Source organism: Anaeromyxobacter sp. Red801, from assembly GCF_049201065.2.
Taxonomy (GTDB): domain Bacteria; phylum Myxococcota; class Myxococcia; order Myxococcales; family Anaeromyxobacteraceae; genus Anaeromyxobacter.
Map to the genome: position 1 here is coordinate 3,475,445 of NZ_CM181236.1, position 450,565 is coordinate 3,926,009.

Sequence of the window (450,565 nt, forward strand, 5' to 3'; positions counted from 1 at the left end):
CGGAGATCGACGCGCTCCCGGGCGCGTTCGCGAAGCTCTGCTACGGCCGCGGCTTCGACGCGGGCTACAGCAACACGAACGACCTGAAGGACACCGACATGCTCGGCGTGCAGGTCGTCCCGGTGGACACCGACCCGCTCCGCATCGACCTCCAGTGGAACCGCGGGTTCAACATCTTCGACGACCCGAACAACGTGTCGGTCGAGCTCGGCGACATCGACTGGTACGGCGTGGGCCTGCTCAGCACGCTGAAGGGCATCGGCCCCGGCAGCCTCACCTCGTTCGCGAGCGGCGGCGTCAGCATCACCCACCCGAACGGCAAGCACCTGCTGCTCGGCGGCATGGACTCGGGCGCCGGCCTGCTCACCAGCGGGCCGGACACCTCCGACCGCACCGGCTACGGCGCGTACGTCGGCGTCCGCTACGACCTGCCCGCCGGCACCAAGATCGGCGGCGAGTACAACTACGGCTCGAAGTACTGGATGCCGTTCGATCCCGCCGCCGACGACATGTGGACGAGCAAGCTCGGCACCCGCGGCAACGTCTACGAGGCGTACCTGATCCAGGAGCTGCCGCTCCCGGCCATCTCGTCCTTCGTGAGCAAGGCGTTCTTCAAGGTGGGCTGGCAGTACTACGACTTCCAGTACACGGGCAGCAACAACTGGATCGGCGCCCCGGTGAAGGTCTCGGAGCTGATGGCCAGCCCCATGAACGCGCAGATGCTCCCGCCGGTGAAGACCGCCCAGGACTTCTACGGCACGTTCGAGGTCCGCTTCTAGGTCACGCGCGCGCGGCGGGTGGACGAGGTCCGTCCCCCGCCGCGCGCGGCCTTTCGTCGCACGCCGAACCCGCCCCGCCCGCACCTGGCTCCCGTCGCTGAAGGCACCAACCCTCCCCGCAGCAGCAGCACCCGTTCCAAGGAGATCCCGATGAAGAAGGCTCTCGCAGTGGTGGTCGCGGTCGTCCAGCTGGCGATGTGCCTGGTGGCGCTGAGCGGCGTCGCCCGGGCCGACGAGACGAAGATGGTGGGCGTCATCACCAAGATCGACCTCGCGGGCAAGGACGCGAAGACCGCGACCGTCGTCCTGAAGGACGTCAAGACCGAGGAGCTGGTCGAGATCGTCGTCGAGGACGACCTCACGCTCGACAAGTTCAAGGACCACCGCATCGTCGACGGCGACGAGATCCGGTGCAAGTACGAGGTCAAGGACGGCAAGAAGCTCTCGACCTACTTCCGCAAGACGGCCGGCTGCTGATCGCGGCGCGCCGCCTCCCCCTCCCACCTCGTCCCCCCGACCGAGGAACCACACCATGAGACGTTCGGCGGCAGTCGCCTCCGCGCTGGTCGCGCTGCTCCAGGCCCCCGGGGCCTTCGCGGCGGAGCACCCGGGCCGGAGCCAGATCGAGAAGGACGGCTACAAGGGCCCGTCCACCTGCGAGGAGTGCCATCCCGGCAAGGCGAAGGAGTTCCTGGGCACGGTCCACTGGAAGCACGCTTCCAAGGTCGACAACGTCGACAACCTGGACCCGAAGCAGGAATACGGGATGAAGAACCGCATCTACACGATGTGCAACGGCAACGACATCGTGAACAACCTGAAGGAGATCCCGAAGAACGCGGACGGCAAGTCCAAGTTCACCGGCTGCAACACCTGCCACCCCGGCAACCACCTGAACGACGTGGGCAGCACCGGGCCCGAGGCGGAGGCGGCGGTGGACTGCCTGGTCTGCCACTCCACCGAGTACGACTTCCGGCAGCGCAAGCCGTACAAGGACGAGCAGGGCCGCGTGGTCATGGGCCAGGACCGCAGCACCAAGGCGGCGCTCGCGATCGGCAAGCCCACCGTGAAGAACTGCATGACCTGCCACGAGACGGCGGGCGGCGGCGTGCTGGTGAAGCGCGGTTTCTCCTTCACGAAGGACACCGACGCCCACGCGGCGAAGGGCATGGTGTGCGTCGACTGCCACCAGGCGAAGGACCACCGCATCCCCACCGGCTTCGACCCGAACAACTGGGCGAACGACGGCCTGCGGGTGTCCTGCGACGGCTGCCACGGCGAGAAGCCGCACAAGAGCGCGGACTACAACCGCCACACCGCGAAGATCGCCTGCCAGACCTGCCACATCCCGCGCACCGGCGGCGCGGTGGCGAAGGACTTCACGGTCTGGGAGAAGGGCGGCGACGGCTTCTACGAGCCGACCACGCTGAAGAAGGACGCGAACGAGACCGTCCCGGTCTACGCCTGGTACAACCACACGGTCCGCAACGAGCCGCACTTCATCGGCCCGAAGGGCAGCCGCAAGGACGGGAAGAGCAAGATCTACCCGTTCAAGATCTACATGGGGAAGGCGTTCTACGACGCGAAGTCGGGGAAGCTGCTCTCCATGGACTTCGCGCCGCCGATGGCGAACGGCGACACGCGCGCCGGCGTCGAGTCCGCCGCGCGGACGCTCGGGATGAAGGACCCCGCCGCGGTGGCGAAGGCCGCGGTGCCCGGGTGGCAGACCATCTACTTCGGCAGCAACCACCTGGTCACGAAGTCGAAGGCGCTGAACTGCGTGAACTGCCACGGCGTGAACGGCGTGCTCGACTTCCGGGACCTCGGGTACTCCGCCGCCGAGGTGAAGAAGCTCACGAACCCGGAGCTGTACTTCAAGCAGCTCATCGAGAAGCAGAAGGAAGAGTGGTGAGGGTTCGCGCAGCGGACCCGCGCTCCCCAAGCGGCGCGGTCGCTGCGCGGCCTTCGCGCCCGGGCGCCTGACCGCCCCCCGACGTCGCGACCGCCGCGCGGGCGGCAGCGAGGTCCGGGCGGCGCGCGCCCCCGGCGCTGGGCGACGCCCCTCGTCCCGGAGCCTCCATCGCTCCGGGACGAGGGGATCGCCTTCTCGGGGCGCGGCGCGGCGTGGCGCGCCGGCCGCGGGGGGACCGACGGTAAGCTCGGCGTCCCCACCGCCCTCGGGCAGGAGACGCCATGAGCCCCACGCGCCGGCACCCGCACGTCGTCAACGTCGCCGAGATCCCCCAGACCGTCACCGAGCAGGGCACGCGGTTCGCGTTCCGCCGCCGCCAGCTGTCCGCCGGGAGCGGCGGCGAGCAGCTCGGCTGCAGCCACATGGAGCTGCCGCCCGGGAAGACCGCCTGGGCGCACCACTTCCACTGCGCGAACGAGGAGGCGATCTTCGTGCTCGCCGGGAGCGGGCTGCTGCGCCTCGGCGACGCCGAGGTGCGGGTCGGCCCGGGCGACTACGTGGCGCTGCCGGCCGGCCCGGCCGCCGCGCACCAGCTCCGCAACGACGGCGCCGCACCGCTGCAGTACCTCGCGCTCTCCACGATGCTCCCCACCGACATCACCGTGTACCCGGACTCCGGCAAGGTGGGCCTGTTCGCGGGCGCGGCGCCGGGCGGGCCGAAGGAGCGCCGCTACCTGGCCGGCTTCACCGCGCGGCCCGAGGGCGGCGCCTGGTTCGACGGCGAGCGCGTGGACGGCTGACGCGCGCCGGCCGCGGGGCCGCCGCATCGAGGTCCGAAAACGGCGAGCGCGGCGGCCCGGACCCCGCCATGATGCCGCGCATGCCCCGCCCCGCCCCACCGCCGCCCGTCCCCGGCCTGGACGCCGGCGCCTGCTGGCGCGCCCACGTCGCCCGCGACGCGCGGTTCGACGGCCGCTTCTTCACGGCGGTGCTGTCCACCGGCATCTTCTGCCGCCCGATCTGCCCGGCGCGCACGCCGCGCCGGGAGCACTGCGCGTTCTACCCGAGCGCGGCGGCGGCCCAGGCCGCCGGGTTCCGCCCCTGCCTGCGCTGCCGCCCGGAGCTCGCGCCCGGCGTGGCCGGGTGGCGGGGCACGGCGAACACGGTGGCGCGCGCGCTCGCGCTCATCTCGGCCGGCGCGTGGGGCGAGGGCGACGACGTCGAGGCGCTCGCCGAGCGCGTCGGCGTGGGCGGCCGGCAGCTCCGCCGCCTGTTCGCCCGGCACGTGGGCGCGCCGCCGGTCCGGATCGCGCAGGCGCAGCGCGTGCTGCTGGCGCGCCGGCTGCTCGCGGACACCGCCCTGCCGCTCGGCGACGTGGCCGCGGCGGCGGGCTTCGGGAGCGTGCGCCGCTTCAACGAGGCGGTGCGGCGGACGTTCCGGCGCCCGCCGAGCGCGCTGCGGCGCGGCGCGTCCGCCCCGCCGCCGGACGGCGCGATCGCGATCGCGCTGCCGCACACCGCCCCGTACGACTGGCCGGCGCTGCTCGAGTTCCTGGGCGCGCGCGCGATCCCGGGCGTCGAGCAGGTGGCGGACGGCGCGTACCGCCGCACGGTGGCGCTCGACGGCGCCGCGGGCACGGTCGAGGTCCGGCCCGATCCGCGGGGCCGCGGGCTCGTCGCGACGCTGCGCCTGCCGCGGGTGGCGGCGATCGCGCCGGCGGTGGAGCGCCTCCGCCGGCTGCTCGACCTCGACGCCGACGCCGGGGCGATCGGCGCGCACCTCGCCGGCGATCCGCTGCTCGCGCCGCTCGTCGCGGCGCGGCCCGGCCTGCGCGTGCCGGGCGCCTGGGAGCCGTTCGAGCTGGTGGTGCGCGCGGTGCTCGGGCAGCAGGTGAGCGTCGCCGCGGCGCGGACGCTGGCGGGCCGGCTCGCGGCGCGCCTCGGCGCGCCGGTGGACTCCGGCGATCCCGCGCTGTCGCGGCTGTTCCCCGGCCCGGAGGCGCTCGCCGGCGCCGACCTGGAGGGGCTCGGGCTGACCCGCGCCCGCGCCGCCACGCTCGCCGCGATCGGCGGCGCGGTGCGCGACGATCCGTCGCTGCTCGCGCCGGGCGGCGAGCTGGAGGACGCGGTGGCGCGCCTCGACGCGCTGCCCGGCATCGGCCGCTGGACCGCGCAGTACGTGGCGATGCGCGCGCTGCACCAGCCGGACGCGTTCCCGGAGGGCGACCTCGGCCTGCTCGCCGCGCTCGGCGGCCTGCGCGGCCGCGGGCGGGCGGCGCCCGGGGAGCTGCTGCGGCGGGCAGAGCGCTGGCGCCCGTGGCGCGCGTACGCGGCGCTGCACCTGTGGACGACCCTGCGGCCCCGCGCGCCCGCGGCGGCCCGCGCACCCAAGAGGAAGGAGAGGCGGTCATGACGCTCGAGCACGTGGTGGTGGAGTCCCCCGTCGGCCCGGTGCACCTCGTCACGGACGGGCGCGCGCTCCTCGCGCTCGAGCTGGGGGACACCCCGCTCCTGCGCCCGGCGCTGGCCCGGCGCTTCGGCCCGGACCTCGCGCTGCGCGTGGGCCGCGACGCGCTCGGCCTGGCCGCGCGGGCGCGCGCCTGGTTCGCGGGCGACCTCGGCGCGCTGGACGGCCTCCCGCTCGAGCCGGGCGGCACGCCGTTCCAGCGGCTGGTGTGGGCCGAGCTGCGCCGCATCCCGGCCGGCGAGACCCGCAGCTACGGCGCGCTCGCGGCGGCGCTGGGCCGGCCGGGCGCGGCGCGGGCGGTGGGGCTCGCGAACGGCCGGAACCCGATCGCGATCGCCATCCCCTGCCACCGCGTCATCGGCGCGGACGGGAGCCTCACCGGCTACGCGGGCGGGCTCGACCGGAAGCGGTGGCTGCTCGCCCACGAGCGCGCCGCGCGCGGCGTCGCTCAGCCGGCGCGCGGGACCGCGTAGCGGAGCTGCACCAGGCCGCGCCCGAAGCGCTTCAGCTCGGTGAGCGCCAGGGTCCCGGGCAGCGCCGCCGGCAGCAGCGGGACGCCCGCGCCGAGCACCACCGGCACGACCGACACCTGCACCTCGTCCAGCAGGCCGCGCGCGGCGAACTGCGCCGCGAGCTTCCCGCCGCCGACCAGCCAGACGTCCCGGCCCCGGGCGGCCCGGACCATCTCGTCGTGCACCGCGTCCAGGGCGCCGCCGGCGGCCGAGGTGAAGCGCAGGTCCGCGCCAGGGATGGCCGGCAGCGCACGGTGCGTGAACACCCACGTCGGCCGCCCCTCGTACGGCCACGCCATGCCCTCGCCCAGCACGAACTCGTAGGTCGCGGCGCCCATCGCGAGCGCGCCCACCTCGCCGACGAACGCCTGGTAGTCCGCCTCGACGCCCTCGGCGTCGTTGAACGCCATCAGCCAGCCCAGGCCACCGTCCGGGTCGGCGATGAAGCCGTCCAGGGTGGCCGCCACGTAGTAACGGGTCTTCGTCGCCATGGTCCGCCCGTTCTGCCCCGGAAGCGCCCCGCGCGTCTGCCCCGGCGCGCGTTCCCGATGGGGCCGCGTCAGGAGCCCGGCGCGGTCGGCGGCGAGAACAGCGCCGCGATGGCCCGGGCGACCGTCCGCCAGAGCGCCCGCACGACGTAGAGCAGCGCGGTGAGCAGCACGAGCGCCGCCGCGAGCGCGATCCACGGGTGGGCCCAGATCGCCCAGGCGAGCGCCGCCACCACGCCGAGCTCGCCCGTGGTCGCGGCCGCGTTCGTCACCGGCTCGGGCGAGGTGTCGATGGTGGCGCGCAGCCCGAGCTTGGTCGCGTGCGTGGCGAGGCCGAGCGCGCCGCCGAGCAGCGCGGCCACCACCGCGAGGCGCGGCTCGCCCCAGGTGGCGAGCACCGCGAGCGCCGCGGCCGCGAACGGGCGGATGGCGGTGTGGACCGCCTCCCACGCGGTGGCGATCCCGGGCACCAGCATGGCGAGCGCCTCGACGAGCGCGAGCGCGCCCGCCGTCCCGAACACCCACGGGTCCGTGAGCACGCCGAGCGCGCCGGGCAGCGGGCCGATCCAGCCGAGGTGGCCTGCGAGCCCCACGAACGCGGCCGCCGCGTACGCGCTGATCCCCGACGCGAACGCGAGGCCGAGCGACTGGGCCAGGGCGGTGAGCGGCTCCACGCGGGGAGCCTAACCGAACCGAGCGTGCGCGTCCGGCGGCACCGACGACCCACGCGGGAGGCGCACGCCCGTCCCCCCGTCCCGTGCTCGATGGACGTGCCGGGTGCGCCGGCAGGGGCCACCCTGAGAGGCGGGACCGCGACGCGCGGGGCCGGGACGTTGCGGCCCGCCGCCCGGGGCTTTACGAGTCGAGCGCACATGGCGGACCACCACGAAACCATCGTCGTCGTGGACGACGACCCCGACCTCCGCGAGACGCTCGGCGAGCTGCTCGAGGAGGAGGGGTACGAGCCGCGCCTGTTCGAGAACGGGCGCGAGGCGCTCGACTACCTGCGGCACGGCGGCGACCCGAGCCTCATCCTGCTCGACCTGATGATGCCGGAGATGAACGGCTGGCAGTTCCGGGAGGCGCAGCTCCGCGACGACCGGCTCCGCGACATCCCGGTGGTGGTGATGACCGCGAGCCGCGGGCTCGACGGCGCGCCGCTCACCGCCCGCGAGATCCTCTACAAGCCGATCGGCCTCGGCGAGCTCATCGACGCGGTGGAGCGCAACGCACGGTGAACCGCGCGCCCGGGCCGGCGCGTGGTAGAACCGCGCGCCATGCCCGAGGCCGGCCTCGCACAGCTCGTCCCGCTCACCGCCGTCGCCCTGCTCGCGGGCGTGGTGGACGCCATCGCGGGCGGCGGCGGGCTGCTGACCCTCCCCGCGCTGCTCTGGACCGGGCTCCCGCCGCACCTCGCGCTCGGCACGAACAAGGGCCAGTCGGTGTTCGGCTCGTTCGCGGCGCTGGTGCGCTTCTCGCGGGCCGGGATGGTGGACGGGCGGCGCGCGCGGCTCACCTTCCCGCTGGGGCTGGCCGGCTCGCTCGCCGGCGCCGGGCTGGTGCTGCTCGTGCCCCCGGCCGCGCTGCGGCCGGTGGTGCTGGCGCTGCTCGCGTCCGCCGCGCTGTTCGTCGGGCTGCGCCGCGGTCCCCCCGCCCGCCCGGACGGCGCGCGGCGCCCGGCGGCGCCGCTCGTCGCCGGCGCCATCGCGGTCGCCATCGGCGCCTACGACGGCTTCTTCGGCCCGGGCACCGGCACGTTCCTCATCGTCGCGTTCGTGGCGCTGCTCGGCGACGGGCTGGCGCACGCCTCGGCCGGCGCGAAGGTGGTGAACTTCGCGTCCAACCTGGCCGCGGTGACGTTGTTCTCGATCAAGGGCGTGGTGGTCTGGCGGATCGCGGTGCCCATGGCGGCCGCCCAGCTGGCCGGCGGGTGGATCGGCGCGCACCTCGCGGTCCGGCGCGGCGACGCGCTGGTCCGGCGCACGGTGGTCCTGGTGACGCTCGCCCTGGCCGTCAAGCTGGCCTGGGACATGCGCTCCTGACGCGCCGCGCCCAGGACGGCGGTGGGGCACCGGCCCGGGTGCAAAGGCGCGCCCCCCGCTGGTACACTGGCGCGCCGCACCGACCCTGCTCGAGAGGAGAGCCCTGCCGATGAGCCGCATCGTCTCCGCCGAGGAGGCCGTCTCGGTCGTCAAGTCCGGCCACCGGGTGTTCGTGCACAGCGTCGCCGCGGCCCCGCGCCGGCTGATCGAGGCGCTCACCGCGCGCGCGCCCGAGCTGAGCGTGGTCGAGATCGTCTCGATCCACACCGAGGGCGACGCGCCGTACGCCGCGCCCGAGATGGCCCGGCACTTCCGCGTGAACGCGCTGTTCGTCGGGCCCAACGTGCGCAAGGCCATCGAGGAGGGGCGCGGCGACTACCTGCCGGTGTTCCTCTCCGAGGTGCCGCAGCTCTTCCGCTCCGGGATCCTGCCGCTCGACGTGGCGCTGGTGCACGTCTCGCCGCCGGACCGCCACGGCTTCTGCTCGCTGGGCGTGTCGGTGGACGTGAGCCGCGCCGCGGTGCAGACCGCGCGGACGGTGATCGCGCAGGTGAACCCGCGCATGCCGCGCACCCACGGCGACGGCCTCATCCACGTGGACGCGATCGACTACATGGTGGAGGTGGACGAGCCCATCCACGAGGCGCCGGTGCGCGCGCTCACCGAGGTCGAGCGCGCCATCGGCCGGCACTGCGCCGAGCTGGTGGACGACGGCGCCTGCCTGCAGCTCGGCATCGGCGCCATCCCGCAGGCCACCCTCGCCGCGCTGGGCGACCACCACCGCCTCGGCATCCACACCGAGATGATCTCCGACGGCGTGGTGGACCTGGTGGAGAAGGGCGTCATCACCGGCGAGGCGAAGCGCGTCCACCCCGGCAAGATCGTGGCCGGGTTCGCGCACGGCACCCGCCGCCTGTACGACTTCCTGGACGACAACCCGCTCGTCGCGATGCTCGACATCGCCTACGTGAACGACACGGCCGTCATCCGCCGCAACCCCAAGGTCACCGCCATCAACAGCGCCATCGAGGTGGACCTCACCGGCCAGGTGTGCGCCGACTCGGTGGGCGAGCGGCAGGTGTCCGGGGTGGGCGGCCAGATGGACTTCATCCGCGGCGCGGCCCTGTCCGAGGGCGGCAAGCCCATCATCGCGCTGCCCTCCACGAACGCCGCCGGCGAGTCGCGCATCGTCCCGGTGCTGCGCCCGGGCGCGGGCGTGGTCACCACCCGCGCGCACGTCCACTTCGTGGTCACCGAGCACGGCATCGCCGACCTGTTCGGCAAGAACCTGCGCCAGCGCGCCGCCGCGCTCATCGCCGTGGCGCACCCGAAGCACCGCGACGCGCTCACCGCCGACGCGCGGCGCCGGTTCGGGAGCTGGTAGCCGGCCCGCCGGCCCGGCGCTGGGGTGCGAGCCACCGGCGCACGCGCTCGTAGACGCCCGGATCGCAGAGCAGGTCGAGGTGGCCCACGCCGCGCGCGATCGCGCGGCCCCCGGCCCCGAACGCGAGCGTGCGCGCGGGGTCCCGGTGCCGGCCCAGCGCGCTCGCGAGCGGGACCAGCCCGTCGCCGAGGAGGTCGGCCGCGGCGCTCCTCCGGCGCGCGCTCGTCCCGGCGATCGCGAGGCACCGGACGCCGGGGGGCAGCGCGACCGGGCGGCGCGGATCGCGCCACGACGCGAAGCGATCCCGGCCCTGCCAGTCCTCGTCGAGCAGGCTCCCGTGGCGCAGGTCGGTGATGCCGGCGCTGCGGATCCGCCCGACGCGCGCCAGCGGCGCGGTGTAGGGGCTGACGCCGAGGACCACGTCCACCCAGTTGCCGCCGCGCTCCAGGGCCGCCCCGTGGTGCGGCGTCCCGAGGAAGATCGCGTTCGTCAGGCGCTCGGGCCAGGCGTGCCCGGCCGCCGTCCCGTGGTGGCAGGCGCTGCGCGCGACGAGGCCGCCCATGCTGTGGCCCAGGACGGTGAGGTCCCGCAGCGGGACGGGCCAGGCGCGCTGGAGCGCCTCCAGGATCCCGGCGAACGCCCGGCCGTTGGTGGAGACGTGGAGGCCGCTGTTGTAGTGCAGGTAGAGCGGCGTGTACCCGAGGTCGCGCGCGAGCGCGGCGCCGTGGTCGTGGCCGCGGCGGCACCAGCGCTGCGGGTTCGTGCAGAGCCCGTGCACGAGCACCACCACCTTCGAGGTCGCCCCCGGGATCGCCTCCGCCAGCGCCGCCCGCTCCAGCTCGACCGGCCTGCCCTCGAAGCACAGCCGCATCGGGATCGCGAGCGGGTTCCCGGTGGCGGCGAGGTGATCCCCGAGCACGCCGTTCAGGGCGGCGAGCACCGCCTCGCGCCCGGCCGAGCTGGCCCCGGCGCGGCCGGGGAGCCGGGAGACCGCGGCGTCGTACCCCTCCCCCGCCAGCCGCGTCACGCCCCGGACTGCGCCGTACACGAGGCCGGTGAGGCCGCGGGTGCGCGCGCTCCCCGGCGCGTCGAGGAACCACGGCCCGCGCGCGATGTTGTGGTGCATCGCCTCGACCACCGCCGTCACGCCGAGCGTCGCGTCGAACGCGAGCCGGCCCCACCCCCGGAGATCGGCGACGTCGACGCGGGCCCCCATCGGCGCGCAGCATGCAGCAGCGCGCCGGCCCGGCCAAGGGGGCATCCGCCCTAGCGCTCGCGCCCTCGATCCCGGCCGGGCTCGGGCGCCTGCCGCTCGCGCTCCACGCCCTCCTCCTCCCCGGTGCCGAAGTACCCCTCGTCGTAGGGCTCCCGCCTGGGCGGGAGGTCGGTGCGCGGCGCCTTGCCGGGGTCCTTGCGTGGCCGATCCTTGGGCTCGCCCTTCATGGTCCCCTCCTCTCCTCGCAAGCTGGGGCTATCACCAGCCCAGGTGAACCCCGTCCCTCGCCCGCGCGCGTTGCCGGCGCCGGCCGGGGGATGGAACGTTCGTCCGGAGGCATCCCGATGGCGAGGGCGATCTGGAGCGGCGCGCTGACCTTCGGCCTGGTGAACATCCCGGTGAAGCTCTACACCGCGGTGCACCAGAAGGAGGTCCGGTTCCACATGCTGCACGACGCGGACGGCGCCCGCATCCAGCTGCGCCGCTTCTGCTCGAGCGAGGAGAAGGAGGTCCCCTACGAGCACATCGTGAAGGGGTACGAGGTGTCGCCCGGCCGCTACGTCACGGTGACGCGCGAGGAGCTGGAGGCGTTCGACCCGAAGGCCACGCGCACCGTGGAGATCCACGACTTCGTCGAGCTCTCCGAGATCGACCCGGCCTACTTCGAGGCGAGCTACTACCTCGTGCCAGACCGCAGCGCGGCGAAGGCGTACCGGCTGCTCGGAGACGCCATGCGCAAGGCGGGCAAGGTGGCCATCGCCACCGCCGTGCTGCGCACCCGGGAGTCGCTCTGCTGCGTGCGCCCGGCGGCCGGCGGCGCGCTGGCGCTCTCCACCATGAACCGCGCCGACGAGATCGACTCGCCGGCCTCGCTGGAGCTGCCGGAGGCGGGCGAGCCGTCCTCGCGCGAGCTGCAGATGGCGGAGCAGCTGGTGGCGTCGCTCTCCGGGCCGTTCGAGCCCGAGCGCTACCCGGACCTGCGCCGCGAGCGGGTGCTCGAGCTCATCGAGCGCAAGGCCGAGGGCCAGACCATCGAGGCGCCCACCGCCGAGCCGGCCGGCGCGGAGGTGGTGAGCCTCGCCGACGCGCTCTCGGCCAGCCTGGCCGCGGCTCGCCGGCGGGACGGCGAGCACGAGGCGCCGGCGCGCGGCGAGCGGCGCCACGCCGCGGCGGCCGCGGCCCGCACGGCGGCCCGGCCCCGCGCCGCGCGCGCGTCGCGCAAGAAGCGCGGGTGATCGATGGCGCGCGCGCAGCAGGGCGTGGAGGTCGAGGTGGAGGGGCGGCGGATCCTCCTCCGCAACCTCGACAAGGTCTTCTACCCGGAGGCCGGCTTCACCAAGGGCGAGGTGGTGGACTACTACCGCCGCGTCGCGCCCGTGCTCCTGCCGCACCTGCGCGACCGGCCGCTCACGCTGAAGCGCTACCCGGAGGGCGTGGACGGCCCGCACTTCTACGAGAAGCGCTGCCCGCGCCACCGCCCGGACTGGTTCCGCACCGAGGCGATCTGGAGCGAGGGCAACCAGGACTACATCGACTACTGCGTGGTGGACGACCTGCCCTCGCTGGTGTGGCTCGCCAGCATCGCCGACCTGGAGCTCCACCCCTCGCTGTCGCTGGTGGACGACGTGGAGCGGCCCACCGCGCTCGTGTTCGACCTCGACCCGGGCCCGCCCGCGGACCTGCTCGCGTGCTGCGAGGTGGCGCTGCTGCTGCGCCGGCTGCTCGCCGCGCTCGCCCTGGAGGCCTTCCCGAAGAGCTCCGGCTCGAAGGGCATGCAGCTGTACGTGCCGCTCTCCGGCGCGACGTACGCGGACACGAAGCCGTTCGCGCACGCGGTCGCCCGCCTGCTCGAGCGGCGCCACCCGCAGCTCGTGGTCGAGCGGATGGCGAAGGCGCTCCGCGGCGGGAAGGTGCTGGTGGACTGGAGCCAGAACGACCCGCACAAGACCACCGTCTGCGTCTACTCGCTCCGGGCGCGGCCGCGGCCCACCGTCTCGACCCCGCTCCGCTGGGCCGAGGTGGAGAAGGCGGCCCGGACCGGCGACGCGGGCGGGCTGGTGTTCGAGGCGGGGGCGGTGCTCCGCCGGGTCGAGCGCGTCGGCGACCTGTTCGCCCCGGTGCTGACGCTGCGCCAGCGCCTGCCCGCCCCCGCGGAGCTCGAGCGGGCGGCCGGCGCCTGAGCCCCCGGGCGGCGGCGCCCCGCGACCCCGTCGCCGCGGCGGCCGCACGCCTCCGGCGCGTGGCGCCTCCTGCGCCGCGGTCGCACCTTGTCCTCGGCGCGCGCACTCACCGCGCCGGGGGAGAGAGCCATGACCGCGCAGCACCGGCCCGGCCGGCCCACGCATGTCCCACCCGTGCACCCGGGCGGCGCGACCGAGGCGATCCGCCAGCTGCCGACGCGCGACCTGGTGTCGGAGCTGGCGCGCAAGGCGAGCGCGCTCGCCCGCAAGGAGGTCGAGCTCGCCAAGGCCGAGCTCCGGGCCGACCTGCGGGCCGAGGCGAAGATGGCGAGCGGCCTCGGCGTGGCGGGCCTGTGCGGGATCTTCACCGTGCAGCTCCTGCTCACCGCGGTGGTGCTGGCGCTCATGGAGGCGGGCCTGCTGCCGGGCTGGGCGGCGGCGCTGGTGGTCGCCGCGGTGGTGCTCGCGGCCGGCACCGCGGCCGGCCTGTGGGGCTGGGGGCGCCGCGTGCGCAAGCCGCTCGACACGACCCGCCGGTCGCTGCAGGACGGCGTCCGCTGGGCGAAGGAGCAGGTGGCATGACGCCGGGCGCCGACGGGCAGGTGCGCCGCGTGTCGGGTGAGATCGACGCGCTGCGCGGGGAGCTGGGGATGCTGGTGGGCGAGCTCGACCGCCGCCGGAGCGAGCTCTTCGACCTCGGGCTGCAGGCGCGCCGCCACCCGGTGGCGGTGGCGATCGCGGCGAGCGCCGCGGCGCTCGTCATCGGCGGCCTGGTCGCGATGGCGGTGCGCGCCCGCTCCGAGCGGCAGCGCCCGTCGGTGCGCGCGCGCGAGGCGCGGCGCGCGCTGGCGCGGCTGCTCGATCACCCGCAGCGCGTGGGCGCCGAGCCGAGCGTGCTGCGCAAGGCCGCCGCGGCGGCGGCGAGCACGCTCGCGGTGGCGCTGGTGCGGCGGGCGGTGGTGGACCGGTACCTGCGGCCACCCCCGGCGCGCGCCGCGCCGGCCGGGGCCCGCGCCCGCTGAGGCGGCGCGGGGCCCCGCCGCGGCGGCGGCCCGACTACTGGACCCGGTCCTGGATCTCGTGCGCGCCGGCGTGGTGGGCGCAGTGCGCGCAGCAGAACATGCGCCCGCCGGCCTCGGTGCCGTGCCCGATCACCCTGCACCCGCAATGCGCGCAGCGCGGCGCCAGCGCCTGGATGGCGCACTCGAAGCTGTCGAACACGTGCCGCTTCCCGCCGGCAGTGATCTCGAACGCCTTGTCGTACTCGTTCCCGCAGACCTCGCAGCTCCCCGTCATCGCGCTTCCTCCTCCCGGCCGTGCGGCCGGCCTCCGCCTCCACCCACCCTCGCCACGCCGCCGCGAACCCGCCGCCGGGCCCCGAGCGCCACCCACGCGGCCGCGAGCGCCAGCTCGCCGGCGCCGTCCAGCAGGTACACCGGCGCGATCCTGCGGCGCCGCCCGGCGTACCAGAGCTCGATCGCCGCGATGCCGGCCGCGCTCGCGAGCGCGAGCCACCGGACCTCGGGCGTGATGCGGCGCCGCGCGCCGGCGGAGAGCAGCGTGCCGCCGATCGTGCCGACGAGCACGCCCACCGTCCGGACGAGCCAGGGCTCGAGCTTGGGCCCGGTGACCGCCACGAAGCTCGGCATGTGGACGAGCGGCCAGGCGCCGGTGGCCGCGTAGAACGCGCCCTGGCCCAGCGCGAGCGGGCGCTCCCACCTGCGCCCCGCCTCCCCGCCCTCGATCTCACGCACCGCGCGCACGTCCACGAGGATGGCCACGCCCCGCACCCGGCGCCGCGCCGGCGCGGTGCACCTCGGCCGGCGGTGCGCGAGCGCACGTCCCGGTGGGCGGGCCGGGTCCCTCCGGCCGCCCGCCGCCGCGCCCGCCGGGACGCCTCCCCGGTCCGTGCCTAGCTTCGCGGGTACGAGGAGGACGACATGGCACGCGTGGAGAAGAGCATCGAGGTCGACCGGCCCGTACGGACCGTGTACGACCAGTGGACGCAGTTCGAGGAGTTCCCGCGCTTCATGGAGGGCGTCGAGGCGGTGCACCAGCTCGACGAGCGGACGCTGCACTGGGTCGCGAAGATCGGCGGCAAGCGCGAGGAGTGGGAGGCCGAGATCGTGCAGCAGATGCCCGACCAGCAGATCGCCTGGCGGCACACCCGCGGCGCGGTGAACCGCGGCGTCGTGACGTTCACCCCCGTCGACGACGGGCGCTGCCGCGTGACGCTCGCGCTCGAGTACGACCCGCAGGGCTTCGTGGAGAAGGTGGGCGACGTCCTCGGCGTGGTGTCGCGGCGCGTGGAGGGCGACCTCGAGCGCTTCAAGCGCTACGTCGAGGAGCGCGGCGTCGAGTCCGGCGGCTGGCGGGGCGAGATCCGCCCGGGCGAGCCGCACCACGATCCCATGCGCTGATCACCAGACCGCGCGGTGATCCTCGACCACCCCGGGCAGCCCGGCGACGGCCAGCGCGCCGCCGCCGGGCGCGGGGAGCACCCCCTCGAACGTCCCCGCCACCTGCGCGAAGCGCGTCCGCACCAGGCCGAGCGCGACGTCCTCGCGGTGGACCGCCTCCGGCCGGAACGCGAGGCGCACCGCGCCGCCCGCGCTCTCCACGCGCCAGGGGTCGAGCGGGCGCGCCGGGTCGAACGCGAACGCGACCGCGGGCAGCGCGTGCGGCCCGCCGGCGGCGAGCAGCGCGTTCTCGGCGGCGTCGCCGGGCGGGAGGCCGAAGCCGGCGCACAGGTTGAACCCCACCGGCGCGCCGCCGGCCGCGCGCCCGGTCGCGAAGGCCCAGCGCCAGTCGGTGCGGCGGGCGAGCAGCCCGGCGGTGAAGTCCGCGCCGCCGGAGCCGCCGTCGAGCGGCAGCGTCCGGCCGCCCAGGCGCACCGCGCCGCGCGCCGCCAGCCCCGCCCGCTTCTCGGTGAGCCGCGGCCCGGCGCCGGGCACCGGCGCGATCACGGTGAGCGGGGCGGGGGCGCCGCCGGCGTCGAGCGAGAGGTCCAGCGCGAGCCCGCCGCGGCCGGCCCCCTCGACCCGGAGCGCGCCGGGCGCGCCCGCGATCCGGAGCTCCAGGCCGCCGCCGCGCCAGCTCGCGCCGCCCCACGGCCGCTCGTCCACCCGCGCGTTCACCCCGGGCAGGCCCGAGCCGCGCCGCTCCGCCAGCATCCGCCCGGCGGCCCGGTCCAGCGCCCACAGGAACGCGCCGGCGAACCACCCGGCCTCGACCACCGCCAGCCCGAGCGCGGCCCGTTCGCCCGCCGCGAACACGTAGACCCACCGCTTCGCGCGCGCGAGGTGCGCGACCGAGCCGGCGAGGCCGGGGCGCGCGAGCGGCCGGAGCGCCGCGGAGGCGACGGTGCCGCGGAACGCGCCGAGGCACGGCGCGCCGGCGGCGTCGAGGATCGCGGGCGGCGCGGCGGGCAGCGGGCGGGGGACGAGGTCCACCCCGGAAGCGTACCGCCCGGCGCTGCGCGGTGGCGCGGCCCGGGCGGAAGCACCCCAACGCGTGCGCGCGGGGCGGCCGACGAGGGCGGCGGCTAGGCCGCGGAGCCCTCGTGGATCGCGAGGGCCGGCACCTTGGCGCGGAGCGCCGGCGCGTCGGCCTCGCCGGTCACCCGGACCACGCGGTGCGCGGCGGGGTCGGCGAGCACCTTCTTCACGAGCGCCTGGTTCATGGCGTGGCCGCTCTTCACCGCCACGAGCGCGCCCACCACCGGCATCCCGAACAGCGCCAGGTCGCCGATCGCGTCGAGGACCTTGTGCCGCGCGAACTCGTCCGGGAAGCGGAGCCCCTCGGGGTTCAGGATCGAGAACTCGTCCACCACGATGGCGTTCTCGAGGCTGCCGCCCTTGGCCAGCCCCATCGCCTGCATCTTCTCGATGTCGCGGCGGAAGCAGAACGTGCGGGCGCGGGCCACCTCGCGCTCGAAGGCGCGCTCGCCCAGCTTCACCTGGAACGACTGGTCGGTGATGAGCGGGTGGCCGAAGTCGGCCGTGAAGGAGACCGAGAAGCCGTCGGCGGGCTCGAGGCGCGCCAGCTTGTCGCCGTCGCGGATCTCGACCGGCTGGTCCACGACCAGGTAGCGCTTGCCGGCGGGCAGCACCTTCACGCCGGCCTCCTGCACCAGGCAGGTGAAGGGCGCGGCGGAGCCGTCGAGGATGGGGATCTCCGGACCGTCCACCTCGACGCGGCAGGCGTCGATGCCCATGCCGTGCAGCGCGGCCATGACGTGCTCGACCGTGGCCACGCGGGCGCCGCCGCGGCCGAGGGAGGTCGAGAGCATCGTGTCCACCACGTGCTCGTTGCGCGCGGGGATCTCCACGCCGAGGTCCATGCGGACGAAGGTGATGCCGGCGTCGGCCGGGGCGGGCGCGAGCGTCAGGGTGGCGGGCCGGCCGGAGTGGAGGCCCACCCCCGTGCAGGAGACCCGCTTCGCGACCGTTCGCTGATTCCAGGAAGCCATGTCCAAGTCCGTTCTGGGCGCGTCGCCCGGGCGGCCCCCTTCCGAGCAATCGACGTGCCAATCAACCCGATTTCCGGGCACTTCATGGGGCGGCGGCACCGCCGCTAACCCCTCGTTCCTACCGAGCCTTTTCGCCGCACCCTCCCGCGGCCGGGTCAGGCCGCTCCGCGAGGGTGTCGGAACCCCGTCCTCCGAGCGACACCGGCACGACACGGATGTCAGAGCGGACGATCGGGTCACCGGGTGGGCGGGCGGCCTTATAGCATTGCCGGCCGAGGCGAGCCCACGTGATCCCGCTCAGCGACGACGTCCCCACCGAACGCACACCGGCGGTCACCCTGCTCTTCATCGCGGCGAACGTGCTCGCGTTCCTGTGGCAGGTGGACGTGCTCGCGCTGCCCGACGCGCTCGCCTCGGGTCGCCTCATGGAGTACCTGGCCGGGCGCCTGGGCGACACCGCGCTCCGCGGCGGCGTGGTGCCGTTCGAGATCCTGACGTTCTCCGACGTCTACCCGCGCGACCTCGTGCCCCCGCCGCTCACCGTCTTCACCGCCATGTTCCTGCACGGCGGCCTGGTCCACGTCGGCTCCAACATGCTGTTCCTCTGGATCTTCGGGAACAACGTCGAGGACGCGCTGGGGCGCGGGCGCTTCGTGCTCTTCTACCTCGCCTGCGGCGTCGTCGCGGCGGTGGTCCAGGTGGTCGCCTCGGCGGCCACCGGCGATCTCGAGGTCCCGATGGTCGGCGCCAGCGGCGCCATCGCCGGCGTGCTGGCCGCCTACATGGTGCTGTTCCCGCGCGCCCGGGTGACCACGCTGGTCGTCATCGTGATCTTCATCCGCATCATCCCGGTGCCGGCCGCCTTCTTCATCGGCCTGTGGTTCCTGCTGCAGGTCCTCTCCATCTTCTTCGGCGGCAACACCGGGGTGGCGCTGTTCGCGCACGTGGGCGGCTTCGTGGCGGGGTGGCTGCTGGTGCGGCTGCTCGGGCGGCGCCCGACGTGGCGCGCGCGCCGGGTGAGCTGGTAGGCCGCGCGGCCGCGGTCAGACCAGCGAGCCCTGCTTGCCGCCGGGGCGGTCGCGCCCGAGGTGCGCGTACGCGGCGGGCAGCGCCACCCGGCCGCGCGGCGTGCGCGCCAGGTAGCCCTCGCGCACCAGGAACGGCTCGTACACGTCCTCGAGCGTGCCCGACTCCTCGCCCACCGCGGCGGCCACCGCGTCGATGCCCACCGGCCCGCCGCCGAACGTGTCGATCACCGCCGCCAGGATGCGGCGGTCCATGGCGTCGAGCCCGCGGGCGTCAACCTCCAGCCGGCGCAGCGTGCGGTCCACCACCTCGCGCGTGAGCCGCCCGTCCCCCTCCACCTGCGCGAAGTCGCGGGCGCGCTGCAGCAGCCGGATGGCGATGCGCGGCGTCCCGCGGGCGCGGCGCGCCAGCTCCTCCGCGCCCTCCTCGTCCACCGGCAGCCCCAGCTTGCGCGCGGCCCGCACCGCGATCTCCTTCAGCTCGGCCGGGCCGTAGTACTCGAGCCGCTCCTGGATCGGGAAGCGGTCGCGCAGCGGGCTCGCCAGCAGGCCGGTGCGCGTGGTGGCGCCGACCAGCGTGAAGCGCTCCAGCTTCATCTCCATGGTCTGGGCGCCGAGGCCGGCGCCGAGCACCACGTCGAAGCGGTAGTCCTCCATGGCCGGGTAGAGCGCCTCCTCGACCGCGGGCGAGAGCCGGTGGATCTCGTCGATGAAGAGGATGTCGCGCGGGGCGAGCGCGGTGAGCAGGCCGGCCAGGTCGCCCTTCTTCACCAGCGCCGGGCCGCTCGTCACGTGCAGCGTGACGCCCAGCTCGCGCGCCAGGATGTGGGCGAGCGAGGTCTTGCCCAGGCCGGGCGGGCCGGAGAGCAGCACGTGGTCGAGCGACTCGCCGCGCTGGCGGGCCGCGGCGGCGTACACCTTCACGTTCTCGACGATCTTCGCCTGGCCGACGTAGTCGTCGAAGGTGGCGGGGCGGAGCGACTGCTCCAGGCGCTCCTCGCCCTCCAAAGGCTTCGGGGTGACCTCGCGGAGCGGCTTCACGGTCATGGTCGCTCCCTACCCGCGCAGCAGCTTCAGCGCCTCGCGCAGGAGCTCGTCCAGCGCCCGTCCCTCGGCCGAGTCGCGCAGCGCCTCCGCCACGCCCTCGGCCTGCGGCGGCCGGTAGCCCAGGTTGAGCAGGGCGGTCCGGAGCTGGTCGAGGACGTCCGCCCCCGCGCCGGCGCGGGCGGGCCCGGCGGCGCGCGCCAGCGCCACCAGCTTGTCCTTCAGCTCCACCACCAGCCGCTCGGCGGTCTTCTTCCCGATGCCCTGGACCTTGGTGAGCCGGGCCACGTCGCCCTGCGCCACCGCCTGCGCCAGCTCGCGCGCCTCGATGCCGGAGAGGATGTTCTGCGCCGCCCGCGGGCCCACCCCCTTCACGTCGATGAGGGCGCGGAACACCGCCTCCTCGTCCTCGGTGGCGAAGCCGTACAGGTCGAGCGCGTCCTCGCGGACGTGGGTGTAGACGCGGAGCGCGGCCGGCTCGCCCGGCGGCGGGAGCGAGGCCAGCGAGAGCTGCGACAGGTGCACGAGGTAGCCCACCCCGCCCACGTCCACGATGGCGTGGTCGTCGCGCTTCTCGGCGATCCGCCCGGCCAGGCGCGCGATCACGGCGTCCCCCGGTGATCGCGCCGCGAGGGGCGGAGCCGGGCCGCGGCCGCCCGGGCCGCCGCGGCGCGGCCGGCGCCGGCCGCGGGGACCGCGAAGGCGCGCCGGGCCAGGTGGCACACGGCGATGGCGAGCGCGTCGGCCTCGTCGGAGAGGCCGGGCGCCGCGCCGAGGAGCATGCGGGCGGTGCGGAGCATCTGGTCCTTGCCGGCGCGCCCGTTGCCGGTGAAGGCGAGCTTCACCTCGGACGGCGCGTACTCGAAGACGGGGAGCCCGGCCCGCGCGGCGGCGGCGAGCGCGACGCCGCGCGCCTGCCCGAGCACCAGCGCCGAGCGCGGCGAGGCGCCGGAGAAGACCGCCTCGACCGACGCCTCCGCGGGCCGGGCCCGGGCGATGAGCGCGTCGAGGCCGTCGAGGATGCGCCCGAGCCGCTGGGCCATGGGCAGATCGCCCGGGACGAGCACCCCGGACTCGACCACCGTCAGCCGGGCCCCCTCCCGCGCGACGACCCCGTAGCCGCAGCGGCGGGAGCCGGGGTCGATGCCGAGGACGATCACGCGAGGCACCGTAGCACAGCCTGAACCGGCGTCCAGCGCCGGGCGCGCGGGCCGCTCCGGGTCAGCTCGCGACCGGCGGGAACATCGTCGGGTGCTCGGCGAGCACCACCTTGCGCAGCCGCGGCAGCGCGAGGTGGAACGCGACGCTGGCGGCGAGCACGACCAGGGCCGAGACGCCGAGCGTCCGCGGCACGCCGGCCCGGTGGGCCACGAACCCGGCCGCCAGCGAGCCGAACGGCGTCACGCCCATGAACAGCATCGAGAACAGGCCCATCACCCGCCCGCGCATCTCCGGCGGCGCGAGCCCCTGGAGCAGCGTCATGGTGCCGGCGGTCTGGGTGACGAAGCCGAAGCCGGTGACGAGCAGCGCGGCCGCGCTGAGCGCCGGGTGGCGCGACAGCGACAGGCCGAGCACGCCCAGGCCGAGCAGCGTCGTCCCGAGCGCCACGATCCGCCCCAGCCCGCGCAGGCTGCGGCGCACCAGCAGCCGGACCGCGCCGGCCAGCGCGCCGACGCCGGCCGCGGCGAGGAGCGCGCCGTACAGCGAGGCGCCGCCGTGCAGCACGTCGGCGGCGATGGCGGGCAGCAGCGTCTGGTACGGCATGGCGAAGAAGCTCGAGACCGTGAGGAGCGCGAGCAGCGCGCGCACGTGCGCGGTCTGGCCGGCGTAGGCGATGCCCTCGAGCAGGTGGGCGCGGTGCCCGAGCGAGGGCGGCGGCTGCGGCGGCGGCCGCATCACCCAGAGCGCGTAGTAGGTCCCGAGGAACGACAGCGCGTTCAGGCCGAAGCACACCCCCTCGCCCAGCGCCGCCACCAGCACGCCGGCCAGCGCCGGGCCGACGGCGCGCGCGGCGTTCACGATCGACGAGTTGAGCGCGATCGCGTTGGGCATGTCCTTGCCGGCGATGTCGGCGAGCAGCGCCTGCCGGGCCGGGATCTCGAACGCGTAGGTGAGCCCCAGCATGGCGGCGAGCACCATCACGTGCCAGGGCTGCACCGCGCCGGCCAGCGTGAGCGCCGCGAGCAGCACCGACTGCACGATGGCGTTGCTCTGGGTGAGCAGCACCATCCGCCGGCGCGGGTACCGGTCGGCGAGCGAGCCCGCCCAGACGCTGAACAGGAACACCGGCACCTGGCCGAGGAAGTTGACCAGGCCGAGCATCTGGGACGAGCGGGTGAGCCGCCACACCAGCCAGGCCTGGGCGACGGACTGCATCCAGTTGCCGGCCAGCGACACGGTCTGGCCGGCGAAGAACAGCCGCAGGTCGCGCTGGCGGAGCGAGCGGAGGGCGTTCGGCCAGCGCATGCGGCTCGACCCCCGGCGCTACAGCTGGATCTGCGCGCCCATCTCCACCACGCGGTTCGGCGGCAGGCCGAAGAACGCGCTCGCGGTCTGCGCGTTGCGGGCCATCACGATGAACAGCCGCTTGCGCCAGGTCGGGATGTTCGACGGACCGTTCGGGAGCAGCGTCTCGCGCCCGAGGAAGTAGGTCGTCTCCATGGGGACGATGGTGAGGCGGGGCCCGGCCAGCTCGCGGCGGGGGAGCGAGTCGAGCAGGGCCGGCACGTCCGGCGTCTCCATGAACCCGTAGTGCGCGATCACCTGGTAGAAGCCGCTGCCCAGCTCGCGCGCGTTCACGCGCTCCGCCTCGGCCACGAACGGGATCTCGTGCGCCAGGATCGACACCAGGATCACGCGCTCGTGCAGCACCTTGTTGTGCTTCAGGTGGTGCAGCAGCACCGGCGGGACGCCGCCCGGGTTCGAGGTCATGAACACCGCGGTCCCGGCCACGCGCTGGACCTTGCGGCGCGCCACGTCGGCCATGAACAGGTCGAGCGGGAGCCCGGCGTCCTTCAGCATGAGCGCCAGCGCGTCGCGGCCGCGCTTCCAGGTGGACATGAGCGTGAACACCAGCGCCGCGGCGGCGATGGGGAACCAGCCGCCGTCGCGGAACTTGACCACGTTCGCGAGGAAGAACGACGCGTCCACCGTGAGGAACAGCACCGTGAGCGGCCAGGCCTTCCAGCGCGCCCAGCCCCAGCGGTCGCGCATCACCCGGTGGAACAGGAGCGTGGTGACGATCATCGTCCCGGTGACCGCGATGCCGTACGCGGAGGCGAGGCGGGAGGAGGTCTGGAACCCGAGCACCAGCGCGACGCAGGCGGTCCCCAGCATCCAGTTCACCTCGGGCAGGTAGATCTGGCCGATCTCGCGCTGCGAGGTGTGGCGGATGGTGACGCGCGGCGAGTAGCCGAGCTGGATGGCCTGCTGCGTGAGCGAGTACGCGCCGGAGATGAGGGCCTGCGAGGCGACGATCGCCGCCGCGGTGGCGATGGCGATGGTGGGGTAGAGCGCCCACTCCGGCGCGAGCAGGTAGAACGGGTTGCGGGCGGCGCCGGGGTCGTGGAGCAGCAGCGCGCCCTGCCCCAGGTAGTTGACGAGCAGCGCCGGCATGGCGAAGCCCAGCCAGGCCACGCGGATGGGGCGCTTCCCGAAGTGACCCATGTCCGCGTAGAGCGCCTCGCCGCCGGTGATGACGAGCACCACCCCGCCCAGCACCAGGAACCCGTGCCAGCCGTTCCGCGCGAAGAACGACAGCCCGTGCGTCGGCACGAGCGCGCGCAGGATGCTCGGGTCGTGGAGGATGCCGCGCACGCCCAGCACAGCGATGGTCGCGAACCACACCAGCATGACCGGGCCGAACACCGCGCCGACCTTGGCCGTGCCCTGCTTCTGGAACAGGAACAGGAACACCAGGATCACCACGGTGGCGGGCACCACCACCCGCTCCATGGCCGGCGCCGCGACCGCGACGCCCTCCACCGCGCCCAGCACCGAGATCGCCGGGGTGATGATGCCGTCGCCGTAGAGCAGCGCGGCGCCGAACAGGCCCAGCATGAGCAGCACCCGCCGGCCGAGGCGCGTGGTCTCGGTCTTCCCCACCAGCGCCATGAGCGCGAGGATCCCGCCCTCCCCGCGGTTGTCCGCGCGCATGACGAACGACATGTACTTGAACGTCACCACGAACGTCATCGCCCAGAACACCAGCGAGAGGACGCCGAGCACGTTCGCGTCGGTCGGGTGGACGCCGTGCGGCCCGCCGAAGCACTCCTTCAGCGAGTACAGCGGGCTCGTCCCGATGTCCCCGTAGACGACCCCGAGCGCGCCGACGGCGAGCGCCGCGAGCGCCTTGCCGGTCGGGGGCGGCCGGTGCTCGGGCAGCGAGAAGCCGGCCGTGGGCGACGGGGCCGGCGTGGCGCTGGGGCCGGCCGGGGCGCCGGACGTGGGCACGGCGCCGGCTGACGGGGGGTCGTTGGGTGAGGGGATCTGGGACATCCGGAGGAAAGGAGGGCGCGAAGTAAGCAGATCGGAACCCGGCCGTCGAGCCCCAAACCTGCTCGCAGCGCGAACCCTGCAGACGGAGACTGGAATTCGATGCCCCCCGTAACGGGTCACCCGAAAGGCTCGTCCCGCGACGGGCGCGGGCCGTCGCCCGGGGGCCGGCGCGGCGAGCCGGCGCGGCGCCCGTGCAGCGACCCCGCACCTCGGGTATCTTGCGCGCCCCCATGTCCCCGGCCGTCCCACCGATCCGCGCGGAGCTGCGCGCGCTCCTCCGGCTCGCCCTGCCGCTGTCGCTGGCGCACGGCGGCCAGGCGCTCATGGGCGTGGTGGACGCGGCCATCGTGGGCCGCGCCGGCGCGGTGCCGCTCGCCGGCACCGGGCTCGGCGCCTCGCTGTTCTTCGCGGTCGCGGTGCTCGGCATGGGGATCATGCACGGGCTGGACCCGCTCATCTCGCAGGCGATCGGCGCGGGCGACGAGCGGCGCGCGCGGCACCTGCTCTGGCAGGCGGCGTGGCTCGCGGCGATCCTGGCGGCCGCGTTCACGATCCCCATCGCCCTCATCCCGGCGGCGCTGGTGCCGCTCGGCATCGCGCCGGACGTGGCGGCGCAGGCCGGGCCGTACATCTGGTGGCGGCTCCCGGGGCTGTTCTTCTTCCTCTACTACTTCGGCGCGCGCGCCTACCTGCAGGCGCACGGGCTGGGCCGGCCCATGGTCGTGGCCACGGTGGGCGCGAACCTGCTGAACGTCCCCGCCGACCTGCTGCTCGTGTTCGGCGGCGCGTCCCTGCCGGCGTGGACCGGGCCGCTCCGGCTGGTGCCGCCGCTCGGGGCGGCCGGCGCCGCCATCGCCACCAGCCTCTGCATCGCGCTGCAGGCGCTCGTGCTGGTCCGCGCGACGCGGGCGGTGTCGCTCGGCGGCCCCCGGCCGGCCGGGCTGGCGCGCCCGGACCGCGCCGCGCTCGCCACCGCGGTCCGGGTGGGCGGGCCGGTCGGGCTGCACATGTTCGCCGAGGTCGGCTTCTTCTCGCTGGTGAGCTTCCTCGCCGGCCGCCTCGGCGCCGAGGCGCTCGGCGCGCACCAGATCGCGCTCTCGGTGGCGAGCCTCACCTTCACCATGGCGGTCGGCCTCGGCGACGCGGGCAGCGTGCGGGTGGGGCTCGCGGTGGGCGCGCACGAGCGCGCCGGCGCCCGCCGGGCGGGGCTGTGCGCGTTCGCGGGCGGCGCGTCGATCATGCTCGTGCCCGCGCTCGCCTTCACGTTCGCGCCCGGCGTCATCGGGCGGATCATGACCGACGACCCGGGCGTGCTCGCGCTGGCGGTCCCGCTGCTGCGCGTCGCGGCGATCTTCCAGCTCTCGGACGGCCTGCAGGCGGTGGGCGCGGGCGTCCTGCGCGGCGCCGGCGAGACCCGCTTCACCTTCCTCGCCAACCTCGCGGGGCACTGGCTGATCGGCCTGCCGGCGACGCTGCTGCTCGGATTCACCCTCGGTCACGGGGTGGTCGGGCTGTGGGGCGGCTTCTGCTTCGGCCTCACCGCGGTCGCCATCGCGCTCCTCGGGCGCTTCCTGCGGGTCTCCTCCCGCGGCATCGTGCCGCTCGCCGAGCGCGCCGCCGCGTAGCGGCGCACCCGCCGTCCCGCCCGCCCCGGGCCGCGCGCGTTGCTATCCTCGGGGCGATGCGGCTCGCCCTGCCCCAGCCGTACGAGGACCTCGGCCACGTCGCCGACGTGGGCGTGCGCGTGCGCGGCGCCACCGCGGAGGAGGCGCTCGCGCGGCTGGCGCTGGCCCTCGGCGCGCTGCTCGCCGGCGGCGGCCCGGCGCCGGTCGAGGGCGAGGAGGAGCGGCTCGCGGTGCGCGGCGGGCCCGGGCTGGCCGGCACCGCGGTGGCGCTCCTGCGCGAGCTGCTCTGGCGCTTCGTCTCCGCCCGCCGCATCCCGGCGGCCGTCGAGGTCACCGCCTGCAGCGAGGCCGGCGCCGAGGCGGTGGTCGGCTTCGCGCGCTGGGACCCGGCGCTGCACGCCGAGGGCGCGGACGTGAAGGCGGTCACCTGGCACGCGGCGCGGCTCGAGCCGGAGGGCGGCGGCTGGGTGGCGCAGGCGGTGCTGGACATCTGATCGGGCGCGGGGGGACGCGATGACGGCGCACCAGGGCGGGCACGTGCCGCTGCGGCGGATCGAGGGGGACCTCTGGGAGATCCCGCGCCACGGCGGGATGAAGGTGCCGGGGCGCGTCTACTCCCCGGGCCCGCCGGCCCCGGACGACCCGGCGCTGCAGCAGGTGGCGAACGTGGCCCACCTGCCCGGGATCCTGCGCTGGTCGCTGGCCATGCCGGACGTACACTGGGGGTACGGGTTCCCCATCGGCGGCGTCGCCGCGGTGGACGCGGAGCACGGCGCGGTCTCGCCGGGCGGGGTGGGCTACGACATCAACTGCGGCGTGCGCGTCGTCACCACCGGCCTCGACGCCGAGGAGCTCCGGCCGCGGCTCCACGCGCTCGCGGCCCGGATCTACCGCGACGTCCCCACCGGCGTGGGCGCGAGCGCCGCCATCCCGAGGCTGACGCCGCGGGAGCTGGACGAGGTGCTGGCGCAGGGGGCGCGCTGGGCGGTGGCGCGCGGCTTCCGCGCCGCGGCGGACGACGCCGACCGCTGCGAGGAGGGCGGGCGGCTCGCCGGCGCGGATCCCGCCGCGGTGAGCGCGCGGGCCCGCGAGCGCGGCAGCGACCAGCTCGGCACGCTGGGCAGCGGCAACCACTTCCTCGAGCTGGACCGGGTCGCCCGGATCCACGACGCCGCCGCGGCCGAGGCGTTCGGCCTGTTCCCAGGGCAGCTCGTGGTCCAGATCCACTCCGGCTCGCGCGGCCTCGGCTACCAGGTGTGCGACGAGGCGCTCGCGGAGCTGGCGCCGCGGCTGGCGTCCTACGGCCCGGACTACGCCGCCCTGCCCGACCGGCAGCTCGCCTGCGCCCCGATCGGCAGCCCGGAGGGGCGGCGCTACCTCGCGGCCATGCAGGCGGCGGCGAACTTCGCGTGGGCCAACCGGCAGGTGATGACCGGGCTCGCGGTGCGGGCGCTGCTCGACACGCTCGGCGTCTCCGATCGCGAGCTGGGCGCGCGGCTGCTCTACGACGTCTGCCACAACGTGGCCAAGCTCGAGGAGCACCAGCTGGACGGCGGGGTGCGGCGGGTGCTCGTCCACCGCAAGGGCGCCACCCGCGCGTTCGGCCCCGGCGACGCGCGCGTCCCGGCGCCGTACCGCGAGGTGGGCCAGCCGGTGCTCATCCCCGGGGACATGGGGCGGTACTCCTACGTCCTCGCCGGGACCGACAAGGCCATGCGCGACACGTTCGGCAGCTCGTGCCACGGCGCGGGGCGCCTCCTCTCGCGAGGCGAGGCGCTGCGACGCGCCCGGGGCCGCTCCATCGCGCGGGAGCTGGCCGATCGCGGCATCGAGGTGATCGCGCGGGGGCGCAAGACCCTCGGCGAGGAGATGAGCGAGGCGTACAAGGACGTGGCCCAGGTGGTGGCCGTGATGGACGGGGCGGGCATCTCCCGGCTGGTGGCCCGGCTCGACCCGCTCGCGGTGGTGAAGGGCTGACCCGGGCGCGGGCCCGGGGGCCCGCTGCGCCGGGCCGCGGCGCGTGCCTAGCTTCGGAGCATGGGCGACGCGGCCGATCCGCCCCGGCAACCGCAACCGAGGCTCGAGCTGCTGCGCGGCGGGCGCGCCGGCGCGGAGCCGGCAGGGCCGCCGCGGCTGGGGCGGGACGCGCTGCGCGTCATCCCGGGCGGCCCGGCGGGCGACCTCCAGGCGGCCATCGAGGAGACCGTCCAGGCCGCGCGCCAGATGCGCCGCGAGATCGAGGAGCGGATCGCGCGGGCCCTGGACGAGCTGTTCTGAGCCCCGACGGACCCTCCCGGCGCCTTCCGCCGAGCGCGCGCCCCGCCTAGACCCCTCCGCCGGAGGGAAGCGCGCATGCATCGGAGCCGGCTGGTCGGCATCGTCATCGACTGTCAGGACGGGGACGTGGACCGGGCCGCTGCGTTCTGGAGCGCCGCGCTGGGCAGGCCGCTCCAGCCGCCCGATCCCGGCAGCCCGGGCTACCGCGCGCTGGAGGACGCCGCCGGCGAGCCCGTCGTGCTCGTGCAGCGTGTGGATCACCCGAGCCGCGTCCACCTCGACATCGAGTCGGACGACCTCGAGGCCGAGGTGAAGCGGCTGGAGGCGCTCGGCGCGAAGCGGGTCGGGTTCGTCCACCGGTGGTGGGTGATGGAGGCGCCCACCGGGCAGCGCTTCTGCGTGGTCAACCCGCAGCGCGGGCCGATCGCCGGCAAGGGCCGGGCCTGGCCGTGAGCCAGGCCCCCGCGCCGCGTCGCGCGTGAATCGCGCGCCCGGGCCGGTTAAGCCCCGGGCATGCTCGAGCCCCTCCCCGGCGCCGCCCCGTTCCCCGACGCGCTCGCGCGCCGGCTCGCCGAGGCGGTCGCCGCCGATGCCGCGGCAGGCCACGGGGGCGCCGCGCCGCGCTTCACCAACCGCCTCGCGCTGGAGCGGAGCCCGTACCTCCTCCAGCACGCGCACAACCCGGTGAGCTGGTGGGCCTGGGGCGACGAGGCGTTCGAGGAGGCGCGGCGGACCGGCCGCCCGGTGTTCCTGTCGGTCGGCTACTCCACCTGCCACTGGTGCCACGTGATGGAGCGCGAGTCCTTCGAGGACGAGGAGATCGCGCGCGTCCTGAACGAGCGCTACGTGGCCATCAAGGTGGACCGCGAGGAGCGGCCGGACGTGGACGCGGTCTACATGACGGCGGTCCAGCTCCTCACCGGCTCGGGCGGCTGGCCCATGAGCGTGTGGCTCACGCCCGACCGCGAGCCGTTCTTCGGCGGGACCTACTTCCCGCCCCGCGACGGCGTCCGCGGGCCGGCCCGCGGCGTCCTCTCGATCCTGCACGAGATCGCCGACCTGTGGGCGCGCGACCCGGACCGGATCCGCTCCGCCACCGGCGCGCTCGTCGAGGCGGTGCGCACCGCGCTCGCGCCGGCCGGGCCCGCCGCCGCCGAGGTGCCCGGGCCGGAGCCGATCGAGCACGCGGTGACGCTCCTCGAGCGGAGCTTCGACGAGCGCCACGGCGGCCTGCGCCGCGCGCCCAAGTTCCCCTCCAACGTCCCGGTCCGCCTGCTGCTCCGGCACCACCGGCGCACCGGCGAGGAGCGGTCGCTCCGCATGGCGACCGTCACGCTCGAGCGGATGGCGGCGGGCGGCCTGCACGACCAGGTGGGCGGCGGGTTCCACCGCTACTCGACCGACGCCGAGTGGCTGGTGCCGCACTTCGAGAAGATGCTCTACGACAACGCGCTGCTGGCGGTCGCGTACGCCGAGGCCTGGCAGGTCACCGGCCGCCGCGACTTCGCGCGCGTGACCCGGCAGACGCTGGACTACCTGCTGCGCGAGCTGACCTCGCCCGAGGGCGGCCTGTACTCCGCCACCGACGCGGACTCGGAGGGCGAGGAGGGACGGTTCTTCACCTGGACCGAGGCCGAGCTGCGCGAGGCGCTGGGCGACCGCGCCGAGGCGTTCCTCCGGTTCCACGGGGTGCGCCCGGAGGGGAACTTCGAGGGCCGGAGCGTGCTGCACGTGCCCGCGCCCGACGAGGACGCGTGGGAGGCGTTCGCGCCGGACCGCGCCGCGCTGTACGCGATCCGCGAGCGGCGGCCGCGCCCGCTGCGGGACGAGAAGGTCCTGGCCGGCTGGAACGGCCTGGCCATCTCGGCGCTGGCGCTCGGCGGGCGGGCGCTGGCCGAGCCGCGCTGGGTGGACGCGGCGGCCCGCGCCGCCGACTTCGTGCTGACGCGCATGGTGCAGGGCGGGCGGCTGCAGCGGAGCTGGCTCGCGGGCCGCGCCGGCGTGCCGGCCTACCTGGAGGACCACGCGTTCCTGGTGCAGGGGCTGCTCGACCTGCACGAGGCGAGCTTCGACCCGCGCTGGCTGCGGGCGGCGGTGGAGCTGGCCGAGGCGCAGGACCGGCTGTTCGGCGATCCCGGCGGCGGCGGCTGGTTCCAGTCCGCCACCGATCACGAGCGGCTGCTCGCGCGGGAGAAGCCGACGCACGACGGCGCCGAGCCGTCGGGCGCGTCGGTGGCGGCGCTGAACGCGCTGCGGCTCGAGGCGTTCACCTCCGACCCGCGCTGGCGGCGCGCCGCGGAGGGCGCCCTGCGGCACCACGCGCGCACGCTGGCCGAGCAGCCGCTGGCCATGTCCGAGCTCCTGCTCGCGCTCGACTTCGCCGGCGACGCGGTGCGCGAGGTGGTGCTGGTCTGGCCGGAGGGCGGCGATCCCGGGCCGTTCGTGGACGTGCTGCGCCGGACGTTCCTGCCCAGCCGCGCCCTGACCGGCGCGCCCGAGGGCGAGGGGCTGGCGCGGCTCGGCGCGGTGGCCGCCATCGCCGCCGGCAAGGCCGCCGCCGGCGGGCGCGCCACCGCGTACGTGTGCGAGCGCGGCGCCTGCCGGCTGCCCGCGATCGCGCCGGAGAAGCTGGCCGCCCAGATCGCGCCGGTGCGGCCGTACCGCGCCTGACCGCCGGGCCTCATCCGTTAAAACGGAAGTTCTGGACAGTCGTCCGCGAAAGCGTACAGTCCGCCGCCATGAACCCCGGCACCCCGTCCCGCCCCGCGTCCCCCGCCCCCTCCGGCCCGCTGCGCCACTTCGCCTCCGACAACTACGGCGGCATCTGCCCCGAGGCGTTCGCGGCCATGGCCGAGGCGAACGTGGGCCACTCGCCGGGCTACGGCGACGACCGCTGGACGCAGGAGGCGGCGGACCTCCTGCGCGAGACGTTCGAGACCGACTGCGAGGTGTTCTTCGCGTTCAACGGCACCGCCGCGAACTCGCTCGCGCTGGCGGCGCTCTGCCAGTCCTACCACTCGATCCTGTGCCACGAGACGGCGCACGTCGAGACCGACGAGTGCGGCGCGCCGGAGTTCTTCTCCAACGGCACCAAGGTCCTCACCCTCCCCGGCCCGAACGGCAAGCTCCGGCCGGACGGCATCGACCACATGGTCCGGCGCCGCACCGACATCCACTACCCGAAGCCGCGGGTGGTCTCGGTGACGCTGCCCACCGAGCTGGGCACGCTCTACACCGTGGACGAGCTCCGCGCGATCGGCGAGCGCGCCCGCGCCAACGGCCTGCGCTTCCACATGGACGGCTCGCGCTTCGGCAATGCCGTCGCGGCGCTGGGGGTCGCCCCCAAGGACCTCACCTGGAAGGTGGGCGTGGACGTGCTCTGCTTCGGCGGCACCAAGGCCGGCATGGCGGTGGGCGAGGCGATCGTGTTCTTCGACCGGGCGCTGGCGGCGGACTTCGACTACCGGTGCAAGCAGGCCGGCCAGCTCGCCAGCAAGATGCGCTTCCTGGCGGCGCCGTGGGTGGGCATGCTCCGGGGCGGCGCCTGGCTGCGCCACGCCCGGCACACCAACGCCATGGCCGCGCTGCTGGAGCGGGCGCTCCGCGCCGTCCCGGGCGTGGAGATCCTCCAGCCGGTGCAGGCCAACTCGGTGTTCGCGACGCTGCCGGGCGACGCCGCCGCGCAGCTCCGCGCCAGGGGCTGGCGCTTCTACGACTTCATCGGCTCCGGCGGCGTCCGGCTCATGTGCGCCTGGGACGTGACCCCCGCCGACGTGGAGGCGTTCACCGCCGACCTCCGGCTGGCGGTGGCCGGCCGGCGCTAGCCCCCGGACGCCCCCGGCCCTCCCGTAACGCGCTCCGCGCCGCCGCATCCACTAGAAGTGGCTCGCAGCGGCGCCCGGCGGCGCCGCGCCGGGAGGACGGGATGGCCGGCTTCGACTACGTGATCGTCGGTGGCGGGATGGCGGGGCACGCCGCCGCCCAGGGGATCCGGCTCGCGGACGGCGGGGGCTCCATCGCCATCCTCGGCGAGGAGCCGGAGCGGCCGTACGCCCGGCCCCCGCTCTCCAAGGCGCTCTGGCGCGGGCAGGAGGAGGGCTCGATCTGGCTGCCGGAGGTGGACGGGGCCACGCTCCGCGCCGGCGTGCGCGTGACCGCGATCGATCGCGCCGCGCACCGGGTCGAGCTCGAGGGCGGCGAGGCGATCGAGTACCGCAAGCTCCTGCTCGCCACCGGCGGCGCGCCGCGGCGGCTGCCCGGCGCGCCGGACGAGGTGATCCACTTCCGCACGGTGGCGGACTTCCGCCGCCTGCGCGCGCTCCCGGCCGGGCGGCGGGTGGTGGTGATCGGCGGCGGCTTCATCGGCTCGGAGGTGTCGTCGGCGCTCGCCGACGCCGGCTACCGCGTGACGCTCGCGTTCCCGGAGGAGACCATCGGCGCGCGGACCTTCCCGCGCGACCTGGGCCTGCACCTGAACGGCTACTACGCCGAGCACGGGGTGGAGGTGCTGCCGGGCGTGCGGATCTCCGGCGTGGAGCGGCGCGGCGAGGGCTTCGCGGTGCGCACCGGCGCGGGCGAGCTGCGGGCGGACCTGGTGGTGGCGGGGCTGGGGATCGTGCCGAACGACGCGCTGGCGCGCGGCGCCGGGCTGGACGTGGACGACGGGATCGTGGTGGACGCGTCGCTCCGCACCCGCGATCCGGACGTGTTCGCCGCGGGCGACGTGGCGCGCTTCTGGAACCCTGCGCTGGGCCGGCTGGTCCGCGTCGAGCACGAGGACAACGCCAACAAGATGGGCGAGGCGGCCGGGCGCGCCATGGCCGGCGCCGACGTCGTCTACGGCCACCTCCCGTTCTTCTACTCCGACCTGTTCGACCTCGGGTACGAGGCGGTCGGCCTGGTGGACGCGCGGCTCGAGGTCGTGGCCGACTGGCAGGAGCCGTTCCGCCGGGGCGTCGTCTACTACCTCGCCGACGGCCGCGTGCGCGGCGTGATGACCTGGGGCGCGTTCGGCAAGCTGGACGCCGCCCGCGCGCTGGTGGCGGAGCAGGGGCCGCACCGCGCCGCCGACCTGCGCGGCCGGATCCCGGTGTAGCGGCGCCGCCCCGCGGCGTCAGCGCGGGCGGTCGCGGTCGAGGATGGCGAACGGCCGCTCGCCCTTGAAGACGCGGAAGAGCAGGTAGAGCGCCGGGAACAGCAGCGCCGCCCCGGCGGCGAGCGCCCAGAGCACCGGCACCTGCGTGGCGCGCGGCGCGCTCGCCGACGCGAGCGTGTGATCCGGCACCACGAGGTACGGGTACTGCGACGCGCCCCAGCCCAGCACGATGAGCGTGACCTGCGCGACCGCCGCGGCGCGGGCCAGGCGCACCTGCCCGCGGTACAGCGCGGCGAACGCGGTGATCGCCGCGGCGCCGGTGGCGAGGTGCAGCGGGATCGACCAGCCGCGCCGGGTCAGGCCGGCGAAGACGAGCGGCGCCTCGCGCCAGGAGAGCGCGGCCGACAGCGCGGCGGTCAGGAACACCGCCACGCCCGCGCCGATGGCGCGGCGCCGGAAGTCCTCGCGCAGCGCGCCCCCGGCCTCGACCGCCAGGTACGCCGCGGCCACGTACGCGAACAGCGCGGCGGCGAACGCGCCCACCGCCAGCGGAAACGGCGCCGCCCAGGCGAACGGCGCCTCGCCGCGCGCGGCCGCGCCCAGGTTCCCGGAGGCGAGCGCGCCGACGATCACGCCGAGGGTGAGCGGCGCCACCACCGATGACCCGGAGAACACGAGGCCCCAGCGCGCCTGCACCCGGTCCTCGGGCGCGTCGTAGGTGCGGAAGGTGAACGCCGCGCCGCGGAGCACGATGCCAACCAGCAGCAGCATGAGCGGCACGAACAGCGCGATGGTGATGGCCGCGAACGCCGGCGGGAAGGCGGTGAACAGCAGCACCACGATCAGGATCAGCCAGACGTGGTTCGCCTCCCAGATCGGCCCGATGGCCTCCTCGATGAGCGCGCGCTGCTCCTTCTTGCGCGGGCCGCCGGCGAGCAGGTCCCAGATGCCGGCGCCGAAGTCCGCCCCGCCGAGCAGCGCGTACAGCACCGCGGCGGCGAGGATCACCCCGCCCAGCAGGTCGGCGGGCGTCATCGCCGCACCTCCGCCGCCGTCCCGGCGCCGGGGCCGAGCGCGACGGCGCGCGGGCTCTTCGCGATCTGGCGCCACAGCAGCGCCACCACCACCACCGCGAGGAACACGTAGAGCACCATGAACCCGATGAACGGGACCGCGAGGTGGGTCACCGGCGTCACCGAGTCGGCGGTGCGCAGCACGCCCCACACCGTGAACGGCTGGCGCCCCCACTCCGTGACCAGCCAGCCCGCCTCGAGCGCCAGGAAGCCGAACGGCGAGGCCGCGACCAGCGCGCGCAGCAGCCAGCGCCCCGGCTCGCGGCCGCGCACCCGGAGCACGGCCCAGGTCGCCGCGAGCAGCGCCATGATCGAGCCGAGCCCGACCATCACCTGGAAGGCGAGGTGGACGAGCAGCGTGTTGGGCCAGCGGTCGCGCGGGAACGCCTCCAGCCCGCGCACCTCCGCGTGCGGGTCGTGGAACGCGAGCAGCGAGAGGCCGTAGGGGATCTCCAGCGCGAAGCGCGTCTCGCGCCGCTCCTCGTCCGGGATGCCGCCGATGCGCAGCGGCGCGCCGCGCTCGGTCCGGAAGTGCCCCTCCAGCGCGGCGAGCTTCACCGGCTGGGTGGTGGCGATCTGCCGGGCGGAGAAGTCGCCCGACACCGGCTGCAGCAGCGCCGCGACCGCGCCCACGCCGAACGCGATGCGGAGCGCGGCGCGGTGGAACGGGTTGTCCCGCTCGCGCAGCAGCATGAACGCGTGGATGCCCGCGACCGCGAAGCCGGTCGCCGCGTAGCACGAGATGAGGACGTGGATGACCTGGTGCTGCCAGCCGGGCGGGAACATGGCGACGAACGGGTCGATGCCGGCGGCGCCGGCCGCCACGCCGCCCGCGCCCAGCTCGAAGCCGGCCGGCACGTTCATCCAGACGTTCGCGAGCGTCACGAAGAACGCGGAGGTGGCGCCGCTCGCCGCGACCACCCACCCGGCGGCGAGGTGCAGGCGCGGCCCGACGCGGCCCCAGCCGTACAGGTAGATGCCGAGGAAGATCGCCTCCGCGAAGAACGCGAAGCCCTCCAGCGAGAACGGCATGCCGATGATGGGCCCGGCGAACTGCATGAACCGCGGCCAGAGCAGCCCCAGCTCGAAGGAGATGACGGTGCCGGAGACGGCCCCCACCGCGAACAGGATGGCGGTGCCCTTGGCCCAGCGGCGCGCCAGCTCGAGGTGCACCTCCGAGCCGGTGCGCCGCCAGCGCCACTCGGCCAGCACCATGAAGAGCGGCATGGCCACGCCGACGGCGGCGAAGACGATGTGGAAGGCGAGGGAGGTGCCGAAGAGCGCGCGGGCTGCGAGGAGGTCGGTCACGGCGGGCGATACTTGCTCACCCGGACGGCCGTGCGCCCGGCCTCCACGGGTGCGGCAGCATGTCGCTTGCGCCCGCCCCGGCGCGGATCCCGCGCGCGTCCGGCGATGCGCTAGCGGCCGGTCAGCGCGCGGACCTGCGCGCGCGTGCGGCCCGGGACGTTGGTGATGAGGGCGGCGGCGCCGAGCGCGGTGAGCCTCGCCACCTCGTCCGGCGCGTCCACCGTCCAGGCGTTCACCGCCAGGCCGCGCGCCCGCCAGGCCTCGGCGCGCGCCGGGGTCACGAGCGCGGCGTCGGGGTGGACGGCGGCGGCGCCCAGCAGCCGCGCGGCGAGCGCGGTGCGCAGGCGCCAGCGGTGCCCCGGCTCGAAGAGCAGCCCCACCGGCACCTCGGGCGCCGCCAGCCGGAACGCGGCCACCAGCCGGTAGTCGAAGGAGGAGGCGATCACCCTCCCCTCCGCCCCGGCGCGCCGCACGTCGCGCGCCACCGCCTCGGCCAGGCGCAGGTCCCGCCCGCGCGACTTCAGCTCCACGTTCACCACCGCGCCGGGGAGCGCCTCCAGCACCTCGGGCAGCGTCGCGATCCGCTCGCCCCGGAACCGCTCGCCCTTCCACGCGCCCACGTCGAGCGCGCGCAGCTCGGCGAGCGGCGTGGCGTCCACCCGGAAGCGCGGGCCCGCCACCCGCCCGGTGTCCTCGTCGTGCACCACCACCACCTCGCCGGTGCGGCAGCGCCACACGTCCAGCTCCACCCCGTCGGCGCCCTGCGCCAGGGCCAGGCGGAAGGCGGCGAGCGTGTTCTCGGGCGCGTCGGCGCTCGCGCCGCGGTGGCCGAGCACCAGCGGGCGGCCGGCCGCGCGCGGGGCCCTGCGGTTCGGGGTGGGCATGCCGGGGTCGGGCTCCTGCGCCCCGTCGCCGCCGGGCGCCTTGCCGCCTGGCGCCCGGAGGGTCGCGCGACTATCCTAGCGCGCCGCCCGCCACGGGATCGCCGCGGCGCGCGCACGGAACCCCGGGATGACCGAGCTCCTCATCGTCGCCTTCGTCGCGCTGCTCGTCTTCGGCGCCACCCGGATCCCGGCGCTGGGCGACGCGCTGGGCCGGGCCGTGCGCGGGTTCCGGGGGGCCGTGCGCGGCGACCGCGGCCCGGGTGAGCCGCCGCGGCCCTGACCGCGGCGCCGGCGCGCTCACCCGGCGCGCCCCGCCACGAGCCGCGCGGCCACGGCGCGCACCAGCGGGTGCAGCGCGCCGTCGCGGGCCACCTCCGCCAGCTCGGCGCCGGGCAGCACCGCCAGCAGCTTCAGCGCCAGCTCCGTCTCGGCGTACGGGTTGCGCACCACCGCGAGCGCCACCGCGGTCCGCGTGCGCCAGCGCGGCGACTCGACCACGCACCGCAGCGTCTCGGGGCGGCAGGGGCGCCGGGCCGCGATCCGCACCACGAACGGCTCGGTGAGCTGCGGGTTGCGGAGCAGCTCGCGGACCACCGTCGGCTCGCCCTCCGCCGCGAGCCGCGCCAGCAGGTCCGGATCGCGGTGCGCGCGCGCCAGCGCCTTCTTGTGGCCGAGCGTGAGGTGCGCCAGGCGCGCGTCGGCCTTGTCGCGCGGCGGCCGCCAGGGCGCGCGGGGCGGCGGGGCCACCAGGAGCCCGGTGACCTCGGCGAGGCCGCGCTCGGCGGCCGCGGCGTACAGCTCGGCGCGCCAGGCGTAGGGGAGGTCGGGCTCGGGATCGCGCAGCGCCTGGCCGACCGCCGCCATGGCGCCCCGGGCCTCGCCCGCGCCGTGGCGCGCCAGCGCGGCGATCAGCTCGGCCGCCCGCGCGGGCTCGGTGGCGCCGAGCGCGCGGGCCGCGGCGCGGGCGCGGATGGGCCCCTCCTCCAGCGCGGCCAGCCGGCGGATCAGCGCGCGGGCGTCCGTCTCCGGCCCGGGCGCCGCGCCCGCGGTCATCGGGCCGCCGCCTCCACGCCGCCCACCGCGGTCACGCGCACGGTGGCGCCGGCGAGGTCGTCCGGCGCGTCCGGCAGCACGACCAGGAACGGCAGCGACTCCCCGGGGCGGATCCGGGCGGGCGCGCGCGCCGCCACGGCGCGGACCACCGCCTCGAGCTCGGCGGCCCCGCCGGCCCCGTGCAGCTCCTCCGGCGTCGCCACGGCACCGGCCGGCGCGGTGCCGCGCGCGATCACCTGGCCGTCGCGCACGAGCTCCACCTCCACGCGCGCGCGGGCCACCGGCGACGGCGCGCGCGAGACGACCTTGCCGCGCACGAACAGCACCGGGCCGCCGCGCGCGCGGTCGTAGAGGCCGCTGCGCACCTCGGCCACCGCGAGCGGCCCGGCGGCCCGCTCGCCCACGCCCACCGCGCCCAGCACCGACGACGGGCGGAACGCGCCCGGCTCGAGCGGCGCGTCGCCGCGCCAGGCCACCCGGAACGCGAGCGCCACCAGGAGCAGCGCGGCGAGCGCCGCGGCGTTCACGGCCACCGAGCGCAGCCGCCCGCCGAGCGGGCCGGCCGCCCGCGGGGCGTCGCGCGCCGGCGCCTCCGCCGGCGCCTCGGCGGGCGCGGCCGCCCGGGAGGGCGCCGGCCGCGGGAGCTCCGGCGGGAGCGGAGGCGGCGCCTCCAGCGGCCCGGAGGGCTCGGTGGCGAGCGCCAGCGTCTCCTCGCCGCGATCCGCGAAGGAGAGCTCGTTCGGACCCGCGTCCGCGCCCGGCGCCCAGGACGCGGCCCGGGCGAACGGATCGTCCTCGGCGGGCGGCTCGTCCAGCCGCGCGGGCGCCGGCGTGGAGCGCTCCTCCAGCGCCAGGTCGGCCCCGGGCAGCGGCCCGCCCGGCAGGCCGAGCTCGGGCCCGCCGGCGAGATCGAGGTCCATGGACGGCGGCGGCGGCGGCGCGTCGAGCGGCGCGTCCGGCTCGGAGGGGCCGGCGAGCTCCAGCGCGAGGCCGGCCGGCGGCCCGCCGGCGGGCTCGGGCGGGAACGCGAGATCGAGGCCTCCCGCGGGCGGCAGCGGCTCCGGCGCGAGCGCGGCCGGCGCGGGGAGCGGCGGCGGGGCGGCGGGCGCGGGCGCGGGCGCGTCGCCGAGCAGGTCGGAGAGATCGGTGAGCGGCAGCGCCGACGAGCCGCCCGGCGCGGCGCCCGGCGCAGGGGCCGCCAGGCCGGCGGGGAGCTCGGCGGGGGCGGCGCGGCGGCGCGGCGACACCGACGCGGCGAACGGATCGGCCGCGCCGGCGAGCGCCGCGGCGAAGGGGTCTCCGGCGTCCGGGGCCGGCGCGAACGGATCGGCCGGGCCGCCGGCAAGCCCGGGCGCGGACGGGAGATCACCGGCGGTGAATGCGAAGGGATCCGCGCCCCCGGGTCCCGGGAAGCCGGTGGGCGGCGTCTCGAGCGCGAACGGATCGGCGGGCGGCGCGCCGGGCCCTGTGCCGGCGAACGGATCGTGGCCGAACGGCTCCGGTGACCGGTCCTGGGCCGCCGGGCCAGGCGGCGCGAAGGGGTCGGCGGCGAACGGGTCCGGCCCCGCCGCGGCGAACGCGGGCTCCGCGAAGGGATCGGCCGGGCCGGGGAGCGCCGGGCCGGGCGGCGGGATTGGCGCCGGGCGAGGCTCCGGCGGCGCAGCGGCCGGCGGCGCGTCGGGCCGGCGCACCGCGAACACCGTCTTGCACCGCGAGCAGCGCACCTTGGCGCCGCGCGGGCCGATCTTCTCGTCGGCGATCCGGAACTTGGCCTGGCAGTGGGTGCAGTGGGCGATCATGCGGGGCGCCGGCAGGACGTTACACCGTCATGCCGCTTGACACCAAGCGGCAACCGCAGGAACAATGCCCGAAGTTTCGCACACTTACCGCCGCGGATGGAGCGATGAACGACCAGCACACCGAAGGTACGGACACCACCGCCGCCGGCGTCGAGCCCAAGGTCATCAAGCGGTACACGAACCGGAAGCTCTACGACACCGTGGAGTCCCGGTACGTCACGCTCGACGAGATCGCGGAGATGATCAAGGGCGGTGCCGAGGTCAAGATCATCGACAACCGCACCAAGGAGGACCTCACCTCCATCACCCTCGCGCAGATCATCTTCGAGGAGAGAAGAAGACCTCCAAGATGAGCCTCGAGACGCTCCGGGACCTCATCCGCCACGGCGGCGAGGTGGCCCAGCGGCTGGTGGTGGGGACGCAGGCCGAGCTCCGCGGGCGCGTCGAGGCGGTCCGGGCCGCGGCCGAGCAGCGCGTGCAGCACCTGATGGCGCGCAGCCAGGCCACCAGCGACCGGGCCAAGGAGCTGATGGCCGCGTCGCAGGACGCGATGGCGTCCCTGCAGCGCCGCGTGGACGAGCGGGTGCGCGCGGCCGTGGACGGCGTCTCCAGCCTGTCCGAGGTGCGCCGGCAGCTCGACGAGATCACCGCGCGGCTGCACGAGCTGGAGCGGAAGCTGGAGGAGTCCGCGCGCGAGGATCGCCCCCCGCCGCCGCCGCAGGAGCCGCCCGCGGCGCAGTAGCGCCCCGGCCGCCTAGCCGAACAGCGCGGCGCGCATCGACAGCGAGCCCATGTCGAACCCGGTGATGGGGAACCGCACCGGGTCCGCCCCCGCCGCGCCCGCCGCGTAGAGCAGCGGCAGGTAGTGCTCGGGCGTGGGGTGCGCGCGCCGGCCCTCCGGGCTCGCGATCGCGTCCACCAGCCAGCGCGCGTCGTGCCGCTCCAGGGCGGCGGCCGCGTCCGCGTCGAAGCGGGCCGCCCACGCCGGCGGGGCGGCGTCGCCCCGGCGCCAGGCGGCGAAGGCGTGCCGCAGGTCGTGCACCAGGTTGCCGCTGCCCATCACCAGCACGCCCTCGTCGCGGAGCGGCGCGAGCGCCCGGCCCAGCGCGAGGTGGCCGGCGGCGTCCAGCTCCGCGTCGATCGAGAGCTGCACCACCGGCACGTCGGCCGCCGGGAACAGGTGCACGAGCACGCTCCAGGTGCCGTGGTCGAGGCCCCAGCCGTCCACCACGCGGGCGCCGTCCCCCGCGACCAGCGCCGCCGCGCGCCGCGCCAGCTCCGGAGCGCCCGGGGCCGGGTAGCGGACGCGGTAGAGCGCGTCGGGGAAGCCGCCGAAGTCGTGGACGGTCTCGGGCCGCGCCTGGCCGGTGAGGACGCTGCCGGCGGTGACGAAGTGCGCGGACACGGCCAGGATGGCGCGGGGCCGCGGGAGCAGCGGCGCGAGGCCGCGGAACGCGCGGCTCCACCGGTTGTCCTCGATGGCGTTCATGGGCGAGCCGTGCCCCACGAACAGCACCGGCATCCGCCGCCCCGCTCCCCGCTGCCGCTCCATCGCGCCTCCCCTCCCGCGGCCTACGCCGCGTCCGACTGCTTCGCGGCCTGCTTCACCGCCTCGAGCTCGATCGTGATCTCCACCTTCTCGCCCACCAGCACGCCGCCGGTCTCGAGCGCCGCGTTCCACGCGAGGCCGAACTCCTTGCGGTCGAGCGCGGCCTTCGCCGAGAAGCCGGCGCGCTCGTTGCCCCAGGGGTCCTTGCCGATGCCGGCGAACTCGGCGTCCAGCGTCACCTCGCGCGTCACGCCGTGCAGCGTGAGGTCGCCCACCACGCGGTAGCCGTCGCCGGCCTTCTCGATCCGGCGCGAGCGGTAGGTGAGCTCCGGGTACTTCGCGACGTCGAGGAAGTCCGCCGAGCGCAGGTGCGCGTCGCGGTCGGCGACCTGGGTGTCGATGGAGGCGGCGTCGATCTTCACGTCCACCTTCGCGGCGGTGAGGTCCTGCGGATCGAGCTCCAGGGTGCCGGTCCACTTCGCGAACCGGCCGTGCACCTTGGAGATGACCATGTGGCGGACCCAGAAGTGGATGGCGGAGTGGGTGACGTCGACGGTCCAGGGGGTGGTGGCCATTTCGGATTCCTTTCTGCTTCGTTTCGTGACGGTTCCGCGCGTTTCTCGCGGGTCGGCTCCTCGCTGACGGGGAGAATCTGATACCGTTCCGATGGCGGCGCAATGCGCGGCCGGACAAATGAGTGTTGCGTTGGAGGAACGATGGACCTGGACCTGCTCCGCGTGTTCGCCGCGGTCGCGCGCACCGCCAGCTTCTCCGCCGCCGCGCGCGAGCTGCGCATCCCGAAGTCGTCGGCGAGCCGCGCGGTGGCGCGGCTCGAGGAGGAGCTCGGGGTGCAGCTGCTGTTCCGCACCACGCGGCAGGTGTCGCTGAGCGCGGCCGGCACCGGGCTGTACGACCGGGTGGCGCCGCTGCTCCAGGGCCTCGAGAGCGCGCTCGGCGAGCTGCCGGAGCGCGAGGAGGAGCCGTCGGGGCTGCTGCGCGTCACCGCGCCGGTGGACATCGGCATCTTCTTCCTGGCCGAGCTCACCACGCGCTACACGCTCCGCTACCCGGCGGTCTCGGTGGAGCTCGACCTGAGCAACCGGCTGGTGGACCTGGTGGCCGAGGGCTTCGACGTCGCGCTGCGCGTGGCGCCGGGGCTGAAGGACTCGACGCTGGTGGCGCGGAAGGCGTCCCCGGTGCAGCTGCAGCTGTTCGCCTCGCCGCTCTACCTGGCGCGGCGCGGGACGCCGCGCGCCGAGGCGGAGCTCGAGGCGCACGACTGGGTGACGTTCGGGACGCAGGCGCGCAAGCTGCGCCTGGAGGGGCCGCGCGGGACGGTGGAGGTGACGCCGCGCTCGCGGATCCTGTGCCCGGAGCTGCTGTTCGTGCGCGAGGCGATGCGGGCCGGCGCCGGCATCGGGCTGCTGCCCTCGTTCATGGCGGAGCAGGACCTGGCGGCGGGGACGCTGGTGCGCGTGCTGCCGCGCCTGGTCCGGAGCGGCGGCAACCTGTACGTGGTGAGCCCCGCCTCGCGCCACGTCCCGCGCAAGGTGAGCGCGTTCCGCGATCTGGTGCTGGAGCTGGTCAGGAGCCGGCCGCTCGGGCCGCCGCTGCCGTGACGCCGGCCGGGGCCGGCGCGCGGGCCAGCACCTCGTCGCCGATGGCGGCGAGCGCGGCCGCCCCGCTCGACCGCGGCGCGTGCTCGAACACGGTCCGGCCATGGCTCTGGGCCTCGTCCACCTTCACCGACCACCCCAGCACCGTCCGCGACAGCTCCGCCGGGAACCGCTCGCGCAGCTTCGCCAGGATCTCGTCGGCGAGCTGCGTCTTCCGGTACAGCGTCGGCACCACCAGCGCGATGGCCGGCGCCGCGCCGCGCTCGGCGCGGAGCCGCTCCAGGCTCTGGACGATCTCGGCGCACCCGTCGAGCGCGAGGTAGGTGAGCGCGACCGGGATCACCAGCTCGCGCGCGGCGCGCAGCACGTTGTCGGTCACGAGCGACAGCGACGGCGGCGCGTCGATCAGCACCGCGTCGTAGCGGCCCCCGGCCACCGAGGCGAGCCGGCGATCGAGCCGCTCGGCGCGGTCGGCCGCCGGCGCGACCGCCACCGGGAAGCCGGCCAGGTCCTTGTTCGCGGGCAGGAGGTCGAGGCCGGCCACCGCGGTGGGCCGGACCACCTGCTCGAGCGGCACCGCGTCGTCCAGCAGCCACTCGTGGATGGTGGGCGCGAGGCCGCGCACGTCCACGCCGAGCGACTTCCCGGCGTGCCCCTGCGTGTCCAGTCGGCCACCAGCACGCGCAGCCCGCGCGCCGCGAGCCGCGCCGCCACGTGCACGCACAGCGTGGTCTTGCAGGTGCCGCCCTTCTCGTTGATGAACGCGATCCGCCGCATGCCGGCCACGTCCCCCCGCCGGCGCGCTACTCCGGACCGGGCCCGCCGCGGTCCGGGCCGCCGCGGTCCACGCGCTCCGAGAGCCCGTCGATCATCTCCTCGAGCTCCTCGAGCTTGCGCTTCAGCGCCGCCACGTCGTCCCGGGACGGGAGGTTGGCCGCGTGCAGCGCCTGCCGGACGCCGCGATCGAACGTGCTCCGCGCCTGCAGCGCCGAGCTCACCAGCGACTGGAGCCCACGCCCGGCCCGGTCGCTGGCGAGCAGCTTCCCGACCACCCGGCCCACCTGCTCCTCGCCGGCGGCGAGGGCGCGCTTCAGCACGGGATTCCGCAGCACGTCGTCGAGGATCATCGTGTGTGGACTTGTCCCTTTCCCCTCGATAGCTTGTCAAGCCCAGTGGCTTCCCTCGGCCTGCTCGACCGCCGCCTGCTCGTCGTGACCGGCAAGGGCGGCGTGGGCAAGACGACCGTCTGCGCCGCGCTCGCCCTGCTCGCCGCCCGCGCGGGCAAGCGCGTGCTGGTGTGCGAGGTGAACGCGACCCGCGAGCGGGTCGCGCCCCTGCTCGGCGCGCCTGCCTCGGGGCCCTTCGTCCGGGAGGCGCTGCCCGGGATCTTCACCGTCAACGTGACGCCGCACGAGGCCATGCGCGAGTACGGCCTCATGGTCCTGAAGTTCCGGACCATCTACGAGGCGGTCTTCGAGAACCGGCTGGTGCGCTACTTCCTGCGCATGGTGCCGGGGCTCGCCGAGCTGGTGATGCTCGGCAAGGTGCTGCACGAGGTGCGCGCGGAGGACGGCGGCCGGCCGCGCTGGGACCTGGTGCTGCTCGACGCGCCCGCCACCGGCCACGCCGTCCAGCTCCTGCGCGTCCCGTCCGCGCTGGTGGACACCGTGCCGGCGGGCCCGCTGCGCCATGACGCGGAGTGGATGCAGGCCCTGCTGGTGGACCCGGCGCGCACCGGCGTGGCGCTGGTCACGCTGCCGGAGGAGATGCCGGTCAACGAGGTGATCGAGCTCGACGGGCTCGTGCGCGGCGAGCTGGGCATGGCGGTGGCCGCGCTGGTGGTGAACGCCATGCCGCCGGCGCGCTTCGACGCGCGCGAGGCCGCGGAGCTGGCCCGCCTCGCCGCCGCCCCGCCGCCGCTCGGGCCCGCCGCCGAGGCCGGCCGGATCCAGGCGCTGCGCGCCGAGGCCGCCGGGCGGTACCTGGTGCGCGCCCGGGCCGCGCTCGACCTGCCCACCACCGTGCTGCCGCTCCTCCCCGTGGTGGAGTGGGGGCCGGCGGCGGTGGGGGAGATCGCGGCGGCGCTGGCGGCCGCGCCGCCCGCGGAGGCGCGGCCGTGACCACCGTGCGCGAGAGCCTGGGCGGCCGCCGCGTGGCGGTGTGCGTCGGCGCCGGCGGGGTGGGCAAGACCACCGCCGCGGCGGCGCTGGCGCTCTCGCGCGCGCTCGAGGGCGGCAAGGTGCTGGTCTGCACCATCGACCCGGCCCGGCGGCTCGCGAACGCGCTCGGGCTGGCCACGCTCGGCAACGTCGAGTCGCGGGTCCCCGAGCACAAGCTCGCCGAGGCGGGGCTGCGCCCGCGCGGCGAGCTGTGGGCCATGATGCTCGACGTGAAGCGCACCTGGGACGACCTGGTGGCGCGCCACGCGCCGGACCCGGCCCGCCGCGAGCGCATCCTGCGCAACCGGCTCTACCAGCAGATGTCCGCCGCGCTGGCCGGGTCGCAGGAGTACATGGCGATGGAGAAGCTCTACGAGCTCGCCACCGACCGCGACTACGACCTCATCGTCCTCGACACCCCGCCCACCGCGCACGCGCTCGACTTCCTGGACGCGCCGGACCGGATCCTCGACTTCCTGGGCAACGAGACCGCCCGCGCGCTGCTCGCGCCCGCGCTCGGGGCCGGCCGGTTCGGGCTGCGGCTGGCGCAGCTCGGCGGCGGCTACGTGGCGAAGACGCTGGCGCGCTTCACCGGCCAGCAGGTCCTGTCCGACCTGGGCGACTTCCTGCAGGGCTTCCAGGGCATGTACGACGGCTTCAAGGAGCGCGCCGGCGAGGTGCGCGCCATGCTCGCCCGCCCCGAGACCGGGTTCGTGCTGGTGGCGTCGCCGGCGGCCGCCGCCATCGAGGAGGCGCTGGCCTTCCACGAGCGGCTTCACGCGGAGTCGATGCCGGTGGCGGGGCTGGTGGTGAACCGGCTCACCCCCGACCTGTGGCCGGCGGCGACGCCGCTGCCGGGCGCCGCCGAGCTGGCCGCGCCGCTCGCCGCCGCCGCCGCGAGCGCGCCCGACCTGGGCGCGCGGCTCGCGGCCACCCTGGCCGAGCACCAGGCGATGGCGGCCGCGGAGCGCCGCTCGCTCGCCGGGCTCCTCGCCCGGGTCGGCGCGGCGCACGCGCTGGTGCCCCGCCTCGAGGGCGACGTGCACGACCTGGCGGGCCTGGCCCGGATGGCAGACCGGCTGTGATCGCGACGGCGCCCCGGCCGGCTCGCGCCGGGCGGCGACGGTTCCCGATTCACGATCGGCCGTCTACTATGTGCCGGATGCGCCTGCCCGATCTCGAGATCGAGACCCACGCCGCACGCGAGCTGGTGGAGCTCACCGCCGAGGTGCGCCGCGCCGTGTCGGCCGCCGGCCTGCGCGAGGGCCTGCTGCTGGTCTACTGCCCGCACACGACCGCGGGGATCACCATCCAGGAGAACGCCGACCCCGACGTGCGGCGCGACCTCCTGCTCGCGCTCGAGAACGCGATCCCGGACGCGCCGGCGCGCGGGCGCTACCGGCACGCCGAGGGCAACAGCCCGGCCCACGTGATGGCCTCGCTGGTCGGCTCCTCCGCCACGGTGATCGTGCGCGACGGGGCGCCGCTCCTCGGGACCTGGCAGGGCGTGTACCTCTGCGAGTTCGACGGCCCGCGCCGGCGCACGGTCCACCTCCAGGCGGTGGCCGCGTGATGCGCCGCCTCGCCCTCCTCGCGCTGGCCCTGTCCGCGGCCTGCGCGGGCGCGCGGCGCGCGCCGCCGGCGGCCGAGCAGGTCGCGTTCGCGCCGGGCGAGCCGGCGCCCGGCCCGGCCGAGCGCGATCTCGCCGGGAAGAACGAGGAGGAGCTGGCCGCCCTGGGCGCGGCCGCGTCCCAGGCCGGCGACTTCGAGCGGGCCGCCGCGGCCTGGGCGCGCCTCGCCGACGCCTGGCCCGCCTCGGCGCGCGCGCCGGAGGCGCGGCTCCGCGCCGGGCTCGCCTACCAGCGCGCCGGCGCGTGGCGCCTCGCGCTGGAGCGCTTCCGCGCGCGCGCCGCCGGGCCGGGCGACGCGGCCGGCGCGCTCGAGGCCGAGTTCGGCGCGGCCGAGTGCCGGTACCACCTCGGCGAGCTGGACGAGGCCGCCGCCGCGCTGGCGGCGCTGGCGGGGCGGCCCGGGCTGGAGCCGGCGGCGCGGGTCCGCGCGCTGGCGCTGCGCGGGGTGGTGGAGCGCGACGCGGGGCGCGAGGGGGAGGCGGAGCGGTCGCTGCGGCTCGCGGTGGCCGGGTTCGAGGAGGCCTCCGCGGCGGAGCGGCTCGAGCCGTACTTCGCGGCGCAGGCGCAGTACTACCTGGGCGAGCTGTACCGCGACCGCGTGGCCGCCATCCGGCTCGACCCGTCCACCGGCGACGCGGACGCGCTGCACGGCGCGCTGGAGCGGAAGTCGGAGGCGCTCCTCTCCGCCCAGGGCGAGTACCTCCGCGCCATCCGCCTGGGCGACGCCCGCTGGGCCGTCGCGGCCGGCGCCCGCGTGGGCGAGCTGTACGACGGGCTGCGCCGCGAGCTGCTCGAGGCGCCGCTCCCGCCCGGCCTGGACGCGGCGCGCGCCGAGGCCTACCGGGCCGAGCTGCGCGGGCAGGTCGCCGTGCTGGCGTCGAAGGCGGCGAGCGCCTACGAGCAGACGCTGGACTGGGCGCGCCGCGCCGGCGTGGACGACCCGGCGCTGCTCGACGGCGCGCGCGAGGCGCTCGCGCGGCTGGAGCAGGCGGCCGCGGACGGCCCCGCCGCGCCCGCGCGCTGACCTAGGGTCGCGGCGGCTCGCCGCCGTACATCGCGTCGATCTCGGCGCGGAAGTGCTGCTCGACCACCTTGCGCTTCACCTTCTGCGACGGGGTGACCTCCCCCTCCGCCTCGGAGAGCTCGCGCGGCAGGATGGCGAACTTCTTCACGGTGGCGAAGCGGGGCAGCCCGGCGTTGAGCCGGTCCACGTGGCGCTGCAGCAGCTCCTGGACCTCCGGGAGCCGCGCCAGCGCCGAGATCGGCTCGCCGGCGTGGCCGTGCTCGGCCGCCCACTTGCCGATCGCGTCGGCGTCGAGGGTGACGAGCGCGGTCACGAAGTTCCGCCGGTCGCCGTGGACCAGCACCTGCGAGACGAACGGCGAGATGGCCTTCAGCTTGGACTCGAGCTCGGCCGGCGCCACGTACTTGCCGCCGGAGGTCTTGATGAGGTCCTTCTTCCGGTCGGTGATGGACAGGAAGCCGTCCGCGTCCACGAAGCCGACGTCGCCGGTGTGCAGCCACCCGTCCGCGTCGAGCGCCTCGGCGGTCTGCTCGGGCAGGCCGCGGTAGCCGCGCATGATCCAGGGGCCGCGCATCAGGATCTCGCCGTCCTCGGCGATGCGCACCTCGATGCCCGGGAACGCGGGACCCACCGAGCCGATCTTCCGCTTCGAGGGCAGGTTCGCGTGCGTCGCCGCGGACGACTCGGTGAGCCCGTAGCCCTCGAGGATCACGACGCCCATGGCGTCGAAGAACTCGGCGATGTCGCGGGAGAGCGGCGCCGAGCCGGACACGAAGAAGCGCAGGCGGCCCCCGAACAGCTCGCGCACCTTGTGGAACACCAGCCGGTCCGCCACCGCGAGCTGCGCCTGGAGCACCGTCCCGAGCGGACGGCCGGCCCGCCGCGCGCGCGACGCCTGCAGCCCCACGTCGATGGCCCAGCGGAAGATCGCCGCCTTGACCGGGCCGCCGTCCCGCGCGTTCGAGAGGATCTTGTTGTGCACCTTCTCGAAGATCCGCGGCACCGCGCACACGAACGTCGGGCGCACCACGCCGAGGTTCTCGACGATCCGGTCCACCCGGCCGTCCACCGCGGTGGGGAAGCCGATCCGGAGCTGGGCGGTGCCGATCATCTTCCCGAACGAGTGCGCGAGCGGGAGCCAGAAGAACTGCACCGCGTCGCCGTGATCGAGGATGCCCGAGGCCTGCACCGAGGCCGACTGCGACACCCAGCACGCGTGCGTGAGCTCGACGCCCTTGGGCACGCCGGTCGTGCCGGAGGTGTACAGCAGCGTGGCGAGCGCGTCGGGGCGCACCGACGCGGCCGTCTCCTCGAAGGCGCCGGGGTGCTCCGCGTCCCAGGCGTGCCCGCGCGCCTCCAGGTCGGCGAGCGTCGTCACCCAGCCGTCCGCGCTGCCCTCCCCGTCGAACACCACCACGTGCCGGAGCGCCGGCATCCGGTCCCGGCGCGAGGCCAGCTTCGCGACCTGCAGGGCGTCCTCGGCGAACGCCACCACCGCGCCCGAGTCGGAGAGGATGTACGCGCACTCGTCCGCGGTGGAGGACGGGTAGATGGTGCTCGTCGCCGCGCCGGCGCAGAGGATGCCGAAGTCCGCGAGCACCCACTCGATGCGCGTGCCCGCCAGGATGGCGCAGACCTGCTCCGACTGGACGCCCAGCGCCCGGAGGCCCCCCGAGATCGCGCGCACCCGCGCCTCGGTCTGCGCCCAGGTCAGGCTGCGCCAGTCCGCGCCGTCCGGGTGGCGGAAGGCCTCGGCGTCCGGCGTGAGGCCGACGCGCTCGAGGAAGAGCTCGGGGACGTTGCGAGGCTGGGTGTCGGGCAAGGGCTGGGTCCTCCGGTCGCTTGGTGCCGCGCGAATGTAGACCGATCCCGGGCACGCGGCGAATGCGCTTCCGGGCCGCGGGACGGGGCGCCCGGCCGTCGTCCGCCATAACGGACACCCAGCCATGCGCACCCCTCCATCGCCGCATTCCTCCCGGCCGGCTTGACATCCCGCGCGTCCGCTTCTTAGGATGTCCGTCTAACTCAACGGACCGCCCCGCCCAGAGGAACGCATGGCCATCCCCCCGAACAGGAAGCTCCGCTTCGAGACGCTGCAGGTCCACGCCGGCCAGGAGCCCGCGCCCGGCACGAACGCCCGCGCGGTGCCCATCTACCAGACGTCGTCCTACACGTTCGACTCGGCGGAGCACGGCGCGAACCTGTTCGCGCTGAAGGAGTTCGGGAACATCTACACGCGGATCATGAACCCGACCACCGACGTGTTCGAGAAGCGCATCGCCGCGCTGGAGGGCGGCGTCGCCGCGCTCGCCACGTCCTCGGGCCAGGCCGCGCAGTTCCTCGCCATCACGAACCTCGCGCAGGCGGGCGACAACGTGGTCTCGAGCAGCAACCTGTACGGCGGCACGTACAACCAGTTCAAGGTCACCCTCCCCCGGCTCGGCATCGACGTGAAGCTGGTCGAGGGCGCCGAGGTGGACGCCGTCCGCGAGGCGATCGACGGCAAGACCAAGGCGATCTACGTCGAGTCCATCGGCAACCCGGCCGGCAACGTCCCCGACTTCGAGGCGCTCGCCGCGCTCGCGCACGACAACGGCATCCCGCTGCTGGTGGACAACACCTTCGGCGCCGGCGGCTACTTCTGCCGGCCCATCGAGTGGGGCGCCGACGTGGTGGTGGAGTCCGCCACCAAGTGGATCGGCGGCCACGGCACCTCGATCGGCGGCGTGATCGTGGACTCGGGCAAGTTCGAGTGGGCGAGGAGCGGCAAGTTCCCGTTCTTCACCGAGCCGTCCCCCGGCTACCACGGCCTGGTGTTCAACGACGTGTTCGGCCCGAAGGGCCCGTTCGGCAACATCCAGTTCGTCCTGCGAGCCCGGGTGGAGGGGCTGCGCGACCTCGGCCCGGCGCTCTCGCCGTTCAACGCGTTCCTGCTCCTGCAGGGCGTCGAGACGCTCTCCCTGCGCGTGCAGCGCATCGGCGAGAACACGCTCGCGCTGGCGCGCTGGCTGAAGGGCCACCCCGACGTCGCCTGGGTGAACTACACCGGCCTGGAGGAGCACCCCTTCCACCAGCGGGCCCGCAAGTACCTGCGGAACGGGTTCGGCGGCGTCTTCACCTTCGGCGTGAAGGGCGGCTTCCAGGCGGGCAAGACGTTCATCGACTCGGTGAGGCTCGCCTCGCACCTCGCGAACGTGGGCGACGCGAAGACCCTGGTGATCCACCCGGCCTCCACCACCCACCAGCAGCTCTCCGACGCCGAGCAGACGGCGTCCGGCGTGACGCCGGACCAGATCCGCGTGTCGCTCGGCATCGAGCACATCGAGGACATCAAGGAGGACTTCGACGAGGCCCTCCGCGCCACGCGGCGGTGACCCCCTCCCCCCGCCGCGCCGCGCCCCGGCCCCTCCTGCCCTGCGGCGGGAGGGGCCGTTCCGTCCGCGGCGCCGCGCCGCGCCGCCGGCCGCGCCGGCCTTCCCCGCCCCGGCCGCCACGCGCTACGCTCGCGGCGCATGCGCCTCCTCTCCCTCGGGATCACCGGCCGCACCACCCTGCTCCTGCTGCTGGTGGCGGCCGCGGTGTCCGTCGTGGCGGGCGCCGCGCTGCGCCGCGAGGAGGCGCAGGCCGAGCGCGCGCTCCTGGAGGCGCGCGCCGGCGCGATCGCCGAGGCGCTGGAGCGGTCGCTCACCGAGGCCATGACCGAGCACCGGCCGGACACCATGGCCGCGATCCTCGGCGCGGTCGGCCGCGCGGGCGGCGTGGCCGGCGTGTCGCTCGCCGACGCGCAGGGCCGCGTGCGGCTGCGGGCCGGCGAGGGGCCGGAGCGGCTCGAGGTCGGCCCCTCCCTGCGCTGGACCGACACCCGGCTCACGGTGACCCGCCCGGTGGCGAACGCGGCGTCGTGCCGCGGCTGCCACGGCGAGCAGGCGGTGAACGGGGCGCTGCACGTGTCGCTCGACGTGAGCGGCCTCGGGCCGCGCCTGGCCGCGTCCACCGTGCGGATGGCCGCGCTGGTGGGGATGGCGCTCGCCGCGGTGTCGCTGGCGGTGGTGCTGGTGCTCCGCACCACGCTGGTGGCGCCGCTGCGCCAGCTCTCGCGCTTCGCCGAGGCGCTCGGGCGCGGCGACCTCGCGGCCCGGCCGCCCGGCGCGCCGGGCGAGGCGGGCGTGCTGGCCGGCGCGCTCCGGCGCATGGCCGAGGAGGTGCAGCGCACCCACGCCGAGCTGGAGTCGCGGGTGCAGGAGCGGACCGCGAAGCTGGCGGAGGCGCTGGACGAGGCCACCGCCGCGCGCGAGGCCCGGGCCGCCGACCTGCAGCGGCTCCAGGCCATCCTCGACTCGATGGTGGACGGGGTCATCTTCATCGACGCCGAGGATCGCGTGGCGCTGGTGAACAAGGCCGGGCGCGCGCTCCGGAACCTGACCGACGGCGCCGGCCGGCCGATCAAGGACTGCCACCCGAAGGCCAGCCACGGCATGCTCGACCGCGTGCTCGGGTACCTGCGCCGCGGCGACGACGCCGGGCCGGCCCACTCGATCATCAAGGAGCGGGAGGGGCGCTTCGAGACCACCTACGCGCCGGTGGCCGGCGCGGGCGGCGGCTACCTCGGCACGGTCATGGTGATCCGCGACATCACCGAGCGGCGCACGCTGGAGCGGCGGCTGCTCGACGCCGAGCGGCTCTCCGGCCTGGGCCAGATGTCGGCGCAGGTGGCGCACGAGCTGCGCAACCCGCTGAACGCGATCGACGGCGCGGCCCAGTACCTGCGCCGGCGCTTCGAGGGCGACGCGGAGGTGGCCGAGTACTCCGGGCTCATCGGAGACGAGGTCCAGCGGGTGAACCGCTTCATCTCCGAGCTGCTGGAGATCTCGCGGCCGGCCGAGCCGCACCTCGCCCCGGTGTCGGTGAACCGGCTGCTCAAGGAGGCCGCCCAGAAGGCGGCGCTGGCCCGCGGGCTGCCCGCGGGCGCGGTGCGGCTCGAGCTGGCCCCGGACCTGCCGGTGCTGGACGTGGACGCGCCCATGGTCACCGACGCGCTGGTCAACCTGCTCGCGAACGCGTTCGACGCCGGCGGGACGGAGCCGCCCACGCTGGCGAGCCGCTTCGAGGCGTCCGGCGGCGAGGGCACCATCGTGGTGGAGGTGCTGGACCGCGGCTGCGGGATCCCGGCGGACCAGCTCGACGAGGTGCTCCGGCCGTTCGTGACCACCAAGGCGACCGGCACCGGGCTCGGCCTGGTGGTGGTCACGCGCGCGGTGGAGCAGCACCGGGCCCGCTTCGCGATCCGCCGGCGCGAGGGCGGCGGGACCGTGGCCGCGATCCGCTTCCCGGTGCGGCGGCTCGTCGAGGCCGCGGCGGCGTCGGAGGTGGACGCGTGAGCACGGGCGGCGAGGGGCTGGTCCTGGTGGTGGACGACGATCCCGGGACGCGGAAGGTCGCGCGCGCGAACCTGACGCTGGAGGGCTTCGAGGTGCTGGTCGCCTCCTCCGGCGCGGAGGCGCTGGCGCGCCTGGCGGAGTCCGACCCGCTCGCCATGGTCTCGGACCTGAAGATGCCAGACCTGGACGGCATCGCGCTCATGGAGCGGGTCCACGCGCTGCGGCCCTCGCTGCCGGTCGTGCTGGTCACCGCGCACGCCACGGTCGAGACGGCCGTGGAGGCGATGCGCAAGGGCGCGCTCCACTACCTCACCAAGCCGCTCCGCTTCGACGAGCTGGCGCTGGTGCTGCGCCACGCGGTGGCGCACGAGCGGGCCCGGCGCGACGTCCTGCGCCTGCGCGGCGAGCTGGAGCGGGCCGCCGGGTTCGAGGAGATCGTGGGCGGCGCGCCGGCCATGCGCGAGGTGTTCGCGATGGTGGAGCAGGTGGCGCCGGCCGACGCGACCGTGCTGCTGCGCGGCGAGACCGGCACCGGCAAGGAGCTGGTGGCGCGCGCCATCCACCGCCGCTCCCCGCGGCGCGACAAGCCCTTCGTGGCGGTGAACTGCACCGCCATCCCGAAGGACCTGATGGAGAGCGAGTTCTTCGGCCACGAGAAGGGGGCGTTCACCGGCGCGGTGGCGCGGCGGATCGGGCGGTTCGAGCAGGCCGACGGGTCCACCCTGTTCCTCGACGAGGTGGGCGACCTCGACCTCGCCATCCAGGCGAAGCTGCTGCGCGTGCTGCAGGAGCAGGAGATCACGCGGGTGGGCGCGCGCGATCCCATCAAGGTGGACGTCCGCATCGTGGCCGCCACCAACCGCGACCTGGACGCGCTGGTGCAGGAGGGCCGCTTCCGCGACGACCTCTACTACCGGCTGAACGTCATCCCGCTGCGCCTCCCGCCGCTGCGCGAGCGGCCGCAGGACCTGCCCGCCCTGCTCGAGCACTTCCTGCGCTCGTTCGCGCAGCGCTACGGCCGCACCGCGCCGGTGCCGCCGCCGGACCTGCTCGCCGCGGCGCGCGCCTACCCGTGGCCCGGCAACGTGCGCGAGCTGCGCAACCTGTGCGAGCGCGCGGTGCTGATGGGCTGGGCGGCGGTGGCGCCCATCTTCGGAGCGGGGGCCGCGGTGACGCCGCGGCCGGACGCCGGCGTCCCGGTGGACACCTCGCTGCCGCTGCTCGAGGCCCGGCAGCGCCTGGTGGAGCGCTTCGAGCGCGAGTACCTCACGCGCCTGCTCAAGGAGCGGCGCGGGCGCATCGGCGAGGTGGCCCGCGCGGCCGGCATCGCGGAGCGGAACCTGTACGAGAAGATGAAGGCGTACGGGCTGAGCCGGGAGGACTACCGGTAGCGGGACGGCCCCTGGCGCGCGGCGTGCATCGACGCCCCGGGCCACCATGGGATGCCCGATCTCCGAGCCGAGCCCCGCGCGCCCGGCGGATGGCTGCGCGATCCGCGGGCTGCCGCGCCCGGATCCCGGGCAGCGGCCCGGGCACGGCCGGCTCGCCACGGCCCGCGTCGACGGGGCGAGCGCGCTCGTGGCCTGCGCCGCGACGAGCCCGCTGCAGCTCCTGTCCCCGGTGCCGCGCGGCCGCGCCGCCTGGGTGGTGATGGCGAGCCACGGCGGCGGGCTCGTGGCGGGCGACGACGTGGCCCTGGAGGTGGACGTGGGCGCGGGCAGCGCCGCGCTCCTGTCCACGCAGGCCGGCACCAAGGTGTACCGCTCGCCGCGCGGCACCCCGGCCTCGCAACGCCTCGACGCGCGCGTCGGACCGGGCGGCCTGCTCGCGGCGGTCCCGCACCCGGTGAGCTGCTTCGCGGGCGCGCGCCTCCTCCAGGCGCAGCGGTTCGCGCTCGCGCCGGACGCGAGCCTGGTCTGGCTCGACGCGCTGACCGCAGGCCGCGCCGCGCGCGGGGAGCGGTGGGCCTTCGCCGAGGTGCGAACGCGGGTCGAGATCTCGGCCGGCGGGCGGCTCCTGCTCGCGGACGGGCTGCGGCTCGTCGCGGGCGAGGGGCCGCCGATCGCGTCCCGCCTCGCGGACGTGGAGCTGCTCGCCACCGCGGTGCTGCTGGGCCCGGCGGCGGCCGGCGCTGCCGCGGCGCTCCTGGCCGAGCTGGAGCGCGCGCCCGTGGCGCCGGGCGCGGAGGTGCTCGCCGCGGCCAGCCCGCTCGCCGGCGGGCTCCTCCTCCGGCTCGCGGCCCGCTCCGTCGAGGCCGGCCTCTCCTTCCTGCGCGCCCGGCTCGCGTTCCTCGAGGCGGCCGCCGGCGCCGATCCCTTCGCCCGTACCCCCTGACCGCAGGAGGCCCCGTGCACCTCACCCCGCGAGAGCTCGACAAGCTCACCCTCCACCAGGCCGGCGCGCTCGCCCAGAAGCGGCTCGCGCGCGGGCTGCGGCTCAACCACCCCGAGGCGGTGGCGCTCATCGCGACGCAGCTCCTCGAGCTGGCGCGCGACGGCCGGACCGTCGCCGAGCTGATGGACGTCGGCCGCCGGCTGCTGGGGCGCCGCCAGGTGCTGCCCGGCGTCCCTGCGCTCGTGCCGGAGGTGCAGGTGGAGGGCACCTTCCCCGACGGGACGAAGCTCGTCACCGTGCACCACCCGATCGCCGCCGAGCACGGCGACCTGGCGCTCGCGCTGCACGGCTCGTTCCTGCCGGTGCCGCCCCGCGCCGCGTTCGCGGCGCCCCCCGGCGCCGGGCCGGAGGAGGCCGAGCCCGGCGAGCTGCTGCCCGCGCCCGGCGTGCTGGAGCTGAACGCCGGCCGCGAGGCCATCCCGCTGCGCGTCACCAACCTCGCCGACCGGCCGGTGCAGGTCGGCTCGCACTACCACTTCGCCGAGGCGAACCGGCTGCTCCGCTTCGACCGCGGGCGCGCGTACGGGCGGCGCCTCGACCTGCCGGCGGGCATGGCGGTGCGCTTCGAGCCGGGCGAGACGCGCACGGTCCAGCTCGTCGAGATCGCGGGCGAGCGCGTGGTGCGCGGCGGCAACGGGCTCGCCCCCGGGCCCGTGACGGAGGAGGGGCGCCGGCGCGCGGTGGACGAGGCGCGGCGGCGCGGGTTCGCCCACGAGGAGGAGCGCTGAGATGTCCCGGACCATCGACCGCCGGCAGTACGCGCAGATCTACGGTCCCACCACCGGGGACCGGCTCCGCCTCGGGGACACCGCGCTGGTGCTGGAGGTGGAGCGCGATCTCACCACCTACGGCGACGAGTGCGTGTTCGGCGGCGGCAAGGTGCTGCGCGACGGGATGGGGCAGGCCGCGGGAGCGCCGAGCGGGCAGGTGCTCGACCTCGTGATCACGAACGCGCTGGTGGTGGATCACGCCGGCATCTTCAAGGCCGACGTGGGCGTGCGCGCCGGGCGCATCGCCGCGCTCGGCAAGGCGGGGAACCCCGGCGTCATGGCGGGCGTGACGCCCGGGATGATCGTCGGCCCCGGCACCGAGGTGATCGCCGGGGAGGGGCTGATCCTCACCGCGGGCGGCATCGACACGCACGTCCACTTCGTCTCGCCGCAGCAGGCGGCCGAGGCCATCGCGAGCGGCGTCACCACGCTCCTCGGCGGCGGCACCGGCCCGGCCACCGGCACGAACGCCACCACCTGCACGCCGGGCGCGTGGAACGTGGCGCGCATGCTCCAGGCCACCGACGCGCTGCCGGTGAACGTGGGCCTGCTCGGCAAGGGGAACGCCTCCTCGCCGGAGGGGCTGGCCGAGCAGCTCCGCGCCGGCGCGGCCGGGCTGAAGCTCCACGAGGACTGGGGCACCACGCCCGCCGCCATCGACGCGTGCCTCCGCGTGGCCGAGGCCCACGACGTCCAGGTGGCCATCCACACCGACACCCTCAACGAGTCGGGCTGCGCCGAGGACTCGATCGCCGCGTTCGGCGGCCGCACCATCCACACCTTCCACACCGAGGGTGCGGGCGGCGGGCACGCCCCGGACATCATCCGCGTGTGCGGCGAGCCGAACGTCCTGCCCTCCTCCACCAACCCGACGCGCCCGTTCACGGTGAACACGCTGGACGAGCACCTCGACATGCTGGTGGTCTGCCACCACCTCGACCCGTCGCTGCCGGAGGACCTGGCGTTCGCGGAGAGCCGCATCCGCGGGGAGACCATCGCCGCAGAGGACGTGCTGCACGACCTCGGCGCCATCTCGATGATGAGCTCCGACTCCCAGGCCATGGGCCGCGTCGGCGAGGTGATCACCCGCACCTGGCAGACCGCCGACAAGCTGAGGCAGCAGCGGGGCCGGCTCCCGGGCGAGCGCGGCGACCACGACAACCTCCGCATCCGCCGGTACGTCGCGAAGTACACCGTGAACCCCGCCGTCGCGCACGGCCTCGCGGACGAGGTCGGCTCGGTCGAGCCGGGCAAGCTCGCCGACCTCGTGCTCTGGCGGCCCGCGTTCTTCGGCGCGAAGCCGGAGCTGGTGCTGAAGGGCGGCGCGATCGCCTGGGCGCAGATGGGCGACGCGAACGCGTCCATCCCCACCCCGCAGCCGGTGCTGGCGCGGCCCATGTTCGGCGCGCTGGGCCGGGCGCTCGGCGCGACCTGCGTCGCGTTCGTCGCGGGCGCCGCGCTCGAGGACGGCGCGGTGCACGGGTACGGGCTCTCGAAGCGCCTCGCCGCGGTGCGGGGGTGCCGCGGGCTGGGCAAGCGGGACATGCGGCTCAACGACGCCCTGCCGCGGATGGAGGTCGATCCCGAGACCTACGAGGTCCGCGCCGACGGCGAGCTGCTGCGCTGCGAGCCCGCCGCCCGCCTCCCGCTCGCGCAGCGCTACTTCCTGTTCTGATGACGCCCTGGCTCGCGCTCCAGCTCGCCGACTCGGCCATGCCCACCGGCGGCTTCGCCCACTCCGGCGGGCTGGAGGCGGCCGTGCAGCTCGGCCGCTGCCGCGGCGCGGCGGGGCTGGCGGCGTTCGTCGAGGAGGCGCTCTGGCAGGCGGGGGCGCTGGCGCTGCCGTTCGTCGCCGCCGCGGCCCGCACGCCCGAGCGGCTCGCCCCGCTGGACGCGCGCTGCGACGCCGCCACCCCCGGCGCGGTGGCCAACCGGGCCAGCCGAGCCCAGGGGTGGGCGCTCCTCCGGGCCGCGAGCGCGCTCCACCCCGCCGCCGCCGCGCTCGAGGACCAGGTCCGGCGCGACGCGCTGGCCGGCCACCTCGCGCCGGCCTGGGGCGCGCTGCTCGGACGGCTCGGCGCCACGGAGGACGAGGCCTGCCGCCTCCACCTGTTCGTCGTCGCCCGGGGCATCGTGTCCGCCGGCGTGCGCCTGGGCCTGGCCGGGCCGCTCGAGGCGCAGGGGCTGCTGCTCCGCGCCGGCGCCGTGGCCGACGCCGTCCTCGCGGCCTGCGCGGCCGGGACGCCCGAGGACGCCACCGCCGCGTCGCCGCTCCTCGATCTCCTGCAGTCCCACCAGGACCGCCTCTACTCGCGGCTCTTCCAGAGCTGACCACCATGCACACCGCTCCCCTCCTCCTCCACTCCGGCCACGGCGCCGCCGACGGCCCCGGCGCGTTCGGCGATCGCGAGGCGCCGCGCGCGCGCGGCGACCTGCACCGGCGGGCGTTCACCGTGGGCGTCGGCGGCCCGGTCGGCAGCGGCAAGACCGCGCTGGTGCTGGCGCTGTGCCGGCTCCTGCGCGATGCCCACTCGCTGGCGGTGGTGACGAACGACATCTTCACGCGCGAGGACGCCGAGTTCCTGGTGCGCCACCAGGCGCTCCCGGCTGACCGCATCCGCGCGGTGGAGACGGGCGGCTGCCCGCACGCGGCCATCCGCGAGGACGTCACCGCGAACCTGCTCGCGCTGGAGGCGCTGACGCAGGCCCACCGTCCCGAGCTGCTCTTCTGCGAGTCCGGCGGCGACAACCTCGCCGCGCACTTCAGCCGCGAGCTGGCGGACTTCACCGTGTACGTCATCGACGTGGCGGGCGGGGACAAGGTGCCGCGCAAGGGCGGGCCGGGGATCACGCAGGCCGACCTGCTCGTCGTCAACAAGACCGACCTCGCGCCCGCGGTCGGCGCGGACCTCGAGGTCATGGCGCGCGACGCGGCGCGCATGCGCGGCGACGGACCGGTGGTGTTCGCGCAGGTGGCGCGCGGCGCCGGCGTCCCCGAGATCGCCGCGCACGTGCTGCACGCGCTGCGTCACGCGCTCGGCGAGCCGCACTAGGGCCGGCGGCCCGCCTCGTCCCCAGGGGTGCCGAAACCTCGCATTCACGCCGCGTGCGTGGTGCGTCCGTGGCCGCCGCGTAATTCCTCCGCGACTCCGGGCGGCTCTGCACCGTGCGCAAAGTTCGCGGGCGGGTGGGTGAAATCACCCACCGTATTGCGCACTTCGAGAAATTGACACCCACATGGATTGCGCCCCTAGCATGCGCGCTCATTGCATCGAATTGGCGCGCGGGGGCGGGGAACCCTCGCGGCCATGGAGGGGGCATGCGCATCGGTCGCGCAGGGGGACTCGCCGCGCTCGTGCTGCTCGGAGGCTGCCTGGAGGCGCCGGAGCTCACGCACGCGCCGGCGGACGCCTGGTTCAGCGTGGGCGTGGTGAACTCGGGCGGCAGCATCCCGCAGTCCTCCGGCTCGGTGAAGATCGCGTTCCTGTCCGGCAAGCCGGGCGCGAGCACGGTGACCGCCCGCCGCGTGGCCTCGCCGCCCACCGTGGACGGCGACGCCTCGGACTGGGCCGGCCTCCCGGAGAGCGAGATCCCGCTCGTCTCGCCCGGCGCCATCATCGGCATGACCGAGGCGCAGTGGACCGAGGAGTACACCGGCTACTTCGTCTCGCGCGGCGTGTGCGTGGCGGGCGAGCCGTGCACCCGCGTGCCGCGCTACGACTACGGCATCGACCGCATCCGCGTGCGGGTCGCCTACGACGACCGGTACGTCTGGTTCCTGTTCCGCTGGAGCGATCCGACCGAGAGCCGCGCCTGGCGGCCCTGGGTCTGGACCGCCGGCGCCTGGGCGCAGGACGCCACCCTCGACGAGGACAAGCTGTTCCTCTCGTTCGACGCGGCGAACTTCAAGGCGCACGACGCGGTGGGCTGCGCCGCCGGCTGCCACGTGAAGGAGAACCTGGGCGTCTTCACCGATCCGGTCCGGTCGCAGCGCTTCAGCATGCACACCGGCGGCGCGGGCCAGCTGGTGGACGGCTGGACGTGGCGCGCCGCGCGCACCGGGCCGCTCGGCCTCGCCGACGACCAGTTCTGGAACGAGACCCGCATCTACGGCGACTGCCCCGACCCGCCGGCCTGCGCGCAGGCCTGCCTCACCGGCCGCAGCCCCCCGTGCAGCGTCTCGATGACGCAGACCAACTCCGACGGGCTCACGCCGGCCTCGCCGAAGTGGATGGGCGAGGGCGGGCTCGCCTCCAACCCGGCGGTGCTGTTCGTGAGCGGTGGCGCGCCGCTGGCCGTGCCCATCGACACCGTCACCGTGCCCGCCGAGGGGACCCGGATCCCCGCCGTGGCGCTGCAGCCCCCCGGGCTCCACCGCGACGACGTGACCGCCGCCGCGCGCTGGGCCGGCGGCACCTGGACGGTGGAGCTACGCCGCTCGCTCGTCACCGACGACCCCAACGACGCGCAGTTCCCGCTCCGCCCATGACGCGCACGCCCCCGCTCGCGCTCGGCGTCGTGCTCGCCTCGGCGCTCGCCGCCTGCGGCGCCGATCCGCGCGTCGGCGAGCCGCTGCCCGGCGGCGGCGCCGTCCCCGGAACGTTCTCGTCCATCGCCGGGGACGTGCTCGTCCCGCGCTGCGCCACCACCGCCTGCCACTCCGGCAACCCGCCGCCGACCGCGCCCACCTCCCTCGACCGCGAGCTCGCCTACGGGCAGCTCGTGGACGTCCCGTCGATCCAGGCCCCCGCGCTCATGCTGGTCGAGCCGGGCGCGCCCGAGCGCAGCTACCTCGTCCTGAAGCTCCGCGGCACCGCCGGCGACGTCGGCGGCGTGCCCACCCCCATGCCCACCGGCGACACCCTGCTCGACGAGGCCGAGATCCAGGCCATCGAGGCGTGGATCGCCGTCGGAGCGCCCAATGACTGAACGCCACCCCCGCCCTCGCGCCCACCGCCTCGCCGCGCGCCTCGCGCTCGCGGCCGGCCTCCTCGCGGCCGCCGCGGCCGCCCGCGCCGGCGACGGCGTCATCGTGTCCGGCTCCGCCTACGTGGACTACTGGGGCATCCCGGACCGCAGCGTGGGCCGGGGCGCGCCGCAGGGGCTCACGCTGGACGCCTCGCTCAAGGTCGGCGTGGACATCCACGACGACCTCTCGTTCACCGCGAAGGCGTGCGCGAGCTGCCACGGGTTCGAGATGGAGCACGTGGCCCTCGAGTACACGCCGAAGACCTGGTTCAACGTGCAGGCCGGCCGGATCCTGGTGCCGTTCGGCGAGTACTCGCAGCGCGCCGACCCCTCCGGCCACAAGCCCGCCTCGGCCCCGCTCATCTACGACATGGGGCGCATGGCGTACGGCGCCCGCACCGCCATGAACCTGGGCATCGTGCCGATGCCGTACAGCGACACCGGCGCGCTCGCCTACGGCGTGGCGTGGATGGGGGAGCGGCTGCAGGTCTGGTACGGGCTCTACGGCGTGGCGGGCCTCAAGGGCTCGAACGACGTGGACTGGATGGCGCTCCGCACCAGCTCCTACTCCGACAACAACCGCGAGCTGGCGGGCGGGGCGCGCCTCGCGCTCACGTACTCCGCCGACGCGAACGCGTTCATCGGCGACGCCACGCTGGGCGGCTCGTTCACCGGGGGCCGCTACGACAAGGAGGCGAAGCTGAAGTACCTGATGTGGGGCGTGGACGCGTCCTTCCGGCTGGGCCCGTTCACCGCGCGCGGCGAGTACGCGGCGCGCCGCACCGACCTGGACCCCGCCGCGAGCGGCTACCGCTACGGCCTGGTGGACGACTGGTTCGAGAAGGAGGGCTGGTACGGGGAGCTCGAGCACCCGCTGGGCCGGTACCTCGCCGTCGTCTACCGCTTCGACGAGCTGCGCCGGAAGGGCGCGCCGCTGCCGGGCGCCTCCGCCGACCTCTCCATCGACAGCCGCATCCAGCGCTACACCGGCGGCCTGGTCGTCACGCCGGCGCAGGGCGTGTTCGTGAAGCTCTCCTACGAGTACTGGGACACCACCGACTTCGAGGACTTCCACTCGTACCACGTCGGGATGGGAGGTGCGTTCTGATGCCCGCGCTCCCGCTCGCCGCCGCGCTCGCCGCGCTGATCGCCGCCGCGGAGCCCCCGCAGGCGCCGCCGGACCCGCGCGACGGCGGCCCCGACCGCATCGACGTCTCGCAGTACCCGCAGGACCAGCAGCGCAAGTACCAGGTGTTCTCGGTGAAGTGCGCCAAGTGCCACCCGCTGGCGCGCTCGGTGAACGCGCGGTTCAGCGCCACCGAGTGGAAGCGCTACATGAAGCGGATGCTGCGCCGGCCCAACTCCGCCATCAACGAGGAGCAGGCCCAGCTCATCTACGACTTCCTGAAGTTCCACGCCGTGCAGCAGGGCTACGGGGGCTAACCGTGTTCGCGTTCGTGGCCCAGCGCACGCGCACGTCCCTGCGCCTCCGCCTGCTGGTGGCGACGGTGGCGCTGCTGGCGCTCGCGCTGGCGGCCGCGGCGGTGGCGTTCGAGCGCGTGGCGCGCTCGGTGGTGGTGGACGCGGTCCACTCGCACCTCGCCGCGCGCGCCAAGGAGGTGCACGAGGCGGTGGTGCGGTTCCAGGGCGAGCGCGCGCTCACCGTGCGCAACTGGGCCGAGGCCGAGGCGATGCAGATGAGCCTCGACAGCGGCGACCCGAAGTTCGCCGAGGACTACCTGCGCCGCACCATCCAGGACCAGGGCGGCGCCATCGGCGCGGCCGCGCTGCTCGCGCCGGACGGCGAGATCCGGGCCGCGGTGCGCGCGGCGCCGGGCGCGGCGCCCCGCGGCATCGCGCTCGGCGAGATGCGGGGCATCGTGGTGGACCTGCCCGGCCTCGCGCGCGCCGGCCAGGGCGACGCGGTGGCCGACGTGGTGCCGCTGGCGAGGCTCCTGCGCGGCGCGCCGGAGGGGAACGCGCTCGTCCTCACCGCGCCGGTGAAGGACTTCGCCGGCGACCTGTGCGGCTACGTGGTCGGGGCGGTGACGCGCGACGCGCTGGCGCGCCTGCTGGGCGAGGTGAGCGGCCGCGACGGCGACTACCGGCCGGTGGTGGCGGACGCGGCCGGCGCGCTGACGTTCTCCACCCCCGGGATCGACGCGGCCGCGCTCGCGCCGGTGCTGGCGGCGCCGGCGGGCGCGCCCGGCACGCTGGAGCGGCTCGAGCCGGCCGGCGGCGAGCCGGCGCTGGCGGTGCGCACCCTGGCCGCCGCCGCGGCGCCGCGCTGGGCCACGCTCATGCTGGTGCCGGAGCGGGTGGCGTACGGGAAGCTCACCTGGCTGCGCGTGGTGCTCGGCCTCCTCTACGCGGGCGTGCTGCTCGCCGCCGCCGGCGCCGGCGTCGCGGCGGTGCGGCAGGCCTCGCGCCCGCTGGTGGACGTCTCCGCGTCGATGGCGCGGGTGTCGCGCGGCGACCTCACCGCCCGCGTCCACGCGGAGTACCGCGACGAGCTGGGCGACCTGGTCCGCTCCTTCAACGTGATGGTCGAGGAGGTGGCGCGCTCCCGCGACGAGCTGCAGCGGACCGAGGCGCTGCGCCGCGAGGTGCAGATCGCGCACCAGATCCAGACCGCCATCCTCCCGGTCAGCCCGGCCGTGCCCGGCTACGAGGTGGCGGCGCGGATGAAGCCCGCCGACGACGTCGGCGGCGACCTGTACGACATCCTGGCGTTCGAGGACGGCTTCTGGGTGCTGGTCGGCGACGTCTCCGGGCACGGGATCAACTCCGGCCTGGTGATGATGATGGCGCAGGCGGCCGCGTACGGGGCCATCGCCGAGGACCCGCGCTGCTCGCCGCGCCACGTGATCGCCGCCGTGAACCGGGTGGTCCACGAGAACGTGCGGCGGCGCATGGGCCGCGACGACTACCTCACGCTGATGGCGGCGCGCCACGTCGGCGACGGGCGGTTCGTGGCCGCCGGCGCGCACCAGCCCATCTTCGTGGTGCGCGGGCCCGGGGCCGTCGAGGTGGTGGACTCGCCCGGCCCGTGGGTGGGCCTCACCGCCGGCGTGCCGCCCGGCGTGACCGAGTACGAGTTCCAGGTCGGGCCCGGCGAGCTGCTCTGCCTGGTGACCGACGGCATGCTGGAGGCGCCCGCCGCCGGCGGGGAGCTGTTCGGCGAGGACCGGCTGGCCCAGGTGCTCGGCGACCTGCACGGCGCGTCCGCGCCGCAGGCGCTGGGGACCGTGTTCTCGGCGGTCGAGGCGTTCGCCGCCTCGCAGGAAGACGACATGACAACGGTGGTGCTGAGGCGCAAGAATGACGACCGCTGATGCCCGACGCGGAGGGACGCCCGTCTATCTCACGCTGCGAATGAAGCCGCCCTGGGTCTTCATCGACGAGATCCGCCGGTTCGTCGAGTCGTTCTGCGCGTGCGCCGGGACCACCGACAACCGCGAGGCGCAGCTCGCCCTGGCGGTGCACGAGCTGATGCAGAACGCCGTGCCCCACTCGCACGACGACGACGTCGAGCTCACGCTGGAGGTCGAGCCCGAGGCCGACCGCGTGGCCGTGGCCGTGACCAACCGCTGCACCGACGCCGAGTACCACGCGCTCGAGGAGCGGGTCGCCCGCATGAACGGCGAGCCCGACGCCCTCCGCCACTACCTGCAGGCGATGCACGACACCCCCACCGCGCAGCGCGGCGGGCTCGGCCTCGCCCGCGTCCGCTTCGAGGCGCAGCTCGAGCTGTCCGTGAGCCGCACCGGCGGGCGCATGACCGTCCACGCGTCGGGGCGGCTCCGCCCGGCCCCGCTACAGACCTCCGGAGGTTCCCGATGACCGCAGCGTTCCAGCCCGGCGGCCGCGCCACGCCGTTCCAGGTGTCCGAGGAGAAGTACTCCGCCAGCATGGCCACCGAGCCGCTCGGGACCCGGGTGCTGTTCCGCGGCACCATCAGCACCGTCAACCCCGCGACCGTGCTGAACCCGTTCCTCGACGCCGTGCACGACGAGGTGGTGAAGAAGGGCGAGCGCGCCGTGCGCGTGGACCTGCGCGAGCTCGAGTTCTGCAACTCCTCCGGCTTCAAGGCGTTCATCCACTGGATCCAGCGGATCCAGGCGCTGCCCGAGGGCCAGCGGTACGGGCTGCGGTTCCTGTCCAACCCCGCCCGCAAGTGGCAGAAGACGAGCCTCCTCGCCCTCTCCTGCTACGCCGTGAACACCGTCGCGATCGACTGAGCCGGGACCTCGTCCACCGAGAGCAGCCCCCTCCGCCGCCACCCCGTCGCGAGCAGCCACGTGCGTGGCCGGGCGGTCACGCCCGGCGCGTCCGCCCGGGCCACGGCCTCGCGCCACCCCTCGAAGCACGCGCCCGACGAGTACGGATCCACAGTTCCCCTCCCCGCCCGCTCGCCCGCGCGAGCCCGGTGGCTGCGGTGGTTCAGCAGCACGTACGCGAGCGCGTGCCGGACCTCCGCCGGCGTGCGGAGCACGTGCGCGTGGTACCGGTCGGCGAATACCCGCCCGCGCCGCGCCATCATGCGGTTGAGCCCCTTCGCCAGCCGGATGGTGAGCCCCTGCATGCCCGCCGAGAGCGCCGCCGCCCCGTCCGCCTCGACGAGGAGGTGGAGGTGGTTGCCCTGCAGCGAGAAGTGGACCACGCGAAAGGTGAGGCGATTCCGGACCGCCGAGAGCGCCGCCTCGACGACGCGCAGGGAGCGCCGGCTGCGAAGGTTCCAGACGTGCGGCAGGAGCCGCAGCGTGACGTGGACCGGCGTCGTCGCGGTGACCTCGGGACGTCCGTGGTGCGAGACGCCGGCACGAGCACCCGTCGGCTTCCCGCCCCGCACCACGCCGGCGCCCCCCGTGCGCTCGAGGGGCGGGGAGCCGGAACCGGAGCTGGCGAGCCGCAAACATGATTGGGCAGATGTTAATCCCAGGGCTCGCGCCGATCCACTGTCCGTGCGGGTCGCAAGCGTTCGCTCGCGCGGCTGCGCCGGTGCAGCGGCCATCGCCGCTTCACCTGGCGATCGTTCTTGATTGGGCAGATGACCTCGCCGATTCCGGCCTGGAACTGTCAGCGATGTCCTGAGCCGTTTCCGACCGTTCCCCGCGCGCTCCCCCCCCCCGCGCCCCGCGTCTCCCCCTCGCGCCTCTCGCAAGCCGATCCCGCAGCCCCGGTCCCGGCCGAGCGGCCCCGCCCCTGACCACCCCCGCACCTTCAAAGCCCCCCCACCCCCGCACCTTCGAAGCCCTCCAACCCGCCCGCCCCGCCGCAACCTCCCCCCCCACCGCCCGTGGTTCGACAGGCTCACCACGAGCGGGCATCCATTCCTCACCTCCCCGCCTCCAAAGCCCCACGCCGTCGAAGCCCTGCCCCTCACCCACCGCGCCCCGCCGCGCCCCCGCCCTCCTCCATCCTCGCCTTCAGGTTCGCGAGCAGCGTGTCCGCCTCCCGCTCGTTCATGGCGCGCAGCGCGGCGCCGGCGACGATCTGCACGATCCCCGGCACCTCGTACTCGATGGCGAGCTCGACGTTCGTCCCCTCTCCGGCGGGCTCGAACCTCCACCGGAACGTGCTGGGGATGCCGCCGCTGTTGTGGTCCTCGCGGCTGCGGCCGGGCACGACCGCGGTGGTGTCGCAGTGGCCGCGGAACGGCAGGCCGGCCATCCGGTAGGTCCAGTCGAACGCGTGCCGGCCGTCGTCGCCGACGGTCGCGTTCCGGACCGCCACCAGGCTGGGCCAGATCTCCAGCAGGTTGCCGGGCTCCGAGAGGTGCGCGAACACCCGCTCCGCCGGAGCCCGGATCGCGATCGAGCGCGTGATGCCGATCATGATCGCCTCCCGGGCCGGTGCTCCGACGATCACGCTACGCCGGCCCGGCGGGCCCGGCGGCGCACCGCGCGGGCCGAGGCACGCCGCCGCACGGCTCAGGCGCCGGGGACGAGCGGGAGCGGCAGCTGCCAGCGGCGGCCGGGCTCGGCGCTCGGCGCGGGGAGCACCTGGCCGGCGAGCGCGGCGCGGGCGCAGGACACCTCCGCCTCCGTCGCGCTGCCGGGGGCCTGCGCCCGGGCGTCGAGCACGCGGATGCCGCCCTCCACCGTCTCGAGCGCCACCAGGACCGACGCCCCGGCGCCGCCGGGCGGGGCGCAGCGCTGCGCGCGCTGCCGGAGCGCCGCCATCCCGCCGGCGAGCTCGCGGCGGAAGGAGGCGAGCGCGTGCCGGCGCTGCGCGGGCATGGCGCGCTGCGGGGAGCGATCCACGCCGCCGGGCCGCAGCGCCGCGGTGCCGGGCGCGGGGGCCGGTGGCGCTGGCGCGGGCGCGGGCGCCGGCGCGACGCCCGGCGCGGACGGCTCGGGCACGGCCGCGACGGTCGGCGGGGCGACCGCCGGGCCGGCGGCGAGGCCGCGGGGGTCCCGGTCGGCGAAGACGCCGAGGAGCGCGAGCCCGGCGGCGAACGCGACGAGGAGGACGGCGAGCAGGGTGCGCTGCGTGCGGCTCACGGCGACCTCCGGCGGGCGGCCCGCGGCGGGCCGGGTGGAGCGAGGGGGAGGCGCCGCCGGCGCGGCCCGGGGGCCGGCGCCGGCGGCGCGGGGGCGGCTACGGCGTGATCACGGTCGCCACGTTCGACCAGGCGGACGCCCCGCCGCCGTTCACGGCGCGGATCCGGTAGGAGTACGTGACGCCGCGGTACAGGCCGGTCTGCGTCACCGTGACGGTGTTGGCCGGCAGGGTGCTGGTGTTGAGCCCCACGGTGAACGAGGCGTTGGTCGCGCGCTGGAGCTCGAACCCGGTCTCGTCGGTCGAGCCGTCCACCCAGGTGAGCGTGACGTTCGCCTTCTTGCCGGAGCGCACCGCGGTGCCGGCCAGGCCGGAGGGCGCGAGCGGCGGGCTGACGACGGTCACGGCGTTCGAGACCGCCGAGGCCGACGAGCCACCCCCGTTCACCGCGCTCACCCGGTACTGGTAGGTGTGCCCGGTGGACACGGCGGGGTCGGTGAACGTCACCGTGCCGGTGTTGCTGCGCGCCGGCGGGGCCGACAGGTACGCGAAGCTCCCGCCGTCCACCGAGCGCTCCAGGACGAAGTACGCCTCGTTGGTCGCGTTGTCGCGCCAGGTGAGCGCGACCGACGGACCGGCCGCGAGGGTGGCGACCACGTTGGTCGGCGCCTGCGGCGGGGCCGGGACCGGCCCGCCCACCGGGGCCGACACCGACTCGCCGGCCGCGTTCACCGCCACGATCCGGTAGCTGTAGGTCAGCGCCGGGTCGGCGGTGCCGTCGCGGAACCGGGGGTGGTTCGCGAGCGTGGTGCCGAGGGCGGCGTACGCGCCGATCTTCCCGTTGTTCCCGATGGGCGCCCGCTCCACGCGGAAGCCGATCTCGTTCGACGGGTCACCCCAGGTCGCGGTGCCGGCGTAGTCCACCGGCGTGGCGTCGATCCAGGCGAGGTCCACGCCGCCGGCGGCCGGCGTGACGGTGACGCCGGTGGGCGGGTACGGCAGGGACGTCGCGACCGAGACGGCCATGGGCCGCATCATGTCCATCTCCTCGTGGCTGAGGATGTGGCAGTGCCACACGTACTCCCAGCCGAAGTCCGTCATGACGTTGGTGAGCGCGGGGCTGATCGGGTTGCCGTTCGCGTCCACGCTGTTGAAGCCGTCCGGCGAGCCGAGCGGCATCATCGGGTTGAGCGGGCGGACGCTGTGCGGCAGGCCGAACGGGAGCTTCGGGACGACGGGCCGCATCGCCACGATGGTGTCCTCGAGCGGGCTGATCCGCACCGTGTCCTTCCAGCCGAGCTCGTTCGCGTCCGGCCGGCGGACGATGCCGTCCCAGCCGACGCGGTTGACGAGCTGGATGTCGAACAGGTGGAAGTGGATGGGGTGGGTGTCCACGCCGTTGTGCGTGATCTTCCAGAGCTGCGTCCCGTCGTCCGCGGTGGTGATCGGGGTCACGTCCACGCCGGGCGGCAGCACGATGCCGTCGAGGAGCTCGCTGGCCGGGTTGACGTACGGGTACAGGATCAGGTTCTGCTGCTGGCCCGCCTGCGCGTTGGGCGCCTCCAGGCCGAGGTTGCCGCTCATGCGCCCGTACTCCTTCTCGAACGCCTCGCCCATCTCGTCCTGGATGGCCTTGCGCTGCAGCGGCATGGTGAGCGGCACGCCGGAGACGGTGTCGAACGCGAAGAGCTCGTCGTAGATCTGCACCAGGCCGGCGCGCGGGCCGTTCGCCTGGAAGGCGGTGCCGAGCGCGGCGTTGTACGGCTCCTGGCCGACGACGATGGGGTGCTGGGAGGCCTCGAACACGCCGGTCCCGTCCGGCTTGTGCGCGAACGCGGCCCGCAGCGCCGCCAGGTCGAACGGCGCGGCCGGGGTGCTCCCGCTCACCTTGATCTGCATGATGGTGCGGGTGTTCGGGCCGAAGCCGGGCGGCGTGGACGGCGCGCCGCCGGTCGAGGTCAGGTCCGCGTTGCCGGTGTAGTAGTCGTAGCGCGGGTCGCGCGCGGGGAACGCGGCGGGCGCGTCGTTGTACAGGATGAGCGTCTGCCCGGCGAACGCCGACAGGTCCACGATCACGTCGGCGCGCTCGGCGGGGCCGAGCAGCAGCGCGTGCTTGTCCACGTTGCCCGCGTTGAACACGGTGGGATCGGTGACCCAGGTGATGGGCTGCGGCGGCACCACCACCGGCGACGGCAGGAAGCCGCCCTCGGTGCCGATCTGGACGAAGCTCGGGCCGGGCGGGCTGAGCGCGGTGTCGGGCGTGGGGAACACGCCGGCCGGATCGGCCAGCGCCGCCTGCACCTCGCCGGCGTTCAGCGCCACCTCGGTGCCGCTCGCGTCGGCCACGTAGAGCTGCAGGTTGAAGAAGCGGTCGTTCGCCGCGTTCAGGATGCGGAGCCGGTACGACCTCGGCTCGAGCGTGACCGTCGGGTAGACGGTGCCGTTCACGAGCGGCGTGTCGTTGAACGCCTCCATGCCCATGGACAGCCAGGGCGTGCCCGGGACGAGCGGCGGCTCGCACCAGCCGGCGCTCGGATCGCAGGCCGGGTCGTAGTAGGGGTTCGCGATGGGCGGGTAGTCGATGCTGGACGTGGGCGGCCAGAACCACGGACCGTACGCCCAGCGGCCGAACTGGTTCACGCCGCTCGCGTCGCCGGGGTTCTGCGCCGGCATGTAGACGTGGGGCACCCAGAGGCTGCCCAGCCCGCCCCAGCGCGCGAGATCCCAGGTCGGATCCTGCGCGGCGAGCTGCGGCTCGGGCGGCACGAACGTCTTGTCCTGCACGATGAGCGGCAGCGTGTCGTCCGGGCCCGGGATGACCCCGTTCGCGATCAGCGCGCCCTCGGCCGCGTCGGAGATCACGTACGCCGCGGCCTCCCCGGCGTAGACGTTGAGCCGCGTGATGCCCCACGCGTGGTCGTGGTAGAACATGAGCCGCGCGCTCTGCTGGTTCGTGTAGAAGAACGTCATCGCGCCCGGGCCGGGATCGGGCATGTCGGGCACGTTCTTCACGCTGACGCCCTTCGGATACGAGGTCGAGTCGCCCGCCGGCGTGATCCACTGGTGCGGGGTGCCGTCGCTGATCCACGGCGTGATGCCGCCGTGGAGGTGCAGCGTGGCCCGGTTCTCCGCGAAGCAGCCCATCGGCTTCGGGGTCATGCCGCACATCGGGTTGCGCGGATCCGGCTCGGCCATGCCGCCCATGTCCGGGCCCATGCCGGCGCCCATCACCGTCGTGTCCACCGGCAGGAACAGGTCGCCGCCCTGGCCGGTGGGGAGCAGGTTCCGGAACAGGATGCGGACCGGGCGGTCCCTGGTGGCGAGGATGGCCGGCCCGAGGGAGTGCGGACCGTCCACCCCGACCGCCTGCTGGCCGCCGGGGAGCGCGATGGGCAGGCCGTCGGTCCCCACCAGCGGGACGCCGGCGCCGGGGACCACCGCCGTGGCGAGCTGCACGTACCCGCGCAGCAGCGTGGGCGGCAGGTCCGAGTGGAGCTGCTCGCGGTACTGGACCACCGCGATCTCGTAGTAGTCGGAGCCCGGGTACGTGGTGGTGTCGGGGACGGCCACGGGGATGTACTGGCCGAGGTCGTTGGCCCGGGCGGCGCCGAGCCCGGGGAGCCCGTTCACGAACTTGCGGATGCCGGGGGTGACGTAGCCCGTGCCCGGCGCGTCCAGCGTGATGGCGGTCAGCGCGCCGGTGACCGGATCCACCACCGCGGTCGCGGCCGCGCCGGTGCCCGCGCCGGACGCGCTCGCGAAGGTCACGGTCGTGCTCCCGTCGGCGAGGTACCCGGCGCCCGGGTCCGTGAGCGTGACGCCGGTGATGGCCCCGGTCGCGAGGTCCACGGTGGCGGTGGCCGCCGCCCCGGCGCCCGCGCCGCCGATCGTCACGGCCGCGTCGGCCAGCCGGAGCGGGCTGTTGGCGTAGTTCGCGTACGGCCCGAAGTAGTGGGGGGCCGAGCCCGGGGCGGCCATGGTCGCCGTGGCCATGGCGGCGTCGAGGCTCTGGACCACCAGGCCCGAGCCGGCCGCCGCCGCGTCGCGCTGCGCCTGCGAGACCCGCGTCTGCTGGAGCGAGCCGCCCGCGCCGGACGCCGCCCGCGGTGCCTCCGCCGCCCAGCCGACCGACAGCAGGACCAGCGCCAGCCGTGCCCACTGCCGAAGCATCCTCGTCGTCATCGTCGTGTCCTCCCCCGTTGACCATCGGTGCTGCGCCCGCCGCGCCGACCGTGCCCGCACCGCCCCGCCCGCGCGTGGTCTCCGTCGAAGCTATCCCGCGGCCGGCGAGCGGCCATCCCGAACGCCGGGGACACATTGCCCAATGATTGATCGGCCGTAGTCCCGAAGGCGCTCGGGATTGCTCCATGGAGCCGCGCCGGGAGCGCGGCGGATCCCGGCGATCATTCACGCTGGGTGCACTCGGCCTCTGGGCACAAACCGCCCGGGTGTTGCGGGCTTGGGTCGCGTCCCTTGATCGGGCCTGGCGCTCGCCGGGCGCGAGGAGCGGGTGGCCGGCCGCGAGGGCCTCCTCCGTCCGCACCGGGGCCGCTCCACGAGAACACGATGAGAAAGCTCTAATTGACACCCCATCATGGCTCCGCGCCAATGAACCCTGGGTGAACGTCGCGGCGGGCCTCTGCGCCAGCGCCCTGCGCGCCCTCCTCGCCCGAGGATCGGGGAAACCCCGGCTCGGCCCGCGGACGCGCCCGGCTCCGTCGCACGCCCGGACCTGCACGGCCGGATTGATCCCGGTTGCAATCCACCCCCGCCGCCGGGCGGCACCTTCACCCCTGGCGGACTTGATCGCGGCGCGGCGCCGGATCGGACGCGCGCATCCGACGGTCCGGCGTACCCCATCCGACCGGGTGGGGCGCGGCATCCCGCCGCCGGAGGGTCGAACCCCGTGAGCACGCGGGGTTGCGCGCCGGCGGGCCTTCCCGCGGTGGTGGCAGGGCGCTTGCGAGGAGGGAGCGCCGTCCCCGAACGCGAGGCTCCCCTCCATGCGCAAAGGAAGCTCCCTCCTCTCCCTGCCGGTCGTCCTCCTCGCGGCCGCCGCCGGCGCCGCGGTCGGCGTCGGCGGATACGCCTTCGCCTACGCGAAGGGCACGTCCTATCTCGGCAACGACCCCGCCACCTGCTCCAACTGCCACGTGATGAGCGGCCACTACGCGGGCTGGCAGGCCTCGGCGCACCACGCGGTGGCCACCTGCAACGACTGCCACACGCCCGCCGCGACCGTCTCGAAGTACGCGGTCAAGGCGGAGAACGGCTGGCACCACTCGATGGCCTTCACCGTGGGCGGGTTCCCGGACGTGATCCGGGCCCGCGCCGAGAGCAGCGCGGTGATCGAGGGCCAGTGCCGCCACTGCCACGCCCAGATCGTCGACGCCATGACCGGCGGCCGGGACGACGTCTCGTGCATCCGCTGCCACGCCTCCGTCGGACACCTCCGCTGACCAACCGCCTCACGCCGCACTCCAAGGAGAACCCGCAATGACCGTCGAGACCCAGTCCCCGAGGAAGCGCGCGCTCGTCGTCGGCGCGATCGCCGCCGTCTTCGCGCTCGCCGCCGTCCTCGCCGCCGTGGTCCTGGTGGACGTCGCCCAGAAGAAGGCCGAGGCGCGCAACCCGGTGGTGCGCGTCGTGGAGCTCACCGACGAGACCGAGGATCCCGCCGTCTGGGGCAAGAACTTCCCGATCGAGTACGACCTCTACAAGCGGACCGCCGACATGGTGCGGACCAAGCACGGCGGCTCGGAGGCGATGCCGCGCACGCCGAGCGACGGCGACCCGCGCACCGTCACCGCGCAGTCCAAGACCGACGCCGACCCGCGCCTGAAGACCATGTGGGCCGGCTACGCGTTCGCCGCCGACTTCCGCGAGGAGCGCGGCCACGCGTACATGCTCGACGACCAGTTCTTCACGCAGCGCCAGGTGGTGGCGAAGCAGCCCGGCACGTGCGGCCAGTGCCACGCGTCGGTGTACGTCCCCATGAAGAAGCTCGGGAACGGCGACCTGTTCAAGGGCTTCGAGGCGCTCAACAAGATGCCGTACTCCGAGGCGAAGCAGCACTTCAAGCACCCGGTGTCCTGCATCGACTGCCACGACCCGGCCACCATGGACCTGCGCGTCACCCGCCCCGGCTTCCTCGAGGGCATCCGCGCCTACAAGGCGTCGCTGGGCGTGAAGGACTACGACCCGAACACCATGGCCACGCGGCAGGAGATGCGCGCGTACGTCTGCGGCCAGTGCCACGTCGAGTACTACTTCAAGGGGCCGGAGAAGCGGCTCACCTTCCCCTGGTCGAAGGGGCTCAAGGCCGACGAGATCGTCGGCTACTACGACGAGGTCGGGTTCAAGGACTGGGTGCACAAGGAGAGCGGCGCGCCGGCGCTCAAGGCGCAGCACCCCGAGTTCGAGATGTGGAACCAGGGCATCCACGCCCGCTCCGGCGTGGCCTGCGCCGACTGCCACATGCCGTACATGCGGGTGGGCGGCACCAAGGTCTCGGATCACCAGGTCCGCAGCCCGGTGCTGAACCTGAACCGCGCCTGCCAGGGCTGCCACAAGTGGCCGGAGGCGGAGCTGAAGGGCCGCGTGGAGGCGATCCAGGACAAGCACCTGCAGCTCCGCGAGCAGGCCTTCGACGCCCTCGTCGCGCTCATCGGCGAGATCAAGGCCGCGCGCGAGGCGGGCAAGACCGACGACCAGCTGGTCACCGCCCGCTACCTGCAGCGCCGCGCGCAGTTCCTGTTCGACTTCGTCGAGGCCGAGAACTCCACCGGCTTCCACGCGCCGCAGGAGTCCGCCCGCGTGCTGTTCGAGTCCATCGACGCCTCGCGCCAGGGGCAGCTCGCGCTGCGCGATCCGTCGTTCAAGCCGACCGTGGCGGTGGTGAACGTCTCCACCGCACCGGCCCCCGCGCCCGCGGCGCCCGCCGCCCCTCCGGTGGTCCCCGCGGTGCTGAAGTAGCAGCCCGGTCCCCGCGCCCGGCCGCCCCGTCCCCACCTCCCCCGGGGCGGCCGGCGCGCGGGGGACCCCGCCGTCCCACCCGTCGCTCGAAGGAGTCGAGAATGCGCACGCTCCTGCTCGCTTCCCTCCTCGCCCCGGCGCTGGCCGCCGCGGCCCCGGGCGCCCCCGCCCGCGCCAAGGCGCCGCGCCACCCCGACGTCGCCGCGCAGCTCGCGGTGCAGGACTGCGCCGAGTGCCACGCGACCCGCACGCCCGCGGTGGTCCGGGCGTGGGAGGGCTCGCCGCACGGCACCGCGCTGGTGAAGTGCGTCGTCTGCCACGGCTCGACCGGCAAGGACTTCACCCGCTCCGTCGCCGGCGCGCGGTGCGCGGGCTGCCACGCGGCCGAGGCCGCATCGCCCACCCCGGCGCGCGCCGGGCCGGGCGGCTGCTTCGCCTGCCACGAGCCGCACGCGCTGACCGCCGAGGGCGAGAACCCGCATTCCAGGTGAGCATCGCAGCCGAGGAGAACCCCATGCCTCTCACGCGCCGTGACTTCCTGAAGGCCTCCGCCGCCGCCTCCGCCCTGGCCGGGCTGGGGCTCCCCGTGGACGCGCTCGCCGCCGAGGGCGGCGAGCGCTGGGTGAAGTCGGTCTGCCGCTACTGCGGCACCGGCTGCGGCCTGTACGTCGGCGTCCGCGACGGCAAGGTGTTCGCCGTCAAGGGCGACCGGGACAACCACAACCGCGGCCTGCTCTGCCTCAAGGGCTTCCTGCTGCCGCAGATCATGTCGGCGCCGGATCGCTGCCTGCACCCGCTGGTGCGCAAGGGCGGCAAGCTGGTGCGCGCGAGCTGGGACGAGGCGATGTCGCTCGTGGCGCGGCGGTTCCGCGAGGCCGTCGAGGCGCACGGGCCGAACGCGGTGGGCTTCTACGGCTCCGGCCAGGGGCTCACCGAGGAGACCTACGCGGCGAACAAGCTGTTCAAGGCCGGCCTGCGCACGAACAACGTCGAGGGCAACCCGCGCCTGTGCATGGCCTCGGCGGTCGGCGGCTACCTGAGCACCTTCGGCAAGGACGAGCCGATGGGCTGCTACGAGGACATCGACCACGCCGACGTCATGCTGCTCGTCGGCTCGAACGCGGCCGAGGCGCACCCGATCCTGTTCGAGCGGATGGCCCGCCGGAAGCAGACCGGCAAGGACGTGAAGGTCATCGTGCTCGACCCGCGGCGCACCCCCACCGCGCGCATCGCCGACCTCCACCTCGCCTTCACGCCCGGCACCGACCTGGCCATCCTGAACGCGATGGCGAACGTGCTCGTCGCCGAGGGGCTGGTGGACGAGGCCTTCCTGAAGGCGCACGTCGCGTTCGGCGAGGGCAAGGACGTGAACAGGGCGTGGGAGGACTACCGGGCCTTCCTGGCGCCGTACACGCCCGTGCGCGCCGCGGAGCTGTCCGGCGCGCGCGCCGAGGACATCGTCACGGCGGCGCGCTGGTTCGGCGAGAAGGGGCGCACCGCCACGTCGATGTGGTGCATGGGGCTCAACCAGCGGACCCGGGGCGTGTGGGCGAACAACCTCGTCCACAACCTGCACCTCCTGACCGGCAAGATCGGCCTCCCCGGCTCGACCCCGCTGTCGCTCACCGGCCAGCCCAACGCCTGCGGCGGCGTCCGGGACGGCGGCGCGCTCTCGCACCTGCTGCCCTACGGCCGGCTGATCGCGAACGAGAAGCACCGCGCCGAGATGGAGCGGCTCTGGAACGTGCCGCCCGGCACGATCCAGCCCGAGAACGGCAAGCCCACCATCGACCTGTTCCAGGCGCTGGAGGCGGGCGACCTGAAGGCGCTGTACGTGATGACCACCAACCCGGCCCAGTCGCTGCCGAACCTGGACCGGTACCGGAAGGCGCTCGAGGCCCGCAAGGCGTTCCTGGTGGTCACCGAGGCGTTCCACCCCACGCGCACCTCCGAGCTCGCCGACGTGGTGCTGCCGGCGGCGCTGTGGGCCGAGAAGGAGGGCGTCTACGGCTGCACCGAGCGCCGCTACCAGCTGCTCGAGCAGGCGGTCCGCCCCGCCGGCGAGGCGCGGCCGGACTTCGCCATCCTCTGCGACCTCGCCGCGCGGCTCGGGCACGGGAAGCTCCTGCCGTGGAAGGGGCCGGCCGAGGCCTGGGACGAGCTCCTGACGCTGAGCAAGGGGACCGCGTACGACTTCACCGGCATGACGCGGGCCCGCCTGGCCGCGTCGCACGGCCTGCTCTGGCCGCTGCCGGCCGAGGGCCACCCGGGCACGAAGCGCCGGTTCGTGAAGGGCGAGGACCCGCTCGTCCCGGCCGACGCGCCCGACCGGATCCGGTTCTACGGCCGGCCCGACGCCCGCGCGGTGATCTGGCTGCGGCCGCAGCAGCCGCCGGCCGAGGTGACCGACGCCGCGTACCCGCTGTACCTCACCACCGGCCGCGTGATCGAGCACTGGCACACCGGGACCATGACCCGGAACTGCAAGGAGCTGCGCCACGCGAACGCCGAGTCGGTGGTGGAGCTGCACCCCGACGACGGGAAGCCGCTCGGGATCCGGACCGGCGACGAGGTGCGCGTCAGCTCGCGGCGCGGCGCCGAGACGTTCCAGGCGAAGCTGGTGGACGGGGCGCGGCCGGGCACGGTGTTCGTGCACATGCACGACCCGCAGCGCATGTGCAACCGCCTCACCATCGACGCGGTGGATCCCGTGTCGAAGCAGCCCGAGTTCAAGATCTGCGCGGTGAAGATCGAGCCGGTCCGCAAGGCCTGAGCCGGACGGAGGTCCACATGCTCGTCGCGGGGGTGGTGATCGAGACCGTGCCGGGGGCGGCGCCCCGGGTCGCCGTGCGGCTGCTCTCCGAGCCGGCGCTGGAGCTGGAGGGCGGCGACGGCGACCGCCGGCTGGCGGCGGTGTTCGCGGGGCCGGACGGCGCGGCGCTCGAGGCGCTCGCGGACCGGCTCCTCGCCGGCGACGAGGAGGTGCTGGGCGTGTACCCGACCTACGTCGCGGACGAGCCGGGCGACGGAGACGCGTGAGCGGCGGGCGGGGCGCCGTCCTGCGGCGCCGCCCCCGCGCCGCCAGCCGCCTCGCCCCCCGCCTCGGCGGCGTCGCCCTCGAGGCGCGCGTTCAGCGAGGTCGCGGCCACGATCCCGATGGCGCGGAAGAAGAAGCCCACCCCCGGGATCGCCAGCGCCGCGCCGACGGCCAGGCCGAAGCCGGCGGTCTCCCACGGGTGACGCTCGGTGAAGCGGACCTCCTCGTTCCAGGGCCGCGTCAGGCGCGCCAGCACGCGGCCGGCCCAGCCGAACGGCCGCAGCACCCAGAGCGCCGCCGCCAGCCGCTGGAGCGCCCGCGCGTACCAGGGCGTGCCGGCGCCCCGGCGCGGGCCGGGGACGGCCTCGAGCGGCAGCTCGAACGCGTCCACCAGGACCCAGTAGAACGCCCAGGCGACGCCCAGCGCCGCGGTGACGGGCTTCCTGCCGGGCAGCATCGACAGCACCACCACCACCGGGAACAGGCCCGCCGAGACCACCACCGCCTGGCGCAGCGCCTTCACCCACTCGCGCGCCACCCGGCGGACCCAGCCCTGGCCGGCGAACGGATCCTCGCCGGCGGGCAGGCCGAGCGCGCGGCGCGCCTCGAGCGCCACCCGGAGCCACTGGCGCTGCAGGAGGGTGGGCGGCATCGAGGCGAGGCCGACGAACGCAACGGTGAACAGGTGGAGCGCGCCGGGCCCGGTGACCTCGCCGTCCGCCGCGTCGCCGGCCGCGGTGAGCGCCGCGAACACGGCGCACCCGGCGGCCGTCAGCGCGACCGGCACCAGCGCCGCCCGGCGCAGCGCCGCGTCGTCGGCCAGGAGCCGGGCCGCGCGCAGCACCTCGCCCGCCGCCCACCGGGCGCGCTCCAGCCGGCCGGCGTCCGGCGCCGGCACCGCGGCCGCGTGCGGCGCGCCGCGCCCGGCCCCCGCCGCGCCCGCCACCCCCGCCTCGCTCACCGCGTCACCTCGGGGAGGAAGCTCGTGCCCACCTCGGCGCGGACGCCGAAGTACTCCGCCACCGTGGCCCCGAGGTCGGCGAAGGTGGCGCGCGTGCCGAGGTCGCCGCCGCCGCGCCCGGGCGCGTGCACGAGCAGCGGCACGTACTCGCGCGAGTGATCGGTGGACGGGGTGGTCGGATCGCAGCCGTGGTCGGCGGTGAGCGCCAGGAGCTCGCCCGGCCCGAGGCGGTCGAGGATGGCCGGCAGCCCGCGGTCCAGCTCCTCCAGCGCCCGCGCGTAACCGGCCGGATCGTTGCGGTGACCGTAGAGCATGTCGAAGTCCACCAGGTTCACGAAGACGAGCCCGCGGTCCACCCGGTCGAGGAGCGCCGCGGTGCGGGCCAGGCCGTCGGCGTTGCCGGCCGTGTGGATCTCCTCGGTGATGCCGCGCCGGTCGAAGATGTCGGGGATCTTCCCGACCCCGACCACCGGCACGCCCGCCTCGACCAGCCGCTCCAGCACGGTCGGCGCCGGCGGCGGCATGGAGAAGTCCTTGCGGTCGTACGTGCGCGCGTACTCCCCCGGCGTCCCCACGAACGGCCGCGCGATCACCCGCGCCACGCGCCACGGATCGAGGATGCGCCGCGCCGTCCGGCACCAGGCGTACAGCGTCTCGAGGGGCACCGTGTCGGTGTGGGCCGCCACCTGGAACACGGAGTCGGCCGAGGTGTAGACGATGGGCTTCCCGGTGCGCTGGTGCTCCTCGCCCAGCTCCTGGATGATCACCGTGCCGCTCGCGACGGTGTTCCCGAGGACGCCCGGCGCGCCGGTCTCCCGGACGAACGCCTCGAGGATCTCCGGCGGGAAGCCGCGCGGGAACGTGCGCAGCCCCTCGCGCAGCACCACGCCCATCATCTCCCAGTGGCCGGTGGTGGTGTCCTTGCCCTCCGAGCGCTCCGCCATGCGCCCGTGGAACGCGGCGGGCGCGGGGTCGGGCGGCACGCCCTGGATGGCGGTCAGGTGGCCGAGGCCCATCCGGCCCAGCACCGGCAGCGAGAGGCCGCCCACGGCGCGGCTGGTGTTGCCGAGCGTGTCGGACCCCTCGTCGCCGTAGGCGGCGGCGTCGGGGAGCGCGCCGCAGCCGGCGCTGTCGGCGACCAGGATGACGAGGCGGCGGCGGTTCATGCCCGGATCCTAACCGCGGGGGCGCCGCCCGGCGCGGTCACGGGAAGGCGCCGGACACGAGCGCCACCGAGGCGGAGGCGCCGATGCGGCTCGCCCCGGCCGCGAGCATGGCCCGGGCCGCCTCCGCGGTGCGGATCCCGCCGGACGCCTTGACGCCGACCTGCTCGCCCACCACCGAGCGCAGCAGGGCCACGTCCTCCACCGTGGCGCCGCCCCCGGCGAACCCGGTGGAGGTCTTCACGTAGGCGGCGCCGGCGCAGCGGGCGAGCGCCGCCGCCACGACCTTCTGGTCGCGGGTGAGGCGCGAGGTCTCGAGGATGACCTTCACCGGCACCGCCACCGCCCCGATCACCGCGCGCAGGTCGTCGAGCACCTCCTCGTGGCGGCCGGCGAGCAGCGCCGGCAGCCGGACGACGAGGTCCAGCTCCTCCGCGCCGCGCCGCGCCGCCTCGCGCGCCTCCGCCACCCGCGCCTCGGTGCTCGCCTCGCCGCGCGGGAAGTCCACCACCGCGATCGCCAGCACGCCGCTGCCCTCCAGCGCGCGCCGGACCTCCGCCACCGCGTCCGCGCGCACGCACACCCCGGCGAACCGGTGCGCGCGGGCCTCGGCGCAGGCGCGGCGCACGTCGTCGAGCGTCGCGCCGGGCGCGAGCACGGTGTGGTCGAGGTACGGCGCGAGGTCGCGCGGGGTGCGGATCGCCTCGGCGGGAACGGAGCGCATGCGCGGATGCTACCGCTCGCCGCGCGCGCCGCCCAGCGACACCACGCCGTCGCCGGCGGGCTCGCCGCAGTCCTCCGCCTCCTCGTCCTCGGCGTCGAGCCAGGGATCGCGGCCGGTCGCGTCGGCGAGCTGGCGGTGGAGGTCGCGGTCGAGCAGGTGCGAGGGCACCACGTGCCCGAGCGCGTGGAGCAGGTTGCCCTTCACCGCCGGGTGCTCGGCGGACAGCTCCGCCAGCAGGCGCTTCACGCGCTTGCGGCGCAGGTTGGGCTGGGAGCCGCACAGGTCGCAGGGGACGATGGGGAAGCGCATCGCCTCGGCGAACGCGGCGACGTCCTCCTCCGCCGCGTAGCAGAGCGGCCGGATGACCACGTTCCGGCCGTCGCGCGAGCGGAGCTTGGGCGGCATGCTCTTCAGCGCCCCGGAGTAGAGCGCCGAGAGGAGCAGCGTCTCGACGAGGTCGTCGCGATGGTGCCCGAGCGCGATCTTGGTGCAGCCCATCTCCACGGCGGCGTTGTAGAGGACGCCGCGCCGCAGGCGCGAGCAGACCGGGCAGGTGGTCTTCCCCTCCGGCACGAGCCGGCGCACCACCGAGTAGGTGTCGCGCTGCAGCATGCGGTACGGGACGCCCAGCGACCGGAGGTGATCCTCCACCACCTGCGCCGGGAAGCCGGGCTGCCCCTGGTCGAGGTTCACCGCGACCAGGTCGAAGTCGATGGGGGCCCGCTCGCGCAGCCGCATGAGCAGGTGGAGCAGGGTGTAGCTGTCCTTGCCCCCGGAGACGGCGACCATGATCCGGTCGCCCTGGGAGACGAGATCGAAGTCGCGGATGGCCTCTGCCGTCGCGCGCAGGAGCTTCCGCTCCAGCCGGTGGATCTGCTGCATGGCGGGGTTCTAGCGCGGCCCCGCCCCGGCGGTCGAGCGGTGCGGCGCCATTTCCGTTTGACGCCGCCGCTTTCGTTGGGATAAAGGCCCGGTCTCTCCGCCCAGGACGAGGAAACATGCCTGCCAAGGACCTCGGGACCAAGCACAGCTGCTTCAAGTGCGGCACCAAGTTCTACGACATGAAGAAGCCGGTCCCGGTCTGCCCGAAGTGCGGGGCGGACCAGCGCGAGAGCCCGGCCCTGAAGCCGCCGGCGCCCGAGCGCAGGGCGCGGGCGGCCGCCCGCCCGGTCGAGCCCGAGGCCGACGAGGTCGAGGTCGACACCGAGGACCTCGAGGACGACGCGGACGACGTGGACGAGGCCGCCGAGGACGACGAGCCCTGAGCCGCCGCCGCGCCCCTGCGCGGGCGTGCGGCCGGATTCACGGTTCGTCAATTCACGGCGCGCGTCGCCCGTCCGGGCCATGGATCCGCGCGCGCCGCGCCCGGCACCCGGGCGAGGCCCCTAACGCGACGTTGACCCCCTGCCGAGCCCTGACTAAGTGCTCGCGGTGACCGTCGCCACCGCGCAGGCCCGCACCGCTCCGCAGCCGCTCGCCTACCTCAAGGACCTCCTCCTCCTCTCGAAGCCGCGGCTCTCGGGGCTGGTGATGATCACCTGCGCCGGGGGCATGTGGCTCGCGCCCGGCCACATCGGCACGGCCCGCGCCGTGCTGACCGTCCTCGCCACCGCGGTGGTGGTCGGCGCCGCCAACGCGCTCAACTGCTACCTCGAGCGCGACATCGACGCGCGCATGCGGCGGACCCGCGACCGCCCGCTGCCCGCCGGCCGCGTCGATCCGTTCGTGGCGCTCGGGCTGGGCATCGCCGCGCCCGCGTTCGCGATCCCGATCCTGTCGCTCGCCGCCAACGGGCTCACCGCCCTGCTCGCGCTGGTCGCGCTCCTGACCTACGTGCTCGTGTACACGCCCATGAAGCAGCGGTCGGCGACGGCGCTGTTCGTGGGCGCGGTGCCGGGGGCCATCCCGCCGCTCATGGGCTGGACGTCGGTGACCGGCGGCGTGGACGCCGGCGGCCTGGCGCTGTTCGGGCTGCTGTTCGCGTGGCAGCTCCCGCACTTCCTCGCCATCTCGCTGTACCTCCGCGAGGACTACCAGCGCGGCGGGCTGCGCATGTTCGCCTCGGTGCACGGCGAGCGCGCCACCCGGCTCTGGATGGCGCTGACCACGATCCTGCTCCTGCCCGCCTCGCTGGCGCTCGTGCCGCTGGGCCTCGCCGGCACCGGCTACGCGATCACCGCCGCGGTGCTGGGGCTCGCGCTCTCCGCCTACGCCATCTCCGGCATCGGCCGCGAGGGCGGGCGCTGGGCGCGCACGTTCTTCCTCGGGACCCTCGTCCACCTGACCGTCCTGTTCGTGGCCCTCTTCCTCTCGCGCTGACGTGCCCGCCCCCGCCGCCATGCCGGCCGCTGCTCCCGCGCGCCTCGCGCTGAAGGACGTCGCGTTCCGCCACGGCGCGCGCGAGGTGCTGCGAGGCGTCTCGCTGGAGGTCCGCGCCGGCGAGGTGTTCGGGCTGCTCGGGCCGAACGGCGCGGGCAAGTCCACGCTGTTCTCGATCCTGGCCGGCCTGCTGCCGCCGGCGGCCGGTCGCTTCTGGCTGGACGGCCGCGAGATCCCCGCCGGCGCCCGCGCGCTCCGGGCCGCCTCCGGCATCGTGTTCCAGTCGCCCGGCCTCGACGGGAAGCTCTCCGCCGAGGAGAACCTGCGCCTCGCCGCCGCCATGCACCGCGTCCCTCGGGCCGAGGCCCGCCGCCGGATCGCCGCGCTGCTCGCCGGCGCGGGCCTGGCCGATCGCGCCCGCGAGCCGGTGGACCGCTTCTCCGGCGGCATGCGCCGGCGCGTCGAGCTGGCCCGCGCGCTGGTGCACCGGCCGGCGCTGCTGGTGATGGACGAGCCCACCACCGGGCTCGACGCCGGCGCGTTCCAGGCGTTCTGGGACGAGGTCCTGGCGCTCCGGCGCGACCAGGGGCTCACCGTGGTGCTCACCACCCACCGGCCCGACGAGGCCGAGCGCTGCGACCGGCTGGCGGTGCTCTCCGGCGGCGCGGTGGTCGCCTGCGAGTCGCCGGAGGCGCTGCGCGCGCGGGTGCCGGGCGACGTGGTGGTGGTCGAGGCGGACGCGCCGGACGCGCTCGCCGCGGAGATCCGCGCGCGGCTGGGCCTCCCCGCGCGCGTGCGCGACGGCGCGGTCCACGTCGAGCGCGAGGCCGGGCACACGCTGGTGCCGCGGATCGTCGAGGCGTTCCCGGCCGGGCGGCTGCGCGCCGTCTCGCTGCGGCGCCCCACGCTCGCCGACGCCTACCTGGCGCTCACCGGCGCGTCGCTCGAGGACGCCGCGGAGGTGGCCGCGTGAGCCCGGCCCGCGCCGAACCCGCCCCCCGCGCCGCGCCGCCCGCCGGCGCCGCCCCCGCCGCGCCGCTGCCGGCGCCCGGCCCGGCCCTCGCCTACGACGTCGCCACCGCGCTGGTGCTGTGGCGCCGCGACCTGGTCCGCTTCTTCCGTCAGCCGTCCCGGCTCGCCGGCGCCCTGGGCCAGCCGCTGATCTTCTGGTTCGTCATCGGCTCCGGCATGTCCGGCACGTTCCGCATGGCCGGCAGCGGCACCGGCTACCTCGCCTACTTCTTCCCGGGCGTGGTCCTGATGGTGGTGCTGTTCGCGTCGATCTTCACCACGCTCTCGGTCATCGAGGACCGGCACCGCGGCTTCCTGCAGGGCGTGCTGGCCGGGCCCGGCTCGCGCGCGTCGCTGGTGGCGGGCAAGACGCTCGGCTCCGCCTCCGTGGCGCTCAGCCAGGCGGCGCTGTTCCTGCTCCTCGCGCCCGCGGCGGGCTTCCCGTACGGCGCCATCGACTGGCCGCTCCTGGTGGCGGCGCTGGCGCTCGCCGCGGTGGGGCTCGCGGCCCTCGGCTTCGCGGTGGCCTGGTTCATCGACAACGTGCAGGGCTACCACGCGGTTCAGATGACGCTGCTCGTGCCGCTGTGGGTGATCTCCGGCGCGATGTTCCCGGTGCCGGCCGACCGGCCCGGGTTCGCCGCCGCGATGCGCTGGAACCCTGTGTCCTACGCGGTCTCGGCCGCGCGCCGCGCCCTGGCCGGGCCCGACGCCCCGGGCGCGCTGCCCGGCTCCGCCGCGCGCGATCTGGCCGTGCTGGCCGCGTTCGCGGCGATCGCCCTCGCCGCCGCCGTCCTCTCCACCCGCCGGGCCCCGCGCGCATGACCCTCGCCGAGATCCTCCCCACCGTGAACGCCGTGCTGAACGGCACCAGCGCCGCGCTGCTCCTCGCCGGCTTCGTGGCGATCCGCCGCGGCGCCCGCGACGTCCACCGCGCGCTCATGCTCGCCGCCTGCGGCAGCTCGGTGCTGTTCCTGGTCGGCTACTTCACGCGCATCGCGCTGACCGGCACGCACCGCTTCCCCGGCGGCGGCGCGCTCCGCGCGGCCTACCTGGCCGTGCTCGGGTCGCACACCCTGCTCGCCGCCCTGGCCGCGCCGCTCGTGCTCCGGACGCTGTTCCTGGCGTTCCGCGCCCGCTTCCCGGATCACCGCCGCATCGCGCGCGCGGCGCTGCCGGTCTGGATGTACGTGTCGGTGACGGGCGTCGTCGTGTACGTGATGCTCTATCACCTGGCGCCCGCGCCGTAGCGCGGCCACCGCGGCTCCGCTCGCCCTGAGCCCGTCGAAGGGCGAGCGGACTTGCCGGGCCGCTCAGGGGATCGCGCCGGTGGAGCCGGCGAGCTGGTTCACCAGCGCCTGGACGCTCGCGAGCGTCACGCCCGACCGGTTCATGGCGGAGCCGGCGAACGCGGTCATGGCACCGGAGAGCCCGGTGGTGCCCGCGGTCGCGGACATCATGCCCGGGCCGCCGCCCATCATGCCGCCGCCCATGCCGCCCATCGAGATGCCGGTGCCGCCCATCATCCCGTTCATCACGCCGTCGCTCGCGTCCTCGGCCATGGCCGTCACCATCGCCGACGAGGAGCCGGTCATCCCGACGCTCCGCGCGTACTCGGACATGGCGGCGATGGCCATCCCGTGGTCGCGCTGGTCCTGGGTCGCGCCGGTCCCCGACCCCGCGACCGACGGATCCATCGGCATCGTCCCGAGGACGTCGCCCGCCATGAAGTAGCTGCCGATCCCGGCGTTGGCGGCCGCCGCGGTCGCCGCCGTCATGCCGCCCGGCATGCCCTGCGCCATCGCCTGGGCCATGGTGGTGAGCGGCGTCACCTGCACGCCCGAGGTGGTCGCGCCCGATGCCACCGACGGGATGCACGCGGTGAGCACGTCGCCGGACGCCATCGGCATCGACGTCCCGGTGGCCTCGTCCTCGAAGGTCGCGCCGGCCACCTCGAGCATCACCGGCCCCGAGTACGCGCCCAGGCCGACGCTGAACGCGCCCGACGCGCCGAGCGGCGCGGCGGCGAGCGCCTGGCCGCGAGCGCCGCCGCTCACCGCGTACGCCGTCACCGTGCCGCCGGACATGGCGCCCATGAACGCGGTCCCGGTCATCATCCCCTGCCCTGCGCCCTGCCCCGTGCCGCCGGGCAGCTGCCCGCCCGCGCCCGAGAGTTGCCCGAGGCACGCCTGCAGGTCGTCCGCGGTCAGGCCGGATCGGTTCCGCGCCGATGCGAGGAAGGCGCGCATCGCGTCGGCGAGGCCCGTGGTCCCGGCCGTCGGCGCCATCGTCCCGCCGCTCATCCCACCCATGCCGCCCATGGAGACCGGCGTCGTGCCCATCATCCCGTCCATCACGCCGTCCGACGCGTCCGCCGCCATCGCGGTCGCCATCCCCGCGGACGAGGTCATCCCGAGCGCCATCGCCTCCTGGGACATGGCGGCGAGCGCCATCCCGTAGTCGCGCTCGTCCTGCGTCGCGCCGGCGCCCGCGCCCGCGGCGGTCGGATCCATGGGCGCGACGCGGAGCACGTCGCCGGCCTGGAAGTACGCGCCCACCACCGCGTTCGCGGCCGCGACGTTCGCCTCGGTCATCCCGCCGGGCATGGCGGCCGCCCGGGCGCGCGCCATGGTGGTGAGCGGCGTGACCTGGATGCCGGCCGTGGCGGCATCGGCGGCGACGGACGGGATCGCGCAGGCGAGCGCGTCGCCGGCCCCGGGCGCCATCGACGCGCCGGTGGCCTCGTCCACGTAGCTGCCGCCGGTCGCGAGCAGCATCACCGGCCCGGCGTGGTGGCCGATGGCGACCGTGAAGCGCCCCGCCGCGTCGGTGGTCGCCTCGCCGACCTGCGCGCCCTGCGTCCCCCCGCTCAGCGCGTACGCGCGGACCTTCGCGCCCGCCACCGGCCCGAGCACCACGGCGCCGCTGATGGTCCCCGCCGCCCCGGCGCCGGGCGTGGAGCCGCCGCCGCCACCTCCGCAGGCGGCGAGCAGGAGGGAGGCGATCAGGGGCGCGGTCGCTGCCGGAGCGGAGATCTTCATGGAGCTCCTCTCGCCCGGCGGGTGGGGGGGGGCCGGGCTCGCGGGAGGGGTGCGCGATCCCGCGCACCCGCCACGAGCAGGGGAACGCACGCCGTCACGCCGAATTCCGCGCCGCCGTGGGGTCACGCGATGGTGGTGGCTCGGCCGCGCCGCCCCCGGCGCGCGCGACGCGCCCACGGCGCCCGCCCGGCCGCCGCGCGGCCCCGGACCCCGCGCGGATCCGGGGCGCGCGACGGCGGCCCGCTACCGCCAGCCGGTCACGTCGAGGATGACGCCGTGGCCGGTGACGTTGTGCTGCACGCTCACGTAGAAGTGGGTGCCGCTCGCGTCGAAGAACCCGCCCGTCCACTCCGCGTTCAGGTCGTTCAGCGTCGCGATGCGGATGCAGCCGTCCGACTGATCGTCCGGATCCGTCCCGTCCTCCAGGCACGCCCACAGGTCGTTGTTCCGGCCGGCCTCGGGCCCGTCGCCGTCCTCGTGGATGATCCAGCTCCCGCGACCCGGCTGCCAGGCGAGGTTGTCCATCATGGCGAGCTCGGGGTTGCCGGGGACGAGGAGCTGCACCTCGGGGACGGCGGTGCCCGCCGCGGCCTCGCCCAGGGTGCCGTCGCTCACGCAGAGGGTCTCGCCCCAGCTCCAGTCGTCCGCCTCGTTCCCGGTGTTGTTCGCGCAGAACCGGACGCGCCCCGCGGCCAGCGCCGCGCCGTCGAGGTCGATGTCCTCGGGGCGGTAGTAGCCCGTGAGCCTCAGCGCGGCGGCGGCGGCGCGGAGGTTGCCGACGTCGGCGGCGGCGACCGGGATCCAGCTGCCGAGGCCCGTGTTCGTCCCCTGCCCGTGGTCGGTCCCACCGCTGCGACGCCCGAGGCGCAGCCCGTAGACCGCGCCCGCGGCGAGCGGCGACCGGTCGAGGCTCCGGATCGCCGGGCCGCCCGTCCACGGCACGGCGGGCACGAACTTGAAGTACGCCCCGCCCGCGGTGCCGCGGGAGGGACGGTTCTCGTCGCCGTAGTACATGACGCCGTTCGGGAGCAGGCCGATGCCCTCCCAGGAGAGCCGGCCCACCGCGGGCCGCGCCGCGACGAGGCCCGCGCCCGGGCCGGAGACGGTGCGGGCGGCGTGGTCGTAGGTGGCGCCGGTGACGGCGAGCGGGTCGAGCACCTCGATGAGCGAGCCGTCGGCGCCGGACTCCTCCCCCGCGATGATCGTGCCCCAGGGCGTCCGCCGCACCGGATCGCAGGAGATGGTGCCTGCGAGGATCGTCTCGACCGCGCCGTCGGACAGGCGGATGCGCTGGAGCCCGGGCTGCGCGGCGCCCTGCTCGTTGCAGGCGATGAGGTGCGTCGGGCGCTCGTCGGAGGGCCACAGCGCCATCATGTCGATGCTGGCGCCGAGGCCCGGGGCGGCCGAGACGACGCGCGCCTGGAGGCTGCGCGCCAGCGTGACGAGCGCGCGCGGGTCCGCCTCGGCAACCTGCGGCGCGATGCTCAGCGTGGACGAGGCCGGGATCGGTCCGGTGACGCCGAACAGCTCCGGCGCGCGGGCCTGCAGGGCCTGGTCGCGGAACGTCCCGAAGTCGGGGCCCGGCGAGGCAGTGAGCGCCACGGCCGAGGCGGCGGCGAGTGCGGCGAGTGCGTGCATGCGTCGATTCTCCGTGCGGCGTCGGGGCCGCTGCGCCGCGGCCCCTGCCGCCGCGCGAGCCGATCCTGCTCGCTGCGCCCGCGACGGTTCCGCGACACCTGCGTCAAGAGACGGCGTCGGCGAGCGGCGGGCGGGGCGACCTCGCCACCGGCCGCAGCCGGCATGCAGCCCGCCTCCACCGCGTCGATGCGCGTCCCGGGCGATCGGGGGGGGGGCCGCGCCGCGCGACGACGCGCCGACGCGGCGGCCGGGCTCAGGGCGACGCCGGCGCCAGCACGCGGACGGGGAGCACCATCGCGTTCAGGCCTCCGAGCTGGAGGCGGCGCTGGAGCTGGTAGGCCGTCTCGTTGTGCAGCAGCCGCTGGAACCAGCGCTCCTGCTGGAACACGAGCTTGCCCGCGAACACGACGCTCCGCGGGTACTCGCGGGCGAGCTCGAGACACAGCTTCTCCGCCACGCTGACCGCCTCGGTGCCGATCTCCATCCGGAAGTCCGCCGCGAGCTTCAGGCGGTGCGCGAGCGCGACGTACTGCTCGAGCGCGGACTGCGTCCGGAGCCGGACCCGGTCCACCTCCTCGATCCCCTTCATGGAGGCGGCGTCGATGACGCCGACCGACACGAACACGAAGTTCCGGAAGTGTCCCGGGAACGTCCGCTGGATGGTGAGGAGCGCGTGCACGCCCAGGCCGCCGTAGCCGCCGACCAGCAGCACGGCCGTCGGGCCCTTCGGATCCAGGACGGGGTGCGGGCCGGGCGGGTGCGGCGGCAGCACCTCGAGGATGTCGTCGAGCCGCCTGAGGTTCGCCTGCACGCTGCGGTAGTGGCGACGGATGGCGAGGCACAGGCCCACCACCAGGCTGGTGACGAGGATGGTGATCCAGCCCCCCTGCGCGCCCTTCTCGTAGACGGTCCCCACCAGGATGGCGAGGCAGAGCACGAACGCGACCCCGTGGATCGCGAGGCCCCGGCGTCGCCCGCTCGCGCGGGTCCGCCGCCAGTAGCGGAGCATCGCGAGCTGCGAGAGCGAGAACGTCACGAACACGTTGATCGAGTACATCGTGACGAGGTGCAGGATGTCGCCGCGCGTCCAGAGCAGGGTCGCGAGGGAGGCGCCGCCCATGAGCAGGACGCCGTCCTGGATCGTGAGGCGGTCCGAGAGCTGGCCGAAGCGGTGCGGCAGCCACGAGTCGTGGGCCATGTTGGCCATGACCCGCGGCCCGTCGATGAACCCGGCCTGCGCGGCGACCACGAGCAGCGCGGCCTCGGCGAGCAGCGCCACGACCACGAACCCCCGGCCGACCGGCACGCCGGCCAGGCTCCACCCTCCCGCGAAGCGATCGAGCAGCACCGCGTTCATCGTCTTGCCCTCCTCGGGCGCGACGCGGAACAGGAGGTAGCAGACCAGGATGCCGCCGGCGGTGAAGGCGAGCGAGACCGCCATGTACGCCATGGTCCGCTTCGCGGTGTGCACCTTCGGCTCGCGCATGATCTGGATGCCGTTGGAGACCGCCTCGATGCCGGTGTACGTCCCGGCGCCCATGGAGTAGGCGCGGACGAAGATGGCGAGGAGCCCGAGTCCGCCGAGCTCGGCCAGGCCCGCGCGGAACCCGTGGCCCACCTCCCCGGCCACGCGCGGCACGTCCGGGAGGTGCGCGCCGACGCCGCCCACGATCAGGACGAGGTGCGTGACGAGGAAGAGGCCGAAGATGGGCGCGAGGATCGTGACGGACTCCTTCACGCCACGCAGGTTGAGCACGACGAGGAGGCCGATCGCGAGCGCCTCGACGGGCAGCTTCCACGCCTCGAGCCCCCGCGGGAGGAAGCTGAAGATGGCGTCGCCGCAGGAGGCCACCGACACGGAGATCGTGAGGACGTAGTCCACCAGCAGCGAGGAGCCGGAGACGACGCCCACGCGCGGCCCGAGCAGCTCCGTCGCGACGACGTACCCGCCGCCTCCGAACGGGAAGCGCTCGATGATCTTCGAGTACGCGACCGCGATGACGAGCACGGTCGTCGCGGTGGCGAGCGCGAGCGCGACCGCGAGGTAGCGGTGGTCACCCAGCGCGCGGAACGCCTCGTCGGGACCGTAGGCGGACGACGACAGCCCGTCGGCGCCGAGGCCCACCCAGGCGAGCATCGCGACGAGCGAGATGGAGTGGTGGGTGCGCGGATCCTGGACGTCCCTCGGCGCGCCGAAGACGAGCGTCCGGAGCCTGGCGAACCTTCGAGACGCCGTCCCGGCAGGCGCCGCCTGCTCGCGGCCCCCTGCGCGATGGGTGCGATCGGGTGTTCCGGCGGCCATGCCCGGAGCTTGCCGGCGCGCACCTCAACGAGGGGTCAAGACGTGGCCGGAAGGCATCAACCCGGCATCAAGGCCGCTCGAGGGCCGCTGCGCCGCACCCCCATGCCATGCCGTTGACGGCGGCTTGACGAGGCAGCCCGCCACCTTGACCCCGCCCTGACGGCCGTTCGCCTACCCTCGCGGACGAAAGGAGAGACGTCGTGGTCATCGTCCCACCCCACCTCCGCGTGGTCGCCGCCCCCGGTCCCGCGCGCACCGCGAGCCGCCCCGCCGCGGGCGACGGGTCGCTGGAGGACGTCGCCGTCGTCGCGACCCTCTTCGCGATCGCCCTCCTCCCGATCGCGGGCGCGCTCGCTCACCTCGGGACCTGGACGCAGGGAGAGCTGGGGCTCTCCGCGGCAGGGACGCTGTTCTCCGGGAGGGAGCTGTGGGCCTCGGCCTTCGCGGCGCGCCGCGCCAGGAGGCGGACGTGATCGACCTGCTGACCGTCGGGCTCACGCTGGCGTTCTTCGCCGCGACGTTCGGGCTGGTCGCGCTCCTCGACCGGCTGTGAGGCCACCATGACCGCGCTCACCCTCGCCGCCGCCGCCGTGACGGTCGCCCTGCTCGGCTACCTCGGCTTCGCGCTCCTGTTCCCGGAGCGGCTGTCGTGACCGCCGCCGCGCCGATCGAGCTCGCCGCCTACTTCGGCCTGCTCACCGCCGCCGCCGTCCCGCTCGGCGCGTACGTGGCGCGGGTGCTCTCCACCGACGGTCCGGCGAGCGTCGGCCCCCTCGCCCGGCTGGAGCGCGGGCTCTACCGGCTCGCCGGCGTGGACCCCGCCGAGCAGATGACCTGGCGCCGCTATGCGGGCGCCGCGCTGATCTTCAACGCCGCGGGCCTGCTCGCGGTCCACGCCCTGGAGCGGCTCCAGGCGAGGCTCCCGGGGAACCCCGCCGGCCTTCCGGCGGTGGCGCCGCTCGTGGCCTGGAACACCGCGGTCAGCTTCGCCACCAACACCAACTGGCAGGCCTACGGCGGCGAGGCGACCATGAGCCACCTCGTCCAGATGGCCGCGCTGACGGTCCAGAACTTCCTCTCGGCGGCCACCGGCATCGCCGTGCTCGCGGCGCTCGCGCGCGGGATCGTCGCCCGCTCGACCGGCGGCCTCGGGAGCTTCTGGGTGGACGTCACCCGGATCACCCTGCGGCTCCTGCTCCCGCTCGCCGCAGCCCTCGCGCTGGCCCTGGTCTGGCAGGGCGTGCCGCAGACGTTCTCGGCCGAGGCGCGCTGGCCGGTCCTGTCCCCGGGGGCGACCGGTGAGCGCGTCTCCGAGCAGGTGCTCCCGCTCGGCCCGGTGGCGTCGCAGGTCGCCATCAAGCAGCTCGGCACCAACGGCGGCGGCTACTACGGCGCGAACTCGGCGCATCCGTACGAGAACCCCACGCCCCTCACCGACCTGCTCGAGTCGCTCGCGATCCTCCTCGTCCCGGCAGCCCTGTGCTTCACCTTCGGGGCGCTGGTGCAGGACCGGCGCCAGGGCTGGACGATCTATGCCGCGATGCTCGCGATCCTCGCGCCCCTCACCGTCGCGACGGTCGCGGCGGAGCAGCGCGGAAACCCGGCGCTGGCGGCGCTCGGGGTCGATGCCTCCGTCACCGCGCTCCAGCCCGGCGGCAACATGGAGGGGAAGGAGGCGCGGATCGGGCCCGTCGGCGCCGGGATCTGGGCGGCGGCCACCACGGCGGCGTCGAACGGCTCGGTGAACGCCGCGCACGACAGCTTCACGCCGCTCGGTGGGCTCTGGCCGATGTTGCTGATGCAGCTCGGCGAGGTCGTGTTCGGAGGGGTGGGCTCCGGGCTGTGCGGGATGCTGCTCTTCGCGATCGTGGCGGTCTTCGTCGCAGGGCTCATGGTCGGCCGGACGCCGGAGTACCTGGGCAAGAAGATCGAGGCCTTCGACGTGAAGATGGCGTGCCTCGCCATCCTCGCGCCGTCCGCCATGGTGCTTTTCGGCACCGCCGCCGCCTGCCTGATCCCGGCGGCGTACGGCACGGTCGGGAACCCTGGACCGCACGGGTTCTCCGAGATGCTGTACGCGCTCTCGTCGACCGCGAACAACAACGGCTCCGCCTTCGGAGGGCTCGGCGTGACCGGTCCATGGTGGACGCTCCTCACCGGGCTCGCGATGCTCGTCGGACGGTACTGGGTGATGCTGCCGGTCCTCGCGCTCGCCGGGTCCCTCGCGCGAAAGTCGCGGGTCCCCGCCGGACCCGGGACGCTGCCGACGCACGGCCCGCTCTTCGCCGGCCTGCTCGTCGCGACCTTGCTCCTCGTCGGCGCGCTCACGTTCATCCCGGCGCTCGCCCTCGGGCCCGTCGTCGAGCACCTGCAGCTCCTCGCGAGGTAGGCCATGGACGCCGCCGCCAGCAGGAAGCCCTCCACCGCCCCCGCGCCGCTCGCCACGCCGGCCATCCTGCGCGGCGCCGCGCTCGACGCCGTCCGGAAGCTCCACCCGCTGCGGATGCTCCGCAACCCGGTCATGTTCACCGTGGAGGTCGGGAGCGCCTTCACGCTCGCGCTGTTCCTGCACGCGCTCGCGACGGGGCGCGGCGACGGGCGGCCGGCGTTCATCCTCGCGGTCTCGCTCTGGCTGTGGTTCACCGTCCTGTTCGCGAACTTCGCGGAGGCGCTGGCGGAGGGCCGCGGGAAAGCGCAGGCCGACGCACTCCGGCGGACGCGCCGAGACGTCGTCGCGATCCGCCTCTCGGCCCCGTCCCGCGAGGCCGCGCGCGCGGAGGTCGCGGCCGCGCTCCTTCGCAGGGGCGACCTCGTGCTCGTGGAGGCCGGGGCGATCGTCCCCGCGGACGGCGACGTCGTCGAGGGGGTCGCGTCGGTGGACGAGAGCGCCATCACGGGCGAGAGCGCGCCGGTGATCCGCGAGTGCGGCGGCGACCGGAGCGCGGTCACCGGCGGGACGCGCGTCCTCTCCGACTGGATCGTCGTCCGCGTGTCGGCGGAGGCCGGCTCGTCGTTCCTGGACCGCATGATCTCGATGGTCGAGGGCGCGAAGCGCCAGAAGACGCCCAACGAGATCGCGCTCGACATCCTCCTCGCCGCGCTCACCATCGTGTTCCTGCTCGCGACGGCGACGCTCCTGCCCTTCTCCATCCATGCGGTCCGGGCATCGGGCCAGGGCGCTCCGGTCGGGCTCACGGTGCTGGTGGCGCTCCTGGTGTGCCTCGCCCCCACCACGATCGGCGGGCTGCTCTCGGCCATCGGGATCGCCGGGATGGACCGGATGATCCGGGCGAACGTGATCGCGACCTCCGGCCGTGCCGTCGAGGCCGCCGGCGACGTCGACGTCCTCCTGCTCGACAAGACCGGCACCATCACGCTCGGCGACCGGCAGGCCGCCGCGTTCCTGCCCGCCCACGGTGTCTCCGAGCGCGAGCTGGCGGAGGCCGCCCAGCTCGCCTCCGTCGCCGACGAGACGCCCGAGGGCCGGAGCATCGTCGTGCTCGCGAAGGAGCGGCACGGCCTCCGCGGCCGTCCGCTCGAGCCCGGGGCCTCGTTCCTGGGGTTCTCGGCACAGACGCGGATGAGCGGCGTGGACGTGGGGGAGCGGGCGCTGCGCAAGGGCGCGGTCGACGCGGTCGCCCGGTTCGTGGCGAGCCGCGGCGCGGCCCTCCCGGAGGAGGTCCAGGCGATCGCCGACGGCGTGGCGCGCCGCGGCGCCACCCCGCTCGCCGTCGTGGACGGGCCGCGCGCCCTCGGGGTGATCGAGCTGAAGGACGTGGTGAAGGGCGGGATCCGGGAGAGGTTCTCGCAGCTGCGGCGGATGGGCATCCGGACGGTGATGATCACCGGTGACAACCCGCTCACGGCCGCGTCGATCGCCGCCGAGGCCGGCGTCGACGAATTCCTGGCCGAGGCCACCCCGGAGCGGAAGCTCGCGCACATCCGGGAGTGGCAGGCGAGGGGTCACCTGGTCGCGATGACCGGCGACGGCACCAACGACGCGCCCGCGCTGGCCCAGGCCGACGTCGCGGTGGCGATGAACACCGGCACGCAGGCCGCCAAGGAGGCCGGCAACATGGTGGACCTCGACTCCAACCCCACCAAGCTCATCCAGATCGTGGAGATCGGCAAGCAGCTGCTCATGACGCGCGGGGCGCTCACCACGTTCAGCCTGGCGAACGACGTGGCCAAGTACTTCGCCATCGTCCCGGCCGCGTTCGCGCTCACCTACCCCGAGCTCGGCGCGCTGGACGTGATGGGCCTCCGCTCGCCGGAGAGCGCGATCCTCTCGGCCGTCATCTTCAACGCGCTGATCATCATCGCCCTCGTCCCGCTGGCGCTCCGGGGGATCGCGTTCCGGCCGGCGCCGGCGAGCGTGACGCTCCGGCGCCATGTCCTGCTGTACGGCGCGGGCGGGCTCGCGGTCCCCTTCGCCGGGATCAAGCTGGTGGACCTCGTGCTCGGCGCCCTGCACCTGATCTGAGGGAGCTCCCGTGATCCGCCCCGCGCTCGTCCTGCTCGCCGCCTTCACGCTCCTGACCGGCCTGGCCTACCCGGCGCTCCTCACCGCCACCGCGCAGCTCGCCTTCCCGGCCCAGGCGAACGGGAGCGTCCTCGCGCGCGACGGCGCCCCGGTCGGCTCCGCGCTGGTGGGGCAGCCGCTCTCCGACGCGCGCTACTTCTGGGGACGCCCGTCCGCGACCGCGCCGGGCCCGTACGACGGCCGCGCCTCGGGGGCGTCCAACCTCGGCCCCTCGAATCCGGCGCTCGTGGCGGCGGTGCGCGATCGGATCGCCGTGCTCCGGGCCTCGGACCCGGGCAACCCCGCCCCCGTCCCCGTCGACCTGGTGACGGCGTCCGCGAGCGGCCTCGACCCGCACCTCTCGCCGGCCGCTGCGCTGTACCAGGTCCGGCGCGTCGCGAAGGCGCGCGGCATGCCCGCCGCCGAGGTGCGAGCCCTCGTCGAGCGGCACGTCGAGCCGCCGCTCCTGGGCATCTTCGGCGCGCCCAGGGTGAACGTCCTCGCGCTCGACCTCGCGCTTGACGATCTCTGCGGGCGGGGCATTGATGCCGGGAGGACGGGGGCGCGGAGGCCCCATCCGTGACACCTTCGACGGACCGCCCGGACCCGGACGCGCTGCTCGCGCGGGTTCGCGCCGAGGAGGCCAGGGAGCAGGGCGCCCGGTTCAAGGTGTTCTTCGGGTTCGCGCCGGGCGTGGGGAAGACCTACCGGATGCTCCAGGTCGCGCGCGACCTGGTGGCTGAGGGCGTCGACGTCGCGGTCGGCGCGGTCGAGACACACGGTCGCTACGACACCGCGGGCCTCTTGCTCGGCCTGGAGGTCCTGCCCCGGCGCGCCCTCCCGCACCACGGGCGCGTGCTGGACGAGTTCGACCTGGACGCCGCGCTGGCGCGCCGGCCGCGGATCCTGCTGCTCGACGAGCTCGCGCACACCAACGCCCCGGGCTCGCGCCACGCCAAGCGCTGGCAGGACGTGCTCGAGCTGCTCGGCGCCGGGATCGAGGTCTACACGACGCTGAACGTGCAGCACGTGGAGAGCCTCAACGACGTCGTCGCGCAGATCACCCACGTGCAGGTCCGGGAGACGGTCCCGGACTCCGTCCTGGACCGCGCGGACGAGATCGAGCTCGTGGACGTCGCGCCCGAGGAGCTGCTGGAGCGCCTGCGCGAGGGCAAGGTCTACATCCCGGAGCAGGCCGCGCTCGCGCGCGAGCACTTCTTCAAGCGCGGCAACCTGCTCGCGCTCCGCGAGCTGGCGCTCCGCCGGATGGCGGAGAGGGTGGACGAGGACGTGCTCGCGTTCCGCGAGGCGCACGGCGTCCAGCGCGCCTGGGCGACCGCCGAGCGGGTCCTGGTCTGCGTCGGCCCCGCGCCCGACTCCGCGCGGCTGGTCCGCGCGGGCCGCCGGATCGCCGCAGGGCTCCGGGCCCCCTGGTTCGCGGCGGCGGTGGAGGCCACCGGCCGGCCGCCGCTCCCGGAGGTGGACCGCGATCGGCTGGAGGCCCACCTCCGCCTGGCGGAGTCCCTCGGGGCGGAGGTGGTGCGCCTGTCCGGCGTCCACGTCCCCGACGGCATCCTGGAGTTCGCGCGGCGGAAGAACGTCACGCGCATCGTCCTCGGGAAGCCCCGCCACCCGCGCTGGCGCGACCGGCTGCGCGGCTCGCTGGTGGACGAGATCATCCGCGGCAGCGGCGAGATCGAGGTCCACGTCCTCTCCGGCCCCGAGGACGACGCACCGGTGCGCGCCGCGCCCGCGCGGCCCGGCGGCGAGACGCCCGCCCGCGAGTACCTGCGCGCGGCGGCCGTGATGGGCGTCACCACCGCGGTGGCGGCGGCGGCGCGCGCGCTGCTCCACGTGCCCGACGTGGAGATGCTGTTCCTGCTGGGCGTGATGGTGGTCGCGCTGACCAGCGGCCGCCGGGCCTCCATCCTCGCCGCGGCGCTCGCGGTCGCCTGCTACGACTTCTTCTTCGTCCCACCCTCGTTCACCCTCGACGTCACCGACGCCCGGTACGTCCTGACCTTCGCGATGATGCTGGGCGTCGGCATCGTCATCGGGACGCTCACCCTGCGCCTCCGCGAGCAGCAGCGGGCGGCGGTCGCCCGGGAGCGGCGCACGGCGGCGGTGTACGCGCTCGGCAAGGAGCTGGCCGCGGCCATGGACGCGACCGGCGTCGGCACCGCGTGCGTCCGCGCGGTGGCCGAGGCGTTCGAGTGCGCGGCGCTGTTTCTCCTGGCCCGGGACCGGGACACGCTCGAGCCGGTGGCCTCCGCGCCCCCCGGCCAGTCGCTCGGGACCGGCGAGCTCGCCGTCGCGCGCTGGGTGCACGAGCACGGGCGTCCCGCGGGGCGCGGCACCGACACGCTGCCGGGCGAGCCCGTGACCTGCCTCCCGCTCCGGACGTTCGGAGACGTGCTCGCCGTGATCGCCCTCCGGCCCCCGCGCGAGCGGGGCTTCACCGGGGAGCAGCGGGAGCTCGTGGAGTCGCTGGGGCGGCACGCGGCCGTCGCGCTCGATCGCGTGCGCCTCGCCGACGAGGCGCGACGGGCTGCGCTCCGGGTGAGGACCGAGGAGCTCCGGAGCGGGCTCCTCTCCTCCGTCTCGCACGATCTCCGCACGCCGCTGGCCGCCATCACCGGCGCCGGCACGCTCCTCCTCGACGAAGGCGTGGACGACCCGATCATCCGGAGGGAGCTGATGACCACCATGGTGGAGGAGGCGGAGCGGCTGGAGCGCCTCGTCTCGAACCTCCTCGACATGACGCGGCTCGACGCGGGGGTGGTCGAGCCGAAGCGGGAGTGGGTCCCGCTCGTCGAGGTGGTCGGCTCCGCCATGAACCGCCTCGAGCGGCCGCTCGCGGGGCGCCCGATCGACGTCATCATCCCCGACGACGTCCCGCTGCTCTCGATCGACCCGATCCTGATCCAGCAGCTGTTCGTCAACCTGCTCGAGAACGCGACCAAGTACACGCCCCCGGGGACGGGGATCGCGCTCCGCGCCGGGCGCGAGGGCGGGACGCTGGTGATCGAGGTCGCCGACCGCGGCCCGGGCATCCCCGCCGGCCAGGAGGAGCGCATCTTCGAGCGGTTCCAGCGGGCCGCCCGCCCCGGCGTTCGAGGGGTCGGGCTGGGCCTCCCGGTCGCACGCGCCATCGCCCAGGCGCACGGCGGACGCCTCACCGCCGCCAACCGGCCGGGCGGCGGGGCGGTGTTCCGGCTCACCTTGCCCGTCTTGACGCCGCCCCCCGCGCCGCCGGAGCCCGGCGGCGAGCAGCCGCCGGTGCGCGGGGGGGTGGCGTGACCGGCGGCGGCCCGCTCGTGCTCGTCGTCGAGGACGAGGCGCCGGTGCGCCGCTTCCTGCGCGCCGCGCTGGCCGCGCACGGCTACCGCATCGAGGAGGCCGGGACGGTCGCCGAGGCGGAGCAGCTCGCGCCCGGCCACAACCCGGACGTCTTCCTCCTCGACCTCGGGCTGCCGGACGGCGACGGGATCGACCTCGCGCGGCGGCTCCGCGAGTGGACGCGCGCGCCGATCATCGTGCTGTCGGCGCGCGGCCGCGAGGAGGACAAGGTGGCCGCCCTCGACGCGGGCGCCGACGACTACCTGACGAAGCCGTTCGGGGTGAACGAGCTCCTGGCGCGCCTCCGCGTGGCGCTCCGGCACGCGCAGGCGCCGCCGGAGGGACCGCCGGTGGTCGAGGTCGGGCCGCTCCGCATCGACCTCGCCCGCCGCGAGATCACGCGCGGCGGCGCCGAGGTGCGGCTCACGCCCACCGAGTACCGGGTGCTCGCGATGCTCGCGCGCAACGCCGGCAAGGTGCTGACCCACCGCCAGATCCTGCGCGAGGTGTGGGGGCCGAACGCGACCGAGGCGCACTACGTCCGCGTCCAGGTCGCCGAGCTGCGCAAGAAGCTCGAGGACGAGCCGGCGCGGCCGCGGCTGCTGGTGACCGAGCCCGGCGTCGGGTACCGCCTGCGCGACCGCGTCGACTGACGGGCGCGAGGCCCGCTCACCCGCCCCACAGGCCCCAGCGGCCGGCGCCCAGCACCGCGGCCGCGAGGACGGCGTTCGCGACCGCGTGCGCCAGCACCGCGTCGCCGAGGCGGCCGCGCCAGCGGCGCACGCCCGCGAAGGCCAGGCCGGCGGCGGCGCCGAGCAGCCACTCGGAGTGGATCGCGCCGAACGCCAGCGACGAGCCGAGCGCGGCCGGCCAGCTCCAGGCGCGCGGCGGCACCTCTCGGAAGCCCGGCGCCACCAGCCACGGCAGGAGGAAGCCGCGGAACGCGAGCTCCTCCACGACCGGCACCAGCAGGCACGAGCCGGCGAGCCGCACCGAGATCCACGCTGCCCGCTCCGCCGGGCCCATCCGGGCCAGCCCCTCGGAGACGGCCGTCGCGTCGCCGCCGGCCAGCGCGATCCAGGCCGCGCCCACCGCCACCCCGGCCGCGACCGGGAGCAGCGCCGGGGCGAGCGCCGCCGCCGGGAGCCGGCGCCGGACGGCCAGCAGGACCACGGCGCCCGCGGCGACGCGGAGCCCGTAGAGCCGATCCACGCCGCCCTCGGCCAGCATCGAGGTGACGAGCGCCGCCGCGAGCGTGGCGACGAACGGCGCCGCGTACGCGCCCGCGCCGGGCGGGACGCCCGCGGCCGCGCCGCCCTCCGCGCCGGCGGGGCGGGCCAGCCACCGCGATCGCTCGGCGACGGCGACGCTGCCGAGCGCGATGGCGATGAAGAACGCCCAGCCGAGCTTGGAGTGGAAGCCGCCGAACGCGAGGTCCGGGCGGCCCGCCGCGGCGAGCCGCGTCAGGACGGCGACCCGCAGCACGTTGCCGGCCAGCGCGGCCGCGGCACCGAGCGGCAGGAGCACCAGCGCGCGCTCCCACCGGATGCGCCCGCGCGCGAGCGCGATCCAGACCGCCTGGAACAGGACCACCAGCCCGACGCCGTCCACGCCGGAGCAGATGGGCGCGATCTCGATGCGCAGCCCGCTCGCCCAGATCACGCTGCGGGCGGCGTCCACCTGGATGTTCGCGCCGGCGGCCGACGCCAGCGCGCCGGCCGCGTGCAGGGTCACCGCCGAGAGCACCCCCCACAACCCCTCCGCCGCGGCCGCCGCGCGCCAGGCGAGCAGGCCCACCGAGATCGCCACCAGCGGCGCGAGCCAGCGTCGGGCGAGCGCGGCGAGCAGCCACCGGAGCGGGGCCGCGGAACGGAGCGCGAGCAGGCCCGTGGCCGCCGCGCAGGCGATGAAGCCCGCCATGGCGCCCGGGGACGGCGGCGGCGCGCCCGGGCGCAGCAGCGCCGCGGCCATGGACGCGGTGACCGCGTAGGCACAGGCCTGCAGCGCGAGGACGGGCCAGGGCCGCCACGCCGGGATCGGCGGGAGCGCGACCGCGGGCGCGGCGGCGCGCGACTCGCCGCGGGCGATCAGCCAGCCCGCCGCCGCCGCGCCGAACAGCACCGGCCCCAGCATGCGCAGCGGCCGGACCAGCGCCATCGCCGGGCCGGCCATGGGAAGATCCACGAGCAAGGACAGCCCGAGGTACTCCGCGGCCAGCAGCGCCGCCGGCACCGCCCATCGGAGCCCGGCCCACAGGCGCGCGGTGCGCAGACCGCGGCCGCAGGTCGTTGCGGCGACGCCCGCGCCCGCTCATGCGGCGGTGCTCAGCGGCGACGGCGGCGCGCCAGCAGGACGCCGCCGCCGACCACCAGGGCGGAGATGACGCCGGCCGCGGCCGGGTCCAGCTCGGGGACGCTGATGCCGCCCGAGTCGCCTTCGCCCGCGCCGCTGCCGGCACCCCCACCGCCCACGTTCACGCCGCCGACACCGCCCGCGCCCCATCCGCCGCCGGTGCCCTGGGTCCCGCCGTTGCCCTGGCCGACCCCGCTGCCATGGTCGCCGCCGTTGTCGTGGCCGACGCCGTTCTGCTGACCCTGCTCGCCGGCGCGATCTTCCGCGGGCGGCTCGCCCTGGACATCGGCGCCGAGCGGCTCGCGGCCAGCGGGCACGCCGGGCTCGGCGGGCGCCGCACGCTCGGCGCGGTCCGCCACACCGTCAGAGCGGCTCGCACCGTCCGGCCGGAACTTCTCCCGCGCGCTCGCGTCCCCGGACCAGAGCAGCAACGCGGCGATCGCCGACGCTCCCAGCGGAATCAACGAGAGCTGCATGACTGAATCCCCCGAGCGCCTGCTTGAGGCGCTGAATCATCACGAGCAGTGTCGACCTCGCTGCGCGAGCGAACAATCCCGAGCGCGAGCGACAGGGGGTGGGGCTGCGCGCCACGCCGCATCGCCTGCCCAGGACCCACCGTCCGGGTACGTGCGACACCATGACCCCATGCCGGCGCGCCGCCAATGCGGCGCGATCGCACGTGATTGCGCTTCGCCCCGCTCAGTTCCCGCCGGCGAGGCGCGCGGCCTCGGCCGCGTGGGGCGCGCGCGGGCACAGCTTCGCGTAGGCGCCCAGCTTCGTCTTGGCGTCGGCGAGCTTGTTCGCGTCGTGCTCGAGCTTGCCGGCGCCCCAGAGCGCCTCGCAGCTCGCCGGGTCCTTCTCGAGCGCCTTGCGGTACAGGTCGGCCACCACCTCGGCGCGCGCGCCGCGCGCGCGCTCCACGTCCGCCATCTCGACGTAGGCCGCGGCCGCGCCGCCCGCGCCGCCCTGGCCGTACTCGTCGATGGCCTGCGTCAGCTCCACCAGCGCGCCCGGGACGTTGTTGCGGTCGCGGTGGAGCCGCGCCAGCGCCACGCGCGCGTCCGGGAACGGCTTGCCGAGCGCGATGGCCTTCTCGTACTGGCCGCGCGCCAGGTCGGCGTCGCCCGCGGCGCGGTAGGCGTCGCCGAGCAGCAGCGCGAGGCGCGGGCTCTCGCCCACGCGCGCCACGGCCCGCTTCAGCGTCTCCAGGGCGCGCTGCGCGCCGCCCTCCTGCGCGAGCTGCGCCCGCACCAGGTCGGCGTAGAGCGAGACGCGGCGGTCGTCGAGCGACACCGCGCGCTGGAACGCCTCCACCGCCCCGGCGGCGTCGCCGGCGCGCAGCTTGCGCTGCCCGACCAGCCACGGGATCTCCGGGCTGGACGGGTCGAGCTTGGCGGCGGCCTGCTCCTCCGACGCGGCCTCGGCGGCCTTGCCGTGCGCGGCGAGCACGCCGGCGCGGACCGCGTGCGCCAGCGCCTGCTGCGGCTTCGACGCGCCGGCCTGCGGCGCGAGGACCAGCGCCGCGGCGCGCGCCGCCTCGTCGAGCTGGCCGCGGCCGAGGAGCACGAGGGCCTTGCCCAGGATCGACGGGAGGTGCTCCTTCTGGATCCGCAGCGCGTAGTCGTAGTAGCCGGACGCCTGCAGCTCGTAGCCCTCGCCGCGCCGCCGGAACTGCTCGGCCAGGAGCCAGGCGGTCCGGGCGTCGCCGGGGTTCACCTGCTGCGCGCGGGTGAGCGCGTCCCGCGCCGCGTCGAGATCGCCGGCGCGCAGCTGCACCGCGCCGAGCACCGCGAGCAGGAACGGGCTCTGCGAGCCCTCCTCGCCGCCCAGCACCGCGTCGAGCGCCTGCTTCGCGCCGGCGGCGTCGCCCGAGTTCGCGCGCAGGTACGCCTCCGCCGCCACCAGGTGCGAGTGGCGCCCGAGCTTCCGCGCCGCGTCCACGTGGCGCATCGCCTCGTCGCGCACGGCGTCGCCGTCGCCGTGCTCGGCCCAGCGGATCGCGTCCACGTACGCGAGGAACGCGTGGCCCGCGAGCGCGTCGCGGTCGCGCTTCAGGATGTCCTGGAGCTTCGCCGCCGCCTCGCCGTAGGCGGCGTACGCGTCGCGGTCCACCAGCTCGCGCGTCTCGCGGAGCAGCCGGTCGATGGCCTCGATCCGCTCCTTGCGCGCCTTGCTGTAGAGCGCCCAGCCGCCCAGCGCGACCGCCAGGGCGGCGGCGAGCGCCACCGTGGCCACGATGGGCCCCCGGCCGACGCGCTTCGGCTGGCGCGAGTGCGGGATCTGGAAGGTCTGGGTGCCGTACTTCTCCGCGAGCTGCTGCGCGTACGCGGCGCCGCTCGCCTGCGCGGGCGGCGGCGTCGGCAGCGGCACCTCCTCCGAGGCCTCGGCCGCAGCCGGCGCGCCCGGCGCCTGCGGACGCACCGGCGGGGGGGCGGGCGGGCGCTGGCCCGGCGCCGCGACGCGCGGCGCGACGGGCGGTCCCCCCGCGGCGGCCGGCGCGGCTCCCGCGGCCGGGCGCGGCGGGGCGGCGGGCGCGGCGGGCGCCGCCGGCGCGACCCCGTGCTTCTCCAGCAGCGCACGGATCTCGGGGTCGTTCGGCGCGGCGTCGGCGGCGCGGCGCAGCGCCGCCTCGCCCGCCTCCCGCTCACCCAGCCGGAGGTGGAGGACGCCGGCGAGCTGGTTCGCGGCCGCGAACGTGGGGAACGCCGCGAGCACCGCGCCGAGCTCCTCGAGCGCCTTCCGATCCTTCCCCTGCTCGGCGTAGACGCGCGCCAGCAGCACCTTGGCGGCGGGATCGTCGGGGTGCGCCTTCACGCCCTTCTTGCAGACGACCATCGCCTCCATGAAGCGGCCGGCGGCGAGGTAGGCCTCGGTCAAGGGACGGTAGGCGTCCGAGGCGGGATCGGAGGCGAAGGCGTGCTCGAGGGCCGACAGCTCAGCGGGCGTGAGGGGCTTTCCAGGCGTGCGCATGGGGGAGACCAACATAGCATCGAGGCCGGTGGGGCAGACGGTGCTTGACACTCCCCGGCCGGAACCGTTAGAGAAGCGGTCCCCTGACCTCGGGGAAGTCTTCGTGGGGCTGTAGCTCAGCTGGGAGAGCGCTAGAATCGCACTCTAGAGGTCGTCGGTTCGATCCCGATCAGCTCCACCAATCTCGAAGGGCCCGGCGGCGACGCCGGGCCCTTCGTCTTTGCGGGGAGGGCCGCCTGCGCGCCGCTCCTACCGCCGCGCCCGTTCGGCGCCGTCCTCCGACACGAGCTGGACGGTGCGGGTCGGGAACGCGAAGGACGATCCGGCCCCCTCCACCGCCTCCATGATCTGCAGCAGCACCTCGGTGCGGATCTCGCAGAACTCGTTCCAGTCGGTGGTCTGGAACCAGGCGAGCACCTCGACGTTGAGCGTCGAGTCGAGCAGCGCCGTGAACCGCACGCCGATGCCGTCCGGGTGGACCTTCGGGTGCGCGCGCAGCAGCGCGTCCACCCGGCGGATCACCTCGCGCATCTGCGCGGCCGTGGTCGCGTAGGAGAGCCCCAGGTTGAGCGAGAGCCGGATGCGATCGCGCGCGCCGAAGGTCTCGCTGCGCATCTCCGAGAGCTTGCCGTTCGGGATGGTGACGAGCGTCCGGTCCAGCGTGCGGATGCGCGTCGAGCGCATGCCGATCGACTCCACCGTCCCGGTGACGCCCTCCACGTTCACGTAGTCGCCCTGCCGGAACGGCTGGTCCACGCCGATCGACACCGAGCCGAACAGGTTCTCGACCGTCTTCTGGGCGCCGAACGCCACCGCGATGCCGCCGATGCCCAGGCCGGCGAGGAGGCTCGCCACCTGGAACCCGAGCTCGTTCAGGACGGAGATGAGGCCGATGGCCACCACCGCCGCCTTCGCGATCTTGCGGCCGACCGGGAGGAACGCGGCCAGCCCCGGGTTCGCGGCGGTGCGCGGCGCCAGCGCCATGGCCTGGAACGCGACGCCCACCGAGCGGTAGGCGCCCCAGAACACCACCAGGAACGCGACCGCGCGCAGCAGGTGGTGCACCACCGTGGCGGCGCCGTCGGGCAGGACCAGCCACGGGAGCATCGCGGTGACCAGGCCGACCGCCCACAGCGCGGTGAGCGGGCTCGCGATGCGCTGCAGCAGCAGGTCGTCCCAGGTCGTGCGGGTGCGCGCGGCGAGGTGCCCGAGCACCTGGCGCGTGCCCCACCCGAGCATGGAGCCGAGCGCCATCGCGAGCAGCGCGACCACCGGCATCGCGAGCCACTGCCACCACAGCAGGCCCCGCGGGCCGCGCTCGCGGAGCGGCGTCGGCAGGTGCGGCTCGAAGAACGGGCGCGCCTCGCCCTGGGGCTCGACGCGCACCTCCACGCGCGGCGCGCGCGCCGGGGTGGCGGCCGCGTCCCGGGGGGACGCCGCGGCGGCGGGCGGGGCGCCGGCCGCGTCCGGCTGGGCGGCGGCGGGCGCGGCGAGCGCGGCCGCGAGCACGAGCGCGAGGGCGGCGCCGGCGGGGGCGAGGGAGGATCGCGTCATGGCGGGGGAGGATAGCGCGGGCACGCCCGGCGCGGCGGGTTACATTGGCGCCGGAGGAACCCGATGGCACGCATCCCGATGGAGGCTTTCGAGGAGGGCACCGAGATCGTGCGCGTCTACCTCGCGGCGCGGCTCGAGGAGGCGCAGGCGGTGGAGCAGGCGCTGGGCGGCGCGGGGCTGGAGTACGGCGCCGAGACGGAGGACCTGGCGCCGCCGAGCGCGTTCCGCGCGCGGCGCCAGGGGGTCGGGTTCTGGGTGGACGCGCCCGACGCCGACCGCGGCGTCGAGGCGCTGGAGCGGGCGGGGCTGGTGGCGGGCCTGGTCCGGCGCTGAGGCCTCAGGCGCGGGCGCGCGGCAGCGGCTTGCCCTTCTCGAACGCCGCGTTCTCGCCGAAGCGGGCCACGATCTTCTTCTTGGTGTCGAGGCCGGTCGCCTGGATGACGAAGTTCGGCACGCGGCGCGCGCGCGCGTCCGCCACCCAGCGGGTGATCTCGACGCGGCGCCGGCTGGTGCGCACGGGCCGCCCGGCGCGGCCCGCGGCCATCTCGCGCTGGATCCCGTCCTGCACGAGCTCGCCGACCTGCCGGGCGATGGCGGCGGAGATCCGCTCGACCACGCGGTCGGCGGTCTCGCGGATGATGGCGTCGATGGAGGTCTCGCGGGCGGGTCTCGGCATGGCGTGTCCCTCGGGTGTGGAGGGAACATAGTCCATCCGCATTGATTGTCCACGCTCCCTTCGACATTCATTGCGCGGGCGATTGCGCGGCGAGCCGCACATTGCCGCAAAGTCGCCCCCCGGGCGGGGTTCCGCCACCTGTCCCCACACGCGCGCGGGCGCCAGGACGCGGCGCGCGCGGCAGCGGGTCGCATCCGCAGGCGTGCGGCGCCTCACGGGCGGCGCGCGGCGCGCCGGCCGGCCGCACCCGGCCGCTCCCGCAGGCGCGCGAGCGCGCGCAGCAGGTCGGGGCGCTCGGTCAGCACGGGCCGGAGCGGATCCGCGCCGAGCCGGGCCGCGCGCGCGGGAACGGTCCGGACGGTGAACCGGGCGGGGTCGAGGCGGGCGCTCACCTCGCTCCAGCGCAGCGGCGTGGACACCGGCGCGCCCGGCCGCGGCCGGACCGTGTAGGGCGCGGGGATGGCGGTTCCGTGGCCGTTGCGATGGCAGTCGAGGTGCACGCGGCCGCGGCGCGCCGCGGCCGCGCGGGCGGTGGTGGCGAGCTCCGGCAGCTCCGCCTCGACCGTCCGCGCCAGCAGCTCGGCCAGCGTCCGCGCCTGCGCGTGGGTGAGCTGGCCGCCCAGCGGGACGAGCACGTGCAGCCCCCGTTCCCCGGTGGTCTTCACGTGGCTCGGCAGCCCGGCGGCGCCGCAGAGCGCGTGGAGCGCGCGCGCCACCCGCACCACGTGCGCGAACGGCGCGCCGCCCGCCTCGAGCTCCACCACGCACCAGTCCGGCCGCTCCAGGGCGCCGGCGCGGCCCGCCAGCACGTCGAAGGGGATCGCGCCCTGGTTCACCAGCCAGGCGAGGCCGTCGGCGTCGTCCACCACGAGGTGCTCGACGGCGCGGTCCCCCTCCCCTGCGTGCACCGTCACCGCGCGCAGCCAGGGCGGCCGCCACGCGGGCGCGTCCTCCTGGAGGAAGCTCCGGCCGTGGATGCCGTCCGGGAAGCGGGTGAGCACCAGCGGACGATCGGCCAGGAACGGCAGCATGAACGGCGCGACGGCCCGGTGGTAGGCGAGGAGCTCGCCCTTCGTGATCCCGTCCTCCGGGAACCAGACCTTCTCCGGGTGGGTCACATTCACGCTGCGTTCCGGCGGCCCGGAGCGTGGCGCCGCCGGCGGCCGCGACCGGACGCGCGGCCCCGGCGGGCGCGGCGCCGCGCCTTCCGCGGCCGGCACCAGGACCCAGTCGGCGGATCGGCCCGCCCGGTAGGGCGCCGCGGCGCGGCGGGCGAGCACGCCGGGGAGGCTCCGGCGCGCCGCCTCGCGGTGGAGCGCCCGCCCCTCGCGCTCGACGTGGCCGGCGTAGCGGACCGGGCCGACCGCGGGCGCGATCGCGGCGAGCAGCCGCTTGCGGTCGGCGAGCGCCAGCCCGCGCAGGTCGCGCCCGGCCAGGGCCAGCAGGTCGAACGCGAACAGCGTCCCGGGCCGCTGCAGCGCGGCGCCCGCGGCGGCGGAGGGATCCGCGCGGGCGCGCGCCTCGAGCCCCTCCGGCGAGGCCCGCCCCTCGTCGTCGAGCACGACCAGCTCCCCGTCGAGCACCGGATCTCCCGGCAGGAGCCCCACGGCGAGCGCCACCTCGGGGAAGCGCGCGGCGAGGTCCTCGCCCGCCGGCGTGCGCAGCACCGCCCCCATGCCCTCGCGGCGCGCCGACACGCGCCGGCCGCCCTGCGCCACCTCGAAGAGCCAGCCGGCGCGGTCGAACGGCGCGCGGCGCGCCCCCGGCAGCATCGGCGCGAGCCCTCGCCGCGGGAGCGGGCGCGCCGGGGCGCCCAGGCGCGCGGCCTCGCGCGCGGCCGCCTCGGCCCGGCTCGTCCCGGCCGCGAGCTCCTCCACCGTGCGGCCGGAGAGCACCGAGGCCTCGGGGAACGGCCGCCCCGGCCCGGCGAACGGATCGCCGCGGTGCTTCAGGAGCAGCCACTCGCGCTTCCCGCCGTCCGCGGCGCGGGTCCGGACCAGCGTCCACTCACCGTGCAGCTTGTGGCCGCGCAGCCGGAACACCAGCTTGCCGCGCGCCAGCCCGTCCTCGGGATCGCCCACCGGCCACCACGCGCCGCGATCCCACACGATGACGGCCCCGGCGCCGTAGTTTCCCGCCGGGATGAGCCCCTCGAAGTCGGCGTACTCGACCGGGTGATCCTCGACCTCGATGGCCATGCGGCGGTCGGACGGATCGGCGGAGGGGCCCTTCGGCACGGCCCAGCTCCGCAGCGTGCCGCCGAGCTCCAGCCGGAAGTCCCAGTGGAGCCGCCGCGCCGCGTGCTTCTGGACCACGAAGGCCCGCGCCGGGCCGGGATCGCGCGCGCCGGGCTCACGGCCGCCGAACGGCTCCGGCGTCCGGCCCGGGTCGCGCATGGCGCGGTATCGCTCCAGCCGGTCGGGCACCGCAGGTGATCAGCCCCCGCCCGCCCCCGCGGCCCGCGCTTCCCAGATCCGCCCGCGCGTGCGAACCTCGGCGGACGTATGTGGGGTTACCGCACCCGCGAGGTCGCCCGCATGCTCGGCCTCCCGCCGGCGGAGGTCCGGCGCTTCGCGCGCGCCGGCTTCGTGGCGGCGCGTCGCGGGCCGCGCAACGAGCTGCGCTTCTCGTTCCAGGACCTCGTGCTGTTGCGGGCGGCCGCCGGGCTGGTAGAGGCGCGGCTCCGGCCGGCCCGGGTTCGCCGCGCGCTGCGGCGGCTCGCGGCGCAGCTCCCGGAGGGCCGCTCGCTCGCGTCGGTCCACGTGGCCGCCGAGGGCGGGCGCGTGGTGGTGCGCGACGGCGGCGCGCGCTGGCACCCGGAGACGGGGCAGGTGCTGCTCGACTTCGAGATCGGCGAGCTGGCCCGGCGGGTGGCGCCGCTGGTGCGCGCGGCGGCCCGGCGCGGCCGGGGAGTCCGGCCGCTCGACGGCGAGGCCTGGTTCCACTGGGGCCGCGATCTGCACGACGTGGCGCCCGCCGAGGCGCGCACCGCCTACCGGCAGGCGCTCGGGGTCGCGCCGGATCACGCCGGCGCCCACCTGCACCTGGGGCGGCTGCTCCTGCGCGACGGCGGCGACGCGCGCGCGGCGGAGCTGCACCTGCGCCGCGCGCTCGAGGACCCGGCGCTGCGCGCGCCCGCCGGCGTGGAGCTCTCCGCGGCGCTCGAGGCCCAGGGGCTGCTCGACGAGGCCCTGCTCGCGTGCGCCCGCGCCCTGGAGTCCGATCCCGCGCTCCCCGAGGCGCACCGCGCAGCCGCCCGGCTGCTCACGCGGCTGGGCCGCGCCGAGGATGCCCGCCGGCACCTCGACGCGGCCAGCCGGCGCGGCTAGCGCGAGCCCGGCGGACGGCGCGCCGCGCGCTGCCCGTCCTGGCTGCGCTTCAGCGCGCGCGCCGCGGCGAGGTGCGCCTCGGCGACGTTCTCGGTGTCGTCCAGCCACTTCTTCAGGCGCGGGTCCTGGCCCGGCGTCCGGTTGCGCATCGTCTTCAGGTCCTGGACGTAGCGCTGCTCGACGTCGATGGCGGCGCGGACCAGCTCGCGGTCGAACGCGTCGCCCTGCGCGGCGCGCAGCCGGTCCATCATCTGCTGGTGCCCGGCGCGCTCGTGCTCCGGCAGCGGCAGCGTCGTCACGTCCTGCCCGCGCTCGCGCACCAGCGCCGCGAGCTCCCCGTCCACCCGGCGGGCGTCCTGCTCCAGCGTGCGGCCGAAGTCCTTCACCGCCTGCGACGCGCCCTGCTGCTGCGCGAGCTGCCCGGCGTCCACCTCGAACGCGTTGCGCAGGTGCAGGGTGGCGAGCGTGTTGCGGGCGTCCTCGGTGAGCGCCGGCTGGCCCGCCGCCGGCTGCCCGGGCGCCGCCGCGGCCGGCGGCGTGGCCCCCGGCTGCCGCGGGATCGGGCGTGGAACGCCCGGCGTCTGCGCGCCGGCGGCGGCGCCGGCCAGCGCCAGCGCCGCGCCGAGCGCGAGCCTCGAGATTCGTGCGGTGATCATGCGTGTCCCTCCCCGCACGAGAGGATGGCGACGCCGGCGAGCCCCGGCACGGTCCGTCGCGGCGCCCACCCCGCCGGCGGCGGGGCGGGCGCTCGGGTCACGTGCGCTCAGGGCCGCGGCAGCGGGGGGCGCGGCGGCATGGCGGGCCCGGCGCGCGGCGGCGCTACCGCCGCGTTGCGCACCGGCTCCTCGGCGCGCGCGGTCTTCAGCACGTTCATGGCGGCCGCGATCATGGAGCCGACGTCGGAGAGCGTGGCCGGCAGGATGACCGTGTTGTTCACCTTGGCGAGGTGGCCGAACTGCTCCACGTACTGCTCGGCCACCCGGAGCTGGACGGCCTCCACGCCGCCCGGCGCGCTGATGGCGTCGCCCACCTTGCGCAGCCCGGCGGCGGTGGCCTCCGCGATGGCGAGGATCGCCTGCGCCTGCCCCTCGGCCTCGTTGATCTGCTGCTGGCGCGAGGCCTCCGACTCCTTGATGACCTGCTGCTTCTTGCCCTCGGCGGTGTTGATGGCGGCGTCGCGCTCGCCCTCCGAGGCGAGCACCACCGCGCGCTTCTCCCGCTCGGCGCGCATCTGCTTCTCCATGGCGGCGAGCACGTCCTGCGGCGGGGTGATGTTCTTGATCTCGTACCGCAGCACCTTCACGCCCCAGGGCCCGCTGGCCTTGTCCAGCTCCGTCACCACCATGCCGTTGATGTGGGAGCGCTCCTCGAAGGTCCGGTCGAGGTCGATCTTGCCGATCTCGGAGCGGAGCGCGGTCTGCGCCAGCTGGCTGATGGCGTAGTAGTAGTCGGCGATGCCGTAGGACGCGCGCTGGGCGTCGAGCACCTTCAGGTAGAGGATGCCGTCCACCGCCACCTGCACGTTGTCCTTGGTGATGCAGATCTGCTCGGGGATGTCGACCGCCTGCTCCTTCAGCGTGTGCCGGTAGCGGATGACGTCCGCGAACGGCAGCAGCACGTGGAAGCCCGCGTCGAGCACGGTGTGGAACCGGCCCAGCCGCTCCACCACGTACGCGTTCTGCTGCGGCACCACCACCGCGGTCTTCACCACCACGAACACGGCGAAGGCCGCGATCACGATCGCGATCATCAGGCCGGCGCTCATCGCTTCCATCCCGTCCTCCCGGACCTCGTGCGCGCCGTCAGGCGGCGCGGACCCACAGCAACACGCCCTCGACCCGCTCCACCCGGCACCGCTGGCCGGCGCGCAGGGTGTCCCCGCCGACCGCGCGCGCGCGCCAGGGCACGCCGCGCAGCTCGGCGGCGCCCTCGCCGCCGGCGGGCACGTCCCCGAGCAGCACCACCTCCTCGCCGACGAGCGAGTCCACCGCGCCGCCCGGGCGCCGCGTCAGCCGATCCTGCAGGCGGCGGCGCAGGGTCGCGAGCAGCACCAGCGACACCGCGGTGAACAGCAGCCACTGCCCGACGCGGCCCAGGCCCGCCGCCGCGGCGGGCGCGACCACCAGCGCGCCCACGCCGAAGAACAGCGCGAACAGGCCGCCCGGCGTGACCAGCTCCACCACCAGCAGGCCGATCCCGGCCAGCACCCACATCCACCAGTCCATGCGCCCCTCCGACGGCCCCGGATGCTAGCAGAGGCGGGCCGCCGGCGCGCGGCGGCGCGGGCCGGGATCGCCTCCGGTCCGCCAGCGCTAGAGCCTCACCTGCAGCTCGTAGCGCCGGTTCTTCGCCTTCTTGGCCGGCGTGTCGTCGGGCTTCACCAGCGGCTTCTTCGAGCCCATGCCCACCGACTCGATCTCGCCCTGCGGGATGCCGCGCGCCACCAGCTCCTTCTCGATCACCGCGGCGCGGCGGGCGGACAGCTCCTGGTTGTGCGCGGCCGAGCCGGACGTGTCGGTGTGGCCGGACACCACGAACTTGAAGTTCTTCACGCCGGCGCCGTTGAGGCGCTTCTTCGCGTCCACGAGCGCGTTCGAGAGCCGCTTCATCTTCTGGTCGCAGCCGGGCTCGAGCTGGTCGGTGTCGGTCTTGAAGGAGCACTGGTTCTTGCGCCCCTCCTCCAGCAGGCGGCGGTTGATCTCCTTCTCGAGCTTCCCGACGGTGGCCTGGCCCGCCGCCTTCTTGGCGGCGTCCCAGGGCACCTGCGCGGCCGCCGGGGCGGCGAGGGCGAGGGTGATCACGGCGGCGAGGGCGAGGCGGGTCATGTGGATCTCCTTTGCGCGAGGCGCGGATCTTCTCCGCAGGACGGGGGCGCCGCAAGCGCCGTCGCGCGCGCCGCCGGGGCGTCGCGGTGGGCCCGGGACCCACCTGCGCACCCCGGCAGCGCGGCCGCGGCCGCGCCCGCGCGCGGAGGCCGGGCGGGCTCCCGCCGGCCAGGCGCCGTGCGCAGGATGTACGCGTCACGGAGGTGGCGCATGGCGGGACGGGTTTCGAGCACGACGACGGATCACGACACGATCCGCAGGTGGGTGGAGGAGCGCGGGGGCTGGCCGGCGTCGGTCGGCGGCACCGAGCGGGGCGACGAGACCGGCATCATCCGCATCGACTTCCCGGGCTACGGCGGCGAGGGCAAGCTGGAGCGGATCCCGTGGGACGACTGGTTCCGCAAGTTCGACGAGGCGAACCTCGCGTTCACGTACGAGGAGACCACCGCCGGCGGGCAGCGCTCGAACTTCAACAAGCTCATCGGCCGGGAGACGGCGGACGCGCGGGCGCGCGGGCGCCGGACCTCGCGGCGGGCGAGCCGCGCCGGGCGCGGCGGGGCGCGGTCGGGTGCGCGGGCGCGGAGCCGCACGTCGGCGGGACGCGCCGGCGCGCGGTCGGCGCGCGGCGGGAGTCGCACGCGCAAGACGTCGCGGGCGGGATCGGCGCGGTCGTCGGCTGGCGCGCGGGCTGGCGCGCGCGGCGGCACGCGCGGCCGGACGGGCGGGCGCCGCACGGGCGAGACGCAGGGGCGCCGCCGGGCCTCGCGCGCGGAGGCGGCCCGCACCGCGCGCCGCGGCGGGACCTCGTCGCGGTCGGGCACGCGCCGCGGCACGTCGCGCGGGAGCTCGCGCAGGACCTCGCGCGGCGGGTCGCGCTCGGGGGGCTCGCGCCGGGGCCGCGCGCGCGGCCGCGGCCGCGGTCAGGCGTAGCGCCGGACCATCCGCGCGCAGAAGTCCGCGTACTCCTCCGGCTCGCGCGGCGGGCTGGTGTGGTGCGGCTTCAGCCCGCGGTGCTCCGGCGTGAAGCAGAACGTGACCGTCACCTCGAACGGCTCCAGCGCGCGCATCTGCCGGTCGAACCAGGCCTCCCAGCCCGGCCGGTAGCTGTCCGCCCAGGAGAGGCCGGTGCGCAGGTGGCGCACGCCGAGGTCCTCCAGCCAGCGCACGCCCGCGTCGAGGCGCGGGTCCTCGAAGTGGAACCACTGGCAGATCCCCAGGCCGGGCGCGAGCGCGGGGAACGCCGCCAGCGCCGGCTTGGGCGTGCCGTCCTCGCGGACGAGCCCCATGTAGAAGTGCCGGTAGTACGACGAGCCCTCCGCCTCGCGGTGGCGGGTGGTGGCGGGCCACGCGCGCGGCAGGTCGAACAGGCTGTACCAGTGGATGCGCGGCGCCTTGCCGAGCAGCAGCTCGGCGGTGCGGCGGAGCCCCCACTCCTGGACCTCCTCCGCGCCGAACGACGAGACGCCCACCTCGGAGATCCACACCGGGAGCCGCACGGCGGAGGTGATCTCGGCGAGCCGGGCCGGCCACTCGTGGATCTGCCAGTGGTTCCAGTCGAGCGGGAACCCGTGGACGGCGACGGCGTCCACCTCGGCGAGCGCACCCTGCGACTCCAGCAGGCGCAGGAAGCCGGCGTCGATGGGCGAGGTGCCGCCCAGCACGCGGGTCAGGCCGGGCCGCTCCGCGCGCACCGCCGCCCCGGCGAGGCGCACCATCTGCGAGAAGCGTCCCCAGCCCGGGTCCGCGCCGAAGTCCCAGTGCGACAGGTTGTTCGGCTCGTTCCAGAGCATCACCGCCTCGATCACGGCGCACCTCCGTCGCGCGGCGTCGCCGGGTACACCGGTCCGCCGAAGGGATCCGGCTCGGCCGGGCGGCACAGGTAGACCTCGGTGCCCGGCACCGGCGCGGGCGCGAACCCGGCCGAGCGGAGCATCGCCTCGACGCAGGCGCGGTTCGGGATCCACCAGTTGGTCTCGTCGTGCGCGTAGCGCCGCTCGACGAAGTGCAGCTTGGGCCAGGCGGGGTGGTCGAAGACCTCGCGCTCCTCGAACGGATAGTCGGGCTCCGCCGGGAGCCGGCCGTTCGAGCCGCGCAGCATGCTCTGGAACACGAGCAGGTCGCCGACCGCGTGCGCGCGCAGGAGGTCGAGCGCGAGCAGCGGGTGGCGCAGGTGGTAGAGCACGCCCATGAACAGCACCACGTCGAAGCGCTCTCCGAGCCGCGCGACGTCGTAGACCGACAGCTCCCGGAGCTCGATCTCGAAGCCGGAGATCTCGGCGGCGAGGCGCGCCTGGGCCAGGTAGCGCGGGTCGAAGTCCACGCCCAGCACGCGGTCGGCGCCGCGCCGCTTCATCTCGAGCGAGAAGAAGCCCGCGTTGCACCCCACGTCGAGCACGCTCCGGCCCGAGAGGTCCTGCGGGAGCGCGGGCGCGATCGCGCGCCAGACCAGGCCCGGGTAGTCGCCGAGGAAGTGGTCAGGCGCCGTGCGCACGCCGCTCAGCTCGAGATTGTGGAACCACGGCGAGAGCGCGCGCACGCGCGCCTCGATCTCCGCTCGCGTCATCCGCTCCCCATCCCCGGCGCCTCGCCGGCCTCTTCGGGCTCGGGCTGCGGCCCCTCGCGGAGCAGCCGCAGCGCCTGCCGGTACCCGTCGAGCGTCCCGACGTCCACGTAGGCGCGCCCCGCGTGCACCGCCCGCGCCGCGCCGCCGCGCGCCAGCCAGGCGTTGACCAGCGTCCCGACGTACGCGTCGGTCTCGCCGCGCTCCAGGAACAGCGCGTGCAGCTCGGCGAGCACCGCGCCGGTCAGCTTGACGCCGCCCCACACCCAGCCGGTGGACGGCCGCGCGGCCTTCACCTGCACCTCGCGCACGGCGCCGTCCGGCCCGCCGACCACCGCGTCGAACAGCTCCGGCCGGTCCACCGGGAAGCACAGGAACGAGAGGCCGCCGCCCGGGAGCGCGCGGTAGCCGTCGGCGGGGAACCAGACCGTGTCCGGCAGCCCCACCAGCACCTCGTCCGCTGGCCCCACGAACGGCAGCGCGCGGAACAGCGCGTCGCACAGCCCGGCCGGCCTGGGCTGGACCACGTAGCAGATGCGGGCGCCGCCGACCGCGCCGCCGAAGTACTCGACGATGTCCGACTTGCCCGGCGAGATGACGAAGCACAGCCGGTCGGCGCCGCCGCGGAGCATCCGCTCCACCAGGTACTCCGAGACGGCGCGCGGCCGCTCGCTGCCGTCCACCATGCGGCTCCCCACCGGCAGGAGCTCCTTCGAGAACGCGAGCGGCTGGATCCGGCTCCCCACGCCGGCCGCGGGCACGATGCCCCACGTCATCCGGCCAGCCCCTCCGCCGCCGCGTCGAGCGCCGCCGTGGCCCCCCGCGTCCCGCCGTCCGGCCCGGCCCGCGCCTCCGCCCCGGCGGCCGCCGGCGGCGCCAGCCGCTCGCGGCGGCGGGCCGCCTCGCACAGGCGGACCAGCTCACGGGCCCGGGCGGCGGCGGTGTGCTCGTCGAGCGCGCGCTCGCGGGCGCGCGCGCCCATGCGGGCGAGCCGCTCGCGCGGCAGCTCCACCGCGGCCACGGCCTCGCGGGGCGAGCGGGCCACCAGGATCTCCTCGCCCGGCGTGAAGAACGCGTCCAGGCCGTCGAACCAGTCGGACAGGACCGGCACGCCGCAGGCGGCCGCCTCGAACAGCCGGCCCGACGGGCAGTGGCCGAGCGCCGCCATCTCGGCGCGGGTGACGCTGAGCGTGAGCGGCGACGAGCAGAAGAACGCGGGGTGGAGCGAGGGCTCGAGGTGCCGCACGTAGCGGACGTTGGGGCGCCACGGGAAGCGGTCGTCGTACATCGAGCCGGCGAGCACGAACGTGCGGTCCGGGAGCCGCTCCGCCGGGCCGAGGAACAGCGCCTCGAGCACGGCCTGCCGCGAGGGCGCGTAGGTCCCCAGGTACGAGAGGTCGCCGAGGAACGGGCGGACCGGGCGGGAGGGCCGGTGGACCTCCGGATCCACCGAGCCGTGGAGCGGCGCGACCCGCCGGGCGCCGAGCAGCCCCGCCAGCGCGCCGAGCGCCCGGCCGCCCGTGTACGAGAGCACCAGGTCGTGGTGGCGCAGCCCGCGGGGGCCCAGCCACTCGACCGGCTGCCCGCGCCGCGCCCGCTCCAGGGTGATCCCGGTGTCCATGTCGTAGAAGACGCGGAGCGCCGAGCGGGCGGAGAGCACCCGATCGCCCGCCTCCACGCCGTCCGGGCAGTAGGAGGTGACCATGGCCACGTCGGCGGAGGCGATCGCCTCGTCCACGCGCGCGTGCACCTCGGACAGCTCGCGGTAGATCACGAGCTCGCCGGCCGGGAGCGTCGTCAGGTCGCGGTGCGCGGCGTACCAGGGCTGATCGCGCTCGAAGAAGTCGAGCCGGTGCCCCTGGCGCGCGAGCGCCCCCGCCAGCCCGCGCCACAGCGTGGCGTGCCCGTTCCCCCACGAGGAGCTGACGGTCAGCCCGAAGACGACGAAGCGCACGCCCTGAAGCCCCCTCCCCGCCCCTGCGCCGCGGGCCCCCAGCCGGAAAGCTAGGGCGGCCCCACACCGCCCACCAGCGACCCCACGACCGCGCCGCCGCCCGCGCGCCGGTCGCGACGACCGCCCCGGCGCGGCAGGACGCAGCAGCCCCGCCCGGCACGCGCCGCGGCGGGCCGCCGCTGCCATGATGGCCGCGTGCTCCGGACGGAGGGGCGGCCATGGCGCGCGAGGGCTCGGGTGGATTGCTTCCGGAGGGTGAATCGCTGCGCCGGGCGCTGCGCTGGCTGGACGAGCGCGCGCACGAGGAGGCGAGGCTCGATCGCGCCGCCGCCATCGGCGAGGCGGCGCGGCGCTTCGACCTGACGCCGCTCGAGGAGGAGTTCCTGATCCGGAGCTGGCGATCGCCGGGCTCGACGGCCGGCTGACGCCTCCTCGGGAAGACGCCAGGGACGGAGGAGACGAGCGAGCCGTCCCCCGGCACTCCGAGCCGGGGGACGGCTCCCACCCGCCGCGCGCGACCAGGGAGTGTGCGCGCGCCGCGGACCCGATCACTTCGCGGCGAGCGAGGGCACGCTGGCGCCCGCCGGCGCGGGCGGCGCCGGCGCCGCGACGCCGTGCACCGCAGCACCGCCGAAGTCGTAGCCCAGCACGCCCATCTCGCCGAGGTCGGCGCCGGCGATCTCGTCCTCCGGCGAGATGCGGTTCCCCACCAGCTTGCCGATGAGCCAGAACGACGCGGCGGCGACCGGCGCCACCCAGGCGACGTTCGCGAGGATGCCGATCACCTCGGCGACGAGCTGGCCGGCGTCACCGTAGAACAGGCCGGTCACGCCCCTCGCGACGCCGTTGAGGCCCTGGCCGTAGGTGCCGTTCGCGAACAGGCCCAGGGAGAGGATGCCCCACGCGCCGTTGACGCCGTGCACCGCCGACGCGCCCACCGGGTCGTCGATGCGGAGCCTGGTGTCGATGAACACCGCCGCCAGGATCACCAGCACGCCGGCGATGGCGCCGATGAGCGCGGCGGCCCAGGCGGAGACGAACGCGCACGGCGCGGTGATCGCCACCAGGCCGGCGAGCATGCCGTTCGCGAGCCAGGAGGGATCCGCCTTGCCCCACTTCGCCTTCACGTACAGGTACGAGGCGAACGCGCCGGTGGCGCCGGCGATCATGGTGTTGACGGCCACCACCGTGAGGCGGGTGTCCATGCCGGAGAGCGTCGAGCCCGCGTTGAAGCCGAACCAGCCGAACGCGAGGATGAACGTGCCGGTCATGACCTGCGGGATGTTGTGCGGCGGGATGGGGTTCACCCGGCCGTCCGCCGTGTACTTCCCGATGCGAGGCCCGATCATCTTGCCGAGCACCAGCGCGATCACGCCGCCGGTGAGGTGCACCACCGAGCTTCCGGCGAAGTCCACGTGCCCGTGGCCGAGGCCGAAGTTGGTGCCGAGCGCGGAGAGCCAGCCCGCGCCCCAGACCCAGTTCGCGTAGATCGGGTAGATGAGCGCCGAGATCACGAACGAGAAGAGCACGAACGAGCTGAACTTCCACCGCTCGGCGCACGCGCCGGTGGGGATCGTCGCGGTGGTGTCCATGAACACCATCTGGAACAGGAACATCGCGGCCACGCCCGCCGTGTAGGTCGAGAGCGGGTGGAGCATGAAGCCGCTCATCCCGAAGAGCCCGAACGACCTGCCGAACAGCGTGACGGTGAACTCCTTCGCGAGGATGGCGTCGCCGCCGAACACCGCGCCCACGCCGCCCATCTGCAGGCCGAAGCCCACGAAGAAGAAGCCGATGATGCCGATCGCGTAGACCAGGAAGTTCATGCCCATGGTGTGGGCCACGTTCTTCGCGCGGGTGAGGCCGGTCTCGACGAGCGCGAAGCCGGCCTGCATGAACATCACCAGGAAGCCCGCCATCATCGTCCACACGATGTTGAGGGCCGTTTGCGTGTCGGCGAGAGACTTCGCCAGATCCGCGACCGACGGGTTCATGAGAGCTCCTCGGAGGAGAAGGACGACACGCCGGCCCGAGCGCCGGAGCGGCGGGCGGCCGACGGCAGCCGGCGGTGCAGCCCGCGTGCCGTCCTCCGCACCGGCCCGCTGCCCCGCTCGAGGCGACCGCCCTGCACCGTTCGCGGGCAGCGAGGACCCGATCCGCTCGCCGCGCGGGCAGCCGGCGGCCGGCGGGGCCTGGGGGACTGCCCGGCGCGAGGGCCGGAACGGCCCGAAGGACGAGCACCGGCGCGCGTGAAGCGCGACGCCGCGGTGGGGCTCAGGCGAGCAGGCGCAGCAGGTCCTCGCGGAGGGCGGCGCGCTCCGGCCCCTCCGCGGCCGCGGCGATGGCGCGCTCCAGCGTGCCTGCGGCCTTGCGGCGGAAGCCCTTCTCCTCGTAGATCCGCGCCAGCGCGCGCAGCGCCGGCAGGTTCGCCGGGCGCAGCTCGACGGCGCGCTCGAGCGCGGTCATCGCGCCGAAGGCGTCGCCGGTGGCGGCGAGCGCCCGCCCGAGCTGGAGGTGCGCCTCGGCGCCGAGCGGATCGGCGTGGGCCGCGTCCGCGAGGAGCGCCGCGGCCTCCCCGGCCCGGCCTCCTCGAGGAGCGCGCGCCCGCGGGCCACGCGCGCGTCGGCCGCGGGCGCGGGCGCGAGCGGCCTCGACGCGCTCGCCTCGCGCGCGGCCGCCACCCGCCGGGCCAGGTCGTCGAGCCGGAACGGCTTCTCGACGTAGTCCACCGCGCCGTAGTTCTCGCGCGCGTCCTCGGCGAAGCGCCAGCCGCGGTAGATGGCGGTCATCATCACCACGGGGACGTTGCGCGTGCGGGGCGACGAGCGGAGCCGCCGGCACGCCTCGAACCCGTGCAGCCGCGGCAGCATCGCGTCGAGGAGCACGACGTCCGGGAGCAGCGCGTCGGCCCGCGCCAGCGCCTCCTCGCCGTCGGCGGCCAGCTCCACCGCCCACCCCTTCGACTCGAGCGTGCGCTGCACCAGGTGGCGGATCTCGGGCTCGTCGTCCACCACCAGCGCCAGCGGCCGGCCGTCCGCGCGCTCCGGCAGCGGCTCCGGCGCGCCCACCTCGATCCGCACGGCCGCGTCCGGCTCGTCCGGCAGGAGGTCGGCGTCGAGCACCTCCACCAGGTCGAGCGGCTCGTCGGCGGGCCCGCCCGCCGGGAACGCCGCCCCCAGCTCCGGCAGCGGGCCGGCGTCCGCGCCGCGCCAGGACCGCTCGCCCCGCGCGCGCGCCTCGTACGCGCCCTCGATGGCCCGGTCGAGCGCCGAGCGGACCGCCGCGTACACCGAGACCTCGCGCCCGGTCACGAACCGCAGCTCGGCGACGACGCGGTCGTCGAGCGGGCGCGCCATGGCGAGGTGGATGCGGCCGCCCTCGAGCGAGAGCGGCAGGATGAGGTCCTGCTCGGCCACCGACCGCGGCACCGCCTCGAGCGCGTCGAGGTCGATGGTGGTGCGCGACAGGTCCACCCCCGGCGTGCCGAAGCGCTCCGCCAGCGCGGCGGCCAGCGCGCCCTCGTCCACGCCGGCCTCCAGCAGCCTCGACGCGAGCGGCAGCGGCCGGTCGCGCGGGTCGTGCAGCGCGGCGTCCACCTGTGCGGCGGTCGCCACGCCGCGCCGGATCAGCAGCTCGCCGATGCGCGGTACCACGCCCCCTCCCCCCGACCCGCAGGGCGGGTCGAGGCGGATTCTAGGCGGCGGAGGCGACCGGCGACGTCCCACGACGCCGCGACCCTCGACGCCCCGTCGTGCCGGCGGGGGAGGCGCGCGCGGGCGGGTTCACCCTCCCTCGACTCCGCGCGGCGACGGCCGCGCTCGGCACGTGCTCTCAGCCCACCGTGTCGGCGTAGGTCATGACGAGGTACATGACCGTCTCGACGTCGGCCCGGCTCCGGTACACGTGCGGCGCGTCGGCCTGGAACACGATCGCGTCCCCCGGCCCGAGCTGCTCCTTGCGGCCGGGGACCTCGATCTCCACCGCGCCCGCGGCGACCACCAGGTTCTCGATGGTCCCGGGGTTGTGCGCGTCGGCGCGCTCCACGCTGCCCGGCGCCATGCGCAGCTCGTAGAACTCGACCCGGCGAGGCTCGTCGAACGGGAACAGGGCCCGCGACGAGTAGGTGCCGTCGTGGCTGCTCAGCACCTTGGCGTGCTCGGCCCGGAGCACGTGCAGGCCGCCGCTGCTACGGGCGGTGATGAGCGCCGAGAACGGGACGCCCAGCGCGGACGAGATCTTCCAGAGCACGTTGATGGTCGGGGCGCTCTGGCCGAGCTCGATCTGGCCCAGCATGGCGCGCGACACCCCGGAGAGCTTCGAGAGCTTCTCCAGCGACAGGTCGCGCTGGGTGCGCAGCCGGCGGAGGTTCGTCCCGACGACCGGCGTCAGGTCCTTGCCGGCGGGCGCCACCTCGCCCGGCTCGGGGGCGGAGCGGGCGTCCGGCGCCGCGGCCGGCCGGCGGGAGCGCTTCTGCGTGTCGCGGGCGGTCTTCATGAACCGATGGTTTTCCGTTACAACGGAGGCGTTGTCAACGCGCTCCGCCAGCGCCGCCGGCCCGTGGCGGCTCACCCTCGTCACCGACCCGGACGACTGCAACCTCGCCTGCGCCATGTGCCCGTGCGGTGCGGCCCGGGCGCGCGGCGGGCCGCGCGCGCCGCCGCGGCGGATGGCGCCGGCGCTCGCGCTCGGTGTGCTGGAGGAGCGGCGCGGCAGCCCGCTGCGCGAGCTCATCCCCTCCACCATGGGGGAGCCGCTGCTCTGGCCGGCGCTGCCGGAGCTGCTCGCGCGCGCGGCGGCGCTCGGCATCCGGGGCAACGTCACCACCAACGGCACCTTCCCCGGCCGCGGCGCCGCCGGCTGGGCGGAGGTCCTGGTGCCGGCCTGCCGCGACGTCAAGATCTCCTGGAACGGCGCCACCCCCGCGACCGCCGCGGCGGTGATGCCGGGCCTCGACCTCGAGGAAGCCGTGGAGGCGGTCCGGGCCCTGGTGGCCGCGCGCGACCGGCACGCGGCGCGCGGCGGCGCGCGCTGCAGCGTCTCGTTCCAGGTGACCGTGCGCGAGGACAACCTGGCGGAGCTGCCCGGCATCGTGCGGCTGGCCGCGCGGCTCGGCGTCGATCGCGTGAAGCTGAACCAGCTCCAGGTGCGCAGCCCCGACCTGGCGGCGCTGTCGCTGCGCCGCAGCCCCGGGGCCATCGCGCGCTGGAACGCCGCGGCGCGGGCGGTGCGCGAGGCGGCCGCGGAGGCGCTCGCGCGCCACGGGCGCGCCCCGGCGCTCGAGAACGCCGTCGAGCTGGCGCCGGATCCCGCCGCGCCGGCGCCGCGCGGCCCGTGCCCGTTCGCGGGGCGGGAGGCCTGGATCCACCCCGACGGCCGCCTGGCGCCCTGCCCGCACCCCGCCGCCGCCGCCGGCGGGCTGGGCGACTTCGGCTCGGTGGCCGACGCGCCGCTCGGCGCGCTGTGGGCGGCGCCGGCGTTCCGGGCGTTCGTCGCGCCCGGTCCGGGGGGTCACCCGGTTCACCCGCTGTGCGACGGGTGCGCCTTCCGGCGCCCCGGCGGCGCCTGACGCGCCCGGGGCGTGCGCGCGCGCCCCCACGGCGGCGCGGCCTCGGTTAAGGTCGGCGGGTGACCGAGCCGCTCCCCACCGCCATCGCGCTCACCGCCACCGCGCTCCTGCTCGGCCTGAGCGTCCTCTCCTCCCGCACCTCCGGACGGCTGGGCGTCCCGTTCGCGCTGCTGTTCCTGGCGGTGGGCATCCTGGCGGGCTCGGAGGGCGTCGGCGGGATCGCCTTCGCCGACTACCACCTCACCTTCCGGGTGGGCACGGTGGCGCTGGTGCTGATCCTGTTCGAGGGCGGCCTCAGCACCGACGTGCGCGGGCTGCGCCAGATCCTGGCGCCCGCCGCGCTGCTCGCCACCGCCGGCGTGGCCGGCACCGCCGCGCTCACCGCGCTGGGCGCGCGCGCGTTCGGCCTGCCCTGGTCGGAGGCGCTGCTGCTCGGCGCCATCGTCTCCTCCACCGACGCCGCGGCGGTGTTCTCCGCGCTGCGCAACGCCGGGGTGCGGGTGCGCCCGCGCGTGGCGCACCTGCTCGAGGTCGAGTCGGGCGGCAACGACCCGATGGCCGTGATACTCACGCTCGCCGTGACGCAGGTCCTCGCGTCCGGCGAGCCGGTGCGCTGGACCATCCTGCTGGAGATCGCGCTCCAGCTCGCGGTCGGGCTCGCCGCCGGCGTGGGCATCGGCCTGGGCGGGCGCTGGCTCCTGCGCCGCGCGCACCTCGCCGCGAGCGGGCTCTACCCGGTCCTGACGCTGTCGATCGCGCTGTTCGCGTTCGGCGCGCCCACGCTGCTGTGGGGCAGCGGCTTCGTGGCGGTGTACGCGGCCGGGATCACGCTCGGCGCGGGCCAGCTCCCGTACCTGCCCGGCCTGCGCCGCGTGCACGACGCCATGGCCTGGTTCAGCCAGGTGGCGATGTTCCTGCTCCTCGGCCTGCTGGTGTTCCCGTCGCGGGTGGCGGCGGTCGCCGGCCCCGGGCTCGCGATCGGCCTGCTGCTCGCGTTCGTGGCGCGGCCGCTGGTGGTGGTGCTCATGCTGCTGCCGTTCCGGATGCCGGCGCGCGAGGTGGCCTTCATCTCCTGGGTCGGGCTGCGCGGCGCGGTGCCCATCATGCTCGCCACCACGCCGGTGCTGGCCGGGCTCCCGTTTGCGGAGCACGTCTTCGACCTGGTCTTCTTCGTGGTGGTGGTGAGCACGGTGGTGCAGGGCTCGACCATCGCCTGGCTCGCGCGGAAGCTCGGCCTCGAGACCGCGGGGCCGCCCCCGCCGCGCGCCGTCCTCGAGATCGTGTCCACCCAGCAGCTCGGCGGCGAGGTCGCCTCGTACTACGTCGAGCCCGCGAGCGCCGTCGCCGGCTCGCGCATCTCGGAGCTGCCGTTCCCGGAGGGCTCGACCGTGATGCTGGTGGTCCGCGGCCGCGAGCTGGTGGCGGCGCGCGGGCGGACCGTGCTCCAGCCCGGCGACCACGTCTACGTGTTCGCCCCGCCGGACGAGAAGCCGTTCGTGCAGCTCCTGTTCGGCCGCGAGGAGGAGGGCTGAGCCGGCCGAGCCGCGCCGTCAGGTGCGCGAGGCGCGGATGGCGTCCTCGAGCTCGTTCGGCGGCGGCCGGGCGGCGGGGTCGCGGGGGAAGTGCTCGGCGAGCCGGGCGCCGCACTGGGCGATCGCCTCGACGAAGCCGCGCCCCGGCTCGCCGGCGCGCATCCCGGCCACCAGCGCCGCGACCGCGCGGTCCCAGCCCGCGTCGCCCATCTTCTCGTGGATGCCGCGGTCGCCCAGGATCACCGCCTCGCGCTCGAACAGCGACGCGAACACCAGCACCCCGGTGCCCTCCGCGGTCCGGTGCAGCCCGTTCTCGTGGAACGCGCGCACCGCCCGCGCGCGCACCGCCTGGTCGAGCGCGCGCGCGCCGGCGAGCCGGCGCTCCACCGGATCCCACATCGAGAGCCACGCGCCGAGCAGGCCGGCCGCGAGCTGGACGAGCGGCAGCTCGGCCAGCGTGACCGGGAGGTGCAGCGCCAGCACCGCCGCGGAGGCGATCGCGGCCGCGAGGAGCGCGCCGCGGTAGCGGACCTCCGGGTACGGATCGCTCTTCTCCACCACCACCGGGACGATCTGGCCGCGCGAGAGCGCCTCGGCGCGCCCGACCGCCTCCGCGATGCGCCGGCGGGCCGCCTCGTCGAACTGCAGCTCGAGCTTCACGCGCGCCTCCTCACCAGCGCCCCGAGGCGCCGCCGCCCGAGAACCCGCCCCCGCCGCCCGACCAGCCGCCGCCGCCCCCGCCGAAGCCGCCCCCTCCCCACGGCCCGCCGCCGCCCCAGGGCCCGCCGCCGCCCCACCACAGCGAGCGGCGCCGGCGCGGGCCGAAGCCGGTCAGGACGCGGATCACGAACGCGACCACGAACAGGAGCAGCACGAACAGCGAGGGCACGCGAACCTGCGGCCGGACCGCCCGGCGCGCGTCCACGCCCTGCGGCAGCGCGCCCAGCGCCCCCAGGACCTGCACGCCGGCGTCGTAGAGCCCGTCCCCGAGCGCTGCTGCCGGAACGCGGGGGCGATGACGCCGCGGATGATGCGCGAGGACTGCACGTCGGTGAGGCCACCCTCCAGGCCGCCGCCCACCTCGATGCGCACCTGGCGGTCCTCGACCGCGACCGTCACCAGCACGCCGTCGTCCTTGCCGCGCGTCCCGATCTTCCAGGCCTCGGCGACGCGGATCGAGTAGTCCTCGATGGGCTCGCCCTCGAGCGTGCGCACCAGCAGGTACTGGAGCTGCACGCCCTGCCCGCCCTCGGCGCCGCGGGCCGCCCGGGAGAGCGCCGCGAGCCGCTCCTCGTCGGCGCGCGAGAGCACGCCGGCCGCGTCCACCACCGGGCCGGTGAGCGGCGGGATGGCCGTCTCGGCGGCGGCGGGCGGCGCGGCGGCGAGCGCCGCGGCGAGGACGCCGGCGGCCGCGAGCGCGCGCAGGCGGCGGCCGGCCGGGGCGGCGGCGACCGCCATCAGAACTTCACCGCGGGCGCCTTCTCCGCCCCCTGCGTGGTGGCGGTGAACTGCGCCTTGGGCTGCTTGTGGTACATCATCGAGTTCGTCCAGCTGGTGGGCGGCACGGTCACGAGATCGTTGAACCGCTGCACCTCCTGGATGTACCGGCGGCGCGCGATCCCGATGCGGTTCTCGGTGCCCTCGAGCTGCGCCTGCAGGTCGCGGAAGTTCTCGTTCGCCTTCAGCTGCGGGTAGTTCTCCGAGACCGCGAGCAGCCGCCCCAGCGCCGAGGACAGCGCGCCCTGCGCGCCCTCGAACTTCTTCAGGTTCTCCGGCGTGAGCTGGTCCACCGGGATGCGCACCTGGGTGGCCTGGGCGCGGGCCGCCATCACCGCCTCGAGCGTGCCGCGCTCGTGCGAGGCGTAGCCCTTCACCGTCTCGACCAGGTTGGGCACCAGGTCGGCGCGGCGCTGGTACTGGTTCTCCACCTCCGCCCAGGCCGCGGAGACGGCGTTCTCGGCCTGGGGGATGGACTGGAAGCCGCAGCCGGCGAGCAGGAGGCCGGCCGCGGCGGCGGCGACGACGGAGCGCGCGTGAGTCATGCGCCGGAGGCTAGCGCGCCGGGACCGGCGCGAGAAGGACGAATTACCGCAGCCACACCCAGGCCGGGCCTGGGGATCCGCCGGGGGCCTGCTTCACTGCCTGTGGACCGCGAGGACCCGCGCCGGGGGGCACCACACGCCCACCTGGGCGATCCACCCGGCGGGATCCGCCTGGACCGAGCTGGGGCAGGCGCTGCACGAGGTGGGCGCGGCATCCGCGAACCGGGCGGTCGCGGGCGACGGGCTCCAGCTCCACTGCGCGTCGCAGTCGCTCCCGTCGCGGAGGTCGAACGTGGGCACGGCGGCGCCGGGCGACGCGGGGTCGGCGACCAGCGCCTCGGCGCGGCTGATGAAGTCGGGCGCGACGATCCACGCCTTCACGGTGTCCCCGCACACGCCCAGGGTCACGAACGCGCCGCCGGACCGGCTCACGCAGGCGGCGTTGGGATCCGACACGCAGGCGCCGCTCAGGCACACCTCGCCGCCGCCGCACGCGTTGCCGCACTCGCCGCAGTGCAGCCGGTCGGTGCGCAGGTCGTAGCAGATGCCGCCGCACGCCTCGAGCGGCGCCGGGCAGGGCTCGGTGTCGAAGCAGCCCGACGCCGCCAGCACCGCCGCGATGACCCCCCACCTCGCCCCGTGCATGTGACCTCCCGCGGCGCCGCCGCGGCCCGAGCCTAGCATCGGACGCCCGCGCCGGCACGCCGCGTGCGGGACCCGGGCGGCGGCCGGCGCGGTGGTAGGCTCCGCGCATGGCGGAGCCGGCCGGCTGGGCGCTGTTCTATCGCGTGGTGAAGCGGATCCCGCGGGGCCGGGTCGCGACCTACGGGCAGGTGGCGCTCGCCGCCGGCAAGCCCGGCGCGGCCCGGCAGGTCGGGTACGCGATGGCGGCGCTGCGCGGGACCCGCCACGCCGTCCCCTGGCAGCGGGTGCTGGGGGCGCGCCCGCGCGGGCGGGCCGGGATCAGCCTGCTCGATCCGATGGGCGCGGCGGTGCAGCGCGCGCTGCTCGAGGCGGAGGGCGTCCGCTTCGACGCGCAGGGGCGCGTGGAGCTGGCCGAGTTCGGCTGGCGCGGTCCGCGGACCGGCCGCGCTACTCCACCACCCGCACCGGCGGCACCTTCCAGATCTCGGTCGCGTACTCGTGGATCGTCCGGTCGGACGAGAACTTCCCGGCGCGCGCCACGTTGAGGATCGCCTTGCGGGTCCAGCCGTCCGGATCGCGGTACGCCTGCTCCACCCGCTCCTGGCACGCGCAGTAGGCGGCGAAGTCCGCCAGCACGAGGTACGGGTCCCCGCCGTTGAGGAGCGACTCGACCACCGGCCGGAACAGCCCCGGCTCGCCGGGCGAGAACGTGCCCGAGGACAGCGCGTCCAGCACCTGCTTGATGCGCCGGTCCTTGCGGTACCACTCCCACGGGTCGTAGCCGCCCTTCTTCAGCGCCGCGACCTCCTCCACGGTGAGGCCGAACAGGAAGAAGTTCTCCGCGCCCACCTCCTCGCGGATCTCCACGTTCGCGCCGTCGAGCGTGCCCACGGTGAGCGCGCCGTTCAGCGCGAACTTCATGTTGCCGGTGCCGGACGCCTCCTTGCCCGCCGTGGAGATCTGCTCGGACACCTCGGCGGCCGGGAAGATGCGCTCGGCGAGCGACACCCGGTAGTTGCGCAGGAACGCCACCGCGATGCGGCCGCGGACGTCCACGTCGCGGTTCACCACGTCGGCCACCGAGCCGACGAGCTTGATGATCCACTTCGCCATCGCGTAGCCCGGCGCCGCCTTGCCGCCGAACAGGTAGCTGCGCGGGTACGGGTCGTAGCCGCGGTCCTCCTTGAGCCGGAGGTACTCGCTCGCGACCCGCAGGATGGCGAGCAGCTGCCGCTTGTACTCGTGGATGCGCTTCACCTGGACGTCGAAGATCGAGTCGAGGTCGAGCGAGATCCCGTTCTCGGCGCGGACGATCTCGGCGAGCCGCTCCTTGTTGTCGCGCTTCACGTCCCGGAACAGGCGGCGGAAGCCCGCGTCCTCGGCGAGCGGCTCGAGGCCGCGGAGCTGCGCGGCGTCGGTCACCCACCCCGGCCCGATGACCTCGGTGATGGACCGCGCCAGCCCGGGGTTCGCCTGCAGCAGCCAGCGCCGGGGCGTCACGCCGTTGGTCTTGTTGTTGAACCGCTCCGGCCAGAGCGCGTTGAAGTCGTGGAACAGCTCGCGCTTCAGCAGCTCGGTGTGGAGCGCGGCCACGCCGTTCACCGAGTGCGAGCCGATCACCGCCAGGTTCGCCATCCGCACCTGCTTGACCGGCCCCTCCTCGATGAGGCTCATGCGCTGCAGCGCCGGCTCGTCCGCCTTGCGCGCGGCGCGCACGCCGTCGAGGAACCGCCGGTTCACCTCGAAGACGATCTCGAGGTGGCGCGGCAGCACCCGGCCGAACAGGTCCACCGACCACTTCTCCAGCGCCTCCGGCATGAGCGTGTGGTTGGTGTAGCCGAAGGTGCCGCCGCAGATCTCCCAGGCCTGGCCCCACTCCAGCCCGTGCTCGTCCACCAGCACCCGCATCAGCTCGGCCACCGCGATGGCCGGGTGCGTGTCGTTCATCTGGATCGCCACCTTGTCCGGGAAGTCGGAGAAGCCCTCGTGCACCTTGAGGTGGCGGTTGACGATGTCGTGGATGGAGCAGCAGACGAAGAAGTACTGCTGCTGGAGGCGCAGCTCCTTGCCCATCACGGTGAGGTCGTTCGGGTAGAGGACCTTGGAGATGTTCTCGGAGAGGTCCTTCTCCTCGACGGCCGACAGGTAGTCGCCGGCGTTGAAGTCGGCGAGGTCCAGCTCCTGCGACGCGCGGGCGCGCCACAGCCGCAGCGTGTTGACGGTCTGGTTGCCGTGCCCGGTGATGGGCACGTCGTACGGCATGCCCAGCACGTGGCGCGCGTCCGCCCAGCGCACCTGGAGCCGGCCCTTCCCGTCCACGCCGTGCTCGGTGCGCCCGTAGAACGAGACCGGCACGCAGGCGTCGCCGCGCGGGATCTCCCACGCGCTGCCGAAGCGCAGCCACTCCTCCGGGCGCTCCACCTGGTAGCCGTTCCGGATCTCCTGGTCGAAGATGCCGAACTCGTAGCGGATGCCGTAGCCGTACGCGGGGATCGACAGCGTGGCGAGCGAGTCGAGGAAGCAGGCGGCGAGCCGCCCCAGGCCGCCGTTGCCCAGCCCGGCGTCGGGCTCCTGCTCCAGCAGCGCGTTCAGGTCGAGCCCGAGGTCGCTCAGGGCCGACCGCATGTTGTCGTAGATGCCGAGGTTCAGCAGGTTGTTCTCGAGCGCCTTGCCCATCAGGAACTCGAGCGAGAGGTAGTAGACCCGCTTCGCGTCGGCCTTGTAGTAGGTCTGCTGCGTCTGGATCCACCGCCGCATCATCCGGTCGCGCACCGCGTAGGCCACCGCGAAGTAGCGGTCGAGCGGCGTGGCGGTGTGCTCGTCCTTGCCCTGCGAGTACTGGAGGTGATCGGCGAACGCGCGGCGGAGCGCGTCCACGTCCAGCGCCGTGCGGGCGTTGGGCAGGTCGCGGGCGCGCTCGAGCGCGCGCGCCTCCTCGGTGCGGGCGGCGGCGGCTTTCCTCGGTGGGGCCATGCTCTCCTCAGGGTGCGCACCGGGCGCGGGCGGCGGCCACGGCAGGCGGCGGGTCATCATAGCCGCATCCCCGCCGCGGCGCGGCGGGCCGGACGGCGCGCCGCACCGGCCGGGCGCGCGGGCGCTACCGGCGGAGCGCGCCGGCCAGCTCCTCGTAGAGGTGGATCGCGCTCCGGATGGCCTTCTGGAAGTCGGAGAGCAGCAGGCTCTCGTTCTCCGAGTGCGCGTTGGAGGACGGGTCCTCGACGCCGATGAGCAGGGCCGGGACGCCGCCGAGCGCCTTGGCGAACGGCTCCACGAACCCGATCGACCCGCCGCACCCGATGGCGAGGGCGGGGCGCCCGAACCCCTTCTCCAGCGCCCGGAACGCCGCGTCGAACGCCGGGTGGCCGAGGTCGGTGATCCAGGGCGCGCCGGCGGTGTCCGGCTTGACGTTCACCTCCACGCCCCAGGGCGCGGCGGCGTGCAGCGCCGCGACGAGCTTCTCGCGCACGTCCACCGGGTCCATGTCCGGGACCAGGCGCACACCGAGGCGCGCCCAGGCCACGTCGTTGATGATGTTGCGCGCGTCCTTGCGCGAGGACGCCTGGATGGCGTTCACCGCCAGCGAGGGCTGCCACCAGTTCGTCTCCAGCGGGTGCCGGCCGCCCAGCAGCCGCACGCCGGGCCGCAGCCGGGCCTGCCGCCGGATGTCCTCCTCGGTGACCGGCAGCGCGGCGATGGCCTCGCGCTGCTCGCGGGTGAGCGGGCGGACGCGATCGTGGATCCCGGGGATGGTGATGCGCCCGTCGTCGTCCACCAGCGCGGCGAGCATCTTGGCGAGCGCCATGGTGGGGTCCGGCACCGGGCCGCCCCACATGCCGGAGTGGACGCTCTGCTCGAGCGCGCGGACCTCGACCTCGAGCACCACCAGGCCGCGGAGCGCCACCGTGATCGACGGCACGCCCGCGTCCACGTTGCCGGTGTCGGTGAGCACCATCGCGTCCGCGTCGAGGCGCGAGCGGTAGCGGGTGAGGAAGGCGGTCAGGTGGTCGGAGCCGATCTCCTCCTCGCCCTCGACCACGATCTTCACGTTGAGCGGCATGCGCCGCGCGCCGCGCACCCAGGAGTCCACCGCCGCCGCGTGCACGATGATGCCGGCCTTGTCGTCGGCGGCGCCGCGGCCCCACAGCCGGCCGTCGCGCTCGGTGGGCTCGAACGGCGGGGTCTTCCAGGCCTCCGCCTCGCCGGCCGGCTGCACGTCGTGGTGCGCGTACAGGAGCAGCGTGGGCGCGGCGGGGTCCTCGATGCGCTCGCCGAAGACGTACGGGTGCGCGCCCTCCACCTCGAGCACCTCGACCTTCTCGAAGCCCCGCCGGCGCAGGAGCTCGGCGGTGGCCTCGGCGCTGCGCCGCACCTCGTTCTCCGGGAAGCCCGGGAACGAGACGCTGGGGATGCGGACCAGCCGCTTCAGCTCGTCCAGGTAGTTCGCGGCGTTCTTCTCGTAGTGGGCCAGGGCCAGGTCGACCGGCGTCTCGGGCATCGATGTCACCTCGGGCAGAAGGGGTCCCGCGCCGCGGGCGGGCGAGGGGTGGCCCGGGATATAAGGGCGCATGGCCGGGATCCCTCGACCCCTTCGGGACGGACGGCGCGGCACGCTGACGCATGCACTCGGGGTGACACGCGTCGCCCGCCTCACCGGCCTCGACCGGACCGGGGTCGAGGTGGCGAGCGCGGTGCGCCCGGACGGCCACGTGCTCCAGGTCACCAACGGCAAGGGCGCGCGGTTCGAGGACGCCGCGCTGGGGGCGCTGGCCGAGGCGGCCGAGCTGTGGGCGGCGGAGCGCCCCGGCCCCATGCCGCTGGCGTCCGCGGCGGAGCTCCGCGCCCGGCTGGGCGAGGGCGCGGTGATCGGGCCGGGCGCCCTGGCCGGCGGCGCCGCGGACCCGGCCTGGGAGGCGCTGCGCGTCGCCTGGTGCGAGGGCGTGCCGCTCGAGGGCGGCGCGCCGGTGGCGGTGCCGGCGCAGGCGGTGTACTGCCCTCCCCCCGGCGGCCCGCTGCTCGGGCCGGCCGTGCTGACCTGGACCTCGAACGGCATGGGCGCGCACCCGGACCCGGACCGCGCCGCGCTGCACGCGCTGCTCGAGGCGGCGGAGCGCGACCAGCTGGCGCGGGCGCTCCCCGAGGGCTTCACCGAGGGTGAGCTGGCGCGGCGCCTGATCGATCCCCGCGGGCTGCCGGACGCCGCCCCGCGCGCCGCGGCGCTGGCGGCGTCGCTCGAGGCGCGCGGGCTGCGGGTCCACCTGCTCGACCTCACGCCCGCCGGGCGCGGCGCGGGCGGGCTCGGGCTGCCCGTGGCGGGCGCGCTCCTCGGGGATCCGGGCGGGCCCGTGCCGCTCGCGGCCGGCTACGCCTGCCGGCCCGGGCGCGACGAGGCGCTCGTCGCGGCGCTCCTCGAGGCCGCCCAGTCGCGCGCCACCGAGATCCACGGCGCGCGCGAGGACGTGCTGCACGGCGACCGCGCCTCGGCCGCGCCGCTCGCGCAGCTGTGCGCCGCCGTGCGCCCGTCGCGCCGGGCGGCCGCGCTGCCCTCGCTGGCCGCCCCGTCCCCTGCGGCCGCGCTCCGGCGGATCGCCGCCCGGCTCCGCGCGACCGGCCTCGGCCCGGCGGTGCGCGTCGCGCTCGAGGGCCCGCCCGGCCTGCACGTGGTGAAGATCGTCGCCCCCGGCCTCCTGCTCTCGGAGCTCCTGTGAAGCCCGCGTCCGCGCGCCTCCGGCCCGGCGACGTCGTCGCCTTCCTCGGCCCCTCGCTGCCGGCGGAGGAGGCGCGCCGGCTCGCGCCCTGCCGCGTGCTCCCGCCCGCGCGCGCCGGCGACCTGCTCGCGGTGCTGCCGGCGCGGCCGCTCGCCATCGCGCTCGTGGACGGGCTGTTCGACACGGTCCCGTCGGTGTGGCCGCGCGAGGTGCTGGCCGCGCTGGACGCGGGCGTGGCGGTGTTCGGCGGAGCGAGCATGGGCGCGCTCCGGGCCGCGGAGCTGGCGGCGCACGGGGTGGTCGGCGTCGGGCGCGTGTTCGGCTGGTACCGCGACGGCGTCATCGACGACGACGGCGAGGTGGCGCTGCTGCACGGGCGCGCCGAGGACGGCTTCCGGCCGTTCACGCTGCCGCTCGTGCAGGTGCGGGCCGCGCTGGAGGAGGCGCGCGGCGCGGGCGAGCTCGGCCCGTCGGCGGCGCGGGCGGTCCTCGCCGCGGCCGCCGCGATCCCCTACACGCAGCGCACCTGGCCCGCCGTGCTCCGCGACGCGCGGCTCGCGCCGGCCGAGCGGGCGCGCCTCGCCGAGCGGCTGCCCCGCGCGCCCGACGTGAAGCGCGCCGACGCGGAGGCGTGCCTCCTCGCCGCGGCCGCGTTCGCCCGCGCCCGGCGCCAGGGGGCGCCGCCCCCGCCGCGCCCCGCCGGCGGACCGCCCCCCGCGCACCTGCGCCGGACGCGCCTCGCGCGCGCCGCGACGCTGCTCCCCGGCGGCGCGGAGGTCCCCTCCGGCGAGGTGCTGGCCGCGCTGGCCCGCCGGCCCGACGCCCGCCGGCTCGCCGCCGACGGGCTGCGGCGCGCCGCGCTCGCCGCGCTGGCACGATCGATGGGCCTCGCCGCCGAGGAGGCGGAGACCGCGGAGGCCGAGCGCGCCTGGCTGCGCCGCGCCGGCGTGCGGACGTCCCGGCGCGCCGCGTTCCTCGCCGCCTGCGGCCTCGACGACGGCGCCGCGCGCCGGCTCTGCGAGGACCTGGCGCTGGAGGCGCGGCTCCTCGGGATGGCCGAGCGGGCCGTGCCCGACGGTCCGTCGTGGGAGGAGGGGCTGGCCCTGGCCGCGCGGCTCGGCGGCGCCTGGGTGGAGGAGGCGCAGCGGCTCGTGGCCCCGCCCGCGAAGCCTCGCCACCGCGCGAGGAGGAGGACGCCGTGAGCAAGAAGAAGGCGCCGCCCGTGGACGCGCCCGCCGGCCCGTTCAACGCCGCGTTCGAGAAGCTGCGCGCGCGGCTGCCCGAGGACCACGTCCCCTCGCAGGCGCCGGAGGCCACGCCCTCGCCACCGCCCGCGGCCGCGCCCCCCGCCCCCGCGCGCGCCGTGGTGCGCCTCGAGCGCAAGGGCCGGGGCGGGAAGGAGGCCACCGTGGTGGAGAAGCTCGCCCTCGCGCCCGGGCCGCTCGCCGAATGGGCCGACGCGCTGAAGCGCGCCCTCGGCTGCGGCGGCGGCGTGGAGGACGACGCCATCGTGCTGCAAGGCGACCAGCGGGACCGCGCCGCCGCGTGGCTGGAGCGCCGCGGGGTCCGGAAGGTGATCCGAGGCTGAGCGATCGTTTACTCAGGGTGCGGCCGTCGCATCGGGCTATCCACCCCGGCGTCTCGCCGCGTACCCGTCCATCACCGCGTCCCCGAAGGCCCGCCGCGCCTCCTCGAGGTTGTGGCCCTTGCAGCGGATGCGAAGGTTCTCGGCCGTGGAGGCCCCTCCCCGCGCCCGCGGCACGATGTGGTCGAGCTCGAGCTGGTGCGTGGAGCCGCAGGTCTCGCCGGACGGGAGGACGAAGGTGCACCGCCCGCCATCGCGCCTCCAGACCTCGCGGCGGACGTGGGCAGGGATGCGGTCCGGCCTGGAGGGGCGGCGCTTCGTCTGTGGCCGAGCGGTGATCCCCTTGCGCCGGTCGCGCTCGGCGAGGAGCCGGTCGAGCGCCGCCTCGAGGACGTTCTCGCGGGAGGCGCCGGGCATGGAATGCGAGAGCGCATCGCGGGCCGCGTCGAGCTTCTTCAGGAAGGTCTTCGAGACGGTGAGGTGCATGCGGGCCTGGTCGCCGTCGAGCCAGTCCACGGAGCTGGGCCTGGCGGCGGGCGTCACCGCTCGCAGCTCGACAGGCTCACCGCGAGCGGGCTCTGAACGACCCGCGATCTCGACCCGGCTGGGCACAGGCGGTTTCGGGCGCCCGAAATAGAGTCGGCTCCGCGGCAGGCGCCCTCACCGCAGGCGGCGCGGACACCGCCCGGACCGGCACTGGATGAGCTCGGCCGCGGTCTTCCGGTACTGAGCGGCGCCCGCCGAGAGCCCCAGCTCGCGGCGGAGGAACGAGAACAGCGAGGTGTGCCCGCGCTCCCGCCACAGCCCCCGCCGGTCGAACTCCGCCAGGGCGACGAGGAACTCCGCCATGGCATGACGCTCCGAGCGGAGCAGCGAGACGAGACGCTTCGTGAACTCGAGTGCGGTGTCCATTCACGAAGCATCGCACGCGATTTTAGCCCTCCGTAAAACGCACGAGAACGCCCGCCCGCGCCCCCCCCCCCCCCCCCGCGCCCAGCGCCCCGCCCTCGCGCCTCTCGCGAGCCGATCGCGCCGTCCCGGTTCCGGCCACGCAGCACCGCCCCCGCCCCCCGCCGCACCGTCAAAGCCTCCCAGTCCGCCCCCTTCACCGCGCGCGCAGCGCCTCCCCCGGAAAGAACCCCGCCGCCGCGAACCCGCCCACGAGCTGCACCTCCTCCACCTCGAGCCGCCACAGCGAGAAGTCGAGCGCGAGCAGCCCCTTCGCGCCGGGCACGCGCGCGGCGTACCGCTCCACCGCGTCCGCCTCCTCCGCCGCGCCCACCCGGACCACCCGGCCGACCAGCGTCGCGCGCGCGGCGGTCCGCGGATCCCCTCGCGCCGCCTCGCCGTCGAACACGAGCAGCGTGGCCCGCGGGTCCGCCTCCAGGTTCTTCGTGTGCTGCGCCAGCGCCGACAGCAGCAGCAGCGGCTCGCCGGTCGCCGCCACCGCGAACGGCACCAGCGTCCCGTACGGCCACCCCGGGTGGCGCAGGGAGAGCGTGCACAGCACCCCGGCCGCTCCCCCGCCAGCAGCGTCCGCACCGCCTCGATCCCGCCCGCGCGCTCCGCGCCCGCCTGCGCCTGCTCCTCCGCCTCGTGCCCCGCCATGCCGAGCCTCCCCGGGCGCCGCGACGCCGCCGCGCCCACCCCAGCCGATCTCGCGCCGGCCCGCCGCGCGCCACGCCCGGCCGGGCCGTGGCGCAGCGCCGCGCGACGGCGTCACAGCACCACGAGCCCGAGCCGCGCCGCGCGCACGATGGCCTCGGCGCGCGAGCCCGCGCCCAGCTTCCCGAGGATCGCGTTCACGTGGAACTTCGCGGTGTGCTCGGAGATGCCGAGCCGCGCGGCGATGGCCTTGTTGCCGAGCCCCTCGGCCACGAGCGCCAGCACCTCGCGCTCGCGCGGCGTGAGCGGCCCGCCCGCCTCGCCGGCGGGCGCCCGGAGCAGCGCCGCCGCCAGCTCGGGATCGAGCGCGGTCAGCCCCGTCACGGCCGCGCGCAGCGCCGCGGCGATCGCCTCCGCGCCGGCGCCGCGGTGGAGCACGCCCCGCGCCCCGGCCCGGAGCGCCTCGCCCGCCTGCGCCTCGCCGGCGACGAGCGCCACCACCGGCAGCCCCGCCGCGAGCGCCTCGAGCCCACCGCCGTCCGCGCCGCCGCGGGGCGTCGGAGGGGTGGGAGGCGCGCCCAGATCCCAGAGCGCCGCGTCCGCGTCGCGCGCCGCCGCCTGCGCCCGCGCCGGCTCCGCCTCGCCGGCGAGCCGGAGCTCCGGCCGCGCCCCGAGCAGCGCGGCGAGCCCGGCCCGCGCCAGCGGATCGGCCGAGACCACCAGCACCCGGAGCGGCTCCATCCCCGGGATCTAACCGCCCGCGCCTCGACCGGCTCGGGCCGGCGCGAGCGCGGCACCCGCAACGCTCCCGCCCCGACCTGCCCATCCGGCCAGGTCGCGCCCTGGCCCTCCCGCCGATGTGCGCCGCGCGCGGGCCGCCTAGCTTCCCGCCATGACCTCCGCGCCCCCCGGCAACACGCCCCTGCACCCCGACGTCCTCGCCCAGCTCTCCGCCCGCCTCGCCGCGCTCACCGCGTCGGCGGCCGCGCACGTGGTGCGCGTCGAGGGTCGGCGCCACGCGTCCGCGTCGGGCGTGGTGTGGTCCGCCGACGGCGTGATCGTCACCGCGCACCACGCGCTCGAGCGCGACGAGGGGGTGACGGTCGGGCTGCCCTCGGGCGACGAGGTCGCCGCCGAGGTGATCGGCCGCGATCCCAGCACCGACCTCGCCGCGCTGCGGGTGCGGGCGCCCGGGCTCGCGCCGCCGGACTGGGCCGACGCGGCCGGGGCCGCGGCGGGGCAGCTCACGCTGGTGGTGACGCGGCCGGGGCGCGGCCCGCGCGCGGAGCTGGGCCTGCTGGCGCGCGCCGGCGAGGCGTTCCGCGCGCCGATGGGCGGGCGCATCGACCGCTGGCTGGAGCTGGGCGTCGCCCGGCACCCGGGCCTGTCCGGCGGCATGGTGCTCGGCGCGGACGGCCTCGCGCTCGGCGTCGCGGCGGCCGGGCTGGTGCGGGGCGCGGCGCTGGCGGTGCCCGCCGCCACGCTCGGCCGCGTGGTGGCGTCGCTCCTCTCGCACGGCGAGGTGCGCCGCGGGTACCTGGGCCTCGCCACGCAGCCGGTGCCGCTCCCGCCGGCGCTGCGCGCGCGCACCGGCGAGGAGCTGGCGCTGCTGGTGGCGCGGGTCGAGCCGGGCAGCCCGGCGGATCGCGCCGGCGTCCTGCTCGGCGACGCGATCCTGTCGGTGGGCGGCGAGGCGCTGCAGGACCCCGGCGAGCTGCTGGCCCTGCTCTCGGAGGACCGGATCGGCCAGGCGGTGACGCTGCGCGTGCTGCGCGCGGGCGAGGTGCGCGAGGTCGCGGTGACGGTGGGCGTGCGCGGGAGGCGGGCGTGACCGGGCTGCAGGCGCTCTCGCGCGACGTGGCCGACCTGGTGGCCCGCGCCGCCCCGGCGGTCCTCGGCGTGGAGCAGGGCGGCGGGCAGGGCTCCGGCGTGGTGATCGCGCCGGACGGCTGGGTGCTCACCAACGCGCACGTCGCGCGGGGCCGCGGCCCGGTCCGCGTCCGGCTCTCCGGCGCGCGGGTGGTGGCGGCGGAGCGCGCCGGCGCCGACGACCGCACCGACGTGGCGGTGCTGCGGGTGGACGCGCGCGACCTCCCCGCGCTGGCGCTCTCCGAGCGGCGGCTCTCCGTCGGCGAGCTGGTCGTCGCCATCGGCAACCCGCTCGGCTTCGAGCGCTCGGTCACGGTGGGCGTGGTCTCGGCGCTGCACCGCAACCTGGCGGCGCCGCGCGGCGCGGTGCTGGAGGGGCTGGTCCAGACCGACGCGTCGATCAACCCGGGCAACTCGGGCGGGCCGCTGCTCGACGCGGGCGGCGCGGTGGTCGGGCTCAGCACCGCCATGCTCCCCTGGGCGCACGGGATCGGGTTCGCGGTGCCGGCGCACACCGCGGCGTGGGTGGCGTCGGTGCTGATGCGCGAGGGCGAGGTGCGCCGGCCGTTCCTGGGGATCGCCGCGCGCGGCGAGGACCTGGAGCCGCGCGACGCCGCGCTGGCCGGCCACGGGCGCGGGGTGCGGGTGCTCGAGGTGGTGGAGGGCGCGCCGGCCGGCCGCGCCGCGCTCCGGCCCGGCGACCTGCTCGTGGCGGCGAGCGGCAGCCCGGTGCAGACGCTCGACGACCTGCAGCGCGTGCTGGTGCTGGCCCGCGCGGGCGAGATCGATCTCCAGGTCCTGCGCGCCGGCCGACCGCTGCGGCTCTCCATCCGCCCCGATCCGCCGCGCGCCGCCGCGGCCTGAGAGCACGCGAACCCATCCCCTCGCCTCCCGCACCCGGGGCGTGACGCGAGGGGCCCGCCGTGGTGAACTGGGAGGCGATGCGCTCCTGGCTCGACGACGTCGGGATGGCCGCCGCCACGCTGCGGTCGAGCCCGCTCCGCTCGCTGCTCACCGCCCTCGGCATCGTCATCGGCACGGCCACGGTGGTGGCGATGATGGCGCTCACCGAGGGGCTGCGGCTGGAGATGACCGGCCAGCTCTCCATGCTGGAGGCGGGCGCGTTCCGGGTGGAGAAGTTCCCGATGGTCACGGTGGGCCACGAGGCCTGGCACCGGTACGCCCGCCGCAAGGACATCACCCGCGCGCAGGGCGAGGCGCTCCGCGGCCTGCCCCACGTCGCGTTCGTCTCGATCGAGGAGCAGGGGCGCCGGCCCGAGGCCGTCGTCACGCGGACGCGCGCCACGCGCAACGAGATCGACGTGCTCGGCGTCCTGCCGGACTACGAGTTCACCAACGCGGTGAGCGTCGCGAGCGGGCGGTTCCTCACCCACGCCGACGTGGCGCTGGCGCGGCGGGTGGCGTTCGTGGGCGCGGGCGTCGCCGACGTGCTGTTCCCGGGGGCCGACCCGGTGGGCGCCGAGATCCGGATCCGCGGCGTGCCGTTCGAGGTGGCGGGCGTGGCCGAGCGGATGGGGACGGTGCTCGGGCTCGAGTCGCGCGACGGGTTCGTGGCGGTCCCGTGGACCGCCTACGACGCGGTGCTGGGCCGCGCCCGCGGCACGAACCTCGCGGTCCGCGCCACGCGCGTGGAGGACGTGCCGCAGGCCATGGCCGAGGTGGTCGCGACGCTCCGGCGGGTGCGCGGGCTCGGCCCCCTCGACGAGAACGACTTCGAGGTCTTCTCGAACGACACCGCCGCGGAGCTGTTCGACGGGCTGGCCAAGGTCGTCGGCGCGGCCACGTTCGGCCTGTGCGCGCTCTCGCTGCTGGTGGGCGGCATCGGCGTGATGAACATCATGCTGGTCTCCGTGACCGAGCGGACCCGCGAGATCGGCGTCCGGATGGCGCTCGGCGCGCGGCGCCAGCGGATCCTGGCGCAGTTCCTGGTCGAGTCGCTGGTGCTCGCGCTGGCGGGCGGCGCGATCGGGGTCGCGCTGGGCGGCGGGGTGGCGCTGGTCGCGCGGGAGCTGGACGTCGTGCCGGCGCGGGTGCCGCTCTGGTCGGTGCTGCTGTCGCTCGGCTCCGCCGCCGCGGCGGGCCTGGTCTTCGGCATCTACCCCGCGGCGCGGGCCTCCCGGCTCGATCCGGTCGAGGCGATGCGGGCGGAGTAGCGCCGCCCCAGCCGCCGCCGGGCCGGCTCACGGCGGCAGGTACCAGACCACCGGGAAGATCACCGGCTGGTCCACCGGCGGGCGCGGGTACGGCGCGGCCTTGCGCACCGCCGCCAGCGCGGCGCGGTCGAGCACGCCGTGGCCGCTCGACTCCACGACGCGCAGGTCGGCCACGCTCCCGTCGGTGAGGATGGTGAAGCCGACGCGCACCGTCCCGGACCAGCCCATCAGCTCCGCGGCCGGAGGGTACGGGTCGCCGTCGATCTGCTGCTGCACCTGGCGCAGCACCGCCTGGCGGAGCCAGGGCGGGCCGGCGTCGCCCGCGTCGCCGTCGGCACCTTCGCCGCCCGCGCCGCCGCCGCGGCCCCCGCCGGACCCGCCCCCGGGGACGAACGGCCCGTCCCCGACCCCGTCGCCCGCGAAGCTCGGCTCGCCGCCCAGCGGGAGCACCTCCTCCGCCTCCAGCGTCACCGGCTCGAGCTCGGCCGCGGGGAGCGCGTCCGGCAGCGCGCGCGGCACCGGCACGCCGCGGTGTCCCCCGCCGGAGCGCGCCCGGGGCGGCGTCGCCTGCCGCCGGGAAGGGCGGGCGGGCACGGGCTGCGGGGGCGCGCGGAGCGCGGGCGCGCCGGGCAGGAGCACCATCACCGGCGCGGGCGGGGGACGCGGCCGCGCCGGACGCCAGGCGAGCGCGGCCACGAGCGCGGCGTGCGCGGCGAGCGATGCCAGCCCCCAGGCTCCTCGCCCCCTCCCGCCGTCCCGCACCCGCCCTCCCGCCCGGCGGCGTTGCGCCGCAGGCACGGCAGCCTCCGGCGCCGCCCGCTCGTCACGATCAGTAAAGCGAACGTGCTAGCACGCCCGTACCCGGCGTGCCACCTGCCCCGGAGGACAGGTCGCGGTATACAGACCCGGCATGCAGAGCCCCCGCCGCACCGCGTTCCTCGCCCTCGGGCTGGCCCTCCTCGCGCTGCTGCTCGCCGCCGCGCTGCTGCGGCGCGGCGCGCCGGACGAGGACGCGTCCCGGGCCGCGCCGGCGCCCGCGCCCGGCGCCCCGGCCCCGGCCGCCGCCGCGCCGCGAGCGCCCGAGGCCCCGCCGCCGGCCGCCCTGCCCATCCGCGTGCCCCCGGCGGCGCCGGCCCCGCCCGACGCCGGTCCGGCCAGCTTCGAGGGGAAGGTCGTCGCGGCGGGCACCGGCGCCGGCGTGCCGGGCGCGGAGCTGACCTTCTCGCGCGCGGGCGCGGCCGCGTCGGTCCGGACCGGGCCCGACGGCGCGTTCCGCTTCGAGCCGACGGAGACGGGCCGCTGGTTCCTGGCGGCGGTCACCGCGCCGGGCTTCCTGCCGTTCGCGCCGGAGTGGGGGCACAGCCCCGTCCAGCTCGACGCCGCGGCGGGCCGCCACGTGCGCGGCATCGAGATCCACCTCGCGCCGGCGGCGGAGCTCGAGGGCCACGTCGTGGACCGGGACGGCGCGCCGGTGGCGGGCGCGAGCGTCCGGCTGCTCGGCGCGGCGGGAGAGGCGGCGCTGGTGCCGATCCCCGACCGCTTCACGAGCGACGCGCGGGGCGTGTTCCGGTTCGCGGCGCCGGAGGGCGCGGTGCTCGAGGTGCGCAAGGACGGGTATCTCCCCGGGCGCGCCGACATCGGCCCGCTGGAGCGCGTCAACGGGCGCGTCACCGTGGAGCTCGGCCCCGCGCACCGGCCGCTGGGCGAGCGCGCCCCGGTGTCGGGGCGCGTGGTCGCGAGGGGCGCGGGGCCCATCGCCGGCGCCCTGGTGACCGCGTCGCCGGAGCGCGTGCTCGGGCTGGACGACGCGCCCACGGCCCAGGCCGTCACCGGGGCCGACGGTCGCTTCGAGCTGCCGCCGCTCGACCCCGGCGCCTACCGCGTGCGGGCGCGGGCCGAGGGGCGCGCCCCGGCGGCGCTCCGCCGGGTGGCGCCGGGCGCGAAGGACCTCCTCCTCGAGCTGGCCGCCGGCGGCCGCCTGCGCGGCTGCGTGCGGTCCGCGGCGGCGGGCTCGCCGGTGGCGCCGTTCACCGTGCTGGTGCTGGAGCGCCGCGGCCCGCTGCGCCTGGTGCCGCAGCGCACGCGATCGGTCATCGACCCGTCGGGCTGCTACGCGCTCGACGACCTCGCCCCGGGGCCGGCGACGGTGGTGATCACCGCGCCCGGCTACGCGCCGTCCGGCGAGCGGGCGGTGGAGATCCCCGGCGACGGCGGCGAGGCGGTGGTGGACGCGGCGCTCGAGTCCGGCGGCCGCCTCACCGGCGTGGTGCGCGACGACGTCACCGGGGCCGCCATCGCGGGGGCGCGGCTGTCGGTCGAGGGCGCGCTGCCCAGCGCGGCGGCGTCCACGTTCCCGGTGCTCTCGGAGGCGGTGAGCGCGGCGGACGGGACGTTCGCGCTCGCGGGCCTGCCGGCGCGCTCGTCGATCTTCGTGGCCGCGGCCGGCCACCACGCGCGCGTGCTGGGCGGCGTGCAGGTCGAGCCGGGTGGCACCGCCGGACCGGTCGAGGTGCGGCTCCGGCCCACCGCCGACGGCGAGGAGCCGCGGGTGGACCTGGCCGGCATCGGCGCCGTGCTGGCGCCCTCGGGCGACGGGCTCGCGGTGGCGCAGGTCATCGCGGGCGGCGGCGCGGCCGAGGTGGGGCTGGGGCGCGGCGACCTGGTGCTGGAGGTGGATGGGCGCCGGGTGGCCGAGCTGGGCATGGCTGGCGCCATCGACGCGATCCGCGGACCGGAGGGCACCTCGGTGCTGCTCAAGGTGCGGCGCGGCAGCTCGACGTTCGACGTGCGCGTGCCCCGCCGCCTGGTGCGCGGATAGCACGACGGGCCGGGAGCGCGCAGCCCCCGGCCCGTTCGCACGTGACGCCAGCCTCAGTGCGTGCCGCCGCCGCCCGTGCCGGAGCCCGAGCCCGCGGCGCCGCCGGAGCCGGTGTCGGTCGAGCCGGACGAGCCGGAGCCGCTGCCGGTCGTGCTGCTGCCGCTCGAGCCGGTGCCCATCGAGCTCCCGTGCGGCTTCCGCGCCTGGCGGCTCGCGCCCAGCGCCTTCTGGGTCTGCTGCGCTTCCTTGAGGTGCCCCTGGAGCGTGCTGTGCGTCTGCTCGAGGAAGGAGGCGAGCTCCTGGTGCTGTCCCTGCCGCGCCTTCTTCGCGAGCGCGCCGACCTCGCGGGTGTCCTTCCGGTGGTCCTCGACCATGTCGGCCATGTAGGCCTTGTCGAACGCGGCGCCGGTCTTGGACGTGAGCTTGTCCAGGCGCTTCTGGGCCTTGGTCTGCTCCTTCTGGAACGCGCTGCCGTTCAGATCGATGCCCATCTGCTGTGACGTCTGGGTGAGCTGCTCGTCGGCCTTGCGGTGGTCGTCCACCATGCGCTGCGCGAACTGCTTCACCTGCTCGTTCTGGGCGTGCTGCACGCCCATCTCGCCCATCTGGACCTCGGACAGGTTGGCCGCGTGGAGCTTCTGCAGCCCTTCGTCCAGGTCCTTGGAGACCTTCGCCGAGCCCTGCGCCGAGGCGCTCGAGCCGGTGCTGCCGGTGCTGCCGGTCGCGGCGCTGCCGGTGTCGCTGCCGCGCGTGGCGCTGCCGGCGCTGCTGCTGCCGGAGCCCATGCTGCCGCTGCTGCCGGCGCTGCTGCTGCCGGAGCCCATGCTGCCGCTGCTCCCGCTGTCGCTGCCGGTGCTGCCGGCGCCGGAGGAGCCGCCCGACTGGCCGCTCCCCGTGCTCCCGCCCGATCCGCCTGCGCCCTGCGCCACCGCCTGGCCGGCGAACGCGAGCGCCGCCGCGAGGCCTGCGGCCATACCCCAACGATTCCATCGCATCATCGATCGCTCTCCCTTGGTTTCCATGCGTCGGCGAACAAGGTGGAGAGGGGCCGAGCGATCCGCACGCTCCGCCCGAGCGTCCTCCCCCCGGGCAGCGGTCCCGGGGCCCGTGCCGCGATCGTTTGCCGCGCCCCGCGTGCCCGCGCCGCTCCGCCATTGCAGGGGCTCCGCGCCGGTGGGACGATCGTCCCGGCGAGGTGGCGGTGGTCCGCTCGGCAGGGAGGGAGCCCATGGCGACCTTCGCGCGCATCCTGGCCGCGACCGACTTCAGCGAGGCCTCCCGCCGCGCGCTCGCGCTCGCCGCGGCGCTCGCGCGCGAGGCGGGCGCCGCGCTCACCGTGGTGCACGTCTGCGAGGTCCCGGGCTACCGCGACGAGGGACCGATCCCGTACGACTTCGCCACGCCGCTCGTGGCGGACGCGCAGGCGCGGCTCGACGCGACGCTGCGCGATCTCGAGCGCGAGTGCCCCGGGGTGAAGGGCGTGCTGAAGCTGGGCACGCCGTGGCAGGAGATCCTCGCCACCGTGCCGGAGGCGCGCGCGGACCTGGTGGTGATGGGCACGCAGGGGCGGCGCGGCGTGGCCCACGCGCTCCTGGGCAGCGTGGCCGAGCGCGTGCTGCGCCTCTCGCCGGTCCCGGTCCTCACCGTCCGCGCCCGCGGCGGCGGCGACTGACCCGGAGGCCCCGTGATCCTGCCGATGACGCGGGTGGAGCTGGTCGGGCCGCGCGACGCCCTGCCCGCCGCGCTGGGCGTGCTGCAGGCGCAGGCGGTGGTCGAGCTCCGCGCGCGGGAGGCCGGCACCCGCCCGCTGGCGCCGCCGGAGGAGCCCGCGCCGGAGGAGGCGGCGCGGGCGGCCGGGGCGCTCCGCCGGATCGAGGCGCTGGACGCGCGCCTCCCGCCGGTCCCGCCGCGCCCGGCGGGCGCGCGCGCCCCGCCGCCGCTCCCGGCGCTGCCGCCGCCCGGCAGCGACGCGCTCGACGCCCGGCTCGCGGCGCTCGAGCAGGACGTGGCCGGGCTGGAGCGGCGCCGCGACGCGCTCGCGCGCGAGCGCGACGCCACCGACCGGTTCGCGCGCCTGCTGCTCGCGGTGGCCCCGCTGGATCAGGGGCCGGCGCTGGGGCCCGCCCCGGAGCTGCACGGCGTGCTGCTCCGCCGCGACCCGGCGGTGCTGGCGCTCCTCGAGGCGGAGGTGCGCCGCGCCTGCGACGGCGCCTGCGAGGTGCGGTCGAGGGACGTGGACGCGGAGTGGACGGGCGTGCTGCTGCTCGTGCCGCGCGAGCGATCGGCCGCCGTGGCCGAGCTGCTCGCGGCGCGCGGGGTCGAGGAGACGGCGCTCCCCGCCGACTACGCCGGCAAGCCCATCGCCGCGCTCCTGCCGCTGCTCGCGGCGCGCCGGCGCGCCATCCCGGGGGAGCTGGCCCGCAACGCCGAGGCGCTGGCGGCGCGCGCGGCGGAGCTCCGCCCGGCGCTGGCCGCGGCGCGGCAGGCGGCCGCGTGGGCCGTGGAGCGGCGCGAGGCGGTGGCCCGCTGCGGCGGCACGCGCTTCGCGTTCGTGGTCTCCGGCTACATGCCGGAGGAGCGCGTCCCGGCGCTGCGCGCCGAGGTGGGCGCGGCGCTCGGCGGCCGGGTGGCGGTGTTCGCGCGGCAGCCCGAGCCGGCCGAGTGGGGCGAGGTGCCGGTGGTGCTGCGCAACCGGCCCCGGGTGCGGCCGTTCGGGCGGCTCCTCGCGCTCACGTCGCTGCCGCGCTACGGCTCGATCGATCCCACCCCGTGGCTGGCCATCTCGTTCCCGGTGCTGTTCGGGCTGGTGCTGGGCGACGTCGCCTTCGGGCTGATCGGGATGGCCGCCGCCCTGGTGGCGCGGCGCGCGCGGTGGGGCGGCGAGGTGGGCCGGGACCTGGCGGCGGTGGCCGGGTGGTGCTCCGCGTCGGCGGCGCTGTTCGGGCTGCTCTACGGCGAGGCGCTGGGGGGCCTCGGGGCGGCGCTCGGGCTGCGGCCGCTGCTCCTCGACCGGCGCGAGGCCCTGCTGTCCTTCCTGGCGCTGGCGCTCGCGGTGGGCGGGGTGCACGTGGCGATCGGCATGGCGCTCGGGGTGGCCGGCGCCGCGCGGGCCCGGCGCTGGCGCCAGGCCACCGGCCGCGCCGCCAGGCTCGCCCTGCTCGCCGTCGCCGCCGCGGCCGCCGGCGCCGCGCTCGGCGCGCTGCCGCGCGCGGTGCTCGCGCCCGCGCTCTGGGCCGCCGGCGCGTGCCTCGCCGCCGCGGTGCTGGCGGAGGGGCCGCTCGCGCTGCTCGACCTCGTCCTCGGGATCGGCAACGTCCTCTCCTACTCCCGCCTCATGGCGCTCGGGCTCGCCTCGGTGATGCTCGCGGAGGCGGCGAACCTCGTCGCCCGCACGCTCGAGCCCCGGGGCCTGGGGATCGCGCTCGGCGTCCTGCTCCACGCGGTGAACTACACGCTCGGCCTGGTGGGGCCGACCATCGCCGCGCTCCGCCTGCACTACGTCGAGTTCTTCGAGCGCTTCTACGAGGAGGGCGGCTTCCCGTTCCACCCGTTCGGCCAGCGCGGGTGAGGTGCGACGGCGGCCCCCGGGCAGCCCCTTCACCGCCCGCCCCTGCCCGTGCTAACGCCATGGGCATGAACTTCGACGAAACCCGCGCGAGCGGCGCCCCGCAGCAGGCCGGCCGCGCCGAGACCGTCCGGGCCGCGCTCGTCGTGGTCCACTCCGCCGACGCCGGCGAGCAGGGGAAGCGCTATCCGCTCGGCGACGAGGACGTCACCTTCGGCCGCGAGGAGGGCAACACGGTGGTGATCGGGTCCGACCAGGCGTCGCGGCGGCACGCCCGCATCTTCGTGTCGGGCGGCGCGCACGTGCTCGTGGACCTCGACTCCACCAACGGCACGTTCCTGAACTCGAAGCAGGTGAAGGAGCAGACGCTCCGGCACGGCGACGTGATCCGGATCGCCTCGACCGTGCTGAAGTACGCGGTGGACGCGTAGCCGCGGGGCGGCGCGCGGCTACATGAAGCCGAGCTGGAGCTTGGCCGCGTCGCTCATCCTGGACGGATCCCAGGGCGGGTCGAACACCAGGTCCACCTCGGCGTCCTTCACCCCGGGCACGCCCAGCACCTTGCGGCGGACGTCGTCCACCAGCACCGGGCCGATGCCGCAGGCCGGCGCGGTCAGGGTCATGACGATCCGCACCTTGTGGCCGCCCTCGACAGGCTCGGCCGCGACCGCGTACACCAGGCCCAGCTCCACGATGCTGGCCGGGATCTCCGGGTCGTAGACCGTCCCGAGCGCGTCCCAGATCTTCTGCTCCTCGAACGGCCCCTCGGCGGCGGCGGTGCGCTCCTGCTCGAACCGCCGCGCCTCCTCCACGAACGCCTCGCCCAGCGCGTCGGCGTCCTTGCCGGCGATGCGCACCAGCCCGCCCATCTCGGTCATGGCCGTGAACTGGCCGCCCAGCGACTGCTGCACGACGAGCCAGGTGCCCTGCGGCAGCAGCACGAGGTGCCCGCTCGGCACCTGCAGCGCCTCGACGTCACGGTGGGTATGGGTGGGTGTGCGATCCATGTCCGCTCCTGCGTGCCTCGGCGCGCTCCCTCGGGTGGTGCTCGCTACTCGGTGCTGACCGGCGCGGCCTCGCCGCGCAGCGCCTGGCGCAGCGCGTGCCAGGCGAGGCTCGCGCACTTCACGCGCGTGGGGTACTCGTGCACCCCGCCGAACACGGCCAGCTTGCCCAGCGCCTCCTCGTCGTCCGGCGCGGGTCCCTCGGTCACCAGCCGGTGGAAGCGCTCGAAGATCCGGTCCACCTCCTCGGCGGTCTTGCCCTTCACCACGCCGGTCATCACCGACGCGGAGGCCTTGGAGATCGCGCAGCCGCTCCCCTCGAAGCGCACCTCGGCCAGCCGGCCGCCGTCCACCTTGGCGTGGACCACGAAGTGGTCGCCGCAGAGCGGGTTCAGCCCCTCGGCGTGGTGGGTCTCCCCGGGCAGCGGGCCGAAGTTGCGCGGCCGCTTGCCGTGGTCGAGGACCACCTCCTGGTAGAGGTCGCTCAGCTCCGACACGGGCGGGCTCCCTGGGCGAGGCGGCGGGGCGCGGTCACGCGAACACCTCCCGGACCGCGTGCAGGCCGCGGACGAGCGCGTCCACGTCGGCCCGCGTGCTGTATGCCGCGAACGAGGCGCGCACCGTGGCGGCGACGCCCATGCGCCGCATGAGCGGCTGGGCGCAGTGGTGCCCGGCGCGGACCGCCACCCCGTGGCGGTCGAGGATGGTGCCGGCGTCGTGCGGGTGGACGTCGCCGGGGAGGAACGAGATGACGCCCGCCCGCCGCCGCGGCGTGCCGATCAGGCGGATCCCGGGGACCTCGCGGAGCGCCTCGAGCGCGTAGGCGATGAGCGCGTCCTCGTGCGCCGCCGCGGCCTCCAGCCCCACCGCCGAGAGCCACTCGATGGCCGCGGCGAGCCCCACCGCGCCGGCGATGTGCGGCGTGCCGGCCTCGAAGCGGTGCGGGACCGCGTTGAACGTCGTCTTCTCGAAGGAGACCGAGAGGATCATGTCGCCGCCGCCCTGCCACGGCGGCAGCTCGTCGAGGAGCGCCTTGCGCCCCCACAGCACCCCGATGCCGGTGGGGCCGTACAGCTTGTGGCCGCTGAACGCGTAGAAGTCGGCCCCGAGGGCGGGCAGGTCCACCGCGAGGTGCGGCACCGCCTGCGCGCCGTCCACCAGCACCGGCACGCCCTTCGCGTGCGCGCGCGCCACGATCTCGGCGACGGGGTTCACCGTGCCGAGCGCGTTCGAGACGTGCGCCACCGCCACGAGGCGCGTGCGCGGCCCGATCAGCCGGTCGAGCGCCTCGACGTCGAGGTCGCCCGCGTCGGTCACCGGCGCGGCGCGCAGCGTGGCGCCCTTCTCCTGGCAGAGGAGCTGCCAGGGCACGATGTTCGAGTGGTGCTCCAGCTCGGTGACGAGGATCTCGTCCCCGGGCCCCACCCGCTGGCGCCCGAACGTCTGCGCGACCAGGTTCACCGCCTCGGTGGTGCCGCGCACGAACACCACCTCGTGCGGATCGGCGGTCCCGAGGAACCGGGCCACCTTCACGCGCGCCCCGTCGTACAGGCGGGTGGCGCGCTCGGAGAGCAGGTGCACGCCGCGGTGCACGTTGGCGTTGTCCTCCTCGTAGTACCGGCGCACGGCGTCGATCACCGCGCGCGGCTTCTGCGCGGTGGCGGCGCTGTCCAGGTACGCGAGCGGCTTGCCCCGCACCGGCCGCGCCAGGATGGGGAACTCGGCCCGCACCCGCTCGACGTCGAACGCGCCGCGCGCGCCCTCGCGCGCCTCCGGCCGCGCCGCCCGCCCGCCGGCCGCCTGTGCCTCCGCCGTGGTCATGCCGCCGCCTCCAGCACCTTCCGCCCCGCCGGCAGCCGCGCCGCCACGAGCTCCCGCGCCCGCGCGTGCAGGCCGGCCGGCCGCACCAGGTCCACCATCTCCGCCGCGAACGCCCAGATGAGCAGGCTGCGCGCCTCGGCCTCCTCCACGCCGCGCGAGCGCAGGTAGAACAGCGCCGCCTCGTCGAGCTGGCCCACGGTGCCGCCGTGGCCGCACTTCACGTCGTCCGCGAAGATCTCGAGCTGGGGCTTCGTGTCCACGATCGCGTCGTCGGAGAGGAGCAGGTTCGAGTTCATCTGCCGGGCGCTGGTCTTCTGCGCCCCGGGCTGCACGACGATCCGCCCGGCGAACACGCCGCGCGCCCGGCCGTCGAGGATGCCCTTGTACGTCTCGGTGGTGGTGCAGCGCGGGACCGCGTGCTCCACCCAGGTGAACGCGTCGGTGGTGCGGGCGCCGTCGGCCATGTAGAGCCCGGACACCGCCAGCTCCGCGCCCTCGCCGGCCAGCCGCGCGCGCACCTCGCTCCGCGCGAGCTGCCCGCCCAGCGCGAGGCCGTGCGCGGTGAGGCGCGAGCGGGCCGCCTGCTCGGCGAACACCGCGCTGACGTGGAACGCGCGCGGGCCCTCGTCCTGCAGGCGCAGGTGCTCGACCTCGGCGCCCTCGCCCAGCACCAGCTCGGTCACCGAGTTCGCGAGGTAGGTGTCGCCGGTGCCGAGGTGCACCTCGGCGAGCGTGGCCCGGGCGCCCTCGCCGGCCACCACCAGGACCCGCGGGTGCACCGCCACCGCGCGCCCGGCCGCGCCGGTCGCGAACACGAGCTCGATGGGCGCCTCGACGCGCGCGCCCGGGGGCAGCAGCAGGAACGCGCCGTCCTCGAGCAGCGCGCCGTTCAGCGCGGTGAACGCGAGCCCGTCCACGCGCGCCAGGCGGCCGAGGTGCGGCCGCACCGCCTCGGGCGCGTGGCGGAGCGCGTCGGCGAGGCTCCCCAGCACCGCGCCGGCCGGGAGCGGCGCGCCGGTGGAGAGCTCGCGGCGGAAGCGGCCGTTCTCGAACACCAGCCGCGCGCCCTCGGGCGCGGCCCGGCCGGCGAGCAGCGCGCGCGCGGGGCCCTCGCCGTCGTCGGGCGCGGGCGCCGGCGCGAGGGATAGCGTCGAGAGCGCGGCCAGGCTGGTGAAGCGCCAGTCCTCGTGGCGCGTGGTGGGCAGGCCCGCCGCGCGGAAGGCCGCGAGCGCGCCGGCGCGCGCGTCCGCCAGCCAGGCCGGCTCGCCGGCGCCGCCGCGGAACGCGGCCGCGAGGCTCTGCTCCGCAGGGGTCACGACAGCGCCCCCGCGCCGGCGGCGCGCTCCACCTCCGGCCGCGCGCCGTCCACCCAGGCGTACCCGGTGCGCTCGAGCTCGTCCGCCAGCTCCGGGCCGCCGGAGCGCACGATCCGGCCCCCGGCCATCACGTGGATGCGGTCCGGCGCGACGTACTCGAGCAGGCGCTTGTAGTGGGTGACGAGCAGCACCGCCCGGTCGGCCCGGCGCAGCGCGTTCACGCCGCGCGAGACCACCCGCAGGGCGTCGATGTCGAGGCCGGAGTCGATCTCGTCGAGGATGGCGAGGCGCGGCTCCAGCACCGCCATCTGGAAGATCTCGTTGCGCTTCTTCTCGCCGCCGGAGAACCCCTCGTTCACCGAGCGGCTGCCGAACGCCGGGTCGAGGTCCACCAGCTTCATCTTCTCGCGGGCGAGCGCGAGGAAGTCCATCGCGTCGAGCTCGTCCTCGCCGCGCGCGCGGCGGATCGCGTTCAGCGCGGTGCGCAGGAAGTACAGGTTCCCGACCCCGGGGATCTCCACCGGGTACTGGAAGCCGAGGAAGACGCCGGCCGCGGCGCGGGCCTCGGGCGCGAGCGCGAGCAGGTCCTGCCCGAGGTAGGTGGCGGTGCCGCCGGTGACCTCGTACGCCTCGCGCCCGGCCAGCACGCCCGCGAGGGTGGACTTGCCCGAGCCGTTCGGCCCCATGATCGCGTGGACCTCGCCCGCGCGGATCTCGAGGTCCACGCCCTTCAGGATCTCGCGATCGGCGACCTTCGCGCGCAGCCCCTGGATGCTCAGCATGATGTCGTCCTTCACGGCCATGGCCTACCCGACGCTCCCTTCCAGCGACATGTTCACGGAGCTTCTGGGCGGTGATCGGAACGCTCCGAAGCTCCTGGGCATCATCCGACGCTCCCCTCGAGCGACATGCCCACGGCGCTTCTGCGCGGTGATCGGAACGCTCCGAAGCTCCTGGGCATCACCCGACGCTCCCCTCGAGCGACATGCCCAGGAGCTTCTGCGCTTCCACCGCGAACTCCATGGGCAGCTCCTTCAGCACCTGCTTCGCGAAGCCGTTCACGATCATCGAGACCGCGTCCTCGTCGGAGATGCCGCGCTGCCGGCAGTAGAAGAGCTGGTCCTCGCTGATCTTCGAGGTGGTGGCCTCGTGCTCGACCTTGGCGGTCGGGTTGCGCACCTCGATGTACGGGAACGTGTGGGCGCCGCAGCGGTCGCCGATGAGCAGCGAGTCGCACTGCGAGTAGTTCCGCGCGCCGGTGGCGCCCTTCATCATCTTCACCAGGCCGCGGTAGGTGTTCTGGCCGCGGCCGGCGCTGATGCCCTTCGAGATGATGGTCGAGCGGGTGTCGCGCCCGATGTGGATCATCTTGGTGCCGGTGTCCGCCTGCTGGCGGTGGTTGGTGAGCGCCACCGAGTAGAATTCGCCCACCGACTCGTCGCCCTGCAGGATGCAGGACGGGTACTTCCAGGTGATGGCCGAGCCGGTCTCCACCTGCGTCCAGCTGATCTTCGCCTTGCGCATGGCCTTGCCGCGCTTGGTGACGAAGTTGTAGATGCCGCCGCGCCCCTCGGCGTCGCCGGGGTACCAGTTCTGCACCGTCGAGTACTTCACGTGCGCGCCGTCCAGCGCGACCAGCTCGACCACCGCCGCGTGCAGCTGGTTCTCGTCGCGCATCGGCGCGGTGCAGCCCTCGAGGTAGGAGACGTACGCGCCCTCGTCGGCGACGATGAGCGTGCGCTCGAACTGGCCGGTGTCCTTGGCGTTGATCCGGAAGTAGGTGGACAGCTCCATCGGGCAGCGCACGCCCTTCGGCACGTAGACGAACGAGCCGTCGGAGACACCGCGCTGTTCAGCGCCGCGAAGTAGTTGTCGGTGGAGGGGACCACCGAGCCGAGGTACTTCTCGATCAGCTCGGGGTGCTCGCGGACCGCCTCGGAGAACGAGCAGAACACGATGCCGAGGTCGGCGAGCTTCTTCTTGTAGGTGGTGGCGACCGAGACCGAGTCGAACACCGCGTCCACCGCCACGCCGGCGAGGCGCATCTGCTCCTCGAGCGGGATGCCCAGCTTCGCGAACGCGCGCTTCAGCTCGGGATCGACCTCGTCCATCGACCCGAGCGCCTTCTTCTGCTTGGGCGCGGAGTAGTAGACGATCTCCTGGTAGTCGATCTTGGGGTAGTGGACGTTCGCCCAGGTCGGCTCCTCCATCCCGAGCCAGCGGCGGTACGCCTCGAGGCGCCACTCGAGCATGAACCGCGGCTCGCCCTTCTTCGCCGAGATGAGGCGGATGACGTCCTCGGACAGGCCCTTCGGGACCTTGTCCTCCTCGATGTCGGTGACGAAGCCGTACCGGTACTTCTGCTCGGTCAGCTCCTTCAGCTGCTCCGCGGTGCTCATGAGACGTGGGCTCCCAGGGTGACGACGTCCACGGCGTCGGCGTCCTTCGGATCGTTCGGCTCGTTGGAGTGCTGCAGGACGATGGACGAGAGCGGCAGCCCTCGCAGCGCGCCCTGGATGGCGCGGGAGACGGGGTCCCAGCTCGCCTTGGCCGGGCAGGTCGCCTCGAGGCCGCACGCGTCGGGCTGCGCGCCGGGCTCCACGCACGAGGTGAGCGCGATGGGGCCCTCCAGCGCCTCCACGATCTCCGCGATGGAGATCGCGTCGGCCGGCCGGGCGAGCCCGTACCCGCCGTGCCGCCCGCGGTGCGAGAGCACGAGCCCCGCCTTCGACAGCTCCTTGCACAGCTTGGAGACCGTCGGGAGCGGGACCTTGGAGCGGTCGGCGAGGTCCTGGGCGGTGAGGGTGCCCTCCCCCGCCCTCGCGAGGTTCGCGAGGATCACGATCGCGTAGTCGGTGAGCTTCGACAGCCTGATCATCGGTCGGCCTCCGCGGGCCGGAGCGGGCGCTCCCGGCCGGCGCGCCACGTGCGCGCAACCGTGAGAGCCATCATGGACCGAAACGGTCCCGATTGATCTAACGGGCGGGGCCGCGGATGCATGCCTATCGGGCCAGGAAATCCCCCGACGAGGTATCCGGCCGTAGGGACTAGGGTTCCGGGTACGCGCCGCGGTGCAGGGGCCCGTCCACCGAGCGGCCGGCCAGGTCGAGGTACAGGTGGTCGGACACGATGGTGAGGGCCGCCTTCAGGCGACGGTCCTCGTGCGCCCCGAGCGTCCCGAGCAGGTCAGGATCGAGCGCGGCCAGCTCCGCCCTTGCCAGGCGGTCGAGGCGGAGCTCCCGGGCCTCCTGGAGGAAGGCCTCCATCCTGCGCGGCCCCTCGAACAGGACCGCCACGCGCGCCCCGGCGTTCTGGGCCACGTCGCGCGCCACCCGCTCCGGCGCGGGCCGGCCGACGCGCACCAGGAGCGAGGCGCGCCCGTCGGGCCGCATCGCCAGCACGTCGGCGGCGTCCGGCTCGCACAGCCCGGGCCCGAACGCGATGCCCTCCTCCCACTGCCACGCGAGCGCCAGCGCGCGCAGCCAGACGCGCTCCATCGTCTCCGACGGATGGCGCGCGATCCGGAGCGAGAGCGCGCGGTCCACGCCGCGATCGACGTTCGCGAGCTGGAGGTCGAGCTGGTGGAGCGTGGAGGGCAGCGCCATGTCGAGGGCAGTCATGGCCGAATCCGGCGCCGGACGCCAGCCCGGGCGCGCGCGGGGCCCCGGGGTGCGAGGCCGACCCACGTTCCGTCGGCCCACCGCCCGACGCTATCCTGCCGCACGCCATGGCAGCCCTGCGCTCCGGTTCCCTGCTCCTCGCGCTCGCGGTCGCCGCGGCGCCCGCCGCGCGCGCCGCCGGCGAGGTCCCCCCGCCGCCCACGCTGACCCGGCCGGCGGCGGCGGCCCCGGACGACGTGCCGCTCCCGCCGCCCCCACGGCTCGCAGTGCCGGCGACCCCGGCCCGGCCCGCCGCGGCCGGGACCCCCTGGCTCGGCCTGTCGCTCGACGCGGGCGCGCCGGAGGGCCTCACGCTCGCGCTCGCCTGGCGCCCGGTCCCGGCGCTGCGCGCGTTCGCCGGCCCGGCCTGGAACGCCGCCGCCCTGGGCGTCCACGGCGGGCTCGCGCTGGTCCCGTGGCACTGGGCGGCCTCGCCCGCGCTCACGGCGGAGGGCGGGCGGTTCTTCGACGGGGACATCTCACGCTACGTGAACGACGGCGTGCCGGACGGCGTGAAGCCGCTCCTGAAGAAGGTCGGCTACGCCTGGGCCGCGGCGCACCTCGGCGTCGAGCTCGGCTCGCAGCGCGGCCTGGCGTTCTCGGTCCGCGGCGGGGTGGCCTGGGTCCGCGCCCAGGCGTCCGGCACCGCGGTCACCGGCGATCCCGGCGGGACGCAGGTCACCTACCGCGATCCGCGCGTCACGGCCTTCATCCCCTCGGTGAAGCTCGGGCTCCAGTACTTCTTCTAGGACCGCACATGCGCCGCGCCCGCCTCCGCGCCCTCCCCGCCCTGACGCTGCTCCTCGCCGGCTGCGGCCCGCTCGCCACCGCCACGCTCGAGGTGCCCGAGATCCGGCTGACGCTCCCCGCGCAGCGCTTCCCCGCGTACCCCGGCGGCGGAGTGGGCGACTGCGGGCCGGGCTGCCTCTCCGCCGACCTCCGCTACGACCTGGGCGCCGAGGTGGACGCCCTCTCGGATCCTTCGGCGGACGCGGAGCTGTGGCTGGAGCAGGTGGACCTCGCCCTCGCGGCGGGCTCCGGCACCGACCTGCGCGGCCTCGCCTCGGTGGTGCTCTCGGTGTACCCGCCGGCCGGCGGCGCGCCGGTGACGGTGGCCAGCTACCAGCGGCCGGCCGGCGCCGCCCCCACCGCCGTGGAGGTGAAGGGCGCCCCGGGGGTGGACCTGGCGCGCTACCTGGACGGCGGCGTACTGCGCGTCCGCGCGGAGCTCACCTACGACGCGCCGACGCCCACCTTCGAGGCCGACGTGGCCGCCCGCTTCCGGCTGGAGCTGGAGCTCGACGCCTCGCAGCTCCTATGAGCGGTGCGCGCGCACCAGCGCGAGCAGCGCGGTGCCGAACTCCTCCAGCTTGCGCGGCCCCACGCCCTTCACGTCGAGGAGCGCGTCCTCGCCGCCGGGGCGCTGGAGCGCGATCTCCGCCAGCGTCGCGTCGGAGAACACGACGTACGCGGGGACGCCGCGCTCCTTCGCCTCCGCCGCGCGCCAGGCGCGGAGCGCCTCGAACAGCTCCACGTCCGCCTCGGCGGCCTCGACGGGCTCGGCGCGCGACCGCCCGCGTCCCCCGCCCTCGCGGCGGCCGCGCTCGCCGCCGCGCCGCTCCCGCGCGCCGCGCGGCACGGCCGGCGCCGAGGCGAGCACGTCCTCGCCGGTGCACCGATCGCAGGCGTCGCCGCAGGGGTCGATGCGCTCCCCGAACCAGCCCACCAGCCGCTCGTGCCGGCAGCCCTCCTCGTCGGCGAGGCGGAACATGGCGCGGGCCATCCGCCGCTGCAGCTCGGCCACCTCGGGCTCGGCGTCGTCGAGGAGCCGGTCCCAGCTCATCACGTCGGCCCACGAGTAGAACAGCACGCAGTCGCTCTGCGCGCCGTCGCGGCCGGCGCGGCCGATCTCCTGGTAGTACGCCTCGACCGAGCGCGGCAGGTCGCGGTGGATGACGAAGCGGATGTCGGGCTTGTCGATCCCCATGCCGAACGCCACGGTGGCCACCACCACCTCGAGCGCGCCGGACTGGAACTCGTCCTGCACCCGCGCGCGCACGTCGGGGTCGAGGCCGGCGTGGTACGCGCCGGCGCGCACGCCGTGGTCGCGGAGCAGCTCGGCGGTCTCCTCCACCGACCGGCGCGACAGCGCGTACACGATGCCGCTCTGGCCGCGGCGCGCGCGCACGAGCCGCAGCAGCGCGTCGCGGGTGCGCACGCCCTCGCCCTTCTTCACCGCCGAGATGCGCAGGTTGCGGCGCAGGAACGAGCCGCGCACCACCAGCGGATCGGCCATGCCGAGCTGGCCGGCGATGTCGCGGACCACCTCGCGCGTGGCGGTGGCGGTGAGCGCCAGCACGGGCGCGCGGAAGCGCGCCTTCAGGCCGGCCAGGTTGCGGTAGGCGGGGCGGAAGTCGTGGCCCCAGTGGCTGATGCAGTGGGCCTCGTCCACCGCGATGAGCGAGAGCGCGGTGCCCTCGAGCGCGTCGCCGACCGACGCCTCCAGCCCCTCGGGCGCGGCGTACAGCAGCTCGAGGTCGCCGCGGCGGAGCGCCCGGACCCGCTCGCGCCGCTCCTCCGGCGAGAGCGTCGAGTTGAGGAACGCGGCGCGCAGGCCCACCCGCGCCATGGCGTCCACCTGGTCCTTCATGAGCGCGATGAGCGGCGAGACCACCAGCGTGGTCCCGCCGAGCAGCCGCGCCGGGATCTGGTACGTGAGCGACTTGCCGGCGCCGGTGGGCATGACGCCGATGCAGTCGCGCCCGGCCACCACCGCGTCCACGATCTCCTGCTGGCCGGGGCGGAAGGCGGCGTGGCCGAACACCTCCTGCAGCAGCGCCCGGGCCGCGCCGGGCGCGGGCGGCGCGGCCGCGGGGGCGCGGGCCAGCGCGACCGCCACCGCGCGCAACCGCTCCACCGTGTCCGGCCCGAATAGCGCCGGCGCCTCGCGCCACCGGTCCCGCAGCGCCTCCAGCCGCTCCGCGCAGCGCCGCCGCGCCGCGGGATCCGCCGGCGCCTCCAGCTCCGCCGTGCGGGCGAGATCCCGGACCTCGTCCTCCACCTCCCGGAGCGCGGGGGCGCGGCTGTCGGCGTCGCTCGGCAAGACCGGCGGAATCTAGACGAGCGCGGCCGTTTGTGGAACGGGCCGCGAGGCGAATCTCGTGCGTCCGCTTCGCGGACCGCCTCCGGCGGGGCGGGTCCTTCTCGCCGTCTCGAGATCCAGCGTCCGCCTCCAGCGGGCCTGATGCTGGAGACGGGCGGCTCGCGTCGGCGATGCGGAGGCCTGCCTCCAGCGGGCCTGATGCTGGAGACGGGCGGCTCGCGTCGGCGACGCGGAGGCCTGCCTCCAGCGGGCCTGATGCTGGAGACGGGCGGCTCGCGTCGGCGATGCGGAGGCCTGGCCTCCAGCGGGCCCAGTCCTGGAGCGGGCCGCGGGGTCGGCGCTCCGGGCATTCGCGGCGGTGCTCGCTCCGGCGCGAACGCCCGGATCGCCTCCGTGGCGGCCTGACGTGGATGGGAGGCGGTGGTGAGGATCCGAGACCCTCACCGCTCGCCCTTCGACAGGCTCAGGGCGAGCGGATGTTCGGAGCGGGTCGTTCGCCGGCGGGCCGGGGCGAGCGGATGTTCGGAGCGGATGTTCGCGGTGAGGCCCCTGAACGACGACGGGCGCGGCCCCGGAGGACCGCGCCCGCAAGCGTCCTGCCGAGACGGTCGAGCTACTTCGCGACCTTGGCGTCCTCGACGATGACCGGGTACGCGTACCCGGCGCCGAAGTCCTTGTCCACGCGGACGGTGCCCTTCACGGTCACCACCTCGCCGACCGAGGTCCGGTCGGTGGTCGTGACGGTGAGGTCGTTGTCCTTGCCGGCCGTGCCCGAGCCGTCGCGCAGGTGCAGCCAGTTCTTGCCCATGATGCCCTCGTTGTACTTCACCACCTTGCCGCGGATGGTGACGGGCTTCTCCTTGAGCGAGACCTTCTGCGCGTGGACCTCGGCGACCGTGCGCGCGTCGGCGCCGCTGGCCTTCGGGACCTTCACGTCGCCGACCTCGGTCGGGCCCGCCGCGGCGGCCGCGTGCTGCGCCGCCATGTCGGGCTGGGCGCCGCCCATGCCGCCGCCCATGCCCGGGGGCATGCCGGCCGGCGCCGCGCCGCCCATGCCGGGCATGCCGGCGGGCGCGGCCGCGGCCTCACCGCCGCCGAGCGTGCCGAAGTAGACCACGTCGAACTTGCGCTGCAGCGTCTTCGACTCGAAGCCGTTCATCGGCATGGCGCCGACGATCGAGACCTCGGCGCCGACCTTCACGTCCGACTGCGGGACGGCGGCCCAGGCCTCGCCGCTGGCGGTCTGCAGCTTGAGGTAGACGTACGGAGGCGCGTCGAGGCGCTCGAGGACCTTGCCCGCCACGGGCGCGGCCGCGGGCGCGCCGGCCTGCTGCGCGGCGGCGGCGGGCTGCTGCGGGGGCGGGGGCTGCTGCTTCTTGCATCCCGCCACGGCGAGCGCGGTGAGCAGGACGACCGACAGACGACGCATGTGAAGTGACCTCCGTGAATCGAGATTTCGCGTTCCCCCGGTCTGAGGGCGCCGTAGCATAAACCCAAGACGGGCCGAATTCGATCCCGAAAAGCTCCGGATGGGTCGTCCACCCTAGGTGGGAGAGGCAGGGGCTCGGCGGCTCAGCCCCTCAGCTTGTAGCCGGACCGCAGCATCGCGTACGCGCCGCCCACCGAGATCGCCGCGAGCACCACCAGCATCGCCGCGCCCACCCACGGCGCGGCGTCGGAGATCCCGAGCATCCCGAACCGCACCCCGTCCACCATGTAGAAGATCGGGTTGAGCGCGGTGAGCCGCCGGAGCGCCGGCGGCAGCATCTCGATCGAGTAGAAGACGCCGCCCAGGAACGTGAGGGGCGTGATGAAGAAGGTCGGGAAGAAGTTCACCTGCTCGAACGTGCTGGCCCAGATCGCCGTGACGACGCCGAGGGCGGCGAACACCACCGCCACCAGCACCAGCAGCGCCACCGCCGCGAGCGGGTGGGCGAGCTCGAACCCGCCGAACGCGCCGGCCACCAGCCACATCACCCCGCCCACCAGCACGCCGCGGACCACCGCCGCGCCCAGGAAGCCGGCCAGCACCTCGCCGTACGAGAGCGGCGACACGAGCAGGTCCACCATGGTGCCCTGCAGCTTCATCACGAACAGCGAGGAGGCGCTGTTCAGGTAGGCGTTCGTGACCACGCCCAGCGTGACCAGGCCCGGCACGATGAAGCGCGCGTAGGGCACGCCCTCCACGTCGGCGAGGCGGGCACCCAGCGAGTAGCCGAACACCACGAAGTAGAGCGTCGTGGTCACGAGCGGCGAGAGCAGCGTCTGCCCCGGCACGCGCAGGAACCGGCGCACCTCCTTCACGAACAGCGTCCGCAGCCCGAGCGAGATCATCGGCCCCCCCGCGCCTGCCCGCCGGCCAGCAGCCGGACGAACACATCCTCGAGCGTGGTGCGCCGGGTCTCCACGTCCTTCACCCCGAGCCCCGCCGCCGCCGCGGCGCGCAGCACCGGGCCGAAGCCCTCGCCGGCCGGCACCTCCACCGCCACCGCCGCGCCGCCCTCCTCCAGCTTGCCGCCCAGCGCCGCCAGCGACGGCGGGACCTCCGCCCGCGGCACGTCCAGCACCAGCCGGAGCGCTTCGCGCCGTGCCGCCGGAGCAGCTCGTCCTTGCCCTCCAGCGCCAGCAGCCGGCCGCGGTCGATCACGCCCACCCGGTCGGCCAGCTCCTCGGCCTCCTCGAGGTAGTGCGTGGTCAGGACCACCGTGGTCCCGCGGGCGCGCAGCGTGCGCACGTACTCCCAGAGCGACCGGCGCAGCTCGACGTCCACGCCGGCGGTGGGCTCGTCGAGGAACAGGACCTTGGGGTCGTGCACCAGCGCCTTGCCGATGAGGAGGCGCCGCTTCATGCCGCCGGAGAGCGCGCGGCTGTTCACCGTCCGCTTCCCGAGCAGGTCGAGCGCGCGGAGGATCTCCACCAGCCGCTCCTCCCGGAGCTCCACGCCGAAGTAGCCGGCCTGGATGCGGAGCGTCTCCTCGACCGTGAAGAACGGGTCGAAGTTGATCTCCTGCGGGACGAGGCCGATGGCGCGCCGGGTGTGGCGGTAGTCGCGCACCACGTCCTTGCCCAGCACTCGCACCTCGCCCTCGGTGGCCCGGAGCAGGCCGGCGATGATCGAGATGAGCGTGGTCTTGCCGGCGCCGTTCGGGCCGAGCAGGGCGAAGATCTCGCCGGCGCGGATCTCGAGGTCCACGCGCTCCAGCGCGGTCAGCCCGCCGAACTGCTTGCGGACCCCGCGGATCTCCACGACGGGTTCCATGGGTCGCGCGAATCTAGCGTGACCCGCGGGCGTCCGCTCGACTTCCTGCATGCGCGTCCGTGCGCCGCCCGTGCGCAGGAACGCCGCCCGTCGTATGGTGGTCGCGGCGAGCCGCCCCGCCCCCCGGATCGTTCAGATGCCACCGCCCGGCCACGACCAGATCCAGCGCGAGGAGCTGTCCCGGCTGTTCGGGCAGCTCGTCGGCGCGCGCCTGCTGCTGGTCCCGCTGGTGCTGGCCGCCGGCGCCTGGATGGCGTGGGTGGATCCCACCGGCTGGCGGCGGGCGCTGCTCGCGGCGATCCTCGTGACGGTCGCGGCGTTCTTCATCATCGAGTACGTCCGCTTCCGCCGCCGCGGCGGGCTCGCGCCCGGGCAGGTCCGGATCAACCTCGTGGCGGCGGTGGTCGGGCAGATGACCCTCACCGCCGCCACCGGCGGGCTCGGGAGCCCGTTCATCTACGTGGCGGTGCTGCTCGCGGTCATCGTGAACGTCTTCGTGCGCCCGCCGGTGTCCGCCTGGCTCACCGCCTTCCAGGTGCTGGCCGTCTGGACGTTCGCCGTGCTGGGCGCCACCGGCGCGGCGCCGCTCGAGCTGGAGCTGCTGGGCGGCGCGGCGCGGCGGCCGCCGCCGGTGGGCCTGGGCCTGCACGCCGGCTTCCTCACCGTCGTGCTCGTGTCGATCGCCTTCGCGGGCCGGGCCGGCCGCAAGGTGTTCGAGGCCATCCTCCGGCGCGCGCTCGCGGCGCAGCAGGACTCGCTCCGCGCGTACGCCGAGCGGGCCGAGGAGCTGACCGCGCTCTCCGGCGAGATCGCGCACGAGCTGAAGAACCCGCTCGCCAGCGTGAAGGGGCTGGCCGGCCTGCTGGCGCAGGGGGTCGGCCCGGGCAAGCCCACCGAGCGGCTCGCGGTGCTCCGCCAGGAGGTGGGCCGGATGCAGGCCATCCTGGACGGCTTCCTGAACTTCTCCCGGCCGCTGGTGCCGCTCGTGCTGGACGACTGCGACGTGGCGGCGCTGGCGCGCGAGGTGGCGGCGCTGCACGAGGGGCTGGCGCGCGAGCGCGGCGTGGCGGTGGAGGCGCGCGGCGCGGCGGTGCGCGCGCGCTGCGATCCGCGGAAGGTGAAGCAGATCCTGGTGAACCTGGTGCAGAACGCGCTCGACGCGAGCCCGGCGGGCGCCGCGGTGGAGCTGGAGGCGGCGCCGGCCCCGGGCGGCGGGGCGCGGATCCGGGTCCAGGACCGCGGCCCGGGCCTCGACCCCGCGGTGCGGGACGCCGCGTTCTCCCCCGGCTTCACCACCAAGGCGAGCGGCTCGGGGCTGGGGCTCACCATCGCCCGGTCCCTGGCGCGGCAGCACGGCGGCGACCTGGTCCTCTCCCCGCGCGCGGGCGGCGGGATGGTGGCCGAGCTCACCCTGCCCGCCACCCCCGCCGGCGCGGGGACGGGAGCGGTGGCATGAGCGAGCAGCCGGAGCGGCGCGGCGGGGCGCGGGTGCTGGTGGTGGACGACGATCCCGGCGTCCGCTACACGCTGCGCGAGATCCTCGCGTCGGAGGGGCTGGAGGTGGAGGAGGCCGCCGACGGCGAGACGGCGCTCGAGAAGCTCGCCGCGCAGCCGTTCCCGCTCGTGCTCACCGACCTCCGCATGCCGCGCCTGGACGGCATGGCGCTGCTCCGCAAGGTCACCGCCGGCCACCCCGCCACGCGCGTGGTGGTGATCACCGCGCACGGCTCGGAGCGCCAGGCGGTCGAGGCGGTGAAGGCGGGCGCCTACGACTACTTCAAGAAGCCGTTCGAGACCGAGGAGCTGCTGGCGGTGGTGCGCCGCGCGGTCGAGGCGGTGCGGCTCGCCGACGAGAACGAGCGGCTGGCCGGCGAGCTGGCCCTTTCGCGCTCGATGGTCTTCTCCTCCGAGGCCATGCGCCGGCTGGCGGTGCTGGTGGGGCGGGTGGCGCCGCGCGACGTCACCGTGCTCATCACCGGCGAGAGCGGCACCGGCAAGGAGCGCGTGGCCGAGGCGATCGTGCGCGCCTCGCGCCGCGCTGGCGGGCCGTTCGTGCGGTTCAACTGCGCCGCGCTCTCGCCGGAGCTGGCCGAGGCCGAGCTGTTCGGGCACGTGAAGGGCGCGTTCACCGGGGCGGTGCGCTCGCGGCCGGGCCTGTTCGGCGAGGCCGACGGCGGGACCATCCTGCTCGACGAGGTGGGCGAGCTGGCCGCGCCCGCGCAGGGGAAGCTGCTGCGCGTGCTCCAGGAGGGCGAGGTCCGGCCGGTGGGCGACGAGAAGGCCCGCACGGTGGACGTGCGCGTGATCGCCGCCACGCACCGACCTGCAGGAGCTGGTGCGCGCCGGCCGCTTCCGCGAGGACCTCTACTACCGCCTCGACGTGGTCCACCTCTCCATCCCGCCGCTCCGCGACCGCCCCGAGGACATCCCGGTGCTGGCGCGCCACTTCCTGGAGCGCTTCGCCGACCGGTTCGGCGCGTCCCCGCTGCACGTCCCGCCGGCGCTGTTCGACCGGCTGGCCGCGCACCGCTGGCCGGGGAACGTGCGCGAGCTGGAGAACGCGATCGAGGGGCTGGTGGCGCTCTCGCCGCCCGACGGCCTCGACCTGTCGCTCCTGCCGGGCGAGCCGACCGCCGGCTCGCCCGAGGCGCCGGCGGCCGAGAGCGCGCCGCTCCCGCTCAAGCAGCGCGTGGAGGCGTACGAGCGCGGGCTCATCGTGGACGCGCTGCGCGCCGCGCACGGGAACCGGAGCGAGGCGGCGCGGCGGCTGGGCATGTCGCGCGTCACCCTGCACGACAAGCTCCGCAAGTACGGGCTCGCCGGGGGAGACGAGGAGGCGGGCGAGCGGTAGGGCTGGCGGCGTCCACCCCGCGGGCGCGCGCGCGTGCCCCAACTTCCCTCCCCGCCGGAGGCGCCGCCGGGCGCGCGCGCGCCGCATCGTGCCGGTGATGGCGCCCACCCTCGCGCTCGCCGCCGTGCTCCTCGCCGCCCAGCCCGCGGGCGAGCTGCGCGTGCCGGACCTCCGGCCGCCCGCGCCCGAGACGCTCCCGGGCGGCGTCCGCGTCCTCGACCGCGGCCCGTTCGGCGCGGGGGAGCTGGCCGGCTCCGGCGCGGGGCTGCTCGCCGGCGACGCGGCGGTGGTCCTCGCCGCGTACGGCACCCTCAAGCTCTTCACCAGCGGTACGGTGTCCGCCTCGGTGGGCAACTTCCGCCGGGCCGCCTACGGGCTCGCGGCGGTCACGCTGTTCGTGCCGCCGCTCGGCGCGGTGCTGGGGGGGCTGCTCGTCGGGCGCGACGGGCCGACGGCGGGGAGCGCGTGGAAGGCGTTCGCGCTCTCGCTGGTGGGGCACGCCGCGGCGCTGCTGGTGGGCTACCTCGCCGCGCCGGCCTACTGGGCGATGCTGCCCATCCAGCTCGCCACCATGACCACCGGGACCTCGGTCGGCCTGCACTGGGGGCCCCGCGCGCGGACCCTGGACGCGCGCGACGCGCCGCGCCCCGGCGGCGACGGCGCCGCGGCGCCCGCGCCGGTGGCGTTCCGGGGCCCGCCCATGTGCCCCGACCCCGGCGCCTGACCTCCGGCGCCCCCGCCCGCCGACGGCGGGTCTCCGGCCGGGCGCCCCTGCCGCGACCTGGGCAGGATTCACCGAGAGGGGTTATGTTGCGCGCGCTCGAACGGCCCTAGGAGGGTGGCACCGATGTCGAACGGCGCTTTCCGCATCCCCGATCCCCGCAACGAGACGGTCCTCTCCTACGCGCCCGGCACGCCCGAGCGCGCCGCGCTGAAGGCGCGCCTCGCCGAGCTGTCCTCGCGCGAGATCGAGATCCCGCTCGTCATCGGCGGGCGCGAGGTGCGCACCGGCCGCATCGCCGAGGTGCGGGTGCCGCACCGCCACGGCCAGCGCCTGGCGCGCTTCCACCAGGCCGGGCCCGCCGAGGTCCAGGCCGCCATCGAGGCGGCGCTGCAGGCGCGCAAGACCTGGTCGGCCATGCCGCCGCACGACCGGGCGGCGGTGCTGCTCAAGGCCGCCGATCTGCTGGCCGGCCCGTGGCGCCAGACACTGAACGCCGCCACCATGCTGGGCCAGTCGAAGACGCCCTACCAGGCCGAGATCGACGCCGCCTGCGAGATCATCGACTTCTGGCGCTGGAACCCGCACTTCATGGAGCGGATCCACCACGACCAGCCGGTCTCGCCGCCCGGCCAGTGGAACCGCACCGAGTACCGCGCGCTGGAGGGCTTCGTCTTCGCGGTCACGCCGTTCAACTTCACCTCCATCGCGGCGAACCTGCCCACCGCCCCGGCGCTCATGGGCAACACGGTGGTGTGGAAGCCGGCCTCGAGCGCGATCTACTCGGCCTGGCACGTGATGAAGCTGCTGGAGGCGGCCGGGCTGCCGCCGGGGGTGATCAACTTCGTCCCCGGCCCGGGGCGCGCGGTGGGCGACCCCGCGCTCGCCAGCGCCGACCTCGCCGGCCTGCACTTCACCGGCTCGACCGGCGTGTTCCAGCAGATGTGGCGCACCATCGGCGAGAACCTGCCGCGCTACCACGGGTACCCGCGCATCGTGGGCGAGACCGGCGGCAAGGACTTCGTGTTCGTACACCCGTCCGCCGACGTGGACGCGGCCGCCACCGCGCTCGTCCGCGGCGCGTTCGAGTACCAGGGCCAGAAGTGCTCGGCCGCCTCGCGCGCCTACGTGCCGGAGAGCCTCTGGCCGCAGCTCCGCGAGCGGCTGCTGGGCATGGTGGCCGAGATCGAGATGGGCGAGGTGGAGGACTTCACCACGTTCATGGGCGCGGTCATCGACCGCGGCGCGTTCGACTCCATCCGCAAGCACATCGACGTGGCCCGCTCGTCCTCGCAGGCCAAGATCCTGGCGGGCGGCGGCTGCGACGACTCGAAGGGCTTCTTCATCGAGCCCACCGTCATCGAGACGGTGAACCCGCACTTCAAGCTCATGGAGGAGGAGATCTTCGGGCCGGTGCTGACCGTGTACGTCTACGCGGACATCCGCCTCGACGAGGCGCTCGAGCTCTGCTCCACCACCTCGCCGTACGGGCTCACCGGCGCCATCTTCGCGCGCGACCGCGAGGCCGTCGCCGACCTCACCCGCCGCCTCGCCGACGCCGCCGGCAACTTCTACGTGAACGACAAGCCGACCGGCGCGGTGGTGGGCCAGCAGCCGTTCGGCGGCGCGCGCGCCTCCGGCACGAACGACAAGGCCGGGAGCCTCGCGAACCTGTACCGCTGGGTCTCGATCCGCGCGATCAAGGAGACGTTCGACCCGGCGGTCCGCTTCGAGTACCCGTACATGCGCGAGAAGTAGGGCGGGCGCGGACCCGCCGGGCTTGTCCCGGCGGCGGCTTCGGGCTACTTCCTCGCCCCCGTGAGCCTCGTCTCCGCCAGCCGGCTGTCGCTCGCCTACGGCCCGAAGGTCCTGTTCGACCGCGCCGCCTTCTCCATCGGGCCGCACGATCGCATCGGGCTGGTCGGCGCGAACGGCACCGGCAAGTCCTCGCTGCTGCGCATCCTGGCCGGCCAGGTCTCGCCCGACGACGGCGAGCTGGTGTTCCGCCGCGGCGCGCGGGTGGGCTACCTGCCGCAGGACGTGTCGGAGCTGCCCGACCTGCCGCTCGTGGACGCGGTGCTCGCGACGGTGCCCGGGCGCGCGGCGCTGGAGGACCGGCTGGCCGGGGCCGAGGCCGCGCTCGCCGCGGCGGCCACGCCCGAGGAGCAGCTGGAGCAGTCGCAGGCGCTGGCGGAGCTGCACGAGGAGCTGGACCACTTCGAGGAGCACTACGGCCGGCGCCGCGCCGAGCGGATCCTGGCGGGGCTGGGCTTCCGGCCCGGCGACCTGGACCGGCCCGCCCGCACCTTCTCCGGCGGCTGGAAGATGCGCGCGGCGCTGGCCGGGCTGCTGCTCCAGGACCCCGACCTGCTCCTGCTCGACGAGCCCACCAACCACCTCGACGTGCCGACGCTCACCTGGTTCGACGCGTTCCTGCGCGGCACGCGCAAGGCGGTGGTGCTCATCTCGCACGACCGCGACTTCCTGAACCGGCAGATCGACCGGGTGCTGGCGCTCGAGCCGGAGGGGCTGCGCGCCTACGCCGGGAACCACGACGACTACCGCCGGCTGCGGGCCGAGGAGGAGGAGCGGCTGCTCGCGCAGGCGGAGCGGCAGGAGGCGAAGCGCGCCCAGCTCGAGGCGTTCATCGAGCGCTTCGGCGCCAAGGCCACCAAGGCGCGGCAGGCGAAGTCGAAGGAGAAGCTGCTCGAGAAGATGGAGGAGGTGCAGGTCCTCGAGCACCGCGCCACGCTCCGCTTCCGGTTCGCCGAGGCGCCGCGCTCCGGGCGCGAGGTGCTGCGGCTCGAGGGCGTGCGCAAGGCGTTCGGGCCGCGGGTGGTCTACCGCTCGCTCGACGCGGCCATCCAGCGCGGCGAGCGCGTGGGCGTGATCGGGCCGAACGGCGCGGGCAAGTCCACGCTGCTGAAGCTGGTGGCGGGCGAGCTCGCGCCGGACGGCGGCGAGGTGAAGCTCGGCCACGGCGTGCTCGCCGGCTACTACGCGCAGCACCACTTCGAGCGGCCCGAGCACCCGGAGGACGCGGCCGGCGCCATGCGCACCTTCGGCACGCTCGACCCGGACCGCACCGTGCTCGACACGCTCTGGGACCTCGTCCCGGACCGCGGCGAGGCGTACGTCCGCAGCGTGGCCGGGTCCTTCCTGTTCTCCGGGGACGACGTGGAGAAGAAGGTCGGCGTGCTCTCCGGCGGGGAGCGCGCGCGGGTGGCCCTCGCGAAGCTGCTGCTCGTGCCGGCGAACCTGCTGGTCCTCGACGAGCCCACCAACCACCTCGACCTCGACTCCTCCGAGGCGCTCATCGACGCGCTGAAGGGCTACGACGGGACGCTCCTGTTCGTCTCGCACAACCGGAGCTTCCTGAACCAGCTCGCCACGGTGATCTGGGAGGTGAAGGACGGCGGGATCGTCCCCTGCCCCGGCAACCTCGACGACTGGCTGTACCACCAGCGCCAGCTGGAGGCGGCCGGCGCGGCCGAGGGCGCGCCCGGGGCGGCGCGCGGCGGGGCCGGCGACGGCAGCGCGCGGACGGCGGCGCCGGTGAGCGAGAAGGAGCGCCGGCGCGCCGAGGCCGAGGCGCGCAACGCGCGCTCCCGCCGCGAGAAGCCGGTGCGCGACGAGATCGCGCGGCTCGAGGCGCGCATCGCCGAGCTGGAGCGGGAGGAGAAGGAGACCACCGCCCAGCTCGCCGACCCGGCGCTCTACCAGGACTTCGCGCGCGCGAAGCCGCTCATCGAGCGGCAGGCCGCCGCCCGGTCCGAGCTGGAGACGCGCTACGCCGAGTGGGAGGCCGCCCAGGAGCGGCTCCAGGCCATGCAGGAGGGGTGAGCGGGGCCCGCGCCCCGCCCACCCCGCGCCGGCTCGTGGTTCGACGGGCTCACCACGAGCGGTGCTCGAGCGCTCCGGTCGCCGTCACCTCGCCGGCCGCACCTCCAGCTGCATGAACCCGCCGAGCGTCCCGGTGATCCCGAGGATCCGGAGCTGCGTCCCGGTGTCCGGGTTCATGACGCTGCCCTGCGGGTTGGTCGGGTCGTAGTACTGGATGCGATCGTCGAACACCGGCTCGCCGGGCAGGCTCGGGATCGGCGACAGGACGCCGTTCCGGTGGAGGTTGGGGATCGCCTCGGTGGGCTCGACCGAGAACGTCGAGTCGTAGGTCTGGATGCGGTTGCTCCAGCGGCCCCCGTCCACCCGGTACAGCGTCGCCGGGTGCGCGTCGATGGGCAGGAGGAGCCCCTTGCCCGGGTGGAGCCGCGTCTGGTTGTTCCGCTGCGCGGTGTCCCAGTAGCTGACGAGCAGGCCGTCCTGGTACGGGAAGTGGTCCACGAGGTTCAGCAGGCCGGGATCGTTCGTGTAGCCGAAGTAGTACGGCCCGGTCCGCAGCGTGGCGTCGTAGCCGCGGTACTGCCGGTACTCCGCGACGTAGTAGTGGTTGTACAGCTTGGTCTCGGTGCCGCTCGAGATGCGGAAGCCCTCGAACGTCCAGCCGGGATCGGCCTCGGCGCCGTCCACCGGCTGGCCGGTGATGGCGAGCTCGTCCAGCATGAACCCGTAGCCGCCGGTGTTCGGGTCCGTCCAGTACCGGAAGCCGATCATCACGTCGCCGGCGGGGAGGCCGGCGGTGAGGTCCACCCAGTTGCCGCCGCTGCTGCCGGTGATGCCGAAGCCGAAGTTCTGGCCGTGCGGGCTGGTGGTGGTGGAGAGGTTGGTCTGGAGCGGGGTCCACGTCGCGCCGCCGTCGGTGGACGCGACCAGGTAGGCGTAGTCCCAGTCCAGCTCGATGCTGTAGCGGACCTTCGCGGAGAGCGTCGCGCCCTCGGGCAGGTTCATCGCCCGGTACATCCAGCTGTCGAGGTTGTCGCCCGAGCCGCTGTAGTAGAAGGACGAGCCGGCGTACGGCGTGCCGATCACGGTGACCACCGACTTCTTCGGCAGCACCACGAACAGCCCCTGCGCCTGCTTGCTGGTCGTCTCCATCGGGCCCAGCCGATGGACGGAGCGCGCGCCGGCGTACGCGACCTGGTAGTCGAGCCAGCCGAGCTGGAACTTCTCCCAGGCGCCCATGTGGCTGGACTTGGTGCCGATGTCGGTGGTGCCGTCGCCGAGCCAGCTCCCCGAGGACATCAGCGTCCAGAAGCCGGTGCCGTTGTCGCCGCCGGAGGTGTCGTACAGGTCGGGCAGGCCGAGGTCGTGGCCGAACTCGTGCGCGAACACGCCGACGTGGCCGTTCTCCGGCTGGATGGTGTACTTGCCGACCCAGTAGCTGCTCTCGCCGATGCGGATGCCGCCGTAGAGGTTGAACGGCGGGCCGGTGACGCCGCGGTCGGCGTAGAAGGCGAACCAGCTGTGGCTCCAGATCGCGGCGTCGCCGAGGACGCCGCCGCCGGCCTCGTTGCCCTCGCCCGCGTGCACGAACTGGACGGTGTCGATGTAGCCGTCCGGCTCGTCGAAGTCGCCGTCCCCGTCGTAGTCGTAGCGGTCGCGGAGGTCGTAGGACGCGAGGTAGGCGTCGATCTCGGCCGGCGTCTTCCCGGCGGCGATCTGGGCGTCGTACCAGCCGTTCACCGCGTCCTTCAGGAAGTACCAGACCGCGTTGCCGCCGAGCGGGCTCTCCAGGTCGTCGTCGTACGTCGCGGCGTCGCCCGGGACCTGGATCCAGCCGGTCACGTCGCCGTGCACCGTGTACCGGTTGGAGGACTGCTCGATGTAGAAGTTGCGCAGCGAGTTCGCGCCCGCGGCGTCGTCGAACAGCAGGTCGAGGTAGTGCTGGCGGTCGAAGTCGGGGTACCAGATCGTCGTGTTGTCCACGGCCCGGTCCGGCTCCGGGATCTGGTTGTGCAGCAGGTCGGCGAACTCGCCCAGCACCGTCCAGACCGCGTCCTCGCCGTCGCGATCCAGCTCGACGTACTGCCCGCGCGCGACCTGCGCCGTCCGGCCGGGCGCCTTGCCCGCCAGCCTCGCCTCGAGCGCGGCCGCCCGCAGCTCGCGCTGCCGCTCGCCGGCCGGGAACGGCCGGTCGTCCTGGCGCAGCAGCTCGCCGGCGCCGGGAACGGCGGCGGGCTCCTCGTCGATCCACGAGGACGCGCTCGCGCGCGGCCCGCCCAGGGACATCACCAGGACCGCACACGCGGCCAACCGCAGGATGCGATTCATGCCCCGCTCCTTGTCTTCTCTCACCGTGGGTGATACCCCGCACGCGGCGGCGAGCGGGCCACGCCTCCCCCTGAGACCTGGAGCCGGAACGTTCCCATTCCGCGAGCAGGTGCGACAACGCACCTCGCGTGGTGCCCGGTCCGGGCGGAGCGTTGCGCCGCACGCCGCCGGGGGGCGTTCCACGCGCCCGGAGAGACGACGAAACCCCGCCCACCCGCGGGCGCGGGCGAGCGGGGCGCGGGGAACCCCGTGATCCTTCGGGCTACTGCTTGGCCGCGGCGAGCGCGGCGTCGTAGTCGGGCTCCTGCCCGATCTCCGGGACGAGCTGCCGGTAGACGACCTTGTCGGCCTCGTCGAGCACCACCACCGCGCGGGCGGTGAGGCCGGCCAGCGGGCCGTCCTGGAGCAGCACGCCGTAGTCCTTCGCCATGTGCTTGCCGCGGATCAGCGAGAGCGGGACCACGTTCTGCAGCCCCTCGGTCGTGCAGAAGCGCTTCTGCGCGAACGGCAGGTCGGCGGAGACGACCAGCACCACGGTGTTGGGGAGCTTGCCCGCGCTCTCGTTGAACTTGCGGGTGGAGGTCGCGCACACCGCGGTGTCGAGGCTCGGGACGATGTTCAGGATCTTCCGCTTGCCCTTCCACTCGGCCAGCGTGACGTCCTTCAGGTCGCCGGTGGTGAGCGTGAAGTCCGGCGCCTTGGCGCCGACGGCGGGCAGCTCGCCGTTGGTGTGGATGGGGTTCCCCTTGAGCGTGACCTGGGCCATGTCGGTCTCCTGGTGATGGCGGGCGCGCCGCGCCCGCGTGGACGGTTCACTGCCGGTCATGAGCGCCGCGGGGCCTCGGCCCGCCTCGCCAGCCGGATTCGGTTCTCGGTGCCCCGAATCTAGTCCGGCCGCTGAACGGTCGCTTACCCGTTCGGCATCGGCCGCCCCTTCCGGGACCGCAGCGCGGGCGCTCAGCCGCGCGGCAGGCCGCGCAGCAGCGGCGAGGGCGTCCCGGGCGCCGCGATCCAGAGCTGGTGCGCGGCCCGCGTCACGGCCACGTGCAGCCGGCGGCGCGCCTCGTCGGTCTCCGGGTAGGCGCGGGCCGTGGCGTCCGGCACGATCACGTAGTCGAACTCGAGCCCCTTCACGCCGTCCACGTCGGTGATGTCCACCCCCGGACGGAACGTGAACGCGCCGTCGAGCGCGAGCCGCGCCTCCGGCATGTCGGCCAGGAGCCGGTGCAGGCTCCGCGCGACCTCGGGCCCGCTGCACACCACCGCCGCCGAAGCGCCGGGCTCCCGCTCCACCAGGTCGCGCAGCGCGCCCGCCAGGAACAGGTGGGCGTGCGCCTCGGTGGGGAAGTCGAAGCGCGACACCGGGGCGCCGCGCCGGCCGGCGCGCGGCCGCTCCGGCGGGGCGATCGGCCCGAGGACGGCGTGGGCCAGCTCGGCGATCGGCTCGGGGCAGCGGTACGTCGTCGCCAGCCGCACCGTGGCGGCCGCCGGCGCGCCCAGCGCGGCGAGCGCCTGCGGCCAGCCGGCGTAGGACGCGAAGGTCTGCTGGCTCTCGTCGCCCGCGAGCGTGACGCTGGTGCCGGCGAGGTGGCGCCCGAGCACGTGCAGCTCGAAGAGCGTCACGTCCTCCGCCTCGTCCACCACCAGGTGCGCCGCCTTCCGCGCCGGCGCGCCGGCCCGGAGCGCCGCGAGGAACAGCAGGATGGGCAGGTCCTCGACGTCGAGGGTGCCCGCGGCGGCCTCTGGCGTGTCCTCGTCCACCGCCTTGCCGTCCAGCGTCTGGAGCCGCTCCGGGTCCACGCCCGCCAGCAGGTCCTCGGTGGAGGAGGAGAGCTGCAGCCGCGTGTGGCGGAGCGTCTCGTCGATGGCGGTCGCCGGCAGCGTCCCGGCGGCCGCCTTCACCACTGCCTCCAGGAACCCGCGATCGACGAACAGGTCGCCGAGCTCGCGCCGCAGCCGCGCCAGCGCCGGCCGCTCGCGGGCGAGGTGCGGGCGGCGGCGCAGCAGCTCGTACAGCGCCGGGTGGCGCTTCAGGCGGGCCACCAGCGGCGGCGTCTCCGGGAACAGGCGCGGCGGCGGCGCGCCGAATACGCTCTGGAACGCGCCGCGCGACCAGGACTCGAGGGTGCGGACCGGCGCCTTCTCCAGGCCGAGCGGCTCGAGCAGCCGCGCCGCGAGCCGGGCCAGCCCGAGCTCCGGCACGACCACCTGCAGCCGCGAGGCCGGGAAGCGCCGCGGGTCCTCGAAGGCGATGCGGGCCAGCCGGTGCAGCGCGACGGTGGTCTTGCCGCTGCCGGCCGAGCCGAGCACGAGCAGGGGCCGGTCCGCCGGCGCCGCCACCGCCTCGTACTGGTCCGGATCGAGCAGCGCGGTGATGTCCGCCGCGCCGGCGCGGCCCGCCGCCCCGGCGCCGGTGCCGAGCGCGCCGGCGCGCGCCGCCGACCCCGCCCCGCCGCCCAGCGCGGCCGCCTCGGCCGCCAGCGCGCGCCAGCGGCCGCCCTCGCGCACCAGCGTGAGCGGGCCGGCCGCGATCCGCGTCAGCACCCCGCGCTCCACCACCACCACCCGCCGCGCCTCGACCGTGCCGGCCGCGACCCGGCCCGGGAACGCCTCCTCGAACTCCTCGCCCTCGCGGTACCGGTAGAAGATCCCGGCCACCGGCGCGAACCGCCAGTCCACCACGCGCACGCCGGCGGGCCGGTCCACGAACGTGTGGCGGCCGAGGAAGTAGTCGCGCCGCTCGCCGCCCTCGTGCACGCGCAGGTGCGCGAAGTACGGCGCGGCGGGGTCGGGGAGCTGGTCCGGGCGGACCCGCTCCATCACCGCGCGCAGCAGCCCCATCTCCTGGAACACCGTGGGCAGGTCCTTGGGCGTCGCCTCCAGCGCCTCGTCGCGCAGGTCGCGCAGGCGCTCGACCAGGTCGCCCTCCGCGCGCGCCGGCGCGAGCCGGGCCGCGAGCGCCCGCTGCACCGTCGCGAGGAGCGCCTCCTCCTCCGCCACGATGGCGCGCGCCGCGGCGGGGAGCGGCTCGCCCTCGAGATCGGGCGCCGGGCTGGCAGGGTTCGCGCGCAAGCGGTCTAGCTTAAGCGGGCTCTCCGACGGACGCACGACGCCCGCCGGCGCGCATCGCTTGCGCAGCCGCGCGGCCCCGGCTGCCCCGCGGAGCAGCACGGCCCGTCGAGCGGCCAGGAGGACGGATGTGACGGACCCGAAAACGTCCCGTCCGGACCGCTGCGTCCGCCGTGCGGCTCGATTAGCTTCGCCCGCGAGTTGCCGGGTCACGGCGGCAGCTCCCGGGGCGCGCGACCGGACCGCCCGGCGCGCGCCCCACCTCCTTGCTTTTCCCGCCCCCCTGGGCGGCCGCTCCGTTACCTTCCCGCCATGGAAACCTCCCTCAAGCGCGCCGCCGCGCCGGCGGGCGCCGTGGCGGAGCGGACGGTGCTGCGGAACGGCGGCGCGGTGCGCGACGCCCTCGCGGTCGAGGAGCCCCTCGAGATCCGGGTGGACGGCGAGCGGCTCGCCACCACGATGCGGACGCCCGGCGCGGACGGCGACCTGGCGCTCGGCTTCCTGTTCGCCGAGGGCATCATCGCCGGCGTCGAGGACGTCGGCACGGTCATCCACTGCGGCCGGCCGGGCGAGGAGGGCTACGGCAACGTGATGGACGTGCGGTCGGCCGCCGGGATGCGGATCGACCCGGAGCGCATCCTCGAGGGCCGCCGCTTCGTCCCGGTGAGCGCGGCCTGCGGCGTCTGCGGCCGGCTGACCATCGACCACCTCATGGAGCGGATCCGCCCGCTGCCCGCGGGCGAGCCGGTCCCGCCGGCGCTCGTGGCGGCGGGCATGGAGCTCCTGGCGCGCAGCCAGCCGGTGTTCGAGCGCACCGGCGGGCTGCACGCGGCCGTGCTGGTGGGCCGCGACGGCGCGCCCATCGCGGCCGCCGAGGACGTGGGGCGGCACAACGCGGTGGACAAGGTGGTCGGCGCGGCGCTGCGGGCCGGCCGCGCCGGCCCGCGCGCCGCGACCGCGCCGGCGCTGCTCGCGGTGAGCGGGCGCGCCGGCTTCGAGATCGTGCAGAAGGCGGCGGCCGCCGGCGTGCCGGTGGTGGCGAGCGTGTCCGCGCCGTCGAGCCTGGCGGCGGACCTGGCCCGCGCGGCCGGGGTGACGCTCTGCGGGTTCGTGCGCGGCGAGCGCATGAACGTCTACGCGAACGGCGAGCGGCTCGGGCTGACGGGACCTTAGACGGCGCGGGGCCGGTTGCCGCGGCACCGGTCGAGACCGAGGTTCATCGCAGGAGATCCCTGCGATGCCGAAGCTCCCCGTCCTCTCGGACTGGCCCGTGCTGCGCCAGCTCCGCCGCCGCGATCCGTCGGGCCTGGGCTCGACCGCCGCGTCCCCGCGCACCCGCTCGCTCGCGCCGCGCACCGCGTCGGCGGATCGCGTGGCGCGCTCGATCTGCCCCTACTGCGCGGTCGGCTGCGGGCAGCTCGTCTACGTGAAGGACGAGAAGATCGTCGACATCGAGGGCGATCCCGACTCGCCGGTGTCCCAGGGCTGCCTCTGCCCGAAGGGCGCGGCCACGTTCCAGCTGGTGACCGGCGCGCACCGGCTGGAGCAGGTGCTCTACCGCCGGCCCGGCGGCACGTCCTGGGAGGCCATCCCCCTCGAGCAGGCGATGGAGATGGTCGCGCAGCGCGTGAAGAAGGCGCGCGACGAGACCTGGCAGGAGCGGGTCGAGGACGAGGGCGCCGAGCACCACGGCGACCAGGTGCGGCGCACGCTCGGCATCGCGCACCTCGGCGGCGCCACGCTCGACAACGAGGAGAACTACCTCCTCAAGAAGCTCTTCACCGCCCTCGGCGTGGTGCAGGTGGAGAACCAGGCGCGGATCTGACACAGCTCCACGGTCCCCGGTCTGGGGATCTCGTTCGGCCGCGGCGGCGCCACCACCTTCCCCGGCGACCTGCAGAACTCCGACTGGATCGTCGTGCAGGGCTCGAACATGGCCGAGTGCCACCCGGTGGCGTTCCGCTGGGTGATGGAGGCGAAGAACCGGGGCGCCACGATCATCCACGTGGATCCGCGCTTCACCCGCACCAGCGCCGTGTCCGACCTGCACGTGCCCATCCGCCCGGGCAGCGACATCGCGTTCCTGGGCGGGATCATCCACCACGTGCTCGAGCACGACCTGTGGTTCGAGGAGTACGTGCGCGCGTACACCAACGCGAGCACCATCGTGGACGAGGGCTTCCGCGACACCGAGGACCTGGAGGGCTTCTTCAGCGGCTTCGACGCGGAGTCGAACACCTACTCGTGGGAGACCTGGAAGTACCAGGGCGTGGACGGCGTGGTGCCGGCCGCGGGGCACAAGCTCGTGTACGGCGAGGAGGGCGCCGGCCGCGGCGATCTGCGCGGCACGAAGATGCTGGAGCGCGAGACCGACCCGACGCTCCGGCACCCGCGCTGCGTGTTCCAGCTCCTCAGGAGGCACTTCGCCCGCTACACGCCGGAGATGGTGGAGGAGACCTGCGGGATCCCGAAGGCGCTCTTCCTCAAGGTGGCCGAGACGCTGGGCCGGAACTCCGGGCGCGAGCGCACCGGCGCGTTCTGCTACGCGGTCGGCTGGACGCAGCACACCGTGGGCGTGCAGTACATCCGCACCGCGGCCATCCTGCAGCTCCTGCTCGGCAACATCGGCCGGCCCGGCGGCGGGATCATGGCGCTGCGCGGCCACGCGTCGATCCAGGGCTCCACCGACATCCCGACGCTGTTCGACATCCTGCCCGGCTACCTGCCCATGCCGCACGCGTCGCTGCCCGACCGCGGCCTGGACCAGTACGTGAACAACAACGCCTCGGCCACGCACTGGTGGAGCGAGTTCCGCAAGTACGTGGTCTCGCTGTGCAAGGCCTGGTTCGGCACCGCCGCCACCCCGGAGAACGACTTCCTGTTCGATCTCCTGCCGCGCCTCACCGGGAACCACTCGCACATGGTGACCGTGTCCGAGATGGCCGACGGGAAGCTGAAGGGCTACTTCGTGATGGGCGAGAACCCGACCGTCGGGTCGATGCACGGCGCGCTGCACCGCAAGGGCCTGCGAGCGCTCGACTGGCTGGTGGTGCGCGACTTCACGCTCACCGAGACCGCCGAGTTCTGGCGCACCGCCCCCGAGATCGCGCGCGGCGAGGTGCGGACCGAGGAGATCCGCACCGAGGTGTTCTTCTTCCCGGCCGCCACGCACACCGAGAAGGACGGCTCCTTCACCAACACGCAGCGCATGCTGCAGTGGCACCACCGGGCGGTGGAGCCGCGCGGCGACTGCCGCAGCGAGCTGCACTTCACCTACCACCTGGGCAAGCGCCTCAAGGCGCTGTACGCCGGGTCCACCGACCCGAAGGACCGCGCGATCCAGGCGCTGACCTGGGACTACCCCACCCGCGGCCCGCAGGAGGACCCCGACGCCGAGGCGGTGCTGCGCGAGGTGAACGGGTTCACCGTGGCGGACGGCAGGCCGGTGCCGGGGTTCGCCGAGCTGAAGGACGACGGCTCCACCGCCTGCGGCTGCTGGATCTACTCCGGCTGCTTCCGGGACGGGGTGAACCAGACCGCGCGCCGCCGGCCCGAGCGCGAGCAGCACTGGGTGGCGCCGGACTGGGGCTGGGCCTGGCCCGCCAACCGCCGCATCCTCTACAACCGCACCTCGGCCGATCCCGAGGGCCGCCCCTGGTCGGAGCGGAAGCGCTACGTCTGGTGGGACGAGGAGCAGCGGCAGTGGACCGGCTACGACGTGCCGGACTTCGTGAAGGACCGGCCGCCCTCCTACCGCCCGCCGCCCGGGGCCCGCGGCACCGCGGCCATCTCCGGCGACGACGCGTTCATCATGCAGGCCGACGGGAAGGGCTGGCTGTTCGCGCCCTCCGGGCTGCTCGACGGCCCGTTCCCGACGCACTACGAGCCGGAGGAGTCGGTCCTCGAGAACCCGCTCTACCCGCAGCAGTGCAACCCGGCGCGGATGGAGTGGCACCGGCGCGACAACCCGTACCACGCCGCCTGGGGCGATCCGCGCTTCCCGTTCGTGCTCACCACCTACCGGCTCACCGAGCACCACACCGCCGGCGGGATGAGCCGCTGGCTCTCCTGGCTCTCCGAGCTGCAGCCGGAGATGTTCTGCGAGGTCTCGCGCGAGCTGGCCGCCGAGCGCGGGCTCCGCAACGGCGGCTGGGCCACCATCACCACCGCGCGCGGCGAGATCGAGTGCCGGGTGCTGGTCACGGATCGCATGCGTCCGCTCCGGGTGAAGGGCGGCCGGACCGTCCACACCATCGGCCTGCCCTACCACTGGAGCTTCGTGGGCCGGGTCACCGGCGATCCCGCCAACGAGCTCATCGGCTTCGTGGCGGATCCCAACGTCAGCATCCAGGAGTCCAAGGCGTTCACCGGGGACATCCGCTCCGGCCGCCACGCGCGCGGCCGCCGCTCCGTCACCGACGGCGTCGCGCTGCGCGAGCCCGAGCCGCGGATCCACGCGCCGCGCGACCTCCCCGGCCTGCACGCGAAGAAGCGCAGCCCGCCGGTGGAGCCGCCCGAGCCCCGCTGATCGCAAGGAGGCGTCCCGTGCAGGAGATGGGGTTCTTCACCGACACGACGCTCTGCATCGGCTGCAAGGCCTGCGAGGTCGCGTGCAAGCAGTGGAACCAGCTCCCCGACGACGGCTTCTCGCTCACCGGGATGAGCTACGACAACACCGGCGCGCTGGGCGCGTCCACCTGGCGCCACGTGGCCTTCGTGGAGCGGACCGAGCCGCTGCCCGGCCAGGGCAGCCCGCGCGACGGGATCGAGGCCGGCGCGGGCGCGTTCGCGGAGCTCCGGCCGCTCGGCCAGCCCGCCCCGACGTCGCTGCTCCACGACGTCGCCCCCACGCACCTCGCCGACGTGCCGGCCGCGCTCGGGCCCTCGCAGCAGGCGCTCGGGAAGTTCTCCTGGCTGATGATGAGCGACGTCTGCAAGCACTGCGAGCGCGCCGGCTGCCTGGAGGCCTGCCCCACCGGCGCGATCCTGCGGACCGAGTTCGGCTCGGTCTACATCCAGCCCGACGTGTGCAACGGCTGCGGCTACTGCGTGTCGGCCTGCCCGTTCGGCGTGGTGGACCGGCGCGAGGACGACGGGCGCGCCTGGAAGTGCACGCTCTGCTACGACCGGCTGGAGGGCGGCATGGTGCCGGCCTGCGCCAAGGCGTGCCCGACGGCGTCGATCCAGTTCGGCCCGCTCGAGGACCTGCGCGAGCGCGCCCGGACCCGGGTCGAGCAGCTCCGGTCCCGCGGCGTCGGCGGCGCGCACCTGTACGGCGAGAGCGCGCAGAGCCAGCCCGGCACCGAGGGGCTGCACGCGTTCTTCCTGCTCTGCGACCGGCCCGAGGTGTACGGGCTCCCGCCGGATCCCGTGGTGCCGACCGCGAAGATCGTGGCGAGCTGGCGCGCGATGGCGACGGGGGTGCTGTCGCTGGCGGCGCTGGCGCTCGGGGCGGTGCTCTCGGCGAGGAGGGCGTGATGAACGAGGCCGGCACGGATCCCACCCGCGAGTCGGCGCGCCCGCGCGACGGGCGCAACGTGGACCCGCGGCTGGGCGAGCTCCTGGGCGAGGGGTCGGCGCAGCGGGTGCGCGCGCTGGACGGGCCCGCGGCCGGCCGGGACCGGCCGGCGGAGCGCGCCTGGGACGAGCCACCCGCCGACGCGCTCGCGGCGCCGGAGGGGCCGAGCTACTACGGCCAGCCGGTGCTGAAGGAGCCGGTGTGGCGCTGGGAGATCCCGGCGTACTTCTTCGTGGGCGGGCTGGCCGGCGCGTCCGCCGTGCTCGGCGCCGCGGCGTCGCTCGCGGGCGGCGAGGGCACCGCCACGCTGGTGCGCCGCTGCCGCCTGGTGGCGGCGGGCGGGGCCGCGGCCAGCGCGGTGCTGCTCGTCCGCGACCTGGGCCGCCCGGCGCGCTTCCTCAACATGCTGCGCGTGTTCCGGCCCACCTCGCCCATGAACATGGGGACCTGGGTGCTGACCGGGTTCGGCGCGCTCTCCGGCGCGGCCGCGCTGCCCGCGCTCGTCGCGGGGCCCCGCGCGCTCGAGCGCTCCGCCGGCGTCGCCGCCGCGGGCTCGGCGGTGCTCGGGCTGCCGCTGGTGGGCTACACCGGCGTGCTCCTCGCGAACACGGCGGTGCCGGTCTGGCAGGCCACCCGCAACACGCTGCCGGTGCTGTTCGCGTTCTCGGGCGCGGTGAGCGCGGGCGCCCTGTTCGACCTGTGGCGCACCCCCGGGCCGGGCGGGGAGATGGCCCACCGGTTCGGCCTGGTGGCGAAGGGCGCCGAGCTGGCCCTGTCGCGCGCGCTGCACCGCGAGGCCGCGGCCGTGCCGCGCGTCGAGCGGGCGCTCCGGCGCGGCCGGGGCGGGTTCCTGCTGCGCACCGCCCGCGGCCTGCTGCTCGCCTCGGCGGTGGTGGACCTCCTGCCGGAGCGGGCCTGGCGCCGACGACACGCTGCGTCGGGCGCGCTGGCCCTCCTGGGCACCCTGGCGCTGCGGTTCGGGGTGGTGGCCGCGGGCCGGGCCTCCGCGCGGGACCCGCACGCGACCTTCGAGCTGCAGCGCGCCGGGCGCGGGGCGGCGGAGCTGGCTAGGAAGGAAGGGGCCCGCCCCCGCATGCCGTCCCCTCCCGGCATCGATCCCACGGGCAAGGAGACCGCCGAGCATGGAGCAGCTCCGTGAAACCGCGCCCGCGGCGCCGCGCAAGGGGCCGGCCCTGGCCGACGCCCAGGGGCGCCTCATCCGCTACCTGCGCGTGTCGCTCACCGACCGGTGCAACTTCCGCTGCACCTACTGCTCCCCCGCCGAGCACGAGGCGCCCGACGCGCTCCTGCAGCGCCCCGAGATCGCGCGGCTGGTGCGCGTCTTCGCCGGGCTGGGCGTCCGGCGCGTCCGGCTCACCGGCGGCGAGCCCACGCTGCGCAAGGACCTGGTCGAGATCGTCGCGGATGCCGCCGGCACCCCGGGCATCGAGGAGGTCGCGCTGACCACGAACGGCCACCGCCTCGAGGAGCTGGTGGCGCCGCTCCGCGCGGCCGGGCTGGGCGCGGTGAACGTGTCGCTCGACACGCTGGTGCCGGAGCGGCTCGGCGGCGTCTCGGGCAAGGGGGCGCGCCTGGACCGGATCCTGGCCGGCATCGACGCCGCGGCGGGCCGCTTCCGCTCGCTCAAGCTCAACACGGTCGTGATGCGCGGCGTGAACGAGGACGAGCTGGGCGCGCTGGTGCGGTACGCCTGGGACCGCGGCGCGCTCCCGCGCTTCATCGAGCAGATGCCGTTCGGCGGCGGGGTGCCGGTGCCGCTCGCCGAGGTGCGCGCCGGGCTGGAGGCGCAGGGCTTCGCGCTCGAGCCGGACGGCTGGAAGGGCTGGGGACCGGCGCGGCACATGCGCGCGCGCGACGCCGCCGGGCGCACCGGGCTCGTCGGCTTCATCGGCGCCATGACCGAGAACTTCTGCGAGGACTGCAACCGCGCCCGGGTGGCGGCGGACGGCGGGTTCCAGGCTTGCCTGGGCGGCCAGGACCGCGTCAACCTGCGGGACATGATCCGCGGCGGCGCCGGGGACGACGCGCTGGCGGAGGCGGTGCGCGGCGCGCTCTGGCGCAAGGCGCCCCGCCACCACATGGAGGACGCCGGGGCGGGGCTGGTGCTCCTGCCGATGCGCGGCCTGGGCGGCTGATCGGGGCCGGCGGCGCGGGGGTGCCGCCGGCGGAGGGAGGGGGAGGACATGACGTCGAACCGCTGGTTCATCGCGGTGGCCGGCACGATCACCATGGCGTGCCTCGGCACCGTCTACTCGTGGAGCCTGTTCACCCAGCCGCTCATCGCGGCGTTCGGCTGGTCCAGCACCACCACCACCTGGGCGTTCGCGCTCTCGATCTTCTTCCTGGGCGTGGGCGCGATCCTGGGCGGCCGCTGGCAGGACCGCTCCGGCCCGCGGCCGGTGGCGGTCACCGGCATCGTGCTGTGGGGCCTCGGGAACGTGCTCGCCGGGCTGGGGACGGCGCGCTTCGGGGCGCCCTGGATCTACGCCACCTACGGCGTGATCGGCGGCCTGGGCCTCGGCCTCGGCTACGTGACCCCGGTCGCGGCGGTGACGAAGTGGTTCCCGGACAAGCGCGGCCTCGGCACGGGCATGGTGGTGATGGGCTTCGGCCTGGGCGCGTTCATCTACAACAACCTGCTGAAGAACGTCCCCGCCTTCGCCGAGGCGTCGCGCGAGGCCGGCCGGGTCCTCGCGGCGCGGCACGGCGGCGACGCGGCCGCGGCCATGTCGCCGGGCGCGGTCTCGGCGGTGATGCAGACGTTCCTCTGGTCGGGGGTGGTGTTCGCCATCGTCGGCGGCGTCTGCGCGCTCGCCATGCGGAACCCGGCCGCGGCGGCGGCCGCGCCGGCCCCCGGGGCCGCGCCCTCGGCGGCGCCGGCCGCCGCACCCGCCGCGCGCGTGGCGCGCGACTACCCGCCCTCGGAGGCGCTGCGCACGCCGCAGTTCTGGGCGCTCTGGGCGATGCTGTTCCTGAACGTCACCGCCGGCATCCTGTTCATCTCGAACGCGGTGCCCATCATGCGCGAGCTCACCGGCGCGTCGCCGGAGAGCGCGCTGGCGGTCTACGGCTTCATCGCGCTGTTCAACGGCCTGGGCCGCTTCTTCTGGGGCGCGATCTCGGATCGCATCGGCCGCAACCTCGCCTACCTGCTCATCTACGGCTCGCAGGTGGTCATCTTCTTCGCGGTGGGCGGCGTCCACTCGCTGCCGCTGGTCGCGCTGCTGTTCGCGATCGTCCTGCTCGACTACGGCGGCGGCTTCGGCACCATGCCCTCGTTCACCGCCGACTACTTCGGCACGAAGTACATGGGCGTGAACTACGGGTGGATCCTGCTGGCCTGGGGCGTGGGCGGCATCGTCGGCCCCATCTTCGTGGCGCGGGTGAAGGACCTCACCGGCTCGTTCTCCGGCGCGCTGCCGGTGATCGCGATCATGCTGCTCGTGGCCGCCATCCTGCCCATCGTCACGCGGCGACCCGGGTCGGCGCGCGAGGAGGGCAGCCGCTGGCGGCACCTCATGCCGCCACGGCGCGTGCACGCCTGACCCTTCGACTCCGGCGAGCCTGTCGGCTCGCCTACAGGGTGAGCGGTCGAGGGTGAGCGGACGAAGGCGCTCATCCCGAGCGCCCTTCGACTCCGGCGAGCCTGTCGGCTCGCCTACGCTCAGGGTGAGCGGGAGTCGAGGCAGGGAGGGAGCCCCGCCCCTCCGGCGGGCGCGCCAGGCGGCCGTCGCCCGCGGCCGCAGGCGCTCGCCCCCGCGCCCCGCCCTCGCGTCCGCCGGCCGCCGTTCCCACCTTGAGCGCCGGTGCCCCATTGAACGTCGCCGGGAGGGGAACGACATGGACGTGAGTCGTGGGTTGGGCGTGGCCCTCGGAGCGGCGGCGCTGCTCGTGGTCGCAGGCTGCCAGGACAAGGGCGATCGCTCGAAGCAGGGCTCGGCGCCGGGCGCCACCGCGTCGCAGCAGGCCGAGCGGAGCCAGGAGCAGGCGGCGGACGCGTCGAAGCAGGCCGCGAAGGAGCATGACCAGGCCGCGGACGCGCAGAAGGACCTCCGCGAGTCCCAGGAGAAGCTGGCGGACGCCCGGCAGAAGGCCGAGCAGAAGACCGGCGCCGCCGAGCAGAAGGACCAGCAGGCGCAGCAGCAGTCGCAGACCGCCCAGCAGCAGACCGCGCAGGCGGAGCAGCAGACCGGCGCCGCGGCGGCCGGCACCGGCAGCGCCGCGGGCGCGAGCGGCCAGGCGGGCGGCGAGCAGAAGACCGCGACGGGCCAGGTGGTCAGCGCGAGCAGCCAGGAGCTGGTGCTGCGCGATCAGGCGGGCGGCCAGGAGCTGAAGCTCAAGGTCGGGGCCGACACGCCGGTGATGAAGGACGGGAAGCGCGCCTCGATCTCCGACGTGAAGGAGGGCGCGCAGGTGCGCGCGTCCTACTCGGAGCAGGGCGGCCAGCCGCAGGCCATCCGCATCGAGGTGCAGGGCGGCGCGCAGCAGCAGGGATCGTCCGGGGCGCGGTAGTCGCCGCCGCCGGCGAGGCGCGGCCCCGCCCACCCCGGAACGTTCCGGGGACGGGCGGGGCCTCGCCGTGCCCGGATCAGGGGGGCAGCACCGTCTCGCCGTGCGAGAGGAACCGGTCCACCGCCTGCGCGGCCTGGCGCCCCTCGCGGATGGCCCACACCACCAGCGACTGCCCGCGGGCCATGTCTCCCGCGGCGAACACGCCGGGCACGCTCGTCATCCGGTGCTCGTCGGTCCACACGTTGCCGCGGTCGTCCAGCTTCACGCCGAACTGCTGCAGCATGGGCTTCTCGGGCCCGACGAAGCCGAGCGCGAGCAGCACCAGGTCGGCGGGGACGATCCGGTCGGTGTGCGGGATCTCCTTCGGGCCGGAGCGGCCGTCAGGGCCCTTCACCCACTCCACCTCCACCAGGTGCAGCTCCTTCACCCTGCCCTGCGCGTCCCCGATGAAGCGCTTGGTGAGCGCGCAGAAGCGGCGCGGGTCGTGCCCGAAGACCGCCTTCGCCTCCTCCTGGCCGTAGTCGGTCTTCAGCACCCGGGGCCACTGCGGCCACGGGTTGTCCCTGGGCCGCTGGTCGGGCGGGCGCGCCATGATCTCGAGCTGGGTCACGCTGCGGGCCCCGTGGCGGATGGCGGTGCCGACGCAGTCGGTGCCGGTGTCGCCGCCGCCGATGACCACCACGTGCTTGCCCTTGGCCGAGACGTACCGGCCGTCCTCGAGGTTGGAGTCGAGCAGCGACTTCGTGTTCGCGTGCAGGAACTCCATGGCGAGGTGGATGCCCTGCAGGCTGCGCCCCTCGATGGGCAGGTCGCGCGCGTGCGTGGCCCCGCCGGCCAGCACCACCGCGTCGTAGTCCTTCACCAGCCGGTCGGCCGTGATGTGCCGGCCGATCTCGGTCTCGGTGACGAAGCGCACGCCCTCGTCGGCGAGCAGCTTCACCCGCCGCTCCACCAGCCCCTTGTCGAGCTTCATGTTCGGGATGCCGTACATGAGCAGCCCGCCCACCCGGTCGGCGCGCTCGAACACCGTCACCGCGTGGCCGGCCTTGTTGAGCTGCTGCGCGGCGGCGAGGCCCGCCGGGCCGGAGCCGACGATCGCCACCCGCTTGCCGGTGCGCTCCGGCGGCGGCTGCGGGCGCACCAGCCCGGCCGCGAACGCCCGGTCCACGATCTCCGCCTCGATGGTCTTGATGGTGACGGGCGGTTCGTGGATGCCGAGCGTGCAGCTCCCCTCGCACGGCGCCGGGCAGACGCGCCCGGTGAACTCGGGGAAGTTGTTGGTCTTGGCGAGGCGGATGTACGCCTCCTCCCACTGCCCGCGGTAGACGAGGTCGTTCCACTCCGGGATGAGGTTCTGCACCGGGCACCCCGCCGCCATGCCGGCGATGAGCTTGCCGGTGTGGCAGAACGGGATGCCGCAGTCCATGCAGCGCGCGCCCTGCTGGCGGAGCGTGTCCTCCGGGTACGGCGGGTGCGCCTCGCTCCAGTCCTTGATGCGCTCCAGCGGCGGCCGCTCGTGCTTCGGCTCGCGGGGGAACTCGATGAATCCGGTCGGCTTGCCCATGTCTAGTTCCCGCCCACGCGCGCGGCGTCCTGGGTGTTCTCCTCGAAGGCGGCCAGCTCCGCCTGCTCCGGCGTGAGCCCCTTCTCGCGCATCCGCGCCTGCGCCTCCAGCACGCGCCGGTAGTCGTTCGGCATGACCCGCACCAGCCGCTTCAGCGTGCCGGCCCAGTCGTCGAGCAGCCGGCGGGCGTGCCCGCTCTCGGTGAGCGCCGCGTGCTTCTCCACCAGCGCCCGCACCGCCGCGGCCTCGTCCGGGTCCGCCACCGGCCCGAGCGTCACCATCTCGCGGTTGCAGCGGCGCGCGAACGCGCCGTCGTCGAGCACGTACGCGACGCCGCCCGACATGCCCGCGGCGAAGTTGCGCCCGGTGGGGCCGAGCACCACCACGCGGCCGCCGGTCATGTACTCGCAGCCGTGGTCGCCCACGCCCTCCACCACCGCCGACACGCCCGAGTTGCGCACGCAGAACCGCTCGCCGGCGATGCCGCGCACGAACGCCTCGCCCGCGGTGGCGCCGTAGAACGCGACGTTGCCGATGACCACGTTCTCCTCGGGCACGAACCCGGCCTGGCGCGGCGGGAACACCACGATGCGCCCGCCGGAGAGCCCCTTGCCCACGTAGTCGTTCGCGTCGCCCTCCAGCATGAGCGTCATGCCGGGCGGGACGAACGCGCCGAACGACTGGCCGGCCGAGCCCTGGAAGTGCAGCCGGATCGTGTCGTCGGGCAGGCCCGCCGGGCCGTGGCGCCGTGTGATCTCCGAGCCGAGCATGGTGCCCACCACCCGGTTGGTGTTGCGGATGGAGAGCGTGGCGCGGACCGGCTGGCGCGCCTCGAGCGCCGGCCGCGCCAGGTCGAGCAGCACGGTGGCGTCGAGCGTCTTGTCGATGCCGTGGTCCTGCGGGATCTGGCAGGTGCGCGCGTAGTGCTTCGGGACCGTCGGCTTGAACAGGATCCGGCTGAAGTCGAGGTTGCGCGCCTTCCAGTGGTCCACCGCGCGCCGCATCTCCAGCCGCTCCGAGCGCCCCACCATCTCCTCGATGGTCCGGTAGCCCAGGTCGGCCATGTACTCGCGGACCTCCTGCGCGATGAAGCGCATGAAGGTGACCACGTGGGCCGGGTCGCCGGTGAACTTGGCGCGGAGCCGCGGGTCCTGGGTGGCCACGCCCACCGGGCAGGTGTTGAGGTGGCAGGCGCGCATCATCACGCAGCCCAGCACCACCAGCGGCGCGGTCGCGAAGCCGAACTCCTCCGCCCCGAGCAGCGCGCCGATGACCACGTCGCGCCCGGTCTTGAGCTGCCCGTCCACCTCCACCGCGATGCGCGAGCGCAGGTCGTTCATCACCAGCACCTGGTGCGTCTCGGCCAGGCCGAGCTCCCAGGGGATGCCGGCGTGCTTGATGGAGGTGAGCGGCGAGGCGCCGGTGCCGCCGTCGTGGCCGGAGATCAGCACCACGTCGGCGTGCGCCTTGGCCACGCCCGCCGCGATGGTGCCCACGCCCACCTCGGCCACCAGCTTCACCGAGACCCGCGCGCGGTGGTTCGCGTTCTTGAGGTCGTGGATGAGCTGCGCCAGGTCCTCGATCGAGTAGATGTCGTGGTGCGGCGGCGGCGAGATGAGCCCCACGCCCGGCGTGGAGTGCCGCACCTTCGCGATCCAGGGGTACACCTTCGAGCCGGGGAGCTGGCCGCCCTCGCCCGGCTTCGCGCCCTGCGCCATCTTGATCTGCAGCTCGCGCGCGTTCACCAGGTACTGGCTGGTGACCCCGAAGCGGCCGGAGGCCACCTGCTTGATGGCGGAGCTCTTGGAGTCGCCGCCCGGCAGCTTCTCGTAGCGCGCCGGGTCCTCGCCGCCCTCGCCGGTGTTCGACTTTCCGCCGATCCGGTTCATGGCGACGGCCAGGGACTCGTGCGCCTCCTTGGAGATCGACCCGTAGCTCATCGCGCCGGTCTTGAAGCGGCGCAGGATCGACTCCACCGGCTCGACCTCGTCGATCGGCACCGGCCGCGGGCCGGGGACGAGGTCCATCAGGCCGCGGAGCGTGCAGAGGTTCCGCGCCTGGTTGTCCACCAGCGCGCTGTACTCCTTGAAGAGCTGGTAGTTCCCGGTGCGGCAGGCGTACTGGAGCTTGTGCACCGTCTCCGGGTTGAAGAGGTGGTGCTCGCCGCCGTTGCGCCACTTGTACTGGCCGCCCGCGGGCAGGCTGGTGTGCACGATGGGGCGCTTGGGCGGGAAGCCGCGCTCGTTGCGCAGCCGCGCCTCGCGCGCCACCACGTCGATGCCCACGCCGCCCACGCGCGTCGCGGTCCAGGTGAAGTACTCGTCGATGAAGTCCTGGTTCAGGCCGATGGCCTCGAACACCTGGGCGCCGTGGTAGCTCTGGATGGTCGAGATGCCCATCTTCGAGATCACCTTCACGATGCCCTTCGCCACCGCCTTCGCGTACTTCTTCTCGGCGTCGGCGGCCGGCCCGGGGATGAGCCCGAGCTGGACCTGGTCGTGGATGGTCTCGAAGGCGAGGTACGGGTTCACCGCCGACGCGCCGTAGCCGATGAGCAGCGCGAAGTGGTGCACCTCGCGCGGCTCGCCCGACTCGAGCACGATGCCGCAGCGGGTGCGGGTGCCCTCGCGGATCAGGTGGTGCTGCACCGCCGCCACCGCGAGGAGCGAGGGGATGGGCGCGTCGTCGGCGTCGTGGCCGCGGTCGGAGAGCACGAGCAGGTTGTGCCCCTCGGCGATCGCCTCCGACGCCTTCCAGCGCAGGTCCTCGAGTGCCTTGCGCAGCCCGTTCCCGCCGTCCGCGGCGCGGAACAGGATGGGCAGCGTGATGGCCTTCAGGCCCTTCGCGGCGGGGCCGCCGTCCAGCGCCCGGATCCGCTCCAGGTCCTCGTTGCGGATCACCGGCGCCGGGAGCGCGAGCTGGCGGGCGCACTCCGGGCCGGGCTCGAGGAGGTTGCCCTCCGGCCCGACGGAGGTCTCCACCGCCATGATGATCTCCTCGCGGATGGCGTCCACCGGCGGGTTGGTCACCTGGGCGAAGAGCTGCTTGAAGTAGTTGAACAGCGGCTGCGGCTTCTCCGAGAGCACCGCCAGCGGCGTGTCGGTGCCCATCGAGCCGATGGGCTCGGTGCCGTCGGTCGCCATGGGCGTGACGATCATCTTCACGTCCTCGGCGGTGTAGCCGAACACCTCCTGGCGCCGGAGCACGGTCTCGTGGTCGGGCTCGATCACGCGGGCGGGCTTCGGGAGCTGGTCGAGCCGGACGGTGTACTGGTCCAGCCAGGACGCGTACGGCTTCTCGCGGGCGATGCGCTCCTTCAGCTCCTCGTCCCCGACGATGCGCTGCTCGCGGGTGTCCACCAGGAACATGCGGCCCGGCTGCAGCCGGCCCTTCCTCAGGATCCGGTCGGCGGGCACGTCGAGCACGCCCACCTCCGAGGCCATCACCACCAGGTCGTCCCTGGTGACGTAGTAGCGGCTCGGGCGCAGGCCGTTGCGGTCGAGCACCGCGCCCACCCGCACGCCGTCGGTGAACGCGATCGAGGCGGGGCCGTCCCACGGCTCCATCAGGCAGGAGTGGAACTCGTAGAACGCCCGCTTCTCCGGGCTCATCCCCTCGTGCCGCGCCCAGGGCTCCGGCACCATCATCATCATGGCGTGCGGCAGCTCGCGCCCGGAGAGCGTGAGCAGCTCGAGCACGTTGTCGAACATGGCCGAGTCGGAGCCCTCGGTGTCCACGACGGTGAGGATCTTCTGCAGGTCCTCGCCGAACAGCGACGAGCGCATCATCGACTGGCGCGCGTGCATCCAGTTGATGTTGCCGCGCAGCGTGTTGATCTCGCCGTTGTGCGAGATGTAGCGGTACGGGTGCGCCCGCGACCAGGACGGGAAGGTGTTGGTGGAGAAGCGGGAGTGCACCATGGCGAGGCCGGTGACGACCTCGGGCCGCGACAGGTCGAGGTAGAACTCGCGCAGCTGCCCGGCGTTCAGCATCCCCTTGTAGACGACCGTCTTCCAGGAGAGCGACGGCACGTAGAAGTGGGTGCGGCCCGGGATGGCGGAGCGGCTCACCCGCTTCTCCACCAGGCGGCGGACCACGTAGAGCCTGCGCTCGAAGGCCGCCTCGTCGGCGCAGGAGGCGCCGCGGCCGATCAGGATCTGCCGGATCACCGGCTGGCTGGACCGCGCGGTGGGGCCGAGCGTGGCGCCGTCGGTCGGGACCTCGCGCCAGCCGAGCACGTCGAGGCCCTCGGCGCGCACCACCTCCTCGAAGATGCGGACGCAGGCGGCGCGGCCGCCCTCGTGCGGCGGCAGGAACACCATGCCGGCGGCGTAGGCGCCCGGCGCGGGCAGCGCGAAGCCGAGCTTCTCCGCCTCTGCGCGGAGGAAGGCGTGCGGGGTCTGGAAGAGGATGCCGGCGCCGTCGCCGGTGTTCGCCTCGGCGCCCGCGGCGCCGCGGTGCTCGAGGTTCACGAGCACGGTGAGCGCGTTCTCGAGGATCTCGTGGGACGCGCGCCCCTTGATGTCCACCACGAACCCGAAGCCGCAGGCGTCCTTCTCGTTCTGCGGATCGTACAGGCCCTGCTTCGGGGGATAGCCGGTCTCGGTCATCTTCACCTTCAGTCGTACGGGAAAGTCGTCACCAGCCCGGCACGCGCCCGTGGCCGGTCGAGCCGTTCGATGGATGTTCGGGATGCATCGACCACGCACCAGGGACCGATCCTTCCCGCCGGGATCCCCTGGCGCCGCGCCGCAGCCGCCGGCGCGCGCACCGCGTCTCTGACATGGACCGGCGAGTGTCCCCGAGCCGGGACGAGCGCGTCAAGGCAGCGGGCGTGAAACTCGTGATGCGCGCGCCGCGCGCGCGCGCCGCCGTGCACGGAAAGCGTGCACGCGGGCGCCCGGTAATCGTGCAACGTGCCGCCTCGACGGGCAGCGGATTGCGCGCGGAGGCTGTGGACTGCAACGTCGATGGGAGCGCTCCCGTGGCCTGGCCACCCCTCGATCTCCCCGTGGTGCCGCCCTTTCCGCCCATGGAAGCGCGCCTTGCGGACGTGCTCCCGGCGGACGAGGGATGGCAGTTCGAGCCGAAGTGGGATGGCTTTCGCTGCCTCCTATTCAAGCAGGATGCCGAGGTGGTGCTGCAGTCCAAGGCAGGCCAGCCGCTCGGCCGCTACTTCCCCGAGCTGGTGGCGGCCGGCCGCTCGCTCCGCGCGCCGAGGCTCGTGCTCGACGGCGAGATCGTCGTGCCCTCCGGGCTGGGCCTCTCCTTCGACGCGCTCCTGCAGCGGATCCACCCGGCCGAGTCCCGGGTGCAGCGCCTCGCCCGGGAGACCCCGGCGCGGCTCGTCGCCTTCGACCTCCTCGTGGACGGGGACGGCCGCCGGCTGGTGGGGCGCCGCTGGAGGTGCGCCGCGCCGCGCTGCTGCGCGAGGCGCCCGGGTTCCCGCCCGAGCTCTCGGTGTCGCCGGCGACGCTGCGCCGGGCCGACGCGGAGGCCTGGCTGGCGACGCCCTCCGGGACCGACGGCGTGATCGCGAAGCGGCTCGGCGTGCCGTACGCGTCCGGCGAGCGCGACGCCATGGTGAAGGTGAAGCGGGTGGTGACGCTGGACGCGGTGGTGGGCGGGTTCCGGCGCGGGCAGCGCGGCGGGCCGCCGGCCTCGCTGCTGCTCGGCCTGCACGGCCCCGACGGCCGGCTCCACCACGTGGGGCACGTCACGCTCGCGCCGCGGCAGCGCGAGCGGTTCGCCGCGCTGCTCGAGCCGCTCGCGGCGCCGGGCGCGCCGGGGTTCACCGGCGAGGCGCCGGGCGGTCCTTCGCGCTGGGCGCGCGGGCGCTCCACCGAGTGGATCCCGGTCCGGCCGGAGCTCGTCGTGGAGGTGGCCTACCGGCACGCGGCCGGCGGGCGCCTGCGCCACGGCGCGCGGCTGCTGCGCGTCCGCCCGGACAAGGCGCCCGCGCAGTGCCTGCTGCGCGACCTGCCCGGCGGCGAGGACCGCCTCGCCTGAACGAGGCCCGGCGCCGGGCCTCGCCCGCCGGCTATCTCCGCCCGCGCCGCGCCTGCACCCCCGGCGCAGGCTGCTCGACCAGGATGCCGCGCTCGCTCGCGGCGGTCGGGTGGCGCGCCGACACCCGCGGCGTCGCGTCGGCGAGATCCTCCGCGCCCGCCTTCGCGAGCACGAGGTCCACGCGCACGGTCCCCTCGGGCACGTCCTTCGCGAGCAGGAAGCCGTCGCCGTCCGCGCTCGGCATCACCCGGCCGAGCGGCTTGCGCGTGCCGTCCTTCGCCCGCGCCGCCACCACGTACTCCTCGCCCTGGGGCGGGGCGACCAGCCCGTACAGGATCACCCGCACCGCCTTCTGGTCGGGCATCGCCACCACGATGCCGCTCTCGGTCGGCTCCTTGGCCTTGGGATCCGCGAACAGGAGCGCGGCGGCCTGGCCCGGGCTGCGGAGCAGCCCGTCGTCGGCCCGCGCCTGGGTGAGGAGCTTGTCGCGCTCGTCGATGGTCTTCTGCAGCTCGGAGACCTGCGCCTGGGCGCGCTCGGCCTCGGTGCGGTACGAGTCCGCCTTCGACACCGTGGCGGCGGCCCAGACCACGCCGGCCGCCACGATGAGGACGAGCGGGATCACGATGAGCCAGACTTTCTTGTCGGAGCCCTCCTTGGCGAGGACGCTCCCGAACTCGATGCGGTCGCTTGGCATGCTCCAAAGGTAAGGAGCGTGCCGGCGCGGGCGAGGGCCGGCCTCGCACCGAGCGTGCGGGCCGGCCGCGCGGGCGGGCCGGCCGCCGGCCGCCCGCCGGGAAGAGCCGCGGGCCCTCGCCGGTTCGGGTCCTCGAGGGCGGGGCGACGGCCTCCCCCGCCCTCACGCAGCGTTTGCGCTGATCCAGGGCAAGGTCGCTTTTCCTGCGGTGCGTACCCGCAGGGACGGCCGGGTCCGCCCGCAATCCCGGGAACTTGGCCGATCCGGACGGGGCACGACGATTGCTCTTGGTGCGCGCGCGCCGAACGGCCGCAACGGAGGAGGTGCCCGTGACCGACAGCCCGACCCGCTCCACGCCCAGGCCCGCCGGCGCCGCGGAGGCGCCCGCCGTGGCGGAGGCGCCCGCCGTGATGGAGGTGCGCCTCACCGCGCTGCTCGTCACCGGCGCGCTGCTCGCGGGCGCGCTGCTCCAGGTCTGGGTCCCGCCGGGCGCGCTCACGCTGGTGGTGGCGAGCGGCATCGCCGGCGCGGTCGTGCTCGCGGTGGCCCTGCTCACGCCCGGCCGCCTGCGCGCGACCATCGCCGGCTTCCGCTTCACCTCCACGCTGCTGGTGGCCCTGGCGGTGTTCGCGATCATCGGCACGCTGGTGCTGCAGGGGAAGCCGGCCGAGTTCTACCGGCTGCGCTACGGCGCGGCCGCGCCGCTGATCCTCGGGCTGCACCTCGACGACGTCTTCCACGGCCTGCCGTTCGCCGGCCTGATGGCGCTGTTCGGGGCGGCGGTGATCGCCTCCGCCGCGCAGCGCTGGCCGCTGCGCGCGCGCAACGCCGGCTTCTTCCTCTGCCACCTCGGGCTCATCACCTCGCTGGGCGGCGCCGCCGCCTCGGCCGCGCTCTCGATCCGCGGCCGCATCGACCTGCACGCGGGCGGCGAGACGGCCACGCACGTGCGCGTCACCAAGGCGGGCATGGACACCGGCGGCGCGGCGCCGCTCGGCTTCGACCTGCGCCTCGACCGGTTCGACCTGGTGAACTACGAGACCGAGTACCGCGTCGGCTACTACCGCCAGGAGCTGGTCCGGGACGAGCACGGCACGCACAAGCAGTGGAAGCTGGCCGCGAGCTTCGACCCCGACCTCGCGAAGCACCTGCTCCCGGGCGGCGACACGTTCCGCCTGAAGGCGATCTGGCCCGACTTCACGCTGCAGGACCAGGTGACGCCGGTCGCGGCGGGCGGGCAGCCGGCGCTGGAGGCCACGCTGGAGGGGCAGACGCGCTGGCTGCTGCCGGGCGAGCGCCTCGCCACCCCGGACGGCCGCGCCGCGGTGGTGTTCGGCTGGGAGCGCCCCGCCGCCCCGCCGGGCGTGCTCACCGCGTTCCTCGTCTCCGGCGCCGAGCGGAAGGTGATCGTCCACACCGCCGACGGCGAGTCGGAGGTCGCGCTCGCCGAGGGGCTCGCGCTCGCCGGCGGCGCGGTGAGGCTCGGCGCGCTCGTGCCGCAGGCGCAGCGCACGCGCGTCCCCGCCACCGCCTCGGCCGAGTGGAAGCGGCCGGTGGTGCAGCTCGAGGCCGTGCGCGACGGCGTGCCGGCCGAGAAGACGATGGCCGCGGACCGGCCGGAGGCGCTGTTCCTCGACGCCGATCACGCGCTGGTGTTCGAGCGCCGGGACGGCGAGGTGAAGGCGTTCCTCTCGACCGTCACCGCCACGCGGGGCGACGAGTCGCTCCGCACGGTGGTGGCCGTGAACGAGCCGGTCACCTTCGCGGGCTGGACGCTCTACCAGGTGAACTACAACCCGCAGGACCCGACCTACTCCGGGCTGGAGGCGGTGCACGACCCCGGGGTCGCCTGGGTGTTCGCCGGGTTCGCGCTCATCAGCCTGGGCGTGGCCTACATGTTCTACGTCGAGCCGCGGCTGAAGGGGCGCCGCCGCTCGCAGCCCGGCGTCCCCGCCTCCCCCGCGCAGGCAGCCTGAGGAGACCGCGATGCTCCAGTACATCCTGGCCGAGCACCCCTTCTTCGTGGCCACCGGCGCGCTGTACGCGGCCGCCGCGGGCTTCTACGCCGCCGCCTGGCGCTCCACCCGCGCGTTCGTCGGGCGCGCCGCCACCGCGCTGCTCTGCGCCGCGCTGGCGTTCAACGCCGGCCTCATCGTGGAGCGCTGGATCGAGGCGGGCCGCGCGCCGTTCAAGTCGCTGTTCGAGTCGCTGGTGTTCTTCGCGTTCACCACCGGCGTGGTGTACCTCGCCTTCGAGCGGCTCTACCGCACCCGCGTGTTCGGCGCGCTCGCCGCGCTCCTCACCCTGGCGCTGCTCGGCTACGCGCTGGGCAAGTGGGACGCGGAGATCGTGAAGCTGCCGCCGGCGCTCCAGTCCGCCTGGTTCGTGCCGCACGTGGTGGTCTACTTCGTCGGCTACGCGGCGGTGTCGCTGGCGGCGCTGCTCGCCGCGGTGCAGCTCCTCGCCCCGCGCGTGCCGCTCCTCCAGCGGCTCACCACGCTCCGCGCCGGCACCATCCTCACCGGCAAGGCGCTCGACCTCGAGCAGATGACCTACGAGCTCATCCGCTTCGGGTTCGTGCTGCTCACCGTCGGCCTGCTGGTCGGGTCGGTGTGGGCGAAGAGCGCCTGGGGCGACTTCTGGGTGTGGGATCCGAAGGAGAACTGGTCGCTGGTGACCTGGCTCGTCTACGGCGCCTACCTGCACCTGCGCAAGGTGCGTGGCTGGCGCGGCGACCGCGCCGCCTGGCTGGTCCTGCTCGGCTTCGCGGTGGTGATGTTCACGTACCTCGGGATGAGCATGCTGCCCACCGCCGAGGAGAGCGCGCACGTCTACACCGGGTAGCACCGATCTCCAGGGAGAGCGCGCACCCCCCGCGCGCTCGGGGCCGCCCGGCACACCACTGCCGGGCGGCTTTTTTTTCGGCCCGTGGGGGAGGCGCGGCGAGGGACGGACCGCGGCGCGGCGCTACTTGTGCGCCTCGGCGTAGGCGTCGTCGAGCTCGGGGTGCCGGCGCCCGGGGACGCCGCTCCGGTACTCCTTCAGCCGGTACTGGATCTTCCGCACCGAGACGCCCAGCACCTCGGCGGCGCGCGCGGTCGAGCCGCCGCACTGCTCCAGGGTGCGCAGGATCGCCTCGCGCTCGATCTCGAAGAGCGTGGCGCCCGGGATGAGGGCCGAGGCGCCGCTCTCCTCCGGCCGCGCGCCGTGCAGCACCGGGGAGAGGTCCTCGGCGGTGATCTCGCGGCCGCGCGCCACCGACACCGCGTGCTCGACCACGCTCGCCAGCTCGCGCACGTTGCCCGGCCAGTCGTAGGCGAACAGCGCCGAGAGCGTCCCCGGGGTCACGCCCACCACCTCGCTGCCCTGGGTGCGGGCCGCCGCCTCGAGGAAGTGGTTCACGAGCGCGGGGATGTCGCCCTTGCGCTCGCGCAGCGGCGGCAGCGCCACCGCCACCACGTTCAGCCGGTAGTAGAGATCGTCGCGGAACCGGCCGGCGCGGACCTCCTCGGCGAGGTCGTGCTGCGCGCCCGCCACCACCCGCACGTCCACCCGCAGCGTCTCCCGGCCGCCCATCCGCTCCATCTCGCCCTGCTGCAGGACGCGGAGCAGCTTCACCTGGACCGGCGGCGGCAGGCTCCCCACCTCGTGCAGGTACAGGGTCCCGCCGTCGGCGAGCTCGAGCTTGCCGAGGTGGCGCTCCTCGGAGTCGGCGAACGCCCCCGGCTCGTGGCCGAAGAGGTCGGACTCGAGCAGCGCCTCGGAGAGCGCCGCGCAGTTCACCCGCACGAACGGCCGGTCGCGGCGGGGCGAGGCCTCGTGCAGCGCCTGGGCGACGTGCTCCTTGCCGGTGCCGGACTCGCCGAGCACCAGGACGGTCGCCTTGGTGGGCGCCACGCGGCGCACCAGCTCGATGACGCCCTGCATCTCGGGGGCGGCGCCCACCAGGGCGGCGCGCGCGCGGACGCGCTCGCGCAGCTCGGCGCGGTCGCGGCGCAGCCCGCGCTTCTCGAGCGCCTTCTGGAGCACCACCAGCGCCTGGCCGGCGTCCACCGGGCGGACCAGGAAGCTCTCCGCGCCGGCGCGCAGCGCCTGGACCGCGGCCTCCAGCCGGTCGTGCGGCGCGGCGACCACCACCGCCGCGTCGGACCCCAGCTCGCGCAGGCGGCCGGCCAGCTCGCCTCCCTCGCAGCCGGGGAGCGTCACGTCGGCCAGCACCGCCGCGGGCTGGAAGCTCGGGACCAGCGCGAGCGCGCCCTCCGCGCTCGACGCCTCGACCGCGTCGAAGCCGCGCTCGCACAGGGCTGCCCGGAGGGCGGCCCCGTCGAGCGGGTTGCCGTCGATGACGAGGATGCGGTCGCGCTTCATCTTGCCGGTCCGGGGGATAGCAACTCCCGTACCCGGGAATCAACCGACCTTGCGTGCACGAATTGCGCGCCGGCTGCCCGCACGGTGCGTGCGCCGCGCCGCATCCCCGCGCACCTTCGCGGCCCCGCGGTGCTTTTCCGCGCCTGGCTCCGCGCCGGGCCCGGCGCCGGGGCCGTCCCGGGCCGGCGCGCATTCCGTGCGGCCGTTCGCCGGCGCGCGCCTGCGGCCCGGCGGCGCAGGGATCTCCCCCCGCCCGCTTGCCGCGCGCGCCGCGCGTGGCTACGAGGGCAGCATGGACCGGACCTGGCTCGGCGGCCGCATCGCGCTCGTGCAGGGGGACATCACGCGCCTGCAGGTGGACGTCATCGTGAACGCGGCGAACGCCTCGCTGCTCGGGGGCGGCGGCGTGGACGGGGCCATCCACCGCGCCGCCGGCCCGGAGCTGCTCGAGGCGTGCCGGACGCTGGGCGGCGCGCGCACCGGCGAGGCGAAGATCACCCCGGGCTTCCGCCTCGCGGCGCGCCACGTGATCCACGCGGTCGGCCCGGTGTGGCGGGGCGGCGGCGCGGGCGAGGACGCCGCGCTCGCGTCCTGCTACCGCGCCTCGATGCGCCTCGCCGCCGAGCACGGGCTCCGCTCGATCGCGTTCCCGGCCATCTCGACCGGCGCCTACGGCTTCCCCATCGAGCGGGCCACGCCCATCGCGGTGGACGAGGTGCGGCGCGCGCTCGAGGCCGGCGGCCCGGTGCAGCGGGCCGTGTTCTGCTGCTTCTCGGCGGCGGACGCGGCCGCCTACGAGCGCGTCCTCGCCACGCTGCCCGCGTAGCCGGCCCCGGCGAGCACGGCCGCGGCCGCGCCGACGAGCGCCGCCTCGCGGACGACGTCCCGCGCCGTCCGCCGCGGCCGCCGGGCGCGCGCCCACGCCTCCGCGTCCAGCGCGGCGGCGCCGGGCTCCGCCGCCAGCCTCAGCGCCTCGGCGAGGTGGAGCCCGCGGCGGCCGGTGCCCTGCTCGATCTGCGTCCGGCAGGAGAACCCGTCGGCGAGCACCAGCTCGTGCGCCGGGGCGCGCCGCACCGCGGGGAGGACGCCGCGCTCGCCCACCGCCATCGACACGCGGTAGCGGTCGCCCGCCTCGAAGCCGAACGAGCCCGCCATCCCGCAGCAGCCCGCGTCGAGCACCTCGGCGTCGACGCCCATGCGCGCGAGCACCCTCCGCTCGGCCTCCTCGCCCATCACCGCGTGGTGGTGGCAGTGGACCTGCACGAGCGCGCGGCGGTCGAGCCGCGGCACCGGGAAGCCGTCGCCGGCCTCGTCCACCAGCTCGGAGAGGAGCCGCGTCCGGCCGGCGAGCGCGTCGGCGCGCCGGTCGCCGTGCAGCAGGTTGGGCAGCTCGTCGCGGAACACCGCCGCGCAGCTCGGCTCGAGCACGACCACCGGCGTGCCGGCCTCGGCCTCGGGGGCCAGCGCGTCCAGGTCCTGCCGGAGCAGCCGCCGCGCCAGGTCGAGCATGCCGTGGTCGTAGAGCGGGCGTCCGCAGCACAGGCGCCGGCGCGGGATGCGCACCCGCCAGCCGGCGGCCTCCAGCACCTCCACCGCCGCGACGCCGATCTCCGGGTGGAAGAAGTCGGTGAAGGTGTCCGGGAACAGCAGCACCGTCCGCCCTCGCCCGGCCATGGAGGCCGGCGCCGCCGCGCGCCGGCGCGCGAACCAGCGCCGGAACGTCACCGGCGCGAACGCCGGCAGCGCGCGCTGGGGGGCGATCCCTCCGGCGCGCCGGGCCAGCGCCGAGAGGCCCGGCGTGCGCGCCAGCGCGTTCGCCAGCCCCGGCGCGAGCGACGCGGCGCGCGCCCACCAGGCCACCAGGCCCATGGAGTACGCGGCGCGCGGTCGCGGGCGGCCGCGGTAGTGGTGCGAGAGGAACTCGGCCTTGTACGTGGCCATGTCCACGTTCATCGGGCAGTCGCTCTTGCAGCCCTTGCAGGCGAGGCACAGGTGCAGCGCGTCGGCCACCTCGGGCGAGCGCCAGCCGCCGCGGAGCGGGTCCCCCAGCATCAGCTCGTGCAGCAGGTGCGCCCGGCCGCGGGTGGAGTGCTTCTCCTCCCGCGTCACCCGGTAGCTCGGGCACATCACGCCGCCCTCGTCGCGCCGGCACTCGCCCACGCCCACGCAGCGCGCCGCCACCCGGCCGAAGCTGCCCTGGTCCTCCGGGAAGGCGAACGCGGTGCGCGGGCGGAGCTCCACGTAGCCGGCCCCGAGCCGCAGGTTCTCGTCGAGCCGGTAGGGGTCCACCTTCTTGCCCGGGTTCATCCGCCACCCCGGGTCCCAGAGCCGCTTGAAGTCGCGGAACGCGTCCACCAGCCGCGGCCCGAACATCTTCGCCAGCAGCTCGCCCCGCGACTGGCCGTCGCCGTGCTCGCCGGAGAGCGAGCCGCCCTGCGAGACCACCAGGTCCGCGGCCGCCTCGACGAAGGCGCGGTAGCGCGCGATCCCCGGCGCGGTGGTCAGGTCGAAGTCGATGCGGGTGTGGACGCAGCCCTGGCCGAAGTGCCCGTACAGCGCGCCGTGGTAGCCGAAGCCGTGCAGCAGCCGGTCGAAGGCGCGCAGGTACTCGCCGAGCCGCTCCGGCGCCACGGCCGAGTCCTCCCACCCCTCCCACGCGTCCGGCCGGCCCGGGACGCGCGCGGTCGCGCCCAGCCCGGACTCGCGCACCTTCCAGACGATCGCCTCCTCCGCGGGGTCGTCGTAGAGCTTCATGGCGGGGGCGCCCGGGCCGCGGCCGAGCGCGTCCATGCAGCGGCGCGCGCTCGCCTCGGCCTCGGCGCGATCGGCGCCGCCGAACTCCACCAGCAGCCACCCGCGGCCGTCCGGGAGCAGGCGGAGCCGCTCCGGGTGGAGGCGCTTGCGGCGCATGTCCTCCACCAGCCGCTCGTCGATCCCCTCGAGGCCGATGGGCCCGAGCGCCGCCACCTCCGGGACGCGATCGGCCGCCGCGAACACGTCCGCGAAGCCGAGCACGAGCAGCGCGCGCGCCGGCGGGCTGTCCACCAGCCGGACCTCCGCCTGCAGGAACGTGACCAGCGTGCCCTCGCTGCCGGTGAGCGCGCGCGCCAGGTGGAAGCCGCGCTCGGGCAGCAGCTCGTCCAGGTTGTAGCCGGAGACGCGCCGGGGGATGCGCGGGTACCGGGCCCGCACCTCGCCCGCCACCCGGTCGCGCAGCGCCGCGAGCCCGGCGTAGAGCGCCCCCTTCCGCCCGCCGGCGCGCACCACCGCCTCGCGCTCCGCGTCGGAGGTCTCGCCCACCCAGGTGCGCAGGCCGTCGGAGGTGAGCACCTCGAGCCGGCGCACGTTGTCCGCGGTCCGGCCGGCCATCATGGAGTGCACGCCGCAGGAGTCGTTCCCGATCATCCCGCCCAGCGTGCAGTGGCTGTGCGTGGACGGGTCGGGGCCGAAGGTGAGGTGGTGGCGCTCCGCGGCGGCGCGGAGCACGTCGAGCACGCACCCCGGCTCGACGCGCGCCAGGCGCCGCGCCGGGTCGAGCTCCAGCACGCGGCAGAGGTACTTCGAGAAGTCCATCACCACCGCCACGTTGCAGCACTGCCCCGCCAGGCTCGTGCCGCCGCCGCGCGAGAGGACCGGCGCGCCGTGCGCGCGGCAGGTGGCGACGGTCGCGACGACGTCGTCCACCGTGCGCGGGACCACCACGCCGATCGGCACCTGCCGGTAGTTGGACCCGTCGGTCGCGTACAGCGCGCGCGCGCCGTCGTCGAACCGCACCTCGCCCTCGACCGCGCGCGCGAGGTCGCTCGCCAGCGCCCGCGCGGCCTCGGCGGGCACCGGCGCGCCGCGCCGGTACGGCTCGCGCTCGGCGCGCAGGCGCGCCGCCGGGTCCGCCGACCGGCCCAGCCCAGGGATGAGGTACCGCCCGCCCGCCTCCGGATGCTCCATCGCCCCTCCCCCTCCACCCCGCGTCAGGCCACCGCGAACCGCTCGGCGTCGCGCGCGCGGAGCTCGAGCCCCAGCCCCGGCCGCGAGAGGTCGGGCGCGAGCGCGCCGCCGGACGGGCGCGGCGCGCCCTCGAGCAGCATCCCCTCGATGCGCACGTGATCGTGGAACCACTCCAGGTGCGCGGCCCGCTCCACCGCGCACATGAGCGTCGCGTGGAGCGACGGCGCGCAGTGCGACGAGAGCGGCACGCCGAACGCCGCCGCGACCGCCGCGGCGGCCAGGAAGCCGGTCACCCCGCCGCAGCGGGTCGCGTCCGCCTGCAGCACGTCCACCGCGCCGGCCTCGAGCATGCGGCGGAAGTAGGCCGGGTCGTGCCCGTACTCGCCCGCCGCCACGTCCATCCCGGCGGGCGCGCGCTCCCGGACCAGGCGCAGGCCGGCCAGGTCGTCGGAGGGCACCGGCTCCTCCAGCCAGGTGACGCCCTCGTCCGCGAACGCGCCGGCGAGCGCGAGGGCCTGCTTGCGCCCGTAGGCGCCGTTCGCGTCCACGAACAGCCCCGCCGCGCCGACCGCCTCCCGCGCCGCGCGCACCCGCTCCGGATCCGCGCGCGGGTCGCGGCCCACCTTCATCTTCACGGCGGGGAACCCCGCCGCCGCCCAGCCGCCGAGCTGCTCGCGCAGCCGCTCCGGCGCGTAGGAGCAGAAGCCGCCGCTCCCGTACGCCGGCACCGCCGGCCGCGCCCGGCCCAGCAGCGCGAGGAGCGGCACCCCGAGCAGCCTCGCGTGCAGGTCCCACAGCGCCGCGTCCACCGCCGACAGCGCCATGCCGCCGACGCCGGCGGGCCCGGCGTTGCGCAGCGCGCGGCGCATGGCCCGGCTCGCGGCCGGCGCGTCGAGCGCGTCCGCGCCGCGCACCGCCTCCGAGAGCAGCCCGTTCACCACCGCGGCGGCGGCCGCGTCCGCGTACGTGTAGCCGAGCCCGCGCGCGCCGCCGCCCTCCGCCTCCGCGACCACCAGCGTGGTCGCGTCCCAGGCCAGCGTGCCGTCCGACTCCGGCGCGTCGGTGGGCACGCGGTACGCGGCCGCGTGCACCCGCTCCACGGTGGCCTGGCCGAGCGCCACGTCAGCCCTTCCGGTGGGGCAGCACGCCCTCCAGCGCGTCGCGCCACGAGCGCACGATCATCGCGCCGCGATCCGGGTCGCCCTTCAGGATCGCCTCGAGGTAGCCCTTCGCCTGCTCCAGCGTGACGTGCGGCGGCAGCGGCGGGACGTTCGGATCGGTGCGGGCCTGCACCAGGCACGGCCGGTCCGCCGCGAACGCGCGGTCCCAGGCCGGCCCGATCTCCTCCGGCCGCTCGATCCTCACCGCCGCGAGGCCCAGCGACGCCGCGAAGCCCGCGTAGTCCACCGGCGGCAGGTCCTGGGACGCCTCGAGCTTCGGGTCCCCCTCCATCACCCGCTGCTCCCAGGTCACCTGGTTGAGGTCGCGGTTGTCGAGCACCAGCACCACCAGGCGCGGGTCGGACCACTCGCGCCAGTAGCGCGAGATGGTGGCGAGCTCGGCGAGCCCGTTCATCTGCATGGCGCCGTCGCCCGCCAGCGCCACCACCACGCGGTCCGGGTAGGCGAACTTGGCGGCGATGGCGTACGGCACCGCCGGTCCCATTGTCGCGAGGTTGCCGGAGAGCGACGCGAGCATCCCCTCGCGCAGGCGCACGTCGCGCGCGTACCAGTTCGCGGACGACCCGGAGTCGGCCGAGAGGATGGCGCGGTCGGGCAGGCGCGGCGACAGCTCCCAGAAGACGCGCTGCGGGTTCACCGGCGTGGCCGGGTTCATGGCGCGCGCCTCCAGCACCTTCCACCAGCGGCGCACGTCGGACTCGACCTTCTCGCGCCAGGAGGTGTCCTCCTTGCGCCGCAGCAGCGGGCGGAGCGCCTGCAGCGTCTCGGCCGCGTCGCCCACCAGGTTCACCTCCATCAGGTAGCGGATGGAGAGCATGCGGCCGTCGAGGTCCACCTGGACGCCGCGCGCCTGGCCCTCCTTCGGCAGGAACTCCGGGTACGGGAACGAGGAGCCGACCATGAGCAGCGTGTCGCAGCCGCTCATCAGGTTCCAGGAGGGCTTGGTGCCGAGCAGGCCGATGGAGCCGGTCACCCAGGGCAGGTCGTCGGGCAGCACCGCCTTGCCGAGCAGCGCCTTCGCGACCCCGGCGCCGAGCACGTCGGCCACCTCGGCGACCTCGCGCGCGGCGCCGAGCGCGCCGGCGCCCACCAGCATGGCCACCCGGCGCCCCGCGTTCAGCACCTCCGCCGCGCGGCGCAGGTCGCGGTCGGCGGGCACCACCCGCGGCGCCTCCCAGCCCACCCCGCTGTGGACGGTGGCGTGCGCGTGCGGGGGCGGCGCGTAGTCCAGGCCCTGCACGTCGCTCGGCACCACGATGGCCGTGACGGTCCGCTCGGCCCGCGCGATGCGCACCGCGCGGTCCACCAGGTGACGGGCCTGCGAGGGCACCATCAGCGTCTGCACGTACTCGCGCGCCACGTCCTTGAACAGCGCGGGCAGGTCCACCTCCTGCTGGTACGCGCCGCCCATGGCCGCGCGCGCGGTCTGGCCCACGATGGCGACGACCGGCTGGTGGTCCATGCGCGCGTCGTAGAGGCCGTTCAGGAGGTGGATGGCGCCCGGACCGGAGGTGGCCAGGCACACGCCCACCTCGCCCGTGAACTTCGCGTGCGCGCAGGCCATGAACGCCGCCATCTCCTCGTGGCGGACCTGCGTGAACCGCAGCGCGTCCACCGTCCGGAACGCGCCGAGGATCCCGTTGATCCCGTCGCCCGGGTAGCCGAACACGCGGCGGACGCCCCACTCCACCAGCCGCCGCAGCAGGAACTCGCCGACCGTCATGCGCCCTCCTCGTCCGCCGCCCACGCGAGCGTGGTCATGAGCGCGCTCTCGGCGCGGCGCGCGTCGAGGCGGGTGTGCTGCACCACCACCGGCACGTCGGACCGGATCACCGTGGCGTAGTCGGTGCCGCGCGGGATGGGCTCCGGGTCGCGCAGGTCGTCGAGCCGCAGGTGCAGCGTGCGCCGGGCGCCGACCGTCAGCCGGTACGGCCCGGCCGGCTCGCGGTCGGCGAAGAACACGCGGAGCTCGAGGTGCGCGTCCTCGTCGCCGGCGTTCAGCACGCAGGCGGCCTCGTGGCTCTCCAGCGCGCGGGGCTCCGGCCGCTCCCGGGGCGGCAGGTAGCCCTCCGGGATGGCCCAGGTGCGGTGACCGATGGCTCGCAAGGTGCGGCTCCCGCGTCCCGCCGCGCCGCCGCTGCCGGCGCGCCGCGGGGCGCCGCATCAGAGATGCGAACGCGCCCGCCGGATCGCGAGCGGCGCGGGGCGGAGCGCCCGGGGCGCGGCCGGGGAGCTTGGCGAGCGCCGGGCGCGGGCCGGGCGCGCCGGCGGCCGGGCGGGCCCGGAGACGGACGCTCCCCGGCGGCGCGGGGCCACCGGGGAGCGGGACGGGCGGAGGCGCCGGGCGCGGGCGCTACGGGAGCTTCGGCGGATCGCGGTCCGCGCCGCCCCACGGCAGCGCGCCGGCGCTGCCGGGCGGGTTCGCGAGCGGGAACCGGGTGGCGTTGTCGAGGATGGTGAGCCCGATGAGCAGCGCCACGAACGCGAGCGAGGTGACGAAGATCAGGCGGTTCGCACCCCGCTGATCCCACAGGTGCATGAAGAACAGCGCCACCAGCGCGCCCTTGGCGATGGCGATGAGCAGCGCCACCGCCACGTGCCAGCCGCCGGGCAGGTGGACGCGCGAGGCGGCGTAGGTGACGACGGTGAGCACGAGCAGGACGATCCACACCACCACGTAGCGCATGCCGTGCGCGTGGTGCGTGGCCTGGTGCTCCTCGTGCGCGATCGATCGGGGGTCGGCCATGGAGGTGTCGCTCCCTACACGAGGTAGATGAGGGGGAAGACGAAGATCCAGATGAGGTCGACGAGGTGCCAGTAGAGGCCGGCCAGCTCGACCGGCGTGTGGTACGTCGCCGTGTACTTGCCGCGCGCCGCCTTCACCCCCACCACCGCCAGGATCGTCATGCCGACGATCACGTGGACGCCGTGCAGGCCGGTGATGAGGAAGTAGAGCGAGAAGAACAGCGACGCGCCCGGCGCCTGCAGCTCGTGGAAGGAGTAGTAGCGGCCCGGGAGCTGCCCCTCCTGGAAGTGGTGGCTGTACTCCACCGCCTTCAGCGCGAGGAAGGCGAGCGCGAAGGCGACCGACACGGCGAACCAGAGCCCGGTCTTCCTGCCGTTCCCCTTCACCGCCTCGTTCAGGCCGAGCGCGACCGTGAACGAGCTGGTCACCAGGATGACGGTGTTGACCAGGCCGAACCAGGTCTCGATGGCGCGGCTCGCCTCGGCGAACGCGTCCGAGTAGAGGTACCGGTACACCGCGTACGCCGCGAACAGCGCGGTGAACAGCAGCACCTCGGAGGCGAGGAACAGCCACATGCCGAGCCGCTCGGCGTGCGACTGCTTCTCGATGTTCTCGAAATGGTGTGCCAGCGGGCTAGCTTGCATGCTTCGGCTCGGGGGCGACCGGTGGAGGGTTGGCGTACGACTCCTCGTCGTACTCGTGCGGTCCGCGCGTGTAGACGGGGGTCTCCTCGAAGTTCTCGGGGAGCGGCGGCGAGGCGGTGTCCCACTCGTAGCCGCGCGAGTGCCACGGGTTCGGGCCGGCGATCGGGCCCCACTTCAGCGCGACCAGCAGGTAGACGAGCACGATGACGAGCCCCATCGCCAGCACCGACGCGCCGGCGGTGGAGGCGACGTTCAGCGCCCAGAACCGCTCCGGGTAGGAGAAGTACCGGCGCGGCATGCCCTCGTTCCCGAGCAGGAACTGCGGGATGAAGGTGAAGTTGAAGCCCAGGATCACCATCACCGCGCCCACCAGCCCCCAGCCCTCCGGGTACATGCGGCCGGTGATCTTCGGGAACCAGTAGTGGAGCGCGGCGAGGAACGCCATCACCGTCGCGCCCACCATGATGAAGTGGAAGTGCGCCACCACGAAGTAGGTGTCGTGCCAGTGGACGTCGAGCGACACGGTCGCGACCGCCACGCCGGTCATCCCGCCGAACACCAGGAAGAACAGGAAGCCGACGAAGTAGGCGAACGGCGTCTTGAACGCGATCGACCCCTGGTACAGCGTGGCGGTCCAGTTGAAGACCTTGATGGCCGTGAAGATGCCCACGAACATCGAGAGGATGCCGAACACGCCCGCGTCGAACGCCGACTGGCCGGAGACGAAGAGGTGGTGGCCCCAGGTGAAGAAGCCGACGAAGGCGATGCCCAGCGACGAGTACGCGACCGCCTTGTAGCCGAAGATGTTCTTGCGCGAGAACGCGCAGACCACCTCGGAGATCACCGCCATGGCCGGGAGCACCATGATGTAGACGGCGGGGTGCGAGTAGAACCAGAAGAAGTGCTGGAACAGCACCGGGTCGCCGCCGCGGGCCGGATCGAAGATGCCCCAGCCGAACGCGTTCTCCACCGCCACCAGCAGCAGCGTCATGCCCAGCACCGGCGTGGCGAGGATCTGGATGATGCTGGTCGCGTAGATCGACCACACGAACAGCGGCACCCGGTTCCAGCCGATCCCCGGCGCCCGCATGGTGTGCGTGGTGACGATGAAGTTCAGGCCGGTGAGGATCGACGAGAACCCGAGGATGAACGCGCCGAGCAGGATCGGCACGACCTTGGTGACGGTGGTGGTCGAGTACGGCGTGTAGAACGTCCAGCCGGTGTCGGCGCCGCCGTGGATCATGCCGTAGAGCGCGACCACCGCGCCGAGCATGTAGAGGTAGAAGCTGAGGAGGTTCAGCTTGGGAACGCGACGTCCTTCGCGCCGAGCATGAGCGGCACGAGGAAGTTGCCGAAGCCGCTCGGGATGGCCGGGATCATGAACAGGAAGATCATGACCACGCCGTGGAGCGTGAACAGGCGGTTGTACGTCATCGCGTCCATGATCGTCGGACCGGGCGTGAGCAGCTCGATCCGGATGAGCATGGCGAACAGGCCGCCGACGGCGAAGAACACCGACGCCGCCACCAGGAACATCACCCCGATCCGCTTGTGGTCCTGGGTCAGCAGCCAGGACTTCAGGCCGGTCGCGGGCGAGTTGAGGTAGTTCCGCGGGTTGTACACGGGAACGTCACTTGCGTGGGATGGACTCATAGACCGGGCCCTCCGACGGACCGCTCTGGACCGCCGGGGTCTTCAAGGACTTGATGTATTCGACGATGGCGGCCGCCTCGGGCGGCGCGAGCTTGCCCTGGTAGGTCGGCATCACGTTCTGGTAGCCCGCCACGAGGTCCGCGGCGGGATCCATCATCGACTTGGTGAGATACCCCTCGTCGGCCTGCACGCTCTTCCCGCTCTGGAGCTTCTCGTTCCGCTGGTAGAGGTCCACCCAGGTCGGCCCGATGTGGCGCGTGCCGTCCACCGAGTGGCACTTCAGGCAGCCCTGCTCGCCCGCCAGCCGCCGGCCCTCCTCGATGACGTTGGACGCCCGGCGCACCGGCTCGCCGGCGATGGGCGCGCCGTCCTGCGACCCGGCCACGCCGCGGCCCTGCGTGGCGAGCCACTGGTCGAACTCCTCCGGCGGCATCACCACCAGCTCGCCGATCATCCCGGAGTGCGCCAGGCCGCAGTACTCGGCGCAGAAGATCTCGTAGCGGCCGGGCCGATCGGCGTTGAACCAGGTCTGCGTGTAGCGGCCCGGGAGCGCGTCCTGCTTCACCCGGAGCGCCGGCACGTAGAACGAATGGATCACGTCGCGCGAGGTGATGAGCAGCCGCACCGGGCGGCCGGCGGGGACGCGCAGCACGTCCACCGAGTTCGGGCCGCTCGGGTACGCGAACTTCCACATCCACTTCTTGCCCTGGACGTAGACGTCCATGGCGTCCTTGGGCGGCGACTGCAGCTTCGCGAACTGCGGGAAGCCGATGGCGAACCACACCAGGAAGAACGCCAGCGGCAGCCCCACGAAGATCACCTCGTGGATGGCCTTCGGCTCGACGCGGGGGGTGACGTCGGTGTCGGACCGGCGGCGGTACCGCACGAAGAAGTAGATCGCGGTGGCGAACACGCCCGCCGCCGCCACCATGGTGGTGATGATGACGAAGTAGTGGAGCCCGTCGACCTGGCGCGCGTAGTCGCTCGCCTGGTCGGGGAGGAACAGCATTCTTCGCAGGAGGTCGTTCATGCGGTCTGCCTCGCCTTGGCCCGCCGCTCGCGCCAGACCAGCGTGGCGATCAGGCCGGTGAGGGCCACCAGCGCCACGCCCGCGCCGGCGCGCACGATGCCGAACGCGTACGGCTCGTACTTCCGCGAGGCGGGGTCGTACCGGTAGCAGGTGAGGAGGAAGCGATCGAAGCTGGTGCCGACCTTGCCGCTGGCGGCCTCGACGACCGCCAGCCGGAAGTCCTTGGGCGGGTAGTCGATGCCGTACAGGTAGCGGGAGACCTTCCCCTCCGGCGTGAGGACGAAGATCGCCGCCTGGTGGGCCCACTCGCCGGAGGCGGGGTCCTTCTTGTAGTAGAAGCCGAGCGCGTCGGAGACCTTCCGCGACGCCTCCGCCGTCCCGACCAGGAACGGCCAGTCCGTCCCCGCGTCCGGGCGGCCCATCGACTGCAGGTAGCCGCGCCGCCGCTCGGCGGCGAGCGCCGGCCCCTCCTCCGGATCGAAGGAGATGGTGACGGCCTGGTAGTCCCGGCCCAGCTCGAGCCCGTTCTCGCGCATGGCCTTGCCCATGCCGGAGAGGATCAGGCCGCAGAGCATGGGGCAGTCGTAGTAGACCAGCGCGACCACCACGGGCTTCTTGCCGTCGAAGGCCTGGCGCAGCGCGAAGGGCTGGCCCTTCCAGTCGGTGAAGGGCACGTCGAGCGGGATCGCCGCGCCGAGCCGCTCCTCGACGCGGACGTCCTCGAGGGCGACCGGCGGCACGTCGGGCGAGGGCCCCGCGCCGCCCTCGCGCTGGCGCCAGAACTGGGCGCCCGCCGGGGCGGGGGCGAGCAGCGCCGCGGCGGCCGCGAGCGCCAGGCCGGCCCCGGCGCGCCGGAGCGTCGCGCGGGTCACGGCTGGCCTCCCGGGCCCGGCCCGAGGTCGGGCGCCTGCGACGGCACCGGCTCGACCGGCGGCGCGGGCATGGGGCGGATCCCCTGCGCCACCAGGTCCATGGCGCGGTCGATGGGCAGGTGCACCACGCCGGCGCCGCGGTCCACCCAGCCGTACGAGGCGAGCCGCTGGCGGCGGGCGGTGCGATCGCGCTCGCCGCGCACCGAGAGCTCGAACAGCTGCTGCTCCACCATGCCGATCTTGTTCTGGCCGATCTCGGGCGGGATGGGCGGCCCCTCGCGCGAGGCGCGGAGGTCCTGCAGGTAGGCGATGGCGGCGTAGGAGCCGATGAAGAAGACCACCAGCGCGGCCACGCCGACCGCGATGATCTTGCCGGTGTCGATCCGGTCCTCCTCGGACCGGACCCCGTGGGCGTGTTCGACGTGGTCGCTCATTGCGGCAGGTACCTCAGCGAGTCCTCGAGGTAGGGATCGCGGACCGGGACCGCCACCGTGCCGCGCATGCGGACGAGCGCGAACGCCACGGTGACGCCGCCCACGCCCACGAAGGCGGAGAGGTCCCACAGCGACGGGCGCGGGCCGCCCGGGTCGAGGTGGGGCATCACGAGCCAGTAGAGGTCGATCCAGTGGACGAACAGGATCCAGGCCGCGACCTTGGCCAGCCGGCCCGGGACGCGGGTGATGGCGCGGTTCATGAGCAGGAAGAACGGCACCAGGAAGTGGAACAGCGCGAGGAAGACGCCGACCGCCTTCCACCCGCCCTCGATGCGGAGGATGTACCAGGGCACCTCCTCGGGCACGTTCGCGATCCAGATGAGCATGAACTGCGAGAACGCGACGTAGGCCCAGAAGGCGGTGAAGGCGAGCAGGAACTTGCCGAGCGCGTGGAAGTGCTCGGTGTTCATGTGCGCGCCGAACTGGTTCGGATCGACCCGCGTGGCGTTGGCCGCGATGATGACCACCGCGAACGCGCCCACGAAGCTGCCGGCGAACCAGTACACGCCGAAGATGGTCGAGAAGAAGCGCGGGTCGAGCGACATCATCCAGTCGAACGCCGCGAACGTGAGCGTGAGCGCCACGAACGGGAGCGAGCCCGCCCCGAGCGCCCGCTGGCGGCGGGTCAGGTCGTGCCCGCCGACCGCGTCCTGGCGCAGGGACCAGGCGCGCAGCAGGTGCGCGACGAGGATCCAGCAGGCGAAGTAGATCGCCGCCCGCACCACGAAGAACGGCACGTTGAGCCAGGGCTTCTTGCTCGACGGCGTGGAGGACCTCGCCCTCCAGGCCGTGCGGGTCCACCCACGGGAACAGGTGGCCGCGGCCGAGCAGGATGGGGACGAACAGCACCACGAACAGCGGGATCACCGCCGGGAGGTGCTCGAGGAAGCGGCGCAGCACCACCGGCCAGCGCGCGTTGGACGCGTGCAGCGCGCCGAGCAGGAGGAGCGCGCCGAGCGCCAGGCCCAGCCAGTACACGAACGCGACGAGGTAGGCGTAGAGCACGCGCCGCGGGTCGCCGACCACCGCGCCGAGCGCGGTGACGACGAGGCCCGCCGCGCCGGCGGCGGCGGCCATCGTCATGAGGCGCCGGCCGCCCAGGTACGGGGTGAGGGTCATCGCCCCTCCTTCTGGAGCTGCTCGCGGGCGTCGGGCGGCACCTGGTCGAGCGATGCGTTCTGGCTGAGCTGGAGGGCGCGCACGTACGCCACGATGGCCCAGCGGTCCTGCACCGGGAGCTCGGCGGCGTACGAGGGCATGAGCCCGAAGCCCTCGGTGATCACCTGGTAGATGTAGCCGTCCGGGCGATCGCGGTAGAGGTGGAGCGAGGGCGGCCGGCGCAGCGACATGTTCATGGCGACCTGGCTCTCGCCGTCGCCGAGCACGCCGTGGCACACCGCGCAGCTCACGTCGAAGCGCTGGCGCCCGCGCGCGAGCAGCTTCGCGTCCACCGCCACCGGCAGGAGCTGCACCGGGCGGCCGTCGGGGCCGCGGCCGGTGGCGACGGCCGGGTCGAGCCGTGGGCCGTACGGGACGGTGCCGGCCGGCGGGTGCCGCATGGCGAGGCCGTTCGCGTAGTACTCGCTGGACTGGTAGGCCTTGTACTTCTGCTGGCGCTGCATCGGGTCGAGCCGCGGGCAGGCGGTCAGCGCGAGGAGCGGCAGGAAGAGGGCGAGGCGGCGGGTCATCTCACTTCCCCTCCGGGACGACCGAGACCAGGCGCGCGCCGAGCCGGCGCAGCTCCGCCGCGACCGCGTCGGCGTCGCCGGCCTCCACCTCGGCCGAGAGCCACAGGCCGTCGATGCTGGCGGAGCGGAACGCCTCCACCTCGAACACCGGGTGGTGGACGCGCGGGAAGCCGAAGTAGACGGCGAGCAGGCCCACGAAGATGGCGAGCGCGGAGAACAGCACGCCGAGCTCGAAGGTGACCGGGATGAACGCGGGCGCGCTGTGCGGGGGCCGGTTGCCGACGTTGAGCGGCCAGGCGTAGCCGACCGTGTACCACTGCAGCAGGTACCCGGAGACCGCGCCGGTGATCCCGGCCACCAGCGCCACCAGCGGCACGGTGGACTTGCGCAGCCCCAGCGCCTCCTCGGCGCCGTGCAGCGGGTACGGCGAGTGGAGGTCGAGGGTGGCCCCGCCGCGCGCGCGCAGCGTGCGCGCCGCGTCGAGGAGCGCGGCCTCGGCGCCGAACTCTCCCAGGACGTAGCTCTTCATGCCCGCTCCGCGTGCGCGCCCCGCGCCACCGCCTGCCCGCCCCCGGCCGCGTGGTGATCCTGGTGCTCCAGCTCGCGGCGGAGCTCCTTCACCTCGGAGATGGGGATGGCCGGCAGGAAGCGCAGGAACAGGAGGAACAGGACGGCGAAGGTGGACATCGACCCGAACAGCAGGCCCCAGTCGACCCAGGTCGGCGTGTAGTTCGCCCAGGAGCCGGGGATGAAGTCGCGGGTGAGCGTCACCGCGATGATGACGAAGCGCTCCGCCCACATGCCGAAGTTCACCAGCACGGAGACGAGGAACAGCACCATCACGTTCCGCCGCAGCGCGGGCACCCAGAACACCTGCGGCGCCACCACGTTGCAGAAGATCTGCATCGCGTAGACGAGCTTGTAGTCGCCGACCACGCGGTTGTAGAAGGCGAACCACTCGGCCTCGCTGCCCGAGTACCACGCGATGAACCACTCCATCACGTAGCCGTAGGTGACCATCAGGCCGGTCGCGAGGATCACCTTCGCCATGTTGTCGAGGTGGCGCGCGGTGACGACGTGCTCGAACTTGAACACCTTCCGCGCCGGGATCATCAGCGTCATCACCATCGCGAAGCCGCTGAAGATGGCGCCGGCCACGAAGTAGGGCGGGAAGATGGTGGTGTGCCAGCCCGGCAGCTGCGAGATGGCGAAGTCGAACGACACGATGGTGTGCACCGACACCACCAGCGGCGTGGACAGGCCGGCCATGAGCAGGTAGCCGATGCGCCAGTGCTGCCAGTGGCGCGCCGAGCCGCGCCAGCCGAAGGACATGATCCCGTAGACGACGCGCTGGGCGCGGGTCCTGGCCGCGTCGCGCAGCGTGGCGAGGTCGGGGATGAGCCCGAGGTACCAGAACAGGAAGGAGACCGTGGCGTAGGTCGAGATCGCGAACACGTCCCAGGGGAGCGCGCTCTTGAAGTTCGGCCAGATCTGCGTGGTGGCGGGGTACGGGATGAGCCACCAGAACAGCCAGGGGCGGCCGAGGTGGATGACCGGGTACGCGCCGGCCATGGCCACCGCGAACAGCGTCATCGCCTCCGCGAACCGGTTGATGGAGGTGCGCCACTTCTGCTGGAACAGGAGCAGGATGGCGCTGATGAGCGTGCCGGCGTGGCCGATGCCGATCCACCAGACGAAGTTGGTGATGTCGTAGGCCCAGGCGACCGGGATGTTGTTGCCCCACACCCCGATGCCCACGAACAGGGTCATGTAGAGCGACAGGAGCCAGAAGGCCATCCCGCCGCCGAACAGGACCAGCATCACCAGCCAGCCCTTCTTCGTCGGCCCCAGCACCGGCTCGAGCAGGCTGTCGGTCAGCGCCCGGTCGTCGGGGCGGCCGACCAGCACGGGCGAGGTCTCGAGCGGATCGACGCGCTCGATCGTCTTGGTCGCGGTGGTCATGCGAGGTCGGGGTTCGGGTTGCGGAGCTTGACGAGGTAGGCGGTGCGCGGCCGGGTCCCGAGCTCGTGCAGCAGGTCGTAGCGCCGCGCGTCCGCGTGCCGCCTCGACACCGCCGAGCCGGGGTCGTTCAGGTTGCCGAAGACGATCGCCTCGGTGGGGCAGGCCTGCTGGCAGGCCGAGACCACCTCGTCGCCGCCGATCTTCCGGCCGTTCGAGCGCGCGTCGATGCGCGCGTGCTCGATGCGCTGCGTGCAGTAGGTGCACTTCTCCATCACGCCGCGCGCGCGGACGGTGACGTCGGGGTTGTGCACCATCTTCTCGGTCGGCTCGAGCGTCCCGTGCCAGTCGAGCCAGTTGAAGCGGCGCACCTTGTACGGGCAGTTGTTCGAGCAGTACCGGGTCCCGACGCACCGGTTGTAGACCATCTCGTTCAGCCCCTCCTCCGAGTGCACGGTGGCGTTCACCGGGCACACGTACTCGCAGGGCGCCGCCTCGCAGTGCACGCACGCGAGCGGCTGGGAGACGGAGGCGGGGTCCTCGACCGGGCCCTCGAAGTAGCGGTCCACCCGCAGCCAGTGCATCTCGCGGCTGCGGAGCACCTGCTCCTTGCCGACCACCGGGATGTTGTTCTCGGCCTGGCAGGCGACCGTGCACGCGCCGCAGCCGATGCAGCGCGACAGGTCGATGGCCATGCCCCAGCGGTACTCGTTCTTCGAGTAGTCCACCGGCTCGTGGATGGTGGGCTGCGGGCCGCGGTGCTCGTCCAGCTCGTGCTTCGCGTGGGCGAGCTCCGGCGCGTCGAGCGCGAGCGCGATGGCCCGGCCCTCCATCGAGAAGTGCTCCTGCGTGGTGGCGAGCGCGTGCCGCTTGCCGGTCTTGCGGATCTCCACGCCGGCGCCGAACCAGGGCGCGTCGGAGGTGCGGAGCGCGTAGGCGTCGTGGCCCACGCCCTTCCCCACCGGCCCGGCCACCGCCTGCCCGTAGCCGAGCGTGAGCAGCACCGACCCGTCGGCGTGGCCCGGGACCACCAGCGCCGGCGCGGTGAGCGTGCGGCCCTTCCACGACAGCTCGACGAGGTCGCCCGACGCGACGCCGAGCTGCTTCGCGGTGGCGGCCGAGAGCTGCGCGGCGTTGTCCCAGGTCAGCTTGGTGACCGGGTGCGGGTACTCCTGCAGCCAGGCGTTCTCGAGGAAGCGCCCGTCGAGCACCTTGTAGTCGGCGGCGAAGCCGAGCTCGAGCCCGGCGCCCGGCGCGGGCACCGCGCGCACCGCCTCGGCGACGCGGCCCAGGTCCGCCTGCACGGCCTCGGGCGGCACGGCGCTGCCCGCGACCACGCCCGCGGCGAGCCAGCCGTCCCAGCGGCCGTCGAACCCGGCCGCGCCGGCCCGGCGGCGCCAGCCCTCGCGGACGATCCGCCAGCTGCCGTGGTCGCCCTCGTCGAGGAACGCGGCGAGCAGCTCGAGCTCGCTCATCGACTCGTGCAGCGGCGCGATGAGCGGCTGCTGGATGGAGGCGGTGCCGTCGGCGGCGCGCAGGTCGCCCCAGGCCTCCAGCGGGTGGGTGGCCGCGATCTTCCAGGTGGCGGCCCGGACCGTGTCGTCCTCGCGGAGCGCGAGCGCGATCGTGTCCTTCGCCTTCGGGAGCAGCTTGCGGAGCGGGACGTCGGCGGGCGCGGTGTGCGCCGGGTTCCAGGCGGTCACCACCAGCGCGTCCACCTTGCCGGCCTCGAGCTCGCTCGCGAGCGCGCGCAGCCGGTCCGGCCCGGCGGCCGGGTCGAGCAGCGCGGTGGGGCGGTAGGCGACCGTCTTGCCGGCGTTCCCGAGCGCGTCGTTCAGCGCCGCCGCGAGCGCGTGCACCGCGGCGGGCTGCCGGTCGCCGGCGAGCACCACCGAGCGGCCGCGCGCCTTCGCCAGGTCGGCCGCGACCGCCGCCGCCGCCTTCGCGCGCTCGCCCCCGGCCGGCGCGCCGAGCGGCGCGAGCTGCGAGAGGCCGTGCTTCGCGGCGAGCTCCGCGGCGACGGCGCGCCCGAACCCGAGCACGTCGGCGGAGCGCATGCGGAAGCGGTGGTCGGCGGCGCCGCCGGTGACGGTGTACGCCGACTCGGCCACGTAGAGCCGGTTCATGCGCTCGGCGGTCCGCCGCGCGCCGAACTCGCGCGCCAGCCGCAGGCTGTCGCCCTCGAGCGCCAGGAAGTCCGACTCGAGCGAGAGGATCACGTCCGCGTCGGTCAGCGACGCGGAGGCGTCGAGCGGCTTGCCGAACGCGAGCGCCGCGCCGGCGCGCCCGGCGTCGGCGCCCACCGGGGCCCACGCGTCGAAGCGGGCCTTCGGGAAGCGCTCCAGGATCCGCCGGCGCAGGTCGGCCACCGCGGGCGAGCTGGTCGGCTCGACCAGGAAGCGGAGCCGCGCCCCGCCGTCCTGCGCGTGCGACCGGGCCAGCGCGGAGACCTCCCGCAGCACCGTGGCGAGCCCGAGCGGGCGCCCGGCGCGGGTGAAGCCCTTCAGCCGGCGCGGGTCGTAGAGGTCGAGGATCGACGCCTGCAGCATGGCGTCGCTGCCGCCGCGGCTCGACGGGTGCTCGCGGTTGCCCTCGATCTTGGTGGGCCGGCCCTCGTGGCTGGTGACCACCAGGCCCACCGCGTAGCCGCCGCGCGACGCGACGGTGGCGTAGGCGCTCGGCACGCTCGGGGTCACGCCGGCCGGCGGCCGGACGTAGGAGACCACGTTCTCGCGCGGCGGCTTGCAGGCCTCGAGGCCCGCCAGCGCCACCGAGGCGCCGAGCACCTGGAGGAACCCGCGGCGCGTGAAGCCCTCCGGGACCGCGGCGGCGTCGTCCGGGAACTCACCCGGCGGCACCTCCCTGGCCTCGGCGGCCTCCTCGACGCTGCGCCAGCGGCGCGCGTCGAGACCCGCACCCTGCTTCTGTCCGTAGATGGGAAGCCCTAGCGATGGCATGTGTAGCAGCTCGTGCGGGGTTTGACGTCGTACTTCTTCGCGATCTCCCTCCCGATCGCAGCGGGGTCACCGTCCGGCTTCCAGGCCATGTTGGTGACCTCCTCCGGCGGGCGGAGGCGGGGATACGGGTCGCGGTGGCAGTCGAGGCACCAGCCCATCGTCAGCGGCTGCACCTGCTCGATGGCGGCCATCTGGTCCACGCGGCCGTGGCACTCGACGCAGCCGACGCCCTTGTTCACGTGGATGGAGTGGTTGAAGTAGACGAAGTCCGGGAGCTTGTGGACGCGCATCCAGCGGATGGGCTCGTTCGCGAACCAGCTCGCGCGCACCACGTCGAGCAGCGGGCTCTTGTTCCAGACCTGCGCGTGGCAGTTCAGGCAGAGCTCCGTGGACGGGATGCCCGCGCTCGCCGCCCGGTCCACCGTGCTGTGGCAGTACCGGCAGTCGATGAGGTCGTCCTGGACGTGGTGCCGGTGGTCGAACTGGACCGGCTGCGCCACCTGCTCCTGCTGGCCGGTGCCGTACGGCACGCGCCAGTACACCATGAACGCGGCGACCGTCCCGCCGGCGCCGGCGATCAGGAGGACGAGGATCAGGCGGAAGAGAGCGTTGGATCTCGGTGTGAACAGTGCGCTCATCGAGTGGGTCGCGCACCCCGAGGCAGACGTGTCCTGCTGCACCACGTTCCGGGGCCCGCGCCGGGGCGTAAACTGTTCGGCGCCTCCGACCGACGGAAGGTCTCTAAAGGGGCGAGGCCCTTGCCCGCCCCCTAAACCTCTTCCGCCATCGGTGCACGGCGCCCCCGCCGGCCGGCCACGCCCCGGCGTGCGTCACCCTGGGTGAACGGCGGCGCCGGTCGGGCCCGCGACGACCGCGCGCTTGTGAGGGGATCGCGGGTGGACTAGGAAGGACGGCGACACCATGGAAACCAGCGACGCCACCCTCATCGACCGCGCCCGGACCGGCGACCGTCGAGCGCTCGACGAGCTGCTCACGCGGCACCAGCGGCGCGTCTACCGCTTTGGCCTCAAGATGTGCCGGGATCCGGAGGACGCGAAGGACATTCTCCAGGAGACGCTGCTCGCGGCTGCACGGACCGTGAAGGACTTCCGCGGCGCGTCGTCGGTCTCGACCTGGATGTACACGATCGCCCGGAGCTTCTGCATCAAGAAGCGGCGCCGCTCCAAGTTCGCGCCCGCCGAGGAGACCTCGCTCGACCAGCGCGAGCCGGGGGCCGAGGCCCGCCAGGTGGCCGACCCGGGGCGCACGCCGGACGAGTCGCTCGCCGGGCGCCAGATCGAGCAGGCCCTCGAGACCGCCATCGGCCGCCTGGACCCCATGTACCGCGAGGTGCTGGTGCTCCGGGACGTGGAGGGGCTCTCCGCCCCGGAGGTCGCCGAGGTCATGGGGCTGAGCGTGGAGGCGGTGAAGAGCCGCCTCCACCGGGCCCGGGTGGCGGTGCGCGAGGCGCTGGTGCCGCTCCTCGGGATCCCGGAGGCGCCCGCGGCCGCGGCGCCGGCGGCCCAGGCGCCGGCCGGCCCCGGCGTCGCCTGCCCGGACATCGTCCAGCTCTTCTCCCGCCACCTCGAGGGCGAGATCAGCGCGAACGTGTGCGCGGACATGGAGAAGCACCTGGCCGGCTGCCCGGCCTGCCAGTCGCGCTGCGACTCGCTCCAGCGCACGCTGGCGCTCTGCAAGGCGGCGCCGATGCCCGAGGTGCCGGCGAAGGTGCAGGCGTCCGTTCGCCAGGCGATCAAGAAGTTCGTCGAGCTTCATTCCTGAGCGGCGAGCCCTCCCCCACCCGCCCCCGCCCCGGTTTGCGCCTCGGCGGGGGCAGGCCCCAGCTTTGGGCACGCGGCGCCCCAGGGCGCCCGAGGGGGGATGGCATGAGGCTCGACAGGGGATCGGCAATCGTCGCGGCGATGCTGGCGTCCGGCGCCGCCGGCGCGCAGGCGCCCGCGCAGCAGCCACCGCCGTACTACCCGCCGCCGCAGCAGGCGACCCCGCCGCCGGCCCAGGCGCCGGCGCAGCCGCCGCCTCCCGCGGCGAGCGGGACCGGGGTGGCGCCGTCGTCATCGGCGCCCTCGTCCGCGCCGTCCTCGGCGAGCTCGGGCGCGGCGCCGTCCTCGTCCTCGTCCGCGACGTCGGGCAACAACACGCCCGGCGGGGCGGCGTCGCAGCAGGTGGTGGTGAACCCGCCGCAGGGGACCGGCTCCGGCGAGCAGCCGCCCAGCACCACGGTGGTGAACCCGCCGCCCGCGTACGGCAGCCCGGTCGTGGTGGACCGGTACGCGCGCGAGCGCCGGAACCCGCTCGGCACGATCGTCACCGACGCGGCCTACGGCGGCGTGGGCGGCCTGCTGGTCGGCACCGGCGTCGCGCTCGTGAACGACTGGGACCACTGGGAGCGGGACCTGTCGATGGGCGCCGGCATCGGCATCATCGTGGGCGCCGCGTTCGGCGCGGTGCACGCGACCCTGGATGCGCGCGAGGACGCCGCGGTGCGCCGCCCGGTGGCGTTCGACGGGCTGGGGAGCCCGGCGCGCGACCCGGTGATCAAGACGCCGCCCACCGTGGCGTTCTCCGGCCGGTTCTGACGGCGCGGGGCCTCCGAGGCGGCGCGGCGGCGCCGGCGAGCGCGGTCCGGCGCGGCGCGCCGTGCGGGCCGCGGCTCGCTTACAATCCCGGCGTGCCCATCTTCCGCCTGTCCCGCGAGCCCGCGTTCCCGGACCCCGCGCTCGCGGAGCCCGACGGGCTGCTGGCGGTCGGCGGCGACCTCGAGCCGGAGCGGCTCCTCACCGCCTACGCCGAGGGGATCTTCCCCTGGTTCGACGCGGAGAGCCCCATCCTCTGGTGGTCGCCGGACCCGCGGCTGGTGCTCGATCCCGCGGCGCTGCACGTGCCCCGCTCGCTGCAGCGGACGCTCCGGCGCGGCACCTACCGCGTGAGCGCCGACGAGGCGTTCGAGCGGGTGATCCGGCGCTGCGCCGAGCGGGACCGCCCGGGCCAGCAGGGCACCTGGATCACCGCCGAGATGGTGGACGCCTACGTGCGCCTGCACCGCCTCGGCCTCGCCCACTCCTTCGAGGCGTGGGAGGGGGACGCGCTCGCCGGCGGGCTGTACGGCGTCTCGCTGGGCGCCGCGTTTCGGCGAGTCGATGTTCGCGGACGCGCCGGACGCGTCCAAGGTCGCGTTCGTGCGCTCCGTCGAGTGGCTCCGGTCGGCGGGCGTCGAGCTGGTGGACTGCCAGGTCCGGACCGAGCACCTGGTCCGCTTCGGCGCGCGCGAGGTCCCGCGCGCCGAGTTCCTGGCGCGGCTCGCCCGCGCGCTGGAGCAGCCGACGCTGCGCGGGCGCTGGCAGCTCGAGCCGGCGGGCCCGCCGTCCTAGGCCGGCCCGCCGGACGCGGCGCTCAGCGCGCCGGGGCGCCGCCCGGCTGCGCGCTCGCCGGCGGGGCGCCGCCCAGCATCCGCTGCAGGAACGCGACGGTGACCGCGTCGGCGTGGTCGCGGTTCTCCTTCCTCTTGAAGCCGTGCCCCTCGTCGAGCGCGAGGACGTACCAGACCTCCTGCCCGTTCGCGCGCACCGCCCGGACGATCTGCTCCGCCTCGGAGCGCGGGACGCGCGGGTCGTTCGCGCCCTGGACGACGAGCAGCGGCACGCGGATGGCGCCGGCCCGGCCGAGCGGCGAGATCCGCTCCTGCACCGCGCGCACCTCCGGCACGCGCTCGTCGCCGTACTCCGCGCGGCGCAGGTCGCGCCGGTACGCCTGCGTGCTCTCGAGGAAGCTCGGCAGCGAGGAGATGCCCACCACGTCCACGCCGGCCCGCGCCAGGCCCGGGAACAGCGTGAGCGTCGCGAGCACCATGTAGCCGCCGTAGGAGCCGCCCCACACCACGGCGCGGGCCGCGTCGAGGTCGGGCCGCGACGCGATGAACTGGAACGTGGCCGGGATGTCCTTCAGCGCCTCCTCGCGGCGCACGCCGTCGTCGAGCGCGAGCCAGTCCTTCCCGTAGCCGGCGGAGCCGCGCACGTTCGGCTGGAGCACCGCCACGCCCAGCTCCGCCACCAGGAACTGCACCAGCGGGCTGAAGGCGGGCCGGTGCTGGCCCTCGGGGCCGCCGTGCCAGTTCACCACCACCGGCGCCCGCCCGCCGCCGCGCGGCCGGTACAGGAAGGCCGGCACCTCGGCGCCGCCGGCGGTGGGGTAGCGGACCAGCTCCGGCTCCACGAACCCGGCCGGATCGAGCCCGCCCACCTCCGAGCGCGTCCAGCGCACCGCCTTGCCGCCGCGGAGCTCGACGGTCCAGGCGTCCCAGGGCGAGGTGGCGCTCACCAGCCCGACCGCGAGCACGTCGCCGCGGCCCGGCGGGAAGCGGATCGTCGCGACGCCGCGGCCGGGCAGCGGCACGCCGCGCAGCCGCCCGGTGCGCGGGTCCATGGCGTGGAGCAGCGAGACGCCGTCCGCGTTGGCGGTGAAGGCGACGGTGCCGTCGCGCGCCACCGCCACCTGCTCCACGTCCCACGCCACCCCCGGCGCCACCGGGCGCGGCGGCGCGGCCGGGCGCGCCAGGTCCACCCGGACCAGCGCGGCGTGATCGGCGCCGCGATCGGTGATGGCGTACACGGCCCTGCCGTCGGCGGAGAAGGCGGCCCCGCCGACCGAGCCCTTGCCGGCGAGCAGCGGCGTCCGCGCGCCGGTCGCGAGGTCCACCAGCTCGAGATCGGCGTCGGAGGCGGCGCGGTAGCGGCGCACCAGCAGCCGGCGCCCGTCGCGCGAGAAGTCGAGCGGCGACCAGCTCCCCTCGGCCTCCACCACGCGCCGCGCGGCGGCGGGCCGCTCCGCCTCGGCCACGTACACGTCGGCGTCCTTGCCGTTCCGGCCGGTGCCCGAGTACGCGAAGCGCCGCCCGTCGGGCGACACCACCAGGTCCTGGTGGCGGCTCCTGCCGTCGGTGAGCAGCTCGGAGCGGCCGGTGCGCCGGTCCAGGCGGTAGAGCTGGAAGAACTCCCCGCCGCCCTTGTCCTGGAGGTAGAGCAGGCTCTCCGGCCGGCCGGGCAGGAACGCGGCGTCGGACACCGGCTCGTCGCCGAAGGTGAGCTGCTCGCGCATGCCCAGCGGCGCCGCCACGAGGTGGAGCTGGGCGGTGCTGCCGAACCGCGTCGTCACCAGCATGGCCCGGCCGTCCGCCGACACGTCGCGGAGCACCGCGGCCCGCGCGTTCTCGTACTGCTCGAGCCGGGCGGACACCTCCGGGGGAACCTCGGGGACGCCGAGCTGGAGCAGGTTGGGGAGGCCCGGGACCGGGGCGAGGTCGAGCGGGGCGGCCGCGGCGCCGGCCGCGGCGACGAGTGCGAGGAGAAGGGCGTGCATTCCCCACCTCTAGGCGAGGTCTGCGCAGAAGGCGAGCAGCCGGCTCGGTCCTGCGGGGGAGCCCTCGGACCGCGCGCGGGGGGCCTCCGGGTGCGCGCCGGGTCCGCCGGACGCATTAGAATGGACGGCCATGGCTGAGCGAACCCGTCCCGGGGGCGATACGGAGGTCGTCGTCCCCAAGACGCGAGCGGAGCGGGAGACGAAGCGCCCGCCGCTGTACAAGGTACTGCTGCACAACGACCATTACACGACGCAGGAGTTCGTGGATTACGTCCTGATGACGGTCTTCAACCACGACCCGGAGTCCGCCCACCGGATCATGCTCCACGTTCACATGCACGGGGTGGGGGTCGCCGGTATCTATCCCTACGAGATCGCCGAGACCAAGGCGCGGAAGACGATGGACCTGGCGCGCGAGGCGGAATACCCGCTGCTCGTGACGATCGAGCCGGAGTAGCGATGGTGACGGTGTCCAAGGAGCTGCAGCAGACCCTCCAGGCCGCGGTGGGCGAGGCCCGCCGGAGGCGCCACGAGTACGTGACGCTGGAGCACCTGCTCCACGCCATGACCAAGGACAAGGTCGCGTCCGAGGTGCTGCTCGCCTGCGGCGCCGACCTGAAGCTGCTCGAGCGCGAGCTGGAGGAGTACCTCGACCGGACGCTCGAGTCGGTGGCCGCCGGCCAGGATCCCGAGCAGACCGCCGCCTTCCAGCGCGTGCTGCAGCGCGCCGCCTGGCACGTCCAGGGGTCGGGCCGCACCGAGCTGAACGCCGGCGACGTGCTCGTCGCCATCACCCGCGAGCGCGGCTCGCACGCGGTCTACCTGCTCGAGAAGCAGGGCGTCCGCCGGCTCGACATCCTCCAGTACATCTCGCACGGCGTGTCCAAGGACGGCGAGGAGTCGCCGGGCGGCGCCGAGGGCGAGGGCGAGGGCGAGGAGGGCGCGCCGCGCCCGGTGAAGGACCCGTTCCGCACGTTCACGGTGAACCTGGTCGAGCGCGCCGCGCAGGGCCAGATCGACCCGCTCATCGGCCGCGACGCCGAGATCGAGCGGACCATCCAGGTGCTCTGCCGCCGGCGCAAGAACAACCCGGTGTTCGTGGGCGAGCCGGGCGTGGGCAAGACCGCCATCGTGGAGGGGCTGGCGCTCCGCATCCACGAGAAGAAGGTCCCGGCGGTGCTGGAGAAGGCGGCGATCTACTCGCTCGACATGGGCGCGCTGCTCGCCGGCACCAAGTTCCGCGGCGAGTTCGAGCAGCGGCTGAAGGGCGTCATCGCCGGCGTGAAGAAGACCCCGCACGCCATCCTGTTCATCGACGAGATCCACACCATCGTCGGCGCCGGCGCCACCACCGGCTCCTCGATGGACGCGTCGAACCTGCTCAAGCCGGCGCTCGCGTCGGGCGAGCTGCGCTGCATCGGCTCGACCACGTTCCACGACTACAAGCAGACGTTCGAGCGCGACCACGCGCTCGCCCGCCGCTTCCAGAAGATCGAGGTCCACGAGCCGTCGGTCGAGGACACGGTCAAGATCCTCCGCGGCCTGAAGAAGGTCTACGAGGAGCACCACGGCGTCGAGTACACGCCGCGCGCGCTCCGGGCCGCCGCCGAGCTGTCGGCGAAGCACATCAACGACCGGCAGCTGCCGGACAAGGCCATCGACGTGCTCGACGAGGCCGGCGCGCGGGACCGGATGCGCCCGGAGGCGCGGCGGCACCGCCGCATCACCGGCCGCGACGTGGAGCGGGTCGTGGCGAAGATCGCCAAGATCCCCGAGCGCACGGTCTCGGCCGACGACCAGGCGCAGCTCCGGAGCCTCGTGCCCGAGCTGAGGAAGGTCATCTACGGCCAGGACCAGGCCATCGAGGCCATCGCCAGCGCCATCAAGCTCTCGCGCTCCGGCCTCGCCTCGCCCGAGAAGCCCATCGGCAGCTTCCTGTTCTCCGGGCCCACCGGCGTCGGCAAGACCGAGCTGGCGAAGCAGCTCGCCCGCATCCTCGGGGTCGAGTTCCTGCGCTTCGACATGACCGAGTACCAGGAGAAGCACACCGTCTCCCGGCTCATCGGCGCGCCCCCCGGCTACGTCGGCTTCGACCAGGGCGGCCTGCTCACCGACGCGATCCGCAAGACGCCCTACGCGGTGCTGCTGCTCGACGAGATCGAGAAGGCCCACCCGGACATCTACAACCTGCTGCTCCAGGTGATGGACCACGCCACGCTCACCGACAACAACGGGCGCAAGGCCGACTTCCGCCACGTGGTGCTGGTGATGACCACCAACGCCGGCGCGCACGAGCTGGCCGCCCGCCGCGTCGGCTTCGGGACCGACCAGTCCGACCCGGGCAACGCGCGCAACGCCATCGAGCGCACCTTCACGCCCGAGTTCCGCAACCGGCTCGACGCCTGGGTGGCGTTCGACTCGCTCGCCCCCGAGGTGATCCTGCGGGTGGTGGACAAGATGGTGAAGGAGCTGGAGGGGCAGCTCGCGGAGAAGAAGGTCCGCATCGAGCTGACCGCCGAGGGCCGCGCCTGGCTCGCCGAGCACGGCTTCGACCGCAAGATGGGCGCCCGCCCCATGGCGCGGCTCATCCAGAACGAGCTGAAGAAGCCGCTCGCCGAGCGCATCCTGTTCGGCGACCTCGCCGCCGGCGGCACGGTCCGCGTGGACGTGGACGCCGAGGGCGCGAAGCTCGTGCTGACGGTGCTGGCGCCGGCGCCGAAGCCGGTGCCGGAGCCGGCGTAGAGGCGCCCTTCGACTCCGTCCGCTCATCCCGAGCGTAGCGCGGGCCACCGGGCCCGCGCGGAGTCGAGGGACCCTCAGGTGAGCGGGCCACCCGCTCGCAGCGGAGCCACAAGACGAAGAAGCCCCTGCCCTCCTCGCGACGGCAGGGGCTTCGCGCTTCAGGGAGCGGAGGGCGCTACTTCACCTGGACCGCGATGGTCCGCGGCTTCGCCTCCTCGCGCTTCGGCAGCGTGACGGTCAGGACGCCGGCGTCGTAGCGCGCCTCGACCTTCGCGCCGTCCACCGTCTTCGGGAGCGTGAACGCCCGGAAGAAGGTGCCGAAGCGGCGCTCGCCCCGGTGCAGGGTCGCGCCGTCGGCGAGCGCGGGCTGCTTGCGGTCGGCCTGCACGGTGAGCGTGTCGTTCTCGATGTCCAGCTTGATGGCCGCCGGGTCGAGCCCGGGCACGTCGAGCACCACCTGGAAGCCGGCCTCGGTCTCGAGGATGTCGGCGGCGGGCGCGAGGCCGTAGCCCCGGGCGCCGGGCTGGGCGAGGTCGTTCATGAGCCGGTTCACCTCGGCGGAGAGCGTGGCGAAGCCGGGATCGGGGTTCCTCAGCAGGGTCAGCATGGTCGTGTCCTCCTCGCGCGGACGGATCGCGCCCGCGCGCTGCACTTCGTGGTCGGGATGGCCCGGGCGTGCGGCGGCGGGGCTCGGAACTCGGTGCGCCGCCTCGCGCCCTCGCCCATCCACGTAAGTCCGCCCCGGGGGCTGTCAAGCGCGGCCCCCGCCGCCCCCGGAACGGTTCTCCTCCTCCCCGCGGCGGGTTAGAAGGGGCCGGTGCAGCCGCTCCCCATCGACCCGCTCCTCCCCGAGGTCGTCGCCGCGCTCCGCGCCGGCCCCTCGCTCGTGATCGAGGCGCCCCCCGGCGCGGGGAAGACCACCCGCGTGCCGCGCGCGCTGCACGAGGCCGGGCTGGCCGGCGCGGGCGAGGTGGTGGTGCTCGAGCCGCGGCGGCTCGCCGCCCGCATGGCCGCCCGGCGGGTGGCCGAGGAGCTGGGCGAGCGGCCCGGCGAGACGGTCGGCTACCAGGTGCGGTTCGACGAGGTGGCGGGCCCGCGCACCCGCATCCGCTACGTGACCGAGGGGCTCCTGACCCGGCGCCTGCTCTCCGAGCCCGCGCTCCCCGGCGTCGGCGCGGTGGTGCTCGACGAGCTCCACGAGCGCCACCTGCAGGGCGACCTCGCGCTCGCGTTCCTCCGGCGGCTCCAGCGCACGGCCCGCCCGGATCTGAAGCTCGTCGCGATGTCGGCCACGCTCGACGCCGGCCCGGTGGCGGCGTTCCTGGGCGCGCCGGCGCTCCGCTCGGAGGGGCGGCGCTTCGAGGTCGCGGTGGAGCACCTCTCGCCGGAGGAGGCGGCGGCGCCGGACCTGCGGCTGGAGGAGCGCGTGGCGCGGGCGGTGCGGCGCCTGCACCGCGAGGGCCTGGACGGCGACGTGCTCGTGTTCCTGCCCGGCGCGGCCGAGATCCGCCGCGCCCGCGAGGCGCTCGCCGTCTGGGCCGCCGGCGCCGGCGTGGACGTGCTGCCGCTGCACGGCGACCTGCCGCCGGAGGAGCAGGATCGCGCGGTGCGGCCGGGACCGCGCCGCAAGGTGATCCTCTCCACCAACGTGGCCGAGACCTCGATCACCATCGACGGCGTGGTGGCGGTGGTGGACTCCGGCCTCGCCCGGATCGCCTCGCACTCGCCCTGGTCCGGCCTGCCCACGCTCGAGGTGAAGAAGATCAGCCGCGCCTCGGCGGCGCAGCGGGCCGGGCGCGCCGGCCGCACGCGGCCCGGGCGCGCGGTGCGGCTCTACACGCGCCACGACCACGACGCGCGGCCCGAGTTCGAGGTCCCGGAGATCCTGCGCGAGGACCTCTCGGAGACGCTGCTGGCGCTGGCCGGCCTCGGGGCGGCCGCGGACCTCGAGTGGCTGGAGCCGCCGCCCGCGCCCGCGCTCGAGGCGGCGCGCGCGCTGCTCGCGGACCTCGGCGCGGTGGACGCCGCCGGCGCGCCCACCGCCGCCGGGCGCGCCATGCTCCGCTTCCCGCTCCACCCGCGCCTCGGGCGGCTGCTGGTGGAGGCGGCCGCGCGCGGCGTGCCGGACGACGGCGCGCTGCTCGCGGCGCTGCTCGGCGAGCGCGACCTGCGCGAGCGGCGCGCGCTGGAGGGGGCGGCGCTCCCGCCCACCGGCCCGTCCGACCTGCTCGAGCTGGCGCAGGCGTTCGAGGAGGCGGCCCGGGCGCGCTTCGACCCCGACCGGCTGCGGCGCATGGGCGTGAGCCCGGGCGCGGCGCAGGCGGTGGAGCGGAGCCGCCGCCAGCTCCAGCGCCTGGCCCGGTCGCTCCCGCGGGCCGTCCCCCCGCCCGCCGCCGGCGACGTGGCCGCGCGCGAGGCGGCGCTGCTGCGCGCCACGCTGGCCGCCTACCCGGATCGCGTGGCGCGGCGGCGCGCGCCGGGCTCGGACGAGGTGGTGCTGGTCGGCGGCGGCAGCGCCCGGCTCGACCCCGCCAGCGTGGTGCGCGAGGCGCCGCTGCTGGTGGCGGTGGACGCGGAGGCGCGGCGGGGCGACCGGCGCGCGCCCGGCGCCCGGGCCGCCGAGGCGCGGGTGCGGCTCGCGAGCGCGGTGACCCAGGAGCTGCTGCTCGACCTGTTCCCGGAGGCGCTGCGCTACGACGAGGCGGTCCAGTGGAACGCCCAGGCCGAGCGGGTCGAGGTGGCCGAGCGGCTGCTCTACCGCGACCTCGTGCTGGAGGAGGCGCGCGCGGCGCGGCCGGACCCGGAGGCCGTGGCGGACGCGCTCGCCGCGCAGGCGCTGGCGCGCGGCGCGCGGGCCTTCGCGCCGGAGGGCGCGCTCGACGCCGTCGTGGCGCGCATGGCGTTCGCGGCGGAGCACGCGCCGGAGGCGGGGCTCGCCGCGCCGGGCGAGGCGGAGCTGGCCGCGGCGCTGCGCGAGGCCGCCCGCGGCCGGCGGAGCTTCGCGGAGCTGCGCGAGGCGGACCTGCCGGGCGCGCTGCTCGGCCGGCTCGAGCCGCGGGCGCGCGCGGCGCTGGAGCGGCTCGCGCCGGAGCGGGTCACGCTGCCCGGCGGCCGCACCGTCCGGATCCACTACGAGGCCGGCAAGCCGCCGTGGATCGAGAGCCGGCTGCAGGACTTCTTCGGCCTCGCGCAGGGCCCGGCCGCGGCGGGCGGACGCGTCCCGCTGGTCCTGCACCTGCTCGCGCCGAACCAGCGGGCCGTGCAGGTCACCACCGATCTGGCCGGCTTCTGGGACCGCCACTACCCGGCCCTCCGGCGCGAACTCTCGCGGCGCTACCCGCGCCACGCCTGGCCCGAGGACCCGCGGACGGCCGCGCCGCCGGCCCCGCGGCGGCGCTGATCGCGTGGACAGGCCCCCCGGTCTGCCGGGCCGGGCTCCTTCCCCTCGGTGAAATCGCCGGGCTAAGCTCCGTCGCATGCGCACCCTCCTCCCCGCCGTCGCCGCCGCCCTGCTCACGCTCTCCTGCGCTGGCATGGGCACGAAGCCGCTCCCCCTCTCGCCGCTCCCCGAGGGCACGATCCCGGTGGACTACGCGCCCACCGGCGAGGTGCTGACGCGGGGCGAGAGCACCTCGTTCAACGCGTGGCAGGTGGTGGGCCCGCGGGTGCAGATGAGCCGCCGCGCCGACGGGAGCTGGGCCGGGACGCTGGTCGGCCGCAACTACATCCTGAAGCCGGGCGCCGACGGCAGCCTGACCGCGCCGGGCGCGGACCTGCACTTCGTGCGGTGGGGCGAGGAGCTCGCCGTGCTCGGCAACCTCGGCGACGTGCGCGTGCGCGTCCGCTTCCACCCGGGCCCGGGCGTCCCCACGGTGCGCGGCAAGATGTGCCAGTTCCGCGGGAACCTGGTGGACTGCCGGGAGCGGGAGTCGCGGGAGATGCCCGGGATCCGGCTGAACGGCGAGGCCGCGAACCTCGACGCGCCGGTGATGCCGCAGCTCGGGCTGGCGCTGCTCTCCATCATGTACCTCGAGGGCGTCAGCGCGCCCTCCGAGCACCTGCAGGTCCGCGACCCGAACCCCAACTAGCGGGCGGCTGCGGGCCGCGCCGCCTGTGCGCCACGGCGCCGCCGAGCCGGCGGCGGGCTTCCCCGGAGTGAAACCGGCGAGGTAAGCTCCGGGGCATGCGCCCATCCTTCGCCGCCGCCGCCGCGCTCGCGCTCGCCTGCGCGGGCGCTTCCACCCAGCCCCTCTCGCTCTCGCCGACGCCGCCGGGCGAGGCGCCGGAGGACTACGTGCCCACCGGCGAGATCCAGACCCGGGGTGAGAGCACCTCGTTCAACGCGTGGCGCGTGGTCGGACCGCACGTGAACATGACCCGGCGGCCGGACGGCACCTGGGCCGGCACGCTGGTCGGGCGCAACTACATCCTGAAGCCCGGGCGCGACGGCAGCCTGACCGCCCCCGGCGCCGACCTGCACTTCCTCCGCTGGGGGAAGGAGCTGGCGGTGCTCGGGAACCTCGGCGATCTCAAGATCCGCCTGCGCTTCCAGCCCGGCCCCGGCCTCCCCACGCCCGCCGGCAAGATCTGCCGGTTCAACGGCAACCTGGTGGACTGCCGCGTGGAGGAGGCGCGCGCCCAGCCCGGGATCCGGCTGAGCGGCGAGGCGGCCAACCTGGATCAGCCCCTCATGCCGCAGCTCGGCCTGGCGCTCCTCTCGATCACGTACATCCCGCTGGGCGGCTGACGGCCCCGCGCCGCCGGCGGCGCTCGCCGGATGCCGGCCCGCCCGCCCTGCCGGCGCCCGCCGGGGGCGCCGCTTGCCCGGGCGCGCCCGGGGTGGTGAGCTTCAGGACGTGGCCCGCGCGCCCGTCCCGCCGTACCGCGCCCAGCTCGCGACGCTCGTGGCGGCGCCGCCGGCGGGCGAGGGCTGGGTGCACGAGACGAAGTACGACGGCTACCGGATCGGCTGCGCGCTGGAGGGCGGGCGCGCCACGCTGTGGAGCCGGCGCGGCAACGACTGGACCGCGCAGTTCCCCGAGGTGGCGCGCGCCGCCGAGGCGCTGCCGGCGCGGAGCGCGCTGCTCGACGGCGAGGTGGCCGCGGTGCTGCCCGGCGGCCGGACCAGCTTCCAGGCGCTCCAGCAGGCGTTCTCCGGCGGGCGCCGCTCGCTCGCCTACTTCGTCTTCGACCTGCTCTGGCTCGACGGCGAGGACCTCTCCCGGCGGCCGCTGCTCGAGCGCAAGGACGCGCTGCGCCGCCTGCTCGGCGCGCGCGGCGAGGTGCTCCGGTACGCGCCGCACGTGGACGCGCCGGGCGCCGAGGTGCTCCGGGAGGCGTGCCGCCTCGGCCTGGAGGGGATCGTCTCGAAGCGCGCCGACGCGCCCTACCGGCCCGGGCGGAACGCCACCTGGACCAAGGCGAAGTGCCTGGCCCGCCAGGAGCTGGTGATCGGCGGCTTCACCGACCCCGAGGGCAGCCGCCAGGGGATCGGGGCGCTGCTGGTGGGCTTCCACGAGGGCGGCGCGCTCCGCTTCGCCGGGAAGGTCGGCACCGGCTTCACGCAGGCGTCGGCGCGCGCGCTGCGCGCGCGCCTGGATCGCCTGGAGCGCGCCGACCCGCCGTTCACGCCGCGCCCGCCCGGCCCGCTCGGCCGGATCGCGCACTGGGTCCGGCCGGAGCTGGTCGCCGAGGTCGCGTTCACCGAGTGGACCGGCGACGGGAAGGTGCGCCACCCGTCGTTCCAGGGGCTGCGCGAGGACAAGCGCGCGGCGGAGGTGGTCCGCGAGGCCCCCGCCGCCGCCGCGCCGCCGGCCGCGGCCGCCTCCGCGCCGGCGTCCCCGACAGCGGCCAGGGATCCCGCGCGCCGGCGCGCCCGGCCGGGCTCGGCGGCCGGCGAGGTGATCGTCGGGGGCGTCCGGCTCTCGCACGCGGAGCGGGTGGTGTTCCCGGGCGAGGGGCGGGCCGCGCTCACCAAGGCGGACGTGGCCCGGTACTACGACGCGGTGGCGGACGCGATGGTGCCGCACCTGCGGGGCCGGCCGCTCACCCTGTTCCACTGCCCGCAGGGCCTCTCCGGCGAGTGCCGGTTCATGAAGCACTCGAAGACCTGGGCGCCGCCGGCGGTGCGGCGGGTGCGCATCCAGGAGAAGACCAAGCTCGGCGAGTACCTCGTCGCGGACGACCGCGCGGCGCTGCTCTCGCTCGTGCAGCTGGACGTCGTCGAGCTGCACACCTGGAACTCGACCGCGGAGGCGCTGGAGGAGCCGGACCGGCTCGTGCTCGACCTCGACCCGGGGCCGGCGGTCCCCTGGCCGGAGGTGGTGCGCGCGGCGCGGCTGCTGCGCTCGGCGCTGGAGGCGCTGGGGCTCGCGGCGTTCGTGAAGACCACCGGCGGCGCGGGGCTGCACGTGGTGACGCCGCTCGTGCCGCGGCGGCGCTGGGAGGACTGTCTCGCGTTCGCGCGGGGCCTCGCCGCCGCGGTGGCGCGCCACGAGCCGCGCGCGTTCACGGTGGCGTTCGCGCGCGCGGGGCGCGAGCGGAAGATCCTCCTCGACTACCTCCGGAACAACCGGACCAACACCTCGGTGGCGGCGTTCTCGCTGCGCGCCCGGCCGGGCGCGCCGGCGTCGGTGCCGGTGGCCTGGGACGAGCTGGGCCCGCGGCTGCGGCCGGAGCGGCTGGGGGCGCGGACCGTCCCGCGGCGGCTGGCGCGGCTCGGCGCCGATCCGTGGGCGGGCTACGCGCGCGCCGCCCGGCCGCTCACCGACGCGCACCTGGCCGCGGTGGGCGCCGCGCCGGCGGGCGAGCCGGCGCGCGGCGGGGGGCGGCGGTGATCCGGATCGGCACGAGCGGCTTCCAGTACCGCCACTGGCGCGGCGTGCTCTACCCGGAGGACCTCCCCGCCCGCGCCTGGCTCGCGCGCTACGCCGAGCGCTTCGACACGGTCGAGCTGAACGCCACGTTCTACCGGCTCCCCACCGCGGAGGCGGCGGCGCGCTGGCGGGCGGTGGTCCCGGCCCGGTTCCGCTTCGCGGTGAAGGGCTCGCGCTACCTCACGCACATGAAGCGGCTGCTCGACACGGAGCGCGGGCTCGACCGCTTCTTCGCGCCGCTCGCCGCGCTCGGGCCGAAGCTCGGGCCGGTGCTGTGGCAGCTCCCGCCGGGCATGAAGCCGGACCTGGAGCGGCTGGACCGCTTCCTCTCGCGCCTGCCGCCGGGGCGGCACGCGCTGGAGGTGCGGGACGCGCGCTGGTACGTGGAGGAGGCCTGCGCGGTGCTGGACGCGCACGGCGCCGCGCTCTGCGAGCACGACCTGCTGCCCCGCCCTCCCCCGCGCCCGACCGGCGGCTGGCGCTACCTGCGCTTCCACGGCACGAGCGGCAGGTACCACGGGCGCTACGGCCGCGACGCCCTCGCGCCGGTGGCGCGCGACCTGCTCGGCTGGTCGGCGCGCGGGCGCGCCGCGTGGGTCTACTTCAACAACGACCTGCGCGGCGACGCGGTCCGCGACGCGCTGGCGCTGCTCGAGCTCGTCGGCGCGGGGCGGCCCGCGCCGGACGCGGGGATGCACGGTGGGTGACCGCGCGCGGCGCGCGCGTCACACCTCCAGCAGCATCCGCTCCGGATCCTCGATGCACTCCTTCACCTTCACGAGGAAGGAGACCGCCTCGCGGCCGTCCACCAGCCGGTGGTCGTACGAGAGCGCGACGTACATCATCGGCCGGACCACCACCTGGTCGTGCGCGTCCACCACCGCGCGCTTCTGGATCTTGTGCAGACCGAGGATGCCGGACTGCGGCGGGTTGATGATGGGCGTGGAGAGCATCGACCCGTAGATGCCGCCGTTGGAGATCGTGAAGGTGCCGCCGGCGAGGTCCTCGAGCGTGATGCGGTTCTCCTTCGCCTTCTTCGCCAGCTCGCCGATGGTCGTCTCCACCTCGGCGAAGGAGAGCGCGTCGGCGTCGCGGACCACCGGGACCACCAGGCCCTTGCCGCCGCCGACCGCCACGCCGATGTCGTAGTGGTCCTTGTAGACGATGCTGTCGCCGCGGATCTCGCCGTTCACGCCGGGGTAGGCGCGCAGCGCCTCGATGGACGCCTTCACGAAGAAGGACATGAAGCCGAGCTTCACGCCGTGCTTCTTCAGGAACGTCTCGCCGTGCTGCTCGCGGAGCGCGAGCACCCGGGACATGTCCACCTCGTTGAAGGTGGTGAGCAGCGCCGCGGTGTGCTGCGCCTCCACCAGCCGGCGAGCCACCGTGCGGCGCAGTGGCGTCATCGCGACCACGCGCTCGCGCGGGCCGGCCACGGCCGGGGCCGCGGGCGCGGCCGGGCGCGCCTCGAGCGCGCGGGCCACGTCCTCCTTGCGGATCACCTGCTCCGGCGTCACGCCCAGCTCGGCCATCAGGCGCCGGGCCGACGGCGGCGCGCGGAACCCGGCGGCGGGCGCGGCCGGCGGCGGCGCGGCGGGCGCGGGCGCCACCGGGGGCGCGGCGCGCGCGGGCGCGGCGGCCGGGGCGGCCGGGGCGGGAGCGGGGGCCGGGGCCGGGGCGCCGTCGCGTGCGGCGGGGACGGTGCCGCCCGGGATGGGGCCGGAGCCGAACGGCGAGGCGCCGGCGGCCTGGCCGGCGCCGCCCTCGTCCAGCTCGGCGATCACCTCGCCGATCGCGACGGTGTCGCCGGCCTGCCGGAGCACCTTGCGCAGCACGCCGGCGACGGGCGCCGGGACCGCCACGGTGGCCTTCTCGCTCTCCACCTCCACGACGGGCTCGTCGGCCTGGACCGGCTCGCCCTCCTTCTTGAGCCACGTGCCGATGGTGGCCGTCTGCACGGATTCGCCGATGTTCGGGACCTTGAGCTGGATGGACATGGTGTTCTTCCGGGAGGATCAGTGCTCGTGCGCGGCGGCGCGCGTGTCGGTGCGGTGGATGCGGGAGACGGGCTCCCCGAGCGCCTCGAGCACGAGCTGCTGCTGCTCCAGCTTGTGCCGCGTGGCGGAGCCGGACGCCGGGCTGGCCGACGGCGGGCGGGAGACGAGGTCGAGGCGCGTGGGCAGCCGCGGCGAGAGGTGCAGGTCCACGTAGTCCCAGGCGCCCATGTTGGACGGCTCCTCCTGCGCCCAGACCATCTCGGCGCCGGGCCGGAACGCGGCGATGGCGTCGAGGATCTCGTCCGCGTGCAGCGGGTAGAGCTGCTCCAGCCGGATCAGCGCCACGTGACGGGCGCCCTGCGCCTCGCGGGCGGCGGCGAGGTCGTAGTAGAGCTTGCCCGAGCACAGCACCACGCGGGTGATCTCGCTCGGGTCTGCGACGGGATCGGCGACGATCGGCCGGAAGCGCGCCTCCACGAGCTCGCCGAGCGGCGACACGACCTTCGGGTGCCGCAGCAGGCTCTTCGGCGACATGACCACCAGCGGCTTGCGCCAGGGCGAGTAGACCTGGCGCCGCAGCGCGTGGAAGTACTGCGCCGGCGTGGTGACGTTCACCACGTACCAGTTGTCGTCCACCGACAGCTCCAGGAACCGCTCCAGCCGCGCCGAGGAGTGCTCCGGCCCCTGCCCCTCCATGCCGTGGGGCAGCAGCAGCGCGACGCCGGAGAGCCGGTTCCACTTCGCCTCGCCGGACGAGAGGAACTGGTCGATGATCACCTGCGCGGCGTTCACGAAGTCGCCGAACTGCGCCTCCCAGATGGTGAGCGCGTCGGGCATCTCCAGGCTGTAGCCGTACTCGTAGCCGAGCGCGGCGGCCTCGGAGAGGAGGCTGTCGCGGATCTCCACCGCGCCCTGCCCCTCGCGCAGGTGCGCGAGCGGCGAGTAGGGCGTGCCGGTCTGGTGGTCGTAGAGCACCGCGTGGCGGTGGCTGAACGTGCCGCGGCGGCTGTCCTGGCCGACCAGCCGCACGCGGCGGCCCTCCAGCGCCAGCGTCGCGAGCGCGAGCGCCTCGGCGGTGGCCCAGTCGAGCGGCCGCTCGCCGCGGCCCATCTCGGCGCGCGCCTCGAGGACCTTGGCGAGCTTGGGGTGCACGTGGAAGCCCTGCGGCACCTGGGTGATCCCGGCGGCCGCCTGGGCGAGCACCGCGGGGGCCACGCCGGTCTCCGGCTCCGGGCCGGTGATCGCGCCGCCCTTGATGCCGGCCCAGAAGCCGCCCGCCTCCTGCGCGCCCGGCTGCACCGCGATCTGCGCCGAGGCCTGGTACGCCTCGTCGAGGCGGGCGCGGTACTCGGCGGCCATCGCGTCCACCTCGGCCCGCGTCGCCGTGCCCTCGCGCTCCAGCGCCTCGGCGTAGAGCTGCCGGAGCGTGGGCCGCTTCGAGATGGCGCGGTACATCACCGGCTGCGTGAACGACGGCTCGTCGCCCTCGTTGTGCCCGTGGCGGCGGTAGGCCCACAGGTCGATGACCACGTCGCGGTGGAAGCGCTGGCGGAAGTCGGCGGCGAGCAGCACCGCCTGCGCCACGGCCTCCAGGTCCTCCCCGTTCACGTGGATGATGGGGATCTGGAGCATCCGGGCCGGGCCGGTGCAGTAGGTGGTGGAGCGCGCGTCGCGCGGCGAGGTGGTGAAGCCCACCTGGTTGTTCACGATGACGTGGATGGTGCCGCCCACGCCGTACGCCTCGAGCTGCGACATGTTGAGCGCCTCGGCCACGATGCCCTGGCCGGCGAACGCCGCGTCGCCGTGCACCAGCACCGGCAGCGAGCGGACGCGCTCGAAGTCGTGGTAGCGGTCCTGCTTGGCGCGCACCCGCCCCTGCACCACGGTGTCGATCCACTCCAGGTGGCTCGGGTTGAAGGCGAGCGACAGGTGGACCAGCACGCCGTCCGGCGTCTCGCGATCGGTCGAGTGGCCGAGGTGGTACTTCACGTCGCCGCCGGTCGCGTTGACGATGGCGTTGTCGCGGAACTCGGCGAAGATCTGGCGCAGCGGCTTGCCGACCACGTTCGCGAGCACGTTCAGGCGCCCGCGGTGCGCCATGCCGATCACCACGTTGCGGACGCCGTGGCCGACGGCCCGGTCCACCAGGAACTCGAGCAGCGCCACGAACCCCTCGGCGCCCTCCACGCTGAAGCGCTTCGCCCCGAGGAACTTCGTCCCCAGGAACTGCTCCAGGCTCTCCGCCTCCACGATCTTGCGGAGGAGCAGCTTCTTCACGTCCGGCGCGAGCGAGAGCCGGTTCTTCGTGCGCTCCATCCGCTGCTCGAGCCAGCCGCGCAGGTCCTGGTCGTGCATGTGGGCGAGCTCGACGCCCAGCGTCCGGCAGTAGGTCTCCTCCAGCCTCGCCACCAGGTCCCGCAGCGTGCGGTCGCCGCGGCCGTCCGCGTCGGCGCAGGGCCGGTCGAGGTCGGCGGGCCCGAGGTCGAACGCCTCGAGCGCGAACGGCTCGGCGGGGCGGACCAGGCCGAGCGGATCGAGCCTGGCGCGGAGGTGACCGTACTCGCGGTACGCCTGCACCAGCCGGTCCACCTTCGCCTGGAAGGCCGCGTCGCCGCCCGCGCATGCCGCCGGCTGCGGGCCGGCGGCGCCGTCGGGCCGGCGCCGGGGGAAGGACGCGGGCGCCGGGGCGGCGCCCGGGGCGGCGGGCAAGCCCTCGAAATACCTGCGCCACGATCCGTCCACCGACCTGGGATCGGCGAGCCACGCGTAGTAGAGGTCTTCGACGAAGGAGAGGCTGGGCGCGCTGGGCAGCGCCTGGGGTTCCGGCGGCGATGACATGGCGCGCTCTTCTTAATCCAGACACCCCCCGCCTGGCCGCTCAACCGCACGCGATCCGATGACGCGCACCGATCCGACCGCCGCGGCGCCTCCCCGGGAGCTGGTGTGGCGGGATGCCACCGGGGAGCACAGGGCGCGCTGGGCCTCCGGCTCGGCGCCGCCGCCCGCCCGGCTCGGCCCGGCCGGCGACGCCACCCGCGCTGGCGAGGCGCTGGCCCGGGCACGTCGCGGCGAGGGGCTGGTCTACGCCGGCGACTACCACAACGCCCGGCAGCTCCTCGCGGCCATGGGGCGGCGCCTGGAGCACCCTGCGCCGAAGGGCGCAGGCCTGGCGGGCGCTTACCGCGCCGCGCGGGAGCGGATGCGGCTCGAGCACGAGGTGCTGGCGCGGCTGCTCGTGCCGGTCGAGCCCGGGTGGCGCATCGCGCTGCGGCGGGCGCCGGAGGTGGCCGCCGCCTGCGCCGAGGCCCTCGGCCCGCCGCCGGACGGGCCCGCGCTGCTGCCGCTCCGCGAGCTGCTCGGGCTGGTCGCCGCGCACGAGTGGCGACGCCGCGGCGTCGAGGTCCCCGCGCTCGGGGCGCGGGTGCACCCGTTTCACGGCGTGTACGCGCCCATCCGGGGCGAGTACGTGGACCTGGTCGCCGCCGCGGCCGCGGAGCGTTCGCTCGAGGGCACGCGCGCCTTCGACCTCGGGACCGGCACCGGGGTGCTCGCGCTGGTGCTGGCGCGGGCGGGCGCCCGGGTGATCGCGACCGACCTCGAGCCGCGCGCGGTGGCCTGCGCCCGCGAGAACGCGGCCCGGCTCGGCCTGGCCGGCCGGGTCGAGGTGGTGGAGGCGGACCTGTTCCCGGAGGGCGTGGCGGACGTGATCGTGTGCAACCCGCCGTGGATCCCGGGCGCCGCGCACGGCCCGCTCGAGCGGGCGGTCTACGATCCGGGCGGCGCGTTCCTGGAGCGGCTGGTGCGCGGGCTGCCCGCGCACCTCGCCCCGGGCGGCGAGGCGTGGATCGTCCTCTCCGACCTGGCCGAGCGGCTCGGGCTCCGGCCGGCGGGCGAGGTGGCGCGGCTGGCGGGGGCGGCGGGGCTGGAGGTGGCGGACGTCCGCGAGGCGCGCCCCTCGCACCCCCGTGCGCGCGACCGCGCCGATCCGCTGCACGCGGCGCGCGCCGCCGAGGTGACGCGGCTCTTCCGGCTCCGGCGCCGTCGATAGAGGCCCCCTCCTCCCGCTCCCTGGTGCGGGAGGAGGGGGAGCGGCGGACGCACCCGCGCGGCCCGCCCGCCGCCAACCTGCTACGCCGGCGCGCCGGGCGCGACCGCCGCCCCGGCCGCCGCCGGCTGCACCATCGGTGACACCGGCGGCGCGCGACGGAGCACGAGCGGCGCCGGGCGGACGGGCACGGCGTCGAGGCGGCGGAGCACCTCGTCCACCGTCCGGCGCGGCGTGGGCCGCACCTCCGGACCGTAGCCCAGCCGCAGCAGGAGCTGCGGCATGCCCGGATCGCCGACCGCCTCGCGGAGCGGCCCGCGCAGCCCGTCCTGCTCGACCGGCTGGTTGAAGTAGGCGACGGTGAGCCCGGCCGCGGTGGCGCGCAGCAGGATGCGCTGGAGCGCGATCCCGGCGACCATCCACTCGGCGAGGCCGTCGTGCGCGGTGGAGAGGACGAGCAGGGCCTTGGAGGCGAGCGTGCGGCGCCGGTCGCGCTCGGCCTCGGCGCGGGCCGGGTTGGAGAGCCGGGCCACGAGCGGCTGCAGGCGCGCCGCGGCGTCGCTCATCCCCACCGCGTACGCGGGCATCCCGTCGCGGCGGCCGCTGCCGCTCGGTGGATCCAGCCGGCCAGCTCGGCGCGGAACCGCGGGTTGGCCCACTGCCGGCGATCGCCCTCGGCCACCAGCTCGGCCACGGCGCGGCGCTGGTGCGCCTCCACCGGCCGCAGCCAGGCGCCCTCCGCGCGCGCCTCGCGCAGCAGCCGGGTGACCAGCCCCTCCGGCGGCTCGCGGCCGTCGAGCGGCAGCCGGTTGGTGCGGCGGCGCGGGATGGCCTGGAACAGCTCCTCGTCCTCGGGCGAGAGCGCGCGGTGCTCCTCGAGGCGCACGCGCGCCACCAGCCCGTCGCGGCGGTGCGTGCCGATGATCTCCGCCGAGGTCGCGTGGCCGAAGTGCGCCGCGGCGAGGCGCAGGTTCGCGAGCGCCGCGCCGCAGGCCATCACCAGCTCCCGGCCGTCCGGGTCCACCTCCGGGAGCGCGCGCGCGCCGTCGGCGTGGAGGCCGACCTCGTCGCCGCGCACCTCGAACCACCACGGCTGCGTGTTGTGCCGCGAGGGCGCGAGCACGGCGTACGCGAGGAGGAAGCGCAGCCGCTCGGTCGGCCCGCCCCATGACGGGAAAGCCCGCGGGTCCGGCGCGGGGAGCGCCTGCGCATCGACGAACATGGGTCCCTCCCGGAACTCGGGCACACGGCGCAGCGGCGCTGCGGGAGCGTTTCAGGTAAACCTCTTCTCCGCGCGCGGGGAGTCCCCGCCCGGGCGAACCTCGATCGCCTGCGCGGCCGCGCGCGTGCGCGGTCACCGAGTCGAGCGGCGGCGGCCCCGGCGCGGCCACCCCGGGGAGGGAAGGCCACCTGTACGACACAGCCGTCGAGATCCTGATCGTCCTGGCCCTGGTCGTCGCGAACGGCGTGTTCGCCGGCGCGGAGATCGCGGTCATCGCGATGCGCAAGACGCGGCTCGCGCAGCTCGTCGAGCAGGGCCGCGCCGCCGCCGGGGCGGTGCTGCGGCTGCGCGACGCACCCGAGCGCTTCCTCGCCACGGTGCAGGTCGGCATCACCGTCATCGGCGCCAGCGCCGCGGCGTTCGGCGGCGCGTCGATCGCAGGCCGCCTCGCCCCGGTCCTCGAGCGGATCCCGCCGCTCGCACCGTACGCGCACCAGCTCTCGCTGGCGCTCGTGGTCGCGCTCGTGTCCTTCCTCTCGCTGGTCCTCGGCGAGCTGGTGCCGAAGTCGCTCGCCCTCCGCGCGCCCGAGCGCTACGCGCTGCTGGTCGGCCGGCCCCTGCTCGGCCTCTCGCACCTGGTCCGCCCCGTCGTGTGGCTGCTGACCGCCTCGTCCAACCTGCTGCTGCGCCCGTTCGGCGACCGCACCACCTTCGCCGAGGCGCGCCTCTCCGCCGAGGAGCTGGAGCAGCTCGTGGACGAGGCCGGCCGCGCCGGCGCGCTCGACGCGCCCACCGCGGAGATCGCCTCGCGCGCGCTCGCGTTCCGCGACCTCACCGCCGGCGACGTGATGGTCCCGCGCAGCCGGGTGAAGGCGCTCCCCGCCGACGCGACCCAGGACGACCTGAAGCGGCTGCTGCTCGAGGAGGGCCGGGCGCGCATGCCGGTCTACGACGGCACGCTCGACGACGTGATCGGCTACGTGATGGCGAAGGACCTCGCCGCCATCGCCTGGGAGCGCGAGCTCATCGTGCTCGCCGACCTGGTGCGGCCGGTGCACTTCGTGCCGGAGGGCGCCAAGGCGGTGCACGTGCTGCGCGACATGCAGCGGCGGCGCTCGCAGATCGCGGTGGTGGTGGACGAGCACGGGGGCATGGCCGGGATCCTCACGCTGGAGGACCTGGTGGAGGAGCTGGTCGGCGACATCCTGGGCGAGGCCGAGGAGCCGCAGCCGCTCTTCGAGGTCGAGCCCGGCGGCGCCGCGGTGGTGCGCGGCGACGCGCCCATCCGCGAGGTGAACCGCGCGCTCCACCTCGACCTGCCCGAGGGCGAGGGCTACACCACCGTCGCCGGGCTGGTCATCGCCGTGGCCGGCGCGATGCCGGAGCGCGGCGCGCGCCTGCGGCTCGCCGACGGCACGGAGGCCGAGGTGGTGGAGGCCACGCCGCGCGTGGTGCGGCGGGTGCGGCTCGTGCCGCCGCCGCCCGGCGAGGCGAGCGCGGGCGCCGGCGAGGGCGACGGGGCGGCCGGGCCGGAGGCCTGACCGGGAGCGCGAAGCGAGCCGCCGGGGCGCCGCCGCGCGCTAGCCCGCCAGCGCCGACAGCTCGGGCGTGTCCGGCCGCAGCCTTCCGGTGGCGAGGGCCCAGCGGTAGGTGTCGCGGACCATCTCCTCGAACGGGCGGACGCGGTAGCCCAGCTCGCGCTCGGCCTTCGCCGACGACGCGAACGTGTACAGCGCGCTGGCGCGGACCAGGCCGCGGCTGGTCCTCGGCCGCCGGCCGGCGGCGCGCGCCGCCAGCTCCTGCGCCGCGGCGAACCCGAGCGCCAGCGGCACCGGGACGCGGCGCGGGGGCGGGACGCCGGCGACGGCGCAGGCGCGGCGGATCATCTCCGACATGGCGAGGTTGTGGCCCGCGAGCACGTAGGCCTCGCCGGCGCGCCCGCGCTCCAGCGCGGCCACGTGGCCGTCGGCCACGTCGCGGACGTCGCAGAAGGACGCGCCGCCCTCGACGTAGGCGGGGATGCGGCGCCGCGCGAACGCGAGCAGGATGGACGCGGAGGAGCCGTGCACGTCGCCCGGCCCGAGCACGTAGGCCGGGCGCACCACCACGAGCGGCAGGCCGCGCGCGGCGAGCGCCCGGGCCGCCCGCTCGCCCCGGAGCTTCGAGACGAAGTAGGGCATCCCGAGCGCCTCGGCGTTGCCGGCGGTGGCCTCGTCGGCCACCTCGGGCGCGGCGGTGCCGCCCATCACCGCGGTGGACGAGGTGAGCACCGCGCGCGCCACCCCCGCCTCCAGCGCCGCGCCCAGCACCGCCTCGACCGCGCGCACGTTGACGGCCTCGAGGGCCGCCTCCAGCCCCGGCCCGAAGCCCACCACGCCCGCCGAGTGGACCACCGCGTCGCGGCCCGCCAGCGCCGCGCGCAGCGCCGCCCGGTCGTCCAGCTCGCCGCGGGCCACCTCCGCGCCGGCGGCCTCCAGCGCCGCCGCGTCGCTGGTGGCGCGCGCGTACAGCCGCACCGAGTGCCCGCGCGCGAGCAGGGCGCGCGCCACCGCGCCGCCCACCAGGCCCGTACCGCCGGTGACGAGGACGTTCACCGGGCCGGTCTACCCCGGCGCCGCGGCCGCGACAAGGATCCGCCCGGTCACGGGCGCCGCGCGTGGCGGGCCACGGTCTCGAGGAGCTCGTCCAGCTCGAACGGCTTCGTGAGGTACCCGTCCGCCACCGGCACCGGGAGCTGCTCGGACGGCAGCGCGGCGGTCATGAGCACCACCGGCAGGTCTCGCAGCGCCGGGTCGGCGCGGAGGGTCTCCAGGAACTGCGCGCCGTTCATCACCGGCATCACGAGGTCGAGCACCACGAGATGCGGCCGCGGGGACCGGCGCAGCCACTCCAGGCCGGCCACGCCGTTCTCCACCATCGCGACCGCGTAGCCCTCGGCGTCGAGGCACTCGGCCACGCTCTCGCGGATCGCGTCGTCGTCCTCGACGAGCAGGATGCTGCGACCGTTCACGGGATCCCCCACACCGGTCGTTCTAGCACCCCGGCCGCCGCCGCGGCAGCGCCCGGCCTGCTCCGCCCCGCCTGTGCCCGCGCGGGGACTAGATGGTGAGCGACGAGGGCGCCTGGAAGACGGGCGGCGCCGGCGTCGCCGGGACCGGCGGGTGGCCCGGCGGGAGGCGCCGGTCCGGCGGCTCCAGCGCCGGCGCCGGGCGGGAGGCGTCCCCCGACGCGCAGCCGTACGCCTCGCGCACGTGCGCCACGAGCGCGTCGAGGTGCGCGATCGCCCCGCCGCGGCCGCCGCGGAGCGCGTGGCGCAGCTCGGCCGCGAGCTGCGGATCCTCGAGCATCTTGGCGGAGGTCATGTTCTCGCAGACGTAGTCCGGCGTGAGGCACGCGCGCGCCATGGCGACGTGCCAGTCCGCCCAGCTGTGCGGCTCGCAGTCGCCGCCGCGCACCCGCCCCAGCACCGGCAGCGCGAGGGCCCCGAGGACCGCCAGCCCGGCGAACGCGACCACGCTCGCCCGCGCGGTGCGGGCGAGCCGGGACGGCCGCCGCGCCCGCGGCGCGGCGATCCCGCAGTTCGGGCAGGCGCTCGCGCCGGCGTCGAGGGTCGAGGCGCACAGCGTGCAGGTCTTCATCGGAGCCTCCGCGGCGGGCGGTCGCACCCGCTTCCTCCGATGTAAGCAATGCCCGGCGGCGCCGCCGTGGACGCCCGCCCCCCCGTCGGGCAATTGCCGGGCGCGCCCGCCCAACCGCCCTGCGGCGTTGGGGGCAGCGTCCCGGTCCCGGGCCCGCCCGCGCGTCCGCCCCCGGCCTCAAGGCCGGAAGCGGCGCTCGATCCGCGAGCGCAGCAGCTCGAGGAGCTCCTCGGCGGTCATGCCCGCGCCCGCGGCGACCGCGAGGCGGAGCGGCCCGCGCCCGCGCACCCGCGCGCCCTTGCCGAGCGGCCCGTCCTCGCCCCGCACCTCGACCGCCTCCGGCGCGAGGTCCACCTCGCAGGGCGCCAGGTACAGCTCGGCGAAGCGGCGCCGCAGCCGCTCGGCGGTGAGGGCGTCCGCCTCCTCCGGCAGCAGCTGGAAGCCGATGGCGGTGCCGGCGAGCGCGGCGGTGACCTCCGCCACCAGGCCGAGCCGGAGCGCGTGCGGGGCGAGCGCCTCGAGCCCGTCCACCTCGCCGTAGCGCCAGTAGCTCCGCAGCACCGCGCCGCACGCGGCGCAGGCGATCCCGTGCAGCGCGTCCAGGCCGCGGGTCCGGTACAGGTGGCGCGCCGGCCCGCGCGCGCGGCAGCGCGGGCAGGCCTCCTCCGGCCCGAGCGCGGCGAGCACCGCCCGCGCCACCTCCGCCACCGCCGGCCGGTCGAGCGCGATGCGGACGCCCGCCGCGAGGTCGGCCGCGGCGAGCTGCACGCCCGCGTGGATCTCGCCCCCGCCCTCGCGCGCGCCCACCACGAGGTGGGCCGGGAGCCGGGCGAGCATCCGCGCCAGGTCCGGCGCCCCGGCCCAGCCCGCGCGCAGCGCGTCCCAGCGCGCCTCCAGCGCCTCCGCGGTCGCGATCGCCTCGGGGACGCGCCGGCCGCCCTCCTCGGCGAAGAACGCGAGGCAGGTGAGGGCCACCTCCCACGGCGCCCCGCGGGCCGCGTCCTCCAGCGACCGCGCCAGCGCCCGTGCCTCCGGGCTCGCGCTCCGCCGCTCCAGCCGCGCCGCGCCCTGGCGCACCAGCGCGCTCTCGCCCAGCGGGTCGAACGCGCGGCGCGCGCCGGTCGGCCCCCGCCGCTCGATGCCGTCCATGGCCTTCCTCCTCGCGCGCGACAGCTCCGCCGCCGCGCCCGCCGCCCGCGAGAGGCGCGCCCGCGCGTCGGCGCGCGCCGCCTCCGCGTCCGCGGCCAGCTCGGCGCGCGTCTCCTCCACCAGGTCGCCGCCCGCCGCGCGGCGCCGCTCCGCCTCGGCGCGGAGCCGCTCGGTGTCGCTGGCGCGCAGCCGGTCGCGCTCGCGCGCCAGGGACGCGGCGATGCGCCGGAGCGTCTCGACGCGCCGCTCGATCCGGGCGAGCCGCTCGGCCTCGTCGATCCCGTCCACCGCCTCGCCCGCGCCGAGGCGCTCGGCGATCACCTGCAGGCCGGCGAGGTCGCCGCGCGCGTAGGCCGCGTTCACGCGCGCCATGAGGTCGGAGCGCCGCGCCTCCTCGCCGGCGTCGCGCGCCAGGTCGGGGTGGAGGAGCCGCGCCAGCCGCCGGTAGAGCCGCTTCAGCGCGGCGGCCTCGTCCTCGAGCGGCTCGACCTCGCCGGCGTCGCCCGCGCCGGCGGGCGCGCGCCCGGCCGCGTCCCAGGGCTCCGCGGGCGGCGGCGCGGCCCGCCGGCGATCGCGCCGCGCGCGCTCCGGCGGCGCGCCGGAGCGGAGCCGCTCGGCGAGTGCGGCGAGCCCGTCCTCCAGCGCCTGGAGCGTCCGCACCAGCCGCTCCGCGGCCGCCAGCTCCGCGAACGCCTCGCCGAGCGCGCGCTCCCAGCGATGCGCGAACGCCGCCAGCTCCGCCGAGCACGCCTCCAGCTCGCGATCCAGCGCGGCGATCTCGTCGAGCAGCGCCCGCAGCCGGGCCTCGGCCAGCTCGGCCGGTCCGGGGGGCGGGGCGGGGAGCCGGGCGAGCCCGAGCGCTCGCTCGCGAGGGGACATGCGCCCCCGGTTCTATCACCGGCGGCCGACGCCGGTGGAGACCCGGACCCGCTCCTCGTCGGACAGGCGCCTGGTGAAGCCCCACACCGCGTAGGCGACGAGCGCCACCGCGAAGTACTGCGCGAAGGTGAGGCCGAGGTGGCGCGCGTCGGCGTAGGACACGTCGGTCGCGCGCAGGAAGTCGAGCAGGAAGCGCCCGATCCCGTACACGAGCGCGAGCAGCGGCAGCAGCCGGCCGCGCAGCACGTCGCGGCGGTGCAGCGCCCACAGCACCGCCCCGAGCGACAGCAGCAGGATGGCCTCGTACAGCCCGAGGTCGTGGCGGGGGCCGTCCGGGAACCGGACCGCGAGGAAGAAGTCGGTGAGCCGGCCCGGGTGATCGTGCACCGTGAAGCAGCCCACCCGCGCGATGCCCCAGCCCGGCGCCACGCCCAGCGCGAACGCGTCGGCGTAGGCGGTGAAGCGCACGCGCTTGCGCCGGAAGTAGACCGCCGCGGCGACCATGCCGCCGGCGAGGCCGCCCATCGACGAGAGGCCCTCCCAGAACTTGAAGATGCGCAGCGGGTCCTGCAGCTCCTCCGGGTGGTAGAAGAACAGGTGCGCGAGGTGCCCCAGCACCACGCCCGCCAGCACCCCCACCACCGCGAAGTCGAGGATGACCTGCGGGTCCTTGCCGAGCTGCTTCGCGCCGCGCGCGGAGAGCTGGACGGCGGCGAGGATCCCGAGCGCGGAGAGCACGCCGAAGGACTGGAGGGTGAACGGGCCGAGCGAGGCGCTGGGGAGCTCGAACCAGGGGATGATCGCGAGGGGCATCGGCGCAGCTTTACCTCCCGGACGGCCGGCGGTCCACGCGAAAGCCCACCGTCCGCGGCACCCCGCCGCGACCCGGCGGGCGCCGGCCCCGGGCCGCCCGCGCGGGCCTATCCTCGGGCGGAGGAGGTGGCCCATGGCCCCGACCATCCCGGGCGCGGAGGCGCTGGCCTCGCTCGCCGCCGCGCTGTTCCCGGGCGGCGCGGTCGCGCGGATCGAGCCGCTCGGCCCCGACGCCGGCGGCGGCGACAAGGCCATCGGCTACGGCCGGCCGCAGCGCGTGACGGTGCGGCTGCCCGGCGGCGGCGAGCGGCGCTTCGTGTTCCGCACGCAGGCGCCCAACGAGTTCGGCCACGACCGGCGCGCGGACCGCGCCGAGGGCGCGCTGCTCGCGTACGACCTGTTCGGCCGCTTCCCGCGCCACGTGCGCGCGCTCGACGTGGGCGCGATCGCGGCCGACGGGCGCCTCGTGTCGCTGGGCGGGGCGGGCGAGTTCTGGCTCGCCACCGACTGGGCCGACGGGACGCTGTACGCCGACGACCTCCGGCGCGTGGCCGCGCAGGGCGCCGGGCCGCTCGACCGGGCGCGGGCGGACGCGCTGGTGGACTACCTGGTGCGCCTGCACGCGGAGCGGATCGACGACCCGGTGGCCTGGCGGCGCGCGGTGCGCGACCTCCTCGGCCACGGCGAGGGGATCTTCGGCCTGGTGGACGCGTACCCGCCGGACGTGCCGGCGGCCCCGCCGGCGCGGCTCCGGGCGCTCGAGGAGCGCTGCCTCGCGGCGCGCTGGGCGCTGCGCGCGCGGGCCGGCCGGCTCGCGCGCACGCACGGCGACTTCCACCCGTTCAACGTGGTGTTCCGCCCGCCCGGCCCGGGCGAGGACGGCGCCGGCTTCACCCTGCTCGACGCCTCGCGCGGCGGCGCCGGCGACCCGGCCGACGACGTGGTCGCGCTCACGGTGAACTACCCGTTCTTCGCGCTGGGCCACCCCGGCGCCTGGGCGGGCGGGCTGCGCGAGCTGTGGCGGCGCGCCTGGGAGCGCTACCTCGCCGGCACCGGCGACCGCGCGGTGCTGGAGACCGCGCCGGCGTACCTCGCCTGGCGCGCGCTGGTGCTGGCCTGCCCGCGCTTCTACCCGCACCTGCCGGCGCCGGCGCGCGACCGGCTCCTCGGGCTGGCGGAGCGGACGCTCGACGCCGGGCGGCTCGAGCCGGGCGAGGCGGACGCGCTGTTCGCGGCGGAGGGCGCATGAGCGGCGCGGTGGTGTGGGTGACCGGGCTCCCCTCCTCCGGCAAGAGCACCTTCGGCCGGGCGCTGGTGGCGCGCGTGCGCGCGGCGGACCGCCCGGCGGTGCTGCTCGACGGCGACGCGGTGCGGGCCGCGCTCTCGCCGGCGCCGGGCTACGACCCGGCCGCGCGGGCGGCGTTCTACGAGACGCTCGGGAACCTGGCGCTGCTGCTCGCCGGCGAGGGGCTGGTGGTGGTGGTGGCCGCGACCGCCGCGCGGCGCGTGTTCCGCGACCGCGTCCGGCTCCGGGCGCCGCGGTTCGTGGAGGTCTGGATCGACGCGTCCCCGGAGGCCTGCGCGGCGCGGGATCCCAAGGGGCTCTGGGCGCGGGCGCGCGCGGGCGGCGCGCCGGAGCTGCCCGGCGGCGGCGCGCCCTACGAGCCGCCGCGCGCGCCCGAGGTGGTGGCGCGCGGCGGGGGCGAGGACCGGGAGGCGCTCGCCGCCGCGGCGGCGCTGCTCGAGGACGGGTGAGGCTTCCCCCGGAAGCCGCAGCGCCGCACGGCGGCCGGGGGGCCGCGCGCCGCTCTGCTATCCTCCGCGGATGGCCGCCCTCGACCCGGTCGCGTTCGTCCGCGGGACCCCGCCGTTCGACGCGCTGCCGGCGGACGCGTTCCGCGACGCCGCCCGCGCGCTCGAGATCGTGTTCTTCCCGACCGGCACGCGCGTCCTGGAGCGCGGCGGCACGCCCTCCGAGCACCTCTACGTCATCCGCAAGGGCGCGGTGCGGCTCGAGCGCGAGGGGCAGACGCTGCAGCTGCTCGAGGAGGGCGAGGTGTTCGGCTTCACCTCGCTCATCTCCGGCAAGGCCACGCTCGACGTGATCGTCGAGGAGGACCTGCTCGCCTACCGGCTGCCGCGCCAGGAGTTCCAGGCGCTCCTCGCCTACGGCCCGTTCGCCGGGCACTTCGCGTCCGGGCTGGCGGAGCGGCTCCGGAACAGCCTGGAGCGCTCGCAGGTGGCGAGCTTCCAGCCCGACCTGGCGGTGCCGGTCGCGACGCTGCTGCGCGGGCCGGCGGTGCGGATCGCGCCGGCCGCGACGGTGGGCGAGGCGGCGCGGGTCATGGCGGAGCGCGGGGTCGGCTCGCTCATCGTGGACTCGGAGCCGCCCGGGATCGTCACCGACCGTGACTTCCGCGCCCGGGTGCTGGCGCAGGGGCGCGGGCCGGAGACGCCGGTGCTCGACGTGTACACCGCGCCGCTCAGGACCGTGGGCGGCGACGTGCCGGTGTACGAGGCGTGGCGCATCCTGCTCGACTCGGGCGTGCACCACCTGCCCATCACCCGCAACGGCGGCGAGATCGCGGGCGTCCTCACCGCCACCGACCTGCTGAAGTGCACCGCCTCCGGGCCGGTGGCGGTGATGAAGCGCCTGGAGCGGCTGGGCGGCCGCGACGCGCTGCCCGGCTACGGGACCAAGGTGAGCGAGATGGTCTCGGCGCTGTTCGCGGGCGGGCTCGAGCCGACGGTGATCGGCGGGTTCGTGGCGCGGCTCAACGAGACGCTGGCCGGACGGATCCTGCGCTGGGCCGAGGACGACCTCGGGCCGCCGCCCTGCCCGTACGGCTGGCTGGTGTTCGGCTCCGAGGGGCGCAAGGAGCAGATGATCCTGACCGACCAGGACAACGCGCTCGCCTGGCGCGACGACACGCCCGAGGCGCGGGCCTACTTCTCGGCCATGGCGGAGAAGGCCAACGCGGACCTGGTGGCGGCCGGGTTCCCGCGCTGCCCGGGCGGCTACATGGCGACGCGCTGGCAGGGCTCGCTGGCCGAGTGGGAGGAGCGCTTCCGCGCCTGGCTCGACCGGCCCACGCCGCAGGCGCTGCTGGAGGCGTCGATCTTCTTCGACTTCCGGGTGGCGCAGGGCTCGCTCGACCCCGAGCCGCTGGAGGCGATCGTGCGCCGGGCGCGGAACGCGCGCACGTTCCTCGCCGCGATGGCGAAGAGCGCGCTCACGTTCCACCCGCCGGGCGGCCTGATGCTGCGGCTGCGCAGCGAGTCCTCCAAGTTCGACCTGAAGCTGAAGGGCGTGAGCCCGATCGTGTTCCTGGCGCGCGTCTACGGCCTGGAGGCGGGCGCCCGCTCCTCGAACACGCTGGAGCGCCTCGCCGCCGCGGTGAAGGCCGGGCTCATCGAGCAGGACACCTGCGACACGCTCTCCGAGGCGTACCGCTACATCCTGCGGCTGCGCCTGCGCGAGCAGCTCCGGACCATCTCGGACGGGAAGATCCCGTCGAACGTGGTGTCGATGTCCGACCTGTCCTCGATCGAGCGGAGCCGCCTGCGCGACGCGTTCCGCGCCATCGAGGTCTGGCAGGAGCGGGCGTCCTACCACTATCGAACGGACCTCTTCTGACGGGGCTGCGCCCCGCCCCGCCGAGCAGAGCTCGTCGGGGCCCCACCCTGCTTCGCGGGTCCCGTGACCTCGCGCGCCCGCGTTCGCGGGCTCGCGCGAGGTCCCCGCGGGCGCGGCTGCGCCGCGCGCACGGGGCTGCGCCCCGCCCCGCCGAGCAGAGCTCGTCGGGGCCCCACCCTGCTTCGCGGGTCCCGTGACCTCGCGCGCCCGCGTTCGCGGGCTCGCGCGAGGTCCCCGCGGGCGCGGCTGCGCCGCGCGCACGGGGCTGCGCCCCGCCGACCCTGAGCCCGTCGAAGGGGCGCGGGGCCCATGGCGCCTACCGCCCCGCCACCCGCGCGCGGTCCTTGAACAGGAAGCCCTGCACGAGGTCGAACCCGAGGTCGCGCGCCAGCACGAACTCGGCGGTGGTCTCGACGCCCTCGAGCACGGTGTGCGCGCCGACCTCGCGCGCCATGCGCGTGAGCGCCTCCACCAGCGCGCGGTAGCGCGGGTTCTGGAAGCGCGGGATGAGCGAGCGATCGAACTTCAGCACCTCGGCCTCCGTCATCGCCTCGAACGAGAGCAGGCCGTCCACCGCGCCGACGTCGTCGAGCGCCACGGTGACGTGGCGCGAGCGGAGCGACGCGAGCATGTCGCGCGCCGCGAGCGCCTCGGTGCGGGCCAGCGCCTCGGTCACCTCCACCACCACCTTGTTCGGCGCCGAGCCGAACAGCGCCAGGAACGGGTTCTGGTGGCGATCGCCGGCGCGGGTCCAGGAGTCGGGGTCGAGGTTCACGAACACCGGCGCGCGGGGCGCGTGCTCGACCTGGTGCAGCTTCAGCGTCAGCTCGGCGCGGAGCAGGAGCGCCGGCTCGTCGCGCAGCAGCGGGAACACGCGGTCCGGCGGGATGGGCCGGCCGCTGCGGTGGCGGAAGCGGGCCAGCGCCTCGAACGCGACGGTGCGCCCGGTGCGGCAGTGCACGATGGCCTGGTACTCGGTCCAGAAGCGGCCGTCGTCGAGCACGCGGCGGATCTCGTCCAGGTCGAGCGGCCGCGGCATGCGCGGGCGCGTCTCGACGGCGTGCAGGTCGAACGGGATGGGGGCGGCCGGGGTAGGGTCCACCTCCGGCGGGACGAGACCGTGGAGCTCTGCCTCGACGCCCTCGGGACCGTACTGCCAGGCGACGGCGCTCATCGGCGGGACCCCGGCGCGACGCCCCGGCCCGGGGCGGCCAGGAAGGTGTGCGGAGCTAGGGTGTGGTAGGTGACGTCGTGCAAGCGCCTACATGCTGCCACCCGATAGCGCCTCATGCTAGGAAACGACCGCGTGTTCTGGCCCTCCCCTTCGTGGGACACCGTCGTCTACTGGGCCCTCGACCTGGAAACCGGCGGCTTGGACCCCCGCCGGGACGCGATCCTGGCCGTGGGCATGGTGCCCGTGCGCCAGGGCAGCGTCCGTTTGGGGGAGTCGTTCTCGACCCTGATCCGGCCGGAGGCGGCCGCCGCCATCGACCCGGGCTCGATCCGCGCGCACCAGCTCGTCCCGCACGACGTGGCCACGGCGCCGTCGCTCGACTCGGTGCTGGCGGACGTGGACCTGCGGGCGCGGGAGGGCGCGCTGCTCGTGCACCAGGCCTCGCTCGACGTGGCGTTCCTGAAGCGCGCCTACCGGCGCTGCGGCCGGCGCTGGCCGGAGCCGCCGGTGGTGGACACGGTGGCGCTGCTCATCAAGGCCGCGAAGCGGCAGCGGTTCGTGGACCCGGATGCGCCGTCCATCGAGCCGGAGCTGAACCTGCTCGCGGCGCGGCGGCAGCGCGGGCTGCCCGACTACGGCCAGCACGACGCGCTGACCGACGCGGTCGCCACCGCGGAGCTGTTCCTGGTGCTGCGGCGGCAGCTCGCCGCGCGGACCCTGCGCGACCTGCGCTGAGGAACTCGGCCGGGGCGAAGCGCCCCGCGGCTACAGGCCCAGCAGCCCCGCCGCCAGGAGCGCCACGGCGACGGCGGCCGTGAGCCACCCGGTCCAGCGGTGGTCGAGCGTCTCGGGGCGGGCGAGCGCGACGGCCTGGGCGCGGGCGATGCGGGGAGCGCGGGGCATCGGAGTCCTCCGGGCGGCGCGGAGCGCGCCGCTCCGGATCGTCGTAACGGCGGCGCGGCCGTGCGGCAACGCGGCGGGCGCGCGACCGGCCTCGAGGGCCGGCCGCAGGCGCGGCACCGGGACGGTCCCGAGCAGCCAGCGCGGCCCCTCGGGCGCGGCCCGCCGGAATGCCCGCGACGGCGGATGGTGCGTGCGCATCGTCCCCCCCCGCTCGCGCCCCTCCCCCGGCGATCCCGGCGCGAACCCCGCCATGTTGCGTCGCCCACCTCGGCGGCGGAACTCGCACGACGGGGGGACATGCAGGTGGGTGTGGCCGCTGGCCGCGCTCAGCCGGCCTTCAGGTCGGCCGCGAGCGCCTCGCGCTGCCCCTCGTCGAGGCGGGTCTCCACGGTGAAGGCCGGCAGGTCGCACCCGACCGCGACCGGCGCCTCGCCCCGCACGTCGAACTTCAGGTACTGCACCGACGAGAGCCGGTCGGTGCCGACCTGCCGCGGGTCGTAGGTGGCGCGCACCTTCTCGCCGGAGGGGAGGAGCAGGTACAGGTGCTCCGGCAGCTGCAGCCACGCGCGCAGCCGCCGGTCGCGCTCCTCCGGCTCGGCGATCTCGATGAGCAGCGACACGCCCAGCTCGCCCGGCCCGCCCAGCAGCTCGTTGTACGTGTCGAGCTCGTGCCGGACGTCCTCCTCGCGCGCGATCTTCTCCGCGCGCACCATCTCCTGGATCTGGTAGCGGATGGTGGCCGTGTTCTCGAAGAGGAACGTGAGCACGCCGCCCACGTGCACGCGGCGCCGCGCCTTGGCCTGCAGCACGGCGGCGCGGACCTCCTCGCGCGACCGCTCGTAGGTGGACGGGTCGAGGATCTCCTCGCGCCGGACCTTCCTCATCGCTCTCCTCCCTCGCTCCTCATCGCTCGCCTCCCGTCTTCGGCCCGAAGCCCTCGCCGCGGTAGGCCCGCGCCAGCAGGGTGATCGGGTGCAGCGGCTTCTTGCCCGCGTGCTGCTGGAACTGCACGGCCGCGAGCGGGCAGTCGGTGGCCCACACCTCGGCCTCGGCGGCCTTCATCCCGTCGAACGCCTTCCTGCCCACCCGCTGCGACGGCTCGAACCCCTCCACCGTCATGGCGAAGGTGCCGTCGTGCCCGCAGCACTCCATCACCGTGGAGGCCACCGTGACGCCCGGGATCTTCCGCAGCAGGTCGCGCCCCTTGAAGCCGATCCCCTGCGCGCGCAGGTGGCAGGGCGCGTGGTACGCCACCTTGCCGCCGGGGGGCGCCGACGCGAAGCTCGCGTCGAAGCGCGGCTCGTTGCGGATGGTCCAGAGGAACTCCGAGACGTCCATCACCGCCGGCGCGAGCTTCTCGGCGCGGGCCCGGTCCTCGCCCTCCAGCAGGTGCGGCCACTCGCGGCGCATCATCATCGAGCAGGTGGGGTTCACCACCAGCACCTTCGCGCCCTTCTCCACGTACGGCAGGAGCAGCTCGAGATCGCGGTGCGCCCAGCGGCGGAGCGACTCGAGGTCGCCCGTCTCCCAGGCCGGCATCCCGCAGCAGAGCAGCCCCTTCACAACGCGCACGTCCACGCCGTTGCGCTTCAGCACGTAGAGCGCATCCTTCCCGAGGTCGGGCTCGTTGTGCTGCACGAAGCAGGTCTGGAACAGCACCGCCTCGCCGCCCGGCTCGGCCTGCACGTGCCCGTGCTTCCCGCCCAGGCGTCGAACGGCTCGGCGGCGAACTCGGGCAGGAGCTTGTCGCGGTGCACGCCGACCACCTTCTCCATCAGCACGCGGAGCGGGCGGGCGCGGTTCGCCACGTTCGCCATCCCGAGCGAGAGGCGCGCCAGCTTGCCGGCGGCGTCGGGATCGTTCAACACGCGCTGGCGCAGCGTGGGCGCCTTCCCGCGCCGGTGCACGCCGCGGTAGCGGTGGACCAGCTTCGGGAAGTCGAGCTGGAACTCGTGCGCGTCACGCGGGGTGTACGGGCACTGCACCTCGCAGAGCTTGCACTGGAAGCACGCGTCCATCACCTCGCGGGTCTCGGCCTCGGTGACCCGGGTGACGTCGCCGTCGTGCCGGTCGTCCACGAAGGTGAAGAGCTTCGGGAAGCTGTCGCAGTACTTGAAGCACATGCGGCAGCCGTTGCAGATCTCGAAGGCCCGCAGCACCTCGCCGTCCAGCGCGGCGCGGTCCCAGTAGCGCTCCTCGGTGGGATCGTAGGAGAGGCCCGGGGTGGGCTTGAAGGAGACGGTCTTTTCCTGCGTCGGGGTGCTCATGGCGCGGAGTCTCCCGCGGGATCGGTGAGGACGAAACGACCCGATGCACTCCCCAATGGGGGCGCATCGGGTCGTCGCAGCTGGATCGCCGGCGGGGCCGGCGGACCCGGACGCCGCCTAGGCGATCGTCTTCAGCATCTTGTCGAAGCGCCCGGCGTGCGACTTCTCCGCCTTCGCCAGCGTCTCGAACCAGTCGGCGACCTCCGCGAAGCCCTCCTCGCGCGCCGTCTTCGCCATGCCCGGGTACATGTCGGTGTACTCGTGGGTCTCGCCGGCGATGGCGGCCTTCAGGTTCGCGACGCTGTCGCCGATCGGGAGGCCGGTGGCGGGATCGCCGACCGGCTTCAGGAAGTCCATGTGGCCGTGCGCGTGGCCGGTCTCGCCCTCGGCGGTGTCGCGGAAGTTGGCGGCGACCTCCGGGTAGCCCTCCACGTCGGCGATCTTCGCGAAGTACAGGTAGCGGCGGTTGGCCTGCGACTCACCCGCGAACGCGTCCTTGAGGTTCTGCTCGGTCTTGCTTCCCTTCAGCTGGGCCATGTCACTTCTCCTTCTTCGGGTGAGGGTGATCGATCGTGCTCGCGAAGGCGCCGCGTCCGGACGGGCACGCATGCGTGGCCGGCGGGAGGCCGCGAGGCCGGCCGCCGGGCCGTCGCTCGTTTCGGTGGGGGAGTGGTAGCCACGGCGGGGCCGGATTCATAGACCCTGTGGGGGCCGTGCGGCGCATCGCGCCGTTCACGGTGGGTCAACGACGGGGCGCGCGCCCGCCCGGGTGGGCGCGGAGGGCGCGGGCCCAGGGCCTCCGGCGCGCTGCGGGGAGGCTCGCCGGTGAGCACCGTCGGTGCGGAGGGCACCATGGCGGATCCCGACGAGCGCCAGCGCGAGCGCGAGCTGCGCCTGCGGCGCGAGCAGGAGCTGAAGGACCTCGAGACCGAGAACACGCACGGCGAGCGGCCGCTGGAGGGGCTGTCGTCCGCGCCGACCACGTGGACCCAGGACCAGGACGACCGCGAGGCCGAGCGGGTGCACGGCGACGACGAGCTGGAGGCGCAGGCCAGGTCGCTGGCGCAGATCCCGCCCGCGCCGGACGACCGGCGGCTGCCCGCGCGGACGGACCCGCAGGCAGACCGCGAGGAGCCGGACCCGAGCTGACGGCCTCAGCGGCGGGCGCGCCGGCGCGCGGCGTCGGCGGCGAGCGCGAGGAGCAGCGCGGCGGCGGCCGTGCCGGCCTGCCCCTCGGCCGCGCGCGCGAGCGGCACCAGGCCGGCGAGGCCGCCCAGCGCGAGCGCGGCGCGGAGCCCGCGGCCGCCCGGCAGCGGGCCGGGGAGCAGCCCGGCGGCGGCGGCGGCGCCGAGCACGCCGGCCGCGGCGGGCGCGAGCGCGGCGGCCCGGGCCCACAGGGCCGGCCACGCGGGCGGGAGGATGGCGAGGAACGCGAGCACGCTCCCGGCCGCGAGCGCCAGCACCGCGCCGGCGGCGGCGTCCTTCGCGATCCGCGCCCCCTCGCTGCGACCGGGCGAGGCGAGGTCCACCGCCGCCTCGAGCGCCGAGTTGGCCGCCTCCGCCGCGGGCACGAGCGCCACCAGCGCGAGCAGGAGCGCCCGCTCGCCGGGCGAGATGGGCGCGGCGGCCGCGAACGCGGCGGCGAGCACGCCGAGCGCGAGGTGGATGCGGAGGTTGCGGTCGCGGATGGCGGTCTCGGCGAGGCCGGTCCAGGCGAACCCGAAGCTGGCGGCGAGCCCGTGCCGGCCGCGCGCGGGCGGAGGCGGGGGCTCGGGGGCGGGCTCGCGGGCGCGCATGGTGGCGCGCATGGTGCCACGGACGCGGGGCCGGGCGCGAGCGCGTCAGATGTTCTGCGAGAGGATGAGGTGGACGTACTGGGCGCGCTCGTAGGCGCCCGGGTCCTGCACCGCGCGCTGCGAGAGCAGCCCGCGGATCTCGTCCACCGTGCCGGTGCCGCGGCGGTCCAGCCAGTCGTCCACGCCGGCCACGATCTTGCCGAGCTGCGGGATCCCGTGCCGCACCAGCGTCGAGGCGACCTGCACCACCTGCGCGCCCGCCAGGAGCTGCTTCACCGCGCCGAGCGCGTCGTGCACGCCGGTGGTGGCGGCGAGGTGCGCGCGCACGCGGCCGTGCAGGATCCCGATCCAGCGCAGCGGCACGAGCGCCTCGGCCGGCGTGGAGAGCGACATGGTGGGCACCGCCGCCATGCGCTCCAGCGACAGGTCGGGCTGCAGGAAGCGGTTGAACAGGACGATCCCGTTCACGCCGAGCGCGTCGAGCCGCGCGCAGAAGTGGGCGAGGGCGGTGAAGTAGGGCGAGAGCTTCACCGCCACCGGGATGGTCACCGCCTCGCGCACCGCCGAGACCGCGTCGAGGTAGCGCGCCTCCACCTCCGCCGCGCTCACCGCCGGGTCCGCCTCCACCGCGTACAGGTTCAGCTCGAGCGCGTCGGCCCCGGCCTGCTCGATGTCGCGGGCGAACTCGGTCCAGCCGCCCGCGGCCGAGCCGTTCAGGCTGGCGATGACCGGGACCTCGAGCGCGCGCTTGGCCCGCTCGACGAGCGACAGGTACTCGTGCGGCCCGACCCGCTGCGGCGGGAAGTGCGCGCGCACGTCGGGGCTCGCCCAGGCCGCGCCGTCGAGCGCCGCGGCGATGGTCGCGCCGGGCGCCTCGAGCTGCTCCTCGAACAGCGAGCGGAGCACCACCGCGCCCGCGCCGTGCGCCTCCGCGGCCTGGAGGTTCTCCACCCGGTTCGACAGGGCGGACGAGGCGAGCACGACCGGGCTCGGCAGCGCGAGCCCCATGTACTCGGTGACGAGGTCGGCCATGCGTCTCCCCGGGCGGCGCCGTCCGGCCGCCCTCCCCTACTTCGCCGGGCCCTGCGGGTGCACGGTGATCACCGGGCAGCGGGCGCGGCGCACCACCCGCTCCGCGATCGAGCCCATGAGCGCGTGCTCCAGGCCGGTGCGCCCGTGCGTGCCGAGCACCAGCACGTCGGCGCGCTGCTCCGCCGCCCAGGACACGATCTCGGTGGCCGGCTCGCCCACCGCGGTGGCGGTGTCCACGGCCGGCGCGCCCAGCGCCTCGGCGTCCCGGCGCCACTCGTCGAGGTGGCGCTTCGCCTGCTCCGCCAGGTCCTGCATCATCTTCGGGCTGGCCACCACCGAGCCGTCGGGGAACGTGTAGCCGGGCACCGGGTAGGCGTGGAGGAGCGTGAGCGAGCCCGCGTTCCGCCGGGCCAGGTCGGCGGCGACCTCCATCGCCGCGCGCGAGGCATCGGAGAAGTCGATGGGGCAGCAGATCCGCTTCCAGTCCGCGTTCGGCATCGCGTCCCCTCTTTCCCGGAGGTCCGGAGGGGATCCTAACCTCGGGGCCGCCGGGCGGACAGGCCGGAGGGGGGAATCCGGTGCGCCTCGGCGCGCACGCCTTTAGGATGCCGCCCCGTGGAATCCCGGTCCCGAGGCCTCGCCTACGCGCTCGCCGCCTACCTGCTGTGGGGCGCGTTCCCCCTGTACTTCAAGGCGCTGCACGGCGTCCCCGCCCCGGAGATCCTGGCGCACCGGGTGCTGTGGTCGGTGGTCCTGCTCGCCGGGATCGTCTTCCTGGGCGGGCGGACCGCCCAGCTCCGGGAGGCGCTCCGCCCCGGCCGGCGCGGCGTGCTGGTCGTGACCGCGGTGCTCATCGCGGCGAACTGGCTCATCTACATCTGGGCGGTGAACGCGGGGCGCGTGCTCGAGGCGAGCCTCGGCTACTTCGTGAACCCGCTCGTGAACGTGCTGCTCGGGATGGCGTTCCTGCGCGAGCGCCTCTCGCGCGTGCAGGCGTTCGCGGTGGCGCTGGCGGGCGCCGGCGTGGCGGTGCTGGTGGTGCGGCTCGGGACGGTGCCCTGGCTGCCGCTCAGCCTCGCGCTCTCGTTCGGCCTGTACGGCCTGCTCCGCAAGCGCGCCGGCATCGATCCCATCGGCGGCCTCCTGGGCGAGACCGCGCTGCTCGCCCCGGTGGCGCTCGGCTACCTGGTGCTGCGCGGCGCCGGCGGCGAGGGCGCGTTCGGCCACGGCGGCTGGCGCACGGCGCTGCTCGTCGCGGCGGGCCCGGTCACCACCGTCCCGCTGGTCTGGTTCGCGATCGGCGTCCGGAGCCTGCGCCTCTCGACCATGGGCCTGGTCCAGTACGTCACCCCCACCCTCCAGTTCCTGCTCGCGGTGGCGCTGTTCCGGGAGCCGTTCACCCGCACCCACGCCGTCGCCTTCGGCTGCATCTGGGCCTCGCTGGCGGCGTACACCTGGGACGCGCTCGCGCGCGTCCGGCGGGTCGAGGCGGCGGCCTCGGAGGCGGCCCGCGCGGCCTGACGGCCGCGAGCCGGGCGCGGGAATCCATCGGGGGCGCCGGGCGTTGCACCGGCCGAGCCCCCGCCCGATGGTGCTGCGGGGGCGCGCGAGTTAGGTTCGCGCCGCTCCCGCACCGCAAGGCTCCCCGTGATCCCGAAGCTCGACGTCCTCCCCGCCGCGCTGCCGACCCCGACCCCACCCGCCGCCGAGCGCGGCGCCCGCTGGACCAACCCGTGGCGCGCCCTGCCCCGGATCCGCTGGGCGGTGCAGCTCGGCTACCTCGCGTTCCTCCTGCTGGTCGGCTGGCAGTTCCTGCGCTTCTACGACGCGGTCCGCGGGGGCGGGCCCATCGACGTGGCGCGCCCGCCGTCGGTCGAGGCGTTCCTCCCCATCGCCGCGCTCGTCTCGCTGAAGCGCTTCCTGCTCACCCGCTACTGGGACGAGATCCACCCGGCCGGCCTCACCATCCTGCTCGCCGCGCTCACCACGGCGCTCGTGGCCAGGAAGGCGTTCTGCTCCTGGGTGTGCCCGGTGGGCACGATCTCGCGCGCGTTCGAGTGGCTCGGCCGCAAGCTCCTGTGGCGCCGCGGCTGGCCGGCCGTGCCGCTGGCTCGACCTGCCGCTCGCCTCGCTGAAGTACCTCCTGCTCGGCTTCTTCGTCTGGACGGTGTTCGTGCAGATGCCGCTCGCCGCCATCGAGGGCTTCATGCAGGCGCCGTACAACCTCGTCGCCGACGCGAAGATGCTGGAGCTGCTCCTCCACCCGTCGGCCACGTTCCTCGGCGTCGTCGGCGTCCTCGCGGCCCTGTCGCTGGTGGTGAAGCACTTCTGGTGCCGGTACCTGTGCCCGTACGGCGCGCTGCTCGGCGTGGTGAGCTGGTTCTCGCCGGTGTCGGTGCGCCGCGACCCCGACGCCTGCAACGACTGCCGCGCCTGCACCCGGGCCTGCCCCAACGAGATCCAGGTCCACACCAAGCTCCGCGTGCTCTCCACCGAGTGCACCGGCTGCATGTCGTGCGTCGCGGCGTGCACCACGCGCGACTGCCTGGGCGTCACGCGGAAGGGCGCGCGGACGCTCTCGCCCTGGCTCGTGCCGGCGCTGGCGCTCGGGGTGATGGTCGGGTTCTGGGCGGTCGCCGCGGCGACCGGGTTCTGGCAGACGATCGTGCCGCCCGAGGCGTTCCGCTGGGCGTACCGGGTGATGGGGATCGGCTAGCCGGGCGCGCGCGAGGCGCCGGCGCGCCGCCGGCTGCCGAGGCCGTGCGCGGCCGCGGAGACGGCCACCACCGCCGCGAGCGCCAGCCCCCAGCCGACCGCCACCACCCACGCCGGCCGGCCGAACAGCGTCGGGAAGCCGAGGAGCCAGGCGAGCGCCGAGAGCGACGCCGCGGCCGCGGTGCGCGCCAGGCCGAACACCGAGACGCCGCGCCGGGTCAGCACCTCGACCCCGAGCACGCCGCCCGCCACCAGCGCCGACAGGCCCGGGCCGATGAGCAGCAGGTACAGCCCGACGAGCGCGTCGCCGGAGGTGCGCGGGACGAGCGCCTGCGCCGCGAGCGCGATCGCGATCGCCCCCGCCGCCCCAGCGGCCCCGCCGGCGGCGCGCTGGGCGAAGGCGCGGGCGCCGGCGGTCCGGACGCCGGCGAGCACCGCCGCGGCGAGCGCGGCCGCGAGGACCAGCAGCACGGGCGCGAACGCGCCGGCGGGATCGGCGGGCGGGGGCACCTCCGGACTGTAGCGCATCCCGGCGCCGGGCCGCGGCGCCATGTCGCAGCGCGGCCGGGCGCCTGGCCCGCGGGTGGGGTTCCACCTGGGCGCCTCCCGCCGGGGCCGAGGGGTGGATATGGGTCAGCGCGGACGGAGAAGGAGGACGCCATGATCCCCGAGCGCATCGACCGGTACCTGCGCGCGCACCACCCCGGCTGCGCGCACACCACCCACCTGCGCGCGGTGGCGGCGCAGCGCCTCGCGGCCGCGGAGCACGTGAGCGGGACGCGGGTGGCGAAGACGGTGGTGGTGAGCCTCGACGGCGCCCTGGCGCTCGCGGTGGTGGGCGCCGACCGCGTGGTGGACCTCGACGTGCTGCGGGCCGCGAGCGGCGCGGCGCAGGCCGGGTTCGTCCCGGAGGCCGCGTTCGCGCGCCGCTTCGAGCCGTGCGAGGCCGGCGCGGAGCCGCCGCTGGGCGTGTTCGGGCTGCCCATCTACGTGGACGCGGCGCTCGCGCAGCAGCCCTGGATCGTCATGCGCGGCGGCACGCACGAGGACGCGGTCCGGCTGCGCACCGACGAGTGGCTGCGCGAGGAGCACGCCACGGTGGTGGACGAGCTGGGCCGGGCCCGGATGTAGCGGTCAGCGCCCGCGCTTCTGGTACGTGCCCATGAGCTGGGCCTGCTCGAGCACGTGCCCGCGGAGCGCCTCGAGCACGCGCGCGCGGGTGGGGCGGCCCAGGTCGCCGAGCGGCGCGTCGAGCGCGTAGAGCGTGAAGAAGTAGCGGTGCCGGCCGATGGGCGGGCAGGGCCCGCCGTAGCCGGTGCGCTTCCAGTCGTTCAGCCCCTCGCGCGCGCCGGGCGGCAGCGCCGCGGCCTCGACGCCCTCCGCCAGGCCGGGGGTGGCCGGGGGCAGGTCGTAGAGGATCCAGTGCGACCACACCGTGCGCGGCGCGGCCGGATCCGGCGCGTCGGGGTCGTCCACCACGAGCGCCAGCGCGCGGGCCGCGGCGGGCACGCCGGAGAAGCGGAGCGGCGGGGAGACGTCCTCGCCCTCGCAGGTGTGGCGCGCGGGGATCGCAGCCCCCGGGGCGAACGCGGTCGAGTCGATGGCGAGCGGCACGCGGCCTCCTCCCTGCCGGCGGCGGGTGGCGCCGTCAGCCGCGGTCGAGGGGCAGCTCGACCGTGAAGGTGGCGCCCCGGGCCGGGGCGCTGTCCAGGCGCACCGTCCCGCCGTGCGCGTCCACCAGCTTGCGCACGATCCAGAGCCCGAGCCCGAGCCCCGGGTACTGCCTCGCCGGGGCGGCGCGCTCGAAGCGCTCGAAGATGCGGACGTGGTGCTCGGGCGCGATCCCGATCCCCTGGTCGGCGACCTCCAGCACCGCCCTCCCCTCGCCCCGGCCCGGACCACCACCCGCACCTCGCCGCCCCGCCCGTACTTCATGGCGTTCGAGAGCAGGTTCGTGATCACCTGGTCGAGGCGCTGGACGTCCACGGTGCACGGCACCGGGGCCGGCGCATCCAGCACGACCGGACAGTCCGCCTCCTCCGCCTCGTCGGCCGTACGCGCCACCGCGTCGCGCGCGAGCTGGGCGAGGTCGGCCGGCTCGGGCTGGAGCTGGATGCGCCCGGCGGAGATGCGCGACACGTCGAGGAGGAGATCGGAGAGCCGCGCCAGCCGCTCGGCCTGCCGCGCCACCTTGCGCAGCCGGCCGTCGAGCGCGCTCCCCCGCTCCGCGCGCAGGTCGCGCGCCAGCAGGTCCACGGCCAGGCGCAGGTTGCCGAGCGGGCCGCGCAGCTCGTGCGAGGCGACGTGCAGGAACTCCTCCCGCGCCTCGGCCCCCCGCTGCACCTCCCGGAACAGCCGCGCGTGCGCGAGCGCCAGCGCCGTGCGCCGCGCCACGTCGGAGAGCAGCGCCAGGTCGCCGGACCCGCGGCAGAAGGTGGGGTCCGCGCTGGCCGCGACGAGCGCGCCCAGGCTCCGGCCCTGCACCGACAGGCCCGCCGCCGCCACCGTCATGGGCCTGGGCCCCCCTTCGGTCGGCCCGATCACGAGCGGCGCCCCGCCGGACAGCGCCGCCTCGAGCCCCGCCTGCCGCTCGGCGATCAGCGCCAGCGCCTCGGGCCCCAGCCCCGCCGCGTCCGCCTGCGCCACCGGCACGAGCGCGCCCCCGGGCTCCGGGAGCAGCACCGCCGCGAACTCGCACAGCGCCGGCACGGCGGTCCGCACCACGCCGTCCAGCAGCTCGGCCTCGTCCAGCCGGTCCGCGAGCTGCGCCGCGAGCGCGTCGAGGAACGCGAGCCGCTGCTGCGCGGCCACCGCCGCGGCGCGGGCCACCCGCTCCGCGACCAGCAGCCGGGCCCGGTCGAGCGCCTGCGCCGCCTGGTCCGCGAGCGCCTCGGCGAACGCGCGCGCCTCCGGCGCGAACGCCTGCTCCTCGTGGAACGAGACCGCGAGCACGCCGATCACGCGGTCGCGCACGCGGAGCGGCAGGGCCGCGAGGGCGCCGCCCTGCGGCAACACCTGCTTGCGCAGCTCGGCCACCATCGGATAGCGCGCGGCGAGCTCGGCCTCGCTCGCCACCAGCACCGGCGCTCCCCGGCGCCACGCCTCGGTGGCCGGGGTGTGGTCGAGCCTGCCGGCCGCGCGCGCGACGCGCTCCGGGACGCCGGCCGACCGGAGCACGTCGAGCAGGCCGCCGCTGCCGGGGACGAGCAGGAACCCGTGGGAGCCGCCCAGCGCGGCGATGCCCTCCCGCAGCGCGACGTCCGCCACCTCGTCGGGCGTGCGGGCCCGGGACAGCGCTGCCGTCACCGCCTGCAGGCGCCCGATCCTCGCCGCGGCGGCCTCGGCGGCCTCGCGGGCAGCGTGCTCGGACTCCCACGCGTCCGGCGCGGCCGGCTGCGGTGACTTCCGATGGCCCATGGTGCGCTCCCCCGACGAGCACCCAGTCGCCGCATTCGACACCACCCTTCCGAGGACTACAAGGCGACATGGAGCCCGGTGCGGCTACCCCAAACAGGTCATCCGGGCGCGACTTTCGGCTTGGACGAACGACCCGGCCGGGACAAACTGACGCCATGGGTGGGAAGCCGCAGAGGAACGGCGCGGGCGGGCGCGAGCCCGCGCAGCGGGACCGGACGGACGGGACGGAGCTCGGGCCGGTGCTGGAGTTCATGGGCGCGCTCTGGACCATGGACCACGCGCTGCAGTCGGCGTCGAAGCGGATGGAGGCGCGCCACGGGGTCACCGGTCCGCAGCGGCTGGTGATCCGGATCGTCGGCCGCTTCCCGGGGATCTCGGCGGGCGAGCTCGCCGCGATCCTGCACCTGCACCCGAGCACGCTCACCGGCGTGCTGAAGCGGCTCGCCGGGCGCGGGCTGATCGAGCGCGTGGCCGACCCGGGCGACGCGCGGCGCGCGCTGCTGCGGCTCACGCGGCGCGGGCGCGAGCTGAACGCGCTGAAGAGCGGCACGGTGGAGCACGCGGTGCGGCGCGCGCTCGCGCAGGTCGAGCCGCGCACCGTGAGCGCCGCGCGCGCCCTCGCCGGCGCCATCGCCGCGGAGCTCGATCGGCTCGGGTGATCGCGCCGCCGGGCGGAGGAAGGTCCCGGCGGAGATCGCCGGGCGCGTCGCCTGGCGGCCCGCGGGGATGGTGGTAGATTCTCGCGCGTGCGGGTCCTGCTCTCCAACGACGACGGCGTCCACGCGGCCGGCCTGAGGGCCCTCGCCGAGGCGTTCCACGGCGACGAGGTCTGGGTGGTGGCGCCGGATCGCGAGCAGTCCGCCTCCTCGCACGCCATCTCGCTGCACCGGCCGCTGCGGCTCCTCGAGGTCGGGCCGCGCTGGTACGCGGTGGACGGGACGCCCACCGACGCCGTGTACATGGGGCTCAACCTGGTGCTGCGCGAGGCCCGCCCGGACGTGGTGGTCTCGGGCGTCAACCACGGCCCGAACCTCGGCAACGACGTGCTGTACTCCGGCACGGTGGCCGCGGCGATGGAGGGCGCGCTGCTCGGCGTGAACGCCGTCGCCGTGTCGCTCGCCGCGCCGCCCCCGCACGACTTCCGCGACGCGGCCCGGTTCGCCGCCGCGCTGGCCCGGCAGGTGGTGGCGCGCCCGCCGCCCGCCCCCGTGCTCCTCAACGTGAACGTCCCCCCCGGCCCGGTGCGCGGCTACCGCTTCACGCGGCTCGGCCGGCGCACGTACGGCAACGAGGTGGTGGAGAAGATCGACCCGCGCGGCCGCAAGTACTACTGGATCGGCGGCGAGGGCCGCGTGCAGAACGAGGACATCCCCGGCTCCGACTGCAACGCGGTGCTGCTGGAGCGGCTCGCGGCGGTGACGCCGATCCACCTCGACGTCACGCACGATCCGATGTTCCAGGAGCTGCGGAGCTGGACCGTGCCCGGGTACGCCAAGGAGCCGGTGCCGTGATCCGCCGGGCGGCCCTCGCCGCCGCGGCGCTCGCGCTCCTCTCCGGCTGCCCCGCCAAGCCGCCGGTGATCCGCCCCTCGGAGCCCGCGGCGCGGCCCCTGCCCATCCCGCTCCAGGCGCCGGCGGGCCACGACGAGCCGGCGCTGGCCGGCATCGTCCACGTGGTGCGGCGCGGCGAGACGCTGTACCGGATCGCCCGCGCCTACGGGATCGACCCGGCCGACCTGATGGAGACGAACGGCATCGCCGACCCGCGCAACGTGGCGGTCGGGACCGAGCTGTTCGTGCCCGGCGCGAGCGCGCCCGCCGAGGTGACGCCCTACCCCGGCCCCATGCCCGCCGGCCCAGCCCCCGCGGCGCCGCCGGCCGCGCGGCCGTCCCCGGCCGTCGCCTCGGCCGCGCCCGCGCCCCCGGCCGCGCGGGCCCCCGCCGCGGGCCGCGCCGAGATCGTGGCGGCGCGCCGCGCGAGCCCGACGACGGGCCGCCGATCGTCCGCCAGGGCGCCCCGTCGCGCCTCGGCTGGCCGCTCAAGGGCGTGCTGTACGGGCGCTACGGCGTCCGCGCCGGGCAGCGGCACGACGGCATCGACATCGCGGCGCCGGAGGGGACGCCGGTGCTGGCCGCGGCGGACGGCAGCGTCATCTACGCCGGCGAGCAGGCCGGCTACGGCGCGGTGGTGATCCTGCGCCACGACGGCGGCCTGGTGACGCTGTACGCGCACAACTCCGAGGTGCTGGTGAAGGAGGGCGCGCGGGTCGGCCGCGGCCAGCCCATCGCGCGCGTGGGCCAGACCGGCCGGACCACCGGCCCGCACCTGCACTTCGAGGTGCGGGAGGGGACGCGGCCGCGCAACCCGCTGATCTTCCTCCCCTGAAGCCAGCGCGGATCCCGTGGTAAGGTGCGCCCCCATGATGGACGCCGTCCGCGCCAGGATCCGCGACGTTCCCGACTTCCCGAAGAAGGGGATCGTCTTCAAGGACATCACGCCGGTCCTCTCGGATCCGCACACCTTCCGCGAGGTGATCGACGCCTTCGTCGGGCGCTGGAAGGGCGAGCGCGTGGACAAGGTGATCGGGATCGAGTCGCGCGGCTTCATCTTCGGGGCGCCCATCGCCTACGCGCTCGGCGCCGGCTTCACCATCGTGCGCAAGCCGGGGAAGCTGCCCTGGGAGACGGTCCGCGAGGTCTACGCGCTGGAGTACGGCGAGGGCGCGCTGGAGCTGCACATCGACGCGATCGGGCCCGGCGACCGCGTGCTGGTGGTGGACGACGTGCTCGCCACCGGCGGCACCGCCGCCGCGGCGGGGCGGCTGGTGGCCCGGCAGGGCGCGGAGCTGCTCGGGTACGCGTTCCTGGCCGAGCTCTCGTTCCTGAACGGCGCGCGCCAGCTCGGCCACGCCAAGGTCCACTCGCTGCTCACGTTCTGAGCGTGAACGCGGCGGCGCGTGCCCGTCGGCCGCCGCGCGCTTATGATCCGGGCGTGGCCGCGCCCGCCCACCGCACGCTCAAGTTCCTCGGCACCGCCGGCGCGCGCTTCGCCGTGTCCACCCAGCTGCGCCACTCCGGCGGGCTGGTCTGGGCGCTCGACGGCGCCACGGTCTGGGTCGACCCCGGCCCCGGCGCGCTGGTGCGCGCGCTCTCCTCCCGGCCGAAGATCGACCCGGCCAAGGTGGACGCGCTGGTGATCACGCACCGCCACCTCGACCACGCCGGCGACGCCACCGCGGTGGTGGAGGCCATGACGCGCGGCGGGTTCTCGCCGCGCGGCACGCTGCTCGCGCCGCGCGACGCGCTCGAGACCGAGCCGGTGGTGTTCCGCTACGCGCAGGCGTTCCCGGCCCGCGTCGGCGTGCTCGCGCCCGGCGCGCGGCACGCGCTCGCGCCCGGGGTGACGCTGGAGACGCCGGTCGCGCACGACCACGGCGTCGAGACCTACGGGTACGTGCTCTCCGCGCCCGGCCTCCGCGCCGGCCACGTGGTGGACACGTTCTGGATGGACGCGCTGCCCGAGGCGTACGCCGGGGTCGAGCTCCTGCTGGTGAACACCACCCGCCTGCGCGGCGGCGACCGCCGCTACCTGCACCTCGGCGCCGACGACGCGGAGCGGCTGGTGGCGGCGGTGCGGCCGCGCCTCGCGGTGCTCACGCACCTCGGCATGCAGCTCCCGCCGCGGAAGGCGGACGCCGCGGCGCTCGAGATCTCGCGGCGCACCGGGGTGCCCACCGTGGCGGCGCGGGACGGGTGGCTCCTCGACCTCGACGATCTCCCGGCCGCCGCGGCGCGCGCCCGGTCCCGCGCGCCGGCGCAGGATCGCGGGCCGGCCGCGGACGGCGGGCCGGCCGCGTGAGCGCGCTCGCCCTCGCGCTCGCGGCGCTGGCGCTCGCGGGGTGGGCGCGGGTGGCGTGGAGCGGGCTCCGCAGCGATCGCGCGCTGGCCCGGCTCGAGGACCTCCCCCTGCCGCGCGAGGTGCCGCGGGTCTCGGTGGTCGTCCCGTGCCGCGACGAGGCCCCGCACGTCGAGCGGGCGGTGCGGTCGCTCCTCGCGCAGGACCTGCCCGGCCTGGAGGTGGTGGCGGTGGACGATCGCTCCGGCGACGCGACCGGCGAGATCCTCGACCGGCTCGCGGCGGCCGAGCCCCGCCTGACCGTGGTGCACGTGCGCGAGCTGCCAGCAGGCTGGCTCGGGAAGAACCACGCCTGCGCCGCCGGGGCGCGGCGCGCGCGGGGCGAGTGGCTGCTGTTCACCGACGGCGACGTGGTGTTCGGGCCGGGCGCGCTGCGCCGGGCGGTCGGCCACGCCGAGGCGCTCGGGCTCGGCCACCTCGCCGCCGCGCCGCGGTTCGTCGCCCCCGGCACCCTGGAGCGCGCGTTCGTGGCGGCGTTCGCGGCGTTCGCGGCCGGGGCGTTCCGGGTCTGGGAGCTGCCGCGCGCCGGGACGCGCGGGTTCGCCGGGGTGGGCGCGTTCAACCTGGTCCGGCGCGACGCCTACGAGGCCGTGGGCGGGCACGCGCGGCTGCGGCTCGAGGTGGTGGACGACGTGAAGCTGGGGCTGCTGCTGCGCCGCAGCGGCGTGCCGCAGGGGCTCGTGAACGGCGGGGCGCTGGTATCGGTCCGCTGGCAGCACGGCTTCGTCCCATCCGTGCTGGGCCTCGTGAAGAACGCGTTCGCCGGCGCGGAGTACCGGGTGGCCCGCGCGCTCGGGGTGGCGGCGTGGGCGGTGTTCCTGGGCGCGGCGCCGCTCGCCCTCGCGCTCGCCGCGCCCGGCGGCCCGGCCCGGGCGCTCGGCGCGCTCGCCCTCGCCCTGTCCGCCGGCGTGCTCGGCGTCACCGCCCGCCGGGTGGCGGGCGGCGTCGGCGCCGAGGGGCTGCTCATGCCGCCCTGCACCGTGCTGCTCGGGGCGGTGCTGCTCGCCAGCGCCGCCGCGGCCGCGTGGCGCGGGGGCGTGGTGTGGCGCGGCACGTTCTACCCGCTGGCGTCGCTGCGGCAGGGCTGCCTGCGGCGCACGGACCTCCCTGCGGCGGGCGCGGCCGGCTGGCCGCACGCCCCGGCCGAGCGGGCGCGGCGGAGCGCGCCGTGACGCCGCTTCGGTGATAGGTTTCGCGCGAATGCTCGGCCCGACCATCTACACCGAGGTGTCCGTCCTCGCCGCCTGGGACGAGACGGCGCCGTTCCGCGGCCTCCGCCTGGCGCTGCCCCCCGCGCTGGCGCGCGCCCACCGCGCGCCAGGACAGGTGGTGAAGGTCCGGACGCCGGCCGGCGAGGGCTTCTTCGCGCTGGCGAGCGCGCCGTCGCCCGACGCGGTGGTGGATCTGCTCGTGAAGCGGGGCGGCAAGGTGGCCGACGCCGCCATCGCCGCGGCCGCGCCCGGCGCGACGCTCGCCATCACCGAGCCGTTCGGGAAGGGGTTCCCGGTCGAGGAGGCCGCCGGGCGCGACGTGCTCCTGTTCGCGGCCGGCTCCGGCATCGCCCCGATCCGCGCGGTGGTGCAGCACGTGCTCGCGCACCGCGACGCGTTCCGCCGCGTGACGCTCTTCTACGGCCAGCGCCACGGCGCCGAGTTCGCCTACCGCGCCGAGCACCTCGCCTGGGAGCGCGGCGGCGTGCGGCTCGTGCTCTGCCCGTCCGGCGAGGACGACGCCTGGCCCGGCGTGCGCGGCCGGGTGCAGGAGGTGGCGCGCGCGCTCGCGTTCGGCGGCACGCCGCCGGAGGAGACCGTCGCGTTCGTGAGCGGGATGACCGCCATGGTGGACGACGTGCGCCGGGTCCTCGCGGGCGCCGGCATCCCGCCGCAGCACGTGTTCGCGAACTTCTGAGCGCCCAGGGGGAGCCGGTGACCGCAACGCCCGACAGCGACCTGCACGCCCGCCGCCTGCTGCTCGTGCTGGTGGTGCTCGCGGTGCTCCTCGCCGGCTGGCTGGTGAAGCCGTTCTGGGTGGCGCTCTTCCTCGCGGCCGTGCTCACCGCCGCGCTGCGGCGCTGGATGGAGTGGCTCTCGGGGCGGCTGCGCGGGCGGCGCTCGCTCGCGGCCGGGCTGCTCACCGTGGGCGTGCTCGTGGCGCTGGTGGTGCCGGTGGCGGCGCTCGGCACGGTGCTGGTCTCGGAGGCGATCGACGGGATCCAGTGGATCCGGAGCGCGCTGCAGAGCGAGGGCGTGTGGGGGCTGGTGAGCCGCCTGCCCGGGCCGGTCGAGGCGCTGGCGCACCGCGCGGTGGCCGCGCTCGGCGACCCGCAGCGGCAGCTCCAGCAGCTCGCCGGCCAGGGCGGCCAGGCCGCCGCCGCGGTGGGCGGGGTGCTGGCCGCGACCGGCACGTTCGTGCTCCAGGCCGCGATGATGCTCATCGCGCTGTTCTTCTTCCTGGTGGACGGGCAGCGGCTGGTGGCGTGGGTGGACGGGCGCGTGCCGCTCCGCGCCGGCCAGTTCCTCTCGCTCGTCGAGGAGTTCCGGCGCACCAGCCTGTCGGTGCTCGTCGCCACCGCCGCGACCGCCGGGATCCAGACCGCCGCCGCGCTGGCCGGCTACCTCATCGCGCGCGCGCCCAACCCCGTGTTCCTCTCCGTGCTCACGCTGGTGGTGGCGCTCATCCCCGCGGTGGGCGCGACCGCCATGGTGCTCGCCATCGCGGTGCTGCAGCTCGCCACCGGCCACACGGTGTCGGGGATCTTCCTCGCGATCTGGGGCGGGGTGGTGGTGTCGCTGGTGGACAACGTGGCCCGGCCGTACCTGCTCAAGGGCGGGATGGAGCTGCACGGCGGCGTGGTGTTCTTCGCGCTCATCGGCGGCCTCGCCGTGTTCGGCGGGATCGGCCTCATCCTCGGGCCGCTCGTCGCGACGTTCCTCGTGACCGTCCTCAACATGTACCGGCGCGAGTTCGGGAAGCCGTCCGTCGCGGACGCGCCCGCCGGCGCGCCGCCCGGCGCCGCCTGAGCCGCACTCAGCCCGCGGCCGGACGCCGGCCCGCGCGCGGGCGCTTGCCCTCGAGCACCTCCGAGAGGTGATCGAGGAACACCCGCACCTTGGGCAGCAGGTGGCGGTTGGGCGCGTACAGCGCGTGCACCGGGCGCGCCTCGAGCGGATGGTCCTCGAGCACCGGCACCAGCGCGCCGCTCGCGAGCGCGCCCGCCACCACGAAGTCGAACAGCGCCACGATCCCCGTCCCGGCCACGGCCGCGTCGCGCAGCGCCTCGGCGTCGTCGGAGTGGAAGGGCCCGTCCACCTCCACGTCGAAGGTCCCCTCCCCGGCGACGAAGCGGAACGGGTCCGGCCGCCCCTGGTGCAGGTAGCCCAGGCAGGCGTGCCGGGCGAGGTCGCGCGGCGCGCGCGGCCTGCCGTGGCGGCGCAGGTAGGCGGGCGCGGCGCACGCCAGGATCCGGCGCTCGCCCAGCCGGCGCGCGATGAGCGTCGAGTCGGACAGCCGCCCCATGCGCACGGTCACGTCGATCCCCTCCGCCACCGGATCCACGAACGTGTTGCGCAGCGTGAGCGCGATGCGCAGGTCCGGGTGCCGCTCCAGCAGCCGCGGCAGGGTGGGGGCGATCACGGTGCGTCCGAGCGCGACCGGCGCGTCCACCCGCAGGAGCCCCGAGGGACGGGCGGCGCTCCGCGCGATCGCGTCCTCCGCCTCCCGGAGCTCCTCCAGGATGCGCTGGCAGCGGTCGTGGAACGCGCGCCCATCGTCCGTCAGCGAGAGCGCGCGGGTGGTGCGCGCGAGCAGCGGCACGCCCAGGGCGCGCTCGAGCTGCGCCACGCGGCGGCTAACGGCCGACGGCGAGAGCCGCAGCCGGCGGGCGGCGGCGGCGAAGCTGCCGGCGTCCACCGTGGCCGCGAACAGCTGGAGCGAGGCGAGCGAGAGCATGATTCGTGCGGATCTAGCACGAGTGCCCTTCGTGCGCCGGCCGTCGCGCGCGGGCGGCACGAATCGCATGCTCCCTCGCCCGCGGCCACGACGCGCCGCGGACGAAGGAGACGACATGAAGGCGTGGATCATCGACGGGAAGTTCGGGCTGGACGCGCTGCGGCTGGTCGAGCGCGAGACGCCGCGGCCGCGGGCGGGCGAGGTGCTGGTGCGCGTGCGCGCCGCCTCGCTCAACTACCGCGACCTGGGCGTGGTGGAGGGGTTCTACTTCCCCGATCAGCCGCTCCCGCTGACCCCCGGCTCGGACGCCGCGGGCGAGGTGGTGGCGGTGGGCGAGGGGGTCACCCGGGTTCGCGCCGGCGACCGCGTGGCGCTCGCGTTCTACCAGGGGGCCTGGATCGGCGGCGGGCCGGACCGGGCGGCGCTGGGCACCCGCACGCTCGGCGGCCCGCGCCAGGGCGTGCTGGCCGAGTACGCCATCGCCGACGCCGAGGGCGTGGTGCGCTACCCCGAGCACCTCACCTTCGGCGAGGCCTCCACGCTCCCCATCGCCGGCGTGACCGCCTGGCAGGCGCTCTTCACCGAGGCGCAGGTCGGCCCCGGCAGCGTGGTGGTGGTGCAGGGCACCGGCGGCGTGGCCGCGTTCGCGATCCAGCTCGCCCGGGCGGCCGGCGCGCGCGTCCTCGCCACGTCGCGCAGCGCGGCGAAGCTGGAGCGGGCGCGCGCGCTCGGCGCGCACGAGGCCATCGACACCTCGGCCACGCCCGCGTGGGACGAGCGGGTGCTCGCGCTGACCGAGGGGACCGGCGCGGACGTGGTGGTGGACGTGGCCGGCGGTGACCTGCGCCGGTCGGTGAACGCGCTGCGCTTCGGCGGCCAGGTCAGCCTGGTGGGCCTGCTGGGCGGGACGACCGCGCAGCTCGAGGTGGTGCCGGTCATCCAGCGGCGGGCGCGGATCCAGGCCATCAGCGTGGGCAGCCGCGAGATGTTCGAGGCGCTCGACCGACTGGTGGGGCTGCACCGCCTGCGACCCGCCATCGCGCGGACGTATCCCTTCGAGCGCGCGGACGAGGCGCTCGCCGCGCTCCGGGCCGGCGAGCACGTCGGGAAGATCGTGGTGGACGGCGCAACCACGTAGGGGCGGCGCCGCGCGACTCCGAGGCCGGTCTCGCCGCGGCGCGACCGGCCTCGCACACGCGCCACCGGCCGCGCACCTCTCGGCACCCGCCGTGAAGCACGGCCCCGCCCGCCCCGTTCCCGTGGACGCGGGACACGGCTACAGTGCGCCGCCATGAACCCCATCGGCCTCGTCCTGGCGCTCGCCTTCGCCCTGCCCCTGCTCCCGCAGCCGGCCCGCGCGCAGGTCAGCGCCCAGCTCCGCATCGACCTGCCCATCGCCCCGCGCCTGGTGGTGATCCAGCCCGGCGTCCAGGTGGTGCCCGAGTACCAGGACGAGGTGTTCCACCAGGGCGGCTGGTACTGGCTGCGCCGCGACGCCCGCTGGTACCGCGCGCAGTCCCCGCGCGCCGCGTTCGTGATGGTCGATCCGCGCGCGGTGCCGCGCGTGCTCGTGACGCTCGCGCCCGGCCGGTACCGGAACTGGCAGCCCGTGGAGGCCGCGCCGCCGCCGCCTCCTCCGCCGCCGCAGTACCGCCCCGCGCCGCCGCCTCCGCCGCCCGAGTACCGTCCCGCGCCTCCCCCGCCGCCGCCGCGCTACGCCCCCGCGAACGTGGTCCGTGCCAAGGCGCTGAACGCCGGGTACGTGCGCGCCCGCGTCATCTACGCGAAGGAGGTCCGCGCGTACGAGGGCCGCATCGGTCGCATGGTGCGGGACGACGAGTGGAAGCGCGGCATGCGCAAGCACGGCGGCGGCCGCATCGAGGCCGACGAGCTCGAGGCCGACGTGATCTACGCGAAGGAGGTCAACGCCGACTGGATCGACGCCGAGGTGATCCACGCGAAGGAGATCCGGATCGGCGAGTCCGACGACTAGGGCGGCGCGCCGCCACGCGCCGGTCCTCGGAGCGGCGCCGCTACGCGCCCATGCCGGTGAACGGCGCGCCGTCGAGCAACCAGGTGAGCCCGTCCGGCGCGCGCCCGAAGACGGTCAGGTGGCCGGCGTGGACGCAGCGGAGGTGGTGGAACGCGCAGAGCGCCACCTGGTTCTCCGCCTCGTCGCCGCCGCCGTGCGAGCGGAACAGCACGTGGTGCGCGTGGGCCGCGCGGTGGCTGCAGCCCGGGACCTGGCACCAGCCCAGGTCGCGCTCCCGCACGCGCTCCGAGCGACTCGGCGGGCGCCTCAGCACGTGCTCCCACTGCCCGAGGAAGTGCGCGGCCAGGATGGCGAGGCAGCTTCCGGCAGGAACGAGGCGGCCGACCCTCTTCCGGACCGTCTCGAGCGCCGCCGCGAGGAGCACGGCCACCCGGCGGGGCAGCGGCACCGAGACCTTCCGCTGCGCACGCAGCTGCCGCTCCCGCTCGCCCTCGACCGCGCGGCGGAGCGCGACGCAGGTCATCGCCTTCGCCCGCGGGATCCAGGACGCGATCTCGTTCTCCGGCAGCCGCGCCAGGATCCGACGCCGCTCGTAGGAGACCCCCTGCCGGCGCGCCTCGCGGAGTCCCGCCGACCTCGCCAGCCGCTCCTCGTGCTCCGCCCGCTGCTCCACCGCGCGCGGCGGCAGCCGCAGCCGCTCCTCGACGTAGTGGCGGAAGCTCGCGAACCCGAGGCGCAGGTGCATGCCGCTCCGGCGGACCGCGTACGCGCACGCGCCCATGACCTCCTCCAGCGTGGCCCGTGCCGCGGCGAGCTCGCGGAGCGTCCGGTCGATCTCCTGCGCGGTCGCGCCCTCGTCGAAGCGCACCTCCGGCGCCGGCCAGTCCGCGACCGGCGCGAGCAGCGGCCAGCGCTCCGGCTCGGACTCGAGCGCGGCCCGGCGCGCCCGGTCGCCCTGAACCGGCCGCAGGAACTCCGGCCCCAGCGGGCGCGCGCCGTCGCGATCGCCGTCGGTCGAGAACTCCGCCAGGTACTCCTGCGCCAGCGCCTCGAGCCGCTCGGCCCGGGTCGAGCCCGGCATGCTCCGCCCCGCCGCCTCCAGCGCGGCGTCCACGACGAGCCGCTCATGCTCGGGCAGCTGCGTGCGCAGCGTCACCCACGCCTCCTCGTCGGCGTCGTCGCCCGTACGCCCCGCCCGCCGGACCGCCTCCTCCAGCTCCCGCACCGTCTGCCGGGCCGCGCGCTCCACCCAGAACGCCTCCGCGTCCCCCGTCGCCACCGCGAGCACGGTCTCCGCCGCGCGGAGCCCGACCCGCCCCGCCCGCAGCGCCTCGTGCAGGCGCGCGCGCGTACCGAGCCCGTCCCCGAGCCGCGCCAGGCCCTCCGCCGCGCGCTTGCCGATCCCGAGGACCTCGCGCGCGTAGTCGTCGAGGTGGTAGCCCAGCGCCGCGAGCCGATCGCCCCGGCGGAGCGCCGCCAGCCTCTCCGCGATCGCGACGTCGATCGCGCCGTGCCCCCGCGACGCCCAGGCCAGGATCTGCTCGCAGTCGTCCGCCTCCAGCTCGCCGCCGCGGAACCAGCGATCCAGCTCGGCGCGGCTGTACGGGAGCAGCTCGCGGAGCGGCAGGAACGCGTGCTCCTCCCCGGCGGTGCCCGGCAGGTCCGCGGCCCCGAGGCCGGCGATGGGAGCGGCGTCCATGCGCGAACTGTCGCACGCGCCTCTGACACGCACCGTGAAACCCCGAAGGAGCGTGCGAGCGGCGTCTCCGCCGCGCGCGGGGGCCTCGACCCGCTCACGCCTTCCGCGCCGCGATGGGCGTGACCGCGTAGTGCCGCATCTCGCGGATGCAGGGCACGAACGCGCGGATCGGCTCGAGGAAGGAGCGGAACAGCGGCGAGCCGCGGAAGCCCTGGAGGTGCCCCTCGGCCGAGTCCCACTCGATGCGGAGCACGAAGCTCGAGGCCGCCTCGGTGCAGCGGGCCAGCTCGTACGCCAGGCAGTGCGGCGAGGCGTCCAGCGCGCGCCGCGCGCGCTCGTATCCCTCCAGGAACGGCGCCTCCTCGGCGATCTCGTAGCGGATGTACTCGACGATCATCCCCGTCGACTAACGGGGGCGCACCTTCGGTCAAGGTCCCGCCGCGGGGTCGCGAAGCGCGCCGGGGGCCTCGCGCGCGCTAGGCTGACCGGCCGAGTGCATTCGCTCGCGGCCCCGGCGCATCGGGCGCCGTGTAGAGTGGCGCCCGGGCGGACCCTCACCTCGGCGCGTCGCACCGTCGTCTCGCCCGTGCTCGGACGTGGAGGGAACGATGACGATCAGGCACCTGCTGGTGGCGGCGCTGCTCGTCCCCGCGGCGCTGGTGGTCTCCGCGCAGCAAGACCCGTTCGCGCCGCCGAGCCAGAAGGCGCGAGAGCGGAAGCGGAAGCCGGCGGTGCCGCCGCCCAGCGCGGCGGAGCTCGGCGTCCCCGTCTATCCCGGGGCGCGCTTCGACGGCGACATCTCCGGAGGGATGTCGGGCCCCGACCAGAAGATCTGGGTGTTCTTCACCGACGACGCGCCGGCCAAGGTGGTCGCGTTCTACGAGCAGAAGACCGGCAAGAAGGCCACCGAGTGGGATCGGGAGAAGTACATGATCCCGCTGGAGGGCGATCCCCCGATGCCCGAGCACGGCCTGACCATCGAGACGCTCGCCGGGAACCCGTTGCTCGGCGACAAGGGGAAGACGGTCGTATCCGTGATGCGCCTGACGAAGACGTAGGCGCCGGAGGAAGCGGTCGGTCCACGGTGCGCGCGGCCACGATCCGGGGCTGCGCGCGCACGGCCGCCGGCCCGTGCCCACATTCTGCGCGACCGCAGCCTGCACCGGAGCACCCCCGCTCCCGCCCGGCCGGTCCGGAGAGAGCCCATGGACGCCCCGACGCAGACCCCCGCCTCGCTCGTCCACTTCTACGACACGCGCACGCACGCCATCGCCTGCGGGGCGGAGGGCCCCGATCGCCGGTCCACCAAGCATCCGCGCCAGGTGACCTGCCAGTCCTGCGTCGCCCTGTCCGGCGCGTCCCGCGCGCTCGACGACGGCGCCGGCGCGATCTCGTGAGCCGGCGCGGGGCGCGCGCCTCCCGCCGCGTGGCCCCGCTCGAGCCGACGCGGGCAGGACGGCCGCGACCCCATCGGAGCCGGCGGGCGCGCTACGAGAGGTGGCGGAGCTTGTCCGGGTTGCGCACGGCGTAGATCCCCACCACGAGCCCGTCGCCGATCTCGATCGCGATGGTCTCGACGCCCTCGGGGCCGTGCACCACGAAGCCCGGCATGCCGTTGATCCAGGCGGGCCGGTAGGCCTTCGCGCCCGGGAAGGCGGGGTGCTTCACGATCTTCTCGAGGAACCCGAGGATGGCGGCCCGGCCCTCGATCGGCTGGAGCACCGCCGCGCGCTTGCCGCCGCCGTCCGCGTAGAACACCGCGTCCTCCGCGAGCAGCCTGGAGAGCGTCCCGAGGTCGCCGCTGGTCAGCGCCGCCTGGAACGCGTCGGCGAGCCGCCGGGCCTCCTCGTCGGACGCGCGGAAGCGCGGCCTCGCCTCCCGCACGTGCCCGCGCGCGCGGGCCGCCAGCTGGCGGACCGCGGCCTCGGAGCGCTCCAGCACGCCCGCGACGTCCGCGAACCCCATGTCGAAGACGTCGTGGAGCAGGAACGCGGCGCGCTCGAGCGGCGAGAGGCGCTGCAGCGTGACGAGCAGGGCGAGCGAGAGGTCGTGCGCCAGCCCCGTGCCCTCCTGCTCGACGAGCGGCTCCGGCAGCCACGTGCCGACGTACTCCTCCCGCCGCGCGCGCGCGGAGTTCAGCCGGTCCAGGCAGAGCCGCGTGACCGTGCGGATGAGGAACGCGCGCGGCGACTCGACCCCGTCGCGCGCCGCGCCGTTCCAGCGCAGGAACGCGTCCTGGACGACGTCCTCCGCCTCGGCCACCGAGCCGAGCATCCGGTACGCGACCTTCACCAGATCTGCCCGGTGCGGCTCGAAGTCCCTGGCCGCGTCCGTCACGCCGCCGCCCCCCGCACCACCGCGACCGGCAGGTCGCCCACGTGCACGCGCTGGCAGGCCTTGCCGTGGCCCATCGCGTACTTGAGGGTCGGGTAGAGCCGGCCCGCGTTGATCGCGAACGCCAGCGCGATGAGCGCGCGCGGACCCCAGCGCCCCACGATCTCCTCGCGCAGCCCGTCCGCCTCCGGCGCGTGCGCGAGCACCGCGCGCGCGTAGCGGACGCCCAGCCGCACGTCCTCCGGCATCCGCGCCAGGTCGTTCGAGAGCACCGCCTGGAGCACGTCCGCCGGGACCCCGCGCTCGAGCGCCATCGAGACCCCGAGCTGCGTGCACGGCCCGCAGTCCTCGCTCGCCGTGACCACGATCCCGACGCAGAAGTGCACCGCCTCCGGCACGTCGCGCTTGTAGTACCCGAGCTTCGCCGCCGTCATGAACATGCGGAACGCCTTGAAGTCGGTGTCGAGCAGCTCGCGGACGTAGCCTGCGTCGTAGTCGTACTGCTTCTCGAATGCGGCCAGCTGCCTGCGGATCAGCCACTTCAGCATGTGCGGTCTCCCATTCCGTAGATCTGCTCCCAAGACGAGCGGGGAGCGCGTGGTGTGACATGGCCGAGGGCGGCCCTCGCGGCTCGCTTGGGGTGCGGGCGAAGATCCGGGTGGCGGCGGAGCGAGGGCGTGCGTGGCACCTCGGTCGTGCGCGCTGGATGGGACGGAGGCGTCGCGGGGACGCGCGTGTGCGGGTGAACGGCGTGCCCCATCGGCCCCGGCATTGACGTGAGCTCGTGGGCGGGTCGCGCACGCATCTGCCCGCGAGGGCGCCGCGGTTCGTCGGCGCGTGCGCGGGGAACGGTTGCCCTCGCCGCCCACGAGGTTCGGACGCACCGGTTCATCCCCGCGTGCGCGGGGAACGGACGGGCACGGCCGCGCCGACGTAGAGGGGCCCCGGTTCATCCCCGCGTGCGCGGGGAACGGAACGGCGCGATCGGCAAGGCGCACGGGCTCATTGGTTCATCCCCGCGTGCGCGGGAAACGGACCTTGTCGCTGTCGGCCTTCGTCCAAGCCACCGGTTCATCCCCGCCTGCGCGGGGAACGGGGGATGCTGACGACGCGCAGCTCCGCGATCGTCGGTTCATCCCCGCGTGCGCGGGGAACGGGCCCGGCTGCCAGATGTACTGCTTGTTGGCGTCGGTTCATCCCCGCGTGCGCGGGGAACGGGTTGCGCGTGCCGGTGAGGTGGCTCACGCCCTGCGGTTCATCCCCGCGTGCGCGGGGAACGGCGCGAGCCCAGCTCCCCCGCCGCCGCCGAATCCGGTTCATCCCCGCGTGCGCGGGGAACGGGGACGAGTCGGTCCGCAAGCTCATCAACCGCGCGGTTCATCCCCGCGTGCGCGGGGAACGGCCGTGGGGGCAGAACCCGGGCCAGGTGTGGGGCGGTTCATCCCCGCGTGCGCGGGGAACGGCCCGTTTCGTCGTCCGTGACCTTCTCCGCCCACGGTTCATCCCCGCGTGCGCGGGGAACGGCCTCGATCTCCTTCGGCAGCATCACCCCTCTCCGGTTCATCCCCGCGTGCGCGGGGAACGGTCGACATCGAGAACGGGATCCAGCTCATCGGGCGGTTCATCCCCGCGTGCGCGGGGAACGGGCGGTGAGCTGCGGCGCATCACCGCCGAGCGCCGGTTCATCCCCGCGTGCGCGGGGAACGGGGGTGGATCGGCATCCAGCGCTCGTCGCCGGTCGGTTCATCCCCGCGTGCGCGGGGATCGGGACGCGAGGCCGGGCACGCGGCGCCCGTCCACCGGTTCATCCCCGCGTGCGCGGGGAACGGCCACCGAGCCGGCCGAAATACGTCTCCGTCGTCGGTTTGTAGAGCGACAGGATAACTAACCCCCTCGCGACACTAATTCTGACCCCCCTGCCTCTCGACCAGGGAGACGGAGATGGGCAGAGAGATCGAGGCTGTGGCACCCCCGAGCGCGGAGGTGCCGATGCTCGAGGCGGAGGCGGTGCGGCAGATGCTGGAGCTGTCCGCGCGGGGCTGGGGAACGAAGGCGATCGCGAGGGAGCTCGGCCTCGCGCGCAACACCGTGCGGCGCTACCTGCGGGGCGGCGAGGCCGCCGAGGTGCAGGTGCGGCCCGCCGCGCGCCGACTCGACGAGACGACGAGCGCCGAGGCAGTGGCGCTGTTCGAGCGCGAGGCGGAGGGGAACGCCGTCGTGGTCGCGCAGCTGCTCGCCGAACGCGGCATCGACGCCAGCGTGCGGACCGTCCAGCGGGCCGTGGCAGGCCGCCGGCGCGAGCTGCTCGCGGCGGACGTGGCGACGATTCGTTTCGAGACCGCGCCAGGCCGCCAGATGCAGATCGACTTCGGCGAGCGGAAGGTCTGGATCGCCGGCCAGCAGGTCACGGTCCACTTCATGGCCGCGGTCCTCAGCTACTCGCGCCGGATCTTCGTGAAGCCGTTCCTGCACGAGCGCCAGGGCGAGTGGCTCGACGGGATCGCGTCGGCGTTCCGCCACTTCGGCGGCGTTCCGCTCGAGGTGCTCGGGGACAATACGCGGTGCCTCGTGCTTGATCGCGACCGCGAAGCACAGACCGTCACGTTCACGCCGGCGTACGTCGCCTTCTGCCGCGACTGGGAGGTGCAGCCGCGAGCGTGCCAGCCGTACCGCGCGCGGACGAAGGGCAAGACCGAGTCGGGCGTGAAGTACGTGAAGCGCAACGCCATCGCTGGCCGGCGGTTCGACTCGTTCGATCACCTCCAGGTGCACCTGGGGGAGTGGCAGCTCGCCGCCGACCACCGCATCCACGGCACGACGCACGAGGTGCCGATGACCCGCTTCGAGCGCGATGAGCGCGACGCGCTCCGGCCCCTTCCCGCGCGGCCGCTTCCGACGCACGGCCGCCGCCTGCAGCGCCGCGTCGCGAACGATGCGTTCATCGACATCGACACGGTCCGCTACAGCGTCCCGCACCGGCTCGTCCGAGACCGCGTCGAGGCTCTCGTCACCGCCGACGAGGTCCGCGTGTTCCACGGCCGGGACGTCGTCGCGGTCCACGCCCGCTCGTTCGAGCCTCACGCGCGCGTGGTCGATCCCGCGCACCTCGACGGGCTCTGGCGCAAGCCCACCGAGAACGTCGTCCCGCTCGCGCAGCCTCTCGCCGCGCTCGGGCGCACGCTCGACGACTACGCCGCGGTGATCGGCGGTGCCGCGTGAGCGCCGAGATCGTGCGGGCGCGCGTGCTCGAGCACCTCGGGCGGCTCCGGCTCGGCCGCATCGCTGAGAAGCTCGACGCGCTGCTCTCGGACGCCGCTCGCGGCGAGCCGACCTACCTCGACTTCCTCGACGCGATCCTGCGCGAAGAGGTCGGGGCCAAGCAGCGCAAGCGGGTCGCGATGGGGATCACCATCGCGCACTTCCCGACCGTGAAGACGCTCGACGACTTCGAGTTCAAGTTCCAGCCGAGCGTGGACCAGAAGCTCGTCCGCGAGCTCGCGGTCGGCCGCTACGTCGCGAACGCGGAGAACGTGCTCCTGTTCGGCCCGCCGGGCGTCGGGAAGACCCACCTCGCCATCGGGCTCGGCCGCGCCGCAGTCGAGGCCGGCTACAGCGTGCTCTTCACGAGCGCGACCGCGCTGCTGGGCGCGTTGTCCAAGGCCGAGACCGAGGGCCAGCTCGCGGAGCGCCTCGCCTTCTACGCGAAGCCGAAGCTCCTCATCGTCGACGAGCTCGGCTACCTGCCGTTCGAGAAGCGCAGCGCGCACCTGTTCTTCCAACTCGTGGCGCGCCGTTACGAGAAGGGCTCGATGCTGATCACCACCAACCAGCTCGTGACGCAATGGGGAACGGTCTTCGGCGACGAGGTCCTCGCCGCTGCGATCCTCGACCGGCTCCTGCACCACAGCTTCACGCTGATGATTCAGGGCGAGAGCTACAGGCTAAAGCAGAAGCGCAAGGCGGGCCTGCTGGGCAGGTCCGAGAAGGCGAACTGAACCCCGAGGAGGAGGGGGTCAGTTTTAGTGTCGTTTGGGGGTCAGAAGTTCCTGTCGTTTGACACGGTTCATCCCCGCGTGCGCGGGGAACGGGAGTACCTGCGCAAGGTCATCGACCGCGTGTACGGTTCATCCCCGCGTGCGCGGGGAACGGCACCGCGGCCTTCCCGCGTGCTCGTTCCAGACCGGTTCATCCCCGCGTGCGCGGGGAACGGGGGCGCATTCCGGATCGGTCCAGCCCCCTCCGCGGTTCATCCCCGCGTGCGCGGGGAACGGTGGTGGGGACGACCTCGATCTTCTCCTTGCGGCGGTTCATCCCCGCGTGCGCGGGGAACGGTTCGCGTCCCTCGACGGCACGAAGGCGGGCTCCGGTTCATCCCCGCGTGCGCGGGGAACGGCGCAGCGCGCCGAACGGCAAGCGTCGTGCCACCGGTTCATCCCCGCGTGCGCGGGGAACGGCCGGTGCGTGTGAGAGCGCGCCGGGGCTTCGTCGGTTCATCCCCGCGTGCGCGGGGAACGGTACCGTATCGGCTGCGGAGACACGTGCGCTCCAGGTTCATCCCCGCGTGCGCGGGGAAGGGTTGCCCGTCGCCCTGGTCGTGCCAGCGCGCCGGTTCATCCCCGCGTGCGCGGGGAACGGTCGACCGTCTCGATGTTCCCCTTGGTCTCGGCCGGTTCATCCCCGCGTGCGCGGGGAACGGGGGAACACGAACGACGCCACCAGGCGATCCCGCGGTTCATCCCCGCGTGCGCGGGGAACGGTCCCTACGAAGTGACGGTGGGTGACGGTCTGACGGTTCATCCCCGCGTGCGCGGGGAACGGGCGGCCGCCATCCGCGTAGCACCCCATCACCGCCGGTTCATCCCCGCGTGCGCGGGGAACGGGTGAAGTCGGCGAGGAACCGCCGCATCGCGCCCGGTTCATCCCCGCGTGCGCGGGGAACGGACGATCGCGGTTCTCTCCTGCGCGTGAGCCGCCGGTTCATCCCCGCGTGCGCGGGGAACGGTTCGCGCTCGCCTTCACCACCTGCTGCACCGGCGGTTCATCCCCGCGTGCGCGGGGAACGGATGTTCTCGTGCACCGAGCTCTCCCCGGCGCGCGGTTCATCCCCGCGTGCGCGGGGAACGGTTGCCCTCGCCGCCCACGAGGTTCGGGCGCACCGGTTCATCCCCGCGTGCGCGGGGAACGGTCTAGCGACCCGCCGGACCCGTCGTGCGTCAGCGGTTCATCCCCGCGTGCGCGGGGAACGGGCGGCGCGCTCGGCCTCGGCCGCCGCCTTCCGCGGTTCATCCCCGCGTGCGCGGGGAACGGAGCCGCCGCGCGAACTCGCGGCCGACCTCGGCCGGTTCATCCCCGCGTGCGCGGGGAACGGTCCATCTCCCGGAACCACGCCACCGCCTCCGCCGGTTCATCCCCGCGTGCGCGGGGAACGGGTGCGGTCCCGGCTGCTGCGTGGCGCTCGATTCGGTTCATCCCCGCGTGCGCGGGGAACGGTCCGGTCTCATCGAGGTGAAGGAGGACGTCTCCGGTTCATCCCCGCGTGCGCGGGGAACGGCGAGCAGGATCAGGGCGCTCGGCCGCTTTTCCAGGATCATCCCCGCGTGCGCGGGGAACGGCCTGGCGATCGTGGCCTCGTGCGCGGCGCACTCGGTTCATCCCCGCGTGCGCGGGGAACGGTCGTGGACGACCGTTGCGGCGCCTGGCCCGGACGGTTCATCCCCGCGTGCGCGGGGAACGGTGGACGCTCTTCGCGTCCTCGATGGTGCCTGCCGGTTCATCCCCGCGTGCGCGGGGAACGGCACGCGAGGATGGACAGAATCAGCTCGGCGACCGGTTCATCCCCGCGTGCGCGGGGAACGGTTCGACGTGGTGGCGGTGTGGGCGCTCGATCGCGGTTCATCCCCGCGTGCGCGGGGAACGGCCGCCGAGGACCGTCACCGGGAAGCCCTCGGCCGGTTCATCCCCGCGTGCGCGGGGAACGGCGGGCGGTGTCGTCGCCGGCGCGGACGGCGAGCGGTTCATCCCCGCGTGCGCGGGGAACGGCGGATCAGCTTCGTCTGCGCCTCGCAGTGCAGCGGTTCATCCCCGCGTGCGCGGGGAACGGCCCGCGCTCAGGAACACCGCCAGGCCGACCAACGGTTCATCCCCGCGTGCGCGGGGAACGGCCGGCGGCCGCCTCTACGACGGGCGCGGGCACCGGTTCATCCCCGCGTGCGCGGGGAACGGCCTCCGCTATGAGGCGCAGTTTCAGGATCAGCCGGTTCATCCCCGCGTGCGCGGGGAACGGCTTCACCGCTTGCCCCGCTTGCGCCGCTCGAGCGGTTCATCCCCGCGTGCGCGGGGAACGGTCGGACGTGAACACGTACCTGGACCCGTGGCGCGGTTCATCCCCGCGTGCGCGGGGAACGGGGGCGCAGGACCGGCTGGCCCGGGAGGTGCGCCGGTTCATCCCCGCGTGCGCGGGGAACGGCCGTCCCGCCGCGAGCATCCTCCGAACCGTGACGGTTCATCCCCGCGTGCGCGGGGAACGGCTTCACCGCTTGCCCCGCTTGCGCCGCTCGAGCGGTTCATCCCCGCGTGCGCGGGGAACGGTCGGACGTGAACACGTACCTGGACCCGTGGCGCGGTTCATCCCCGCGTGCGCGGGGAACGGGGGCGCAGGACCGGCTGGCCCGGGAGGTGCGCCGGTTCATCCCCGCGTGCGCGGGGAACGGCCGTCCCGCCGCGAGCATCCTCCGAACCGTGACGGTTCATCCCCGCGTGCGCGGGGAACGGCTTCACCGCTTGCCCCGCTTGCGCCGCTCGAGCGGTTCATCCCCGCGTGCGCGGGGAACGGTCGGACGTGAACACGTACCTGGACCCGTGGCGCGGTTCATCCCCGCGTGCGCGGGGAACGGGGGCGCAGGACCGGCTGGCCCGGGAGGTGCGCCGGTTCATCCCCGCGTGCGCGGGGAACGGCCGCGGCTCGCTCCTCTCGCGCATGTTCGCCGGGGTTCATCCCCGCGTGCGCGGGGAACGGGCGCGCAGAAGCAGATCGCCGCCGAAGCCGGGCGGTTCATCCCCGCGTGCGCGGGGAACGGGAACGCCACCATGCACACCACCACCGCGCTAGCCGGTTCATCCCCGCGTGCGCGGGGAACGGGTCGAGTGGCGCTCGAGCAGGAGGTCCTCGGCCGGTTCATCCCCGCGTGCGCGGGGAACGGGCGGAAATGGAGCTGCTCACCCGGCGCGAGCGCGGTTCATCCCCGCGTGCGCGGGGAACGGCTCACGAGCACACCGGCTCAGTACCTCAGGCCCGGTTCATCCCCGCGTGCGCGGGGAACGGATGGTGTATGTGCGCTCGCCTCGGCCGGCGTTCGGTTCATCCCCGCGTGCGCGGGGAACGGATGTGCCTCACGAGCAAGCCCATGCGCTCGGCCGGTTCATCCCCGCGTGCGCGGGGAACGGTAGGTCATGGGCCTGTTCGATGAAATCCGAGCCGGTTCATCCCCGCGTGCGCGGGGAACGGACGTCGTTCTTGCGGAGGAAGCGGTCGAATGCCGGTTCATCCCCGCGTGCGCGGGGAACGGCGGTGGTGAACCGCGATGGCGATGTCTGAGCTCGGTTCATCCCCGCGTGCGCGGGGAACGGCTCGAAACGCTGAGTAAACCAGAGCGAAATCACGGTTCATCCCCGCGTGCGCGGGGAACGGTTCTCCATCACCTGGATGCCCGCCTCCATGAACGGTTCATCCCCGCGTGCGCGGGGAACGGTCGAACGCGGTCTGGCCCGGGTCCACCGTCACCGGTTCATCCCCGCGTGCGCGGGGAACGGACAGCGCGGATGACGAGTGAGAGCGGGTACTCCGGTTCATCCCCGCGTGCGCGGGGAACGGGTTCGCGGTGGTCGTCCTCGCCGTCATCGTCTTCGGTTCATCCCCGCGTGCGCGGGGAACGGTCCTCGAGCACGCCGATGTAGGTCTCGGTGAACGGTTCATCCCCGCGTGCGCGGGGAACGGATGCGCCGTCGAGCCGCAGGACGTCCAGATCACGGTTCATCCCCGCGTGCGCGGGGAACGGTCGACGCCGTCCTCGGTGGTGAGTGACGGTCGGTTCATCCCCGCGTGCGCGGGGAACGGCGGTAGCGACGGGCCATCACGCCCGCCACGCGCGGTTCATCCCCGCGTGCGCGGGGAACGGCGCCCCACAGGACCTCGTGGAGGGTCCGCTTGCGGTTCATCCCCGCGTGCGCGGGGAACGGATCGGGGTGATGCCGTCCCGAGGCAGCGACGCCGGTTCATCCCCGCGTGCGCGGGGAACGGGGGCGGGTTCCGCCCTACCCCGCGACTCGACCCGGTTCATCCCCGCGTGCGCGGGGAACGGTTCGACGCGGCCGGCCTCTCCACGGAGGCAGTCGGTTCATCCCCGCGTGCGCGGGGAACGGTCTGAGGCGCTACCTGCGCACACGGGAGCAAGCGGTTCATCCCCGCGTGCGCGGGGAACGGACAACCCTGGGCTCGCGCTTGCCCTGCTCGAACGGTTCATCCCCGCGTGCGCGGGGAACGGGCCTCGAGGTCGGAGACGGAGGCCGGATCGAGCGGTTCATCCCCGCGTGCGCGGGGAACGGCGTTGCGCGCTGCGGTCGTTGGCCCGGGGCGTCGGTTCATCCCCGCGTGCGCGGGGAACGGCCTCTCGCGGAAGCGGTGAGCCCCGTGGGCTTCGGTTCATCCCCGCGTGCGCGGGGAACGGGTGGTGGTGTTGTACCCGGCGCGGCCGAGCGCCGGTTCATCCCCGCGTGCGCGGGGAACGGACGCGCATCAAGAAGGACGGCAAGACCCGCGGCGGTTCATCCCCGCGTGCGCGGGGAACGGGACCGGACCAACCGGCCCGGCCCCCGCGTCGACGGTTCATCCCCGCGTGCGCGGGGAACGGACGTTCGGCGTGACGGCGTTGATGAACGACGCCGGTTCATCCCCGCGTGCGCGGGGAACGGCGTAGCCCTCGCGCGCCGCCTGTGCCTCCTCGGGGTTCATCCCCGCGTGCGCGGGGAACGGGTGGAGTAGCGGCCGTAGATGGAGGCGGGGATCGGTTCATCCCCGCGTGCGCGGGGAACGGCCACGTCACGCCTCGATGCGCTGCGCGAGCGCCGGTTCATCCCCGCGGGCGCGGGGAACGGAGAACGCGCGCGGCGCCGGGGCGCGCCGCGGCCGGTTCATCCCCGCGTGCGCGGGGAACGGCGACGCCGACCGTCCTCCACTGCGACACCTGCCGGTTCATCCCCGCGTGCGCGGGGAACGGGAGGGCCGGTGGTATGCGCTCGGCGCCTCAGTCGGTTCATCCCCGCGTGCGCGGGGAACGGGAGTTCCGCGAGACCGGCGGGATGGACGCGCGCGGTTCATCCCCGCGTGCGCGGGGAACGGAGCTCGCGCAGTCGGACGTCGTCCTATCCGGCCGGTTCATCCCCGCGTGCGCGGGGAACGGGGCGCGGCGCCGGTGCCCGTGGTGATCTGCGGCGGTTCATCCCCGCGTGCGCGGGGAACGGGAGACCAGCGCGACGGCGCCCTTCAGGTCCGCCGGTTCATCCCCGCGTGCGCGGGGAACGGTCGCCGTCATCGACCACGGCGAACGGTTTGAGCGGTTCATCCCCGCGTGCGCGGGGAACGGGCGCTCGCTGCGGAATACGGCGACGCATTCGCCGGTTCATCCCCGCGTGCGCGGGGAACGGCAGGAGGTCGAAGATCACGGGGCACTCCGGCTCGGTTCATCCCCGCGTGCGCGGGGAACGGACGATCGGCTGGCGCTGCGCGGCGCTCGCGTACGGTTCATCCCCGCGTGCGCGGGGAACGGCGGCTCACCCTCGAGGACTGGCAGCGCTGGAACGGTTCATCCCCGCGTGCGCGGGGAACGGCAGGAGTTCTTCGGCCGCACGGGTGCGGCTCTCGGTTCATCCCCGCGTGCGCGGGGAACGGACGTCCGAGTAGCGTCGAGGTCAGACGCTGAACGGTTCATCCCCGCGTGCGCGGGGAACGGGCGGCGCCGGCGGCGGTGCCGACCACCGGCACCGGTTCATCCCCGCGTGCGCGGGGAACGGGCCGAGGCCGACGCCCCGGTGCGCATGGTGGACGGTTCATCCCCGCGTGCGCGGGGAACGGCTGAAGGCGACCGGCCTTGCCTTGGCGGACGACGGTTCATCCCCGCGTGCGCGGGGAACGGGCGCTCGCCGCGGCGGCCTTCTCCTGCTCGGCCGGTTCATCCCCGCGTGCGCGGGGAACGGTGCGCCGTGTCGTCGGTCGCCCCGAGGAACACCGGTTCATCCCCGCGTGCGCGGGGAACGGACTGCCTCGCTCGCGTTCATCCACGTCTCGGCCGGTTCATCCCCGCGTGCGCGGGGAACGGGCCTCGACCGGCGTACGGGTGGCGTCGAACACCGGTTCATCCCCGCGTGCGCGGGGAACGGAGCGCCGCGGGCACCGCGCCTCAGTTCCGCATCGGTTCATCCCCGCGTGCGCGGGGAACGGCTGCGCGTCTGCGTCGCCGTCCTGTCCCAGCTCGGTTCATCCCCGCGTGCGCGGGGAACGGTGCACGCCCCAGCGCGCGAGCGGCTGCCACCGCGGTTCATCCCCGCGTGCGCGGGGAACGGTCGCCCTCGACGCGGCCCATCTGCTCGGCGACCGGTTCATCCCCGCGTGCGCGGGGAACGGTTCAGCAGCATCGAGGTGAGGACCACCCGGTTCGGTTCATCCCCGCGTGCGCGGGGAACGGCGCGCGTCGTAGCCGATGATCAGGGCCTCGGCCGGTTCATCCCCGCGTGCGCGGGGAACGGCCGTCGAAACGGCACCCCTCGACGCGGGACCACGGTTCATCCCCGCGTGCGCGGGGAACGGGTGCGGCGCGGGAAGCACCCGCTGTTCCCGGTCGGTTCATCCCCGCGTGCGCGGGGAACGGTGGTTCTTCGCCGCGGTGAGGGCGATGCGCACCGGTTCATCCCCGCGTGCGCGGGGAACGGGTGTTCTCGCGCGTGTTCGCCGGTGCGGTGCACGGTTCATCCCCGCGTGCGCGGGGAACGGACTTCTGAAGAACACAGGAATTCTATTGGGTTGATGTCAAAGAGCAACGCCACCGAGCTGCTACCTGCTCCTCTGTCCAGGCTTCCGCAGGCCAAAGCCCGGGGGCGGTGGCAAGGTCGGGGCCTGCTCGGCGGTGACGACGTCTGGCCCGAACGCAACCAGCTTCAGCCCGTCGAAGTCGACCGGGATCCTGCGGTTCGGTCCGAGGGTCGCGAGCTCGAAGCCGGACTCGTTGTTCGCGCTCCAGGCGGCGATGGCGTTACCGCTCCCGATCGCGCCTTCGACCTGCGCCCAGAGCATCTCGCGGACGCGCTTCGACACGTCCCCGACGTAGACCCCTGCGCGCACCTGGAGCAACCAGCAGGCGAGCCGGCCCCGCAGCCGCTCCGGTGCGTTCTCAACCACGATGACCAGCATCGCCGATCCCTCCCGCGCTCGGGATCGCCGGCGGGAGCTGGTCCGGCGCCGCCTCCGGCTTCTCGATGCCGGCCGCCTGGAGGATCTCCTCGATGAGCGGGATGAGCCGGTCCAGGAGCTTCGACTGCCTGAACACGTTCCTGCAGGCGAGCCGCACGACGCGCTCCGGCTCGACCGGAACCTTCGCCGCCTGCTCGAACGCGACCGGCACGACCGTGTCGAACTTCACGATGTCCGCGACGTCGTAGACGAACGAAAGCGGCTTGCCGGTGTGAATGAAGCCGATGGCCGGCGCATACCCGGCGGCGAGCACGGCGGCCTCGGTGATCCCGTACAGGCAGGCGGTCGCCGCGCTGAGACACCGGTTGGGAAGATCTCCTGACTCCCAGGTTGCGGCGTCGTAGTCTCGCTTCTCCCAGTGCACGCCGTACTTGCGCCCGAGCTGCTTGTACGTCTCGCGCACGCGCGCGCCCTCGATGCCTCGGAGCTGCTCGATGCTGCGGCGCGCGGGCGGCTCCTCGCCGAACCGCAGGGCGTACATCTTGCGGACCACCTTCAGCCTCAGGTCGTCGTCGAGCGCGAGCCGCGCCTGGAACAACAACCGGTCGCTGCGCGCACCGCCGGGCTGGCCCGCCGCGTAGAGGCGCACGCCGCCTTCGCCCACCCAGACCAGGAGCGTCCCGACCCGGCTCGCGAGCGCGATCGCCGCGTGGGAGACCCGCGTTCCGGGCTCGAGCATGATGCACGCGACGCTCCCGACCGGGATGTGCGTCCGGATGCCGTTCTTGTCGACGAGGACGAACGCACCGTCCAGGACGTCCAGGTTGCCGTACTCGAGGAACACGAGCGATACGCGCTCCTTGAGCTGGATCGGCCCGGGCGGCGGGAGCACTACGCCCTCCGCAGCAGCATGAGCCCGCAGCCGAACGCCTTCTGCGGGCCGAACCCGGCGCGGACCTGCGCGAGGAACGCCTCCGGGTCGGTCACCTCCAGCGTCCCCTCGAAGTCGAGCGTGCTGAACCGGATGGGCGACGTGCCGCGGCGTGCGATGCGGTGCTGGCGGTAGCCCTCGACGCGCACGGCGGTCCGGGGCCCCTCCTCGATCAGTCCGTCGTCTCCGATGCGCTCCACCACGGTCTCGACCAGCCGGAACCCGGCGCGCGTTCCCTGCCTCGCGAGCCAGGCCGTGCCGGCGGACGCGATCCGCTCGGTGAGCTCCCGGACCGGACGCCCTTCGCGCTTCAAGGACGCGGTCAGGTCCATCACCACGTCGTGCCGCCGGGCGCGCCCGCTTGCCCGTCCTTCCAGCCTCTCGGCGCGCCGCACCACGGGGCTCGCGCGCAGGCGGAAGCCGAGCCGCTGGCCGGCGCGCAGCGCGGGCTCGAAACGCTTCGCCTCCACGCGCCACGTCCCGTCCGTCGATGCGTCGGGAGCGTGCGCGGACAGGACCAGGAACGTCGGCCTGCCGGAGGCATCCTCGGCGCGGAAGAGGAAGTCCCGCTTCTGCTCCGGGCTGCGGCTCAGGAGGTTCCAGAGCGCTCGATGGGCTCCGTACGGCTGCGACACCTCGCGCCAGAACGCCTCGCGCTCCGCGGCGCGTGGGCCCAGCTCAATCCTGCTCAGGAACATGGCGTCCTCGCTCCTCGGGCGTCCAGGCCCGCTGGTGCTCTTGCCGCTCGGTGAACTGCCAGCGGCTCCGGCTGATCACGCGATCGCGCCTGCGGGACGTCTGGGCTGGTTCCAGGCCGGGCCAGTCTTCCTCCCACTGGACGGTCCCCTTACCGAGGCCACGCTCCAGCACGGGCGCGACCACCGCGTCGCTCCGGAATACGGCGCGAGCCATGGCCTCGACAGGATGCGCCGCCTCGACGATCTGCGGCTCCAGCGGGAGGTCGAGCGGGCAGCTCTTGCGTCCGAGGTACGGGACGAACCCCGGCCGCCGGAGCGCATCCTGCAGCGGCTCGAGTGGCGGCGACGGGGTCCCCGAGTGCGACCAGAGCGCAACGGTCCAGACGGCGTCCACGCGGTACTGCCGGCTGCTCAGCAGCGTGGAGAGCGCGCGGCGTCCGAACGCGAGCTCGGCCCGGCGGGTGGCGGGGCGGTGCCAGGGCCGGCCGGCCTTCTTCGCAACCGCGGCCTCGGCCCGGAGGAGCTTCTCCTCGGGGCCCTGGGCCGTGTGGAAGTCGATCAGCAGCTCGCCCGGTGCATCGGTCCGGGAGGCGAAGCCGAGCCCGCGATCCAGCGCGGCCAGCGCGTCCGCGTCGTCCCGGCGAATGCGCAGCGCCGCGGCGAGGAGGCCGAGCACGGCGGACCGCGACGGGTGCGGCGTGCTCGGCCGCCGCTCGCCGACGGCGATGTCGCCCCAGGAGGCCAGCGGCCCGTGGAGGCGAAAGCAGAGGAACGAGGCCATCGTCAGGCTTCCGCGAAGAAGTCGAGCACGGCCTTCTTGGTCCCGGTGCCGGCGCTCGCGTCGAAGGACGCGGACGGCACGGCGTCCCCGTAGATGGCGTCGAGCTTCTCGCGCGTGTCCTGCAGCGCCTTCACCCCCTGTGCGAGCAGGTCATCGCCGGCGACCGGGCGCAGGAACGCCGCAGCCAGGGATCGCGGCTGCGCGGACCCTTCTCGACCAGCGCGAAGTGGGCGCGGGAGCGCGAGGCGAAGCTGTTCTGCTTCCCGTTCGGCGCCACCGTGAGGCACGCCTCGCCGAGCGCCCTGAGCGTCTTCTGCACGAGCGTCTCGTCGCCTCCCAGGTTCTCGCCGAGGAGCGCGCGGTCCACGCACACGTACTGGTAGAGCACCGCGGACGCGAACTCCTGGGTCCCGACGTGGCCCGCGCCGGCGTCCTCCTCGTCGGACTTCAGGTCGTCCACCGCGGTGAAGTAGTCGTCCTCGATGGCGACCTTGTGGATGGAGATTGCGTGCGCGACCTGGCACGCGGCCTCGACGTTGAACTCGGCCTTCGCGGCGAGCATCCGGCCGAAGAGCGCGATGTCGGCGGCGCCCTTGGCGTTCCCGACCAGGCTCGCGAGCTCGTCCTCGGTCGGCGCCCGGCCATCCTCTCGCGCCAGCTTCGCCGCGAGCTTCTCGAGGTGACGCTTCTCCTCCGGGGTGACGTGCGCGAGCTGCTCGGTGCGGAGCCCCTCGTCCTTGACCGCGCCGAACTGCGCGGCGAGCTGGCTCGCCAGCTTCTTCGCCTTCTTCTCGTCGAGGCCCTTCTGGAGGATCGGCAGGACCAGGTCGCCGAAGCGCTTGGTCCGGGTGCCCAGGTGCTCTCCCAGCTCGGACTCGAAGGCGGCCGACGTCCGCCACGCCCGCTTCAGGCTCTGGGAGCTCACGCGGAGACGCTGCGACCCGCCGAAGAGCGCTGTCTTGGGCCGGCCCAGGTCGTCGCGGTTGAGGTTGGAGGGCGCGTAGGGCGTCAGGAAATGAAGCTGGAGGAACGTGGTCATGGTTGCGATCTCCGGGGTCGGAATGCGACGGATGCGTTCAAGCCTTCTTCTTGGACGGGAGCGCCTCGTAGTAGTCGCGGGCCCAGCGGGATCGGGTCCGCTCGTCCCAGCGCACGACGTCGATGAACAGCCGGTCCACCGACGCCGAGCGGTCGAGTTGCCGGACGGCACGGACCAGCTCGCGGAGCATGTCGTCCGGCTCCTCATTTCGCAGCAGATGCCTGAACCGGGCGTCGCTCACGGCCGCCCCCTGCGCGTCGCCCTTCGGCCGCGCCATCTGCGACGCAAGCGAGGTGCGCTCCCGCGGCTCCTTCTCGACGTGGGCGAGGACGGCCGCCGCGACGGCAACCCGTCTGGCGTCGCCCTCCCCGAGGCGCGACCCGAGCCACTGGAGGAGCCGGTGGTACGAAGCCGTGAACGCGACGTCCCCGACGGTCCCACACCGCCTCAGCTCGGCCCGTCCGGCCCGGTCCTCGCTGGCCAGGCTCTTCCACCACCGCCAGACGGACGAGGCTGGCTCGGGCGTCGCTTCCTGGCTCGATGCCTCTTGCTCGATCGGCGCTCCGGTCGTGCTCACGGGTGCGGCTCCTTTCCAGGGTTGCGTGCCTTCTTCTGGGGCTTCGCCTTCACCGGCTCGTCGACGGTCAGCCCGAGCGCCTTCCGGAGCCTGGGCCAGGTCGGATGCGTGAACTGCTGGAGGTCCCGGCGCGCCAGCACGATGCGCTGCAGGTCCGGTGCGGCGATGTCCGCCACGAGAGGCACGAGGGAGTCGAACAGCTCGAGGGCGGCGCGGTGAAGCGCCTCCAGCCACGCTTCGCACGCCGCGTCCCTCGCCTTCGCGTCGTCCGCTTCGAGGGCCACCTTCAGAGCGTGGACTGCATCGAAGAACGCAGGCTCCGTCCGCGACCAGAATGCGGGATTCACGCGGTCGAAGACGTCGAGATCTCCGGGGCGGTCGCTCCAGGCCGCCTTCACCTGGAACGAGAGCGTCCTCCGGATCTCCTCGCTCGCCGAGACGAGCGCCTCGACGTCCGCGCCGAACTGATCGGGAAGCACGCTCGTGGCGATGAGCGGCGTCTCCGCGCGCGACCACCGCAGCGGCTTCATGTTGTTCATCGCGTAGCCGAACGCCGCGAGCCGCGCGTGCGGCACCAGTTCCCGGCGGCGGCTGTTCGCGAAGTAGCTGACGACGGTCGCCGGCCTCCGCTCTTCGCCGCCGGTCACCAGCTGCGGCCAGTCGCGGTAAGGGAGCCCGTCGGCGGAGGCCTTCTTCGGATTCCAGGGCTCGCCTGGCTTGAGGAGCTTGTACGGCGTCCATGGGTGGCGGAAGTCGCCTTTGTAGTTCGTGCCCTCGGGCCGGCCGAGATAGGCGCGCACCACCGGCACATCTCGCGCGCCGGTCACGGAGCACGTCCCCCGCGCGTCGCGCTCGAACACCAGGCGGATCCGTCGCGGGAGCCCCCAGAGGTGCTGCAGCGGGTGAATGCTCTTGGGAGGGGGCTTCGCCTTGGTCCGCGCCATCCAGGGGAACGTCGCGGGGGCAGCGTCGACCGACTCGTCCCCCGGGACGCGCGCCTCGAACTCCGGCCGCGGCAGCACGTTCAGCCAGGCGGATCGCCAGAGGTCGTCGCCGGCGATGAGGGTCGTGAGCGGTCCGCCGCCTCGCAGGGACGTGAACTGTCCGCGGCCGCCGCTGGGCGCATACGTCTGCATCGCCATGAGCGCGGCGGCGGCGGCGGGGTACCCCAGCTCCGGGAAGAGCGCCGGCTTCGCGAACAGGCTGGGGCCTTCCGAAAGCCCGCTCTCGCCGATCCGATCGACCAGGAGGGCTCCGATCGGCTCGGTGCTGGCCTTCGGGTCCTTGGCGACGGTCAGGTCCTGCATGAACCGTGGCCCGTCCCCGTCCAGGAAGAAGGCGTCGCGCACCGCGTCCAGGCGCTTCAACAGCACCTTCACCGGCGGTGGCTCCTTGAACTCCTTCTCCCATGCGCGCTCCGTGGCAGGCGCCGCAGCCGTCTGAAGGAGGCCGATCAGGAACTCCAGCAGCGCGCCGTCGAAGTCCGGCCGCGGGCTCGCCACGCGCAAGGGCGGGTCGTCCCGTTCCGCGATCTCCGCGGGCGCGATCATCTCGATCCGTCCGCTTCGCCGCTCGACCGGGATCCACCGCTCGTCGATCAGGTTGTAGGCCACGCTCACTCCCCCTCCTCGATCTCGAGACCACGCTGCTTCGAGTACGCGACGCGAACCGGGACCCGGGTCACTTCCCGGTTCCGGGCCCGCTCGCCGAAGGCCTTCCCGATCCACCGGCCGTCTCCGTCCGGCCGGAGGACGAGCGTGACCGTGTCGTCGTCCACGAACGGCTGGGTCGCCTCCAGCGCGGCGCGCTCGGCCTCGTCGCCGGTGCCTGGACCCGCGACGAGGCGGCGTGCGACCCCGAGCTGGCTGAGCTGCCAGAGGGGCCGGCCGGCGTCGTCGACGAACAGGGCGCGCGCGCCCGCGGGCTGCGCGAGCGCCAGCCGGACGGTCGTGGTCGGCTCGCCGAGACGCGTGGGCGTCCTGGCCTCGCTCGACCAGTCGGCCCCCTCCCGCAGGTATCCGAGGTCCAGCTTCAGCACCGCGTTCTGCGCCACGCCCGCGTGCGCGAGGGCCGCGCCCTGCGCAGCGTTGGCCCGCGCGTCGAGCGTGGGCGGGACGGCTTCGTCGCCGTACACGGCCTCCACGAGCGCCCGGGCATCGGCGGGCAGGACGATCGCCTTGCGGCGCGCCAGCTCCCGCGCGGTGCGCCACAGCACGCCAGGATCCGGGTACACGCGCGCGGTGCGCTGGAACGGAGACGCGAGCCAGGATCTCGGCGGATCCTCGGACCAGGCCGGCGCCAGCAGGTGGAGGACGGGCGGCGGTCGCGTGGTGGCGCGCGCGTGGCGCTGCAGCCGCCCGGCCCGCTGGATCAGGCGATCGACGGGGCTGAGGTCGCTCACCATCGCGTCGAAGTCGATGTCGAGCGACTGCTCGACCACCTGCGTGGCGACGATCACATGCCCGGCGCGCGCCGCGTCGGTGCCGTCCTTCCCGAAGCGCCGCAGCACATCCTGCTCGATCCGGAGCCGGTCGCCGAGGGCGAAGCGCGCGTGGAACAGGGTCGCGTTCTGCTGGCCGAGCACCGCCGCGATGGCCTCGAATCCCTCGATCGCGTCCTTGACGCTGTTCCGGATCCAGCAGGCGCACCCGCCCGCGCGCGCAGTCGAGGCCAGGAGGCGAACGGCGTCGACCACCGAGCCACACCACTCGACGGGGATGGTCCTCGGCGCACCCGCCCTCGGCTCCACCGGCCGCTCCACGACCGTCCCCTGGGAGCCGATGGCGGAGAGCAGCGGATAGGCGCCGCTGGCCGGTAGACGCGCGACCCGGCCGCCGAGCCCCTGCGAGAACGCGCGGGCCAGGATGCGACGCTGCTCGAGCGGAAGCGTCGCGCTGAGCAGGATCGCGCTCCCGCCCAGCGCGGCGTGGATGCGCAGCAGCCCGGCCAGCACGCCCAGCATGTACGCGTCGCAGGCGTGGACCTCGTCCACGACGAGGACGTGCCGGTGGAGCCCGAGGAGCCGGAGCGCCGCGTGCTTGCTCTGGAGCGCGGCGAGGAGCGCCTGGTCGATGGTCCCGACCCCGAGGTCCGCCAGCAGCGCCTTCTTGCGGCCGTCCGCCAGCCACGCGGCCGCCGTCCGGCTGGCGGTGGGCTGCTCGTCGCGCCCGCAGGACGCGTCCCGCGCTCCCCCCGCGATCGCGATCCGGTCGCGCTCGGTGAGCTGGGGACCGCTGTGCGTGAGGAGGTAGGAGGCCGGCCCGTCGAAGAGGACGTCCAGGAGCTGCGCGACGCGCGCGTGCATGGCGTTCGCCGTCGCCATCGTCGGCAGCGCGAAGAACAGCCCGTCCGCGCGGCCCTCGGAGAGGAGGCGGTGCGCCAGCACCAGCGCCGCCTCGGTCTTCCCCGCTCCGGTGAGGTCCTCCAGGACGAAGAGCTGGGGTCCATCCGGGATCGCGATCTCGAGGGCGGCCCGCTGCAGCGGCGTGGGTTCGACGATGCTCGGGAAGAGTTCGGCGATTCCGGTGAAGGGCCTGGAGGCAGTGCCGGCCACGCCGCTCGCCGCGACCGCACGGCGCGCAGCCTCCCGCGCCCGGGGCCAGTACGTCGGCAGCGGCAGCGGCTCGTTCTGGTACGGAAACCACCGCGTGTCGGACCCGAGCCAGTCGCAGAGGATCGCGAACCCCGCGATCCACCACGAGGTCCGCCGGCTGCGAGCGATCAGGTCATCGACGTCGTGGAGTCCGCTCGCGAGCGGGCCCGGCCGGAGCAGGTCCCTGACGGCCACTGCGAAGCCCGCGGCGTCCTCGCGGCTCCGGGAGAGGGGGATCCCGGGTGCGCCTTGAACACCGTGGACGGCAGCGGGCGCTCCTCCGGCGGCTTCCCGTGGTGGCCCAGCGCCGCGGCCATCCAGCTCTGGAGGACGTCCGCGAGATCGTCTCGGGGCAGGGGCTCGCCGCACACCGTGACCGGAAGGAGCTCCGGCAGGAGGTGCGCTTCGCGGTGATCCGGTGCTCGGCGCGCCCAGCTTCGCCAGAGCAGGTATCCGAGGCTGTCGTGGCGGATGTCGGACCCACGGGGCGCTCGCTCACCCTGGAGCGCCGCCACCACCTCTGGCATCTGGTCCTGAAACGGTTCGGAGAACTTCCCGAGGTCGTGCAGCGCGAGCAGGTACGGAACGCTCGAGCGCAGGCTCTCGGCGGTGAACCCCGACAGCCCCGCGATGCGTCGGAGCCAGCGGGGATCGCGCTCGAGGAGCTCGGACGCGACCGCCGCCACATCGAGCGAGTGGTACGCGAGGCGATGGAAGGGGGCGGCCTGGTCCTCGGCGCGCGCCTTCCCCCAGTAATCGAGGTAGCCGTCGTCGCTCAACGCTCCTCCAGTCGAGGAGCTCGAGCATCACCGCCGGACGGACATGCGCTGCACGCCGACGCTCCCACGTACCCACCTCCCGGTGAGCGTGGAACGTCGAGCAGGGCCACTGTGACCGGGAGTGATCCGTCGCCCGCGCCCGGGTCGACGCGGACCCGAGCACCCCGGCGCCGTCGCCCCTACACCCGATGCTTCTCGAACGCCGCGCGGATCTCCGGCGGGATGGGCGCCTTCTTCCAGGCGGGGACCTCGATGCAGCAGAGCACGATCGTCGAGCTCGCCGCCGCGTCGGCCTCGTTGGGCCGGAAGACGTCGTAGCGGATCGAGATCGAGTGCGCGCCGATGTGCAGCGTGGTGAGCTGGATCGTCACCGCGTCGCCGTGCTGCAGCGGCTTCTCGAAGTCGGTCTCGATGCGCACCACCGGCAGCGCCACCTTGAGCTGGTCGCCGAGATCCCAGAACGGGATGCCGACCTCGGCGGTGAAGAAGTCCTCCAGCGCGCGGTGGAAGAAGTCGTAGAAGCGGGGGAAGTACACGATCCCGGCGCGATCGACGTCGGGGTGGCGGACCGGCTGGCGGATGCGGAAGGCCATGGCTCCTCGTCCTCTCGGCGATGCGGGCGGTGCGGGCTGCGCGTCAGGCGAGCGGCTTGAACGCGCGGAAGGCGAGCAGCGTCTCGGTGTCGCGAACGCCGGCCACCTTCTGGACCTGGTCGGGGATGAGATCTCCGAAGGCGTCGTACTCGGGGGCGTAGAGCTTCACCAGCAGATCCCAGGTGCCGGTGACGGAGTGGACCTCGGACACGCCCTCGATCTCCATGAGCGCGTTCGCCACCTCCTCGATGCGGCCCAGCTCGCACTTCACCAGCACGAACGCTGCCTTCATGTCGCCTCCGGTCGAGTCCGATCTTCTACCATTTCCCCGGCCGGGCGGTGCCGCGCCGGCGGCATCCCGCGCGGGCGCGGGTCAGGGCCAGCTCGGCGCGTCGCCGTGCCAGTCGGCGGTCACCTCCAGCCACATGGCCAGCCCGGCCCACCTTCCGTAGGGCGCGAACCAGCGGCGCAGCGTGCGATCGGCCGGGGGCCGGCGTTTCCCCCGGAGGCGTGCGAGCTTGGGGCGCGTCCACGAGTCGAGGGCGAGGTGGTCGTGGCGGCCGAGCAGGCGCAGCAGGTGCTCGGTCGCGTACGGCCCGAACCCCTTCAGCTCCGAGATCCGGCGGCCGAGCGCGTCGGTGTCGAGCGGCGAGCGCCGCAGCCCCTCGAGCCCGAGCGTCCCGTCCGCCGCGCCGCGGGCCAGGGCCAGCAGGAACGGGGCGCGGTAGCCGGCGCGGATCTCGTCCCGGTAGAAGCGCTCGGTCCGCGCGGCCATGGCCTCGGGGGTGGGGAAGGCGCGCGTGCCGAGCGGCCCGGGCTCGCCCAGCGTCTCGCACAGGCGCGTCACCATCGACCGGGTGAGCGCCCACGAGCAGTTCGTGGTGCAGAGCGTCTTCACCGCGTCCTCGTACACGGTGGGTGACCGGAGCAGCCGGCCCGCGCCGCGCGCGAGCGCCCAGCGGAGGTCGGGCAGGTCCCGGCCCTTCCCGGCGGCGCGGCGGCGCTCGAGCTCCGCCGCGAGCGCCTGGAACGGCCCGAGGTCCTCGTCGAGCGCGAGGCAGGCGCCGAGCAGCGCGCGCGCCTCGCGCGCCTCGGCGGCGCCGAGCCGTCCCTGCGCGAACGCGCGGAACGCGAGGCGGCCGGGCTCCCCCTCGGCCACCTCCGCGTACGCGACGCGTGCGCCGGACAGCCGCAGGGGCCGCCCGAGCACGCGGCGGGCCTCGTCCCAGCGCCACGGCGGCAGGTCGTACCAGCCGTGGCTCCGGACGGTGAGGAGGAGGTCAAACGGCTCGGGCACTTGCATCGCTCACCCTGCGGGGGCCCCTGCGGGCCCCCATCGTGGAACCGACCATCGGCGGAGCTTCTACCATCGAAGGCGGAGCAGGCGGCCGTGGCCACCTCGAAGGATGCGGGTGAGGGGCTGCAGGTCCTCGAGGCGAGGAACGCGCGCGGGCGATCCACCGCGCCCACGTCCGCCGACGAGAACCCGGCGGCCGGGCGGCGCCGGTGATAGCCTCTCGCGGCCGATGCGCCTCGCCGCCCGCCCCGCCCTCGCCCTGCTGCTGCTCTCCACCGCCGCCCGCGCCGCCGCGGCCCCGCCCCCCGCCCCCGCGCCTGCGGCCGGACCGCCTCGGCCGGCGCCGCCGTGGCGGCCGAGGCCGCCGGCGCGAGCGCGTCGGACAACCCGCCGCCCGCCGCCGAGCCGGGGGAGCGCACCGCCGAGACGGCCGCGCACCCGCAGGGCCACGTGGCCGCCGCGGAGGCGCAGCGTCACGGGAACCGCTGGTTCGCGCTGCCGGTGCTGTTCTGGCTGCCGGAGACGCGGCTCGGCTTCGGCGCCACCGGCGGCCTGCACCTCGATCTGCGCGGCGCGCCCCGGCCCTCGAGCGTCTTCGTGGGCGCGGTCTACACGCTGGAGCGGCAAGGGTCGGTGGACGTCGCGGGCGAGATCTACCTGCCGAACGGAATGCTCCTGAGCGGCCGCACGCGCGTGGTCCACTTCCCGGACGTCTTCTACGGGATCGGGCCCCACACCACCGCCGAGGACCGCGAGAAGTTCACCCGCCGCGGCGCCGAGGCGGTCGTCACCGCCGAGCTGCCGGTGCTGCCGGACCTCCGCATCGGGCCGCGGGTGGACCTGCGCGCCGAGGAGATCCAGGATCGCGAGCCGGGCGGCCTGCTGGCGCGCGGCACGGTGGCGGGCTGGGACGGCTACACCGCGGCGGCCGCCGGCGCGAGCGCCACCTACGACACGCGCGACAGCACGTTCTGGCCGATGCGCGGGACGGTGCTGCAGGCCTGGTACGTGTACGCGCCGGCGGCGCTGGGGCGGCGGCACGCCACCTTCGGCCGCGGCGTGGCCGAGGCGCGCCACTTCGTGCCGCTCGGCCACCGCCGCGTGCTCGGCCTGCACGCCTACGGCGAGGCCGCGCACGGTGAGCCGCCCTTCACGCTGCTGCCGAAGCTCGGCAGCACCCGGTTCCTGCGCGGGATCCGCGAGGGGCGCTACCGCGACCGCGTGGACTGGGTCACGCAGGCGGAGCTCCGCACGCCGGTGGTGGGCCGCCTGGGCGCGGCCGCGTTCGCGGCGGTGGGCGACGTGGCGCCCTCGCTGCGCGCGCTCACGCTGCAGTCGGTGAAGGCCTCCGGCGGCGCCGGCCTGCGGTGGCGCCTCACCGAGGACGGCGCGAACATCCGGGTGGACGTCGCCGCGAGCCGGCTGGGCGTCGAGCTGTACGTGCTGGTGCTGGAGGCGTTCTAGGGACGGCCCGTCATCCGCTCGTGGTTCGACGGGGCTCACCACGAGCGGGGCACCACGGTGCGTACGGGGCGACGAGCCGCTCGCGCCGCTAGACCGCGGCCTCGGTCGCGCCGTGGCACTTCTTGTACTTCTTGCCCGAGCCGCACGGGCAGGGGTCGTTGCGGCCGACCTTCGGGTGCTGGCGCACCACGGTCTCCTGCTTGGGCGCGGGCTTCGCGTCGCCGTCGCCGGCGGACTCGGCGTGGCTGGCGGTGATCCGCTGGAGCGCCTTGCGCTGCATGGCCAGGCGCTTCGCCTCGAGCTCCTCGGCGGTCTCCTGGCGGACGAGCTGCAGGCGGAGGAGGTTGCCGATGACCGCGCTCTTCACGCGCCAGGTCATCTGCACGAACATCTCGTAGCCCTCCTTCTTGTACTCCTGCTTCGGATCCTTCTGGCCGTAGCCGCGCAGGCCGATGCCCTGGCGCAGGTGGTCCATCGAGAGCAGGTGGTCCTTCCACTGCTGGTCGATGGCCTGGAGGTACAGGTACTGCTCCCAGCGGCGCAGCACCGGGATTCCCTCGGGGTCCTTCCCGAGCTCCTCCTCCTTGGCCCGGTACAGCTTCTCCACCACGTTGAAGACCTGCTCCTCGAGCGCGCGGCGCGCCTCCTGGGCGCGGCCGACCGGCGGCGTGAACTTCATCTCCACGCCGAACTGCTCGCGGATGTTGGCCGAGAGGCCCTCGAGGTCCCAGTCGGCGACGCGGCTCGGGCAGCTCGCGCCCACCATCTCGACCACCAGGTCCTCGACGAGGTCGAGCATGTGCTCGCCCGCATCGGCCCAGGTGAACACCTGCTCGTGCCGGGTCTTCTTCTTGGTCTTGGGATCTCCTCGTACTCGACCACCGGCACGCCCGCGCCGAAGCCCAGCACCATGCGCCGCAGCCGGTAGATCGACCGGCGCTGCTGGTTCATGACGTCGTCGTACTCGAGCAGGTTCTTCCGGATGTCGAAGTTGTGCGCCTCGACCTTCTTCTGCGCGCCCTCGATGGCCTTGGTGAGCCAGGGGTGCTCGATCTGCTCGCCGTCCTTCATGCCCATGCGGCCCATGAGCCCCTGGATCCGGTCGGACCCGAAGATGCGCATGAGCTCGTCCTCGAGGGACAGGTAGAAGATCGACGAGCCGGGGTCGCCCTGGCGGCCGGCGCGGCCGCGGAGCTGGTTGTCGATGCGGCGGGACTCGTGGCGCTCGGTGCCGACGATGTGCAGGCCGCCGAGCTTCACGACCTCCTCGTGCTCGGTGCTGGTCTGCGCCTTGAGCTTCTCCAGCGCCTGCTCGAGGCGCCGGGCCCAGTCGGCCTTGCGCTCGAGGAACGCCTGCTCCTCCTCGCCCTCCATGGGCGCGTCCGGCTCCGGGCCCACCTCGTGCTTCGCCATCATCTCGGCGTTGCCGCCCAGGATGATGTCGGTGCCGCGGCCGGCCATGTTGGTGGAGATGGTCACCGCGCCCTTGCGGCCGGCCTGCGCGACGATCTCGGCCTCGCGCTGGTGGTGCTTGGCGTTCAGGACGGAGTGCGGCACGCCGCGCCGCTTCAGCAGGGCCGAGACCACCTCGCTCTTCGCCACCGAGACGGTGCCGACCAGCACCGGCTGCCCGGTGCCGTGGCGCTGCTCGATCTCGGTGCAGAGCGCGTCGAACTTCTCGCCCTCGGTCTTGTAGACGACGTCCTCGGAGTCCTTGCGGACGTTCTTCTTGTTCGTCGGGATGACGACGACGTCGATGTTGTAGGTCTTGGCGAACTCCTCCGCCTCGGTGTCCGCGGTGCCGGTCATGCCCGCGAGCTTCGAGTACATGCGGAAGTAGTTCTGGAAGGAGATGGTGGCGAGGGTCTGGTTCTCCGCCTCGATCTTCACGCCCTCCTTCGCCTCGACGGCCTGGTGCAGGCCGTCCGACCAGCGCCGGCCCGGCATGAGGCGGCCGGTGAACTCGTCGACGATGAGGACCTCGCCCTCCTTCACCACGTAGTCCACCTCGTTCCGGTAGAGGTGGTGGGCGCGGAGCGCCTGCTCGACGTGGTGGAGGGTCTCGATCTCCTCGGGCGCGTAGAGGTTCTGGACGGAGAGCTTCTTCTCCATCTTCTCCACGCCCGCGTCGGTCATCACGATGGTGCGGCTCTTCTCGTCCACCGTGAAGTCCTGGTCGCGGATCATCGAGGGGATGACCGCGTTCACCCGCGCGTACAGCTCGGAGGACTCGTCCGACGGGCCGGAGATGATGAGCGGGGTGCGCGCCTCGTCGATGAGGATCGAGTCCACCTCGTCCACGATGGCGAAGTTCAGCTCGCCCTGGACGTAGTCCTGGAGCCGGAACTTCATGTTGTCGCGCAGGTAGTCGAAGCCGAACTCGTTGTTCTGGCCGTAGGTGATGTCCGAGCCGTAGGCCTGCTGGCGCTCGCGGTCGGTGAGGCCGTGCACGATGACGCCGGTGCTGAGCCCGCAGAAGCGGTACAGCCGGCCCATCCACTCGGCGTCGCGCCGGGCCAGGTAGTCGTTCACGGTGACCACGTGCACGCCGCGCCCGGAGAGCGCGTTCAGCACGCAGGGCAGGGTCGCGACCAGCGTCTTGCCCTCGCCGGTCTTCATCTCCGCGATCTTCCCGGAGTGGAGCACCGCGCCGCCGATGAGCTGCACGTCGAAGTGGCGCATGCCGAGCGCGCGGACGCCCGCCTCGCGCACCAGCGCGAACGCCTCCGGCATGAGGTCGTCGAGCGTGCGCCCCTTCTCGCGGACCTGCTGCTTCCACTCGGCCACCAGCCGCGGGAAGTCCTCGTCCCGGAGCGCCTTCATGCGCGGCTCGAGCTCGGCGACCCGCGCCACGAGCGGCCGGAGGCGCTTCAGCTCGCGCTCGTTCTTGGTGCCGAGGACCTTCTTCAGGACGTAGTTGAACATGATCTGCTCGAATCTCCGGTTGGCCCGGTCCCCGCGTGCGGGGGCGCGCACCTGTCCCCCTGACGAAACAGGCGCCCGCTCCGACGCGTTCCGTCGAGCGGGCGCCTCTTCCCTGGCGCGAGGTCACGCCGGACCCGGGCTCCAGGGGCCGCCGAGGCTACCTGCTTAGGTAACGCCGCGCCAGACGAAATCAAATGGGAGGCCCCACGCATGGTTGGCCGCCGTTTTGACAGCCGGAGGGGGCCCTCTACAGTGGCAGCGTGGCCCGCCTCGCCCCGCTCGCGCTCGCGGCCCTCGCGCTCGCCGCCTGCGCCGGCCCGGGCCGGGTCGGCCGGCCGGACCTGACGCCCGGCGGCGACGGCGCGCTCGGCGAGCGTCTGGCCGCGCGGGCGGCGTCGCTCGCCGGCGAGCGCGGCGCGTTCCGGGCCGGCGGCGAGCGCTTCAACCCCGACTGCTCCGGCTTCGTCCAGGCCGTCTACCAGGCCGAGGGGATCCCGCTGCGCCGGCTCATGGCGCTCGCCTCGCCGCGCGAGACCTCCGGGGCCGCGGCCGCGTACCAGGCGGTCCGCGCGTACGGGACCGCGTTCGGCGGCGGCGGGCAGTGGCCGGTGCCGGGCGACCTGGTCTTCTTCCACGACACCTACGATCGCGACCGCGACGGCCGCGCCGACGACCCGTTCACGCACGTGGGCGTGGTGGAGCGCGTGCGCGACGGCACGGTGGTGTTCCTCCACCGCGGCGGGCGCGCGGTGGTGCGGGCCGCGCTCACGCCGGCCCGGCCGGACGTCGCGCTCGCGCCCGACGGCACGCGCCTCAACAGCCCGATCCGCGACAAGCGCCCGCCCCTGCGCGGCGGCGCGACGCTGACCGGGCAGCTCTTCGCCGGCTACGGGCGCATCGACCCGGCGCGCGTGCCGCGGGAGGTCGCGCAGGGCGCGGCGCGCTGATCCGGCGGCGCCGGACCGCTCGTGGTTCGACGGGCTCACCACGAGCGGAGCTCGCTCATCCACGGGCGTCCGCCCGCTCATGGTTCGACGGGCTCACCATGAGCGGACCGGGGGCTCGCCATGAGCGGACTTCAGGGGCTCACCACCAGCGGACCAGGGGCTCACCACGAGCGGACGTCAGGCCGGGATCACTCGAGGATGAACTTCCTCGGGTTCTCCGGGATGCCGTTCACGCGCACCTCGTAGTGCAGGTGCGGGCCGGTGGAGCGGCCGGTGTTGCCGACGGCGGCCACCTTGTCGCCGCGCTTCACGCGGTCGCCCAGGCGGACGAAGATCTCGGAGAGGTGGGCGTAGCGGGTCTTCACGCCGTAGCCGTGGTCGAGGACCAGCACCTTGCCGTACGCGCCCTCGGTGCCGGAGAACACCACCGTCCCGTCCGACGGCGTGTAGATGGGCTGGCCGTGCGGGGTGGCGATGTCGAGGCCCTGGTGCATCTTCCGCTCGGCCGTGTACGGGTCGATGCGGGTGCCGAAGTCGGAGGTCACCCAGCCGCGCGCGGGCCAGATCGACGGCGTGGAGGCGAGCAGCGAGCGCTGGTCGTCGAAGTACTCCTGCAGCTCGCGCAGGCTCTGCTCCTGGCGCGAGGCCTCGGTCTCGAGCGACCCGAGCTTCCCGGGCAGCGCGGCGATGCTCGCCTCGGCGGCGGGGGCGGGGCCCGGGATCGAGGGCTCGCCCTCGGTGTTGCCCACCGGGCCGATGGCGAGGTTCCGCTCGGGATCCTGGAGCTGCGTCACCGCGGTGCGGAGCTTCGCGTCGAACCGCTCGACGCGGTCGAGGGTGGCCGAGATGTGGGCGACCTTCTCCTGGACCAGGAGGATCTGCGACCGGAGCTGGGCGTTCTCCTCCTTGAGGACGGCGTTCTCGGAGGACGACCCGATCAGGGACAGGTAGTGCCCGAGGACGAGGAGCCCGACCAGCACCACGGCGCCGCCGCCGTAGGCCGCCTTCTTCAGCCACTTCTGGGGGACTCGGAACTTGCGGATCGCCTGCGAGTGGTCGGAGACCACGATGACCGTGAACACCTGGGTCTTGGGCGGTGCCGCCATCCGATCCACGCTCCGTTGGTCCCCGGCCATGCGCCCGAGAAGCTAGCGACGCGGCGCACCGGGATGAACGCCAGTCCCGGAGGTACGGGACCCGAGGGCAGAGCGGTAACAGAGCCCGAAGTTGCCTGTCAAGAAAGGGTTTTGCCCACCTTACCCCAGCCCCGGCCCGTACTCCGCGAGCGGGCGGGCAGGCGTCAGCCGGCCATGACCGGCGCGCGGCCGGCCCGGATCACGATCACGGTGATGTTGTCGTCGCCGCCCCGATCGTTCGCGAGCGCCACCAGGCGCCCCGGCGACTCGTCGACGGGGCATTCGTCCACGATCTGGAGGATCTCGTCGTCGTCCACCAGGTTGGACAGACCGTCGCAGCAGATCACCAGCGCGTCGCCGTCCTCGAGCTCGACGCCCATCAGATCGACCTGGACCTGCGCCTCGAACCCCACCGAACGGGTGATGATGTTCTTGAACCGGCTGTGCTTCGCCTCGTCGGCGCTGATGGTCCCGGCCTTGAGCTGCTCGTTGACGAGCGAGTGGTCCTCGGAGACCTGGTAGATGCGCCCCTCGCGCAGCAGGTAGCAGCGGCTGTCGCCCACGTGCGCGACGAACGCCACCCGGCCGTCGATGAGCGCCGCGGTGACGGTGGTCCCCATCCCGGCGAGCCCGGGATCGTCCTGCGCCGTCTGGAAGATCCGCGCGCAGGCCGCCTCGACCGCGTCTCGCAGCAGGTCGGGGAGCCGGCTGTCCTCGACCCCGTTCGCCCCCTCGAAGACCTCCGGCGAGCCGTCGCGCGCGACGCGGACGGACTCCTGGATGGTCTCGACCGCGAGCCGCGAGGCCGTGCCGCCGCCGGCGTGGCCGCCCATGCCGTCGGCGACCACGTAGAGCCCCAGCGCAGGATCGACCAGGAACGCGTCCTCGTTGTGATCGCGCCGCTGGCCGACGTCCGTGACGCCGTGGGCAGCGATCATCAGGACAGGCGTGGCCGCCACGCGCGGAGCGTACCTTTCCGCAGACTGGGGGGTCAACGCGGATGCCATCGTCTCGCCGAACGCCGCCGCCTGCGTTCGTGACCCCTGGACGGCCCGCTGCGACCACGCGGCGTCCCAGGATTCCCCGGTCGGCCACCGCGGCGGCTCAGCCGGCCCGCACCACCCGGCGCGCCGCGGCCCGGGCGGGCACGGCGCGCCGCCCGCGCTCGGACGCCGCCGGGGGCGCAACGGGCTGGCGAGCGGCCGCCATGAGGGCGGCCGCGTGCTCGAGGGCCGAGGCCGTCACGGTCACGCCGGCCATCATGCGGGCGACCTCCTGCCGGCGCGCCGCGTCCTCCCCGAGCAGCTCGACGCCGGTGTGCGTCCGCCCGCCCGCCACGCGCTTCTCGACGCGGTGGTGCCGGTCGGCGAACGCGGCCACCTGCGGCAGGTGCGTGATGCAGATGACCTGCCGGCCCTTCGAGACGTCGGAGAGCACGCGGCCCATGGCCTCGGCCACGGCGCCGCCGATGCCGGCGTCCACCTCGTCGAACACGTAGGTGGCCACCGGGTCCCGGCGCGAGATGGTCCGCTTCACCGCGAGGAGCAGGCGGGAGAGCTCGCCGCCGGAGGCGATCCGGCCGAGCCCGCGCGGCGGCTCGCCGGGGTTCGGGGCGATGAGGATCTCGGCGCGCTCCGCGCCGGCGGGGCCGAGCAGCTTGCCGCCGACCTCGACTCCCGCCTCGGGCGGCAGCAGCGCCACCTCGAGCCGGCAGCGCCCCATGGCGAGCCCGGCGAGCTCGCGCCGCACCGCCTCCGCGAACGCCTGGGCCGCCTCGGCCCGCGCGCGGGAGAGCGCCGCGGCGAGGCGCGCCGCCTCCCGGCCGCGCTGCTCGATCTCCGCCTGCACCACCGCGACCCGCTCGCCGCCGCCCTGCAGCCGCGCCAGCTCCCCGCGCATCTGGTCGCGGCGCGCGATGGCGCCCTCCAGCGTGCCGCCGTGCTTGCGCGCGAGCGCGCGCAGCAGCTCGTGCCGGTCCTCCACCGCCGCCAGCCGCTCCGGGTCGCCGCCCACCGCCTCGGCGTAGCGCCCCAGCTCGCGCCCGGCCTCCTCCAGCTCCACCGCGGCCGAGCGCAGCAGCCCGAGCGGCGCCTCCAGGCGGCGGTCGAGCAGCGACGCCTCGGCGAGCGCGCGCGCCGCCTGCCCCACCCGCTCCGAGGCGCTCCCCTCCTCGCCGTACGCCAGCGCCTCGGCGGCCCGCGCCGCCTCGCGCAGCTTCTCGGCCGAGGCGAGCACGCGCCGCTCGTCCTCCAGCGCCTCCAGCTCGCCGGGCCTGGGATCGGCCGACTCCAGCTCGCGGAGCTGGAACGCGAGGTAGTCCGCCCGCCGCGCCCGCTCGCCCTCGTCCGCGGCGAGCGCTTCCCGCTCGCGGACGAGGGCGGCGAGCGCCGCGTGCGCGGCGCGGTACCGGAGGAGGGTCGGTTCCGCGCCGTCTTCGGAGATCGCGTCCAGGCCGGCGAACGCGTCGAGCAGCTCGAGGTGCACCGAGGGATCGAGCAGCGACACGTGCTCGTGCTGGCCGGAGATGTCCACCACGCCCCGCAGCGCCGTCTCCAGCATCGAGACGGTGCACAGGGCGCCGTTCACGAAGGCGCGCCCGCGGCCGCCGCGCGCGGCCACGCGCCGCACCAGCAGCTCGCAGCTCGCCGCGCCCGGCTCGGGCCGGACCGGCAGCCCGGCCGCGTCGAGGCGGCCGAACACCGGGTGCGCGGCGGGGAGCTCGAAGAGCGCCTCGACCACCGCCTCGTCCGCGCCCTCGCGCAGCACGTCCGCGGTCATGCGGCCGCCCAGCACGAGGTGGAGCGCGTTCACCAGGATCGACTTGCCGGCCCCGGTCTCGCCGGTGAGGACGTTCAGCCCGGGGCCGAACCGGACCTCCACCGCGTCGACGACGGCGAGGCCGGAGATGCGCAGCGTCGTGAGCATGCGGCCATGATCCACGGCCCCCTGACACTGCGCAAATTTTCAGTGGTCGGCCCGTTCAGGTCGCCGCCGGCGCGATCAGCGCTCGCCCCACCGCAGCTTCGCCCGCAGGATCCCGAAGAAGTCGAGCGACTTGTTCCGCACCAGCAGCACGCGGTTGTAGGACTGCTTCACCTGCACCCGGTCGCCGCGCTCGAGCTTCAGCCCGCTCTGCCCGTCCAGCGTCAGGTACACCTCGCTGTCGTTCACGAGCAGGATCTCGATCTTCTCGTCGTCCGGCACCACCAGCGGCCGCTGCGTGAGCATGTGCGGGCAGATCGGCGCGATGATCACGCCGCGCATGGTGGGGTACATGATGGGCCCGTTCGCCGCGAGCGCGTAGGCGGTCGAGCCGGTGGGCGTCGCGACGATGATGCCGTCCGCCTTGTAGGTCGTGACGTACTCGCCGGAGCAGCGGGTGTCGAGCTCGACCATGCGGGACAGCGCGCCCTTCGCGATCACCACGTCGTTCAGCACCTCGGCGTCGAGCGCGCGCTCGGAGCTGCCGCCGCGGTGCAGGTGCACGCGCAGCTTCATGCGCTCGGACAGCGTGGCGCGCCCGGCCAGCACGTCCTCCAGCGCCGCGTACATGCCGCTCTGCGGGACCTCCGTCATGAAGCCGAGGCTCCCCATGTTCACGCCGAGGATGGGCACCGGGCGGCCGTCGAGCAGGCCGGCGGCGTGGATGAGCGTGCCATCGCCGCCGAGCACCACCACCAGGTCGGCGGAGCGCGCCACCTCCTGCTCGTCGCGGAGCACCTCGACGCCCTTCCCCTCGAGGAACTGCCCCACGTACACCGCGGTCTCCGACGCCTCGGCGCTCGAGACCTTGTGCACGATCCCCACGCGCTTCGGCACGGGACACGGATGGCCGTCCATGAACGGCATTATATAACGGTTTCATGGACCTCTTCGATCGCGCCGTGGCGGACGACCCGAGCGGCAAGCCGCTCGCCGAGCGGATGCGCCCCCGCCGCCTGGAGGATTTCGCCGGCCAGGAGCACGTCCTGGGCCCCGGCACCGCGCTGCGTCGCTCCATCGAGGCGGACCAGGTGCCCTCGCTCATCCTGTGGGGCCCGCCCGGCACCGGGAAGACCACGCTGGCGCGGATCGTGGCGCAGCGGACCGGCGCGGAGTTCGTGCCGTTCAGCGCGGTGCTGGGCGGGGTGAAGGAGATCCGCGAGATCGTGGCCGCGGCGCGCGACCGGCGCCGCATGCACCGCAAGCGCACCATCCTGTTCGTGGACGAGATCCACCGCTTCACCCGCGCGCAGCAGGACGCGTTCCTGCCGCACGTGGAGGACGGGACCATCACGCTCATCGGCGCCACCACCGAGAACCCGTCGTTCGAGGTGAACGCCGCGCTCCTCTCGCGCTGCCGCGTGGCGACGCTGCGGGCGCTCACCGAGGACGAGGTGGCGGCGCTGCTCGACCGCGCCGCGGCGGCGCCGGAGGGGCTGGCGGGCGCGGTCGCGCTCACGCCCGAGGCGCGCGACACCATCGCCCGCCTCAGCTACGGCGACGCGCGCAAGGCGCTGAACGCGCTGGAGGTGTCGGCCGCGGCGGTGCGGCTCGCCGGCCGGCCGGCGGTGGAGAAGGCCGACGCGGAGGAGGCGCTGCAGGCGCGCACCGTCAACTACGACAAGCAGGGCGAGGAGCACTACAACGTCGTCTCCGCGTTCATCAAGTCGCTGCGCGGCTCGGATCCGGACGCCGCGGTCTACTACATGGTGCGGATGCTGGAGGCGGGCGAGGACCCGCGCTTCGTGCTCCGGCGCATGGTGATCTTCGCGTCCGAGGACGTGGGCAACGCGGACCCGCAGGCGCTGCAGGTGGCGGTGGCGGCGCTGCAGGCGGTGGAGCTGGTGGGGCTGCCGGAGGGCGTGCTCCCGATGAGCCAGGCCGCCATCTACCTCGCGCTCGCGCCCAAGTCGAACAGCGCCATCGCCGCCTACGGGAACGCGCGGCGGCTGGTGCGCGAGCGCGGGCCGCTGCCGGTGCCGCTCAAGCTCCGCAACGCGCCCACCAAGCTCATGGAGGGGCTCGGCTACGGCGGCGGGTACCGCTACCCGCACAACTTCGAGGGGCACTACGTGGCCGAGGAGTACCTGCCCGACGCGCTCCGCGGGGAGCAGGTGGTGCAGCTCTCCGAGAGCGGCCTGGAGAAGGTGCTGGCCGAGCGCCTGCGGGCCCTGCGGGAGAAGGCCGGGAAGTAGGGCGGCGCGGGCCCTCCTCGGCTAGGCTGCCCCGATGCTCCTCTACCTGCACGGCTTCGCCTCCGGCCCGTCCTCCACCAAGGCGACCACGCTCGCCGCCCGCTTCGCCGGGATCGGCGTCCCGGTGGACGTGCCGGACCTCACGCCGGGCGAGGGCGGCTTCGAGCGCTCCTCGCCGTCGTCGATGCTGGCGGTGGCGGAGCGGCTGCTCGCGGAGGCGCCGCCGCCGCACGCGGTCATCGGCAGCTCGCTGGGCGGCTACCTCGCGGCGGTGGCGGCCTCGCGCGATCCGTCCATCGAGCGGCTCGTGCTGATGGCCCCGGCGTTCCGGCTGTTCGAGCGCTGGTCGCGCCGGCTCGGGCCGGCCGAGCTCGAGGGCTGGCGCGCGCGGGGGCTGGAGGTGGACCACTTCGCCTCCGGCCGGAAGCGGCGCCTCGGCTGGCAGTTCTTCGAGGACGCGCAGGGCTGGCCCGCGTTCCCCGAGGTGCGGGTGCCCACGCTCTGCATCGCCGGCCGCCGCGACGAGACCATCCCGCTCGAGGACGTGGCCGCGTTCGTCGCGCGCACCCCGGGCGCGCGGCTCGTCGAGGTGGACGACGGGCACGAGCTGACCGGCTCGCTCGACCTCATCTTCGAGGAGGCGCGGGCGTTCCTGCGGCCGGTGACCGGGCGGTAGCGGCCGGCGGCGTCGTCAGCAGGGAGGGGCCCCAGCCGCAAGGCTGGGGAGGGATGCAATCCCTCCCCGCGGGGACCGCTCGCGCGCCCGCGCAGGCGGGCGCGAGCGGTCACGGGCCCCGCGGAGCCAGGGGTGGGGCCCCGCGAGCTCTGCTTGCGGGGCGGGGACGCAGTCCCCGTTCGCGCCGCGCAGCGGCGCACGCGGGGACCTCGCGCGGGCCCGCGAAGGCGGGCGCGCGAGGTCACGGGCCCCGCGGAGCCAGGGGTGGGGCCCCGCGAGCTCTGCTTGCGGGGCGGGGACGCAGTCCCCGTTCTACTTGTGCGCATGCACCCGCGCGAAGCGGGCCTCGTCCGTCGCGTGGCACTTCCGGCACGAGGCGATCTCGGGGAGCACGAGCCCCGCCGCCACCGCCTTGGCCCGGTCGCGCATCACGCTCGCGGTCCAGTAGTCGCCGCCGTTGCCGTGGCAGCCCTCGCAGTCGAGCCCCTTCTCCGCGTGCGGCGAGGCGGACCACGACTCGAACTGCACGCGGTGGCACATCTTGCACTTCTGCGGCCCGACCTTGGCGTGCGCGGCCGCCGCGGGGGCGGGCGCCGGAGCGGGGGCGGCCTGCACCGGCTCGGCCGGCCTGGCGGGCGCGGGCGCGGGGGCGGGCGCCGGCTTCGCGGTCTCGGCGGGCTTCGCGGTCTCGGCCGGGCGCGGCGCGGGCCGGGGCGCCGGGGCCGCGGTGGGCTGCTCGGCGGGGCGCGGCGCGGGGGCGGGCTGCGCCTGGGGCGCCGGCTGCTCGGCGGGGGCCGGCGCGGGCGGGGTCACCTCCGGCGCGGGGCGGGCCGGGACCTCGGCGCCGGGCGCGGGGGCGCTCGGGTACGCGGGCGCGGGCGGCTCCTTCTTCTCCGAGCAGGCGATGACGGTGAGGATGCCCATCACCGCGACGGCGATGCGCAGATCGATGCGGGCCATGTGTTCCTCCGTGAGCGGGCGAGTGTAGCCGATGAACGGCGGCGAGGGGGGCCTGGCTGCTAGACTCCGCGCGTGCTCGTCGAGGTCGCCGTCGCCGCCGCGGTCCGCGGCACCTTCACCTACCGCGTGCCCTCGTCGCTCGCGGCCGAGGTGGCGCTGGGACAGCGCGTGGCGGTGCCGTTCGGGAGGAGCCGGCGGGCGACGGGCTACGTGGTCGGGTTCCCGGCGGTGCCGCCGGAGGGGTTCGAGCTGCGCGACGTGGTCGAGGTCCTCGACCCGTTCCCGCCGTTCACGCCGAAGCTGGTGGAGCTGCTGCGGTGGGCCGAGGAGTACTACCTCGTGCCGCCCGGCGAGCTGCTGCGGGCCGCGCTGCCGCCGGGCCTGAACGCGCGCCGCGGGGCGCCGGCCCCGGCGCGGCGCGGGGTGGAGTACGCCGCCCCGGCGCCCGACGCCGCCGCGTCGCTCGGCGCCCTGGGCCGGGCCGCCGCACAGCGCGCGGTGCTCGAGTACCTGCTCGCGCGCGGCCGCATCCCGGTGGAGGAGCTGCGCGCCGCGTTCCCGCGCGGGCGCCCCGCCCTCTCCGCGCTCGCGAAGCGCGGCCTCGTGACGCTCGAGACCGAGACGCCGGTGGCGACCGCGGGCGTGCTCCCCGCGAGCGCGGCCGCGCCGGCGGCGCTCACGCCGGCCCAGGCCGCGGCGCTGGCGGAGATCGACGCGGCGGCCGGGACCTTCCAGGCGTTCCTGCTCCACGGCGTCACCGGCTCGGGCAAGACCGAAGTGTACCTGCAGGCCATCGCCCGCGCGCGCGCCGCCGGCCGGGGCGCGCTGGTGCTGGTCCCGGAGATCGCGCTCACCCCGCAGCTCTCCGGCCGCTTCCGCGCGCGCTTCGGCGACGACGTCGCCCTGCTCCACTCCGGCCTGTCCGACGCCGAGCGCCACGCCGAGTGGCTGCGGCTGCGCCGGGGCGACGCGCGGATCTGCGTGGGCGTCCGCAGCGCCATCTTCGCGCCGGTGCAGGACCTGGCGGTGCTGGTGGTGGACGAGGAGCACGACGGCAGCTTCAAGCAGGAGGACGGCCCGCCGTACCACGCCCGCGACCTCGCGGTGGTGCGCGCCAAGCGCGAGGACGCGGTGCTGATCCTGGGCTCGGCCACCCCGTCGCTGGAGACGCTCGAGAACGCGCGGCGCGGCCGCTACCGCAAGCTCGACCTCCCCGCCCGCATCGACGACCGGCCCATGCCGGAGGTGGAGCTGGTGGACCTGTCGAAGCTGCGGCGCGCCGGCGTCACCGGGCTGCCCGGGCTGCTCTCGCCGCGGCTCGCCGCCGCGCTGGAGGACACCGTCGCCGCCGGCCAGCAGGCCATCCTGTTCCTCAACCGCCGCGGCTACGAGACGCTGGTGGTCTGCGAGGTGTGCGGCGCCGAGGCCGGCTGCCCGGACTGCTCGGTGTCGCTCACCCACCACGCGCGCCGCGGCGTGCTCCTGTGCCACTACTGCGGCCGGACCGAGCCCATGAGCGCGCGCTGCGCCGCGTGCGGCGGGGTGCGCTTCGGCGTGGGCGTCGGCACCGAGCAGGTGGAGGAGGCGGTGCGCTCGCTCCTGCCGCGGGCGCGGGTGGCGCGGCTCGACCGCGACGTGGTCTCGAGCGCCGACGACACCGCGGCGGTGCTGGCGCGGTTCGCGCGCCGGGACGCCGACGTGCTGGTGGGCACGCAGATGGTGACGAAGGGGCACGACTTCCCGGGCGTCACCCTGGTCGGCGTGGTGCTCGCCGACACCGCGCTCGCGCTGCCGGACTTCCGCGCCGCCGAGCGCACCTTCCAGCTGCTCACCCAGGTGGCCGGGCGCGCCGGGCGCGGGGCCGAGGCCGGGCGGGTGATCGTGCAGACGTTCAACCCGGCCACCCCGGCGGTCGCGCTCGCCGCCACCCACGACTACGCCGCGTTCGCCGAGGGCGAGCTGGAGCGGCGCCGCGCCTTCGGCTACCCGCCGTTCGGGCGGATGATGGCGGCGCGGGTGGAGGGGACCGAGGACGGCGCGCGCCGGACCGCCGAGGCCCTGGCGCGGGCGGCCCGGCCGGCCCTGGCCGGCGAGGTGGCCATGCTCGGCCCGGCGCCCGCCGCCATCGAGCGGATCCGCGGGAAGAGCCGCTGGCACCTGCTGTTCCGCGCCCCCTCCCCGCCGTCGCTGTTCCGGGTCCACGCGGCGCTGGCGCGGGTGGCGCAGCGGCCGCCCGGCGGCGCCGCCATCCGCTTCGACATGGATCCGTACTCGATGCTGTAGGTCCGGCACGCACGCACGCCGGCGGCGCGGGCGGCGGCTTGGTCACCCGGCGGGCCCGATCCATAATCCCCGCGCTTGCCCCGGATCCTCCTGGTCGACGACGACATCGCCGAGATATCGGCCGTGAAACGCGCGCTGCTGCGCGCGGGGCACGCGCCGGCGCTCGCCACCAGCGCCGCCGACGCGCTCGCCGCGCTGGAGGGCGCCGCGCCCGACCTCGTCGTGCTCGCGGCCGCCTGCGACGGTGGCGAGGCGCTGGCGCTGGCGCGCCGCGTGGCGGAGGACCCGGCCACCGCGCACGTCCCGATGATCATCGTCGGCGACGCCGACCCGCTCCCGCGCGGCGCCCGGCGCCTGCCCCGGCCCGTGGACCCGGTGCAGCTGCAGGAGGAGGTCGCGGCCCGCCTCGGCGCCGCAGCGCCCGCGCCGCGAGCGGCCGCCACGCCCCCGGCGGCTTCCGCGCGCCCTGCCCCGCCGTCCGCCGCGGGCGCGGATCCCGCCGCCGCCCGGCGCGCCGCCGCCGAGGCGCTGCGCGCGCGCGCCGAGGAGCTGCGGCGGAGCGGCGGCGGACCGGCCGTGCCCGCCCCGCCGCCCCGCGCCGCGGCGACCGCGGCCGCGCCGGCGCCGGCTTCACCGAAGCCCGCCGCGCGCCCCGCCGGACCGGCCGCGCCGCCCGCCGCGCGCGCGGCGCAGGCGCCCGCGCCGCGGCGGCCCGCCCCGGCCGCGCCCGCGGGCCCGCGCCCGCCGCCTGCCGCCGAGCGCCCCGACGCCACCGCCGGCGCGCTCGCGGCGCCCGGCGCCGGAGACGGGCTCGACGCGCTCGCCCCGGCGGACGCGCTCGCCGGCGCGCTCTCCTCGGGGCCGGCGACGGGCGGCGACCTCGGCCTCGCCGACGAGGACGGCCTCGACGCGCTGCTGCGCCGGCTCGAGTCGGGCGACGACGCGCCCGCCGCCGAGGATGCCGCCGCGCCGGACGCGGCGGACCGCGCCGTCCAGGCGCTGGCGGACCTGTTCGACGACGCCCCGCTGCCCGCCCCGGCGCGCGCGGCGCCGGCCGCGGAGGCCGCGCGTCCCGCGGAGCCGCCCCGCCCCGCGCCCGCGCGCCTCGCCGCCGCGCCCTCCCGCGCCGCGGGTGCGCCCGTGCGCGCTCCCGCCGCGGCGCCCGCGGCGTCCGGCGCGCCGCGCGCCGAGCCCTCCCGGCCGCGCGCCGAGCCCCGCGCGGCAGCCGACGCCACCGCGGCCGCCCGGGCGGCGGAGGCCGACGCCCGGGCCCGCGCCGAGGCCGAGCAGGAGGCGCTCCGCGCCCGCGGGGCGGAGGAGAAGGCCGCCGCCGAGGCCGAGGCCCGCCGCCGCGCCGAGGAGGAGCTGCAGCGCGTCCGCGCGCAGCTCGAGACCGAGCGGCGCAGCGCGGAGCAGCGCCTCGCGACCGTGATGGAGCGCGCCGCCGCCGAGGAGTCCGCGGCGGAGGAGCTGCGCCGGGTCGCGGAGGAGGACGCGCGGCGCCGGGCCGAGGAGGAGGAGGAGAAGCTCCGGGCCGCGATCGCGAGCGCGCGCGCCGAGCTGGAGGCGCTGCGCCGCCGGGGCGAGGAGGAGGCGCGCCGCCGCGCCGAGGCGGAGGCCGAGCTGCGCCGCCTCTCCGAGTCCCGCGCGCCGGCGGCCGTCCCCCCGCGGCCGCCCGCCGGGTTCCCGTTCCCGCCCGCGCCGCCGGTACCCGCGCCGGAGGAGCCGTTCCTGCCGAGCTTCGAGCCGCCCGCGCCCGCGGGGCCCGCCCCCGCCGATCCGGCCGAGGACGCGGCGCGCCGCCGCGTGGCCGCGCTCCGCGGCGCCGCCCCGGCGCCCCGGCCCGCCGCCGCGCCCTCCCCGGCGCCCGCCGGCGACGACGAGGCCCCCGCGCCGCCGCCGCCCGAGCTGCGCGCCGGCACGCTCGCCGACCTCCCCGCGCCGCGCCTCCTCGCGCTCGCCGCCCGCGCCCGGCTCGCCGGCCGGCTCGACTTCCAGGGCGAGCTGGCGCGCTCGCTCTGGTTCGAGGACGGCCGCGTGGTGGGCGCCTCCAGCGCGGATCCCGCGGAGCGGGTCGAGGAGCTGGCGCTCCGCTTCGGCCTCGTCACCCGCGACCAGCACCGGCAGGTGGCGGGCGCGGCCGCGGCGCTGCCCACCCGGCGCGCCGCGCTCCTGCTGCTCGAGCGCGGCTTCCTGAAGCCGACCGAGCTCACCGGCCTCGCCCGGCGCCGCACCGAGGAGGTGGTCTCGGGCGTGTTCGCCGACGGCGCCGCCCGCTTCCGCTGGGTGGCGCAGGCCGTCCCGGCGGACGAGCGCACCGCCCTGGAGCGCGGCCCGCTGGCGCTCGCGGTGGAGGGCGTGCGCCGCCGCTGGCGCGCCGCCGAGGTGGAGGCGCTCCTGGGCGGGCCGGGCACGCTGCTCGCGCCGGCCGAGGGCGCGCCGGACGAGGCGGAGCTCGGGCTCTCGCCCGAGGAGCGCCGGGTGGTGGCGCTCGCCGACGGCCTGCGCACGCTCGACGAGATCGTGCAGGAGAGCCCGCTCGACGGCCTGTCCACCCGCCAGGTGCTCGCGGCCCTGGTCGCGGTGGGCGCGCTCTCGGTCCGCCTGCTCCAGACCGGCCGGCCGGTGCCGGCCTCCGACGCCATCGACCTGGCCCGGGTCCGGGAGAAGCTCGACCAGGTCCGGCGCGCCGACTACTTCACCGTGCTGGGCGTGGGCCGGCTCTGCACGCCGCACGAGGTGCGGGAGGCGGCGGACCGGCTCGCCGCCGAGCTGCACCCGGACCGCTTCGCGGCGCTGCGCGACCCCGCGCTCACCGAGGCGCTGCAGGAGATCCAGCAGGTGGTGCTCGACGCCCGGGACGTGCTGGCGGACGACCGGCTGCGCCAGGAGTACCTGCGCGGGCTCGGCGACGCGCGCTGACGCGGGCGGGTGAGCGCCTCCGGGGGCCCCGATTCCGCGGGGATGCGCGGCGGCCCCTTCCCCGTTAGATGTGGGATCCGGTAGAAGGTGCTCGAATGGTTCGTGAAATCGTCATCTGGCCCGATCCCATCCTGAAGGAAGTCGCCCAGCCCGTGGACCGGGTGGACGACGACATCCGCCGCCTGCTCGACGACATGGCCGAGACCATGTACGCCGCGGACGGCGTCGGCCTCGCCGCCCCCCAGATCGCGGTGAAGAAGCGCCTCATCGTGATCGACACGTCCCCCCGCCAGGAGGGGCAGACGCTCATCCACCTGGTGAACCCGGAGATCGTCCGCGGCGAGGGCGAGCTCACCTACACCGAGGGCTGCCTGTCGATCCCCGGCGAGGCGGAGGACGTGGACCGCTTCGCGCGCGTCTGGGTCCGGGCGCTCGACCGCCAGGGCAAGCCGTTCGAGCTGGAGGCGGAGGGGCTGCTCGCGGTGGCGCTGCAGCACGAGACCGACCACCTGAACGGCACGGTGTTCGTGGACCACCTCTCCAGCCTGAAGCGCGAGCTCATCCGCAAGCGGATGAAGAAGCTGAAGGCGCAGCGCGCCGCCGAGCCCGCCGCCGAGGTGAAGACCGCGGCCCGGCACGAGTCCGCGCTGTAGCGCGACCGGCGCCCGGCGCCGGAGACGAGGACGGCAGGCCCCGCGCGCGGGACCTGCCGTCTTCGCGTCTCGGGGGCCGGCCGGGGCTACAGCTCGCCGATGGGCAGCACCTTGCGCCCGTAGACCTCGTTCAGGATCTGCGCCGCGCCCAGGTAGATGGCGCCCAGGCCGCAGAGGATGCCCTCGTAGCCGGCGATGCGGGTGATGGTGGTGTTGCCGGTCGCGTCGCCGAGGCCGAGCAGGATGAACAGCACCACCAGCGCGAAGAACACCAGCATGATGGTGCGGTTCATCTTCAGCGTCGCGATGAAGAGCACGATCGAGAACAGGCCCCAGATGAACAGGTAGGCGGCCATGGCGTTCTTGTCCGAGGCGTCGGCGATGCCGAAGCGCGGCATGATGATGAGCGCCACCAGCGAGATCCAGAAGAACCCGTAGGACGTGAACGCCACCGTGCCGAAGGTGTTCTTCTTCTTCCACTCCATCACGCCCGCGATGATCTGGGCCAGGCCGCCGTAGAACAGGCCCATCGCCAGGATCATGCTGCCGATGCCGATGAGGCCGGCGTTGTGCAGGTTGAGCAGCACGGTGGTGAGGCCGAAGCCCATCAGCCCCAGCGGCGCGGGGTTCGCGGTGGTGTCCTTGATGACCGTCTCCGCCAGCGCCGCCGCCTGGCCGAGATCGATGCTGGGGATCTGCGGGATCGCCTTCGCCGTCTGCACGTCCTTCATTCCGTCGCCTCCGGGATCGGGTGGGTCCGGAGCCCATAGCATGTATTGCGCAATGATTTGAACGTCGGACGCACTTTTCTGCGCAATTTGCCTGACGCGCGTCAAATGAAATGGAAGGCTGCGGTCGACGTCCCGCCGCAGCGCAGCGGATGCGCGCACGGGCTGCGGACGCGCCCGGGCGCGGCGCGGCTTTCGCGCAGCCGGTGCGCCCGGGGCGCGATCGGGGGTGCGCGCGCGACCGCGCGCCGCGGGCGGCGCCGCGGGGCGGGGACGTGAACGGTGGGTGAACTGGGCGCGGCGCCCGCGCGCGACGGCGCTACAGCCGCTCGTCGATGGCGCGGTTCGACATCGCGTCCGCGAGGGCGTTCTCCTCGCGCGGCACGTGCCGGACCTGGATCCACTCGAAGCCGGCGATGAGCGCGCGCGCCTCGTCGTGGAGCGGGCGGAGGTGATCCGCCTTCACCGCGTAGTCGCCGGCGAGCTGCTTCACCATGAGCTCGGAGTCGGACAGCACCTCCAGCTCCTTGATGCCCATGGCCTTGGCGCGCTTCAGGCCGAGGATGAGCCCCATGTACTCGGCGACGTTGTTGGTGGAGTCGCCCAGGAACTTGCCGATCTTCGCCACGATGTGGCCGTCGGCGTTCACGATGACCGCGCCGGCGCCGGCCGGGCCGGGGTTGCCGCGCGCGGCGCCGTCGGTGAACAGGCGGGTGCACCTGGCCGCCTCGGCGGCGGCCGCGGCGTCGGCGGCGGCGCGCTCGGCCGCCTCGCGCTCGGCGCGCTCCTTCTTGCGCCGGTCGCGCTCCGCCTTGGAGAGATCCATCGCCTCGTCGAGCTCGGCGGCCGCGCGCTGCGCCGCCTTCTCGACGTCGGACACCTTGCGGACCTTGATGCCCTTCGAGCCCGCGCCCGGGGCCGGCTCGCGCGCCTTCTCCGCCTCCTCCACCCGGTCGGCGGCGGCGGCGATGAGCCGCCCGAGCGTGTCGCGGTCGTACCCCGGGTAGCGGGCGCGCGTCCGCGGGAGCTCCTCGGTGGCGGCGATGAAGCGGAGCAGCTCCGCGAGGACGGCCTTGGCCACGGCTAGGCCGGCGGCGGCGCGGGCGGGTTGACCGCCTCGGCCGCGTAGATGATGCGGTGGCAGTTCGGGCAGGTCTCGATCGAGTTCGCCCGCTGCAGGGTGATGGCGAGCTGGGGCGGGATGTGCCGGTGGCAGCCGTCGCAGGTCATGCCGATCACCTGCGCGACGGCCACGCCGGCCCGGCGCCGCTTGATGTTCTCGTACTTCGAGAGCAGCCCGGGGTCCACGCTCTTCACCGCCTCGGCGCGCCGCGCCTCGAGCTCCGCCAGGCGCTGCTGGGCGGCGGCCTGCCGCTCCCCGAGCGCCTTCAGCTCGGCCTCGTTCGCCTCCTCGCGCTCGGCCAGCGCATCGGCCCTGGCCTCGAGGGTCTTCTGGAGCTCGCCGGCGCTCGCGACCAGCGCCTTGATCTGCTCGGACTGGCCGTCGTTCGTCTTCTTGGCGATGTCGATCTCGCGGGAGAGCGCGGCGTACTCGCGGGGCGTCCGGATCTCGCCGAGGCGGCCCTCCCACTTCTTGACCTTGTCGCGCTCCATGGCGAGGAGCGACTCGAGCTGGCGCCGCTCGCGCTCGTTCCCCTCGACCCGGGCCTTCTCCTCGTCGTAGGCCCGCCGGGCCTCGGCCACCCGCTGGTCGATCTCGGCGCGCTTGGCCGGGAGGGTCTCCAGCTCAGCCCGGACCTCGTTCGAGTCGAGGTCGATCTGCTGCAACTCCTCCAGCGTCTTCAGCTTCTCACGCAGCGACGACAATGCCGTTCTCCCGTTCTCCCTGCTGGTTGCGACGAGTGGGCCCACCAGGATTCGAACCTGGATCGCATCGGTTATGAGCCGAGCGCTCTGACCGTTGAGCTATGGGCCCGAGGCCCCGGCAGGCACCCTCTATCATATTCGCGTCGCCCGAGACGGGGTCGATCAGCTCTCCACGAAGCTCTTGAGCCGCTTCGACCGCGACGGGTGGCGCAGCTTCCGCAGCGCCTTCGCCTCGATCTGGCGGATGCGCTCGCGCGTCACCTCGAAATCCTGGCCGACCTCCTCGAGCGTGTGATCGCTCTTCTCGCCGATGCCGAACCGCATCCGGAGCACCTTCTCCTCGCGCGGGGTCAGCGTGGCGAGCACCTTCCTGGTCTGCTCGGCCAGGTTCATGTTGATGACCGCGTCCGACGGGGAGACCAGCGACTTGTCCTCGATGAAGTCACCGAGGTGGCTGTCCTCCTCCTCGCCGATGGGCGTCTCGAGCGAGATGGGCTCCTTCGCGATCTTGAGGACCTTGCGGACCTTGTCGAGCGGGAGCTCCATCTTCTCGGCGATCTCCTCCGGCGTCGGCTCGCGCCCCAGCTCCTGCACCAGGTAGCGGCTGGTGCGGATGAGCTTGTTGATCGTCTCGATCATGTGGACCGGGATGCGGATGGTCCGCGCCTGGTCCGCGATGGCGCGGGTGATCGCCTGCCGGATCCACCAGGTGGCGTAGGTCGAGAACTTGTAGCCGCGCTTGTACTCGAACTTGTCGACCGCCTTCATCAGGCCGATGTTCCCCTCCTGGATCAGGTCGAGGAACTGCAGGCCGCGGTTCGTGTACTTCTTCGCGATCGAGACCACCAGGCGCAGGTTCGCCTCGACCAGCTCGGTCTTGGCGCGCTCCGCCTTCCGCTCGCCGTCGCCGATCATCCGGTAGGTCCGGCGCAGCTCGTCCACCGGCACCTCCGCCTCCTCCTGCACGCGCAGGATCTTGCGGCCGGCCGAGCGCAGCGTGCGGTCCAGCTCCTCCACCTCGTCCAGCGCGCAGCGGAGCTTCTTGGCGAGCTTCTTCCGCTCGACCTCGTCCTCGCGCGTCTCGCGGAGCAGCCGGCGCAGGTCCTTCACCGGCACGCCGGTGCGGCGCTCGCAGTCGAAGAACTCGCGCTCGGCCTCCTCGACGCGCTTGATGAAGCTCTTCAGGCGCAGGACGATCCGGTCGATCTGCTTCTTGTTGAGCTGGATCGCCTCGAGGTTCTCCATCATCTCCGCCTCGATGGCGCGGATCTCGCCCTTCAGCTCCTTGCGCTTCACCTCGGAGAGCTTCTTGCCGCCCTGGAGCGTCTCGCGGACCCTGGCGACGTCGCGCTCGAGCTTGCGGATCCGGTCGATGTGCTTCAGCACGTGCTCGACCTTGCGCTCCTCCTCCTTCGGGATGCGCGGCTTCTCCGGCTCGGCGCCCTCGGCCGGGGCGGCGCCGTCGCCGGCCGCGGCCTCGGCGTCCTCCGGAGCCTCGGCCGCCTCGGCGGCCTCGTCCAGCTCCTCCTCGGGCTCCTCCTGCTCGGCCTGCTGCTCGTCGCCGGCGTCCTTGATGATCTCGCGGACGCGGATCTTGCCCTTGCGGAGCCGCTCGCCCAGCTCGAGGATCTCGCGGATCGCGATCGAGGACGAGAGCACCGCGGCGAGGATCTCCTTCTCGCCCTCCTCGATGCGCTTCGCGATCTCGACCTCGCCCTCGCGCGTGAGGAGGGACACCGACCCCATCTTGCGCAGGTACATGCGCACCGGGTCGTTGGACTTGCCGTAGCCGGCGTCGTCCTCCTCCTCCTTCTCCTCCTCGGACTCCGCCTTGGCCTCGGGCTCGGGCGGCTTGTCCGGGAGCTTCATCTTCTTCTCGGCGCCGTCCACCACCTCGATGTCGTGCTCGCCGAACATCGACATGACGTCGTCGATCTGGTCCGAGCCGATGTCCGAGGGCAGCGCGTCGTTCACCTCGTCGTAGGTGAGGAAGCCCTTCTCGCGCCCGCGCGCCATGAGCTCCTTCACCTCGGACCGCTCGGTGATGTCGCTCATGTCGTCCTGCGGCAGCTCGTCGAGCTCGTCGTCGTCGTCGTCGCCCTCCTCGGCCTCGGCGCGCTCGGTCTCGGGCTCGGCCTCGTCGGTCGGGCGGCGGTGCTTGCCGGGGCGGCCCGCCGGGCGGGCGGCCTCGGCGGCCACGGCCTCGGGCGCCTTCTTGCGGGCCTTCTCGGGCTTCTCGCCGGCCTTCTCGTGCCGCTCGGCCTTCTCGACCTTCTCCGGCTTCTCGCGCTCCACCTTGGCGCGCTTGACCGGCGGCTTCGCCACCGCGCGCGCGGGCGCCTTCGGCGCGGGCTTGGCCTGGCGCTCTTCCTTGCGGCCGCCGGCCTTCGCCTTCTGCTTCGGCGCTGCCTTCTTCACGTGCTTCTTCGCGGCGTGGCCCTTCGTGGTCATCGGCTTCGGCTCCTTCGACGGCTCGGCGGCCCGGTGGTGCTCTTTCCTAACGTTTTTCGGCCGGGTGAGCCCGGCCAATGTATCCAGAATGCTTCGGAGCTTGCCTTTCATCCGGGACGTTCCAGGGAACGCAAGCGCCTCTGCAGGTCGCGACGCTGGTTGATGAGCCGCTGGGCCGTCACGTCCAGCCCGTCGGCCGCGGCGCTGCCGGCCTTGGTGACCCGCCGCAGCGCCTCGCCGTACTCCTGGTCGAGGCGCTCCAGCGTCGCCTTGACCGCCGCCTTCCGGAGCTCGCGCTCCGCCTCCTCCGGCCTCGGCCGGCCGGGCCCCACCAGCGTGCGGAACCGCCGGATGGTGGCCTCGTCCGCCCCGGCGGACAGGCGCGCCAGCGCGTCCTCGAGCGCGACCGGCCCGCGCACCAGGTCGCGGGCCAGGTCCGCCAGCGGCCCCGGTGGCAACAGCTGGGGCAGGCGCTCCTCGTCCGCCACCGCCCCCAGATCGGGGAAGGCGGCCAGCAGGGCCAGCGCATCCGCGGCCGGCCCCGGCAGCAGCACGCGCACCCGCCCGTGGGCGGACGGCCCGCCGCGCGCCGGCCCCGCGGACGGGGTGGGGCGGGATGGGGCGACGCTGGCGGGCCGCTCCGGATGACCGGCCTGGGCGGGGGCCGGGACGCCCGGCCGCCGCCGCTCCGCCGACAGCTCGGCCTTCAGCGCGCCCGGGTCGAGGTCGAGCCGGCGCGCGATCATGTCCTCGAAGACGGAACGCGCGAGGCCGTCCGGCATCATCCGCACGAACGCCTCGAGCTCGCGGACGGCGGCGAGCTTCCGCTCGAGCGCGGCCTCGCGCGGCCGGTCGCCGCACGCCCGCTCGACCGCCCGGTCCACCAGGAACTCCGAGAGGGGGACGGCGGCCGCCAGCAGCGCGTCCACCCCGGCGCGGCCGTTCGCGCGGGCGTACTCGTCGGGATCGGTCTTGCCCGCGTCGGACGGGAGCACCGCCACCTTGCCGGCCATGCCGGCCGGGAACAGCGCCTGCGCGGCCTTCGCCGGCGCGGCGAGGCCCGCCACGTCGCCGTCGAAGAGCACCGTCACCTCGCGGCAGTCGCACCGCGAGAGCAGCTCGACGTGCTCGGGGGTGAGGGCGGTGCCGCACACCGCCACCGCGCCGGTCACGCCCACCTGGTGGAGGCCGATCACGTCGAAGTAGCCCTCGACCAGCACCGCGCTGCGCGTCTTGCGGATGGTCTCGCGGGCGAGGTCGAGGCCGTAGAGCACCTTGGACTTCTTGTAGAGCGGGGTCTCGGGCGTGTTGATGTACTTCGCGCCCTGCTCGTCGCCGAGCGCGCGCCCGCCGAAGCCGATCACCTGCCCGTCCATGGCGGCGATGGGAAACATCAGGCGGTTGCGGAAGCGGTCGTAGGTGCCGCCGCCATCCCTCTCCCTCTCGATGAGCAGCCCGGCGCGCTGCAGCGCCGCGACCCCGATGCCCTTCTCCTTCAGCCGCAGCGCCAGGTCGTTCCACGCGTCGGCCGCCACCCCCAGCCGGAAGCGCCGGACCGACTCCTCCGTGACGCCGCGCCGCTCGAGGTACGCCCGCGCGGACGCGCCGAAGCGGCTGGCGAGCCGCGCCGCCCAGTAGCGCGCGGCGGCGTCGCTCGCGGCGAGGATCTCGTTGCGCTCCTTGCGCTTCGCCCTCGCCTCGGCCGAGTCCTCCTCGGCCGCCTCCGGGATCTCGACGCCGACCTCCTGCGCGAGCGCCCTCACCACCTCGGGAAACTCCTTCCCCTCGAGCCGCTGCAGGAACGTGAAGACGTCGCCGTACGCCCCGCAGCCGTAGCACTTGAAGTGCTTGTCCTCGGGGTAGACGTGAAAGCTCGGCGTCCGCTCCCCGTGGAAGATGCAGTTGCCCTTCCACGTCCTGCCCGATCGCTTCAGCTCCATGTGGCGGCCGATCACGGCCACCACGTCGACGCGCTCGCGGATCTGGTCGATGACCGCGTCGGGGATCAGGTTGCGCCTCCGCTGCCGCTCTCGGCACGCACGGCGCCCGGCCACCGCCGGGCGGGCGCGGCCGCCTCACCGCCGCCTACTTTCCGGCGAGGCGCGCCTTCACCATGTCGCTGACGGCCTTCCCCTCGGCCCGGCCCTGCACCTCGGGCAGGAGCGCCTTCATGACGGCGCCCATGTCCTTCGGCCCCTTCGCCCCGGTCGCCTGGATCGCCGCGTCCACCTTCGCGCGGAGCTCGTCCTCGGAGAGCTGGGCGGGGAGCCAGGCCTGGAGGATGCGGATCTCCGCCTCCTCCTTGTCGACCAGGTCCTGGCGGTTCCCGGCCCGGTACTGCTCGACCGAGTCGCGCCGGCGCTTGATCTCGGAGGCGATCACGCCCTGCACGCCCGCGTCGTCGAGCGGCTTCATCAGCTCGATCTCGCGGTACTTCACGGCGCTCTTCAGCATGCGGACGACGCTCAGCTTGAGCGTGTCCTTCTCGCGCATCGCGGACTTGAGATCCGCGTCGAGCCGTTCCTTGAGCGCCATGATCGGCCCCGGCTAGAAGCCCTTGCGCATCTTCTTGAGCGCGCGCTTCTTGGCGGCGAGGGCCTTCTTCTTGCGCTTCACGCTGGGCTTCTCGTAGTGCTCGCGCTTGCGGATCTCCGAGAGGATGCCCGCCTTCTCGCACTGCTTCTTGAAGCGCTTCATGGCGTTCTCGAAGGACTCGCCATCCTTGACACGCACTCCGGTCATTCGTTCCTCGGTCTCGCTGATGAGGTAGGAGCTTTTGCTCGCCCTGAAACATGAGGAGCCGGACATCGCGGATGCCCGGCTCTCCACGCGGCTGAATCGCGGCTAATAGTGGAAAACCCCGCGACTGTCAAGGGTTTCCGGTCTTGGGCGCCGGCGGCTGCAGGTGCCGCCGCTCCAGCACGCCGTAGACCTCGGTCGGGGTCACGTCGGCCGACGCGAGCAGCACGTACAGGTGGTACAGCAGATCGGCCGCCTCGTGCGCCAGGTGGTCCTTCGTGTCCTTGCCGTCGAGGAGCGCCTGGTGCGCCTCGTTCACCTCGTAGGCTTCCTCGATGATCTTCCTGCGGATCCTGGCCGGCGCGGCGAGGAGCTTCTTGGTGTAGCTCTCGGCCGGCGCGGCGTCCGCGCGGCGCGACTCGATGGTGGCCCAGAGCTTCGCGAGGAAGCGTTCGTCTGCCATGGGATCTCCTCTCTCTCCGAGAAGCAGCTGCGCGTCCCGGTGTGACACGCCGGGCCGGTCTGGCGCACGACGTAGAGCACGGCGTCTCCGTCGCAGTCCAGCGCGATCGCGCGGATCTCCTGCACGTGGCCGCTCGTGTCGCCCTTGCGCCAGATCGCGCGCCGGCTGCGGGACCAGTAGGTGGCGCGGCCGCCCTCGGCGGTGGCGACGAGCGCCTCGCGGTTGGCCCAGGCCAGCATCAGGACGGTGCCGTCCTCCTCCTGGGCGATCACCGGGACCAGGCCGCGCTCGTCGAACGCGACCCGGTCGAGCAGGCGGGCGAACGAGCGGGTGAGGCTCACGGCCGCACCTCGATCCCGCGCGCCAGCAGGAAGGCCTTCGCCTCCTGCACGGTGTGCTTGCCGTCGTGGAAGATCGACGCGGCCAGCGCCGCGTCGGCGATCTCCAGCCCCTCGGCGAGGTGCTCGAGCGTGCCGACGCCGCCCGAGGCGATCACCGGGATGGTCACGGCCGAGCAGACCTCCTCCAGCAGCTCGAGGTCGTAGCCGGCCTGCGTGCCGTCGCGGTCCATCGAGGTGAGGAGCAGCTCGCCCGCGCCGCGCGCCGCCACCTCGCGCGCCCAGGCGATGCCCTCCACGCCGGTGGGCTTCGACCCGCCCGCCACGTGGACCTCCCACTCCTGGCGCCCGGCGCCGCGGGGCCGGCGCTTCACGTCGATGGCCACCACCAGCGCCTGCGCGCCGGCGATGCGCGAGAGCCGGTCCACCAGGCCCGGCTCCTTCACCGCCGAGGAGTTCACCGAGACCTTGTCGGCGCCCGCGTGCAGCAGCGCCACGAAGTCCTCCTCGCTGCGCACGCCGCCGCCCACCGTGAGCGGGGCGAACACGCGCGCGGCGGTGCGGGTGACGAGGTCGAGCAGCGTGCCGCGGTTCTCCTGCGTCGCGGCGATGTCGAGGTAGGTGACCTCGTCGGCGCCCTGCGCGTCGTAGCGCGCGGCCGCCTCCACCGGATCGCCGGCGTCGCGCAGGTTCTGGAACTTGATCCCCTTGACCACGCGCCCGGCCTTCACGTCGAGGCAGGGGATGATGCGCTTCGCCGGCATGCGGTGCCCTTCCCTCTCCTACTCCGCCGCGGCGCGCACCGCGTCGGCGAGCGCGATCCGGCCCTCGTACAGCGCCTTGCCCACGATCACGCCGGCCAGCCCGGCCGCCCGGCAGGCGCGCACGTCGTCGAGGCTGGCCACGCCGCCGGAGGCGACCACCGGCACGCCGGCCTCGGCCTGCAGCCGCGCCGCGCCCTCGGCGTCCACCCCGGTGAACATGCCGTCGCGGCCGACGTCGGTGTACTCGACCAGCCCGACCCCGGCCTCCTTCACCCGGCGCGCCACCTCGGCGGCCCCGAGCCCGGTGCCCTCCAGCCAGCCGGCGATCTTCACCTCGCCGTTGCGCGCGTCGATGCCGCTGCGCACGCGCCCGGGGAAGCGGGCGCAGGCCTGGCGGACCAGGTCGAGCCGCTCCACCGCCGCGGTGCCGAGCACCACGTAGCGCACGCCCAGCTCGAGCACCTTCTCGATGTCCGGCAGCGAGCGCAGCCCGCCGCCCAGCTCCACCTCCGCCCCGGGCACCGCGCAGATGGCGCGGACCGCGTCGAGGTTCACCGGCCAGCCGGCCTTCGCGCCGTCGAGGTCCACCACGTGGACGAGGCTCGCGCCGTCGCGCACCAGCTCGGCGGCCTTCTCCGCCGGGTCGCGCGCGTACACGGTCTTCCTCGCGAAGTCGCCCTTCTCCAGCCGGACCACCTCGCCGCCGATGAGATCGATCGCTGGGATGACGAGCATGGCCCCCGCCTAGATGGAGACGAACCGCTCGAGCAGGGCCAGCCCCACGCGCTGGCTCTTCTCGGGGTGGAACTGCACCGCGAACAGGTTGCCGCGCTCCAGCGCCGCGCAGAAGTCGCGGCCGTGGTGCGTGAGCAGGGCCGCGCCGGGCGCGTCGGCGGGCGCGGCGTAGGAGTGCGCGTAGTAGACGTAGGCGCCGTCCATGGGCGCGAACAGCGCCGAGCCGGGCGCCACCAGCCGCACCCTCGACCAGCCGATGTGCGGCAGCTTCACGCCGCCGGGCAGGCGCGCGATGCGCCCGTCCACCAGGCCGAGCCCCCGGGCCCCGCCGCCCTCCTCGCCCTCGGCGAACAGGATCTGCAGGCCCACGCAGATGCCCAGCACCGGCGCCCCGCGCTCGACCGCCTCGAGCAGCGCGCCGGCCACGCCGCTCCGGCGCATCGCCTCGGCGCAGGCCGGCATGGAGCCCTGCCCCGGCACCACCACCCGGTCGGCGCGGCGGACCGCGTCGGGATCGCGCGTGACCACCACCGCGGCGCCCACCTCGCGCAGCGCGTTCTCCACCGAGCGCAGGTTGCCGGCGCCGTAGTCCACCAGCGCGACGGTGCCGGGCGGGCGGCTCACAGGGTGCCCTTGGTGCTGGGGAGCGCGGTCCCCTCGCGCGCGGTCGCGGCGCGGAGCGCGCGCGCGGTCGCCTTGAAGATCGCCTCCACCACGTGGTGCAGGTTGCGGCCGTAGCGGACGTTCACGTGCACGCAGATGCGCGCGTGGTTCACGAGCGCCTGCAGGAAGTCCTGCGTCAGGTCCACGTCGTAGCCGCCGATGAACTTCTTGCCGCTCGGCAGCTTCGCGTTGAAGGTGAGGTGCGGGCGGCCGGAGAGGTCCACCACCGCCTCGACCAGCGCCTCGTCGAGCGGCACCACCGCGTGCCCGTAGCGCGCCAGCCCGGCCTTGTCCTCGAGCGCCTGCCGCAGCGCCTCGCCCAGGCCGATGCCCACGTCCTCGACGGTGTGGTGCGCGTCCACCTGCAGGTCGCCCTTGGCCCGGACCGTGAGCGCCATCCCGCCGTGGCGGGAGATCTGGTCGAGCATGTGGTCGAAGAACGGGAGCCCGGTCGAGATCGACGCCTCGCCCGGCGCGAGCCGCAGCTCCACCGCGACGTCGGTCTCCTTGGTCCGCCGCGCCACCGCGCCGCGCCGCGCGGCCGCGCCCGGCCGCGGGGCCTTCGCCGCCGACCGCCGGCTCATCGCCGCGCTCCGCGGCGCGCGGGGCGCGCCTTCGGGGCCCGTGCGGCCTTCGCCGCCCCGCCGGACCGGCCGCGCCGCGCCGGGGCGCGCTTCGCCACCCGCACGTCCACCGCGCGCCAGTGCCCCTCCAGCCCCTCGGCCCGCGCCAGCGCCTCGACCGACGGCGCCAGCGCGGCGAGCGCCGCGGGCGTGAGGTCGAGCACGCTCATGCGGCGGCGGAACGTCGCCACCGAGAGCGGCGAGGCGAACCGGGCGGTGCCGGCGGTCGGGAGCACGTGGCTCGGGCCGGCCAGGTAGTCGCCCACCGCCTCCGGCGTGGAGCTGCCCACGAACACCGCGCCGGCGCGCGAGATCCGCTTCACCAGGCCGGCCGCGCCGCGCGCGTGCAGCGCCAGGTGCTCGGGCGCGAACGCGTCGGCGAGCCGCACCGCCTCGGAGAGGCCGCGCGTCACCACCACCGCGCCGCGCTCCTCGATCGACCGCCCGGCGATCTCGCGCCGCGGCAGGTCGGCGAGCTGGCGCTCCACCTCCGCCAGCGCGCCCCGCGCCAGCGCGGCCGACGGCGTCACCAGCACCGACACCGCGCGCACGTCGTGCTCCGCCTGCGCGAGCAGGTCGCTCGCCACCTCGGCCGGATCCGCCGCGGCGTCCGCGAGCACCAGGATCTCGCTCGGCCCGGCGATCATGTCGATGTCCACGCGCCCGAACACCAGCCGCTTCGCGGCGGCCACGTACGCGTTGCCCGGCCCGCAGATCTTGTCCACCGCCGGCACCGTGGCGGTGCCGTAGGCGAGCGCCGCCACCGCCTGCGCGCCGCCCACCTTGAACAGCCGGGCCACCCCGGCCACGTGGCAGGCGGCGAGCGTCCAGCGGTCCATCTCGCCGGTGCCCTTCACGCCGGGTGACGTGACCACGATCTCGCGCACGCCGGCGACGCGGGCCGGCACGGCGGTCATCAGCACGGAGGAGGGATAGCGGGCGGTCCCCCCCGGGACGTAGAGGCCGACGCGCTCCAGCGGCCGGACCACCTGAGACAGGGTCGCGCCCACGCCGTCGCGGCGCGCCGGCACCCGGGCGTCGGACTCGCGCCGGTGGAAGTCGGCGATGCGCCGGGCGGCGAGCGAGAGCGCACGACGCGCCGCGGCGGGGAGGCCGCGGTAGGCGGCGGCGAAGTCGGCGGGGCCGAGCGCCAGGCCGGCGGCCGAGCCCGGATCCCAGGCGTCGTGGCGGCGGGTGTGCTCGAGCAGCGCCAGGTCGCCGCGGGCGCGGACGTCGGCGACGATGGCGGCGGCGGCCTCGCGCACCGGCGCCTCGTCCTCGTCCGACCCGCGGGCGCAGACGCGGGCCCACGCTTCGGGGAAGGCAGGATCGCGGGAATCGAGCTTCAGCACGGCGGAACTCCTCGGGGAACCCGTTGATATAGACGAAAAGCCCCTCGATGGCGAGGGTCGCGCCTGCCCCGGTCGGCCGCGACCTGCGGCGCACGCCGCGGGACGCAGCGTCCGCATTGGCGCACGCGCTGTACGGGATTCCCCGGATAGCGAAGATCGACGGATGGAATAGGCTTCGGTCTCGCAATTCGCGCGAAGCCTGGGGGGCCGCGGACGATGAAAACCCTGCACGCGGGAGATCTCTCTCCCCGTGAAGTCGCTCCACCCGGTTCCATGCCTCCGCCGCCCGAGCGGCCGGAGATCTCCGTCCTCGCGGCCGCCGCGCTCGACGCGGCGCTCGAGGCCATCCCCGCGCCCGCGGTGGTGGTCCGCGCGCCCGCCTCGATCCTGCTCGCGAACGCGCGCGCCCGGACGCTCCTCGCCACCGACCGCGAGCGCGTGATGGAGGTGCTCCGCGCGCCCCCAGCCGCCGACGCGCGCACGCCGGCCCGCTTCGCCGTCGAGGGCCACCCCGGCCACGCGCTGGTGGTGCTGCCGGACCTGGACGGCGACGCGCGCCACCGCGTGCAGGTGATCTCGCGGCGCTGGGGGCTCACGCCGCGGCAGGCCGCGGTGCTGGCCCGCGTGGCGCAGGGCGACACCAACCGCACGGTGGCCGCCCGGCTCGGCTGCTCGGAGAAGACCATCGAGCTGCACGTGTCGGCGCTGCTCGCGAAGACCCGGTGCACCAGCCGCTCGCACCTGGTGGCGACGTTCTGGACCGACCCCTGCGACGCCGCGCGGGCCGGGGCCGCGCTGCGCTGACGCCGCCTCCGCACCGTCCGCCCGGCCTGCTACAGTCCGCCGCGCATGAACGTGCGCACCGACCTGTGGCTGCAGAACCTGCTCGACGAGCGCGACGGCGCCGCCCTGTACGAGGGGCTGGCGCGGCACGAGAAGGACCCCGCCCGCGCGGCGAGCTTCCGCGAGCTGGCCGAGGCGGAGCGGCGCCACGCGCAGGTCTGGGAGCGCAAGCTCCTCAAGGAAGGCGTGGCGGTCCCGCCGGACCGGCCCAGCTCGCGCATCCGCGCGCTGGTGTGGCTGGCGCGGCGGCTCGGCAGCGCCGCGGTGCTGCCCATGGTCCTCGAGACCGAGGCCGGCGACGCCGACAAGTACGACCGGCAGGGCGGCGAGGCGACCGAGATCGCCGCGGAGGAGCGCGCGCACCGGCAGGTGCTGGCCGGCATGCACGGGCCGGACGCGCCCGAGGGCGCGCGGGCGCTCATCGGGGACCGCGAGCGGTGGCACCGCGGCGGCGGGCGGGCCGGGTCGATCCGCGCGGCGATCTTCGGGATGAACGACGGGCTGGTCTCGAACCTCTCGCTCATCCTCGGCGTGGCGGGGGCGGGCGTGGCGCCCGGCACCGTGCTCGTCACCGGCTTCGCCGGGCTGCTCGCGGGCGCGTTCTCCATGGCGGCCGGCGAGTACACCTCGGTGGCGAGCCAGCGCGACCTGCTCGCGCGGCAGATCGCGCTCGAGAAGCGCGAGATCGAGGAGGCGCCGGAGGAGGAGGCCGCCGAGCTGGCGCTCATCTTCAAGCAGAAGGGGCTCTCCACCGAGCAGGCGAGCCGGACCGCCGCCGAGATCCTCAAGAACCCGGCGAGCGCGCTCGACACGCTGGTGCGCGAGGAGCTGGGGCTCGACCCGGAGGACCTGGGCTCGCCCATGGGCGCGGCGCTGTCGTCCTTCGCGATGTTCTCGGTGGGCGCGCTCGTGCCCATCGTGCCGTTCCTGGTGACCTCCGGCACGCCGGCGGTGATCTCGAGCGCGATCCTGGCGGGCGCGATCCTGGCCGGCGTGGGCGGGGCGGTCGGGTTCCTGTCCGGCACGAGCGTGTGGCGGTCGGCGCTCCGGATGGCCGGGCTCGCCGCGCTCGCCGCCGGGGTCACCTACGCCGTGGGCCGGCTGTTCGGGGCGACGATCACCTGAGCCCGGCCGCGCCGCGCGCTCACTCTCCGAGGTCGCCCTCGTCCGCGCCGGCGAGCCGCGCAGGCGCCTCCTCGGTGTCCGCCTCGCGGCCGCGCCCGGGCGCCTCGGCCGGCGGGCGCGTGCCCCGGCGGCGCGCGTAGTAGCGCGTCACCGAGGGCAGCGAGAAGCGGTTCATGGTCACGCTGTGCGTGGCGATGGCGTTCAGCCGGTCGATGTCGATGAACCACTCCGGCAGGTAGACCGGGCCGACGCAGATCCCCTCCTCCACGAGGTCCCGCACCAGCTCGGCGTCGTCCACGCTCATCTTCCCCGCCAGGAACGCCCGCACCAGCTCCACGTCGCGCTGCTCCAGCGCCGCGCGCAGGAAGTTGAACGTGCGGCAGTAGCCGCGCTGGTAGGCCGCGTCCTTCGTGAACGGCGCGCCGCCCTCCAGCAGCCCGCCGCGGAACACCCGCTCGCTCATGAGCGCCGCCTTCTCCGGCGGGAAGCGCGCGAGCAGGTACCGGTACACCTCGAGGAAGTCGGCGCCGCGCGCGGCCATGTCGATGGCGATGGTCCGCTCGCCCAGCTCGATGTAGCGCTCGTCGGTGATGTGGCCGGTGAGGAACTCGGCCACGATGCCGCCGCCCTCCTGCGACTCGGTGTGGCGGGGCAGCCCCACGCCCAGCACCGGCAGGTGCGGCTGCCGGTAGCCGTTCAGCGAGGTGAGCACGTGCCACAGCCCCTCGTGGTGGGCGAGCGCGCGCACCTGGCGATCGGAGAAGCGCGCGCCCTTGCGGAGCGTGATGCTGGTGCCGCCCGCGGCGGCGTTGGCGGTGAGCCGCGTGCGGACCGCGACCTTCACGTGCCCGCCCAGCAGCGGGTTGCAGATGTCCGCCACGCGGGCCGCCGCCTGCTCCGCGTCGTAGACCAGCTCCTCGTCGCGCGCGCGCGGGCGCGAGGCCCACATGCGCGCGATGGCGAGGTTGTCCACGTTGTGGTCGGGGAAGCGATCGCGCGGGTCGCCGTAGATGCGGCGGGAGAGCTCGTAGAAGCGCTTCGTCCCGCGCGCGGCGAGGAGCCGGGCGAGCGCGATGAACTCGTCGCACTTGCGGCGGAGCAGGTCCTCCACCGGGTTCTTCCCGCGCACCTGCCGCCGGATGGCGCGCAGCTCCTTGATCTTCTTCTCCGGCTCGAAGCCGAGCGGCGGGTACTCCGGCTTCGGCAGCTCGCGCGCGCCGCCCCGGAAGAAGCGCTCGTGCACCGCGGGGTCCCAGTTGATGGACCGCAGCACGCGGATGGGCCGCTGCGCGCGCAGGATCTCATCGCTGACGCGGCGGAACACGTCGGGCGGCACGCGCGGACGTTACCACGGTCCGCCGCCCGCCCGCCCCGGTCGCGCGCCGGCCGGTGGCGCTCGCCCGCGGCCCGCGCCGGCGGGCGCTTTCGCCGCGGCACGGCCGTTGCTGTCGGTCGCGCCGAGGAGGACGCACGCCATGAACCGAATCGAGTCGATCCACGTCGCCCCCACCAGCACCCAGCGCGCGCTGCCCGGGCGCTTCGACAGCGCCCTGCGCGGCGCCGCCGAGGGGCTGGTCCGCGGGGTGGCCGCCACCGTCGAGCTCGCCGCCCCGATCATCCCGGGCGGCACCATCCTGTCCGCCGCCATCCGCTCCGGCGCCGCGGCCGCCGGCGGCTCGCCGCTCGCCGGGTCCCCGCTGGCCGGCGGGCTCACCGGATCGCCCGGCGGCGGCACCGCGGGTGGGGACGTCCTCGACGCCACCCGCACGCTGCAGCGCGAGGCCCAGACCTTCAACCTCCAGTACCTCCAGCTGCAGGAGCACATGCAGCGGGAGAGCCGCGAGTTCACCGCGGTGTCGAACGTGATGAAGGTCCGGCACGACAGCGCCCGGGCCGCCATCCAGAACATCCACTAGCGAGCGCCCCATGCCCGTCGTCCCGGTGGGCGCGGCCGCCCCGGCCCTTCCGGCCGCCGCGGTCGCGCCGCAGCAGAGCTTCGCGAAGACGCTCGAGGCGCGCGCCGGCCCCGCCCCGGCCGCGCCGCCCGCGCCCGAGGCGCCGCGCCCGACCGCCGGCGCCGCCGCGCTCGCCGCGGTCGAGCGCGCCCAGGCCCGGCTCGACGCCGTCCTCGCCGCCGCCCGCTCCGGCCGCACCTTCACCGCCCAGGAGCTGCTCGGGCTCCAGGCCGAGGCCTACCGGACGGTCCAGACCGTGGACCTCGCCGCCAAGCTGGTCGAGCAGGGCGCCCAGGCCGTGAAGCAGGCGCTCAACACGCAGCTCTAGAGGACCCGCCATGCGCCTCGCCTCCCTCGCGCTCCCGCTCGCCCTCGCCCTCGCCGGCTGCTCCGGCGAGGCGCTCCTGCACGGCCTCGACGAGCCGCAGGCGAACGACGTCCTCGTCGCGCTCGACGAGGGCGGCATCGCCGCGGAGAAGGCGCGCGAGGACGGCGCCGACGGCGGCTGGGAGGTCCGGGTCGCCGCGGCGGACGCCTCGCGCGCCCGGCGGGTGCTGGCCGAGCGCGAACTCCCCCGGCAGCGCCCGGCCGGCTTCGACGCCGTGCTCGCGAAGGGCTCGATGGTCCCGACCGCCACCGAGGAGCACGCGATGTACCTCCACGCGCTCTCCGGCGAGCTCGCGCGCAGCATCGAGGCCATCGACGGGGTGGTGGGCGCGCGCGTGCACCTCGGCCTCCCGCAGGCGGATCCGTTCCGGCCCGGCGAGCGGCCCGCGCCCCGGGCCGCGGTGCTGGTGCGGTGCCGCGCGGCGGCGTGCGCCGCGGTGCGGGCGCTCGAGCCCGGGCTCCGGGCGCTGGTGGCCGGGGCCGCGGACGGGCTCGACGCCGCGGCGGTGTCGGTGGTGTTCGCCGAGGCGCCGCAGGCGAGCGCGCCGCCGCCCGCCCCGCGCCGCGGCCGCTCGCCGGTGCTGCTCGCGCTCGCGGCGGCCGCCGGCGCGGCGGCGATCGCGGTGGGCGGCGGCGCGGGCTGGCGCCGGCGCCGGGGGAAGCCGTCGTGACCGCCGCCGACCGGCGCCTCGCCGCCGCCGCGGCCGCGCTCGCGCCCGCGCGTGCGCAGGCCCTCCTCGCGCGGGGACCGTCTCCCGCCGCCGCGGAGGAGGCCGCCCGCCTCGCCCGGCTCCCGGGCCGCGCGCGCCTGGAGGCGCTCGCGGCGGCCGTCGAGCCCGCGCCGGCGGAGCGGCGCGCCCGGGCCGAGGCGGCGGCCGCCGCCGAGCGACCGCAGGTGGCCCGGCTGCTGGCCCATCTCGCCCTGGGCGGGGCTCCGCCGGGGGGCGTGGCCGGGGTCCTGGTGCGCCTGTGCCGGGAGCGGCTCTCCGGCTGACCGCGGCCGCGGCGCGGACCCGGCGCCTCCCGGGCGGACGCGAGCCGGCCCGCCCCCGGGCCGCAACCCCGCGTCCGCCCGAGCGAACGGGCCCTGGCACGGACGGTGGAGGTCCGGACGCGCATGGCGCTTCCGTTCGATCTCCCCGCGGTCTCGCGCGGCCACGCCGAGCTGACGTCCGCCCCCCGGCAGCTCGGCGCCGCGGTCGTCGAGGCGGCGTCGCGCGCGCTCTCGGACCTCGTCGGCGCCGAGGTGTCGGTGACGGGCCGCCCGGTGCCGGGACGCGCGCGGCCCCGCACCGCCGCCGCCCGGATCGCGCTCGACCTGCCGGCGCTGCCCGGGACCGCGATCCTCGAGGTGGAGCCGGCGCTGGTGGTGCGCCTCGTGGACCGGATGGCGGGCGGCGACGGCGCGCCCGCGCCGGCCGCGGCGCTCACGCCCGTGGAGGCGACCGCACTCGAGCTGCTCACCCTCGCCGCGCTCGACGGCGCCTGCGGGATCGCCGAGGTGGAGGAGCGCCTCGCGCCGCGCCTCGCCCGCGCCACCGCCGAGCCTGCGGGCGCGCTCGCGGTCGAGCTCGAGATCACGGCCGGGCCGGCCCGCGGCCACGCCCGCCTCCTGCTGCCGCCCGCGGCGGTCCGCGCGCTGCGCGGGCCGGCGGACCTCGACCGGCGCATCCCGCTGCCGGGCTCGCTGCGCCGCGGGGCCGCCGCGCTCACCGCGGCCGAGCTCGACGCGCTCGAGCCGGGCGACGTGCTGGTGGTGGACCCGCCCGCGGACGGGCGCGACGCGCTGGTCCTGCCCGGCGGGCTCCGGGCGCTCGGGCGGATCGACGGCGAAGGCTTCCACGTGGAGGAGACGGAGATGATCGAACGGCATGCGCAGCTCCCGGTGACGCTCGAGGTCGAGCTGGCCCGGGTGGACGTCCCGCTCGCGGAGGTGGCGCGGCTCGAGCCCGGCTCGGTGCTGGCGCTGAACCTCGACCGGCGCGGGCTCGTGACCCTGCGGCTGGGCGAGCGGGCGGTGGCGCGCGGCGAGCTGGTGGACGTGGAGGGCGCGGTGGGCGTCCGCATCCTCTCGCTGGAGGTGGCGCCGTGATCGCCGGGCTCCGCGGGCTCCCCGCCCGGCCGGGCGCGCGCGCCGCCGCCGGGCTCGCCGCCGCCGGCGTGCTCCTGCTCCTCTCCCGCGCCCCCGGCGACCTGGCCTCCGCCGCCGCCCGCGGCGGGCTCGCCGCCTGCGCGGTGGGCGCGCTCGCGGTCCTGGCGCGCCGCCGCGGCGCGCCGGCGCGCCCCGCCCCCGCGCTGGTGGTGGTGGCGCGCGCGCCGCTCTCGCGCGACGCCGGCCTGGCGCTGGTGGAGGTGGACGGGCGCCGGCTGCTGGTCGGGTTCGGCTCCGACCGCGTCGCGCTGCTCGACGGCGCGCCCGCCGCCTCCGCCCCGGGAGGCCGGCCGTGAACGCCCTCGCCCTCGTCCCGTCCGCGGGCCCGGTGGCCGACCGGCCCGCCGAGATGCTGGTGCTGCTCGCGCTGCTCGCGCTCGTGCCCGCGGCGCTGGTGATGCTGACCTCGTTCCTGAAGATCTCGGTGGTCCTGTCGATCGCGCGCTCCGCCCTGGGCGCGCCGCAGGTGCCGCCGAACACGGTCGTCACCGGCCTCGCGCTGGTGCTGACGATGCTGGTGATGGCGCCCGTCGCCGAGCGGGCCGCCGCCCTGGCGCGGCCCGCGCCCGGCGAGCGCGGGCTCCCGGCCACGCTGGCGGCCCTGCAGCGCGGCGCCGGGCCGGTGAAGGCGTTCCTCGCACGCTTCGCGCGGCCCGACGACCGGGCGGCCTTCCTCGACGTCGCGCGGCGGCTCCGGGCCCCGGACGCCGCCGCGCCGGCGGAGGACGACCTGGCGGTGCTCGCGCCCGCGTTCGTGGTGTCGGAGCTGCGCCGGGCCTTCACCATCGGCTTCCTGGTGTTCGTGCCGTTCCTGGTGGTGGACCTGGTGATCTCGAACGTGCTGCTCGCGCTCGGACTCACCCAGCTCTCGCCCACCTCGGTGGCGCTCCCGTTCAAGCTGCTCCTCTTCGTCGCCGTGGACGGGTGGAGGCTCCTCGCCCGCGCCCTGGCGCTCTCGTACGCAGGGTGATCACGATGGATCCCGCGCTCCTCCACCTGGGCCGCGAGGCGCTCCTCCTCGTGCTCGCCCTCTCCGCCCCGCCGCTCGGCGCCGCGCTCCTGGTCGGCCTCGTCACCGGCGTGCTCCAGGCCGCGACGCAGGTCCAGGAGCAGACGCTCGCCGTGGTGCCGCGCCTCGTCGCGGTGGTGGTCGCGCTCGCGATCACCGCGCCGTGGATCGGCGCCCGCGCGGTGCGGTTCGCCGCCGACTGCCTCGCCCTCGTGCCCCGGATCGCGCCGTGACCGACCTCGCCCCGGAGCTCCTCCCGCGGCTCGCCGGCGTGCTCCTGCACGCGCTGCGGCTCGCGCCGGTGGTGATGCTCTCGCCGCTGCTGGGCGGCCCGATGGCGCCGCCGGTGGCGCGGGTGGGCCTCGCGCTCGGGCTGGGCGGCGCCGCGGCGCTCGCCGCGGGCGCGCCGGCGGGGCCGGCGGACGGGATCGCCTTCGCGGTCGCCGCGGCCCGGGAGGCGGCGCTCGGCCTCGCGCTGGGCCTGCTCGCGGCGGCGCCGGTGGAGGCGGCCCGCGCCGCCGGGCGGCTCGCCGACACCTTCCGCGGCGCCACGCTGGCCGAGCTCCACGTGGCGCCGGTCCGCCAGCGCGAGAGCGCCTCCGGCGACCTGCTCGCGCACTGGGTGGTGGTGCTGGCCGCGTGGGGCGGCGGCGACCGCCTGGTGCTCCGCGGGCTGCTGGCAAGCTTCGCGACGCTGCCGGCCGGGGCGCCGTTCCCGGCGGGCGCGGCCCGCGAGGTGGTCCTGCACGCGTCGGCGGAGCTGCTGGCGGCCGCGGTGGCGGTGGCGGCGCCCGCCGCCGCGGGGGTGCTCGCGGCCGATCTCGCGCTGTCGCTGGCGGCGCGGGTCGCGCCGCAGCTCGGCCCGGTGAACGTCGCCCAGCCGGCGCGCGCGGCGCTGGGGCTGGCGCTGCTCGCGGCGGCCGCGAGCGCGGGCGCCGGCCGGCTGGTCTCGCTGGTCGCGCTCCCCGGCCAGCTGGTCGCGGTGCTCTCCGGGGGGCGGCCGTGAGCGGCAACCGCACCGAGCAGCCCACCCCGCGGCGGCTGCGCGAGGCGCGCCGGCGCGGTGAGGTGGCGGTCAGCCGCGAGCTCACCGGCGCGGCCGCGCTGGCCGGCGGGCTGGCGGCGCTGGCCGCCTCCGCGCCGGGCGCGGCCGCCGAGCTGGGCGCCATGCTCCGCGCGGCGCTCGCCGCGGCGGGCGGCGAGCCGGGGAGCCCGGCGGCCGCGCTCCAGGGGGCGGCGTCGGCGGTGCTGCGGCTCTCGCTGCCCGCAGGCGGCGGCGCCCTCCTCGCCGGCGCCGCGGCGGCCGCGCTGCAGGCCGGCCCGGGCCTCTCCCTCGCCGCGCTCGCGCCCCGGCTCGAGCGGCTCGACCCGGCGCGCGGCCTGCGCCGCCTCCTCTCCGCCTCGCAGCTCGCGGCCGCCGCGCTGGGGCTCGCCAAGGCCGCCGTGCTGGCCGCGCTGGCGTGGGGCTGGCTCGCCGGCGCGGCCCCGTCGCTCGCCGCGCTGCCGCGGCTCGGCCCGGCCGCGCTCTGGCGCACCCCGGCGATCCTCGACGGGCTCGCGTGGCGCCTCGCGGGCGCGTTCGCGGTGCTCGGCGCGCTCGACCTCGCCCTGGTGCGCCGCCGGCACCGCCGCGCGCTCATGATGACGCGCGACGAGGTGCGCCGGGAGCACCGGGAGGACGAGGGCGATCCGCTGCACCGCGCCGAGCGGCAGCGGCGCCACCGCGCCCTCCTCGAGGCGCCCGCGGTGGCCCGCGCCACCGTGGTGGTGGTGAACCCGACCCACCTCGCGGTGGCGCTGCACCACGACCGCCGCGGCGGCGGCGCGCCGCGCGTCCTCGCGAAGGGCGCGGGCGAGGCAGCGGCGCGCATCCGCTCCGCCGCGCGGCGGGCCGGCGTGCCGGTGGTCCGGGACGTCGCGCTCGCCCGGGCGCTGCACCGCCTCGCCGAGGTCGGCGACGAGATCCCCGAGGCGCTCTACGAGGCCGCCGCCGCGGTCCTCGCACACCTGTACGGCCTGGAGGCCGAGCCATGATGACCCCCGTTCACGCCCTGCTGTCCCGCCTCCGCTCCTCCGGCGAGGCGCTGTTCGCGCTCGCGGTGCTGGGGCTCGTGCTCCTGCTCGTGACGCCGCTCGCGCCCGGCGTGCTCGACCTGCTGCTCGCCGCGAACCTGGCCGCGGCCGCGACGGTGCTGGTGGTGACGCTGTTCGCCCGCGACGCGCTCCGGTTCGCGAGCTTCCCGACCCTGCTCCTGCTCACCACGCTGTTCCGCCTCGCGCTCAACGTGAGCTCGACGCGGCTCGTGCTCTCGCGCGGCGAGGCCGGCCGGGTCATCGAGGCGTTCGGGCGGGTGGTGGTCCAGGGCAACCACGTGGTCGGGGCGGTGGTGTTCGCGATCCTGACGCTGGTGCAGCTCCTGGTGGTGGCGAAGGGGGCCGAGCGCGTCGCCGAGGTGGCGGCGCGCTTCACCCTGGACGCGCTCCCGGGCAAGCAGATGGCCATCGACGCCGACCTGCGCGCCGGCTCGCTCGACGCGGCCGAGGCGCGGCGGCGGCGCCGGGCGCTGGAGCGCGAGAGCCAGCTCTACGGCGCGATGGACGGCGCGCTCAAGTTCGTGAAGGGCGACGCGATCGCCGGCGTCGCCATCGTGCTCGTCAACGTGGCCGGCGGGCTCGTGGCCGGCATGCTGCGCGGCATGACGGCGGGGGAAGCCGCGCGCCGGTACGCGCTGCTCGCCATCGGCGACGGGCTGTCCTCGCAGATCCCCTCGCTGCTCGTCGCGGTCGCGGCCGGCATCGCCGTGACGCGGGTGGCGGCCGAGGAGGAGGGCGCGACGCTCGGCGGCGAGATCGGGCGCCAGCTGCTCGCGGAGCCCGCGCCGCTCGCGGCGGTGGCCGCGCTGCTCGGCGCGCTCGCGCTCGCGCCGGGGCTGCCGGCCGCGCCGTTCCTGGCGCTCGCCGGCGCGGGGGGCGCGGCGTCCTGGTGGATCGCGCGGCGGGCGCGCGCACCGGCCTCGGCGACCCGCTCCGCGCCCGGGACCGCGAGCGCGCCGGGCCCGTCCGGCGCGGACGCGGACGGCGCGACGCCGCTCGCGCTCGAGCTGGCGGACGACCTGCTCGCCGCGGCCGCGACGCCGGCCGGTCAGGAGGGGCTCGCGGCGCTGCGCGAGACGGTGTGGCGGACGCTCGGCGTCCGCACCCCGCCCATCGCGCTCCGGCCCGCCCCGCTCCCGGCCGGCGGCCACCGTCTGCTCATCGACGAGATCCCGGCGGGCGGCGGCACCGCGCCGGCCGGGCAGGTGGTGGTCCTCGCCGCGCCGGACGAGCTCGCGCTCGCGGGCATCGACGCCGCGGCCGAGCGCGATCCGCTCTCCGGGCGGCCGGTGTCGGTGGTCGCCGCGGCGGACGCGGCCCGCGCCGGCGCGCTGGGCGCGGTGCGTGGCCCGCTGGATCGCGCGCTCGCGGCCGCCGCGGCGGCGCTGATCCGCAACGCGTCGCAGCTCGTCGGCGTGCAGGAGGTGCAGGCGCTGCTCGACGGGCTCGAGCCCGGCGCGCCGGCGCTGGTCCGCGAGGCGAGCCGGCAGCTCCCGCCCGCGCTGCTCGCGGAGGTGCTGCGGCGCCTCGTGGAGGAGGGCGTCTCGATCCGGCCGCTGCGCACGATCCTGGAGGCGCTGCTCGAGGCGGGCGGCGCGGGGCGCGGGCCGGCGGCGCTGGCCGAGGCCGCCCGGCGCGCGCTCCGCCGCCACCTCGCGCACGCCCACGCGGGCGAGGGCCCGCTCGCCGCGCTGCTGCTGGATCCGGCCGCGGAGCAGGTGCTCCGCGAGGGGCTCGCGGGCGACGCGCTCGCGATCGATCCGCGCGTGGCGGCGGAGCTGGTGGAGCGCATCGGCGCCGAGGCGGAGGCGCAGGCGGCGCCGCCGGTGGTGCTGACCAGCGCCGACGTCCGCCGGGCGCTCCGGACCCTGCTCGCGCCCCGCCTGCCGGCCGTGGCGGTGCTCGCCTACGACGAGCTCCCGCCCGAGCTCACGGTCCGGCCGCTCGGACGCGTCGCGCTGGCAGCCTGAACCCTGGAACGCAGCGCGGGGTCGCGGCCTCGCGGCCCGACCCCGCCACCATCGAGCAAAGCCGCGCGGTTACGCGCCGGCGGCGACCGGGGGCGTGCCCTGGCCCTCGCCTTCCGGCTGGGATGGCTTCGCGCCACCCAGCTCCGGCCGGTTCACGCGGTCGCGCAGCTCCTTGCCGGTGCGGAACAGGATCCCGCGCTTCGGCTTCACCGGAATCACCTCTCCGGTCTTGGGGTTGCGCCCCTGGTAGCCGTCGTAGTGCTTGACGTGGAACGCGCCAAGCCCGCGGATCTCGATGTTCTCTCCCTTGCAGAGCGCGTCCTTCATCGAGTCGAAGATCGTCTCGATGGTGGCCTCGGCCTGCTTCTGGGTCACACCGCGCTTCACGACGAGGATGTTGATGAGATCCGACTTCAGCATCGGGACTCCGGCTCGCTGACGGCCCCCACCCTTGGAAAGCCGCTCGGGATGGGGAGAGCCTAGCCGAAGGCTCCGAAATCAGCAAGGGTTCCACGGGCATGCGCGTCTGGGTGGGCGGGACCCCGACCTGGGGATCCGCTTCCGCTCACGCGCGCGCGTCGCCTGCGGCGGTCGGATCCACCCCTTCAGAGGCACCCGTTCCCGGGGCACGATGGCCGGCCTCGCGGGCGCGCTCCCGGTCGCACAGCTCCCGGAACGTGACCGCGTCGAGCTGCCCGGCGGCCTTCGCTTCCAGATCCGTCAGTATTTCCGATAGGATGCCGCGCTCGTCCGGCCGCGCTTCCCGCCCGGACACCGCCCGACGGACGTCGAGGAGCGTGATCTTCTCCAGCGGCCGGGCGGGCACGAGCCCGCCGTCGGCCAGCGACACCACGATGCCCCTCAGGCGGAGCGCGCCCAGGGCCTCGCTCGCCTCCTCGGGGGTCGCTCCGAGCCGCGCGGCCACGTCGCCGGGGTCCGGCGCGTCGTCGCCGCGGTCGAACGCCTGCGCGACCAGCAGCAGGGTCCGGCCGGCCAGGATCTCGCGCGCGATGGCCGAGTCGGCGCGCGGGGCCGGCGACATGAGCGTCCGCGCGTACTGCACCACGTACGCGAGCCGGGCCCCGAACAGCACGATGGTCCAGGAGACGAACAGCCAGAACAGGAAGATCGGGACCGCCGCCACCGAGCCGTAGATCGCGTGGTACTTGAAGATGCGGGCGACCACGAACGCGTAGCCCCACTTCGCGACGTCCCAGGCCACGCCCGCCGCGACGCCGCCCACCACGGCCGCGCGGAGCTTCACGCGCGTGTTCGGGACGATCTGGTAGAGCGTGGCGAAGAACGCGCAGTTGAGCAGCGTGCCGCTCAGCACCACCAGCGCGCGCACGCCGGTGTTGGCGAGCAGCGTCTGCGTGTACGCGCCGAGCGTGGTGGACGCCGCGAGCAGGACGGGGCCGAGCGTGAGGCCCACCCAGTAGGTGACCGCCTGCTGCGTGACGCTGCGGCGGCCGGATCCCCCAGACGTCGTTCACCGCGTGATCGACGTTGGTGAACAGCGTCACCGCCGACCAGACCAGCAGCGCGCCGCCCACCACGCCCGCGCTGGTGGCGTGCGCGTTCCGGATGAAGCGATCCAGGTACGGCTCGATGGACGAGCGGGCGCCCACCGCCAGGTTCTGGATGAGAAAGTCGTGGACGCGGCTGGAGATGGCGTCCATCCCGGTGAACGCCTGCACCACCGAGAACGCCACCACCAGCGCCGGCACCAGCGCGAACAGCGAGATGTAGGTGAGGGCCATCGCGCGCAGGCGCACGGTCTCGCCCTCCACCACGCGCAGCGCCAGCCGGAGCGCGGTGCTGGCGAAGCGGAGCTCGCGCTCCACCCTCGCCACCCCCGAGCCCTGGTCGAGGCGCGCCGGCACGGCCCGCCTCAGGCCTTCTCGCCGCCCTGCGCCGGTGCCTCGGGCGCCGTGCGCGGCTCGCCGCCGCGCTCGCCGCGCTCGCCGCGCTCCTCGCGCTGCCCGCGCTCCTCGCGCTGCCCGCGCTCGCCCCGCTCGCCGCGGTCGCTCCGCTCGCCACGATCGTTGCGCTCGCCGCGATCGTTCCGCTCGCCGCGCCCGCCGCGCCGGTCGCGGCCGCGGCCGCGATCCCGATCCCGGCCGCCGCCACCGCCGCCGGAGCCGCCTCCGCCGGAGCCGCCGCCACCTCCACCGCCACCTCCACCGCCACCGCCCGCGCCGCCGCCCTGCTCGGCGCGTTCCTGCCGGCCGTAGATGTCGAACTGCTCCTGGTGGTAGCCGGACTGCGGCTTCACCTGGATGGTCTTGTTGAAGCGATCCATCAGGTAGCGGAGCTCCTCGCGCTCCGCGCCCTGCAGGATGCGCGCGACCTCCGGGTGGGAGTTCACGACCAGCACCGGCTCGGGGAAGTGCGGCGCCTCGCGCCGGATCTCGCGGAAGATCTCGTAGGCGATGGTGATCTTGGACTTCACGTGCCCGCGGCCGTCGCAGTACGGGCACGGCTCGTTCATCACCCGCGTCACCGACTCGCGCACGCGCTTGCGCGTCATCTCGACGAGGCCGAGCTCGGAGATCTTCAGGACGTTGGTCTTGGCCTTGTCCCGCCCCAGCGCGTCCTGCAAGGCCTTGAAGACCTTGTCGCGGTTCTGGGGTTTGTCCATGTCGATGAAGTCGATGATGATGATGCCGCCGATGTTGCGCAGGCGCAGCTGGTAGACGATCTCCTTGGCGGCCTCGACGTTGATCTTGGTGATCGTCTCCTCGAGGTTCTTCTTGCCGACGTAGCGGCCCGAGTTGACGTCGATGGCCGTGAGCGCCTCGGCCTGGTCCATGATGATGTAGCCGCCGGACTTGAGCCACACCTTGCGCTGCGCCGCGCGCTTCAGCTCCTGCTCGATCCCGTAGGCGTCGAAGATCGGCTCCTCGCCCTGGTAGGACTCGATCTGTGACTCGAGGTGCGGCGCCTGATCGTGCACGAAGCGCAGGATCCGCTCGTACTCGTCGCGGTCGTCGATGACGAGCTTGCCCACCTCCGCGGTGAACAGGTCGCGCGTGGCGCGCAGGATGAGGTCGAGGTCGCCGTGCAGCAGCGCGGGCGCCGAGACCTTGTCCTTGGTGCGGATGATCTCGTTCCACACCTGGATGAGGAAGCGGATGTCCGCCTCGAGCTTGGCCGCCTCGACGTTCTCCGCCACCGTCCGCACGATGAAGCCGGTGCCCTCGGGGCGCATGCGGTCCACGATCTCGCGGAGCCGGCGGCGCTCGCCGTCCTTCTCGATCCGCCGCGAGATGCCGATGTGGTCCACCGTCGGCATGAACACGAGGTGCCGGCCGGGCAGCGAGATGTGGCTGGTGATGCGGGCACCCTTGGTGCCGATCGGATCCTTCGCGACCTGGACGATGACCTCCTGGCCCTCCTTCAGGAGGTCCTGGATGTTCTTCGCCTCCTTGGTGCGCTTCTCCTCGCGGCCGTTCCGGCCGTTGCGGTCGCGGCCCTCGCGGCCCTCGCGGCCCTCCCGCCCTTCGCGGCCCTCGCGCCCGTCGCGCCGGCCGCGCTCGTCGCGGCGGCGGTCGCCGCGATCGCGCTCGCGGTCGCCGCGGGCCTCGCGCGCGGCGTCGCGCGCGGGCGCCTGGATGCGGTCCTTCTCGGGCTGGGCCGGGGCGGCCAGGGCGGCCTCGGTCGCCGGCGCGGTCTCCGCCGGCGCGGCCTCGGCGGCCGGAGCGGGGGGCTCGGCCGGCTCGGCGGCCGGGGTCACCGCCTCCGCGGGCGCGTCGGCGGGCTCGGCCGCGGGCGCGTCGGCGAGCGGCGGCACCGGGAGGCCCGGGATCGCCGGCACCGGCGCCATGCCGATCTCCTGCGTGAGCGCGATGGGCGTGAGCGGCGCGGGCGGCGGCTCCTCGGCGGCGGGCTCGGCCTGCGCCGCCTCCACCGGCGCCGCGTCGGCGGGGGCGGGCTCGACCGGAGCCGCCTCGGCCGGCGCGGCCTCGCCCTGCGCCGCCTCGGCGGGCGCGGCCGCCGGAGCGACCTCCACGCCCGGTGAAGCCTCGGCCGCCGCGGGCGCGGGTGCGGGCTCGGCCGGCGCCGTCCGCGCGCGCAGCTCGGCCTCCTCGGCCTCCTGCTCGCTCGGCACGTCGGTCACCTCGGCGCGGTGCTCGCCCTCGGTGAGCTCGAACTCCTCGGAGAAGTCCGGATCCCCGTACACGTCGCCGACGTACAGGAACGCCGCCTTCTCCAGGCCGATGTCCACGAAGGCGGCCTGCATGCCGGGGAGCACGCGGACCACCCTGCCCTTGTAGATGTTCCCGACGATCCCCTTCTCGCGCTTCCGCTCGAGGTAGTACTCGTGGATCGTCCCGTTCTCGACCAGCGCGACGCGCGTCTCGGCGCCTGCCGCGTTGATCACGAGGATGCTGTTGCCCGCCATGATGGTCCTCTCTCGCCCCGTTCAGGCGCGGGGAGAGCGAGGCCCCTAGCGGCGGGCCACGATCGCGGCCGTCCCGGTGGAGCCGGGAGGGTCGGATCTGCTGTCGAGCTGGCGCTCAAAGCTTCGCGTCTCCTCGCGCCCGGCGGCCGCGTTTCGTGCGCGGCACCGGCGGGGCGCGTCGTACGTTCAGGCGTCGAGGTAGCGAGGCGCGCGGGGCTGGCTCGGCTCCGGCCGTCCATGCCCGCTCCTCGCGAAGCTCACGCCCTCCTTCAAAACCTTCACTCCCCGGGGCGGCGTGCCGTCTTCTCCGAAGATCGCCCCCAGCACCTCGGCTGGCTTGGCGCTCCCGGACGGATCCGCCCGCAAGCTGAACGCGACCGTCCCCGGGCCTTCGACCGCGAGGTGGGTCACGATGTCCTTCAAGTCTATCTCTCTTTGCTTCCGTGCTGCGACCTTCTGGCCCCGGCCCTTTCCGCGGGGCCTGGGCGGCGCCGCGCGGGTCACGACCGACTGATCCGCGTCGCGGAACGCGGCGACCCGCGCCTCGAGGGTCGCCTCGTCCCCCAGGTTTCCCGAGGAAACTCGGCGCGGTAATGGACGGCCCGCTGCGCCTCGGAGATCGACGGGGCGTGCGCGTCGAGGACGTGGGCCTCCTGCACCTTCAGCCCTTCCGGGAGCTCGGGGGCGAGCCGCGCCAGGACCTCCTGCGGGTCAACCGCGCCGAGGAGATCGAGATCCAGGTGCTCGCACAGGCTCTCCAGGCCGACCGGCAGCGCCGGACCGAACGAGACGCGCGGCTTCGGGTGGTAGCCCTGCGAGTACGCCACCGGCAGCCCGGCGCGCCGGACGGCGCGGAGCAGGGCGTGCATGGTCTCGAGGTGCGAGAGCGCCACGAGCCGCCCGAGCTTCGCGTAGCGGACGCGCACCAGCGTACGGACCGGCGGATCGGCCGGGCGCGGCGGGCACGGGGGCTCCGGGACGTAGTCCTTCGCCTCGTAGGTGCGGTTCTTCACGACGTCGTAGTCGCAGGCGCCGCACACGGTGCACGGCTCGAGCACGCAGTCGGCCACCTCGGCGAGGTTGCGGGCCGCCGCGAGCTGCTTCTGGAGGTAGGCCTTGGTGACGCCGCAGTCGATGCGGTCCCAGGGCAGCACCTCGTCGAGGCGCCGGCGGCGGTGCGCGAACCAGTCCAGCCCGACGCCGTGCTCGCGCTCGCACTCCGCGAACGCCTCGAGCCAGTTCCGCTCGTCGAACCACTCGCTCCAGCCGTCGAGGCGCTGGCCGCGGCGGTAGGCGGCGAGCACCGCGGTGCCGACGCGGCGATCCCCGAGCGCGAGCGCGCCCTCGATCGACGACTGCCGCGAGTCGTGCGGCTTGAACTGGATCGCGCCGTTCCGGCCGCCCAGCGCCGCGGTGACGAGCGCCTGCCGGCGCCGCGTCTCCTCGGGCGGGATCATCGGCTCCCACTGGAACGGCGTGAACGGCTTCGGCACGAAGGTGGACGCGCCGAGGTGGATGGCCGGCGAGCCCTCGCCCTTGGGCAGCACGCGGCGCGCGGCGGCGAGGCAGCGCTTCGCCAGCTCGGCGATGGCCACCACGTCCTCGTCGCGCTCCTCGGGGAGCCCGATCATGAAGTAGAGCTTCAGGAGCGACCAGCCGTTCCCGAAGATCGACTCGACCGCCCGGAGGAGGTCCTCCTCGCGGTTGCCCTTGTTGATCACCGCGCGCATGCGCTCGGTGGCGGCCTCCGGCGCGAGCGTGAAGCCGGTCTTGCGGATGCGGGCGATCTTCTGCGCGAGCGCCTCGTTCATCGTCTCGGTGCGGAGCGAGGGCAGGCTCATGGCGATCCGCTCGCCCTCCCAGCGCGCCAGGAAGTCGTCGAGCAGCCCGTTCAGCGCGCCGTAGTCGCCCGAGGACAGCGAGAGCAGCCCCACCTCCTCGTAGCCGGAGGCGCGCAGGCCGGTCTCGGCGAGCGCCAGCACCTGCTTCGGATCGCGCTGCCGGGTCGGGCGCGTGATCATGCCGACCTGGCAGAAGCGGCAGCCGCGGGTGCAGCCGCGCTGCAGCTCGATGGGGAGGCGGTCGTGCACCGTCTGCATGAACGGGACGAGCGGGCGGGTGTACGCGCTGGTCGGGAGCGCGTTCAGGTCCGGCATCACCCGGCGCTCGACCTTCTCGTAGCCGGGCAGGAGCGGCTCGATGGCGGCGAGCGTGCGCGAGACCGGGTCGTAGCGCGGCGCGAACAGCGAGGGCACGTAGACGCCCGGGATGCGCGCCAGGCGCCGGAGCAGCTCCGGGCGCGTCGCGCCGCCGCGGCGGAAGCCGCTCTCCGCGACCGCGTCGGCGATCTCCAGCGCGACCTCCTCGCCCTCGCCCACCGCGAACGCGTCGAAGAAGTCCGCCACCGGCTCCGGGTTGAACGCGCACGGGCCGCCGCCCAGCACCAGCGGGTCCTCGTCGCCGCGCTCGCGCGCGAGCAGCGGGATGCCGGCGAGGTCCAGCATGGCGAGCGCGCTCGTGTAGGCGAGCTCGAACTGGAGCGTGATGCCGAGCACGTCGAACCCGCGCACCGCCGCCCGCGACTCGAGCGTGAACAGCGGGAGGCCGCGCGCGCGGAGCATGCCCTCCATGTCCGGCCACGGCAGGAAGACGCGCTCGCAGGCGATCTCCGGCCGGTCGTTGAGCAGGTGGTACAGCAGCCGGAAGCCCAGGTTGGACATCCCGACCTCGTAGGTGTCGGGGAACGCCAGGGCGAAGCGGACGCGGGCGGCGGAGAGGTCCTTCACCACCGCGCCGAACTCGGCGCCGACGTAGCGGGAGGGCTTCTGCGCCTGGAGGACGAGCTCGTCGAGCGCGGACGAGGAGAGCGCGAGGTCGGTCTTCATGTCCCTTCGGGCCGCGGGTTCGAACCGCGTGTCGCCCGCCGGTCGGGGTGGAAGGCGCCGGATCTGCGGGAGATTCCGGCGGAGCCGGGCTGAATAGCACGGCGCGCGGCGCGGGTCGAGCCCGCAGCACGCCCCCCTCCGCGGGCGGAGCCCGCCCAGGACGCGCCCGGCTCAGAAGCGGATCTCGAACGCGCCCAGGTCGCCGGCGGCGTCCGCCCACTCCACCTCGACCCCGTCCACCCGCGCGGCGGGCGGGCCCGCGTGGCACCACCGGACGAGCGCGCCCACCGCGGCGCGCTCGCCCTCGACCTCCGCCTCCACCCGGCCGTCGGGCAGGTTGCGGACCCAGCCCTTCACCCCCAGGCGACGCCCCTCGTCCGCCGTGGACTGGCGGAAGGCCACGCCCTGGACGCGGCCGGACACCACGATGCGCGCGCGGACCCGATCGGCCATCGCTCACTCCTTCAGCAGGCGCACGAACTCCTCCTCGCCGACGACCCGCACGCCCAGCGATCTCGCCTTCTCCAGCTTGGAGCCGGCCTCCTCGCCCGCCACGACCAGGTCGGTCTTCCGCGAGACGCTGCCCGACACCTTGCCGCCGCGCCGCTCGATCTCGGCCTTGGCGTCGTCGCGCGACATCGCCGAGAGCCCGCCGGTGAGCACGACCGTCTTGCCGGCGAACGGGCCGCGCGCCTCCACCACCTCGGCCTCGGGCCTCACCCCGGCGGCGAGGAGCCGCTCGACCACCCGCCGGTTCTGCGGCTCCTGCGTCCAGGCGCGGATCTCCGAGGCCGTCTCCGGGCCCACGTCGCGGACCGCGAGCAGCGCCTCCTCGTCCGCGTCCATGAAGCGCGCGAGGTCGCCGAAGTGGCGCGCCAGCGTGGCCGCGGTCGCCTCGCCGACCTGCGGGATGCCGAGCGCGAACAGGAACCGCCGCAGCGTGGTGCTCCGCGAGCGCTTCAGCGCCGCGACCATGTTCTGCGCGCTCTTCTCGGGCAGCTCGCGCGCCGCCGCCGCGTCCTGCTCCTTGCGCGGGCGGCTGAACAGCTGCTGCCAGACCTCGAACGGCACCGCATAGAGGTCGGCGAAGTCCTTCACCTGCCCGCGCTCCACCAGGCCCGCGGCGAGCTTCTCGCCCAGCCCCTCGACGTCGAGGGCGCGGCGCTGCGCGAAGTGGCAGAGCCGGCCCACGAGCTGCGCCGGGCAGGCGGCGCCGGTGCAGCGGTAGACCTTCTCGCCCTCCTCGCGCACCACCCGGGCGCCGCACACCGGGCACTCGGCCGGGAACCGGAACGGCCGCTCCGCGCCGGTCCGGCGCTCCGGGAGCGGCTTCACCACCTCGGGGATCACCTCGCCGGCGCGCCGCACCAGGACCCAGTCGCCCTCGAGGATGTCCTTGCGGCGCATCTCGTCCTCGTTGTGCAGCGTGGCGCGCGCGACCATCGCGCCGGAGAGGCGGACCGGGTCGAAGTCCACCACGGGCGTGAGCACGCCGGTGCGGCCCACCGACGCCCAGATCCGGCGGATCCTCGTGGCCTCCTCCTGCGGCGGGTACTTGAACGCGACGGCCCAGCGCGGGAACTTCGAGGCCGCGCCCAGCCGGCGCCGCCAGTCGAGGTCGTCCACCTTCACCACGATGCCGTCGGTGTCGTAGGGCAGCTCGAAGCGGCGCTCGGCCATGCGGTCGCGGTAGGCGAGCACCTCGCCGATGCCGCGGCAGCGGCGGTTCTCCGCGTTGGTCTCGAAGCCCCAGCCGGCGAGGTCCTCCAGCTTGTCCCAGTGCGTGCGCCAGGGGTCGCCGCCCGGCACCAGCGCCTCGTACGCGACGAAGGAGAGCGGGCGGCGGGCGGTGACGCGCCAGTCGAGCTGGCGCAGCGTCCCGGCGGCGGCGTTGCGCGGGTTCGCGAACGGCTCCTCGCCGGCGCGGACCAGCTGCCGGTTCATCGCCTCGAAGTGCTCCTTGAACAGCAGCACCTCGCCGCGGACCTCGACGCGCGGCGGCGGCCTCCCCTCCAGCGCGTGCGGCACGCCGCGGTTCGCGCCCAGCCCGCCCACCACCCGCAGGTTCGCGGTGACGTCCTCGCCGTTGACGCCGTCGCCGCGGGTGGAGCCGCCCGCGAACGCGCCGTCGCGGTACACCAGCTCCACCGCGAGCCCGTCGAGCTTGGGCTCGACCACGTAGCCGACCGCCTCTCCCTCCGGCAGCCCCAGCAGCCGGCGCACGCGCGCGTCGAACTCGTGCAGCTCGTCGTCGCTCTGCACGTTGCCGAGCGAGAGCATGGGCTCGCGGTGCACCACCCGCTCGAAGCGCTCCGAGGGCGCGCCGGAGACCCGCTGCGTGGGCGAGTCCGCGGTGACGAGCTCCGGGTGCTCGGCCTCGACCGCCTGCAGCTCGTGCATGAGCCGGTCGTACTCGGCGTCGGCGAGGACGGGCTGGTCGAGGACGTAGTAGGCGTGGTCCGCCGCGCGGATCCGCTCGCGCAGCTCGCGGACGCGCGCCGCGGCGTCGGCCTTCTTCATGGCGCGAAGGATGGCGCGGCGGGGGGCCGCGGGCAACGAGGAAAGCGGCACCCGCCGTGGGCGCCCGGGGCGGCGCGGCCGGGCGCGGCCCAGCCGGCTCAGAAGGTGTTGAGGTCCTCGGAGCCGGCGGGCGGATCCTCGGCGACGAGCTGGTACATCCCCTCCACCCGCTGATAGGTGAGCACCTTCGTGCTCAGGAGGCCATCGCCGTCGAGGTCGCCGATGACGGTGATGGTCAGCGTGGGCGTGGCGCCCTCGGTCGCGCGGAACGCGTACGAGTAGTACGTGGCCCCCTCGATCTCCTCGCTGGTGCGGAAGACCTCCGACCAGCCCGCGGTCCTCCAGTTCGGCATCCGCTTGGCGATGCCGATTCCGTCGAGCGGCGGCTGGGGGTCGCCCGCCAGCGCACCGTCCGGGGGCGCGACGGCGCCCTTCTGGCTGTACAGGTCCGCCACGGCCTTCTTGATCCGGATGATGAGCTCGTGGCGCTCCGCGGCCTTCGCGCGCATCGTCAGGCGCTGGAACGTCGGGATCGCGATGGAGGCGAGCAGCCCGACGATCGCGGTCGCGATCATGAGCTCGATGAGCGTGAAGCCGCGTGCGCGGCGAACGGCGTGGGACGACCTCATGGCGTGCTCCCTCCGGACGATCCGACCGGCGCCGGCCGGACCTCCAGCCCTCCCCCCGCGATCTCCCGGACCTCGTACCCGCGCGCCTGCTGCAGCGCCCTGAACCGCTCCACCTGCGCCGCGTCGGGGCGCTTGCCGCCGAGCGGGACGAGGAGCTGCGGTGCGCCGGGCGGCGCCGGGACGAGCATCATCCCCTCCGGCGCGCCGGGCAGCGTCTTCAGGCTCGCGACGTACCGCTGCCGCTGCTGGTAGCGCCAGCCGTGGTACCCCGCGGCGCCGAGCGCAGCGATCACCAGCAACGCCCACGGGACCCACGACCGCCGCGGCCGCGGCTCCGCCGACACCGCGATCACCCGCGCCTGCACCGGCCGCGCGGGCGCGCGCGCCGCGGTCGCGGCCACGGCGCCGGCGGAGGCGATGCGCTGGGCGAGGTCCGAGAAGTCGATCGCCTCGCGGACGAGCGCGTTGCGGACGGCCTCCACCCCGGGGAGGAGGTCCGGAGGGGCGCCGGCGGCGAGCCCGTTCACGGCCGCGAGCGTCGCGTCGAGGTCGGCGAGCATCGCCTGCACCGCGGCGCCGTCCACCTCGGAGCCGCCCGCCGGCGCCGAGGCGCGCGCCGAGGCGACGCGGAGGCGCATCACCGCGGCGGAGCGGATCGGGCCCGGGTCGAGCGCCATGGGCCCGTCGCCGAGCGCGGCGCGCTCGAGCTCGGACAGCCCGCCGGCGATCCCCGCCGCGAGCCCGTCGAGGGCATCGCCCGGGCGCGCGGCCCCGGACGCGACCCGCTCCAGCGCGGCCTGAGCGTCCGCCGCGGAGGCGGACTGCGCGGGCCAGAGCACGCGCGCGGCGGGCGGCGGCGGGACGTAGACGGTGCCGCCCCCGCGCGGCGGCTCGGGCTTCGGCGGGGCGACGGGCGCGGGCGGCTCGCCGGGGAAGGCGTCGTCCACGCTGACGTCGAACGCCTCGAACGAGAGGTCCGGCGGCGGCGCGGTGGCCTTCCGCGCCAGGGGCGGCGGCCCCGCGGGCGACGGAGACGGAGACGGAGGCGGCGGCGGCACCGCGAGCGGAGGAGGCTTCACCACCGGAGCAGCGCTCGCCGCGGCGGCCGGCGCGGCGCCGCGCACCATCCGCTCGATCGCGCCCAGCACGCCGTCCGGCCGGCCGTCCCAGCGGGCCAGCTCGACGCCGAGCGCGCGCAGCGGCGCCTCGGCCGCGGCGTGCTCCGGCGCGAGCGCCGCCAGGACGCGGAGGCCGCCGCCGTCGCGCAGCAGCCGCTCGATGCCCGCCAGCGAGCCCTCCCCCTGGAACTCGATCACCACGAGCCCGCCCGGCCCGCGGCAGAGCGAGAGCGCCTGCGCCGCGTCCGCCGCGATGCGCGGGCGCGTGCCGAGGCGCGTGGTGACGGGCGCCAGCAGCGCGACGGCGAACGCCTTCGACCCGGCGACGACGGCTTCGGTGGTTGGGCTGCTGCTGCTCGGCATCGATCTCCTTCTCGGCGCGGGCCCGCGCGGACCGGGGGGATGTTAACCCGCCGGGGCATCTCACCTCACCGTGCGCCGGCCCCCGCGTTCATGGCACACGCGAGGTGCGACGGCGGCGCGGGTGTGCGGCGTTGACACCCTGAAACCGACCGCATACGTTTGCCGCCTCTCCTAGGCCTCGCCCAGAGACCGCCCGCAGCCTCCGCCGGCCACGCCCGCTCCGCAGCGCGCGGCCCAGCTCCCCGAGAACCGACATGCCCGCACCCGCACCGACAGCCACGTCGAGCACGTCCAGCCTCACCGACCTCAAGCACATGAAGGTCGCGGAGCTCGCCAAGCTGGCGCGCGACCTCAACGTCGAGTCCGCGGGCGCGCTCAAGAAGCAGGACCTCATCTTCGCGATCCTCCAGGCGCAGTCGAAGGCGGCGGAGGCGGCCAAGGAGGAGATGGAGGTCGGCGGCGAGGGGACGCTGGAGGTGCTGCCCGACGGCTTCGGCTTCCTGCGCAGCCCGGACTTCTCCTACCTGCCGGGCCCCGACGACATCTACGTCTCGCCCTCGCAGATCCGCCGCTTCAACCTGCGCACCGGCGACACGGTGCGCGGCACGGTGCGCCAGCCCAAGGAAGGCGAGCGCTACTTCGCGCTGCTGAAGGTGGACACCATCAACGGCGAGCCGCCCGAGGAGAACCAGGCCAAGGTCCTCTTCGACAACCTGACGCCGCTCTACCCGACCCAGCGGCTGACGCTCGAGCACGATCCCGCCGAGATGACCACGCGGGTGGTGGACCTGTTCGCGCCCATCGGCAAGGGGCAGCGCTGCCTGATCGTGTCGCCGCCGCGCGCCGGCAAGACGGTGCTCCTCCAGAACATCGCGCACGCCGTCACCACCAATCACCCGGAGTGCACCCTCATCGTCCTGCTCATCGACGAGCGGCCCGAGGAGGTCACCGACATGGAGCGGACGGTGCGGGGCGAGGTGGTCGCCTCCACCTTCGACGAGCCCGCCACCCGGCACGTGCAGGTCGCGGAGATGGTGATCGAGAAGGCCCGGCGGCTGGTCGAGCACAAGAAGGACGTGGTGATCCTGCTCGACTCGATCACCCGCCTCGCGCGCGCCTACAACTCGACCGTGCCGCCCTCGGGCAAGATCCTCTCCGGCGGCGTGGACTCGAACGCGCTGCACAAGCCGAAGCGCTTCTTCGGCGCCGCCCGCAACATCGAGGAGGGCGGCTCGCTCACCATCATCGGCACCGCGCTCGTCGACACCGGCAGCCGCATGGACGAGGTGATCTTCGAGGAGTTCAAGGGCACCGGGAACTCCGAGATCGTGCTCGACCGCAAGCTGATGGAGAAGCGCATCTTCCCCTGCATGGACATCGGGAAGAGCGGCACGCGCAAGGAGGAGCTGCTCCTGCCGGCCGACTGGCTCTCGAAGATCTACATTCTGCGCCAGACCATCCTGAACGGCCTCGACAACGTCGAGGCGATGAAGTTCATCCTGGACAAGTTCCGCCAGGTGAAGAACCACGACGAGTTCTTCAAGATGATGGTCGGCGGCGGCAAGTAGGGGCCGCTCGCCCGCAGGAGGGAGTCCCCGCCCGCGGCGCGCTCCGCTTGACCTATCCCCGCGATCCGACTAGATCCCGCGGTTCCACAACCGGGCCCGGACCATCGCCGACCACGGCGATGCAAGCGGCCCAGAGGCGAGCATGAAGGAAGGCATCCACCCCGACTACAAGGCCACGAAGGTCCTCTGCGCCTGCGGGAACGTCATCGAGACCCGCTCCGTGCGCGGCGACTTCCACATCGAGATCTGCTCGAACTGCCACCCGTTCTTCACGGGCAAGCAGAAGATCATGGACACGGCCGGCCGCATCGAGCGCTTCAAGACGCGCTACGCCGCCACCCCGGCCAAGGCCGAGCCCGCCAAGAAGGCGCCCGCCGCCGAGCCGGCGAAGAAGCTCGAGGCCAAGGAGAACCGCGCCGCGAAGCGCGCGAAGGCCGGCAAGAGCAAGAAGTCCGAGGCCGCTCCGGCCGCCGAGGCGCCCGCCGCCGAGGCGAAGCCCGAGTAGTCGCAGGCGAGCGGTCCGCAGGTTCCGAGAGCGGCGCCATCCGGCGCCGCTCTTTCCTTTTCCGCGGCGGGCGTGCGCTTGCCCGCGGGCCGGGCCCGATCTACAGGTCGATCATGGCCGAGCCGGCGCACCGCTCCAGACCGTCGCGGCAGGGGCTCACCGAGTACCTGCTGCTGGTCGGCGCGCTCGCGATCCTGGCCGCCGGCGCGGTGGCGCTCTTCGCCCCGGAGATCCGCGCCGCGCTCGGCAGCCCGCCGGCGGTCCCCGCCGCGCCGGCCCCGGCGGCCCCGTCCGCGCCGGCCGCCGACGCCGGCTGACGCCCGGCCGGCGCGCGGACGGTATATCCTCCCCGCCGTGTCCCCCCTCGTCCTGGTCGTCGACGACGAGAGCCCCAACCTCGAGTCGCTCGGCAAGATCTTCGAGCGCGAGGGCTGGCGCGTGGCGCTCGCCGGCTCCGGTTCCGCCGCGCTGGAGGTGCTCCGGCGCGAGCGCGCCGCCGTGGTGGTCACCGACCTGATGATGCCGGGCATGAGCGGGGACGAGCTGCTCCGCGCGGTGAAGGCGGTGTCGCCGGAGTCCGAGGTGGTGGTGATGACCGCCTACGGCACCGTGGAGGCGGCGGTCGCCGCCATGAAGCAGGGCGCCTACGACTTCATCACCAAGCCCGTGAAGCGCCACGCCATCGTGAAGGCGGTGCGCCAGGCGCTGGAGCGCGCCTCGCTGGTCGCGGAGAACCGCGCGCTGAAGGCGCGCCTGGCCGAGCTCGCGCCCGGCGGCGCGGGCGCGCTCCTCGGGGACGCGCCGGCGTTCCGCGCCGTGCTGGAGATCCTGCGCCAGGCCGCGCCGACGCAGGCGACCGTGCTGCTCCTCGGCGAGAGCGGCACCGGCAAGGAGCTCGCCGCGCGGCTGGTGCACGACCTGTCGCCGCGCGCCGCCGGGCCGTTCGTGCCCATCCACTGCGCGGCCATCCCGGAGACGCTGCTCGAGTCCGAGCTGTTCGGCCACGAGAAGGGCGCGTTCACCGGCGCGGTGGCGCGCAAGGACGGGCGCTTCGAGCGCGCCCACGGCGGCACGCTGTTCCTCGACGAGATCGGCGAGATGTCGCCGGCGGTGCAGGTGAAGCTGCTCCGGTTCCTGCAGGACGGGGTGCTCGAGCGCGTGGGTGGGAACGAGCCGGTGCGCGTGGACGTGCGGGTGGTGGCCGCGACGAACAAGGACCTCGCCGCCGAGGTGAAGGCGGGCCGCTTCCGCGAGGACCTGTTCTACCGGCTCGACGTGGTGCGGGTGCGCCTCCCGCCGCTGCGCGAGCGGCGCGAGGACGTGCCGCTGCTCGCCATGGCCTTCCTGCGCCGCATGGCCGAGCGCAACGGGAAGCCGGTCGCCGGGTTCACGCCGGGCGCCATGGCCGCGCTGGAGCGCTACGCCTGGCCGGGCAACGTGCGCGAGCTGCAGCACGCCATCGAGCGCGCCGTGGTGCTCACCCGCGCCGACGCGGTCGAGGTCGGCGACCTCCCGGAGGCCATCCGCGCGGCGGGACCGGCCGCCGCGGAGCCGGCGCCGCCCGCCGGACCGGCCGGCGCCCCGGTGCTCACGGTGCCGCTCGGCACGCCCATGGACGAGATCGAGCGGCGCGTGATCCGCGAGACGCTCCGCCACACCCACGGTGACAAGAACCTGGCGGCGCAGCTCCTCGGCATCGCCGCGCGGACCATCTACCGGAAGCTCGATCGCGACGAGGATGGGCGCCTCCTCGGTCCGCCGGAGGGCGGCGGCGAGGGCGCGGAGTAGCCTGCCAATTTGGCGGCGGCGCGGGGCGCGCCGGGGCGGCCTTGCCAAATTGGCAGCGGCGGGGCCGACGCTCCCCTCGGGCGGGCGCACCGGCTGGGATTTGCATGTGTTCCCGGCATGTTGTGCATCGGCCAGGGCCCGTCTCCGTGGCACGACGGTTGCTCATCCCGGCCCCTGGCCGCTCCCATGCTCGACCTCTTCTTCCGCAAGTACGCCTGGACCGCGAACCTCGCGCTGCTGTTCGCGGCGGCCTGGCTCACGGCGAAGACCGTCAACACACTCGTCGGCGCGGTGATCCGGCCGAGGCCGCAGGCGGAGCTCGCGCTGCCGCCTCCCGCGCCCGCCCGGACGGTGCTGCCCGCCTCGATCGACGAGGCGCGGCTGTACCACCTCATCGGACGGGAGCCGCCGCAGCAGTCCGCCGACGCGACGCCGGCGGCGCCCGCGCGCCCGCAGAACTGCGCCGATCCGCGCGCCGAGCCGGCCCGCTCCGACCTGCGGCTCGCGCTGGTGGCCGGCGTGGTCGCCGAGCAGCCGCGCTTCTCGCTCGCGACCATCACCGACCTCACCACGCGCGAGACGGTGGTGCTCGGGGTGGGCGACCGGATCCAGGGCGCCCAGCTGCTCGGCCTGCAGCGCGTCCGCGACGGCGGCGACGTCACCGGGAACGCGTTCAAGGTGATCGCGGTGGTGTGCAACCGCGGCACGAAGGAGTACCTGGACTTCGAGGGCGGCGGGAGCGAGGCGCCGGACGCCGGCACCAACCTCGGCTACTCGTCGGTGCCGCGGCCCAGCCCGCGCCCGGGCGCGCCGGGGCCGATGGAGGGCGTGCGCGCGGTCTCGAAGGACAAGTACGAGATCGACCGCAAGGTCATCGACGGCACGCTCAACAACCTGAGCGCCATCGCCACCCAGGCCCGCATCGTCCCGTCGTTCAAGAACGGCGTGGCGAACGGGTTCAAGCTGTTCTCGATCCAGCCGGGCTCGCTCTACGCCTCGATCGGCATCGAGAACGGCGACGTCATCCAGCGCGTGAACGGGTACGAGCTCAACTCGCCCGAGAAGGCGCTCGAGCTGTACCAGAAGCTGCGCGACTCCGGGCACGTGACGATCGAGCTCGAGCGGCAGGGGCAGCCGATCCGCAAGGAGTACAACATCACCGGCCCGTGATCCCGGCCGAGGGAACGCCATGAAGAAGCTCCTCGCCACGACGTTGCTCGTCCCGGTGCTCGCCGCCGCGCAGGTGCCGTTGCGCCCGACCGACGACCCCGAGTCGCCGGCCCGGCCGCGCCCGCCCACCACCCGGCCCACCTCGCCGCCGACCGGCATCCCCACCACGCCGCCGCCCCCGGGGACCTCCATCGGCCCGGGCGGCGTGGCCCCGATCTCGCCGAACGGCGCGCGCCCGCCCCCGGGCCGGCCCACCTCGCCGGCCCCGCGCCCGGGCGGCGCGGCCACGCCCACCCCCGCGCCCGCGCGCGGCGGCGGCGGCGAGGCCGAGACCACGCTGCCGGCCGCGAACGGCAAGTGCGTCCCGATGCAGGGGCGCTTCATGCTGACGTTCAACCGGGCCGAGGTGGTGGACGTGCTCGAGCAGGCCAGCCGCTGGACCTGCCGCAACTTCATCTACACGGAGGACGTGGCGCGCGGGAAGATCACGCTGCTCTCCAAGACGCCGGTCACGGCCGAGGAGGCCTACGCCGCGTTCCTCGCCGCGCTGAACGCGAACAACATCACCGTCTACCCGACGGGCCGGTACTGGCGCCTGGGCCGCGCCGCCGACAGCAAGAAGATGCCCATCCCGACGTACACCGACCCGGAGAGCGGCACGCCGGCGAGCGAGCAGGTCATCACCAAGGTGATCCGCCTGCAGTACGCCGACGCCGACCAGCTCCGCGGGGTGATGGGCAACTTCATCTCGCCGCAGGGCGCGGACATCCAGTCGATCCCGCCCTCGACGCTGGTCATCACCGACACCGGCCTCAACATCCGCCGCATCGAGAAGATGATCGAGGCGATCGACAAGGTCGGCGGCGGCGACCTGGTCCGCATCGTCCAGGTCCGCTACGCGTCCGCGAAGGACCTGGCCGACAAGGTGAACCAGATCTTCCAGGCGCAGGGCGGGCGGTCCCCGCGCCCGGCGCGCATCTCGAGCGCCGGCCCGGGGCGGCCCGGCGTGCCCACCACCCAGCCCGCGGGCGGCGCGGTGGAGGTCTCGGTCTACAAGGTCCTCCCCGACGACCGCACCAACAAGCTCATCGTCATCGCCGACGAGAAGAGCTTCCAGCAGATCATGGAGCTGGTGCAGCAGCTCGACGTGCCCACCAGCGCCGACGGCGGCGTCCACGTGCTGTTCCTCAAGAACGCGAACGCGGAGGAGCTCGCCACCACGCTCTCCAACCTGGCCCAGGGCCAGGCCAAGCGCACCACCACCCCCGGCGCGCCCACGCAGCCGGCGGCGCGTCCGGCGGGCATGCCCGGGGCGCCCCCGGCCGCGGCGACGCCCGCGCCGGCCGGCGAGGTCACCGCCGAGCTGTTCTCGGGCGAGGTGAAGATCACCGCCGACAAGACGCAGAACGCGCTGCTCGTGCAGGCGAGCGGGGCGGACTTCGCCGCGGTCCAGCGCCTCGTCGAGAAGCTCGACCGGCCGCGCCGCCAGGTGTTCGTCGAGGCGGTGATCATGGAGGTGAACCTCAAGAACTCCATGGAGCTCGGCGTCAGCGCGCACGGCGCCATCCCGTACAAGTACAAGGGCGACACCGGCGTCATCCCGCTCTCCTCGCAGACCGGGCGCGTCAACTCGCTCGACATGTCGAGCGCGATCGCGCTGGGCGGCTTCCTCACCGGCTACACCGGACCGATCTCCGCGGAGCTGAAGGACCTGGGCTTCGGCAACATCCCCAGCCTCGGCCTGCTCATCCAGGCGCTGCAGTCCAACTCCGACGTGAACGTGCTCTCCACGCCGCACCTGCTCGCCACCGACAACGAGGAGTCGGAGATCACGGTCGGCCAGAACGTGCCGTTCCAGTCCGGCTACGCGCCGTCCGGCCTGTCCAACCTGCTCTCCGGCTCCGGCACCGGCGCCAGCAGCACCGTCGGCTCCGCGCTCGGCACCCAGGGCCTGAGCTCGCTCTACGCGCCCATCCAGCGGCAGAACGTGGAGCTGAAGCTCAAGATCAAGCCGCAGATCAACGAGGGTGGGAACATCCGCCTCTCCATCGAGGAGCAGACCGAGGAGATCGCGGAGAAGGACCCGCAGCTCGGCCCGACCACCGCCAAGCGCAGCGTCAAGACGCAGATCGTGGCGCGGGACCAGAGCACGATCGTGATCGGCGGCCTGATCCAGGACCGCGCCATCCGCAGCGTGTCCAAGATCCCGTTCCTGGGCAGCCTGCCCATCCTCGGCTGGCTGTTCCGCGACACCACCACCACCAAGCAGAAGGTGAACCTGCTGCTCTTCCTCACGCCGTACATCATCCGCGACGAGGCGGACTACCGGCGCATCTACGAGAAGAAGCGCGAGGAGCAGCAGCAGTTCATCGAGCAGTTCTACGGCCGGCAGCCGCGCTACGACGTGGACGTGGACTTCAGCCGCAAGACCGGCCCCTACTCGCGGCTGCGCCAGGGCGTCAGCCAGGAGACCTCGCGCATCGAGAACGGCGGCGGCGGCGCGCCGGGCGAGTACCTGTCCGCTCCCCCCGCCGGCGGCCCGCCCTCCACCACCGTCGTCCCGGTGCCGCGCCCGACCTCCCCCGCCCCCCCGCCCGAGCCGGAGGCCGCGCCCGAGGCGGCCCCGCCGCCCGAGGGCACGCCCGAGCCGATCGAGCGGCTCTCGCCGCAGCAGGCGCCGCCCGCCGGCGAGCCGGCCGCGCCGGGAGGGACTCCGCCGCAGGAATGAGCGGGGCGGACCGTCCGTTTCACGGGATCCTCATGCCGAACGACGCACAGATCGACACCGCCCGGGCCGCCGTCCAGGGCGCCGTCCCCGGGCTCGCCGCCGCGCCGGGCCTCTCCGGCCGCCCCATCGGCGAGATCCTCAGGGAGATCGCCGGGCTGGATCCGGCGCGCCTCGAGGAGGCGCTCGCGCTGCAGCAGGGCGAGCAGGCCGGGCAGCGGCTCGGCGAGATCCTCGTCCGCCTGAAGGCCGTCAGCGAGGAGGACGTGCTGCGCGCGCTCGCGGCCCAGCTCGACCTCCCCTTCGTCGAGCGCATCGACCCCGAGTCGGTGCCCGGCGAGCTCGCGGCCAAGGTGCCCATCCACTTCGCCAAGCAGTCGAAGGTGCTGCCGCTCGGCACCGCGGGGGACGCGATCCGCGTGGCGGTGGGCGACCCGCTCGACACCGCCGCGCAGGACTCGGTGTCGATGCTGCTCGGCGCCGCGGTGGCGCCGGAGGTGGCGCCGCCGCAGGTGGTGCTCGACGCCATCAACGCGGTGTACGACCGCGCCGCCGACGAGCACGACAAGCTCATGGAGGACCTCGAGACCGAGGACCTCGAGAGCGTCGCGCACGAGCTGCAGGAGCCGACCGACCTCCTCGAGGCGGACGACGAGGCGCCCATCATCCGCCTGGTCAACTCGCTCCTGTTCCGCGCGGTGAAGGAGCGCGCCAGCGACATCCACATCAACCCGGAGGAGAAGGACATCTCGGTGCGCTACCGGATCGACGGCGTGCTCCGCGAGGTGATCCGCCCCCCGAAGCGCTTCCAGGCCTCCATCGGCAGCCGCATCAAGATCATGGGCGGCCTCAACATCGCCGAGAAGCGGCTGCCGCAGGACGGCCGCATCCGCATCAAGATCGCCGGCAAGGACGTGGACATCCGCCTCTCCACGGTGCCCACCGCCCACGGCGAGCGCATCGTGATGCGCCTCCTCGACAAGTCCAACGTGGTGCTGGACCTGGCCGAGCTCGGCTTCGAGGACTGGCAGCTGAAGGTGATGGACACGCTCATCACCCGCTCGCACGGCATCGTGCTGGTCACCGGCCCGACCGGCTCCGGCAAGACCACCACGCTCTACGCCGCGCTCGCCAAGATCAACTCGCCCGACCTGAACATCCTCACCATCGAGGATCCGGTCGAGATCCCGCTGAAGGGCGTTGGCCAGGTGCAGGTCAACCCGAAGATCGACCTGACCTTCGCGAGCGGGCTGCGCTCGTTCCTCCGCCAGGATCCCGACGTCATCATGGTCGGCGAGATCCGCGACCTGGAGACCGCCGAGATCGCCATCCAGGCGTCGCTCACCGGCCACCTGGTGCTCTCCACCGTGCACACCAACGACGCCGCCGGGGCCATCACGCGCCTGGTGGACATGGGGGTCCAGCCGTTCCTGGTGGCCTCCTCGCTGGTGGGCGTGCTGGCGCAGCGCCTGGTGCGCGTGCTCTGCCCGACCTGCAAGAAGCCCTACGTCCCCACCGCCGAGGAGCGCGCGCTGGCCGGCCTCACGCCCGAGATCCTGCACCAGGCCGGGAACCCGACCCACCTCTACAAGGCGGTGGGCTGCCCGGCCTGCAACCACACCGGCTACCAGGGCCGGACCGGCATCTACGAGCTGATGATGGTGGACGACGACGTCCGCCCGCTCATCCTCAAGTCGGTGGACGCCACCACCATCAAGCGCGCCGCCGTCGAGCGCGGGATGGTGACGCTCATGGAGCACGGCGCCTACAAGGTCGCGCGCGGCATCACCACCGCGGCCGAGGTGCTGTCGGTCACCGCGGAGGACATCCGGTGAGCGGCGCGCCGCGCGCCCACGGAGCCGCCTGATGCCGGTCTTCGAGTACAAGGCGTACGACGCCCAGGGCAAGGCGATCCAGGGCCTGCGCGAGGCCGACTCGCCGAAGGCGCTGCGCAGCGTGCTGCGCCGCGACGGCGTGTTCCTCACCGAGGTGCTGGGCGAGCAGCAGGTGAAGGCCCAGCAGGCGCGCGAGGTGAGCGTGCGCCGCTGGATGGTGGGGCGCGTCGGCCCGGTGAACCTCGCCATCGCCACCCGCCAGCTCGCCGTGCTGGTGGGCGCGGGCATCCCGCTGGTCGAGGCGCTCACCGCGCTGGTGGACCAGGTCGAGCACGAGCGGCTCAAGCGCGTGCTCGGCGACGTGAAGCAGCGCGTGAACGAGGGCGCGGCCCTGGCCGACGCGCTCGCCGCCCACCCGCGCGTGTTCTCGACGCTGTACGTGAACATGATCCGCGCCGGCGAGCACTCCGGCGCGCTCGAGGTGGTGCTGGTCCGGCTGGCCGACTTCACCGAGAGCCAGGCCCGGCTGCGCTCCAAGATCCTCGGCACGATGGCCTACCCGGCCGCCATGGTGGTGATCGGCTCGATCATCCTGGGGGTGCTGTTCACCGTCGTCATCCCGAAGATCACCAAGATCTTCGAGGACACGAAGGCGCAGCTCCCCTGGAACACGCGGGCGCTCATCGCCGTCTCGCAGTTCGTCGCCGACTACTGGTGGCTCCTGCTCGCGCTGGTCGTGCTCGCGATCTGGGGCTTCCTGCGGTGGCGCCGGACGCCGGCCGGGCGCGCCGCCTGGGATCGCGCGGCGCTGCGCTTCTGGATCTTCGGCCCGCTGACCCGCCAGATCGCCATCAGCCGCTTCGCGCGCACGCTCTCCACGCTGCTCCGCAGCGGCGTCCCGCTGCTCACCGCCATGGAGATCGTGAAGAACATCGTCGGCAACACGCGGCTCGCCGACGTGATCGACCAGGCCCGCGACGCCATCCGGGAGGGCGAGTCCATCGCCGCCCCGCTCAAGCGCTCCGGCGAGTTCCCGCCGCTCGTCTACCACATGGTGGCGATCGGCGAGCGCTCCGGCGCGCTCGAGGAGATGCTCGGGAACGTCGCCAAGGCGTACGAGGACCAGGTCGAGACGACGGTGGGCGCGCTCACCTCGCTGCTCGAGCCGCTCATGATCGTCGCGATGGGCGTGGTGGTCGCCTTCATCGTGTTCTCCGTCCTTCTCCCCATCCTCCAGATCAACAACCTCGCAGGAGGCTAGAGATGCACGCCCGCAACCGTCGCCGCGCCCAGCGCGGCATGACCCTCATCGAGATCATGGTGGTGATCGTGATCCTCGGCCTGATCGCCTCCGCGGTGGCCGTGAACGTGGTCGGCCAGATGTCCAAGGCCCGCGTGGACACCGCCAAGAACGACGTCCGCAAGATCGCGGACGGCGTGGACACGTTCAAGGTGCTGAAGGGCCGCTACCCGACCACCGAGGAGGGCCTCTCGATCCTCATCAAGGAGAACATCCTCAAGGCCAACAAGGACGGGACGCTGAAGGACCCGTGGGACAAGGAGTACGTCTACCTGTACCCGGGCCAGACGCACCAGGACGGCTACGACGTGAAGAGCTACGGCGCCGACGGCCAGCCCGGCGGCGAGGGCGAGAACGCCGACGTCGTGAACCCGTGAGGCCGGGCGCTTGGGCCGACGCCGCCGCCAGCGAGGGTTCACCCTCATCGAGCTGCTGATCGTGATCGGCGTGATCGGCCTGCTCGCGGCGATGGTCGTGCCCGCGGCGGAGTCGGCCACCGGCGCGAACGCGCGCAAGGCGGCGGGCGAGCTGTCCGGGGCGATGCGCTACCTGTACGACACGGCCGCGCTGCGGAACGCCACCTGCCGGATCGCGCTCGACCTGGGGCAGCGCTCGTGGTGGGCGGAGTGCGCGCCCGGGGCGGTGGGCATCTCGGACCCCGCGCGGCCGCAGGACGACGCGGCGCTGGCGAAGCGCTTCCCGGACGAGAAGGACGAGGAGATCCGGCGCCTGCTCGCGCGCAGCACGTTCGGCAAGTTCGAGGACCGCCTCGTCGGCGAGCGCAAGCTGCCCGGCTCCACCGGGTTCGGGCCCGTCCACGTGGAGGGGCGGCGCGACGCGATCGAGCAGGGGCTGGCCTACGTGTACTTCTTCCCGGGCGGCCAGGCGCAGCGCGCCTGGGTCCCGGTGGTGGACCGGTCCAACGTCTACACCGTGGTCACCGAGCCGTTCACCGGCCGCTCGCGCGTGGTGCCGGGCAAGGTGGAGGTGGCCGAGTGACGCCCGCCGCCGCGCGCCGGGGGAGCCGGGCCGATCGCCGCGCCCGCGGCTTCACGCTCCTCGAGGTGATGGTCGCGCTCGCGATCCTCGCCATGGGGCTGATGGCGCTGTCCGACGTGGTGGGCGGCGCGCTCCGCAACCACGCCCGCGCCGGGCGGCTGGACGTGGCCACCCTGCTCGCGCGCGGGAAGATGGTGGAGCTGGAGGAGGCGTACGAGCGCAAGGGGTTCCGCGACTTCGACGAGGAGGACGACGGCTCCTTCGAGCGCGAGGGGCACCCGGAGGTGCGCTGGAAGCTGGAGGTGCTCCGCCCGCGCGTGGAGCTCGGCCCGGAGCGCATCCTGCAGCTGCTCACCGGCAGCGAGGGCGGCGACCTCTCGGCCCTGCTCGGCGGGGCGGGCGGCGGGAAGGACGCGCAGGGCGGCGGCCCGCAGACGGTCACGCCGGGCACCGCCGCGGTGGCGGGCACGCTGAACGCGCAGCTCACCGCCATGGGCGAGCAGATCAAGAAGGCGGTGCGCGAGGTGCGCCTCACCGTCTCGTGGCCCGAGGGCGCGCGGCAGGACTCCTTCACGGTGGTGACGCACCTGGTGGTGCTCGCGCCGACGGAGCCGGGCACGTGAGCGGGCGGCGCGCCGCCGCGGGCGGGTTCACGCTCCTCGAGGTGCTGATCGCGATGGCGATCACCGCCGCGGTGGGGGCGATGACGCTCGGCGCGTTCCACCAGGTGGATCGCGCGCAGGAGATCGCCCGCTCCCAGGGCGATCGCTACGCGGCGGCGCGCCTCGCGCTCACGCGCCTGGCGCGCGAGACCTCGATGGCGTTCCTGTCCGAGCACTACGACAAGAACCGGCTGCGCGAGCGCCCCACCCTGTTCCGCGGGCGCGAGGACACGCTGCTGTTCACGACGCAGGCGCACCGGCGGCTGCTCCGCGACGCGCGCGAGTCCGACCAATCGGTGGTGGAGTACACCCTGGAGTCGACCCCGGGCGGCGGGGAGCAGGCGCTGTTCCGGCGCGAGAAAGGGCGCGTGGACGAGGAGCCCGAGCGCGAGGGGCGCAAGGACATCGTCGCCGACCACGTCACCGGGTTCCGGGTCCAGTACTGGGACGCGAAGAAGAAGGACTGGGTGCGCGAGTGGAACACCCGCTCGGTGGAGCGCGCGAACGAGCTGCCCGCGCGCGTCCGCTTCGAGCTCGAGGTGAAGCTCGCCGACGGCCGCACCGAGCGGTTCTCCACCGAGGCGCGGGTCGCGTTGACGCGGCCGCTGGACTTCTGATGCGCGCCCTCCGCCCGAGCCCGCGACCCGCTCGCCGGCGCCCCCGCGGCGCCGCGCTCCTCGTCGTGATGGTGTCGCTCGCGATCCTCACCGCGCTCTCGGTGGACCTCGCCTACGAGACCCGCGTCCGGCTGCAGATCGCGGTGAACGGCCGCGACGAGCTCCGCGCCACCTACCTCGCGAAGAGCGCCGTGTCCTTCTCGCGCCTGGTGCTCGCGTTCCAGCAGCAGATCGACCAGGCCAGCGGCGCGGCCTGCCAGGCGTTCGGCGCGCTCGCCGGCGGCGCCGGCGGCGGCACGGCGACCGGGACGGGCGCGACCGGGACCGCCGGCGCCGGCGGTCAGGCGGCGGGGGGAGCCTGTCCGCGCCCGCAGATCTGGGAGCTGGTCCCGGTCAGCTCGGGCCTGGTGCAGGCGCTGTTCGGCGAGGCCGGCCCGGCGGCGCAGGCGGCCGCGGAGGGCGCGCCGCCGCAGGCCCGCTTCGGCGACTTCGAGGGCGGGTTCGCGTCGAAGATCGAGGACGAGGGGCGCAAGGTGAACGTGCAGCTGGACGCGCTCCAGACCAGCGGGCTGCTCGGCCCGCAGGTCGAGGCGATCCTCCGGCTCGTCTGCGACGCGCGCTGGGATCCGCTGTTCGACCGCGAGGACGCGGACGGGCAGCGCTGGACCCGCAACGACCTCCTCCTGCACCTGCGCGACTGGGTGGACGACGACGAGGCCGGCTCCGCGCTCGCGGTGAGCTACCCGGGCGGCGACGGGTGCACGTTCGTCGTCCCCGCGAACCCGTTCGAGAAGGGCTTCTCCGACGAGAACCGGCCCTACGACCACGGCCGCGACCGCTACCGCGCCAAGAACGCCCGCTTCGACTCGCTCGCCGAGCTGAGCCTGGTCGCGGGCGTGAGCGACGCGTTCCTGGCCGCCTTCGGCGACCGGCTCACCGTCTACCTGCCGCGCGAGGCGAGGATCAACGTGAACACCTCGGACGCGTCGGAGCAGATGCGGATCGCGTGGATGATGGCCGACCCGGCGGCGCAGCCGCTCCTGCTCGACCCCGCCTTCCCGCAGAAGCTGCAGCGCGCGCTCTCCGACGTGCGCATGGGCGGCCTGATGGCGCTCACGCCCCCGCAGTTCGCGGCGGTGGTCGCGGCGCTGGGCGTGCCCGTGCGCGCCGACTACCTGACGCAGAACCCGAAGTCGCCGTTCACCGACCGCTCGGCGGCGTTCCGCATCCGCGCGTTCGGCAACGCCGGCGCGGTCAGCAAGACCATCGACGCGGTGGTCACCTTCGACCCGAACCAGAACCAGCCGGCCGGCACGGCCCCGCTCGCGGGGACCGCCGGGACGGCGCCGGCGGCCGGGACGCCCGCCGCCGGCAACCCCCTCATCACCGCGCTCCAGGGCCAGGCCGGGATCTCCTCCGGCCGCCTCATCCACTGGCGCGAGGAGTAGAGACATGGCCCAGCACATCCTCGGCCTCGACCTGGGCGCGCACGCGGTGAAGGCCGTGCTCCTCGAGAGCACCTACCGCGGCTACGCCGTCCTCGGCGCCGCCAGCGCGCCCGTCCCCCGCGCGGAGGGCGACGACGCGCCGCCGCTGCTGGCGCGGCAGGCGGCCGCCGTCCACCAGCTGCTGGAGGAGCGCGGGTGGCGGGTGGACGAGTCGGTGGTGGCGTTCCCCGGCTCGGCCGTCTCCTCGAACGTGGTGACGCTCCCGTTCACCGACGCGCGCCGCATCGAGCAGACCATCGGGTTCGAGGTGGAGGGGCAGATCCCGTTCGACCTCGCGTCGGTCGCCTGGGACTGGCAGCCGCTCGGCGTGCGCGACGGCAAGACCGACCTGCTGGTGGGCGTGGTGCGCAAGGAGGAGCTGGGCGCGCTGCTGGCGGCGCTCGGCCACGGCGGCCTCGACCCGCGCGCGGTGATCCCCGCCGGCCCCGCCTACGCGGCGCTGCTGGCGGGCGGGGCGGTGGCGCCGCTCGCCGCGGCGCCGCCGGAGGGACCCGCGCCGGCGGAGGGCGTGCTCGACGTCGGCGCCGAGCGCACCAGCCTGTGCATCACCGTGGCGGGCGCGTGCGAGGCGGCCCGGACGTTCGCGTTCGGCGGCGCGCACCTGGTCCGCGCGCTGGCGCGGGCGCTCGCGATCCCCGAGGCCGACGCGGGCGCGCTCCTCGCCGGCGAGCTGGGCGGCCCCCCGCCGCCCCCGGAGCTGGCGGCCAGGGCGCGCGACCCGCGGGCGGCGGCGGCGCTCTCCGCCGCGCTGCAGCCGCTCGTGCGCGAGGTGCGCGCCACGGTGCGCGCCTGGCAGGCGCGGGTGGGGCCGCGGCGCCTCGAGCGCCTCTCGCTGGCGGGCGAGCTGGCCGCGCTGCCGGGGCTCCCGGAGCTGCTCGCGGCGGACGTGGACGGCCCGGTGGGGCCGCTCGCGCTGGCCGGCCCGGCCGCGGGCGCCGTCCCCGCCGACCGCGCCCCCGGGCTGGCGCTCGCGCTCGCGCTCGCGCTGCGCGGCCACCAGGGCGCGCGCGCGCCGCGCCTGAACCTGCGCCGCGGCGAGCTCGCGTACACCCGCGACTTCGAGCACCTCAAGGGCAAGCTGGCGCGGCTCGGCCTGTACGCGGCGGCCATCCTGGTGCTGGCCGTGGTGAGCGCCGGGGTGAAGGTGTTCGCGCTCTCGCGCCAGGAGGCGTCGCTCGATCGGGCGCTCTGCGACGCGGAGCAGAAGATCCTGGGCCGCTGCTACCCGAACTTCGAGGAGGCGCAGGCCATCCTGCGCGGGCGCGGCAGTGCGGCGGCGGCGCTGCCGCGGGTCTCGGCCGTGGACGTGCTGGCCGAGCTGGCCGACAAGGTGCCGGCGGAGGTCCCGGTGCGGTTCGACCGGATCGAGATCACCCGCGACAAGCTGCACCTGGAGGGCACCACCGACGGCGCCGAGAGCGTGGACAAGGTCGTCGAGGGGCTGCGCGGCTCGCGCTGCTTCGGCGACGCCCGCTCCGGCAGCGCCCGCAAGCGCGCGTCCGACGGCAAGTTCGAGTTCTCCATCGACTCCGGGCTGACCTGCCTCGAGTCCGGCCCGCGCGACGCGGGCGAGAGGGGCTGAGATGGACTTCCTCCGCAAGCTGCGCTCGGACGTGGCGGCCTGGATGGCGAAGCTCGCGCCGCGCGAGCGGGTGCTCGTCACGGTCGCGGCGCTCGGCGTGGCGCTGTTCGCGATCTGGCTGGTCTCGCTGTCCATCAGCCGCGGCATCTCCGCGCGCGAGGCGCGCATCGAGGACAAGACCAAGGTCCTCTCGCAGGTGGGCAAGCTGGCGGAGGGCTACCGGCGCCGCCAGGCGGAGCGGCAGGCCATCGAGTCGCGGCTGAAGGGGCCGCCGGTGCAGCTGCTCAGCCACATCTCCCAGGCCGGCACGGCGCTCGGCATCGAGGTCACCGACCTCCGCCCCACCACCACGGCGGGCGACCTCGAGGGCCTGCGCGAGGAGGCGGTGGAGGTCAGCATCGCGCGCGTGGACCTGGGCCGGCTCGCCCGGCTGATGCAGACCCTCGAGCGCGGCCCCGGCGTGGTGAAGGTGCGCCGGGTCCGCGTCACCACGCGCACCGACGACCCCGCGCTCGTGGACGCGACCGTGGTGGTCTCCACCTACCAGCTCAAGGCCTGACCGATGAAGCTCGACCTCGGACGGATCCGGCTCCCCTCCATGCCGTGGCTTGCGCGCCTCCCGGGCATGTCGCGGGTGGACTGGAACGTGTGGCGCCCGCGCGCCGGCTACGCCGCGTTCGCGCTGCTCGCGTTCGCGGTGGCGCTCCGCGGGACGTTCCCCTCGGAGGCGGTCCGCGAGCGGCTCATCCTCGAGGCGGGCGCCCGCGGCTGGCAGTTCGAGGCCGACGACATCGGCCCGGGCGGCCTGCTGGGCGTGACGGCCGAGGGGGTGCGGCTCGAGGACCACGCCTCGCACCAGCTCGCCATCGACCGGGTGAGCGCCTCGCTCCAGCTGCTGCCGCTGCTGCTCGGCCGGCAGGTGATGGACGTGGACGCGCTGGTCTACGAGGGGCGCGTGCGCGGCAGCACGGCGCTCAACGGCGCCGAGCGGCGCACCGTCCTGGCGCTCCAGGGGCTCGACCTGGCCCGCGCCGTCCCGCTGAAGGTCGCCACCGGCATGGACCTGCAGGGCTCGGTGTCCGGCTCGGTGGACGTCACCGTGCCGGAGGCGCCGGCGGGCCGGCCCACCGGCCACATGGAGCTGGCGGTGGCCCGCGCCGGCGTGGCCGGGGGCCAGCTGCCCATCCCCGGCATGGCCACCGGGCTGCGCCTCCCGCGCGTCGGCCTGGGCGAGATCGCCGCCAGCGTGAGGCTGGAGGGCGGCAAGGCGGCGGTGGAGCGGCTCGAGGCGAAGGGCGGCGACGTGGAGCTCGCCACCGACGGGCTGGCCGTGACCCTCGGGCCGCGGCTCGAGCACGCGGCGGTGTTCGGCAAGGCGACGGTGCGCATCCAGCCCGCCTTCTGGAGCGCGAGCGCCACCGCCGGCCTGCGGCCCATCGTGGAGGCCGCGCTCGCCTCGGCGCGCACGCCGGACGGCGCCTACCGGCTCCAGGTGGTCGGGACGCTCGGCCACCCGCGCATCGTGCTGACGCCCGGGCAGGGCCGGCCGGCCATGGGCGGCGGGGACGAGGAGTAGCGGGGCGGGACCGTCCGCCCCCTAGACCTTGAACCGCCCCACCCGCTCCGCCAGCGCGCGCGAGCGGGACCCGAGGCGCTCGGCGAGGCCGGACAGCCCCTCGACGGCGCGCTCGTGCTCGCCGGCCGTCTGCGAGAGCGTCCGCAGCCCCTCGCGCACCCGGCGCGTGGCCGCGTTGTGGCGCTCCACCGCGCGCCCGATCTCCGCGAGCATGCGCTCCACCCGCCCCAGGCTCTCCAGCTGCTGCCGTCCGCGCGTGGACTGGTCCTCCAGCGCGCGCGCCACCTGATCGGCCATCGCGTTCACGGTCCGCGAGGCGGTGTTCACGCCGGCCGCGCTGCGGCCGACGAGCTGCACCGCGGCCGCGACCGCGCGAGAGCCGTCCGCCACCGACTCCACCAGCAGCGAGACCTCGTGCGTGGACTGCGCGTGCGAGCCGACCGCCGCCCGGATCGCCGCGGCGGTCTCGCGCCCCTGCGCGGTGGAGCGGCGGATCTCGCCGAGCGCCTCGAGCGAGTTGCGGGCCAGCTTCACGCCCTCGCCCGCGAGCGCGTCGCCGCGGTCGATGAGCGCGGCGGTGCCCTCCACGTCGTCGCGCACCGCGCGGACGATGTCGCCGATGGAGGTGGTCGAGCGGGCGATCTGCGCCGCCAGCTCGCGGATCTGCTCGGCCACCACCGCGAAGCCCTTGCCGTGCTCGCCCGCCTGCGAGGCGATGATGGACGCGTTGAGCGAGAGCAGGCTGGTGCGCCCGGCCACCTCGGAGATGAAGTCCACCACCTGGTCGATGTCGTCGGAGCGCCGGCCCAGCACGGCCACGCGGCGGTGCGCGTCGGCCACCGCCGCGCGCAGCGCCTCGATCCCGTGCACCGTCTCCTCCACCACCCCGCCGGCCCGCTCGGCCACGTCCGCCACCATGCCGGCGGTCCGCTCGCTCTCCTCGGCGGCGCGCTCCAGCGTCCCGATGGACGACCGCACCGCGGAGAGCGTCCCGGCGGCGTTGCCGGCGTGCTGCTCCAGCTCGGCCAGCGTCGCGTCGGCGTCGCGGCCCGCGTGCGCCAGCGACTCCACGTCCCGGAGCGCGACGGCCATGGCGCGCTCCAGCTCGGCCCCCTTGCGCCGCACCTCGTCCAGCCCGGACGCCATCTCGCCCACCTGCTGCGTGGTCGCGGAGACGTACTCCGACAGGCCGCCGACCCCGCGCGCCACCAGCGCGATCGAGCCCTCCATCGCCTCCACCGCGCCCTGCGCCGCCACCGCCCCGGCGTGCTGGTCGAGCGCGCCGGCCCGCACCCGCTCGCCGATGGCGCCGGCCTCGCGCGCGCCCGCCGAGACGCCCTCGCTCGCCGACTGGACGTCCACCACCAGCGCCTTCAGCCCCTGCGCCATGCGCCGGAAGTCGGCGGCGAGCTGGCCCATCTCGTCGCGCGAGACCGAGGGCGGGCTGGCGGCGAGGTCGCCCGAGGCGATGCGGTCCGCGGCGCGGCCGAGCGTGCGGAACGGGAGCGTGATGGCGCTCGCGGCGAGCCAGGCGAGCAGCGCGGTGGCCGCGTAGACCACCAGCGCGCTGACGGAGAGCGCGCCCCAGAACGCGCGCCGCCGCGCGCGCACCGGCTCCTCCGGGAGCCAGGAGACCACGCGGCCGCCCGAGGCGGTGGCGCGCGACACGAGCCAGCCGCCCTCGACCCGCAGCGCGCCCGCGGCCGCCGTGGCCGCCCCCTCGAACGGGACGCGGCCCGCGCCGAAGCGCGCCACCACCGCGCCGCCGGGGCTGAGCACGGCCGAGGGCGTGCCCGTCACGAGCCAGAGGTGCTCGGCGAGCTCCGCGTCGGTCGAGGCCGCGCCGGAGGCCACCGCGCTCTCCTGCGCGTGGGCGGCGGTGGCGACGTACTCGCGGTCGATGTCGCCGCGGTAGCGGACGTAGCCGGTGGCCGCGAAGAGCAGCACGCAGATGGTGATGAGCCCGAGCGCCAGGATCAGGATCTTCCCGCGCACCGTGCCCTGGACGGCCACCTCGGCGTCCGGGCCGAGCCGCTCGAACACCTCGCCGGCGGCGGTGCCGGCGAGCGCGTAGCAGAGCATCGCCGCGAGCGACGCGCTGGCGAAGCCCACCGCGGCGCCGGCCAGCCCGACGTCGAGCGGGACGCCGCGCGCGCGGGCCATGGCGGTGAGCACCACCGTGGCGAGGACGCCGGCGGCGAGCACCACCGCGGCCGTGTAGGCCGGGAGCCGGTGCCCGGTGGCGGCGGCGCGCAGCGCGAGCGGCGTCGGGATGGCGCCGGCGCGGCGGTGCGCGTCGTCCGCGGCGCGCAGCGGGCGCGAGAGCATCCAGACCGCCCCGCCCGCGGCGACCCACTCCAGCGCCAGGCTCGCGACCAGCGCGAGGCGCAGCGCCTCGCGCTCGGGCGTGGCGAGCGGGAACGCCTGCGTCACCCACCACCCCACCGCCGTGCCGAGGAGGATCATCGACGCGACGTTCCGGACCAGCCGCCAGCCGAAGCGCATGTGGCCCGGGAGTCTATCCCGGGCGCGCGCGCCGGCGCTGCCCCCGCGCGGCCATACACGTCAGGCAACGCAACGTCGCGTTTCCCCATGGGAAACCGGCGGCGGCGCCCGGGACCCGACCCGGCGGTCGGTGAAAACCCCCCATTGATCAAGGGCTTCGCTTGAACTCGCCCATGGGGTCGTGATATCGCGTTTCGCCATGCGCATCCGCCGCCTGGACATCGTCGGGTTCAAGTCCTTCATGGACAAGACGGTCGTCGCGTTCGACGACGGGGTGACCGGCGTCGTGGGCCCGAACGGCTGCGGCAAGTCCAACGTGGCCGACTCGATCCGGTGGGTCCTCGGCGAGCAGTCCGCGCGCCACCTGCGCGGCCGCTCCATGGAGGACGTGATCTTCAACGGGTCGGAGTCGAAGCCCCCGCTCTCCATGGCGGAGGTGATGCTCACCTTCGTCAACGACCGCCCCAGCGAGCTGCCGCCGCAGTACCAGGGGTTCGGGGAGATCACGGTCGGCCGCCGGCTGTTCCGCACCGGCGAGTCCGAGTACCTGGTGAACGGCGTCCAGGCCCGCCTGCTGGACGTGAACGACATCTTCTTCGGCTCCGGCGTCGGGCGCACCGCCTACTCGATCATCGAGCAGGGGCGCATCGGCCAGATCGTCTCCGCCCGCCCCGAGGACCGGCGCGCCATCATCGAGGAGGCGGCCGGCATCACGAAGTACAAGAAGCGCCGCGAGGCGGCCGAGCGGAAGATGGAGGCCACGCAGCAGAACCTGCTGCGCGTCGCCGACATCGTGCAGGAGCTGGGCAAGCAGCTCGAGTCGCTCAACCGGCAGGCGCGCAAGGCGGAGAAGTACAAGGCGCTGCGCGGGCAGATCCGCGAGCTCGAGCTGCGCACCGCCGCCGCCCGCTACCTGGAGCTGACCGCCACCCGCCGCGCCGCCGAGGAGCGGCAGGCGACGCTGAAGGCGGAGGAGGCCGAGCTGACCGCCCGGCTCGCCGAGCTGGACGGCGCGCTCGAGCAGGACCGCGCGCTCACCGGCGAGAGCGAGGCGCGCCTCGCCGACCTGGGCACCCGCGAGCACGCGCTGGAGAGCGCCGCGCGCGTCTCCGAGGTCTCGGTGGAGGCGGCGGCCCGCGAGCTCGACCAGATCGCCGAGCGCACCCGCGCGCAGGCGGCCGAGGTGGAGGCGCTGAAGGACCAGGCCGAGGCGCTCGCCGCCGAGCGGGAGACGCTGCTCCGGCAGCGCGACGACCTGCAGTCGCTGGTCACCACCGACGAGGGCCGCCTGGGCGAGGCCGAGGCCGCGCTGCGCGAGGCGGGCCGCGAGCAGGGCGCGCTGCAGGCAGAGGCCGACCGGTCGCGCGCCGCCGCCGCCGCCGCGCTCTCCGAGGCCACCTCGCACCGCAGCCAGCTCGCGCAGATCGAGCGCCAGCGCCTCGACCTGCGCGGCCGCATCGAGCGCAACCGGGCCGAGGCCGACGACCTGGCGAAGCGCGCCGGCCAGCTCGACGAGGCGCGCGCGCGCCACGTGGAGAAGCTGGGCCACACCCGCCAGCTGAAGCTCCGGCTCGACGAGCAGCGCGGCGCGCAGGAGGAGCTGCTCGAGCGCACCCGCGCCGAGTTCATCCAGAACGAGGCGAAGCTCATCACGCTGCGCGAGGAGCTGGCCGAGAAGCGCTCGCGCCTGCAGAGCCTCCTCGAGATCGTCCGCAACTACGAGGGCTACGGCCGCGGCGTGCGCAGCCTGATGACCCGGGCCGGCCAGGACGAGGCGCGCGACCACGGCATCTTCGGGCTGGTGGCGGACGTGGTGTCCGCGCCGGAGGAGTACGAGAACGCCATCGAGGCGGTGCTCGGCGAGCGGCTCCAGTACGTCATCGTGGAGAGCCACTCCCAGGGCGTCGAGGCCATCGACTACCTGAAGACGGCGGCCGAGGGGCGCGCCTCGCTCATCCCCATGGCCCGCCTGCGCGAGGCGGGCGCGAGCGATCCCACCGACGCCGACCGGAGCCAGCCCGGCTTCGTGGCGGTCTGCCTGGACGTGGTGACGTTCGACCCCTCGTACGAGAAGGTGGCCCGCTTCCTCCTCGGCGACGCGATCATCGTGCGCGACCTCCCCTCCGCGCTGGAGATCTGGCAGCAGAGCGCGGTGAAGCGGACGCTGGTCACGCTCGACGGCGAGGTGCTCGACCCGTACGGCGTCGTCACCGGCGGCCCGCTGGAGGGCGAGGGGCACGGCGCGCTGCAGCGGCGGCGCGAGGTGCAGGAGCTGGAGGAGACGGTCCGCGGCTTCGAGGCCGAGTTCTCGCTGGCGCAGGAGCGGCACCGCACCCTGCAGGCGCGGCTGCTCCAGCTCGAGGCGGCGCTGAAGTCGCTCGACAAGGACGGGCGCGAGAAGGAGCTGGCGCTGGTCGAGGAGGAGAAGGACCTCGCCCGCGTGGGCTCCGAGCTGGAGCGCGTCGGCGACCGCACCGGGCAGCTCGAGGCGGAGCGGAAGCAGCTGGAGGAGGCGGTCGCTGGGCTGGTGCGCGAGGAGGAGGAGCACCGGGTCGCGGCGGCCACCGCCGAGGCCGAGCAGGGGCGCGCCGAGGAGCGGGCCCGCGAGGCGGTGGCGGCGCTGGAGCACACCCGCGCCCGCGGCGACGTGCTCTCGGCCGAGCTGATGAACCTGAAGGTGAAGGCCGCCGCCGACGCCGAGCGGCGCGAGGGCATCGGCTCCGCCCTGAAGCGGATCGACGACGCCCGGCGCGAGGTGGACGAGCGGCGCGGCCGGCTGTTCGCGGCGCTCTCCGAGGCGAACGCGCGCGCGGCCGAGCTGCGCGGCCGGCTGGAGGGCACGCGGGTGGACCTGGGCCGGCTGGGCCAGGACCTGGCCGCGATCCGCGAGGAGCTGGCGCGCGCGCGCGCGGCGCACGAGGCGCTGGTGGCCGCGTCGCGCGGCCGCGAGGCCGAGGCGCGCGAGCTGCGCGGCCGGGCCGAGACGGTGCGGCAGGCCTGCAACGAGGCGGCGCTCACCGCGCGCGAGCACGCGCTGGAGCTCTCGCACCTCGAGGAGCAGACCCGCGAGCGCTGCCAGGCCGAGCTGCGCTGGGAGGTGGCCCGCTTCCACCTGGAGAAGCCGCCGGGGGACGCCGAGCGCGAGCGGCTGGACGACCTCAAGGCCCAGGCCGAGCGGATGGGCGCCATCAACCTGACCGCCATCGAGGAGTACGACGAGCTGTCCAGCCGGCACGCGTTCATGAGCGAGCAGCGCGCCGACCTGGAGCGATCGCTCGCCGACCTCAAGGCGGCCATCGTCAAGATCAACCGCGCCAGCCGCGAGCGCTTCCAGGAGACGTTCGACCGGGTGAACGAGAAGTTCCAGCAGGTGTTCCCGCGCCTGTTCGCGGGCGGGCGCGCCGGCCTGGTGCTCACCGCCGCGGAGGGCGACGGAGAGCAGGGCGTGGAGATCTTCGCGCAGCCGCCCGGCAAGAAGCTCCAGAGCGTCAACCTGCTCTCCGGCGGCGAGAAGGCGCTCACCGCGGTCTCCCTCATCTTCGCCATCTTCCTCATCAAGCCCACCCCGTTCTGCCTGCTGGACGAGGTCGACGCGCCGCTCGACGACGCGAACGTGGGCCGCTACAACGAGATGGTGAAGGAGATGTCGAAGAACTCGCAGTTCATCCTGATCACCCACAACAAGCGGACCATGGAGATGGTGGACAGCTCTACGGGGTGACCATGGAGGAGCCGGGCGTCTCGAAGCTGGTCTCGGTGCGGCTGTCCGAGCGCACCCGCGAGGCCGCGGCGGCCTGAACGACGATCTCGTGATCCGCGATCACCTCCGGTGTCGCGGCTCACGCGGTCGTTCAGGCGAGAGCCGGTTCGGAGCACGCCCGGACCGAATTGACACCCGCGCGCCGGGGGCCCTATATGCTCGGGCTCCCGCAGCATTTTCCTCGCCCGGAGCCCGCCCGCCGTGATCCCGCTCGCACTCACCGCGAACGACGCCGCCGCCGTCGCGATCGTCGCCGCCGTGCTCCTCCTCGTGGTGGTGGCCGCGCTGCGGCTCGCCCGGAAGAAGCGCGCCGCGCCCGAGGCGCCGCCGCGCGCGGCCCCGCCGGCCGCCCCGCCGCCCGAGCGGCTCGCGCGCGGCGCCACCGAGGAGGACGCCGCCGAGGCGCTCCGCCGGACCCGCCGCGAGGCCCCGCCGCCCGTCGCGCCCCCTGCCCCGCCCCCCGCGCCCGCAGCCGGCCCCGCCGCGCCGGCCCCGGCCGCGGAAGACCGCGAGGCGCTGGAGGCGCGCCGCAAGGAGGAGTACCGCCGCAAGAAGGAGGCGGAGCGGCTCGAGAAGGAGCGCCGCGCCGAGGAGCGCGCCGAGGAGGAGCGGCGCGCGCGCGAGGAGGCGGAGCGGCAGGCCCGCGAGGCCGAGGAGGCCCGGCGCCGCGCCGAGGAGGAGGCGCGGCGGCGCGCCGAGGCCGAGGCGGGCAAGACGCTCGCGGCGGGGCTGGAGAAGACCCGCGGCGGCTTCATGGCGCGGCTGAACGCGCTGTTCGCCGGCGGCAAGGTGGTGGACGACTCCGTCCTCGCCGACCTGGAGGAGGTGCTCTTCACCGCCGACATCGGCGTGAAGACCGCGACCCGGCTGCTCGAGTCCGCCCGCGAGAAGGTCCGCCGCAAGGAGCTGTCGGATCCCGAGCGCCTGAAGGCGGCGCTGCGCGAGGAGATCGCGCGCATCCTCGACCTGGCCGGCACCGGCGGCGCGGCCGCGCCGCTCGCGGTGGGCGAGGCGCGCCCGTGGGTGGTGATGGTGGTGGGCGTGAACGGGTCGGGCAAGACCACCACCGTCGGCAAGCTCGCGGCGAAGCTGCAGGGCGGCGGGCACAAGGTGCTCCTCGGGGCCGGCGACACGTTCCGCGCCGCCGCCGGCGAGCAGCTCGAGGTCTGGGCCGAGCGCGTCTCGGCGCCCATCGTCCGCGGCAAGGAGGGCGCCGACCCGGCCGCGGTCTGCTTCGAGGCGGTGCAGCGGGGCGCGCAGGAGGGCGTGGACGTGGTGCTCTGCGACACCGCCGGGCGGCTCCACACCAAGACGCCGCTCATGGAGGAGCTGAAGAAGGTGAAGCGGGTGATCGGCAAGGCCGCCGCCGGCGCGCCGCACGAGGTGCTGCTGGTGCTCGACGCCACCAACGGCCAGAACGCCATCGCGCAGGCGCGGCAGTTCCACGAGGCGCTGGGCGTCACCGGCATCGCGCTCACCAAGCTGGACGGCACCGCCAAGGGCGGCGTCGTGATCGGGATCTGCGACGAGCTGCGCATCCCGGTACGCTACGTGGGCGTGGGCGAGCGCGTGGCCGACCTGAAGCCGTTCGCGCCGCGCGAGTTCGTGGAGGCGCTGTTCGAGTGAGGCGCGCGGCGGTCATCCTCTGGGACGTGGACGGCACGCTGGTGTCCTGCGGCGGCGCCGGGCGGCGCGCCCTGGAGCGCGCGCTGGCCGAGCGCTGCGGCCCGCTCGACGGCGCGCTCGCCGGCCTGCGGCTCGACGGCATGACCGACCGGCTGATCGTGCGCGAGGCGCTCGCGCTGCTCGCGCACCCGTTCAGCGACGACGCCTGCGACGGCGTGCTGGCGCGGTACCTCGAGCACCTCGCGGTGGAGATCCGCAACCCGGGCTACCAGGTGCTCCCCGGCGTGGAGGCGGCGCTCCGCGCGCTGCGCGGGCGCGTGCCGCAGGGGCTGTGCACCGGCAACGTGGCGCAGGGGGCGCGGGTGAAGCTCGCCCAGGGCGGCCTCGACGCCTACTTCGACTGGGGCCCGGACGCGATCTGCGGGTTCGCGGCCGACGGCGAGGCGCGCGAGCACGTGGTCGCGGCCGCGGTGCGGCGGGCCTCGGCGCGGCTCGGGCGGACGCTCGACCCCGCCGAGGCGCTGGTGGTGGGCGACACGCCCCGCGACGTCGCCGCGGCCCACCTGGTGGGTTGCCCGGTGCTGGCCGTCGCGACGGGCCGCTACTCGGCCGACGAGCTCGCCGCGAGCGGCGCCGACCAGGTGATCGCGTCGCTCGAGGACGCCGCCGCGCTCGGCGCGCTCGCGGGCTGATCCCCGCCGCGACGGACCTCGACGCGCCTTGACCCGCCGCTCCGCGCCGGGCTATGCCAGTCCCCTCGACGCACCACGTCGACGGAGGTCCCCATGACACCGGTGCACGGAACCCAGGGTGCGGCCCCGGGCGATGACCTCGCTCCGCTCGACGGACCGCGGCTCCGCGCGGTCGCCGCGACGCGCGCGCACGCCGCGCAGATCCAGTCCTGCTTCCAGGGCGCGCCGGACTACTTCGTGCGCACCGAGGGCGGACCCGCCGGCGCGGACGCGGCGGAGCGGCTGCTCGCGGAGGCCGAGGCGGACCCGGAGCGCCGCGTCTACGCGCTCGTCCCGCACACGGGAGGGCCGGCGGTCGGGGTCCTCGACCTGTACCTGAACCACCCCGAGCCCGGCACCGCGCACGTGGGCCTGCTGCTGTTCCGCGAGGCGTGCCAGGGGCTCGGGTACGGCAAGGAGACCACGGCCGCGCTCGAGCACGTGCTGGCGCGCGCCGGCTTCCGCGCGCTGCGCCTGTCCGTCGGCGACGAGAACCCGGGCGCGCGCGCGTTCTGGGAGCGGCTCGGGTTCGCCGAGGTGGGCCGGCTCGACCGCGGGATCGCGGTGTTCGAGAAGCCGCTCGAGCCGGCCTAGCGGGCCGCTACTCCGGCGAGGGCTGCGGCGCGAGCACGCGCACCCAGCGCCCCACGCGGCCGCGCAGGCCCTCGTAGACGCTGGCCAGGCCCACGTAGCCGAAGCCGACCTGGAACAGCAGCAGGAACGGCAGCGAGTAGTAGACCTCGCGCTCGATCAGGTACATCACGCCGTAGGTCATGTAGGCCGCGAGCGCCAGCTCGACGATGGGCTGGAACGTGACCGCCGCCTTGTAGCGCTTGCGCGTCACCGACTCGCCCGCCGAGGCCACGCCGTGCTTGGGCGTGCGGGTGAAGGCGGTCTCGTACCCCATGAGCGCCTCGACCACCGCCCGCGCCTGGTTCACCGAGAGGCCGATGCCGATCGCCATCACCATGGGCAGGTACTTGAGCTGCTGCCAGGTGGTGCGGCCCTGCTCGCGCTGGCTGGCCGCGTAGAACGCGACCACGCTGAAGGTGGCGGCGGCGAAGAACGGGATGTCGAGGAACAGCACCTCGTACCAGCCGTGCGACACGCGCACCACCACGGTGATGGGCAGCAGGATCGCGAGCGGGATCATCAGCAGGTAGGCGAGGTTCGCGGTGAGGTGCATCACCGCCTCGCGCTTCACCTCGCGGGGCAGGTCCGCGTCCAGCAGCCGCGGCAGGACCTTGAGCGCGGTCTGGATCGAGCCCTTCGCCCAGCGGTGCTGCTGGCTCTTGAACGCGTTCATCTCCACCGGCAGCTCGGCCGGGGTGACGATCTGCGGCACGTAGACGAACTGCCAGCCCTTCAGCTGCGTGCGGTAGGAGAGGTCCAGGTCCTCGGTGAGCGTGTCGTGCTGCCAGCCGCCGCCCGAGGCGATGGCCTCGCGCCGCCAGATCCCGGCGGTGCCGTTGAAGTTGAAGAAGCGGCCGGAGCGGTTGCGCGCGGTGTGCTCGATGACGAAGTGGCCGTCGAGCAGGATGGCCTGCACCTGGGTGAGCAGCGAATAGCCGCGGTTCAGGTGGCCCCAGCGCGCCTGGACCATGCCGACCTTCGGGTCGGTGAAGAAGTCCACGGTGCGCCGCAGGAACTGCGGATCCGGGATGAAGTCGGCGTCGAACACCGCCACGAACTCGCCCTTGGCGGTCTTCAGGCCGTGCTCCAGCGCGCCCGCCTTGAAGCCGCTGCGGTCGGTGCGGTGGATGTAGACGATGTCGAGCCCCTCGGCCCGGACGCGATCCACGCACGCGCGGGCGATGCCCTGCGTCTCGTCGGTCGAGTCGTCGAGGACCTGCACCTCGAGGAGCTCGCGCGGGTAATCGATCTTCGCGACGGCGCCGATGAGCCGCTCCGTCACGTACATCTCGTTGAAGATCGGGAGCTGGATGGTGACGCGCGGCAGCTGCTCGAACCGGCCCTTCGGCGTGGGGAGCCGGTACTTGTGCCGGTAGTACAGGTACGCCATCGCGTAGCGATGCGACCCGTAGACCGAGAGGATGCAGAGCAGCAGCGCGTACCCGACGACGACCGAGAGCTCGAGTGAAGTCATCTTGACGTGTGTGTGCGCCGGTGGGCGCCTCCGGAGAGGGCCGCGATTCGCAATCTGCGGGCCAGGGCGTCGCCCCTCCGTCTCCGGAAGGATTGGCGCGGACTATAGCCTTCCGAGCCGCGAAGTCAATTCATGAAAAGGTGCGCACCGACACGGGAAAACGACATCCGTCCGCCCCGCGCGGCGCGGCCCGCGAAAGCCGTGGATCCGCGCGCGGGTGCACGTCCTGCGTGCAGCGCCGACCCGGACCGCGACACCGCTGCCACCCTGGGCTCGGAGGACCGAGCGTACACGGTGCGTGGAGTCCCTACCCCTTGCTCACTGCCGCTTCGGGGCGGTCGCGGTGCCCCGCGCGCCCGGGCCGCCCCGGAGGACGTCGGTCGCGCGCAGGTAGTCGAGCGCGGTGCGGAGCTGGAAGTCCTCGGGCACGGCCGCGGCCGGGATCGGGGCCGGCACCGGCGCGGCCTCGTTGCGGAGGTGCCGCTTCAGGTCGCGCTCCGCCGGCGGCGGCTGCGCCGGGGCCGCGGGGGCGGTCTCCGCCACGACCACGTCCGGGGAGATGCCCAGCTCCTGGATGGAGCGGTGCCGGGGCGTGTAGTACCGCGCCACCGTCAGCTTCAGCCCCGAGCCGTCCTCCAGCTCGATGATGGTCTGCACGGAGCCCTTGCCGTAGGTCTGCGTGCCCATCACCACCGCGCGCCCGTTGTCCTGGAGCGCGCCCGCCACGATCTCGCTCGCGCTGGCGGTGCCGCGGTTCACGAGCACGATCATCGGGTACCCCGGCTCGGTCCCCTTGGGCCGGGCGCGCTGCACCTCCACCTCGCGCCGGTCGCGCCCCTCGGTGCTGACGATGATGCCCTCGGCGAGGAACGCGTCCGCCACCCGCACCGCCTGGTCGAGCAGGCCGCCCGGGTTGTTGCGCAGGTCGAGCACCAGCCCGCGGATCTCGCCGCCCAGCGCGGCGCGCCCGTCGGCGAGCGCCTTCGCGAGCGCGCGGTCGGTGCGCTCCTGGAACGCCTTCACCCGCAGGTACAGGTACCCGCGCCCGGCGTCGAGCACGCGCAGGTCCACGCTCTGGGTGCGGACGCGCTCGCGCACCAGCGTGAGCCGCTGCGGCGCCGTGAACCCGGCGCGGTCGACCTCCAGCACCACCTGGGACCCGGGCGCGCCCTTCATGCGCCGGATCGATCCGGAGAGGCCCAGGTCGCGGGTGGAGGCCCCGTCGATGGACAGGATCCGGTCGCCGGGGCGGAGGCCGGCGCGCTCGCCGGGGGACTCGGCCATGGGCGACACCACCGTGAGCACCCCGTCCTCGAGCGCGACCTCCAGGCCGAGCCCGTCGAACTCGCCGGTGGTCTCGTCGCGGAGCTGCTCGAACACCTCGGGCCGCATGAACGACGAGTGCGCGTCGAGCCTCGCCATCATGCCGTCGATGGCGCCGTAGACCAGCTCGCGCTCGTCCACCGGCTCGAGGTAGGAGCTCTCCACGTGGCCGAGCACGTCGGCGAACACGTCCAGGGCGCGGTAGGGCCGGGACGCGGCGCGGCGCGCCGCCGAGGCGGACCGGTCCGCGACCAGGCCCGCGAAGAACGCGATCGCCAGGGCGGCGACGAGGGCGAGGCGGCGCATCATCGGGGCGAGTCTACCAGGGGCGTCAGGGCGCGAGCCATGGTCGCGGGTCCACCGGGCGTCCCTTCTCGCGCAGCTCGAAGTACAGGTACGGCCCCTTCAGCGAGCCGGTGTCCCCGACCGTGCCCAGCACGGCGCCCGCGGCCACGTCCTCGCCCATGGCGGTGCGCATCGAGGCGAGGTGGGCCACCAGCGTGTGGAAGCCGTCCCCGTGGTCCACGATGACGATGTTGCCGTAGCCCTTGAACCAGCCGGCGTGGACCACCCGCCCCGCCGCGACCGCGCGGACCGGCGCGCCCGCCGGCGCGTCGATGTCGAGCCCGTTCTGCACGGTGACCGTGTTGAAGCGCGGGTTCACCACCTTGCCGAAGCCGACGGTCACGTGGCCCGCCACGGGCAGCGGCAGCCGGCCCCGGCGCGCGGCGAAGCCCTCGGGCAGCGCGCCGCCGCTGCGCGGCGGCGGGAGCGTCGCCACGAACTCGGCGAGCCTGCGCTGCTGCACGGCGGCCTCGGCCGCGGCGCGCTCGTGGAACCCGCGGGCGGTGCGCAGGGCCGCGAGCAGCGTCTCGCGCTCCTCGCGCAGCTCGGCGGCGTCCGCCCGCCGCTCCGCCGCCTCCTTCGCCAGGGCCGCGAGGCGCCCCGCCTCGAGCTGCCGCGCCGCGCGCGCACGCTCGCGCGCGTCGCGCGCCGCGTCGGCCTCCGCGAGCAGCGCCACGTCGCGCGAGAGGATCCGCTCCATCAGCCAGCGGCGCTTCACCAGGTCCGCGAGCGACCGGCTGGAGAGCAGGATCTGCAGCTCCCCGGTGCGCCCGAGCCGCTCGCGCGCCGCCAGCCGCGGCCGCAGCTCGGCGAGGCGCCTGCAGGCGCGCCTGCGCCGCCGCCTCCTCCTCCCGCGCCTGCGCCAGCGCGGCCTCCGCCCCGGCGCGGGCCGCCTCGGCGCGGCGCGCCTCCGCGGCCGCCGCGGCGAGCGCCGCCTCCGACTCGGCCAGCGTGTCGAGCACCGAGCGCTCCTGCTGCGCCAGCATGCGCGCCGCGGCCTCCTCCGCGCGCCGCCGCGCCTCCAGCGCGTCGAGCTGCGCGCGGGGGCCGCCGGCGGCGGTGAGCGCGAGGGCCAGGGCGAGGCCGAGCGGCGCGGCGGGGACCACGGCTCGGCCTCACAGGCGGCGCAGCGTGCGCGCCACCGAGAGCGCGCTGCCGAGCAGGCCCACCGCGGCGCCGGCCGCGAGCAGGCCGAGGAGGAGCGCGGGCGGCAGCACGTCGCCGAGCCGGAGCGCGCGCGCCCCCTCCACCGCCGCGCGCAGCCGGGGCGCCAGCGCCGCGTGCACCGCCAGCAGCGCCCCCACCGCGAGCCCGCCGCCGAGCAGGCCCTGCAGCACCCCCTCGATCAGGAACGGCGCCGACACGAACGCGTCGGTGGCGCCCACCAGCTTCATGATCTCGATCTCGTCCCGGCGCGCGAACACCGCCAGCCGGAGCGTGTTCGAGACCAGCACCGCGGTGGCGAGCGCGAGCGCCGCGAACAGCGCCACCGCCGCGACCCGCGCCCGGGCGAGGAACCGCTCCAGCTTCTCCAGCCAGGCGGTGCCGTAGTCCACCTCGGCCACCCCCGGGAGCGCCCGCAGCCGCCCGGCCAGCCCGCGCGCCTCGGCGAGCGAGATCCCGGGCGCCGAGACCTCCACCGCGTCGGGCAGCACGCCCGGCCCGACGCCCTCCAGCACGCGGCCCTGCTCTCCCAGCTCGGCGGCGAGCCCGCGCAGCGCCTCGGCCGCCGTGACCGCGGTGATGGCGCGGCCGGGCGCGACCGCCGCGGCCGCCTCGCGCACCGCGGCGAGGTCGGCGCCCGGCGCGAGGTACGCGGAGATGCGGACCTCGCCGGCCCAGGCCGCCAGCAGCCGCTCGGCGCCGCCCAGGGCCGCGGCGAGCAGGCCGATCGAGAACAGCGCCACGAAGATGGTCGCGGTCCCCACCATGGCCACGTAGGGCCCGCGCACCAGCGCCTCGACGGCGCGCCGCGTGAAATAGACGGGGCGGAGCGGCACCGGTCAGCTCCCCGCGCCCGCGCCGGCGCCCGGGGCGCGGCGGATCGAGTCGCCGTCGGAGACGAGCCGCCCGCGCTCCAGCAGCACCACCCGCCGCTTGTAGCGCTCGAGCAGCGAGCGGTCGTGCGTCGCCACCAGCACGGTCGTGCCGCGCGCGTTCGCGTCGGCGAGCAGCTGCATCACCTCGAGCGTCCGCTCCGGGTCGAGGTTGCCGGTGGGCTCGTCGGCCAGCAGCAGCGCCGGCGCCGGCGCGAGCGCGCGCGCGACCGCCACCCGCTGCTGCTCGCCGCCGGAGAGCGACGGCGGGAACTTCTCGGCCCGGTGCTCGAGGCCCACCGAGCGGAGCAGCTGCTTCACGCGGCGCCGGATCTCCTTCTCCGGCATGGCCTGCACCTCCAGCGGCAGGGCCACGTTCTCGGCGACGGTCCGCTGCGGCAGGAGCTTGAAGTCCTGGAACACCACGCCGATGTTGCGGCGCAGGTAGGGGACCGCGCGCGCGCCGATCTTCGCCACGTTCTTGCCGAACAGCAGGAGCTGCCCGCTGGTGGGCGCCTCGTCGCAGAACACCAGCTTGAGCAGGGTGGACTTGCCCGCGCCCGACGGGCCGGTGAGGAACACGAACTCGCCCTTGTCCACCTCGAGGGTCACGTCCTGGAGCGCGGGCCCGTCGCCCGGGTACTCCTTGGTGACGTGGAAGAGCTGGATCACGGACGCTCCCGGGCCGGCCTGGGGAGTGCCGGACGCGACGTCACTTCCGCTCGCCGAGGTCCTCGGCGAGATACGAGAGGATCACCTCGTCGAGGCTGCGCTCGCTGATCAGGTCCTCGCCGAACAGCGTCTCGGCGCCGTCGTTGCGGAGCGCCGGCGCGGGCTGCTGGCGCGCGGCGAGCACCTCGGGCGGCAGCGCGGCGCCGCGCGGCGCGGGCATCGTCATGCCGGGCTGCAGCCGGACGGTGCGCCCGTCGGCCTCGATCTGCCCGGGCTGGAACGCCTGCGCCTGCTGCGCGCTCGCCGCGTCGATGTCGTCGTACACGCCGTTGATGAGGTTGCGCAGCATCTCCTTGTGCTGCTCCTCCATCAGCTCGCGCACCACCTGCGCGAGGTTCTCGGCGGCGACGATGTCGGCGTACGAGGTCTTCTTCGAGGCGAGGATGTTCCCGCCCACGAACAGGTGCGTGATGATGTGGGGGTTGTCCAGGCCCGAGTCCTCGGTCTGGATGTGGTACATCTTCCCCTTGTGCTTGATGTTGTGGTTGAAGCCCACAACCATCTTCTTGCTGGCGTCGGCACCCATCGCGAAGCGGGACTGTACCGCCGGCGCCCCCCTGCCATCAAGCGCGCCCCGGTCGAAATCCCCTGACGCTGCGGTGAGCTAGCTCGCCCGCCGGGCGCGGCGCTCACACTACACGTCCACGTGCTCGGCGGATTCCACGGTGCGTCCGAGGAACCGGCCCGCCACGGCCAGGAAGCGCTCGGGCACGTCGGTCACCAGGAACCGGTGCACGCCGGTGCGGCCCGCCACCGCCGGGATCCGCGCGCGCACCTCCTCGGCGATCGCCTCGGCGCTGTCCACCAGCCGCACCTCCGGCAGCTCGCGCGCGATCGCGGCGCGGAGCAGCGGGTAGTGCGTGCAGCCCAGCACCAGCGTGTCGATGCCGGCGCCGCGCAGCGGGTCGAGGTAGCGGTGCACCACGCCGCGCACCACCTCGTCGTCCGGATCCGTCCAGCCCTCCTCCGCGAGCGGGACGAACAGCGGGCACGCGCGCGCCACCACCTCCGCGCCGGGGCGCTCGCGGCGGATCGCCTCCTGGTAGGCGCCGCTCGCCACGGTGCCCTGCGTGCCGATCACGCCGATGCGCCCGGTCCGCGAGGCCTTCGCGGCCACGCGGGCGCCCGGGTCCACCACGCCGAGCACGGGCACGGGCAGCTCGGCGCGCAGCGCGGGCAGCGCCACCGCCGAGGCGGTGTTGCAGGCGACGACGAGGAGGTCGATCTCGCGGCGCGCCAGCACCCGCGCGTTGCGCAGCGAGTACTGCGTCACCGTCTCCGCGGACTTCGTGCCGTAGGGCACGCGGGCCGTGTCGCCGAGGTAGACGGTGTCCGCCGAGGGGAGCGCTGCGAGGATGGCGCGCTGGACGGTGAGCCCGCCGACGCCGGAGTCGAAGATGCCGATGCGTGACACGGCGGGGAGTCTACTCCGGCGGCCCCCCGCGCGCTCGCCCGCCGCGCCGGCCCCCGGACGACGGAGCGCGGGCCCCGGCTCCAGGGCCCGCGCTCGAGGACGGCTCGGCGTCGCGTTCGGCTACGGCAGCGTGGTGGCGGGGCCCTTCGGCGCGCGACGGGCCGGCGGCGGCGCCGCGGTCCGGGCCGGGCAGAAGGCGTTGCTGTCCGCGAGCGGGACCGAGACGGTGGACAGCGCGGCGGGCGCGACGTTGAAGTTGGTCGCGTTGCAGTTCGCCGCGGTCGGGAGCCATGCGCCGCCCGAGTACACCGACTCCTCGGTGCGGGTGAGCGTGAACGCGCCGGCGGGCAGCACGAAGGTGATCGGATCGCCGCAGGCGTAGAGGGCCGGGTTCGCGCTGGTCTCGTCCACCTGCGCCGCGACCACGCCGGCGATGGCGTCGTAGACCGAGAAGAACATGTACGAGCCGGTGGTGCACACGTTGGTGGGCGTGAAGGAGTAGGCGAGGTCGAACGTGCCCTCGGCCGGCTGCATGCCCACCCGCGTGTCGCCGCAGTCGTACGGCGTCACCGAGCGCTCGTCGCGGAGCAGGATGGTCGAGCCGTCGGCGGCGATGCCCTCGACGGTGACGAGGTGCGTCCCGGCCGGAACGTAGGTGATGGTGGCGCCGCCGTCGGAACAGTTCCAGCCGCCGGACACCGGCCCCTGCACGCGCTGGTCGTTCATGTAGATGTCGACGTAGGCGACGCCGGCGTCGCGGCAGCCGGCCTGCGCGCCGTTGGCGAGCAGGAAGCTGGGCCACTCGATCGTCATGGTCCGGTCGGCGTCGACGCAGTAGTAGCCGCCGTCGTCGGTGGACACGGTGCAGCCGGCTCCCAGGGCGGAGGCGGCGAGCAGAAGGGCGAGGCGTCTCATCGGAAGTCCTCCAGCGTGGGCTCCGGACCGCGACGGGGCCGGGCACCCCGGAAATGAGCAACGGACGTGCCACCCCCCTGACGGCCGAAGCGCGGGGATTATGCACGTGCGGGGGCACGATCGAGGGGTGAACCCGGCGCACGGCCGTGGCGCCGCGGCCACGGTTGGCGGGTGCGACATGTCGGTGCCGCCTCGGGAGGGGAAACGGCCCGCCGGGCGTTTACTGTCGAGCGCCCCGGATCCCGAGGAGAATGGAGGGTCGGGGAGAGGCGCAGCCGAGCGGGCGCGTCCATGCTAGAGAACCCCTTTCCCGACCTGCACATGACCGAACTCGCCCTCTCGCAGCTCCTGCCCTCCGCCGGCGTGCCCCTGGCCGCGGCCGACGGCCTCAACTACCTCGAGATCGCCACCAACTCCGGCCCGATCGGCATCGGCGTGCTGGCGCTCCTGCTGGGCGCCTCCGCGGTGTCCTGGGCCATCATCGTGAAGAAGTGGCTCCAGATCCGGCGCGCCCAGGACCAGTCGGTGAAGTTCCTCGAGACCTTCTGGCAGTCCAAGCGGCTCGACGCCATCTACCAGGCGGCGGAGTCGCTCGGCGCCTCGCCGCTGTCGCACGTGTTCCGGGCGGGCTACGTCGAGCTCTCGAAGGTGACCGCCCGCAAGAACGAGGCGGATCCGGGCGCCATGAGCGACCAGCTCGGCGGCATCGAGAACGTCGAGCGCGCGCTGAAGCGGGCCGCCGCCTCGGAGGTCACCGCGCTGGAGCGCCAGGTGCCGTTCCTGGGCACCACCGCCAGCGCCGCGCCGTTCGTCGGCCTGTTCGGCACGGTGTGGGGCATCATGCGCGCGTTCCACGACATCTACCGGATGGGCAACGCGAACCTGGCCACGGTGGCCAAGCCCATCTCCGAGGCGCTCATCGCCACCGCGGTCGGCCTGTTCGCCGCCATCCCGGCGGTGGTGGCCTACAACTTCTTCCTGTCGAAGATCCGCGTGCTCGACAGCGAGATGACCAACTTCTCGAACGACTTCCTGAACATCGTTCGGCGGCACTTCTTCAGCTAGGGGAGCGAGCCGTGGCGATGTCCTCCGGCGGCTCGGGCCGCCAGTCCCTCACCGAGATCAACGTCACGCCGCTCGTGGACGTGATGCTGGTGCTGCTCATCATCTTCATGGTGACGGCGCCGCTCATCCAGCAGGGCGTGGAGGTGAACCTGCCCGACGCGCGCGCCAAGGCCGTCGAGGCGCAGGAGCAGAAGCTCGTCCTCTCCATCAAGTCGGACAAGAGCCTGTGGCTCGGCACCACCGAGGACGCCGCCCACGTGCCCTACGACGAGCTCGAGGACAAGCTGCGCGCCAACTCGCGCGCGCAGAAGGAGCACGAGCTGTACCTGATGGCCGACAAGACGCTGCCGTACGGCTTCGTGGTGGACGTGATGGCCACGGTGCAGCGCGCCGGGATCGTGAACGTGGGGATGATCACGAACCCCGCGCCGGAGCGGGTGAAGCCCGAGCGGGAGGCCCGCAGGCGATGAGCATCCCGGTCGCGACCGCCCTCGGGCGGCGGGACAGGATGTGGCCGGCGGTGCTGGCCTCGCTGATGGTCCACGCCGGGCTGATCGCGTGGGCGCTGGCGCGCCAGCAGGGCCCCGAGCTCGACCTCGAGCAGAAGCCCATCGTGGCGAAGCTGGTGCGGCTCGGCGAGAAGCGACCGGAGCAGTGGCTGCCGCGCAAGGAGGCGCCGCCGGAGCCGCCCGCGGCCGAGCCGATGCCGGCGGTCGCCACCGCGCCGGCCCCCGCGCCCGCGCCGCCGGCGCCCGCGGCCCCGGTCCCGGGCGCGAAGCCCGCGCCCACGCCGCCGGCGCCCCGGCCGCCCGCCCGCACCGGCCCGACCACGGCGGGCAGCAGCACCTCCGTGTCGTCCTTGCTGTCGCGCGTGAAGCAGGAGGTCGAGCGCGAGCGGTGGGGCGACCCCGAGGGCGACCCCGCCGGCGACGCGTCCGAGGCCGGCGAGGGCGACCGCTACCTCGCGCTGGTGAAGCGGGCGCTGCAGGAGAACTACCGCGTCCCGGCCACCATCTCCGAGCGCGACCGCATGTACCTGAAGGGCACGGTGGTCCTGTGGATCGAGCCCGACGGGAACATCTCGCGCTGGCGCATCGAGAAGTCGTCCGGCAACGGCGCGTTCGACGACGCGCTGGAGCGGACCGTCCGCCAGACCCGCCTCCCCCCTCCGCCCGACGCCCAGCGGCAGCTGTATCGCTCGACCGGGCTCGCCATCGTCTTCGAGATCGGCTGATCTCCCGGAGCCCCGCCATGATCGTCCGCCGTGCCCTCGCCCTCGCCGCGCTCGCGCTCGCCGCCTCCCCCGCGCTCGCCGCGCAGGAGCGCCCCACCATCGTCGTCGGCTCGCCCGACTTCCGCCCGCTGCCCATCGCGGTGGCGGCGTTCCAGGGCGAGGGCGACGCCGGCGCCGCCGCGACCCAGACCGCGGACGTGGTGCGCGCCGACCTGGTGCTGTCGGGCCTGTTCGACGTGCTCGACCCGCGGGGCTTCCTCGCGGATCCGGCCGAGGGCTTCGCCGCGCCTTCGATCCGGTTCGCGCGCTGGGCCGACGTGGGCGCGGACGGCCTCGCCAAGGCGCGCGTGCGGCGCGGCCCGGGCGGCCTGGAGGGCGAGCTCCACCTGTACGAGGTCCGCGCCGGGCGCGAGGTGCTGGTGAAGCTGCTGCGGGTGGACGGCGCCGACGCGCGCTCGCTCGCCCACCGCATGGCCGACGAGATCGTGCGCTACTACACGCGCGAGCCCGGCATCTTCGCGACGCGCATCGCTGCGATCCGCCGCGGGCGCGGCACCTGGGAGCTGGTGACCCAGGACATGGACGGCGGCAACCAGCAGGTGCTCCTGTCCGAGCGGAGCATCCTCATGTCGCCCGCGTGGCGCCCGGACGGCCGCGAGATCCTGGTGACCAGCTACCGCTCCGGCCGGCCGGAGCTGTGGGCCTACCGCTTCTCCGACCGCGCCTTCCGCCCGCTGGGCCGCCACCGCAACGCGTTCGGCGGCGTCTACTCGCCGGACGGCTCCCGCATCGCGTTCACGGTGAGCGAGGGCAACGTCACCGACCTCTGGGTGATGTCCGCCGACGGCAGCGGCGCGCGCAAGCTCACCAGCGATCCCGCCATCGACGTGTCGCCGACGTGGTCGCCGGACGGCCGCCGCATCGCGTTCGTCTCCGACCGCTCCGGCACCCCGCAGATCTACGTCATGGGCGCGGACGGCTCGGGCGCCCGGCGCCTCACCTTCCAGGGCAACTACAACCAGACGCCGCAGTGGAGCCCGCGCGGCGACCTCATCGCCTTCACCGCCCGCGACGAGCGCAAGGTGTTCGACGTCTTCGTGGTGGCGCCGGACTCGGGCGCCATCTCCCGCATCACCCAGGACCAGGGGCGCACCAACGAGGAGCCGTCCTGGGCGCCCAACGGCCGGCTCATGGTCTTCCGCACCGACCGGAACGGCGGGATCCAGCTCGTCGTCTCCGACGCGCGCGGCGACCGCCAGACGCCGGTGACGAGCGGCAAGACCGACCTGGCCGCGCCGGCCTGGGGCCCGCTGGCGCCGTAGGCGGAGACGGGATGGCCGGGCGGCTCGCCTCGATCGACGTCGGCACCAACACCGTGCTGCTGCTCGTCGCGGAGCGGCGCGGCGGCGTGCTCGCGCCGGTGCGGGAGCGCGCCGAGATCACCCGGCTCGGCCGCGGCGTGGACGCGACCGGCCGGCTCGACCCGGCCGCCATCCGCGAGACCGTCGCCACGCTGGCGGCGTTCGCGGCGGAGGCCCGGGCGCTGGGCGCCGCCGAGATCGCCTGCGTCGCCACCAGCGCCGCCCGCGACGCCGCGAACGGCGCCGAGTTCTTCGAGGCGGCGCGCGCCGCGGCCGGGCTCTCGCCGCGCGTCATCTCCGGCGACGAGGAGGCGCGCCTGGTGTACGGCAGCGCCTTCCGCGACTTCGGCGCGGGCGGGCCGCTCGCGGTGCTCGACGTGGGCGGGGGCTCGACCGAGTTCATCGTGGGCGAGGGGCCCGAGCCGCGCGCGCGCACGAGCCTGCAGGTGGGGGCGGTCCGGCTCACCGAGCGGCACGTGCGCACCGATCCGGCCCGGCCGGAGGAGCTCGCGGCGATGCGCGCCGGGGCGCGCGAGGCGCTGGCGCCGCTCGCCGGCCTGGGCGCCGGCGCCGGCGCGCGGCTGGTCGGCGTGGCGGGCACGGTGACCACGCTCGCCGCGGTGGCGCAGGCGCTGCCCGCCTACGACGCGGAGCGCGTGCACGGGGCGGAGCTCCGGCTCGACGAGATCGAGCGACTGCTCGCGCGCCTCGCGGCGCTGACGGTGGCGGCGCGCGCGGCGCTGCCCGGGATGGAGCCGAAGCGGGCCGACGTGATCCTGGGCGGCGGGCTGGTGGTCGCGGAGGCGATGCGCCTCGCCGGGTTCGACCGCCTGACGGTCTCGGACCGCGGCGTGCGCTGGGGGTTGCTCCACGAGCTCGCCGGTCCGTGACGGCGCCGGCCGCCTCTACGCGGCGGTCGCCTTCGGGCCGGCCGCGGCGGTGTACGCGTTCCTGGTGGACCAGCCCGCGTGGCGCGAGGACTGCCGCGCGCTCGGCGCGCTCGTCCCGGGCCCGCGGGTGCTGGACCTCGGGATCGGCCCGGGCACCGGCGCGGTGGAGATGGCCCGCGCCGCGGCGGAGACGCGGCACGTCGGGCTCGACCGCTCCGCCTCCATGCTCCGCCGCGCCGCGCGGGCGGCGCGCGCCGGCGCGGTCACGCTCCCGCTCGTGCGCGGCGACGCGCTCCGGCTCCCGGTCCGCGACGGCGCCCTCGACGGCGCCACCGGCCACAGCGTCCTGTACCTGCTGCCCGACCCGGCGGCCGCGCTCGAGGAGCTGCGCCGCGCGCTGCGGCCGGGTGGCCGCGTGGCGTTCCTCGAGCCGCGCCGCGAGGGCGCGCCCCTCGCCGCGACGCTCGCCGGCGGGCCGCGGTTCGCGGCCGCCATGTTCCTGTGGCGGGGGATGTCGCGCCTCCACCGCCGGTACGACGAGGCGGAGCTCGCGTCGCTGCTCTCGCGCGCCGGGTTCGCGGGCGCGCGCGCCTGGCCGGTGCTCGGCGGCCACGGCGTGATGGCGACCGCCGAGCGCGCCTGACGCGCGGGCCCGCGGCCGCTCGCGCCGCCGCGTCCACCGCCGCGGTCCCTGCGCGAGCGCGCGCACGCGGCGCGCCGACGCACGGGTGGCGATACCGAGAGTCACGGAGCTGCGGCACGGGCGCGCAGCGCCCGCGCCAACGGTGCGTTCCCACGTGTACGACCTAGCGCCGCGACCCGCGTCCGATCGTCGCGCGCGCGCATTGGACGCAGGGTACGTCCCGCTGCGTTGCGTACCATCGCCGCAACCCGGACAGAGCGCATCCCCCCCGCGCTTGCCCCCGGGGCGCGACCCGAGACGGGCCGCTCCCAACCCCCACGGAGGAATGGACGATGGAGAAGGAGAACCTCGGCCGGCGGCAAGTGCTCGCGGTGATCGGCGGTGCGCTTGCCCTCGGCGGCCTGCAGGCCTGCGGTGACGACAGCAACGACAGCGCGAACGACCAGCAGCCGGAGCAGCCGCCCGCCGGGCCGCAGGTGGCTGACTACCCGTACGACCAGCACATCGCCGCGACCTACCAGCTCGACGCGGCCAAGGTCCGCGAGCTCGCGTACCAGGCGTACTACAACGGCGGCTGCTGCCACGGCGCGTTCAGCGGCCTCATCGACCACCTCAGCGCGACGGTGGGCCAGCCGTTCAACCTGATCCCGCGCACGTTCGGCCAGTTCGGCGCCGGCGGCATCGCCGGCTACGGCAGCATCTGCGGCTCGATCCTGGGCGGCATCCTGATCATCAACTCGATCGTCTCCAAGGCCGACGTCCGCACCAACATGCTGACCGACCTGATGCGCTGGTACGAGCGCGAGGCGTTCCCGAAGTACGTGCCGGTGACCATCGCGCCGAACGAGGCGGGCAAGACCACGCTCGACTTCACGAACGTCGCCGCCCTGCAGGTGGTCCCGGGCTCGCACCTCTGCCACGCCTCGGTGTCCACCTGGTGCGCCGCCAACGCGGTCTCGACGAAGAGCGCGGACAAGCTCGCGCGCTGCTCGCGCCTGACGGCCGACGTGGCCGGCAAGGTGGCCGAGATGCTGAACGCGTACCTGTCCACCGGGACGTACGCCGGCCCGGCCGCGATCGACGACACGTCGGCGGGCTGCCTCGGCTGCCACGGCCCCGCCACCACGTTCGAGCCGGTGGCCTCGGGCATGTCCTGCACGTCCTGCCACTCCGACAAGACGACCGGGCACCCGTAGCCGCCCCGCAGCTCCGCACCAGAGGGCCCGGTCGCGCGCTCGCGGCCGGGCCCTTCGCATGTGGGCAGGCGGGGTGGCGGCGGGCGGCCGCGCCTGATAAGAGACGCCTCCCGCATGCGCGCGCCCTGGGCCATCGTCTGCGACTTCGACGGAACCGCGCTCACCGAGGACCTCGGCGACCAGGTCGCGTTCCACTTCGCCGGCGTGGACGCCTACCGCGCCGCGGAGGACCGCTACCGCGCCGGCGAGCTCGACTTCGGGCGCCTCCTGCAGGCGGTGTTCGGCCCCATCCGCGCGAGCCGCGCCGAGATCGCCGCATTCGCCCGCGCGCGCGCCGCCTGGCGCCCGGGGTTCGAGGCGTTCCTCGACGCGTGCCGCCGCGGCGGACGGCCGTTCCTGGTGGTCTCGTCGGGCCTCGACGCCTACATCGAGCCGGTGCTGGAGGGGCTCGCCCCGGAGCTGCGCGCGCACGTGGAGCTCCGCGCGAACCGCGCCGACTGCGGCGACGACGGGCTGCGCGTCGGCTTCCACGGCGCGGACTGCGGCTTCTGCGGCTTCTGCAAAGGCGACGTGGTGCGCGAGCTCCAGGCGGCCGGGCACAAGGTGGCGGTGTGCGGGGACGGCACCGGCGACCGCCACGCCGCCGACGCCGCCGACCACGTGTTCGCGCGCGCGGGCTCCTCGCTCGTGCGCTACTGCGCCGAGCAGGGCATCCGCCACGACGTCTTCGAGACGTTCGGCGAGGTGATGGCGCGGTTTCCGGCCTGAGCACCCGTTCGCGTCCGTCTCCACGGGCCCTGTCCTGGAGGCGGGCCGCGGGGATCGGCGCTCCGGGCATTCGTGGCGGCCTGACGTGGAGGGGGGGCGCGGGAGAAGCAGCCCTCACGGCCCGAGCTTCCTGGAGCGGCCTCAGAACAGCCCGATCGTGAAGTGCAGCGCGAACAGGCGCTCGTTGATGCGCACGTCGCGGTCCAGGTTGAAGCCGAGGTCGAGCGCGGCGGGGCCGATGGGGGTGACGAACCGCAGGCCGGCGCCGGCGTTGGTGCGCAGGTCGAGCGCCTCGAACTTGTTCGGATCGAGCCAGAGGTTGCCGGCGTCGAGGAACAGGCCCAGCTCGACGGCGCGGGTGAGCCCGATGCGCAGCTCGGTCTTGCCGAGCAGGTAGGCCTCGCCGCCCTCCGACACCGGGCGGTCGCCGGACGCGACGCGGCGGCCGCGCTCGGTGCAGCCGATCCCGGTGTACGAGGTGGCGCAGAGCTTGCCCTCGGCCGCGAGCGCGCCGCGCACGTCCTCCTGGATCATCTCCTCCTCGGCGAAGCCGCGCATGGTGGAGGCGCCGCCCAGGAAGAAGCGGCGCGGGACGATGGTGCGCGACTCGCGATCCAGCGGGAACACCCGGCCGCCGCGCACCGACAGCGCGAGCACGGTGGCGCCGCCCAGCGGCAGGTAGCCGGACAGCGTCCCCGAGAGCTTCACCAGGTTGCTGTGGACCTCCGAGCCGGGGAGCAGCCCGAACAGCGCGCGGCGATCCGGCGCGCCGGGGACGCCCACGCCGAGCGAGTGCGCCCACTCGGCCACGCCGGCGGCGAACCAGCCCCGGTGCGGGTGGGCGGAGTTGTCGCGGAAGTCGAGCGTGAACGACGGCCGCACCGCGTGTAGCGTGGTCACGCCCTCGTCGAAGCGGAGCCGCTCCAGGTCGGCCTGGGTGAGCACGCCCACCACGTTGGTGCGGCGGATGTCGTCCACCTCCAGCTCGTACTGGAGCGACGCGCCCACGCGCGAGGTCACGCCCACGTCCACGCCGGCCACGCCGGAGACGCGGCGCAGGTCGTAGGCGCGGCGGTGCAGGATCTCGCCGATGACGTCGGTGCGCAGGCCCACCGGGACGGGCAGCAGCCGCACCCGCGTCGAGCGCAGGCCGAGGTCGGCCCGCCCCTCCAGCCGGTCGTAGCCCTGCTTGCCCGAGAGATCCGGGCCGAGGCCGCCGACGTCCACCAGGTAGTTCACCTTGCCGCGGGCGGTGAGCTCCACCGCCCGGCCGAACAAGTTCGGCCGCGAGTACTCGAGCACCGCGCGCGGGCCGTTCGCGATGGAGAACCCGAGCGACTGGGTGAGCGTGGCGTAGGGCCGCTCGGACAGCTCGACCGCGAGGTCCTTCGTCTCCGCGACCAGCTCGGGCTCGTGCAGCTCCAGCTTGGCCGAGCGGAAGACGCCCAGCCGCAGCAGCGCCGCCTGGCTGCGCGCCAGCGCCTCGGGGTCGAAGGTGGCGCCCTCCCGGACCTCCAGCTCGTCGCGGATCACGTCCTCGCGCGTGCGCCGGTTGCCGGTGAGCAGCACCCGGCCGATCCGGACCTTCGGGCCCGCGTCCACCACGAACCGCACCGTGGCGAGGTGGCGCTCGCGGTCCAGCTCCTCGCGGGCCTCCACGCGCGCGAACGCGTGGCCCGACGTGTAGTAGCGGCGCAGGATGGCGAGCCGCGTCTCCTCCACCCGGTCGAACGCGAGGGGATCGCCCGGCGACAGGCGCGTCTCGCGCGCCAGCTCGGGGAGCGGCACGGCGCCGGTGCCCTCGAACGCGATCGACTCCACGTGCGTGCGCGCGCCCTCGCGCAGCCGGAGCGTCACGTCGGCGATCCCGCGATCCGCGTCGAGCGCCACCGCGCTGCCCAGGGCGACGGCGTCGAGCCAGCCCTCGGCCCGGTAGCCCTCCACGATCAGCTCCAGCGCGCGATCCCAGGTGGCCTCGTCGAAGTAGGCGCGCGGCGGCAGGGCCGGCGGCGGCTCCGGCGGCGGGCGCGCGCCCGGCACCGAGAGGATCAGGGCGCGCGCCTCGTCGGCGTCCGGTGACCCGGGGGTGGCCGCGTCCTCCTCCAGGATGGCGAAGAGCCGGTCGCCGAGGTCCCGCTCCGTGCGCGCGGTCGCGCCCTCGAAGCGCACCCGCCCGAGCCGGTAGCGGCGCCCCTCGTCCACGTGGAAGACCACCGCCAGCACGCCCGCGCCGCGGCGCTCCTCCGCCGTCACGACCGCGCCGGCGAAGCCGCGCGCGCGGTAGAACGTGCGCAGCCGGTCGGCGGCCTGATCGATGGCGGGCGCGTCCACCGGCTGGTCCGCCTCGAACCCGAGCTGGCGCTCCAGGAGCGCGGAGCGGAACGCCACGTTCCCGCGGAACGCGAACGCCATGCGCGGTCCGGCCTGCACCGGGAGCTCCACCTCGGCCGCGCCGTCCCGCACGCGCACCGCGGGCGCGTCCACCCGCGCCCGCCGGTAGCCGGCGGCGCGTAGCCCGGCGCGGAGCGCCTGGACGTCCGCGTCGAGCGCGTCCTCGTCGAGCGGCGCGCCCTCGCGCGTGCGCAGGCGGGCGCGGAGCCCCTCGGCGGCGGGCCCGGGGTTGCCGGTGAGCCTCACCGAGGCGACCCGCGTGGCCGGCCCGGCGCGCACCTCGAGCACCACGTCCACCGCGGTGTCGCCCCCGGCGCTGGCGCGCACCTCCGCGGCGCGCCGCCCGCGCCGGGAGAGCGCCGCGCGCACCCTCGCCGCCGCGGGCTCCAGGTCGCCGTCGTCGAACGCCTCGCCCGTCGCGAGCCGGGCCGCCGCGCGGATCGCGTCGGCGTCCAGCACCTCGGGCGCGTCGGTCCGCACCTCGACCCGGGCCACCCTGCGCACCGGGAGCGCCTCCACCACCAGCCGGACCCACTCGCCCGTGGCGCCCGGCGGCGCCGCGGCGGGCTCGGCGCGGACGACCACGTTCCGGTACCGCCCGGTCTGGAACAGGCGCTGCACCGTTCGCCGCGCGTCGCGGATCGACAGCGGCTCGCCGGGCGAGAACGTCACCAGCGCCGACGCCTGCGCCGGGTCGTCGCCGGACGGCAGCGCCAGGTCCACCGCCAGGACGCGAGGCGGCGGCGCGGCGGCCGCGTCCGCGGGCTCGGCCGAGGCCGGTGAGGCCGCGAGCGCCAGCGCGATGGCGAGCGCGCGGATCACTCGCGGTCCGTCCATTCCCAGCGCAGCTTCAGATCCACGCCGTGGTCGCCGGTGGAGACGTCGGGGTTGTCGCTGTCCCACTGGTACTGCACCGCCGTGTGCTCGCCGAGCCGCAGCTCCGCCTGCGCCTTGCGGCCGCGCGCGCCCGCGAGCGGCGCCTGGAACCGGAGCCGCAGGCGGTCGCGGAGCAGCCAGGACTCGAACTCGGCGCGCGGCTCCACCTGGCCGGTGGCCTCGGAGTAGGCGCTGGTGATGCGCATGCCGATGTCGCGGATGGGCCCGCCGCGCGGCAGGAACCGGCGCACCTGCTCGTCCAGGCCGGACGCGGAGAAGATGGCCTGCGCGGCCGCCGCGGTGGCCACCCCGCCCACGCCGGTGCCCGCGGCGGAGTCGCGGCGCGTGAAGCCGAGCGAGAGCAGCGTGACGAGGTCCGGCTCGGGGAGCGGCGGGGCGCTGGTGAGCGTCACCCGCGGCTGCTCCAGCGGGCCGAACGCGTGCATGAACACCTGGTAGTCGCGGACCTGCGCGTCGCCGTGCACGTCCAGCACGATCTCGATCTTGTTCCGGTCCACCAGCTCCAGCACCGCGTGCGTGAGCGTGAACTCGTTGCCGCGGAACGCCGCGCGGCTGCCCTGGCCCATGGTGAGGCTGCCCACCAGGCCCGGCGACGCCAGCGTCCCGGTGAGCGTCAGGTCGCCGGCGACGGTCCCGCGCACCAGGTCGTTCTCGATCCGCGCGTCGCCGTCCACCACGAGCTGCAGGTCGAAGCGGAGCCACTCGCCCGCCTTGTCGTACGGCTTCGGCGGCGGCGGCGGCCGGCGGCGCAGCTCGAGCAGGCTGCCCTCGAGGTCCACGTCGGCGGTGTAGCGCGCCCGGACCACGCGCAGCCGGCCGGTGACGTCGGTCGCCTCCGGCGTGCCCTGCGCCTCGATCCGCCCGGACAGCGTGGCCGGCAGGTAGGACGGGAGCGCCACCGGCACCTCGTCGAGCGTGCCCTCCACCCGGAGGCGCGACGGCGCGAGCCGCGCCAGCTCCACCTCACCGGTGAAGCGCGCGTGCCCGCCGTTCAGGAGCGCCCCCAGGTCCTCGAACAGCACCCGGTTCTGCGAGAACGCGAGCGGCCCGGCCATGTCGGAGAACACCAGGCCGGCGCCGCGCAGCTCGAAGCCGCCGTCCGCGACGCGGCCGGAGCCGACCAGCACCGGCTGGTCGAACGTGCCGCCCATGTGCGCCTCGAGCGCGAGCTGCCCGTGCGCGCGCCGCACCACCGGCGAGAGCGCGCCGGCGAGGCGCAGGTCGAGCGTCCCCGAGGCGCTCAGGTCCACCGCGCCGGGCGCGGCCGCGCCGGAGACGGTCAGCTCGGTGCTGGTGCCGCGCAGCGTGACGGGCGCGAGCTCCACCCGCTCCCCCCGCACCGTCAGCACCGCCGGCCCGGCGGCCTCCACCTTCACCTCGGCGAGCGCGATGGAGAGCTGGGGGAGGCGCACGCTGGCCCGGGCCTGCGACAGGTCCTCGAGCTCCCCCGAGGCGCTCCCCTCCCCGCCCACGCGGATGCGCAGCCCCGGCGGCGGGCCGCCGGGCCAGAGCCGCGCGGCGTCGTCCATGGCCACCGTGGCCCGCGCCTGGAACGGCAGGCGCCCCTGGAGCGCGATCTCCGCGGAGCCGGCCAGCCCCTCCGCGCCGCCGGTCAGGGTGAGCTTGCGCTCCACCACCGTGCCGCCGGCCTGCACCGTGCCGAGCGCCACGCCGGCCACGCGCACCGCGTCGCCGTTCGCGGCGAAGCGCACGTCGGGGTGATCGAACGAGCCGCCCAGCGAGGCGCGCCCGCTCGCCGAGCCGGACCACTCGCCGCCGGGGAGGTCGAGCGCCGCGAGCGGCACGCCCGAGAACGCCACCTCGAGGTCCCAGGGGAACGGCGCGTCCATGCCCCAGGTGCCCTGCGCGCGGGCCACCCCGGTGCCGCGCCGCAGCTCGGCGCGCTCGAAGCGCGCGGTGCGGCCCGCCTCGATGCGGCCCTGGGCGCGGCCCGAGTCGAACGCGCGGCCCAGCAGCGTGCCGGCGCCGAGCCGCGCGTCGAAGGACGCGTCGAGCGCGGTGGCGGGCCCGCGCGCCGTCCCGGTCGCCTCCACCTCCGCGTCGAGCGCGTCGCGCACGTACCGGGTGGTCGGGATCCACTCCATCACGGAGTCGAACAGGTCGCGGAGCCGCCCGCGCGCCTCCAGGCGCGAGGAGACGATCTGGGTGGGCGTGCGCGAGAGGTCCACCACCGCCTCGCCGCGGTAGCGGGTCTCGCCCCGGGTCCCCTCGGCGCCCTGGAAGTGGAGCAGGAAGTCCCGGTAACGGAAGTCGGCCGCCACGTGGCCGAGGTCCACCTGCAGGAAGTGGAGCCCCTCGCCGCGGGCGCGGCCGGTGACCACCGGGTTGCCGTAGGGCGCCGCGCCGACCTCCGCCTCGATCGCCAGGCGCCCGGCCCACGGGATCCCGGCGAGCGGCCCCAGGGCGTCGAGATCGGCCACGCCGCGGCAGCGCACGTGGAAGCCCCGCTCGCCGTCGAAGTGGATGGCGGCGTCCGCGTCCACGGTCCCCTGCCCGACCGCCACGCGCGCGCCGTCCAGGAACAGGCCGCTGCGGTCCACGCGCACGGCGGACTCGATCCGGCCCCGCGCGAACGAGACGATCCCGGGGTCGCCGTGGGCCTGCGTGTACGGGCGGCCCAGCGCCCTGAAGTCGTGGAGGTCGGCGGCGAGCGTACCGGCGAGCGCCGGGGGCGAGAGCGTCCCGGCCACGCGCGCCTTGCCGTCGAGCCGGAGCGTGATCCAGGGCTGCTTCACGGTGAGGCGATCCAGGATCTCGGCGAGGTCGACGCGGTCGAGCTGCACCTCCGCCTCGATCGGCAGCCCGCGCGCGAGGGTCACGGTGCCGTGCGCCACCGCCGCGCCCCCGCCGGCCGCCGCGACCGCCAGCCGGTCCACGACCAGCGTCCGGCCCGACAGCCGCACCACCGCCTCGGCGTCGCCGGGGACGAACCCGTCCACCCGGACGCCGCGCGTGCGGAGCGAGCCCGAGAGCTCGGGCGCGCGCGGCGTGCCGGCGATGCGCGCCTCCACCGCCGCGGTGCCCTCCACGTCCGCGTGCACGCCGGCCAGCGCGAGCAGCGCGTCCACCCTGCCCTCCGCGCGCGCGGTGAGGTCGAGCTTCGGCGCGCACAGGTCGTGCACGCGGCCCTCCAGCCCGAGCCGCGCCCCGCCCACCTCCGCCTCGATCCCGGCGATCTCGGCGATCGACAGGTCGAGCGCGATCTCGCCGCGGGCGCGCACCTGCGAGGCGCTCCACCTGCGCCCCACCGCGTCCACCCGGACCGGGCCGGCGGAGACCTCCACCCGGCTCCGCCGCGCCGGCGTGGCGAGCGACCGGAGCGTGCGCGCGGGCGGCCCGGAGCGGATCTCCAGCCGCTCCAGCGAGACGTGGCCGCCGTCCGGGAGCCCCAGCTCCACCGAGCCGCCCTCCACCTGCAGCTCGCGGATCTCGAAGCGGCCCAGGAGCTCGGGGGGGCAGCGGGACGGCGCGCCGCCGCCGCGGGGGAGCGCGGCGACCAGGCGCGGGCGGACCAGGCGCAGCCGGTCGAGGTGGACGCGCCGGCCGAGCGCCTGCACCAGCGCGAGGCGCGCGGTGATCGCGTCGGCCACGAACGCCGGCGCCGCGGGCGGGCCGAGGACCACGCCCTCGGCGTCCACCGCGAAGCCGAGCGGGTCGATCCGGCAGGCGGCGAACGAGAGCGGCAGGCCGGTGGCCACCCGCACCTTCTCCGCGGCCAGCGCGCAGATCCGGTCCCCGGCCCAGCGCGTGCGCAGCGCCGCCAGGGTCGCGAGCACCAGGCCCACGACCACCAGCAGGAACACCAGCGCGACGGTCCGCTTCTTCAAGGGGGCTCGATTCTCTCGCGCGGACGGCGTGGCGCCAAGGAACGCGTGGGCCGCGCCGGGGGCCCGGCCGCGCCGGCGGCGGCGCGGTGGGTGAGGGTGTGGGAGCGCCGCGCCGGCACGGCGGCGGGCGGGCCGGGGCTACTTGACGCCGAGCGACTCCAGGTACCGGTCGATCTCGGCGAGATCGAGGCCGCCGCCCTCGCGGCCGCCGCGGACGGCGGGCGCGCCGGGGGCGGGCCGCTCCGGCGCCTCGATGCCGAGATCGCGGGCGACGCGGTCGAGCAACCGGTCGTCGATCTCGCGGGCGCGCGCCATGGCGCCCTCGAACAGCGCGTTGTCGCAGAGCGTGTTGATGAGGCGCGGCGTCCCGCCGGTGTGGTCGTGGATCCGCTGGATCGCCGCGGGCGTGAAGGGCAGGCGCGGGGCGCCGGCCAGGCGGAGCCGGTGGCGCACGTACGCCTCGGTGGCCTCGGCGCTGAGCGGCTCCAGCCGGTACTTCAGCGCCACGCGCTGGGCGAGCGGCGGGTCGAGGCGGAGGTTGTCCTCGATCTCGGGCAGGCCGAAGAACACGAAGGACAGGAGCTTGCGCTCCGGCACCTCCAGGTTCAGGAGCCCGCGGAACTCCTCCATGATCTCGCGCGAGGCGAGCATCTGCGCCTCGTCGATGAGCACCACCGCCTTCTTGCCCGACTCGTAGATCCGGACCAGCCGCTGGTACAGCTGCGCGAGCAGCGCGAGCTTCTCCTCGGCCGGGCTCTCCACCCCGAGCTGCAGCGCGATGCGCTTCAGGAGCCAGCTGGGCGTGATCCCGGAGTGGACGATGACGAGCAGCGCGGCCTCGTACTCGTCCTCCGGCAGGCTGTCGAGCATGCGGCGCGCGAGCGTGGTCTTGCCGGCGCCGATGTCGCCCACCAGCACCGCCAGCCCCTTCATGGCGCTGACCGCGTGGTTCAGGCGGAGGAGCGCCTGCGCGTGCTGGGCGGACGAGTAGTAGAAGCGCGAGACGGGCGCGTTGGAGAAGGGCTCCTGGGCCAGCTCGTAGAATTCGAGATAGTTCACGGGCAGTCCTACAGGTAGCCGATGTTCTTCTTCGGGCCGGGGGCGGGCGGCGCGGCGGCGGTCCGGGCGGGGGCGCGCGCCTCGCCGGCCGGCGCCTTGCCGGGGCCGCCGCCGAGCGCGCGCACGCGCTCCGCGACGTCGCGGTACCCGGGGTCGACGCGGTTGACCTTCTGGAGGTGGTGGAGCGCGGCCTCGGGATCGCCCGCCTCCTGGTAGGCCACGCCCAGGTCGTGATGGAGCGCCTTGGCGGCGTCGCGCGTCAGCAGCTCGGAGGCGAGCGCGCGCCGGAACGCGGCGACGGCCTCGCGCGGCTGGCCGCGGGAGAGCTGGCACACGCCGATCATCGACAGGCAGTCCACCTCGCGCTTGCGGTCGTTGCCGCGCAGCGCGGTCTCGAACTCCTTCACCGCGTCCTCGAGCAGCCCCATCTCCTTGTAGGCGATGCCGAGGTCGTAGTGGGTGGCGCTGTCCTCGGGGCGGACGGTCTGCTCGACGCCCTTCTTGAACTGGTTGAAGACGTCCTCGACCGAGTACTGGAAGCCGTCGTCGCCCGCCGGCGTGGGCGCCGCGCCCAGCTCCTCGGCGAGCTCGCGCGCGATGTCGAAGCTGTCGTCGGTGCCCGGCGGCGGCGTGAGCGCCGGCGTCTCGTGCACCGGCCCGCCGAGCGGCGGGTGCGGCGGTGCGGGCGCGGCCGCGCGCGCCGCCGGCGCGCGGCGGCGCTCCACCTCGGCCAGCCGCGCCTCCACGCCGCGGTGGCCCGGGTAGAACGCGGCCAGGTTCCGGAGCGCCTCGCGCGCGTCGTCGAGCAGGCCCTGCTGCAGGAAGAAGTCCGCCTCCTCGAGCTCGTCGGAGAGGTCGGCCTCCTCCGACTCGTCCTCGTCCAAGTCGGGAGGCGCCGGCGCGGGGACCGGGGTCGCGGCGCGGGCGGGACCCGGAGCGGCGGCGCGCGAGGGCGGGGGCGGGGGCGGCGCGATCGCCGGCGCGGGCGCGGGCGCCGGGGCCATCGCGGCGCGCTCGGCGGAGACCTCGTCGGCGACCTCCTCCGACTCGGCCGACTCCGCCGCGGCGGCCTCGGCGAGCGCGTCGCCGGCCGCGTCCAGGGCGGGCTCGGGCGCGCCGATCTCGAGCGCGATGCCCTCCTCCTCGTCCGGCCCGGCGGCGGGCGCGCCGGCGGCCGCGGGCGGCGGCTCGTCGTCCGGCACGACCTCGTCGTCGCCCGCGTGGCCCGCCGCCTCGAGGGCGAGCGCGTCGTCCTCGGGGGCCGGCTCGGGCTCGAGGAGCACCTCCTCCACCTCGTCCGGCTCGAGCGCGATCTCCTCGCTCGCCCCGGCGGCCGCCGCCAGCGCGGCGAGCTCGGGGTGCTCCGGCGCGATCTGCCGCAGGCGCGCGAGCGCGTCGCGCGCGCGGTCGCCCTCCCCGCGCCCGAGCAGCGCCCGCACGGCGGCGGCGCCGTGCTGCGCGGCCTCGGCGAGACGGCCCGCGCCGTGGTGCAGCTCTCGCGCGCGCTCGTGCGCGTCGGGGCTGTCCGGGTCCACCGCGAGCACCTTGCGCAGGTGCTCCATCGCCCGGTCGTGGAGGCCGTACTTCACGTAGACGTCGGTCTCGGTGAGGAGCTTCGCGACCGCGTCCGGCCCGGAGGCCGCGGGCGCCGGGCGCACGCCCGGGGGCGGCCCGGGCGGCGGCGCGGCGGGAGGGGCCGCCGGCCGCGGGGGCGGGGCGACGGCGGCCACGGTGGCGACGGCGCCGGGGACCGGCGTGCCTGACGGCCCGGGGCCGAGCGCGGCGCGCGCGTCCTCGTCGTCGGGCGCCAGCTCCTGCACCTTGCGCCAGGTGGCGCGCGCGTCGGCGGCGCGGCCGCGCTCCGCGTGGACGTGCGCGAGCTCCTTGTAGACCGAGAGCGTCTTCGAGACCTGGCCCAGGTCGCGGAACGCCTGCGCGAGCAGGTTCAGCGTCTCCACGTCCTTCGGGTCCGCCTTGAAGCACAGCTGCAGCTTCGCGAGGGCGCGCTTCGTGTCGCCCTTCGCGAGGTAGATGTGCGCGAGCTCGCGGGTCAGCCCGAGGTCGTCCGGCTCCAGGCCGGCGATGCGCTCGGCGACCTTCAGGTACTCGTCGGCGCGGTTGTGCTTGCGGAGGTGGTCGGCCGCGCGGCGGAACAGCCCCAGCGCCTGCGCGGCCTGGCCGGCCCGCGCGTGCAGCTCGCCGAGCTTGATGGCCGAGGGGATGTTCTCGGGATCGAGCTCCACCATGCGGCGGAGCACGTCGGTGAGCCGGGCCACGTCGCCGGAGCGCTCGTGCGCGGCGGCGGTGACCTGCAGCTGCCCCATCGCGTCGCTCATCAGGCCGAGCTGCTGGTAGAGCCCCGCGAGCCGCTCGTTGACCCGGACGTCGCCGGGATCGAGCCGGACGATCTGCTTGTAGACCGCGACCGACTTCAGGAAGAAGCCCTGGTCCGCGTAGGTCTCGGCCACCTTGGTGAAGGCCTCGGCCGCGAGCCGGTCGTCGCCCTTCTTCTGGAACAGCTCGCCGACCTTGAGCAGGATCCGCACGTCGCGCGGGTCCTCGGCGAGGATCTTCTGGTACGCGGCGATGGCCTTGTCGAGCGCGCCCTTCTGAACGAACCGGGTCGCCTCGGCGATGATCTTGTTCTTGTCGACAGCCATCGGGCCGGGCGGTGCTCGCGGAGAGGCTCGCGCATCCGTGGGACGCGCGGGCGGCGCGCACCGCCGTCGACGCGGGCCAGGGGCTATCTGCGAGGGTAATGGATGCCCCGGGGGCGGTCAAGACGCGAATCCCGCGAAGTGACGCGGGAATTTTCCCGTCCGACGCCCGCCCGAACCGGCCGCCGCGCGGGGCCCGGCGGCCCCCGCGGCGCCGCGGACACCTACGTGCCCGCCGCCTTGGAGGCAGGGGTCTCCTCCGGCGCGGGCGGGTTCAGGATCTGCTCGACGATGCGGGTGTCGTACTGCCCCGCCATGAACGCCGGGAAGGTGAGCACGCGCTTGTGGAAGGGGATGTTGGTCTTGATCCCCTCGATCACGTACTCGTTGAGCGCGCGCATCGCCCGGCGCAGCGCGATCTCCCGGTTCGCCCCGGTGACGATCAGCTTCGCCACGAGCGAGTCGTAGTACGGCTGCACCTTGTACTGCTCGTACGCCATCGTGTCGACGCGCACGCCGTACCCGCCCGGCTGGTGGTAGCCGGTGATCCGCCCCGGCGACGGGGCGAACGTGACCGGGTCCTCGGCGTTCACGCGGCACTCGATGGAGTGCGCCAGCGGGACCACCGACGCCTGCGAGCGCTCCAGCCGCTCGCCGGCCGCCAGCCGGATCTGCTCCCGCAGCAGGTCGAGCCCGTAGACCTGCTCGGTCACGGGGTGCTCCACCTGGATGCGGGTGTTCATCTCCATGAAGTAGTACCGGCCCTTCTCGTCCATGAGGAACTCGATGGTCCCCACGTTGTTGTAGCCGATCTTCCTCATGGCCTTGAGGGCCACCTCGCCCATCTCCCGGCGCAGCTCCGGGGTGACGGCGGGCGAGGGCGACTCCTCGATGAGCTTCTGGTGGCGGCGCTGCACCGAGCACTCGCGCTCGCCCAGGTGGATGACGTTGCCGTGCTCGTCGGCCACGATCTGCAGCTCGATGTGGCGCGGCATCTCGACGTAGCGCTCGAGGTACATCGACCCGTCGCCGAACGCGGCGAGCGCCTCGTTCGACGCGGTCTCGAACAGCTGCCGGATCTGGCTCCGGTCGCGGCAGATCTTCATGCCGCGCCCGCCGCCGCCCGCGGCGGCCTTCAGGATCACCGGGTAGCCCACCTGCTCGGCGATGCGCTCCGCCTCCTCGGCGTCGGCGAGCTTGCCCCGGGCGCCGGGCAGCAGCGGCAGGCCGGCCTGCTCCGCCGCCTCGCGGGCCGCCACCTTGTTGCCCATGAGGCGGATCATCTCCGGCCGCGGCCCGATGAACTTCAGGCCCATCTTCTCGACCATCGCCGCGAACTCGGCGTTCTCCGAGAGGAAGCCGTAGCCGGGGTGGAGGGCGTCGGCCCCGGTGACGTCGGCGGCGGCGAGCAGCGCGCGCGGGTTCAGGTAGCTGTCCCGCGACTGCGGGGGCCCGATGCAGATCGCCTCGTCGGCGAACCGCACGTGGAGCGACTCGGCGTCGGCGGTGGAGTGGACCGCCACCGTGGCGATGCCGAGCTCCTTGCAGGCGCGGAGCACACGGAGCGCGATCTCGCCCCGGTTGGCGATGAGGACCTTCTTGAACATGCCGGCCTCTCCGGGCCTAGCCCGCGACGATGCGGAACAGCGGCTCGCCGAACTCCACCGGGGTCGCGTTCTGGACGTAGATCTCGGCGACCGTCCCGTCGGTCTCCGCCTCGATCTCGTTCATGAGCTTCATCGCCTCGACGATGCAGAGCGTCTGGCCCTTCTTCACCTTCTGGCCCACGTCGACGAACGGCGGCGAGTCGGGCGAGGGCGCCCGGTAGAACGTGCCGACGAACGGCGACTTCACCTCGACGCCGGGCTTGTCCGCCTTGGGCTCCGCCTTGGGGGCGGCGGCCGCCGCCGGGGCGGCGACCGGCGCGAGCGCGGCCGGGACCGGCGCGGCGACCGGCGCGGCGTGGAACGCGGGCGCCGGCGCGGCGACCCCGCCGCGGCGGATCACCACCTTCTCGTCCCCCTTGGCCCAGGCGATGTGCGTCACGTCGCTCTTCTCCACCAGGGCCACCAGCTTCTTCACGTCCTCCATGGTGAAGCCGGGCGTCGGGGCGGGCTCGGGGGTGCGCTCGGGCTGCTGCTGCTTCAGGGGACGGGTGGCCATGTGCGGAGCTCCTGGCGAGGGACGTGGAGAGGGGGGACGGAGGACGGCGGCGGCGCGCTAGCCGGCGACGCGGGTCAGGTACTCGCCCGACCGCGTGTCGATGCGGAGCGTGTCGCCCTCGTTGATGAACAGCGGGACGTTCACCACGTAGCCGGTCTCGAGCTCGGCCGGCTTGGTCGCGCCGGACACCGTGTCGCCGCGGATGCCCGGGTCGCACTTCACGACCTTGAGGTCCATCGAGTTGGGCAGGGTCACCCCGATCGCCTTCCCGTTGAAGAACAGGATGTGCGTGGTGGTGTTGTCCTTGATGAAGTTCTTCGCGTCCCCCATCTGCTCCGCGGTGAGGAACGTCTGCTCGTAGTTCTTGTTGTCCATGAAGTTGTAGTGCTCGCCCTCGCGGTAGAGGTACTGCATCTCCCGCTCGTCGATGTCGGGCTTGCCCACCACGTCGCCGGACTTGAACGTCTTCTCGATGCTGCGGCCGGTCATCAGGTTCTTGATGCGCGTCCGCACGAACGCGGAGCCCTTGCCGGGCTTCACGTGCTGGAACTCGATGATCTCCCACGGCTCGCGGTCGATCTCGATCTTGAGACCGCGGCGGAAGGCCGAGGTGTCGAGGGTCTCTGCCATTGTGTCGGTGCTCCTTCGGAATGTCGGAAGTGAAAGATGAGCCCCGCCGCAGGGCGACGCCCGGCGCACCGGCCGGCGTGCGCTCGCCCGCGCGGCTACAGCTCGGACCTCAGCCTGGGGGCGGTGACGCGCAGCAGGTAACGGGCCTTGCCGAAGTTCCCGTCCGGCGCGAGCGCCATGACCATGAAGTACTCGGGGTTGACGACGCGTGCGACGGTGAGGATGCGGTCCGTGGAGAGCGAGAGCTCCGCCAGGCCGCCCGCCGCGTGGGTCTCGGACGCCTCCTGGGCGCTCCGGAACAGCCCGGAGTACTCGATGAGCAGGGACTTGAGGTCCACGTCGGCCTCGGCCTCGACGTGGCTGTCCACCTCGATGCCGTCCATGCCCATGAGCGTGCAGGCGACCGCACCGTCGCAGCGCCGGCAGATCTCCTGCAAATGTTCGCGAAAGCCCATCGATCCTCGCCTCCACGGCCGAAAAGAGCCGTGATTTCAGGCCCCGGACCCGCGGAGACCGGCCCGTTCTAGCCCGCTGGCGCCGGGGGCGTCAAGGATGGGGGGCGGACGCGGCGCGTCAGGCGGCGGCTACGGCGTCGCCGCCGGCGTGCAGGTGACCGCAGCCGTCTGGGCCGAGTTCGGGCAGACGTACAGCGTGTCGGTCAGGTTCGGGCACGTGTAGCCGGGGAACGCGTCGTTGTGCACGTCCACCGGGAACGTCACGCCGCCGACCTCGAACGAGTCGCCGCTCGCGTAGTGACCGGTGACCTTCAGCTCGACCTCCACCATGCCGAGGGTCACGCCGGCCGTCGCCATGGCCGCGGACATGGGCGCGCTGATGGTCTCGGGGATGAGTCGGACCACGGGGGCGCTGGTGCTCCCCGCCCGCAGGATCCCGCTCGCCGGGTAGTCGTAGTCCGCGTAGCTGAAGAACGCGCTCCGGTAGCTCAGCCGGTACTTCTCCAGGTACGCGTCGTTCGTGTTGAGGCGCCCCGACGATGCGTCCGCGTTGTTCGGCAGCTGATTCGTCATCTCGACGAACATGTCGAGGTGGTTGGTGCCGCCCTGGAGGTAGACGAAGGGCTGCGAGGCCAGGTACGTGCCGCACCCGCCCTCGGTCCCGCAGGTCCCCTCGGGCGGCGCGCACATCGCCACCACCTGGATCGAGGCGTTGTTGTCCACCGTGCAGGCGAGCGCCGCCGCGGCGAGGAAGAGGGTCGCGAGTCGCGTCTTCATGGCTGGCTCCTAGTTGCTCGCGGCCGCCGCGGCCGTCGCCGGCTGCCGGTTCAGGATGCGCGGCGTGATGAAGATGAGCAGCTCGGTGTGGTCGTCGCTGTTCTCCGTGCTCCGGAAGAAGTACCCGAGCAGCGGGATCTTGCTGAGGAACGGCACCGAGGCAGTCTTCGTGGCCGTGGAGCGCGTGTAGATGCCACCGATGACGGTGGTCTCGCCGTCCTTCACGAGCACCTCGGTCTCGGCCTCGCGCTTCGAGATCGACGGCTGGCCGTTCGCGCCGGTGAGGCCGGAGTTGGGCGCGTTGTTGGTCGCCTTGATCTTGAGGAGGATCGAGCCGTCGGCGGTGACGTGCGGGGTGACCTTCAGCTCCAGCTTCGCCTCGACGAAGGTGGTGTTCACGCCCGACGCGGAGGTCTGGGAGAAGGGGATGGAGATGCCCTGCCCGATGGTCGCCTCCCGGTTGTCGATGGTGGCGATCTTGGGCGAGGAGATGGTCTTCACCACGCCGTTGTTCTCGAGCGCGGAGAGGCGCAGGTTCAGGTTGAACGCCCCGTTCGCCGAGCCGAGCACCAGGCCGATGCCGCCGCCGGAGCCCTGGCCGATGGCGGCCGGCAGGTTGACCGCGTAGTTCGGGGTGCCCGAGGTGCCCTGGTTCGGCGTCTGGCCGGCCGCGCCGGCGCCCGCGACGTTGTTGGGGAAGGCGACGCCGGTGGGGTTGCCGGTGGCCTGGGTGAACGCGGCGTTGCCGCCCCACTGCACGCCGAGGGCGCGGTTGAAGTTGGAGGAGGCCTCGACGATGCGGCTCTCGATGAGCACCTGCGGGATCTCGGTGTCGAGGTTCCGCACCAGGCCCTCGGCGCGGACCAGGGCCTCCGCGATGTCCTTCACGATGAGGACGTTGGTGCGCTCGTCGGTGGAGACCGAGCCGCGCTCGGAGAGCACGTCCTTCACCCGGGCCATCACGTCGCTGGCGCGGGCGTAGTTCACCGGGATGATGCGCACCTTGAGCGGCACCAGCGGGAGCCGGGCCTTCTCGGCCTCGGCGCGCGCCTGCTGCTCCTTGGCGATCGCGTCCACCTTGGCGATCCGGATCACGTTGCCCATCTCCTCCTTGCCCAGGCCCTTGGAGCGCAGGACCAGGTCGAGCGCCTGGTCCCAGGGCACGTTGCGGAGCGAGACGGTGACCTTCCCGGCCACGTCGTCGGCCACGACGATGTTCTTCTTCGACACGTCGGCGATGAGCCGCAGCAGGTTGCGGATCTCGATGTCGTGGAAGTCGAGGGTGATGCGGCGGCCGCTGTAGCCGCGCGCCTGGGGCGCGCCGGAGGAGGCGTAGGCCGGGGCCTCGGCGGCGAAGCCCGCCACCTTCGCGTCGGCGGCCTGGGCCTGCTCCGGCGCGGCCGGCGCGGCGGCCTCCGCCGCGTCGCCGCCCTCGGTGAACGTCCAGGCCAGCCCGTCGCGCGTCTCGACCATGCGGTCGGTGGCCGTGCCGCGCAGGCTGGCCACGATGCGGACCTGCCCGGTCTGCGGCTGGTTGAAGGACGAGACCATCGCCACCGGCCCGCGGAAGGCGCTGGTGTCGAGGGAGCGCTCCAGCGCACGCGGGAGCTGCGCGCCGTCCAGCGTCAGCACCACCGTGCGCGCGTCGGGTCGCGAGATCACGAACGGCGCCTTGCCGGCGATGTCGATGCGAGCGCCGCCGCCAGCGCTCGCGAAGCGGACGTCGCCGATGCGCGCCAGGGCGGGGGCCGCGGGCGCCGCCGCCGGGGCGGCGGGCTCTGCCCGGGGCGCCGGCGCAGCCTTGCGTGCCGGCTCGGCGGACGCGACGGCCGCACCCGAGGTCACCACCGCCACCCCGCCGGCCACGCGCTTCACCTCGTACTTCGGGAGTGCGCCGGACGCGTCGAGCACCACGCGCACCTTGCCGTCGTCGCGGCCGAAGCGGACCTGCGAGAACGCGCCGCGCACCTTGACCGGTGCGCGCGGCGCGCCGGAGACGCCGTGGACGTCGATGGCGAGACGCGCGGGGTCGCGCAGCTCGAGGATCTCGAGGCGGCCGGCCTGGCCGTCGGTCGCGATGACGAGCTGGCCGGCGGCGGCGCGGACGCCGGTGATGCGCGTGGCGGTGCCGGCCGGACCCTCGTCAACGCGGTGCGCGACCAGGTGATCGTCGCCCGAAGGCGCGGCGGCGGGCGCGGCCGCGGGAGCCGGGGCCGGCGCCGGCGCCGGCGCCTTCGGCGCGGAGGCGGTCGCGGCGGCGGGGGCGACCGCGGCCTCGGCCTCCAGCACCCGCACCACCACCGCGTCGCCCCGCGGCGCCACGTCGTAGCGGCGCGCGCCGTCGAGCGCGATGATCACGCGGCCGACCGCGCTCCGCTCGTCCTTGTACTGCGCGGTGCTCACCGCGAGCACGCCGGCCTTGCCGACCTGGATGGGCGAGCTCACCCCGGACACGTCGGCGCCGGCGAGGTCCACCACCAGCCGCGGCGGGTCCTGCAGCTTGAACACGGAGTAGGACGGGGCGCGCGAGCCGCGGATCTCGAGCTCGAGCGCGCCCTCGCGCTGCCCGACTTCGATTCCCCGGATCACGTTCGGCTCGGCCGCGGACGCGGCGCTGATCGCGCCCCACAGGAGCAGGCCGACGACGGGCTTCAGGCGGGAAGTCATGGGAGCTGCTCCTCGAGGTTGAGCGCCGCTTCCTTCGGGAGGCGGAGCACCGTCTGCGTGCGGTCACGGGTCCCGTCGGCGCGCAGGGCGAACTCGGTCACCACGAGCTCGCCGCTCCGGACGGCCGCGACCGTGCCACCGTTCTTTCCCAGGCAGGCGCCGCGGCGCACCGCGTAGCCAACGCCCGCGGGCGTCTCGACCATCGCGACCGGATCTTCGAGCCCGGTGACCACCGCGACCAGCTTCAGCTGATCGAGCTCGAACCGGCCGAGCGGGGTCGCGCAGCGGGTCTGGAGCCCGTTCCCTGCCTGGGCCACGTCGGCCAGGAAGCTGCGGAACGGATCTCGCTTCCCGACCGAGCTGTAGACCCAGTCGTCCACCGGGGCCGGCTTGGTCGGCTCCGCGGCGGCGCTCACTGCGGGCGCCGCCGCTGGCTGGGCGGCAGGCCCGGGCCGCTTGGGCTTCGGATCGCCACAGGCGGCCAGGACGGCGGCGACCGCCACGGCGACGAGGCGGGCACGGTTCATTTCGCACCACCCTTCGGCGGCTTCGCGCTCGCGTCGACGAACATGAAGGTCGTCGCCAGGAACTTGCCGTTCAGGATGACCTTCCCGCTCACGTCCTTGGGCGAGTCGAGCGAGATGTCCGTGACGTTCACGATGCGCTGCATGCGCCCCAGCGCGTCGAAGAACGTCGCGATCTCGTGGAAGGTCCCTGTGACGGTCATGGGGATGGGGATGCGCGCGAAGAACCGGTCCGCCACCGCGGCCTGAGGCTCGATGGTGCCGATCTCCAGCCCCGCCTTCTGTGCGCGGTCCTGGAAGAGCTGCAGCAGCTCGTCGATGTTCTTGTCCTCGGGAAGCTCCGCGAGCGCCTGGCGCAGGCGCTCCTCGAGCAGCTCCTTCTCCCGCCGGAACTGGTTCAGGTTGTTCGCGATCGAGGTCTTCTCGATGTACTCGCGATCCAGGCGCGCCTGCTCGTTGCGCATCCGCTGGATGCGCGTCTCCGTCTCGGAGATGGAGGGCCCCATGTTCAGGCCCATCGCGAAGTAGTTGAGGGCCGTGACGAGGATCACGATGCCCGCGACCGCTGCGACCTTCGTGGCCGTGGACGCCCGGGCGACGTTCTCGATGAGCTTTTCCATGGCGTGCCTACCTGGTCGCGGGCGCGCCCGCGACCACCGGGGCGTCCGGATAGACCACCTTCGCCGTCAGGGTGAAGTCGACCAGGCGGAACTGCTTCTCCGCCTTCGCGGCGGTGCGCTTCAGCTCGACCTCGCGGAAGAACCGGGACCCCTGCAACGCGCTCATGAACTCCGAGACGTCGTCGATGGTGCCCGCAGTGCCCGCGAAGGTCAGCGCGTCGCCCTTCTGCTCGAGCCTGGCGAGCCAGAGGCGCTTGGGGGTGAGCTGGGCGAGCTGGTCGAGCATCTTGACCGGGCCGGTGCGCCCTGCCTTGAGCCGGTCCAGCACCTGGAGCTTCTCGCGCAGCTGCGCCTGCTGGTCCTTGATGTCCTTGACCTCGCCGATGATCCGATCGAGCTGGGCGATGTCTGCCTGCGTGCGCGCCACCTGCGCCTGGCGGGCCTTGAGCTCGGACGCACGCGAGGCTGCCCACAGGTAGTTTCCGATGAGCCCCGCGGCCACCAGCAGCGCGAGCAGCGCGAGCTGCTGCGTTCCGGCCTGCTTCTTCTTCGAGACCCGCGCCGGGAGGAGGTTTATCCGGATCATGGCTACTTGTCCCCGGAGCGGCGGAGCGCCAGGCCCACGCTGACGGCGGCGGAGGGCGCGGCGCCCAGGATCATCGCCGGATCGAACTTGCGGTTGTCGATCTCGATGTTCTTGAACGGGTTCAGCACCTCGACCGGCACGCCGGCCCGCGCCTCGATGACCCGGAACAGCGCAGGGATGCGCGCGGTCCCCCCGGACAGGTAGACGCGCGTGAGCGCCGCCCCGCCGGACGTCGAGGCGTAGAAGTCGAGCGAGCGCTGGACCTCGCCGCCGAGCTGCTCGGCGACGCCCTGGATGACCCGCTCGACCTCCTGCGGGACCACCGCGTCGGACTCGCCCTGCCCGCCGATCTTGAGCGCCTCGGCCTCCTCGTAGGAGATGTTGAGCTGCTTCTGGATCTCCTCGGTGAAGGCGTTGCCGCCCATGGTGATGTCGCGCGTGAAGGTGGTGATCCCGTGCGACACCACGTTCACGTTGGTGACCGCGGCGCCCACGTTGATGAGCACCACCGTCTCGTCCGGCGCGCCGTCGTAGTTCACCTCGAACGCGTTCTGGACGGCGAACGCGTCCACGTCCACCACGGTCGCGGTCAGCCCCGCCTCCGCGCAGACCGAGGTGTAGTCGTTGATCATGTCCTTCTTGGCGGCGACCAGCAGCACGTCCATCTGCCCGGCGGCGTCGCCCTCGGGCGTGAGGATCTGCGTGTCGATGTTCACGTCCTTCACGTCGAAGGGGATGTACTGCTCCGCCTCCCACTGGATGGACTCGTCGAGCTCCTCCTGCGACATGCGCGGGAGCGAGATCTTCTTGATGATCACCGAGTGGCCGCGGACGCCGATGGCGACGTCCTTCACCTTCAGCTTCTGCTGCGCGATCACCTCCTGGATCGCCTGCACGATCGCGGACGAGTTCATCAGCGCCCCGTCCACGATGGCCTCGGGGGGCAGCGGCGCGGTGCCGAACGCCTGCAGCGACCAGCCGCCCCGCTTCTCCTTCAGCTGGACCAGCTTCACGCTGGACGAGCCGATGTCGAGGCCGACGGCGAGCTTGCTCTTCGCCATGGCGCTCCCTTCACGAGAGGCGCGGGCAAGCGCGCCCGCGCCCCGTCTCGAGCCGCTCCGCGTCGGGGCGTGCGCTCAGGGTGAACGGCTGGGCGGGGCTCACGGAAGGCGCCCCCCGGTGCTGGGCCCGAACACCTTGCGCCGGTCCGACGGCGTGAGGCCGAGCGCGAGGATGATCTTCCGCTTGGTGTCCACGCGGCACTCCAGGCCGTGCTCGATCCGGGTCACGGTGAGCGGGGAGACGCCCGCCTTGCGGGCGAGCTCGGCCTTCGTGAGGAGCTGCTCCTCCCGGAGCCGCTGCACGTTGTTGGGCGTGCGCCGCGCGGGCTTCAGGAGGGACGTCCGGGCGCTGGGCGGTCGGTCAGCCATGCGGGGGCCACGCTAAGCGATCGCCCCCCGAAGGATCAAGAAAGGCGCCTGCGCGAATATCGGCGGTTGTAGGCGATCGAGCCCTACGTGATGCGCAGTGATGCCTAGTTATGCGTCATACGGGCGGTGGAGGGGGGCGGCAGGCAGGCGGGCGCCCGGCCGCCGCCCTGTGAGCGCGGCGCCTACCCGAGCCCGTATTCCTTGATCTTGTAGAGGAGCGCCCGGTACGAGATCTCCAGCAGCTCCGCCGCGCGGGTGCGGTTCCCGCCGGTGCGCTCCAGCGCCGCCCTCACCAGCTGCTCCTCGACCGCGCGCGTGGCCCGGCGTAGGGAGAGCGTCCCGTCCGGGACGACGGGCGAGGGCGTCGGCAGCGCCGCTGCCTGGCCGGCCCGCACCGCCTCGGGCAGGTCGTCCTCGCGGATCTCCGGCCCGTCCGCCAGCACGACCGCGCGCTCCAGCGCATGCTCGAGCTCGCGGACGTTCCCCGGCCACCGGTGCGCGAGGAGCGACTCGTGCGCCTCGGGAGAGAGCGACAGCGCCGGCAGCTCGGGACGCAGGCGCCCGAGGCGGGAGAGGAAGTGCCCGGCGAGCGCCGGGATGTCCTCGCGCCGCTCCCGCAGCGGCGGTAGCCGGACGGCGACGACGTTCAGGCGCCAGTAGAGGTCCTCCCGGAACTGCCCCTCGGCGACGGCGCGGGACAGGTCGCGGGCGGTGGCGGCGATCATGCGCACGTCCACCCGGCGCGTCCGCACGTCTCCCACCGGCCGGATCTCCTCCTCCTGCAGCAGCCGCAGCAGCTTGACCTGGAGCGGCAGCGGGAGCTCGCCGACCTCGTCCAGGAACAGCGTGCCGCCGTCCGCCTCCGCGGCCAGCCCCTTCTTGTCGCGGCGCGCGTCGGTGAACGCGCCCTTCACGTGGCCGAACAGCTCCGACTCGAGCAGCTCCGCCGGGATGGCGCCGCAGTTCACCGCCACGAACGGCATGCTCGCGCGCGGCGAGAGCTCGTGGAGCGCGCGCGCCACCAGCTCCTTGCCGGTGCCCGACTCTCCCTGCACCAGGACGGTGGTCTTCTGCCCGGCGACCTTGCGGACCTGCCGAAGGACCTCCTGCATCGCCTCGGAGGCGCCCACCAGGCCGTCCGCGGGATACTCGGACGCGAGCTCGCGCCGCAGGCGCCGGTTCTCGCGCGCGAGCCCCTCGCGCTCCTCGGCCTTGCGCAGCACCAGCACGACCTCGTCCGGCTTGAACGGCTTCTGGAGGTAGTCGTAGGCGCCGGCCTTCATCGCCTCGAGCGCCGTGTCGTGCGTCCCGTAGGCGCTCATCACGATGACCAGGCGCTCCGGCGCGGCGCGCTGGAGCTCGCGCACCAGCGCGAGCCCGCCCATCCCCGGCATCCGCACGTCGGTGAGGACGAGGTCGTAGTCGTGCGCGGCGACCTCCTTCAGCGCGTCCTCCGCGCTCGACACCGCGCGCACGTCGTACCCGCGGTCGGTGAGGATCACCGTGAGCAGGTGACGCATGGACGACTCGTCGTCCACGATGAGGACGCTGCGGAACACGCGGGACGAGTCTAGCACGCGGGGGTGGGCGGCCCGGTCAGGGGAGCCGCGGCGTGCGGAGGCGCAGCCGCAGCAGCGCCCCTCGGGCGGAGCGCTCGGCCGCGATCCCACCGCCGAACGACTCCATGATGCCGTGGCAGACCGCGAGCCCCAGCCCGGTGCCGCGGCCGGGCGGCTTCGTGGTGAAGAACGGATCGAAGACGCGGGGCAGATCCGCGGACGGGATCCCCGGCCCCTCGTCGGCCACCTCGACCTCGACCGCGGCGTCCACCGCGCGCGCCCGGATGCGCACCGCGCCGGCGCCCTCCATCGCGTCGGCCGCGTTGAGCAGCAGGTTCAGGAACACCTGCGCCAGCCGTCGCTCGTCGGCGACCACCGGTGGGAGCTGCGCCGGCAGCTCCAGCTCGATGCGCACGCCGCGGAAGCGCTCCTGCATCCGCGCCAGCCGCAGCGCCGCGTCGATCGCGGCGGGCAGGCCGACCGGGGCGAGGTCGAGCCGCGACGGTCGGGCGAAGTCGAGCAGGTCGCGCACGATCGCGTCGATCCGCTGCGTCTCGGCGGAGATGCGCGCGAGGAAGTCCGCCACCTCCGCCGGCGCGCCGCCGCCCTCCAGCCGCGCGCGCGCCAGCTCCGCGTAGCCGGTGATCGCGCCGAGCGGGTTCCCGACCTCGTGGGCGATCCCGGCGGCGAGGCGCCCCACCGTGGCGAGCCGCTCGGCGCGGAGCAGCTCCTCGCGCGCCTCGGCCAGGCGCGCATTGGCGGCCGCCAGCTCCTCCACCCGGGCGGCCAGGCGATGGCGCTCCTCCCCGAGGGCCGCCGAGGTCCGCTCGAACGCGAGCGCCGCGCGCCCGAGACCGGCGCCGGCGACCTCGCCCGGCGGCCCGAGCGGTGGCAGCTCACCCTCCCCGGCCTGGATGCGCGAGGCCGCCGCGAGCAGCCGCTCCACCGGCGCGCCCACCCACCGGAGCAGGATGGCGGCCCCCAGCAGCGCGACGAGCGCCGCGTCCGCGAGGGCGAGCAGCGCAAAGGCACGGGGCGTGAGCACGCCGCGCGCGAGGAGCGGCAGGCCGAGCGCCAGCAGGAGCGCGGCGGAGGCGGCGGCGAGGGCGGTCACCTGGAGGAGCAGGAGGAGCCGGAGGCGCCGACGCATCGCGATCACAGGAACGGACGCAGGCCCGGGACGAGGGACGCGAGCGCGTGCGCGCCGTAGAGCCACTCCAGCGCGCCCAGCACCAGGAATGGACCGAAGGGAACGGCGTGGCGCGGCGGGACCCAGTCGTCGTCCTCGCGGGCGCCATCGTGCTCCGAGGCGGGGCCCTGCGACGCGACCTCCTCTGACGGCGGCGAGGCCGCAGGCCCGTCGCGGACCGGGGCGGCCGGCGCATCCGGCGGAGTCCCGGGCGGATCCGAGGCCTCGGGCTCCTCCGCGGCGGGCCCGGGCTGCCCCTTGCCGGCGGCGATCTGCGCGAGGCCCACCAGCGCGCCCTGCGTCGAGGCGAACAGCACCACCGGGATGAGCGCGCCGGCGCCGAGCCACGCGCCCAGGCCGGCCAGGAGCCACACGTCGCCGAACCCGAGCGCCTCCTTCCGGAGCACGCGCTCCCCGACGATCGAGACGAGCGCGAAGGCGGCGAAGCCGAGGGCCGCGCCCAGCGCCGACGAGCGCAGCGAGGGTGCCGCCGCGACGCCGAGCGCGGAGGCGGCGAGCCCGGTCCCGAGCACGGGCCAGGTGATCGCGTGCGGCAGCAGCCAGGTGTCGAGGTCGATGAACGCGAGCGCGACGAGCGCCGCCACGAAGGCGAGCTCCGCGGCTGCCGCGAACGTCAGGCCGTGGCGCTGGAACGCGATGAGCGCCGCGAGCGCGCCGAGCAGCTCGACCGCCGGGTACCGCCAGGAGATCGGCGCCGCGCAGCGCCGGCACCGCGCCCGCAGCAGCAGCCACGAGACGATCGGGATGTTGTCGAACCAGCGGATGCCCGCGCCGCAGGCCGGGCAGCGCGAGGGCGGGTGGACGATCGACTCGCCCACCGGGACCCGCGCGATCACGACGTTGAGGAAGCTGCCGATGACCGCGCCCACGGCGAACACCCACGCCAGCACGGCGGCGCGGAGCAGCGGATCTGGCGGGAGCGTGCTCAAGCAGAAGCGGCGCGGGGCCGCGGAGCGGGGCGCACCCGGGGATGATCGGGCCCCGCCGCCGCGTTGTCAAAATCGCTTCGCGGCCGCGCGCTCGAGCGCGAGTGACGTTTTTTGTCAGCCGCTCCTCGACCCCCTGCCGTTTCTGGTCCACTTCCGGCCCCGGGCCGCTCCGTCCTTCCGGGCGGTTGCACGCCTCCGCCCCTGGCACCCGCCGTGCTTGTGGAGGCGTCCGGCCGGGCTGGCAGGTGTGCCTGGCGCAGTCGGGCGCAGGCGCACCGACATCAAAGGAGAAGCGACACATGAAGAAGCTTGCGAAGGGCTTCACGCTCATCGAGCTCATGATCGTGGTGGCCATCATCGGCATCCTGGCCGCGATCGCGATCCCGAACTTCATCAAGTACCAGCTCCGGTCGAAGTTCTCGGAGGCGTCGTCGAACATCGAGGGCCTCCGGAAGGCGGAGGAGGCGCTGCGCCAGGGTGAGCGTCAGCTCACCGTGAGCGGCGTGCTCGAGCCGAACTACGTCCCCGGCCAGTACTGGAACCTCCGCGGCGGCGGGCTCCCGGCAGCCGGCACGGTCGGCAGCCAGAAGCTGGTGTGGGCCACCACCGACCTCGCGGTCGCGAACGCAATCGACTGGCAGGTCGAGGGCGCCACGTACTTCCGGTATGGCGTGCTGACCCCCTGCGCCGGCTCCCCTTCGGCGACGAACGCGGGCATCTGCTACTCCGCCGGCGCCGTCTCGGACATCGACGGCGACGCCGTCCAGGGTCAGGTCGCGCTGGTCAAGCCGACGCTGGCCGGGGCCGCCCCGGCGAGCTGGCCGCTGAGCATCACGTTCCCGGGCACCGCGGGCTCCGGCTGCCTCCCCTCCGCGGGCGCGACCGTGTACGCGACCCCGTGCGCCGTGTCGCTCCCGGACGTCTTCTAGTCTCGACGAACGCCTCATGGAGAAGGGCACCGCGCGGCTGCGGTGCCCTTCTTCTTTTCGCGGTGAACCTCTCACCGACCGGCCAGCCGCCCGCTCTCGCTCCGTCTGCTTTTCGGCTATCCTCCGCATCCGGGATGAACCGCCTCGGACTCGCCATCGTCATCGCCCTCCTCGTCACCGTGACGGCGGCGGCGCGGGCAACGCTGGAGCCTGAGGCGGCGCGGGTCGGGAGCGTCCGCGACCCGGCCTGGCTCCCGTCGGGCCAGGCGCTCCGGACCACGGCCATGGGCCAGAGGCTGCTCCTCGCCGATCTCTACTGGCTCAGGACCGTCATGTACGTGGGAGAGTCGGCGATGGCTCCCCGCCGCGGATGGGACGCGCTCTACCCGCTGGGCGAGATCGTCACCGATCTCGACCCGCGCTTCGGCTATGCCTACCAGGTGGTCGGGTCGAACCTGAGCGGTCTCGCGCACCAGGTCGAGCTGAGCGACCGGATCCTCGAGAAGGGCATGCGCAACGTGCCGGACCGCTGGATGCTGCCCTTCCTCTACGCCTTCAACAAGTTCTTCTACCAGGAGGACTATGCGGGCGCCGCGGCCTACGCGCGCCGCGCGGCAGAGGTCGGCAGGCGGCCGCACCTCGCGCTCCTGGCCGCGAACCTCTCGCTGCTCGCGAACCGCTCCGACGAGTACGATGCGGCGCTCGGCTTCCTGGAGCTCAGCCTCCAGCAGGAGTCCATCCCCGAACAGCGCGCTCAGCTCGAGCAGCGCATCGTCAAGGTGCTCACCTTTCGTGAGCTGGACCGGTGCGAGCGCGCCGTGGCCGCCTTCCGGATGCGGACGGGCCGGCGGCCCTGGGCGCTCGACGAGGTCGCCTGGATCGGCCTGCTGCCCTCGGTCCCGGCGGATCCCTCGGGCGGAACCCTCGTGTACGACCCGTTCTCCGACACGGTGCGCTCGACCAGGCTCGGCGCGCGCCAGCCCCTCCGCGTGGATCGATGACCCGTACGCTCTCCATCGCCGCCAACACGTTGCGCGAGGCGCTCCGCGAGCGCCTCCTGTACAACTTGGTGTTCTTCGCCATCGCGATGACGATCGCGTCGCTCACCGTCTCCCGGCTGACCCTGGGCGAGCAGTTCCGCATCATCGCGGACGTGTCGACCTCGAGCACCCAGGTATTCGGGCTGCTCATCTCGGTGTTCGTCGGCGTCTCGCTGGTCGCGAGGGAGATCGACCGGCGCACGTGCTACGCGCTGCTGGCTCGGCCGGTCAGCCGCGCCGAGTTCGTCGTGGGGAAGTTCCTGGGCCTGCTCGCGACGGCGGGCCTGAACCTCCTGGTCATGGCGGCGGTCAGCGCGCTCGCGCTCCTGGTCTACCGCGGCGACGCGAGCTTCCTGGGCTCCGGCTTCCTCGCGGCCTTCGGGTTGATGATCGCGCAGTTCGCGGTTGCGGTGGCGCTCGCGGTGCTGTTCGCGACCTTCACCACCCCGACCCTTGCCACCATCTTCACGCTCTCCGCGCTCGCGTCCGGCTTCCTGTTCGCCGAGGTCCGCAGCTTCTGGCTGAAGGCCGAGCAGGTGGAACTGAAGCAGGTCGTCCACCTGCTCGACGTACTCCTCCCGAACATGGGCCTGCTCGACGCGAAGGAGGCGCTCACCTACGGCGACGTGGTCGGGATCGGCTCCGTGCTGATCCGCCTGGCCTACGGGTTCGGGTACGCGGGCGTGCTCCTCGCCCTCGCCGCCCTCGTCTTCTCCCGCAGGGACATCCGCTGACATGAGTGACGCGCTTCGGATCGAAGGGCTCGGCAAGACCTACCGGCTCGGCTTCAGGATGCGGAAGGTCGTGGCGCTCGACGCGCTGGACCTGCGGGTCGCCGAGGGCTCGGTGTTCGGCTTCGTCGGGCCGAACGGCGCCGGCAAGAGCACTACGATCAAGATCCTGGTCGGGCTGGTCACCCCCTCCCGCGGGCGGGCGACCATCTTCGGCCGGCCCATCTCCCATCCATCCAGCCGGCACGTGGTGGGCTACCTGCCGGAGAACCCGTCGTTCCACGAGTTCCTGCGTCCGCTGGAGGTGCTCACGCTCATGGGGCGGCTCTCCGGCATGGGCGGCCGCGAGCTCCGCGCGCGCGCCCAGGAGGTGCTCGAGCTGGTCGGCTTGGACCGCGCCGCCGACCTCACCGTCCGAAAGTTCTCGAAGGGCATGGTGCAGCGGCTCGGGCTGGCCCAGGCCATCCTGCACGACCCTCCGCTGCTCATCCTCGACGAGCCCATGAGCGGCCTCGATCCGATCGGCCGGGCCGAGGTCCGCGATCTCATCGTCCAGCTGGGCCGGCGCGGGAAGACCATCTTCTTCTCGACGCACATCCTCGGTGACGTCGAGTCCATCTGCGATCACGCCGGGATGCTCCTGCACGGCGAGCTGGTCCGCCAGGGGAGCCTGGGCGAGCTGCTCGACGGGTCGATCCAGTCCGTCGAGCTCCGCTGCGTCGGACTCGCCGAGGCCGAGTTCGACGGCTTGCGGCGAGCGGCGCTGAACGCCGTCCGCGGCCCCGATTGCTGGGTGCTGTCGTTCCGGGACGTGGACGCAGCAAACGCTGCGGCGGCGCGGGTGGTCTCGTGCGGCGGCCGCATCACGGCGCTCCTGCCGCACCGGGAGACGCTGGAGCAGTCGTTCGTGCGGCTCGCGCGCGCCCAGGACTCGGCCGTTCCGGCGCGCGCGCAGCGCGTCGGGTGATCGATGTCAGCCGAGACCTCCCCCGCCCCGCTCCGCGATCTCCCGATCGAGCCGCCCGCGTCGCCGCCGCCCGCTGCGAGGCTGGGTGCGGCGGAGTCGTGGCGATCGCACGCGCTCGCCGTCGCGACGATGGCTGCCGCGCTCGCGCTCTTCTTCGCGCCGGCGCTGCTCACCGATCAGCAGTTCCTGTTCCGCGACAACGGGCGGATGCACTGGCCGGTGAAGCGGTACGTGGCCGAGCAGCTGCGGCAGGGACACCTCCCGCAGTGGAATCCGTACGCCGGGCTCGGCATCCCGCTCATCGGCACCGCCGTCGATGCCGTGCAGCATCCGTTCAACCTGCTGCTGATCGCGCTCCCGTTCGAGATCGGCTTCAAGGCCTGGGTGCTGCTCTCGTTCCTCCTCGCGGCGACGGGAGCGTATGCCTGGGCGCGCCTGCTCGGGCGCACCTGGCACGCCGGGATCGCGGCGGGCCTCGGCTTCGCGCTTTCCGGCGCGCTCGTCGGCTCGACCGACAACGTGCAGTACCTCACGACGCTCTCCGCGCTCCCCTGGATGTTCGCCGCCGCGCACGCATACTTCTCGCGCGGAGGGGGCCCCTGGCGCGCAGCTGGCCTCGGACTGGCGTCTGGCCTGTGCGCGGCAGCGGGCGACCCGCAGGCGTGGGGCTTCGCCGTCGCCCTGCTCGTCCCGTACGCTGCCACGATCGCGGGAGACGGGACCGGGTGGCGGCGGGATCTCGGCCGCGGCGCGGCCGCCGCGGGGATTGCGCTCGTCGGCGCGGCGCCGTTCGTGCTGCCGGTGATCGCGTGGATGCCGGAGTCGTCGCGTGGCTCGGCCCTCGATCCGGGCGAGCTCCAGCGCTGGAACCTGGCGCTGCCGCGCCTGCTCGAGCTCGTCCTGCCGCACATGTACCGCGACACCCCCGGGACGCTCGGATCGCCCGTCTACTCGGCGTTCGGCGCCGGCACCGTCGTCACCATCCCGTGGGTCCTGTCGGTCTACGTGGGCGTGTCGGTGTTCGCCCTGGCGATGCTCGCCACGGCGCGGTGGCGGCCTGCCCGATGGCTGCTCCTCTGCGCCGCCCTGTTCACCTGGATGGCGCTCGGGCACTACGGGGGCTTCGGCCAGCTGCTGCCGCACCTGCCGGTGCTTCGGGGCTTCCGCTACTGGGAGAAGATGGCCATCTGGCCGTCGCTCCTGCTCCCGATCGCGGCCGCGTACGGGCTCGACGACGTGGTCGGCGGTCGGCACCGGAGCGCGCGGGCGCCCTCGCTCATCCTCGGCGCGGGCCTGGCGGCGCTCGCGGTGTCCGCGGCCGGCCGGCTCTCCTTCTCGGGCGTGACGGCGGTCCTCGCACGCTGGTCGCTGGCGCCGGATCAGGCCGGGGCGCCGGCCGCGTTCGCGACGAACCTGCTCGACGGACTGGTCGAGTCCGGCGCGGTGTGTCTGGTCCTCGGAGCTGCCATCCTGGCCATCCAGCGCGGCCTCGTTCGCCGGAGCCCGGGTCCGCTCCTCGCGCTCGTGGTCGTGGCGGACCTGGTCGCCGCGAACGTGCGCGGGTACCTGCTCGCCGATCCCGTCATCGTCAACCAGCCCTCTCCGTTCGGTGCCTATCTGAAGGGCCAGCCGGGTCTGCAGCGCGTGTTCACCCCGTTCGATCTCCCCAGCGATCGCTGGCCGGAGCTGCGCGCCTACGAGTCGGGATGGGCGTGGGCCGGCCACATCCTGGAGCCGTGCTTCAACCTCGATCACCGGGTCGGGAACTTCCTCGCCTATACCGGCATGGTCCCGTGGCGGCTCGATCGCTTCAACCGGCGCACGACGGTCGCGACGCAGATGCCTCACATCGGTGTGTTCGGCGTGGGCTTCGTCTCCGTGCCCGCCTCGCCCGAGCGGGCCCGGATGGCGGGACTGGCGCCGCCGTTCGAGGTGGTCGCGGCCGATCCGCTGCTCCCCGCCTATCTCGTCCGAGTCCCGCACCGCGATCGGGCGTACCTCGCATCCGACCTCAAGTCGGTGGATCGGCGCGGCGCGATGGAGTTCGTGCTGGAGGTGGATCCCGCGCGTTCCGACGCATCGGTGGTGGAGGGCCCGGTACCCGAAGGCTACCTCGCCCCCACCGGCTCCGCGCAGGTGGTGGAGGACGCCGCCGAGCGGGTCGTCGTGGAGACCACCGCCGATCGCCGGGCGCTCCTGGTGCTGAACGACATCCATGCGGCGGGCTGGACTGCGCGCGTCGATGGCCAGCTCGCGGAGATCCTCCCCGCGAACTACCTGGCGCGCGGGGTGTGGGTGGACGCGGGTCGCCACGTCGTCGAGTTCACCTACCGTACGCCGCTGCTCACTGCCGGGTGGGCGATCTTCCTGATCGGAGGCGCCGCGGTGGTGATCGGGGCTGCGGCCCGGAAGCGCCGGCGGCCCATGAGGAGCGCCGAGTGATCGCGAGTTCGAGCAGCGAGGGGCGGCAGGAGGCCGCCGAGGCGTGGCTCGCCCGGCATCGGGGCAGGGTCACCGGCGCGCTGGTCCTGGCCGCAGCGTTCGTACGCCTGATGCTGGTTCTCCAGATCGCGGCGGGGCCGGTACCCCGCATCCATGCCGTCGTCACCGAGTCGGACAACTTCTTCTTCGACGTCTGGGGGCGACACATCGCGCGGGGCGACTGGTTGCAGGCGGGCCCGCTCCATCCGACGTTCGAGTGGATGCGGGTCGTGGCCGATGAGGCCGTCGCCGAACGACCTGCGCTCGCGCCCGAGGGCCTTCCCGCCGGCGGGACGCCGGCACGTGCCGCGCTCCAGGAGCGGCTCTGGGATGGCTGGCTCCACGGGCCAGCGTTCTACCAGGAGCCGATCTACCCGTACCTGGTCGGGCTCACGTACTGGCTCACCGGTCCCGACGTGTGGCACGTCTTCGCGTGGCAGCTCCTGCTCGGCGTGCTCGGGGTGGTGCTGGTCCACCGGCTCGCACGCCGGCTGTTCTGCGAGCGTGCCGCGCTGGCCGCCGGAGTCCTCGCGGTGCTCGCGCCGGTCCCGCTCTACCTCGAGGTCACGCTCCTTCGAGACGCGCTGGTGGCCTACGCCACGCTTGGTCTGGCCCTGGCGATGCACTGGGCGCCAGAGGGGCGGCGCTCGCGATGGCTGTGGCTCGGTATCGCGTTCGGGGCGGCCTCGCTGGTGAAGCAGACGTTCCTGATCTTCCCGCTGGCGATGGGCGCGTGGCGGCTCGCGACGGTCCGGACGCCCAGGCGCGACCGGTGGGCCGCCGCTGGGCTGGTGGCGATGGGGATGGGCGTTGCTTTGCTGCCCGCGATCATCCGGAACCTCGCGGTCGGCGCCCCGGCGCTCACCATGAACGGATCCGGCGCCTCGATGCTCGCGTTGTTCCATACGGCGAGCGCGAACCCGTTCGACGTGATGGTGGGGTCGGAGTACCCGCGCATCCTCGCCTCCACGAACGGCAGCTTCGTCGCCTCGCTCATGGAGTCGATCCCATCGCACCCGAGCGCGCTCGGCTGGGTGCGGCTGAACGCCGAGAAGCTCCTCTACGCCTGGCATGGCTTCGAATCGCCGAACAACGTGGACCTGTATCTGTTCCGGCACGCCGCGCCCGTCCTGCGCGCGCTCCCTGTGACGTTCGTGGTGATCGTCCCGCTCGCGGCGGTGGGGCTCGCGACCCGGCGCGCGCGCGAGGCCTGGCCGATCCTGGTCGCGGTCGCGGCCAGCCTCCCGACGCTCGCGCTCGCGATCGTCCTCTCCCGATATCGCGCGCCCATCGCGCTCGTGCTGCTCCCGCTCGCGGGCGCTGGCGTGGTGCGCCTCGGCGGGTGGATCGGAGCGCGTCGGGTGCGGCCCCTGGCCATCGCGGCGGCCGCGAGCTGCGCGTACGTCACCTGGGCCTCGACGGCGCCTCCCGGCAAGGAGCCCGTGGCGCGCGCAGTTCGATACGCGAGCGACGGCGTCCGCATCCTCGCCAACGGTGAGCCGGCGTTCGCCGCCCTCTACTTCGCCGAGTCGTTGCGTCTCCGGCCCGACCGGCCGAAGGTCGAGGCGCTGCTCGGCGAGGCGCTGCTGGCTGCCCGCGAACCTTCGGCGGCGTTGCCGCACCTCGAGGCCGCGAGCCGGGCGCTCGACACCGGCGCAGCACACGAGCTGCACGCGCTCGCGCTGGTCGCGACCGGCCGCCGCGAGGAGGCGATCGCGCAGGCGCGGGCGGCGCTCGCCTCCGAGCCCGCCCGTGCCTCCGCGCGCGCCTTGCTGGAGCACTTGCTGGGTTCCGGCGGCGACGAAGCCTCCACGATGCATGGAGCAGCTCCACGATGAGCCTGTCCACGAAGCTGCTCGAGCACCCTGCGGTCTATCGCCTGTGGCAGAGCCCGTTCGCGGCGGACAAGCTCGCGCCGCTCGTCCAGCACGGTCAGCTCTCGGGTGCCCGGCGCGTGCTCGACGTGGGGTGCGGTCCGGGGACGAACACCGCCGCGTTCTCTGGCGTCGAGTACGTCGGGATCGACATCAACCCTGCGTACATCGCGTCCGCGCGGCGGCGCTTCGCGCGGGAGTTCGTCGTCGCGGACATCTGCACCTACGCCTTCCAGCCGGAGCGAAAGTTCGACTTCGTGCTGGCCAACAGCTTCCTGCACCACGTCGCAGACCGCGACGCCGAACGGATCCTCGCGGGGATGGCCGGCGCGCTGACCCCGGACGGCGCGGTCCACATCCTCGACCTGGTCCTGCCCGAGGACCCGTCGATCGCGCGCTTCCTGGCGAGACAGGACCGTGGCGCCTACGCCAGGCCGCTCGAGGAGTGGCGGGCGCTCTTCGGCCGAGTGTTCGAGCTCCGGATCTTCGAGACCTACTCGCTCTCGCTGCTCGGCGTGCCGCTGTGGAAGATGGTCTACTGCAAGGGAGAGGTGAAGTGATGAAGCGCGCACCGAGGATCTCCGTCGCGATCCCGCTCCACAACGAGGAGACCGTCCTGCCGGAGCTGCTCCGGCGGCTCCGGGCCGTGCTCGACGAGCTCCCGGGCGGTCCGCACCAGATGGTGTTCGTGGACGATGGCAGCACCGACGGCACGCTGGAGGTGCTCGAGGACGAGGCGCGGCGCGACGAGCGGATCCTCGCGATCTCGCTGTCGCGCAACTTCGGCCATCAGGCGGCGCTGACCGCAGCCCTCGATCACGTGCGCGGCGACGTGACGGTGGTGATGGACGGCGACCTGCAGGACACGCCCGAGGAGATCCCCCGGTTCCTCGAGCGCCACGCCGACGGGTTCGACGTCGTGTACGCGAGGCGGACGCAGCGGAAGGAGTCGTGGGCCCTCCGGGCCTGCTACTTCCTGTTCTACCGCGTGATGGCGAGGCTCTCGGAGGTACCAGTCCCGCTCGACTCCGGTGACTTCGCTCTCATGTCCCGGCGTGTCGTCGACCATCTGAAGCGGATGCCGGAGCACCACCGTTACCTCCGCGGCCTTCGGAGCTGGGTTGGCCTGCGCCAGACGGGCATCGACGTGGAGCGGGCCGAGCGCCACGCCGGCCGCAGCAAGTACGGCTTCTTCCGGCTGCTCAAGCTCGCTTCGGATGGAATCTTCGCCTTCTCGATCGTCCCAATCCGCGCGGCCGCGCTGCTGGGCGCCGTCACCATCGGCCTGGCGGCGATCTTCGCGGCCTACTCGGTGTTCGCGAAGTTCTTCCTCCAGGATTCGCCGAAGGGCTTCACGGCCGAGGTCCTGCTCGGCACGTTCCTCTCGGGCGTCCTGCTGTTCTTCCTCGGGATCATCGGAGAGTACGTCGGACGCGTGTACGAAGAGGTGAAGGCGCGGCCGCTCTACCTCGTCGGACGGGTCGTCGGTGCGGCGAGCGCGCAGGAGTCGCAGGAGCGGCCCGGGAGCACCGCGGACGTGCTCGCCGTCCGGCGTTAGTCGCGGCAGCGCAACCGAGGCCCACGTTGGAACGCACCTATCGCGACGTCTACGAGTCGCTCTACCGCGAGCACTGGTGGTGGAGAGCGCGCGAGGCGCTCGTCCTGGAGACGGCCCGGCGCCTGCTACCCGCAGCCCCAGGGTCGCGGGCCATCCTCGACGTCGGCTGCGGGAACGGCCTGTTGTTCGACGCGCTCGCAGGCCTCGGAGACGTCGAGGGCGTCGAGCCTGCCGAGGACCTCGTCGATCCGCGAGGGCCTCACCGGCGCCGGATCCACGTCCGTCAGTTCGACCGCGGTTTCGCTCCCCCCCGTAGGTACGGCCTCGTCCTCATGCTCGACGTCCTCGAGCACATGGACGATCCCGCCGGCGCGCTGAATCACGCGATCGGGCTGCTGGAGACCGGCGGCCTCGTCATCGCCACCGTCCCTGCGTTCCGCGTCCTCTGGACCCGCCACGACGACTTGAACCAGCACCGCACCCGGTTCACGAGGCGATCGTTCCGCCGCCTGGCGCAGGAGGCCGGGCTCCGGGTCCTCGAGGAGCGCTACTTCTACCACTGGCTGTTCTGGGCGAAGCTGGTCGCCCGGGCGACCGAGCGGCTCACCCCGGGCAACGCGGAGCCCGCGATCCCGCGGGTACCGCCCGCGTGGCTGAACCGGCTCCTGCTTCTCGCGTCTCGGGCGGAGCAGCGCCTCGCCCGACCGGTTGCGCTGCCGTTCGGCAGCTCGCTGCTCGTGGTCGGAACGGCAGCGGCGGGGGCGCGCGGGTCCTAGTTCCCCCCCACGATGTCCGGCGAGTTGCTGGTGATCTGCGCGTTGCCGTAGCCGGACGAGCCCTGGATGTGCGTGAAGACCGCCTCGATGACGGCGCGCCGCTCCTGCCCGCCCTCCACGATGCGCCACGCAGGGTTGATGCACTCGGAGCGGAGGATCACGCTCTCGTCGTTGTCGCGCGTGGGAAGGTCGGTGATGGCGCCGAGCGGCCGCTCGTCGTCGTTGTCGCGGACGCTCACCCAGAAATCAGGGCGCCCGTCGCCGTCCAGATCGGCGCCGGCGTCGAAGCTGGTGCCGTTGCTCTTGCCGAGCACCTGACCCGGGAGATCCGCGAGCACGGCGTCCGGATCGTACCGGTAGCCGGCGAGCGTGCCGTCCAGGTAGTCGTTCCAGTTGTGCGTGGTCTCGTAGCTCTGGCCGAAGAACCGGCGGCCGTACTGGAGGCCGGCCTCGGCGCAGATCTGCGCGCGCTCGCGCACGCCCATCTTCGCCGCGTCCACGCGGTCGGTGCCCGCGATGCGGATCATGGCGACGCCGAGCACCAGGAGCAGCGCCACCAGGAACAGCGCGAGCACCAGCGCAGCGCCGCGCTCCGAGGGCCGGCTCCGGAGGGGATGGCTCATCACAGGCTCCCGAGGCTGGTGTTCCGCACCGCCACGCCGAGCTGGTAGCTGCGGCGCATGTAGAGGCCGTTCGGGTTCACGCCGGTGCCGCTGGGCGCCAGCGTGACGCCCTGGATCTGGATGCGCGGGTCGGTCGGCCCGGGATCGCCGAGCAGCTCGCGGCTCCGCACCACCACGCTCAGGCTCACGGTGCGCAGCGCCGCCACGTCGTTGTTCCCGCTGGCCGCCTGGAGCCGGGCGCCACCGCCCGCCGGGAACTCGCCCAGCGCGGGCACTGCCTCGGTGGTGACGTCCTGCCCGACGATCGCCGCGGGGCAGGCGGTCAGCGCCAGCCCCTGCTCGACGCTGCAGTCCACCTGCAGGTTCTCGACGTTCCGCGCGATGTCCACGCGCTCGGTCACGTCCGCTGCGGTCTCGGGCGGCCGGGGGACCGCCAGGTCGGCGCGCACCAGGCGGTCCTGCGCGTCCACGTAGTACAGGCGCGCGCGCGCGGGCCGCACCAGCGCACCGGCGTTGATCTTGTGCGCGTTCTTGCCGGGAAACACGTCGGCGCCGAGCGAGGAGGTCAGCGTCTTCGTGTCCACGTCGATGGTCGAGATCGGGATCCAGACCGCGTCCTCGTACTCGCCCGCCAGCACCGGCGCGCCGGCGGTGAACGGACCGACGTCGGTGACGATGAGTGCCCCGGTCGTGGTGGTCACGTCCCCGACCAGCGCCGGACGGACGCCGTCGGAGGGCGCGCTCCGCACGACCAGCACCGCGTCGGTGCCGGGCTTCACGTCCAGGAACCCGCCCCCGCCGACGTTCTCGAAGATCTGAACGGCCGGCCGGGAGGCCGGGTTCCCGCCGATCGCCGTCCGGATGATCCCGGTCCCGGCGCCCAGCGACCCGGCGCGCAGGTCCGCCTCGAGGTAGCCGAGTCCCTGGCGGCCCTCACCCTGGATCTGGGCGAGGAGCTCGCGGGGGCGCCGCCCGCGGTCCACCATGATGGCGCCCTGCACCGCCATCGTGACGAGGATCGCGGTGATGCCCATGGCGACCATCAGCTCGAGCAGCGTGAAGCCGCGACGTGAGGAAGCGTGCATGGTCGGCCTCAGTCGGTGAGCAGCAGGTCCGCCGCCACGCAGGAGGTGGTGGAGTAGCGTTGCGCGGGGTCGCACGGGCTCTCGAGCCGCTCCGTAGGTGCGGACCATGAACGTCCGCGTGGCGGCGGCGCCGGCGGTGGACGGCTCCACGCGCAGCCAGCTCCGGTAGAGGGCCGCCTGCGGACAGGTGAACGTCGACGACTGCGTCCCGTTGGTCGCGACCACGCGCGCCTCCATGTCGTAGCAGGCGTCGACCGTCCACGTGTTCGCAACCATGGCCTGGATGCGGTCGCGCGGGGTCACCGCCATCCGCTCCAGCAGCGCGCTCCGCATGTGCGCGGCCACGGTGCGCCGGTGCCCGATGGCCGTCGCGCGCGCCGCCTCGTTCATGCTGCCGACGAAGCCGAGCAGCGCCACCAGGATGATGACCCCGGCGATCATGAGCTCGATCAGCGTCACGCCTCGCTGTCCGCGCATGGCCCTCTCCTACTCCCCACCGGCCCGGGCCGGTTCCCACGTCTTGTACATGGCCGGGGTGGCGCGGTTGAACGGGCGGGTGGCCGGGCCACCGTCCGTGCGCAGCGCCTCGGGGAGCGCCTTCTTGGTGATGGCGGTGTCGGTGGTCACCACCAGGCTGTTCCCGAACACCAGCACGCCGCCGAACGACTTGCTCTGGTTGGCGGTGACCGTCTTCGCCAGCTCGCCGGCGGTGCTGGTGCCCACCATGTAGAGGTTGCCGGCCTCTGTGATGGATTCGGTGATGTCGCCCGAGAACGAGCCGAACGCGGTGTTGAAGATGACCTCGTTGTTCACCACGCGCGGCATACCGAACACCCGCTCGCCGGTGAGCAGGTCGATCTTCCAGGCGGCGTCCTGCTTCAGCATGCCGTAGACGCGCGGGTCACGGGTGGCGTTGACGTTCACGGGGACCGCGACCCTGGTGTTCCAGTCCGGCGAGACCGGGACCACGTACACCGCCCCGTTCTCGAACGGCGCGATGGACCAGTCCACGCCCATGGCGCCCTGCACCACCGCGAGCCGGCCGAGGAGGTACGGCTCGAGCGCGGTGAGCACCTTCGTGAACCGGCCCTGGCCGATGGGGCTGGTGAGCGGCTGCTGCGCCATGGTGGCGCCGCCGTTCACCCGGAACAGGTCCTTGATCTCGGTGGTGGCGGACGTCGCCACCATGTCCGGCGTCCCGAACAGCGGGAAGGAGTGCCAGACGGGCGGCGTCGCCGTGTCCTTGTAGTAGTTGACGTTGCGGCCGTCGCGCGCCGAGAGCTCCCACATCCGGCCCTCGAGATCACCCACGTAGACGTTGTCCACCGAACCGTCGGAGTCGAGGTCCACCAGCGCCACACGGCCGGGGATGGTGTTGTCGGCGATCACCGTCCCGGCGCCGTTCGCGCGCGTGTACTTGCGCTCCCACTGCCACACCTTCTTGCCGGAGACGAGATCGATGGCGAACACCTCGACGCCGCGGAAGCCGAGCGGGCTGCTGCTGGTGAAGTCCACCATGCTGGTGGCGACGTAGGCCACGTACTGCGAGGCGGTGCCGACGGCGACCTTGCCGATGGCGGTGCCGTAGGTGTAGCCGAGGTTTCGGTAGTCGTACTTGCCGAACTTGATGGCGGCGAGCACGTCCGGATCGACCGTGTTGTAGTCGGTCGGGATGTGGGCGGTGGACGCGACCCCGTCGTCCCAGTCGAACCACTTGATGGCGTACGTCTCCGGATCGGTCGGATCGAACGTGTCCCAGGTCCCGTCGGCGCCCAGGTCGAAGCGGCCGTCGTCCTCGTGATCCCCGCGGACGTGCCAGAGCAGCACCGGCTTCAGGGGGTTCGTCACGTCCATCGCGAACATCTCGGACCCGCCTAGGCCCGCGGCGGCGAGCAGCACGGTGCGCCACTCGCGCTTCCAGCCCGGCCGCTCGTCGGGGCTGGTCCAGTCGATGACGCCGTTCCCGTTCGCGTCGTGCGGGAAGCTCGCGAACACGTCGATGACGTTCACCGACGCGTCCACCATCGCGTTGTTGGTCGCGAGGTTGCAGAGCTGGCCGGGCGGCAGGAACGCCCAGAGCTCCTGCCCGCGGCGCACGCCGGCGGGGAGCCCGTCGCCGGCCGGGTCGCGCCAGTTGCCGCCACCCGAGACGTAGAACGCGTGGAGCATGCCGTCGCGACCACCGGCGTACGCCACCACCGGCCGCGTCGCCCAGGCGGTGTCGGTGACGTAGTTCGAGGGCCCGACGATGGCCGGGCTGCCGTGGTCGATGCCGCCGAGGATCGCGACGTTCGGCTGCGCGTCGGGGTCGTCGCACTGCGACAGGCTCGGGGTCATGCGCGGGTTGCCGCTCGAGTCGTGCGACGAGCAGAACCCGCGGACCTGCTGGACGAACATCCCGAGCTGGTTCCGCTGGACCGAGCTGGCCGCGTCGTACCGCTCCAGCGTCTCGGTGATCACGCCGGCGGTGTTGCACTGCGCGAGCGCCGCGGACAGATCGCACTTCCCGTCTGCGTCCTGATCCAGGCAGCCGCTGCGGGTCTGCAGGTAGTCCACCTCGATCTGCTGGCTCCACCCGATGCCGGCGGAGCCGCCCAGCACCGTGAAGATCTTCCGCGCGCCGGGCGCCGGCATGCGCAGCGCCGCGTCCCAGTTCACGGTGGGACAGGTGCCGGCCGGCGAGGTCGCGGAGCACTTGAACGCGGTCGAGCCGGTGGGGATGTTCCCGAGCTCGTACTCGTACAGGTGGCCGCGCGTGTACGGGAACCGCCAGCGGTGCGGGAACGTGGTGCTGTAGTTGCGGTAGGTGTCCTCGGGCGGATCCGGGTACTGCACGTAGGTGCCCTGGTACACCTTGTCCACGGGGGTGCCCGAGCTCTTGTCCTCGTACCCGACCGGCTCGGATCGCGCCAGCTCGACGCCGAGGAGCAGCGGCACGTTCGCGAGCACGCTGTTCAGGATCATGCGCTGGCCCCAGTACCGGGCGTTGTCGAACCGCATGCCGGCCAGGTAGATGACGAGCCCCTTGCCGAGGTCGTTGTTGTAGTAGCGGGCGGCCGACAGCGTGACCGTGGTCGCGTCCTGGAACTGCAGGCCGACCATGGTTCCGGCGCCGAACGCGTCGACCGGCGTGAAGCCCTTGTAGTCGCTCTGACCGCCCTGGAACGGGAAGTTGCCGGTCTGGGTCCAGGGCTGCGAGAGGCCGCCGTAGCGGAAGCAGGTCCCGCTCCCGCTGCTGCGGTAGAGCGTCACCCCCGGCTTCCGGTCGTTGCAGTCCTCGTGGTAGGCGACGTTCGGCGTGTAGTCCACGATGCCGGTGGTCGTGACGAGCGGGCGCGTGGTGACGAGGTCCGCGGGGTCGGGGCGGTTCTCCAGCTGGTCGATGGACGCCGCCTCGACGTACGCGCCCTTCCCGCGGTTCAGGAACGTGTTCAGGTTGCCGCGCTGCGCGAGGGTGAGCGCCGCCATGGCGTCGGCGCCCCAGAACAGCCCGTACTTCTTGTCGAGGTTGTTGATCAGCCCCTGGGGGTTATCGACCGTGATGTCGAGGAGCTCGGCCTCGGTCTTCTGGTCGATGACCACACCCTGGTTCCAGCTCGTGATCGCGTCCAGGCCGGCGTTCTCGAGGACGTTGATGATGAACGCCGCCTTCCCGCCGGTCACCGCGATGAGCGGCGGCTTCTGGTTGAGCTGGCGGGCCACCGGCGCGCTGAAGGACGCGCGCGCGCTGTGGATCCGGACGTAGTGCGCCGAGCCGGTGCCGTCCTTGTGGTACTGCGCCAGCTCCGGGTACGTGTCGAGCATCGTCAAGAAGCACTGGCGATCCGTCGCGTCCACGATGAAGGGCGCGCCCAGGTACTTCATCACCGTCTTCTTCGGGGAGGCGTTCTTGTCCCCCAGGTTGACGGTCGCGCCGCGCGCCGGGCCGCTCGCGACGGTGTAGGCCGTCTCCCAGGCGGAGAACGGCGCCTGCTCGCCGCCGCTCGCGGTGAGCGCGGCCACCGGCACGCCGTCCGCGCTCTGCACGTCGAAGTCGCAGCCGTCGTTGTCGTTGTACGCGTCGTACCGCGGCAGGGCGTTGGTGTTGGTGTTGCACCGGTACTGCGAGAGCTTGTTCGGCGCGATCGCCCAGTAGAACGTCACGGGCTTCGTGCAGCCGGTCGGCAGCGAGGCCTCGAGGTTCCGGAGCAGCACCGCGTACACCAGGCCGTACGAGGCGATGACGCCGTCGTCGGTCTGGTACTCGAGCTGCGTGGGGATGATGATCGAGCCCGAGCTGAAGGTCTTGTTGGCCGCCCGCGCGGCGCCCGGCAGCGCGAGCGCGCCGAGCGCGAGCGCGGTGAGGAGGGCGCCGGTGGCGCGGCGGCGCGCAGGGGTGTGGGGCTGGGTGGATCGCATGGGCCGTCTCCGTCCGCGGTTCGCCGGATCCGGAAGCAAGAACGGATCCCTGGCCAGGTCCTCGCAACCACCCGAGATCCCTCGGCCGAGGGAGGCGCGCCGGCGGCCGCGGCCCGCAAAGCGCCGCGCATGTGCAAGCCGCTGCATGTAGGCGGCGGTGGGGGCGGGCTCAGCGGTCGCCGGAGATGCCGTACTTCGCGAGCCGGTACCGCAGCGACCGGAACGTGAGCGACAGCAGCCGGGCGGCCTCGCTCTTCACCCCGCCGGTGCGCGCCAGCGCCTGCTCCAGGATGGCGCGCTCGATCGCGTCGAGGTGCGCCTGCAGGTCCAGCCCGGTCTCGGGGAGCACCGTCGCGCCGGCGGCGGCGGGCGCGCTGCCGCGCATCTTCGGCGGCAGCGCGGCTGCCTCGATGATCGGGCCGCCGGAGAGCGTCACCGCGCGCTCCAGGACGTTCGCGAGCTCGCGCACGTTGCCGGGCCAGTCGTGCGCGAGCAGGATGCGCTCCGCCTCGGGGGAGATGCTCGGCACGGGACGGCCCAGCTCGGCGGCGAAGCGCGCGAGGTAGTGCTCCAGGAACAGCGGCACGTCGGCGCGCCGTTCGCGCAGCGGCGGGACGCGGAGCTGGATCACGTTGAGCCGGTAGAACAGATCCTCGCGGAAGCGGCCGGCCTCGACCTCGTCGGCCAGCTCCCGGTTGGTGGCGGCCACGATGCGCGCGGCCACCGGGAGGTCCCGCGTTCCCCCCACCCGCCGGATGCGCCGCTCCTGGAGCGCGCGGAGCAGGCGCACCTGCGCCGCGGGCGGGAGCTCGCCCACCTCGTCCAGGAACAGCGTCCCGGAGGCGGCCACCTCGAACAGGCCCTGCCTGGCCTCGCTGGCGCCGGTGAAGCTGCCCTTCTCGTGCCCGAACAGCTCGCTCTCGATCAGGCCCTCGGGGATGGCGCCGCAGTTGATGGCCACGAACGGCTGGTCGTGGCGCCCGCCGCGCAGGTGGATGGCGCGCGCCACCACCTCCTTGCCCGTGCCGCTCTCGCCGCTGATCAGGATCGTGCTGCGCCCCGGCGCGACCTTCTCGATCAGCTCGCGCAGCTCCTGCATCGCCGGAGAGCGCCCGATGAGCTCGTGCTCGCGCGGCGCGCCCATGCTCCGCCGGAGCACGCGGTTCTCCGCCACCAGCGCGCGGTGCTCCAGGGCCTTCGCGACCACCAGCTTCAGCTCGTCCACCTTGAACGGCTTCAGCACGTAGTCGTAGGCGCCGAGCTTCATCGCCTGGATGGCGTTCTCGGTGGTCGCGAAGGCGGTGACCATCACCACCTCGCTCGCCGGCGCGTGCTCCTTCACGGCCCGGAGCACGTCGAGGCCGGAGTCGCGGCCCAGCCGCAGATCGGTGATCACCAGGTCGAGATCGCCCTGGGCGGCGCGCGAGATGGCGGCGCCCGCGTCGGCCACGGTCGCGACCTCGTGCCCCTCCTTGCGGAGGAGGATCTCGAGCAGCTCGCGCATGGACTGCTCGTCGTCGGCGACGAGGATCGAGGCCATGCCGGATCCTACCTCGCCTCGGCGGCGTCCGCGCGGACCACCGGCAGGTGGACCAGGAACCGCGTGCCGCCGGACGCCGGCGTCTCGAGCGTCACCGTCCCGCCGTGCGCGTCCACGATCCGCTGGACCGTGGGGAGCCCGAGCCCGGTCCCGTGCTCCTTGGTGGTGAAGAACGGCAGGAAGATGCGCTCCCTGTCGGTCTGGTCGATCCCAGGGCCGTCGTCCTCGACCGCCACGAAGGCTCCGGACGCGTCGCAGCCGCTCGCCACCCGGAGCCTGCCGCACCGGCCGGCCGGCTCGGACGCCGCGTGCGCCGCGTTGAGGAGCAGGTTCCAGAGCACCTGCCGGACCTGGGCGGGGTCGCAGCTGGCCGGCGCGGGGGCGAGCGATCGCTCGACCGTGACGGCGGCCGCCGCGGGATCGTTCGCGAACACGTCCAGCGTCTCGGCGACGAGCGGGGCGAGGTCGCACGTCGCCTGGCGGGGCGGCGCGGGCCGCGCGAACGCCAGGAACTCGGTGACGAGCTCGCCCAGACGCCCGCCCTCGCGCAGCGCGATGTCGATGAGCCGGCGGTCCTCGCCCCGCAGCGCCTCCACGCCGCGGAGCAGCTCGAGCGACCCCATCATCGAGGCGAGCGGGTTGCGGAGCTCGTGCGCGAGCCCCGCGGCGACGCGGCCGAGATCGGCGAGGCGCTCGCTGCGCGCCACCCGCTCCTCCATGGCCCGGAGCGGCGTGAGATCCTGGAAGATGATGGCGGTGCCGAGCGGCCCGCCGTCGCGCCCGCGCAGGTGGAAGCTGGAGTAGCCCAGCAGCAGGCGGGCGCCGGCCGGGGTGGTGAACTCGGCCTCGCCGCGGGAGACGTCGGTGCGGAACCCGGCCGCCCACGGGCCGGCGGGCTCGCCCACGAGCGCCCCGGCGGAGAGCCCCGTCAGCTGCTCGCCGGCGCGGTTCAGGAAGGTGACCCGCCCGCGCGAGTCGAGCGTGAGCATGCCGCTCGTCATGGACTGCACGATGGACTCGTGCAGCGCGGTGATGGCGGCGAGGTCGGTCTCCCGCTCCGCCAGCTCCTCGCCGGTGCGGCGCAGCAGCTCGGCCAGGTACGAGGCGAGCGCCGCGGTGACGGCGAAGGCCGCGAGCTGGATGAACACCCGCGTGACCGGCCAGGCCGCCCACGACGGCGACGCGGCCGCGACCAGCGCCACGTGCGTGGCGAGCGCCAGGCCGAGCGCGGTGAGCGCGCCGCGCCGGAACAGCACGATGGCGCCGTTCACGATGGCGAGGGAGTACATGAAGACGAACACGCTCTCCGCGAACCCGGTGATGGCCACCACCGCGCCGGCCATGGCCACGTCGATCGCGATCTGCGCGTAGGCGAGCGGCACCAGGCCGCGCCCGCGGCGCAGCGCGAGCGAGAAGACCACCGACGCGACGTAGGTGCCGATGACGAGCGGGTAGAGCGGCGCGGTGGCCTGGAGGTCCGCCCCGGAGCGCAGCCCCACCGCGGCGGTCCCGCCCAGCAGGACCGTGACCCACACGACCCGGAAGAACGTGAGCCAGACCAGCTTCCGGTGGAGGCTGGACGCGCCCTCGCTCGCGGCCGACCCCCCGCCGGCCGTCCCGGCCTGGCCGACCGGGGCCATGCCGCTACTTGATGGTCCCGCCATCGTGAAGATGGGCAGGTACATCGCGATCATGAAGTAGCCGACGGTGCTGCCCAGGAACACCATGAGCAGCGGCTCGATCATCGAGGTCAGCGCCGCGACGCCGACGTCCACCTCGTCGTCGTAGAAGTCGGCGATCTTGTTGAGCATGGCGTCCATCGCGCCCGTGGCCTCGCCCACGCCGATCATCTGCACCACCATCGCCGGGAACACCTTGGTCTCGGCGAGCGGCCCGGCGATGTTCTTGCCCTCCGAGATCTTGGCGCGGACGTACAGGATGCCCTTCTCGATGGTCCGGTTGCCGGCGGACTTCGCCACGATCTCGAGCGCGTCGAGGATGGGCACGCCCGACGAGAGCATGGTGCCGAGCGTCCGGGTGAAGCGCGCCACCGCGATCTTGCGGATGAGCGGACCGAACACCGGCAGCTTCAGCACGGTGTCGTGCCAGACCTCCTGCCCGCGCCCCTTGCGCACCGCCACCTTGAACGCGATGAACGCGGCGAGGGGGATGCCGAGGAACAGGTACCAGCTCCTGCGGAAGCCGTAGGAGAGGTCGATCAGGAACTGCGTGGGCGCGGGCATGGCGCCGCCGAAGTCCTTGAACATCTTCTCGAACGTCGGGACGACGAAGGCGATGAGGACGATCACGACGCCCACGGCGACGAGGAGCACGATGGTCGGGTAGACCATCGCGCCCTTCACGCGCCGCTTCAGCTTCTCGTTCTTCTCGATGTACGCGCCGAGGCGCTGGAGGATGGTGTCGAGGATGCCGCCGATCTCGCCGGCGCGCACGAGCTGGACGAACAGCTCGTCGAAGACCTTCGGGTGCTCGCCGAGCGCGTCGGCGAAGGTCGAGCCGGACTCGACCTTGACCTTGACCGTCGAGAGGACCCTCCGGAACTCGGCGTTGTCCGCCTGCGTGGCGATGATGTCGAGCGCCTGCACCAGCGGCAGGCCGGCGTCGATCATCACCGAGAACTGGCGGGTGAAGACCAGCAGGTCCTTGCTGCCGACGCCGCGGAACCCGGGGAGCTTGAGCCGGAGCTCCTTCGGCTTCCTTCGCACCTTCTCCGGCTCGATGCCCATCTGCCGGAGGCGCGCCTGCACGGCGGCGGCGTCCTGCGCCTCCATCTCGCCGGAGCGCACCTCGCCCTGCCGGGTCTTGCCGGACCACTTCCACACCTTGGCCGGCGTGGCTGCCCGGGTCTTCACGTTCGCGGCTGCGGCCTGGGCCATGGTCTCCTCACGAGCGACGGCCCCCGCATCCTAGCGCGGGGGTGGGATCGGGTCGAATCCGGGGCTCCTACCGCGCCGCACCTTGCGGCGGGCCGCGCATCGCGGCGCCGCTCGCGATGATGTTCTTCAGCTCCTCCGCGTCGGAGGAGCGGCCGAGCGCCTCCTCCAACGTGATGAGGCGCTTCGCGAACGCCATCGCGAGGCTCTGGTTGAAGGTCTGCATGCCGAACTTGGCCTGGCCGACCTGCATCTGCGAGTAGACCTGGTGCACCTTGTCCTCGCGGATGAGGTTCCGGATGGCGGGGTTCGGGACCATCACCTCGATGATGAGCACGCGGCCGGGGCCGCCGGCCTTGGGCAGCAGGTTCTGGGTGAGCACGCCCTCCAGCACGAAGGAGAGCTGCGCGCGGACCTGCGGCTGCTGGTAGGGCGGGAAGACGTCGAGGATGCGGTTGATGGTCTGGACCGCGCTGTTCGTGTGCAGCGTCGCGAAGGCCAGGTGGCCGGTCTCGGAGATCACCAGCGCCGCCTCGATGGTCTCGAGGTCGCGCATCTCGCCGACCAGCACGACGTCGGGATCCTGGCGGAGGATGTACTTGAGCGCCTTCTTGAACGAGGCGGTGTCCGCCCCGACCTCGCGCTGGTTCACCACGCAGTTCTTGTGCGGGTGCAGGTACTCGATCGGATCCTCGATCGTGATGATGTGCTCGTGCCGGTCGGTGTTGATCTTGTCGATGATCGACGCGAGCGTGGTGGACTTGCCCGAGCCGGTGGGGCCGGTGACGAGCACCAGGCCGCGCGGCTTCTTGGCCAGCTCGGCCACGATGGGCGGCAGGCCCAGCTCCTGGAACGTGAGGATCTTGAAGGGGATGGTGCGGAACGCGCCGGCCACCGCGCCGCGCTGCATGAAGACGTTGGCGCGGAACCGGGAGAGCCCCTTCACGCCGAAGGAGAGGTCGAGCTCGCTCTCCTCCTCGAACTTGTGCTTCTGCGCGTCGGTGAGGATCGAGTAGCAGAGCTGCTTCGTCTCCACCGGCGAGAGCGGCGGCGTCTTGAGCGGCACCAGCTTGCCGTCGATGCGGAGCTGGGGCGGGGACCCGGTGGTGACGTGGAGGTCGGAGGCCCCCTTCTCGACCATCGCCTTCAGGAGCTGGTGCAGGTTCGCCAAGGGGGACCGCCTCCTAGAACTTGTCCGGCGCGGTGTTGCCGACCGCCTCGGCGAGGCTGGTCATGCCGGACTTCACCTTGTTGAGGGCGCTCATGCGCAGCGTGCGGAAGCCGAGGCGGATCGCCTCCTGCTTCAGCTCGGCGGCGGAGCAGCCCTGGATGACGAGCTCCTTCAGCCCGTCCCAGAGCGGCATCACCTCGTACACCGCCACGCGCCCCTTGTAGCCGCGGTCGTTGCAGGCCTTGCAGCCGCCCGGCTCGTACACCTGGAACGTGCCGATCTCCTCGGCGGGGAACCCGGCGTCGAGCAGCGCCTGCTCGTCCGGCGCCACCGGCTTGCGGCACTCCGGGCAGAGGCGGCGGCAGAGCCGCTGCGCCACGATCGCGTTCAGCGACGCGGTCACCAGGAACGGCTCGATGCCCATGTTGAGGAGGCGGGAGACGGTGCCGGGCGCGTCGTTGGTATGCAGCGTCGAGAGCACGAGGTGTCCGGTGAGCGCGGCCTTCACGCCGATCTCGGCGGTCTCGAAGTCGCGGATCTCGCCGACCATGATGATGTCGGGGTCCTGCCGCAGGAAGCTGCGCAGCGCGGCCGCGAAGTTGAGGCCGATGTCCTCGTGCATCTGGACCTGGTTGATGCCGAAGAAGTTGAACTCCACCGGGTCCTCGGCGGTGGAGATGTTCCAGGCGACCTCGTTCAGCTTGGAGAGCGCCGAGTACAGCGTGGTCGTCTTGCCGGAGCCGGTCGGGCCGGTGACGAGCACCATGCCGTAGGGCCGGTCGATCGCCTCCATGAAGTCCTTGAGCTGCTGCTCCTCGAACCCGAGCTTGGTCATGTCGAGCTGCAGGTTCGACTTGTCGAGGAGGCGCATCACCACCTTCTCGCCGAACAGCGTCGGGCAGATGGAGACGCGGAAGTCCATCTCCTTGCCCTTGCCCAGCTTCAGCTTGATGCGCCCGTCCTGCGGCAGCCGGCGCTCGGAGATGTCGAGCTCCGACATGATCTTGAGGCGCGAGATGATGGCGTTCCGCAGCTTCATGGGCGGCTTCATCACCTCGTACAGCACGCCGTCGATGCGGAAGCGGACGCGGAAGTCCTTCTCGTAGGGCTCGACGTGGATGTCCGACGCGCCCTTCTTGATGGCGTCGAGCAGGATGAGGTTCACCAGCTTGACGACCGGCGCCTCCTCCGCGCTCTTCTCGAGGTCGACGACGTTCATGTCGTCGCCCTCGGCCTCGACGATCGCGACCTCCGAGTCGTCGAAGCCCTGCATCACCTCGTCGAGGTCGGGCCCCTTCTCCGCGTAGTACTTCTCGATCGCCTCCCGGATGGCCTGCTCCGAGGCGACCACCACCTCGACGTTGTAGCCGGTGAGGAACTTGACGTCGTCGATGGCGAAGATGTTGGACGGGTCGCTCATCGCCACGATGAGCGAGGAGCCGGCGCGGTTCACCGGGATGACCTGGTGCTTCTCCGCCGTCGCCTTGGGGACGAGCTTCAGCACCTCGTCGTCGATGTCGAAGTCCTTCAGCGAGATCGCCGGGACGCCGTACTGCTTCGAGAGGAAGCCGGTGAGGTCGCTCTCGGCGATCGCGCCCTGCTTCACCAGCAGCGAGCCGATGCGCCCTCCGGTCTTGCGCTGCTCGTCCTGGGCCTTCTGCAGCTGCTGCAGGGAGATGAGGTTCTCCCGCACCAGCAGTTCGCCGAGCCGTCCGGACATGTCGTCTTGGTCCTCGTTGCCTTCGCCGGAGCGCGGCGGGATCCGCGCGGGGAGCCCAGCGACCTTAACAGGCGCTTCCTGGGAGGGTCAAGGAACGGGCCAGGTCGAAGCCCGCGATTTGCAAGGAGAAAGCGCCGCCGTCCCTACATCGGCGCCGCCCGTTGCCGGGCGCGGCTCAGCCCGCGAGCACGCGGCGCGCCGCCTCGACGTCGCGCGCGATCTGCGCGCGCAGCGCCTCCACCGACGGGAAGCGCTGCTCGTCGCGCAGGCGGGCCAGGAAGGCGAGCCGGATGGGCGTGCCGTAGAGGTCCCGGCCGTCGAAGTCGAACAGGTGCGCCTCGGCGACCGGTGACGCCCCCGACTCCACGGTGGGTTTCACGCCCACGTTGCACACGCCGCCGTGGACCGAGGCGCCGGACAGGCCGGTCTCGCGGCGCACGCCGCCCAGCTCCGCGCGGACCACGTAGACGCCGTTCGCGGGGAGCAGGCCCGTGGTCGCCACGTTCGCGGTGGGGAACCCGAAGCCGCGCCCGCGCCCGGCCCCGCGCGCCACCTCGCCGTCGAGATCGTAGGGCCGCGTCAGCAGCTGCGCGGCGGCCTCCACGTTCCCCTCGCGCAGGAACTCGCGGACCTTGGTGGACGAGACCACCAGGCCGTCCACCGTGACCGGGTCCACCACGTGGAGCGAGATGCCGTGGCGCTCCAGCAGCGGACGGAGCGCGTCCACGCGGGCGCGGTCGCGGCCGGCGGTGAAGTCCCAGCCGACCACCACGTCGGCCACCTCGAGCCGGCCGGCCAGGTCGCGCGCCGCGAACTCGGCCGCGGGCGTGCCGGCGTAGCCGAGGTCGAACGGCTGGACCACCGCGGCGTCGAGCCCGAGGCCGGCGAGCAGCTCGAGCTTGCGCGGCAGCGGCGTGATCACGCGCGGGGCGAGCTGCGGCCGGAGCACGCGGACCGGGTGCGGCTCGAAGGTGAGCACGCCGGCGTTGCGGCCGCGCGAGGCGGCCCAGGCGCGCGCCACCTCGGCGAGCTTCTGGTGGCCGAGGTGGACGCCGTCGAAGTTCCCGATCGCGATCGCGCCGCCGCGGAGCACGCCGGCGGCGGCCGCCTGCTCGGGGGAGCGGAAGACCTGCACGCCGCCGTTCATAGGGCCGGGGCCCCGCGGCGTCAATCGCGCGGGCGTGCGGCCGTTCGCCCGCGCCGGCGCGCCGGGCACCGGGCTACAGGAACCGGCGCCCGAAGGCGCTGGGGAGCAGGGCGCCCAGGGTGGTCTCGACGCGGGCGCCGCGCGCGCCGGCGAGCACCACCGGGAGGTCCGGCCCGCCGAACTCGGCGAGCGTCTGGAGGCAGGCGCCGCAGGGCGGCGTCGGGGGGCTCGTGCCGCTCGCCACCACCACCGCGTCCAGCCGCCGGGCGCCGGCGGCCACCGCGGCGGCGACCGCGGCGCGCTCGGCGCAGACGGTCAGGCCGTAGCTCGCGTTCTCGACGTTGCACCCTGCGTGAACGGTCTCGCCGGCGCGCACCGCCGCCCCCACCTTGAAGCGCGAGTACGGGGCGTAGGCCCGCGCGCGCGCGGCGCGCGCGGCGCGGACGAGCTCGTCGTGGGGCCGGGACCGGGGCGCCACGCGCTCAGGCCTGCTGGAGGAAGCGCGCGATGGCGAGCTCCGCGTCGAGCGGGATCTCCACGAAGCGCAGGTGCGTGCCGAAGCGGCCGTCCTCGCGCGTGACCCCCAGCACCTCGGCCACCGCGCGGATCTCGTCGCCGTGGCCGGGCAGGATGAACCGCAGCTCGAACCGGCTGCCCTCGGGCGGGTGGAGGCCGTCGAAGTACACGCCGCCCAGCGCCAGGTTGCCCCGGCGCGGCTCGAAGGAGCCGCCCAGCGCGGCGTCGCGCACCAGCAGCTCCAGCGGCACCCGGCCGCTGTCGCGTCGATCCGCCTCCGGCGTCACCGTCGGTCCACCTGCCGCGTTCGGCTCACGCATGCGCTTCACCTCGGGATCGCGAGGCTAGCAGCGCCCGGCGGCGCCATCAACGCCCGGCCCGTGCGAGGAACGCCGACACCAGCGCCCCCAGCCGGTCCCTGACGCGGTCCGCGGTCGCGGCCACCTCCGCGTGCGTCAGCGGCTTTCGCACCAGCCCGGCGGCGTGGTTCGTCACCACCGACAGCCCCGCCACCGGCACGCCCATGTGGCGCGCGGCGATCACCTCCGGGACGGTGGACATGCCCACCAGGTCCGCGCCGAGCGCGCGGAGCATGCGCACCTCGGCGGGCGTCTCGTACGAGGGCCCGAGCATGCAGGCGTACACCCCGCGGGCCAGCGGGAACCCGAGCTCCGCCGCGCTCGCGTCGAGCAGCGCGCCCAGCCGCTCGTCGTACGCCTCGGACAGGTCCGGGAACCGCGGCCCGAGCCGGTCCAGGTTCTCGCCGACCAGCGGGTTCTGGCCGGAGAGGTTCAGGTGATCCGTGATGCGCACCAGGTCGCCCGGGCCGAGCGCGGGGTTCACCCCGCCGGCCGCGTTGGTGACGAGCAGCGCGCGGATGCCGAGGCCGCACAGCACCCGGGCGCCGAAGGCGACGTCCTCCGGCGACCAGCCCTCGTACGCGTGCACCCGCCCCTGCATGGCGGCGATGGGCACCGGGCCGCCCTCCGCGTCCAGCTCCCCGAGCACCAGCCGCCCGGGGTGGCCCACCACCTTGGAGACCGGAAAGCCCGGGATGCGCTCGTACGGGATGACCACCGGGTGCTGCAGGCGCTCGGCGAACGCGGACAGGCCCGAGCCCAGGATGACGCCGGCGACGGGGGTGGCCTCGGCCTGGCCGCGCACCCAGGCGAGCGCGTAGGAGAGCCGGGTGGAGAGATCGGCGCGGCGGGTCATGCCATCCTCTCGAGGAACAGGGGCGCGGCCGGGGGTGCGGCCGGGCCGATCCGGTACGCGCCGGCGAGCCGGGCGGCGATGCGCTCGCGCGGCTCGCTCCGCGGGCCGTGGTGGACGACGCAGAGCGGCTCGCCTCGCTCGACGCGGTCGCCGAGCTTCCGCTCGACGAGGATGCCCACCGCCGGATCGACCGGGTCCTCCACCCGGGCGCGCCCGGCGCCGAGCGCGACGGCGGCGAGCCCCACCGCCTCGGTGTCCACCGCCTGCACGAAGCCCGCGGCGGGCGCGGGGACCGGGTAGGTGCCGGCGGCGCGCGGCAGCCGCGAGGGGTCGCGGATGACGGCGACGTCGCCGCCCTGCGCCGCGACGATCTCCTCCAGCTTCGCGAGCCCGCTCCCGTCGGCGATGGCGCGCTCCACCGCCGCGCGCGCCGCGGCGAGCTCGGCCGCGACGCCGCCGGCGAGCAGCATCTCCGCGGTGAGCTCGACCGTGACCGCCCGCAGGTCCGCGGGCCCGCCGCCGCGCAGCAGCTCGACCACCTCCGCGACCTCCAGCGCGTTGCCCACCGCGCGGCCGAGCGGCTGGTCCATCGCGGTGAGCAGCGCGGTGACGCGCTTGCCCATCCCGCGCCCGATGGCCGCGAGCGTGCGCGCCAGCGCCCGCGCGTCCTCCGGCCGCTTCATGAACGCGCCCGAGCCGACCTTCACGTCCAGCACGAGCGCGTCGATCCCCTCGGCCAGCTTCTTCGACATGATCGAGGCGGCGATGAGCGGGATCGACTCCACCGTGGCGGTCACGTCGCGGAGCGCGTACAGCTTGCGGTCCGCCGGCGCGAGGCGCGCGGTCTGGCCGACGAGGCAGGCGCCCACCTCGCGCACCAGCGCGCGGAAGCGCTCCACCGGCAGGTCCACCCGGAACCCGGGGATCGCCTCCAGCTTGTCGAGCGTGCCGCCGGTGTGGCCCAGGCCGCGCCCGGAGATCATCGGCACCTTCACGCCGCAGGCGGCCGCGAGCGGCGCCAGCGCGAGCGAGACCTTGTCGCCCACGCCGCCGGTGGAGTGCTTGTCCACCTTGGCGCCCGGGACGTCGGAGAGGTCGAGCACGTCGCCGGAGCGGAGCATCGCCTCGGTGAGCGCGCGCACCTCGCCGTCGTCCATGCCGCGGAAGAACACCGCCATGCAGAACGCCGCCATCTGGTAGTCGGGCACCTCGCCGCGGGTGAACCCGTCCACCAGCGCCGCGATGGCGTCCGCGGGCAGGGGCCTGCCGTCGCGCTTCGCGTGGATGATCTCGTAGGCGCGCAAGCGGCCCTCCCGGCGCCCGGCGTCGGCGCGTGCTCCGAGCCTAGCGCACGGGGCGGCGCCGCGCGACGGCGGCGGCGGGGCCCGGGCGGGCGTTCACCAGATGATCGACTCGACCAGCTCGTCCACCATGTCCCCGAGCCGCTCGATGCCGTGCGACTTGGAGAGGAAGCCGTCGGCGCCGGCCTGCTCGGCGATGGGCTCGAGCTCCTCGTCGGTCTTCGAGCTGAACAGGATGATGGGGATCTTCTCGGTGTGGAAGTCCTGCTTCAGCACGCGCACGATGTCCTTGCCCGAGATGTCCGGCATCATGAGGTCGGTGAGGATCACCTCGGGCTGGAACCCGTCCAGCTGCGCCTGGAACTCCAGCAGGTTGGAGGCGGTCGCGACGCGGTAGCCGCGGTCCTCGAGCACGGCCTTCTCCATCTCGAGCGTGATCGCCGAGTCGTCGAGCAGGAGGATGCGCTTCTTCTCGGCCATGTCGGTTCGCCTCCCGCCGGGAGCTCCGGTCCGCCGCTACAGGGCGGCCAGCGCGTACTCGGCCGCGCGCGCGAACGCGCTGCCGTCCTCGGGGATGTCCGGATAGTACCCCAGGAACGCCTGCGCCCGTCCGTCGGGGCGGCGCCGGTAGGCCTCCAGGGCGTTGCGGTACGCCAGCCGGGCCCGCACCACGTCCCGCTGCGCCTCGCGGCAGCGGCCCAGGTAGTAGTGGCCGAGCGCGAGATCGGGGTCGAGGAACAGCGCGCGCGAGAGCTCCAGCGCGGCCCCCTCGGCGTCGCCGCCCGAGAGCAGGTGGATCCCGTAGAACAGGTGCGCCTCGGCGCTGAGCGGCTCGAGCGCGAGCGCGGCCTCGTAGCTGGCGCGGGCCCGGTCCGGCTGGCGCAGCACGCCGTACAGGTTCGCGAGCGTGAGGCGCGCGGCCAGGTCGTCGCCGCCCTTCTCCAGCAGCCGCTCCAGCAGCTCGCGCGCGGCGCCGAACCGGCCGTCCGCGAACAGCGCCACGGCGGCGTCCAGGTACTCCTGCGGCGCGAGGGGCAGCGGCTCGGGATCGGGCGCGGGCGCCGAGGGCCGCGCGGCGGGCGGCGGCGCGAACGCGAGGTGGCGCACCGGCGGCGGCGCCGCCGGCATCTGCACCAGGTGCGGGCGGGACGGCGGCGGCAGCGGGGCGGACGGGCCGGCGCGGGTCGGCGCCTCGGGGCGGCGGTACAGGAACGCGCCGGACACCTCGGTCAGCTCGAACCCGTCGAACAGGCGGAACAGCGACTCCGAGTAACCCAGGAACAGGTAGCCGCCCGGCGCCAGCGCCTCGTGGAACTGCGCCAGCACCGCCTGCGTGGTGGGCGTGTCGAAATAGATGATGACGTTGCGGCAGAACACGACGTCCCAGCCGCCCTCGGCCGGGCGCGGGAACGCGGACGACACCAGGTTGTGCGGGCGGATGGCGCGCAGGTACCGGCGCAGGCCGGCGCGCACGTGGAACGCGTCGCCGTCCCGGTCGAAGTGCCGGCCGAGGAAGTGCGGGGGGATCTCGCGGACGCGCCGGGGCTCGTAGGCGCCGCGCGCCGCGAACGCGACCGCCTCGGGGTTCACGTCGGTGGCGAGGATCTCGACGTCGTCCGGGCTGGCCCCGGCCTCGGAGGCGGCCATCGCGATCGAGTACGGCTCCTCGCCCGTGGCGCAGCCGGCGGACCAGATGGCCACGCGCCGGCCGCCGGAGCGCGCGCGCTCGAGCAGGCCCGGCAGGATCGCGTCGAGCGCCCGGAACTGCCGCTCGTCGCGGAAGAAGCTGGTCTTGCCCACCGTGACGAGCGGCAGCAGGCGCCGCAGCTCCTCGTCGCCGGCGCCCGAGCGGAGCAGCGCGAGGTACGCGCCGGAGTCGGCCACCGCGGCGAGGGCCTCGAGGCGCGCCGCCACGGCGATGCGCAGCGCGGAGTGGCCCTCGCGGCGCACGTGGAGCCCGACGCGCTCCTTGAGCAGCGCGGCCAGGTCCAGCAGGTGCTCGGACGCGACGGGCTTCACCGCGCCAGCTCCCGGAGCGCGCGCGGGATCTCGTCCACCGGCAGCACCCGGTCCACCGCCCCGAGCTCCACCGCGGCGCGCGCCATCCCGAACACCGCGCTGGTGGCCTCGTCCTGCGCCAGCGTGGGACCGCCCGCGTCCTTGATGACGCGCAGCCCCTCGGCGCCGTCCCGGCCCATGCCGGTGAGCAGCACGCCGCAGCAGCGGCGCCCGTACTGCCGCGCCGCGGAGGTGAACAGCGGCGTCACCGAGGGGCGGAACGTGTCCACCGGCGGGGCGTCGGAGAGCCGCGCCACCCCGTCGCCCAGGACCAGGTGGCGCCCGGTCGGCGCGATGATCACCCGGCCGGCGCGCAGCGGCTCGCCGTCGCGCGCCTCGCGCACGTCGAGGCGCGACTCCTGCGCGAGCCAGCCGGCGAGGCCGGCGGTGAAGCCGTCGGCGATGTGCTGGACCACCGCGATGGGCGCGGCGAAGTCGGGCGGGAGGCCGCGGAGCACCGCCGCCAGAGCGCGGGGGCCGCCGAGCGAGGCGCCGATCACCACCACCTCGACGCGGGCGGCGCGGGCCGGCGCGGCGTCGCGGCGCTCCCGCAGGCCGCGCAGGTGGCGGATCACCTTCACGCCGGCGAGCAGCCGCAGCCGCGAGCGGATGAGCCGCCCGTACTCGCCCAGGTCGGCGCTCGCCGACGGCTTCTCCAGGATGTCGAGCGCGCCCAGCGAGAGGGCGCGGAAGCCCGCCGCCTCGGTGGGGTTCGCGGTGAGCACCAGGATGGGCGTGGGCGTCTCCGCCATGATCCGCGCGATGCCCGAGTAGCCGTCGGCGTCGGGCATGTGCAGGTCCATGGTGACGACGTCGGGCCGCAGCGCGCGGGTCATGGCCGCCGCCGCGTCGCCGTCGGCCGCGACCGCCGCCACCTCGAAGCCCGGCTCGGCCGCGACGACGCGCGCGAGCAGCTCGCGGAACAGCTCCGAGTCGTCGGCGACCAGCACGCGGATGGGCCGGTCCCCCGCGGCCAGGCTCACGTGGGGACCCCGCACAGCCGCTCGAGCGTGACCGCGAGGCTCTCCGCGTCGAGCTCGCCCTTCACCAGGTACGCGTCGGCGCCGGCGTCCACGCCCCGCCGCCGCTCCTCGGGCGCGGAGAGCGAGGACATGATCACGATGGGCAGCTTCACGAAGCGCGGCGTCGCCTTCACCCGGCGGGTGAGGTCGATGCCATCGAGCACCGGCATCTGCACGTCGGTGACGAGCAGGTGGTACTGGCCGTTCTGCAGCCGCGCCCAGCCGTCCTCGCCGTCCACCGCCTCGTCCACCTCGTGGCCGAGCGAGCGGAGCAGCGCGGCCTCGGCCTCGCGCGCGATGGCGCTGTCGTCCACCAGCAGGATCCGGAGCCGGCGGCGGTCGCGCCCGCGGGTCATGGCGGGCGAGGCGAGCCGGCGCGCGGCGTTCACCAGGTCCGGGGTGGAGAGCAGCACCGCCACGCGCCCGTCCTCCAGCGCCGCGGCGCCGGTGACGAAGCGCATGCCCTTCAGGAACGCGCCCGGGGCCTTCACCGCCACCTCGCGCTCGCCGTGCAGGCCGTCCACCACCACCGCCGCGCCCTCGGAGCCGTGGCTCACGTACACGACCATGGGGCGCTGCGCGCGCGGGCCGCCGTTCAGCGAGAGCAGCGGCCCGAGCGCCACCACCGGCATGAGCCGGTTGCGGTAGCGCACCGCGCGGATGCCGGCCACCTCGGTGGTGTCCCTGGGGTCGAGCCGGCCCACGCTGTCCACGTCCACCGCCGGGACGCCGTAGACGTCGTCGTCGATGCGGACCAGCAGGACCTTCATGAGCGACAGCGACTGCGGCATGCGCAGCGTGAAGCGCGTGCCCTTGCCCGGGCTCGACTCCACCGTCACCGACCCGCCCAGCGCGGTCACGCGCTTGCGGACCACGTCGAGCCCCACCCCGCGGCCGCTGGTCTCGCCGGCCTGCTCGCGGGTGGAGAACCCGGGGGTGAAGATGAGGTCCAGGGCGGCGCGCGAGGAGAGGCTCGCCGCCTGCTGCTCGCCGATGAGCCCCTTGCGCAGCGCCGCGGCGCGCACCGTGGCCGGGGTGATGCCGCGCCCGTCGTCGTCCACCGTCACCGCGAGCAGGTCGCCGTCGGTCCGCGCCGAGATGGTGATGCGCCCCACCCGCGGCTTCCCGGCGCGCTCGCGCTCGTCGGGCGCCTCGACGCCGTGGTCCACCGAGTTGCGCACCAGGTGGACGAGCGGGTCGTTCAGCGAGAGCAGGATGGACTTGTCCACCCCGGTCTCGGCGCCGCGCACCACGCACTCGACCTCCTTGGCCTGCTCGTGCGCCATGTCGCGCACCGCCCGGGGGAAGCCGGCCAGCACGCCGGAGAGGGGGATGAGGCGGGCCTCGCCGATGCGCTCGGAGAGCTGGCCCAGCTGCGCGTGCGCGCTGGAGGCGGCCTCCGAGTGGACGCGCGCGAAGCGGAAGGTGTCGGAGCGGAGCAGGTGGACGTCGCCCTCGATCTGCTCGACGAGCTTCGCGGTGCGCGGGTCGCGCACGCGCTCGGCGAGCGCGACGACGCGGTCGGAGATGCGCGCCCAGCGGGCGAACAGGCCGACCAGGTCCCTGGAGCGGCGCATCGCGCGCGCGCCCTCGACCATCACGTCGCCGGCCAGGGCGGCGATCTCGTCGAGGCGATCCACGTCCACGCGGATGGACGCGGCCGGCTTGTCCCCGCGCAGCTCGGCGCGCGGCGCCTCCTCGACGTGGGAGGCGGCGGCCGGCGGCGGGGCG

General features: G+C 75.0%; 387 protein-coding genes, 2 tRNA genes, 18 pseudogenes and 2 CRISPR repeat arrays (2 of these 409 cut by a window edge). Of the genes and pseudogenes, 190 read left to right on the top strand and 217 right to left on the bottom strand.

What is annotated here, in order from left to right; translation table 11 throughout:
- From ACOQFB_RS16005 to ACOQFB_RS16030, 6 genes are all read left to right on the top strand, one after another.
- Positions 1-779, top strand: the 3' portion of a protein-coding gene (locus ACOQFB_RS16005) for a DUF3373 family protein (RefSeq protein ID WP_494492274.1). Its footprint begins 688 nt before the window's first position; the window shows 779 of its 1,467 coding nt (coding positions 689-1,467); its start codon lies beyond the left edge, outside the window; it ends in the stop codon at positions 777-779.
- 150 nt (positions 780-929) lie between these two features.
- Positions 930-1,256 (top strand): hypothetical protein, encoded by a 327-nt coding sequence (locus tag ACOQFB_RS16010; protein ID WP_059437980.1) that lies wholly within the window; start codon positions 930-932, stop codon positions 1,254-1,256.
- A gap of 55 nt (positions 1,257-1,311) precedes the next feature.
- Positions 1,312-2,691 carry a multiheme c-type cytochrome gene (locus tag ACOQFB_RS16015; RefSeq protein WP_421609389.1) on the top strand — a complete coding sequence of 460 codons (1,380 nt, stop codon included), beginning with the start codon at positions 1,312-1,314 and terminating at the stop codon, positions 2,689-2,691.
- Positions 2,692-2,972: 281 nt separating this feature from the next.
- On the top strand, positions 2,973-3,491 hold the full coding sequence (locus ACOQFB_RS16020; protein ID WP_059437978.1) for a cupin domain-containing protein: 519 nt from the start codon (positions 2,973-2,975) through the stop codon (positions 3,489-3,491).
- 68 nt (positions 3,492-3,559) lie between these two features.
- Positions 3,560-5,104, top strand: coding sequence for an AlkA N-terminal domain-containing protein (locus ACOQFB_RS16025; protein WP_421609390.1), 1,545 nt, complete (start codon positions 3,560-3,562; stop codon positions 5,102-5,104).
- Entirely contained in the window at positions 5,101-5,631 is a 531-nt protein-coding gene (locus ACOQFB_RS16030; protein ID WP_059437976.1) for a methylated-DNA--[protein]-cysteine S-methyltransferase, read from the top strand. Before ACOQFB_RS16025 ends, ACOQFB_RS16030 begins: the two co-directional genes overlap by 4 nt.
- Here the strand turns inward: ACOQFB_RS16030 and ACOQFB_RS16035 are convergent.
- Both ACOQFB_RS16035 and ACOQFB_RS16040 read right to left on the bottom strand, forming a co-directional pair.
- Positions 5,607-6,161: a dihydrofolate reductase family protein gene (locus ACOQFB_RS16035; protein WP_421609391.1), complete on the bottom strand. Its 555-nt coding sequence runs from the start codon at positions 6,159-6,161 to the stop codon at positions 5,607-5,609. The two genes, ACOQFB_RS16030 and ACOQFB_RS16035, sit on opposite strands and share 25 nt — an antisense overlap.
- A gap of 68 nt (positions 6,162-6,229) precedes the next feature.
- Complete coding sequence (locus ACOQFB_RS16040; protein WP_059437974.1) at positions 6,230-6,832, bottom strand: DUF4126 domain-containing protein; 603 nt, start codon at positions 6,830-6,832, stop codon at positions 6,230-6,232.
- Positions 6,833-7,030: 198 nt separating this feature from the next.
- On the opposite strand from ACOQFB_RS16040, the gene ACOQFB_RS16045 reads away from it, so the two are divergent.
- The 3 genes from ACOQFB_RS16045 (at position 7,031) to ACOQFB_RS16055 (ending at position 9,584) form a co-directional block, all read left to right on the top strand.
- Positions 7,031-7,396 carry a response regulator gene (locus tag ACOQFB_RS16045; protein WP_011420025.1) on the top strand — a complete coding sequence of 122 codons (366 nt, stop codon included), beginning with the start codon at positions 7,031-7,033 and terminating at the stop codon, positions 7,394-7,396.
- A 39-nt stretch (positions 7,397-7,435) separates the two neighbouring features.
- The gene (locus ACOQFB_RS16050) at positions 7,436-8,200 is read left to right on the top strand and encodes a TSUP family transporter (RefSeq protein WP_059437973.1); all 765 of its coding nucleotides are present in this window, start codon (positions 7,436-7,438) and stop codon (positions 8,198-8,200) included.
- Positions 8,201-8,309: 109 nt separating this feature from the next.
- Complete coding sequence (locus tag ACOQFB_RS16055) at positions 8,310-9,584, top strand: acetyl-CoA hydrolase/transferase family protein (protein WP_059437972.1); 1,275 nt, start codon at positions 8,310-8,312, stop codon at positions 9,582-9,584.
- Here ACOQFB_RS16055 and ACOQFB_RS16060 read toward each other — a convergent pair.
- Together ACOQFB_RS16060 and ACOQFB_RS16065 are read right to left on the bottom strand one after the other, a co-directional pair.
- Complete coding sequence (locus ACOQFB_RS16060) at positions 9,547-10,800, bottom strand: esterase/lipase family protein (RefSeq protein ID WP_421609392.1); 1,254 nt, start codon at positions 10,798-10,800, stop codon at positions 9,547-9,549. The genes ACOQFB_RS16055 and ACOQFB_RS16060 overlap by 38 nt on opposite strands.
- Positions 10,801-10,850: 50 nt before the next feature.
- On the bottom strand, positions 10,851-11,027 hold the full coding sequence (locus ACOQFB_RS16065) for a hypothetical protein (protein ID WP_193388359.1): 177 nt from the start codon (positions 11,025-11,027) through the stop codon (positions 10,851-10,853).
- 117 nt (positions 11,028-11,144) lie between these two features.
- Between ACOQFB_RS16065 and ku the strand changes: the two genes are divergently transcribed.
- The 4 genes from ku (at position 11,145) to ACOQFB_RS16085 (ending at position 14,002) form a co-directional block, all read left to right on the top strand.
- Entirely contained in the window at positions 11,145-12,035 is an 891-nt protein-coding gene (gene ku / locus ACOQFB_RS16070) for a non-homologous end joining protein Ku (RefSeq protein ID WP_421609393.1), read from the top strand.
- A gap of 3 nt (positions 12,036-12,038) precedes the next feature.
- Positions 12,039-12,980, top strand: coding sequence for a non-homologous end-joining DNA ligase (ligD, locus tag ACOQFB_RS16075; RefSeq protein ID WP_421609394.1), 942 nt, complete (start codon positions 12,039-12,041; stop codon positions 12,978-12,980).
- 129 nt (positions 12,981-13,109) lie between these two features.
- Complete coding sequence (locus ACOQFB_RS16080) at positions 13,110-13,562, top strand: phage holin family protein (RefSeq protein WP_059439533.1); 453 nt, start codon at positions 13,110-13,112, stop codon at positions 13,560-13,562.
- A complete protein-coding gene (locus ACOQFB_RS16085; protein WP_059439532.1) occupies positions 13,559-14,002 on the top strand; it encodes a hypothetical protein in 444 nt (147 codons plus the stop codon). Before ACOQFB_RS16080 ends, ACOQFB_RS16085 begins: the two co-directional genes overlap by 4 nt.
- A gap of 34 nt (positions 14,003-14,036) precedes the next feature.
- Here the strand turns inward: ACOQFB_RS16085 and ACOQFB_RS16090 are convergent, their stop codons facing one another.
- Complete coding sequence (locus ACOQFB_RS16090; protein ID WP_059439531.1) at positions 14,037-14,276, bottom strand: metallothionein; 240 nt, start codon at positions 14,274-14,276, stop codon at positions 14,037-14,039.
- Positions 14,273-14,761 (bottom strand): hypothetical protein, encoded by a 489-nt coding sequence (locus ACOQFB_RS16095; RefSeq protein ID WP_059439535.1) that lies wholly within the window; start codon positions 14,759-14,761, stop codon positions 14,273-14,275. The genes ACOQFB_RS16090 and ACOQFB_RS16095 overlap by 4 nt, the downstream gene beginning before the upstream one ends.
- Before the next feature lie 159 nt (positions 14,762-14,920).
- Between ACOQFB_RS16095 and ACOQFB_RS16100 the strand changes: the two genes are divergently transcribed.
- On the top strand, positions 14,921-15,400 hold the full coding sequence (locus ACOQFB_RS16100) for an SRPBCC family protein (protein WP_421609395.1): 480 nt from the start codon (positions 14,921-14,923) through the stop codon (positions 15,398-15,400).
- On the opposite strand, the gene ACOQFB_RS16105 is transcribed toward ACOQFB_RS16100, so the two are convergent.
- Together ACOQFB_RS16105 and lpxC are read right to left on the bottom strand one after the other, a co-directional pair.
- Positions 15,401-16,432 (bottom strand): DUF2804 domain-containing protein, encoded by a 1,032-nt coding sequence (locus ACOQFB_RS16105; protein WP_421609396.1) that lies wholly within the window; start codon positions 16,430-16,432, stop codon positions 15,401-15,403.
- Positions 16,433-16,524: 92 nt separating this feature from the next.
- Complete coding sequence (lpxC, locus tag ACOQFB_RS16110) at positions 16,525-17,451, bottom strand: UDP-3-O-acyl-N-acetylglucosamine deacetylase (protein ID WP_011420013.1); 927 nt, start codon at positions 17,449-17,451, stop codon at positions 16,525-16,527.
- A 287-nt stretch (positions 17,452-17,738) separates the two neighbouring features.
- Between lpxC and ACOQFB_RS16115 the strand changes: the two genes are divergently transcribed.
- The gene (locus tag ACOQFB_RS16115; RefSeq protein WP_059437704.1) at positions 17,739-18,479 is read left to right on the top strand and encodes a rhomboid family intramembrane serine protease; all 741 of its coding nucleotides are present in this window, start codon (positions 17,739-17,741) and stop codon (positions 18,477-18,479) included.
- A gap of 15 nt (positions 18,480-18,494) precedes the next feature.
- Here ACOQFB_RS16115 and ruvB read toward each other — a convergent pair whose 3' ends face one another.
- From ruvB to ACOQFB_RS16140, 5 genes are all read right to left on the bottom strand, one after another.
- On the bottom strand, positions 18,495-19,523 hold the full coding sequence (gene ruvB / locus ACOQFB_RS16120) for a Holliday junction branch migration DNA helicase RuvB (RefSeq protein WP_421609397.1): 1,029 nt from the start codon (positions 19,521-19,523) through the stop codon (positions 18,495-18,497).
- 9 nt (positions 19,524-19,532) lie between these two features.
- Entirely contained in the window at positions 19,533-20,126 is a 594-nt protein-coding gene (gene ruvA, locus ACOQFB_RS16125; RefSeq protein ID WP_059437702.1) for a Holliday junction branch migration protein RuvA, read from the bottom strand.
- On the bottom strand, positions 20,123-20,680 hold the full coding sequence (gene ruvC / locus ACOQFB_RS16130; RefSeq protein WP_011420009.1) for a crossover junction endodeoxyribonuclease RuvC: 558 nt from the start codon (positions 20,678-20,680) through the stop codon (positions 20,123-20,125). The genes ruvA and ruvC overlap by 4 nt, the downstream gene beginning before the upstream one ends.
- Before the next feature lie 61 nt (positions 20,681-20,741).
- A complete protein-coding gene (locus tag ACOQFB_RS16135) occupies positions 20,742-21,986 on the bottom strand; it encodes an MFS transporter (protein ID WP_059437701.1) in 1,245 nt (414 codons plus the stop codon).
- A gap of 18 nt (positions 21,987-22,004) precedes the next feature.
- Positions 22,005-24,017 (bottom strand): potassium transporter Kup, encoded by a 2,013-nt coding sequence (locus ACOQFB_RS16140; RefSeq protein WP_421609398.1) that lies wholly within the window; start codon positions 24,015-24,017, stop codon positions 22,005-22,007.
- A 230-nt stretch (positions 24,018-24,247) separates the two neighbouring features.
- Between ACOQFB_RS16140 and ACOQFB_RS16145 the strand changes: the two genes are divergently transcribed.
- The 8 genes from ACOQFB_RS16145 to ACOQFB_RS16180 all read left to right on the top strand — a co-directional run bounded on the left by ACOQFB_RS16145 (position 24,248) and on the right by ACOQFB_RS16180 (position 33,014).
- Positions 24,248-25,642: an MATE family efflux transporter gene (locus ACOQFB_RS16145; RefSeq protein WP_059437699.1), complete on the top strand. Its 1,395-nt coding sequence runs from the start codon at positions 24,248-24,250 to the stop codon at positions 25,640-25,642.
- Between the two features lie 56 nt (positions 25,643-25,698).
- Positions 25,699-26,136, top strand: a complete 438-nt coding sequence (locus ACOQFB_RS16150) for an archease (RefSeq protein ID WP_059437698.1) — start codon at positions 25,699-25,701, stop codon at positions 26,134-26,136.
- A 19-nt stretch (positions 26,137-26,155) separates the two neighbouring features.
- Positions 26,156-27,619, top strand: a complete 1,464-nt coding sequence (locus tag ACOQFB_RS16155) for an RtcB family protein (protein WP_421609399.1) — start codon at positions 26,156-26,158, stop codon at positions 27,617-27,619.
- A 60-nt stretch (positions 27,620-27,679) separates the two neighbouring features.
- On the top strand, positions 27,680-27,919 hold the full coding sequence (locus tag ACOQFB_RS16160; protein WP_059437696.1) for a hypothetical protein: 240 nt from the start codon (positions 27,680-27,682) through the stop codon (positions 27,917-27,919).
- Between the two features lie 75 nt (positions 27,920-27,994).
- On the top strand, positions 27,995-28,372 hold the full coding sequence (locus tag ACOQFB_RS16165) for a VOC family protein (protein WP_059437695.1): 378 nt from the start codon (positions 27,995-27,997) through the stop codon (positions 28,370-28,372).
- Positions 28,373-28,432: 60 nt separating this feature from the next.
- Positions 28,433-30,589: a thioredoxin domain-containing protein gene (locus ACOQFB_RS16170; protein ID WP_059437694.1), complete on the top strand. Its 2,157-nt coding sequence runs from the start codon at positions 28,433-28,435 to the stop codon at positions 30,587-30,589.
- Between the two features lie 68 nt (positions 30,590-30,657).
- Entirely contained in the window at positions 30,658-31,743 is a 1,086-nt protein-coding gene (locus ACOQFB_RS16175) for a threonine aldolase family protein (protein ID WP_059437693.1), read from the top strand.
- A gap of 101 nt (positions 31,744-31,844) precedes the next feature.
- Positions 31,845-33,014 carry an NAD(P)/FAD-dependent oxidoreductase gene (locus ACOQFB_RS16180; protein ID WP_421609400.1) on the top strand — a complete coding sequence of 390 codons (1,170 nt, stop codon included), beginning with the start codon at positions 31,845-31,847 and terminating at the stop codon, positions 33,012-33,014.
- 18 nt (positions 33,015-33,032) lie between these two features.
- Here ACOQFB_RS16180 and ACOQFB_RS16185 read toward each other — a convergent pair whose 3' ends face one another.
- The 3 genes from ACOQFB_RS16185 to ACOQFB_RS16195 all read right to left on the bottom strand — a co-directional run bounded on the left by ACOQFB_RS16185 (position 33,033) and on the right by ACOQFB_RS16195 (position 36,279).
- Positions 33,033-34,049, bottom strand: coding sequence for a cytochrome d ubiquinol oxidase subunit II (locus tag ACOQFB_RS16185; RefSeq protein ID WP_421609401.1), 1,017 nt, complete (start codon positions 34,047-34,049; stop codon positions 33,033-33,035).
- Positions 34,046-35,395, bottom strand: coding sequence for a cytochrome ubiquinol oxidase subunit I (locus tag ACOQFB_RS16190; RefSeq protein WP_059437690.1), 1,350 nt, complete (start codon positions 35,393-35,395; stop codon positions 34,046-34,048). The genes ACOQFB_RS16185 and ACOQFB_RS16190 overlap by 4 nt, the downstream gene beginning before the upstream one ends.
- A 110-nt stretch (positions 35,396-35,505) precedes the next feature.
- Positions 35,506-36,279, bottom strand: a complete 774-nt coding sequence (locus tag ACOQFB_RS16195; RefSeq protein ID WP_059437689.1) for a glycerophosphodiester phosphodiesterase — start codon at positions 36,277-36,279, stop codon at positions 35,506-35,508.
- A gap of 127 nt (positions 36,280-36,406) precedes the next feature.
- Between ACOQFB_RS16195 and ACOQFB_RS16200 the strand changes: the two genes are divergently transcribed.
- Positions 36,407-36,559, top strand: a complete 153-nt coding sequence (locus ACOQFB_RS16200; RefSeq protein ID WP_041453816.1) for a Sec-independent protein translocase subunit TatA/TatB — start codon at positions 36,407-36,409, stop codon at positions 36,557-36,559.
- Between the two features lie 17 nt (positions 36,560-36,576).
- Here ACOQFB_RS16200 and ACOQFB_RS16205 read toward each other — a convergent pair whose 3' ends face one another.
- Together ACOQFB_RS16205 and ACOQFB_RS16210 are read right to left on the bottom strand one after the other, a co-directional pair.
- The gene (locus tag ACOQFB_RS16205; RefSeq protein WP_421609402.1) at positions 36,577-37,332 is read right to left on the bottom strand and encodes a hypothetical protein; all 756 of its coding nucleotides are present in this window, start codon (positions 37,330-37,332) and stop codon (positions 36,577-36,579) included.
- Positions 37,329-39,131 (bottom strand): zinc-ribbon domain-containing protein, encoded by a 1,803-nt coding sequence (locus tag ACOQFB_RS16210; RefSeq protein ID WP_421609403.1) that lies wholly within the window; start codon positions 39,129-39,131, stop codon positions 37,329-37,331. Before ACOQFB_RS16210 ends, ACOQFB_RS16205 begins: the two co-directional genes overlap by 4 nt.
- 104 nt (positions 39,132-39,235) lie before the next feature.
- Here ACOQFB_RS16210 and ACOQFB_RS16215 point away from each other — a divergent pair.
- Positions 39,236-39,873, top strand: a pseudogene (locus ACOQFB_RS16215) (polyhydroxyalkanoate synthesis regulator DNA-binding domain-containing protein).
- 12 nt (positions 39,874-39,885) lie between these two features.
- Here the strand turns inward: ACOQFB_RS16215 and ygiD are convergent.
- Positions 39,886-40,683, bottom strand: a complete 798-nt coding sequence (gene ygiD, locus ACOQFB_RS16220; protein ID WP_421609404.1) for a 4,5-DOPA-extradiol-dioxygenase — start codon at positions 40,681-40,683, stop codon at positions 39,886-39,888.
- Positions 40,684-40,703: 20 nt separating this feature from the next.
- The gene (locus ACOQFB_RS16225; RefSeq protein ID WP_059437268.1) at positions 40,704-41,255 is read right to left on the bottom strand and encodes a YceI family protein; all 552 of its coding nucleotides are present in this window, start codon (positions 41,253-41,255) and stop codon (positions 40,704-40,706) included.
- A gap of 141 nt (positions 41,256-41,396) precedes the next feature.
- Between ACOQFB_RS16225 and ACOQFB_RS16230 the strand changes: the two genes are divergently transcribed.
- Positions 41,397-42,299: a LysR family transcriptional regulator gene (locus ACOQFB_RS16230; RefSeq protein ID WP_059437267.1), complete on the top strand. Its 903-nt coding sequence runs from the start codon at positions 41,397-41,399 to the stop codon at positions 42,297-42,299.
- On the opposite strand, the pseudogene ACOQFB_RS16235 reads toward ACOQFB_RS16230, so the two are convergent.
- Positions 42,265-43,073, bottom strand: a pseudogene (locus ACOQFB_RS16235) (ParA family protein). The gene ACOQFB_RS16230 and the pseudogene ACOQFB_RS16235 sit on opposite strands and share 35 nt — an antisense overlap.
- A 26-nt stretch (positions 43,074-43,099) precedes the next feature.
- On the bottom strand, positions 43,100-43,423 hold the full coding sequence (locus tag ACOQFB_RS16240; protein ID WP_059437265.1) for a hypothetical protein: 324 nt from the start codon (positions 43,421-43,423) through the stop codon (positions 43,100-43,102).
- A 45-nt stretch (positions 43,424-43,468) separates the two neighbouring features.
- Between ACOQFB_RS16240 and ACOQFB_RS16245 the strand changes: the two genes are divergently transcribed.
- From ACOQFB_RS16245 to ACOQFB_RS16260, 4 genes are all read left to right on the top strand, one after another.
- Positions 43,469-44,416 carry an ArsA family ATPase gene (locus ACOQFB_RS16245; protein WP_059437264.1) on the top strand — a complete coding sequence of 316 codons (948 nt, stop codon included), beginning with the start codon at positions 43,469-43,471 and terminating at the stop codon, positions 44,414-44,416.
- A complete protein-coding gene (locus tag ACOQFB_RS16250) occupies positions 44,413-45,540 on the top strand; it encodes an ArsA family ATPase (protein ID WP_059437272.1) in 1,128 nt (375 codons plus the stop codon). The genes ACOQFB_RS16245 and ACOQFB_RS16250 overlap by 4 nt, the downstream gene beginning before the upstream one ends.
- 77 nt (positions 45,541-45,617) lie before the next feature.
- Positions 45,618-46,028: a secondary thiamine-phosphate synthase enzyme YjbQ gene (locus ACOQFB_RS16255; protein ID WP_059437263.1), complete on the top strand. Its 411-nt coding sequence runs from the start codon at positions 45,618-45,620 to the stop codon at positions 46,026-46,028.
- Positions 46,028-47,110 carry a hypothetical protein gene (locus ACOQFB_RS16260; RefSeq protein ID WP_421609406.1) on the top strand — a complete coding sequence of 361 codons (1,083 nt, stop codon included), beginning with the start codon at positions 46,028-46,030 and terminating at the stop codon, positions 47,108-47,110. Before ACOQFB_RS16255 ends, ACOQFB_RS16260 begins: the two co-directional genes overlap by 1 nt.
- 1 nt (position 47,111) lies before the next feature.
- Here the strand turns inward: ACOQFB_RS16260 and ACOQFB_RS16265 are convergent, their stop codons facing one another.
- The gene (locus tag ACOQFB_RS16265; RefSeq protein WP_421609407.1) at positions 47,112-48,932 is read right to left on the bottom strand and encodes an AMP-dependent synthetase/ligase; all 1,821 of its coding nucleotides are present in this window, start codon (positions 48,930-48,932) and stop codon (positions 47,112-47,114) included.
- A gap of 232 nt (positions 48,933-49,164) precedes the next feature.
- On the opposite strand from ACOQFB_RS16265, the gene ACOQFB_RS16270 reads away from it, so the two are divergent.
- The 15 genes from ACOQFB_RS16270 (at position 49,165) to ACOQFB_RS16340 (ending at position 64,861) form a co-directional block, all read left to right on the top strand.
- The gene (locus tag ACOQFB_RS16270) at positions 49,165-50,484 is read left to right on the top strand and encodes an O-acetylhomoserine aminocarboxypropyltransferase/cysteine synthase family protein (protein ID WP_421609408.1); all 1,320 of its coding nucleotides are present in this window, start codon (positions 49,165-49,167) and stop codon (positions 50,482-50,484) included.
- 138 nt (positions 50,485-50,622) lie between these two features.
- Positions 50,623-52,488 carry a sensor histidine kinase gene (locus tag ACOQFB_RS16275; protein WP_421609409.1) on the top strand — a complete coding sequence of 622 codons (1,866 nt, stop codon included), beginning with the start codon at positions 50,623-50,625 and terminating at the stop codon, positions 52,486-52,488.
- Positions 52,485-53,879 carry a sigma-54-dependent transcriptional regulator gene (locus tag ACOQFB_RS16280; RefSeq protein ID WP_059437258.1) on the top strand — a complete coding sequence of 465 codons (1,395 nt, stop codon included), beginning with the start codon at positions 52,485-52,487 and terminating at the stop codon, positions 53,877-53,879. The genes ACOQFB_RS16275 and ACOQFB_RS16280 overlap by 4 nt, the downstream gene beginning before the upstream one ends.
- 46 nt (positions 53,880-53,925) lie before the next feature.
- On the top strand, positions 53,926-54,822 hold the full coding sequence (locus tag ACOQFB_RS16285) for an urease accessory protein UreD (RefSeq protein ID WP_059437257.1): 897 nt from the start codon (positions 53,926-53,928) through the stop codon (positions 54,820-54,822).
- A 14-nt stretch (positions 54,823-54,836) separates the two neighbouring features.
- Positions 54,837-55,610, top strand: coding sequence for an urease subunit gamma (locus ACOQFB_RS16290; RefSeq protein WP_059437256.1), 774 nt, complete (start codon positions 54,837-54,839; stop codon positions 55,608-55,610).
- 1 nt (position 55,611) lies between these two features.
- On the top strand, positions 55,612-57,327 hold the full coding sequence (gene ureC, locus ACOQFB_RS16295; protein ID WP_421609410.1) for an urease subunit alpha: 1,716 nt from the start codon (positions 55,612-55,614) through the stop codon (positions 57,325-57,327).
- The gene (locus tag ACOQFB_RS16300) at positions 57,327-57,983 is read left to right on the top strand and encodes an urease accessory protein UreF (RefSeq protein WP_421609411.1); all 657 of its coding nucleotides are present in this window, start codon (positions 57,327-57,329) and stop codon (positions 57,981-57,983) included. The genes ureC and ACOQFB_RS16300 overlap by 1 nt, the downstream gene beginning before the upstream one ends.
- A gap of 5 nt (positions 57,984-57,988) precedes the next feature.
- The gene (gene ureG / locus ACOQFB_RS16305) at positions 57,989-58,705 is read left to right on the top strand and encodes an urease accessory protein UreG (protein WP_059437254.1); all 717 of its coding nucleotides are present in this window, start codon (positions 57,989-57,991) and stop codon (positions 58,703-58,705) included.
- A 266-nt stretch (positions 58,706-58,971) separates the two neighbouring features.
- Positions 58,972-60,141, top strand: coding sequence for an ethylbenzene dehydrogenase-related protein (locus ACOQFB_RS16310; RefSeq protein WP_059437253.1), 1,170 nt, complete (start codon positions 58,972-58,974; stop codon positions 60,139-60,141).
- On the top strand, positions 60,138-60,581 hold the full coding sequence (locus tag ACOQFB_RS16315; protein ID WP_421609412.1) for a hypothetical protein: 444 nt from the start codon (positions 60,138-60,140) through the stop codon (positions 60,579-60,581). Before ACOQFB_RS16310 ends, ACOQFB_RS16315 begins: the two co-directional genes overlap by 4 nt.
- Positions 60,574-61,728 (top strand): putative porin, encoded by a 1,155-nt coding sequence (locus ACOQFB_RS16320; protein WP_421609413.1) that lies wholly within the window; start codon positions 60,574-60,576, stop codon positions 61,726-61,728. Before ACOQFB_RS16315 ends, ACOQFB_RS16320 begins: the two co-directional genes overlap by 8 nt.
- Positions 61,728-62,063 (top strand): hypothetical protein, encoded by a 336-nt coding sequence (locus tag ACOQFB_RS16325; RefSeq protein ID WP_059437250.1) that lies wholly within the window; start codon positions 61,728-61,730, stop codon positions 62,061-62,063. Before ACOQFB_RS16320 ends, ACOQFB_RS16325 begins: the two co-directional genes overlap by 1 nt.
- Before the next feature lie 2 nt (positions 62,064-62,065).
- Positions 62,066-63,955, top strand: a complete 1,890-nt coding sequence (locus tag ACOQFB_RS16330; protein WP_494492275.1) for a SpoIIE family protein phosphatase — start codon at positions 62,066-62,068, stop codon at positions 63,953-63,955.
- A gap of 40 nt (positions 63,956-63,995) precedes the next feature.
- Positions 63,996-64,463, top strand: a complete 468-nt coding sequence (locus ACOQFB_RS16335) for an ATP-binding protein (RefSeq protein WP_237757884.1) — start codon at positions 63,996-63,998, stop codon at positions 64,461-64,463.
- Positions 64,460-64,861 (top strand): STAS domain-containing protein, encoded by a 402-nt coding sequence (locus ACOQFB_RS16340; protein WP_059437247.1) that lies wholly within the window; start codon positions 64,460-64,462, stop codon positions 64,859-64,861. Before ACOQFB_RS16335 ends, ACOQFB_RS16340 begins: the two co-directional genes overlap by 4 nt.
- Here the strand turns inward: ACOQFB_RS16340 and ACOQFB_RS16345 are convergent.
- From ACOQFB_RS16345 to ACOQFB_RS16360, 4 genes and pseudogenes are all read right to left on the bottom strand, one after another.
- Positions 64,831-65,539 (bottom strand): annotated as a pseudogene (locus tag ACOQFB_RS16345) (transposase). The gene ACOQFB_RS16340 and the pseudogene ACOQFB_RS16345 overlap by 31 nt on opposite strands.
- A gap of 463 nt (positions 65,540-66,002) precedes the next feature.
- Entirely contained in the window at positions 66,003-66,458 is a 456-nt protein-coding gene (locus tag ACOQFB_RS16350; RefSeq protein WP_421609416.1) for an SRPBCC family protein, read from the bottom strand.
- 95 nt (positions 66,459-66,553) lie between these two features.
- Entirely contained in the window at positions 66,554-67,126 is a 573-nt protein-coding gene (locus ACOQFB_RS16355; protein WP_421609417.1) for a dihydrolipoamide succinyltransferase, read from the bottom strand.
- 97 nt (positions 67,127-67,223) lie between these two features.
- Positions 67,224-71,306 (bottom strand): fibronectin type III domain-containing protein, encoded by a 4,083-nt coding sequence (locus tag ACOQFB_RS16360; RefSeq protein ID WP_421609418.1) that lies wholly within the window; start codon positions 71,304-71,306, stop codon positions 67,224-67,226.
- An 821-nt stretch (positions 71,307-72,127) separates the two neighbouring features.
- On the opposite strand from ACOQFB_RS16360, the gene nrfH reads away from it, so the two are divergent.
- From nrfH to ACOQFB_RS16385, 5 genes are all read left to right on the top strand, one after another.
- Positions 72,128-72,583 carry a cytochrome c nitrite reductase small subunit gene (gene nrfH, locus ACOQFB_RS16365; RefSeq protein WP_059438778.1) on the top strand — a complete coding sequence of 152 codons (456 nt, stop codon included), beginning with the start codon at positions 72,128-72,130 and terminating at the stop codon, positions 72,581-72,583.
- Positions 72,584-72,620: 37 nt separating this feature from the next.
- Complete coding sequence (locus ACOQFB_RS16370; RefSeq protein ID WP_059438779.1) at positions 72,621-74,099, top strand: ammonia-forming cytochrome c nitrite reductase subunit c552; 1,479 nt, start codon at positions 72,621-72,623, stop codon at positions 74,097-74,099.
- Positions 74,100-74,200: 101 nt separating this feature from the next.
- Positions 74,201-74,590, top strand: coding sequence for a hypothetical protein (locus ACOQFB_RS16375; RefSeq protein WP_421609419.1), 390 nt, complete (start codon positions 74,201-74,203; stop codon positions 74,588-74,590).
- 23 nt (positions 74,591-74,613) lie between these two features.
- On the top strand, positions 74,614-76,872 hold the full coding sequence (locus ACOQFB_RS16380; protein WP_421609420.1) for a molybdopterin oxidoreductase family protein: 2,259 nt from the start codon (positions 74,614-74,616) through the stop codon (positions 76,870-76,872).
- Between the two features lie 17 nt (positions 76,873-76,889).
- A complete protein-coding gene (locus tag ACOQFB_RS16385) occupies positions 76,890-77,138 on the top strand; it encodes a hypothetical protein (protein WP_059438781.1) in 249 nt (82 codons plus the stop codon).
- Here ACOQFB_RS16385 and ACOQFB_RS16390 read toward each other — a convergent pair.
- Genes ACOQFB_RS16390 through ttcA form a run of 4 tightly spaced genes read right to left on the bottom strand, consistent with a single transcriptional unit; the run spans position 77,102 to position 80,866 of the window.
- Positions 77,102-78,097: a hypothetical protein gene (locus tag ACOQFB_RS16390; RefSeq protein ID WP_421609421.1), complete on the bottom strand. Its 996-nt coding sequence runs from the start codon at positions 78,095-78,097 to the stop codon at positions 77,102-77,104. The two genes, ACOQFB_RS16385 and ACOQFB_RS16390, sit on opposite strands and share 37 nt — an antisense overlap.
- Positions 78,094-79,263: a phosphopentomutase gene (locus ACOQFB_RS16395; protein WP_059439183.1), complete on the bottom strand. Its 1,170-nt coding sequence runs from the start codon at positions 79,261-79,263 to the stop codon at positions 78,094-78,096. Before ACOQFB_RS16395 ends, ACOQFB_RS16390 begins: the two co-directional genes overlap by 4 nt.
- A gap of 37 nt (positions 79,264-79,300) precedes the next feature.
- A complete protein-coding gene (deoC, locus tag ACOQFB_RS16400; RefSeq protein WP_059439184.1) occupies positions 79,301-79,984 on the bottom strand; it encodes a deoxyribose-phosphate aldolase in 684 nt (227 codons plus the stop codon).
- Positions 79,985-79,993: 9 nt separating this feature from the next.
- Positions 79,994-80,866 (bottom strand): tRNA 2-thiocytidine(32) synthetase TtcA, encoded by an 873-nt coding sequence (gene ttcA / locus ACOQFB_RS16405; protein WP_059439185.1) that lies wholly within the window; start codon positions 80,864-80,866, stop codon positions 79,994-79,996.
- A gap of 116 nt (positions 80,867-80,982) precedes the next feature.
- On the opposite strand from ttcA, the gene ACOQFB_RS16410 reads away from it, so the two are divergent.
- The 5 genes from ACOQFB_RS16410 (at position 80,983) to ACOQFB_RS16430 (ending at position 84,564) form a co-directional block, all read left to right on the top strand.
- Positions 80,983-81,249, top strand: coding sequence for a TIGR02300 family protein (locus ACOQFB_RS16410; protein ID WP_059439186.1), 267 nt, complete (start codon positions 80,983-80,985; stop codon positions 81,247-81,249).
- A 166-nt stretch (positions 81,250-81,415) separates the two neighbouring features.
- A complete protein-coding gene (gene cyoE / locus ACOQFB_RS16415; protein WP_193388393.1) occupies positions 81,416-82,303 on the top strand; it encodes a heme o synthase in 888 nt (295 codons plus the stop codon).
- Position 82,304: 1 nt separating this feature from the next.
- The gene (locus ACOQFB_RS16420; protein ID WP_421609422.1) at positions 82,305-83,276 is read left to right on the top strand and encodes an ABC transporter ATP-binding protein; all 972 of its coding nucleotides are present in this window, start codon (positions 82,305-82,307) and stop codon (positions 83,274-83,276) included.
- Positions 83,273-84,139: an ABC transporter permease gene (locus tag ACOQFB_RS16425; protein ID WP_059439189.1), complete on the top strand. Its 867-nt coding sequence runs from the start codon at positions 83,273-83,275 to the stop codon at positions 84,137-84,139. The genes ACOQFB_RS16420 and ACOQFB_RS16425 overlap by 4 nt, the downstream gene beginning before the upstream one ends.
- Positions 84,136-84,564 (top strand): DUF420 domain-containing protein, encoded by a 429-nt coding sequence (locus tag ACOQFB_RS16430; protein ID WP_059439190.1) that lies wholly within the window; start codon positions 84,136-84,138, stop codon positions 84,562-84,564. Before ACOQFB_RS16425 ends, ACOQFB_RS16430 begins: the two co-directional genes overlap by 4 nt.
- A 63-nt stretch (positions 84,565-84,627) precedes the next feature.
- On the opposite strand, the gene ACOQFB_RS16435 is transcribed toward ACOQFB_RS16430, so the two are convergent.
- The 3 genes from ACOQFB_RS16435 to ACOQFB_RS16445 all read right to left on the bottom strand — a co-directional run bounded on the left by ACOQFB_RS16435 (position 84,628) and on the right by ACOQFB_RS16445 (position 90,295).
- Complete coding sequence (locus tag ACOQFB_RS16435; protein WP_421609423.1) at positions 84,628-86,355, bottom strand: hypothetical protein; 1,728 nt, start codon at positions 86,353-86,355, stop codon at positions 84,628-84,630.
- Between the two features lie 243 nt (positions 86,356-86,598).
- Complete coding sequence (locus tag ACOQFB_RS16440) at positions 86,599-87,993, bottom strand: PhoX family protein (RefSeq protein WP_421609424.1); 1,395 nt, start codon at positions 87,991-87,993, stop codon at positions 86,599-86,601.
- Between the two features lie 253 nt (positions 87,994-88,246).
- Complete coding sequence (locus ACOQFB_RS16445) at positions 88,247-90,295, bottom strand: APC family permease (protein WP_421609425.1); 2,049 nt, start codon at positions 90,293-90,295, stop codon at positions 88,247-88,249.
- 427 nt (positions 90,296-90,722) lie between these two features.
- Here ACOQFB_RS16445 and ACOQFB_RS16450 point away from each other — a divergent pair, with 427 nt between their 5' ends.
- From ACOQFB_RS16450 to ACOQFB_RS16480, 7 genes are read left to right on the top strand one after another with little or no spacing between them, the layout of a single operon-like run.
- Complete coding sequence (locus ACOQFB_RS16450) at positions 90,723-90,848, top strand: hypothetical protein (protein ID WP_272946362.1); 126 nt, start codon at positions 90,723-90,725, stop codon at positions 90,846-90,848.
- A gap of 7 nt (positions 90,849-90,855) precedes the next feature.
- Entirely contained in the window at positions 90,856-90,948 is a 93-nt protein-coding gene (kdpF, locus tag ACOQFB_RS16455; protein WP_082100249.1) for a K(+)-transporting ATPase subunit F, read from the top strand.
- Complete coding sequence (kdpA, locus tag ACOQFB_RS16460; RefSeq protein ID WP_421609426.1) at positions 90,945-92,684, top strand: potassium-transporting ATPase subunit KdpA; 1,740 nt, start codon at positions 90,945-90,947, stop codon at positions 92,682-92,684. The genes kdpF and kdpA overlap by 4 nt, the downstream gene beginning before the upstream one ends.
- A gap of 3 nt (positions 92,685-92,687) precedes the next feature.
- Positions 92,688-94,778: a potassium-transporting ATPase subunit KdpB gene (gene kdpB, locus ACOQFB_RS16465; protein WP_421609427.1), complete on the top strand. Its 2,091-nt coding sequence runs from the start codon at positions 92,688-92,690 to the stop codon at positions 94,776-94,778.
- A gap of 10 nt (positions 94,779-94,788) precedes the next feature.
- On the top strand, positions 94,789-95,400 hold the full coding sequence (gene kdpC, locus ACOQFB_RS16470) for a potassium-transporting ATPase subunit KdpC (protein WP_059438065.1): 612 nt from the start codon (positions 94,789-94,791) through the stop codon (positions 95,398-95,400).
- Positions 95,397-98,117, top strand: a complete 2,721-nt coding sequence (locus tag ACOQFB_RS16475) for a DUF4118 domain-containing protein (protein ID WP_421609428.1) — start codon at positions 95,397-95,399, stop codon at positions 98,115-98,117. Before kdpC ends, ACOQFB_RS16475 begins: the two co-directional genes overlap by 4 nt.
- Positions 98,114-98,809 (top strand): response regulator, encoded by a 696-nt coding sequence (locus tag ACOQFB_RS16480; protein ID WP_059438063.1) that lies wholly within the window; start codon positions 98,114-98,116, stop codon positions 98,807-98,809. The genes ACOQFB_RS16475 and ACOQFB_RS16480 overlap by 4 nt, the downstream gene beginning before the upstream one ends.
- Before the next feature lie 16 nt (positions 98,810-98,825).
- Here the strand turns inward: ACOQFB_RS16480 and xrtE are convergent, their stop codons facing one another.
- The 3 genes from xrtE to ACOQFB_RS16495 form a co-directional block, all read right to left on the bottom strand.
- Complete coding sequence (xrtE, locus tag ACOQFB_RS16485) at positions 98,826-100,388, bottom strand: exosortase E/protease, VPEID-CTERM system (RefSeq protein WP_494492276.1); 1,563 nt, start codon at positions 100,386-100,388, stop codon at positions 98,826-98,828.
- 92 nt (positions 100,389-100,480) lie between these two features.
- Positions 100,481-100,984 carry a hypothetical protein gene (locus ACOQFB_RS16490; protein ID WP_059438061.1) on the bottom strand — a complete coding sequence of 168 codons (504 nt, stop codon included), beginning with the start codon at positions 100,982-100,984 and terminating at the stop codon, positions 100,481-100,483.
- 223 nt (positions 100,985-101,207) lie between these two features.
- Positions 101,208-103,478: a tetratricopeptide repeat protein gene (locus ACOQFB_RS16495; RefSeq protein WP_494492277.1), complete on the bottom strand. Its 2,271-nt coding sequence runs from the start codon at positions 103,476-103,478 to the stop codon at positions 101,208-101,210.
- A 105-nt stretch (positions 103,479-103,583) separates the two neighbouring features.
- On the opposite strand from ACOQFB_RS16495, the gene ACOQFB_RS16500 reads away from it, so the two are divergent.
- Positions 103,584-103,659: transfer RNA gene (locus tag ACOQFB_RS16500), tRNA-Ala, on the top strand.
- A 68-nt stretch (positions 103,660-103,727) separates the two neighbouring features.
- Here the strand turns inward: ACOQFB_RS16500 and ACOQFB_RS16505 are convergent.
- Positions 103,728-105,032: a mechanosensitive ion channel family protein gene (locus tag ACOQFB_RS16505; protein WP_421611006.1), complete on the bottom strand. Its 1,305-nt coding sequence runs from the start codon at positions 105,030-105,032 to the stop codon at positions 103,728-103,730.
- 63 nt (positions 105,033-105,095) lie between these two features.
- Here ACOQFB_RS16505 and ACOQFB_RS16510 point away from each other — a divergent pair, with 63 nt between their 5' ends.
- Positions 105,096-105,365: a hypothetical protein gene (locus ACOQFB_RS16510; protein ID WP_421611007.1), complete on the top strand. Its 270-nt coding sequence runs from the start codon at positions 105,096-105,098 to the stop codon at positions 105,363-105,365.
- A gap of 4 nt (positions 105,366-105,369) precedes the next feature.
- Here the strand turns inward: ACOQFB_RS16510 and ACOQFB_RS16515 are convergent, their stop codons facing one another.
- Together ACOQFB_RS16515 and ligD (ACOQFB_RS16520) are read right to left on the bottom strand one after the other, a co-directional pair.
- Complete coding sequence (locus ACOQFB_RS16515) at positions 105,370-105,708, bottom strand: hypothetical protein (protein WP_421611008.1); 339 nt, start codon at positions 105,706-105,708, stop codon at positions 105,370-105,372.
- Between the two features lie 212 nt (positions 105,709-105,920).
- Positions 105,921-108,134 (bottom strand): non-homologous end-joining DNA ligase LigD, encoded by a 2,214-nt coding sequence (gene ligD, locus ACOQFB_RS16520; protein ID WP_421611009.1) that lies wholly within the window; start codon positions 108,132-108,134, stop codon positions 105,921-105,923.
- Positions 108,135-108,245: 111 nt separating this feature from the next.
- Here ligD (ACOQFB_RS16520) and ACOQFB_RS16525 point away from each other — a divergent pair, with 111 nt between their 5' ends.
- Entirely contained in the window at positions 108,246-109,037 is a 792-nt protein-coding gene (locus tag ACOQFB_RS16525) for a tetratricopeptide repeat protein (protein WP_494492278.1), read from the top strand.
- On the opposite strand, the gene ACOQFB_RS16530 is transcribed toward ACOQFB_RS16525, so the two are convergent.
- From ACOQFB_RS16530 to ACOQFB_RS16545, 4 genes are all read right to left on the bottom strand, one after another.
- Positions 109,034-109,693, bottom strand: a complete 660-nt coding sequence (locus ACOQFB_RS16530; RefSeq protein WP_059439405.1) for a DUF4142 domain-containing protein — start codon at positions 109,691-109,693, stop codon at positions 109,034-109,036. The genes ACOQFB_RS16525 and ACOQFB_RS16530 overlap by 4 nt on opposite strands.
- A gap of 107 nt (positions 109,694-109,800) precedes the next feature.
- Positions 109,801-110,811, bottom strand: a complete 1,011-nt coding sequence (locus tag ACOQFB_RS16535; RefSeq protein WP_059439406.1) for an SPFH domain-containing protein — start codon at positions 110,809-110,811, stop codon at positions 109,801-109,803.
- Between the two features lie 28 nt (positions 110,812-110,839).
- Positions 110,840-111,262, bottom strand: coding sequence for an NfeD family protein (locus ACOQFB_RS16540; RefSeq protein ID WP_059439407.1), 423 nt, complete (start codon positions 111,260-111,262; stop codon positions 110,840-110,842).
- An 87-nt stretch (positions 111,263-111,349) separates the two neighbouring features.
- Positions 111,350-111,862, bottom strand: coding sequence for an OmpA family protein (locus tag ACOQFB_RS16545; protein ID WP_059439408.1), 513 nt, complete (start codon positions 111,860-111,862; stop codon positions 111,350-111,352).
- 210 nt (positions 111,863-112,072) lie between these two features.
- On the opposite strand from ACOQFB_RS16545, the gene ACOQFB_RS16550 reads away from it, so the two are divergent.
- Positions 112,073-112,792, top strand: a complete 720-nt coding sequence (locus tag ACOQFB_RS16550; protein ID WP_494492279.1) for a hypothetical protein — start codon at positions 112,073-112,075, stop codon at positions 112,790-112,792.
- On the opposite strand, the gene ACOQFB_RS16555 is transcribed toward ACOQFB_RS16550, so the two are convergent.
- The 4 genes from ACOQFB_RS16555 to ACOQFB_RS16570 are packed head-to-tail and all read right to left on the bottom strand — an operon-like array spanning position 112,783 to position 116,376.
- Positions 112,783-113,652: a glycoside hydrolase 5 family protein gene (locus ACOQFB_RS16555; RefSeq protein WP_421609841.1), complete on the bottom strand. Its 870-nt coding sequence runs from the start codon at positions 113,650-113,652 to the stop codon at positions 112,783-112,785. The genes ACOQFB_RS16550 and ACOQFB_RS16555 overlap by 10 nt on opposite strands.
- Before the next feature lie 11 nt (positions 113,653-113,663).
- The gene (locus tag ACOQFB_RS16560) at positions 113,664-114,425 is read right to left on the bottom strand and encodes a TIGR04290 family methyltransferase (protein WP_421609838.1); all 762 of its coding nucleotides are present in this window, start codon (positions 114,423-114,425) and stop codon (positions 113,664-113,666) included.
- On the bottom strand, positions 114,422-115,198 hold the full coding sequence (locus ACOQFB_RS16565; RefSeq protein WP_421609837.1) for a glycosyltransferase family protein: 777 nt from the start codon (positions 115,196-115,198) through the stop codon (positions 114,422-114,424). Before ACOQFB_RS16565 ends, ACOQFB_RS16560 begins: the two co-directional genes overlap by 4 nt.
- Complete coding sequence (locus tag ACOQFB_RS16570; protein WP_421609836.1) at positions 115,195-116,376, bottom strand: CgeB family protein; 1,182 nt, start codon at positions 116,374-116,376, stop codon at positions 115,195-115,197. The genes ACOQFB_RS16565 and ACOQFB_RS16570 overlap by 4 nt, the downstream gene beginning before the upstream one ends.
- Before the next feature lie 218 nt (positions 116,377-116,594).
- Here ACOQFB_RS16570 and ACOQFB_RS16575 point away from each other — a divergent pair, with 218 nt between their 5' ends.
- A complete protein-coding gene (locus ACOQFB_RS16575) occupies positions 116,595-116,801 on the top strand; it encodes a hypothetical protein (protein ID WP_421609835.1) in 207 nt (68 codons plus the stop codon).
- A gap of 123 nt (positions 116,802-116,924) precedes the next feature.
- Here the strand turns inward: ACOQFB_RS16575 and ACOQFB_RS16580 are convergent, their stop codons facing one another.
- The 4 genes from ACOQFB_RS16580 to ACOQFB_RS16595 all read right to left on the bottom strand — a co-directional run bounded on the left by ACOQFB_RS16580 (position 116,925) and on the right by ACOQFB_RS16595 (position 120,870).
- Positions 116,925-118,370 carry an ammonium transporter gene (locus ACOQFB_RS16580; RefSeq protein ID WP_059438975.1) on the bottom strand — a complete coding sequence of 482 codons (1,446 nt, stop codon included), beginning with the start codon at positions 118,368-118,370 and terminating at the stop codon, positions 116,925-116,927.
- Between the two features lie 280 nt (positions 118,371-118,650).
- A complete protein-coding gene (locus ACOQFB_RS16585; protein ID WP_494492280.1) occupies positions 118,651-118,842 on the bottom strand; it encodes a hypothetical protein in 192 nt (63 codons plus the stop codon).
- Entirely contained in the window at positions 118,839-120,029 is a 1,191-nt protein-coding gene (locus ACOQFB_RS16590) for a response regulator (RefSeq protein ID WP_494492281.1), read from the bottom strand. Before ACOQFB_RS16590 ends, ACOQFB_RS16585 begins: the two co-directional genes overlap by 4 nt.
- A 178-nt stretch (positions 120,030-120,207) precedes the next feature.
- Positions 120,208-120,870 carry a helix-turn-helix domain-containing protein gene (locus tag ACOQFB_RS16595; RefSeq protein WP_237758146.1) on the bottom strand — a complete coding sequence of 221 codons (663 nt, stop codon included), beginning with the start codon at positions 120,868-120,870 and terminating at the stop codon, positions 120,208-120,210.
- Between the two features lie 31 nt (positions 120,871-120,901).
- Here ACOQFB_RS16595 and ACOQFB_RS16600 point away from each other — a divergent pair, with 31 nt between their 5' ends.
- Both ACOQFB_RS16600 and ACOQFB_RS16605 read left to right on the top strand, forming a co-directional pair.
- Positions 120,902-121,942 (top strand): radical SAM protein, encoded by a 1,041-nt coding sequence (locus ACOQFB_RS16600; protein WP_421609834.1) that lies wholly within the window; start codon positions 120,902-120,904, stop codon positions 121,940-121,942.
- Between the two features lie 59 nt (positions 121,943-122,001).
- Complete coding sequence (locus tag ACOQFB_RS16605) at positions 122,002-123,474, top strand: potassium/proton antiporter (RefSeq protein WP_059438973.1); 1,473 nt, start codon at positions 122,002-122,004, stop codon at positions 123,472-123,474.
- 18 nt (positions 123,475-123,492) lie between these two features.
- On the opposite strand, the gene ACOQFB_RS16610 is transcribed toward ACOQFB_RS16605, so the two are convergent.
- From ACOQFB_RS16610 to ACOQFB_RS16630, 5 genes are all read right to left on the bottom strand, one after another.
- Positions 123,493-124,134 (bottom strand): TPM domain-containing protein, encoded by a 642-nt coding sequence (locus tag ACOQFB_RS16610; RefSeq protein ID WP_421609833.1) that lies wholly within the window; start codon positions 124,132-124,134, stop codon positions 123,493-123,495.
- A 10-nt stretch (positions 124,135-124,144) separates the two neighbouring features.
- Positions 124,145-124,363 (bottom strand): hypothetical protein, encoded by a 219-nt coding sequence (locus tag ACOQFB_RS16615; RefSeq protein WP_494492282.1) that lies wholly within the window; start codon positions 124,361-124,363, stop codon positions 124,145-124,147.
- Positions 124,318-124,932, bottom strand: a complete 615-nt coding sequence (locus ACOQFB_RS16620; RefSeq protein ID WP_494492283.1) for a TPM domain-containing protein — start codon at positions 124,930-124,932, stop codon at positions 124,318-124,320. The genes ACOQFB_RS16615 and ACOQFB_RS16620 overlap by 46 nt, the downstream gene beginning before the upstream one ends.
- Positions 124,932-125,516, bottom strand: a complete 585-nt coding sequence (locus tag ACOQFB_RS16625; protein ID WP_421609831.1) for a LemA family protein — start codon at positions 125,514-125,516, stop codon at positions 124,932-124,934. The genes ACOQFB_RS16620 and ACOQFB_RS16625 overlap by 1 nt, the downstream gene beginning before the upstream one ends.
- A 93-nt stretch (positions 125,517-125,609) precedes the next feature.
- A complete protein-coding gene (locus tag ACOQFB_RS16630) occupies positions 125,610-126,161 on the bottom strand; it encodes a BP74-related protein (protein WP_421609830.1) in 552 nt (183 codons plus the stop codon).
- 107 nt (positions 126,162-126,268) lie between these two features.
- Between ACOQFB_RS16630 and ACOQFB_RS16635 the strand changes: the two genes are divergently transcribed.
- On the top strand, positions 126,269-126,706 hold the full coding sequence (locus ACOQFB_RS16635) for an MGMT family protein (RefSeq protein ID WP_421609829.1): 438 nt from the start codon (positions 126,269-126,271) through the stop codon (positions 126,704-126,706).
- Here the strand turns inward: ACOQFB_RS16635 and ACOQFB_RS16640 are convergent.
- On the bottom strand, positions 126,609-129,134 hold the full coding sequence (locus ACOQFB_RS16640; RefSeq protein ID WP_059439246.1) for a glycogen/starch/alpha-glucan phosphorylase: 2,526 nt from the start codon (positions 129,132-129,134) through the stop codon (positions 126,609-126,611). The two genes, ACOQFB_RS16635 and ACOQFB_RS16640, sit on opposite strands and share 98 nt — an antisense overlap.
- Positions 129,135-129,258: 124 nt before the next feature.
- A complete protein-coding gene (locus tag ACOQFB_RS16645) occupies positions 129,259-130,656 on the bottom strand; it encodes a M20/M25/M40 family metallo-hydrolase (RefSeq protein ID WP_059439247.1) in 1,398 nt (465 codons plus the stop codon).
- 70 nt (positions 130,657-130,726) lie between these two features.
- Between ACOQFB_RS16645 and ACOQFB_RS16650 the strand changes: the two genes are divergently transcribed.
- Genes ACOQFB_RS16650 through ACOQFB_RS16660 form a run of 3 tightly spaced genes read left to right on the top strand, consistent with a single transcriptional unit; the run spans position 130,727 to position 133,454 of the window.
- Positions 130,727-131,866: a YcaO-like family protein gene (locus ACOQFB_RS16650; RefSeq protein WP_421609828.1), complete on the top strand. Its 1,140-nt coding sequence runs from the start codon at positions 130,727-130,729 to the stop codon at positions 131,864-131,866.
- Positions 131,863-133,068, top strand: coding sequence for a TfuA-like protein (locus ACOQFB_RS16655; protein ID WP_421609827.1), 1,206 nt, complete (start codon positions 131,863-131,865; stop codon positions 133,066-133,068). The genes ACOQFB_RS16650 and ACOQFB_RS16655 overlap by 4 nt, the downstream gene beginning before the upstream one ends.
- Complete coding sequence (locus ACOQFB_RS16660) at positions 133,065-133,454, top strand: translation initiation factor (RefSeq protein WP_421609826.1); 390 nt, start codon at positions 133,065-133,067, stop codon at positions 133,452-133,454. The genes ACOQFB_RS16655 and ACOQFB_RS16660 overlap by 4 nt, the downstream gene beginning before the upstream one ends.
- Positions 133,455-133,490: 36 nt before the next feature.
- Here ACOQFB_RS16660 and ACOQFB_RS16665 read toward each other — a convergent pair.
- From ACOQFB_RS16665 to ACOQFB_RS16675, 3 genes and pseudogenes are all read right to left on the bottom strand, one after another.
- Positions 133,491-134,363 (bottom strand): annotated as a pseudogene (locus tag ACOQFB_RS16665) (HNH endonuclease).
- Between the two features lie 193 nt (positions 134,364-134,556).
- Positions 134,557-134,961 (bottom strand): pyridoxamine 5'-phosphate oxidase family protein, encoded by a 405-nt coding sequence (locus ACOQFB_RS16670; protein WP_494492284.1) that lies wholly within the window; start codon positions 134,959-134,961, stop codon positions 134,557-134,559.
- 209 nt (positions 134,962-135,170) lie between these two features.
- Entirely contained in the window at positions 135,171-135,797 is a 627-nt protein-coding gene (locus ACOQFB_RS16675) for a helix-turn-helix transcriptional regulator (RefSeq protein ID WP_421609824.1), read from the bottom strand.
- A 151-nt stretch (positions 135,798-135,948) separates the two neighbouring features.
- Between ACOQFB_RS16675 and ACOQFB_RS16680 the strand changes: the two genes are divergently transcribed.
- The 3 genes from ACOQFB_RS16680 (at position 135,949) to ACOQFB_RS16690 (ending at position 139,099) form a co-directional block, all read left to right on the top strand.
- The gene (locus tag ACOQFB_RS16680; protein WP_421609823.1) at positions 135,949-136,887 is read left to right on the top strand and encodes a S1C family serine protease; all 939 of its coding nucleotides are present in this window, start codon (positions 135,949-135,951) and stop codon (positions 136,885-136,887) included.
- Positions 136,884-137,789 (top strand): S1C family serine protease, encoded by a 906-nt coding sequence (locus tag ACOQFB_RS16685; protein ID WP_059439508.1) that lies wholly within the window; start codon positions 136,884-136,886, stop codon positions 137,787-137,789. Before ACOQFB_RS16680 ends, ACOQFB_RS16685 begins: the two co-directional genes overlap by 4 nt.
- 77 nt (positions 137,790-137,866) lie before the next feature.
- A complete protein-coding gene (locus ACOQFB_RS16690; RefSeq protein WP_421609840.1) occupies positions 137,867-139,099 on the top strand; it encodes an ABC transporter permease in 1,233 nt (410 codons plus the stop codon).
- A gap of 27 nt (positions 139,100-139,126) precedes the next feature.
- Here the strand turns inward: ACOQFB_RS16690 and ACOQFB_RS16695 are convergent, their stop codons facing one another.
- Positions 139,127-139,861 (bottom strand): TonB family protein, encoded by a 735-nt coding sequence (locus ACOQFB_RS16695; protein ID WP_494492285.1) that lies wholly within the window; start codon positions 139,859-139,861, stop codon positions 139,127-139,129.
- 148 nt (positions 139,862-140,009) lie between these two features.
- Here ACOQFB_RS16695 and ACOQFB_RS16700 point away from each other — a divergent pair, with 148 nt between their 5' ends.
- A complete protein-coding gene (locus ACOQFB_RS16700; protein ID WP_421609821.1) occupies positions 140,010-141,917 on the top strand; it encodes a carboxypeptidase regulatory-like domain-containing protein in 1,908 nt (635 codons plus the stop codon).
- Positions 141,918-141,970: 53 nt separating this feature from the next.
- On the opposite strand, the gene ACOQFB_RS16705 is transcribed toward ACOQFB_RS16700, so the two are convergent.
- Positions 141,971-142,891, bottom strand: coding sequence for a DUF4142 domain-containing protein (locus tag ACOQFB_RS16705; protein WP_421609820.1), 921 nt, complete (start codon positions 142,889-142,891; stop codon positions 141,971-141,973).
- 254 nt (positions 142,892-143,145) lie between these two features.
- Here ACOQFB_RS16705 and ACOQFB_RS16710 point away from each other — a divergent pair, with 254 nt between their 5' ends.
- The 3 genes from ACOQFB_RS16710 (at position 143,146) to ACOQFB_RS16720 (ending at position 145,913) form a co-directional block, all read left to right on the top strand.
- A complete protein-coding gene (locus ACOQFB_RS16710; protein ID WP_059439490.1) occupies positions 143,146-143,589 on the top strand; it encodes a universal stress protein in 444 nt (147 codons plus the stop codon).
- A gap of 12 nt (positions 143,590-143,601) precedes the next feature.
- Entirely contained in the window at positions 143,602-145,485 is a 1,884-nt protein-coding gene (locus tag ACOQFB_RS16715; RefSeq protein ID WP_421609819.1) for a V-type ATP synthase subunit I, read from the top strand.
- A gap of 65 nt (positions 145,486-145,550) precedes the next feature.
- Positions 145,551-145,913, top strand: coding sequence for an FHA domain-containing protein (locus ACOQFB_RS16720; protein ID WP_237758162.1), 363 nt, complete (start codon positions 145,551-145,553; stop codon positions 145,911-145,913).
- A gap of 18 nt (positions 145,914-145,931) precedes the next feature.
- Here ACOQFB_RS16720 and sufT read toward each other — a convergent pair whose 3' ends face one another.
- The 8 genes and pseudogenes from sufT to ACOQFB_RS16760 form a co-directional block, all read right to left on the bottom strand.
- Complete coding sequence (gene sufT / locus ACOQFB_RS16725) at positions 145,932-146,489, bottom strand: putative Fe-S cluster assembly protein SufT (protein WP_059439114.1); 558 nt, start codon at positions 146,487-146,489, stop codon at positions 145,932-145,934.
- Between the two features lie 44 nt (positions 146,490-146,533).
- Positions 146,534-146,983 carry a Fe-S cluster assembly sulfur transfer protein SufU gene (gene sufU, locus ACOQFB_RS16730; RefSeq protein WP_059439115.1) on the bottom strand — a complete coding sequence of 150 codons (450 nt, stop codon included), beginning with the start codon at positions 146,981-146,983 and terminating at the stop codon, positions 146,534-146,536.
- 34 nt (positions 146,984-147,017) lie between these two features.
- Positions 147,018-148,307, bottom strand: coding sequence for a cysteine desulfurase (locus ACOQFB_RS16735; protein WP_059439116.1), 1,290 nt, complete (start codon positions 148,305-148,307; stop codon positions 147,018-147,020).
- Positions 148,304-149,623, bottom strand: coding sequence for a Fe-S cluster assembly protein SufD (sufD, locus tag ACOQFB_RS16740; protein WP_059439117.1), 1,320 nt, complete (start codon positions 149,621-149,623; stop codon positions 148,304-148,306). The genes ACOQFB_RS16735 and sufD overlap by 4 nt, the downstream gene beginning before the upstream one ends.
- Complete coding sequence (sufC, locus tag ACOQFB_RS16745) at positions 149,620-150,426, bottom strand: Fe-S cluster assembly ATPase SufC (RefSeq protein WP_059439118.1); 807 nt, start codon at positions 150,424-150,426, stop codon at positions 149,620-149,622. The genes sufD and sufC overlap by 4 nt, the downstream gene beginning before the upstream one ends.
- 157 nt (positions 150,427-150,583) lie before the next feature.
- A pseudogene (gene sufB / locus ACOQFB_RS16750) lies at positions 150,584-152,022 on the bottom strand (Fe-S cluster assembly protein SufB).
- Positions 152,019-152,501: an SUF system Fe-S cluster assembly regulator gene (locus tag ACOQFB_RS16755; protein ID WP_059439120.1), complete on the bottom strand. Its 483-nt coding sequence runs from the start codon at positions 152,499-152,501 to the stop codon at positions 152,019-152,021. The pseudogene sufB and the gene ACOQFB_RS16755 overlap by 4 nt, the downstream one beginning before the upstream one ends.
- A gap of 169 nt (positions 152,502-152,670) precedes the next feature.
- A complete protein-coding gene (locus ACOQFB_RS16760; RefSeq protein WP_237758163.1) occupies positions 152,671-153,243 on the bottom strand; it encodes a YaeQ family protein in 573 nt (190 codons plus the stop codon).
- A 107-nt stretch (positions 153,244-153,350) separates the two neighbouring features.
- Here ACOQFB_RS16760 and ACOQFB_RS16765 point away from each other — a divergent pair, with 107 nt between their 5' ends.
- Both ACOQFB_RS16765 and ACOQFB_RS16770 read left to right on the top strand, forming a co-directional pair.
- A complete protein-coding gene (locus ACOQFB_RS16765) occupies positions 153,351-154,031 on the top strand; it encodes a hypothetical protein (protein ID WP_421609818.1) in 681 nt (226 codons plus the stop codon).
- Between the two features lie 8 nt (positions 154,032-154,039).
- A complete protein-coding gene (locus ACOQFB_RS16770) occupies positions 154,040-154,603 on the top strand; it encodes a hypothetical protein (RefSeq protein ID WP_421609817.1) in 564 nt (187 codons plus the stop codon).
- Here the strand turns inward: ACOQFB_RS16770 and ACOQFB_RS16775 are convergent.
- The 4 genes and pseudogenes from ACOQFB_RS16775 to ACOQFB_RS16790 form a co-directional block, all read right to left on the bottom strand.
- On the bottom strand, positions 154,598-156,385 hold the full coding sequence (locus ACOQFB_RS16775; protein ID WP_421609816.1) for a RecQ family ATP-dependent DNA helicase: 1,788 nt from the start codon (positions 156,383-156,385) through the stop codon (positions 154,598-154,600). The genes ACOQFB_RS16770 and ACOQFB_RS16775 overlap by 6 nt on opposite strands.
- A gap of 613 nt (positions 156,386-156,998) precedes the next feature.
- Positions 156,999-157,814 (bottom strand): hypothetical protein, encoded by an 816-nt coding sequence (locus ACOQFB_RS16780; RefSeq protein WP_059439061.1) that lies wholly within the window; start codon positions 157,812-157,814, stop codon positions 156,999-157,001.
- Positions 157,815-157,957: 143 nt separating this feature from the next.
- Complete coding sequence (locus ACOQFB_RS16785) at positions 157,958-158,719, bottom strand: ABC transporter permease (protein ID WP_059439062.1); 762 nt, start codon at positions 158,717-158,719, stop codon at positions 157,958-157,960.
- Positions 158,716-159,644 (bottom strand): annotated as a pseudogene (locus tag ACOQFB_RS16790) (ABC transporter ATP-binding protein). Before ACOQFB_RS16790 ends, ACOQFB_RS16785 begins: the two are co-directional and overlap by 4 nt.
- 136 nt (positions 159,645-159,780) lie before the next feature.
- On the opposite strand from ACOQFB_RS16790, the gene ACOQFB_RS16795 reads away from it, so the two are divergent.
- The 5 genes and pseudogenes from ACOQFB_RS16795 to ACOQFB_RS16815 all read left to right on the top strand — a co-directional run bounded on the left by ACOQFB_RS16795 (position 159,781) and on the right by ACOQFB_RS16815 (position 167,059).
- Positions 159,781-161,100: a sensor histidine kinase gene (locus ACOQFB_RS16795; protein WP_421609815.1), complete on the top strand. Its 1,320-nt coding sequence runs from the start codon at positions 159,781-159,783 to the stop codon at positions 161,098-161,100.
- Positions 161,097-162,495 (top strand): annotated as a pseudogene (locus tag ACOQFB_RS16800) (sigma-54-dependent transcriptional regulator). The gene ACOQFB_RS16795 and the pseudogene ACOQFB_RS16800 overlap by 4 nt, the downstream one beginning before the upstream one ends.
- 97 nt (positions 162,496-162,592) lie before the next feature.
- Positions 162,593-163,219 carry a hypothetical protein gene (locus ACOQFB_RS16805; protein WP_421609814.1) on the top strand — a complete coding sequence of 209 codons (627 nt, stop codon included), beginning with the start codon at positions 162,593-162,595 and terminating at the stop codon, positions 163,217-163,219.
- Positions 163,220-163,342: 123 nt separating this feature from the next.
- The gene (gene pruA, locus ACOQFB_RS16810) at positions 163,343-164,974 is read left to right on the top strand and encodes an L-glutamate gamma-semialdehyde dehydrogenase (RefSeq protein ID WP_059439057.1); all 1,632 of its coding nucleotides are present in this window, start codon (positions 163,343-163,345) and stop codon (positions 164,972-164,974) included.
- 60 nt (positions 164,975-165,034) lie between these two features.
- Entirely contained in the window at positions 165,035-167,059 is a 2,025-nt protein-coding gene (locus ACOQFB_RS16815) for an ABC-F family ATP-binding cassette domain-containing protein (RefSeq protein WP_059439056.1), read from the top strand.
- Positions 167,060-167,143: 84 nt separating this feature from the next.
- Here the strand turns inward: ACOQFB_RS16815 and ACOQFB_RS16820 are convergent, their stop codons facing one another.
- The 3 genes from ACOQFB_RS16820 to ACOQFB_RS16830 form a co-directional block, all read right to left on the bottom strand.
- A complete protein-coding gene (locus ACOQFB_RS16820) occupies positions 167,144-169,384 on the bottom strand; it encodes an immune inhibitor A domain-containing protein (RefSeq protein WP_421609813.1) in 2,241 nt (746 codons plus the stop codon).
- Between the two features lie 262 nt (positions 169,385-169,646).
- The gene (tpx, locus tag ACOQFB_RS16825) at positions 169,647-170,150 is read right to left on the bottom strand and encodes a thiol peroxidase (protein ID WP_059439054.1); all 504 of its coding nucleotides are present in this window, start codon (positions 170,148-170,150) and stop codon (positions 169,647-169,649) included.
- Between the two features lie 191 nt (positions 170,151-170,341).
- Positions 170,342-172,456: an ATP-binding domain-containing protein gene (locus tag ACOQFB_RS16830; RefSeq protein ID WP_421609812.1), complete on the bottom strand. Its 2,115-nt coding sequence runs from the start codon at positions 172,454-172,456 to the stop codon at positions 170,342-170,344.
- A 309-nt stretch (positions 172,457-172,765) separates the two neighbouring features.
- Here ACOQFB_RS16830 and fdhD point away from each other — a divergent pair, with 309 nt between their 5' ends.
- The 7 genes from fdhD (at position 172,766) to ACOQFB_RS16865 (ending at position 182,504) form a co-directional block, all read left to right on the top strand.
- Positions 172,766-173,626 carry a formate dehydrogenase accessory sulfurtransferase FdhD gene (gene fdhD / locus ACOQFB_RS16835; RefSeq protein WP_059436412.1) on the top strand — a complete coding sequence of 287 codons (861 nt, stop codon included), beginning with the start codon at positions 172,766-172,768 and terminating at the stop codon, positions 173,624-173,626.
- Between the two features lie 64 nt (positions 173,627-173,690).
- Entirely contained in the window at positions 173,691-176,981 is a 3,291-nt protein-coding gene (gene fdh / locus ACOQFB_RS16840; RefSeq protein WP_152643301.1) for a formate dehydrogenase, read from the top strand.
- A gap of 17 nt (positions 176,982-176,998) precedes the next feature.
- Positions 176,999-177,931 carry a 4Fe-4S dicluster domain-containing protein gene (locus tag ACOQFB_RS16845; protein WP_059436414.1) on the top strand — a complete coding sequence of 311 codons (933 nt, stop codon included), beginning with the start codon at positions 176,999-177,001 and terminating at the stop codon, positions 177,929-177,931.
- Positions 177,931-179,130 carry an NrfD/PsrC family molybdoenzyme membrane anchor subunit gene (gene nrfD, locus ACOQFB_RS16850; protein ID WP_421609811.1) on the top strand — a complete coding sequence of 400 codons (1,200 nt, stop codon included), beginning with the start codon at positions 177,931-177,933 and terminating at the stop codon, positions 179,128-179,130. Before ACOQFB_RS16845 ends, nrfD (ACOQFB_RS16850) begins: the two co-directional genes overlap by 1 nt.
- Positions 179,114-180,127, top strand: a complete 1,014-nt coding sequence (moaA, locus tag ACOQFB_RS16855; RefSeq protein WP_421609810.1) for a GTP 3',8-cyclase MoaA — start codon at positions 179,114-179,116, stop codon at positions 180,125-180,127. Before nrfD (ACOQFB_RS16850) ends, moaA begins: the two co-directional genes overlap by 17 nt.
- 48 nt (positions 180,128-180,175) lie before the next feature.
- Complete coding sequence (locus ACOQFB_RS16860; RefSeq protein WP_421609809.1) at positions 180,176-181,537, top strand: OFA family MFS transporter; 1,362 nt, start codon at positions 180,176-180,178, stop codon at positions 181,535-181,537.
- A gap of 295 nt (positions 181,538-181,832) precedes the next feature.
- On the top strand, positions 181,833-182,504 hold the full coding sequence (locus ACOQFB_RS16865; protein ID WP_421609808.1) for a hypothetical protein: 672 nt from the start codon (positions 181,833-181,835) through the stop codon (positions 182,502-182,504).
- Positions 182,505-182,580: 76 nt separating this feature from the next.
- On the opposite strand, the gene ACOQFB_RS16870 is transcribed toward ACOQFB_RS16865, so the two are convergent.
- Positions 182,581-184,068, bottom strand: a complete 1,488-nt coding sequence (locus tag ACOQFB_RS16870; protein ID WP_059436419.1) for a glutamate synthase subunit beta — start codon at positions 184,066-184,068, stop codon at positions 182,581-182,583.
- Between the two features lie 2 nt (positions 184,069-184,070).
- Complete coding sequence (gene gltB / locus ACOQFB_RS16875) at positions 184,071-188,678, bottom strand: glutamate synthase large subunit (RefSeq protein WP_421609807.1); 4,608 nt, start codon at positions 188,676-188,678, stop codon at positions 184,071-184,073.
- Between the two features lie 422 nt (positions 188,679-189,100).
- Between gltB and ACOQFB_RS16880 the strand changes: the two genes are divergently transcribed.
- Together ACOQFB_RS16880 and ACOQFB_RS16885 are read left to right on the top strand one after the other, a co-directional pair.
- Positions 189,101-189,601 carry an ATP-dependent DNA ligase gene (locus tag ACOQFB_RS16880; RefSeq protein ID WP_494492286.1) on the top strand — a complete coding sequence of 167 codons (501 nt, stop codon included), beginning with the start codon at positions 189,101-189,103 and terminating at the stop codon, positions 189,599-189,601.
- 47 nt (positions 189,602-189,648) lie between these two features.
- Positions 189,649-190,077: an ATP dependent DNA ligase gene (locus tag ACOQFB_RS16885; protein WP_494492586.1), complete on the top strand. Its 429-nt coding sequence runs from the start codon at positions 189,649-189,651 to the stop codon at positions 190,075-190,077.
- A 31-nt stretch (positions 190,078-190,108) separates the two neighbouring features.
- Here ACOQFB_RS16885 and ACOQFB_RS16890 read toward each other — a convergent pair whose 3' ends face one another.
- Positions 190,109-190,774, bottom strand: a complete 666-nt coding sequence (locus ACOQFB_RS16890; RefSeq protein ID WP_421609806.1) for a hypothetical protein — start codon at positions 190,772-190,774, stop codon at positions 190,109-190,111.
- Between the two features lie 329 nt (positions 190,775-191,103).
- Between ACOQFB_RS16890 and ACOQFB_RS16895 the strand changes: the two genes are divergently transcribed.
- Together ACOQFB_RS16895 and ccsB are read left to right on the top strand one after the other, a co-directional pair.
- Entirely contained in the window at positions 191,104-192,750 is a 1,647-nt protein-coding gene (locus tag ACOQFB_RS16895; protein WP_421609805.1) for a cytochrome c biogenesis ResB family protein, read from the top strand.
- A gap of 10 nt (positions 192,751-192,760) precedes the next feature.
- Positions 192,761-193,618, top strand: a complete 858-nt coding sequence (gene ccsB, locus ACOQFB_RS16900; protein ID WP_059436422.1) for a c-type cytochrome biogenesis protein CcsB — start codon at positions 192,761-192,763, stop codon at positions 193,616-193,618.
- 123 nt (positions 193,619-193,741) lie between these two features.
- On the opposite strand, the gene ACOQFB_RS16905 is transcribed toward ccsB, so the two are convergent.
- Positions 193,742-195,142 carry a sigma-54-dependent transcriptional regulator gene (locus ACOQFB_RS16905; protein ID WP_059436423.1) on the bottom strand — a complete coding sequence of 467 codons (1,401 nt, stop codon included), beginning with the start codon at positions 195,140-195,142 and terminating at the stop codon, positions 193,742-193,744.
- A gap of 292 nt (positions 195,143-195,434) precedes the next feature.
- On the opposite strand from ACOQFB_RS16905, the gene ACOQFB_RS16910 reads away from it, so the two are divergent.
- Entirely contained in the window at positions 195,435-195,968 is a 534-nt protein-coding gene (locus tag ACOQFB_RS16910) for an O-acetyl-ADP-ribose deacetylase (protein WP_059436424.1), read from the top strand.
- On the opposite strand, the gene ACOQFB_RS16915 is transcribed toward ACOQFB_RS16910, so the two are convergent.
- The 16 genes and pseudogenes from ACOQFB_RS16915 to ACOQFB_RS16990 form a co-directional block, all read right to left on the bottom strand.
- Positions 195,935-199,087: an FAD-binding and (Fe-S)-binding domain-containing protein gene (locus ACOQFB_RS16915; protein WP_421609804.1), complete on the bottom strand. Its 3,153-nt coding sequence runs from the start codon at positions 199,085-199,087 to the stop codon at positions 195,935-195,937. The genes ACOQFB_RS16910 and ACOQFB_RS16915 overlap by 34 nt on opposite strands.
- A 23-nt stretch (positions 199,088-199,110) precedes the next feature.
- Positions 199,111-200,208 carry an enolase C-terminal domain-like protein gene (locus tag ACOQFB_RS16920; RefSeq protein ID WP_059436426.1) on the bottom strand — a complete coding sequence of 366 codons (1,098 nt, stop codon included), beginning with the start codon at positions 200,206-200,208 and terminating at the stop codon, positions 199,111-199,113.
- Between the two features lies 1 nt (position 200,209).
- Positions 200,210-201,991, bottom strand: a complete 1,782-nt coding sequence (locus ACOQFB_RS16925; RefSeq protein ID WP_421609803.1) for a thiamine pyrophosphate-requiring protein — start codon at positions 201,989-201,991, stop codon at positions 200,210-200,212.
- Positions 201,988-202,374, bottom strand: a complete 387-nt coding sequence (locus ACOQFB_RS16930; protein WP_059436428.1) for a sensory rhodopsin transducer — start codon at positions 202,372-202,374, stop codon at positions 201,988-201,990. Before ACOQFB_RS16930 ends, ACOQFB_RS16925 begins: the two co-directional genes overlap by 4 nt.
- Before the next feature lie 247 nt (positions 202,375-202,621).
- Positions 202,622-203,014 carry a cytochrome C oxidase subunit IV family protein gene (locus ACOQFB_RS16935; RefSeq protein ID WP_059436429.1) on the bottom strand — a complete coding sequence of 131 codons (393 nt, stop codon included), beginning with the start codon at positions 203,012-203,014 and terminating at the stop codon, positions 202,622-202,624.
- A 14-nt stretch (positions 203,015-203,028) separates the two neighbouring features.
- Positions 203,029-203,658, bottom strand: coding sequence for a cytochrome c oxidase subunit 3 family protein (locus tag ACOQFB_RS16940; protein WP_059436430.1), 630 nt, complete (start codon positions 203,656-203,658; stop codon positions 203,029-203,031).
- A pseudogene (locus ACOQFB_RS16945) lies at positions 203,648-205,311 on the bottom strand (cbb3-type cytochrome c oxidase subunit I). Before ACOQFB_RS16945 ends, ACOQFB_RS16940 begins: the two are co-directional and overlap by 11 nt.
- On the bottom strand, positions 205,289-206,341 hold the full coding sequence (coxB, locus tag ACOQFB_RS16950) for a cytochrome c oxidase subunit II (protein WP_059436432.1): 1,053 nt from the start codon (positions 206,339-206,341) through the stop codon (positions 205,289-205,291). Before coxB ends, ACOQFB_RS16945 begins: the two are co-directional and overlap by 23 nt.
- A complete protein-coding gene (locus ACOQFB_RS16955) occupies positions 206,338-207,213 on the bottom strand; it encodes an SCO family protein (RefSeq protein WP_059436433.1) in 876 nt (291 codons plus the stop codon). The genes coxB and ACOQFB_RS16955 overlap by 4 nt, the downstream gene beginning before the upstream one ends.
- Complete coding sequence (locus ACOQFB_RS16960; RefSeq protein ID WP_059436434.1) at positions 207,210-207,647, bottom strand: hypothetical protein; 438 nt, start codon at positions 207,645-207,647, stop codon at positions 207,210-207,212. Before ACOQFB_RS16960 ends, ACOQFB_RS16955 begins: the two co-directional genes overlap by 4 nt.
- A pseudogene (locus ACOQFB_RS16965) lies at positions 207,644-208,826 on the bottom strand (hypothetical protein). The gene ACOQFB_RS16960 and the pseudogene ACOQFB_RS16965 overlap by 4 nt, the downstream one beginning before the upstream one ends.
- Positions 208,823-209,395 carry a c-type cytochrome gene (locus tag ACOQFB_RS16970; protein WP_059436436.1) on the bottom strand — a complete coding sequence of 191 codons (573 nt, stop codon included), beginning with the start codon at positions 209,393-209,395 and terminating at the stop codon, positions 208,823-208,825. The pseudogene ACOQFB_RS16965 and the gene ACOQFB_RS16970 overlap by 4 nt, the downstream one beginning before the upstream one ends.
- Before the next feature lies 1 nt (position 209,396).
- The gene (locus ACOQFB_RS16975; protein ID WP_011419856.1) at positions 209,397-209,924 is read right to left on the bottom strand and encodes a DUF3341 domain-containing protein; all 528 of its coding nucleotides are present in this window, start codon (positions 209,922-209,924) and stop codon (positions 209,397-209,399) included.
- On the bottom strand, positions 209,921-211,357 hold the full coding sequence (gene nrfD, locus ACOQFB_RS16980; protein WP_059436437.1) for an NrfD/PsrC family molybdoenzyme membrane anchor subunit: 1,437 nt from the start codon (positions 211,355-211,357) through the stop codon (positions 209,921-209,923). The genes ACOQFB_RS16975 and nrfD (ACOQFB_RS16980) overlap by 4 nt, the downstream gene beginning before the upstream one ends.
- Positions 211,354-214,311, bottom strand: coding sequence for a Fe-S-cluster-containing hydrogenase (locus tag ACOQFB_RS16985; RefSeq protein WP_421609800.1), 2,958 nt, complete (start codon positions 214,309-214,311; stop codon positions 211,354-211,356). Before ACOQFB_RS16985 ends, nrfD (ACOQFB_RS16980) begins: the two co-directional genes overlap by 4 nt.
- Positions 214,299-214,949 carry a cytochrome c3 family protein gene (locus ACOQFB_RS16990; protein ID WP_011419853.1) on the bottom strand — a complete coding sequence of 217 codons (651 nt, stop codon included), beginning with the start codon at positions 214,947-214,949 and terminating at the stop codon, positions 214,299-214,301. Before ACOQFB_RS16990 ends, ACOQFB_RS16985 begins: the two co-directional genes overlap by 13 nt.
- Positions 214,950-215,232: 283 nt before the next feature.
- Here ACOQFB_RS16990 and ACOQFB_RS16995 point away from each other — a divergent pair, with 283 nt between their 5' ends.
- From ACOQFB_RS16995 to aat, 3 genes and pseudogenes are all read left to right on the top strand, one after another.
- The gene (locus ACOQFB_RS16995; protein ID WP_421609799.1) at positions 215,233-216,093 is read left to right on the top strand and encodes a sigma-70 family RNA polymerase sigma factor; all 861 of its coding nucleotides are present in this window, start codon (positions 215,233-215,235) and stop codon (positions 216,091-216,093) included.
- Positions 216,094-216,197: 104 nt separating this feature from the next.
- Positions 216,198-216,908 (top strand): hypothetical protein, encoded by a 711-nt coding sequence (locus tag ACOQFB_RS17000; protein WP_421609798.1) that lies wholly within the window; start codon positions 216,198-216,200, stop codon positions 216,906-216,908.
- 92 nt (positions 216,909-217,000) lie between these two features.
- Positions 217,001-217,700 (top strand): annotated as a pseudogene (gene aat / locus ACOQFB_RS17005) (leucyl/phenylalanyl-tRNA--protein transferase).
- A gap of 22 nt (positions 217,701-217,722) precedes the next feature.
- On the opposite strand, the gene ACOQFB_RS17010 reads toward aat, so the two are convergent.
- Complete coding sequence (locus ACOQFB_RS17010) at positions 217,723-219,684, bottom strand: S9 family peptidase (RefSeq protein WP_059436442.1); 1,962 nt, start codon at positions 219,682-219,684, stop codon at positions 217,723-217,725.
- Between the two features lie 130 nt (positions 219,685-219,814).
- On the opposite strand from ACOQFB_RS17010, the gene ACOQFB_RS17015 reads away from it, so the two are divergent.
- Positions 219,815-220,141: an ATP-dependent Clp protease adaptor ClpS gene (locus tag ACOQFB_RS17015; RefSeq protein WP_059436443.1), complete on the top strand. Its 327-nt coding sequence runs from the start codon at positions 219,815-219,817 to the stop codon at positions 220,139-220,141.
- A gap of 2 nt (positions 220,142-220,143) precedes the next feature.
- Complete coding sequence (clpA, locus tag ACOQFB_RS17020; protein ID WP_059436444.1) at positions 220,144-222,426, top strand: ATP-dependent Clp protease ATP-binding subunit ClpA; 2,283 nt, start codon at positions 220,144-220,146, stop codon at positions 222,424-222,426.
- Between the two features lie 175 nt (positions 222,427-222,601).
- Here clpA and ACOQFB_RS17025 read toward each other — a convergent pair whose 3' ends face one another.
- Positions 222,602-223,033, bottom strand: a complete 432-nt coding sequence (locus ACOQFB_RS17025) for an Hsp20/alpha crystallin family protein (protein WP_059436448.1) — start codon at positions 223,031-223,033, stop codon at positions 222,602-222,604.
- Positions 223,034-223,243: 210 nt separating this feature from the next.
- On the opposite strand from ACOQFB_RS17025, the gene hrpB reads away from it, so the two are divergent.
- The 5 genes from hrpB (at position 223,244) to ACOQFB_RS17050 (ending at position 230,008) form a co-directional block, all read left to right on the top strand.
- A complete protein-coding gene (gene hrpB / locus ACOQFB_RS17030; protein ID WP_421609797.1) occupies positions 223,244-225,826 on the top strand; it encodes an ATP-dependent helicase HrpB in 2,583 nt (860 codons plus the stop codon).
- A 76-nt stretch (positions 225,827-225,902) separates the two neighbouring features.
- The gene (locus tag ACOQFB_RS17035) at positions 225,903-226,514 is read left to right on the top strand and encodes a hypothetical protein (protein WP_421609796.1); all 612 of its coding nucleotides are present in this window, start codon (positions 225,903-225,905) and stop codon (positions 226,512-226,514) included.
- Positions 226,515-226,609: 95 nt separating this feature from the next.
- Entirely contained in the window at positions 226,610-227,173 is a 564-nt protein-coding gene (locus ACOQFB_RS17040; RefSeq protein ID WP_421609795.1) for a hypothetical protein, read from the top strand.
- 109 nt (positions 227,174-227,282) lie between these two features.
- Entirely contained in the window at positions 227,283-229,262 is a 1,980-nt protein-coding gene (gene ligD, locus ACOQFB_RS17045; protein WP_421609794.1) for a DNA ligase D, read from the top strand.
- Positions 229,259-230,008 carry a DUF72 domain-containing protein gene (locus ACOQFB_RS17050; RefSeq protein WP_059439627.1) on the top strand — a complete coding sequence of 250 codons (750 nt, stop codon included), beginning with the start codon at positions 229,259-229,261 and terminating at the stop codon, positions 230,006-230,008. The genes ligD (ACOQFB_RS17045) and ACOQFB_RS17050 overlap by 4 nt, the downstream gene beginning before the upstream one ends.
- 18 nt (positions 230,009-230,026) lie before the next feature.
- Here the strand turns inward: ACOQFB_RS17050 and odhB are convergent, their stop codons facing one another.
- Together odhB and ACOQFB_RS17060 are read right to left on the bottom strand one after the other, a co-directional pair.
- Entirely contained in the window at positions 230,027-231,298 is a 1,272-nt protein-coding gene (gene odhB, locus ACOQFB_RS17055; RefSeq protein WP_421609793.1) for a 2-oxoglutarate dehydrogenase complex dihydrolipoyllysine-residue succinyltransferase, read from the bottom strand.
- A gap of 18 nt (positions 231,299-231,316) precedes the next feature.
- A complete protein-coding gene (locus ACOQFB_RS17060; protein WP_421609792.1) occupies positions 231,317-234,136 on the bottom strand; it encodes a 2-oxoglutarate dehydrogenase E1 component in 2,820 nt (939 codons plus the stop codon).
- Positions 234,137-234,194: 58 nt separating this feature from the next.
- Between ACOQFB_RS17060 and ACOQFB_RS17065 the strand changes: the two genes are divergently transcribed.
- Positions 234,195-235,346, top strand: a complete 1,152-nt coding sequence (locus ACOQFB_RS17065) for a methyltransferase (RefSeq protein ID WP_421609791.1) — start codon at positions 234,195-234,197, stop codon at positions 235,344-235,346.
- Between the two features lie 80 nt (positions 235,347-235,426).
- On the opposite strand, the gene ACOQFB_RS17070 is transcribed toward ACOQFB_RS17065, so the two are convergent.
- Together ACOQFB_RS17070 and ACOQFB_RS17075 are read right to left on the bottom strand one after the other, a co-directional pair.
- Positions 235,427-235,909, bottom strand: coding sequence for a hypothetical protein (locus ACOQFB_RS17070; RefSeq protein WP_494492287.1), 483 nt, complete (start codon positions 235,907-235,909; stop codon positions 235,427-235,429).
- Positions 235,906-236,565 carry an Acg family FMN-binding oxidoreductase gene (locus tag ACOQFB_RS17075; protein WP_494492288.1) on the bottom strand — a complete coding sequence of 220 codons (660 nt, stop codon included), beginning with the start codon at positions 236,563-236,565 and terminating at the stop codon, positions 235,906-235,908. The genes ACOQFB_RS17070 and ACOQFB_RS17075 overlap by 4 nt, the downstream gene beginning before the upstream one ends.
- Positions 236,566-236,810: 245 nt before the next feature.
- Here ACOQFB_RS17075 and ACOQFB_RS17080 point away from each other — a divergent pair, with 245 nt between their 5' ends.
- Positions 236,811-238,106, top strand: a complete 1,296-nt coding sequence (locus tag ACOQFB_RS17080; protein ID WP_237758124.1) for a hemolysin family protein — start codon at positions 236,811-236,813, stop codon at positions 238,104-238,106.
- Between the two features lie 39 nt (positions 238,107-238,145).
- On the opposite strand, the gene ACOQFB_RS17085 is transcribed toward ACOQFB_RS17080, so the two are convergent.
- The 5 genes from ACOQFB_RS17085 to ACOQFB_RS17105 form a co-directional block, all read right to left on the bottom strand.
- On the bottom strand, positions 238,146-239,159 hold the full coding sequence (locus ACOQFB_RS17085; RefSeq protein ID WP_421609789.1) for an NAD-dependent epimerase/dehydratase family protein: 1,014 nt from the start codon (positions 239,157-239,159) through the stop codon (positions 238,146-238,148).
- Positions 239,160-239,206: 47 nt separating this feature from the next.
- The gene (locus tag ACOQFB_RS17090) at positions 239,207-239,575 is read right to left on the bottom strand and encodes a response regulator (RefSeq protein WP_421609788.1); all 369 of its coding nucleotides are present in this window, start codon (positions 239,573-239,575) and stop codon (positions 239,207-239,209) included.
- A gap of 88 nt (positions 239,576-239,663) precedes the next feature.
- A complete protein-coding gene (locus ACOQFB_RS17095; RefSeq protein WP_059438851.1) occupies positions 239,664-240,203 on the bottom strand; it encodes a hypothetical protein in 540 nt (179 codons plus the stop codon).
- A 177-nt stretch (positions 240,204-240,380) separates the two neighbouring features.
- On the bottom strand, positions 240,381-242,231 hold the full coding sequence (locus ACOQFB_RS17100) for a molecular chaperone DnaJ (protein WP_421609787.1): 1,851 nt from the start codon (positions 242,229-242,231) through the stop codon (positions 240,381-240,383).
- Between the two features lie 15 nt (positions 242,232-242,246).
- Positions 242,247-243,044 carry a prolipoprotein diacylglyceryl transferase gene (locus tag ACOQFB_RS17105; RefSeq protein WP_421609786.1) on the bottom strand — a complete coding sequence of 266 codons (798 nt, stop codon included), beginning with the start codon at positions 243,042-243,044 and terminating at the stop codon, positions 242,247-242,249.
- Between the two features lie 133 nt (positions 243,045-243,177).
- On the opposite strand from ACOQFB_RS17105, the gene ACOQFB_RS17110 reads away from it, so the two are divergent.
- The 3 genes from ACOQFB_RS17110 (at position 243,178) to ACOQFB_RS17120 (ending at position 246,681) form a co-directional block, all read left to right on the top strand.
- Positions 243,178-244,293 carry a phosphotransferase gene (locus ACOQFB_RS17110; protein WP_059439602.1) on the top strand — a complete coding sequence of 372 codons (1,116 nt, stop codon included), beginning with the start codon at positions 243,178-243,180 and terminating at the stop codon, positions 244,291-244,293.
- Positions 244,290-244,799, top strand: a complete 510-nt coding sequence (locus ACOQFB_RS17115) for an adenylyl-sulfate kinase (protein ID WP_421609785.1) — start codon at positions 244,290-244,292, stop codon at positions 244,797-244,799. The genes ACOQFB_RS17110 and ACOQFB_RS17115 overlap by 4 nt, the downstream gene beginning before the upstream one ends.
- A 70-nt stretch (positions 244,800-244,869) precedes the next feature.
- Positions 244,870-246,681, top strand: a complete 1,812-nt coding sequence (locus ACOQFB_RS17120) for a DUF294 nucleotidyltransferase-like domain-containing protein (protein ID WP_059439172.1) — start codon at positions 244,870-244,872, stop codon at positions 246,679-246,681.
- A 316-nt stretch (positions 246,682-246,997) separates the two neighbouring features.
- Here the strand turns inward: ACOQFB_RS17120 and ACOQFB_RS17125 are convergent, their stop codons facing one another.
- Entirely contained in the window at positions 246,998-247,855 is an 858-nt protein-coding gene (locus ACOQFB_RS17125) for an EAL domain-containing protein (protein ID WP_059439173.1), read from the bottom strand.
- A gap of 114 nt (positions 247,856-247,969) precedes the next feature.
- On the opposite strand from ACOQFB_RS17125, the gene ACOQFB_RS17130 reads away from it, so the two are divergent.
- Positions 247,970-248,590, top strand: a complete 621-nt coding sequence (locus ACOQFB_RS17130; protein ID WP_059439174.1) for a 3'-5' exonuclease — start codon at positions 247,970-247,972, stop codon at positions 248,588-248,590.
- Positions 248,591-248,620: 30 nt separating this feature from the next.
- On the opposite strand, the gene ACOQFB_RS17135 is transcribed toward ACOQFB_RS17130, so the two are convergent.
- From ACOQFB_RS17135 to ACOQFB_RS17155, 5 genes are all read right to left on the bottom strand, one after another.
- Positions 248,621-248,758, bottom strand: coding sequence for a hypothetical protein (locus tag ACOQFB_RS17135; RefSeq protein ID WP_193388391.1), 138 nt, complete (start codon positions 248,756-248,758; stop codon positions 248,621-248,623).
- Positions 248,759-249,084: 326 nt separating this feature from the next.
- Entirely contained in the window at positions 249,085-249,642 is a 558-nt protein-coding gene (locus ACOQFB_RS17140; RefSeq protein WP_059439175.1) for a DUF3501 family protein, read from the bottom strand.
- A 19-nt stretch (positions 249,643-249,661) separates the two neighbouring features.
- Positions 249,662-250,444, bottom strand: coding sequence for a heterodisulfide reductase-related iron-sulfur binding cluster (locus tag ACOQFB_RS17145; RefSeq protein ID WP_494492289.1), 783 nt, complete (start codon positions 250,442-250,444; stop codon positions 249,662-249,664).
- Complete coding sequence (locus ACOQFB_RS17150; protein WP_494492290.1) at positions 250,348-251,025, bottom strand: 4Fe-4S dicluster domain-containing protein; 678 nt, start codon at positions 251,023-251,025, stop codon at positions 250,348-250,350. The genes ACOQFB_RS17145 and ACOQFB_RS17150 overlap by 97 nt, the downstream gene beginning before the upstream one ends.
- A gap of 117 nt (positions 251,026-251,142) precedes the next feature.
- The gene (locus ACOQFB_RS17155; protein WP_011419823.1) at positions 251,143-251,562 is read right to left on the bottom strand and encodes a rubrerythrin family protein; all 420 of its coding nucleotides are present in this window, start codon (positions 251,560-251,562) and stop codon (positions 251,143-251,145) included.
- Positions 251,563-251,850: 288 nt separating this feature from the next.
- Here ACOQFB_RS17155 and ACOQFB_RS17160 point away from each other — a divergent pair, with 288 nt between their 5' ends.
- Complete coding sequence (locus ACOQFB_RS17160; protein ID WP_237758167.1) at positions 251,851-252,174, top strand: hypothetical protein; 324 nt, start codon at positions 251,851-251,853, stop codon at positions 252,172-252,174.
- 5 nt (positions 252,175-252,179) lie between these two features.
- On the opposite strand, the gene ACOQFB_RS17165 is transcribed toward ACOQFB_RS17160, so the two are convergent.
- From ACOQFB_RS17165 to ACOQFB_RS17175, 3 genes are read right to left on the bottom strand one after another with little or no spacing between them, the layout of a single operon-like run.
- The gene (locus ACOQFB_RS17165; protein WP_421609783.1) at positions 252,180-252,821 is read right to left on the bottom strand and encodes a diacylglycerol kinase; all 642 of its coding nucleotides are present in this window, start codon (positions 252,819-252,821) and stop codon (positions 252,180-252,182) included.
- Between the two features lie 45 nt (positions 252,822-252,866).
- Positions 252,867-253,853 carry a dihydroorotate dehydrogenase-like protein gene (locus ACOQFB_RS17170; RefSeq protein ID WP_059439052.1) on the bottom strand — a complete coding sequence of 329 codons (987 nt, stop codon included), beginning with the start codon at positions 253,851-253,853 and terminating at the stop codon, positions 252,867-252,869.
- 36 nt (positions 253,854-253,889) lie between these two features.
- Positions 253,890-254,351: a universal stress protein gene (locus ACOQFB_RS17175; RefSeq protein WP_059439051.1), complete on the bottom strand. Its 462-nt coding sequence runs from the start codon at positions 254,349-254,351 to the stop codon at positions 253,890-253,892.
- 117 nt (positions 254,352-254,468) lie between these two features.
- Here ACOQFB_RS17175 and rarD point away from each other — a divergent pair, with 117 nt between their 5' ends.
- Positions 254,469-255,374, top strand: coding sequence for an EamA family transporter RarD (gene rarD / locus ACOQFB_RS17180; protein ID WP_059439050.1), 906 nt, complete (start codon positions 254,469-254,471; stop codon positions 255,372-255,374).
- A 646-nt stretch (positions 255,375-256,020) separates the two neighbouring features.
- Positions 256,021-256,569, top strand: coding sequence for a 4Fe-4S dicluster domain-containing protein (locus tag ACOQFB_RS17185; protein WP_494492291.1), 549 nt, complete (start codon positions 256,021-256,023; stop codon positions 256,567-256,569).
- On the opposite strand, the gene ACOQFB_RS17190 is transcribed toward ACOQFB_RS17185, so the two are convergent.
- Complete coding sequence (locus ACOQFB_RS17190; protein WP_237758155.1) at positions 256,566-257,078, bottom strand: hypothetical protein; 513 nt, start codon at positions 257,076-257,078, stop codon at positions 256,566-256,568. The two genes, ACOQFB_RS17185 and ACOQFB_RS17190, sit on opposite strands and share 4 nt — an antisense overlap.
- A 288-nt stretch (positions 257,079-257,366) precedes the next feature.
- On the opposite strand from ACOQFB_RS17190, the pseudogene ACOQFB_RS17195 reads away from it, so the two are divergent.
- Positions 257,367-257,699, top strand: a pseudogene (locus tag ACOQFB_RS17195) (aminoacyl-tRNA deacylase); the annotation flags it as partial.
- Positions 257,700-257,702: 3 nt separating this feature from the next.
- Here the strand turns inward: ACOQFB_RS17195 and ACOQFB_RS17200 are convergent.
- The 3 genes and pseudogenes from ACOQFB_RS17200 to ACOQFB_RS17210 all read right to left on the bottom strand — a co-directional run.
- A complete protein-coding gene (locus ACOQFB_RS17200; RefSeq protein WP_421609782.1) occupies positions 257,703-258,182 on the bottom strand; it encodes a YbhB/YbcL family Raf kinase inhibitor-like protein in 480 nt (159 codons plus the stop codon).
- Positions 258,183-258,216: 34 nt separating this feature from the next.
- Complete coding sequence (locus ACOQFB_RS17205) at positions 258,217-258,561, bottom strand: ATP-binding protein (protein ID WP_494492587.1); 345 nt, start codon at positions 258,559-258,561, stop codon at positions 258,217-258,219.
- 185 nt (positions 258,562-258,746) lie between these two features.
- Positions 258,747-259,985: pseudogene (locus ACOQFB_RS17210) on the bottom strand (GAF domain-containing protein); the annotation flags it as partial.
- Positions 259,986-260,140: 155 nt separating this feature from the next.
- Between ACOQFB_RS17210 and ACOQFB_RS17215 the strand changes: the two are divergent.
- From ACOQFB_RS17215 to ACOQFB_RS17250, 8 genes are all read left to right on the top strand, one after another.
- On the top strand, positions 260,141-260,644 hold the full coding sequence (locus ACOQFB_RS17215; protein ID WP_059439045.1) for a MarR family winged helix-turn-helix transcriptional regulator: 504 nt from the start codon (positions 260,141-260,143) through the stop codon (positions 260,642-260,644).
- 87 nt (positions 260,645-260,731) lie between these two features.
- Positions 260,732-261,496, top strand: coding sequence for a 5'/3'-nucleotidase SurE (gene surE / locus ACOQFB_RS17220; RefSeq protein ID WP_059439044.1), 765 nt, complete (start codon positions 260,732-260,734; stop codon positions 261,494-261,496).
- 535 nt (positions 261,497-262,031) lie between these two features.
- Entirely contained in the window at positions 262,032-262,370 is a 339-nt protein-coding gene (locus ACOQFB_RS17225; RefSeq protein WP_494492292.1) for a peptidoglycan DD-metalloendopeptidase family protein, read from the top strand.
- Positions 262,371-262,404: 34 nt separating this feature from the next.
- Positions 262,405-262,923: an adenine phosphoribosyltransferase gene (locus tag ACOQFB_RS17230; RefSeq protein ID WP_059439600.1), complete on the top strand. Its 519-nt coding sequence runs from the start codon at positions 262,405-262,407 to the stop codon at positions 262,921-262,923.
- 53 nt (positions 262,924-262,976) lie between these two features.
- Positions 262,977-263,843: an MBL fold metallo-hydrolase gene (locus tag ACOQFB_RS17235; protein ID WP_059439599.1), complete on the top strand. Its 867-nt coding sequence runs from the start codon at positions 262,977-262,979 to the stop codon at positions 263,841-263,843.
- Positions 263,840-265,072 carry a glycosyltransferase family 2 protein gene (locus ACOQFB_RS17240; RefSeq protein ID WP_421609780.1) on the top strand — a complete coding sequence of 411 codons (1,233 nt, stop codon included), beginning with the start codon at positions 263,840-263,842 and terminating at the stop codon, positions 265,070-265,072. The genes ACOQFB_RS17235 and ACOQFB_RS17240 overlap by 4 nt, the downstream gene beginning before the upstream one ends.
- A gap of 28 nt (positions 265,073-265,100) precedes the next feature.
- Entirely contained in the window at positions 265,101-265,808 is a 708-nt protein-coding gene (locus ACOQFB_RS17245; RefSeq protein WP_421609779.1) for a ferredoxin reductase domain-containing protein, read from the top strand.
- Positions 265,809-265,825: 17 nt separating this feature from the next.
- A complete protein-coding gene (locus tag ACOQFB_RS17250) occupies positions 265,826-266,920 on the top strand; it encodes an AI-2E family transporter (protein WP_421609778.1) in 1,095 nt (364 codons plus the stop codon).
- Between the two features lie 7 nt (positions 266,921-266,927).
- Here ACOQFB_RS17250 and ACOQFB_RS17255 read toward each other — a convergent pair whose 3' ends face one another.
- A complete protein-coding gene (locus ACOQFB_RS17255) occupies positions 266,928-267,848 on the bottom strand; it encodes a LysR family transcriptional regulator (RefSeq protein ID WP_421609777.1) in 921 nt (306 codons plus the stop codon).
- A gap of 115 nt (positions 267,849-267,963) precedes the next feature.
- On the opposite strand from ACOQFB_RS17255, the gene ACOQFB_RS17260 reads away from it, so the two are divergent.
- Together ACOQFB_RS17260 and ACOQFB_RS17265 are read left to right on the top strand one after the other, a co-directional pair.
- Entirely contained in the window at positions 267,964-268,986 is a 1,023-nt protein-coding gene (locus ACOQFB_RS17260) for a zinc-dependent alcohol dehydrogenase family protein (protein WP_421609776.1), read from the top strand.
- 153 nt (positions 268,987-269,139) lie between these two features.
- Positions 269,140-269,841 (top strand): hypothetical protein, encoded by a 702-nt coding sequence (locus tag ACOQFB_RS17265; protein ID WP_421609775.1) that lies wholly within the window; start codon positions 269,140-269,142, stop codon positions 269,839-269,841.
- 40 nt (positions 269,842-269,881) lie between these two features.
- Here ACOQFB_RS17265 and ACOQFB_RS17270 read toward each other — a convergent pair whose 3' ends face one another.
- Positions 269,882-271,540, bottom strand: coding sequence for an HNH endonuclease (locus ACOQFB_RS17270; RefSeq protein ID WP_421609774.1), 1,659 nt, complete (start codon positions 271,538-271,540; stop codon positions 269,882-269,884).
- 94 nt (positions 271,541-271,634) lie between these two features.
- Positions 271,635-271,937 carry an antibiotic biosynthesis monooxygenase family protein gene (locus tag ACOQFB_RS17275; RefSeq protein WP_059438884.1) on the bottom strand — a complete coding sequence of 101 codons (303 nt, stop codon included), beginning with the start codon at positions 271,935-271,937 and terminating at the stop codon, positions 271,635-271,637.
- Between the two features lie 211 nt (positions 271,938-272,148).
- Between ACOQFB_RS17275 and ACOQFB_RS17280 the strand changes: the two genes are divergently transcribed.
- Positions 272,149-272,598, top strand: coding sequence for a hypothetical protein (locus tag ACOQFB_RS17280; RefSeq protein WP_421609773.1), 450 nt, complete (start codon positions 272,149-272,151; stop codon positions 272,596-272,598).
- A 147-nt stretch (positions 272,599-272,745) separates the two neighbouring features.
- Positions 272,746-272,937 (top strand): hypothetical protein, encoded by a 192-nt coding sequence (locus ACOQFB_RS17285; RefSeq protein ID WP_059438882.1) that lies wholly within the window; start codon positions 272,746-272,748, stop codon positions 272,935-272,937.
- Between the two features lie 91 nt (positions 272,938-273,028).
- On the opposite strand, the gene ACOQFB_RS17290 is transcribed toward ACOQFB_RS17285, so the two are convergent.
- Together ACOQFB_RS17290 and ACOQFB_RS17295 are read right to left on the bottom strand one after the other, a co-directional pair.
- Positions 273,029-273,877 (bottom strand): sigma-70 family RNA polymerase sigma factor, encoded by an 849-nt coding sequence (locus ACOQFB_RS17290; RefSeq protein WP_421609772.1) that lies wholly within the window; start codon positions 273,875-273,877, stop codon positions 273,029-273,031.
- A complete protein-coding gene (locus tag ACOQFB_RS17295) occupies positions 273,874-274,422 on the bottom strand; it encodes a hypothetical protein (RefSeq protein ID WP_421609771.1) in 549 nt (182 codons plus the stop codon). Before ACOQFB_RS17295 ends, ACOQFB_RS17290 begins: the two co-directional genes overlap by 4 nt.
- Before the next feature lie 275 nt (positions 274,423-274,697).
- A CRISPR array of direct repeats spans positions 274,698-275,703; the repeat unit is 29 nt; unit sequence CGGTTCATCCCCGCGTGCGCGGGGAACGG.
- Positions 275,704-275,863: 160 nt separating this feature from the next.
- Here ACOQFB_RS17295 and istA point away from each other — a divergent pair.
- Together istA and istB are read left to right on the top strand one after the other, a co-directional pair.
- Positions 275,864-277,093: an IS21 family transposase gene (istA, locus tag ACOQFB_RS17300; RefSeq protein ID WP_370539111.1), complete on the top strand. Its 1,230-nt coding sequence runs from the start codon at positions 275,864-275,866 to the stop codon at positions 277,091-277,093.
- On the top strand, positions 277,090-277,869 hold the full coding sequence (gene istB / locus ACOQFB_RS17305) for an IS21-like element helper ATPase IstB (RefSeq protein ID WP_059439614.1): 780 nt from the start codon (positions 277,090-277,092) through the stop codon (positions 277,867-277,869). The genes istA and istB overlap by 4 nt, the downstream gene beginning before the upstream one ends.
- 64 nt (positions 277,870-277,933) lie before the next feature.
- Positions 277,934-284,915: a CRISPR direct-repeat array (repeat unit 29 nt; unit sequence CGGTTCATCCCCGCGTGCGCGGGGAACGG).
- A gap of 60 nt (positions 284,916-284,975) precedes the next feature.
- Here istB and cas2e read toward each other — a convergent pair.
- From cas2e to ACOQFB_RS17370, 13 genes are all read right to left on the bottom strand, one after another.
- Positions 284,976-285,332 carry a type I-E CRISPR-associated endoribonuclease Cas2e gene (cas2e, locus tag ACOQFB_RS17310; RefSeq protein ID WP_421609770.1) on the bottom strand — a complete coding sequence of 119 codons (357 nt, stop codon included), beginning with the start codon at positions 285,330-285,332 and terminating at the stop codon, positions 284,976-284,978.
- A complete protein-coding gene (gene cas1e / locus ACOQFB_RS17315; protein ID WP_059437561.1) occupies positions 285,313-286,224 on the bottom strand; it encodes a type I-E CRISPR-associated endonuclease Cas1e in 912 nt (303 codons plus the stop codon). The genes cas2e and cas1e overlap by 20 nt, the downstream gene beginning before the upstream one ends.
- Positions 286,224-286,961 (bottom strand): type I-E CRISPR-associated protein Cas6/Cse3/CasE, encoded by a 738-nt coding sequence (gene cas6e / locus ACOQFB_RS17320; protein WP_082100212.1) that lies wholly within the window; start codon positions 286,959-286,961, stop codon positions 286,224-286,226. The genes cas1e and cas6e overlap by 1 nt, the downstream gene beginning before the upstream one ends.
- On the bottom strand, positions 286,942-287,742 hold the full coding sequence (cas5e, locus tag ACOQFB_RS17325; RefSeq protein WP_059437559.1) for a type I-E CRISPR-associated protein Cas5/CasD: 801 nt from the start codon (positions 287,740-287,742) through the stop codon (positions 286,942-286,944). Before cas5e ends, cas6e begins: the two co-directional genes overlap by 20 nt.
- Before the next feature lie 2 nt (positions 287,743-287,744).
- Positions 287,745-287,876, bottom strand: a complete 132-nt coding sequence (locus tag ACOQFB_RS17330) for a hypothetical protein (RefSeq protein WP_494492293.1) — start codon at positions 287,874-287,876, stop codon at positions 287,745-287,747.
- Positions 287,873-288,781, bottom strand: coding sequence for a type I-E CRISPR-associated protein Cas7/Cse4/CasC (cas7e, locus tag ACOQFB_RS17335; RefSeq protein ID WP_494492294.1), 909 nt, complete (start codon positions 288,779-288,781; stop codon positions 287,873-287,875). The genes ACOQFB_RS17330 and cas7e overlap by 4 nt, the downstream gene beginning before the upstream one ends.
- Before the next feature lie 37 nt (positions 288,782-288,818).
- Positions 288,819-289,358: a type I-E CRISPR-associated protein Cse2/CasB gene (casB, locus tag ACOQFB_RS17340; RefSeq protein WP_059437557.1), complete on the bottom strand. Its 540-nt coding sequence runs from the start codon at positions 289,356-289,358 to the stop codon at positions 288,819-288,821.
- Positions 289,355-290,971: a type I-E CRISPR-associated protein Cse1/CasA gene (casA, locus tag ACOQFB_RS17345; RefSeq protein ID WP_421609769.1), complete on the bottom strand. Its 1,617-nt coding sequence runs from the start codon at positions 290,969-290,971 to the stop codon at positions 289,355-289,357. The genes casB and casA overlap by 4 nt, the downstream gene beginning before the upstream one ends.
- Positions 290,972-290,973: 2 nt before the next feature.
- Positions 290,974-293,145: a CRISPR-associated helicase Cas3' gene (cas3, locus tag ACOQFB_RS17350; protein WP_494492295.1), complete on the bottom strand. Its 2,172-nt coding sequence runs from the start codon at positions 293,143-293,145 to the stop codon at positions 290,974-290,976.
- Positions 293,079-293,729 (bottom strand): CRISPR-associated endonuclease Cas3'', encoded by a 651-nt coding sequence (locus tag ACOQFB_RS17355; protein ID WP_494492296.1) that lies wholly within the window; start codon positions 293,727-293,729, stop codon positions 293,079-293,081. Before ACOQFB_RS17355 ends, cas3 begins: the two co-directional genes overlap by 67 nt.
- 179 nt (positions 293,730-293,908) lie before the next feature.
- Entirely contained in the window at positions 293,909-294,322 is a 414-nt protein-coding gene (locus ACOQFB_RS17360) for an acyl-CoA thioesterase (protein ID WP_011419798.1), read from the bottom strand.
- A gap of 43 nt (positions 294,323-294,365) precedes the next feature.
- A complete protein-coding gene (locus tag ACOQFB_RS17365) occupies positions 294,366-294,614 on the bottom strand; it encodes an Lrp/AsnC ligand binding domain-containing protein (protein ID WP_011419797.1) in 249 nt (82 codons plus the stop codon).
- 81 nt (positions 294,615-294,695) lie between these two features.
- On the bottom strand, positions 294,696-295,625 hold the full coding sequence (locus ACOQFB_RS17370; RefSeq protein ID WP_421609768.1) for a DNA-3-methyladenine glycosylase family protein: 930 nt from the start codon (positions 295,623-295,625) through the stop codon (positions 294,696-294,698).
- 342 nt (positions 295,626-295,967) lie between these two features.
- On the opposite strand from ACOQFB_RS17370, the gene ACOQFB_RS17375 reads away from it, so the two are divergent.
- Positions 295,968-297,083, top strand: a complete 1,116-nt coding sequence (locus ACOQFB_RS17375) for a BamA/TamA family outer membrane protein (RefSeq protein ID WP_494492297.1) — start codon at positions 295,968-295,970, stop codon at positions 297,081-297,083.
- Between the two features lie 88 nt (positions 297,084-297,171).
- Here the strand turns inward: ACOQFB_RS17375 and secA are convergent.
- Positions 297,172-300,008, bottom strand: a pseudogene (gene secA / locus ACOQFB_RS17380) (preprotein translocase subunit SecA).
- Between the two features lie 260 nt (positions 300,009-300,268).
- Between secA and ACOQFB_RS17385 the strand changes: the two are divergent.
- Complete coding sequence (locus tag ACOQFB_RS17385; protein ID WP_059437551.1) at positions 300,269-300,955, top strand: C40 family peptidase; 687 nt, start codon at positions 300,269-300,271, stop codon at positions 300,953-300,955.
- Between the two features lie 188 nt (positions 300,956-301,143).
- Here the strand turns inward: ACOQFB_RS17385 and ACOQFB_RS17390 are convergent, their stop codons facing one another.
- The 4 genes from ACOQFB_RS17390 to ACOQFB_RS17405 form a co-directional block, all read right to left on the bottom strand.
- The gene (locus tag ACOQFB_RS17390; RefSeq protein WP_059437550.1) at positions 301,144-302,061 is read right to left on the bottom strand and encodes a M23 family metallopeptidase; all 918 of its coding nucleotides are present in this window, start codon (positions 302,059-302,061) and stop codon (positions 301,144-301,146) included.
- A gap of 194 nt (positions 302,062-302,255) precedes the next feature.
- Entirely contained in the window at positions 302,256-303,098 is an 843-nt protein-coding gene (locus ACOQFB_RS17395) for a Stp1/IreP family PP2C-type Ser/Thr phosphatase (RefSeq protein WP_059437562.1), read from the bottom strand.
- 97 nt (positions 303,099-303,195) lie between these two features.
- A complete protein-coding gene (gene recN / locus ACOQFB_RS17400) occupies positions 303,196-305,016 on the bottom strand; it encodes a DNA repair protein RecN (RefSeq protein WP_059437549.1) in 1,821 nt (606 codons plus the stop codon).
- A gap of 75 nt (positions 305,017-305,091) precedes the next feature.
- Positions 305,092-305,931, bottom strand: a complete 840-nt coding sequence (locus ACOQFB_RS17405; RefSeq protein WP_237757910.1) for an NAD(+)/NADH kinase — start codon at positions 305,929-305,931, stop codon at positions 305,092-305,094.
- A gap of 23 nt (positions 305,932-305,954) precedes the next feature.
- On the opposite strand from ACOQFB_RS17405, the gene ACOQFB_RS17410 reads away from it, so the two are divergent.
- Together ACOQFB_RS17410 and ACOQFB_RS17415 are read left to right on the top strand one after the other, a co-directional pair.
- The gene (locus ACOQFB_RS17410; protein ID WP_059437547.1) at positions 305,955-307,268 is read left to right on the top strand and encodes a replication-associated recombination protein A; all 1,314 of its coding nucleotides are present in this window, start codon (positions 305,955-305,957) and stop codon (positions 307,266-307,268) included.
- 34 nt (positions 307,269-307,302) lie between these two features.
- Entirely contained in the window at positions 307,303-307,944 is a 642-nt protein-coding gene (locus ACOQFB_RS17415) for a YqiA/YcfP family alpha/beta fold hydrolase (protein ID WP_059437546.1), read from the top strand.
- Between the two features lie 312 nt (positions 307,945-308,256).
- Here the strand turns inward: ACOQFB_RS17415 and ACOQFB_RS17420 are convergent, their stop codons facing one another.
- On the bottom strand, positions 308,257-308,904 hold the full coding sequence (locus ACOQFB_RS17420; RefSeq protein WP_421609766.1) for a hypothetical protein: 648 nt from the start codon (positions 308,902-308,904) through the stop codon (positions 308,257-308,259).
- Positions 308,905-308,976: 72 nt separating this feature from the next.
- Between ACOQFB_RS17420 and priA the strand changes: the two genes are divergently transcribed.
- The 3 genes from priA to def all read left to right on the top strand — a co-directional run bounded on the left by priA (position 308,977) and on the right by def (position 314,762).
- Positions 308,977-311,187, top strand: a complete 2,211-nt coding sequence (gene priA / locus ACOQFB_RS17425) for a replication restart helicase PriA (protein WP_421609765.1) — start codon at positions 308,977-308,979, stop codon at positions 311,185-311,187.
- Positions 311,188-311,262: 75 nt separating this feature from the next.
- Positions 311,263-314,109 carry a DUF4388 domain-containing protein gene (locus ACOQFB_RS17430; protein ID WP_494492298.1) on the top strand — a complete coding sequence of 949 codons (2,847 nt, stop codon included), beginning with the start codon at positions 311,263-311,265 and terminating at the stop codon, positions 314,107-314,109.
- A 95-nt stretch (positions 314,110-314,204) separates the two neighbouring features.
- The gene (gene def / locus ACOQFB_RS17435; protein ID WP_421608935.1) at positions 314,205-314,762 is read left to right on the top strand and encodes a peptide deformylase; all 558 of its coding nucleotides are present in this window, start codon (positions 314,205-314,207) and stop codon (positions 314,760-314,762) included.
- 86 nt (positions 314,763-314,848) lie between these two features.
- Here def and ACOQFB_RS17440 read toward each other — a convergent pair whose 3' ends face one another.
- The 15 genes and pseudogenes from ACOQFB_RS17440 to hisD all read right to left on the bottom strand — a co-directional run bounded on the left by ACOQFB_RS17440 (position 314,849) and on the right by hisD (position 327,445).
- Positions 314,849-315,493: an acetate uptake transporter gene (locus tag ACOQFB_RS17440; protein WP_059438499.1), complete on the bottom strand. Its 645-nt coding sequence runs from the start codon at positions 315,491-315,493 to the stop codon at positions 314,849-314,851.
- A 316-nt stretch (positions 315,494-315,809) separates the two neighbouring features.
- A complete protein-coding gene (locus ACOQFB_RS17445; protein WP_059438498.1) occupies positions 315,810-316,571 on the bottom strand; it encodes a ribonuclease HI family protein in 762 nt (253 codons plus the stop codon).
- Positions 316,572-316,573: 2 nt separating this feature from the next.
- The gene (locus ACOQFB_RS17450) at positions 316,574-317,317 is read right to left on the bottom strand and encodes a zinc ribbon domain-containing protein (protein WP_059438497.1); all 744 of its coding nucleotides are present in this window, start codon (positions 317,315-317,317) and stop codon (positions 316,574-316,576) included.
- Between the two features lie 36 nt (positions 317,318-317,353).
- Positions 317,354-317,426, bottom strand: a tRNA-Ile gene (locus ACOQFB_RS17455).
- 53 nt (positions 317,427-317,479) lie between these two features.
- Positions 317,480-319,879: an RNA polymerase sigma factor RpoD gene (gene rpoD, locus ACOQFB_RS17460; protein WP_421608936.1), complete on the bottom strand. Its 2,400-nt coding sequence runs from the start codon at positions 319,877-319,879 to the stop codon at positions 317,480-317,482.
- Positions 319,876-321,822 carry a DNA primase gene (gene dnaG / locus ACOQFB_RS17465; protein ID WP_059438496.1) on the bottom strand — a complete coding sequence of 649 codons (1,947 nt, stop codon included), beginning with the start codon at positions 321,820-321,822 and terminating at the stop codon, positions 319,876-319,878. Before dnaG ends, rpoD begins: the two co-directional genes overlap by 4 nt.
- 31 nt (positions 321,823-321,853) lie before the next feature.
- Positions 321,854-322,303 carry a GatB/YqeY domain-containing protein gene (locus tag ACOQFB_RS17470; protein ID WP_059438495.1) on the bottom strand — a complete coding sequence of 150 codons (450 nt, stop codon included), beginning with the start codon at positions 322,301-322,303 and terminating at the stop codon, positions 321,854-321,856.
- A 12-nt stretch (positions 322,304-322,315) separates the two neighbouring features.
- Complete coding sequence (gene rpsU / locus ACOQFB_RS17475; RefSeq protein WP_012524821.1) at positions 322,316-322,510, bottom strand: 30S ribosomal protein S21; 195 nt, start codon at positions 322,508-322,510, stop codon at positions 322,316-322,318.
- 127 nt (positions 322,511-322,637) lie between these two features.
- Positions 322,638-322,970, bottom strand: a complete 333-nt coding sequence (hisE, locus tag ACOQFB_RS17480; protein ID WP_012524820.1) for a phosphoribosyl-ATP diphosphatase — start codon at positions 322,968-322,970, stop codon at positions 322,638-322,640.
- Positions 322,971-323,020: 50 nt separating this feature from the next.
- A pseudogene (locus ACOQFB_RS17485) lies at positions 323,021-323,311 on the bottom strand (phosphoribosyl-AMP cyclohydrolase); the annotation flags it as partial.
- Positions 323,308-324,072, bottom strand: a complete 765-nt coding sequence (gene hisF, locus ACOQFB_RS17490; protein WP_059438494.1) for an imidazole glycerol phosphate synthase subunit HisF — start codon at positions 324,070-324,072, stop codon at positions 323,308-323,310. The pseudogene ACOQFB_RS17485 and the gene hisF, both read right to left, overlap by 4 nt.
- A gap of 18 nt (positions 324,073-324,090) precedes the next feature.
- Positions 324,091-324,807 carry a 1-(5-phosphoribosyl)-5-[(5-phosphoribosylamino)methylideneamino]imidazole-4-carboxamide isomerase gene (gene hisA, locus ACOQFB_RS17495; protein ID WP_059438493.1) on the bottom strand — a complete coding sequence of 239 codons (717 nt, stop codon included), beginning with the start codon at positions 324,805-324,807 and terminating at the stop codon, positions 324,091-324,093.
- A gap of 9 nt (positions 324,808-324,816) precedes the next feature.
- Positions 324,817-325,431, bottom strand: coding sequence for an imidazole glycerol phosphate synthase subunit HisH (gene hisH / locus ACOQFB_RS17500; RefSeq protein WP_059438492.1), 615 nt, complete (start codon positions 325,429-325,431; stop codon positions 324,817-324,819).
- Positions 325,428-326,054, bottom strand: a complete 627-nt coding sequence (hisB, locus tag ACOQFB_RS17505; protein WP_421608937.1) for an imidazoleglycerol-phosphate dehydratase HisB — start codon at positions 326,052-326,054, stop codon at positions 325,428-325,430. The genes hisH and hisB overlap by 4 nt, the downstream gene beginning before the upstream one ends.
- Positions 326,051-327,445 carry a histidinol dehydrogenase gene (gene hisD / locus ACOQFB_RS17510; RefSeq protein ID WP_421608938.1) on the bottom strand — a complete coding sequence of 465 codons (1,395 nt, stop codon included), beginning with the start codon at positions 327,443-327,445 and terminating at the stop codon, positions 326,051-326,053. Before hisD ends, hisB begins: the two co-directional genes overlap by 4 nt.
- A 273-nt stretch (positions 327,446-327,718) precedes the next feature.
- On the opposite strand from hisD, the gene ACOQFB_RS17515 reads away from it, so the two are divergent.
- Both ACOQFB_RS17515 and ACOQFB_RS17520 read left to right on the top strand, forming a co-directional pair.
- A complete protein-coding gene (locus ACOQFB_RS17515; RefSeq protein WP_059439422.1) occupies positions 327,719-328,249 on the top strand; it encodes a response regulator transcription factor in 531 nt (176 codons plus the stop codon).
- A 45-nt stretch (positions 328,250-328,294) separates the two neighbouring features.
- Positions 328,295-329,413, top strand: a complete 1,119-nt coding sequence (locus ACOQFB_RS17520) for a VIT1/CCC1 transporter family protein (RefSeq protein ID WP_059439421.1) — start codon at positions 328,295-328,297, stop codon at positions 329,411-329,413.
- A gap of 19 nt (positions 329,414-329,432) precedes the next feature.
- On the opposite strand, the gene ACOQFB_RS17525 is transcribed toward ACOQFB_RS17520, so the two are convergent.
- Positions 329,433-330,749, bottom strand: a complete 1,317-nt coding sequence (locus ACOQFB_RS17525) for a peptidase MATCAP family protein (RefSeq protein ID WP_059439420.1) — start codon at positions 330,747-330,749, stop codon at positions 329,433-329,435.
- A 139-nt stretch (positions 330,750-330,888) separates the two neighbouring features.
- On the opposite strand from ACOQFB_RS17525, the gene ACOQFB_RS17530 reads away from it, so the two are divergent.
- From ACOQFB_RS17530 to ACOQFB_RS17580, 11 genes are all read left to right on the top strand, one after another.
- Complete coding sequence (locus ACOQFB_RS17530) at positions 330,889-331,329, top strand: hypothetical protein (protein WP_421608939.1); 441 nt, start codon at positions 330,889-330,891, stop codon at positions 331,327-331,329.
- Between the two features lie 10 nt (positions 331,330-331,339).
- A complete protein-coding gene (locus tag ACOQFB_RS17535; protein ID WP_421608940.1) occupies positions 331,340-331,696 on the top strand; it encodes a hypothetical protein in 357 nt (118 codons plus the stop codon).
- A 10-nt stretch (positions 331,697-331,706) separates the two neighbouring features.
- Positions 331,707-332,426 (top strand): secretion protein, encoded by a 720-nt coding sequence (locus ACOQFB_RS17540; RefSeq protein WP_421608941.1) that lies wholly within the window; start codon positions 331,707-331,709, stop codon positions 332,424-332,426.
- Positions 332,423-332,749 carry a hypothetical protein gene (locus tag ACOQFB_RS17545; RefSeq protein ID WP_421608942.1) on the top strand — a complete coding sequence of 109 codons (327 nt, stop codon included), beginning with the start codon at positions 332,423-332,425 and terminating at the stop codon, positions 332,747-332,749. The genes ACOQFB_RS17540 and ACOQFB_RS17545 overlap by 4 nt, the downstream gene beginning before the upstream one ends.
- A gap of 123 nt (positions 332,750-332,872) precedes the next feature.
- Positions 332,873-333,847 (top strand): FliM/FliN family flagellar motor switch protein, encoded by a 975-nt coding sequence (locus ACOQFB_RS17550; protein ID WP_421608943.1) that lies wholly within the window; start codon positions 332,873-332,875, stop codon positions 333,845-333,847.
- Positions 333,844-334,203, top strand: a complete 360-nt coding sequence (locus tag ACOQFB_RS17555; RefSeq protein WP_421608944.1) for a flagellar biosynthetic protein FliO — start codon at positions 333,844-333,846, stop codon at positions 334,201-334,203. Before ACOQFB_RS17550 ends, ACOQFB_RS17555 begins: the two co-directional genes overlap by 4 nt.
- A complete protein-coding gene (sctR, locus tag ACOQFB_RS17560) occupies positions 334,200-334,877 on the top strand; it encodes a type III secretion system export apparatus subunit SctR (protein WP_421608945.1) in 678 nt (225 codons plus the stop codon). The genes ACOQFB_RS17555 and sctR overlap by 4 nt, the downstream gene beginning before the upstream one ends.
- Before the next feature lie 5 nt (positions 334,878-334,882).
- Positions 334,883-335,149: a type III secretion system export apparatus subunit SctS gene (gene sctS / locus ACOQFB_RS17565; protein ID WP_421608946.1), complete on the top strand. Its 267-nt coding sequence runs from the start codon at positions 334,883-334,885 to the stop codon at positions 335,147-335,149.
- Entirely contained in the window at positions 335,146-335,922 is a 777-nt protein-coding gene (locus tag ACOQFB_RS17570; protein ID WP_421608947.1) for a flagellar biosynthetic protein FliR, read from the top strand. Before sctS ends, ACOQFB_RS17570 begins: the two co-directional genes overlap by 4 nt.
- Positions 335,919-336,950 (top strand): EscU/YscU/HrcU family type III secretion system export apparatus switch protein, encoded by a 1,032-nt coding sequence (locus ACOQFB_RS17575; protein ID WP_421608948.1) that lies wholly within the window; start codon positions 335,919-335,921, stop codon positions 336,948-336,950. Before ACOQFB_RS17570 ends, ACOQFB_RS17575 begins: the two co-directional genes overlap by 4 nt.
- Positions 336,950-338,980, top strand: a complete 2,031-nt coding sequence (locus ACOQFB_RS17580; RefSeq protein ID WP_421609115.1) for an FHIPEP family type III secretion protein — start codon at positions 336,950-336,952, stop codon at positions 338,978-338,980. The genes ACOQFB_RS17575 and ACOQFB_RS17580 overlap by 1 nt, the downstream gene beginning before the upstream one ends.
- Before the next feature lie 69 nt (positions 338,981-339,049).
- Here the strand turns inward: ACOQFB_RS17580 and ACOQFB_RS17585 are convergent, their stop codons facing one another.
- The 10 genes and pseudogenes from ACOQFB_RS17585 to ACOQFB_RS17630 form a co-directional block, all read right to left on the bottom strand.
- Positions 339,050-339,400 (bottom strand): HU family DNA-binding protein, encoded by a 351-nt coding sequence (locus ACOQFB_RS17585; RefSeq protein WP_059436920.1) that lies wholly within the window; start codon positions 339,398-339,400, stop codon positions 339,050-339,052.
- A 145-nt stretch (positions 339,401-339,545) separates the two neighbouring features.
- Entirely contained in the window at positions 339,546-340,412 is an 867-nt protein-coding gene (locus ACOQFB_RS17590; protein ID WP_494492299.1) for a YhjD/YihY/BrkB family envelope integrity protein, read from the bottom strand.
- 85 nt (positions 340,413-340,497) lie between these two features.
- Positions 340,498-340,740, bottom strand: a pseudogene (locus ACOQFB_RS17595) (YhjD/YihY/BrkB family envelope integrity protein); the annotation flags it as partial.
- A gap of 131 nt (positions 340,741-340,871) precedes the next feature.
- The gene (locus tag ACOQFB_RS17600; protein WP_421608950.1) at positions 340,872-343,385 is read right to left on the bottom strand and encodes an Rne/Rng family ribonuclease; all 2,514 of its coding nucleotides are present in this window, start codon (positions 343,383-343,385) and stop codon (positions 340,872-340,874) included.
- Positions 343,386-343,571: 186 nt separating this feature from the next.
- Positions 343,572-343,808, bottom strand: coding sequence for a hypothetical protein (locus ACOQFB_RS17605; RefSeq protein WP_494492300.1), 237 nt, complete (start codon positions 343,806-343,808; stop codon positions 343,572-343,574).
- 77 nt (positions 343,809-343,885) lie between these two features.
- Entirely contained in the window at positions 343,886-346,270 is a 2,385-nt protein-coding gene (locus ACOQFB_RS17610; protein WP_494492301.1) for a TIGR03960 family B12-binding radical SAM protein, read from the bottom strand.
- 171 nt (positions 346,271-346,441) lie between these two features.
- On the bottom strand, positions 346,442-346,723 hold the full coding sequence (locus ACOQFB_RS17615; RefSeq protein ID WP_059436917.1) for an acylphosphatase: 282 nt from the start codon (positions 346,721-346,723) through the stop codon (positions 346,442-346,444).
- A gap of 3 nt (positions 346,724-346,726) precedes the next feature.
- Positions 346,727-348,790, bottom strand: a complete 2,064-nt coding sequence (gene ligA, locus ACOQFB_RS17620; RefSeq protein WP_421608952.1) for an NAD-dependent DNA ligase LigA — start codon at positions 348,788-348,790, stop codon at positions 346,727-346,729.
- 520 nt (positions 348,791-349,310) lie between these two features.
- A pseudogene (locus ACOQFB_RS17625) lies at positions 349,311-349,419 on the bottom strand (type IV pilin protein); the annotation flags it as partial.
- Positions 349,416-350,900 carry a hypothetical protein gene (locus ACOQFB_RS17630; RefSeq protein ID WP_421609116.1) on the bottom strand — a complete coding sequence of 495 codons (1,485 nt, stop codon included), beginning with the start codon at positions 350,898-350,900 and terminating at the stop codon, positions 349,416-349,418. The gene ACOQFB_RS17630 and the pseudogene ACOQFB_RS17625, both read right to left, overlap by 4 nt.
- Before the next feature lie 254 nt (positions 350,901-351,154).
- Here ACOQFB_RS17630 and rho point away from each other — a divergent pair, with 254 nt between their 5' ends.
- The 16 genes from rho (at position 351,155) to gspN (ending at position 368,735) form a co-directional block, all read left to right on the top strand.
- Positions 351,155-352,468 carry a transcription termination factor Rho gene (rho, locus tag ACOQFB_RS17635; protein ID WP_059436913.1) on the top strand — a complete coding sequence of 438 codons (1,314 nt, stop codon included), beginning with the start codon at positions 351,155-351,157 and terminating at the stop codon, positions 352,466-352,468.
- Positions 352,469-352,610: 142 nt separating this feature from the next.
- On the top strand, positions 352,611-352,973 hold the full coding sequence (gene rpmE, locus ACOQFB_RS17640) for a 50S ribosomal protein L31 (protein ID WP_059436912.1): 363 nt from the start codon (positions 352,611-352,613) through the stop codon (positions 352,971-352,973).
- A 113-nt stretch (positions 352,974-353,086) separates the two neighbouring features.
- The gene (locus tag ACOQFB_RS17645; protein ID WP_059436911.1) at positions 353,087-353,290 is read left to right on the top strand and encodes a hypothetical protein; all 204 of its coding nucleotides are present in this window, start codon (positions 353,087-353,089) and stop codon (positions 353,288-353,290) included.
- A 37-nt stretch (positions 353,291-353,327) separates the two neighbouring features.
- Positions 353,328-354,761: a sigma-54-dependent transcriptional regulator gene (locus ACOQFB_RS17650; protein WP_059436910.1), complete on the top strand. Its 1,434-nt coding sequence runs from the start codon at positions 353,328-353,330 to the stop codon at positions 354,759-354,761.
- Positions 354,762-354,947: 186 nt separating this feature from the next.
- On the top strand, positions 354,948-355,931 hold the full coding sequence (gene gspC, locus ACOQFB_RS17655; protein ID WP_421608953.1) for a type II secretion system protein GspC: 984 nt from the start codon (positions 354,948-354,950) through the stop codon (positions 355,929-355,931).
- Positions 355,932-355,950: 19 nt separating this feature from the next.
- On the top strand, positions 355,951-358,659 hold the full coding sequence (gspD, locus tag ACOQFB_RS17660; protein WP_059436909.1) for a type II secretion system secretin GspD: 2,709 nt from the start codon (positions 355,951-355,953) through the stop codon (positions 358,657-358,659).
- 32 nt (positions 358,660-358,691) lie between these two features.
- A complete protein-coding gene (gene gspE, locus ACOQFB_RS17665; RefSeq protein WP_421608954.1) occupies positions 358,692-360,491 on the top strand; it encodes a type II secretion system ATPase GspE in 1,800 nt (599 codons plus the stop codon).
- 31 nt (positions 360,492-360,522) lie between these two features.
- Positions 360,523-361,752, top strand: coding sequence for a type II secretion system inner membrane protein GspF (gene gspF, locus ACOQFB_RS17670; protein ID WP_059436907.1), 1,230 nt, complete (start codon positions 360,523-360,525; stop codon positions 361,750-361,752).
- 2 nt (positions 361,753-361,754) lie between these two features.
- Complete coding sequence (gene gspG, locus ACOQFB_RS17675; RefSeq protein WP_059436906.1) at positions 361,755-362,168, top strand: type II secretion system major pseudopilin GspG; 414 nt, start codon at positions 361,755-361,757, stop codon at positions 362,166-362,168.
- Between the two features lie 10 nt (positions 362,169-362,178).
- The gene (locus tag ACOQFB_RS17680; protein WP_059436905.1) at positions 362,179-362,790 is read left to right on the top strand and encodes a type II secretion system protein; all 612 of its coding nucleotides are present in this window, start codon (positions 362,179-362,181) and stop codon (positions 362,788-362,790) included.
- Positions 362,787-363,413, top strand: coding sequence for a type IV pilus modification PilV family protein (locus ACOQFB_RS17685; protein WP_421608955.1), 627 nt, complete (start codon positions 362,787-362,789; stop codon positions 363,411-363,413). The genes ACOQFB_RS17680 and ACOQFB_RS17685 overlap by 4 nt, the downstream gene beginning before the upstream one ends.
- Positions 363,410-364,069, top strand: coding sequence for a PulJ/GspJ family protein (locus tag ACOQFB_RS17690; protein WP_421608956.1), 660 nt, complete (start codon positions 363,410-363,412; stop codon positions 364,067-364,069). The genes ACOQFB_RS17685 and ACOQFB_RS17690 overlap by 4 nt, the downstream gene beginning before the upstream one ends.
- 68 nt (positions 364,070-364,137) lie before the next feature.
- A complete protein-coding gene (locus ACOQFB_RS17695) occupies positions 364,138-365,517 on the top strand; it encodes a hypothetical protein (protein WP_421608957.1) in 1,380 nt (459 codons plus the stop codon).
- Positions 365,518-365,521: 4 nt separating this feature from the next.
- Entirely contained in the window at positions 365,522-367,159 is a 1,638-nt protein-coding gene (gene pilM, locus ACOQFB_RS17700) for a pilus assembly protein PilM (RefSeq protein ID WP_421608958.1), read from the top strand.
- Position 367,160: 1 nt separating this feature from the next.
- Complete coding sequence (locus tag ACOQFB_RS17705; RefSeq protein WP_059436900.1) at positions 367,161-367,718, top strand: type II secretion system protein M; 558 nt, start codon at positions 367,161-367,163, stop codon at positions 367,716-367,718.
- Between the two features lie 3 nt (positions 367,719-367,721).
- Positions 367,722-368,735: a type II secretion system protein GspN gene (gene gspN, locus ACOQFB_RS17710; RefSeq protein WP_421608959.1), complete on the top strand. Its 1,014-nt coding sequence runs from the start codon at positions 367,722-367,724 to the stop codon at positions 368,733-368,735.
- A 21-nt stretch (positions 368,736-368,756) separates the two neighbouring features.
- Here the strand turns inward: gspN and ACOQFB_RS17715 are convergent, their stop codons facing one another.
- Positions 368,757-371,240: a methyl-accepting chemotaxis protein gene (locus ACOQFB_RS17715; RefSeq protein WP_059436898.1), complete on the bottom strand. Its 2,484-nt coding sequence runs from the start codon at positions 371,238-371,240 to the stop codon at positions 368,757-368,759.
- Positions 371,241-371,439: 199 nt separating this feature from the next.
- Here ACOQFB_RS17715 and smc point away from each other — a divergent pair.
- The 4 genes and pseudogenes from smc (at position 371,440) to ACOQFB_RS17735 (ending at position 377,951) form a co-directional block, all read left to right on the top strand.
- Positions 371,440-375,038: pseudogene (gene smc / locus ACOQFB_RS17720) on the top strand (chromosome segregation protein SMC).
- Positions 375,039-375,201: 163 nt separating this feature from the next.
- Positions 375,202-376,626, top strand: coding sequence for a signal recognition particle-docking protein FtsY (ftsY, locus tag ACOQFB_RS17725; protein ID WP_421608960.1), 1,425 nt, complete (start codon positions 375,202-375,204; stop codon positions 376,624-376,626).
- The gene (locus ACOQFB_RS17730; protein WP_059439343.1) at positions 376,623-377,318 is read left to right on the top strand and encodes an HAD family hydrolase; all 696 of its coding nucleotides are present in this window, start codon (positions 376,623-376,625) and stop codon (positions 377,316-377,318) included. The genes ftsY and ACOQFB_RS17730 overlap by 4 nt, the downstream gene beginning before the upstream one ends.
- A gap of 93 nt (positions 377,319-377,411) precedes the next feature.
- Complete coding sequence (locus tag ACOQFB_RS17735; protein WP_059439342.1) at positions 377,412-377,951, top strand: GNAT family N-acetyltransferase; 540 nt, start codon at positions 377,412-377,414, stop codon at positions 377,949-377,951.
- Between the two features lie 7 nt (positions 377,952-377,958).
- Here ACOQFB_RS17735 and ACOQFB_RS17740 read toward each other — a convergent pair whose 3' ends face one another.
- The 8 genes from ACOQFB_RS17740 to ACOQFB_RS17775 form a co-directional block, all read right to left on the bottom strand.
- Positions 377,959-379,464 (bottom strand): cellulose synthase family protein, encoded by a 1,506-nt coding sequence (locus tag ACOQFB_RS17740; RefSeq protein ID WP_421608961.1) that lies wholly within the window; start codon positions 379,462-379,464, stop codon positions 377,959-377,961.
- Between the two features lie 318 nt (positions 379,465-379,782).
- Complete coding sequence (locus ACOQFB_RS17745; RefSeq protein ID WP_421608962.1) at positions 379,783-381,096, bottom strand: S41 family peptidase; 1,314 nt, start codon at positions 381,094-381,096, stop codon at positions 379,783-379,785.
- Between the two features lie 22 nt (positions 381,097-381,118).
- Positions 381,119-381,850: a peptidoglycan DD-metalloendopeptidase family protein gene (locus ACOQFB_RS17750; RefSeq protein ID WP_494492302.1), complete on the bottom strand. Its 732-nt coding sequence runs from the start codon at positions 381,848-381,850 to the stop codon at positions 381,119-381,121.
- A gap of 397 nt (positions 381,851-382,247) precedes the next feature.
- Positions 382,248-383,132, bottom strand: coding sequence for a cell division protein FtsX (locus ACOQFB_RS17755; RefSeq protein ID WP_421608964.1), 885 nt, complete (start codon positions 383,130-383,132; stop codon positions 382,248-382,250).
- Positions 383,133-383,135: 3 nt separating this feature from the next.
- Positions 383,136-383,840, bottom strand: coding sequence for a cell division ATP-binding protein FtsE (gene ftsE / locus ACOQFB_RS17760; protein ID WP_059439349.1), 705 nt, complete (start codon positions 383,838-383,840; stop codon positions 383,136-383,138).
- A gap of 40 nt (positions 383,841-383,880) precedes the next feature.
- Entirely contained in the window at positions 383,881-384,426 is a 546-nt protein-coding gene (locus tag ACOQFB_RS17765; RefSeq protein ID WP_059439350.1) for a RomY N-terminal domain-containing regulatory protein, read from the bottom strand.
- 108 nt (positions 384,427-384,534) lie between these two features.
- Entirely contained in the window at positions 384,535-385,314 is a 780-nt protein-coding gene (gene murI, locus ACOQFB_RS17770; protein WP_059439351.1) for a glutamate racemase, read from the bottom strand.
- Positions 385,315-385,434: 120 nt separating this feature from the next.
- A complete protein-coding gene (locus ACOQFB_RS17775; RefSeq protein WP_059439352.1) occupies positions 385,435-386,229 on the bottom strand; it encodes a hypothetical protein in 795 nt (264 codons plus the stop codon).
- A 321-nt stretch (positions 386,230-386,550) separates the two neighbouring features.
- Between ACOQFB_RS17775 and ACOQFB_RS17780 the strand changes: the two genes are divergently transcribed.
- The 8 genes from ACOQFB_RS17780 to ACOQFB_RS17815 all read left to right on the top strand — a co-directional run bounded on the left by ACOQFB_RS17780 (position 386,551) and on the right by ACOQFB_RS17815 (position 393,386).
- On the top strand, positions 386,551-387,294 hold the full coding sequence (locus ACOQFB_RS17780; RefSeq protein WP_059439353.1) for a MotA/TolQ/ExbB proton channel family protein: 744 nt from the start codon (positions 386,551-386,553) through the stop codon (positions 387,292-387,294).
- Positions 387,295-387,311: 17 nt separating this feature from the next.
- The gene (gene tolR / locus ACOQFB_RS17785; protein WP_011419720.1) at positions 387,312-387,764 is read left to right on the top strand and encodes a protein TolR; all 453 of its coding nucleotides are present in this window, start codon (positions 387,312-387,314) and stop codon (positions 387,762-387,764) included.
- Positions 387,761-388,528 (top strand): energy transducer TonB, encoded by a 768-nt coding sequence (locus tag ACOQFB_RS17790; protein ID WP_421608965.1) that lies wholly within the window; start codon positions 387,761-387,763, stop codon positions 388,526-388,528. The genes tolR and ACOQFB_RS17790 overlap by 4 nt, the downstream gene beginning before the upstream one ends.
- 17 nt (positions 388,529-388,545) lie before the next feature.
- Positions 388,546-389,850, top strand: a complete 1,305-nt coding sequence (gene tolB / locus ACOQFB_RS17795) for a Tol-Pal system beta propeller repeat protein TolB (RefSeq protein ID WP_059438266.1) — start codon at positions 388,546-388,548, stop codon at positions 389,848-389,850.
- Positions 389,851-389,861: 11 nt separating this feature from the next.
- The gene (locus tag ACOQFB_RS17800) at positions 389,862-390,779 is read left to right on the top strand and encodes a Ppx/GppA phosphatase family protein (protein ID WP_059438267.1); all 918 of its coding nucleotides are present in this window, start codon (positions 389,862-389,864) and stop codon (positions 390,777-390,779) included.
- A 64-nt stretch (positions 390,780-390,843) separates the two neighbouring features.
- Positions 390,844-391,422, top strand: coding sequence for a class I SAM-dependent methyltransferase (locus tag ACOQFB_RS17805; protein ID WP_237757986.1), 579 nt, complete (start codon positions 390,844-390,846; stop codon positions 391,420-391,422).
- Between the two features lie 332 nt (positions 391,423-391,754).
- Positions 391,755-392,618, top strand: coding sequence for a C-GCAxxG-C-C family (seleno)protein (locus ACOQFB_RS17810; RefSeq protein WP_421608966.1), 864 nt, complete (start codon positions 391,755-391,757; stop codon positions 392,616-392,618).
- 114 nt (positions 392,619-392,732) lie between these two features.
- A complete protein-coding gene (locus ACOQFB_RS17815; protein WP_421608967.1) occupies positions 392,733-393,386 on the top strand; it encodes an MtnX-like HAD-IB family phosphatase in 654 nt (217 codons plus the stop codon).
- Positions 393,387-393,527: 141 nt separating this feature from the next.
- Here the strand turns inward: ACOQFB_RS17815 and ACOQFB_RS17820 are convergent, their stop codons facing one another.
- The 18 genes from ACOQFB_RS17820 to ACOQFB_RS17905 form a co-directional block, all read right to left on the bottom strand.
- A complete protein-coding gene (locus ACOQFB_RS17820; protein ID WP_421608968.1) occupies positions 393,528-396,614 on the bottom strand; it encodes a BamA/OMP85 family outer membrane protein in 3,087 nt (1,028 codons plus the stop codon).
- Positions 396,596-400,522 (bottom strand): translocation/assembly module TamB domain-containing protein, encoded by a 3,927-nt coding sequence (locus ACOQFB_RS17825; protein WP_421608969.1) that lies wholly within the window; start codon positions 400,520-400,522, stop codon positions 396,596-396,598. The genes ACOQFB_RS17820 and ACOQFB_RS17825 overlap by 19 nt, the downstream gene beginning before the upstream one ends.
- 138 nt (positions 400,523-400,660) lie before the next feature.
- The gene (locus ACOQFB_RS17830) at positions 400,661-401,581 is read right to left on the bottom strand and encodes an ExeA family protein (RefSeq protein ID WP_059438272.1); all 921 of its coding nucleotides are present in this window, start codon (positions 401,579-401,581) and stop codon (positions 400,661-400,663) included.
- Positions 401,582-401,589: 8 nt separating this feature from the next.
- On the bottom strand, positions 401,590-404,241 hold the full coding sequence (locus ACOQFB_RS17835) for a tetratricopeptide repeat protein (RefSeq protein WP_421608970.1): 2,652 nt from the start codon (positions 404,239-404,241) through the stop codon (positions 401,590-401,592).
- A 221-nt stretch (positions 404,242-404,462) separates the two neighbouring features.
- A complete protein-coding gene (gene accC / locus ACOQFB_RS17840) occupies positions 404,463-405,845 on the bottom strand; it encodes an acetyl-CoA carboxylase biotin carboxylase subunit (protein WP_421608971.1) in 1,383 nt (460 codons plus the stop codon).
- A 16-nt stretch (positions 405,846-405,861) separates the two neighbouring features.
- Positions 405,862-406,401: an acetyl-CoA carboxylase biotin carboxyl carrier protein gene (gene accB, locus ACOQFB_RS17845; protein ID WP_421608972.1), complete on the bottom strand. Its 540-nt coding sequence runs from the start codon at positions 406,399-406,401 to the stop codon at positions 405,862-405,864.
- A 57-nt stretch (positions 406,402-406,458) separates the two neighbouring features.
- Positions 406,459-407,031: an elongation factor P gene (efp, locus tag ACOQFB_RS17850; protein WP_059439297.1), complete on the bottom strand. Its 573-nt coding sequence runs from the start codon at positions 407,029-407,031 to the stop codon at positions 406,459-406,461.
- 95 nt (positions 407,032-407,126) lie between these two features.
- Positions 407,127-407,486: a roadblock/LC7 domain-containing protein gene (locus ACOQFB_RS17855; protein ID WP_059439296.1), complete on the bottom strand. Its 360-nt coding sequence runs from the start codon at positions 407,484-407,486 to the stop codon at positions 407,127-407,129.
- Positions 407,487-407,615: 129 nt separating this feature from the next.
- Positions 407,616-408,263, bottom strand: a complete 648-nt coding sequence (locus ACOQFB_RS17860; protein ID WP_421608973.1) for a hypothetical protein — start codon at positions 408,261-408,263, stop codon at positions 407,616-407,618.
- A gap of 9 nt (positions 408,264-408,272) precedes the next feature.
- Positions 408,273-410,930 carry a type IV pilus secretin PilQ gene (locus tag ACOQFB_RS17865; protein ID WP_421608974.1) on the bottom strand — a complete coding sequence of 886 codons (2,658 nt, stop codon included), beginning with the start codon at positions 410,928-410,930 and terminating at the stop codon, positions 408,273-408,275.
- Positions 410,927-411,457: a pilus assembly protein PilP gene (locus tag ACOQFB_RS17870; RefSeq protein ID WP_421608975.1), complete on the bottom strand. Its 531-nt coding sequence runs from the start codon at positions 411,455-411,457 to the stop codon at positions 410,927-410,929. Before ACOQFB_RS17870 ends, ACOQFB_RS17865 begins: the two co-directional genes overlap by 4 nt.
- Complete coding sequence (locus tag ACOQFB_RS17875) at positions 411,454-412,074, bottom strand: type IV pilus inner membrane component PilO (RefSeq protein WP_421608976.1); 621 nt, start codon at positions 412,072-412,074, stop codon at positions 411,454-411,456. Before ACOQFB_RS17875 ends, ACOQFB_RS17870 begins: the two co-directional genes overlap by 4 nt.
- Positions 412,075-412,081: 7 nt before the next feature.
- The gene (locus ACOQFB_RS17880; protein WP_421608977.1) at positions 412,082-412,660 is read right to left on the bottom strand and encodes a PilN domain-containing protein; all 579 of its coding nucleotides are present in this window, start codon (positions 412,658-412,660) and stop codon (positions 412,082-412,084) included.
- 2 nt (positions 412,661-412,662) lie between these two features.
- Positions 412,663-413,721 carry a type IV pilus assembly protein PilM gene (pilM, locus tag ACOQFB_RS17885; protein WP_421608978.1) on the bottom strand — a complete coding sequence of 353 codons (1,059 nt, stop codon included), beginning with the start codon at positions 413,719-413,721 and terminating at the stop codon, positions 412,663-412,665.
- Between the two features lie 99 nt (positions 413,722-413,820).
- Positions 413,821-414,090, bottom strand: coding sequence for a helix-turn-helix transcriptional regulator (locus ACOQFB_RS17890; protein WP_421608979.1), 270 nt, complete (start codon positions 414,088-414,090; stop codon positions 413,821-413,823).
- A 182-nt stretch (positions 414,091-414,272) separates the two neighbouring features.
- Positions 414,273-415,610: a sigma 54-interacting transcriptional regulator gene (locus tag ACOQFB_RS17895; protein WP_494492588.1), complete on the bottom strand. Its 1,338-nt coding sequence runs from the start codon at positions 415,608-415,610 to the stop codon at positions 414,273-414,275.
- A gap of 76 nt (positions 415,611-415,686) precedes the next feature.
- Positions 415,687-416,799, bottom strand: coding sequence for a sensor histidine kinase (locus ACOQFB_RS17900; RefSeq protein ID WP_421608981.1), 1,113 nt, complete (start codon positions 416,797-416,799; stop codon positions 415,687-415,689).
- A gap of 5 nt (positions 416,800-416,804) precedes the next feature.
- Positions 416,805-417,788, bottom strand: coding sequence for a prepilin peptidase (locus tag ACOQFB_RS17905; protein ID WP_421608982.1), 984 nt, complete (start codon positions 417,786-417,788; stop codon positions 416,805-416,807).
- Between the two features lie 299 nt (positions 417,789-418,087).
- Here ACOQFB_RS17905 and ACOQFB_RS17910 point away from each other — a divergent pair, with 299 nt between their 5' ends.
- The 9 genes from ACOQFB_RS17910 (at position 418,088) to ACOQFB_RS17950 (ending at position 428,144) form a co-directional block, all read left to right on the top strand.
- A complete protein-coding gene (locus ACOQFB_RS17910) occupies positions 418,088-418,717 on the top strand; it encodes a type IV pilin protein (protein WP_421608983.1) in 630 nt (209 codons plus the stop codon).
- A 134-nt stretch (positions 418,718-418,851) separates the two neighbouring features.
- Positions 418,852-419,718: a hypothetical protein gene (locus tag ACOQFB_RS17915; RefSeq protein ID WP_421608984.1), complete on the top strand. Its 867-nt coding sequence runs from the start codon at positions 418,852-418,854 to the stop codon at positions 419,716-419,718.
- Positions 419,715-420,491 (top strand): ABC transporter permease, encoded by a 777-nt coding sequence (locus ACOQFB_RS17920; RefSeq protein ID WP_421608985.1) that lies wholly within the window; start codon positions 419,715-419,717, stop codon positions 420,489-420,491. The genes ACOQFB_RS17915 and ACOQFB_RS17920 overlap by 4 nt, the downstream gene beginning before the upstream one ends.
- Position 420,492: 1 nt before the next feature.
- Positions 420,493-421,455: an ABC transporter ATP-binding protein gene (locus ACOQFB_RS17925; protein ID WP_421608986.1), complete on the top strand. Its 963-nt coding sequence runs from the start codon at positions 420,493-420,495 to the stop codon at positions 421,453-421,455.
- A gap of 3 nt (positions 421,456-421,458) precedes the next feature.
- The gene (locus ACOQFB_RS17930; RefSeq protein WP_421608987.1) at positions 421,459-423,897 is read left to right on the top strand and encodes a hypothetical protein; all 2,439 of its coding nucleotides are present in this window, start codon (positions 421,459-421,461) and stop codon (positions 423,895-423,897) included.
- Positions 423,810-425,774, top strand: coding sequence for a glycosyltransferase family 39 protein (locus ACOQFB_RS17935; protein WP_494492303.1), 1,965 nt, complete (start codon positions 423,810-423,812; stop codon positions 425,772-425,774). Before ACOQFB_RS17930 ends, ACOQFB_RS17935 begins: the two co-directional genes overlap by 88 nt.
- Positions 425,771-426,370 carry a class I SAM-dependent methyltransferase gene (locus ACOQFB_RS17940; protein ID WP_421608989.1) on the top strand — a complete coding sequence of 200 codons (600 nt, stop codon included), beginning with the start codon at positions 425,771-425,773 and terminating at the stop codon, positions 426,368-426,370. The genes ACOQFB_RS17935 and ACOQFB_RS17940 overlap by 4 nt, the downstream gene beginning before the upstream one ends.
- Positions 426,370-427,368, top strand: a complete 999-nt coding sequence (locus tag ACOQFB_RS17945) for a glycosyltransferase family 2 protein (protein ID WP_421608990.1) — start codon at positions 426,370-426,372, stop codon at positions 427,366-427,368. Before ACOQFB_RS17940 ends, ACOQFB_RS17945 begins: the two co-directional genes overlap by 1 nt.
- A 26-nt stretch (positions 427,369-427,394) precedes the next feature.
- Entirely contained in the window at positions 427,395-428,144 is a 750-nt protein-coding gene (locus tag ACOQFB_RS17950; RefSeq protein ID WP_421608991.1) for a class I SAM-dependent methyltransferase, read from the top strand.
- Here the strand turns inward: ACOQFB_RS17950 and ACOQFB_RS17955 are convergent.
- The 17 genes and pseudogenes from ACOQFB_RS17955 to ACOQFB_RS18035 all read right to left on the bottom strand — a co-directional run.
- A complete protein-coding gene (locus tag ACOQFB_RS17955) occupies positions 428,141-428,767 on the bottom strand; it encodes a hypothetical protein (RefSeq protein ID WP_421608992.1) in 627 nt (208 codons plus the stop codon). The two genes, ACOQFB_RS17950 and ACOQFB_RS17955, sit on opposite strands and share 4 nt — an antisense overlap.
- Positions 428,767-430,329, bottom strand: a complete 1,563-nt coding sequence (locus tag ACOQFB_RS17960; protein ID WP_494492304.1) for a prepilin-type N-terminal cleavage/methylation domain-containing protein — start codon at positions 430,327-430,329, stop codon at positions 428,767-428,769. The genes ACOQFB_RS17955 and ACOQFB_RS17960 overlap by 1 nt, the downstream gene beginning before the upstream one ends.
- 9 nt (positions 430,330-430,338) lie before the next feature.
- Entirely contained in the window at positions 430,339-434,250 is a 3,912-nt protein-coding gene (locus ACOQFB_RS17965; protein WP_421608995.1) for a pilus assembly protein, read from the bottom strand.
- Between the two features lie 169 nt (positions 434,251-434,419).
- A complete protein-coding gene (locus ACOQFB_RS17970; protein ID WP_421608996.1) occupies positions 434,420-435,790 on the bottom strand; it encodes a sigma-54-dependent transcriptional regulator in 1,371 nt (456 codons plus the stop codon).
- Positions 435,791-435,798: 8 nt separating this feature from the next.
- Entirely contained in the window at positions 435,799-437,454 is a 1,656-nt protein-coding gene (locus tag ACOQFB_RS17975) for an ATP-binding protein (RefSeq protein ID WP_494492589.1), read from the bottom strand.
- A pseudogene (gene pilC, locus ACOQFB_RS17980) lies at positions 437,446-438,687 on the bottom strand (type IV pilus assembly protein PilC); the annotation flags it as partial. The gene ACOQFB_RS17975 and the pseudogene pilC, both read right to left, overlap by 9 nt.
- Positions 438,688-438,754: 67 nt before the next feature.
- Complete coding sequence (locus ACOQFB_RS17985; RefSeq protein ID WP_059436695.1) at positions 438,755-439,855, bottom strand: type IV pilus twitching motility protein PilT; 1,101 nt, start codon at positions 439,853-439,855, stop codon at positions 438,755-438,757.
- Positions 439,856-439,868: 13 nt separating this feature from the next.
- On the bottom strand, positions 439,869-441,575 hold the full coding sequence (pilB, locus tag ACOQFB_RS17990) for a type IV-A pilus assembly ATPase PilB (protein WP_059436694.1): 1,707 nt from the start codon (positions 441,573-441,575) through the stop codon (positions 439,869-439,871).
- Positions 441,576-441,750: 175 nt separating this feature from the next.
- Complete coding sequence (ribF, locus tag ACOQFB_RS17995; protein ID WP_421608999.1) at positions 441,751-442,722, bottom strand: riboflavin biosynthesis protein RibF; 972 nt, start codon at positions 442,720-442,722, stop codon at positions 441,751-441,753.
- 73 nt (positions 442,723-442,795) lie between these two features.
- On the bottom strand, positions 442,796-443,200 hold the full coding sequence (locus tag ACOQFB_RS18000) for a cytidine deaminase (protein WP_421609000.1): 405 nt from the start codon (positions 443,198-443,200) through the stop codon (positions 442,796-442,798).
- A 4-nt stretch (positions 443,201-443,204) separates the two neighbouring features.
- Positions 443,205-443,558 (bottom strand): PilZ domain-containing protein, encoded by a 354-nt coding sequence (locus ACOQFB_RS18005; protein WP_421609001.1) that lies wholly within the window; start codon positions 443,556-443,558, stop codon positions 443,205-443,207.
- A gap of 46 nt (positions 443,559-443,604) precedes the next feature.
- The gene (locus ACOQFB_RS18010) at positions 443,605-444,453 is read right to left on the bottom strand and encodes a purine-nucleoside phosphorylase (protein WP_421609002.1); all 849 of its coding nucleotides are present in this window, start codon (positions 444,451-444,453) and stop codon (positions 443,605-443,607) included.
- Positions 444,450-445,757: a thymidine phosphorylase gene (locus tag ACOQFB_RS18015; RefSeq protein WP_059436689.1), complete on the bottom strand. Its 1,308-nt coding sequence runs from the start codon at positions 445,755-445,757 to the stop codon at positions 444,450-444,452. Before ACOQFB_RS18015 ends, ACOQFB_RS18010 begins: the two co-directional genes overlap by 4 nt.
- Positions 445,758-445,850: 93 nt before the next feature.
- The gene (locus ACOQFB_RS18020; protein ID WP_059436685.1) at positions 445,851-446,234 is read right to left on the bottom strand and encodes a response regulator; all 384 of its coding nucleotides are present in this window, start codon (positions 446,232-446,234) and stop codon (positions 445,851-445,853) included.
- A gap of 36 nt (positions 446,235-446,270) precedes the next feature.
- Entirely contained in the window at positions 446,271-447,773 is a 1,503-nt protein-coding gene (locus ACOQFB_RS18025) for a CheR family methyltransferase (protein ID WP_059436684.1), read from the bottom strand.
- Positions 447,770-448,795, bottom strand: a complete 1,026-nt coding sequence (gene cheB / locus ACOQFB_RS18030) for a chemotaxis-specific protein-glutamate methyltransferase CheB (RefSeq protein WP_421609003.1) — start codon at positions 448,793-448,795, stop codon at positions 447,770-447,772. Before cheB ends, ACOQFB_RS18025 begins: the two co-directional genes overlap by 4 nt.
- Positions 448,792-450,565 carry the 3' portion of a hybrid sensor histidine kinase/response regulator gene (locus tag ACOQFB_RS18035; RefSeq protein WP_421609004.1) on the bottom strand. Its footprint extends 473 nt past the window's final position, so the window shows 1,774 of its 2,247 coding nt (coding positions 474-2,247); its start codon lies beyond the right edge, outside the window; the stop codon is at positions 448,792-448,794. The genes cheB and ACOQFB_RS18035 overlap by 4 nt, the downstream gene beginning before the upstream one ends.

What these genes read in the sequence shown, in the direction of transcription:
- ACOQFB_RS16100 (WP_421609395.1), top strand. Translation starts at nt 14,921, where the DNA reads ATGGCACGCGTGGAGAAGAGCATCGAGGTCGACCGGCCCGTACGGACC.
- ACOQFB_RS16185 (WP_421609401.1), bottom strand. Translation starts at nt 34,049, where the DNA reads ATGACGCCCGCCGACCTGCTGGGCGGGGTGATCCTCGCCGCCGCGGTG.
- ACOQFB_RS16160 (WP_059437696.1), top strand. Translation starts at nt 27,680, where the DNA reads ATGGGCGACGCGGCCGATCCGCCCCGGCAACCGCAACCGAGGCTCGAG.
- ACOQFB_RS16025 (WP_421609390.1), top strand. Translation starts at nt 3,560, where the DNA reads ATGATGCCGCGCATGCCCCGCCCCGCCCCACCGCCGCCCGTCCCCGGC.
- ACOQFB_RS16765 (WP_421609818.1), top strand. Translation starts at nt 153,351, where the DNA reads ATGGCAGCCCTGCGCTCCGGTTCCCTGCTCCTCGCGCTCGCGGTCGCC.
- ACOQFB_RS16240 (WP_059437265.1), bottom strand. Translation starts at nt 43,423, where the DNA reads ATGATCCTCGACGACGTGCTGCGGAATCCCGTGCTGAAGCGCGCCCTC.
- ACOQFB_RS17170 (WP_059439052.1), bottom strand. Translation starts at nt 253,853, where the DNA reads ATGGCCGACCTCGTCACCGAGTACATGGGGCTCGCGCTGCCGAGCCCG.
- ACOQFB_RS17765 (WP_059439350.1), bottom strand. Translation starts at nt 384,426, where the DNA reads ATGGGTGCCGACGCCAGCAAGAAGATGGTTGTGGGCTTCAACCACAAC.
- ACOQFB_RS17860 (WP_421608973.1), bottom strand. Translation starts at nt 408,263, where the DNA reads ATGAAGACGCGACTCGCGACCCTCTTCCTCGCCGCGGCGGCGCTCGCC.
- ACOQFB_RS17395 (WP_059437562.1), bottom strand. Translation starts at nt 303,098, where the DNA reads ATGGCATCCGCGTTGACCCCCCAGTCTGCGGAAAGGTACGCTCCGCGC.
- ACOQFB_RS17940 (WP_421608989.1), top strand. Translation starts at nt 425,771, where the DNA reads ATGAGCCTGTCCACGAAGCTGCTCGAGCACCCTGCGGTCTATCGCCTG.
- ACOQFB_RS17975 (WP_494492589.1), bottom strand. Translation starts at nt 437,454, where the DNA reads ATGGCGGGACCATCAAGTAGCGGCATGGCCCCGGTCGGCCAGGCCGGG.
- ACOQFB_RS17855 (WP_059439296.1), bottom strand. Translation starts at nt 407,486, where the DNA reads ATGGGCTTTCGCGAACATTTGCAGGAGATCTGCCGGCGCTGCGACGGT.
- sufT (WP_059439114.1), bottom strand. Translation starts at nt 146,489, where the DNA reads ATGGATCGCACACCCACCCATACCCACCGTGACGTCGAGGCGCTGCAG.
- ACOQFB_RS16595 (WP_237758146.1), bottom strand. Translation starts at nt 120,870, where the DNA reads ATGAAGACCGCCCGCGACACGCAGAAGCGCTCCCGCCGGCCGGCCGCG.
- ACOQFB_RS17130 (WP_059439174.1), top strand. Translation starts at nt 247,970, where the DNA reads ATGCTAGGAAACGACCGCGTGTTCTGGCCCTCCCCTTCGTGGGACACC.
- ACOQFB_RS17470 (WP_059438495.1), bottom strand. Translation starts at nt 322,303, where the DNA reads ATGGCGCTCAAGGAACGGCTCGACGCGGATCTCAAGTCCGCGATGCGC.
- ACOQFB_RS17105 (WP_421609786.1), bottom strand. Translation starts at nt 243,044, where the DNA reads ATGCCCCTCGCGATCATCCCCTGGTTCGAGCTCCCCAGCGCCTCGCTC.
- ACOQFB_RS16340 (WP_059437247.1), top strand. Translation starts at nt 64,460, where the DNA reads ATGACCGCAGCGTTCCAGCCCGGCGGCCGCGCCACGCCGTTCCAGGTG.
- ACOQFB_RS17610 (WP_494492301.1), bottom strand. Translation starts at nt 346,270, where the DNA reads ATGAAGACCGACCTCGCGCTCTCCTCGTCCGCGCTCGACGAGCTCGTC.
- ACOQFB_RS17930 (WP_421608987.1), top strand. Translation starts at nt 421,459, where the DNA reads ATGTCAGCCGAGACCTCCCCCGCCCCGCTCCGCGATCTCCCGATCGAG.
- pruA (WP_059439057.1), top strand. Translation starts at nt 163,343, where the DNA reads ATGTCGAACGGCGCTTTCCGCATCCCCGATCCCCGCAACGAGACGGTC.
- ACOQFB_RS16260 (WP_421609406.1), top strand. Translation starts at nt 46,028, where the DNA reads ATGCGCCGCCTCGCCCTCCTCGCGCTGGCCCTGTCCGCGGCCTGCGCG.
- ACOQFB_RS17745 (WP_421608962.1), bottom strand. Translation starts at nt 381,096, where the DNA reads ATGATGCGCCGCCTCGCCCTCGTCGCCGCCCTGGCGATCGCGTTCTTC.
- kdpF (WP_082100249.1), top strand. Translation starts at nt 90,856, where the DNA reads ATGACCGCGCTCACCCTCGCCGCCGCCGCCGTGACGGTCGCCCTGCTC.
- ACOQFB_RS16090 (WP_059439531.1), bottom strand. Translation starts at nt 14,276, where the DNA reads ATGACGGGGAGCTGCGAGGTCTGCGGGAACGAGTACGACAAGGCGTTC.
- gspN (WP_421608959.1), top strand. Translation starts at nt 367,722, where the DNA reads ATGAAGCTCGACCTCGGACGGATCCGGCTCCCCTCCATGCCGTGGCTT.
- ACOQFB_RS17875 (WP_421608976.1), bottom strand. Translation starts at nt 412,074, where the DNA reads ATGGAAAAGCTCATCGAGAACGTCGCCCGGGCGTCCACGGCCACGAAG.
- ACOQFB_RS17035 (WP_421609796.1), top strand. Translation starts at nt 225,903, where the DNA reads ATGCGCACCCTCCTCCCCGCCGTCGCCGCCGCCCTGCTCACGCTCTCC.
- ACOQFB_RS16555 (WP_421609841.1), bottom strand. Translation starts at nt 113,652, where the DNA reads ATGCTCTGGAACGAGCCGAACAACCTGTCGCACTGGGACTTCGGCGCG.
- ACOQFB_RS17245 (WP_421609779.1), top strand. Translation starts at nt 265,101, where the DNA reads ATGCTCGGCCCGACCATCTACACCGAGGTGTCCGTCCTCGCCGCCTGG.
- recN (WP_059437549.1), bottom strand. Translation starts at nt 305,016, where the DNA reads ATGCTCACGACGCTGCGCATCTCCGGCCTCGCCGTCGTCGACGCGGTG.
- ACOQFB_RS16030 (WP_059437976.1), top strand. Translation starts at nt 5,101, where the DNA reads ATGACGCTCGAGCACGTGGTGGTGGAGTCCCCCGTCGGCCCGGTGCAC.
- ACOQFB_RS16925 (WP_421609803.1), bottom strand. Translation starts at nt 201,991, where the DNA reads ATGACGGTCGGCGAGTTCCTGCTGCGGCGGCTGGTGGAGTGGGGCGTC.
- lpxC (WP_011420013.1), bottom strand. Translation starts at nt 17,451, where the DNA reads ATGGCTTCCTGGAATCAGCGAACGGTCGCGAAGCGGGTCTCCTGCACG.
- ACOQFB_RS17065 (WP_421609791.1), top strand. Translation starts at nt 234,195, where the DNA reads ATGACGCGCACCGATCCGACCGCCGCGGCGCCTCCCCGGGAGCTGGTG.
- ACOQFB_RS16970 (WP_059436436.1), bottom strand. Translation starts at nt 209,395, where the DNA reads ATGACCCGCCGCCTCGCCCTCTTCCTGCCGCTCCTCGCGCTGACCGCC.
- tolB (WP_059438266.1), top strand. Translation starts at nt 388,546, where the DNA reads ATGATCGTCCGCCGTGCCCTCGCCCTCGCCGCGCTCGCGCTCGCCGCC.
- ACOQFB_RS17270 (WP_421609774.1), bottom strand. Translation starts at nt 271,540, where the DNA reads ATGGACGCCGCTCCCATCGCCGGCCTCGGGGCCGCGGACCTGCCGGGC.
- ACOQFB_RS17150 (WP_494492290.1), bottom strand. Translation starts at nt 251,025, where the DNA reads ATGAGCACCCCGACGCAGGAAAAGACCGTCTCCTTCAAGCCCACCCCG.
- ACOQFB_RS17890 (WP_421608979.1), bottom strand. Translation starts at nt 414,090, where the DNA reads ATGGCTGACCGACCGCCCAGCGCCCGGACGTCCCTCCTGAAGCCCGCG.
- ACOQFB_RS16575 (WP_421609835.1), top strand. Translation starts at nt 116,595, where the DNA reads ATGGCGCGCGAGGGCTCGGGTGGATTGCTTCCGGAGGGTGAATCGCTG.
- ureC (WP_421609410.1), top strand. Translation starts at nt 55,612, where the DNA reads ATGTCCCGGACCATCGACCGCCGGCAGTACGCGCAGATCTACGGTCCC.
- ACOQFB_RS16060 (WP_421609392.1), bottom strand. Translation starts at nt 10,800, where the DNA reads ATGGGGGCCCGCGTCGACGTCGCCGATCTCCGGGGGTGGGGCCGGCTC.
- ACOQFB_RS16625 (WP_421609831.1), bottom strand. Translation starts at nt 125,516, where the DNA reads ATGACTCACGCGCGCTCCGTCGTCGCCGCCGCCGCGGCCGGCCTCCTG.
- ACOQFB_RS16145 (WP_059437699.1), top strand. Translation starts at nt 24,248, where the DNA reads ATGTCCCCGGCCGTCCCACCGATCCGCGCGGAGCTGCGCGCGCTCCTC.
- ACOQFB_RS16565 (WP_421609837.1), bottom strand. Translation starts at nt 115,198, where the DNA reads ATGACGTGGGGCATCGTGCCCGCGGCCGGCGTGGGGAGCCGGATCCAG.
- gspC (WP_421608953.1), top strand. Translation starts at nt 354,948, where the DNA reads ATGCTCGACCTCTTCTTCCGCAAGTACGCCTGGACCGCGAACCTCGCG.
- cas5e (WP_059437559.1), bottom strand. Translation starts at nt 287,742, where the DNA reads ATGGCCTCGTTCCTCTGCTTTCGCCTCCACGGGCCGCTGGCCTCCTGG.
- ACOQFB_RS17880 (WP_421608977.1), bottom strand. Translation starts at nt 412,660, where the DNA reads ATGATCCGGATAAACCTCCTCCCGGCGCGGGTCTCGAAGAAGAAGCAG.
- ACOQFB_RS17915 (WP_421608984.1), top strand. Translation starts at nt 418,852, where the DNA reads ATGAACCGCCTCGGACTCGCCATCGTCATCGCCCTCCTCGTCACCGTG.
- ACOQFB_RS17775 (WP_059439352.1), bottom strand. Translation starts at nt 386,229, where the DNA reads ATGAGACGCCTCGCCCTTCTGCTCGCCGCCTCCGCCCTGGGAGCCGGC.
- ACOQFB_RS16410 (WP_059439186.1), top strand. Translation starts at nt 80,983, where the DNA reads ATGCCTGCCAAGGACCTCGGGACCAAGCACAGCTGCTTCAAGTGCGGC.
- ACOQFB_RS17925 (WP_421608986.1), top strand. Translation starts at nt 420,493, where the DNA reads ATGAGTGACGCGCTTCGGATCGAAGGGCTCGGCAAGACCTACCGGCTC.
- ACOQFB_RS16495 (WP_494492277.1), bottom strand. Translation starts at nt 103,478, where the DNA reads ATGCGCACGCCTGGAAAGCCCCTCACGCCCGCTGAGCTGTCGGCCCTC.
- ACOQFB_RS17255 (WP_421609777.1), bottom strand. Translation starts at nt 267,848, where the DNA reads ATGCTCTCGCTCGCCTCGCTCCAGCTGTTCGCGGCCACGGTGGACGCC.
- tolR (WP_011419720.1), top strand. Translation starts at nt 387,312, where the DNA reads ATGTCCTCCGGCGGCTCGGGCCGCCAGTCCCTCACCGAGATCAACGTC.
- pilM (WP_421608978.1), bottom strand. Translation starts at nt 413,721, where the DNA reads ATGGCGAAGAGCAAGCTCGCCGTCGGCCTCGACATCGGCTCGTCCAGC.
- ACOQFB_RS16320 (WP_421609413.1), top strand. Translation starts at nt 60,574, where the DNA reads ATGACTGAACGCCACCCCCGCCCTCGCGCCCACCGCCTCGCCGCGCGC.
- tpx (WP_059439054.1), bottom strand. Translation starts at nt 170,150, where the DNA reads ATGGCCCAGGTCACGCTCAAGGGGAACCCCATCCACACCAACGGCGAG.
- ACOQFB_RS16445 (WP_421609425.1), bottom strand. Translation starts at nt 90,295, where the DNA reads ATGGCCGCCGGAACACCCGATCGCACCCATCGCGCAGGGGGCCGCGAG.
- deoC (WP_059439184.1), bottom strand. Translation starts at nt 79,984, where the DNA reads ATGCGCTCCGTTCCCGCCGAGGCGATCCGCACCCCGCGCGACCTCGCG.
- clpA (WP_059436444.1), top strand. Translation starts at nt 220,144, where the DNA reads ATGGTGACGGTGTCCAAGGAGCTGCAGCAGACCCTCCAGGCCGCGGTG.
- sctS (WP_421608946.1), top strand. Translation starts at nt 334,883, where the DNA reads ATGGATCCCGCGCTCCTCCACCTGGGCCGCGAGGCGCTCCTCCTCGTG.
- hisE (WP_012524820.1), bottom strand. Translation starts at nt 322,970, where the DNA reads ATGGCAGACGAACGCTTCCTCGCGAAGCTCTGGGCCACCATCGAGTCG.
- ruvB (WP_421609397.1), bottom strand. Translation starts at nt 19,523, where the DNA reads ATGACCGTGAAGCCGCTCCGCGAGGTCACCCCGAAGCCTTTGGAGGGC.
- ACOQFB_RS16020 (WP_059437978.1), top strand. Translation starts at nt 2,973, where the DNA reads ATGAGCCCCACGCGCCGGCACCCGCACGTCGTCAACGTCGCCGAGATC.
- ACOQFB_RS17015 (WP_059436443.1), top strand. Translation starts at nt 219,815, where the DNA reads ATGGCTGAGCGAACCCGTCCCGGGGGCGATACGGAGGTCGTCGTCCCC.
- ACOQFB_RS16285 (WP_059437257.1), top strand. Translation starts at nt 53,926, where the DNA reads ATGGGATGCCCGATCTCCGAGCCGAGCCCCGCGCGCCCGGCGGATGGC.
- ACOQFB_RS16720 (WP_237758162.1), top strand. Translation starts at nt 145,551, where the DNA reads ATGAACTTCGACGAAACCCGCGCGAGCGGCGCCCCGCAGCAGGCCGGC.
- def (WP_421608935.1), top strand. Translation starts at nt 314,205, where the DNA reads ATGGTTCGTGAAATCGTCATCTGGCCCGATCCCATCCTGAAGGAAGTC.
- ACOQFB_RS16065 (WP_193388359.1), bottom strand. Translation starts at nt 11,027, where the DNA reads ATGAAGGGCGAGCCCAAGGATCGGCCACGCAAGGACCCCGGCAAGGCG.
- ACOQFB_RS16255 (WP_059437263.1), top strand. Translation starts at nt 45,618, where the DNA reads ATGCGCCTGCCCGATCTCGAGATCGAGACCCACGCCGCACGCGAGCTG.
- sufC (WP_059439118.1), bottom strand. Translation starts at nt 150,426, where the DNA reads ATGGCCGTGAAGGACGACATCATGCTGAGCATCCAGGGGCTGCGCGCG.
- ACOQFB_RS16440 (WP_421609424.1), bottom strand. Translation starts at nt 87,993, where the DNA reads ATGCACGCACTCGCCGCACTCGCCGCCGCCTCGGCCGTGGCGCTCACT.
- ACOQFB_RS17920 (WP_421608985.1), top strand. Translation starts at nt 419,715, where the DNA reads ATGACCCGTACGCTCTCCATCGCCGCCAACACGTTGCGCGAGGCGCTC.
- ACOQFB_RS16650 (WP_421609828.1), top strand. Translation starts at nt 130,727, where the DNA reads ATGGCCGGGATCCCTCGACCCCTTCGGGACGGACGGCGCGGCACGCTG.
- ACOQFB_RS16180 (WP_421609400.1), top strand. Translation starts at nt 31,845, where the DNA reads ATGGCCGGCTTCGACTACGTGATCGTCGGTGGCGGGATGGCGGGGCAC.
- ACOQFB_RS16985 (WP_421609800.1), bottom strand. Translation starts at nt 214,311, where the DNA reads ATGCCATCGCTAGGGCTTCCCATCTACGGACAGAAGCAGGGTGCGGGT.
- rpmE (WP_059436912.1), top strand. Translation starts at nt 352,611, where the DNA reads ATGAAGGAAGGCATCCACCCCGACTACAAGGCCACGAAGGTCCTCTGC.
- ACOQFB_RS17970 (WP_421608996.1), bottom strand. Translation starts at nt 435,790, where the DNA reads ATGGCCTCGATCCTCGTCGCCGACGACGAGCAGTCCATGCGCGAGCTG.
- ACOQFB_RS16560 (WP_421609838.1), bottom strand. Translation starts at nt 114,425, where the DNA reads ATGACGCGAGCGGAGATCGAGGCGCGCGTGCGCGCGCTCTCGCCGTGG.
- ACOQFB_RS16975 (WP_011419856.1), bottom strand. Translation starts at nt 209,924, where the DNA reads ATGAAGAGCTACGTCCTGGGAGAGTTCGGCGCCGAGGCCGCGCTCCTC.
- gspE (WP_421608954.1), top strand. Translation starts at nt 358,692, where the DNA reads ATGCCGAACGACGCACAGATCGACACCGCCCGGGCCGCCGTCCAGGGC.
- cas2e (WP_421609770.1), bottom strand. Translation starts at nt 285,332, where the DNA reads ATGCTGGTCATCGTGGTTGAGAACGCACCGGAGCGGCTGCGGGGCCGG.
- ACOQFB_RS17025 (WP_059436448.1), bottom strand. Translation starts at nt 223,033, where the DNA reads ATGCTGACCCTGCTGAGGAACCCCGATCCCGGCTTCGCCACGCTCTCC.
- ACOQFB_RS16995 (WP_421609799.1), top strand. Translation starts at nt 215,233, where the DNA reads ATGGAAACCAGCGACGCCACCCTCATCGACCGCGCCCGGACCGGCGAC.
- ACOQFB_RS17285 (WP_059438882.1), top strand. Translation starts at nt 272,746, where the DNA reads ATGGACGCCCCGACGCAGACCCCCGCCTCGCTCGTCCACTTCTACGAC.
- ku (WP_421609393.1), top strand. Translation starts at nt 11,145, where the DNA reads ATGGCGAGGGCGATCTGGAGCGGCGCGCTGACCTTCGGCCTGGTGAAC.
- ACOQFB_RS16935 (WP_059436429.1), bottom strand. Translation starts at nt 203,014, where the DNA reads ATGGCCGACCCCCGATCGATCGCGCACGAGGAGCACCAGGCCACGCAC.
- ACOQFB_RS16630 (WP_421609830.1), bottom strand. Translation starts at nt 126,161, where the DNA reads ATGCACGGGGCGAGGTGGGGGGTCATCGCGGCGGTGCTGGCGGCGTCG.
- ACOQFB_RS17580 (WP_421609115.1), top strand. Translation starts at nt 336,950, where the DNA reads ATGACCCCCGTTCACGCCCTGCTGTCCCGCCTCCGCTCCTCCGGCGAG.
- ACOQFB_RS16360 (WP_421609418.1), bottom strand. Translation starts at nt 71,306, where the DNA reads ATGACGACGAGGATGCTTCGGCAGTGGGCACGGCTGGCGCTGGTCCTG.
- ccsB (WP_059436422.1), top strand. Translation starts at nt 192,761, where the DNA reads ATGCTCCAGTACATCCTGGCCGAGCACCCCTTCTTCGTGGCCACCGGC.
- ACOQFB_RS16085 (WP_059439532.1), top strand. Translation starts at nt 13,559, where the DNA reads ATGACGCCGGGCGCCGACGGGCAGGTGCGCCGCGTGTCGGGTGAGATC.
- ACOQFB_RS16350 (WP_421609416.1), bottom strand. Translation starts at nt 66,458, where the DNA reads ATGATCGGCATCACGCGCTCGATCGCGATCCGGGCTCCGGCGGAGCGG.
- ACOQFB_RS17390 (WP_059437550.1), bottom strand. Translation starts at nt 302,061, where the DNA reads ATGGCGGCACCGCCCAAGACCCAGGTGTTCACGGTCATCGTGGTCTCC.
- ACOQFB_RS18010 (WP_421609002.1), bottom strand. Translation starts at nt 444,453, where the DNA reads ATGACCCGCCGCGCCGATCTCTCCACCCGGCTCTCCTACGCGCTCGCC.
- ACOQFB_RS17000 (WP_421609798.1), top strand. Translation starts at nt 216,198, where the DNA reads ATGAGGCTCGACAGGGGATCGGCAATCGTCGCGGCGATGCTGGCGTCC.
- ACOQFB_RS17960 (WP_494492304.1), bottom strand. Translation starts at nt 430,329, where the DNA reads ATGCGCGGACAGCGAGGCGTGACGCTGATCGAGCTCATGATCGCCGGG.
- ACOQFB_RS16700 (WP_421609821.1), top strand. Translation starts at nt 140,010, where the DNA reads ATGCAGAGCCCCCGCCGCACCGCGTTCCTCGCCCTCGGGCTGGCCCTC.
- ACOQFB_RS17420 (WP_421609766.1), bottom strand. Translation starts at nt 308,904, where the DNA reads ATGGCCCGCATCGATCTGCGCATCGCCGTCGCGGTGATGGGCATCCTC.
- ACOQFB_RS17800 (WP_059438267.1), top strand. Translation starts at nt 389,862, where the DNA reads ATGGCCGGGCGGCTCGCCTCGATCGACGTCGGCACCAACACCGTGCTG.
- ACOQFB_RS16010 (WP_059437980.1), top strand. Translation starts at nt 930, where the DNA reads ATGAAGAAGGCTCTCGCAGTGGTGGTCGCGGTCGTCCAGCTGGCGATG.
- ACOQFB_RS17540 (WP_421608941.1), top strand. Translation starts at nt 331,707, where the DNA reads ATGCGCCTCGCCTCCCTCGCGCTCCCGCTCGCCCTCGCCCTCGCCGGC.
- ACOQFB_RS16620 (WP_494492283.1), bottom strand. Translation starts at nt 124,932, where the DNA reads ATGGCGGTCGCCGCCGCCCCGGCCGGCCGCCGCCTGCGCGCGCTCGCG.
- ACOQFB_RS16805 (WP_421609814.1), top strand. Translation starts at nt 162,593, where the DNA reads ATGGCGCCCACCCTCGCGCTCGCCGCCGTGCTCCTCGCCGCCCAGCCC.
- ttcA (WP_059439185.1), bottom strand. Translation starts at nt 80,866, where the DNA reads ATGCAGCAGATCCACCGGCTGGAGCGGAAGCTCCTGCGCGCGACGGCA.
- kdpB (WP_421609427.1), top strand. Translation starts at nt 92,688, where the DNA reads ATGGACGCCGCCGCCAGCAGGAAGCCCTCCACCGCCCCCGCGCCGCTC.
- fdhD (WP_059436412.1), top strand. Translation starts at nt 172,766, where the DNA reads ATGGAAACCTCCCTCAAGCGCGCCGCCGCGCCGGCGGGCGCCGTGGCG.
- ACOQFB_RS16175 (WP_059437693.1), top strand. Translation starts at nt 30,658, where the DNA reads ATGAACCCCGGCACCCCGTCCCGCCCCGCGTCCCCCGCCCCCTCCGGC.
- ACOQFB_RS16015 (WP_421609389.1), top strand. Translation starts at nt 1,312, where the DNA reads ATGAGACGTTCGGCGGCAGTCGCCTCCGCGCTGGTCGCGCTGCTCCAG.
- ACOQFB_RS16760 (WP_237758163.1), bottom strand. Translation starts at nt 153,243, where the DNA reads ATGACTGCCCTCGACATGGCGCTGCCCTCCACGCTCCACCAGCTCGAC.
- ACOQFB_RS17140 (WP_059439175.1), bottom strand. Translation starts at nt 249,642, where the DNA reads ATGAGGAAGGTCCGGCGCGAGGAGATCCTCGACCCGTCCACCTACGAG.
- ACOQFB_RS16960 (WP_059436434.1), bottom strand. Translation starts at nt 207,647, where the DNA reads ATGAGCGACCACGTCGAACACGCCCACGGGGTCCGGTCCGAGGAGGAC.
- ACOQFB_RS17835 (WP_421608970.1), bottom strand. Translation starts at nt 404,241, where the DNA reads ATGGCTGTCGACAAGAACAAGATCATCGCCGAGGCGACCCGGTTCGTT.
- ACOQFB_RS16880 (WP_494492286.1), top strand. Translation starts at nt 189,101, where the DNA reads ATGGAAGCGCGCCTTGCGGACGTGCTCCCGGCGGACGAGGGATGGCAG.
- ACOQFB_RS16940 (WP_059436430.1), bottom strand. Translation starts at nt 203,658, where the DNA reads ATGCAAGCTAGCCCGCTGGCACACCATTTCGAGAACATCGAGAAGCAG.
- ACOQFB_RS17230 (WP_059439600.1), top strand. Translation starts at nt 262,405, where the DNA reads ATGATGGACGCCGTCCGCGCCAGGATCCGCGACGTTCCCGACTTCCCG.
- ACOQFB_RS17405 (WP_237757910.1), bottom strand. Translation starts at nt 305,931, where the DNA reads ATGGACGGCCATCCGTGTCCCGTGCCGAAGCGCGTGGGGATCGTGCAC.
- ACOQFB_RS17910 (WP_421608983.1), top strand. Translation starts at nt 418,088, where the DNA reads ATGAAGAAGCTTGCGAAGGGCTTCACGCTCATCGAGCTCATGATCGTG.
- ACOQFB_RS16885 (WP_494492586.1), top strand. Translation starts at nt 189,649, where the DNA reads ATGGTGAAGGTGAAGCGGGTGGTGACGCTGGACGCGGTGGTGGGCGGG.
- ACOQFB_RS17370 (WP_421609768.1), bottom strand. Translation starts at nt 295,625, where the DNA reads ATGCAAGTGCCCGAGCCGTTTGACCTCCTCCTCACCGTCCGGAGCCAC.
- ACOQFB_RS17585 (WP_059436920.1), bottom strand. Translation starts at nt 339,400, where the DNA reads ATGCTGAAGTCGGATCTCATCAACATCCTCGTCGTGAAGCGCGGTGTG.
- ACOQFB_RS16335 (WP_237757884.1), top strand. Translation starts at nt 63,996, where the DNA reads ATGAAGCCGCCCTGGGTCTTCATCGACGAGATCCGCCGGTTCGTCGAG.
- ACOQFB_RS17790 (WP_421608965.1), top strand. Translation starts at nt 387,761, where the DNA reads ATGAGCATCCCGGTCGCGACCGCCCTCGGGCGGCGGGACAGGATGTGG.
- ACOQFB_RS16585 (WP_494492280.1), bottom strand. Translation starts at nt 118,842, where the DNA reads ATGACCGCGCTCGAGCGCGCCGTCGAGCTGCGCCCGGCGAACCTGCCG.
- pilM (WP_421608958.1), top strand. Translation starts at nt 365,522, where the DNA reads ATGGCCCAGCACATCCTCGGCCTCGACCTGGGCGCGCACGCGGTGAAG.
- ACOQFB_RS16230 (WP_059437267.1), top strand. Translation starts at nt 41,397, where the DNA reads ATGGACCTGGACCTGCTCCGCGTGTTCGCCGCGGTCGCGCGCACCGCC.
- ACOQFB_RS17010 (WP_059436442.1), bottom strand. Translation starts at nt 219,684, where the DNA reads ATGCACGCCCTTCTCCTCGCACTCGTCGCCGCGGCCGGCGCCGCGGCC.
- ACOQFB_RS17075 (WP_494492288.1), bottom strand. Translation starts at nt 236,565, where the DNA reads ATGTTCGTCGATGCGCAGGCGCTCCCCGCGCCGGACCCGCGGGCTTTC.
- ACOQFB_RS16315 (WP_421609412.1), top strand. Translation starts at nt 60,138, where the DNA reads ATGACGCGCACGCCCCCGCTCGCGCTCGGCGTCGTGCTCGCCTCGGCG.
- ACOQFB_RS17440 (WP_059438499.1), bottom strand. Translation starts at nt 315,493, where the DNA reads ATGAAGGACGTGCAGACGGCGAAGGCGATCCCGCAGATCCCCAGCATC.
- ACOQFB_RS17115 (WP_421609785.1), top strand. Translation starts at nt 244,290, where the DNA reads ATGAGCGGCGCGGTGGTGTGGGTGACCGGGCTCCCCTCCTCCGGCAAG.
- ACOQFB_RS16515 (WP_421611008.1), bottom strand. Translation starts at nt 105,708, where the DNA reads ATGCCGAGACCCGCCCGCGAGACCTCCATCGACGCCATCATCCGCGAG.
- ACOQFB_RS16530 (WP_059439405.1), bottom strand. Translation starts at nt 109,693, where the DNA reads ATGATCACCGCACGAATCTCGAGGCTCGCGCTCGGCGCGGCGCTGGCG.
- ACOQFB_RS17155 (WP_011419823.1), bottom strand. Translation starts at nt 251,562, where the DNA reads ATGGCCCAGCTGAAGGGAAGCAAGACCGAGCAGAACCTCAAGGACGCG.
- ACOQFB_RS17645 (WP_059436911.1), top strand. Translation starts at nt 353,087, where the DNA reads ATGGCCGAGCCGGCGCACCGCTCCAGACCGTCGCGGCAGGGGCTCACC.
- ACOQFB_RS16165 (WP_059437695.1), top strand. Translation starts at nt 27,995, where the DNA reads ATGCATCGGAGCCGGCTGGTCGGCATCGTCATCGACTGTCAGGACGGG.
- ACOQFB_RS17955 (WP_421608992.1), bottom strand. Translation starts at nt 428,767, where the DNA reads ATGAGCCATCCCCTCCGGAGCCGGCCCTCGGAGCGCGGCGCTGCGCTG.
- ACOQFB_RS17280 (WP_421609773.1), top strand. Translation starts at nt 272,149, where the DNA reads ATGACGATCAGGCACCTGCTGGTGGCGGCGCTGCTCGTCCCCGCGGCG.
- ACOQFB_RS17820 (WP_421608968.1), bottom strand. Translation starts at nt 396,614, where the DNA reads ATGGACGGACCGCGAGTGATCCGCGCGCTCGCCATCGCGCTGGCGCTC.
- ACOQFB_RS17630 (WP_421609116.1), bottom strand. Translation starts at nt 350,900, where the DNA reads ATGCCGAGCAGCAGCAGCCCAACCACCGAAGCCGTCGTCGCCGGGTCG.
- ACOQFB_RS17705 (WP_059436900.1), top strand. Translation starts at nt 367,161, where the DNA reads ATGGACTTCCTCCGCAAGCTGCGCTCGGACGTGGCGGCCTGGATGGCG.
- ACOQFB_RS17815 (WP_421608967.1), top strand. Translation starts at nt 392,733, where the DNA reads ATGCGCGCGCCCTGGGCCATCGTCTGCGACTTCGACGGAACCGCGCTC.
- ygiD (WP_421609404.1), bottom strand. Translation starts at nt 40,683, where the DNA reads ATGGAGCGGCAGCGGGGAGCGGGGCGGCGGATGCCGGTGCTGTTCGTG.
- ACOQFB_RS16140 (WP_421609398.1), bottom strand. Translation starts at nt 24,017, where the DNA reads ATGTCCCAGATCCCCTCACCCAACGACCCCCCGTCAGCCGGCGCCGTG.
- ACOQFB_RS16785 (WP_059439062.1), bottom strand. Translation starts at nt 158,719, where the DNA reads ATGATCTCGCTCGGGCTGCGGACGCTGTTCGTGAAGGAGGTGCGCCGG.
- ACOQFB_RS16710 (WP_059439490.1), top strand. Translation starts at nt 143,146, where the DNA reads ATGGCGACCTTCGCGCGCATCCTGGCCGCGACCGACTTCAGCGAGGCC.
- ACOQFB_RS17265 (WP_421609775.1), top strand. Translation starts at nt 269,140, where the DNA reads ATGAACCCCATCGGCCTCGTCCTGGCGCTCGCCTTCGCCCTGCCCCTG.
- ACOQFB_RS17515 (WP_059439422.1), top strand. Translation starts at nt 327,719, where the DNA reads ATGCCTCCGCCGCCCGAGCGGCCGGAGATCTCCGTCCTCGCGGCCGCC.
- ACOQFB_RS17175 (WP_059439051.1), bottom strand. Translation starts at nt 254,351, where the DNA reads ATGCCGAACGCGGACTGGAAGCGGATCTGCTGCCCCATCGACTTCTCC.
- ACOQFB_RS17530 (WP_421608939.1), top strand. Translation starts at nt 330,889, where the DNA reads ATGAACCGAATCGAGTCGATCCACGTCGCCCCCACCAGCACCCAGCGC.
- ACOQFB_RS16780 (WP_059439061.1), bottom strand. Translation starts at nt 157,814, where the DNA reads ATGCGTCGTCTGTCGGTCGTCCTGCTCACCGCGCTCGCCGTGGCGGGA.
- ACOQFB_RS16770 (WP_421609817.1), top strand. Translation starts at nt 154,040, where the DNA reads ATGCGCCGCGCCCGCCTCCGCGCCCTCCCCGCCCTGACGCTGCTCCTC.
- ACOQFB_RS16795 (WP_421609815.1), top strand. Translation starts at nt 159,781, where the DNA reads ATGCCACCGCCCGGCCACGACCAGATCCAGCGCGAGGAGCTGTCCCGG.
- ACOQFB_RS16225 (WP_059437268.1), bottom strand. Translation starts at nt 41,255, where the DNA reads ATGGCCACCACCCCCTGGACCGTCGACGTCACCCACTCCGCCATCCAC.
- ACOQFB_RS16380 (WP_421609420.1), top strand. Translation starts at nt 74,614, where the DNA reads ATGCCTCTCACGCGCCGTGACTTCCTGAAGGCCTCCGCCGCCGCCTCC.
- ACOQFB_RS16270 (WP_421609408.1), top strand. Translation starts at nt 49,165, where the DNA reads ATGGCCATCCCCCCGAACAGGAAGCTCCGCTTCGAGACGCTGCAGGTC.
- ACOQFB_RS16395 (WP_059439183.1), bottom strand. Translation starts at nt 79,263, where the DNA reads ATGAACCGCCGCCGCCTCGTCATCCTGGTCGCCGACAGCGCCGGCTGC.
- ACOQFB_RS16210 (WP_421609403.1), bottom strand. Translation starts at nt 39,131, where the DNA reads ATGATCGCCCACTGCACCCACTGCCAGGCCAAGTTCCGGATCGCCGAC.
- ACOQFB_RS16325 (WP_059437250.1), top strand. Translation starts at nt 61,728, where the DNA reads ATGCCCGCGCTCCCGCTCGCCGCCGCGCTCGCCGCGCTGATCGCCGCC.
- ACOQFB_RS16915 (WP_421609804.1), bottom strand. Translation starts at nt 199,087, where the DNA reads ATGGAGCATCCGGAGGCGGGCGGGCGGTACCTCATCCCTGGGCTGGGC.
- ligD (WP_421609394.1), top strand. Translation starts at nt 12,039, where the DNA reads ATGGCGCGCGCGCAGCAGGGCGTGGAGGTCGAGGTGGAGGGGCGGCGG.
- ACOQFB_RS16200 (WP_041453816.1), top strand. Translation starts at nt 36,407, where the DNA reads ATGACCGAGCTCCTCATCGTCGCCTTCGTCGCGCTGCTCGTCTTCGGC.
- ACOQFB_RS16735 (WP_059439116.1), bottom strand. Translation starts at nt 148,307, where the DNA reads ATGACCACGGCGGAGGCACAGGCGGCCGGCGGGCGGGCGGCGCGGCCG.
- ACOQFB_RS18020 (WP_059436685.1), bottom strand. Translation starts at nt 446,234, where the DNA reads ATGGCCGAGAAGAAGCGCATCCTCCTGCTCGACGACTCGGCGATCACG.
- ACOQFB_RS16195 (WP_059437689.1), bottom strand. Translation starts at nt 36,279, where the DNA reads ATGCCCACCCCGAACCGCAGGGCCCCGCGCGCGGCCGGCCGCCCGCTG.
- ACOQFB_RS16545 (WP_059439408.1), bottom strand. Translation starts at nt 111,862, where the DNA reads ATGACCCGCCTCGCCCTCGCCGCCGTGATCACCCTCGCCCTCGCCGCC.
- rpoD (WP_421608936.1), bottom strand. Translation starts at nt 319,879, where the DNA reads ATGAAAGGCAAGCTCCGAAGCATTCTGGATACATTGGCCGGGCTCACC.
- ACOQFB_RS16080 (WP_059439533.1), top strand. Translation starts at nt 13,110, where the DNA reads ATGACCGCGCAGCACCGGCCCGGCCGGCCCACGCATGTCCCACCCGTG.
- ACOQFB_RS17070 (WP_494492287.1), bottom strand. Translation starts at nt 235,909, where the DNA reads ATGAGCGACGCCGCGGCGCGCCTGCAGCCGCTCGTGGCCCGGCTCTCC.
- ACOQFB_RS16870 (WP_059436419.1), bottom strand. Translation starts at nt 184,068, where the DNA reads ATGGGCAAGCCGACCGGATTCATCGAGTTCCCCCGCGAGCCGAAGCAC.
- ACOQFB_RS17535 (WP_421608940.1), top strand. Translation starts at nt 331,340, where the DNA reads ATGCCCGTCGTCCCGGTGGGCGCGGCCGCCCCGGCCCTTCCGGCCGCC.
- ACOQFB_RS16055 (WP_059437972.1), top strand. Translation starts at nt 8,310, where the DNA reads ATGAGCCGCATCGTCTCCGCCGAGGAGGCCGTCTCGGTCGTCAAGTCC.
- accC (WP_421608971.1), bottom strand. Translation starts at nt 405,845, where the DNA reads ATGTTCAAGAAGGTCCTCATCGCCAACCGGGGCGAGATCGCGCTCCGT.
- efp (WP_059439297.1), bottom strand. Translation starts at nt 407,031, where the DNA reads ATGGCAGAGACCCTCGACACCTCGGCCTTCCGCCGCGGTCTCAAGATC.
- ureG (WP_059437254.1), top strand. Translation starts at nt 57,989, where the DNA reads ATGCACACCGCTCCCCTCCTCCTCCACTCCGGCCACGGCGCCGCCGAC.
- coxB (WP_059436432.1), bottom strand. Translation starts at nt 206,341, where the DNA reads ATGAACGACCTCCTGCGAAGAATGCTGTTCCTCCCCGACCAGGCGAGC.
- ACOQFB_RS16535 (WP_059439406.1), bottom strand. Translation starts at nt 110,811, where the DNA reads ATGGAAGCGATGAGCGCCGGCCTGATGATCGCGATCGTGATCGCGGCC.
- ACOQFB_RS16990 (WP_011419853.1), bottom strand. Translation starts at nt 214,949, where the DNA reads ATGAGCGCACTGTTCACACCGAGATCCAACGCTCTCTTCCGCCTGATC.
- ACOQFB_RS17215 (WP_059439045.1), top strand. Translation starts at nt 260,141, where the DNA reads ATGGGTGGGAAGCCGCAGAGGAACGGCGCGGGCGGGCGCGAGCCCGCG.
- gspD (WP_059436909.1), top strand. Translation starts at nt 355,951, where the DNA reads ATGAAGAAGCTCCTCGCCACGACGTTGCTCGTCCCGGTGCTCGCCGCC.
- ACOQFB_RS17365 (WP_011419797.1), bottom strand. Translation starts at nt 294,614, where the DNA reads ATGAAGGCAGCGTTCGTGCTGGTGAAGTGCGAGCTGGGCCGCATCGAG.
- ACOQFB_RS17900 (WP_421608981.1), bottom strand. Translation starts at nt 416,799, where the DNA reads ATGCGTCGGCGCCTCCGGCTCCTCCTGCTCCTCCAGGTGACCGCCCTC.
- ACOQFB_RS17135 (WP_193388391.1), bottom strand. Translation starts at nt 248,758, where the DNA reads ATGCCCCGCGCTCCCCGCATCGCCCGCGCCCAGGCCGTCGCGCTCGCC.
- nrfD (WP_421609811.1), top strand. Translation starts at nt 177,931, where the DNA reads ATGAACGAGGCCGGCACGGATCCCACCCGCGAGTCGGCGCGCCCGCGC.
- ACOQFB_RS17040 (WP_421609795.1), top strand. Translation starts at nt 226,610, where the DNA reads ATGCGCCCATCCTTCGCCGCCGCCGCCGCGCTCGCGCTCGCCTGCGCG.
- ACOQFB_RS17870 (WP_421608975.1), bottom strand. Translation starts at nt 411,457, where the DNA reads ATGAACCGTGCCCGCCTCGTCGCCGTGGCGGTCGCCGCCGTCCTGGCC.
- ACOQFB_RS16890 (WP_421609806.1), bottom strand. Translation starts at nt 190,774, where the DNA reads ATGCCAAGCGACCGCATCGAGTTCGGGAGCGTCCTCGCCAAGGAGGGC.
- ACOQFB_RS16035 (WP_421609391.1), bottom strand. Translation starts at nt 6,161, where the DNA reads ATGGCGACGAAGACCCGTTACTACGTGGCGGCCACCCTGGACGGCTTC.
- ACOQFB_RS17520 (WP_059439421.1), top strand. Translation starts at nt 328,295, where the DNA reads ATGAACGTGCGCACCGACCTGTGGCTGCAGAACCTGCTCGACGAGCGC.
- nrfD (WP_059436437.1), bottom strand. Translation starts at nt 211,357, where the DNA reads ATGACCACCGCGACCAAGACGATCGAGCGCGTCGATCCGCTCGAGACC.
- ACOQFB_RS16490 (WP_059438061.1), bottom strand. Translation starts at nt 100,984, where the DNA reads ATGCAGCTCTCGTTGATTCCGCTGGGAGCGTCGGCGATCGCCGCGTTG.
- ACOQFB_RS16050 (WP_059437973.1), top strand. Translation starts at nt 7,436, where the DNA reads ATGCCCGAGGCCGGCCTCGCACAGCTCGTCCCGCTCACCGCCGTCGCC.
- ACOQFB_RS17110 (WP_059439602.1), top strand. Translation starts at nt 243,178, where the DNA reads ATGGCCCCGACCATCCCGGGCGCGGAGGCGCTGGCCTCGCTCGCCGCC.
- ACOQFB_RS16150 (WP_059437698.1), top strand. Translation starts at nt 25,699, where the DNA reads ATGCGGCTCGCCCTGCCCCAGCCGTACGAGGACCTCGGCCACGTCGCC.
- ACOQFB_RS16430 (WP_059439190.1), top strand. Translation starts at nt 84,136, where the DNA reads ATGACCCTCGCCGAGATCCTCCCCACCGTGAACGCCGTGCTGAACGGC.
- hisA (WP_059438493.1), bottom strand. Translation starts at nt 324,807, where the DNA reads ATGCTCGTCATCCCAGCGATCGATCTCATCGGCGGCGAGGTGGTCCGG.
- pilB (WP_059436694.1), bottom strand. Translation starts at nt 441,575, where the DNA reads ATGTCCGGACGGCTCGGCGAACTGCTGGTGCGGGAGAACCTCATCTCC.
- hisF (WP_059438494.1), bottom strand. Translation starts at nt 324,072, where the DNA reads ATGCCGGCGAAGCGCATCATCCCCTGCCTCGACGTGAAGGCCGGGCGC.
- ACOQFB_RS17740 (WP_421608961.1), bottom strand. Translation starts at nt 379,464, where the DNA reads ATGACTTCACTCGAGCTCTCGGTCGTCGTCGGGTACGCGCTGCTGCTC.
- ACOQFB_RS17735 (WP_059439342.1), top strand. Translation starts at nt 377,412, where the DNA reads ATGACACCGGTGCACGGAACCCAGGGTGCGGCCCCGGGCGATGACCTC.
- ACOQFB_RS17715 (WP_059436898.1), bottom strand. Translation starts at nt 371,240, where the DNA reads ATGCGCTTCGGCTGGCGGCTGGTCCGGAACGTCGCGTCGATGATCCTC.
- ACOQFB_RS17600 (WP_421608950.1), bottom strand. Translation starts at nt 343,385, where the DNA reads ATGGCGGGCAACAGCATCCTCGTGATCAACGCGGCAGGCGCCGAGACG.
- gspF (WP_059436907.1), top strand. Translation starts at nt 360,523, where the DNA reads ATGCCGGTCTTCGAGTACAAGGCGTACGACGCCCAGGGCAAGGCGATC.
- ACOQFB_RS16525 (WP_494492278.1), top strand. Translation starts at nt 108,246, where the DNA reads ATGCTCGGCCTCCCGCCGGCGGAGGTCCGGCGCTTCGCGCGCGCCGGC.
- istA (WP_370539111.1), top strand. Translation starts at nt 275,864, where the DNA reads ATGCTCGAGGCGGAGGCGGTGCGGCAGATGCTGGAGCTGTCCGCGCGG.
- ACOQFB_RS17100 (WP_421609787.1), bottom strand. Translation starts at nt 242,231, where the DNA reads ATGTCCCCTCGCGAGCGAGCGCTCGGGCTCGCCCGGCTCCCCGCCCCG.
- ACOQFB_RS17275 (WP_059438884.1), bottom strand. Translation starts at nt 271,937, where the DNA reads ATGATCGTCGAGTACATCCGCTACGAGATCGCCGAGGAGGCGCCGTTC.
- ACOQFB_RS16505 (WP_421611006.1), bottom strand. Translation starts at nt 105,032, where the DNA reads ATGACGCGATCCTCCCTCGCCCCCGCCGGCGCCGCCCTCGCGCTCGTG.
- ACOQFB_RS18005 (WP_421609001.1), bottom strand. Translation starts at nt 443,558, where the DNA reads ATGCGTGAGCCGAACGCGGCAGGTGGACCGACGGTGACGCCGGAGGCG.
- ACOQFB_RS16135 (WP_059437701.1), bottom strand. Translation starts at nt 21,986, where the DNA reads ATGCGCTGGCCGAACGCCCTCCGCTCGCTCCGCCAGCGCGACCTGCGG.
- ACOQFB_RS16690 (WP_421609840.1), top strand. Translation starts at nt 137,867, where the DNA reads ATGCGCTCCTGGCTCGACGACGTCGGGATGGCCGCCGCCACGCTGCGG.
- ACOQFB_RS16635 (WP_421609829.1), top strand. Translation starts at nt 126,269, where the DNA reads ATGGCGGAGCCGGCCGGCTGGGCGCTGTTCTATCGCGTGGTGAAGCGG.
- ACOQFB_RS16310 (WP_059437253.1), top strand. Translation starts at nt 58,972, where the DNA reads ATGCGCATCGGTCGCGCAGGGGGACTCGCCGCGCTCGTGCTGCTCGGA.
- ACOQFB_RS17125 (WP_059439173.1), bottom strand. Translation starts at nt 247,855, where the DNA reads ATGAGCGCCGTCGCCTGGCAGTACGGTCCCGAGGGCGTCGAGGCAGAG.
- rho (WP_059436913.1), top strand. Translation starts at nt 351,155, where the DNA reads ATGCCCGCACCCGCACCGACAGCCACGTCGAGCACGTCCAGCCTCACC.
- ACOQFB_RS16675 (WP_421609824.1), bottom strand. Translation starts at nt 135,797, where the DNA reads ATGGAGCCGCTCCGGGTGCTGGTGGTCTCGGCCGATCCGCTGGCGCGG.
- ACOQFB_RS16860 (WP_421609809.1), top strand. Translation starts at nt 180,176, where the DNA reads ATGACGTCGAACCGCTGGTTCATCGCGGTGGCCGGCACGATCACCATG.
- moaA (WP_421609810.1), top strand. Translation starts at nt 179,114, where the DNA reads ATGGAGCAGCTCCGTGAAACCGCGCCCGCGGCGCCGCGCAAGGGGCCG.
- ACOQFB_RS16510 (WP_421611007.1), top strand. Translation starts at nt 105,096, where the DNA reads ATGGCACGCATCCCGATGGAGGCTTTCGAGGAGGGCACCGAGATCGTG.
- hisB (WP_421608937.1), bottom strand. Translation starts at nt 326,054, where the DNA reads ATGAGCCGGCGGTCGGCGGCGAAGGCCCCGCGGCCGGGCGCGGCCGCG.
- ACOQFB_RS16755 (WP_059439120.1), bottom strand. Translation starts at nt 152,501, where the DNA reads ATGATCAGGCTGTCGAAGCTCACCGACTACGCGATCGTGATCCTCGCG.
- ACOQFB_RS16045 (WP_011420025.1), top strand. Translation starts at nt 7,031, where the DNA reads ATGGCGGACCACCACGAAACCATCGTCGTCGTGGACGACGACCCCGAC.
- ACOQFB_RS16645 (WP_059439247.1), bottom strand. Translation starts at nt 130,656, where the DNA reads ATGCCCGAGACGCCGGTCGACCTGGCCCTGGCCCACTACGAGAAGAAC.
- ACOQFB_RS16385 (WP_059438781.1), top strand. Translation starts at nt 76,890, where the DNA reads ATGCTCGTCGCGGGGGTGGTGATCGAGACCGTGCCGGGGGCGGCGCCC.
- ACOQFB_RS17060 (WP_421609792.1), bottom strand. Translation starts at nt 234,136, where the DNA reads ATGTCATCGCCGCCGGAACCCCAGGCGCTGCCCAGCGCGCCCAGCCTC.
- ACOQFB_RS16680 (WP_421609823.1), top strand. Translation starts at nt 135,949, where the DNA reads ATGACCTCCGCGCCCCCCGGCAACACGCCCCTGCACCCCGACGTCCTC.
- rpsU (WP_012524821.1), bottom strand. Translation starts at nt 322,510, where the DNA reads ATGACCGGAGTGCGTGTCAAGGATGGCGAGTCCTTCGAGAACGCCATG.
- ACOQFB_RS17695 (WP_421608957.1), top strand. Translation starts at nt 364,138, where the DNA reads ATGGTGTCGCTCGCGATCCTCACCGCGCTCTCGGTGGACCTCGCCTAC.
- gspG (WP_059436906.1), top strand. Translation starts at nt 361,755, where the DNA reads ATGCACGCCCGCAACCGTCGCCGCGCCCAGCGCGGCATGACCCTCATC.
- nrfH (WP_059438778.1), top strand. Translation starts at nt 72,128, where the DNA reads ATGCGCAAAGGAAGCTCCCTCCTCTCCCTGCCGGTCGTCCTCCTCGCG.
- ACOQFB_RS16705 (WP_421609820.1), bottom strand. Translation starts at nt 142,891, where the DNA reads ATGGCCGCAGGCCTCGCGGCGGCGCTCGCGTTCGCCGGCCAGGCGGTG.
- ACOQFB_RS16205 (WP_421609402.1), bottom strand. Translation starts at nt 37,332, where the DNA reads ATGACCGCGGGCGCGGCGCCCGGGCCGGAGACGGACGCCCGCGCGCTG.
- ribF (WP_421608999.1), bottom strand. Translation starts at nt 442,722, where the DNA reads ATGAACGGCGGCGTGCAGGTCTTCCGCTCCCCCGAGCAGGCGGCCGCC.
- ACOQFB_RS16275 (WP_421609409.1), top strand. Translation starts at nt 50,623, where the DNA reads ATGCGCCTCCTCTCCCTCGGGATCACCGGCCGCACCACCCTGCTCCTG.
- ACOQFB_RS17165 (WP_421609783.1), bottom strand. Translation starts at nt 252,821, where the DNA reads ATGCGCGCCCGCGAGCCCGCCCCCGAGCCCCCGCCTCCGCCCGCGCGC.
- ACOQFB_RS16370 (WP_059438779.1), top strand. Translation starts at nt 72,621, where the DNA reads ATGACCGTCGAGACCCAGTCCCCGAGGAAGCGCGCGCTCGTCGTCGGC.
- ACOQFB_RS17260 (WP_421609776.1), top strand. Translation starts at nt 267,964, where the DNA reads ATGAAGGCGTGGATCATCGACGGGAAGTTCGGGCTGGACGCGCTGCGG.
- ACOQFB_RS17410 (WP_059437547.1), top strand. Translation starts at nt 305,955, where the DNA reads ATGGACCTCTTCGATCGCGCCGTGGCGGACGACCCGAGCGGCAAGCCG.
- ACOQFB_RS16905 (WP_059436423.1), bottom strand. Translation starts at nt 195,142, where the DNA reads ATGAAGCGCGACCGCATCCTCGTCATCGACGGCAACCCGCTCGACGGG.
- ACOQFB_RS16300 (WP_421609411.1), top strand. Translation starts at nt 57,327, where the DNA reads ATGACGCCCTGGCTCGCGCTCCAGCTCGCCGACTCGGCCATGCCCACC.
- accB (WP_421608972.1), bottom strand. Translation starts at nt 406,401, where the DNA reads ATGGCCACCCGTCCCCTGAAGCAGCAGCAGCCCGAGCGCACCCCCGAG.
- ACOQFB_RS16550 (WP_494492279.1), top strand. Translation starts at nt 112,073, where the DNA reads ATGGCGGGACGGGTTTCGAGCACGACGACGGATCACGACACGATCCGC.
- cas7e (WP_494492294.1), bottom strand. Translation starts at nt 288,781, where the DNA reads ATGACCACGTTCCTCCAGCTTCATTTCCTGACGCCCTACGCGCCCTCC.
- ACOQFB_RS16640 (WP_059439246.1), bottom strand. Translation starts at nt 129,134, where the DNA reads ATGGCCCCACCGAGGAAAGCCGCCGCCGCCCGCACCGAGGAGGCGCGC.
- ACOQFB_RS16580 (WP_059438975.1), bottom strand. Translation starts at nt 118,370, where the DNA reads ATGAACCCGTCGGTCGCGGATCTGGCGAAGTCTCTCGCCGACACGCAA.
- ACOQFB_RS16820 (WP_421609813.1), bottom strand. Translation starts at nt 169,384, where the DNA reads ATGAATCGCATCCTGCGGTTGGCCGCGTGTGCGGTCCTGGTGATGTCC.
- ACOQFB_RS17780 (WP_059439353.1), top strand. Translation starts at nt 386,551, where the DNA reads ATGACCGAACTCGCCCTCTCGCAGCTCCTGCCCTCCGCCGGCGTGCCC.
- ACOQFB_RS17895 (WP_494492588.1), bottom strand. Translation starts at nt 415,610, where the DNA reads ATGCGTCACCTGCTCACGGTGATCCTCACCGACCGCGGGTACGACGTG.
- ACOQFB_RS17615 (WP_059436917.1), bottom strand. Translation starts at nt 346,723, where the DNA reads ATGGCCGATCGGGTCCGCGCGCGCATCGTGGTGTCCGGCCGCGTCCAG.
- ACOQFB_RS17810 (WP_421608966.1), top strand. Translation starts at nt 391,755, where the DNA reads ATGGAGAAGGAGAACCTCGGCCGGCGGCAAGTGCTCGCGGTGATCGGC.
- ACOQFB_RS17965 (WP_421608995.1), bottom strand. Translation starts at nt 434,250, where the DNA reads ATGCGATCCACCCAGCCCCACACCCCTGCGCGCCGCCGCGCCACCGGC.
- ACOQFB_RS17095 (WP_059438851.1), bottom strand. Translation starts at nt 240,203, where the DNA reads ATGAAGACCTGCACGCTGTGCGCCTCGACCCTCGACGCCGGCGCGAGC.
- ACOQFB_RS17945 (WP_421608990.1), top strand. Translation starts at nt 426,370, where the DNA reads ATGAAGCGCGCACCGAGGATCTCCGTCGCGATCCCGCTCCACAACGAG.
- ACOQFB_RS17360 (WP_011419798.1), bottom strand. Translation starts at nt 294,322, where the DNA reads ATGGCCTTCCGCATCCGCCAGCCGGTCCGCCACCCCGACGTCGATCGC.
- gltB (WP_421609807.1), bottom strand. Translation starts at nt 188,678, where the DNA reads ATGACCGAGACCGGCTATCCCCCGAAGCAGGGCCTGTACGATCCGCAG.
- ACOQFB_RS16540 (WP_059439407.1), bottom strand. Translation starts at nt 111,262, where the DNA reads ATGGACTGGTGGATGTGGGTGCTGGCCGGGATCGGCCTGCTGGTGGTG.
- ACOQFB_RS17295 (WP_421609771.1), bottom strand. Translation starts at nt 274,422, where the DNA reads ATGCTGAAGTGGCTGATCCGCAGGCAGCTGGCCGCATTCGAGAAGCAG.
- ACOQFB_RS17550 (WP_421608943.1), top strand. Translation starts at nt 332,873, where the DNA reads ATGGCGCTTCCGTTCGATCTCCCCGCGGTCTCGCGCGGCCACGCCGAG.
- ACOQFB_RS17865 (WP_421608974.1), bottom strand. Translation starts at nt 410,930, where the DNA reads ATGACTTCCCGCCTGAAGCCCGTCGTCGGCCTGCTCCTGTGGGGCGCG.
- ACOQFB_RS16155 (WP_421609399.1), top strand. Translation starts at nt 26,156, where the DNA reads ATGACGGCGCACCAGGGCGGGCACGTGCCGCTGCGGCGGATCGAGGGG.
- ACOQFB_RS16865 (WP_421609808.1), top strand. Translation starts at nt 181,833, where the DNA reads ATGGACGTGAGTCGTGGGTTGGGCGTGGCCCTCGGAGCGGCGGCGCTG.
- ACOQFB_RS16910 (WP_059436424.1), top strand. Translation starts at nt 195,435, where the DNA reads ATGGACCGGACCTGGCTCGGCGGCCGCATCGCGCTCGTGCAGGGGGAC.
- odhB (WP_421609793.1), bottom strand. Translation starts at nt 231,298, where the DNA reads ATGTCCATCCAGCTCAAGGTCCCGAACATCGGCGAATCCGTGCAGACG.
- ACOQFB_RS17120 (WP_059439172.1), top strand. Translation starts at nt 244,870, where the DNA reads ATGGCCGCCCTCGACCCGGTCGCGTTCGTCCGCGGGACCCCGCCGTTC.
- ACOQFB_RS16435 (WP_421609423.1), bottom strand. Translation starts at nt 86,355, where the DNA reads ATGAAGATCTCCGCTCCGGCAGCGACCGCGCCCCTGATCGCCTCCCTC.
- ACOQFB_RS16170 (WP_059437694.1), top strand. Translation starts at nt 28,433, where the DNA reads ATGCTCGAGCCCCTCCCCGGCGCCGCCCCGTTCCCCGACGCGCTCGCG.
- cas6e (WP_082100212.1), bottom strand. Translation starts at nt 286,961, where the DNA reads ATGTTCCTGAGCAGGATTGAGCTGGGCCCACGCGCCGCGGAGCGCGAG.
- ACOQFB_RS17415 (WP_059437546.1), top strand. Translation starts at nt 307,303, where the DNA reads ATGCTCCTCTACCTGCACGGCTTCGCCTCCGGCCCGTCCTCCACCAAG.
- ACOQFB_RS16375 (WP_421609419.1), top strand. Translation starts at nt 74,201, where the DNA reads ATGCGCACGCTCCTGCTCGCTTCCCTCCTCGCCCCGGCGCTGGCCGCC.
- ligA (WP_421608952.1), bottom strand. Translation starts at nt 348,790, where the DNA reads ATGAAGAAGGCCGACGCCGCGGCGCGCGTCCGCGAGCTGCGCGAGCGG.